At 49.3% G+C, this 461,373-nt stretch carries 378 protein-coding genes, 6 pseudogenes and 2 riboswitches (1 of these 386 only partly in view); of the genes and pseudogenes, 271 read left to right on the top strand and 113 right to left on the bottom strand.

Annotation, left to right across the window (positions count from 1 at the left end; genetic code table 11):
- The 20 genes from AB4124_RS16615 to AB4124_RS16520 form a co-directional block, all read left to right on the top strand.
- Positions 1 to 1,188, top strand: the 3' portion of a protein-coding gene (locus tag AB4124_RS16615; RefSeq protein WP_430202012.1) for an alpha-L-fucosidase. The gene continues 81 nt to the left of window position 1, outside the view; 1,188 of the gene's 1,269 nt are visible here — the last part of the coding sequence; its start codon lies beyond the left edge, outside the window; it ends in the stop codon at positions 1,186 to 1,188.
- Between the two features lie 20 nt (positions 1,189 to 1,208).
- Positions 1,209 to 2,597 carry an ABC transporter substrate-binding protein gene (locus AB4124_RS16610; protein ID WP_441973573.1) on the top strand — a complete coding sequence of 463 codons (1,389 nt, stop codon included), beginning with the start codon at positions 1,209 to 1,211 and terminating at the stop codon, positions 2,595 to 2,597.
- A gap of 28 nt (positions 2,598 to 2,625) precedes the next feature.
- A complete protein-coding gene (locus AB4124_RS16605; RefSeq protein ID WP_441973532.1) occupies positions 2,626 to 3,990 on the top strand; it encodes an ABC transporter substrate-binding protein in 1,365 nt (454 codons plus the stop codon).
- A 73-nt stretch (positions 3,991 to 4,063) separates the two neighbouring features.
- Positions 4,064 to 5,182: an ABC transporter ATP-binding protein gene (locus AB4124_RS16600; RefSeq protein WP_076325478.1), complete on the top strand. Its 1,119-nt coding sequence runs from the start codon at positions 4,064 to 4,066 to the stop codon at positions 5,180 to 5,182.
- Between the two features lie 13 nt (positions 5,183 to 5,195).
- On the top strand, positions 5,196 to 8,165 hold the full coding sequence (locus tag AB4124_RS16595; RefSeq protein ID WP_441973531.1) for an extracellular solute-binding protein: 2,970 nt from the start codon (positions 5,196 to 5,198) through the stop codon (positions 8,163 to 8,165).
- Positions 8,155 to 9,150 (top strand): carbohydrate ABC transporter permease, encoded by a 996-nt coding sequence (locus AB4124_RS16590; protein WP_441973530.1) that lies wholly within the window; start codon positions 8,155 to 8,157, stop codon positions 9,148 to 9,150. Before AB4124_RS16595 ends, AB4124_RS16590 begins: the two co-directional genes overlap by 11 nt.
- On the top strand, positions 9,150 to 10,064 hold the full coding sequence (locus tag AB4124_RS16585) for a carbohydrate ABC transporter permease (RefSeq protein WP_213645700.1): 915 nt from the start codon (positions 9,150 to 9,152) through the stop codon (positions 10,062 to 10,064). Before AB4124_RS16590 ends, AB4124_RS16585 begins: the two co-directional genes overlap by 1 nt.
- Positions 10,065 to 10,088: 24 nt before the next feature.
- Positions 10,089 to 12,200: a YIP1 family protein gene (locus AB4124_RS16580; protein WP_441973529.1), complete on the top strand. Its 2,112-nt coding sequence runs from the start codon at positions 10,089 to 10,091 to the stop codon at positions 12,198 to 12,200.
- A complete protein-coding gene (locus AB4124_RS16575) occupies positions 12,200 to 14,608 on the top strand; it encodes a DUF5696 domain-containing protein (protein ID WP_441973572.1) in 2,409 nt (802 codons plus the stop codon). Before AB4124_RS16580 ends, AB4124_RS16575 begins: the two co-directional genes overlap by 1 nt.
- Position 14,609: 1 nt before the next feature.
- Complete coding sequence (locus AB4124_RS16570) at positions 14,610 to 15,479, top strand: carbohydrate ABC transporter permease (RefSeq protein ID WP_076325472.1); 870 nt, start codon at positions 14,610 to 14,612, stop codon at positions 15,477 to 15,479.
- 19 nt (positions 15,480 to 15,498) lie between these two features.
- On the top strand, positions 15,499 to 16,467 hold the full coding sequence (locus AB4124_RS16565) for a carbohydrate ABC transporter permease (protein ID WP_441973528.1): 969 nt from the start codon (positions 15,499 to 15,501) through the stop codon (positions 16,465 to 16,467).
- Positions 16,468 to 16,507: 40 nt separating this feature from the next.
- A complete protein-coding gene (locus AB4124_RS16560; RefSeq protein ID WP_441973527.1) occupies positions 16,508 to 17,923 on the top strand; it encodes an ABC transporter substrate-binding protein in 1,416 nt (471 codons plus the stop codon).
- A 189-nt stretch (positions 17,924 to 18,112) separates the two neighbouring features.
- The gene (locus tag AB4124_RS16555) at positions 18,113 to 18,994 is read left to right on the top strand and encodes an AraC family transcriptional regulator (RefSeq protein ID WP_441973571.1); all 882 of its coding nucleotides are present in this window, start codon (positions 18,113 to 18,115) and stop codon (positions 18,992 to 18,994) included.
- 237 nt (positions 18,995 to 19,231) lie between these two features.
- The gene (locus tag AB4124_RS16550; RefSeq protein WP_441973526.1) at positions 19,232 to 20,626 is read left to right on the top strand and encodes an ABC transporter substrate-binding protein; all 1,395 of its coding nucleotides are present in this window, start codon (positions 19,232 to 19,234) and stop codon (positions 20,624 to 20,626) included.
- Between the two features lie 46 nt (positions 20,627 to 20,672).
- Entirely contained in the window at positions 20,673 to 21,908 is a 1,236-nt protein-coding gene (locus AB4124_RS16545) for a family 16 glycosylhydrolase (RefSeq protein WP_441973525.1), read from the top strand.
- 305 nt (positions 21,909 to 22,213) lie between these two features.
- Positions 22,214 to 22,966, top strand: coding sequence for a superoxide dismutase family protein (locus AB4124_RS16540; RefSeq protein WP_430202031.1), 753 nt, complete (start codon positions 22,214 to 22,216; stop codon positions 22,964 to 22,966).
- 582 nt (positions 22,967 to 23,548) lie between these two features.
- On the top strand, positions 23,549 to 23,878 hold the full coding sequence (locus AB4124_RS16535; RefSeq protein WP_076326518.1) for a nucleoside triphosphate pyrophosphohydrolase: 330 nt from the start codon (positions 23,549 to 23,551) through the stop codon (positions 23,876 to 23,878).
- A gap of 396 nt (positions 23,879 to 24,274) precedes the next feature.
- Complete coding sequence (locus tag AB4124_RS16530) at positions 24,275 to 24,526, top strand: WXG100 family type VII secretion target (RefSeq protein WP_441973524.1); 252 nt, start codon at positions 24,275 to 24,277, stop codon at positions 24,524 to 24,526.
- A gap of 38 nt (positions 24,527 to 24,564) precedes the next feature.
- Positions 24,565 to 25,080, top strand: coding sequence for a hypothetical protein (locus AB4124_RS16525; protein ID WP_441973523.1), 516 nt, complete (start codon positions 24,565 to 24,567; stop codon positions 25,078 to 25,080).
- Positions 25,081 to 25,291: 211 nt separating this feature from the next.
- Complete coding sequence (locus AB4124_RS16520; protein WP_076326516.1) at positions 25,292 to 25,708, top strand: hypothetical protein; 417 nt, start codon at positions 25,292 to 25,294, stop codon at positions 25,706 to 25,708.
- A 338-nt stretch (positions 25,709 to 26,046) separates the two neighbouring features.
- On the opposite strand, the gene AB4124_RS16515 is transcribed toward AB4124_RS16520, so the two are convergent.
- From AB4124_RS16515 to ssuC, 6 genes are all read right to left on the bottom strand, one after another.
- The gene (locus AB4124_RS16515) at positions 26,047 to 27,036 is read right to left on the bottom strand and encodes an ABC transporter substrate-binding protein (protein ID WP_430108235.1); all 990 of its coding nucleotides are present in this window, start codon (positions 27,034 to 27,036) and stop codon (positions 26,047 to 26,049) included.
- A gap of 27 nt (positions 27,037 to 27,063) precedes the next feature.
- Positions 27,064 to 28,206: an LLM class flavin-dependent oxidoreductase gene (locus AB4124_RS16510; RefSeq protein WP_441973522.1), complete on the bottom strand. Its 1,143-nt coding sequence runs from the start codon at positions 28,204 to 28,206 to the stop codon at positions 27,064 to 27,066.
- A gap of 1 nt (position 28,207) precedes the next feature.
- Complete coding sequence (locus AB4124_RS16505) at positions 28,208 to 29,107, bottom strand: aliphatic sulfonate ABC transporter substrate-binding protein (protein ID WP_441973521.1); 900 nt, start codon at positions 29,105 to 29,107, stop codon at positions 28,208 to 28,210.
- Positions 29,104 to 30,120: an ABC transporter substrate-binding protein gene (locus AB4124_RS16500; RefSeq protein ID WP_441973520.1), complete on the bottom strand. Its 1,017-nt coding sequence runs from the start codon at positions 30,118 to 30,120 to the stop codon at positions 29,104 to 29,106. The genes AB4124_RS16505 and AB4124_RS16500 overlap by 4 nt, the downstream gene beginning before the upstream one ends.
- Positions 30,121 to 30,234: 114 nt before the next feature.
- Positions 30,235 to 30,990: an ATP-binding cassette domain-containing protein gene (locus tag AB4124_RS16495; RefSeq protein WP_430108225.1), complete on the bottom strand. Its 756-nt coding sequence runs from the start codon at positions 30,988 to 30,990 to the stop codon at positions 30,235 to 30,237.
- 55 nt (positions 30,991 to 31,045) lie between these two features.
- On the bottom strand, positions 31,046 to 31,801 hold the full coding sequence (ssuC, locus tag AB4124_RS16490; RefSeq protein ID WP_076326528.1) for an aliphatic sulfonate ABC transporter permease SsuC: 756 nt from the start codon (positions 31,799 to 31,801) through the stop codon (positions 31,046 to 31,048).
- 385 nt (positions 31,802 to 32,186) lie between these two features.
- Here ssuC and AB4124_RS16485 point away from each other — a divergent pair, with 385 nt between their 5' ends.
- Positions 32,187 to 32,921: an SMI1/KNR4 family protein gene (locus AB4124_RS16485; RefSeq protein ID WP_441973519.1), complete on the top strand. Its 735-nt coding sequence runs from the start codon at positions 32,187 to 32,189 to the stop codon at positions 32,919 to 32,921.
- Positions 32,922 to 33,173: 252 nt separating this feature from the next.
- Here AB4124_RS16485 and AB4124_RS16480 read toward each other — a convergent pair whose 3' ends face one another.
- The 3 genes from AB4124_RS16480 to guaD form a co-directional block, all read right to left on the bottom strand.
- A complete protein-coding gene (locus AB4124_RS16480; RefSeq protein WP_441973518.1) occupies positions 33,174 to 33,287 on the bottom strand; it encodes a putative holin-like toxin in 114 nt (37 codons plus the stop codon).
- A gap of 269 nt (positions 33,288 to 33,556) precedes the next feature.
- Entirely contained in the window at positions 33,557 to 34,909 is a 1,353-nt protein-coding gene (locus AB4124_RS16475) for a uracil-xanthine permease family protein (protein ID WP_441973517.1), read from the bottom strand.
- Positions 34,910 to 34,966: 57 nt separating this feature from the next.
- Positions 34,967 to 36,331 carry a guanine deaminase gene (guaD, locus tag AB4124_RS16470; protein ID WP_441973516.1) on the bottom strand — a complete coding sequence of 455 codons (1,365 nt, stop codon included), beginning with the start codon at positions 36,329 to 36,331 and terminating at the stop codon, positions 34,967 to 34,969.
- Positions 36,332 to 36,598: 267 nt separating this feature from the next.
- Between guaD and AB4124_RS16465 the strand changes: the two genes are divergently transcribed.
- Both AB4124_RS16465 and AB4124_RS16460 read left to right on the top strand, forming a co-directional pair.
- Positions 36,599 to 37,450 (top strand): hypothetical protein, encoded by an 852-nt coding sequence (locus AB4124_RS16465; RefSeq protein WP_441973515.1) that lies wholly within the window; start codon positions 36,599 to 36,601, stop codon positions 37,448 to 37,450.
- A 103-nt stretch (positions 37,451 to 37,553) separates the two neighbouring features.
- A complete protein-coding gene (locus AB4124_RS16460) occupies positions 37,554 to 38,306 on the top strand; it encodes a superoxide dismutase family protein (protein ID WP_441973514.1) in 753 nt (250 codons plus the stop codon).
- A gap of 181 nt (positions 38,307 to 38,487) precedes the next feature.
- Here AB4124_RS16460 and AB4124_RS16455 read toward each other — a convergent pair whose 3' ends face one another.
- The 5 genes from AB4124_RS16455 to AB4124_RS16435 form a co-directional block, all read right to left on the bottom strand.
- Complete coding sequence (locus AB4124_RS16455; RefSeq protein ID WP_441973513.1) at positions 38,488 to 40,053, bottom strand: response regulator transcription factor; 1,566 nt, start codon at positions 40,051 to 40,053, stop codon at positions 38,488 to 38,490.
- Positions 40,031 to 41,725, bottom strand: a complete 1,695-nt coding sequence (locus AB4124_RS16450; protein WP_441973512.1) for a sensor histidine kinase — start codon at positions 41,723 to 41,725, stop codon at positions 40,031 to 40,033. Before AB4124_RS16450 ends, AB4124_RS16455 begins: the two co-directional genes overlap by 23 nt.
- A gap of 173 nt (positions 41,726 to 41,898) precedes the next feature.
- On the bottom strand, positions 41,899 to 42,786 hold the full coding sequence (locus tag AB4124_RS16445; RefSeq protein WP_076326497.1) for a carbohydrate ABC transporter permease: 888 nt from the start codon (positions 42,784 to 42,786) through the stop codon (positions 41,899 to 41,901).
- A gap of 18 nt (positions 42,787 to 42,804) precedes the next feature.
- Positions 42,805 to 43,740: an ABC transporter permease gene (locus AB4124_RS16440; protein WP_441973511.1), complete on the bottom strand. Its 936-nt coding sequence runs from the start codon at positions 43,738 to 43,740 to the stop codon at positions 42,805 to 42,807.
- A gap of 38 nt (positions 43,741 to 43,778) precedes the next feature.
- Positions 43,779 to 45,305, bottom strand: coding sequence for an ABC transporter substrate-binding protein (locus AB4124_RS16435; protein ID WP_441973510.1), 1,527 nt, complete (start codon positions 45,303 to 45,305; stop codon positions 43,779 to 43,781).
- Positions 45,306 to 45,512: 207 nt separating this feature from the next.
- On the opposite strand from AB4124_RS16435, the gene AB4124_RS16430 reads away from it, so the two are divergent.
- From AB4124_RS16430 to AB4124_RS16400, 7 genes are all read left to right on the top strand, one after another.
- Complete coding sequence (locus tag AB4124_RS16430) at positions 45,513 to 46,259, top strand: sugar phosphate isomerase/epimerase family protein (RefSeq protein ID WP_441973509.1); 747 nt, start codon at positions 45,513 to 45,515, stop codon at positions 46,257 to 46,259.
- A gap of 157 nt (positions 46,260 to 46,416) precedes the next feature.
- On the top strand, positions 46,417 to 46,932 hold the full coding sequence (locus AB4124_RS16425) for a DUF4241 domain-containing protein (protein ID WP_441973508.1): 516 nt from the start codon (positions 46,417 to 46,419) through the stop codon (positions 46,930 to 46,932).
- A gap of 161 nt (positions 46,933 to 47,093) precedes the next feature.
- Positions 47,094 to 48,041 (top strand): hypothetical protein, encoded by a 948-nt coding sequence (locus AB4124_RS16420; RefSeq protein WP_441973507.1) that lies wholly within the window; start codon positions 47,094 to 47,096, stop codon positions 48,039 to 48,041.
- 283 nt (positions 48,042 to 48,324) lie between these two features.
- Entirely contained in the window at positions 48,325 to 51,678 is a 3,354-nt protein-coding gene (locus tag AB4124_RS16415) for an S-layer homology domain-containing protein (protein WP_441973506.1), read from the top strand.
- A gap of 175 nt (positions 51,679 to 51,853) precedes the next feature.
- On the top strand, positions 51,854 to 53,935 hold the full coding sequence (locus AB4124_RS16410) for a bacterio-opsin activator (RefSeq protein WP_441973505.1): 2,082 nt from the start codon (positions 51,854 to 51,856) through the stop codon (positions 53,933 to 53,935).
- A 321-nt stretch (positions 53,936 to 54,256) separates the two neighbouring features.
- Positions 54,257 to 55,312 carry a WXG100 family type VII secretion target gene (locus AB4124_RS16405; protein WP_441973504.1) on the top strand — a complete coding sequence of 352 codons (1,056 nt, stop codon included), beginning with the start codon at positions 54,257 to 54,259 and terminating at the stop codon, positions 55,310 to 55,312.
- Between the two features lie 24 nt (positions 55,313 to 55,336).
- Positions 55,337 to 55,840: a DNA polymerase III gene (locus AB4124_RS16400; protein ID WP_441973503.1), complete on the top strand. Its 504-nt coding sequence runs from the start codon at positions 55,337 to 55,339 to the stop codon at positions 55,838 to 55,840.
- 200 nt (positions 55,841 to 56,040) lie between these two features.
- Here the strand turns inward: AB4124_RS16400 and AB4124_RS16395 are convergent, their stop codons facing one another.
- Positions 56,041 to 57,735, bottom strand: a complete 1,695-nt coding sequence (locus tag AB4124_RS16395) for a PucR family transcriptional regulator (protein ID WP_441973502.1) — start codon at positions 57,733 to 57,735, stop codon at positions 56,041 to 56,043.
- A 452-nt stretch (positions 57,736 to 58,187) separates the two neighbouring features.
- On the opposite strand from AB4124_RS16395, the gene AB4124_RS16390 reads away from it, so the two are divergent.
- From AB4124_RS16390 to AB4124_RS16335, 12 genes are all read left to right on the top strand, one after another.
- On the top strand, positions 58,188 to 59,018 hold the full coding sequence (locus AB4124_RS16390; RefSeq protein ID WP_441973501.1) for a DUF2877 domain-containing protein: 831 nt from the start codon (positions 58,188 to 58,190) through the stop codon (positions 59,016 to 59,018).
- A gap of 3 nt (positions 59,019 to 59,021) precedes the next feature.
- Positions 59,022 to 60,566, top strand: coding sequence for an acyl-CoA synthetase FdrA (gene fdrA / locus AB4124_RS16385; RefSeq protein ID WP_441973500.1), 1,545 nt, complete (start codon positions 59,022 to 59,024; stop codon positions 60,564 to 60,566).
- 1 nt (position 60,567) lies between these two features.
- Entirely contained in the window at positions 60,568 to 61,998 is a 1,431-nt protein-coding gene (locus tag AB4124_RS16380; RefSeq protein WP_379412289.1) for a DUF1116 domain-containing protein, read from the top strand.
- Between the two features lie 423 nt (positions 61,999 to 62,421).
- Positions 62,422 to 63,963: a xanthine permease gene (locus tag AB4124_RS16375; protein ID WP_076322722.1), complete on the top strand. Its 1,542-nt coding sequence runs from the start codon at positions 62,422 to 62,424 to the stop codon at positions 63,961 to 63,963.
- 74 nt (positions 63,964 to 64,037) lie between these two features.
- A complete protein-coding gene (locus AB4124_RS16370; RefSeq protein WP_441973499.1) occupies positions 64,038 to 65,399 on the top strand; it encodes a tetratricopeptide repeat protein in 1,362 nt (453 codons plus the stop codon).
- Positions 65,400 to 65,446: 47 nt separating this feature from the next.
- Positions 65,447 to 66,397 (top strand): carbamate kinase, encoded by a 951-nt coding sequence (gene arcC / locus AB4124_RS16365; RefSeq protein WP_339270814.1) that lies wholly within the window; start codon positions 65,447 to 65,449, stop codon positions 66,395 to 66,397.
- Between the two features lie 232 nt (positions 66,398 to 66,629).
- On the top strand, positions 66,630 to 66,770 hold the full coding sequence (locus AB4124_RS16360) for an N-acetylmuramoyl-L-alanine amidase (protein ID WP_256720537.1): 141 nt from the start codon (positions 66,630 to 66,632) through the stop codon (positions 66,768 to 66,770).
- A 430-nt stretch (positions 66,771 to 67,200) separates the two neighbouring features.
- Positions 67,201 to 67,959, top strand: a complete 759-nt coding sequence (locus AB4124_RS16355; protein ID WP_441973498.1) for a YpjP family protein — start codon at positions 67,201 to 67,203, stop codon at positions 67,957 to 67,959.
- 2 nt (positions 67,960 to 67,961) lie between these two features.
- Complete coding sequence (locus AB4124_RS16350; RefSeq protein ID WP_430108173.1) at positions 67,962 to 68,507, top strand: hypothetical protein; 546 nt, start codon at positions 67,962 to 67,964, stop codon at positions 68,505 to 68,507.
- 337 nt (positions 68,508 to 68,844) lie between these two features.
- Positions 68,845 to 69,966, top strand: coding sequence for a beta-ketoacyl-ACP synthase III (locus tag AB4124_RS16345; RefSeq protein ID WP_441973497.1), 1,122 nt, complete (start codon positions 68,845 to 68,847; stop codon positions 69,964 to 69,966).
- A gap of 154 nt (positions 69,967 to 70,120) precedes the next feature.
- Positions 70,121 to 70,978 (top strand): hypothetical protein, encoded by an 858-nt coding sequence (locus AB4124_RS16340; protein WP_441973496.1) that lies wholly within the window; start codon positions 70,121 to 70,123, stop codon positions 70,976 to 70,978.
- A gap of 80 nt (positions 70,979 to 71,058) precedes the next feature.
- Positions 71,059 to 71,619, top strand: coding sequence for a delta-aminolevulinic acid dehydratase (locus AB4124_RS16335; RefSeq protein WP_441973495.1), 561 nt, complete (start codon positions 71,059 to 71,061; stop codon positions 71,617 to 71,619).
- Positions 71,620 to 71,710: 91 nt separating this feature from the next.
- Here AB4124_RS16335 and AB4124_RS16330 read toward each other — a convergent pair whose 3' ends face one another.
- The 5 genes from AB4124_RS16330 to AB4124_RS16310 form a co-directional block, all read right to left on the bottom strand.
- Positions 71,711 to 72,499 carry a response regulator transcription factor gene (locus tag AB4124_RS16330; protein ID WP_076322734.1) on the bottom strand — a complete coding sequence of 263 codons (789 nt, stop codon included), beginning with the start codon at positions 72,497 to 72,499 and terminating at the stop codon, positions 71,711 to 71,713.
- Entirely contained in the window at positions 72,492 to 74,192 is a 1,701-nt protein-coding gene (locus AB4124_RS16325; protein ID WP_430108622.1) for a sensor histidine kinase, read from the bottom strand. The genes AB4124_RS16330 and AB4124_RS16325 overlap by 8 nt, the downstream gene beginning before the upstream one ends.
- Before the next feature lie 140 nt (positions 74,193 to 74,332).
- Positions 74,333 to 75,988: an ABC transporter permease gene (locus tag AB4124_RS16320; protein ID WP_076322735.1), complete on the bottom strand. Its 1,656-nt coding sequence runs from the start codon at positions 75,986 to 75,988 to the stop codon at positions 74,333 to 74,335.
- On the bottom strand, positions 75,985 to 77,094 hold the full coding sequence (locus tag AB4124_RS16315; protein WP_441973494.1) for an ABC transporter ATP-binding protein: 1,110 nt from the start codon (positions 77,092 to 77,094) through the stop codon (positions 75,985 to 75,987). Before AB4124_RS16315 ends, AB4124_RS16320 begins: the two co-directional genes overlap by 4 nt.
- Positions 77,095 to 77,116: 22 nt before the next feature.
- Positions 77,117 to 78,139 carry an ABC transporter substrate-binding protein gene (locus tag AB4124_RS16310; RefSeq protein ID WP_076322737.1) on the bottom strand — a complete coding sequence of 341 codons (1,023 nt, stop codon included), beginning with the start codon at positions 78,137 to 78,139 and terminating at the stop codon, positions 77,117 to 77,119.
- Positions 78,140 to 78,387: 248 nt separating this feature from the next.
- On the opposite strand from AB4124_RS16310, the gene AB4124_RS16305 reads away from it, so the two are divergent.
- The 3 genes from AB4124_RS16305 (at position 78,388) to AB4124_RS16295 (ending at position 80,918) form a co-directional block, all read left to right on the top strand.
- Positions 78,388 to 78,615, top strand: coding sequence for a glycine zipper domain-containing protein (locus AB4124_RS16305; RefSeq protein ID WP_076322738.1), 228 nt, complete (start codon positions 78,388 to 78,390; stop codon positions 78,613 to 78,615).
- A gap of 260 nt (positions 78,616 to 78,875) precedes the next feature.
- The gene (locus tag AB4124_RS16300; RefSeq protein WP_215164245.1) at positions 78,876 to 79,250 is read left to right on the top strand and encodes a BlaI/MecI/CopY family transcriptional regulator; all 375 of its coding nucleotides are present in this window, start codon (positions 78,876 to 78,878) and stop codon (positions 79,248 to 79,250) included.
- Positions 79,251 to 79,259: 9 nt separating this feature from the next.
- Complete coding sequence (locus tag AB4124_RS16295) at positions 79,260 to 80,918, top strand: M56 family metallopeptidase (protein WP_441973493.1); 1,659 nt, start codon at positions 79,260 to 79,262, stop codon at positions 80,916 to 80,918.
- A gap of 49 nt (positions 80,919 to 80,967) precedes the next feature.
- Here the strand turns inward: AB4124_RS16295 and AB4124_RS16290 are convergent, their stop codons facing one another.
- Positions 80,968 to 81,501, bottom strand: coding sequence for a hypothetical protein (locus AB4124_RS16290; protein ID WP_076322740.1), 534 nt, complete (start codon positions 81,499 to 81,501; stop codon positions 80,968 to 80,970).
- 393 nt (positions 81,502 to 81,894) lie between these two features.
- Between AB4124_RS16290 and AB4124_RS16285 the strand changes: the two genes are divergently transcribed.
- From AB4124_RS16285 to AB4124_RS16275, 3 genes are all read left to right on the top strand, one after another.
- On the top strand, positions 81,895 to 82,467 hold the full coding sequence (locus AB4124_RS16285) for an RNA polymerase sigma factor (RefSeq protein ID WP_237566310.1): 573 nt from the start codon (positions 81,895 to 81,897) through the stop codon (positions 82,465 to 82,467).
- Between the two features lie 216 nt (positions 82,468 to 82,683).
- Positions 82,684 to 83,559 (top strand): radical SAM/SPASM domain-containing protein, encoded by an 876-nt coding sequence (locus AB4124_RS16280; RefSeq protein WP_098742173.1) that lies wholly within the window; start codon positions 82,684 to 82,686, stop codon positions 83,557 to 83,559.
- A gap of 155 nt (positions 83,560 to 83,714) precedes the next feature.
- On the top strand, positions 83,715 to 85,187 hold the full coding sequence (locus AB4124_RS16275) for a DEAD/DEAH box helicase (RefSeq protein ID WP_441973492.1): 1,473 nt from the start codon (positions 83,715 to 83,717) through the stop codon (positions 85,185 to 85,187).
- 131 nt (positions 85,188 to 85,318) lie between these two features.
- Here AB4124_RS16275 and AB4124_RS16270 read toward each other — a convergent pair whose 3' ends face one another.
- Together AB4124_RS16270 and AB4124_RS16265 are read right to left on the bottom strand one after the other, a co-directional pair.
- Positions 85,319 to 86,050 carry a class I SAM-dependent methyltransferase gene (locus AB4124_RS16270; protein ID WP_441973491.1) on the bottom strand — a complete coding sequence of 244 codons (732 nt, stop codon included), beginning with the start codon at positions 86,048 to 86,050 and terminating at the stop codon, positions 85,319 to 85,321.
- A gap of 485 nt (positions 86,051 to 86,535) precedes the next feature.
- Positions 86,536 to 87,777: an MFS transporter gene (locus tag AB4124_RS16265; RefSeq protein ID WP_441973490.1), complete on the bottom strand. Its 1,242-nt coding sequence runs from the start codon at positions 87,775 to 87,777 to the stop codon at positions 86,536 to 86,538.
- Positions 87,778 to 87,904: 127 nt separating this feature from the next.
- On the opposite strand from AB4124_RS16265, the gene AB4124_RS16260 reads away from it, so the two are divergent.
- From AB4124_RS16260 to AB4124_RS16240, 5 genes and pseudogenes are all read left to right on the top strand, one after another.
- Positions 87,905 to 88,336 carry an NUDIX hydrolase gene (locus AB4124_RS16260; RefSeq protein WP_441973489.1) on the top strand — a complete coding sequence of 144 codons (432 nt, stop codon included), beginning with the start codon at positions 87,905 to 87,907 and terminating at the stop codon, positions 88,334 to 88,336.
- 39 nt (positions 88,337 to 88,375) lie between these two features.
- Positions 88,376 to 88,822: an NUDIX hydrolase gene (locus AB4124_RS16255; RefSeq protein WP_441973488.1), complete on the top strand. Its 447-nt coding sequence runs from the start codon at positions 88,376 to 88,378 to the stop codon at positions 88,820 to 88,822.
- An 18-nt stretch (positions 88,823 to 88,840) separates the two neighbouring features.
- Positions 88,841 to 89,370, top strand: a pseudogene (locus AB4124_RS16250) (histidine phosphatase family protein).
- A gap of 219 nt (positions 89,371 to 89,589) precedes the next feature.
- Positions 89,590 to 89,778 carry a hypothetical protein gene (locus tag AB4124_RS16245; protein WP_074961888.1) on the top strand — a complete coding sequence of 63 codons (189 nt, stop codon included), beginning with the start codon at positions 89,590 to 89,592 and terminating at the stop codon, positions 89,776 to 89,778.
- Positions 89,779 to 90,087: 309 nt separating this feature from the next.
- A complete protein-coding gene (locus tag AB4124_RS16240) occupies positions 90,088 to 90,693 on the top strand; it encodes a DUF2087 domain-containing protein (RefSeq protein WP_339270849.1) in 606 nt (201 codons plus the stop codon).
- A 179-nt stretch (positions 90,694 to 90,872) separates the two neighbouring features.
- Here AB4124_RS16240 and AB4124_RS16235 read toward each other — a convergent pair.
- Positions 90,873 to 91,076, bottom strand: a pseudogene (locus AB4124_RS16235) (recombinase family protein); the annotation flags it as partial.
- 166 nt (positions 91,077 to 91,242) lie between these two features.
- Here AB4124_RS16235 and AB4124_RS16230 point away from each other — a divergent pair.
- The 7 genes from AB4124_RS16230 (at position 91,243) to AB4124_RS16200 (ending at position 98,580) form a co-directional block, all read left to right on the top strand.
- Positions 91,243 to 91,902, top strand: a complete 660-nt coding sequence (locus tag AB4124_RS16230) for a TetR/AcrR family transcriptional regulator (RefSeq protein ID WP_339270851.1) — start codon at positions 91,243 to 91,245, stop codon at positions 91,900 to 91,902.
- Positions 91,903 to 92,011: 109 nt separating this feature from the next.
- Positions 92,012 to 93,148: an alpha/beta hydrolase gene (locus AB4124_RS16225; protein ID WP_441973487.1), complete on the top strand. Its 1,137-nt coding sequence runs from the start codon at positions 92,012 to 92,014 to the stop codon at positions 93,146 to 93,148.
- Positions 93,149 to 93,789: 641 nt separating this feature from the next.
- Positions 93,790 to 94,053 (top strand): B-box zinc finger protein, encoded by a 264-nt coding sequence (locus tag AB4124_RS16220; RefSeq protein WP_100540465.1) that lies wholly within the window; start codon positions 93,790 to 93,792, stop codon positions 94,051 to 94,053.
- A gap of 65 nt (positions 94,054 to 94,118) precedes the next feature.
- Positions 94,119 to 94,907, top strand: coding sequence for a prolipoprotein diacylglyceryl transferase family protein (locus AB4124_RS16215; protein WP_441973486.1), 789 nt, complete (start codon positions 94,119 to 94,121; stop codon positions 94,905 to 94,907).
- A 17-nt stretch (positions 94,908 to 94,924) separates the two neighbouring features.
- Entirely contained in the window at positions 94,925 to 96,340 is a 1,416-nt protein-coding gene (locus tag AB4124_RS16210; protein ID WP_076322754.1) for a radical SAM protein, read from the top strand.
- A gap of 124 nt (positions 96,341 to 96,464) precedes the next feature.
- Complete coding sequence (locus AB4124_RS16205) at positions 96,465 to 97,598, top strand: SGNH/GDSL hydrolase family protein (protein ID WP_441973485.1); 1,134 nt, start codon at positions 96,465 to 96,467, stop codon at positions 97,596 to 97,598.
- A gap of 403 nt (positions 97,599 to 98,001) precedes the next feature.
- Positions 98,002 to 98,580, top strand: a complete 579-nt coding sequence (locus AB4124_RS16200) for a YecA family protein (protein WP_076322755.1) — start codon at positions 98,002 to 98,004, stop codon at positions 98,578 to 98,580.
- A gap of 139 nt (positions 98,581 to 98,719) precedes the next feature.
- Here the strand turns inward: AB4124_RS16200 and AB4124_RS16195 are convergent, their stop codons facing one another.
- Both AB4124_RS16195 and AB4124_RS16190 read right to left on the bottom strand, forming a co-directional pair.
- The gene (locus tag AB4124_RS16195; protein WP_441973484.1) at positions 98,720 to 99,166 is read right to left on the bottom strand and encodes a hypothetical protein; all 447 of its coding nucleotides are present in this window, start codon (positions 99,164 to 99,166) and stop codon (positions 98,720 to 98,722) included.
- 191 nt (positions 99,167 to 99,357) lie between these two features.
- Entirely contained in the window at positions 99,358 to 99,900 is a 543-nt protein-coding gene (locus tag AB4124_RS16190) for a GNAT family N-acetyltransferase (protein ID WP_441973483.1), read from the bottom strand.
- Positions 99,901 to 100,166: 266 nt separating this feature from the next.
- Here AB4124_RS16190 and AB4124_RS16185 point away from each other — a divergent pair, with 266 nt between their 5' ends.
- The 12 genes from AB4124_RS16185 (at position 100,167) to AB4124_RS16130 (ending at position 109,954) form a co-directional block, all read left to right on the top strand.
- Complete coding sequence (locus tag AB4124_RS16185; RefSeq protein WP_076322758.1) at positions 100,167 to 101,045, top strand: LysR family transcriptional regulator; 879 nt, start codon at positions 100,167 to 100,169, stop codon at positions 101,043 to 101,045.
- Positions 101,046 to 101,184: 139 nt separating this feature from the next.
- A complete protein-coding gene (locus AB4124_RS16180; RefSeq protein ID WP_441973482.1) occupies positions 101,185 to 102,021 on the top strand; it encodes a transporter substrate-binding domain-containing protein in 837 nt (278 codons plus the stop codon).
- A gap of 32 nt (positions 102,022 to 102,053) precedes the next feature.
- Entirely contained in the window at positions 102,054 to 102,839 is a 786-nt protein-coding gene (locus AB4124_RS16175; protein ID WP_441973481.1) for an amino acid ABC transporter permease, read from the top strand.
- Positions 102,836 to 103,546 carry an amino acid ABC transporter permease gene (locus AB4124_RS16170; protein ID WP_076322760.1) on the top strand — a complete coding sequence of 237 codons (711 nt, stop codon included), beginning with the start codon at positions 102,836 to 102,838 and terminating at the stop codon, positions 103,544 to 103,546. The genes AB4124_RS16175 and AB4124_RS16170 overlap by 4 nt, the downstream gene beginning before the upstream one ends.
- Positions 103,543 to 104,295, top strand: a complete 753-nt coding sequence (locus tag AB4124_RS16165) for an amino acid ABC transporter ATP-binding protein (RefSeq protein WP_441973480.1) — start codon at positions 103,543 to 103,545, stop codon at positions 104,293 to 104,295. The genes AB4124_RS16170 and AB4124_RS16165 overlap by 4 nt, the downstream gene beginning before the upstream one ends.
- A gap of 13 nt (positions 104,296 to 104,308) precedes the next feature.
- Positions 104,309 to 105,325 carry an LLM class flavin-dependent oxidoreductase gene (locus tag AB4124_RS16160; RefSeq protein WP_441973479.1) on the top strand — a complete coding sequence of 339 codons (1,017 nt, stop codon included), beginning with the start codon at positions 104,309 to 104,311 and terminating at the stop codon, positions 105,323 to 105,325.
- A 43-nt stretch (positions 105,326 to 105,368) separates the two neighbouring features.
- A complete protein-coding gene (locus AB4124_RS16155) occupies positions 105,369 to 106,574 on the top strand; it encodes a M20 peptidase aminoacylase family protein (protein WP_441973478.1) in 1,206 nt (401 codons plus the stop codon).
- Positions 106,575 to 106,737: 163 nt separating this feature from the next.
- Positions 106,738 to 107,205: a DinB family protein gene (locus AB4124_RS16150; protein WP_441973477.1), complete on the top strand. Its 468-nt coding sequence runs from the start codon at positions 106,738 to 106,740 to the stop codon at positions 107,203 to 107,205.
- Positions 107,206 to 107,241: 36 nt separating this feature from the next.
- On the top strand, positions 107,242 to 108,579 hold the full coding sequence (locus AB4124_RS16145) for an LLM class flavin-dependent oxidoreductase (protein ID WP_441973476.1): 1,338 nt from the start codon (positions 107,242 to 107,244) through the stop codon (positions 108,577 to 108,579).
- 15 nt (positions 108,580 to 108,594) lie between these two features.
- Positions 108,595 to 108,918 (top strand): hypothetical protein, encoded by a 324-nt coding sequence (locus AB4124_RS16140; protein ID WP_441973475.1) that lies wholly within the window; start codon positions 108,595 to 108,597, stop codon positions 108,916 to 108,918.
- A 35-nt stretch (positions 108,919 to 108,953) separates the two neighbouring features.
- A complete protein-coding gene (ssuE, locus tag AB4124_RS16135) occupies positions 108,954 to 109,523 on the top strand; it encodes an NADPH-dependent FMN reductase (RefSeq protein WP_441973474.1) in 570 nt (189 codons plus the stop codon).
- A gap of 227 nt (positions 109,524 to 109,750) precedes the next feature.
- Positions 109,751 to 109,954: a hypothetical protein gene (locus AB4124_RS16130; RefSeq protein WP_430108097.1), complete on the top strand. Its 204-nt coding sequence runs from the start codon at positions 109,751 to 109,753 to the stop codon at positions 109,952 to 109,954.
- 529 nt (positions 109,955 to 110,483) lie between these two features.
- Here the strand turns inward: AB4124_RS16130 and AB4124_RS16125 are convergent.
- The 3 genes from AB4124_RS16125 to AB4124_RS16115 are packed head-to-tail and all read right to left on the bottom strand — an operon-like array spanning position 110,484 to position 113,400.
- The gene (locus AB4124_RS16125) at positions 110,484 to 111,353 is read right to left on the bottom strand and encodes an ABC transporter ATP-binding protein (RefSeq protein WP_339270888.1); all 870 of its coding nucleotides are present in this window, start codon (positions 111,351 to 111,353) and stop codon (positions 110,484 to 110,486) included.
- A gap of 20 nt (positions 111,354 to 111,373) precedes the next feature.
- A complete protein-coding gene (locus tag AB4124_RS16120; RefSeq protein WP_441973473.1) occupies positions 111,374 to 112,420 on the bottom strand; it encodes a FecCD family ABC transporter permease in 1,047 nt (348 codons plus the stop codon).
- Positions 112,417 to 113,400, bottom strand: coding sequence for a FecCD family ABC transporter permease (locus AB4124_RS16115; protein WP_430108090.1), 984 nt, complete (start codon positions 113,398 to 113,400; stop codon positions 112,417 to 112,419). The genes AB4124_RS16120 and AB4124_RS16115 overlap by 4 nt, the downstream gene beginning before the upstream one ends.
- Before the next feature lie 197 nt (positions 113,401 to 113,597).
- Here AB4124_RS16115 and AB4124_RS16110 point away from each other — a divergent pair, with 197 nt between their 5' ends.
- The gene (locus tag AB4124_RS16110) at positions 113,598 to 114,620 is read left to right on the top strand and encodes an ABC transporter substrate-binding protein (protein WP_339292506.1); all 1,023 of its coding nucleotides are present in this window, start codon (positions 113,598 to 113,600) and stop codon (positions 114,618 to 114,620) included.
- 1,410 nt (positions 114,621 to 116,030) lie between these two features.
- On the opposite strand, the gene AB4124_RS16105 is transcribed toward AB4124_RS16110, so the two are convergent.
- Positions 116,031 to 116,531 (bottom strand): VOC family protein, encoded by a 501-nt coding sequence (locus AB4124_RS16105; RefSeq protein ID WP_441973472.1) that lies wholly within the window; start codon positions 116,529 to 116,531, stop codon positions 116,031 to 116,033.
- Positions 116,532 to 116,787: 256 nt separating this feature from the next.
- Positions 116,788 to 116,891, top strand: a riboswitch (TPP riboswitch).
- Positions 116,892 to 117,031: 140 nt separating this feature from the next.
- Between AB4124_RS16105 and tenA the strand changes: the two genes are divergently transcribed.
- The 4 genes from tenA to thiE (AB4124_RS16085) are packed head-to-tail and all read left to right on the top strand — an operon-like array spanning position 117,032 to position 120,269.
- Positions 117,032 to 117,718 carry a thiaminase II gene (tenA, locus tag AB4124_RS16100; protein WP_441973471.1) on the top strand — a complete coding sequence of 229 codons (687 nt, stop codon included), beginning with the start codon at positions 117,032 to 117,034 and terminating at the stop codon, positions 117,716 to 117,718.
- A gap of 51 nt (positions 117,719 to 117,769) precedes the next feature.
- Positions 117,770 to 118,612 carry a hydroxyethylthiazole kinase gene (gene thiM, locus AB4124_RS16095; protein WP_441973470.1) on the top strand — a complete coding sequence of 281 codons (843 nt, stop codon included), beginning with the start codon at positions 117,770 to 117,772 and terminating at the stop codon, positions 118,610 to 118,612.
- Positions 118,609 to 119,616, top strand: coding sequence for a bifunctional hydroxymethylpyrimidine kinase/phosphomethylpyrimidine kinase (gene thiD, locus AB4124_RS16090; RefSeq protein ID WP_441973469.1), 1,008 nt, complete (start codon positions 118,609 to 118,611; stop codon positions 119,614 to 119,616). Before thiM ends, thiD begins: the two co-directional genes overlap by 4 nt.
- Positions 119,613 to 120,269 (top strand): thiamine phosphate synthase, encoded by a 657-nt coding sequence (gene thiE / locus AB4124_RS16085; protein WP_441973468.1) that lies wholly within the window; start codon positions 119,613 to 119,615, stop codon positions 120,267 to 120,269. Before thiD ends, thiE (AB4124_RS16085) begins: the two co-directional genes overlap by 4 nt.
- A gap of 106 nt (positions 120,270 to 120,375) precedes the next feature.
- On the opposite strand, the gene AB4124_RS16080 is transcribed toward thiE (AB4124_RS16085), so the two are convergent.
- Positions 120,376 to 120,903 (bottom strand): hypothetical protein, encoded by a 528-nt coding sequence (locus AB4124_RS16080; protein ID WP_339270899.1) that lies wholly within the window; start codon positions 120,901 to 120,903, stop codon positions 120,376 to 120,378.
- Positions 120,904 to 120,926: 23 nt separating this feature from the next.
- Entirely contained in the window at positions 120,927 to 121,352 is a 426-nt protein-coding gene (locus AB4124_RS16075; protein ID WP_441973467.1) for a hypothetical protein, read from the bottom strand.
- Positions 121,353 to 121,491: 139 nt separating this feature from the next.
- On the opposite strand from AB4124_RS16075, the pseudogene thiE (AB4124_RS16070) reads away from it, so the two are divergent.
- The 7 genes and pseudogenes from thiE (AB4124_RS16070) to AB4124_RS16040 all read left to right on the top strand — a co-directional run.
- Positions 121,492 to 121,647 (top strand): annotated as a pseudogene (gene thiE, locus AB4124_RS16070) (thiamine phosphate synthase); the annotation flags it as partial.
- Positions 121,648 to 121,912: 265 nt separating this feature from the next.
- A complete protein-coding gene (locus tag AB4124_RS16065) occupies positions 121,913 to 123,865 on the top strand; it encodes a BglG family transcription antiterminator (protein ID WP_441973466.1) in 1,953 nt (650 codons plus the stop codon).
- Positions 123,866 to 124,111: 246 nt separating this feature from the next.
- Positions 124,112 to 126,112, top strand: a complete 2,001-nt coding sequence (locus tag AB4124_RS16060; RefSeq protein WP_441973465.1) for a fructose-specific PTS transporter subunit EIIC — start codon at positions 124,112 to 124,114, stop codon at positions 126,110 to 126,112.
- 415 nt (positions 126,113 to 126,527) lie between these two features.
- On the top strand, positions 126,528 to 127,694 hold the full coding sequence (locus AB4124_RS16055; RefSeq protein ID WP_098742385.1) for a dicarboxylate/amino acid:cation symporter: 1,167 nt from the start codon (positions 126,528 to 126,530) through the stop codon (positions 127,692 to 127,694).
- A gap of 146 nt (positions 127,695 to 127,840) precedes the next feature.
- Entirely contained in the window at positions 127,841 to 128,470 is a 630-nt protein-coding gene (locus AB4124_RS16050) for a TetR/AcrR family transcriptional regulator (protein WP_441973464.1), read from the top strand.
- 24 nt (positions 128,471 to 128,494) lie between these two features.
- Positions 128,495 to 128,665: a hypothetical protein gene (locus AB4124_RS16045; protein WP_430186457.1), complete on the top strand. Its 171-nt coding sequence runs from the start codon at positions 128,495 to 128,497 to the stop codon at positions 128,663 to 128,665.
- Between the two features lie 323 nt (positions 128,666 to 128,988).
- Complete coding sequence (locus AB4124_RS16040; RefSeq protein WP_441973463.1) at positions 128,989 to 130,239, top strand: DUF4073 domain-containing protein; 1,251 nt, start codon at positions 128,989 to 128,991, stop codon at positions 130,237 to 130,239.
- Between the two features lie 157 nt (positions 130,240 to 130,396).
- Here the strand turns inward: AB4124_RS16040 and AB4124_RS16035 are convergent, their stop codons facing one another.
- Both AB4124_RS16035 and AB4124_RS16030 read right to left on the bottom strand, forming a co-directional pair.
- Positions 130,397 to 131,860 carry an Msr family ABC-F type ribosomal protection protein gene (locus AB4124_RS16035; RefSeq protein ID WP_430108056.1) on the bottom strand — a complete coding sequence of 488 codons (1,464 nt, stop codon included), beginning with the start codon at positions 131,858 to 131,860 and terminating at the stop codon, positions 130,397 to 130,399.
- Between the two features lie 570 nt (positions 131,861 to 132,430).
- The gene (locus AB4124_RS16030) at positions 132,431 to 132,838 is read right to left on the bottom strand and encodes a winged helix-turn-helix transcriptional regulator (RefSeq protein ID WP_441973462.1); all 408 of its coding nucleotides are present in this window, start codon (positions 132,836 to 132,838) and stop codon (positions 132,431 to 132,433) included.
- A 162-nt stretch (positions 132,839 to 133,000) separates the two neighbouring features.
- Between AB4124_RS16030 and AB4124_RS16025 the strand changes: the two genes are divergently transcribed.
- On the top strand, positions 133,001 to 133,906 hold the full coding sequence (locus AB4124_RS16025) for a DMT family transporter (protein ID WP_441973461.1): 906 nt from the start codon (positions 133,001 to 133,003) through the stop codon (positions 133,904 to 133,906).
- 193 nt (positions 133,907 to 134,099) lie between these two features.
- Here AB4124_RS16025 and AB4124_RS16020 read toward each other — a convergent pair whose 3' ends face one another.
- The gene (locus tag AB4124_RS16020; protein WP_441973460.1) at positions 134,100 to 134,420 is read right to left on the bottom strand and encodes a helix-turn-helix domain-containing protein; all 321 of its coding nucleotides are present in this window, start codon (positions 134,418 to 134,420) and stop codon (positions 134,100 to 134,102) included.
- Between the two features lie 299 nt (positions 134,421 to 134,719).
- Between AB4124_RS16020 and AB4124_RS16015 the strand changes: the two genes are divergently transcribed.
- From AB4124_RS16015 to AB4124_RS15980, 8 genes are all read left to right on the top strand, one after another.
- Positions 134,720 to 136,093 carry a helix-turn-helix domain-containing protein gene (locus tag AB4124_RS16015; protein ID WP_441973459.1) on the top strand — a complete coding sequence of 458 codons (1,374 nt, stop codon included), beginning with the start codon at positions 134,720 to 134,722 and terminating at the stop codon, positions 136,091 to 136,093.
- Positions 136,094 to 136,396: 303 nt separating this feature from the next.
- Entirely contained in the window at positions 136,397 to 138,208 is a 1,812-nt protein-coding gene (locus tag AB4124_RS16010) for an alpha-L-fucosidase (protein ID WP_441973458.1), read from the top strand.
- Positions 138,209 to 138,214: 6 nt separating this feature from the next.
- Positions 138,215 to 139,249: a glycoside hydrolase family protein gene (locus AB4124_RS16005; protein ID WP_441973457.1), complete on the top strand. Its 1,035-nt coding sequence runs from the start codon at positions 138,215 to 138,217 to the stop codon at positions 139,247 to 139,249.
- An 809-nt stretch (positions 139,250 to 140,058) separates the two neighbouring features.
- The gene (locus tag AB4124_RS16000) at positions 140,059 to 141,009 is read left to right on the top strand and encodes an ABC transporter permease (protein ID WP_098742239.1); all 951 of its coding nucleotides are present in this window, start codon (positions 140,059 to 140,061) and stop codon (positions 141,007 to 141,009) included.
- Between the two features lie 16 nt (positions 141,010 to 141,025).
- On the top strand, positions 141,026 to 141,898 hold the full coding sequence (locus AB4124_RS15995) for a carbohydrate ABC transporter permease (protein WP_339270924.1): 873 nt from the start codon (positions 141,026 to 141,028) through the stop codon (positions 141,896 to 141,898).
- A 140-nt stretch (positions 141,899 to 142,038) separates the two neighbouring features.
- Entirely contained in the window at positions 142,039 to 143,619 is a 1,581-nt protein-coding gene (locus AB4124_RS15990; RefSeq protein WP_441973456.1) for an extracellular solute-binding protein, read from the top strand.
- Between the two features lie 212 nt (positions 143,620 to 143,831).
- The gene (locus AB4124_RS15985; protein ID WP_100540505.1) at positions 143,832 to 144,857 is read left to right on the top strand and encodes a response regulator transcription factor; all 1,026 of its coding nucleotides are present in this window, start codon (positions 143,832 to 143,834) and stop codon (positions 144,855 to 144,857) included.
- Complete coding sequence (locus AB4124_RS15980; RefSeq protein WP_441973455.1) at positions 144,854 to 146,695, top strand: cache domain-containing sensor histidine kinase; 1,842 nt, start codon at positions 144,854 to 144,856, stop codon at positions 146,693 to 146,695. The genes AB4124_RS15985 and AB4124_RS15980 overlap by 4 nt, the downstream gene beginning before the upstream one ends.
- A gap of 107 nt (positions 146,696 to 146,802) precedes the next feature.
- On the opposite strand, the gene AB4124_RS15975 is transcribed toward AB4124_RS15980, so the two are convergent.
- A complete protein-coding gene (locus AB4124_RS15975) occupies positions 146,803 to 148,635 on the bottom strand; it encodes a glycoside hydrolase family 97 catalytic domain-containing protein (protein ID WP_441973454.1) in 1,833 nt (610 codons plus the stop codon).
- A 285-nt stretch (positions 148,636 to 148,920) separates the two neighbouring features.
- Between AB4124_RS15975 and AB4124_RS15970 the strand changes: the two genes are divergently transcribed.
- The 4 genes from AB4124_RS15970 to AB4124_RS15955 all read left to right on the top strand — a co-directional run bounded on the left by AB4124_RS15970 (position 148,921) and on the right by AB4124_RS15955 (position 156,242).
- The gene (locus AB4124_RS15970; protein ID WP_441973570.1) at positions 148,921 to 151,701 is read left to right on the top strand and encodes a discoidin domain-containing protein; all 2,781 of its coding nucleotides are present in this window, start codon (positions 148,921 to 148,923) and stop codon (positions 151,699 to 151,701) included.
- 72 nt (positions 151,702 to 151,773) lie between these two features.
- Positions 151,774 to 154,371, top strand: coding sequence for a glycoside hydrolase family 95 protein (locus AB4124_RS15965; RefSeq protein ID WP_441973453.1), 2,598 nt, complete (start codon positions 151,774 to 151,776; stop codon positions 154,369 to 154,371).
- Positions 154,372 to 154,946: 575 nt separating this feature from the next.
- Positions 154,947 to 155,567, top strand: a complete 621-nt coding sequence (locus tag AB4124_RS15960) for a helix-turn-helix domain-containing protein (RefSeq protein WP_441973452.1) — start codon at positions 154,947 to 154,949, stop codon at positions 155,565 to 155,567.
- A gap of 84 nt (positions 155,568 to 155,651) precedes the next feature.
- On the top strand, positions 155,652 to 156,242 hold the full coding sequence (locus tag AB4124_RS15955) for a manganese efflux pump (RefSeq protein ID WP_441973451.1): 591 nt from the start codon (positions 155,652 to 155,654) through the stop codon (positions 156,240 to 156,242).
- A 395-nt stretch (positions 156,243 to 156,637) separates the two neighbouring features.
- Here AB4124_RS15955 and AB4124_RS15950 read toward each other — a convergent pair whose 3' ends face one another.
- Together AB4124_RS15950 and pyk are read right to left on the bottom strand one after the other, a co-directional pair.
- Positions 156,638 to 157,855, bottom strand: a complete 1,218-nt coding sequence (locus tag AB4124_RS15950; protein ID WP_441973450.1) for an L-dopachrome tautomerase-related protein — start codon at positions 157,853 to 157,855, stop codon at positions 156,638 to 156,640.
- 151 nt (positions 157,856 to 158,006) lie between these two features.
- Positions 158,007 to 159,422, bottom strand: coding sequence for a pyruvate kinase (gene pyk, locus AB4124_RS15945; protein WP_441973449.1), 1,416 nt, complete (start codon positions 159,420 to 159,422; stop codon positions 158,007 to 158,009).
- A gap of 159 nt (positions 159,423 to 159,581) precedes the next feature.
- Here pyk and AB4124_RS15940 point away from each other — a divergent pair, with 159 nt between their 5' ends.
- Complete coding sequence (locus AB4124_RS15940; protein ID WP_430180782.1) at positions 159,582 to 160,361, top strand: helix-turn-helix transcriptional regulator; 780 nt, start codon at positions 159,582 to 159,584, stop codon at positions 160,359 to 160,361.
- Positions 160,362 to 160,412: 51 nt separating this feature from the next.
- Here AB4124_RS15940 and AB4124_RS15935 read toward each other — a convergent pair whose 3' ends face one another.
- On the bottom strand, positions 160,413 to 161,369 hold the full coding sequence (locus AB4124_RS15935; protein WP_430111713.1) for an LCP family protein: 957 nt from the start codon (positions 161,367 to 161,369) through the stop codon (positions 160,413 to 160,415).
- Positions 161,370 to 161,554: 185 nt separating this feature from the next.
- On the opposite strand from AB4124_RS15935, the gene AB4124_RS15930 reads away from it, so the two are divergent.
- Both AB4124_RS15930 and AB4124_RS15925 read left to right on the top strand, forming a co-directional pair.
- The gene (locus tag AB4124_RS15930) at positions 161,555 to 162,304 is read left to right on the top strand and encodes a MerR family transcriptional regulator (RefSeq protein ID WP_441973448.1); all 750 of its coding nucleotides are present in this window, start codon (positions 161,555 to 161,557) and stop codon (positions 162,302 to 162,304) included.
- 53 nt (positions 162,305 to 162,357) lie between these two features.
- Positions 162,358 to 162,423: pseudogene (locus AB4124_RS15925) on the top strand (KGG domain-containing protein); the annotation flags it as partial.
- A gap of 141 nt (positions 162,424 to 162,564) precedes the next feature.
- Here AB4124_RS15925 and AB4124_RS15920 read toward each other — a convergent pair.
- On the bottom strand, positions 162,565 to 162,903 hold the full coding sequence (locus AB4124_RS15920; protein ID WP_071221283.1) for a winged helix-turn-helix transcriptional regulator: 339 nt from the start codon (positions 162,901 to 162,903) through the stop codon (positions 162,565 to 162,567).
- A gap of 160 nt (positions 162,904 to 163,063) precedes the next feature.
- Between AB4124_RS15920 and AB4124_RS15915 the strand changes: the two genes are divergently transcribed.
- Together AB4124_RS15915 and AB4124_RS15910 are read left to right on the top strand one after the other, a co-directional pair.
- Complete coding sequence (locus AB4124_RS15915; RefSeq protein ID WP_076322809.1) at positions 163,064 to 164,002, top strand: aldo/keto reductase family protein; 939 nt, start codon at positions 163,064 to 163,066, stop codon at positions 164,000 to 164,002.
- Positions 164,003 to 164,281: 279 nt separating this feature from the next.
- Complete coding sequence (locus AB4124_RS15910) at positions 164,282 to 168,340, top strand: tail fiber protein (RefSeq protein ID WP_441973447.1); 4,059 nt, start codon at positions 164,282 to 164,284, stop codon at positions 168,338 to 168,340.
- Positions 168,341 to 168,422: 82 nt separating this feature from the next.
- Here AB4124_RS15910 and AB4124_RS15905 read toward each other — a convergent pair whose 3' ends face one another.
- Complete coding sequence (locus AB4124_RS15905) at positions 168,423 to 169,397, bottom strand: aldo/keto reductase (RefSeq protein ID WP_441973446.1); 975 nt, start codon at positions 169,395 to 169,397, stop codon at positions 168,423 to 168,425.
- A gap of 204 nt (positions 169,398 to 169,601) precedes the next feature.
- Here AB4124_RS15905 and AB4124_RS15900 point away from each other — a divergent pair, with 204 nt between their 5' ends.
- From AB4124_RS15900 to AB4124_RS15875, 6 genes are all read left to right on the top strand, one after another.
- Positions 169,602 to 170,057 carry a DinB family protein gene (locus AB4124_RS15900; protein ID WP_441973445.1) on the top strand — a complete coding sequence of 152 codons (456 nt, stop codon included), beginning with the start codon at positions 169,602 to 169,604 and terminating at the stop codon, positions 170,055 to 170,057.
- Between the two features lie 136 nt (positions 170,058 to 170,193).
- Positions 170,194 to 170,703 carry a CYTH domain-containing protein gene (locus AB4124_RS15895; RefSeq protein WP_441973444.1) on the top strand — a complete coding sequence of 170 codons (510 nt, stop codon included), beginning with the start codon at positions 170,194 to 170,196 and terminating at the stop codon, positions 170,701 to 170,703.
- Between the two features lie 362 nt (positions 170,704 to 171,065).
- Complete coding sequence (locus AB4124_RS15890; protein ID WP_441973443.1) at positions 171,066 to 171,737, top strand: helix-turn-helix transcriptional regulator; 672 nt, start codon at positions 171,066 to 171,068, stop codon at positions 171,735 to 171,737.
- 56 nt (positions 171,738 to 171,793) lie between these two features.
- Positions 171,794 to 172,966 (top strand): MalY/PatB family protein, encoded by a 1,173-nt coding sequence (locus AB4124_RS15885; RefSeq protein ID WP_441973442.1) that lies wholly within the window; start codon positions 171,794 to 171,796, stop codon positions 172,964 to 172,966.
- 143 nt (positions 172,967 to 173,109) lie between these two features.
- A complete protein-coding gene (nhaC, locus tag AB4124_RS15880) occupies positions 173,110 to 174,639 on the top strand; it encodes a Na+/H+ antiporter NhaC (RefSeq protein ID WP_441973441.1) in 1,530 nt (509 codons plus the stop codon).
- An 83-nt stretch (positions 174,640 to 174,722) separates the two neighbouring features.
- Entirely contained in the window at positions 174,723 to 175,109 is a 387-nt protein-coding gene (locus AB4124_RS15875; RefSeq protein WP_430111704.1) for a RidA family protein, read from the top strand.
- 129 nt (positions 175,110 to 175,238) lie between these two features.
- On the opposite strand, the gene AB4124_RS15870 is transcribed toward AB4124_RS15875, so the two are convergent.
- Entirely contained in the window at positions 175,239 to 175,994 is a 756-nt protein-coding gene (locus tag AB4124_RS15870; protein ID WP_441973440.1) for a YheC/YheD family protein, read from the bottom strand.
- Between the two features lie 82 nt (positions 175,995 to 176,076).
- On the bottom strand, positions 176,077 to 176,469 hold the full coding sequence (locus AB4124_RS15865) for a hypothetical protein (protein ID WP_379412575.1): 393 nt from the start codon (positions 176,467 to 176,469) through the stop codon (positions 176,077 to 176,079).
- Between the two features lie 148 nt (positions 176,470 to 176,617).
- Between AB4124_RS15865 and AB4124_RS15860 the strand changes: the two genes are divergently transcribed.
- Positions 176,618 to 176,983, top strand: coding sequence for an MmcQ/YjbR family DNA-binding protein (locus AB4124_RS15860; RefSeq protein WP_076322818.1), 366 nt, complete (start codon positions 176,618 to 176,620; stop codon positions 176,981 to 176,983).
- 124 nt (positions 176,984 to 177,107) lie between these two features.
- Here the strand turns inward: AB4124_RS15860 and AB4124_RS15855 are convergent, their stop codons facing one another.
- Positions 177,108 to 178,382, bottom strand: coding sequence for a chitinase (locus AB4124_RS15855; protein WP_441973439.1), 1,275 nt, complete (start codon positions 178,380 to 178,382; stop codon positions 177,108 to 177,110).
- 396 nt (positions 178,383 to 178,778) lie between these two features.
- Here AB4124_RS15855 and AB4124_RS15850 point away from each other — a divergent pair, with 396 nt between their 5' ends.
- Entirely contained in the window at positions 178,779 to 180,131 is a 1,353-nt protein-coding gene (locus tag AB4124_RS15850) for an MATE family efflux transporter (protein WP_441973438.1), read from the top strand.
- A gap of 91 nt (positions 180,132 to 180,222) precedes the next feature.
- On the opposite strand, the gene AB4124_RS15845 is transcribed toward AB4124_RS15850, so the two are convergent.
- Positions 180,223 to 182,844: a LuxR C-terminal-related transcriptional regulator gene (locus AB4124_RS15845; RefSeq protein WP_441973437.1), complete on the bottom strand. Its 2,622-nt coding sequence runs from the start codon at positions 182,842 to 182,844 to the stop codon at positions 180,223 to 180,225.
- 190 nt (positions 182,845 to 183,034) lie between these two features.
- Between AB4124_RS15845 and AB4124_RS15840 the strand changes: the two genes are divergently transcribed.
- The 7 genes from AB4124_RS15840 to AB4124_RS15810 all read left to right on the top strand — a co-directional run bounded on the left by AB4124_RS15840 (position 183,035) and on the right by AB4124_RS15810 (position 193,350).
- The gene (locus tag AB4124_RS15840) at positions 183,035 to 186,904 is read left to right on the top strand and encodes an RCC1 domain-containing protein (protein WP_441973436.1); all 3,870 of its coding nucleotides are present in this window, start codon (positions 183,035 to 183,037) and stop codon (positions 186,902 to 186,904) included.
- Between the two features lie 361 nt (positions 186,905 to 187,265).
- On the top strand, positions 187,266 to 188,309 hold the full coding sequence (locus AB4124_RS15835; protein ID WP_441973435.1) for a BMP family lipoprotein: 1,044 nt from the start codon (positions 187,266 to 187,268) through the stop codon (positions 188,307 to 188,309).
- Between the two features lie 69 nt (positions 188,310 to 188,378).
- Entirely contained in the window at positions 188,379 to 189,872 is a 1,494-nt protein-coding gene (locus AB4124_RS15830) for an ABC transporter ATP-binding protein (RefSeq protein ID WP_441973434.1), read from the top strand.
- Positions 189,872 to 190,939, top strand: coding sequence for an ABC transporter permease (locus AB4124_RS15825; RefSeq protein WP_098742271.1), 1,068 nt, complete (start codon positions 189,872 to 189,874; stop codon positions 190,937 to 190,939). Before AB4124_RS15830 ends, AB4124_RS15825 begins: the two co-directional genes overlap by 1 nt.
- Complete coding sequence (locus AB4124_RS15820; RefSeq protein ID WP_098742272.1) at positions 190,923 to 191,846, top strand: ABC transporter permease; 924 nt, start codon at positions 190,923 to 190,925, stop codon at positions 191,844 to 191,846. Before AB4124_RS15825 ends, AB4124_RS15820 begins: the two co-directional genes overlap by 17 nt.
- Positions 191,847 to 191,942: 96 nt before the next feature.
- The gene (locus AB4124_RS15815) at positions 191,943 to 192,617 is read left to right on the top strand and encodes a sulfite oxidase-like oxidoreductase (RefSeq protein ID WP_076322827.1); all 675 of its coding nucleotides are present in this window, start codon (positions 191,943 to 191,945) and stop codon (positions 192,615 to 192,617) included.
- 1 nt (position 192,618) lies between these two features.
- Positions 192,619 to 193,350, top strand: coding sequence for a nucleoside phosphorylase (locus AB4124_RS15810; RefSeq protein WP_339273406.1), 732 nt, complete (start codon positions 192,619 to 192,621; stop codon positions 193,348 to 193,350).
- A gap of 123 nt (positions 193,351 to 193,473) precedes the next feature.
- Here AB4124_RS15810 and AB4124_RS15805 read toward each other — a convergent pair whose 3' ends face one another.
- Positions 193,474 to 193,944: a DinB family protein gene (locus AB4124_RS15805; protein WP_441973433.1), complete on the bottom strand. Its 471-nt coding sequence runs from the start codon at positions 193,942 to 193,944 to the stop codon at positions 193,474 to 193,476.
- Positions 193,945 to 194,190: 246 nt separating this feature from the next.
- On the opposite strand from AB4124_RS15805, the gene AB4124_RS15800 reads away from it, so the two are divergent.
- The 16 genes from AB4124_RS15800 to htpG all read left to right on the top strand — a co-directional run bounded on the left by AB4124_RS15800 (position 194,191) and on the right by htpG (position 214,621).
- Complete coding sequence (locus AB4124_RS15800; RefSeq protein WP_430111691.1) at positions 194,191 to 194,709, top strand: TetR/AcrR family transcriptional regulator; 519 nt, start codon at positions 194,191 to 194,193, stop codon at positions 194,707 to 194,709.
- A 130-nt stretch (positions 194,710 to 194,839) separates the two neighbouring features.
- Positions 194,840 to 195,835, top strand: a complete 996-nt coding sequence (locus tag AB4124_RS15795) for an NAD-dependent epimerase/dehydratase family protein (RefSeq protein ID WP_441973569.1) — start codon at positions 194,840 to 194,842, stop codon at positions 195,833 to 195,835.
- A 209-nt stretch (positions 195,836 to 196,044) separates the two neighbouring features.
- Entirely contained in the window at positions 196,045 to 196,512 is a 468-nt protein-coding gene (locus AB4124_RS15790; protein ID WP_076322832.1) for an RNA polymerase sigma factor, read from the top strand.
- Entirely contained in the window at positions 196,509 to 197,717 is a 1,209-nt protein-coding gene (locus AB4124_RS15785) for a hypothetical protein (protein ID WP_339270984.1), read from the top strand. The genes AB4124_RS15790 and AB4124_RS15785 overlap by 4 nt, the downstream gene beginning before the upstream one ends.
- A gap of 21 nt (positions 197,718 to 197,738) precedes the next feature.
- Positions 197,739 to 197,936 (top strand): hypothetical protein, encoded by a 198-nt coding sequence (locus AB4124_RS15780; protein ID WP_430111687.1) that lies wholly within the window; start codon positions 197,739 to 197,741, stop codon positions 197,934 to 197,936.
- A gap of 170 nt (positions 197,937 to 198,106) precedes the next feature.
- Positions 198,107 to 198,724 carry a TetR/AcrR family transcriptional regulator gene (locus tag AB4124_RS15775; RefSeq protein ID WP_379412626.1) on the top strand — a complete coding sequence of 206 codons (618 nt, stop codon included), beginning with the start codon at positions 198,107 to 198,109 and terminating at the stop codon, positions 198,722 to 198,724.
- On the top strand, positions 198,699 to 199,313 hold the full coding sequence (locus AB4124_RS15770; protein WP_441973432.1) for a YqeB family protein: 615 nt from the start codon (positions 198,699 to 198,701) through the stop codon (positions 199,311 to 199,313). The genes AB4124_RS15775 and AB4124_RS15770 overlap by 26 nt, the downstream gene beginning before the upstream one ends.
- Before the next feature lie 268 nt (positions 199,314 to 199,581).
- Entirely contained in the window at positions 199,582 to 201,288 is a 1,707-nt protein-coding gene (locus tag AB4124_RS15765; RefSeq protein WP_441973431.1) for an amylo-alpha-1,6-glucosidase, read from the top strand.
- Positions 201,289 to 201,739: 451 nt separating this feature from the next.
- Positions 201,740 to 203,542 (top strand): cache domain-containing sensor histidine kinase, encoded by a 1,803-nt coding sequence (locus tag AB4124_RS15760; RefSeq protein ID WP_441973430.1) that lies wholly within the window; start codon positions 201,740 to 201,742, stop codon positions 203,540 to 203,542.
- Entirely contained in the window at positions 203,523 to 204,695 is a 1,173-nt protein-coding gene (locus tag AB4124_RS15755) for a response regulator (protein ID WP_430111747.1), read from the top strand. Before AB4124_RS15760 ends, AB4124_RS15755 begins: the two co-directional genes overlap by 20 nt.
- Positions 204,696 to 204,836: 141 nt before the next feature.
- Positions 204,837 to 206,114: an ABC transporter substrate-binding protein gene (locus AB4124_RS15750; RefSeq protein WP_215163789.1), complete on the top strand. Its 1,278-nt coding sequence runs from the start codon at positions 204,837 to 204,839 to the stop codon at positions 206,112 to 206,114.
- Positions 206,115 to 206,137: 23 nt separating this feature from the next.
- Entirely contained in the window at positions 206,138 to 207,145 is a 1,008-nt protein-coding gene (locus AB4124_RS15745) for a carbohydrate ABC transporter permease (RefSeq protein WP_076322840.1), read from the top strand.
- Positions 207,142 to 207,954: a carbohydrate ABC transporter permease gene (locus tag AB4124_RS15740; protein ID WP_053489640.1), complete on the top strand. Its 813-nt coding sequence runs from the start codon at positions 207,142 to 207,144 to the stop codon at positions 207,952 to 207,954. Before AB4124_RS15745 ends, AB4124_RS15740 begins: the two co-directional genes overlap by 4 nt.
- A 148-nt stretch (positions 207,955 to 208,102) precedes the next feature.
- Positions 208,103 to 211,201 carry a glycoside hydrolase family 2 TIM barrel-domain containing protein gene (locus tag AB4124_RS15735; RefSeq protein ID WP_441973429.1) on the top strand — a complete coding sequence of 1,033 codons (3,099 nt, stop codon included), beginning with the start codon at positions 208,103 to 208,105 and terminating at the stop codon, positions 211,199 to 211,201.
- Positions 211,202 to 211,254: 53 nt separating this feature from the next.
- The gene (locus AB4124_RS15730) at positions 211,255 to 212,496 is read left to right on the top strand and encodes an MFS transporter (protein ID WP_339271003.1); all 1,242 of its coding nucleotides are present in this window, start codon (positions 211,255 to 211,257) and stop codon (positions 212,494 to 212,496) included.
- Between the two features lie 247 nt (positions 212,497 to 212,743).
- Positions 212,744 to 214,621, top strand: a complete 1,878-nt coding sequence (htpG, locus tag AB4124_RS15725; protein WP_441973428.1) for a molecular chaperone HtpG — start codon at positions 212,744 to 212,746, stop codon at positions 214,619 to 214,621.
- Between the two features lie 112 nt (positions 214,622 to 214,733).
- Here the strand turns inward: htpG and AB4124_RS15720 are convergent, their stop codons facing one another.
- From AB4124_RS15720 to AB4124_RS15705, 4 genes are all read right to left on the bottom strand, one after another.
- Positions 214,734 to 215,360 carry a DUF3298 domain-containing protein gene (locus tag AB4124_RS15720; RefSeq protein WP_441973427.1) on the bottom strand — a complete coding sequence of 209 codons (627 nt, stop codon included), beginning with the start codon at positions 215,358 to 215,360 and terminating at the stop codon, positions 214,734 to 214,736.
- A 227-nt stretch (positions 215,361 to 215,587) separates the two neighbouring features.
- On the bottom strand, positions 215,588 to 216,739 hold the full coding sequence (locus AB4124_RS15715) for an MFS transporter (RefSeq protein ID WP_339271009.1): 1,152 nt from the start codon (positions 216,737 to 216,739) through the stop codon (positions 215,588 to 215,590).
- A gap of 49 nt (positions 216,740 to 216,788) precedes the next feature.
- Positions 216,789 to 217,334 (bottom strand): PadR family transcriptional regulator, encoded by a 546-nt coding sequence (locus AB4124_RS15710; RefSeq protein WP_441973426.1) that lies wholly within the window; start codon positions 217,332 to 217,334, stop codon positions 216,789 to 216,791.
- 448 nt (positions 217,335 to 217,782) lie between these two features.
- The gene (locus AB4124_RS15705) at positions 217,783 to 218,169 is read right to left on the bottom strand and encodes a winged helix-turn-helix transcriptional regulator (protein ID WP_076322847.1); all 387 of its coding nucleotides are present in this window, start codon (positions 218,167 to 218,169) and stop codon (positions 217,783 to 217,785) included.
- 249 nt (positions 218,170 to 218,418) lie between these two features.
- Between AB4124_RS15705 and AB4124_RS15700 the strand changes: the two genes are divergently transcribed.
- Positions 218,419 to 218,967 carry an NAD(P)H-dependent oxidoreductase gene (locus AB4124_RS15700; RefSeq protein ID WP_441973425.1) on the top strand — a complete coding sequence of 183 codons (549 nt, stop codon included), beginning with the start codon at positions 218,419 to 218,421 and terminating at the stop codon, positions 218,965 to 218,967.
- Between the two features lie 178 nt (positions 218,968 to 219,145).
- Positions 219,146 to 219,676 carry a GrpB family protein gene (locus tag AB4124_RS15695; protein WP_441973424.1) on the top strand — a complete coding sequence of 177 codons (531 nt, stop codon included), beginning with the start codon at positions 219,146 to 219,148 and terminating at the stop codon, positions 219,674 to 219,676.
- A gap of 13 nt (positions 219,677 to 219,689) precedes the next feature.
- Here the strand turns inward: AB4124_RS15695 and AB4124_RS15690 are convergent, their stop codons facing one another.
- The 4 genes and pseudogenes from AB4124_RS15690 to tnpA all read right to left on the bottom strand — a co-directional run bounded on the left by AB4124_RS15690 (position 219,690) and on the right by tnpA (position 224,241).
- Positions 219,690 to 220,751 (bottom strand): response regulator, encoded by a 1,062-nt coding sequence (locus AB4124_RS15690; RefSeq protein WP_441973423.1) that lies wholly within the window; start codon positions 220,749 to 220,751, stop codon positions 219,690 to 219,692.
- On the bottom strand, positions 220,729 to 222,597 hold the full coding sequence (locus AB4124_RS15685) for a sensor histidine kinase (protein WP_441973422.1): 1,869 nt from the start codon (positions 222,595 to 222,597) through the stop codon (positions 220,729 to 220,731). Before AB4124_RS15685 ends, AB4124_RS15690 begins: the two co-directional genes overlap by 23 nt.
- A gap of 184 nt (positions 222,598 to 222,781) precedes the next feature.
- Positions 222,782 to 223,838, bottom strand: a pseudogene (locus AB4124_RS15680) (RNA-guided endonuclease InsQ/TnpB family protein).
- A gap of 4 nt (positions 223,839 to 223,842) precedes the next feature.
- Complete coding sequence (gene tnpA / locus AB4124_RS15675; RefSeq protein ID WP_441973421.1) at positions 223,843 to 224,241, bottom strand: IS200/IS605 family transposase; 399 nt, start codon at positions 224,239 to 224,241, stop codon at positions 223,843 to 223,845.
- Positions 224,242 to 224,564: 323 nt separating this feature from the next.
- Between tnpA and AB4124_RS15670 the strand changes: the two genes are divergently transcribed.
- The 11 genes from AB4124_RS15670 (at position 224,565) to AB4124_RS15620 (ending at position 236,474) form a co-directional block, all read left to right on the top strand.
- On the top strand, positions 224,565 to 225,926 hold the full coding sequence (locus tag AB4124_RS15670) for an ABC transporter substrate-binding protein (RefSeq protein ID WP_076322854.1): 1,362 nt from the start codon (positions 224,565 to 224,567) through the stop codon (positions 225,924 to 225,926).
- 29 nt (positions 225,927 to 225,955) lie between these two features.
- The gene (locus AB4124_RS15665) at positions 225,956 to 226,921 is read left to right on the top strand and encodes a carbohydrate ABC transporter permease (RefSeq protein WP_215163803.1); all 966 of its coding nucleotides are present in this window, start codon (positions 225,956 to 225,958) and stop codon (positions 226,919 to 226,921) included.
- A gap of 60 nt (positions 226,922 to 226,981) precedes the next feature.
- A complete protein-coding gene (locus AB4124_RS15660) occupies positions 226,982 to 227,806 on the top strand; it encodes a carbohydrate ABC transporter permease (protein WP_076322856.1) in 825 nt (274 codons plus the stop codon).
- A 61-nt stretch (positions 227,807 to 227,867) separates the two neighbouring features.
- Complete coding sequence (locus AB4124_RS15655) at positions 227,868 to 228,734, top strand: sugar phosphate isomerase/epimerase family protein (RefSeq protein WP_441973568.1); 867 nt, start codon at positions 227,868 to 227,870, stop codon at positions 228,732 to 228,734.
- Entirely contained in the window at positions 228,731 to 229,741 is a 1,011-nt protein-coding gene (locus tag AB4124_RS15650) for a Gfo/Idh/MocA family protein (RefSeq protein WP_441973420.1), read from the top strand. Before AB4124_RS15655 ends, AB4124_RS15650 begins: the two co-directional genes overlap by 4 nt.
- A 54-nt stretch (positions 229,742 to 229,795) precedes the next feature.
- Positions 229,796 to 230,824, top strand: a complete 1,029-nt coding sequence (locus AB4124_RS15645) for a Gfo/Idh/MocA family protein (RefSeq protein ID WP_441973419.1) — start codon at positions 229,796 to 229,798, stop codon at positions 230,822 to 230,824.
- A gap of 17 nt (positions 230,825 to 230,841) precedes the next feature.
- Positions 230,842 to 231,633 carry a glucosamine-6-phosphate deaminase gene (locus AB4124_RS15640; RefSeq protein WP_441973418.1) on the top strand — a complete coding sequence of 264 codons (792 nt, stop codon included), beginning with the start codon at positions 230,842 to 230,844 and terminating at the stop codon, positions 231,631 to 231,633.
- Positions 231,626 to 232,789 (top strand): N-acetylglucosamine-6-phosphate deacetylase, encoded by a 1,164-nt coding sequence (locus AB4124_RS15635; RefSeq protein WP_441973417.1) that lies wholly within the window; start codon positions 231,626 to 231,628, stop codon positions 232,787 to 232,789. Before AB4124_RS15640 ends, AB4124_RS15635 begins: the two co-directional genes overlap by 8 nt.
- 660 nt (positions 232,790 to 233,449) lie before the next feature.
- Positions 233,450 to 234,103 (top strand): response regulator transcription factor, encoded by a 654-nt coding sequence (locus tag AB4124_RS15630; protein ID WP_441973416.1) that lies wholly within the window; start codon positions 233,450 to 233,452, stop codon positions 234,101 to 234,103.
- Complete coding sequence (locus AB4124_RS15625; RefSeq protein WP_441973415.1) at positions 234,100 to 235,497, top strand: HAMP domain-containing sensor histidine kinase; 1,398 nt, start codon at positions 234,100 to 234,102, stop codon at positions 235,495 to 235,497. The genes AB4124_RS15630 and AB4124_RS15625 overlap by 4 nt, the downstream gene beginning before the upstream one ends.
- Before the next feature lie 83 nt (positions 235,498 to 235,580).
- On the top strand, positions 235,581 to 236,474 hold the full coding sequence (locus tag AB4124_RS15620) for a hypothetical protein (protein WP_441973414.1): 894 nt from the start codon (positions 235,581 to 235,583) through the stop codon (positions 236,472 to 236,474).
- An 81-nt stretch (positions 236,475 to 236,555) separates the two neighbouring features.
- Here AB4124_RS15620 and AB4124_RS15615 read toward each other — a convergent pair whose 3' ends face one another.
- Positions 236,556 to 237,503 (bottom strand): helix-turn-helix transcriptional regulator, encoded by a 948-nt coding sequence (locus AB4124_RS15615; RefSeq protein ID WP_430111648.1) that lies wholly within the window; start codon positions 237,501 to 237,503, stop codon positions 236,556 to 236,558.
- Between the two features lie 111 nt (positions 237,504 to 237,614).
- Between AB4124_RS15615 and AB4124_RS15610 the strand changes: the two genes are divergently transcribed.
- The 3 genes from AB4124_RS15610 to AB4124_RS15600 all read left to right on the top strand — a co-directional run bounded on the left by AB4124_RS15610 (position 237,615) and on the right by AB4124_RS15600 (position 239,569).
- Entirely contained in the window at positions 237,615 to 238,103 is a 489-nt protein-coding gene (locus AB4124_RS15610) for a DinB family protein (protein ID WP_430111646.1), read from the top strand.
- A gap of 44 nt (positions 238,104 to 238,147) precedes the next feature.
- Positions 238,148 to 238,759 (top strand): peptidase E, encoded by a 612-nt coding sequence (locus AB4124_RS15605; protein WP_339271044.1) that lies wholly within the window; start codon positions 238,148 to 238,150, stop codon positions 238,757 to 238,759.
- A 141-nt stretch (positions 238,760 to 238,900) separates the two neighbouring features.
- A complete protein-coding gene (locus AB4124_RS15600) occupies positions 238,901 to 239,569 on the top strand; it encodes a DUF4097 family beta strand repeat-containing protein (RefSeq protein ID WP_430111644.1) in 669 nt (222 codons plus the stop codon).
- A gap of 160 nt (positions 239,570 to 239,729) precedes the next feature.
- On the opposite strand, the gene AB4124_RS15595 is transcribed toward AB4124_RS15600, so the two are convergent.
- The 3 genes from AB4124_RS15595 to AB4124_RS15585 form a co-directional block, all read right to left on the bottom strand.
- Complete coding sequence (locus AB4124_RS15595; RefSeq protein ID WP_441973413.1) at positions 239,730 to 241,181, bottom strand: erythromycin esterase family protein; 1,452 nt, start codon at positions 241,179 to 241,181, stop codon at positions 239,730 to 239,732.
- Positions 241,182 to 241,343: 162 nt separating this feature from the next.
- Positions 241,344 to 241,541, bottom strand: coding sequence for a helix-turn-helix transcriptional regulator (locus AB4124_RS15590; RefSeq protein ID WP_009594955.1), 198 nt, complete (start codon positions 241,539 to 241,541; stop codon positions 241,344 to 241,346).
- A gap of 25 nt (positions 241,542 to 241,566) precedes the next feature.
- Positions 241,567 to 242,082 (bottom strand): DUF6773 family protein, encoded by a 516-nt coding sequence (locus AB4124_RS15585; protein ID WP_076323159.1) that lies wholly within the window; start codon positions 242,080 to 242,082, stop codon positions 241,567 to 241,569.
- A gap of 430 nt (positions 242,083 to 242,512) precedes the next feature.
- Here AB4124_RS15585 and AB4124_RS15580 point away from each other — a divergent pair, with 430 nt between their 5' ends.
- Both AB4124_RS15580 and AB4124_RS15575 read left to right on the top strand, forming a co-directional pair.
- The gene (locus AB4124_RS15580) at positions 242,513 to 243,409 is read left to right on the top strand and encodes a putative RNA methyltransferase (RefSeq protein ID WP_441973412.1); all 897 of its coding nucleotides are present in this window, start codon (positions 242,513 to 242,515) and stop codon (positions 243,407 to 243,409) included.
- A 112-nt stretch (positions 243,410 to 243,521) separates the two neighbouring features.
- Positions 243,522 to 243,947, top strand: a complete 426-nt coding sequence (locus AB4124_RS15575) for a VOC family protein (RefSeq protein WP_076322870.1) — start codon at positions 243,522 to 243,524, stop codon at positions 243,945 to 243,947.
- Positions 243,948 to 244,032: 85 nt separating this feature from the next.
- Here the strand turns inward: AB4124_RS15575 and AB4124_RS15570 are convergent, their stop codons facing one another.
- The gene (locus AB4124_RS15570) at positions 244,033 to 244,710 is read right to left on the bottom strand and encodes a hypothetical protein (protein ID WP_441973411.1); all 678 of its coding nucleotides are present in this window, start codon (positions 244,708 to 244,710) and stop codon (positions 244,033 to 244,035) included.
- A gap of 11 nt (positions 244,711 to 244,721) precedes the next feature.
- Positions 244,722 to 244,874 (bottom strand): hypothetical protein, encoded by a 153-nt coding sequence (locus tag AB4124_RS15565; protein ID WP_441973410.1) that lies wholly within the window; start codon positions 244,872 to 244,874, stop codon positions 244,722 to 244,724.
- 315 nt (positions 244,875 to 245,189) lie between these two features.
- Between AB4124_RS15565 and AB4124_RS15560 the strand changes: the two genes are divergently transcribed.
- Entirely contained in the window at positions 245,190 to 246,104 is a 915-nt protein-coding gene (locus AB4124_RS15560; RefSeq protein WP_441973409.1) for a hypothetical protein, read from the top strand.
- 366 nt (positions 246,105 to 246,470) lie between these two features.
- Positions 246,471 to 247,013 carry an RBBP9/YdeN family alpha/beta hydrolase gene (locus AB4124_RS15555; protein ID WP_441973408.1) on the top strand — a complete coding sequence of 181 codons (543 nt, stop codon included), beginning with the start codon at positions 246,471 to 246,473 and terminating at the stop codon, positions 247,011 to 247,013.
- 424 nt (positions 247,014 to 247,437) lie between these two features.
- On the opposite strand, the gene AB4124_RS15550 is transcribed toward AB4124_RS15555, so the two are convergent.
- From AB4124_RS15550 to AB4124_RS15540, 3 genes are all read right to left on the bottom strand, one after another.
- Positions 247,438 to 249,258: an ABC transporter substrate-binding protein gene (locus tag AB4124_RS15550; RefSeq protein ID WP_441973407.1), complete on the bottom strand. Its 1,821-nt coding sequence runs from the start codon at positions 249,256 to 249,258 to the stop codon at positions 247,438 to 247,440.
- 79 nt (positions 249,259 to 249,337) lie between these two features.
- Positions 249,338 to 250,846 (bottom strand): ABC transporter permease, encoded by a 1,509-nt coding sequence (locus AB4124_RS15545; protein ID WP_339271063.1) that lies wholly within the window; start codon positions 250,844 to 250,846, stop codon positions 249,338 to 249,340.
- A 13-nt stretch (positions 250,847 to 250,859) separates the two neighbouring features.
- Positions 250,860 to 252,302 (bottom strand): ABC transporter permease, encoded by a 1,443-nt coding sequence (locus AB4124_RS15540; protein ID WP_441973406.1) that lies wholly within the window; start codon positions 252,300 to 252,302, stop codon positions 250,860 to 250,862.
- Between the two features lie 147 nt (positions 252,303 to 252,449).
- Between AB4124_RS15540 and AB4124_RS15535 the strand changes: the two genes are divergently transcribed.
- The 12 genes from AB4124_RS15535 (at position 252,450) to AB4124_RS15480 (ending at position 266,130) form a co-directional block, all read left to right on the top strand.
- Positions 252,450 to 254,192 (top strand): ABC transporter ATP-binding protein, encoded by a 1,743-nt coding sequence (locus AB4124_RS15535; RefSeq protein WP_441973405.1) that lies wholly within the window; start codon positions 252,450 to 252,452, stop codon positions 254,190 to 254,192.
- Positions 254,193 to 254,540: 348 nt separating this feature from the next.
- On the top strand, positions 254,541 to 255,176 hold the full coding sequence (locus tag AB4124_RS15530; protein WP_076322878.1) for an SGNH/GDSL hydrolase family protein: 636 nt from the start codon (positions 254,541 to 254,543) through the stop codon (positions 255,174 to 255,176).
- A gap of 220 nt (positions 255,177 to 255,396) precedes the next feature.
- A complete protein-coding gene (locus tag AB4124_RS15525; RefSeq protein WP_441973404.1) occupies positions 255,397 to 256,512 on the top strand; it encodes a sugar ABC transporter substrate-binding protein in 1,116 nt (371 codons plus the stop codon).
- Between the two features lie 144 nt (positions 256,513 to 256,656).
- On the top strand, positions 256,657 to 258,147 hold the full coding sequence (locus AB4124_RS15520) for a sugar ABC transporter ATP-binding protein (protein ID WP_441973567.1): 1,491 nt from the start codon (positions 256,657 to 256,659) through the stop codon (positions 258,145 to 258,147).
- Positions 258,144 to 259,139 carry an ABC transporter permease gene (locus AB4124_RS15515; RefSeq protein ID WP_441973403.1) on the top strand — a complete coding sequence of 332 codons (996 nt, stop codon included), beginning with the start codon at positions 258,144 to 258,146 and terminating at the stop codon, positions 259,137 to 259,139. The genes AB4124_RS15520 and AB4124_RS15515 overlap by 4 nt, the downstream gene beginning before the upstream one ends.
- Before the next feature lie 288 nt (positions 259,140 to 259,427).
- Positions 259,428 to 259,883, top strand: a complete 456-nt coding sequence (locus AB4124_RS15510; protein WP_076322881.1) for an acyl-CoA thioesterase — start codon at positions 259,428 to 259,430, stop codon at positions 259,881 to 259,883.
- A 50-nt stretch (positions 259,884 to 259,933) separates the two neighbouring features.
- The gene (locus tag AB4124_RS15505) at positions 259,934 to 260,932 is read left to right on the top strand and encodes a Gfo/Idh/MocA family protein (protein WP_441973402.1); all 999 of its coding nucleotides are present in this window, start codon (positions 259,934 to 259,936) and stop codon (positions 260,930 to 260,932) included.
- A gap of 126 nt (positions 260,933 to 261,058) precedes the next feature.
- Complete coding sequence (locus tag AB4124_RS15500; RefSeq protein WP_076322883.1) at positions 261,059 to 262,135, top strand: fatty acid desaturase; 1,077 nt, start codon at positions 261,059 to 261,061, stop codon at positions 262,133 to 262,135.
- Between the two features lie 104 nt (positions 262,136 to 262,239).
- The gene (locus tag AB4124_RS15495) at positions 262,240 to 263,373 is read left to right on the top strand and encodes a sensor histidine kinase (protein WP_441973401.1); all 1,134 of its coding nucleotides are present in this window, start codon (positions 262,240 to 262,242) and stop codon (positions 263,371 to 263,373) included.
- Positions 263,370 to 263,972 carry a response regulator transcription factor gene (locus AB4124_RS15490; RefSeq protein WP_098742323.1) on the top strand — a complete coding sequence of 201 codons (603 nt, stop codon included), beginning with the start codon at positions 263,370 to 263,372 and terminating at the stop codon, positions 263,970 to 263,972. Before AB4124_RS15495 ends, AB4124_RS15490 begins: the two co-directional genes overlap by 4 nt.
- 367 nt (positions 263,973 to 264,339) lie before the next feature.
- A complete protein-coding gene (locus AB4124_RS15485; protein WP_213645875.1) occupies positions 264,340 to 265,560 on the top strand; it encodes a cation:proton antiporter in 1,221 nt (406 codons plus the stop codon).
- 81 nt (positions 265,561 to 265,641) lie between these two features.
- Positions 265,642 to 266,130, top strand: coding sequence for a cation:proton antiporter regulatory subunit (locus tag AB4124_RS15480; RefSeq protein ID WP_076322887.1), 489 nt, complete (start codon positions 265,642 to 265,644; stop codon positions 266,128 to 266,130).
- Between the two features lie 208 nt (positions 266,131 to 266,338).
- On the opposite strand, the gene AB4124_RS15475 is transcribed toward AB4124_RS15480, so the two are convergent.
- Entirely contained in the window at positions 266,339 to 267,085 is a 747-nt protein-coding gene (locus AB4124_RS15475) for a class I SAM-dependent methyltransferase (protein ID WP_441973400.1), read from the bottom strand.
- 588 nt (positions 267,086 to 267,673) lie between these two features.
- Between AB4124_RS15475 and AB4124_RS15470 the strand changes: the two genes are divergently transcribed.
- The 3 genes from AB4124_RS15470 to AB4124_RS15460 all read left to right on the top strand — a co-directional run bounded on the left by AB4124_RS15470 (position 267,674) and on the right by AB4124_RS15460 (position 270,941).
- Entirely contained in the window at positions 267,674 to 268,858 is a 1,185-nt protein-coding gene (locus AB4124_RS15470) for an acyltransferase (protein ID WP_441973399.1), read from the top strand.
- Between the two features lie 151 nt (positions 268,859 to 269,009).
- Positions 269,010 to 269,702: a response regulator transcription factor gene (locus AB4124_RS15465; protein WP_441973398.1), complete on the top strand. Its 693-nt coding sequence runs from the start codon at positions 269,010 to 269,012 to the stop codon at positions 269,700 to 269,702.
- 21 nt (positions 269,703 to 269,723) lie between these two features.
- On the top strand, positions 269,724 to 270,941 hold the full coding sequence (locus tag AB4124_RS15460) for a sensor histidine kinase (protein ID WP_441973397.1): 1,218 nt from the start codon (positions 269,724 to 269,726) through the stop codon (positions 270,939 to 270,941).
- A gap of 157 nt (positions 270,942 to 271,098) precedes the next feature.
- On the opposite strand, the gene AB4124_RS15455 is transcribed toward AB4124_RS15460, so the two are convergent.
- The 3 genes from AB4124_RS15455 to AB4124_RS15445 form a co-directional block, all read right to left on the bottom strand.
- Entirely contained in the window at positions 271,099 to 271,287 is a 189-nt protein-coding gene (locus AB4124_RS15455; protein WP_083659672.1) for a hypothetical protein, read from the bottom strand.
- Positions 271,284 to 271,625 (bottom strand): sigma-70 family RNA polymerase sigma factor, encoded by a 342-nt coding sequence (locus tag AB4124_RS15450; protein ID WP_076322893.1) that lies wholly within the window; start codon positions 271,623 to 271,625, stop codon positions 271,284 to 271,286. Before AB4124_RS15450 ends, AB4124_RS15455 begins: the two co-directional genes overlap by 4 nt.
- A gap of 227 nt (positions 271,626 to 271,852) precedes the next feature.
- Positions 271,853 to 273,565, bottom strand: a complete 1,713-nt coding sequence (locus AB4124_RS15445; protein WP_441973396.1) for a DUF4127 family protein — start codon at positions 273,563 to 273,565, stop codon at positions 271,853 to 271,855.
- Between the two features lie 331 nt (positions 273,566 to 273,896).
- Between AB4124_RS15445 and AB4124_RS15440 the strand changes: the two genes are divergently transcribed.
- The 17 genes from AB4124_RS15440 (at position 273,897) to AB4124_RS15360 (ending at position 295,548) form a co-directional block, all read left to right on the top strand.
- Positions 273,897 to 274,214: a hypothetical protein gene (locus AB4124_RS15440; RefSeq protein WP_076322895.1), complete on the top strand. Its 318-nt coding sequence runs from the start codon at positions 273,897 to 273,899 to the stop codon at positions 274,212 to 274,214.
- Between the two features lie 192 nt (positions 274,215 to 274,406).
- Positions 274,407 to 276,665 (top strand): outer membrane protein assembly factor BamB family protein, encoded by a 2,259-nt coding sequence (locus AB4124_RS15435; RefSeq protein ID WP_441973395.1) that lies wholly within the window; start codon positions 274,407 to 274,409, stop codon positions 276,663 to 276,665.
- A 333-nt stretch (positions 276,666 to 276,998) separates the two neighbouring features.
- Complete coding sequence (locus tag AB4124_RS15430; RefSeq protein WP_441973394.1) at positions 276,999 to 277,550, top strand: helix-turn-helix transcriptional regulator; 552 nt, start codon at positions 276,999 to 277,001, stop codon at positions 277,548 to 277,550.
- Positions 277,531 to 278,280, top strand: coding sequence for a CPBP family intramembrane glutamic endopeptidase (locus AB4124_RS15425; protein ID WP_441973393.1), 750 nt, complete (start codon positions 277,531 to 277,533; stop codon positions 278,278 to 278,280). Before AB4124_RS15430 ends, AB4124_RS15425 begins: the two co-directional genes overlap by 20 nt.
- Positions 278,281 to 278,510: 230 nt before the next feature.
- The gene (locus AB4124_RS15420; protein ID WP_441973392.1) at positions 278,511 to 279,803 is read left to right on the top strand and encodes a sugar ABC transporter substrate-binding protein; all 1,293 of its coding nucleotides are present in this window, start codon (positions 278,511 to 278,513) and stop codon (positions 279,801 to 279,803) included.
- Between the two features lie 36 nt (positions 279,804 to 279,839).
- Complete coding sequence (locus AB4124_RS15415; RefSeq protein WP_441973391.1) at positions 279,840 to 281,156, top strand: ABC transporter permease subunit; 1,317 nt, start codon at positions 279,840 to 279,842, stop codon at positions 281,154 to 281,156.
- The gene (locus tag AB4124_RS15410) at positions 281,157 to 281,990 is read left to right on the top strand and encodes a sugar ABC transporter permease (RefSeq protein WP_430204563.1); all 834 of its coding nucleotides are present in this window, start codon (positions 281,157 to 281,159) and stop codon (positions 281,988 to 281,990) included.
- Positions 281,991 to 282,025: 35 nt separating this feature from the next.
- Positions 282,026 to 283,786: an alpha-glycosidase gene (locus AB4124_RS15405; RefSeq protein WP_441973390.1), complete on the top strand. Its 1,761-nt coding sequence runs from the start codon at positions 282,026 to 282,028 to the stop codon at positions 283,784 to 283,786.
- A 46-nt stretch (positions 283,787 to 283,832) separates the two neighbouring features.
- Positions 283,833 to 284,750: a LacI family DNA-binding transcriptional regulator gene (locus AB4124_RS15400; RefSeq protein ID WP_441973389.1), complete on the top strand. Its 918-nt coding sequence runs from the start codon at positions 283,833 to 283,835 to the stop codon at positions 284,748 to 284,750.
- Between the two features lie 26 nt (positions 284,751 to 284,776).
- Positions 284,777 to 286,120, top strand: coding sequence for an alpha/beta hydrolase-fold protein (locus tag AB4124_RS15395; protein WP_441973388.1), 1,344 nt, complete (start codon positions 284,777 to 284,779; stop codon positions 286,118 to 286,120).
- A 5-nt stretch (positions 286,121 to 286,125) separates the two neighbouring features.
- Positions 286,126 to 287,469: an alpha/beta hydrolase gene (locus AB4124_RS15390; protein ID WP_441973387.1), complete on the top strand. Its 1,344-nt coding sequence runs from the start codon at positions 286,126 to 286,128 to the stop codon at positions 287,467 to 287,469.
- Positions 287,470 to 287,759: 290 nt separating this feature from the next.
- Positions 287,760 to 290,075, top strand: a complete 2,316-nt coding sequence (locus AB4124_RS15385) for a helix-turn-helix domain-containing protein (RefSeq protein ID WP_441973386.1) — start codon at positions 287,760 to 287,762, stop codon at positions 290,073 to 290,075.
- A 190-nt stretch (positions 290,076 to 290,265) separates the two neighbouring features.
- Positions 290,266 to 291,186 (top strand): ABC transporter permease, encoded by a 921-nt coding sequence (locus tag AB4124_RS15380; RefSeq protein WP_076322906.1) that lies wholly within the window; start codon positions 290,266 to 290,268, stop codon positions 291,184 to 291,186.
- 12 nt (positions 291,187 to 291,198) lie between these two features.
- Positions 291,199 to 292,059 (top strand): carbohydrate ABC transporter permease, encoded by an 861-nt coding sequence (locus AB4124_RS15375; RefSeq protein ID WP_441973385.1) that lies wholly within the window; start codon positions 291,199 to 291,201, stop codon positions 292,057 to 292,059.
- Positions 292,060 to 292,118: 59 nt separating this feature from the next.
- Positions 292,119 to 293,669 carry an ABC transporter substrate-binding protein gene (locus tag AB4124_RS15370; protein ID WP_441973384.1) on the top strand — a complete coding sequence of 517 codons (1,551 nt, stop codon included), beginning with the start codon at positions 292,119 to 292,121 and terminating at the stop codon, positions 293,667 to 293,669.
- 29 nt (positions 293,670 to 293,698) lie between these two features.
- A complete protein-coding gene (locus AB4124_RS15365) occupies positions 293,699 to 294,754 on the top strand; it encodes an amidohydrolase family protein (protein WP_076322909.1) in 1,056 nt (351 codons plus the stop codon).
- Positions 294,755 to 295,188: 434 nt separating this feature from the next.
- Positions 295,189 to 295,548: a Rieske (2Fe-2S) protein gene (locus AB4124_RS15360; protein WP_441973383.1), complete on the top strand. Its 360-nt coding sequence runs from the start codon at positions 295,189 to 295,191 to the stop codon at positions 295,546 to 295,548.
- A 762-nt stretch (positions 295,549 to 296,310) separates the two neighbouring features.
- Here AB4124_RS15360 and AB4124_RS15355 read toward each other — a convergent pair.
- The 3 genes from AB4124_RS15355 to AB4124_RS15345 are packed head-to-tail and all read right to left on the bottom strand — an operon-like array spanning position 296,311 to position 297,958.
- Positions 296,311 to 296,853, bottom strand: a complete 543-nt coding sequence (locus tag AB4124_RS15355) for a chromate transporter (RefSeq protein ID WP_339271110.1) — start codon at positions 296,851 to 296,853, stop codon at positions 296,311 to 296,313.
- Complete coding sequence (locus tag AB4124_RS15350) at positions 296,853 to 297,422, bottom strand: chromate transporter (RefSeq protein WP_339273412.1); 570 nt, start codon at positions 297,420 to 297,422, stop codon at positions 296,853 to 296,855. The genes AB4124_RS15355 and AB4124_RS15350 overlap by 1 nt, the downstream gene beginning before the upstream one ends.
- Positions 297,423 to 297,475: 53 nt before the next feature.
- A complete protein-coding gene (locus AB4124_RS15345; protein ID WP_441973382.1) occupies positions 297,476 to 297,958 on the bottom strand; it encodes an Lrp/AsnC family transcriptional regulator in 483 nt (160 codons plus the stop codon).
- Between the two features lie 433 nt (positions 297,959 to 298,391).
- On the opposite strand from AB4124_RS15345, the gene AB4124_RS15340 reads away from it, so the two are divergent.
- The 7 genes from AB4124_RS15340 to AB4124_RS15310 all read left to right on the top strand — a co-directional run bounded on the left by AB4124_RS15340 (position 298,392) and on the right by AB4124_RS15310 (position 316,082).
- Complete coding sequence (locus tag AB4124_RS15340; protein ID WP_076323164.1) at positions 298,392 to 299,486, top strand: CapA family protein; 1,095 nt, start codon at positions 298,392 to 298,394, stop codon at positions 299,484 to 299,486.
- Between the two features lie 481 nt (positions 299,487 to 299,967).
- The gene (locus tag AB4124_RS15335; protein ID WP_441973381.1) at positions 299,968 to 306,087 is read left to right on the top strand and encodes a phosphodiester glycosidase family protein; all 6,120 of its coding nucleotides are present in this window, start codon (positions 299,968 to 299,970) and stop codon (positions 306,085 to 306,087) included.
- Positions 306,088 to 306,317: 230 nt separating this feature from the next.
- Positions 306,318 to 306,644 (top strand): antibiotic biosynthesis monooxygenase family protein, encoded by a 327-nt coding sequence (locus tag AB4124_RS15330; protein ID WP_006208549.1) that lies wholly within the window; start codon positions 306,318 to 306,320, stop codon positions 306,642 to 306,644.
- A 39-nt stretch (positions 306,645 to 306,683) separates the two neighbouring features.
- Entirely contained in the window at positions 306,684 to 307,679 is a 996-nt protein-coding gene (locus AB4124_RS15325) for a Gfo/Idh/MocA family protein (protein WP_430139770.1), read from the top strand.
- A 220-nt stretch (positions 307,680 to 307,899) separates the two neighbouring features.
- Positions 307,900 to 312,009 (top strand): S-layer homology domain-containing protein, encoded by a 4,110-nt coding sequence (locus AB4124_RS15320; protein WP_441973380.1) that lies wholly within the window; start codon positions 307,900 to 307,902, stop codon positions 312,007 to 312,009.
- Between the two features lie 300 nt (positions 312,010 to 312,309).
- Positions 312,310 to 315,252: a family 10 glycosylhydrolase gene (locus AB4124_RS15315; protein WP_441973379.1), complete on the top strand. Its 2,943-nt coding sequence runs from the start codon at positions 312,310 to 312,312 to the stop codon at positions 315,250 to 315,252.
- Between the two features lie 200 nt (positions 315,253 to 315,452).
- On the top strand, positions 315,453 to 316,082 hold the full coding sequence (locus AB4124_RS15310) for a TVP38/TMEM64 family protein (RefSeq protein WP_441973378.1): 630 nt from the start codon (positions 315,453 to 315,455) through the stop codon (positions 316,080 to 316,082).
- A 4-nt stretch (positions 316,083 to 316,086) separates the two neighbouring features.
- On the opposite strand, the gene AB4124_RS15305 is transcribed toward AB4124_RS15310, so the two are convergent.
- The gene (locus tag AB4124_RS15305) at positions 316,087 to 317,760 is read right to left on the bottom strand and encodes a PH domain-containing protein (protein WP_441973377.1); all 1,674 of its coding nucleotides are present in this window, start codon (positions 317,758 to 317,760) and stop codon (positions 316,087 to 316,089) included.
- On the bottom strand, positions 317,753 to 318,235 hold the full coding sequence (locus AB4124_RS15300; RefSeq protein ID WP_441973376.1) for a PH domain-containing protein: 483 nt from the start codon (positions 318,233 to 318,235) through the stop codon (positions 317,753 to 317,755). Before AB4124_RS15300 ends, AB4124_RS15305 begins: the two co-directional genes overlap by 8 nt.
- A gap of 240 nt (positions 318,236 to 318,475) precedes the next feature.
- On the opposite strand from AB4124_RS15300, the gene AB4124_RS15295 reads away from it, so the two are divergent.
- Both AB4124_RS15295 and AB4124_RS15290 read left to right on the top strand, forming a co-directional pair.
- Positions 318,476 to 319,426, top strand: a complete 951-nt coding sequence (locus tag AB4124_RS15295) for a helix-turn-helix transcriptional regulator (RefSeq protein WP_441973375.1) — start codon at positions 318,476 to 318,478, stop codon at positions 319,424 to 319,426.
- A 55-nt stretch (positions 319,427 to 319,481) separates the two neighbouring features.
- A complete protein-coding gene (locus AB4124_RS15290) occupies positions 319,482 to 319,994 on the top strand; it encodes a GyrI-like domain-containing protein (protein ID WP_441973374.1) in 513 nt (170 codons plus the stop codon).
- A gap of 137 nt (positions 319,995 to 320,131) precedes the next feature.
- Here AB4124_RS15290 and cpaA read toward each other — a convergent pair whose 3' ends face one another.
- From cpaA to AB4124_RS15265, 5 genes are all read right to left on the bottom strand, one after another.
- Positions 320,132 to 320,617: a capreomycin N-acetyltransferase CpaA gene (gene cpaA, locus AB4124_RS15285; RefSeq protein WP_441973373.1), complete on the bottom strand. Its 486-nt coding sequence runs from the start codon at positions 320,615 to 320,617 to the stop codon at positions 320,132 to 320,134.
- 150 nt (positions 320,618 to 320,767) lie between these two features.
- Positions 320,768 to 321,592 (bottom strand): carbohydrate ABC transporter permease, encoded by an 825-nt coding sequence (locus AB4124_RS15280; protein WP_076322921.1) that lies wholly within the window; start codon positions 321,590 to 321,592, stop codon positions 320,768 to 320,770.
- 1 nt (position 321,593) lies between these two features.
- Complete coding sequence (locus tag AB4124_RS15275; RefSeq protein ID WP_441973372.1) at positions 321,594 to 322,547, bottom strand: carbohydrate ABC transporter permease; 954 nt, start codon at positions 322,545 to 322,547, stop codon at positions 321,594 to 321,596.
- 85 nt (positions 322,548 to 322,632) lie between these two features.
- Positions 322,633 to 323,940 carry an ABC transporter substrate-binding protein gene (locus AB4124_RS15270; RefSeq protein WP_441973371.1) on the bottom strand — a complete coding sequence of 436 codons (1,308 nt, stop codon included), beginning with the start codon at positions 323,938 to 323,940 and terminating at the stop codon, positions 322,633 to 322,635.
- A 202-nt stretch (positions 323,941 to 324,142) separates the two neighbouring features.
- Positions 324,143 to 325,075: an AraC family transcriptional regulator gene (locus tag AB4124_RS15265; protein ID WP_441973370.1), complete on the bottom strand. Its 933-nt coding sequence runs from the start codon at positions 325,073 to 325,075 to the stop codon at positions 324,143 to 324,145.
- 182 nt (positions 325,076 to 325,257) lie between these two features.
- Here AB4124_RS15265 and AB4124_RS15260 point away from each other — a divergent pair, with 182 nt between their 5' ends.
- Entirely contained in the window at positions 325,258 to 326,451 is a 1,194-nt protein-coding gene (locus AB4124_RS15260; RefSeq protein ID WP_441973369.1) for an acyltransferase family protein, read from the top strand.
- A gap of 154 nt (positions 326,452 to 326,605) precedes the next feature.
- Here AB4124_RS15260 and AB4124_RS15255 read toward each other — a convergent pair whose 3' ends face one another.
- Positions 326,606 to 327,220: a YheC/YheD family protein gene (locus tag AB4124_RS15255; protein WP_441973566.1), complete on the bottom strand. Its 615-nt coding sequence runs from the start codon at positions 327,218 to 327,220 to the stop codon at positions 326,606 to 326,608.
- Here AB4124_RS15255 and AB4124_RS15250 point away from each other — a divergent pair.
- Positions 327,173 to 327,952 carry a 2,3-diaminopropionate biosynthesis protein SbnB gene (locus AB4124_RS15250; protein ID WP_441973368.1) on the top strand — a complete coding sequence of 260 codons (780 nt, stop codon included), beginning with the start codon at positions 327,173 to 327,175 and terminating at the stop codon, positions 327,950 to 327,952. The genes AB4124_RS15255 and AB4124_RS15250 overlap by 48 nt on opposite strands.
- Positions 327,953 to 328,028: 76 nt before the next feature.
- On the opposite strand, the gene AB4124_RS15245 is transcribed toward AB4124_RS15250, so the two are convergent.
- The gene (locus AB4124_RS15245; RefSeq protein WP_430111572.1) at positions 328,029 to 330,293 is read right to left on the bottom strand and encodes a helix-turn-helix domain-containing protein; all 2,265 of its coding nucleotides are present in this window, start codon (positions 330,291 to 330,293) and stop codon (positions 328,029 to 328,031) included.
- A gap of 363 nt (positions 330,294 to 330,656) precedes the next feature.
- On the opposite strand from AB4124_RS15245, the gene AB4124_RS15240 reads away from it, so the two are divergent.
- From AB4124_RS15240 to AB4124_RS15230, 3 genes are read left to right on the top strand one after another with little or no spacing between them, the layout of a single operon-like run.
- Positions 330,657 to 331,547 (top strand): ABC transporter permease, encoded by an 891-nt coding sequence (locus AB4124_RS15240; RefSeq protein WP_237566323.1) that lies wholly within the window; start codon positions 330,657 to 330,659, stop codon positions 331,545 to 331,547.
- Between the two features lie 16 nt (positions 331,548 to 331,563).
- On the top strand, positions 331,564 to 332,445 hold the full coding sequence (locus AB4124_RS15235) for a carbohydrate ABC transporter permease (protein WP_430111570.1): 882 nt from the start codon (positions 331,564 to 331,566) through the stop codon (positions 332,443 to 332,445).
- A gap of 33 nt (positions 332,446 to 332,478) precedes the next feature.
- Positions 332,479 to 334,098, top strand: a complete 1,620-nt coding sequence (locus AB4124_RS15230) for an extracellular solute-binding protein (protein ID WP_339292582.1) — start codon at positions 332,479 to 332,481, stop codon at positions 334,096 to 334,098.
- Between the two features lie 145 nt (positions 334,099 to 334,243).
- On the opposite strand, the gene AB4124_RS15225 is transcribed toward AB4124_RS15230, so the two are convergent.
- The 6 genes from AB4124_RS15225 to AB4124_RS15200 form a co-directional block, all read right to left on the bottom strand.
- A complete protein-coding gene (locus tag AB4124_RS15225) occupies positions 334,244 to 335,245 on the bottom strand; it encodes an aldose 1-epimerase (RefSeq protein WP_441973367.1) in 1,002 nt (333 codons plus the stop codon).
- Position 335,246: 1 nt separating this feature from the next.
- On the bottom strand, positions 335,247 to 336,251 hold the full coding sequence (locus AB4124_RS15220; protein WP_441973366.1) for a Gfo/Idh/MocA family protein: 1,005 nt from the start codon (positions 336,249 to 336,251) through the stop codon (positions 335,247 to 335,249).
- Positions 336,252 to 336,277: 26 nt separating this feature from the next.
- Complete coding sequence (locus tag AB4124_RS15215) at positions 336,278 to 337,117, bottom strand: carbohydrate ABC transporter permease (RefSeq protein WP_441973365.1); 840 nt, start codon at positions 337,115 to 337,117, stop codon at positions 336,278 to 336,280.
- Positions 337,114 to 338,091, bottom strand: a complete 978-nt coding sequence (locus tag AB4124_RS15210; RefSeq protein ID WP_441973364.1) for a carbohydrate ABC transporter permease — start codon at positions 338,089 to 338,091, stop codon at positions 337,114 to 337,116. Before AB4124_RS15210 ends, AB4124_RS15215 begins: the two co-directional genes overlap by 4 nt.
- 79 nt (positions 338,092 to 338,170) lie before the next feature.
- Complete coding sequence (locus tag AB4124_RS15205; protein ID WP_430111565.1) at positions 338,171 to 339,538, bottom strand: ABC transporter substrate-binding protein; 1,368 nt, start codon at positions 339,536 to 339,538, stop codon at positions 338,171 to 338,173.
- A gap of 356 nt (positions 339,539 to 339,894) precedes the next feature.
- Positions 339,895 to 342,126: a helix-turn-helix domain-containing protein gene (locus AB4124_RS15200; protein ID WP_441973363.1), complete on the bottom strand. Its 2,232-nt coding sequence runs from the start codon at positions 342,124 to 342,126 to the stop codon at positions 339,895 to 339,897.
- A 193-nt stretch (positions 342,127 to 342,319) separates the two neighbouring features.
- Here AB4124_RS15200 and AB4124_RS15195 point away from each other — a divergent pair, with 193 nt between their 5' ends.
- From AB4124_RS15195 to AB4124_RS15145, 11 genes are all read left to right on the top strand, one after another.
- Positions 342,320 to 342,529: a hypothetical protein gene (locus tag AB4124_RS15195; RefSeq protein WP_441973362.1), complete on the top strand. Its 210-nt coding sequence runs from the start codon at positions 342,320 to 342,322 to the stop codon at positions 342,527 to 342,529.
- 235 nt (positions 342,530 to 342,764) lie between these two features.
- Positions 342,765 to 347,879, top strand: coding sequence for a choice-of-anchor I family protein (locus AB4124_RS15190; RefSeq protein ID WP_441973361.1), 5,115 nt, complete (start codon positions 342,765 to 342,767; stop codon positions 347,877 to 347,879).
- Between the two features lie 168 nt (positions 347,880 to 348,047).
- The gene (locus AB4124_RS15185) at positions 348,048 to 348,416 is read left to right on the top strand and encodes a hypothetical protein (RefSeq protein ID WP_441973360.1); all 369 of its coding nucleotides are present in this window, start codon (positions 348,048 to 348,050) and stop codon (positions 348,414 to 348,416) included.
- A gap of 230 nt (positions 348,417 to 348,646) precedes the next feature.
- Positions 348,647 to 348,813: riboswitch (FMN riboswitch) on the top strand.
- Between the two features lie 135 nt (positions 348,814 to 348,948).
- Positions 348,949 to 349,929: a DMT family transporter gene (locus tag AB4124_RS15180; RefSeq protein WP_430111557.1), complete on the top strand. Its 981-nt coding sequence runs from the start codon at positions 348,949 to 348,951 to the stop codon at positions 349,927 to 349,929.
- 135 nt (positions 349,930 to 350,064) lie between these two features.
- Positions 350,065 to 350,568, top strand: a complete 504-nt coding sequence (locus tag AB4124_RS15175; RefSeq protein ID WP_441973359.1) for an RNA polymerase sigma factor — start codon at positions 350,065 to 350,067, stop codon at positions 350,566 to 350,568.
- A 67-nt stretch (positions 350,569 to 350,635) separates the two neighbouring features.
- Complete coding sequence (locus AB4124_RS15170) at positions 350,636 to 351,631, top strand: hypothetical protein (protein WP_256720549.1); 996 nt, start codon at positions 350,636 to 350,638, stop codon at positions 351,629 to 351,631.
- A gap of 544 nt (positions 351,632 to 352,175) precedes the next feature.
- Positions 352,176 to 353,141: an ABC transporter permease gene (locus AB4124_RS15165; RefSeq protein ID WP_076322943.1), complete on the top strand. Its 966-nt coding sequence runs from the start codon at positions 352,176 to 352,178 to the stop codon at positions 353,139 to 353,141.
- A gap of 15 nt (positions 353,142 to 353,156) precedes the next feature.
- Complete coding sequence (locus AB4124_RS15160) at positions 353,157 to 354,029, top strand: carbohydrate ABC transporter permease (protein WP_076322944.1); 873 nt, start codon at positions 353,157 to 353,159, stop codon at positions 354,027 to 354,029.
- 49 nt (positions 354,030 to 354,078) lie between these two features.
- Positions 354,079 to 355,704 (top strand): ABC transporter substrate-binding protein, encoded by a 1,626-nt coding sequence (locus AB4124_RS15155; protein WP_441973358.1) that lies wholly within the window; start codon positions 354,079 to 354,081, stop codon positions 355,702 to 355,704.
- A gap of 106 nt (positions 355,705 to 355,810) precedes the next feature.
- Complete coding sequence (locus tag AB4124_RS15150; protein ID WP_441973357.1) at positions 355,811 to 356,617, top strand: Nif3-like dinuclear metal center hexameric protein; 807 nt, start codon at positions 355,811 to 355,813, stop codon at positions 356,615 to 356,617.
- 58 nt (positions 356,618 to 356,675) lie between these two features.
- Positions 356,676 to 357,350: a GntR family transcriptional regulator gene (locus AB4124_RS15145; RefSeq protein ID WP_076322947.1), complete on the top strand. Its 675-nt coding sequence runs from the start codon at positions 356,676 to 356,678 to the stop codon at positions 357,348 to 357,350.
- A gap of 83 nt (positions 357,351 to 357,433) precedes the next feature.
- Here AB4124_RS15145 and AB4124_RS15140 read toward each other — a convergent pair whose 3' ends face one another.
- On the bottom strand, positions 357,434 to 358,207 hold the full coding sequence (locus AB4124_RS15140) for a sporulation protein (protein ID WP_441973356.1): 774 nt from the start codon (positions 358,205 to 358,207) through the stop codon (positions 357,434 to 357,436).
- Positions 358,208 to 358,438: 231 nt separating this feature from the next.
- Here AB4124_RS15140 and rlmD point away from each other — a divergent pair, with 231 nt between their 5' ends.
- From rlmD to AB4124_RS15115, 5 genes are all read left to right on the top strand, one after another.
- Positions 358,439 to 360,037 (top strand): 23S rRNA (uracil(1939)-C(5))-methyltransferase RlmD, encoded by a 1,599-nt coding sequence (gene rlmD / locus AB4124_RS15135; RefSeq protein ID WP_339271171.1) that lies wholly within the window; start codon positions 358,439 to 358,441, stop codon positions 360,035 to 360,037.
- 77 nt (positions 360,038 to 360,114) lie between these two features.
- Positions 360,115 to 360,672, top strand: coding sequence for a DUF4256 domain-containing protein (locus AB4124_RS15130; RefSeq protein ID WP_441973355.1), 558 nt, complete (start codon positions 360,115 to 360,117; stop codon positions 360,670 to 360,672).
- A 380-nt stretch (positions 360,673 to 361,052) separates the two neighbouring features.
- Entirely contained in the window at positions 361,053 to 361,628 is a 576-nt protein-coding gene (locus tag AB4124_RS15125; RefSeq protein WP_441973354.1) for a 50S ribosomal protein L25, read from the top strand.
- A gap of 208 nt (positions 361,629 to 361,836) precedes the next feature.
- The gene (locus tag AB4124_RS15120; protein ID WP_441973353.1) at positions 361,837 to 362,541 is read left to right on the top strand and encodes a DNA alkylation repair protein; all 705 of its coding nucleotides are present in this window, start codon (positions 361,837 to 361,839) and stop codon (positions 362,539 to 362,541) included.
- 142 nt (positions 362,542 to 362,683) lie between these two features.
- Complete coding sequence (locus AB4124_RS15115) at positions 362,684 to 363,085, top strand: iron chaperone (protein WP_098742399.1); 402 nt, start codon at positions 362,684 to 362,686, stop codon at positions 363,083 to 363,085.
- Between the two features lie 37 nt (positions 363,086 to 363,122).
- On the opposite strand, the gene AB4124_RS15110 is transcribed toward AB4124_RS15115, so the two are convergent.
- Positions 363,123 to 363,551 carry a GNAT family N-acetyltransferase gene (locus tag AB4124_RS15110; protein WP_076322955.1) on the bottom strand — a complete coding sequence of 143 codons (429 nt, stop codon included), beginning with the start codon at positions 363,549 to 363,551 and terminating at the stop codon, positions 363,123 to 363,125.
- A 347-nt stretch (positions 363,552 to 363,898) separates the two neighbouring features.
- Between AB4124_RS15110 and erm the strand changes: the two genes are divergently transcribed.
- The 6 genes from erm to AB4124_RS15080 all read left to right on the top strand — a co-directional run bounded on the left by erm (position 363,899) and on the right by AB4124_RS15080 (position 369,459).
- Positions 363,899 to 364,765 (top strand): 23S ribosomal RNA methyltransferase Erm, encoded by an 867-nt coding sequence (erm, locus tag AB4124_RS15105; RefSeq protein ID WP_441973352.1) that lies wholly within the window; start codon positions 363,899 to 363,901, stop codon positions 364,763 to 364,765.
- Positions 364,766 to 364,893: 128 nt separating this feature from the next.
- Entirely contained in the window at positions 364,894 to 365,271 is a 378-nt protein-coding gene (locus AB4124_RS15100; protein WP_076322957.1) for a MerR family transcriptional regulator, read from the top strand.
- The gene (locus AB4124_RS15095; RefSeq protein WP_339271185.1) at positions 365,268 to 365,588 is read left to right on the top strand and encodes a thioredoxin family protein; all 321 of its coding nucleotides are present in this window, start codon (positions 365,268 to 365,270) and stop codon (positions 365,586 to 365,588) included. Before AB4124_RS15100 ends, AB4124_RS15095 begins: the two co-directional genes overlap by 4 nt.
- Positions 365,589 to 365,810: 222 nt before the next feature.
- A complete protein-coding gene (locus tag AB4124_RS15090) occupies positions 365,811 to 366,824 on the top strand; it encodes a phosphotransferase family protein (RefSeq protein ID WP_441973351.1) in 1,014 nt (337 codons plus the stop codon).
- Positions 366,825 to 367,119: 295 nt separating this feature from the next.
- Positions 367,120 to 367,473, top strand: a complete 354-nt coding sequence (locus AB4124_RS15085) for an SDR family NAD(P)-dependent oxidoreductase (RefSeq protein WP_441973350.1) — start codon at positions 367,120 to 367,122, stop codon at positions 367,471 to 367,473.
- Positions 367,474 to 367,530: 57 nt separating this feature from the next.
- Positions 367,531 to 369,459 (top strand): PAS domain S-box protein, encoded by a 1,929-nt coding sequence (locus AB4124_RS15080; protein WP_441973349.1) that lies wholly within the window; start codon positions 367,531 to 367,533, stop codon positions 369,457 to 369,459.
- Between the two features lie 172 nt (positions 369,460 to 369,631).
- Here the strand turns inward: AB4124_RS15080 and AB4124_RS15075 are convergent, their stop codons facing one another.
- Both AB4124_RS15075 and AB4124_RS15070 read right to left on the bottom strand, forming a co-directional pair.
- A complete protein-coding gene (locus AB4124_RS15075) occupies positions 369,632 to 371,344 on the bottom strand; it encodes a cellulase family glycosylhydrolase (protein WP_441973348.1) in 1,713 nt (570 codons plus the stop codon).
- Positions 371,345 to 371,686: 342 nt separating this feature from the next.
- The gene (locus tag AB4124_RS15070; RefSeq protein WP_441973347.1) at positions 371,687 to 375,151 is read right to left on the bottom strand and encodes a stalk domain-containing protein; all 3,465 of its coding nucleotides are present in this window, start codon (positions 375,149 to 375,151) and stop codon (positions 371,687 to 371,689) included.
- Positions 375,152 to 375,620: 469 nt separating this feature from the next.
- Between AB4124_RS15070 and AB4124_RS15065 the strand changes: the two genes are divergently transcribed.
- The 7 genes from AB4124_RS15065 (at position 375,621) to AB4124_RS15035 (ending at position 385,892) form a co-directional block, all read left to right on the top strand.
- Positions 375,621 to 375,938 carry an ArsR/SmtB family transcription factor gene (locus AB4124_RS15065; RefSeq protein ID WP_430111535.1) on the top strand — a complete coding sequence of 106 codons (318 nt, stop codon included), beginning with the start codon at positions 375,621 to 375,623 and terminating at the stop codon, positions 375,936 to 375,938.
- A 65-nt stretch (positions 375,939 to 376,003) separates the two neighbouring features.
- A complete protein-coding gene (locus AB4124_RS15060; protein ID WP_441973346.1) occupies positions 376,004 to 376,486 on the top strand; it encodes an SRPBCC family protein in 483 nt (160 codons plus the stop codon).
- A gap of 129 nt (positions 376,487 to 376,615) precedes the next feature.
- Positions 376,616 to 377,623, top strand: coding sequence for a C45 family autoproteolytic acyltransferase/hydolase (locus AB4124_RS15055; protein ID WP_441973345.1), 1,008 nt, complete (start codon positions 376,616 to 376,618; stop codon positions 377,621 to 377,623).
- Positions 377,624 to 377,998: 375 nt separating this feature from the next.
- A complete protein-coding gene (locus AB4124_RS15050; protein WP_430180452.1) occupies positions 377,999 to 378,700 on the top strand; it encodes an ABC transporter ATP-binding protein in 702 nt (233 codons plus the stop codon).
- Between the two features lie 13 nt (positions 378,701 to 378,713).
- Positions 378,714 to 382,031 (top strand): FtsX-like permease family protein, encoded by a 3,318-nt coding sequence (locus AB4124_RS15045; protein ID WP_441973344.1) that lies wholly within the window; start codon positions 378,714 to 378,716, stop codon positions 382,029 to 382,031.
- A gap of 278 nt (positions 382,032 to 382,309) precedes the next feature.
- Positions 382,310 to 384,052 carry an ABC transporter ATP-binding protein gene (locus AB4124_RS15040; protein ID WP_441973343.1) on the top strand — a complete coding sequence of 581 codons (1,743 nt, stop codon included), beginning with the start codon at positions 382,310 to 382,312 and terminating at the stop codon, positions 384,050 to 384,052.
- Positions 384,033 to 385,892, top strand: coding sequence for an ABC transporter ATP-binding protein (locus tag AB4124_RS15035; protein WP_441973342.1), 1,860 nt, complete (start codon positions 384,033 to 384,035; stop codon positions 385,890 to 385,892). Before AB4124_RS15040 ends, AB4124_RS15035 begins: the two co-directional genes overlap by 20 nt.
- Before the next feature lie 232 nt (positions 385,893 to 386,124).
- On the opposite strand, the gene AB4124_RS15030 is transcribed toward AB4124_RS15035, so the two are convergent.
- Positions 386,125 to 387,516 (bottom strand): MFS transporter, encoded by a 1,392-nt coding sequence (locus tag AB4124_RS15030; protein ID WP_441973341.1) that lies wholly within the window; start codon positions 387,514 to 387,516, stop codon positions 386,125 to 386,127.
- A gap of 118 nt (positions 387,517 to 387,634) precedes the next feature.
- Between AB4124_RS15030 and AB4124_RS15025 the strand changes: the two genes are divergently transcribed.
- The 10 genes from AB4124_RS15025 (at position 387,635) to pepT (ending at position 397,895) form a co-directional block, all read left to right on the top strand.
- On the top strand, positions 387,635 to 388,546 hold the full coding sequence (locus AB4124_RS15025; protein ID WP_441973340.1) for a LysR family transcriptional regulator: 912 nt from the start codon (positions 387,635 to 387,637) through the stop codon (positions 388,544 to 388,546).
- A 303-nt stretch (positions 388,547 to 388,849) separates the two neighbouring features.
- On the top strand, positions 388,850 to 389,626 hold the full coding sequence (locus AB4124_RS15020) for an ABC transporter permease (RefSeq protein WP_339271212.1): 777 nt from the start codon (positions 388,850 to 388,852) through the stop codon (positions 389,624 to 389,626).
- Positions 389,623 to 390,423, top strand: coding sequence for an ABC transporter permease (locus AB4124_RS15015; RefSeq protein WP_076322974.1), 801 nt, complete (start codon positions 389,623 to 389,625; stop codon positions 390,421 to 390,423). The genes AB4124_RS15020 and AB4124_RS15015 overlap by 4 nt, the downstream gene beginning before the upstream one ends.
- A gap of 16 nt (positions 390,424 to 390,439) precedes the next feature.
- The gene (locus tag AB4124_RS15010) at positions 390,440 to 391,426 is read left to right on the top strand and encodes an ABC transporter ATP-binding protein (RefSeq protein ID WP_076322975.1); all 987 of its coding nucleotides are present in this window, start codon (positions 390,440 to 390,442) and stop codon (positions 391,424 to 391,426) included.
- Between the two features lie 77 nt (positions 391,427 to 391,503).
- Positions 391,504 to 391,857, top strand: coding sequence for a hypothetical protein (locus AB4124_RS15005; protein WP_441973339.1), 354 nt, complete (start codon positions 391,504 to 391,506; stop codon positions 391,855 to 391,857).
- Between the two features lie 205 nt (positions 391,858 to 392,062).
- Positions 392,063 to 394,033, top strand: a complete 1,971-nt coding sequence (locus tag AB4124_RS15000; RefSeq protein WP_441973338.1) for a tetratricopeptide repeat protein — start codon at positions 392,063 to 392,065, stop codon at positions 394,031 to 394,033.
- A 142-nt stretch (positions 394,034 to 394,175) separates the two neighbouring features.
- Entirely contained in the window at positions 394,176 to 394,925 is a 750-nt protein-coding gene (locus AB4124_RS14995) for a methionine ABC transporter ATP-binding protein (RefSeq protein ID WP_441973565.1), read from the top strand.
- A gap of 4 nt (positions 394,926 to 394,929) precedes the next feature.
- Positions 394,930 to 395,628, top strand: coding sequence for a methionine ABC transporter permease (locus AB4124_RS14990; RefSeq protein WP_076322978.1), 699 nt, complete (start codon positions 394,930 to 394,932; stop codon positions 395,626 to 395,628).
- Between the two features lie 54 nt (positions 395,629 to 395,682).
- The gene (locus tag AB4124_RS14985; RefSeq protein WP_339271223.1) at positions 395,683 to 396,519 is read left to right on the top strand and encodes a MetQ/NlpA family ABC transporter substrate-binding protein; all 837 of its coding nucleotides are present in this window, start codon (positions 395,683 to 395,685) and stop codon (positions 396,517 to 396,519) included.
- A gap of 143 nt (positions 396,520 to 396,662) precedes the next feature.
- Complete coding sequence (gene pepT / locus AB4124_RS14980; RefSeq protein ID WP_441973337.1) at positions 396,663 to 397,895, top strand: peptidase T; 1,233 nt, start codon at positions 396,663 to 396,665, stop codon at positions 397,893 to 397,895.
- A 95-nt stretch (positions 397,896 to 397,990) separates the two neighbouring features.
- Here pepT and AB4124_RS14975 read toward each other — a convergent pair whose 3' ends face one another.
- Positions 397,991 to 398,875, bottom strand: a complete 885-nt coding sequence (locus AB4124_RS14975) for an AraC family transcriptional regulator (protein ID WP_430111514.1) — start codon at positions 398,873 to 398,875, stop codon at positions 397,991 to 397,993.
- Between the two features lie 191 nt (positions 398,876 to 399,066).
- Here AB4124_RS14975 and AB4124_RS14970 point away from each other — a divergent pair, with 191 nt between their 5' ends.
- Positions 399,067 to 400,365, top strand: a complete 1,299-nt coding sequence (locus AB4124_RS14970; RefSeq protein WP_076322982.1) for an alpha-glucosidase/alpha-galactosidase — start codon at positions 399,067 to 399,069, stop codon at positions 400,363 to 400,365.
- Between the two features lie 139 nt (positions 400,366 to 400,504).
- Here the strand turns inward: AB4124_RS14970 and AB4124_RS14965 are convergent, their stop codons facing one another.
- A complete protein-coding gene (locus tag AB4124_RS14965; RefSeq protein WP_441973564.1) occupies positions 400,505 to 401,812 on the bottom strand; it encodes an ATP-binding protein in 1,308 nt (435 codons plus the stop codon).
- Between the two features lie 194 nt (positions 401,813 to 402,006).
- On the opposite strand from AB4124_RS14965, the gene AB4124_RS14960 reads away from it, so the two are divergent.
- The 12 genes from AB4124_RS14960 to ald all read left to right on the top strand — a co-directional run bounded on the left by AB4124_RS14960 (position 402,007) and on the right by ald (position 417,505).
- Entirely contained in the window at positions 402,007 to 403,830 is a 1,824-nt protein-coding gene (locus AB4124_RS14960) for an ABC transporter substrate-binding protein (protein ID WP_441973336.1), read from the top strand.
- Positions 403,831 to 403,933: 103 nt separating this feature from the next.
- A complete protein-coding gene (locus AB4124_RS14955) occupies positions 403,934 to 404,944 on the top strand; it encodes an ABC transporter permease (protein ID WP_076322984.1) in 1,011 nt (336 codons plus the stop codon).
- Position 404,945: 1 nt separating this feature from the next.
- The gene (locus tag AB4124_RS14950; protein WP_076322985.1) at positions 404,946 to 405,782 is read left to right on the top strand and encodes an ABC transporter permease; all 837 of its coding nucleotides are present in this window, start codon (positions 404,946 to 404,948) and stop codon (positions 405,780 to 405,782) included.
- Positions 405,783 to 405,790: 8 nt separating this feature from the next.
- Positions 405,791 to 406,801, top strand: a complete 1,011-nt coding sequence (locus AB4124_RS14945; RefSeq protein ID WP_441973335.1) for an ABC transporter ATP-binding protein — start codon at positions 405,791 to 405,793, stop codon at positions 406,799 to 406,801.
- Positions 406,788 to 407,588, top strand: a complete 801-nt coding sequence (locus tag AB4124_RS14940) for an ABC transporter ATP-binding protein (protein WP_441973334.1) — start codon at positions 406,788 to 406,790, stop codon at positions 407,586 to 407,588. Before AB4124_RS14945 ends, AB4124_RS14940 begins: the two co-directional genes overlap by 14 nt.
- 310 nt (positions 407,589 to 407,898) lie before the next feature.
- A complete protein-coding gene (locus tag AB4124_RS14935; protein WP_441973333.1) occupies positions 407,899 to 410,301 on the top strand; it encodes a sensor histidine kinase in 2,403 nt (800 codons plus the stop codon).
- Between the two features lie 57 nt (positions 410,302 to 410,358).
- Positions 410,359 to 411,024, top strand: a complete 666-nt coding sequence (locus AB4124_RS14930) for a response regulator (RefSeq protein ID WP_441973332.1) — start codon at positions 410,359 to 410,361, stop codon at positions 411,022 to 411,024.
- A gap of 216 nt (positions 411,025 to 411,240) precedes the next feature.
- Positions 411,241 to 411,363 (top strand): hypothetical protein, encoded by a 123-nt coding sequence (locus AB4124_RS14925; protein ID WP_272914355.1) that lies wholly within the window; start codon positions 411,241 to 411,243, stop codon positions 411,361 to 411,363.
- Positions 411,364 to 411,369: 6 nt separating this feature from the next.
- A complete protein-coding gene (locus tag AB4124_RS14920) occupies positions 411,370 to 413,367 on the top strand; it encodes a methyl-accepting chemotaxis protein (RefSeq protein WP_441973331.1) in 1,998 nt (665 codons plus the stop codon).
- Between the two features lie 200 nt (positions 413,368 to 413,567).
- Positions 413,568 to 414,488: an AraC family transcriptional regulator gene (locus tag AB4124_RS14915; RefSeq protein WP_441973330.1), complete on the top strand. Its 921-nt coding sequence runs from the start codon at positions 413,568 to 413,570 to the stop codon at positions 414,486 to 414,488.
- Between the two features lie 107 nt (positions 414,489 to 414,595).
- The gene (locus AB4124_RS14910) at positions 414,596 to 416,095 is read left to right on the top strand and encodes an alpha-glucosidase/alpha-galactosidase (protein WP_441973329.1); all 1,500 of its coding nucleotides are present in this window, start codon (positions 414,596 to 414,598) and stop codon (positions 416,093 to 416,095) included.
- Between the two features lie 291 nt (positions 416,096 to 416,386).
- Complete coding sequence (gene ald, locus AB4124_RS14905) at positions 416,387 to 417,505, top strand: alanine dehydrogenase (protein WP_441973328.1); 1,119 nt, start codon at positions 416,387 to 416,389, stop codon at positions 417,503 to 417,505.
- A gap of 162 nt (positions 417,506 to 417,667) precedes the next feature.
- Here the strand turns inward: ald and AB4124_RS14900 are convergent, their stop codons facing one another.
- Together AB4124_RS14900 and AB4124_RS14895 are read right to left on the bottom strand one after the other, a co-directional pair.
- Positions 417,668 to 418,360, bottom strand: coding sequence for a pseudouridine synthase (locus AB4124_RS14900; protein WP_076322992.1), 693 nt, complete (start codon positions 418,358 to 418,360; stop codon positions 417,668 to 417,670).
- Between the two features lie 263 nt (positions 418,361 to 418,623).
- Complete coding sequence (locus AB4124_RS14895; protein WP_441973327.1) at positions 418,624 to 419,184, bottom strand: DUF1273 domain-containing protein; 561 nt, start codon at positions 419,182 to 419,184, stop codon at positions 418,624 to 418,626.
- A 127-nt stretch (positions 419,185 to 419,311) separates the two neighbouring features.
- On the opposite strand from AB4124_RS14895, the gene AB4124_RS14890 reads away from it, so the two are divergent.
- Positions 419,312 to 420,181: a DUF6612 family protein gene (locus tag AB4124_RS14890; protein WP_076322994.1), complete on the top strand. Its 870-nt coding sequence runs from the start codon at positions 419,312 to 419,314 to the stop codon at positions 420,179 to 420,181.
- 156 nt (positions 420,182 to 420,337) lie between these two features.
- On the opposite strand, the gene AB4124_RS14885 is transcribed toward AB4124_RS14890, so the two are convergent.
- Together AB4124_RS14885 and AB4124_RS14880 are read right to left on the bottom strand one after the other, a co-directional pair.
- A complete protein-coding gene (locus tag AB4124_RS14885) occupies positions 420,338 to 421,315 on the bottom strand; it encodes a DUF4871 domain-containing protein (RefSeq protein WP_441973326.1) in 978 nt (325 codons plus the stop codon).
- Positions 421,312 to 421,830, bottom strand: coding sequence for an RNA polymerase sigma factor (locus AB4124_RS14880; RefSeq protein ID WP_076322996.1), 519 nt, complete (start codon positions 421,828 to 421,830; stop codon positions 421,312 to 421,314). Before AB4124_RS14880 ends, AB4124_RS14885 begins: the two co-directional genes overlap by 4 nt.
- A 155-nt stretch (positions 421,831 to 421,985) precedes the next feature.
- Between AB4124_RS14880 and AB4124_RS14875 the strand changes: the two genes are divergently transcribed.
- Together AB4124_RS14875 and AB4124_RS14870 are read left to right on the top strand one after the other, a co-directional pair.
- Positions 421,986 to 422,489, top strand: coding sequence for a hypothetical protein (locus AB4124_RS14875; RefSeq protein ID WP_441973325.1), 504 nt, complete (start codon positions 421,986 to 421,988; stop codon positions 422,487 to 422,489).
- A 44-nt stretch (positions 422,490 to 422,533) separates the two neighbouring features.
- The gene (locus tag AB4124_RS14870) at positions 422,534 to 423,049 is read left to right on the top strand and encodes a mismatch-specific DNA-glycosylase (RefSeq protein ID WP_076322998.1); all 516 of its coding nucleotides are present in this window, start codon (positions 422,534 to 422,536) and stop codon (positions 423,047 to 423,049) included.
- Positions 423,050 to 423,269: 220 nt separating this feature from the next.
- On the opposite strand, the gene AB4124_RS14865 is transcribed toward AB4124_RS14870, so the two are convergent.
- Positions 423,270 to 424,124: a 1,4-dihydroxy-6-naphthoate synthase gene (locus tag AB4124_RS14865; protein ID WP_430199304.1), complete on the bottom strand. Its 855-nt coding sequence runs from the start codon at positions 424,122 to 424,124 to the stop codon at positions 423,270 to 423,272.
- Entirely contained in the window at positions 424,121 to 424,831 is a 711-nt protein-coding gene (locus AB4124_RS14860) for a futalosine hydrolase (protein WP_441973324.1), read from the bottom strand. Before AB4124_RS14860 ends, AB4124_RS14865 begins: the two co-directional genes overlap by 4 nt.
- A gap of 187 nt (positions 424,832 to 425,018) precedes the next feature.
- Between AB4124_RS14860 and AB4124_RS14855 the strand changes: the two genes are divergently transcribed.
- The 4 genes from AB4124_RS14855 to AB4124_RS14840 all read left to right on the top strand — a co-directional run bounded on the left by AB4124_RS14855 (position 425,019) and on the right by AB4124_RS14840 (position 429,988).
- Positions 425,019 to 425,618, top strand: coding sequence for a TetR/AcrR family transcriptional regulator (locus AB4124_RS14855; RefSeq protein WP_076323000.1), 600 nt, complete (start codon positions 425,019 to 425,021; stop codon positions 425,616 to 425,618).
- Positions 425,619 to 425,845: 227 nt separating this feature from the next.
- On the top strand, positions 425,846 to 426,853 hold the full coding sequence (locus AB4124_RS14850; RefSeq protein WP_441973323.1) for a substrate-binding domain-containing protein: 1,008 nt from the start codon (positions 425,846 to 425,848) through the stop codon (positions 426,851 to 426,853).
- Positions 426,834 to 428,777 (top strand): cache domain-containing sensor histidine kinase, encoded by a 1,944-nt coding sequence (locus AB4124_RS14845; RefSeq protein ID WP_441973322.1) that lies wholly within the window; start codon positions 426,834 to 426,836, stop codon positions 428,775 to 428,777. The genes AB4124_RS14850 and AB4124_RS14845 overlap by 20 nt, the downstream gene beginning before the upstream one ends.
- The gene (locus AB4124_RS14840; protein WP_441973321.1) at positions 428,774 to 429,988 is read left to right on the top strand and encodes a response regulator transcription factor; all 1,215 of its coding nucleotides are present in this window, start codon (positions 428,774 to 428,776) and stop codon (positions 429,986 to 429,988) included. Before AB4124_RS14845 ends, AB4124_RS14840 begins: the two co-directional genes overlap by 4 nt.
- A gap of 79 nt (positions 429,989 to 430,067) precedes the next feature.
- Here AB4124_RS14840 and AB4124_RS14835 read toward each other — a convergent pair.
- Positions 430,068 to 430,297 (bottom strand): annotated as a pseudogene (locus tag AB4124_RS14835) (transposase); the annotation flags it as partial.
- 480 nt (positions 430,298 to 430,777) lie between these two features.
- On the opposite strand from AB4124_RS14835, the gene chvE reads away from it, so the two are divergent.
- From chvE to mmsB, 3 genes are read left to right on the top strand one after another with little or no spacing between them, the layout of a single operon-like run.
- Positions 430,778 to 431,863 (top strand): multiple monosaccharide ABC transporter substrate-binding protein, encoded by a 1,086-nt coding sequence (gene chvE, locus AB4124_RS14830; protein WP_339271262.1) that lies wholly within the window; start codon positions 430,778 to 430,780, stop codon positions 431,861 to 431,863.
- Between the two features lie 42 nt (positions 431,864 to 431,905).
- Entirely contained in the window at positions 431,906 to 433,438 is a 1,533-nt protein-coding gene (mmsA, locus tag AB4124_RS14825; RefSeq protein ID WP_441973320.1) for a multiple monosaccharide ABC transporter ATP-binding protein, read from the top strand.
- Between the two features lie 2 nt (positions 433,439 to 433,440).
- Positions 433,441 to 434,607, top strand: a complete 1,167-nt coding sequence (gene mmsB / locus AB4124_RS14820) for a multiple monosaccharide ABC transporter permease (RefSeq protein WP_441973319.1) — start codon at positions 433,441 to 433,443, stop codon at positions 434,605 to 434,607.
- An 84-nt stretch (positions 434,608 to 434,691) separates the two neighbouring features.
- Here mmsB and AB4124_RS14815 read toward each other — a convergent pair whose 3' ends face one another.
- The 4 genes from AB4124_RS14815 to AB4124_RS14800 form a co-directional block, all read right to left on the bottom strand.
- Positions 434,692 to 435,420: a Tat pathway signal protein gene (locus tag AB4124_RS14815; RefSeq protein ID WP_441973318.1), complete on the bottom strand. Its 729-nt coding sequence runs from the start codon at positions 435,418 to 435,420 to the stop codon at positions 434,692 to 434,694.
- The gene (locus AB4124_RS14810; protein WP_441973317.1) at positions 435,417 to 436,295 is read right to left on the bottom strand and encodes an ATP-binding cassette domain-containing protein; all 879 of its coding nucleotides are present in this window, start codon (positions 436,293 to 436,295) and stop codon (positions 435,417 to 435,419) included. Before AB4124_RS14810 ends, AB4124_RS14815 begins: the two co-directional genes overlap by 4 nt.
- Positions 436,285 to 436,671 (bottom strand): GntR family transcriptional regulator, encoded by a 387-nt coding sequence (locus AB4124_RS14805; protein WP_441973316.1) that lies wholly within the window; start codon positions 436,669 to 436,671, stop codon positions 436,285 to 436,287. Before AB4124_RS14805 ends, AB4124_RS14810 begins: the two co-directional genes overlap by 11 nt.
- Positions 436,672 to 437,208: 537 nt before the next feature.
- A complete protein-coding gene (locus tag AB4124_RS14800) occupies positions 437,209 to 437,796 on the bottom strand; it encodes a M15 family metallopeptidase (RefSeq protein WP_430111466.1) in 588 nt (195 codons plus the stop codon).
- Positions 437,797 to 437,972: 176 nt separating this feature from the next.
- Between AB4124_RS14800 and AB4124_RS14795 the strand changes: the two genes are divergently transcribed.
- The 3 genes from AB4124_RS14795 to AB4124_RS14785 all read left to right on the top strand — a co-directional run bounded on the left by AB4124_RS14795 (position 437,973) and on the right by AB4124_RS14785 (position 440,719).
- A complete protein-coding gene (locus AB4124_RS14795; protein ID WP_430111464.1) occupies positions 437,973 to 438,500 on the top strand; it encodes a hypothetical protein in 528 nt (175 codons plus the stop codon).
- A 291-nt stretch (positions 438,501 to 438,791) separates the two neighbouring features.
- Positions 438,792 to 439,661, top strand: coding sequence for a MurR/RpiR family transcriptional regulator (locus tag AB4124_RS14790; protein ID WP_379411482.1), 870 nt, complete (start codon positions 438,792 to 438,794; stop codon positions 439,659 to 439,661).
- A 56-nt stretch (positions 439,662 to 439,717) separates the two neighbouring features.
- A complete protein-coding gene (locus AB4124_RS14785; RefSeq protein ID WP_441973315.1) occupies positions 439,718 to 440,719 on the top strand; it encodes an ROK family protein in 1,002 nt (333 codons plus the stop codon).
- A 171-nt stretch (positions 440,720 to 440,890) separates the two neighbouring features.
- On the opposite strand, the gene AB4124_RS14780 is transcribed toward AB4124_RS14785, so the two are convergent.
- From AB4124_RS14780 to AB4124_RS14770, 3 genes are all read right to left on the bottom strand, one after another.
- Positions 440,891 to 442,072 (bottom strand): MalY/PatB family protein, encoded by a 1,182-nt coding sequence (locus AB4124_RS14780; protein ID WP_339271280.1) that lies wholly within the window; start codon positions 442,070 to 442,072, stop codon positions 440,891 to 440,893.
- A gap of 33 nt (positions 442,073 to 442,105) precedes the next feature.
- A complete protein-coding gene (locus AB4124_RS14775) occupies positions 442,106 to 443,029 on the bottom strand; it encodes an AEC family transporter (protein ID WP_076323014.1) in 924 nt (307 codons plus the stop codon).
- A gap of 246 nt (positions 443,030 to 443,275) precedes the next feature.
- Complete coding sequence (locus AB4124_RS14770) at positions 443,276 to 443,995, bottom strand: 3-ketoacyl-ACP reductase (RefSeq protein ID WP_098742445.1); 720 nt, start codon at positions 443,993 to 443,995, stop codon at positions 443,276 to 443,278.
- A 172-nt stretch (positions 443,996 to 444,167) separates the two neighbouring features.
- Between AB4124_RS14770 and AB4124_RS14765 the strand changes: the two genes are divergently transcribed.
- The gene (locus tag AB4124_RS14765) at positions 444,168 to 446,312 is read left to right on the top strand and encodes a class I SAM-dependent methyltransferase (RefSeq protein ID WP_441973314.1); all 2,145 of its coding nucleotides are present in this window, start codon (positions 444,168 to 444,170) and stop codon (positions 446,310 to 446,312) included.
- A 158-nt stretch (positions 446,313 to 446,470) separates the two neighbouring features.
- Here the strand turns inward: AB4124_RS14765 and AB4124_RS14760 are convergent, their stop codons facing one another.
- From AB4124_RS14760 to AB4124_RS14750, 3 genes are all read right to left on the bottom strand, one after another.
- Entirely contained in the window at positions 446,471 to 447,193 is a 723-nt protein-coding gene (locus AB4124_RS14760; protein WP_430111453.1) for a peptidylprolyl isomerase, read from the bottom strand.
- A gap of 275 nt (positions 447,194 to 447,468) precedes the next feature.
- Positions 447,469 to 447,861, bottom strand: coding sequence for a hypothetical protein (locus AB4124_RS14755; RefSeq protein WP_430111451.1), 393 nt, complete (start codon positions 447,859 to 447,861; stop codon positions 447,469 to 447,471).
- 391 nt (positions 447,862 to 448,252) lie between these two features.
- A complete protein-coding gene (locus tag AB4124_RS14750) occupies positions 448,253 to 448,957 on the bottom strand; it encodes a hypothetical protein (RefSeq protein WP_430111448.1) in 705 nt (234 codons plus the stop codon).
- Between the two features lie 353 nt (positions 448,958 to 449,310).
- On the opposite strand from AB4124_RS14750, the gene AB4124_RS14745 reads away from it, so the two are divergent.
- The 3 genes from AB4124_RS14745 to AB4124_RS14735 all read left to right on the top strand — a co-directional run bounded on the left by AB4124_RS14745 (position 449,311) and on the right by AB4124_RS14735 (position 454,916).
- Positions 449,311 to 450,762, top strand: a complete 1,452-nt coding sequence (locus tag AB4124_RS14745; RefSeq protein WP_430111445.1) for a SulP family inorganic anion transporter — start codon at positions 449,311 to 449,313, stop codon at positions 450,760 to 450,762.
- Between the two features lie 198 nt (positions 450,763 to 450,960).
- Positions 450,961 to 452,877, top strand: a complete 1,917-nt coding sequence (locus AB4124_RS14740) for an ATP-binding protein (RefSeq protein WP_441973313.1) — start codon at positions 450,961 to 450,963, stop codon at positions 452,875 to 452,877.
- Between the two features lie 149 nt (positions 452,878 to 453,026).
- Complete coding sequence (locus AB4124_RS14735) at positions 453,027 to 454,916, top strand: ATP-binding protein (RefSeq protein WP_441973312.1); 1,890 nt, start codon at positions 453,027 to 453,029, stop codon at positions 454,914 to 454,916.
- Between the two features lie 92 nt (positions 454,917 to 455,008).
- Here AB4124_RS14735 and AB4124_RS14730 read toward each other — a convergent pair whose 3' ends face one another.
- Together AB4124_RS14730 and AB4124_RS14725 are read right to left on the bottom strand one after the other, a co-directional pair.
- The gene (locus AB4124_RS14730; protein WP_098742453.1) at positions 455,009 to 455,248 is read right to left on the bottom strand and encodes an NHLP leader peptide family RiPP precursor; all 240 of its coding nucleotides are present in this window, start codon (positions 455,246 to 455,248) and stop codon (positions 455,009 to 455,011) included.
- A 72-nt stretch (positions 455,249 to 455,320) separates the two neighbouring features.
- Positions 455,321 to 456,274, bottom strand: a complete 954-nt coding sequence (locus AB4124_RS14725; protein ID WP_430111440.1) for a hypothetical protein — start codon at positions 456,272 to 456,274, stop codon at positions 455,321 to 455,323.
- 236 nt (positions 456,275 to 456,510) lie between these two features.
- Here AB4124_RS14725 and AB4124_RS14720 point away from each other — a divergent pair, with 236 nt between their 5' ends.
- Complete coding sequence (locus AB4124_RS14720) at positions 456,511 to 457,173, top strand: general stress protein (RefSeq protein ID WP_215159665.1); 663 nt, start codon at positions 456,511 to 456,513, stop codon at positions 457,171 to 457,173.
- 22 nt (positions 457,174 to 457,195) lie between these two features.
- Here the strand turns inward: AB4124_RS14720 and AB4124_RS14715 are convergent, their stop codons facing one another.
- Positions 457,196 to 457,432 (bottom strand): hypothetical protein, encoded by a 237-nt coding sequence (locus AB4124_RS14715; RefSeq protein WP_430111437.1) that lies wholly within the window; start codon positions 457,430 to 457,432, stop codon positions 457,196 to 457,198.
- 282 nt (positions 457,433 to 457,714) lie between these two features.
- Entirely contained in the window at positions 457,715 to 458,824 is a 1,110-nt protein-coding gene (locus AB4124_RS14710; RefSeq protein ID WP_441973311.1) for a GNAT family N-acetyltransferase, read from the bottom strand.
- Positions 458,825 to 459,015: 191 nt separating this feature from the next.
- Between AB4124_RS14710 and AB4124_RS14705 the strand changes: the two genes are divergently transcribed.
- A complete protein-coding gene (locus AB4124_RS14705; protein WP_430111431.1) occupies positions 459,016 to 460,464 on the top strand; it encodes a potassium/proton antiporter in 1,449 nt (482 codons plus the stop codon).
- A gap of 206 nt (positions 460,465 to 460,670) precedes the next feature.
- The gene (locus AB4124_RS14700) at positions 460,671 to 461,144 is read left to right on the top strand and encodes a Dps family protein (protein ID WP_430111429.1); all 474 of its coding nucleotides are present in this window, start codon (positions 460,671 to 460,673) and stop codon (positions 461,142 to 461,144) included.
- Positions 461,145 to 461,373: the final 229 nt, after the last annotated feature.

The raw sequence follows: 461,373 nt of genomic DNA, 5'->3' as shown, positions 1-461,373 counted from the left end.
GGTCTGCGTACATTCTATGAGGGGTATGTTGATTTTGATAAGCGCTCGATGTCACCTTCGGAATTCAATCCCGTTCGGTTAGATTGCGAGCAGTGGATTCGAACAGCTAAAGAATCTGGGATGAACTACGCGGTATTGACAGCCAAACATCATGACGGTTTCTCTAACTGGCCATCGAAATATAGTTCATTCACTGTGGCGGAGTCCCCATGGAAAGAGGGAACCGGGGATGTGGTGAGGGAGTTCGTCGCCGCATGCCGTAAGTATGATGTAAAACCTGGATTATATTATTCTCCATTTGACGGCTCGGCAGATTTTTATAATCAGGATGCCCGTGCATATGATGATTACTTTGTTAATCAAATTACGGAACTGCTTGGAGATTATGGAGACATTGATATTCTGTGGTTTGACGGTTGCGGCTCTGAAGGTCATGAATATGATTGGGCAAGGATTATGGGTGAGATTCGCCGACTGCAGCCGAATATTTTAATTTTTAATATGGGCGATCCTAATTTCCGGTGGGTAGGTAATGAAGACGGAATTGCGCCGATTCCTTGCTGGAATGTTACAGATGCAACGGAATTCTCGATTTTAACCCAGCAGAAAGATGCATTGGGTGAACATATATGGCTACCAGCTGAATGCGATGTACAGATGCGGGCGAATTGGTTCTACAGTGATAGTGATGAGCACACCGTCAAGAGTCTAGATCAACTTATGGGCTTGTATTATTATTCGGTAGGTCGAGGTGCTAACTTGCTATTAAATATCGGACCGGATCGAGAAGGTTTGTTACCTGCGAAAGATACAGCACAGTTACAGGCAATGGGGAGTGAGATTCGTAGAAGATTCGATAATCCTATTGCTTCAATAGAACAGTGTTCGCAGAATAAGTCAGGATGGTCTTATGAGGCAACGAAACCTCATTTAATCGATCATATCCTGATTCAAGAGGATTTGGCGCACGGAGAACATGTGCGGGGGTTTCGGATTAACGTCACGACTGAAAAAACACATCGGTCAATCACGGTGTACGAAGGAAGAAACATTGGACATAAAGCAATTATTCGCATCCCTCCGATTAAAGTTCGAGGCCTTCAGTTAGAAATAACAGATTATGAAGATGTGCCTTCAATCCGCCAAATTGCTATCTACCATGTGGGGGAGACCTATGATTCCGAATAAACAATGAGGGGGAATTGATTGTGATTAAGAACCGAAAAATATGGAATGTGCTTATGATTCTGTGCCTGATGCTTACCATTTTTGTAACCGCTTGCAATAGTTCGGATAATACAGCTAATGAACCGGAAAGCCAGTCTGAAGCGACGGATACCAATAATACGGATACAAACACGGAGGAAGGTAAGGAAGAGGAACCGAAAGAGCCTGTCAAACCATTTAGCGATGAACCCGTAACGCTTAAGATAGCGACGCCTTGGGGAATCGACTATTTCACATCGAGAATGATTGATCCGATTCAAGAGCAATTCCCCCATGTGACCGTCGAGCATGTTGACTGGAACGGGACGGCTGAGAATATGCAGGAATTAAGTGCGCAAGGTATTGTTCCTGATATTGTATTAGGCTACACCGGTCAAGCACCGTTTGAAGAACTTGAGATGGTATTCGGTCTGGATGACATGATTGCCGAGTATGGCGTTGATTTAAGTGGAGTCAATCCACAGCTGCTTCAGGAATTACGTTCAAGGGACAAAGAAGGACGTCTGATTGGTCTTCCCGATGCTGGCGATGTCCTCGCATTGTACTATAACAAGGAAATCTTTGATCTGTTAGGTGTCAGCTATCCATCTGACAATATGACGTGGGATGAACTTATTGATCTGGCGAAGCAGCTGACCGTCAAGAAGGACGGTGTTCAATATAGTGGCCTTGATCTAGGGGCCATGCCAACAGCGTTATTTAATCAATTATCGATGAACTATACAGACCCAGAGACGGGTGAAGTGTTGTTTGATAAAGATCCTAAATTTGCAAAGATGATGGAAGTTCTCAAGAAATATTTCAGTATACCCAACATCTATAATCCAGAAGAACAAAGTAAATTTGAAGGTAAAACAGCTGCAATGGTCATTAACTGGCATGGCTTTTTAACTTGGTTTGGCGGAGAAGCCGAAGAGAGGGTTGAATATGAGAAAAGTATGGATATGGTTCCCGTTCCGTCGTTTGCAGATATGCCGGGAATAGCTCCTAAACCAGGCGCTCATCCATGGATCATCAATGATTTCAGTGAACATAAAGAAGCAGCATTGCAAGTGTTAACCTACGTGATCTCCCCTGAATACCAGATACAATACCGGATGAAGATGGGTACTCCTTCCGTATCCTTAAGCCAAGAGGATGGGAAATTGTTCGGTGCAGACGATCCAACGTATATAGACAAAAATGTCACTGCGATGTTCCAAAATCCATTTGCTGAACCACCTGCACGTAAAAGCCCATGGGATCGGCATGTTGCTATCGATGAAGCAATTACTAAGTTTGCAACTACCGATTTGAACGTAGCGGAATTCACGCGTGTACTGAAGGAAGAGTCAGAAATTAAGATCAAGGAAGAGCAATCCAAGAAATAAAAATGAAATGCATTAGGGGGAGCGTTATATGAAGCTGAAACTCACATTAGTCCTGTCTGTGTTTATTTTGTCAATTTCATTGTTGTTGTCAGGGTGCACTACAGATGATGGTGGCAAACAGGAAGACACAACGGAAACGGTAGCCACGGATACGCCATCCACAGATGCGAAAACAGAGGATGAGCAGGCCGTATCGACAGATGAGGTTACCATCAAGATTTTGTATCCATGGGGACAAGAGGCGTTCGATAAACTTTTTAAGGATATTGATGAGAAGCTTCCTAATATTAACGTGGAATTAGTTGACTCCCAAGCACAATTGGAGCCCTTGCAAGAGCTGAACGCGAAACAAATTGTGCCGGATATCATATTTGCCAACTGGGGAATCGACGCGTTGCAGGAGCTGGATATGATCGAACCGCTCGATGATTTGATCGAATCCCACCAATTCGATCTTAGTGGTATAGACCCTTCCATTATAGCTTACTGGCGTTTAGTCGATTCTGAGGGCAGATTGCTAGGCATGCCTACAGCTAGCGACAATTATACGATGTTTTACAACAAAGAGGTTTTCGATCTATTTGGAGTGCCTTATCCAACAGGGGATCTGACATGGGATGACATGGTTGATCTTGCGAAGAAACTGACTGGTGAAAGGGACGGAATCCAATATCATGGACTTGAGATGGGCCCTGGATTCGCAGGTACGGAAGCCTTGGTTCCATTAAAGCAATTAAATGTGAACCTGACGGATCCCGAAACAGGAGAGGTTTTAATTACGAAAGAACCGGCAATTATTAAATACCTTGAATTGATGAAGAAGTTCTACAGCATCCCTGGTATTTATAGTGATGATCCGGAAGTCAGAAAGGATTATTCCTTTCAAAATAAAAATGTCGCTATGATCGTATCTTGGCCGGGATACATTAAATGGGGCATTGGAGATCCGGAAATCACGAAACATATTCAATCCGTACCAGTGCCGGTATGGCCGGAATTACCGAATATTGCACCAGCTTCATTCTCGCATCCATTCATTATTAATAAATACAGTGAGCATAAAGATGAGGCATTTCAATTCCTTGCCGAATATGTGTCTCCCGAGCATCAGGCCCAATTAGCGAGAATTGGGGATCGTCCAGTACTAACCGATCCGAAAGTTTACGAAGAGTTTGGCGCAGAACTTGAAGTTTATGAAGGTATGGATATCAACGCATTTTTCTCACGCCAACCAGTCATTCCAAAAACGATCAGCAAATGGGATCAATATGTGGATCTTTCAGGGAGCCTAATGAAATTCTCTGAGTCAGATATGAATATTCCAGAGTTTCTAAGAGTATTGCAGGAAGAATCTGAGGCGAAAATCAAAGATGCCATGGCTAAGGGACAATAGATATTTCATGACCAAAAGATTCAAACCAAGGTATTGACTGGGGAAAATGGGATCGTGCAAAGGAGGAATTCTTGTGTCGAGAATTATATTTAATCATGTTCACAAACGTTACGGGAAATATAAAGAATACGCAGTGAAAGACTTTAACCTCGAAGTTGAGGATGAGGAATTTCTTGTCTTTGTAGGTTCTTCAGGATGTGGTAAATCGACAACATTACGTATGCTCGCGGGATTAGAAGATATCTCAGAAGGCGAAATTTACATTGGCGATACCATTGTGAATGATATGCCGCCTAAAGACCGTGATATATCGATGGTATTCCAAAATTATGCGTTATACCCGAACATGTCTGTCTACGATAATATTGCCTTTGGTCTGCAAATGAGAAAGCTTCCGAAACATGAAATTGAGTCATCGGTTAAACGGGCTGCCCGTGTGCTAGAAATTGAAAATTATCTGGACCGTAAACCAAGAGAATTATCTGGCGGTCAGCGCCAGCGTGTTGCACTTGGTCGGGCGATTGTTCGTACACCACAGGCATTTCTGATGGATGAACCGCTCTCCAACTTGGATGCTAAACTGCGTGTGCAGATGCGTTCGGAAATTATTCGGCTTCACAAAAAAATCGGTGTCACGACGATTTATGTTACCCATGATCAGATTGAAGCGATGACGATGGGCGATCGTATTGTGGTCATGGAGAAGGGGATTGTTCAACAGGTAGATACGCCAGAGGTTATTTATAATGAACCAGCTAATCTGTTCGTAGCTAACTTTATCGGAAACCCGCCGATGAATTTTGTGACCGGCAAAATTGAAGAGCGTGAAGGGTTCCTTGAATTCCATACGAAGCGCTTCGGGCTTAAGCTCACAGAGAAGCAAGCCCATGCGATAAGACAGATGAATCTCGTAGATCGAGGAATCATTATTGGAATGCGGCCAGAAAACATTAGCTTTGAGGAAATTATGTTGGAAGCGTATCCACAGTCGATTATTAACGGAACGATGGAATTAAGTGAATTTGTTGGATCTGACCGTTACTACCATATGAATATAGGGTTGGAGAAATATCTAGTTGCCCGTGCTCACCCACGCTATCACTTTGACGATGGAATGAGAACGGCTGTCGCCGTGGATATGAACAAAGCATTATTTTTCCATAAAGATACAGGGCTTCTATTAACAAAGTGATGGAGGGATACGAATGGTAAAGAGAAGTATTAAATTTCTTAACCGATTATTGCTCGTTATCTTATCCGTAGCCCTTATAGGTAATCCGGTGTTGCCAGGTAACGCACAAGGTGATCCCAAGATTGCAGAATCAAGCAGTCCGGATACACGTACTCAAGATTTTTCGAGCCATGAGCCTTATTTTTATACCATATCGAAAGAATGGGAGCAGAAGAAGGTTAAGGTGGGAGCGAAGGAGGCTCTGATTGATGCTAAATCGTATCATGCGAAGTCGGATGATGCTGTCGTCTCCGTGGGCTCTTATGAAGGCGAGCATGATGTTCTTCTGTGGTCTCAGCCTAAAGGCTGGGTAGAGTACAAAGTAAATGTAGATCAAGAAGGCTTATATGAACTGGCTACGGATTATCACCCGTTTCTTTCAAAGGATGGGCTCGGGCGCCAGTCGGTGATCATGAGTGTCCAGATCAATGGAGAATATCCGTTTCGAGAGGCACATTCCGTTTCGTTGGAACGGCGATTCTCTGAGGTGAGACCTGAGAAATATGATGATGAGGGTAATCAAATACGCTCATTAATTGACGAAGAAGTGGGTTGGAAAACGACTTCTTTTCGTGATTCTGAGGGGTCTTATAGCAAACCGTTGCAATGGCATTTGAACAAAGGGGAAAACACGATTCGTATAGAGACGATTCGCCAGTCGGTCGCGCTGAAATCATTCCGTTTACAAGTCCCTAAAGACATTGCCAATTATGAAGACGTGAGAAAAACGTATCCAACTCATGCAGCAAGCGGCAGTAAGGAAGCCATTGTCATCGAGGGTGAACAGTTCAGTCTTAAAAACTCCTCTTCGATTCAAACGCAATACGATCGGAGTCCGTTATCTGAGCCTAAGTCACTCGATCTCGTTCGATTTAATACGCTGGGTGGTACGGGCTGGAACAAAGGCGGTCAAGCGGTGACTTGGGACTTTGAAGTTCCGGAAGATGGCGTATACCATCTGACATTCCGTGTGAAACAAAATTTGCGTAAAAATGCTACGGTATTCCGAAATATTTATATTGACGGTGAAATTCCTTTTAACGAAATGAAAAACGTTCCGTTCCCATATGACAGTGACTGGAAAAAGGTATCGCTTGCTAATACGGATGGGGAATTATTTGATTTCTATTTCACAAAAGGAAAGCATTCGCTCAAGATGGAAGCGACTGTCGAGCCTTATATCCCCGTCATAGCCGACATCGATCAGATGTCGAAGGAACTTCGCGACGTTTCCAGAGAACTTCGTATTGCCACAGGGAATAGCACAGATGCGTATCGCGTATGGAACATCGAGAAAGATATCCCGGGTATGACCAAGAGACTTGAAGTATTAAGGGATAGCTTCAACAAACTTACAGATGAAATGCTCGCAATCAACAAGGTAAGGGACAATGTGTCACAATCCTTTAAATCCAGTGTGCGAGATTTAGAAGATTTATTGAAAGATCCGAATGAAATTCCTTATAGTCAGTTAACCATCGGAACGATGCAAGAGAAAATTGAGGCCCAGCGTGTGGATTTGATGAATACTCCGCTGCAAATTGATCGAATTTATGTAGCTGCCCCCGATACAAAACTGCCTAGAATAGAGGCAAACTTCTTCGAGAAATTATGGAACTCGATCGTTACGTTGTTCTATTCCTTCTCAAGCAAGAACCAGCTTGATCGGAATGCAGAAGATGAATTGAATATTTGGATGTTCAAAGGGCGTGATTACGTCGATGAGCTGCAGCAGCTTGCCAATGAACGATTTACACCAGAGCATGGCATTAAAGTGAATATCAATTTGGTCCAGTCGGCAGATTTGGTAGTTCTTGGCAAAGCAGCCGGGATATTACCTGATATAGCGATTGGGGTACCGAGTGCATCGATCTTTGATTATGCATTGCGCAATGCCATTTATGACTTTACAAAATTCCCGGATTCGGAGGAATTGTTAGATCAATTCCATCCAGGTATTATGCAGCCTTACCGTTATGACAGTGGTGTTTATGGTATACCGGAGACCAATAACTTTAACATCATGTTTTATCGCAAGGATATTATGAATCAGCTTGGCCTATCTGTTCCGGATACTTGGGATGATGTATACAAGATTCTGCCGACGTTATTGCAGAACGAAAGCAACTTCTACATCCCGCCGGATAACTTCTCGTATCTGTTCTTCCAAAATAACGTGGAGTTGTATTCAAAAGACGGACTGACGAGTGCATTGAACGAACCTAAGGCTTTTGAAGCGTTCAAAGAATGGACGGAAATGTTCAATGTGTACGGAATGGAACGACAAGTGAACAGTTTCTATCAACAGTTTAGAGATGGAACCATGCCGATCGGTATTTCAGATTTCAATACATACATGCAGCTACTGGTCGCAGCACCGGAAATTATGAATGAATGGGCAATCGCTCCCATTCCTGGAACAAAGCAGGCAGACGGTACGATTGCAAGATGGGCTGCCGGGGGAGCACCGACAGCGAACATTCTTTTCAATGATACGCCGAAAGAGAAACGCGATCTCGCTTGGGATTTTGTGAAATGGTATATGTCCGAAGATATTCAAACCGAGTTTGGACTTAATCTGGAGCAATATCGCGGTGAAACCTTCCGCTGGAATTCAGCTAATGTTGATGCGTTTGCGAATATGCCTTGGAAACAGGATGATCTCAGCGTTATTTTGGATCAATGGCAGTGGATGCAAGAATGGCCCAATGTACCGGGAGGATATATGACGGCTCGAGAACTTGGTTTTGCTTGGAACAATGCAGCCATTGATCAAGTAAATCCAAGGATTGCATTAGAGAAGGCGGTTAAAGAAATAAACCGAGAGATGAAGCGTAAACAGCAAGAGTTCAATTATATCGATGAAAACGGGCAAGTGTTGAAGAAGCTCGATCTGATCCGAATTACGGAACCTTGGAAAGGAGCAATTCTGAATGACAGATAATGCAGCAGCTCTTTCTGAAAAGGTGAACGGAGCTAAGGCCAAGCTCGGTAAGACGAAGCCCAGCATTTCGGAACGGATCCATTATTTGTTGAAAGACATGTGGAAGTACCGCTTATCTTACTTGTTTATTTTGCCGTTTATGGCGATGTTCATCATATTTATCCTGATTCCTGTTGTTTCAGGCATTCTGTTAAGCTTCACTTATTTTAATGCCTTTGATTTTCCATCATGGCGGGGCTGGCTTAACTACCAGAATTTATTCTCGCAGGACATTATTTTCTTGCAGTATGTATTGCCTAACTCGTTTAAGTTTGCCGTATTCGTAGGGCCCGTCGGTTACATCTTAGCCTTTCTGTTAGCCTGGTTAATTGCTCAGCTGCCAACAACGATGCGCACTTGGTATGCACTTGCCATGTATGCTCCTTCGTTATCTGCAGGTGTTGCGATGGCAGTTGTTTGGACGGTTATGTTTACCGGGGACCGATCGGGTTATATTAACAGCTTTTTGCTCAAATGGGGAATCATTGATCAGCCGGTTTTATTCTTACTCGATAAAGACTTCCTGCTCAATATTATGATCATTGTCTCGATTTGGTCTTCTATGGGTATTGGTTTCTTGGCCATCTTGGCCGGTATTCTCAATGTGGATAGACAATTGTACGAGGCAGGACGAATTGATGGTATATCGAGCCGTCTTCAAGAAGTGTGGTACATCACCATTCCAATGATGAAGCCGCAGATGATGTTCGCAGCTATTATGGCAATTGTTCATACGATTAAATCCGGAGGTATTGGGGTTCAATTGTCGGGTACGAACCCGACCCCGAATTATGCGGGTCAATTATTAATTGATCATATTAATGACTATGGATTTATTCGTTTCGAACTCGGTTACGCGAGTGCGATTTCTATCGTCGTTCTTCTGATGTGTTATGTGTTAAGTAAATTTTTCGGTTATTTATTCGCACCGAAGGAGGATGAATAATGCAAGAGGCACGGATGACTGCCATGCAGCGGAAATTAAAAATAAAATGGAGCGACTTTGTATTAGCTCTGAGATTGATCGATCGAGCACAAATATGGATTGCCATCTGTATCTTGCCGCTTGCCATTTTCATGCTCCTTCCGCTCATTTATTTGTTCAACCATGCATTTAAACCATTGCATGAGCTGTTCATGTTCCCGCCCACATTTATTGTTAGGGAGCCGACAACGGGGAGTTTCTCCGAACTGTTTGCCATGACGGCAAGCACCATTGTGCCGGTATCCAGGTATGTATTTAACAGTATTGTAGTTACCTTTTTGTCTAGCGTTGCCATGGTTATCACAGGAGCGATGTGTGCCTATCCTTTATCGAAGCATCCGTTCCCAGGTTCGAAAATTGTACTTGGTTTAATTATGCTGTCGTTGCTATTCGCAACAGAAGCCATCGCGATTCCACGCTTTATCGTCATTCAAAGCCTAGGGATTATGAACACTTATTTAGGTCACGTACTGCCACTTGTTGCCATGCCGGTGGGCGTATTCCTATTGAAGCAGTTTATGGACCAAGTGCCGAACGAGTTGCTGGAAGCAGCGAAGATCGATGGCGCGAAAGAATTCACAATTTTCCTGCGCATCGTTATGCCAATCGTTACACCTGCCATCGCAACGATTTCAATCCTTGCTTTCCAATCGGCATGGGGGAATGTAGAGACTTCAACTTTATTCATGCAGGAAGATTCCATGAAGACACTGCCGTTTTACATGAGCACATTAACATCTGGGCTAAGCAACTCGGTAGCTAGACAGGGAGCTGCGGCAGCAGGAGCATTAATCATGTTTTTACCGTCATTGCTCATCTTTTTGATCTTCCAGAGAAGAGTAATCACGACCATGGCGCATTCGGGGATCAAATAAGCAGTGGTATGGGGGAGGTGTACAATGCGCAACAATCCAAGCAAACCGAAATATGTGCTTTGGCTAGTCTGCTTGATTGCACTGACTGGATTCCCGATGATCGCAAGCGCTGATGTTCCTTATCGTACCTTCACGGAAGACAGTTATGAACGTACGATAATGACTCAATCTGCATATTCTCCAGTCGGCGTATTAGCTCAGGAGATTCCAGTCGTCAATGAGAAGGGTGAAGTAGAGTATACATCGCTGCAGCGTCCTCAAGATCTATTCATTGCAGACAATGATGATATTTATATTGCGGATACCGATAATAATCGGATTGTTCATCTGAATGAAAGTGGTGAGCTCATTCGATTAATCACGTTACCAGAAAGTCCGCTCAATCAACCACAGGGTGTGTTTGTTGCCGATAATGGCGATGTTTACATTGCGGATACAGGTAATAAGCGAGTTGTTCACCTGGATAAGCATGCGAAATTATTGACTGAAATTGGTCGTCCTACATCACCACTAATTAATGAATCCTTCGTATATGAACCGACGAATATGGTTATCGATAAACGCGGTTTTATATATGTTGTATCGAAAGGAAGTTATCACGGGATCATCCAATTTACTCCCGAGGGGAAATTCGACCAGTTCTTCGGAACAAATAAAACGGAAGTAACGCTGATGGATATCATTCGGAGACAGTTTTATTCGAAAGAGCAATTGAGTCGGCAGGTTCGACTTCTGCCTGTAACGATCCGGAATATAGATATCGATGATCAAGGCTTCATCTATACGGTTTCCGGTTCCAAAACAGAGCAAGTCAAGAAATTAAACATTCGCGGTGAAAATATATGGAAAGAGATGTCGTTCAATGAACGGTTGTTTTCCTTAGCTACCGTAGAATCTGATGAATTGATTGAGAAGCAGCTTACCGATGTTTCCTTAGATCAGAATGGTAATGTAACGATTATTGATAAATCACGGAACATTGTCTCCCAGTATGATGCAAACGGTACGATGTTATTTTATTGGTCAGGCCGTTCTGCCTTAGGTAATTCGCTGGTTGGTTTAACAGCGGCACCTGTTGCAGTAGAAACCAACTCCAACAAACACCTTTATATTTTGGATGAAGCGCTGGGCCTCATTCAAGAGTATGAACCGACCGAGTTTGGAGCAACGGTTCACGAAGCTTACAAGTTGATGGAGGAAGGCAAGTATGCAGAAGGGGAGCAGTATTGGAACAAAGTACTGAAGTTGAATGCTCACTTCTCTCCAGCTTATAAAGGAATCGCTCAGGCCGCATTTTCTCGCGGTGAGTACGAGCGCGCTAGAGACTTGTTCAAGCTTGCAGGAGATGGTGAGGGATACTCAGACTCATTCTGGCAGATTCGCCTGCAATGGTTCCAGAAAAACTTCTCGACCTTGGCGAACTCTGTTATTATAGCCAGCCTCTTATTATGGGTTTTTATCAGGCTAAAGAAAAAATTCAATTTCCGAATGATGCCGAAATCGAATAAGTTAAACAGTCAAACCTGGTTCCAGCAATTAAAGCATGTATTCTATATCTTGAAACATCCGATAGATGGATTTGGTGATTTGAGATATTTGAATAAGGGTGGCTACATCAGTGCTTTCGTTATTCTCATATTAACGGTAGTCATGCTTCTGGTGAAATCGTTCTATACGAGTTTTACATATAATCCAGTGCCGGTCTATGCAAAGGGTTCAACTTACATGCTCACAGTCTTCTTGGCCGTATGGTTATCATGGGTGGTATGTAACTATCTGGTAGGTTCGATCAAGCAAGGTGAAGCAAGGTTTAAAGATGTGTTCGTGGGAAGCTGTTATTCCTTATTCCCGGTTGTGTTACTCGGGATCCCGCTTGCCCTTATTTCGAACATCTTTACACAAAGTGAAGCATCCATTTACAGCTCGATTGAGGTAGGTATGCTTTTGTGGAGTGGGTTATTATTCTTCTGGAACATTCAAGCGTTGCAAAACTACGGTGTTGGCGAAACGGTATTGAATATAACACTTACGGTCATCACAATGACCATTATGTGGGTACTTGTGTTCATCTTAATCGGACTTACATCCGAATTTGGTAACTTTGTTTACACGATCTATCAGGAGGTGTCGATGTGATGCGCTTATTACGGTCCAAAAAACGATTCATGGTAGCTGCGATTTGCGTATTATTCGCGTCGACGCTCGGCGGTTTCATCTTTGCTACATCCGCTTCAACCGATAAGAAGCAGACCGAGGTTCAAACTACGGTACAGACTGAAACAAAGACTAAAACGGAGACACGGAGAGCACCTCAGACGAGTACGACAAAGGCAGTAACCCCTGCAAAATCAAATGGGAAATTGCCGGATGAAACCCAGTTCCAAACGATATCGGAGAATGAGAAATTATTGCTCAAAGCTGATAAATCCTCCGGTCATTTTACTGTAACAAGTAAAACCACAGGAGAAGTATGGCGCTCCTTTCCTAATCCGAAGGATTGGCAGGATAAGCTCAATACAGATGCATGGAAGCTTCATCTTGCTTCACCCTTTATGTTCCGTTATGTAGAGTTTAATCTGCGTAAAGACTTGCTGAAAGAGACTAACTTCTATGCACAAAAAGGGGGAATAAGCCAGTTCGAAGTAACAGATCAGGGATTTAAAGTTATGTATGACATGCCGGATCTTGGCTTCATCATTCCTGTAGAAGTCAAGCTTGGCGAAGATTTCGTTGAAACCAAAGTATTAGCTGAAGGTCTGGTAGATGAGAAAGTCATGCCGAAGGAAGAACCAGCGGCAGCAACGGTTGATAAGGATGGCAAAGAAGTCAAGAAACCGAAGCCCCAAAAAGATCCTATGGCTCGCCTAGCGTCCATTCGCTTATTCCCTTTCTTGGGTGCACAAACTTCGGATGACGAAGATGGATTTCTATACATTCCAGACGGGCCGGGCGCTTTAATTGATTTCAGAGAACGTCGAGCGGGTACACAAAACCTCTATACGGAACGTGTTTATGGTGACGATTGGGCATACAGTAACCGCAATACCATGTCTGATCGTAATCCGATTACTATGCCGGTATTTGGCATTAAATCGAATAAACAAGGACTTCTTGGAGTCATCACGGAAGGTGAAGAGTACGCGAACGTGGTTGCGGCGCCTTCGGGATCGTTCAGTCAATTCAACTGGGTTGCACCGGAGTATCAATACCGGTTCAAGTTCTTCCAACCGACAGATACGAAGAAGTTGAACGGTTACTTGACGTATAGCAAGGAGATAACGAAGTCAGATCGTGCGACCCGTTATTATATGATCGAGGAGAAAAACGAAGAAATTAGCTATGTTACATTAGCTGAACGCTATCGGGAATTGTTGATGAAGGAGTCGGCGATGAAACCGCTAGAAGGTGAGCAAGCGAAGCTGCGGCTGCAGCTGCATTTACTTGGCGGCGATACCGAAGACGGATTTTTGTGGGATTCATATCTACCGTTAACTACGACGAAAGAGGCGGAAGGCATCGTGCAAGAGTTGTCTGCACTTGGTGTCGATCATATGGACATCACTTATCTTGGCTGGCAAAACGATGGATACAGTAAGTTTGGCGGTGACTTCCCCGTTCCAGATCAACTGGGCGGTAATCAGGGAATGAAGAAATTCACCGATTTTGCTCATTCGAAGGGCTATGCGGTTTATCTTGATGCCTCTTCCTATACGTATAACAGAGGCGGTGAAGACGGATTTCGAAAAAATCGAGACGGTCTTCGTGACCTAGCTTCTTCCGTCATAGAATCGATGAATTGGGATAGCAGACGGAAGACATTTGTCAGTCCTCAATTTATGAAAGGGGTTATAGAAGGAGATCTCCAAGAAGCGAAATCATTAGGAATCAATGGCTATTTATACGGTCAAGGAATCGGATCGTTGTTGAATACGGACTTTAATGAGAACTATAGAGCGACAAGAGAACATTCAAAGGAAATTCAGAGCCAATTGTTTCAGATGACAAAAGAAACATTCGGCAGCGTAAGAGGGGCAGGAGGTAACGCGTACACCTTCCCATATATTAGCCATATGGACAACATGGCCTCTAACTTCTCTTATGACATGTTTATCGATCGTGTTGTACCATTCGCCCAAATAGCTCTTCATGGTCTGACTACATACTCATTCGAGTATGCGAACTTGAGTGATGACTATGCGGACAATTTCTTGAAGGGAATCGAATACGGTGCAGTACCGTCGTTTGTCGTAACGAACGCTTCATCACAGGAATTGCTTAAATCACTTTCTCTCCATGAATTCTACAGTACAAACTACAAGGACTGGCTTGCAGAGATCGTGTCACAGTATCAAAAATACGAAGAGGCACTTGGTGATGTACAGAACGAGTTCATTACAGGCCATCGTGAAATCGTAAGCGGCGTGTTTGAAACAACATACAGTAACGGAAAACAAGTCATCGTGAATTATAACGATAAAGAGGTTAGCGTCGGGGATGCTGTTGTGAAAGCCAAAGACTACATTGTAAGCAAAGGAGGTGCGTAGTATGGCCCCAAAGCGAATACTCTCTGCCAAGAGATCCCGAAAGCTGGAAGGGTCGTTATTTATTGCACCGTGGTTGATCGGCTTTATCGCTTTTTTAGGATTTCCGCTAGTCTTCTCACTCTTTATGAGCTTTCACACGGTAAAAATATTGCCGAAGAAAATTGTGTACGACTTTGTTGGCGTCAAATATTACCGTGAGATCTTGTTTAACAGCTCGGATCTATACGATAAGTTAATTCCATACTTCCAGGAAGTCGTCATCATGATCCCGGTTATCGTCATATTTGCCTTGATGATCTCTATTATGCTGAACCAAAAGCTGCCCGGTCGATTCTTATTCCGCGCCATCTTCTTCTTACCGGTTATCTTCTCTACGGGTGCTGTGCTGATGTCATTTATTAATCAAGGGGAAGGCAATCTAGGTTTCCTTGAACGATTTAATATTGGCGGTTACATGGATATGTTCCTTGGGGACAGTTCATGGGCGAAACCTGTAAAGACCGTATTGAATCAGTTTGTCCTTGTCTTATGGTATTCCGGGGTGCAAATTCTGCTCTTTATTGCAGGCCTTCAGACCATTTCAACGTCTGCGTATGAATCAGCTCGAATTGATGGTGCTACACCATGGGAGGTATTTTGGAAGATCACACTTCCAGCAATGTCACCGTTCATCCTGCTGAACTTAATTTATACCGTTGTAGATATGTTTACGTTCCCATCCAATCCTGTCATTAGTTTGATCAATACGGGGAACTACGGATTTAATAGTGCACTCGCATGGATTTACTTCGCTATTATTCTTGTATTCTTGGGAATTGTCGTTCTCCTCTACAGTAGAATTAACCGGAAAAATGCAGGAGTAAATCGTTAGTGAGGAAGGGAGGCAGAACATGAAGGTTGAATTAGCGAGGCGTGTGAAACTGAAACAGAAGTTCACAACGAAACGTCGATTACGGCAAGTGAAGTATACGATTCTAGGTCGAGAGATGAATCAAGGGCTCATATTTAAATTAGTCTTGTACGGCATATTCATCGTAACCTCCTATGTGTATATGAACCCAATTTTAAAAATGCTGGTGAAGATGGTCATGAGTGCCAAGGACTTGATTGATCCAACCGTGACGTGGATTCCGTCTTCCGTTTACTTAGGACATGTGATCGAAGCATGGAAGCTGCTGGATTATCCGAAGTCTCTCTCCATCAGTGTACTGATTGCGATTTCGACTGCTGTGCTGCATTGTATCTCGTGCGGGCTAGCGGGCTATGCCTTGGCAAGGCTCGATGTCCCATTCAAGAAGACGATTCTATTCCTCGTCTTCTTGGCATTCATTATTCCGCCTCAAGTTGTTATTTTGCCGACGATTATGGTGTATACAAAGCTTGGATTGAACGGCCATTTATTAACCTTAATTTTGCCTTCTATTTTTGGGTTCGGTGTCAAGGGCGCACTCTTTGTCATCATTTTCCGTCAATTCTTCTCCACGCAGCCTAAAGCATTGGAAGAAGCGGCCCGTATCGATGGTGCTAGTGCTTTGAGATTTTATGTACGCGTTATGTTTCCATTGGCAAGACCAGCCATTCTCGTCGTCTTGTTGTTCTCGTTCGTCTGGACTTGGAATGACACGTACTACCCTAGGATGTTCCTAGGTTCAAGCGGCGATATGCCGTTAGCACTGAAAATGTCATTTATCGATAGTCAGTTGACGACATTTATTACGAATGGAGGACTGCCGGAATATTTAGCTGAACCGATTAAAATGGGTGCAAGCTTCCTGGTTATATTGCCTCCGCTTATTCTTTACCTCTTTGCCCAGCGTTACTTTGTTGAGAGTGTTGAACGTACAGGTTTGGTCGAGTAGACCTAGATCCATAATTTAGGATAATAAAGGAGGATTATGAATGAAGAGAAAATCGATTTTTCTAATCATTACTTTTGTATTCATGCTAACCACATTACTTTCGGGTTGTACCGGCAATGACTCGGTAGATGAAGCACCGGATGTTGCATCCGAAGCGAAGCCTGCTGGGACTAACGAAGAAGCTGCACAGGAAGAAGAAGTGGATTGGACGAGTAAAGCTGTGACGGATTTCAGCGAGGAGACAACGATCACCATTCAACATGAATGGGGCATAGATCAGATTGCTCCTCTCATGCAGCCCATTGAAGATAAACTCAAAGCAGAAGGTAAGAATATAACCGTTCATTGGATTCAAGGTGATTCTACTTCGGAAGCATTGCAAGAATTGAACGCTAGTGGTGTCGTCCCGGATATTATTTACAGTTCCAAAGGAATTGATGGTTTAAAAGAACTGGATATGGTTGAGCCCATTGATGACTTCATGAAGATATACGAAATGGATGAAACTAGTATCAATCCATCTGTAATATCCTTGCTCCGCTCCTACGATGATAAGGGTTCAATGGTTGGTGTACCCACGTTTGCTGATACCATTACGTTATTTTACAATAAAGAGATTTTCGATATGTTCGGCGTTCCTTACCCGACAGACCACATGACATGGGATGAAACCTTTGAATTAGCTAAGAAGTTGACCGGAGAACGAAATGGTGTAAACTACCGTGGTCTGGAGATGGGATTTACGAACAGTCTAACAAGCGAAGCGCTCGCACCTCTTAAAGAAATTATTACGAATGTAGTCGATCCTGAAACCGATGAAGTATTACTTACGAAGGAGCCGGCAGTCACAAGATATTTCGAATTGATGAAAAAGTTCTATAGCATACCAGGTATGTATGAACGTGATCCGGATAAACAAGCAAGCTTCTTTGCCGGTGGAACGGCTGCGATGTTAGTGTCTTGGCCGACATACTTGGAATGGGGAATTCCTGAAACCATTCGACCGAATGTTGATTCGGTTCTCATGCCCATCTGGGGAGGGGAAGAACAGTTAGCGTCACCTACGCAAGCTCATATGTATGTATTGAATAAGTACAGTGAGCAAAAAGATGCAGCTTTCCAGTGGATGAAAGAAGTCGTTGCAGAAGATATGCAGATGAAGTTCTCCGCTGCAGGATATCCGACGGTATTGAAGAGTCCTGAAGTTATCGCGAAATTCGGCAGCGAAAAAGATATTTACGAAGGTAAAAATGTAAAAGCGTATTTCCCGGAAAACGCGAGAATAATTGAAGGTAGAAAATCGGAATATCAGCGATTAGCTGAAGGTATGATTACGGAGAAATTGAAAGACTTCGCAAACTCAGATATGAATATCGCCGAATTTTTGCGGAAGCTGGAAGAAGAAATGACGATTAAGATCAAGGAAGAGAAACAAAAGAAAGAACAAGGGCAATAAGAGTCCGGACGCCTGCATACGAATTTTGTTAAGGACCTGAGGTCATCGTCTCAGGTTCTTGGCGCTATATAGCTTTACGCACTTGTTGGACTATTTTGCTGATTAAATCTTCACACTATCTCTATGGGTATTATTGTATTGTAAAGGAAAGGGATTAAGCAGCCAAAAAGTGGAGAAGGTGAATTCTTGATGTATGATAAGCTTCCAGTCCTGGATCCAGAGGAAACGATCCCGTTATTGCAGGATCAATTCTATTACCCACCTTATATTACGCTTGCCCATATGTACAAACCACCAACGGGTTGGTTTATGATACCTCAACAAATTAGTCAATATCAGCTTCTATATGGAGTTGATGGGAAGGCAGATAATATTATGAATGGCGTTAAGTGTCCGCTTGGAAAAGGGGATATCTACATCATTCGACCCGGTGCTGTCCGTTCATTGCAACCCTCTAAACATGATCCATATGTGGGAATAACCATTTCATTTCATTTTGGAATGTCAAAGTCACCTATAGAATTCAGGTTTGGAAATGACTACATTAGGGGGAGCGATCCAGATGGATCGTTACTAGGCAAACTCATCCTCTTAATCCAGGCCATCCAGCAGCATTCGTTGTCAAGCAATATGCTTGCGCAAGGACTGTTGCTACAAATATTATATGATGTGATGGAAAATAAGCCTGTGGATGGAACAGCAAAGCTAACCACGAAAATCAATCCGAAAATGGTGAAAATCTGTAATTACATTAAAGAAAATTATAGTACGCCAATCCGTTTGGATACATTAAGCGAGATGACGGGACTGAGCAGGAACTATATTATACGGCAATTTCGCAACTGTTACGGTATGACACCGTCTGATTACCTGGCTACGATACGTATAGAGAAGGCGAAACAGCTCGCAATTGAAACCGATCTTACAATAAGCGAGATCGCGAACCAGGTCGGATATACGGAACTGCATTCATTTAGTCGAATGTTTAAAAAACGAATGGGAATCAGCCTAAGTCAGTTTAATGCAACACTCATATCGTCACTCGATATCGTCTCCCCCCTTGAAGAATAGCAGGGGGGATTTTTGTTATAAAAGTGTTACTTTGGGCTAAATACTTCCAAGGATTTGCCGAGTAAACTATGAATAAAAGAACGAGTTGAAAACGCTTCCGAGGGCAAGTGAACAGTTCAGGTTTGATTCAGAATTAGCCTATTAAAATGTAAGAAGACCGGATCGAATGGCTTTTGGATTCATTTAATCCATTCTTTTCACATCGGTATTATGAATTTGATGTAGGAGGAGTTATATATGAAAAAAAGTAGTCGGAAAAGTCTAAGCCTGCTGTTAATGATGTGTCTCTTGTTCCTTCTCGTTCTGGGGGCATGTTCATCAGGAGGAGGCGGTGAAGCAGCAAGTGATAAGCCGGATACAACAGAGTCAACAGAGGGAACGAATGCGAATACAGAAGAGCAAGAAGAGAAGCCCAAGCCTGTAGAAGTGAAACAATTCTCGAATGAACCCGTTACGTTAAAGGTAGCAACCCAATGGGGCGAAGAAAATTTCCAGAACAATTTTGTTCAGGATATGAAGGAGCTTGTTCCCCATATTACATTTGAATATGTCGATTGGAATGGAACGGCTGAAGGGATCCAGGAGATTAACAGCGCAGGGACGGTTGTGGACCTACTAACGCCCAACCTTGGGGTGGATGTGCTGCTCGATCTTGATATGGTACAGTCGCTGGATGAGATGGTAAAAGAGTATGGGATCGATTTGAGCACAGTGGACCCGTCGTTTATTGCTCTGATTCGCTCCCAAGACCCTGAAGGACGGCTGATCGGATTGACGGGTAACGGAGGGATTTATGGTCTTTTCTATAATAAAGAAGTATTCGACCTATTCGGTGTTCCCTATCCGACAGACAACATGACTTGGGATGAAATCATTGACCTCGCTAAGAAAACGACAGGTACCCGCGATGGAAATCAATACGTAGGGTTGGAGTTCGGCTCGGATACGGTGGATGCTGCACTGTTACAGTTATCCACAACATTGACGGATCCTGATACGGGGGAGGTGTTATTGTCCAAGGATCCGAAGTTTACAAAGTATATGGAACTCATGAAAAAAATATATAGTATTCCCGGCATCTACAATCCGGAGGAAAAAGATAAGTTTATGCAAAAAACAGCTGCGATGGAAATCAACTGGCATGGTTTCCTGACTTGGTTCGGAGGGGAGACCCCGGAGGAAAGAGCAGAATTTAAGAAAGACATGGACATTCTGCCGATACCATCCTGGCCTGATATCCCAGAGACTGCTCCAGCGGTTCATACGGCCCCTACCGTAATTAACCCGTATAGCGAGAATAAAGAAGCAGCGCTGCAAGTCCTTCAAGCGATTATTTCCATAGAGAATCAAACGAAGGCTACAAGAAAAGGCACGATACCGGCCACATCGGATGTGGAAATTCGCAAGCAATTTGGTGCCGATAATCCAGATCATCAAGGCAAAAATGTAATGGCGATGTTCCAAAATCAGTTTGCGCTCCCTCCTGCTAGAGCAAGCGTGTGGGATAAATACGTTGATTTGAATGGGGCTATGCAGAAGTTTGCGACCTCGGACATGAACATCCCAGAGTTTATTCGGGTGCTTGAAGAGGAATCAGCGATCAAGATTAAAGATGCTATGAATAAAAAGTAAGAGAGTTTCAGACAAAATGGATGCACGGAATAGGAGCGAGTAAATCATGACAGATATGTTGCATAAGGAAGGCTGGACCCTCGTATTTCATGAAGAGTTTAATGGGGAAACGCTCGACCAGACGAAGTTCTCACCCTACGGGTTATCCCATTGGAAGACGTTAGAGGAAGCAAAGGCGACCTATCAATTACGTGATAGCTGTATCGTGTTACAACTGCCTGATGAGCATAAGCGTGTATCCGCTATTGTTACGGGGATGCGAGATGGACTACACCGATACGGTGATAATCTCGGACTAAACCATCATGATCGTGCCTTCATGAACCTTGTGACGAAATATGGTTATTTCGAGGTACGTGCGAAGGTGGCGAAAGGGAGCGGGCTTAATTCAGCTTGGTGGATGATCGGGTTCGAAAATGAGAAGGAGCACAATGCTGAAGTCGATATTTTTGAAATGTTAGGCAAAGACACACGTTTACTGAATACAACACTTCATTCATTACGTGATACGAAGTTGAAGTACGCCCATATTCCGTATCGTACGGATGTAGACTTATCTGAAGATTTTCACGTATACGGCTTTGAGTGGGATGAATCCGGTATGAAATTCTATCTGGATCATGAGCTATATTGGGAAGTTGATCAGTCACCGGATTATCCGATGGTTACCTTGCTCCAGATTAATGATGGCGATGGGGGATGGATTGGCGACCTGGATCGATCCATTCCGTATCCGAAGGAATTCCTCGTTGATTATTTAAGGGTGTATAAGCGTGAAGGGATGCCTATGGAGCTCATTCCGATGGAAGGCAAAGAAGGCAATCTCGCCCGGTTTGCCATTAGCGGGGTGGGTAACGATATTACATGGGGAGATTTGTACAATGCACAATCGCATATTTGTTATATCAATGATGGAGATCCGAATACCGCTTTAATCAGCAAACCGGAAGAGTCGTTACCTCACTATATTTATTTGGATTGGATGGAACCGCAAGCATTTGATACGGTATCGTTAACGACACGAGCTGGATTGAAGCAAGGTCCGACACAGTGGGATATTGAAGTATCTCCTGATGGTGTAACCGATTGGCGTAAAGTGGGTGAATCCGGGCAGGTTGCATGGAGCCATCGTGAGGATGAGTTAGAAACACACGAAATCACGCTTACACAAGAAGAACGTGCGAAGTCGATTCGAATTGTGATTCAAGCATTCAATGGGAGCCAAGAGGCAGGAACGTATCTGATTCAGGATATACCTGTCTATTTGAGCACAAAGGCGTAATGGATCAGAGCTGAATGCGTGGAAACTCTATGTGAAGGACGATGTGTTGATCGTGTTTGAACTCGACGTATCCGAAGCGGAGACGGATGAACTGTTGGCTGTACACATGGCCGGTAGGAAATGGATGGATGGCCTAAACTGAAGCGGTCGTAGTTACCTCAATGTAGTTTATTCGTTTATCACTTGTACATGTCTTTGGAATCAATGATTAACGCCGAAAGCCCCAATCCCATAAAATGGCGGTTGAAACGTATAAAATCAGGGTATTTGGGGATGAACAGATACCATCATCAGGAGGCGATGAAGTGACAAAGAAGACCTACACGTTGAAACATATGGCCGGAGCATTTCTTGCTGGTGTCATGCTGTTTTCAGGAGTTTCGCTGGCTGCTGCGAATCCCGAAGAAGCCGTAGATCTGATTAAACACACGACGTCTAAAATAACCTACTACGTCAACGGCAAGGACCAATCTACACCTGCCGGTCAATTCATGAACCAAGGGACGGCGGCTCCGGATTCCATTATTCATAACGGCACGACCTATGTGCCTGTTCGCATGGTTTCTGATCTGGTTGGCCAGCCCGTGTATTGGGAGCAGGCTTCCAGGACGATCTCTTTGGGGCTTCCTGTAGTCAAGCTGTACAATGCGGCGGGTGAGACTGTTGGTTCCGCTACCTTGGAGCAGATCAATGACGGGGTGAAGGTGAAGATTACCGCATCTGGCCTCACACCAGGCAAGCATGGATTCCATGTGCATGAGAATGCGATCCAAGATGGGGATTTTAAATCTGCTGGTGGACATTTTAATCCGACCGACAAGCATCATGGCCTTGAGCATCCGCAAGGAAGCCATGTCGGCGACATGCCGAACCTGGTCGTAGGCGCAGACGGAAACGTGGAAGCGGAGCTGATCATTCAGCATGGAACGCTTGAAAAGGACCAGCCGAACTCGGTGTTGGGGCGCTCGCTGATCATTCATGCCGGCGAAGATGATGGCGTAACCGATCCAGCGGGTAATTCCGGCGACCGTGTGGCTGGCGGGAATATTCCTGAGTAATCTAGTAAGTTGATAGCACATCGGTTTGCAGCATATGAAATCCAGTGAAAAATGCATCTCCACAGGGAGGTGCGTTTTTTTGATGGCTGTGCAACGAAGGTGATAGAAGGAACTGGTGGAGTAGTTTATGTAAGGTGTAATCTTGGTGGACACGTCGTTAACGTTGACTGCCATACTGTAGAGGGATCATCGAAGTTCCGGTTTGGATCAGAACAGGTATACGGATTTTACCGTTGGGTTGTCCATGATTTAGAGTTTTTGATGGTTTTGGCCTTTCCGTTATTCGGACCGTTGTTGCTTTTTGCGGATATGCCGTAGAGGGTTAGTTAATTCTAATATCCAAGTACTCAGGAGTTTAGTAGTTTGTAGCAGACCACTAATTATAGTTGAAAAAAGACCGTAGATGTAAAATGTAGGACCCATTAGAATGGGAAATTTCGCATTAATTAAGTATCTATCTGACAGTTGCGGTGATTGTAAAAAAGAACTCTCTTCTAGCTATTACTTCGTATAACGTCAGGAATGCTTCTTTGATATGATACAATGTAAATACATAATTAACCATGTAAAGGATGAGAATCTATGCCGGTTTACAACAAGCTAGTTCGGGATATGATTCCCCAAGTCATTGAATCTACAGGCAAAGAATTTCGCACACGGATCTTGGATGAGGAAGAGTATAAGAAAGAATTGATCATAAAGCTGAAAGAAGAGTCGGAAGAGTACTTTGCCGCTGAAAGTTCAAAGGAGTCATTGGAAGAACTTGCAGATATGCTTGAGGTTATCCGGGCATTGGCGGTGGTACATGGAGCAACATGGGGAGAGCTTGAAGCCTTGAGAGAGAAGAAGGCGGAAGCTCGAGGCGGATTCCAAGAACGGGTGTATCTAATCGATGTCGACGACAACGCTTAATGTCAAACTGATTACGGAAAACTTAGCAGACGATTTAATCACCGGGATGCAGAATGCTTCCGGAATCTATATAATGACTTCCTTCGTTATGCAATCAGGGGGGCGTTTATTGGCTCCCCATTTGAAAGGTGCGATCGAACGGGGACACCAGCAGAGACGCTGAAACGATTGAACATTCAATTAATTAACGGGATCGCGCTCAAGAATAAGTTGATGCCTAGAGAAAGAAGAAACGGATCGGATAAATCATTAATACATAAGAATGGCGATGCATGTACATGAAGCGCCCTTGCAAGTGCATTAATCGTTAGCACGTAGGCGATTTTTTAACTTTCTCAATTTCAGTTATTTGCATTTGAAAGTATAATCTGTTTAGCAAATAATGGAGTGATATAAATGCCCAAAATCCAGGTTCCGCCCGAGTTGCTGATTCAAGTCGCTGAGAAGTTCCGTATAGAGTCCATGCAAATGGAATGGAGAATAAGTTCACTGGACCATCAAATGGATACCATGCTGATGTGGGAGGGAACGACGCGGCAGCGTTTTTTTGAAGATTTTCATAGAGCCCGCAGCGAAATGACCCAGACGATTGAATATATGAGATCAATTAGTGATGAATTAAAACGCATTAATAATGGCTGCTTCTAACGAGAGATATGATAAACGGTATTCTTCGGTGGAGCTTTTTGGATTACTGGACAGCTGGCATACCCAAAGGTGCTTACCAAGGTTATGTGGAAAGAGCTGATAAGCTTTTTGATTCCCCGAATGACTTCGCCAATGGTATGACCTTTGGAGTACATGGAACTATTAGAGAAGCTATTTTTCCTACAAATGCATGGTCTACAGAACATGTTGCCAGTATCATTGGAGCAGCAGGAATTGCTACAGGTGCAACAGTACCTCTTATGAGACCGAAAGATATATTGAGTCCATCTGTTAAATATGAAGTTAGAAAAGGTAATGATGGCTTGAAGCATGATTCGAGTGGAGATGGAGGAGGAACGCCGAAGAAAGCTGAGGGGCCAGGTGAGGTTGGTAAAGTTATACCAACAAACAGTACTGTTATTAGTCCAGAAATGAAAGATAAGATATTGGAGGGACAACGCAAAAAACCAAATAAGAATGACTTAATTGGTGGGCATTCTCCTGAAATCACTAACCGTAATCCAAATTATGCAGTTGAAGAGATCTCGCCCTGATGGTACGAGAAAAGTAAGGTTTACCACACAATTCCTAGATGGAAATCTTTCTAAAATTAGATGGGGCAACTTGGCATAGAGCTATTGTTAATGGTGTTGAAATTGATGTAATTAAAGCTGGTGAAAATGTGACCAGTGGTTATCCAACAGGAACAGTAAATGCATCTCGCCCAGCAGGTTTTTAATTCAACATTAAATGGAGGCAATGTATATGTACAAAGAACTAGATAACCTATTATCTGCGGATACAACAGTAGATTCGTGGTACGATGATGGCTGTGTCATTGCAAACGAGATCCTTGCAGAATTTAGTCCAAGTGATTGGGATGAATTATCTAATCAAGTACTAAGTAAACCAGTAGAATGGCAAAGAAAATTGGCATATTGTTTAGATAATGAGTGCAATATGTATGAACTTAACATTTTAATAGCATTGCTGAGCACTAATGATGTTGAATTGTTCGAGATATGCATTGACACACTAAGAAGTTTTACAAATCAAGATAGTAAGAAAATGATATTAGATAATCCCATAATAATACAACGTGTTAATAGCATTTTATCGCAAACATCGAGCTTACCAGTGAAAAATATGCTTCAAGATTTTCTTTCAAAAATACATTCGTAATTTTGCGCTCTATACCTTGATTGGTTTTAGGTCTTTCAAGGTTTCTTTTTTTGGAGGGGGCTACCCAGTACTGTATGAACCCATCAATCATTAATGATCAATAACGTTTTAGATCAGTATAAGACAAAATATTTAACCACAAGTCTACTTAAGTGAATTTTCGAATCGGTGGGCGTATATAGATTTCTCAGTCCTCTTTCCCGGATCTCTAAGTAACTATTTACGTTAGTAGCTGAAAAAAAGGACACAAAGTCCTCAATAGACTTCGTGTCCTCGAATGGTTCCACCCTAACGATTTTTACTTGTACTTCGCTCCTCTTAGATCTTCCTCAACGGCTTCACTTCAACGTCCTCACATCCACCGTATTAGATATAACATCAACTTCATTCGGAATAATCCCTTTTTCAAACATATAATCGGCCACTTCTTGCCAACGTTGGCGGACGGTGTCATCAATAGGGTCTAGCGGGAATAAAGAGCCTTCTAATTGTTGACGAGCAACGGGTTCAGAGACACCTTGGATATCTTGAATTAATTGGACGGTGTTATCGACGTCTTCAGACAGAAGTGCGGACTCTTCATTCAAGCCTTCGAAAACTTCATACAAGAGTTTAGGATGTTCCTTCAGGAAGCCATTTCGAACAATATACACCGTATCATTGTCAGATTCAATGTCGCCTGCGGATATGACCAGCTCTGCACCGAAGTCGACGAGCGCAACGGCTGTAAATGAACCCCATGTCGCCCAAGCATCGACTTGCCCGCTCTCAAAGGCAGGCCCTGCTTCCGTTGGCGGAAGATAGACAATCTCGACTTCGCTTGCATTGAGCCCACCTTTCTCCAGCGCTTTATATAGTAGGTATTCGCCGGTACCGCCGCGGTTGACGGCGATCTTCTTACCTCGAAGGTCGGAAGGACTCTTAATGCCGGATTCCGGCTTGGCGACAATGCCTTGATTATCTTGATCGCCAGGCTGCTTCGTAAAAATGGTGAATTCGGATGATCCACCTACAAGAGCACTAATTGCAGCAGTGATCGAGCCAATCGTGATATCGATGGAATCTGCGTTTAACGCTTCGATCGCCGGAGACATGGCCGCAAAACCGCCGGTCTTTTCAACTTTCGCTCCGGCTGCTTCAAGCCTTTTATACAGGGGCCCGCCTTCATCGGATAAACTTAATGGCTGAGCACTACGCAGTATGCCTAGACGAACGGGTACGGCCTCATCATCCTCAGGGTTGGCTTGTTTCGCTTGACCGGCTTTACCACAAGCCGCTAACGTTACTAATAGAAATATGAATAGTAAATGAAAGCTTATTTTTCGCATAGGACACTTCCCTTTTTGCCTGATCATTTAGTGGATGTTGTGAGCCCAAGTGAAGACTTTCTCCTGTTCTTCTTGCTTCGGTGCGGTCACGGCCTGATGGTCGATGCGTAGATAGGGCAGGATGTATTCTCCCACACGGTAAGCTTCTTCAAGCAGCGGAACACCGGAGAAAATAAAGGTTGAAATGCCCGCATCTTGATACTCTCTTAAGCGCGCCAAAACGGTTGCCGGACTGCCTACGATCGTTGTGCCCGGACCTGGTCTTACCAGACTCATCCCGGCCCATAAATCCGGATAAATTTCAAGCTCCCGAGCGTCTTTAGGAATTTGGCCGTTGTGATTGCCAAGCATGCGCTGCTGCCCCACCGAATCGCTATTACGAAGGACCTTCTGCATATTTTCCACGGTTTGCGGATCCATCGTCTTGAGCAGCCGATCCGCTTCTTGCCAAGCTTCCTCGTCCGTATCGCGAACGATCAGATATAACCGGATGCCATACCGCATGGTACGGCCTTGCTCAGCAGCTAAAGCTTGAAGATCTTGAATCTTCTCTGCGACTTGCGGAGGCGTTTCGCCCCAGCTCAGGTACGTATCGATATGCTTGGCTGCCGTGAGATGAGCCGCTTGCGACGATCCGCCAAACCACAGGGGCGGCGTTGGTTTCTGCGTGGAAGAGAGTTGTAAGGCTTTGCCTTCGGCGGTAATATACTTGCCATGGAAATCCAGGTTTTCCCCGGCCACCGCTTGTTTCCACACCTGAATCCATTCATCCGTGTAGGCATAACGTTCATCATGCCCAAGCGTTGAACCATAGGCGCGCATTTGCGCCGTGTTTCCGTTCACGATGTTTAATAATACGCGTCCTCCGGAAAAATCATCGAAGGTTTGTGCCATTTTCGCGGCGAGCACGGGCGAGATCAACGGCGGATGCAAAGCGATGAGAAAACGCATATTGTTCGTACTGGAAATAAGGGAGGAGCCAAGCACCCACGTATCATGCGGGCCCGTTGCCAGCAATGCGCCGGTAAACCCTAATTGGTCTACTGCCGAGGCAATCTGCCTTAGGTAAGGTAAATCGATTTTGCGAGCGCCCTCCGTTGACCAAGGGCTGCGGCCATCCGGCGCTGTTAAATACCAATACACTTCAACGTTGTCTTTATGTGCAGCCACGTTATTCTCCTCCAATTTCTACGGGTACAGGCAAAACGGCATCTGAAACGACAATTTCCTTAGGCAAAATGTGTTGTCGTGCTAACAGATCGGCAACCTGCTGCTGTTCAGTTATGAATTCTTCGGTAATCGGCTGCAGCCCCCAAGGTCTGCGCCGAAGCGCTGCTTCCCATGAATCCACGGAAGGCCAATGGGGCAAATCCCGGGCAAAAAGCTCTGCCGCTTCATGCGTATTTTTTTGAATCCAACCATCGGCCTGCTGCAGAGCTTCGACAACGGCCTTGAGCAGCTGTGGTCGATTGGTCGCAAAATCCCGGTCGGCAAACCATATAGAACGGTGAGTGATATGGGATTCAAGCGGCACCAGCGTACGAACGAGTCCTTTGTTATGCAGCTCCGTAAGCTGCGGGTCGTTGCCGACCCATGCCTCCACTTCGCCCGCCAGCAATGCATTGGCCCCCTCATTGCCTATATCCGCACGAGCGACATCATCATATAGAAGGCCTTCTTTATCGAGCGCGGTTGCCAGAAAACTCGTATGCCAGGACCCTTCGGAAAGCGCAATGCGCAAACCTTTCAAATCCGCAACGGATTGCACCGGCGACTCTTTGCGAACGACTAAGGCTCCGCTAGCTGTACGAGGGTTAGATACCGCAACGTACACAATATCGATATCTGAAGCCTGCGCGGTTAAGGGCGGGGTAGACCCTGTACCTCCAAAGTCGATTTCTCCGGAAGCGATACGTAGAGGCGTCTTCGCTCCATCGGTGTAATCGACCCAAGCAACGGATGCATTATGGTCTTTAAGAATCTCTTCTAAAAAGCCTAAGCGGCGCAATACGAATAACGAATGATTATTGGGATGAACGCCGATGGTTACGTCTGCTTTCGTTTGAGTCATGTGAGGGACACTCCTTTGGTTATGTTTTGTTCAGCCGCGGCTAATGGTTCTGGAAGACTCCAGTCCCAAACGTTCACGGGATTCGGGATGAAACCATGCTCGAACAGGAACCTGCTTTGGGCATCAAGCGCCGTTAAATAGTCTTCGCGTAGTGTCGGTCGAAGCGAAATATTACGGTAGGCAGCTGCCACATATTCGGATGAAGCGCCGGTTTCTTTTGTAACGACCCGAATGAAATCATTGGGATGATCTTTGGACCAATCCGCGGCGCGAAGCAGAGAAGTGAGAATCTGTTCAACGACATGTTCCTGCTCCGTCAATGCCGTGTCGACGGTCACGGTTCGGGGCACGCCATTGTTGACTCGCACCAGCGGATCCGGATGGAACCCAAGCTCGATCACTTCCTTCACGGCGACCGTACGGGCGGCCTCAAGCCCGGTAGCTCCTTTGACAAAAACGGCATCGATCTCACGTCGCTGCAGCGCCTCGATTTCGGTATTCCATGAATCCCTTCTTCCTTCAGGAAACGCCTCAAGATGAACGATGCTTACGTCATCCAGCGTAAGATTCGCAAGCGAGAGCGCATTATGAAAACCGCGAAGCGCTTGGGCAGCTCGGAAATCAATCTCTAAATAACGATGACGAGGAATCCCGATTCGTTTTCCACGCAAATTGCCAGGCTCCTGAATATCCGAGTCAGGAAGGGTAAGGATGGCTTGATATTCATCGACCCAGCTAAGTCCGATAAGCCGTGTATCACTCCCGGTAGAGCGCGCCCATAAAGCCGGAATATTTCCTCCTTCCCGCACCAGGAAAGGCAAGGTGTGATTAAAATGCGCATGAGGCAAAGCGTGATTGGCGTCTCTTGTCAGTTCCGCCGCCGTACATCCGGACTTTTCAAGCTCCTGATGAAGCAGCCCTAGGTCAAGGGCCAAACTGGCTGCTGTCGGAACCGGGCAGCGTGTAATCCTGATTTCCTTAACGATTTCTTGCGTGTTATCGATGTTAGGCATGCTTCAGGGCTCCTTTCTTTTTTCGGTTTCACGTCCGGTCATCGCTCGCTTTTGATCCACCTCCTTCAAGAAATGGTTATCCATTAAGCCTTACAAGCGGGCTTATGCTACAACCTATGACCCTTTCTTTAAGGGATAGGGGAGGTCTTCTGCTTCATTTCGGCTTTCCACTTCGGTTATGCCCATGACCCGCTTAAGGATTTTATCGATGAATGCTGCCACCTCGGCATTTCCCCGTTGACGCGGACGTGAGAAAGGGACAATTCGATCCATAGCGATGCTGCCTTCTTCAATGAGCACCACGCGATCGGCCAAGAGGACAGCCTCTTCGACATCGTGCGTAATCAAGACGGTCGTAAATGGCTGCTGCTGCCACAGCGATTCGATTAATTGCTGCATTTCAATACGGGTCAATGCATCCAGCGCTCCTAAAGGTTCATCGAGCAACAATAATTTTGGATGGCTGGCTAACGCTCTTGCTAAGGCGACTCGTTGTTTCTGACCGCCGGACAGCACGGATGGCCATTCATTGGCCCGCGCACCCAGCCCAACCTGCTCTAAAGCGGCTTCGGCTTTATGACGGTCTTCTTTTCGAAGTCCGATCGCAACATTATCGATGACCTTATTCCAAGGCAAAAGCCTTGCATCTTGAAACATCATCCGAGTTTCGGGATGTACATGCTGAACCGGTTGGTCATTGATCCATATTTCTCCCGACGTGGATGGTTCCAACCCGGCGATCACGCGCAATAGCGTGCTTTTCCCGCAGCCGCTTCGCCCGATGATGGCAATGAACTCGCCTGGCTTCACGTCTAGCTCAATGCCTCGAAGTACAGGTTGGTCGCCAAAGCTTTTCTGTAATTTTGTCATGTGAAGATGTACACCATGGGTTGAGGAATTCAGGGTCGACACATCCTTTCAGAGCTTACTTTTGATAATTCGGGTTCCATTGTAAAAACCGCTTCTCTAAGAGCTTAGCGATGGAATCGGCCAGCTTTCCAAATAAGGCATAAAGCAAAATGGTAAGAAGAATAATGTCGGTTTGCATGTATTCTCTTGCGTTCATGGCAAGAAAGCCGATTCCCGAATTCGTAGCAATCGTTTCGGATACGATTAAAGTCAACCACATGATGCCTAAAGCGTAGCGGAGTCCGACTAAAATGGAAGGAAGTGCGCCAGGCAGAACGACTTTCCAAAAGAGCGAAGCTGAGCGCAGCCCGTATACGTTCCCCATTTCGATCAATCCGTTGTCTACGGAGCGAATGCCGTGCATGGTATTGATGTAGACCGGGAATAACACGCCGATCGCGACTAAAAATATTTTCGATTCCTCACCAATGCCAAACCATAGAACGACTAATGGAATCATCGCCAGATGAGGAACATTGCGTACCATTTGAATCGTCGTATCTAACAATTTTTCAGCGATGGAAGATAAGCCGTTGATGAAACCCAGCACAAGACCGATCCCCCCGCCGATTAAGAAACCAATGAACGCTCTTTGAAAACTAATTGAAATATGCTCGATTAATTCTCCTGATAACAGCAAATCTCTGAAAGAAAATAAAACGTCCTGAGGCAGGGGGAGGATCTTCCTAGATATAACATCTTGATTGGATAATATGGACCACAGAGCGATTAGTAAGATGGGGAGAACCCAAGGCATGCATTTTCCGATCATGGGATTGGAAATGAACTTTCGAATCACCTTCAACTCACCTAGCTTTCAATAATAGGATGGTAAAAATAAAAGGCCACAACTCCAGCAGAATATCCTGCTGAGGCTGTGACCTCCATTTGAATGGTCGGTATCTTTTAATGTTTAATAATTCCTATAAGTTTAATATGGATTTGATTATACTTCTCGATTTTGGTTTCGTCAACCTGAATTTCAAATGCTTCCACGCTATAAAAGCGGGAAAGAGCTTGAGCTAACTAAAGCGGCCTCAGTACCATTTATAATGGGCCTGCAATGATGTCCTATTCCTAGGCACATCCTCGAATCTGCAGTATATTTAGAGAAGTAAATGATATCAAGGCGCATCCGAGGAGGTCGACTCAAATTAATGGAAGCGACAATCGAAGGACTTCTCCGTATATTGGGAGAGCATCACAAGGAGGCCCACGGCATTTCTGAGGCGGACATTCAAGCAAAGGAACAGAGCTTGGGTTTCCCATTGCCGACAGTGCTGCGGGAATATTATAAGATTTTGGGACGATCCCCATACATCACTCAAGGGTCCAATAACCAATATGAACCGCTCCCTCTGCAGGATGTGTTCATTCCCGATGATACTTTTTTTACGACAGACAAAGCGTTTCTGGTCTTCTATCAAGTAGAGGAGTCCGTGATATATTGCGGGATCCGAATTCAGGATTTGGAGCAGGAAGATCCACCGGTCTACCTCTGCGCGTGGAACTCCCCCGACTGGCAGCTGGAAAATCGATCGCTTCAACGTTTTCTCGCTGGCAAGGCTCTTGTTCAGTTAGGCGTCGAGGATCGGCTTCCGTATTGGGCCATTTTCGATGAGAGTTTGTGGAGCTTGTCCGACTATTGCAGATGCATAGGTCTGGAGCGGGAGCATGAGATAGACGAGGGGTCAGAGCTGAATGCCTGGAAGATCTATGTGAAGGACGAAGTTCTAATTGTGTTTGAACTCTCCGGATCGGAAGAGGAGACGGATGACCCGCTGGCCGCATATCATGCGTCTTTTGAGCAAACTAGTTTGGAGAAGTTGCTGAGGGAGATGGGGAAAGCAAGCAACTTGCCTGCATTTCGAACGAATCTGTCAGAACAGTGATGGATTGAGGAAGCAAGTAGGAAGTGGACGGAGTATACCTTTTACATATTTCCGGATGTGAAATTATAGTGTATTTTTGGATATCTTGTACTTTTCTGCATTTACAATGCTGGGTAATTTTATGGTACAATATGTATATAATAAAGTGGAGCGAGGATGCTGCTAACATCCTCACTCCTGACAACAGCCGCTTTTAAGGGCGGTAGGCTGTACAAGGTTCAGAAATAGGTCGTCACCCTTGCCTAGGGCGGCCTATTTCTTTTTGTTTTGGTTCAATGCTAAGACAATCGTTACGACCAACCCGACCAGCGCGACAAGCAGCGAACCGAATTGGATCATTAATGTCAAAACATCCTTAACCTCCACAGGCATCACCTCCCTTCCGGGAGACTAGCCGACCGCCCATACTAGCCATTCTGTTGTTATGGTTAATTATACCATAATGGAAGAAGAGCGCCTATTATGTCGCTCTCTCAAGTTAGTTAAAATACATTCGCGTTTCTATGGGGTTTTGGAGGCGCTGGGGGACTAACACCCATACAAAAAAGCCACCCCCAAAGTCTACGATAAACGTAGTCTCTTTGAGGGCAGCCCCGTTTAGCATATATACAACTCCAATGTCCTCTCCCTACAACCTACTTCGCACTAGGCAGCAATTTATTCAACAAGATCGCTGCAAGCGAAGCAGCTAGAATTGGTGAGCCCAGCAAATACTGCACGAACGTAGGCAACGTGTACAAGAAATCTTTAGGGATGAGCACTAACGCCAACGTCAAAATCATCGGGATGGCGATGATGTACATTTCTTTTTCCCCGATTTTTTCGTTCTTCATGACCTGGATCCCGTTAATCGAGATGATGCCGCAGACGATGGCGAATACGCCGCCGATGACCGCGGTTGGGATCGAGGAGATCAGCGCGGCCAATTTGCCGGAGCAGCCGAAGAGGACAAACCATCCGCCTACCGCCAGAAAGACTCGACGACTGGCCACACCCGTGATGGAGATAATCCCTGCATTCGTGGAATAGCCGGTAACCGGCGTAGAGCCGAGTCCTGAAGCAATCAGGCAGCTAATCCCTTCACCAATCACCCCACGGTTAATGTTCTTATCCGTTAACGGTTTATCAATAACGTTGCTGATGGCAAACCATGTACCCGTCGTTTCCGCCAGCAGGACGAGATAAATAATGATCATGGTGATGATCGCCGAGAAGTCGAACGAAAAGCCAAAATCCTTAAACGGAATCTGCGGCATGCTGAACCACTTGGCGTTTGCGACAGCACTGAAATCCAGCACACCCATAAAGTTGGCCGAGATACACCCGATAATTAATGCGATCATCACGGACGTAACTCGGAATATCGCGCCTCTTGTGCGGAACAAAGAACCCAGGATCACGAACAGGATGAGTGCACCAGCTGAGATCAGGGCCAGCAGCACGTTCTGATTGATGGTAGCGTCTGTAGCGCCGTAAATATTGTCTCGGATGGCAACAGGCAATAACGACAGACCGACGATGAATATGATCGTGCCCCCGACAATAGGCGGAATGAAGGATGTAACGATTTTATTAAAAATTCCCGTATACCCCAAAATAATCACGAGGATCGCGCCAATTAAGCTCGCACCCAGCACGGAACTCCAACCCATCTCCCCGCCGCCGCTGGCGGCATAAATGGCGACAATCGCGCCGAGTGGAACATAGGAAGGACCTTGCGCCATCGGCAGCTTCATACAGAAATACGTTTGCACGATCGTGGCAAGTCCGGCGGCTATAAACGTAGATTGAATTAATGCGCTGGACTGATTAGGCGCCAAGCCGATTAACATGGCAATCAGGAAAGGGACGACATAGACGTCCATCGCGACGACATGCTGTAAACCGAGAATGGCGGATTTCCCGAAAGATATTTTGCCGTCGGGGGGAACCGTTAGATGCTGTGACTTCGTTTGCTCGTCATTTTGCTTGTCTGCTTGTGTTTTCACTCCGCTGGACACCTCGAATGTTAGGATGAATTGCTTTTTGAACAACCTCTATTATTCTTAACGCGTATGAACCTTTTCCCCTTGCACCCACACCTCACGGATATGCTCAGGCCGTGCCAGATACATGATTTTCTGAAAAATATCTTGTGCGTCTTCATTCTCATCAAAAATCGGCAGCTTGGCGGATGGAAGTCTCGTATCGATCACCTGCACATCCCATGCGTAGTTTTCTTGAATGCGACCGATCGGCAGGCTCAGACTTTCACCGCCTCCAGCCGTAGCCAGATAGAATGCCTCATGGACCGTAATCCGCGACTCGGGCACGCCGCGAGCTTCCGCAGGAAGGGAGGTGTTCACGCCATCTTCCAGCATCCTCGAGGACATTACGGCCTGTCTTATATTATCGAAGAGACTGGGTGAGAAGCCGCCGGATAGATCCGAGCCTAAACCGATCTCGACATTTTTGGCGTGGAAGCGGGCGACCGGGATGACGCTGTTGGCGAAATACGCGTTGGATATCGGGCAATGCGCGATCGCGGTACCGGTGTCAGCGAATAATTCGGCATCCTGATCATCGAGAAAATTACAATGAGCCATGACCGATTTATCGCGCAGCAGGCCAAAATCATGCAGGGCAAACGCATCGTTTTTCTGGAATCGATCTTTCACATAACCATGCGCCCAGTCGCTTTCGCTGCAGTGGGACTGCACATACGTATCGTATTTAGCTGCCAGCTCGCCTAGCCCCTTCAGCCCCTCATCGGTACAGCTTGGAATGAAGCGTGGAGTGACGACGGGATACACGCCTTGTTTTGTGGTCTTGGCGAGTTCCTGTACAGCAATAATAAATTCCTCCGTATCCGCCAGTGCCGTGGATGTGTCTACATCGCGGTAGTAATCCGGATTCTGCTCGGGATCATCCATGACGACCTTTCCGACAAGTCCGCGCTGGCCTTTGCTCGCACAGATTTGGGCTAACAACAAGCTGGCTTCTTTATGCACCGTGGCAAAATAAAGGGCTGTCGTTGTTCCGTTGGCCAGCAGGGTGCTTACCACATCGTCGTAAACCTTTTGCGCAAACTCCAGATCGGAGAATTTCGATTCCAGCGGGAAGGTATAGGTGTTCAGCCAATCATAGAGCGGAATGTCCAATGCGGTTCCGGATTGAGCCCATTGCGGCGCATGAACGTGCAAGTCGACAAAGCCAGGCAGGAAATACTGTCCTTCCTCTAGTCGGTGAAAGCTGTCGCTCCCTTGATACGTATCCAGCAAGGATTGATAGTCGGCATCTTCCGGTGCCACGATTCGTTCAATTATACCGTCCGCATTGATACAGTAAAGATAGTCTCTTAATACTTGAATTTCTTTGGGAGATTTGCTTGAAAAAGAAGTCCCTTGAAATAATAACATATATTTACTCATATTTACCGCCTTAATGTTCGTTTTTTAGAGCGCTTTTGTCATTATAGTCCGTTAAAAAAGAGATGTCCATAGTTTAAAGGCGAATAGATATGAGCTTGAGTCACTATTGAAGAATTCATCATGATGACAGGTCAGGAACATGATTGAGATCATTCGGAGTTGTCTGGGGATATCGGGGCTACTTCTATATAGAGAGAAGAGGATATGAGGTGGTTCCCACAGAATAACTGAATCTGCCATTATTTTTGAGATTGAAGGGGAATTGAAATGAAGACAAAGTTGATCATGGTCGAAGGTCTGCCGGGATTCGGCAAATCGACGACGTCCCGTATGATTTATGATATTTTAACCGAACGAAACATCGAGGCCCGGCTTGTGATGGAAGGGGATGTTGACCATCCGGCGGATTTTGAGGGAACGGCGTGCTTGACTGAAGAAGAATTCGAGCAGTTGCTGCAGGCCGCAGGCTCCTTTAAAGAAATATTGATCGAACGAGCCGCCCAAAAAGGCAGCTGGAAGCTCTTGCCCTACCAGAAGCTGAAGAACGAATACGGTACCTCTTTTCCAGATGACCTATATCAATCGTTGTCCAAGCAGGATATTTACGAGCTCCCGCTGGACCTCAACAGGAGACTTATCACCGAGCGGTGGGAGGCATTTGCGGAGCAGGCGCTAGATGAGCCCGCCGTTATGATTTTTGAGTGCTGCTTCATCCAGAATCCGGTGACCGTTGGCATGGTGAAATATGATGCGCCGGAAGGCCAAGTGATGGACTACGTGCTGGGGCTGGAAAAGGCGATCCTTGGCCTGAACCCTGTATTGTTCTACATTGAACAGGACAGTCTGGAATACGCATTCCGCAAGGCCATCCGGGAACGCCCGGAGGCCTGGTCCACAGGATTCGTCCATTATTACACTCAGCAGGGATACGGCAAACATCACGGTCTGGAGGGCGTTGAAGGGACGCTGGACGTACTGGAAGCCCGGCGCAAGCTGGAGCACCGGATCTTGGATAGTCTCGGACTGACTAAGGAACGAATCAACAACTCCCATTACGATCAAGAGACGTACAGAACCATGCTGATGGGCAAGCTGAAGCTGCATGGGGTTATCCAATAATATTTTTTCGAACGCCTCATATCCCATAAAATAACGGCTTAGACGTATAAAATCAGGGGATTGGGAGATGAATGAATATCATCATTCAGGAGGAGGCGATGAAGTGAAAAAGAAGACCAACAAGTTAAAGTATAAGGCCGGAGCATTTCTTGCAGGGGCCCTGCTGTTTACAGGAATTTTGTACGTTGCTGCGAATCCCGAAGGAACCTTCGATGCGATTAAACATATGACGTCTAAAATAAGCTACTCCGTTAACGGCAAGGACAATTTCACTGCTGACAGCCCATTTGATAAACAAGGGATGGCGGTCTCGGATCCTGAGATTCCTACCGGCAGCAACGATGTGCCCGCTCGCACGGTTTTGAATTCGGTTAACCAACCAGTGTACTGGGACCAGGCTACCAGAAAGGAATCCATGGAGCTTCCTAAAATCAAGCTGTACAATGCGGCAGGCGAGTCTGTTGGTTCCGCTACCTTGGAGCAGATCAATGACGGGGTGAAGGTGAAGATTACCGCATCCGGCCTCACACCAGGAAAGCATGGTTTCCATGTGCATGAGAACACGATCAAAGATAGGGATTTCAAATCTGCTGGTGGGCATTTTAATCCGACCGACAAGCATCATGGCCTTAAGCATCCGCAAGGAAGCCATGTTGGCGATATGCCGAATCTGGTCGTAGGCGCAGACGGCACCGTGGAAGCGGAGATGATCATCCAGCATGGAACTCTTGAAAAGAACCAGCCGAACTCAGTGCTCGGACGCTCGCTGATCATTCATGCCGGCGAAGATGACGAAGTAACCGATCCATCGGGCAATTCCGGCGATCGGGTGGCCGGGGGAAATATCCCGGAGTAACTTGACTGTTAGGAGCTATACAGGACAATCGGGCATCGGCAGAGATTTGGATCTTAATGGAATGTTGTGCATTAGTGAGAAGAAGAGAACAAGCAGAGGGGCCAAGAATCTCCTAAGATTCTTGGCCTCTCTGCTTTATTTTCAATATTCGCTTAAATCGATCCACTGGAGTATCCCCCCTTCAGCCCTGCTGCTGCCGATATTCGAGCGGGGTGAGACCGCAGTGCTTTTTAAACACCTGGGAGAAATAAGAGAAGTTGGAGTAACCCACCTTGGAAGCAATGAGATGAACCGGAATGTGCGTGCTCATTAACAATGATTTCGAGATTTCCATTTTCCGCGTGATAATAAAGTCGTTTAGGGATATGCCCTTCGCTTTCTTGAACAACCGGGATAAGTATTCCGGATTCAGATAGATGGCTTCCGCTACTTCCGCACGGCTAAAATTCTTCTCGATGTTCTGATTGATATAATCAATGGCCCGTTCAATCGGGGATTGGGTATGGTGAGCCTCCCCGGCATGCGCTTGAACATAATCAAGCGTGAAATGGACTAGGTCGATCATTTTATCCAGTGATGTATATGCTTCGATATAGTCGGCATAAGGATATTGCTCAAAAAAGATGTCGTTCACTTCCAGTTTCAGCTGGTTAACCGCTGTCAAGAATATTTGGATATAGTCCTGATGAAACCTGGCCAGAAATTCAGCGGACATAATCCCCAGCTGCTTTTGCTGATGGAGGTAGCTATGGATCTGATCCCGGACGGTCTTAATGCTGTTATGGGATATGAGCATGGACCAGTTCTGCATGTTGGGAAAGGAGTAGGAACTATCCTTGATCTTGTTCAGATGCTGCATCGTAAAGACTTTGCTGTATAAAGCGACATTTTGCTGCCGCATATGGCAGAGTGCTTTGTAGTGCAGTTTAAGCTTTTCCGGTTCCCCGATATCGGAGATATAGCAGGCTGCTGAGCAGCCGAGCTCATTTTGTGCCATGTCGATAAATTGCTTCATCAATTCCGAGATGGGGGCATCGAATACACCCTCCGTAAAAAGAAGTGTCAAATAATTCATCTGATCCAGCTGCACGAACAGCAGGTCGAGGTTATAAGGCTCTATGAGCTCCGATATGATGCTTCTCAGCTCATATTTTATGGTGTCTTTGTGCGGATTCGATTTCGTAAGCTGGATCAGGATGGAACCGAATTGAGCCTGAGTGGAGACGGAAATATGGATATTGCTCAAATCTCGCAGCAGCTGCTGCGGATGCATTCGCAAATCCAGCATGAAGCTGCGGACACAGTTCTCGAGCAGCAATTCTTCATTTTGCCGCCAATAGGCACCATACTCATAAATTTGCCGCATGTGGGTATTGGCATGAATCTTATGGATCGCACGCTCAATGGATGCTTGAATATCTTCGTACCTTGCAGGCTGGAGAATATAATCGAAGCAGCCAAGCTGAATGGCTTCCTGCGCATATTCAAATTCGGAATAAGAAGACAGGAAGATACACTCGATGGCAGGAAATTGAGCTTTTACCCATTTGAACAACTCCAGTCCATTCTCCAGCGGCATTTCGATGTCACACAGCATAATATGTACATGATGATGATTTAATAGTGTTCTGACGTCGTCCGGGCCATACGCGGGATATACCTGTTCGATATGCAGCTCCTGCCAATTGACTCCTGCTATAACTCCTTGCACAACATCATATTGATCATCCACCACTAGAACGTTCATAAGCTTCCTCCTTGTCTTGTATTCTTGCATGGATCGGGATTATGATTTCGGCAACCGCACCTTTCTCTGTGTTGAAAAAGGCAAGCATAGCCCGCTCCCCGTACAGCATGGACAAGCGATGACGCACATTGCTAATTCCGATATGGATATCCTTATGGAAGCTGCTGTCCCCATGATTCAGCTCCTGCAGAATCGAATCCGTAAAGCCGTCGCCATTATCCTGAATGGTGATATCCGCATAATCTCCATCGTCACTCTCCAGCAGAATCGCTTTAATCTCGACCCGCAGCTGTTCATTCGGCTTCGTTGCATATTTGATGCTGTTCTCCACGAAGGCCTGAATGGATAGAGGCGGTATCGTAAAATCCTTCAAGGCGCTATCGACGCTGTATTCACACAGCGGCGGAACATGATGAGCAATTTGCTGAATCCGAATATAGTTCAGAACATGATCTAGCTCCTGCTGAAGGGAGACAAGCTGCAGATTATCCTTGAAATTGTAGCGTAGGTGGTTGGATATCGCCAGGATCATATGCTGAATGCGCTCGTAGCTTTGCTGCTGGGCCATCCCGTACAGGCTTTTCAAGCAGTTTAGAAAGAAATGGGGGCGAATTTGCAGCTGCAAATGCTGCAGCTCGGCCTTCTGCCGTTCAATCTCATGTTCATAGGCGACAATCTTCAAGTGATTGACCTGGGTTGTCAAATGGTTAAATGCTGCACCTACCTGCTTGAACTCTTCGATGCGGTATTCTTCTCTTAGCTCCTGTGCTGAGCCTTTGCCAATGCTCGTCATCAGGCGATGCCAAGGAGAGAGGAGCGACCGGTTGAAGAAGAATAAGCTGATGATCACAAGTATAATGGTGAACAAGGACAGCGCGAACAATAGAGCAAGCCCTCCCTTGAATACATCCGGCTTCGGTACAGCAAAGATCAATTGAAGGTTCGTATTCTGAATGGGCTGGCTGATCATGATAAAGTTGTTGTTATATTCGTTTAATTGGAGCTCGTGGTCTGCGACGAATGGTTTATTCGTCAGCGGAGCGCCTTGATTGTTGGCGTAAATCACCTCGGTTCCTTTTTGCACAAGATCCATCGAATGGATCTGATCAAAATCCACCATGGCAGCGGCATACGTGCCGTTTTTTCCGAGCAGTCTGAAAAGATAGGCTTTACCTTCAACTTCGAAATCGAGCCAGCCCGCGTTATAATGGTTCTCTGCTCGCTGCGTCAATGCACGCATCTGCAGCCGAATGGCTTCTTTCGTTTCATAACTGTACCCGGTATCAAAAATGTCGCGATAAGTGTCATTGACAGCACTATATATAAAAAAAGCATTAGCCAAGTCATACGAGTTCAGAGCCGTATTGAACTGCGTCATAATTTCATGGGACGCAACATGAGCCCGAAGCGTACTGACAGGACTGTTCAGCGTTGCGTAATTGTAATCGCTTACGGCAACGTTGGATAAAAAATTATCGATGGCATCCAGATCGTTTTGCAAATTTTGAGCATACAATGCGTAGGATTGCTGATTCGATTCGACAAATTTCGCATTAAACGCGTAATAGGAATAGAAGTTGAACGCAAGCAGCATCCCGATTAGCGGGAACGTAATCAGCAATATTGCGCGAAATATATTCATTTTAAATGAAGCGCTGTACCTTCTTTTCATGATGTGGTCACCTAGGATTTAATATGTTTGTATATTATATCACGTAAGACACCTGGATCAGGCTGAACAAGTTATTTCCATGAAAATCATGATTTCAAAAAAAGGACAATAGGCCAGCAAGGTGATGAACATTCATGCTGTGCTTCTTGTCCTTTTTTGTGAGAAAGCAAGGTCTAACCTTTAACGGCTCCGACCGTAATCCCTTTTACGAAATACCTTTGGAAGAATGGGTACACCATCATAATCGGTAAAGCCCCGACGACGGCGATCGCCATCTTAATCCCTACGCTAGGCATATTGGATGCAATTTCGCTAGCGTTGCCGCCAGCTCCGCCGCTTGCAAGGAATCTAACATCCTGCAGCATCGTATTCAGCATATTTTGTACACTGAACAAGCTATGATCCGTTAAGTAATACAGACCGTTTCTCCAGTCGTTCCAATAGTTGAGTCCAATGAGGAGCGACAGCGTCGCGACCATCGGCAGCGACATGGGGAGAACGATGCGGAAGAGAATGCGGAATTCTCCGGCACCGTCGATTCTTCCGGCTTCAATGACTTCGTCAGGTATGGTCGTCGTAAAGTACGTACGCATCATGATGACATAGAAGGCATTGAGCAGCAGGGCGGGAATGATCAAAGCCCAAATTGTATTATCAATGTTTAAATAGCGGGTCCACATAATATAGGTAGGTACTAACCCGCCGTTGAACAGCATCGTGAAAAAGACGAAGAAAGCGAATTTTCCGCGATGGGGCAAATCTCTTCTGGAGAGAGGGTAAGCCAGCAATACGGTGATTATCAAGCTGGTAACCGTACCGACAACCGTGACGAAGACTGTGATGCCGTAGGCACGTACAATCGTATCGAGTCTTTCATACATGTACGCATAGCTTTCCAAACTGAACTTCTCGGGAAACAGCGAGTAACCGTTCCGGATCAGCGTGCCCTCATCGGTAAAGGAAGAGACGACTAGCAGTACAAACGGAAACAAGCAGAATATCATGAACAAGAACATTAGAATATTCGCTATGATCTGAAACGCTCTACTATTATCAACCATGTTCGAATCTCCTTTGCGTCAGAATAGCGCGTTCTCTTTGCTGAATTTAATAACGAGTCGATTGGCGATGTAGACAAGCGTGAATCCGACCAGCGATTGGTACACACCTGCGGCAGAGGACATGCCCACATCGTTCAATTTGATCAAGCCGCGATAAACATAGGTGTCAATCGTATTGGTAACATCGTAAAGCGGACCGGAATCCATCGGTACCTGGTAGAACAGTCCGAAGTCGGAATAGAATATCGTTCCGATTGCAAGCAGCACGAGCGTAATCATCGTTGGCTTCAGAGAAGGCAATGTGATATGAACGATCTGCTTCCACCGGTTCGCCCCATCAATTACAGCCGCTTCATAATAGCCCCGATCAATGCCGACTACGGTCGCGTAGTAGATGATGCAGCTATATCCGACGGTTTTCCATAGATGCACAATCGTCAAGATATAGGGCCAGTATTTCGGCTCCGTGTACCATGAAATGCTCTTCAGTCCGAGAGGCTCCAGAATGGAGTGATTGATAAAACCGGACTCGGAGCTAAACAGGGCGAATACAAGATAACTTACGACAACAATGGAAATCAGATAAGGCAGCAGGATCATCGTTTGGTAGCTCTTTTTCCAAAACTTTGAACGAATTTCATTTAAGACTATGGCAATGGCAACGGCTAAAACAGTCCCCAAAATAATAAAAGCAAGGTTGTATCCCAGGGTGTTTCGGGTAATGATCCATGCCTCCTTCGTCTTGAAGAGATATTCAAAGTTGCTTAGGCCTGCAAACGGGCTATCGATGATGCCTTTATTCCAGTTAATATGTTTAAACGCGATGATGATGCCAGCCATTGGTACATAGTTGTTGATCAGCAGGTAAATAAGGCCTGGAATCATCATGATGTACTTGGGAATAAAGCGTTTATAACCGGTTTTTCCAGCTCTTTTTACCTTTAATGCTGCCATGATGGCCATTCTCCTTTCAGCCAATAATCGAAAAAAGATTATTTATTGTTAGCAGCCCACTTATCAAGCTGGGATTGCTTCTCGGCAATAATGTCGTCAATGCCCGCATCCTTCAGTTCCTTCTGGAAGATCGGCAATGTCGTTTCAGGGTCAAGAACCCCGCACATCAAGGCCTCGTGGTATTTAGCAACGACATTGGACGCCGCAGTCATCTGGTTTCGTACACGGCTTGAATCAAAGGTGAAGCCGTATGCTGCAGAGCGGGTGGCCGTGTTGTTAAATTCCTTCTGAACTTCCCAATAATCGGCCGGGTTGCCTTTCCATACATGACCAATGGTTTGATTTGTCCAAATCCAGCCGCTAGTCGGGGGATATCCGCTGTTGCCGCCATTTACGCCTTCAGGGAAGTCGATCATAGATTGTCCATTCGCAGCATCGCCAACGGTTACATAGTGCTTATCCTGAATACCGTAGATCAGCAGGTTCACAATTTCAGGATCGGTGTACATCAAATTCAACAATTTCATCGCCGCTTCGGGGTGCTCACTTCCGCTGCTGATCGTCCAAGTAGCCATTTGCACGTCAGAGGTTGTTGTATAAGGAGGAATGATTTCGGATACGACGATTTCCGTGTTCCAATTTCTCGTCTCCTGTACGGCAAATCCAGGCTTCAGGTTGGCAAATCCGCCAAATGCGCTGCCTGCTTTCATCAGCGTGCCGGCACTTTCCGTATTGTTAATCGCATCTTTCATGATCAGGCCGGATTGATACCATTTGTGCGTGCGTGTAACAAAATCTTTGTAAAACTCGGTTTCATACAAGTTGACAACCTTCAGTTCCTTGCCAAAATCCATCAGTACGCCAAGGTTGGTCATATCGTCGCCAAGCGTATCCCAGCCCCAGTTACGAACCAGCTCACCGTTCGATGGAACGACAGGGATTACGTTGGGTTCATTCTCGCGGATCGTTGTCAGCGCTTCTTCCAACTGATCGAGTGTTTTGATATTGGCGTAATCGATGTTGTATTGATCCGCCAAGTCTTTTCTCATTTGGAAGCCGTAGGCCTTGGCAAGGTCGCGACCTGTCGTAATACCGTAAATGTCATCGCCTATGCGTCCGCTCTCGATGTACTCAGGACCGATTTCTTTAACGAGGTCTTGACCATACTTCTCAAGCAAATCGTTAAGCGGGATGATCTGACCGTTGTTGGCAACCGTAGCCAGTGGCGTCATGTAGATCGGAAGCAAGTCCACTCCCTTACCGGAGGCCATCATCATTGTCGTCTGTTGTACGTAATTCCCGTACGAAATGTACGTGAGGTCCATTTCAACATTCAGCTCATCTCTTGTGATTTCGTTAACGGCCTCCACGACCTCTGCGGTATCTTTCTTGTTATTGCCCATCATGACAACGTTGAGCTTCACGAGCTCCTTTTCTTTCAAATCTCCTTCAGTGACAGGTCCCGAATCGTTCTTAGCGCCGGATCCGGAATCTTTGCCTCCGCAAGCGGCAAGGATTGAAAGCGCTGTTATAATAACCAGTGCGCATGACAGTATTCGTTTCATTTTGACAACACCCTTCTCTAGTAGAATCTTGTTTAATATCTTAACAAACAAGGTGAACGCGTATCTGTAAAAATAATGTCTTAAATGATTGAAAAAATGACTTGTTATCCGGAAAGCCGCATTTGTTGATTCCCCGTAAACAGGTTTGTGCTAAGATGGTGCAGGCTCTTTGCCATAACTTAACATCGGAAATGAGGCGGATTAGGCATGACAAATCTGAAGGTTGCGTTACAGCTGTATACTTTGCGCGATTACGATCAGGAAGATTTCGCTGCGAAGCTTAGAAAGGTAAGGGAGAACGGTTATGATGGCGTTGAATTTGCGGGATTTGCTGATATTCCGGCAGAAGAGATGAAGTCGATGCTGGAGAAGGCGGGACTGGAAGCCATGGGCAGCCATACGCGAATGGAGGAGCTGCTGGATCATTTGGAAGAGGTTATTGCTTACAATCAAGTCATCGGCTCTTCCTATATCGTGATCCCTTACTATAAGATGGAATCGATGGAAGACGTACATAGCCTGATCGCGATCGTAAAAGAGATGGGCCCGAAGATCAAGGCAGCCGGTATGGATCTTCTATATCATAATCATGATCATGAGTTCACGAACGAGTTCGGTGATCAACCCATACTCGAAATGCTGCGAGAAGCAACAACGGAAGCGGAGCTGGGCTTTGAAATCGACATGTTTTGGACAACGCACGCTGACCGTGAGCCTGTGGAGGTCATGGATCGTTTCGGCTCACGCTGCAAGACGGTTCACGTGAAGGACATGGTGAATAAAGAAGGCAAAGAGATGACCGAGGTGGGAACGGGCATTCTTGATCTGAAAGGCATTATCGAGAAGGCCCAGTCCTCGGGCTACGAGTGGGTCGTTGTTGAGCAGGACCGCATGAAGATCGATGGCTATGAGAGTGTCAAGATTTCGCTCGACCATGTGAAATCAATGCTATAAGGGGCATTGGTCGATAGGTAGGCTAAAATCTTTGTCTAATGGGTGTAAGTCTGACTGTAAAAAACGTTGTATTGAGGTGGCTTGGACACCATTTAAACACTTCCGATCATACGTGCTAAAATAGAACCATCATACGTTGTTATTGGAGGTATCTTCATTGAACATTCAACTGGGCCATTTTGAAGTGAATTCCGGACAATTGGTTGTGGCCGATCCTTGTTATGAATTGGATACGAACATTATTATTATGGGTGTGTTGGAAGCCGTATTGAATGGAACGTGGGTAGGGGAAGTGGAGAAGGTGGAGATCCCGGATTGGGGCGAAGCCAACGCCAAGCTAACGGCTTACCATCACTCGGCAGCTGAACAGGGGGCATTCCTGGAGTGGATCAAGTGTCCTTTTGTAGCTGGGGTGGATAGCGGGCAGGCCGGGATTTTTGATATTCGAAAGTACCGGATTCCTGACGCGGATTCGACCTCGGACAGCTCGGATACGGATACGGAATGGTATTATGCCTGCTGCGACATCACCGGGAGTGGAGAAGAAGCGGGCGTTCTGGATGGAGGCGTCGTATCTCGTACCGGCATGGGCGATGGTGCATACGGCGTGTATAAGGCCGTGAATGAGCAGGAGCAGGTGGTCGGCGTAAAAATTGTGTTTATTAAGAGCTAGTCGAGGGTCAGTGAAACGAAATGTGAGTAAGAACAGCCATGGAAGGTAATCCTTTTATGGCTGTTTTACTGAATTAACAGAGGAGGCGGAGCAGCTCTTAGAGGAGTTACAGGAAGGTTAGCGAATAAATAGGGAATCCACTTTAAATCGAAGGTGATTCCATGAGTTTTAGGATTAACAAGAGTGAGCAGCACGCAAAGAAGGCTCCACCGGCATACCTAATCGGTCTAATCGGAATGTTATTGTCGGTAGTCATTGCCATCGGCATATTGAGTCTGACGGACTTCGAGTTATATTCGTATTCCATCTTATTTGTTCTTCCTTTGGGTGCGATTGCCTTGGGTATGATTTCAACGTCGGTTTATACTTGGCGAATCGTAAGCAGAGGCTATAAGCCGTCCAGGCAATATTATGCGGTTTCATTACTCATGGCGTTCATCACCTTTTTCTTGATTCAATATGGTGAATATCAAACAACGTATGTAACTGAAGACCATACGATCAATCATCAGTTTAAAGGGGAACCTATCCGCAACTACACCGATGCGCAGGAAAATGTCCTTACGTTTCCAAATTACCTTGCCTTTAAATTGAAGACTGGCGAAACAAGCTTCATACATCGTGGCGGCGAGGTCATTGAAATGAATTCATCCTCAGGTTCCAACTGGTTCAGTTGGAGTTTGAGCCTTGTCGGATTCCTGTTGGGTAGCACATTTCCAGGCTGGTTCTCCCAGCAGGGCACGCTGCATTGTACGGCATGCAAACGAGCGTATGTGACAGAACACAAGCTGGGAGAGCTCACCTTTGAGAGAGTCACGGAGCTCCACGATGTTCTTGTTCAAGAAATCCAATCCGATAATTTCAACGCTTTTATAGACATCGTCAATCGATATGATATTTTCAAAAACAATGAAGCCCGTGATCTTCAAGAAACCTACGTCATTAATATAGGTGTCTGCCCAAACTGCAACCATGGATATGTAATCATGAGACATTACTCTCGCATTGATGCAGAAGGAGGCTCTTTCAGCGAAGATAATAAAAAAATCGTACTTCCAACTACGGGGTCGTTTGCTGCACAGGGGTTTCGTTATGTGAAAGCGGTGTAACTTTTAAAGATTCCGCCTACAAATTTGTTTGATGGATGTTGCGGAATCATCGTAAAAGCAATGGAACCTCAAGCAACATCTTAGCCGAGCGAAAACTCAGGGGCGCTCCCTGTATTCGCTCGGTTTTTCTGTTATAACATGCCTCCTTGAACTTGAAACAAAAATGAGACAGTTCTTGTTCAACAGTTGGTTTACACTTAATTAAGATGTTGAAATTTATCAGATCACGTCGTGTTTCTATGACTCATCGATGATTGTACTGATGCAAAGGAGAAACCTGTATATGAAAAAAATGTCTTTCATGCTGGCAGTAACGCTCATTTTTTCGATGGTGCTTGCTCCCTTGGCTTCCGCTCTGTCTGTGGTTCGGGCCGGTAACGACTCGGTCCCGTCCGAAGCGGACGGTTGGGTGTGGGTTGGGACCGCAGAAGAACTGGCTTATATTAATCGGAACCAAGCGTCTTACCTGGATCGGAATATCCGATTGACCGGCGACATCGATATGACCGGGTACGAGTGGGTCCCGATCGGTAATGAAGCAGCAGCCTTCAGCGGGATATTTGACGGCAAGGGGCACCAGATCAGGGGCCTTTCGATCGAAGGTGGAACGCTGCAGGATGTCGGTTTCTTCGGCCGCGTGTCGGGTACGATCCGTAACTTGGGCGTCACGGTTCAAGTGAACGGCGGCAGCTATGCCGGCGGATTGGTGAGCCAGCTAACGGGCGGCAGCATTATCAACTCGTATTCGCAGGGAACTGTTACGAGCGGAAATACGGTTTACGGGGGCGTGAGCGTAGCAGGCGGGCTGGCGGGGGCGGCGTACGGTAATTCGAACATTATTCGTTCTTCTTCATCCGCTTCCGTTAAGAGTGGCGATTCCTCCAACCAATATGCCGGAGGGCTTGTCGGTTCCCAAGGTGCAGGCTCCATTAGCGATTCTTATGCCACAGGATCGGTTACCAATTCGGGTGGCGACCACTTTTTCTTTGGGGGAGGATTGGTGGGACACCTGGTATATGGGGCGATCACTAATAGTTATGCGTCGACAGAAGTTACGCAATCCGGAAGATTCAGCCATGGTGCGATGGGCGGCTTTGTCGGATTCATTTTCACCTCGACGAATCCTTCGATTCATGCCTCGTATTTCGATAACGTTGCTACCACACAAACCATTGGCGCAGGAGAGGGAGGTGGGCCAGGCTCGATTCAACTCACAGGCCTTACGACCAACGACATGAAGGAAGCCTCCAATTATGGCGGTTGGGATTTCGCGAACACGTGGGCCGTCGATGCTGGCGTCAATGGGGGTTATCCTTATTTGCGCCCATCCATCTTGACAACCGATCTTCAGCGGGCAGTCAAGGACGTTCCCTATTCGATTGCGATTGACGCTTTCGATGGTTCAAGGGGAGGGCTGGCATGGAGTGCCTCCGGACTTCCCGATGGCCTATCGATGACTGCTTATGGCACGATCGAAGGCAGTCCTACGATGAGCGGTACGTTCCCGGTTACGGTTTCAGCGACCGATGCAGGCCGGAACATCGCCAGCGCTGTGTTGACCCTGAACGTGGATCAACCTGCACCGGACATCGGCGGGCTTGCTATTAGTCCAGGCAGCGCGAACGGCTCGACGAGCGTGACGGCGGTTCCGGGCAACCCGGGACATACGTTTGCTTATCTGCTCGGGTCAGATGCCGGTGTGCGACCCCTAGTGGGTGATGCGTTGCCTGGCGAAGCGGTCTTGTACTCGCTAGGAGCGGACATTGTGGATCCGATTCCGGGTCAGTATCTTCAGGTGTTTGAGCTGGATGCACAGCAGCGTATTCAGGCATGGAGCAGCGTAGAGGTGGAAGCGGCCCATATTCGAGACCAGGTCCGCGTGACGGGAGTGACGCTGGATCAAACGGAATTGACCCTTACGGTTGGAGGTGCTTCGCAGAAGCTGACGGCCGTCCTTATGCCGGTGAATGCGACGAATCAGATGGTATCCTGGACTTCCAGCGATTCAGCCGTCGCCCAGGTGGATCAGAGCGGCGAGGTGACACCAATCGCTGAAGGTACGACGGTGGTCACGGTGACAACTGCCGATGGCGGGTACACGGCTGTCGCCGCTGTGACGGTACAATCGGCTCCAGCGAGCACGGGGACTGTGATTGGCGCAGTCTACGGTACGGGAAACACACCGCTGGTCGGTGCGGCGGTATCGGTGGGCGGAACGAAGGATATGACCGACGCTGAGGGGAGATTTGCGCTGAATAACGTAGCGGCAGGCCGCCATGCACTCACAGTGACGGCAGCGACGTATAACGATTACGCGACAACCGTAAATGTCTTAGCGGGGGAGACGGTCGACGTAGGACGCATCGATCTGAGAGCTGTCTATATCCCTAAACCGGAACCTCCAACCTATAGCTGGGTTCCGCCTGTTCCTGCTTCTATTCCTGCACCGGATCCAAGGATGATCGTAACGATCAATGGTCAACAAGTTCGGGTAACCGCCAAAAAAGAGCAGGAGCATGACGGGCGCACGGTTCTGAGACTGTTGCCGGGCTCCGAGCTGATTCGGTCGTGGGCCGCTGGCGGGGACGATATCGTCATCGACATCGACAATGAGGATCCGGTGGTGAAGGTAGACCTTCCGGCTGAAGCGCTGCAAGATCTCCTTGCGGCGAAGCCGAATGCAGTCATTCGGATTGGGGTAAGCAAGGCAAGCTACAGCGTTCCGCTGAAAGTGCTAAGTGACCTCCCGAACCGAGCGATCGTAACGATCGTCATTGCGAAAATGACAGATTCCGCAAGCCGTCAGCTGGATGAGGTATTGACTCGTCAAGGGTATGACATGCTGGCTACGCCGACGAGCTTTGAGCTATACAGCGACGGCGATGAAAGAATCGAAGCGGAAGGAACGTACATGGAGCGGGCATTCTCGATGAACGCAGCTGCAGAACCTGACCGTTCCACCGTCGTGTGGGTGGATGACGCAGGGAAGCTGCGCTTCGTCCCTTCCGTTTTTGAAGGGGAGACAGCGACTTTTTATGGCGCATATAACGGCGTGTTCACCGCGGTTCGATCTAACCGAACCTTCGGGGATATCCAGGGACATTGGGCGCAAAGCGACATTGAGCGGATGGCGAGCAAGCTCATCGTGAACGGATCGGATGATAGCACGTTTGATCCAAACCGTACGGTGACCCGCGCCGAGTTTGTCGCGATGCTGGTGCGTGCTCTCGGACTCGCCGAGAAGCCGCAGCTATCTGCCTATTCGGACGTGTGGCCGAAAGGAGTTTGGTATGCTGGTGCGGTTGGAGCCGCATCCGCTGCCGGCTTGATTGAAGGCTACGCCGACGGTTCGTTCCGACCGGACGCTGGGGTCACGAGAGAGCAGGTGGCGGTTATGCTGGGCAGAGCCGTCCAATATGCCGGCGAGCTTCCGCCGCAGGATGTCTCCGCATTGGAACGCTTCGCGGACCATGCCCAGGTATCCGAGTGGGCCAAGGGAGCGGCTGCCGAGCTGCTGGCCGCAGGCATGATCGAAGGCGTCGGAAATGCTGCGTTCGCACCGCAGGCGTTTGCCACGCGCGCCCAAAGCACCGTTCTCTTAAACCGAATGCTGCTCTACTTGAATTTCATGAACTGATTGCAGCTGAATAGCTGGTGCGCACATTCTAACCAAGAATGTGCGCGTTTTTTTGCGTTTATTCCGTTATGGAGCCTATTCGTAGACTCGAAACATAGTATAGTATAAAAAAATAGCAGATTTATTAGTTATAGGATTCGACGGGCGAGAAGCAGATGGAGTGAGGATGTAACGGATGGAGAGGATTTCAAGACATCGCATCATCGGTTTGGAACGAGAAATAAAGAGTTTTACGGATTGGCTGGCGGATTCCCGGGGACAGACATCCATTTTTTCAATATCAGGGATTGGGGGCATAGGCAAAACAACGCTGCTGCTTCAAATGGCCCGCACGGCAAGGCAGTCCTCGGTACGTTCCCTTTGGCTGGACGGGCAAGGAGGCTTAACGACGTCGGGCGCTTTTCTGGCGAGTCTAGAGATGAGTCTTGCAACCGAATACGGCAGAACCAGGGCTCCTCCGGAATCCGCGCTGCTGCCATACATCGTAAACGAGCTTCAGCTGCAGCGTACCGTGTTGTTCATAGACAATGGTGAGGAGATCGAAAAGCTGGAAGGGTGGCTGTTCTCCAGATTTCTTCCTGAGTTGAAGTCCGCCCGCGTGTTGATCGTATGTGCCTCGCGCAATGGACTGCCGCTCAAGTGGCAAACGAATCCGGAATGGAAGTCCCAATTACGAAGGTTCCCTTTGCGGCTGTTTACGCGAGAAGAGGTCTACGATTATTTAGACGGCAGCGGATTGTCTGCGGAATGGCAAAGAGCTATCGCCGAGAAGACGGAGGGCCATCCGTTGTCGCTTGCCTTGACCGTGGATATGCTGCTTTCCGAGTCTGGGGAGCAGTGGGATGTATGGCGAGAGGTTCCGGCTGTATTGAGCGCCGAATTTTTACGGGAAGCGGCTTCTCCTGGCGTATACCGTGCGTTGACGGTTTTATCGCTTCTGCCTGTAGCAGACGAGAACCTGCTGAACCGGTTATTGGACGCACCCTTGGAAGGGGCGGACTATTACCAGTTGAGGGGACTTTCGTTTGTACGGGATACGGTGGATGGAATATCGCTGCACCAGGTCGTCGCTCGAATGTTGCGAGATGACTTCGCGCGCAGAAATCCCGCACAATTCGAAGCGGTTCGCCATCAGGCGTTCGTTCTGCTGGCAGAACGATTCCATTCGGTCGATCAACGGATGCAGATGCGCCTGAGCGCCCACATCTTGGAGCTGTACCGCGAATTTCTGCCCTCGTCCCATGCCTATGCCAATTTCTCGTCAAGTCTGAAACCCGGCGAGCAGAAGCCGTTCCGGCAGGAGGATTTGCCGTATTTGCAGCGTTTTTTGAAGGCGTCTATTCGGGGTTCCGACTGGCAGTCTGAACTGGTCGACTCTGCCGATTACCCAGTTTTGCTAGAGGAGATTACAGCTCATTTTCCAGAAGGAATCTTTATCGTGCGGGACGAAAAAGGGACGCCGCTGGCGTTTTGCGCAGGCGGATGGCTGCATGCCTTAAGTATGCCATTGTTGGAACGATATGCGCCTGGGTGCAGGGGTATGCTGGGAGAAGAGGCTTCTTCGCTGCATCGGCTTCCTCCGGAGGCGGCCGATACGATATTCGTGCTGTTATCCGCGGTAAATTCCGAACAGTCCCTGTATCGTCCTGAAGAGCTGGGGGCTTTGCTGATGCAGCAATGGCTGGTTCACATGACTGGCGGCCTGCGTGGGATTTTGGCGGCGGGGGATCCGCAGTTGAATTCCTTATTGTCGATCCTGGGATTCAAAGCGTACGGGAAAGCGACGGGATATGAGGGCATCGAATTGACGACATGGGAGCTGGATTTTAGGCAAACGAGCTTCGATCAGTGGATTCTGCGGATCATACGGCAAACGGAGACAGCAGCAGGACAACCGGTACATCAACGGGAGGACGAGTATCCCCTAGCTATTGATAGAAGCGTAATGAAGCAGATGCTGGAACGGCTGTTCGACCCGGACAAGCTGGAAGAACTCCCTGTCATTCGGCGATTGGGTTTGGACGGGATGCAGGTGAGGGATATAATCCAAGAGATTCTGGCCGACCCACGTTCGAGGGAACCTTTGACGCTATTGGAGAAGGAAATTCTAATCGCGAGTTATCTGCGCAAGGACCGGAACAAAAACCAGCTCGCAGCATCCTTCCATATGAGCAGAGCCACCTTTTACCGCCATACGCGTTTAGCAGAAAAGCATCTGGCTTTTGTGCTGAGCGATTTGGTGAGGTCAGGGTTCTGAGCACACTAGATAAGATATAGGATCAAATAGCCCGTTTATGCGGGCTCCTGCATAGGATTCCCAGCGGAAAAACGCATCTCTGTAGGAGGTGCGTTTCTTGAGATCTGTTTGATTAGAGATACACCATAATGTCAACCAAGGCTGTCACTATACTAGAGACAATAGAGCATATTGGGGCTTCTGAACCATATTAGAACATGAAAGGCTCCAATCTTCCAGCTTGTAAACTCCAATGCCTTTGATATGAAGGACTCTGGAACCTTTTCCATATCCTAGAAGATAGGTACAATAAGGTCCAATGAAATATTGGAGAGGATGCAAATGCCTAGAATACTCGTTCCGCCCGAGGTATTGATTCGGGTATCGGAGGAAGCCGCCAGGGCAGCGGAAGAGCTGGAAACGACCAAGAATCGGCTGGACCAGCAGATTACGTATATGATGTCTTCGTGGGAAGGAACGACCCGTTCGCGGTTTTTTGAAGATTTTCAGCACGCCCACGGCGAAATGAATAAAACGATTGAACATCTGCGGATCATCGGCCAGGAGTTGAAAACCATTGCCTTTCGGTTTATTTCAGCCGATATGCATGAAGATCTCATGCTCGCGGCAGCTGCAGCGAGCGCTGCTAATGAACCCAAAACGTTCTGGGACCATGCGGGGGACTTCTGGCAGGGGCTGCAGACCGGTGCCAAGACCGTGGCCAATTCGGTAAAGGATACGGCGACCTCCTTAGTAGAAGATCCGCTTGACACCTCTAAGGATATGGCCTATAACATGACCATGGGGGCAGTCGAAGAGGTCGTAGATACGGCGGTTTGGGGAGGCAAAATGATCTTTGATGCCGACACCCAGGAGAAATTCGCCGCAGACGTCGAGGCGTCGGGCGGTGCGTTCAATTTTGCCGGACAGCAAGCAGCCATGACGATCGCCGGCTTGGTCGGACGCCGGTTTGGCGTGAAGACTCACCCACACCTGAAGCATGATTCGGGTGGGGATGGGGGGACCGGGCAGGGGGGAACGGAACAATCTCCAGTCCCAACAAAACCGGGTGGAGGAAGTAATCCAAATGATTTTGTTAACCCGCACTCTGAAAAGCACATGTTTGATCCAAGCAAGCCCTCAACCCCTAATCGTACACAATATGGTCAAGATGTTGATGTAGAGGGATTAAGGCAAGAAACCATGAATAATCCTGATAAAGCATATTCAAACTGGCCGAATCCTAATAACCCTAACTCTCAAAGAATAACCAAGTATTATAAAGAGTTTGACGGTAACATTAGTACACCTGACACGGTAACAGGAAGCCATAGAGTATTTGAAAACTTGGATGACCCTACGAGGAGTTCCCATTTCCCTTACTTTCCAAGAAAATAAATTTGGGTGGTGTAAAAATAAAATATGAATGACTTGTTGTATCATGCTTACTTATCTGAAGGTCATGAACACTATGTTTCAATGCAAGAGATTATGTCAGTCGGTATTAACTTTATGACAAAATCAAACAACAGATATAGCAACGGTGGTAGGGTAAAACTTGAGATTACAGAACGGTTCAGACCTTTGAATACACCAGATTGGGTTAACTTCAAAGAAGCAATCGGAGTAGATCTGGTTAGTCGTTTTACTAAATCTTTTTGTTTCCCGGTGTTTACGGATAGGATCCTAGTCTTTGATGGTGATATTTCTCTTTCTATATACGATCAAGCATTTTATGAGGATTTGAAGGATACCGATGAAGAAGCACTGAATTTTGATACAGGTGAAAGTATTGAACATTGGATAAACTTGTATTGGGGGAGTCTGATGACACTCGAACAATACAATGCAACGAAACCATATTCAAAGCCGGAAGTATTAGTCTTTGAATCCATTCCTAAAGAGATTATTCAAGTCTGTGAATAATAAATTTTTGAGCCTTGGACTGGCTTATGCTTTTCAATGTTTATTTTTCTAAGGGAATTTGAAGAGTGAGGGTAAAACTCAAATAATTATATTTATTCGATTGCTCATTTATAGTTGGTGAAGAAACCACCCAAAAAAAAGACGTGACATGGAAATGATCGCCCGGGGCGATCCTTCCATTCACGTCTCTTTGCCGTGGACTACCCTTTATTCAGCAGTCGATAGAGATTGAGTGCCAATTGAATCTGGAATAACTCGTCCGCATTTTTTAAGTTGGAATTCAGCAGCTCTTTGATTTTGTCGATGCGATAGATAAAGGTGTTGCGGTGGATGAACATCGCCTTGGCGGCTTCCGTTACGTTCTGATTGTGCATGAAATAGTATTCCAGCGTAGAGATAAAGCTGGTGTTGAACGTTTGATCATGGTGATGGATGACGCCAAGCGTGTTGTGGAAGAACTCTTCCATCTCGGCAGGTTTGATATTGGAATCGAGAAAATGATAGACGGCATAATCCTCAAAATGGGAGATGATCCGAATGTCTTTGAATCGCTGCATCAATCGCATCGCTTCCTGGGCCTCGAAGAAGCTTCGATGAAGCGAGGAGAACGTCTTATATTGACTGCCAATACCGATTAGAAACTGCGTTTTCTTCATTTCTCGGGTCAATAGCTCGACCAGCTCATGGGCGAAAGCTTTTGTTTCGTTGACTGTAACCGGCGGTTTATTCTCATTCTTCCCGACTAATATGATGATCTGCTGGCTTCGGTAGTAACACGTAAGCTCCCCGTTCGCTTTACTGGACAAGCCGTGGATCAGGTTGACGCATTTCTTCACCATATGCTCCAGTTCGTATTTTCGGTACACGATATCCTTATAGCTTTCCAGAAGGGGCGGTTCGATATGAACGACCATGCAGTAATAGGTATAGTTGATATTCAGCCCGTGTAGATCCGACTGCGAGTGCAGTGTCTCGGTCGAGGTGATGCTGCCGGACAGCAGGTCGTCAAAGAAATCGTGTCGGATTTTGAGCTTGACTTCCTCTAGCTCTTTCGCCTTCATGCGATCGAGGGCCAGAATGGTAGAGCCGTGCTCTAACGCTAAATTATCCATTGCCGTTAGCTTGCGAACGGTTTGGAAGACGACGATGTATCCGTACACATGGCTGGACACCGAGATCGGCATGATGCGGCATTTGTAGGTTCGATGCTTGTGATCGTAGTCGCGCTGGATCGATTTCTTGATTTCGCTTACGTATGTCGGGATCGCCTCGGTAAACTCGGACGGGAAGATGGGCCTGTTCTTCTGGAGCGACAAGAACTCATGCAGCTGCGTCTTATTATCCGGATGGTCTGTATAGCAGAGCAAATTCCAATCCCGATCCAGAATCAGGATCGGATTATGGACGATGTCGGCTAGCTCCGCCGAAATTTGTTCGATGCCGCCCCCTTCCAGCGGAATTTTGAACAGCGCATTATGCAGGTCGAGCGATCTGCGATTCAGCGCGTCATAATCGGCATTGGTCTTCTCATTAATGATCGCGATCACCTTGGAGAGCGTGTATTCAAAAGGGAGCTCCAGTAGCGGAAGCCCATACTTGTTCGCCAGATCAATCATGTTTTGCGGAATTCGGTCAAAATAGCGTTTCATTTTGATACACAGTCCCGCGCAATTGTTCGCGGCCAATTCATGAATGACCCGATTCTGCAGCTCCTCGCTATCTTTAAAAATATATCCGGTGGATAAGAGCAGCTCATTCGAAGCAAGCCAATCGAATACATCCGGATTTTCAATAATATTCACAATGGATATTTGGTGATCAATTCCTGCCGCACCTGCAACGAGTTTAATGCCTTCGATCGCTTTGATCTGAAGGATGTCCCTGATAGTTAGCATTCTTAACACACACCTTTGTTTTTGTTCTTCATTGTGCAATGTGCACAGCGAATACGCTAAGTTTTTAGTTTCGCTGTACAATGACCGGAGCGTAGTCCTGGATTACAATAAGGGTGTCAGGAGCGGTTTGTAACTTCAACTGTGATATAATTCACAAAACATCCTTTTGGCTGTGGAAAGTCATTCACCTGTTATACGTTCGACGTTTATATACCGGCTGAATTTGAATTCAGTATAGCATCTTAGGTCATTTATCCACAACTAAGGCATGGCCGATCCAAGGTGAATGAAGCCTTCAAAGGGATAGCCTGACAAAAGACAGCATTTGTCCATTTGTAAGCTAAGGAGGCGATATAACGGGAAGCTGCGGGAATAGAACCAGTACAGAAGCGGTTTGTGTTGTAAGCGCCGCCATCTCTTGCGATGCGGGGTTCCTTCAACAAATAAGAAGCTTGAAATTCCATGGGACGGTACACAGCATCTTTGATCGAACGGTGAACCTGAGGTGCCGGACGAACGGTGAACTATATACACTTGCCACTGACAACGTGGACAACGCTCCGAATACGCTGGTCACGGACATCGCGAGCTTTTCCAAACGGGGGCTGACGATTGGAGATCAGGTCTATGCGGAGGGAGATCGGTTATGCGTTGGGAAGAATGCAGCCATTATGCTTCAGCAAGTCCATGTATGGCGGAGCAAGCTCCCAATTTATCCGGAAGACGAAGAAGTCTTAAGAAACCATGTAGCTGCAGCGCAGTCATGGATTGAAGCTCACGGCAAGGCCGGCGGGATGAAGCGAGCGGCTGAGACCGGAAATCCTTTTGATCAGGAAATGGAGAGATTGCTGAGGGAACGCTCCGAAGGACTTCTTGAAGCGCTGTCCAAAGGTGAAGTGAGTCTTGCATCTCATTATGCAATTCAACTAATAGGCTTGGGTCCGGGTCTGACTCCGTCGGGCGACGATTTCTTGGTAGGATTGTTTGCCGTTATGAATCTAACGAATGGTCCGCTGTTTAAGATCCGCCACGTGTGCGAGCAGGTTGTGGCGGCATCGGCTGATAGGAGCAATCCGATTAGCTACATGGCTTTAATGAAAGCCGCAAGCGGCCAGGTAAGGGAATCCATTGGAGAGTTCATGCACCATATGATCCATGGCAGTAAGACTGAAGTTATATCTAGCTTATCCAGGGTACTTGATATCGGTTCTACATCAGGAACGGATATCGCGCTCGGGCTGGTGAATGGCTTGAAGCTTAGCATAGAAAGCAATGGGAGGTAAAGCATGTCGACTAAAGTTGTGATTAAAAAGAATACGTACTTTGATTCCGTCTCATTGATGTCACTGTCAACCAAAGCGAATCAATTAGACGGCGTAGAACAGGCATTTATCGCAATGGGAACGCAGATGAACAAGGAAGTACTGGCCAATGTCGGTCTCATGACACCGGAACTGGAGGAAGCCAAGGGAAGCGATTTGATGATCGTCATTAAAGCGGTCTCTGAGGAGTTCGTGGAAAGCGCTTACGAAGGTATCGAAGCCTTATTTAACAGCAAGGGAAGCGAGGCAGGAAACAGTGAGCTTACGTTCCCGACAATCGACTCAGCCGCAAGAAATCTTCCTTCGGCCAAGCTGGCCGTCATTTCTGTAAACGGACTGTTCGCAGCCAGAGAAGCCAGAAAGGCACTGGAGAATGATCTCCACGTCATGCTGTTCAGCGATAATGTGAGCGTGGAAGAGGAGATCGAGCTTAAGAACATGGCGCATGAGCGTGGTTTGCTCATGATGGGACCGGACTGCGGTACGGCCATCATCGGAGGCGTGGGGCTGTGCTTTGCGAATAACGTGCGTCCAGGAAGCATTGGGATCGTAGGCGCATCCGGCACGGGAAGCCAGGAGGTCAGCGTTCGGGTTCATGATTTTGGCGGCGGGATCTCCCAGCTGATCGGCACGGGCGGACGGGATTTAAGCGAACGGGTTGGCGGCATTATGATGCTGGACGGCATGAGGGCGCTTAACCAAGACGAAGCGACCAAGGTCATCGTACTGATCTCGAAGCCGCCTGCAAAGAGCGTGGAGGAGAAGGTGCTTGCCGAGATCAAGCACATGAGTAAGCCTGTTGTGGTGTGTTTTATCGGCGGAACGGAAGAAGCAGTGGTGAACGCCGGCGGTCATTTTGCCAAAACGACGAAAGAAGCGGCGCTGAAAGCCGTTATCCTGTCGGGCGTCGACGAGAGCACCATTGATAAGCACCCGCTGAATCTGCCTCTCATCGAGGAGATCAAGGCCAAGCTAAAGCCGGAGCAAAAATACATCCGTGGATTGTTCTGCGGCGGAACGCTGTGCGACGAAGCCATGTACCTGGCGATGGAGCAATACGAGGATGTACACAGCAATATTCCAAAGGATCCGAAGTATCGCCTGCAGGATATCCATGTGAGCCAGGGCCACACGTTTATCGATTTTGGGGATGACGAGTTCACCAACGGCAAGCCTCACCCGATGATCGATCCTTCTTCCCGGATTGCCAGATTCAAGCAGGAGGCTAAAGATCCGTCGGTTGGCGTTATCGTAATGGATTTCGTTCTTGGATACGGAGCGAACGAGGATCCGGTTGGGGTCATGCTCCCGGCGATCGTGGAAGCCAAGCAGGCGGCCGAACAAGAAGGAAGACATCTGGAGATTATCGGCTATGTACTGGGAACGGATCTCGATACGCCGTCTGTAGAAGAGCAGTTAAATAAACTGGTAGCTGCCGGTGTTACTTATGCCAGCAGCAGTACGAACACGGGGCTTCTCGCCAGAGGCTTCGTCGAGAAAGGAGTATGACATGAGCAGAATCAACGAGCTATTTAACAGCGAGCTTCACGTAATCAATGTGGGTCTTGAAATGTTTAAAGACGATATTTTGAAGCAAAAAGGGAAGGTTTCCCACCTGGAGTGGAAACCGCCGGGCGGCGGCAAGCCTGAAGTCATCGCACTGCTTGATAAGCTGGATCAGCCGGACATTCAGGAGAAAATCGAAGCGGCGAACCAGCTGGCCGTGGAACGGATCATCAACTCCCAGCCGGTATTGATCGGTTTCGATCAGGCGATCAATGTCGTGCCGGGCATGACCAAGAAGACGATTCTGCACGCAGGTCCGCCTATTACGTGGGAGCGAATGAGCGGTCCGATGAAGGGAGCGGTCACGGGCGCACTGGTATTCGAAGGCTTGGCCAGCAATCTGGATGAAGCGGCGGAACTTGCGGCATCGGGTGAAATCACGTTCTCGCCATGCCATGAGCATAACTGCGTAGGCTCGATGGCGGGGGTAACTTCAGCCTCCATGTTCATGCACATCGTGGAGAACCGGACATACGGCAATATCGCATACACGAACCTCAGCGAGCAGCTGTCCAAAATACTGCGGATGGGCGCCAATGACGAAACGGTCATCGCCCGTCTGAACTGGATGAGGGACGTGCTCGGCCCGATGCTTCGGGATGCCATGAAGTTCTCCGAGAATGGCATTGACCTTCGCCTCATGCTGTCGCAGGCGCTTCATATGGGAGATGAATGCCATAACCGCAACAATGCCGGCACGACGCTGTTAATCCAAGCGTTAACGCCGCTGATTCTGCGGACCGACTTCCCTACGGAGCAGCAAATCGAGGTATTTGATTTTGTGGCAAGCAGCGATTACTTCTCCGGCCCGACCTGGATGGCGCTCTGTAAATGCGCGCTGGATGCGGCGCATGGGATTGAATACAGCACCATCGTGACCACCATGGCCCGCAACGGCGTCGAATTCGGCATTCGCGTCAGCGGCATGCCAGGCAACACCTGGTTCACCGGACCGGCGCAAAAGGTGGTTGGACCCATGTTCGCAGGGTATAAGCCGGAGGATTCGGGCCTTGATATCGGCGATAGCGCGATTACGGAAACCTACGGAATCGGCGGATTTGCGATGGCAACCGCTCCGGCGATTGTGGCGCTTGTCGGCGGAACGGTGGATGAAGCCATGAATTATTCGGTCAAGATGAAGGAGATTACGACCACGGAAAATCCGAACGTTACCATTCCTTTATTGAACTTCAGCGGCATTCCAACGGGCATAGATATTCGTAAAGTGGCCCAAACCGGCATCATGCCGGTGATCAACACGGCCATCGCGCATAAAGACCCGGGAATCGGAATGATTGGAGCGGGTATCACGCATCCTCCGGTGGATTGTTTTGAACAGGCGTTACTAGCTCTTAGCCAGCGCATTCAGTCATAGAATGGTGGCCCTTCAGGCATGCCTTAATGCCTGAAGGGTACCTGATGCTAGTTCCATAAGAGGTTGTTCAAAAAGTCCGCTTTTGATAAGAAAACCAATCGAGGTCAATTCAAGGACGAGCGACCGCGATTTAAAGGTAGGTTTTCTTGCGATATAGAATTTCATCAGCGTAGCAAGATAACTTATAAATTCTATATCTAACACGAGGCAAATCGGGAAGCTGGTTCGGCATCGAATCTTGAATTCAGCCGGTCCTAAGTAGATGCTTCCGAAGCATGTTTCCTGCAGAAACATTTTAGGTGCTCACGTACCCAAACGTACGCTCCGCTCCTGACGTCCCTAGCTTTATCCAATCTTCTCGGTGCTGAAAACCGACCTTTTTGAACACGCACTATAAGTGTAATGATCTAAGGAGGCAATTATATGGATCAGGTACTCATGAAAATGTTATGGAAAAAAGGAGATTGGGCTGCGTTCTTCGGCTTGCTTGCCAATAATCTAACCAATCTGCTGACCATGATTTCACTTTTGATTTTTGTTGTAGGTTTTCCGGAAGATATGGTCTACGGAAGAGTAGTCCCTGCCTTCGGATTCGCTATCTTTATCGCAAGCATGGCTTACGGTTGGTTTGGATATAAGCTGGCAAAGAAAACGGGCCGCAGCGACATTACCGCGCTGCCGTCAGGTCCGAGTGCCCCGTCGATATTTACCGTTACTTTTCTGGTGCTGATTCCGGTATTCAGACAGACCAATGATGCAACCTTTGCGCTCCAGATCGGTCTGGTATGGTGTTTCTTCGAAGCCATGATCCTGGTTGTGGGTTCCTTCTTGGGCGATTTGCTCAGAAAAGTAATTCCAAGAACCGTTCTCTTGTCCTGTTTGTCCGGACTTGGATTGCTGCTGCTTGCCATGAACCCGATGCTGCAATCATTCGAAACACCGATCGTCGCTTTTATCGTATTGGTCATCATCTTTATCAACTGGTTTGGTAAATCTCCAATATTCAAAAAAATCCCGACCGGTTTTCTGCTCCTAATTGCCGGTACCGTCCTGGCTTGGGTATTCGGATTGCAAAATCCGGAAGCGATTACGACGGCGTTGTCTACACTGGGCTTTAATCCGCCTGAAGTTCACATTACAAGTCTGTTCCAAGGAATCCCTCATGCGCTGCCGTACCTGGCATCGGCCATTCCTCTGGGTCTTGCCAACTATATTTTTGACTTGGAAAATATCGAGAGTGCGCATGCGGCGGGAGATCCTTATAATACCCGGAACGTCATGCTGACGAACGGTGTGGCTTCCAGTATAGGTGCATTCACAGGCAACCCGTTCCCGGTTACCGTGTACATCGGGCACGCCGGCTGGAAATCCATCGGAGCCGGTCTGGGGTATACGATTGCATCTGGCTTTGCCATGTTAATCATCTCGCTCTTTGGAATTGGAGCGCTGCTCCTGTCCATCATTCCGGTTGTCGCGATTGTACCGATCCTGGTCTATGTCGGCGTGGTCACGGCCAATCAGGTTGTCCGGGAGACGCCTAAGAATGAAGTGCCCGTTATCTTCATCACGTTATTCCCTTGGATCGCCAACTGGGCTTTAACGCTCGCCAATAACATCTTTAATGCCGCGGAGACGACGGCTTCCAAGGTTGGCATCGATTTGTTGTTAAGCAAAGGCGTTTATTATAACGGTCTGAATCATCTGGGGAACGGCGCGCCGCTCAGCAGTTTGATCTGGGGCTCAATTGCCATCTTCGCCATCCTGAATAAGCCGCTGCGGGCTGCCGTGTTCGCGGTCATCGCAGCCGTCCTATCCCTATTCGGCATTATCCATGCGCCTACGGTGGGATTTGCCCAAGAGGCACTGATGCCGTTCGTATACGCATACCTGATGGTTGCCGCACTGTTTGTTTATAAGCATTTTTCCGATCTTCGCGATCCGGCAAATCAATTGCAGTCAGAGTAATGCCGGAATGCGCTGGTCTGAATATGCAGATCTGAATGACAAGGATTGAAAACATAAAACGAGGAGGTCACTCGATGAATGCTGAAGCGATGAATGAGGAACTCATTCTGGCGTGCGACCGAGGAGACTTGGCTGTGGTAGAGCAGCTATTGGAGCGTGGTGCCGATGTTCATCACAAGGACAGCCAGGGCCGGACGGCGCTAATGGCTGCAACACAGAAAAACCAAGTTCCCCTTGCCAAAAAGTTAATCGAAGCCGGCAGTGACGTGAATGCAAGAGACATCACCATGTTAACCCCATACCTGTGTGCAGGAGCTAACGGTTTTCATGAAATTCTGCGTCTGACTATTCAAGGAGGAGTGGATATCACGAGCGTGAACCGGTTTGGGGGAACAACGCTGCTGCCGTCAAGCGAAAAGGGATATTTAAGAACCGTTCAGATTTGCCTGGAAGCAGGCGTTGCCGTGAATCATGTGAATAATCTGGGATGGTCCGCGCTGCTGGAGGCTGTCATTCTTGGAAACGGGGGCCGGCTGTACTCTGATATCATTCAGCTTCTGGTTGAAGCAGGGGCCGACGTGCAACTGAAGGATCGTGACGGAAAGTCCTCACTTCAGCATGCCGTAGAAATGAAGCAGCATAAGGTAATCAAGATTCTCAATAAACAAAGCGTAAGTATCCCGGACAGCATTCTACGAGCGAAAGAGCTGGGTAAGGCAGAGAAGTTCGAGGAAGCCATCTCAATCATAGACAACGTGCTGGGGGAAGAGGGGAATCCTGCCGACCTCTACTACTACAAAGGTTATTTTTTCGGAGAACTAGGACGTTATGACGAGGCACTGGCTGCTTATAATCAAGGGCTGTCGATTGATCCCGGCGATCTCGACTTCTATTTCTATACCGCCAATGCTTATCGGATGATGAAACGTCCGGAAGAAGCCATTGCCGAATATGACAAAGCGATTGAGCGTAAGCCGGAGGAAACGTTCTACCGCTATCATAAATCCAATTATTTAAGAGAATTGGGCAGGCACGAGGAAGCCGTCATCGTGATGGATCAGCTGTTAGCCGAGCAGCCTTGGCGTTATGATTTTTCCTTTCACAAGGCGAACAGCCTGAGATCGCTCGGTAAGCACCAAGAGGCTGCCGATGCGATAGACAATGCAATCACGCATGATCGGACCAATGGGCTATATCATTATCATAAGGGCCAATCCTTGAATTTGCTTGGTAACTATGCGGCAGCGATCGAAGTGATGGATCAGGCTATCCAATGCGGCCCGGATCATGCGGATTATTACTGCGAGAAAGCCAGCAGCCTGTTAGCGCTTAATCAGCCGGAGGAGGCCATGGCGCTCATTGAACAAGCACAGGCTATTCATCCGGATCATGGCAGAGCCAAGAGCTTGAAAGAAACAATAACAGCTTGTTTATAGAGGATCACTCAGCTAGAGTCATCGGCTGATCGACCAGGAGGTTAGTCATGGATAAATTTGTAGTTGTAGCCATTGGCGGTAATTCGTTAGTCAAGGATAATGGCCGCGAGTCGATTAAGGATCAATACGAGGCGGTATGTGAAATTGCAGCCAACATTGCAGACATGGTGCAAGCAGGCGTCAACGTGGTCGTTACCCACGGTAACGGGCCTCAGGTTGGATTTGAGCTGAGAAGGAGCGAGGTTGCTTCAGAGGTCATCGGCATGAATGCTGTTCCGCTCGTGAATTGCGTGGCGGACACGCAGGGCGGCATCGGCTATCAAATTCAACAGGCGTTAACGAATGAGTTTATCCACCGCAACATCACGAAAAAAGTAGCGACCATCATCACACAGGTTGAGGTCAGCGAAGCCGACCCTAATTTCCGAGATCCTTCCAAACCGGTGGGCTCCTTCTTCTCCCTGGAGCAAGCCGAGGAATTGAAGCGCGAGCATCCCGAGTGGGTGATGGTTGAGGATTCGGGCCGCGGATATCGAAGGGTTGTTCCTTCTCCAGCCCCCATTGATATTGTTGAGAAGGATGCCATCCGATCGCTGATCGAGTCCGGATGTATCGTTATTGCCGTCGGAGGAGGAGGTATTCCTGTTATCAAGACGAAGGATCATACCTATGAAGGCATCGATGCGGTGATCGATAAGGACTTTGCCACAAGTTTATTGGCAGAGCAGGTAGATGCGGAAACGCTGATTATTACAACGGGCGTGCCTCAAGTATTCGTGAATTTCGGTACGCCGGATCAGAAGGCGCTCGAAGAGGTCACCGTTGAAGAAATTAAACAGTATGTGAAAGAGGGGCATTTCCCGAAAGGCAGCATGCTTCCTAAAATTGAGGCGAGTCTTAATTTTCTAAAGAAACCGGGACGCAGAGTCATCATTACGAACCCGGAAAGCTTAAGCGATGCCATCAAGAAACAGGCCGGAACACACATTGTGAGTTAACGGATCAAGCTGTTGGCTAAAGAACCGTCAGAACCGCTATATTTACTTTTTTGAACATGCCCGAGAGAGGGATACTTTGAAAAAAGTGCCTCTCTCGGGTTCTTTGCGATGATACTCGCATAATCGGGCTCCTCGGGTTTTCCGTTGAAGCCATCATTCAGGGAATCCTTGCAGGGGCCTTTGCTGTATTTGGTCACCAGGCAATCAAGCAAACGAAAGAAAGGATTCAGTCATGAAGAAGGTATGGATCAATGCCGGACATGGCGGTAAGGACCCGGGAGTGGTTGCAAATGGTCTGCAGGAAAAGGATATCGTTCTTACTCTTTCACACGAAATTAAAAAGCAGCTGGAACGTGATTATGGTGGCGTATAGTTGCTGTTCTCCCGATCCACGGATGTTTCTTGAGCTTGATGATTGAACAGATGGGGCCAACAAAGCGGACGCTGACCTCATAGTCTCCATCCATTGTAATGCCGGTGGATTGGAGTCATTCCGATATACTAATGTTTCCGCTGCGTCTCGTTCTCTTCAGAATGTGCTGCATACCAAAATCATGGCAGCCCTAAAGCCTTATCATGTGATTGATCGGGGACAGAAAGCGGCGAATCTGCATATGGTCTATGACCTTTATGTAAAGATGGAAAATGTAAATATTATAATATACCAAAATCACTATTAAAAATTCATAAAAACACATATTGTTAAAATAAAATAGAACTTTCATCATTTGTTAAATATTAGTAAATAATTTAGATTTTTAGGAGGTGTTATACAAAATAGATATTATAAGGAGATGGTTTTTTTGAGTTTTTGGCGTAGTATCAAGAAAATAGCTTCAGTTTTAGTTTTGGTAATGTTGTTAAATACAGTATTTGCTGCAATTACTGTATCGGCGCTCCCAGCACATAGCGAACTTCAGCAAATCCAAGATGAACTAAATCTAACTGAAAGCGAGATTCAAGAACTTCTATTATTTATCCAAGAACACTCTAGCAGCATAGAGGAAGCAATCGAGGTAGACGAAAATTTAAAGGCGAATATTGAACAATATAACGAGCATAGCAAAGAGTTTGCTATGATACTTGCATTTGCAGATATAGCAACTAGCCAGACATCTACAGTCAGTCACTTGTCGGACTCCAGTATTCCGAGTGAAATTTCACCGGCAATATGGCCTATTGTTTGGGCGGTTGTGGCTGCTATAATAAAAGCCGCAGTAAAGAAGAAGATGGGGAAGAAGATACAAAAGCAAATCGGTGATAAGTTCGATAGAGATGTGTGGCCACAAATAGAGCCAGGAATTAAAGCTCAATATGAAAGATATGGTTATACAAGGAACAAAGGACCGGAAGCTCCTAGTCAACCGAATGGGATTAATCAAGGAGAACATATAATTTCATTATTTGGACAAGATGGTATAGAATATTTGAGACTAGATGTTTTCACTTCCCAATCTAGAAATCATACTCGGTGGCATTTTCATACAAAAGATAATTGGCCTGACCATAAGGGTAATGTTGATTTATACCATAATTCACTTCCAAAATGGGGTTCAGAATAAAGTTGGATAAAAGACGATTTTTATTAACGTTTGGTCGTAATTTAGACCATAGTAATATTGACTACTTGGTAAAGAGCCGATTATCAAAGTATAAGGGCGGGATCCAAGAGGATTATTTTAACCCCATTCTTCAAAAGGGGGCAGAAGTGATTCTCAACTACCAGATTATTGATACGAATTTTGATCGAAAATCTTCTAAGTATTATTTGGATGATTATCATATTACGGAAGCTCAGAAGAACGGTTTTTTACTTTCTTTAAAAAAGCTAAAAGGGACTCACGTCTGGTGCGATCCGCGAATTCAAGGTCATGCCTTTTGTGTAGTTGATGGGATCGAGTACAATTTTTATGTTTATCGATCGCTTGAAGGACAAGATTACCGCTTTCCTCAATATTATTCTGCTGACAGTAATGCTGATCCTATTGTGCATAGTCAGTTGCATAAAATGCCTGAGGTAGAACAATATTTACAGTTTCCTTCCGATTTGAGTACAGAGGTCAAAGATGAAATAACGATCAAATGGATACAGAAATTGATTAAAATGTAGTAAGTAATTTGAAAAGTAAGACCCTGCACATTATATAGTGCAGGGTCTTTTATTTTTGAGATTATGGGAATTTATAATTTTCATATGAATTAAAGTCACTGTTTGTTTCCAAAGAAACTCAAGAAATAATCCGAGTAAAGAAAGAATTATATAAATGACAGAGGTGTTCTCTGCACGGACAAAGATTCATCGAACAAGCGGGCATGGAAATCTATCTATGGATATCGACGTCATTCAAGGTCGCTGATATATTCTCTTAACATTTGCTCATATCTTGTACTTATATCCATATAATATACCATTATTAACCAAATTTAATATTTGCGAGGTGTGTTTTATGAATTCCGTTTATATCACAAGTGTAGGAAAGTTTCTCCCCGGTTCTCCGGTTAGTAACGATGAGATGGAAGAATATCTTGGCAAGATTGGAGGAAAATCTTCCAAAACCAAAAGACTCATTTTGGAGAAGAATCAAATTCGATCCCGATATTATGCCATGGATAAAGAGCAAAAGAGCTTATACACAAACGCAGAGATGGCTTCTTTAGCCATTCGGGATGCCTTGGAGCGAAACGGCAACGTAACCGAACAAGATATCGATTTCCTAGCGACAGGTACGACAAGAGCGGATCTGCTCCTGCCAGGGTTTGCGAGTATGGTGCATGCAGAGACTGGTTTACCCCCTATGGAAATTGCATCTCATTCCGGTTTATGCGCCAGCGGAATGCATGCACTCAAGAATGCGTATGTACATATAAAAGCTGGCGAGCACCGAGCAGCCATCGCCTGTTCCAGCGAGTTTTTGAGTCGCGAATTCAAACATACGAAATTTGAAGCACAGGGGATTTATAGCAATAATCGGGTGCCTTTTGACACGGATTTCTTACGTTTTATGCTTTCGGATGGCGCAGGAGCAGCCGTACTGCAAAATGAGCCTTCATCCAAGGGGCCATCGCTGCGTATTGAATGGATCGATAACCAGTCCTATGCGAACCAGTATGAGGTCTGTATGTATTCAGGCATGAGTAAAGAGAATGGAATTCCTTCCTGGCTGGACTATCCCTCCATTCATGAAGCAGCCGATCAAGGAGCTCTGAATATGAAGCAGGATGTAAGGCTTGTCAATGAAATAACAAAGGTAGGCACCAATCGATTATTGGAGCTCGTGGAGGAAGGGAGAATTGATCCTGAGAGAATGGACTGGATGGTGTGCCACTATTCATCGCATTTTTTCAGAGATGAAATCTTCCGATTATTGGAGCATGGCGGCGTGAGGATTCCGGAAGAGAAATGGTTTACGAATTTATATACGAAAGGGAACACGGGCGCAGCATCGATCTATATTATGCTGGAGGAGCTGCTGAATGAAGGTCATCTCACTGAGGGAGAGCAGGTGTTGTGTATCGTTCCCGAAAGTGGTAGATTCCAAATCTCGATTATGCTGCTGAGCGTAGTGTAAACATAAAAGACGCCATCGTCAGACGGCGTCTTTTATGTTCCTCATACAGACAGCGATCATCATGCACAGATTCTCCTTTTTAATAATAAAAAGAGGAAAAAACACCATGAATTCGAATATACTCTAGAAACTATACGAAGAGAGGGATACTCTAATGAATATGCAGACACTAGCAGAGAAGATGAGTGCCGGTGTGTTTAACGATATTCTAAAACGTGACTTTTCACAGGACATGATTTCTGAACTAGAACAGATGAATGCAGCCCAATTGGAAAACAAATTGAAAGACACATTAGCAGTGCCGATAGGCATATCCAAGGAGAGGGTATTCGAATATCTTCAATTGTATTATTCAGCATCTTGGCAGAATCTCTTCACGGAGCTGAATATGCCCCGTGCTTTAAGTCTTTTGGAAGTTGGTGCAGGTGATATTGTTTACATTCCAAAGGCTCTAGACGCTTATTCCAAAAACATGGGGACATATGTGACTGCCAATCTCAACAGGGAGTTGACACAAAATTTTCAGGAGAAAACGAAAGGAATGGACATAAACATACAGGTTGTTGAGGACGATGCCGCAAATATAGGTTTATATTATCCAGAGTCTTCTTTTGATGTTGTCGCTTTTCATCACGCTATTAATGATATCATTCAGACCATTATCGCCAATCGTGAGGGCATCGATACAGTAAATAATGATTGGTGGACAATCGAACCTCAAATGTTACAAGCTGTTATGGATTATGACCGAAAAGGCATGTTGAAAGATGCAGCGTATCATGAGTTTATCCAAATCATTGACACAAGCTATAAGCATTTAGAAAGAGGAGGATATATGATATTCGATAATATTACTTATTCTGGATATGATGAAATGGGTTATTCCTCTGAATTTCACAGCAACTATATCCAACTGGCTAGAAGCTGGATTAGCGAAGCAAATCTAGGTCTGGAAGAGATTGAAGTCGAATCGTATGATAAACAATGGTGGATGATATTGAGAAAAGTGTAATTATAGTTTAAATTCTTGTAACAACATAGTTTCAACAAATAATCCAAATTCAAGTATAACTGTTAGGAGTTGATATGGTAGTGAGTAAGCCTGTTATGCAGGTCGCTCTGGTCGTTGGACCGGATTGCGATATGGAGAGCCAAGCCGTAAGGGCGGCTCTGGAATATTTCGGGGTGCGCGTTTTTACATATTGGATCGGGAGGCCGAATGATCTGATCTCTGTCTTGTCAGGTGATGATGTGTATGAAGGCACCGATATGATCCTGTTGAACTTTCACGGGGATGAAGGCAGCTTGATCATGCCGGAGCTCGGCGAAGAGGTATACGAGGAGGATGAGCCGAGGGGCGACTTCGGACCAGGCGAGATTCAGCGTTACGCGAAGCTGAACGGAAAGACAGTAATTGCGAACGGCTGCTCGCTGGGAGATCCAGCACTGGCCGAAGCCTTCCTGGAGCGGGGCTGCAGGATGTATATCGGGCCGGATGATTACCCGGACGGCAACGATGCGCTGATGTTCGTTCTTCGGCTGTTCTATGAAATCGTTCAGCAGGGCCGGGACGTGAAGGAAGCCTTTGTTCGAGCGGTAAAGATGAGTGATGAGCTATCCATGTACCGGCTTTATGAACGACAGGAATCATAGATAAAGATTCTACACCCCTGCTCATTCCTAGCAGGGGTGTGTGTGCCAATATAAGTCCGATTGAGTACCTCTAGTATCTAGATTACCCGTGCTATCCATTCTTCTCCTCGAAATACTCCTGATACTGACTCGGCGTGACGTGGGCGTACTTTTTGAAGATACTTATAAAATACTTGTAGTCACTGAATCCGATATCCTGCGCGATGGTATAGACCTTGTTATCGCCTGACTTTAGTAAATCGATCGATTTCTGAATGCGATAGCGATTGAGAAACTCGTTGAAGGTATAGCTGGTCTCTGCCTTGAATTTCTGGTTCAGGTAATAGGCGCTTAAGCCGATCTCTTCCACGAGGTCATGAATACTGATCTTCTTGGCATAGTTCTCCTGTACATAGGCGATCATTTTGGCCACGTATTTCGAGGTTTTGGTTTCCTTCTCCAGAAATTTGCTGTTTAGAATCTCTTCCTTTTCCTGCGGATGATTGGAGATCACTTCATATTTGCGGACTAAATCCACTTTGGCTTTGGCCGATTCGAGTGCCGCGACCAGCTGCTCATCCTCTAAGGGCTTCACCAGGAACTCGGTCACGCCTAACTGGAGTGCCTGCTTCGCAAGGTGGAATTCATTATATCCGGAAATAATAATGCTGCTGAAGGTATGCTGCTGCAATCCTTCCCGAATCATCGAAATGCCGTCCATGATCGGCATGGTGATGTCGGTTATGACGATATCCGGCTTTAGCTCGCAGATCTTCTCATAGCCATCCTGTCCATTCAGCCCTTCTTCAATGACGATGCAATCGTATTGAAGCCAATCGATGCTGAACCGTATCCCCCTACGAATCATATCCTCATCTTCGACCAGCAGAACTTTAAACATGATATCCACTCCATTCGTAAGGAATCGTAAGTGCCACGCAGGTGCCTTTTCCTTGTGCGCTGTCAATGTGAATGCCGGATCCTTCGCCATATAGAAGCACTAAACGTCGGTGAACGTTGTACAGCCCGATATGCTGCGTCGTGTTTGTCTGGCTTTGCAGGAGCTGATTCACTTCCTGAAGCGTCTCTTCACTCATGCCTTGCCCGTTGTCGCGGACTTCCAGAATCAGCTTGTCTGTGGAAGTGTAGATATGGATCTCGATAAGCACATGGCTCTGATCCTGATACCCATATTTGATAGCGTTTTCGATAATCGGTTGCAGCAGAAGCTTGGGGACATATACATCCAGTGTTTCCTCCGCTACGGTAATCCGATATTCCAGCCGATCATTGAACCGAATTTGCTGCAGCTTCAGGTAATCCCGTACATAATTCATGTCATTCTTCAGTTGGACATTGCGATCAGGTCCAATGCTGTATCGAAGCAGCCTGGATAGGATCAGCACGATGTCCTGCGCTTGATTCGCATCTATCTTAATGGCATAGCGCAGTGTCTCCAGTACATTGAATATAAAATGCGGGTGGAACTGTGATTGCAGCTGCTTCACCTCAATAATCGTGCTGAGCTCGGACAGCTCTTTATTTTTCTCGATCAACTCTTTCAACCGATCCAGCATCACATTGTACTCATCGCCCAGAATTTGAAACTCGTCATTCGTCTGAATGTCGACATAGCCATTGAAGTTTCCTTCGCGCAGCTGTGCCAAGGCATGAATTAATTTATCGATCGATTCGGAATTGCGGGTCGACATTTTGTTCGCCAGGAACTGGATCAATACCCACAGCAGCAGGCTGGCAGCAAGAACAAAGAAAGAGACCGTATAGTAGGTGTATTGCTCCGACTTATAGGAGTTCAGCGTAATGACTTGAATCGGCGTATCAGGGATCCGCTTGGCATACATGTAGTACTTGCCTTCGTTTAGCAGAACATGTCCCTTGTTATCGAGCTTGGGGCTGAATTTGTTGAGAACGCCTTTGGTTACATTGCTGGTCGTGGCAATAATGGTGTTATGTTCATCGGTGATCATGGCGATCTCATTATTTTGTTCGAAAATCATCTTCTGAATGTCGGATTCGTATAGCTGGTAGATGATATAACCTATCGTCCGCTTGTCCTTAACGATGGCTTTGCCAAACGTATAACTTGTATCGCGATCATGCGAATAACGAAAGCTGTTCATTTCGGTTAGCGTGTTGCCGGGCCGCTGATCGATCCGATGAATGAGATTGCCGAAGGCAAAATTGGAATACAGCGCATCCGCTGGAGCGGAGCTTGCCAGGAAGACCCCATCCGTATTGACGACATGAAAAATGCTCTTGACCTTCTGCTGGTTGTTGAAATCATAAAAGGCAGAATACACTTGTTCGCTGCCCAGATGCGAGCTTACATAATTGATCACGGTAGGAGAGACGGCCATCCGATTAATCTCCTCGTAGTACTGATGATACACACCGGATATGGATTGACTGATGGACTGGGCGGCTTCGGTCGTTTTTTGGGTTAGGTTCATTCTGCCATTAATAATCGTGAATGCCAAAAACAATACGATTAAGATGGAGAACGGGATCATCGTATAGATGCGAAATAAATGACGGGTCGATTCCTTAAAGTTGCGATAATGTGTAGGTTTCATGCTGCCCTCCATCTGCGATAAGGCCCTCGACTCTATTATACTGACTGGCGGTATCCGCAGATCATCCAAATACATCCAAGCCGCCCCCTCATGCTGCAGGTGCCGACTTGGATGTAGTCTACGTTATGAATTCATCACATTTACATGGAAACTTCTTTTTGTCCGGAGAGCTTCAGGAAGACAAGCAGCGACACTACCGTAATGACGGTAAGAATCGTAGATAGAGCTGCCGCCACGCCGTAGTTACCGCGGATGACCTCGGTGTATATGGCAACCGTTACGGTCTTGGTCTTGCCTGTATAAAGAATGATCGAAGTGCTTAATTCGGTAATGATGGTAATCCAGCTCAGGATCGCGCCGGAGACTACGCCTGCCACCATCATCGGAAGCGTAATCTTGAAGAACGTCTTCATCTGGGAAGCCCCCAGACTGATGGCTGCTTCCTCGATCCCATCGTTGATCTGATGCAGAATGGCCGCGCTGGATCGAATCGTATAGGGCAGGCGCCTGATAACAAACGAGATGATCATGATGACGGCTGTTCCGCTCAAGGCCAGCGGCTTATTATTGAAGGTGATTAATAGAGCGATCCCCAGAATGGAGCCGGGAACGATATACGGGAACATCGTGAAGATATCCAGCGTGTTCGTTAGCGCATTCTTTCTTCGAACGGTTACGTAAGCAATCAGTATCGCTAACAGGATAATGACGACCAGCGACACGATCGCCAGGAAGAACGTGTTCAGAATGACGCCGCCAATATTACTGAAGGCATCCCTATAGCTTTGGAGCGAGAACCCTTCGACGAAGATTCTGCCGTTGGATTTCAGGAACGAAGTATAGATGACATAGAGCTGCGGCAGCAGCGCGATTAACGTATACAGATAGATAACGGCATGAGCCGCGATATTGCCGATGCCCTTCTTCTTCTTGGCTTCAATCGGATGCAGTGCGCTCATCGTAAAGGATTTACGATTGGCTACGAATTTTTGCAGCAGGAATATCGTTGTGGCGAACAGAACGACAATGACGCTGATCGCCGCCGCAAAGCCGTCATCGCCGCCGACCTCACTGATGAACTCGTTAAAGATCAGCACTGGAACGGTCTTGTATCCCTCACCGATCAGCATCGGCGTACCAAAATCGGCCAGCGCACGCATGAAGACGAGCAGGCCGCCCGCCAGCAAGGTTGGCGTAATGAGCGGGAGGAGCACTTTGCGCATTTTGCCAAAGCCTGAATAACCCATGCTTTCGGCTGCTTCCATTAGCGATTGGTCCATATTCTTCAGTGCGCCTGATACATACATGAAGATAAGAGGGACCATCTGCAAGGTCAAGACGACTAAGATCCCCGTAAATCCGTATATATCCGGCATCGTAATGCCGAATGTGTTGCTAACGAATTTCGTAATGACACCGCTTCTGCCCAGCAGCAGGATCCAGGAGTAAGCTCCAATGAAAGGAGCCGACATCGAGGAGATCAGAATCATGACCCGAATGGCCGAACTGCCTTTAATCTTCACCGTTGCCATGATATATGCCAGCGGCGTTGCGATAATGGCGGCAAGCAAGGTTACGCTGACGGTGACTTTAACGCTGTTGAACAGAGCGTTTAAATAGTAGGGCTTACTGAAAAACTTCGTGAAATAGGCGAGGGAAAAATCGCCAGTCGTACCATTGTACACACTCTTGAACAGCATCGTAAATAAAGGCAGGGCCAGAAACAGAATGTAGAACACAAAGATCAGTAACGAAATGTTGGTCCAGACATCAAATCGTTTGCGCGTCTCTCTCATAGCCGAGCGCTCCTTGTATAGTTCAGTTCGCCTGCCGCATCATAGACATTAATCTTCTCTTTCTTGGCCTTGAGATAGATAACTTGACCAGGCTCGAGGATATATGACGTTTTCGATTCCTGCGTGATCTCTACGCGTTGACCGGACGCCAAGTCTACAAAATAATGGGTGTTCTGCCCAAGAAATACGCTGTGTACAATCGTCGCTTCCATGCCGGTTTGGTCCTCGGTCAGAATGAACTCTTCCGGCCGAACCGAGATTTGAACGTTTAGCGTATCTGCCTTGGCATCGGATTTCGGAACCTCGATGTTAGACAGCTCTTCCATATAGCCGGAGCCAAGGTGCAGGACATAGCTGTCTGCCAATTTTGTTAAAGTACCCTCGAGAATGTTGGTACGACCAATAAAGGTAGCAACGAATACGTTCGCAGGACGTTGATAAATCTCCTGTGGCGTCCCCAGATGCTGAATCACGCCGGATTTCATGACCGCAATCCGATCGGATACCGCCATGGCTTCCTCTTGATCGTGCGTGACGTAGACGGTGGTAATCCCGACTTCTCTCTGAATGTCTTTAATCGCGTTACGCATGTCGACCCGAAGCTTGGCATCCAGGTTGGATAGAGGCTCATCCATCAGCAGGACATCCGGCCGGATGACGATCGCTCTGGCTAGCGCAACGCGCTGCTGCTGGCCGCCGGATAGGTTCTTCGGCATGCGATCTTTATAGGGCTCGATCTGAACGACCTTTAAGATGTCATCCACCTTGGCGTTAATCTCCGCCTTGGATAATTTCCGATTCTCCAGTCCGAACGCGATGTTTCCTCTAACGTTTAAGTGAGGGAAGATCGCATAGCTCTGAAAGACCATCCCGATATTCCGCTTGCCCGGTTCCACCTGGTTAATGACACGCTCGTTAAAATGAATGGTTCCACCTTCAATGCTGTTGAAGCCGGCGATCATACGCAGCAGTGTCGTCTTGCCGCACCCGGAAGGCCCGAGAAGGGTGAAGAATTCACCCTTTTTAATCTCCAGGGACAGCTCGGGAATGACGGTTGTGTCGTCGTATTTTTTGATTAAGTCTTTAATGGTTATAGTTACGCTCATGGTTGTCACCTGATTCTATAGTTTATTTAACGCTAGTAAACAAATCGACATAACGCTCAACGATCTCAGATTTATGCTCACTTACATAGTCCGTGTCTTCATCAATCATGTGGATCTCTTCATAGGGCTTCATGTGGTCGCCAAGCTTCGTATCTAGGCGAAGTGGACGGTTCGTTAATTGCGTACCGAACGCATCCTGCGCTTCTTGAGACAGAATGAAGTCGATGAATTTCTTGGCGTTGTCCATATGCGGTGCATCTTTGATAATAGCGGATCCCGCATCCAGGAATACGGCGCCTTCTTTTGGATATACGATTTCTACCGGAGCGCCGTTCTTTACATAAGTGCTGGAAGGGTCTTCATAGGTAAGGCCGACTACATATTCACCGTCCGCCACACTTTTGTGAACGGCACCAGAACCGCTTGCGATTTTGCCGTCCAGGTTCTCGATCAGTTGACCAACGTAGTTCCAGCCTTGTTCATTCTCATAATCGCCGCCCATCGCTTTCAGCATGTTGGTTAACTGAGCGAAAGCGGAGCTTGAGCTTGCCGGGTCAGCGGAAGCAATCTTCCCTTTGAGCTGCGGATTCAGCAAATCCGCATAGCCTTCGATTTTGATATCACCGATCAGGTTTTTGTTTACGAGCAGCACGCTGCCATCCGAGATATAAGGAGTAGCAAAGCCCGACGTATTACGGTGACCTTCAATCAGGTTCTTGTCTTCAGGTGATACGTAAGGCTCGTATAAAGCTTCATTTTCGCGGAAACCTGCCATAGAACCACCAAACATCACGTCAGCGTAAGGGTTCTGCTTCTCGGACTGTAAGCGCTTAATAATTTCGCCGGTACCAGCCGTTACAAGCTCAACTGTAATCCCGGTCTGCTTCTCGAACATCGGAATGATCGTCTTGATGATCTCCTCGCTATTCGGACTGTAGATGACGAGTTTATTGGACGATCCCGAATCGGACTCGCTGCTTGCACAACCGCTAAGCGCCCCCATAATCAACACGCAGGTTAACAGTAAAATCGATAGCTTTTTCATGTATAATCCCCCTTGAACAAAAGTTCATTTCGTAATTGCATGTTCATTGTAGCAGTCTTGGTACCGTTTACATAATCCCATAATCCGCAAACATCGTCTAAAATACGCAACCCATTTTGGAGTGGAAAGAATCTGAGCAGGTTATACTTTTAAAGAATTCTTTCAGATCCGTTAGGGCAAGATATGGTTTGGAACAACGTCTGGCAAGATGGAGCTGTTCCTATCACAATTTCGAGGGAGTGAGATGGATGGCTAATAAAAATGATCGTAATCAAAAGGTTGATTCTGACCGCGACAACGCCAAAATGGATATTGACGCTGGAGAAGCCTTAGGGACTGCAGGTGGTGGTGTCGTAGGTGCTGCTGTAGGTTCCATATTGGGTCCAATCGGCACGATTGCAGGTGGTATCGCAGGCGCAGCATTGGGTAACAAAGCTGGCGATGCTGCAGATAATGACGACAACGATTCAAAATAAGCAGCGTTAGCACAACCATCTGTGCGAGTAAAAATAAGGGGACCCGGGGATTCCTGTGCCCTCGATTATTTGTAGCTGCATGTTTTAAAGAACCGCGCTCCCGCGCGGTTCTTTAATTTCACGTATAAATTCTATGTATTAGTAAATTTCAACTCATTTTTGCTTGACATACCACTACATGACGTAGTAGATTATAATCACTACATCGTGTAGTGATTAAGTTCGTTATGGACGCATAACGACGTAAAGAGGTGTTCACCGTGAACCAAGTACAAAAATTATCGGATACTGAAACGGAGCTAATGGAGGTGATTTGGGAGTGTACACCGCCTGTCACATCCACCGAACTGCTTGGTCTGTTTGCCCAGAGAGGAAAAGAGTGGAAAGCGCAGACCATTTCCACCTTCCTATCACGCTTAGTGGACAAAGGGGCACTTACGGTTACGAGGCATGGACGGACAAATAAATATATGCCTCGCATTTCACCTGAAGATTATAAGCTCATGGAAACGCAGCACGTGCTGGACGGATTATATCAAGGCTCGGTTAAAAATCTAATTTCAGCTTTGTATGACGGCGAAAAGCTTTCAGATGAAGATATTGCAGAGCTGAAGCAATGGTTTTCGCAAAAGTAGGGGGTGCTTATGAATATTATTCTTGAATTGCTGTTGACCCTTACCGTTGCTGGAAGTGCCGTCGTAGCCTGCATTCTTGTACTACGGATCATACCCATCAATGCCTTTCCTACAAAGTGGCGCTATGGGATTAGCAAAATGGCAGTAGGCTTTTATCTTTTACCCGTAGTCCTTGGGATGCAGTGGATTTCACCGCTTGTTACATTCAATGCAACAGAAACCGCCCCCATCATGAACGAGTTATCTTCAACTGTGCAACATGCACTGCCTAATCCGTATTCAAGGATTAATCCGGTGCAGCTCATCCCAGAACAGACCATTTCAGCAAACGTAGCCCTTCCCCTTATTATCTTATGGGCAATCGGCGCTATGGCTTTTGCTGCATGGCAGATGTATTGTTATCGCAGATTTTTAAAGAAACTAGAACATACGCGTACCAACGTTCCGATTAGCAGCGAAGCGGCTAAACAGCTCCCTTTCATCAAGGAAGCCCTTAATGTGAAAAGCAACGTCCGGCTTGCCTACAGCTCCATCATTCGGAGTCCTGTTCTTGTCGGCCTAAGGAAACCAACTATTTATCTCCCTGTAGAGAATACCGTTAACATGGACATGGTGATCCGTCATGAGTTGATCCATCTGAAACGGAAAGATTTATGGGTCAAAGCGTTCACGCTCTTGGCCAGCGCCTTACATTGGTTTAACCCCTTGGTGTACATTCTTCGCAAGGAAATTCACACATGGAGCGAGCTGTCTTGTGATGAAGAAGTCGTAAAAGAGATGTCTTATGCCGAGCGAAAACGCTATGGAGAGACGATCTTAAACGTTATGGTAGGATCAAGGAATTTACCCGTGCAATTTTGTGCCTCCTTATCCGGTGACGGGAAACAATTGAAAAGGAGATTAATGATGATGCTTAATGTAAAGAAACAAAAAAAGAAAACACTGTATCTCTCGATAACAGCGGTGTTTTTGGTTGCTGTAATTAGCACATCAGCAGCGGCATGGGCTTCTAGCAATACGCCCAAAGTCATTGGAAATGAGGGAAGTCATTCTGAAGCTCAACCAAACGAAGTAGCCAATGAAGCGGCTCCTAAAGCGCCGCCTTCTAATGACGTAGTTGAAACTGAAGGAAACGGTGTTGGAACTCAGCCAGAAGAAGCTCGTCCTGTGCCTGCAGTTGAGAATGAAGGAAATAATGTTGGAACTCAGCCAGAAGAAGCTCGCCTTGCAGTTGTAGCAGAAAATAAAACAATCACTGATTACCAAGGCAATGAAACCGTGGCTGCACCTAAAAACATAGGTGCAAATGAAAAAAGTGGTGCTGAATCTCAAGCAAATGTAGAACCAGCTCTCCCTGTAGACGATGGTTATAGGAAGTCCCACCCAAATGAAATCCCACCGGGAACTTCTATGACGGTCAGATCCATGACACCTGAAGAAAGAGCTTCAATGGAGGAGCTTGAGGAGGAATTAAGAGCTACGTTGACGCCCGAGGAGCTTGCTGAGTATGATCATGAATATTCTCATCCAAATGAGATTCCCCCGGGAACTTCTATGACGGTCAGATCCATGACACCTGAAGAAAGAGCTTCAATGAAGGAAACTGAAGAGGAATTAAGAGCAACATTGACGCCAGAAGAACTCGCTGAATATAATTTTGATAAATAAGAAACCCCCAAAAAAAGCACTGCCTTTAGGGCAGTGCTTTTTTTGGGGGTTATTCAGAATGGGTCGACCATGAAAAAGCTGCACTTCTTGAATTAGCCTCGTTCGTGCTTGTTTTAATTTGGAACGTATGGTTACTATAGCTGCCTGTGTCAATGGTAACAATTGAATTTCCAGCTATATTTGGTTGCCACCAACTGACACTGCTATTGGTTTGACTTTTTATGCTTAAATTAACGGATGGCATCGTGCCTGGCAAATTCCCTACAGCTATCGAAACATATCTGTCCGGAGAGGGAATAAATGCATGGCCGACATTTGCTCCTTGGGTTCCATCCGTATTAATAGGAACACTCACATTTCCACTCCAGCTATCAGACAAGATACCAACGTCAAAGAGACCTACGTCCTGGTTTCCATTCGCTCTTTGCTCAAACAGGACGATCTCTTCCGGAGTCATAGGTCTGACCGTAATGGATGTTCCAGAAGGAAAGATTGCTTCTTCTCCTTCTGAGGTTGCAAAAGCGGATACCGAAAGTGACAACATCAGAACCATTGTAAGGACAAGTGAAAAAAGTTTTTTCATTAGAGAATGATCCTCCTTAAATTTAATGTTTTTTTAATTACTAGATTAGCTATTCAAACAACCATATAAAAGAACTCACCTCCGCCTCCTCTATATGAGCTACCCCTCTTTTCTAAGGCAAGTATCTAGTAGGTTCAAAGCTTCTTGTTCGTTACCTTGCTTGAGATAAGTAAGGTAGCTTGAACGATGTATGTATCCAATAGAGCTAATCTACTACTAAAACGAGTTATCCTAGCAACATATGACGCTTTTTTTAAAAATATAATTTTTCTGACGATCATATATAAGGAAAATCGTGTAAATATATGCTAATATTTTACTGTAATGGTAAACTTCTTGATTTAAAACATCGTCAAGCAGCTAATGAATAAAATAAAACGGAGGAGGGTACACGTGGAGCAAGAACAATGGTTATATTTCTTACGCACTAATTTCTATGATTTAGACCACGACACCCAAAAATTAGCCTATGAAGCTTATCGGAATTTGGTCTATCGGGACATTTATTTTCTGACACGAAGTCATGAACTGGCAGAAGATGTTGTACAGGAGACGTTCTATAAAGTGGTGGTTAAAGCCCCTCAACTGCAAGACACTAAGCATTTGAAAGCCTGGATGATTAAAATAGCTAGGAATTATGCCTATGATTTGTTAAAAAAAAATAAAAAATATCATCATCTTAGAGATCCTCAAGTCGTTATTGATATGAAGGCCCCTTTTTTACGCCCTACTGTAGCCGAGCAAGTGGAAGATCAGATTCGGAAAGAGATACTACTTGAAGCTCTAAATGAGCTAAGCCCCGAGTATCGTCAAGCTTTGTTTCTATATTACATCGAAGAAAAACCATATAAGGAAATTGCACAGGAGCTAGAAACAACGGAACAAGCTTTAGCTCAAACGATGGTCAGAGCAAGAAAAAAATTGCACCTCTACTTTTCAAAAAGATGGGTTGATGCTGATGAGTGACGATTCAAACATAACGATGAACGGTTAATTAGAGCAACAACTAAAGAAGGAAGGTGCTCCCCTCTTTTTCGCTTAATACAGAATGGCATCAGATAGCATCTGTAGTTGTAGCTGTAGCTGTAAAGGGCCCGCCTATGGTACGATATGAGGGATTGGCAAGCGACTTAGCTAGCAAATCGCCATGCCATCATAGACATCTGGATTGGGGATAACATCTTGAAGACATTTAAGAAAGTTTACATAGAAATTACGAGTATTTGTAATCTGGCTTGTACGTTCTGCCCGCCGACAGAGCGTAAGGCCAACTTCATTAAGGTCGAAGACTTTGCGAGAAGATTGGACGAGATCAAGCCGCATACGAGTTACATTTATTTGCATGTGAAGGGGGAGCCGCTGCTCCATCCGAAGATCGATGAGCTGCTGGATATTAGCCATGAAAAAGGGTTCAAGGTCAACATCACGACCAACGGCACGTTGATCGCGAAGAACCGGCATAAGCTGCTGGGCAAGCCGGCCTTAAGACAGATGAACTTCTCGCTCCACAGCTTCGACGGTCACGAAGGTTCAACAAATCGCGAGGGATATTTACGGGAGATTCTATCCTTTGTTCGTGCCGCGGAGGAACATAAAGTCATCTTCTCGTTCCGATTGTGGAATCTGACGCAGGACAACCAAACAAACCTGGAGAAGAGCCGGAACCGCCAGACGCTCGAAATTTTGGAGCAGGAATTTAATCTGGATTACCGAATCGAGGAAAAGGTTGAACCCGGCGGTGGTGTGAAGGTGGCCGACCGTGTTTATCTGAACCAGGATTATGAGTTCCAGTGGCCAAGTCTGACAGCACCGGAGGATGAAGGCAAAGGCTTCTGCCATGCGCTTCGCAGCCAGGCGGCCATTCTCGTAGACGGGACGGTCGTGCCGTGCTGTCTGGATGGGGAAGGGGTCATCAATTTGGGCAATATCCATCAGAAGTCCTTCTCGGATATCGTTGACGGGGAGCGGGCGAATAACCTCGTAGAGGGATTTTCGCGCCGGGAAGCCGTTGAGGAGCTATGCAGAAAATGCGGGTATCGGCAGCGGTTTGGGGCTTAAACAAGAGGCGGAGAAAAATTCCGCTTCTTTTTTTATACCGATGTATGGTATCGTTATGTGTTATGACGTAAAGGAACGGCTTGTGGAAACTCGATTATGAGATGCCCTATGTTACGTGATGAGACAATATAGGTATTCACCTTAAAGGAGACCCCATGACATTTCAAGATTTAAATATATCCCCCGTGATTCTCAAAGCTTTAGCGAAGGAGAATTACAAGACGCCAACGCCTATTCAGGCTCAGGCGATCCCGGCTGTGTTGGCCGGCAGAGATTTGCTGGGCTGCGCGCAGACCGGAACAGGGAAGACCGCCGCTTTTTCGGTACCAATGATCCAGTTGTTGAACGAACAATCCCCTAAACCGGGCATGTCGCGCCGTATTCGTGCGTTGGTGTTGTCGCCGACCCGGGAACTTGCCCTGCAAATTTCAGATAACGTGAAAGCCTACAGTCAGTTCACGAAGCTGCGTTCGACGGCCATTGTTGGCGGCGTTTCGCAAAAAACGCAGGAGCGGGCGCTACAGCAAGGAGCGGACATCCTCATTGCTACCCCAGGCAGACTCCTGGATCTTATGAATCAGAAGCGTGTCGATCTGCAGCATGTGGAGATCCTGGTGCTGGATGAGGCTGACCGGATGCTCGATATGGGCTTTATTCATGACGTAAAACGAATTATCGCCAAAATGCCGAGCAAAAGACAAACGCTGTTCTTCTCAGCTACCATGCCTGCGGAGATCACCCAACTTGTCAAAACATTATTGCAAAACCCTGTAAAAGTGGAAATCACGCCGGTTTCCTCTACAGCCGAACGAATCAAGCAATCGGTGTACCTGCTGGAAACAGGAAATAAACAGAAGCAATTGAATGAGCTGATGAAGGACCCGTCCATCGTGTCGGCCTTGGTCTTTACCCGTACAAAGCGCGGCGCTGACCGGGTTGTGCGCGACCTGACGAAGGTGAACATCTCGGCTCAAGCCATTCACGGGAATAAATCGCAGGTCAGCCGCCAGACGGCACTCAAAAATTTCAAAAGCGGGGAGACCCGTGTTCTGGTGGCTACAGATATTGCCGCCCGAGGCATCGATATCGACGAGCTGTCGCATGTCATTAACTTTAACCTTCCGAACATTCCGGAAACGTATGTTCACCGGATTGGCCGGACGGGGCGTGCGGGACTGAGCGGAACGGCGATATCGTTCTGCGAAGTTGACGAGGTGCCTTTTCTCCGCGATATTGAGAAGTTAATCGGAAAGTCCATACCCGAAGTGAAGGACCATGCTTTCCCGATGTCGGGATCATTAAGAGCAGCCAAGGTAGACCGATCGCCGAAATCGGGCTCGGGCAAGTCCGGCAAAGCCAAATCAGCAGCAGTTAGACCTGCTAAACCGAAGGCCGATACCACTCGCAAGCCAAAGACCGACACGGCTCGTAAACCGAAATCAGACGGAGCTCGCTCTTCGAGCACGAATTCGGCACGTAAGCCGAAAGCAGAAGCCGTCAGTAATCCGTATTCAGAGATGGCACGTAAGCTGAAAGTGGAAGCTAATCAGAAACCTAAGGACGGCCAAGCCCGTAAGCGTAAATCCGAGGGATTCAATAAGGGAAGCAAGTCCGGCAGACCCTCGTAAGCCGAAATAACGATGGTGGGATGACTTCATATGCAGGCATTCTCGGCATTTCTGACCATTATCCTAAACGTAGAAAGCACCCTGTCCCACTCGTGAAGTGGAAGGGTGCTTTTTTTGGAATGGAATGGGAGTTACGCGCTCTTTCTCCCCGCCAGAAACAGAAACAGTGGAATTCTGCGCCTGCGCTCATAGGTTTCTTCGTTTAAGAAATGTTCTCTCACAGGTCTGGATTCCCTAAGCTGCTCCACGATAAAGCCTGCTTCCTGCATCGCCCTGAAGTAATCCTCGACGGTTCGATGGTACTTCTGAACGGTGCCTCCGAGCCATTGCTGTTCCCGGTAGCCTTCGTTGAAGTAATGGTCCACGACCCAGTTCGTTCTTATGCCGGACGGCTCAAGCGTAGAGGTAATGACGGGATGCTCGACGGAGAAGACAAACCTGCCGTTCGGCTTTAAGCTCTGATGAATGCATTGAAAGACGTGTTCGATATCCTGCAGATAATGAATGGCGAGCCTGGAGAGCACCAGATCATAGTAATCGCGGGGATATGCAAAGTCCTCGATCCTCATGTGCGCAACGGTTCCATTGTTGTAATCGGCCAGGTTACTTGAGGCGGCTTCCACCATATTACGAGAGCCTTCAATCCCTATATACGCAGCACAACCTTTGTTGAGCAATTCCACGCCAAAGCCTGCATCGCCGCACCCTAGGTCCAATACATGCCGATCCGAGATATCCTCAAGCAGCTGCCAGATGACCGGCTTCTCTAGTGTATCGTTGGCGTTTTCCTGCCCTTGCCGCCGCTCCATGTACTTCTCGAAGTTCGTGTCGTTGTCATAAAAATCAGATCCGTGATAGCTCATAGGCACCTCCTGCTTGGAATCATCCTTACACTCGATATTTCAGAAGATCAGTTAGTCGTGCTAATCCACCTAAAACAGCCGTCTGCAAAATCCGGGGCGGTCCCTCGAGGTACCCATGATGAACAAGGGTCTTTCCCATCACACAGCTCACCTCGATCCGTTATTTTGGAAAAGATTGGGGATGTTTGCTCTTATGATTCATTATAACGGATCGTTCCTCTCGGAATAATACCCAGGCCACGATTAATATATAAATAACGGTGTCGATATGGATCTGGAGCATGGTGTGTTGGCCTATGAACTATTGATTCTGACGTCCGACAATAGATTGTTTGAAGTCGAAATTCTTGCAAAATCGGGAAGAATTTTAAAGGTTGAGGAAGAAGACGACACGGACTAAGGCTCCATTAGGCTGGAAAAAGCAAATAACCGAATGAGACGTGGATAAACCATCGTTTCGCTCGGTTTTTTATCTGTGGGGGATGTTACGTTTCGGTTGCTTCACCACCTCCAGACATCGTGTGATTTCCATGACGAAGAAGTGGAAGAATCATCAAGAATCCAGCGAGAAAACATGCGCCAGCTAAAACGTATACGTAGGTTAGTGACATGGTCTGCTTTAATAGCCCTGAGCATCCCATTGTGATCAGCATGGCTCCGGTCATGAGCGGCGTACGTACTCCGGTGACCCGACCGATGTAGGCTTGTTCCGTTTGCTGCATGACCAAGGAGTGGTTCCCGATAAAAATAGCCGGTTGCAGCAGCGCAATCAGGAATTGCGAGAGCATGGTCAGCCAGAGGACCGTCGACTGGCCCAGCAGGAGAATGCCCGCTCCGTTCACGATCAGTCCCATCATCAGTAACCGTCCGGGATCGATTCGGGATGCGAGCATAAACGTTACGATTCCACCCAGGATTTCGCCTACACCGTAAGGGATGGTAATCCACCGCAAGTCCTGAGCGGACAAGCCTAAGCGCTCGGTCACCAGAAATACGCTGAGCGGGGAGATCAATCCCACCCCAAGTCCCACAACCATGAAGCAGAGGCTTAGCCGCAGCAGGTCTCTTTTGAATAGAACATAACGAATGCCATCCGCCATATCATGAAGAACGGAGGGAACTGCTGTTGTCGTGTTTATAGACGCCTCTTGGTTTTTAGGCACAAACAGCATGGCTAGCGCAGATAACATGAACAATCCGCTCGTTAACACGAGAGCAGCCGACATGCCCCATTGCTGAAATACCCATGTGCCTAGAATCGGACCGATGATCATGAAGAGAGAGAACAGCGTTTGCAGCAGCGACATGCCAATTGAAGCATCCTCGTCCCGTACATGGATTTTGAACAGCTTCATGCCGGAGGGCTGGGCGAACTGCGACAGGATGGAAGAGCATAAGGTCGCGAAGAATACAGCGCCCCACGAGCCGGATTCCAGCATCAGAAACACGATGAGGACGGAGCAGGCACTGAGTATTTCGCACCAGACGATGGTTGCTTTGGGACGCCAACGGTCGGCGAACACACCCCCAATGAACGAAAACAGAAAGATCGGTCCATATTCCGCGACGGAAATCATGGAGATGGCAAAAGCATTCCCACCTGTCATGTCCATGACATACAGCAGAACCGCAAAATTTCGGATCCATATTCCGAGCTGGGAGCATACATTGGAAATCAGGATCGCTCGGACGAAGCCGTTGTGGAGCAAACGGATGGAGCTTGGCATAGTGATATTCCTCCTTACTGAATCAATGCTGGAACCTATTTTGCGCTCTCCTGTAAGGTGAGAGTCAATGGTCAACCGCCACCAGGATCGTGTAAAGTAGTATAAAAGGTGGTTGAGGAGGGGTGACATGTTTATCGTCAACGTAGAAGGGGCCGTCTGCAAGGACGGGCAGTGGCTGATGATTACGCGCAGCATGAAGGAAGAGCATGCGGGCGGAACACTTTCGTTAGCGGGAGGTAAAGTCGACAGGGAGGGGCACACACTGGATATTCTGGAGCGCACGGTGAAGCGGGAACTTTGGGAAGAAGTAGGCGTCGAGGTGAAGGAGAACGTCACGTACGTGTACAGTTCTTCTTTTGTAACGGACGATGACCGTCCTGTCATTAACATGGTGTTCTTGTGCGAGTATGATAAGGGGACGCCATACAGCAAGAGCTCGGACGAGGTAGAGTCGGTACAGTGGATGACGCTGTCCGAAATCATGAATCACCCGATGGCACCGCCGTGGACGAAGGAGAGTGTGCAAAGAGCGGAGGAGGCACGACGTAAGCTAACCTAAGTCAGGGAATAAAGAATCCAACGAATTGGCGGTGTGATAATGAGCAACCTATTGCAGGTCAGAGTGACCGGAATCCTGATTGAAGACGAACGTATTTTGCTGGTCAAACAGAGCGTTTCGTCAGAACGCGGCTGGTCGCTTCCCGGAGGAAGAGTAGAGCAGGGGGAAACCTTGGAGGAAGCCATGGTTCGGGAAATGGAAGAGGAAACCGGGCTAACTACAAAAGTGAAGAAGCTCCTATATCTATGCGATAAACCGGATTCATCGCCCTCACTGTTACATATAACGTTTTTGCTGGAACGCTTGGAGGGGGAGATCCGCCTCCCGTCGAATGAGTTCGATCTCAATCCCATCGGTGATGTGGCCCTGGTCCCGATCGCAGATTTAACGAGCCACGGGTTCTCCGAGAAGTTTATGACGATCGTTCAGCGCGGATTTCCGGAGTCAGGAAGCTATCAAGGGCTCAAAAGTAATATTGGATTATAAAGGAGAGGCACTGGTTTCATGAAAAACGTATTTATTGTGCGACATTGCAAGGCCGAGGGACAAGCACCCGACGCTCCGTTAACCGGGCAGGGTATTCAGCAAGCGCTTGAACTTGCGGAGTTTCTCTCTGATAAAGGGATTGATCATATTGTTTCGAGTCCTTACCGCAGAGCCTGCGATACGATAAAACCCTTGGCGAATCTCATTGGTGTGGAAGTTGTGATGGATGAGAGATTAACGGAGAGGGTTCTATCGGGTTGCAATGAGCCTGCTTGGCGGGAGATGCTTCGCCAAACTTATTGTGTTATGAAGGCGGGGAATCAAGTCGTACAGCCATGCATCGCGCCGTTCGTGTGGTGGAGGAGGTCCTGCAGAACTCTAGCCAGAATGCTGTCATCGTGTCGCATGGCAACCTGATCTCGCTTCTGCTGAAGTATTACGATAACCGGATCGGCTTCGACGAGTGGGAGGCGTTAACCAATCCCGACGTGTATCAGCTCAACTTCCATTCGGATGTACTCGTGATACAGCGGATATGGACCTCGTGAAGCACCAGGCACAATGTGACGTACCGTATGTAAAAAAGAGTTCATAAGCGTTTATTCCCTATATTTTCCGGTAGGCCGTCCCCTATAATGGAGTTGCACAGATATTCAGGCTGTATTTTCTACGATTCGTATAACAAAGAGAAATCGAATCTTGTACAAGCTGTGTGCAGGGGTTCGCAACAACATTAAAGAGATTATGAAATAAAGGGGATATGAAACATGGCCAAAACAAAACGGGGCCGCGCACTATGGAGTATGCCATCACGTGGCCGCGGCACATGCCCGGTATGCAGCACGTCTCGCATCAAGCTTCTCTACGTCGCCAACAAGTCGGACGGCACGGCGCTAAAGGTATGCAAGAGATGCCAGAATGCCGATCAGTCCAGAGTTGACGCAGCTGTCGTGTAAGATGAGGTTTGTAGGTTAACTGGATGTGAATAGGAAACTTGAGAAACGATTGTCATGCAGCAGCCCGCTCCTTACGAAAATGGAGCGGGCTATTTCATGTCCTGTGAATGAAGTTCAGGCGGTTACTTGCCGCCCTTCATGAAAACATGAATATGACGGACCTTTTCCCCGGTCATATCGCTCTTGTCATCGTCTGGCCATTTTTTAAAAAAAGAATGAGGTTTACTTTGAATTTCAGATGGGATAATATCTAATTTAATAAATAGCAAATTAGATGTTCGTCAAATTGTGTAGGGAGTGAACATATCCATGCAATTGGATAAGGTGGTTAGTTATCATAAGGCGCTTGCAGATCCGACGCGAATCAAAATGCTGATCCTGCTAGCCGAAGGCGAATTGAACGGACAGGTTCTGGCCGAGAAGATCGGTGTCACGCCGGCAACGATCACGCACCATGCAGCGAAGCTGCGGGAAGCGAGCCTGATCAAAGAGCGCAGGGATAAGAACACGATCTATTTCTCGTTAAACCATTATTTCATCAAAAATAGTGCAACGGCTACGGAAAATCTAATCTACCAAAGAGTGAGGCCCGAGGGCGTCCCCGAGCGCTTGGAGGAAGAAGATCAGCGGACGAGGGACGCTGTTGTGAACCATTTTTTCACATCCGACGGGAAGCTGAAGAGCATCCCTGCCCAACTGAAGAAGAAACTTATCGTGCTTACACATTTGGTATCCCGGCTGGAGAAGGGACGTAAGTACACCGAGAAGGAAATCAACGAGTTTATTCAGGGTTACCATGAGGACTTTGCGACTCTTCGCCGGGAGTTTATCATGCATCATTTCATGTTCAGAGACAACGGGGTATATGAGCTCAATCCGCAAGAGATGTGGGCACGGTGGGAGGATCTATCCTAAATGAAAGAGGATTCTCCGCTATCCCTACAACGGATAGGATTTCGAGCAGCAGGTCTCGGAGCAAGTCCTTAAGAGAGCCGGTCATTTCTATATTCCAGTCACGGAAGAGGCAGGCGACCGTATGGTTTATCCTGCTTTTTCATCTGGAAACCAGCAGACATGGAAATCCGGTCTCATGGCAGACTATAAAAACTAATCCCTTTTTCATTCAGATCATTAACAACACTTATAAGTTCCGGCATGTTTCTTCCAAGTCGATCTAATCGCCAAACAACGATTGTGTCTCCGCTTCGAACAAAATCTAATGCCTCAGTTAATCCGTCCCTTTTCTTTTTAACTCCACTCACTTTATCTACAAAAATTCTCTCACGACCAAAGGTCATATAAAAAAACAAAACAACTCCATTAACTTATCTCTTAGGAAGGATAATGTTCTATGCAATGGTTTTAATCTTTTAAATGGATATTAATATTTCAATACTACTTGACATGTGAATGAATTATCGGTATGGTGTGAATGAGTTCACACTTCATATTAAGGAGTAATCTATGCCAAAAAATACTTTCTATCGTTTAGATGAAGCAAGGCGCGAGGAAATATCTAATAACGCTATGCATCTTTTTGTTGATAATCTTTACGAGGATATAACTATGAAGATGGTTTTGGATAGTTTGTCCATGCACCCCGGAACATTTTATCGGTATTTTGAAGACAAAGATGACCTTTATTGTCTCTTAGTACGTAATGTCACCCAGAAAAGAGCTGCGTATTTTAATAACAGTAATGAAGATTCCCTTTACCGGTTTTTCCTTACTGGCTTATTTGGTAACGTTAATGGCACTGTGACCGAGCCGCTGAATGAGTTGGAAATCAAACTCACTAAAACATTTTTAAACATTCCTGAGAACGTTTTACTTAAAGTATATCTGAATGTGCTAAAGGGCGAGTCATTCCCTTTAATCAAGGACATTTTACGCCGAATGAGGGTTGATGGATATCTCCGACCTGATATTGACGACGACCTGATTTCTTTTATGTTTGAGTCAATGCAGTTTAATTTAGTCATGTTTTTTAGGGAATTCGATATTAAGGACTCTACGCTGCAACATAAGCTTAGCAAGTACTTTGCTGACTTTATGAGTCATGGGCTGCTTGAAGATCATAAATATTCTGAAATGGTTAGCGATATCAAGAAAGCCAGGGAGTAGATATGATTCACTGAAGATAGGATGTAATCGTTTCACCGTTTTGAAAAGTGCTCATAGCGCAGTGTATGTATTTCATATTCGCCACTATTAATTAAGGGGGAACAAGAAAATGAAAACGTATGACGCATTTCCAGAACCAATTGGCGGCTATACTGTCGGTCGAACCCAGATGGATTTTGAGTACACGGCATCAGATCACTCCAAAAGAGAACTGACGGCGTTTGTGTACTATCCGTCCGACAGCAGCGAAGGTAAGACTACATCAACGTACATGTTTCCTGAAGTCTACGAGATGTTTAATGAGCAGCCACTTATCACTGCGTTGAAGGATGTTTTCTCTATAGATATCAAGACCCAGTGTTACGACGACCTTGCTCTCTCCGGGAAAGAAAAGCGCTATCCGGTGTTATTCTATGTTTGCGGCGGGGGCGGTTCTCCAGAATGGGGTACAGTGATCTGTACAGACTTGGCAAGCATGGGATATGTTGTGGTAAGCATCGGCCATCAGAATAGCACGATGTATAAGCGTAAAGATGGGCGCCTGTTTAATGTATCAAAGGATTTTTCGGATGTCATTATGGCGTTTTCTGAAGATCCGGAGATGCTGGCGTTGGCTGGTAAGATGGAGATGCGGCCTGACGATGAAACTGCCATTGAGATGTGCCGTAACGTGCTTACACTGCCGATACTTGCCAAGGTAACAGAGTATAGTGAATTACAGGCAGAAGATGTAAGGTATGCAGCCGATTATCTTTACAAACTGGACTCTGGAGAACTGAATTCCATCTTTAAGGGCAGATTGTTGCTTGACATCGGCATGGGCATAGTCGGACATTCTTATGGAGGGCTTACGACGGCGATGGTTTGCCGGGACGACGACCGGTTCGCCTGTGGGATTGGCTTGGATAGCGGTGCGTTCGGCCTTCAGGGCAGCGACCTTAAGAAACCCTTCTTGCTACTGTTTTGTGAACCTAACTATAACATGAATGCGATAATTGGCGCTAACAATAGCATGGAAACCTATTATTTCTCTGTTGATCGTGTTGCGCATTTAGATTACTGCGACATCGTGTTTACCAGTGTTAATGAGGAACTCAGAGGCGAACGGGATGCTATGGAGATGCGAAATCTTGTTACAGACTATACGAAGAACTTTTTTGATCATTACTTACTGCAGAAGGCTGCAAGTGTGGAAAGTCTGGCATACGATGGCGTGGACTTGATCAAGAAGACCAGCAACAAGTGACATAACCGAGAGGTTGCTGATAAACGCATATCAAAGAGCTAGCCGTACAGATACAAAGCCGATAACCCTATTACGCGGTTATCGGCTCTCTCATATTTCAGGCATTGTTTTCTATTTGAAGTATCTATTTCTGTCTTAGCTTGACATCATTCCACCTAAAAAATTGCAAATGCTATTTTTAAAAATATTCATATTGAAACCTGCCATGACTATGTCCTTTCATACTTCGCTACCTGATTGCCGTCAGCCGAAATATTATGAAAATTTCTGTTCGATAAAAGTTTTAACATACCACTGCTCACGGTACAGATGTCCTTGCAGTGCTGTTCAATATAGTCCACTACTCGGCGCAGGGATAGGTTGTAATCGTTGACAGAATAAATGTCGCTTATGACTGTTTCCCCTTTGTTTTGCTGAATGAGGCACTCCAACAAAAAAACACCGCTTATCATCTCTTTGCAGTTTGCAATAAGTTCTTCCTGCGATTCGCCCAAGGTAGGTGCGTCTATTTTAAATGGCGCAATGCCCTCTGAAACTCCTCATGATCACTGGACAACGGTCATAACGAATCTGGTAGTTTAATTCCCCGGTAACGTTTACAATAGGGAATATAAGGGTTAAATGCCAAGTGAGGTGATTGGATGGAAGTCTACCGCTGCATGAACCATCCCGAGAGGGAGGCCGTCGCTCAGTGCACGCGCTGCGGAAAGCCGGTATGCGAGGAATGCCATAATCCGGAGACAGGCCGCTGCCGCTATCGCTGCGGTGAGATGAACCCCGCTCCCGGCATGCCGGGACGGCCTAGGAACGTATGGGTGACCGTAATCGTCTCCATACTGGCTATCTTGGGCGGTCTTGCGCTGCTGCTGCTGACGATCTGCGGAGCCATACTGTTTTCTTATTAACGCACGTGTTCCTAGTTCCGACAAGCGCAATTTTCAAATCAGTTATTATTTCAAGGAGTGGACAGATGGAGTTTCCTGTTTATTTGTACCTGGGTTCCTGGCGGATTCATCCACATGTGTTGTTTGAATCGCTGGCTTACTTTATCGGCTTCCGCGTGTATTTATGGACCCGCAGGCCGAGCGGCATGACCAAGCTGATGAGCCTGCAGATTCTGGCTGGAATCATCGCCGGCGCGGCCATTGGCTCCAAGCTGCTATTTTGGCTGGAGGATCCGGCTGCCACTTGGGAACAGCTGCGCCAGTTCCACCTGCTATGGGGAGGCAAGACGATTGTCGGCGGTCTTCTGGGCGGATTGATCGGCGTCGAGCTGACAAAGCGCTTGGTGGGATGGAAGCATTCCACGGGCGACGATTTTGTTTACCCGCTGATGCTGGGCCTGGGACTCGGACGGATCGGCTGTTTTCTGACCGGCCTGGATGACCATACCTATGGCACACCGACGACCTGGTTCACAGGCGTGGATTTTGGCGACGGGGTTTATCGCCATCCGACTCAGCTGTATGAGATCCTGTTCCTGATCGTGCTGGCCTTGCTGCTGCTTCCGCTGTACCGCCAAAGCCGCGGCAAATCCACTCGCGAGGGCTACGTGTCCGGGCGGATGTTTCAATGGTTTATGGCCGGGTACCTGCTGTTCCGCCTGGTGATCGACTGGATCAAACCGACGCCGCATCCTTACCTGGGACTGAACAATATCCAATTAGCCTGCATAGCGGGCCTCATCTATTATGCATGGCTGATCGGTGGCAGAAACCGGCTTCGCCGCTTCACGCCGGGTTCCCATCTTCCAAGCTGACCAAAGGAGTTTTGATTATGCCAAAAAACCGGCCTTATCTGTATCATGAACTGACGAATAGCATATGCACGACTTGTTACCGCAAAGTGGAAGCCAAGATCATCGAGGAGAACGGCATGATCTATATGCTCAAAAGATGCCTCGTTCACGGTCCGGAAAAAGTGCTGATCGCCACAGAGGCCGATTATTACCATCAGACGCGAAAGTTTATCAAGCCGTCCGAAATGCCGCTTGTCTGGAATACGCCGATCCGTTACGGCTGTCCTTATGACTGCGGGCTCTGTCCGGACCATGAGCAGCACAGCTGCCTCACGCTGCTTGAGATCACGGACCACTGCAATCTGCAGTGCCCGATCTGCTTCGCGGAGTCGTCGCCGCATCGTACCTCGTACCGGTCGCTAACGCAGATCGAATTCATGCTCGACCGAATCGTGGAGAACGAGGGGGAGCCTGACATCGTTCAAATCAGCGGTGGCGAGCCGACGACGCATCCGGATTTCTTTGACATCCTGGACATGTGCAAGAGCCGTCCGATCAAGCATATTATGGTGAACACAAACGGCATCCGCATTGCCCAGGACCGTGATTTTGCGCGGAGGCTGGCCGAGTACATGCCAGGATTCGAAATTTACCTGCAATTCGACAGCTTTGAGGCGCATGTGCTGAAGGAGCTGAGAGGGGCCGATCTGCGGCGCATCCGCCAGCAAGCCATCGACCATCTGAATGAATTCAATATCTCCACGACACTGGTCGTCACGCTGAAGAAAGGCCTCAATGACGGCGAAATCGGAGATATCATTCAGTATGGGCTTCAGCAAAAAGCGGTGCGCGGCGTCACCATTCAGCCGATTCAGGCTGCGGGCCGGCTGGAGGGGTATGATCCGGCAACCGACCGGCTGACCGTGAGCGAAGTGCGGCGGATGATCATCGACCAGTCCGAGGTATTTACGGATGCGGACATTCTGCCGGTTCCTTGCCACCCGGATTGCCTGGCCATGGGTTACGCCTTGAAGCTGGGCGGGGAAGTGCTGCCGTTGACGCGAATGATCGACCCGGAAATTCTACTGGAGGGCGACAGCAACACGATTGTGTTTGAGCAGGATCCGGTGATCCGAGGCAAAATGTTTGAGCTGCTGTCGACCGGCCATTCGCCGCAATCCTCGGCGCTTTCCCTGAAGAGCCTGCTCTGCTGTCTGCCGCTAGCCGCCGTGCCGGAGCAGATTACCTATGACAACGTCTTCCGGGTCATTATCATGCAGTTCCTGGACGCCCATAACTTCGACGTCCGTTCCGTCAAGAAATCCTGCGTCCACATCATGCATCCCGACGGACGAATGATCCCGTTTGACACCTACAACATGTTCTACCGAGACGACAAGGAAGAGCTGCTGAAGGAGCTGAAGGAAGAGGTTGCCACCGCATGGGACCGGTAAGAAGGCTCTGAAATTATGGCTCAATGGCTCTGAAACTGGAGCGGATGAGGCGATATAACACATGAGAAGAAGATAAGCGCTTTGGATTCCTAATCATTCCTAACTACATAGGGAGGCGAGAATTGTGCAGAACAATGTTCCTGAACCTGAGAAGGTATCCCCTTATCAGTTGGATCAGAACATGAAGATCGAGAACCATGGAGCGGACGAACGGATATGGTATTCCCCCCAGAGGGGGCCGTTTCAGGTATCCGGATTTGGCTGGTTCCACACAGAACGCAAATATCGCAGACTGCCTGCGGTACCGGAGGTTTACATCCGACCTGAGGTGGATGCGTTAGCGAACTGCACATCGGGCGGTCAGATCCGCTTTCGCACGAATTCGCGGAGCGTGTCGGTCCGCGTATGTTTGACCGCTGGCTCCAGTATGTACCACATGCCCCCAACGGGGGAGTGCGGCGTGGATGCGTATATCGGCGGCCCCGGCCATTGGCTGCATGCGGGAACGGCTCGTTTTCAGGCCGGTCAGGTGGAGTATGAGAGCAGCATCTTTGATTCCGAGACAAGCGCGGCACGATCATTCCTCCTGAATATGCCCTTGTACCAGGGCGTCGAAGAGATATGGATTGGACTTGAACCAGGGGCCGAGGTTTGGGCACCGGAATCCTATGATTCTTCCAAAAAAGTGATTGTATACGGAACATCCATTACGCAAGGCGGATGCGCGTCACGGCCCGGCATGTCGTATACAAACATCTTAAGCCGCAGGTTTCATCTGGAGTTTATCAATTTGGGTTTCTCGGGCAACGGAAAAGGGGAGTCGGAGCTTGCGGTACTGGCGGCTCAAATTCCGGAACCCGCATGTCTCGTCATTGATTACGAGGGTAACGCCGGGGGCACTGAGTCTTATCGACAGACCTTGCCTCTATATATCGAGACTTACCGCAAGGTTCATCCGGAGGTTCCCATCATCTTGATATCCCGCATCCGCCATGGAGCCGAGTCGTTTAAACCGGAGATTCTCGAAGGGCGGCTCGCGCGGAAGAAGTTCCAGATGGATCTTATCCGGCAGCTGACCGAGGCGGGAGATCATAACCTAACGTTTGTCGATGGATCGGATTGGTTAGGTGATGATCCCGGGGAAACGACGGTTGACGGGGTTCATCCGACGGACCTCGGCTTCAAGCTGATGGCGGACCGGCTTGAGCCTGTGCTCAGGCAAGTGATTGGCGATAGTGCATCTGCAGCAGGGCGATAAGGCAGTCAACAGGTTCAAATGTTGGCGTATGGGTGGAGTATCGTAAACGCAATGAAATCGAAATCTGTGACCATTGGGCCAGGCCAATGAGCCTTATGGCGCGGATCTATGGAATCTTTACCAAAAATGGTACAAGTCTATTATAGGTTCTAACAAATTTGTTACATCCTACTTGCGTTATGACGATAATATAGAATAATATGAAGGGGCGCGGCTTTCATAGAGGGGACCCGCGCTTTTTTGCTATCTAACTTGCCTGGACACCTTCTTATCGGAAGCCCCCCCTGTAAGAGAGTGTTATGACGCGGAAGGCCGGCATGCCTTAAGGGTTTACAGGCTTGAGATGCGCATTTTCATATTTTCAATGTATAATAGAAGAAATCATTCAAATAGGAGCTAGGAAATGAAAAAGCTAGGAAGAAACGATCTATGTCACTGCGGAAGCGGGAAAAAGTACAAAAGATGTTGTCTTGAAAAAGATGAACGCACGGTATACGGTAAAGTCATCCAGTTCCCTGGTGCGAGAGCAGAAGAGCCTAAGCTGCAGGTCGATCAATTGCGTCAGATGATTAACGACAAGCTGGGATGGATGGACTGGAACGCTGATGAGCATCGCGAGCTTGCCGAGTCTGTGTTTCCTCAGATCTGCCGGGATTATGAGCTGCAGGATGATCAGCAGCTGTTTCAAGTGTTCAGCCTCCTGATGGTCTGGAACAGCTTCTCCAGAGAAGCCAATCCGAAGTACCGTAAACAGGGCGGATATGCAAGTGCGTTGGAATATATAGTAACTTCATCGCTGAACATTTCAACAACGAAGTCCGATATCGCGAAGAAGCATGAGGTTTCCGTTGCTACGTTGACCCGCAACAGCGGTCAGATTCAAGACTTCATGGATGGCGTAGCGGCGTCCGGTGACGACGCAAACGTCGAGGATGAGGAATCCGAGAGCGAAGCGGACAAGGACTTGTCCCTGGGACACTAGCATTGCTAAAGTGAAGGATCCAATAGCATGAGTGCGGCATTTGCGCATTCGGTTTCATAGCGTGACCGCTCCTACTCATGTGGGGCGGTCATTTTGCGTTTATCCATAGTCGACGTTTTCGCAAGGCTGCTTTCCCGATCTAGGCGGAGGCTCCGCGTGAACCCGTCAGCAGCCAGCCTAATGCAATACCATACAGTAGATGACCGGCCAGCCAGAACAGAAGAGCAGCGAGGTCGGATAACTCCGGTGTGTGAACCGACAAGACCGTAGTCGGATACAGGAGAAGCCCTACGGTCAAACAGACCAGGGAGACCCAGGACAAGCTTCGTCCGCGGGACCAATTCTTCTGCTTCAAAAAGATGGTCAGAGCGATGCTCAGCAGGACGGAGATGATGAGGTGCAGCGCAAACTCGCTAATTTCGGAGAGCTTCAGCTCATTCAGGACAGGTACGTAGTCAATGTTTAGGAGCAGCGTGTAAACCTTCAATGAGGTGAAATGCTCTACGATTTTCAGGAACAGCCCGAGGAGAATGCCGGCGGTGATGCCAGCCCATACTGGCCTGTTCAACCTGAATTTACTCCACATGAGCGACGCCCCCTTTTTTGTTCATTGTATAATACCTGTCGATCCGATGCGAAACGAATATTCGCTGTACAACATTTGAACGAATCGAGCGAAAACGATGGCAGGCGCATAAATGTACATATAAAAAATAACCGGACTCATCCCCTCAATGCAGGAGAAGATGTCCGGTTATTCGTATTTAGCCTGTTATTTCACACGGCGCTTTGCAGCAGCAGGGAGCCGGGCAGTTCGATCTGGTATCCTTTGACAAGATGTTCGCCGTTAAACGTATCCGTATCATATGCCCGTTCAAAGCCAAGCCGCTCATAGAGTTTCACCGCAGAGGCCATCATGTCGGAGGTATGAAGATTCAGCGTGGTTGCACCGAGCTGGATCGATCTGCGGGCAGCCTCTTGAATCAGAAGCGTGGCGATGCCGCGTCCCCGGGAACCCGGAGATACGGCTAGAAGGCGAATAATGGGCGAGTGAATCCCCATTTCCGGTTTTCCGTAAGCGGCCTCCGAGGAGAGGAAGAGCTGGACGCTGCCCACGATTTCCCCGTCAAGCTCGGCGACGATCCGGGCATGCGGCGCATGGCTGTACGCGGAATTCCTGATGGAATCCCGATATTCCTCCCATCGCTCCGTAGACAGATCGAAGGCATACTGCTGATAGGATTCCAGCATTATAGCAGCAACAGCCTCTCGTTCCCACTCATGAGCATCCCGTATGATCACTTCCTGCATTGAATTCATCGTTCCCACTCCTTTTTTAGGTCATTACAGTTTCAGAGGATACGGTCATATCCTGATAAGGTGAGATTAGTATAGCAGCTTATTCCTATTAAACACATTGGAAAACAAAATTATTAATGCTGTCATTAAAAAAATCTATATGCATATTTGGATTGACAATAATTTGCCAACTGCCTAAGATAAGGATAATTTATAAGGAAATTGCGGTCCTAAAACCATCTATATTCATTGGAATAATGAGTATAATGATGTCCGGAGGTGTTAGTTTGAACATCGAAAATATCGAGGCCTTTGTCTACATCAATCATTACGGCAGCTTCAATAAGGCGGCAGACGTCCTGTTTCTGTCCCAGCCGACGGTGACCGCACGCATCCAGTCACTGGAGAGAGAGCTCGACTGCAGGCTGTTCGACCGTTTGGGTAAACAGATTCATCTGACCGACAAAGGCAAACAATTCCTCCCCTATGCCCAGCAGATCGTCCAAACCTTTCAAAAAGGAAAGCACCACCTTCAATCGAAAGCTTCCATGCCCAATGAGCTCAGAATTGGAAGCACCGTTTCGGTATCCAATTACTTAATGCCTTATCTGCTTATGGTGCTCAACCGCCGGTTTCCCGAGATGAACTTCAAGTTGACAACAGGTCCGACGGAAGAGCTGGCCGGCAAGCTCTCGTCCAAGGATATCGATCTGGCTTTCGTCCGCAAGCTGATGAATCCGGCGTTTCAATCCTATCCCTTTTTCGAGGACCCCATCCGCTTGTATGTATATAAGGATCATCCGCTCGCTGCTGCCGGGAGAGCCTCCATTCGGGATATCCGGCGCGAGACGCTGGTCTTCTTCGAGTGCGGTTCATTGGACTGGTTGCGGATTCAACGGGTATTCGAGAGTCTGGAACAGCCACCGAACATCGTGTTTCAGGTGGATAATTCCGAGACGGCGAAGAAGCTCGTGCTGGGGCGGGCGGGGATCTGCTTTCTACCGGGTCTTTGCGCTCAGCAGGAGGTAGCCGAGGGAAGCCTGATTCCCGTGGATATAGCCGAAACGGCAGGCATTTTCCTGCAAACCCATCTCATCTCCTTGAACGGACAGAATAATGAGTTTCTGGATTCTTTGCTGGAGCTCGGTCGGGAATTGTCCTATTGATGATTTGCATGGATGAATAGAAAAACTCTATTAGACGCGTTCCCCAAATCGCGGTAAAGTTAGTGACAACATAATTCTTACTAAATCCATAGGAATTATTTATTTGTGGATGGGGACAAGATCGAAAGGGGATGAGGTCGTGAAGAAATCAATCGTAGCAGCTGTTGTCATCGCATTGGCAGGGGTGATCGTCGGATGCGGAGCAGACACGAAGAGCGGAGAAGCGAAGAAGGACAGCAAGGTGAACGAAGCGGAAGGAAAAGTAACGAAGATTGTTGTCGGCACCGGCACGGCCTTCCCGAGAATTTGCTTTATTGACGAGAATGGTAAGCTGACCGGCTTTGACGTTGAGCTGGTGCGGGAGATCGATAAACGTTTGCCGGAATATGAGTTCGAGCTGCAGACCCAGGAGTTCTCCAATCTGCTGCTGAGCCTGGAAACGAGGAAAATTGATTTTGTAGCTCACCAGATGGAGAAGAATCCGGAGCGAACGGAAAAGTACCTGTTCAATAAAGAGCCGTACGCCCATTGGCGAAATAAAATCATCGTCTCTAAGGAGAACGACTCCATTCAATCGCTGGATGATTTGAAGGGGAAAAAGGTGCTGACCGGTGCAACCAGTGCGGCTGCACAGATTCTGGAAAACTACAACCAGAACAATAACGATGCGATCCATATTGTCTATCAGAACGGTGCGGCGAATGATACCGTAAGCCAGATTACGACAGGCCGGGTGGTTGCAACCGTTGGGGCGGACTTTACGCTGCCGCTGATCGATCCGCAAGGAAAGCTGAAAACAACGGGTGATCACCTGTCGGAGGCCGATATTCTGTTCGTATTCCGCAAAGACGATCCGGACAGCCAGAAGCTGTCGGATGCGGTTGACGATGCGATCAGGGAGCTTAAATCGGATGGAACGCTGACTAAGCTGAGCAAGGAATGGCTGGGAGACGACTTTACGTCGTCGAATCCATGATGAGATAACCATGCAAGAAGGGAGAAGGATTCATGGGTGCACCGTTCGATTTCTCGTATGTGCTTAGCTTTTTGCCTAAACTCTTGTCGACCTTAGGCGTCACGCTGCTGATCGTGGCAGGCTCTCTGCTGGTGGGGATCGTTGTCGGATTTCTGGTTGCCCTTCCCCGCCTGTACCGGATTCCGGTGCTGAACGCGTTTGCCAAGGTGTACATTTCGTTCTTCAGGGGAACGCCGATCCTGATCCAGCTCTTCTTGTTCTATTATGGTCTGCCGGAGATCCTGAAGCTTGTTCATATCGACATGTCCCGGGCGCCTGTCATGGTATTCGTGATCTTGACCTACGGGCTTCATACCGGAGCCTTCATGTCGGAGATGATCCGGGCCTCGGTAACGGCGGTGGACAGAGGTCAGGTAGAGGCGGCGTATGCCATGGGGATGAAACGACATCAAGCCTTCCTTCGGATCGTCCTCCCCCAGGCGCTCGCGATCGCCGTTCCGGTATTTTCGAATATGGTGATTGCCCTGCTGAAGGATACTTCACTGGCGTTCACCCTCGGGCTAATGGAGATGACGGGAAAAGCGCAAACTCTAGGCAATATCACCCAGCATTTTATCGAGGCCTATCTGGCGCTGGCTTTCATCTATCTTGTCATCAGCTTTACGCTGGAGAAACTGCTGCTGCGTGCGGAATGGCGTCTGATGCGCCATGAGGTACCGGAGTCGGCAGCCCGTGAAAGATTCCGTATGCAAAAGAAAGGGGCCTACCGCCGCATCATCGCCGGAATGAGACCTGATAAAGGAGGAGCGGAGCTGTGAAAATCGATCCATTCTTCATATGGACGGCATTCGTAAACTTGCTGTCCGCGATCCCGACAACGCTGTTGATCACCGCCGTATCGGTTACGGCCGGATTTATGATCGGGCTGATCGCGGCGTTTGTCAGGATCTATAAAGTGCCGGTGCTCAGCCAGATCGCTGCAGCCTACGTGACCTTTATCCGGGGTACTCCCATGCTGACGCATCTGCTGCTGATCTATTTCGGGCTGCCGGTGCTGGTGGATGCGCTGTCCGCACAGATGGGCTGGGGCTTTAAGTCATCCTCCATTCCGATGATCTGGTTCGCGTTCCTATCGTTCTCGATTACGGCAGGCGCGTATATGTCGGAAGTGATCCGCTCGGGCCTGCTCGCGGTAAACCGGGGGCAGCTGGAGGCAGCTTATTCAATCGGCATGACGACGTGGCAGGCGCTGCGCAGGATCGTATTCCCCCAAGCCTTGGCCGTCAGCCTACCAAACCTGTCCAATTCGGTCATCGGCATGCTTCACGGCTCGACCTTGGCATTTACCGTGTCGGTTGTGGACATTAACGCGCAGGCACAGATCGTGGCATCGACCAATTGGAAGTTCTTCGAATCCTACCTGGCCGCGGCAGCTATTTTCTGGGGGCTTACACTCCTCATCGAAAGACTGACCGCAGTCATCGAGAAACGAATCAATCTCTACAATCGGGGGGGCGTCGCATGATTCAACTGACCGATATATCAAAGTCCTACGGCAAGAACGCGGTGCTGAAATCGATTGATCTGACGGTAAACAAAGGGGAAGTGGTGGTGATCCTGGGGCCGAGCGGTTCGGGCAAAACCACGCTGCTGCGCTGCGTGAATTATCTCGAGAAGCCGAATGGCGGCGAGATTGCCATCGGTGATTACCGCCTCGATTGCAAGCGGGCCACGAAGAAGGAAATTCATGACCTCCGCCAGCGATCGGCCATGGTGTTTCAGCAGTACAATCTGTTCAAACACAAGACCGCGATCGAGAACGTGATGGAAGGCCTGGTCGTCGTCAAAAAAATGCCGAAGGCCGAGGCGAGGGAGAGAAGTGTCGCCCTGCTCGAAAAGGTCGGTCTGGCCGATAAGCTGGATGCCTATCCGAGTCAGCTCTCGGGCGGGCAGCAGCAGCGGGTGGGCATTGCCAGGGCATTGGCCCTAGAGCCGGAGGTGATCCTGTTCGATGAGCCGACGTCGGCGCTCGACCCGGAGCTGGTGGGCGAGGTGCTTGCGGTGATTCGCAAAATCGCGAAGGAAGGGATTACCATGATCGTGGTGACGCATGAGATGGGCTTCGCGAGGGATGTGGCGAATCACGTCGTGTTCATGGACGAAGGCGTGATTGTGGAGCAGGGGACTCCGTCCGAGCTGTTCCATCATCCGCGGGAAGAACGAACCAAGCAGTTCCTGAAGCGGATCACGCCTGAGCTTAACTACAGCATTTAGGAGGTCAACCAATATGGGGATTACGATAAGCGTGCTTGACCAAAGTCCAATATATCCGGGCGAAACGGCAGCGGAGGCGTTCACGCATACCGTGCAGCTTGCTCAAAAGTCAGAGGAGCTCGGCTTCCGGCGCTTCTGGGTATCCGAGCACCACGATTCGGACCAAGTAGCAGGGTCTTCGCCGGAAGTGCTCATTTCTTACCTGTTAGCTAAAACCCAAACCATTCGCGTGGGTTCCGGCGGCGTCATGCTGCAGCATTACAGTCCTTATAAGGTAGCGGAGAATTTCAACGTGCTGGCCGCGCTCGCGCCGGGACGCGTGGATCTGGGCATCGGGCGCGCGCCTGGCGGGTTGCCGCGCAGCACGCAGGCGCTGCAGCGGGGCGTGCAGGAGCAGGAGTCGTTAACCGATAAGATCGTCGAGCTTAGCCAATTTGTGCATAACACGCTGGAAGAGGACCATCCGCTCGTCGGGCTGCGTGCCGCTCCGCTGCCGGAGACCGCCCCCGAGCTGTACGTGCTGGGGGCCAGCGCAGGCAGCGCGGAAATTGCGGCCGGACTCGGCCTGCCCTATGTGTTCTCCCTCTTCATCAACGGGGAGGAATCCGCGGCGTTGGAAGCCATTCGTGTTTACCGAAGCACATTTGACTACTCCCATGGCAGGGAACCGGAAATTCTTGTTGCACTGTCCGTAATCGTGGCTGATACGGAGGTGGAAGCGGCGGAGCTGGCAGGGGCAATGAAGCTGGTAAAGATTCATTTGGCCAGCGGCCGGACGCTGACGCTGGGTACGAGGGAACAGGCGGAAGAATTCGGACGCCAGGCAGGCGAACCGTATACGATCGAGGAACAGGAACCGTTCATCACCAAAGGGACGAAGGAGACCGTGCGTGAACAGCTGCTCCGGCTTCAGCAGGCTTCGGGTGTTGACGAAATCATCGTCACCAGCAACATACAGCCCTTTGCCAAGCGAATCCGCTCATTCGAGCTGCTGAGCGAGGCGTTGGCTGAGGTTCCTGCCGAAGCGTAATGGAATCGGTCATAGGTACGTGACTATTTAGGAGGTTTTACGAATGCCAAGCCATGTTTTATCCACGGATATAGACATCCATCGATTTATTGAGATCCGGCGCCATCTGCACCGGTACCCGGAGCTGTCGAACGAGGAGTTCGAAACGACGCGGCTGATTAGGGGCTGGCTCGAGGAAGCCGGGATACGGGTCACGGAGTTTCCGCTCGCCACAGGCATAATCGCCGAAGTCGGCGGACTTCAAGAGGGGCCGATCATTGCGCTGCGAGCGGACATCGACGCCCTGCCGATCCAGGAAGAGACGGGGCTTCCGTACGCCTCGACGATTCCCGGCAAAATGCATGCCTGCGGGCACGATTTCCATACGGCTGCCCTGATCGGGACGGCTTATGCTCTGAAGCAGCGGGAGCAGGAGCTGAGAGGAACCGTGCGGTTGATCTTTCAACCGGCCGAGGAGAAAGCCATGGGCGCAAGGCAAGTCATCGACAGCGGGGCGCTCGAAGGCGTGCAGGCGATCTTCGGCATGCATAACAAGCCGGACCTGCCTGTCGGGACCATCGGCATTAAGGAGGGCCCGCTGATGGCCGCCGCCGACGGCTTCGTGGTTGAAGTGGCGGGCAAGGGGTCCCATGCGGCCGTGCCGGAAGCGGGCCTTGACCCGATCGTGACCGCATCGCATATCATTACGGCGCTCCAGTCGATCATAAGCCGGAATGTGAGCCCTCTGAAGAGCGCCGTCATCAGTGTCACGAAGCTGCACAGCGGGACCGCCTGGAATGTGATCCCGGATAAAGCGCTGCTGGAAGGGACCATACGCACCTTCGATGACGACGTCAGACTGCAGGTGCTTGAACGATTCGGCCAGGTGGTTCAAGGCGTGGCCGCAGCTTTCGGAACGACGGCTGCCGTACGCTGGATCGAGGGACCGCCGCCGGTCCATAATGACCGCAAGCTGGCGGAGCTCGGTTATGTCGCTGCTGCCGAAGCGGGATATGAGGCGGTGATACCGGTTCCTTCGCCGGCCGGGGAGGATTTTGCGGTGTACCAGCGTGAGGTTCCCGGGTTGTTTGTTTTCATGGGGACGGCAGGCACGCAGGAGTGGCACCATCCGGCGTTTGATCTGGATGAGCGGGCGATTCAGGTCAGCATCGATTTCTTCACGAGGCTGGCGGAGCGGGCACTCAGGCATTACAACTCCGGCGGGGAGACTTCGCTATTGTCATCACCATCACCATCGCCATCGCCTTAAGGAGTTCCTTCTGTCGCTGTCATTCGAAAGGAAGCACCGATGCATGTTTCAAGCATTATCGTTATGAGGCCCCGAACATGAACCGCAGCGCGATGTGAAGGGCAGCTTCTTGTTGTTGTTTATATCGAAGAGTCATTATCGAGTTTGTATTGGAGGAGATCGAATGAGTGAGTTCCCTATCGAAGCCTTTGTTAATACGCATGATCAGCTGCTGGCCGCCGTTGCTGGCCTTAGCGAGGATCAACTCCAATGGAAGCAGGCACCGCATATATGGAGCGTACAGGAGGTGCTCTCCCATCTGGTGGATCACAGCATCGTGATCTCGTTCCGGATTCGGGACATTCTGGCCGGGACAACGGTCCAACTGCCTGCGTTTAATCAGGATGCCTGGGTCAACGGCCAATATTCGAACGAAGGCAGAGCCGCGGATATTTTGGAAGCATTCCGGGCGCTGCTGCACTACAACAGCTTGCTGCTTCGCCGCTTGAGCGCAGCCGATACGATCAAAACCGGCATCAATATCAAAGGGGAGACCGTCAGCGTTTCGGATATCGTCAGCGGGTTTACCCGCCACGTACAGAATCATCTCGGACAGATCGAACGCATTAAACTGGCTGCAGCTCCCGTGTGAGCAGATGATCCTAAGATCGATAAGGAGGAATGGAATATGGCAAAGCAACGACTATTGAAATTAGGGGCGCTCCTGCACGGCGTGGGCGGAGGAACCTCCATGTGGCGGCATCCGGATGCGCAGCCTGACGCAAGCGTTAATTTTGAGCTGTATAAGCAGTGGGTTCTAAAAGCCGAGGAAGGCAAATTCGATCTGATCTTCATTGCGGACGGCTTGTATATCAACGAAAAATCGATCCCGCATTTTCTGAACCGCTTTGAGCCGATCACCATACTGAGCGCCCTGGCTGCCGTCAGCCAAAACATCGGTCTTGTCGGTACGTTATCCACCTCATACAGCGAGCCGTTCACCGTGGCCCGTCAGTTCGCGTCGCTCGACAAGATCAGCAACGGACGCGCAGGCTGGAACATCGTCACCTCTCCGCTGGAGGGCTCAGCCCTGAATTACGGCAAGAAGGAGCATCCGGAGCACGATAAGCGATACCGGATTGCAACGGAGTATTTGGAGGTTGCCCGGGGATTATGGGATTCCTGGGAGGATGATGCCTTCGTGCGGAATAAGGAGACGGGGGTCTTCTTCGATACCGAGAAAATGCACACGCTGAATCACGAAGGCGAGTTCTTCTCCGTGAAGGGGCCGCTGAACATCGCCCGTTCCAAGCAGGGACAGCCGGTCATCTTTCAAGCGGGATCGTCCGAGGTCGGCAAGAACTATGCCTCCAAGGAAGCTGATGCGGTATTTACCGGTCATGAGTCTGTGGAGGATGCGGCAGCCTTTTATCAGGACGTGAAGTCGCGGGCGGCTGGTTTCGGCCGGAATCCGGATGAAGTGCTGATCTTTCCCGGCATCAGCCCGATTATCGGCAGCACGGCCGAAGAGGCCGAGCGCAAATATGAGGAGATAGCCAGTCTGGTGACCATCGAGAATGCCCTGGATTATCTCGGCCGCTTCTTCGAGCATCACGATTTCTCGCAGTATCCGCTGGATGAGCCGTTCCCTGAGCTGGGCGACCTGGGCAAGAACAGCTTCCAGAGCGGTACCGATAAAATCAAAAGGGACGCTAAAGAGAAGGGGCTGACGCTCCGGCAAGTGGCACTGCAGTCGGCCACGCCTCGCGGCGGGTTTATCGGCACGCCGGAGCAGGTGGCAGACAAGATCCAGGCTTGGTTCGAAGCAGGCGCAGCCGACGGCTTCATGATTACTGCAGCGGTGCCGAACGGGCTGGAGGATTTTGTGGACCATGTCGTTCCGCTTCTGCAGGAGAGAGGCATCTACAGAACCGAGTACGAGAGCGACACGCTGCGCGGCAATTTAGGATTGCCGGTGCCCGAGAACCGGTACAGCAAGGATCAGGCAGTTGCTGTCCGTTCCTAATAGGGTGCGGTGGGCATGACGGCGGTTGTGGAACTGGATCAGATGATGGAGTTTGCTGGGGAGCTTCGTGAAGGGATGGCCGTGGTCAACGACAGAGCCGCGCTGCGTCGTATGAAGCAAGCCGCAGGGCAAGTGCTGGGCAAGGAGAAGGTACATGTGCTCCATCCACCCAGCCTGACTGGCGAGGATTCCGGTTGGTACCTGGACAGGTCCCGGGCGCTTTTGGATTCATCGGCTGCGGGAATCCGGATCGGGGGATCGTGCATGCGATTCACCAGCCCCGATTCGATCTGGATGAAGATGTCCTGGTGCATGGGACTCGAATATGGGTGCGCCTAGCCCTACATGACGTTTACGAATAAGGAGGAAAACCAATGACGAAAATCGCTTTTATAGCAGGAAGCCCGACGCAAGGGTCCCGTTTGTTCGGATTAACGCAATATGTAGAGGATCGCCTGATCATTGCTGGCTACGAGATCGACTTCATCTCGGCAGCGGATCTACCGGCTGAGGATTTGCTGCGGGCCGATTTCAATAGTCCGGCCATCAAGCAGGCCATAGCGGCGGTTGAAGGAGCCGCTGCCGTGATCATTGCCAGCCCGGTGTATAAAGCTTCTTATTCAGGGGCTTTGAAAACGATTTTGGATCTTCTTCCCCAAAAAGGTTTGCAAGGCAAAGTCGTGCTCCCGCTATTCATTGGCGGCACCATCGCGCATTTGCTCGCGGTGGATTATGCGTTGAAGCCAGTAATATCCGCACTCGGAGGAACCAATATTCTCAACGGGGTGTTTGCCGTAGATCAGTGGATCACCCGCCTCGAACTGGGCGGTTACGACATCACGGAGCAGCTGAGAGAACGCCTGGATGACGCGCTAAACGAGCTGCAATCAGAGCTGGCCCGATATTTGGCTGTGCCGTCGGAGCGGCAGGGGCAAGCGGTCTGACGCCTAATTTTCCAAGACAAACGGCGATCTTGAGATGCAGCAGCCACGATCCGAATCCGTGGATCGTGGTTTTTGCGCTGCCATGATTACCGAGGGGTAAGGGCTCTAATAGAGAATCAAGAAGCGAGGAAAAAACTTCTCTATATGGTCTTGTAGAAGAGAATGCTGGGTGATAGAGTAATCAACAACTTAATTCCGTCTATACTCATTGGAAAGATGGAGTCAGAGTGTGGCTGTGGATTTTCAGTAGCGGCACTTCCGGAGAAATCGCTGAGTGGCTGCATCGGATGGTTTACACACGGAGCATCGATGATGTGTTCCTGAGGGCAAGCGGGCTGGTGGCATTGGCCATCCCTTTGGCTCTTCTCCTTCGCCGAAGACGGCGGATGGAGGCTGCCGGCAGCTCATCCATGTCAGAGTCGACGGCTTAGCATGTAACCGAGTCTTGTTTAGAAATTGTATAGTTCGGTCCTATACTCTAGTTCTATAGACTTATACAGCTGGAGTGATAGGATGATAGACGAGTATTTTGATGAAATGCGAAAATACGGCCACGAGGATGAGATGCGGTACCGAATGTTGATGCGAGGGGTAAAGAACCTGCTGGAACAACGGAAGCGTGAAAAGTCCAAACTGTTCAAAGGACTTCCGCTTCGACAAAGGAATAAAGTCCCGCGTGTAGGTAAATGGTCATAGGTTGTCGTTAACCGAACCGTCAGTGGAACAGCATGTGAGCAATGGAAGACAAAACTTATGTTTATAGCGTTTATTACAAATACAAAGGCTACCCTCATGGTTTTGGGGTGGTCTTCTTTGTGTGTCCTCTTCATGTCTCTCTCCATGTCTTTCTTCATGTCTCACTGCATGGGGGTCTTTTGTCTCTTCGCGTCAAGCCCACATAAAAAAGGCCGGCTCCCACCGCTTGAATGCGAAAGGGAGTCGGCTTGATTGCAATTTATGCTACACCGGTGCCAGCTCAGGAGCTGGAGTCGGCGTTGTTGGTTGTTTGGGTTCCGCTGGTTCCGGCTTGACGGCTAAAGGCCGGCGTATGCCCTTCCCGCGCGGGACGCACATCGGGGTTCCGTACAGCGGGTCCGGAATAATCTCGCACGGCAGCTGGAACACGGTCTGCATCAGCTCGGAATCGATGATATCTCCCGGTTTGCCCTTTGCCTTGATACTTCCGTCGCGAATGGCAACGATATGATCGGCATAACGGCAGGCCAGATTGATATCATGCAGCACCATGACGATGGTCCGTTGTTCTTGAACATTTAATTCATACAGCAGATCCAGCACTTCGATCTGGTGCGTCAAATCCAGATAGGTGGTCGGTTCATCGAGCAGAATGATTGGCGTTTCTTGTGCCAGCGTCATCGCGATCCAGGCCCGCTGGCGCTGACCGCCGGATAGCGAGTCAACCGTACGGTCAGCCAGTTCGGTCAAACCTGTGGAGGTCAGCGCCGCTGTGACTGCTTCCTCATCCTCGCGTGACCATTGACGAAGCCAGCTCTGGTACGGATAGCGTCCTTGCTTTACCAGCTGCATCACCGTTAATCCTTCCGGGGCGGTAGGCCCTTGAGGCAAAATGGCGAGCTTACGCGCCACGTCCTTGGTAGACAAGCCTGCGATGTCGGCCCCGTTCAGTACAACCGAGCCGCGCTGCGGTTTCAGCAGCCTGGCCATGGAGCGCAGCAAAGTGGACTTGCCGCAGCCGTTGCTGCCGATAAACACGGTGATTTTACCTATAGGCACAGTTAAATCCAGATTTTCGAATATAAAGTCTCCCCCATAGGACAGACCCAATCCCTTTGCTTCCAGCGTATTCATGACGCCAGCTCCTTTCGGTTCTAGAATCGATTGCGGTTACGATACAGCAAGTAGAGGAAGAACGGCGCGCCGATTGCGGCGGTGAATACGCCTGCCGGAACGTCGCGCGGCAGAAATGCCGTCCGAGCTACCAAGTCCGCGACAAGGAGCAGAATCGCACCGATCAGTGCGCTGACCGGCAGGACGCTCCCGAAGGAGGGACCCACCAGCCTGCGGGCCATATGCGGTGCCATCAGACCGATGAAGGCGATGGCGCCGCCGATCGAGATGGCTGCTCCGGCCAGAGCGACGCTGAGTCCGATTAGGATCAGGCGCTGTTTCTGAACCTGGGCGCCCGTGCTGCTGGCAACGTCGTCGCCCAAGGCTTGGATGTTCACATTGCGGGCCTGCAGCCAGGTAAGCGGTAGAAGTACAGCTATCCAAGGCAGCAGGGTCAAAACGTCCTTATCCCAGGACATGCCGTAAATGCTGCCTGCCATGAAAGTAAGGGAGCGGTCGGCCAACTGCAGCGGTCCGGATATGATCAGCATATAGGAGATCGATTTGATTGCAGCCGATACCCCGATTCCGATCAAGACGAGCCGCAGCGGCGATACGCCATTTTTCCAAGCAAGCACGTACAGCAGCCCGGTTATGAAAAAAGCACCAAGGATGGCGAATAGCGGCATCCAATGGATCGATACGGTGCCTGTGAATATGAAGATGAAGAGAACCGCTCCAAGTGATGCTCCCTCCGTTATACCGATGACGTCGGGGGAGGCCAGGGGGTTGCGGATGACGCCCTGCAGAATAGCCCCCGCCACGGCGAGAGCGGCGCCGATCAGCACGGCGATAATAATTCGGGGCAGCCTTAGCTGCATAACGATAACCTGCTCCATGGGCGGAGCGTTACCGAACAATGCCTTCATGACATGAAGCGGCGAAACAAACTGGCTTCCTGTGCCTGTGCTAATAATCATGGCGGCGATGCAAAGCACGAATAGGATCAGACATACCCATAGCGTTCTTCTCTCCAGCATAAACGATACTTTAGCGTTCTTGGAGCGGAATATGCGGTGTTTATTCATTGTGCTCGTCTTCCTTTCCTGGCTATGTACACGAAGAACGGCACGCCAATGATTGCGGTCATCACGCCGACCGGGACTTCCTTCGGCATGGCAATATATCGGGAGCCGAGATCGGCCGTCACCAGCAGAAGTGCACCGAGCACCGCGCTGTAAGGCAGAATCCAGCGATAATCATTTCCTATTAAATGCCGAACGATATGCGGGATGATAATCCCGACGAATGCGATGGGGCCCGCAGCGGCAACGGAACCTCCGGCCAGCAAAATAACAGCCGCTGCCGCTAACAACTTAATGAGGGCTGTTTTTTGCCCGAGGCTCTGGGCGATGTCATCACCCATGGAGAGGGCGTTCAGATGGCGGCCCAGCAGGAGTGCAACCAGCATGCCAACGGTCATGTACGGCCACACGGCTGCAAGTTGGTTCAAATCGCGTCCGGCTACCGAGCCGACAAGCCATACCAGCACCTGATCGAACATTTTGCCGTCAGAGAGCATGAATCCCTGCGTTAAGGAATGGAAGAAGGCGGCTATGGAGGCACCCGCGAGGGTGATTTTTACCGGCGTCATGCCGTCCCTGCCGATGCTGCCCAGGAAAAACACGATACCGCCGCTTACCGCGGCTCCCATCAGCGCGACCCAGGTAAGAGATTGGAGTCCGCTTATACCCAGCCAACCCGCTGACATAATAATGAAGAAGGCTGCACCGGAGTTCACGCCCAGCGTGCTGGGTGATGCAATCGGATTGCGCGTGATGACCTGCATGAGGGCACCCGCAACAGCTAGGCTTGCTCCTACAGCAAGTGCAATGAGCGCCCGGGGCAGTCTTGCTGTGAGAATGATCAGATGTTCGTTGCTCCCGTTGAAGTGAGTGAACGATTCCAATACCTGATGAAGAGGTACGTTTGTTACTCCGAATGCGATGCTGCCCATGACGGCAGCAGCCAGCGCCAATAGCGATATGAATAGTCCGAATACGCGCATATATGCTCACTTTCTTAAGTCCATGAATAATTAAGTTCATATGAATTTTAGGTGAAGGGACCCCATCTGTCAATGAGCTTGATAATCATTCTCATAAATATCTTGATATTTTTCAGGAAACCCTTTATAGTTTTGAATCAGTGATTGATAATGATTTTCAAGTAGAAGGATATGACACAAGGGGGATTTAGATAGGAATGGGAAAAGGAATGGCAAATAAACCAACGAGAGGCCTCAAGTTTAGCTTGCTGGCTCTCATTATGATCGTGATTCTTGCCGGTTGTGGAGCAAGCCCAGCGAAAGAAAATACAAACAATACCGGCGGCGACACGACGAATAATGCAAGTGGTAACAATGGTAGCGCAGCAAGCGAATCCTATGAAGTTACACATGCGATGGGTACGGAAACAATCAAGGGAACCCCTCAAAAAGTGGTGGTTCTCACGAACGAAGGAACCGAGGCGCTTCTCGCATTGGGCGTGAAGCCAGTAGGCGCTGTTAGATCCTGGACAGGTGACCCATGGTATCCACATATTAAAGACCAGATGGAAGGCGTTACCGTTGTCGGGGAAGAGAGCCAGCCGAACATCGAACTGATCGCGGGCCTGCAGCCGGACCTGATTATCGGCAACAAGATGCGTCAGGAGAAAGTATACGAGCAATTGAAGGCGATCGCGCCGACCGTTTTTGCCGAGGATCTTCGCGGCGAGTGGCAGAACAATTTTGAACTGTATGCCAAGGCGCTGAACAAGGTATCCGAAGGCGAGGAGCTATTGGCTGCATACGACAAGCGGATTCAGGATTTCAAAGAGAAGGCCGGAAGCAAGCTGGACGAGACCGTTTCCGTGGTCCGTTTCATGGCTGGCAAGACGCGCGTGTACCATACCAATACGTTCTCGGGCGTCATTTTCGATAAAATCGGCATCGCCCGCAACGACATGACCAAGAACGCCAAGGACGATTTCGTTGACGAGATCACGAAGGAACGTTTGCCTGAGGCAGATGCCGACAGACTCTTCTACTTCACTTATGAAACCGGGGATGGCGGCGCCAACCAAACCGAGCAGGAATGGATCAACGATCCATTATGGAAAAACCTGAACGTCGTCAAGAACGGCCAAGCCCACAAAGTGGATGATGCAATCTGGAATACAGCAGGCGGCATCCTGGCGGCCAATCTGATGATTGACCAGCTGCAGGAGTTTTACGGCATTCAGTAATGAATGCTGCAGCCTAGTATTATCGTATAACGGATGATGCTAAGTGAAAGCTAAAAAAGGAGGCATCCCAAAAGATCTCAGATCTTGAGGGATGCCTCCTTTTTTAGCATCACAGCATCGCCAGTACTGCCGCTATAAGGTATGCCACACCGCACGCCAGCACAGCTTAACCAAGTCCCCTACTTCGTGCCGCTGCCCCTGACTGTTATCGGACTCCGGATCCCTTATTTCTCAAATTGCCCCCGATTTTTAAATCTAACGGACACAGAATCCCTTATTACCATAATTACCAGCCTATTTGCTATCATATTCAATGAATAACGTACCTGGTGTCCGTTAACTCTCATAAATAGCACCTACTCAGCCAAATAACGTATCCTCAGTCCATTACGCTCAAGGAGTAGCACGAAGTCCAGTAGATCATCAGTAGCCAAGACCAGCAAGTAGCACCAAGATCAGCAGCAGCACCAATACCAGTAGTAGCACCAAGATCAGTAGTAGCCAAAACCAGCAAGTAGCACCAAGCCAGCAGGTAGCAACAAGATCAATAGTAGCACTCAGACCAGCAGTAGCGATAAGACCACCTGTCAACGGACTCCAGATCCCTTATTTCTCAAATTGCCCCCGATTTTTAAATCTAACGGACACAGGATCCCTTTTTACCACAATTACCGGCCCATTTGCCATCATATTCTATGAATAACGTACCTGGTGTCCGATAACTATCCAAAATCACACCTTCTCAGCCAAATAACGTATCCTCAGTCCGTTACGCTCGAGGAGTAGTACCAAGTCCAGTAGATCATCAGTAGCCAAGACCAGCAAGTAGCGCCAAGACCAGCAGTAGTAACAAGACCAGCAAGTAGCACCAAGCCATCAGCAGCACCAATACCAGTAGTAGCACCAAGATCAGTAGTAGCCAAGATCAGCAGTAGCACTCAGACCAGCAGTAGCGATAAGACCACCTATCAACGGACTCCAGATCCCTTATTTCTCAAATTGCCCCCGATTTTTAAATCTAACGGACACAGGATCCCTTATTACCACAATTACCGGCCCATTTGCCATCATATTTTATAAATAGCGTACCTGGTGTCCGATAACTATCCAAAATCACACCTACTCAGCCAAATAACGTATCCTCAGTCCGTTACGCTCGAGGAGTAGTACCAAGTCCAGTAGATCATCAGTAGCCAAGACCAGCAGTAGCACCAAGAACCAGTAGCACCAATACCAGCAGCAGCCTCAGCTATACACGCTGTGTTACCCCGGTTTCTACCTCTAAACCATAGCTACTCTGAGTTCCCGCCGGCCCCAACATCGATTATAATCCGAGCCATCCATGCATACCCCTAGACACCGAGTCCATCCGTGCCCTCCTGTTATACTGCTATTGCTTCACTTCATATTTTACGAAATCTTCACCACAATCTCCGCACCGGCAACATAGGTCATCGCTTTGATGTATTCCGGGTCTTGGGCACGCTGTTCCACTTCTTCCGGAGTGAGGTCCTCCATTCGTGTCTGTACCCACCATAAGTTGCCGAACGGGTCCCGTACCCGTCCCACCTTGTCGCCGAAGAACAAGCTCGTTGGCTCCGTCACCGAGACGGCTCCTGCGGCCAGCGCTTGCTGATACACATCTTCGCAATCCTCAACATATAAACGGAGGTATGCCGGGCTATCCGGCCATTCCGGTTTCGCGTCAAACATCATGACGACGGCATCCCCGATTCGGACCTCGGCATGGCCGATGATACCATCACCAACATAGACGCGCGCTAACTCTTCAGCTCGAAAAGCCCGCTGCAGTAAATCGATCAGCGCTGCGGAGTTTCTTGAGATGATCCATGGTGTCACGGAGGTGTAGCCGTCCGGAATGGGCTTAACCGCTTTCGATGGGTTCGTCATAAATACGCTCGCTCCTTTAAACTTCATTTATTTGCATAACTCTTATGTACTCACTATGTTGGGGAATACATGACAACCAAACGTCAGTGTTCCCGTGACAAGTTTCGGCCGCCGGCGTTTTTTGCGAATAACCTCAGCCACCGAAAAACATCATGATCACCCGGGTATGGGAGGGTTCGAGCGTGGGCTCCGCCCACGAACAGTTAACATTTGACAGCATCCATAAACCTATGTACAGTATTAGACAAAAGAATAGGAAGTCCACTAGGGGAGCCGTTGGCGGCTGAGACAAGAGTATATCTTGGACCCTTTGAACCTGATCTAGTTCGTACTAGCGTAGGAAAGTGGAGCCTTCGTATATGAGGTCTCGGTGCGTTTTTTGGCGCACTCGGGCTTGTTGACGAAGCCGCTCCAGTTTTCGGGGGCGGCTTTTTAGCGTTGCCTGGAAAGTCGTGTCTTATGGACTTCCTGCTCTTCAATATGTTGGAGGTGGGACAACAATGAGTTTCACGCAAGAGCTCCGTCAGCAGGCGGAAGGAATTTTTCAAGCAATCTTCGATCATCCCTTCGTAAAAGGCATTGCCGGGGGGAACCTGGCGCGGGAACAGCTGATTCACTATGTGAAGCAGGATTTTGAGTATTTGAACGCCTACATGCGGATCTACGGAATCGCCATATCCAAATCGACCAGCAGGGAAGAGATCGCCACCTTTAACGAACAGATATCATTCATCCTGCACAGCGAGGTGCACCCGCATCAGAATTTGTGCGCAGCCGCGGGGGTGACCTACGAAGAGCTTCAAGGGTATCCACTGGCTCCGTCCGCGCATCATTATATCCGTCATATGCTGACAGTGGCGCACGAGGGCAGTCTAGGCGAGATTATGGCCGTACTACTTCCTTGCCCGTGGACGTACCTGGAGATTGGCTGCAAGCTGCTGGATGAAGTGAAGCCGGATGAATCCCATCCGTTCTATGACTGGATTAATTTCTATGGCAACCGTGGGGAAGACGCGACAGCCAAGTTCTGCAAACGTGTCGATGAATGGGCAGAGCGCGCGACGGCAGCCGAGCGGGAACGGATGAAGGAGCATTTCATGCTGAGCTGCCAGCTGGAGTATATGTTCTGGGATATGGCATATAAGCAGGAGGAATGGCCGGTGCCGCTGCAGGCTGCGGTGCTGTAAGGAGTCATAATAAGCACATAAATTCCAATATAGATAAGAGAGGCGATTCATATGCATGCATGGGAAAAAGAGGTTTCGGCGCTTTTAACGAAGGTACAGCAGACGAGCCCCCTCGTTCACAATATGACAAACGTGGTGGTTACGAATTTTACGGCTAACGGCTTGTACGCGCTGGGCGCGTCGCCGGTCATGGCTTACGCGCCGGAGGAAGTGGCGGATATGGCCGCCATAGCGGGCGCGCTCGTGCTGAACATCGGCACGCTGAACCGCGAGCTGGTGGATGCGATGATCATCACCGGACAATCGGCGAATGCACATGGCGTCCCGGTCTTGCTGGACCCGGTCGGTGCGGGAGCGACCCGTTTTCGGACGGAGTCGGCATTGCGGATCCTAAGCGAGGTGAAGGTTTCGCTCGTGCGCGGGAATGCGGCTGAAGTCGCTCACCTTGTCGGGGAGGCGCGCGAGATCAAAGGCGTAGACGCTGGCAATAGCGCAGGCAGCAATCATCTAGAGCTGGCTGTGCGGGCTGCCCGCGAATTAGGCACAATCATGGCCATTACCGGTGAAGAGGACGTGATTACCGATGGAACCGAAGTGCGTATCATAACCGGCGGGAATGCTCTGCTCACGAAGGTCACCGGCGCAGGGTGCCTGCTGACCTCGGTGCTGGGTGCCTTTGCGGCAGTGGAAGCAGACCTGCTGCTTGCGGGTACGGCGGGTCTGGCCTTCTACGGGGCCGCGGCGGCGAGAGCTGCGGAATGCACGGCGGACCAAGGACCGGGAAGCTTCCAGATTGCTTTCCTGGATGAGCTGGCAAAACTTCATCCAGGCTCGTTGGCGGGATATGCCGCTGTCCGGGAAGCGGGAACGGCTGCCGCCGGTGGCGCACGATGAGCAAGACTCGCGTGCCCCGGGCACTGACGATTGCCGGGTCCGACAGCGGCGGCGGCGCCGGCATTCAGGCCGATCTGAAAACCTTCCAGGAGCTCGGCGTATACGGCATGTCGGCGATTACCGCGATCACGGTGCAGAATACCTTGGGGGTTCACGGCGTATATCCGCTTCCCCCAGAGGCAGCAGCCGAGCAGATGGAAGCGGTTGGCTCAGACCTCGGAGTAGATGCATTGAAGACGGGCATGCTGTTCAACGCCGAGGTCATTCGGCTGGTTGCTGACCGGATTCGGGCATTCGGCTGGGGGAAGGTCGTTGTCGATCCCGTGATGATTGCCAAGGGCGGAGCGGAGCTGCTGCAAAGCGAAGCGGTGCAGGCTTTAAGAGAAGACTTGCTGCCGCTGGCCTTGATCGTCACCCCCAATATACCGGAGGCCGAAGTATTGGCGGGGATGCGTATCCGCACGATGGAAGATCGGAAGGAAGCGGCCAGACGTATTCATGATCTGGGGCCCAAGATCGTTGTGATCAAAGGCGGCCATGATGAGGGAATGCTTGGAGCCGGTGAAGGTGCGGATCGCGAAAGAGACAGGGGACCCGCTATAGCGGCGGATACGCAGCAGGAAGAGCAGCCTTGGTCCGAATTAACGAATGACCAAACGAGAACTGCCATTCCCGCCGGGGAGTTGCGTAGGCCCCGTCCTTCCATTTTCAAGGGCGACGGTCCTCCGGGCAGTCCTCCGGTCATGGACCTCGTATACGATGGCACTGCCTTCTCCGAACTATACGGTAAAAGAATTCATACCGTTCATACGCATGGTACCGGCTGTACTTTCTCTGCCGCCATCACTGCAGGCCTGGCCAAAGGCTTGAGTGCATTCGATGCGATTCAGAGCGGGCGCTTATTCATTCAAGCGGCCATTGAGGACAGCTTGAATCTGGGACAGGGACAGGGTCCGACAAATCATTGGGCGTACAATCGGCGCCGTCAGGAGGTGCTGCGATGACGGGCAGAGTGACACCCGAAATGATGAAACAACATTTACGGATGTACCTCGTGCTTGGCAGCGTGAACTGTATCGAAGAGCCAAGCCGGATTGTGCAGGAGGCATTGGCTGGTGGCGCGACCTTGGTCCAGTTTCGTGAGAAGGGACATGGCTCGCTTGTTGGCGAGCCGATGATCCAGTTGGCTCGCCGGATCCAGGATCAGTGCCGCCAAGCGGGCGTACCCTTCATCGTCAATGACGATGTGGAGCTGGCACTGAAGCTGAACGCCGATGGCGTGCATATCGGCCAGGACGACGAATGCGCGGCTTCCGTACGGGAGCGGATCGGCAACCGGATTCTGGGTGTCTCCGCCCATACCGTGGAGGAAGCGAGGCGCGCCATTGTCCACGGTGCCGATTATCTTGGCATCGGACCGATTTATCCAACCGTCTCGAAGGATGATGCCAAGGCAGCACAAGGCCCAGCGATTCTTCGTGAACTGCGCGAAGCTGGAATCTATCTGCCGATCGTTGGGATCGGCGGGATCACCGTGGAGCGCGTGGAGAAAGTCATGGGAGCGGGTGCAGATGGCGTCGCGGTGATCTCCGCCGTGACGGGAGCGGAGTCGGCGAGGAAGGTAGTGGAGGCTATTGTAGATAAGAGCTTCAGGTAGATTGGATATTTTTAATGAGAAAGGATATTAACAATTAATTGAACTTACTATAAAAAAAGAGTGTCGAAATTTTTCGACACTCTTAACAACTATAGGGTAAATTTTATTAGTTTAAGTGTTCTGCTTTTCCTTCTACATACCATTGTTTTGATCCATTTGAGTTCTTCGTTTTCATGTTAATAACAATATAAGAACCATCATACTTCTGCCAAAACTGCTTGGCTTCCGTTAACTCGGAGTTTATTAGAATAGCAGGCATGTAATCCCCTACTTCTAGGTTTGCTCTTCTTTCTTCGCCATAAAATGCATCAATAAAAGACGATTTCTCTTCTGATTTGAATTTTGAGTATAATTTATCTTCAATCTCGATGGAGCTTATCATATTCCATTCGCTTAAGTCTTGTTGTGTTGTCAATGTCACGGATTTAATTGAATGATGTAGGATCGTTTCTTTCCCTAAATTCCATGAAGAAACAAGTTTGTTTTCTACGTTTTTAATATATTGTTGTTCTTCTTGATTTTCTGTATTAAAAGAGAAGATGTTTGTTAATGAGTCACTCGCATAAACACTAGAACCTGATATAGCAAATGCTAGACCGAGAGTTATTATAGCAGTTCTTTTTTTTACCTTCATTAAGATGCTTCCTCCTTTAGTCATCATTTGTTTTTTAGTATATTTACTGAACCCGAATTAGTTACATCACTGCCAGTAAGAGGCGAAAGGCGAGAATTCCAATTCATAACATAAAATCCGAATGTTTTATGTGTACAGCTTGAGATATTAGCTGCCGCGCTTCTTAGACCGGAAGGACGATAAAGGTCATCGATATCATAGCTCGATCCTAAGTATGTTCCGTCACGGTATAATTCCATGTAAGCAGAAACCGAGCTTACTTTCTCATAGGTACTTTCATATATTCCGCCATCAACATACCAATCAGAAAAATTGTTATGGCACGTTCTCAAATATATATCTGGCGATGCATTTGATTTTAATGAAAAAGCATGCGGTGAGAAAAGAGACAGCGTGAGCATGAAAGCAAGAACAGATAAAAAGGCCGGTTTAAATAGTTTTTTGAGCATAATTTAATTTGATTCTCCTTAATATTAGTCTAAGCATAAACCTAATATAAAGAAATAATTAATCCATTCCCTTTTAACATTTACAATATATGAAATTAAATAAGGCTCATTGTCTAAAATTAACAATAAATACCTATTGATCGGCGGGATTACCGTGGAGCGCGTGGAGGAAGTGATGGGAGCGGGTGCAGATGGTGTCGCCGTGATATCCGCCGTGACGGAGGCGGAGTCGACGCGGGAGGCTGTGGAGGCTTTTATAGGAAAGATATGCCGTGTAACCGAACGAATTTCTTGAGATGTAAGAGGATTATAATACGGATCATGAACAAGAGTGCCGAAGTTTCTGCGGCACTCTTGTTTTGTTAACGTCAGATTTTAAAAAAACGGTATATGCTCAGCTTTTCCGTCAACATGCCATTCTTTTGCTCCATCCGCATCTATCCATTTTCGTGCAGCATCCCAGATCAGATTGCTATACAGACCTGGATATGATATACGTAGGACTATGTACCTGCCCCGCATTTAGAGAGCTCTCCAAATAAGTTGAATAGGAGATCGGAATGAATAATAGGCAAAAAGAGATTTTTCGCAATTTGTTAATGGAACCGAACCGGCTGTGGCTCGTTCAGGATCTAGCGGATCAGACCGAGTGCTCGGAGAAGACGATCCGGAATGATCTGAAGGTAATTGATGAATATATAGTTAAGCACTCCAGTGGTAATCTTGTGAAAAGGCCGGGACTCGGCGTTTATCTGGAGATCGGGGAAGCAGATCAGACTGATTTATTCCAACGTTTGTATTCCAACGAGAGTTCCACCGAGCATGTATCCGATGAGGAAAGGGTGCTGCATCTGGCTTACCGGCTCTTGATGAACGCGAAGCCCGTAACCATTCAGAATCTGGCTTCTTTGTTTTATGTGAACAAGACGATTATTCGTCGAGATATGGAGAAGATTGAGGGCTGGCTGCACAGCTTTGATCTGAACTTAGTGACTAAGCAGCGTGTGGGCTTAATGATTGAAGGCTCCGAGAAGAACAAACGGATGGCGCTGGCGCGGTTGAACCAGTTGATCAATCGTCCGGAGTTGACGGGACAGATGATGCGTAAGCAGTATGAACCGCATGAAATTGCAACCGTATTCAATGAATTGAAGGCGTTGCAAAAGCAACATCAGCTCCGCTTCACCGATGAAACCTTTGAAAGTCTGATGCTGCATATTCTGCTTATGGTCAAACGGACCAAGCTGGGACAGCCAATTTCGCTCTCTGGGCAGGACATAGCCTTTTTGGAGAACAAAGCGGAATTTGCATGGGCGATAGACTTTTTGAAGAAGCTGCAAAAACTGTTCGCCGTACCTTTTTCTAAGGAAGAAACTGCTTATCTAACCCTGCACCTGCTTGGCGGGAAGTTCCGATACACAAAGGAGGATGAAGGCGGTGGGCGGAGTGATCTGGCAGACAGCCACCCCCTGCTACCCCAATTGGTTGAGCAATTGATTCGGCGGATGTCGGAGTTGAATATGATCCCTTTCTCCAAGGACCAGGTATTATTGAACGGGTTGAAAGTGCATTTATACACGACCATGAACCGTCTTCATTATGGTCTGGCTGTGTCCAATCCGATGTTGGCTGAGATCAAAAAGATGTACCCCTACATGTTCGATCGGGTCATCATGGCATTGGAAGAGGTAGGGGGAGCGCTCCAGCTGTATTTTCCCGAAGAGGAAGCCGCCTATTTGACGCTGCACTTTCAGGCGTCTGTGGAACGGCTTCACCAGAATGAAAGCCATCCTCAGAAGGCCATTATCGTGTGTCATATGGGCGTCGGGATGTCCCAATTGCTTCTCGCGAAGGTGGAACGGAGATTCCCGTCCGTGCATGTAGAGACAACGATGTCCAAAGCGGAAGTTGAGGATTATCTGGCAGCTCATGAGGTGGATCTTATTATTACAACGGTGGATCTGCCCAAGCTAAAATCACCTCACATCCTCGTTTCCCCACTGCTCGAGGCCAGTGACGAGCGTAAGCTGGAGCAAGCGATCCGGCGGCTCGATGAGCCGGATTGCAGGGCGGCTGAGGAATCAGTCTTTTTGAAATATACGACACCTTTTCTCGTCTTTCCTCAGCAGGAGATAGAGCGCCCAGAACAGTTAATCGCCAAATTTGCGCATATGCTGGAGGACAAAGGGTATGTCGAGGCAGGATATGCGGAAAGTGTGCTGGATCGTGAGAATATGTCTGCTACGACGATTGGCGGTGGCATTGCTATCCCTCATGGCAGCCCGAAGTGGGTTAAACAGTCCTGCATCGTGATTGTTACTCTGAAACAGCCGATCACCTGGGGAACCGAGAAAGTAGAGCTTGTGTTCTTGCTTGCGGTTAAGCACGATGAGCGGGAAGAGATGAGGCAGCTGTTCAGAGAATTGTCGCATATCAGTGAGCAGCCGGCTTTGGTCAGTGCGTTATCTAAGGAGACGGATGCGATGCGATTGCTGAGTACGTTAAAAGGGTAATATTAATCTAAGAAACATTGATGATCAAGCAGGGCGTATACGTCCTGCTTTTTACATTCTTTTTGGGGTCCCCGTAAAGTATTTGGATAAGCAACGCAGCATAGGCTCCACTTGGTGGGGATATTTTATTGCGATATAAACCTGTTTTTCCGGAAGTTCCGGTAAAAAGTTCATCCGATAACAGCGTTTTCAGCGTGTACACTATAAATGTAAGCGGGAACATGAGAGCAAAGGAGAATGACGATCATGAAAATATTAGCGATTACTTCATGTCCTAACGGAATTGCACATACGTATATGGCCGCTGAGAATCTGCAGAAGGCAGGTGCGAAGCTCGGCGTTGAGTTGAAGGTCGAGACCCAAGGCTCCATTGGCGTGGAGAATCAATTCACGGAGCAGGATATCCGTGAAGCCGATGGCATTATTATCGCAGCGGATAAGACGGTGGTGAAGGACCGGTTTGTCGGTAAAAAACTGCTTGTCGTTGGTGTGCAGGATGGTATCCGTCGTCCAGAAGAGCTAATCCAACAGATGATAAAAGGGGATGTGCCCGTCTATCAGGCACAGTCCAAGTCAGCTGAAGATATGACAGGAGAGAACAAACCTAAACAAAATCCGATCTACCGTCACTTGATGAACGGTGTATCCTATATGGTGCCGTTTATCGTGATCGGCGGGCTGCTCATCGCAGTCGCGCTGACGATGGGAGGCGTGAAAACGCCGGGTGGACTGGTTATACCGGAAGATTCGATCTGGAAAACGATTGAGAGTATCGGCGGGGCTGCGTTTACCTTTATGGTTCCGATCCTTGCCGGATTTATCGCCATGAGTATTGCGGACAGACCGGGTCTTGCACCAGGTATGGTTGGCGGGTTCATTGCTGCGAACGGCAGCTTTTATGGAAGTGAAGCGGGAGCGGGATTCATCGGCGGGATTATTGCCGGTTTCCTGGCCGGTTATGTTGCACTTGCTATTAAAAAGATCAAGGTTCCTCGGTCGTTGCAGCCGATTATGCCCATTATCGTTATTCCGGTACTGGCTTCTCTAGTTGTAGGGTTAATCTTCGTCTTTGTAGTTGGTGCTCCAGTTGCGAATTTGTTTGAAGCGTTAACCGTCTGGCTCGCGGGCATGCAGGGCACAAGTTCGATTTTGCTCGCGCTTATTCTGGGCGCGATGATATCTTTTGACATGGGTGGTCCCGTGAATAAGGTTGCGTTCCTGTTCGGCTCGGCCATGATCGGTGAGGGAAATTATGTGATCATGGGACAAATTGCCGTTGCCATCTGTGTTCCTCCGATTGCGATGGGACTGGCAGCCATGATGAACAAAAAGAAGTTTACATCTGCGGAACGCGAAGCTGGAAAAGCAACATTTACGATGGGACTGTTCGGGATTACTGAAGGAGCGATTCCATTCGCGGCGCAAGATCCTCTACGCGTCATTCCAAGTATCATGGTCGGCTCGATGACGGGTTCGATGATTGCAATGTTTGGTAATGTCGGTGACAGAGTAGCCCATGGCGGACCGATTGTAGCCGTACTCGGTGCTGTTGATAATGTGTTGATGTTCTTCCTCGCTGTCATAGGCGGCGCAGCCGTATCCATTATCATGGTGAGTCTGCTCAAGAAAGATGTTGAAGGTGTGACTCCGGCAGTTGTTGGAGAAGGAGCGAAAGAAACACCGGCCGGTGCACGTAAAGAGTTGGCAGCAGACACAGCTGCGGACTCAGCAGAAGTGACTTCAACCGTGACCCATAACGGTACAGCAACCGAAGCACCTGCTATCCGCGTCGAGAAATTGACAGACATTGTAACAATGGATCTTATTAATCTGAATCTGACCGGAACGACACAGGATGCTGTTATTGACGAAATGATCGGTGTACTGGAGCAGAATGGGGCGGTAAGAGCTGATGGAGATTTTAAACAGGCCATATTAGCCAGGGAACAAGAAAGCTCCACAGGCATCGGCATGAATATTGCGATTCCTCACGGTAAATCGGATGCTGTCCTGAAACCAAGCGTGATCTTTGGTATCCAGCAGGATGGTGTCGACTGGAAGAGCCTGGACGGAAGCGAAGCAAAACTGATCTTTATGATTGCCGTGCCGCGGAATAGTAAACAGAATGCGCATTTGAAAGTGCTGCAAATGTTGTCCCGCAAGCTGATGGACGATGATTTCAGAGAAGCGCTCTTGGCGGTGACAACGAAGGAAGAGGCCTATCAATTGCTCGATCAGGTGCAGTAATTCAAGCCGCCGAGTGACTTCACCTAGCCATTGGTTGGGTGGGCAACAGTAGCCAGAGAGCTTGGCTTATAGCAGAAGGATAATGGCTGATCTGTTGGAATTGATCCTGCCGTTATCTCATCATATTAGGGTTCTATGGAACCATTCCAATGAGGCCAGCCCCGCACAGTAATGAGCGGGGCTGGCTTCAATTGTGTGCATGCTTGAACCGGAGCGGGCATTTCGCCTTTCCATTATTTCTATGGTCCATATCTGTCATCCGATCTGTTACGGGTATGTTTCGATGTCATATTTTGCATAATGACAATGATATCCAGAATATGATAAAGTTTGTTCATTCCATGTCCAATGGATTATGTCCGTTTGGAGTGGACAAAAAACGAAAATAAGATCTGTGGGTGATAACAGCATGAACATGAAAAAACTCGGTTTGCTGCCGAAAATCCTTATAGCCATTTTGCTCGGCATTGCGATCGGATCGTTCTCACCGGAATGGCTGGTTGCCGGATTAGCTACCTTTAGCGGGTTGTTTGGAAACTTTCTTGGTTTTGCCATACCTTTAATTATCATCGGATTCATTGCTCCCGGGATCGGGGAGCTGGGAAGAGGGGCCGGTCGCCTGCTGGGCGTGACCACGGGCCTTGCTTATCTCTCCACTGTTATCGCAGGGCTGTTGGCGTTCTTGGCAGCGACGCTATTGTATCCGTATATGTTGGAGGTTGGTGGTCTGGTTAATTCCTACGCCAATCCGGAAGAGGCGCTGCTGGAGCCTTTTTTTAAAGTTGACATGCCGCCTGTATTCGGGGTAATGACTGCTCTACTGCTAGCCTTTACACTTGGGCTGGGAGCGGCTGTAATCAAGGGACAAACCTTGCAGAAGGTCATGGTTGATTTCCGGGAGATTGTGGAGAAGCTGATCGCCTCGATCATCATTCCGCTGCTGCCGTATCATATCCTCTGCGTGTTTGCCAACTTAACCTATGGCGGGCAAGTGACCACGATCCTGTCGGTCTTTGCCAAAGTATTCATTATGATCATTGTCCTGCATGTGCTGTTCCTGATCATACAATACTTGGTTGCGGGGCAAGTCGCGCACAAGAATCCGTTTGCCATGCTGAAGAACATGCTGCCGGCTTATTTTACGGCGATAGGTACGCAGTCTTCTGCCGCTGCCATTCCGGTTACGCTGCGTCAAACCAAGCTGAACGGGGTCAGCGGGAAGGTCGCTGATTTTGTCATCCCTCTGTGCGCAACCATACATCTATCCGGTAGCACGATTACGCTGGTAAGCTGCTCGATGGCCGTGATGCTGCTGACGGGGATGCCAACTTCCCTCGGCATGATGTTCCCATTTATTCTGATGCTGGGCATCACGATGGTTGCCGCTCCAGGAGTCCCTGGGGGTGCCGTCATGGCAGCACTCGGATTGCTGGAGTCCATGCTGGGCTTCGATACAACGCTGACGTCGCTCATGATCGCCCTCTATATTGCGCAAGACAGCTTCGGAACGGCTTGTAATGTAACCGGAGATGGAGCAATCGCAGTGATCACGGACCGCGTGAGCAAATCTGAGCCTGCGTAAATAATATAGCGCGGATTACTACTTTGCATCGCGGACGGTCAGGATCCAGCAAATCTATATGAGTTCAGGCGGAAGCCTGCCCATTTCCGAAAAGATGGGCAGGCTTTTTATTGATTTTTTCTGTACGATCGTACTAAAATATAACCATGAATACTAAAAATAAAATGAATGACCAAAAGGAAATGTCTTTTATTGAGAAGGCCCGCCGTGCGCAAATCGTGGCATGTGCGATCGAAACCATTGCCGAGGTCGGTTATGCCCAAGCTTCGATAGGTCAAATCGCCAAGCGTGCCAACGTTAGCAAAGGGGTGATTTCCTATCATTTTGCAGGCAAGGATGAGCTCCTGGAGCAGGTGGTGACGGAGTATTATATCGCCTTTGAGTCCTTTATGCAGCCAATCCTGCGTGACGAAGCTTCTCCGAAAAACAGGCTCAAGAAGTATATTGAAGCGAATTTGGAGTTTATCGCGGATCATCGGAAGATGGTATTTGCCGTTGTGGAAATCGTGACGGGCATGAGGACGAAGGAGGGGAAGCCTCGGTTTTCGGCGGATACGGATGAGGACGTGTTTCAACCGATTGAGGCGATTCTGCATGCAGGGGCGAAGGAAGGAATCTTTCGTGAATTCACCCCGTTATCCTCCCGAGTCATGGCGCTCGCTATCCGGCATGCCATCGATGGATTCAGCCTGGAATTGATGAGAAACCCCGATCTTCACGTAAAGGCTTATGTACAGGAACTGATTACGATCTTTGATCACGCCACGCGCAAATAAGAACGCTCCCAAGGAGGAGAGAGCATGTTGATTTATTATGAGGTGGAGTGCTTTTGCTGCAAGAAGACATTTCGGCTGTACGAAGGAAGCACGGGATATAAAAATTTCAAGGAAAACCGGAAAGGGAACTATTCCTGCGAGTCATGCAATCACAGCATACGGCTTGAGGCGATCTTTAATCTGCTTAAGAAATAAGAAGGAAGAAAAAGAAAAGGATAATAATGAAATGACAAGAACAATTATCTGAGCCCCATCGCTTTCGCCGCGAGCATCAGCTGCATTGCGGCATGAAATGGCGGGTATCGGACTTTCAGGAGTAGCTATAAAAAACACATTCAAATTCGAATGTGTTTTTATTTTCTATAAATATGGTTGCAGCTTTGGTTTATTTACATTTTTTTGTTCATTATTTACTCCAGTAGAATATTACCTTAATATTTCCGGTTTACTATAAAATAGAAACTTATATCGTTTTGCGGATCATATTCTGAAAATGATGATAACTAGGAGGAATAATTGTGAAGAAGCTACTAACAAGTATTATGGCAACATCTATTATTTTCAATATGGGTGCTTTTTCAGGATCAGCTCAAGCAAAACTGGATGAACATCTATTCTCCGAAGATCCAGGTCTTACTTTTGATGTCATTAGTGACATTCAAGGGGATTACAATGATTTTAAGCATGTGCTTAACGATATGAAACAGGTAAACCCTGCTTCAAAAGCATTAATCGTGAATGGTGATATTACAGACCGAGGGTGGGATTTTGAATATCAAGCCGTACAACAGGTGTTAGATAGTAATCCTCATCAAGAACATGTTTGGTACAGCATAGGAAATCATGAGTTTTATAAACCGAAATGGGCAGCACCGAACAAATTAGCGCAAAACACGTGGCCAAATGATACGCCGGAATCCGAAATGTTCCAAAATTTTTATAACTTTACTGGGGAAGAGAAAGTCTACCATAAAAAAGAGTTAGACGGATATCCGCTGCTTTTCATAGGAACCGAAAAATATATGCACTACCATGATAAATCCTTGTGGGATGAGGTTTATCTCAGTGATGAGCAGCTTGATTGGTTAAAGCAGAATCTTGAAGAATATTCAAAGAATGATCCCAATAAACCCATCTTTCTCTTTAGTCATCATGTCCTGAAGGATAGTATTTCAGGCTCCAATCAATCCCCCTATACAGGTGATTACTTAGACCAGGATAAATTAGAAGGAATCTTAAAGGATTACCCACAAGTCATTCTCTTTACAAGCCACAGTCACTGGGATCTGAATCTTCCGGATTGGGCAGGTAAAAAGGTAGTTGAAGGTGGAGATAAGCGTGGTTTTACTGTTGTGAACACAGCTGGTATTCAAATGGGCTGGGCATCGGCAGGTCCTAATGGTGGCGAAGTGCAAACCGGCATTGATTTTAAACAGGGACTTCAGGTTGAAGTGAACGGAAATGATGTAATAATAAAAGCGTATGATTATAAAACAGATAAAGTTATTAAAGAGCTGGGTGTGCATCATGGTACGGTTGCTCAATTACCACCTCATGTTGAAGCTGATGATGAGAAAAATGAGCTTATTGGTGCTACCCAATACATGGAGTACTCTGTGAATGGAAATGGAAATGGGAATAGTCGCTGGGTTGACTATGATCCGAAGAACCCTCCAAAATTTGAAGGAAACCAAAATGTATTCGTTCGCCACAAAGGTGAAATGAACCTGGAAGATGGATTATCTAAAAAGGTGACTTTCAAAAAATAATGTCTGAATAGAACGATGTCTAATATTGGTGTCCTGTTAAACGCCAAAACTTAGGGCACCCATATGGGTGCCCTAATTGATCATATTACGAAGTGCTGTCTTCAAATTTTTCTTTGTGTTTGAACCCCGCTTACCCACTCGAAGACCCGAACAGTCGTTAAGCCCTCTGAATGATTTTTTTGTCCCTGATTTCATATACGGTATCAGCTACATTCTCTATCAAACGGATATCGTGCGAAATGAAAATGATCGTTCCCGCATAGTTCTTCATCAATTGTTCCAGTGCTTCCACCGCAGGAAGATCCAGAAAATTGCTGGGTTCATCCATCAGCAGGATGTTGTACCGTCCTAACAGCATTTTGGCAAGCTGCAATTTCATGATTTCTCCGCCGCTCAACACGGATAATGCCTTGCGTACGTCCTGCTGAGAAAATCCCATCGATGCCAGAACGGCTCGAATTTCCGATACCTCATAATCACTGTCTTCCAACATGAACTCCATAACCCCCTGATCACGGTCAAACTTGTAACCCGTTTGGGAAAAATAACCGATTTCCGCTTTAGGGGATACGGAAATACCATGTTCACGATGGAGTATCATCTTGAGAAGCGTCGTTTTGCCAGATCCATTCGCACCGGTGACTGCGATCTTGGCACCCAATGGAAACTGGAAGGAGGCCTCCTCGAATATCTCCTTGCCCTCAAACTGTTTGTAGATGTCTTTCCCGGTAATCGGAAACGGATGATGAAGCTCCAAGGCTTTGCTTTGCCGAAAACGGATGGATCGCATGGCTTCAGGGGGTTTCACCTCACCAAGAGCTTCGATTCGATGCTCCATATTTTTAGCGGCATTATGGAGCTTTTTCTGTTTGCTGCCCGTCGATTTTTGATGAGCCAGGCGGCCTCCGCTTTCGGAGCTGTTTTTTCGTGAAGCGCCCTTGGCCTTTTGATCCACTTTTCGAGCCTGGTTAAGCTTTTCGGTAATGGCTTTCTCCAGCCGCTCCCGTTCCGCAGTAAACTGCTTATATTTTGCAGCCTGGCTATGCCGTTCCTCTTCCTTCTGACGCAAGTAATCGGAATATCCGCCCCAGTACTCCGTGATTTTCCCCTCATTCAACTCCCAGATCTTGTCGACGACTTGGTCAAGGAAATAACGGTCGTGACTGATGATGAGCAAGGCGCCGGAAAAATATTTAAGCTGGTGGATCAGAAAGTCTATGCCATCCCGATCCAGGTGACACGTCGGTTCATCGGCAAAAATTCCGTGCACTTCTCCGGAGAGGGCCTGGGCTATTTTTAGCCGTGTTTCTTCACCGCCGCTCATATTCTCCGCTTCACAGCTCTCAATTCCCAGCTTGCCGATTAAAGCGTAATCTTGAATCTCTTGAACAATGACATCGTCCAACTGGGGAATATAACTGAAGTTACCTTCCCGAATGACTGTACCATGGGACAAAGGAATTTCCCCCAGCAGGGCTTTTAGCAGTGTGCTTTTTCCTGCTCCGTTCGCACCAACCAGACCGATTCGGTCGTAGTCGTAAAGCTCCAGTTCATCAATGTCCAGAACATCGCGCCCCGAATATTCCACAACCATATCTTTTGCTTTTATCAATAATTCCATATTGTTTCCTCCTTCAAAAATCGCAGTTTCTGTTCGCAGGATCTCCTGCGATTGAAGAAGAGAGGTCTAAATAAAGAAGTACCAATGCATGGATCTCATAAGATCTGCCCCTTTTCATATTTATTTTTCTGTATTTTTTATCGTCCGGCTGTTTTTTGGCAATAAAAAATACAGATCCGAGTCCACAATGGGGCTTAAATCTGCATGGATAACGAGAGAAGATGGCGATACAAAGGCATAGCAAACAAGCTAACCGTGTCGCAATCTATGTCTACATACGCAGGAAATAAGCAGCTCAAAAAAAGCCCACACTTGTGGTTTGGAAAATCCGCTTTTTTTATTGCCAACTTATCTTATACGCATGGAATGTAACATAGATCACGAGCCTCCTCATAAATGATACGTTGAATCATAACATTGGCTGCTATACCTGTCAATACAATAGAGTGCAGCCACAATAACGAGTAGATGTGAGCAGACCCTTAGATCGCTAGAAGAACTTGACCTGTTGTTGAAAAGGGTGCTTGGTTTTGAATTGTATTTTCTGATTCTGGATTTTTAATAGATCGCTTAGCCATCGCTCTGGCTATTTTGACCATCCTCTTCAGGATCCTGCGATTGTAAACGAATATCAACAATTCTATTTTTATAAGTTGCTCCCCAACTCTTCATGGATAAAATGATCGGTTCCAATGTCTTTCCGAATTCAGTAAGCGAATATTCCACTTTAGGTGGTACCTGTTTATATACTTCGCGATGAATAATGCCATCCCGCTCAAGCTCCCGAAGCTGCAGCGTGAGCATGAACTGCGTAATGGCCGGGTACAGGCGGCGGAATTCACTAAATCTTTTCGGACCTTCAATGAGGTGATAGAGAATAATACCTTTCCATTTTCCCCCGATAACTTCCAGAGTTGTTTCAACAGGACACCCTTCTGTACTTGGAATCACATGGTTCTTATGTTTACGATCGCCCAAACCCCTTATCCCTCCCAATAGTTCAATAATTAATACTATATAATAAAATTATGCGTACTTCTCAAATCTTTATATATATTCTATTATAAACCCGTGTTAAGTTCAATTCATTTGGGCAAGGTTCGAACGGCACAAAATGAACAGAGAGAAGGATGTTGAGTCATGAATTTGAAAGGGTTGTTCATTGGGTTACTTTTTACGGTTTTATATGCTTCGGGGGCCATTATCATGAAAATTGGTCTGCTCTCAGCGTCTCCATTAACATTAGCGACATTACGTTTTCTGATCGCCGGGGTGCTGCTACTGATCTTTATTTATGGATTTAGAAAGGGGAAATACCCTTTACCTAACAAAAGAGAGTGGGGCGTTTTACTGCTTCTCGGTTTGCTGAATACCTCGTTGTTTGTTGGTCTAGGCAACTTAGCGCTTCGAACCATTTCCGCCGGGATATTCAATCTCTTTCTACCCATAAATCCTTTTGTCTTTGCGCTTTTTTCTCTAATCTTCATGGGGAAAAACATTCGTGCAAAAGAATGGATGGGTATGGCTGTTTCCGCCATAGGTCTATTCATCGCAACCTACCCATCATTGGCAAACAGTCATGCCTCCTTAAGCGGCATTTTATTACTTGTTTTGGCAATGGTTTCGATGGCTGTTGGAAGTCTCGTCTTTAAAAAGGCCAATCTTCAATTGCCTAATCTTGTGATCAACGCTTGGCAGGTATTCATTGGCGGAATGATTATTATGATTCCGGCTCTCTTCCTAGAGTCTGGAAATCCGGTCAATGTGGACGCGCATCTAGTCGAATACTTGATCTGGTCCGTCTTCGGTCTCTCCATTTTTAGCATGGGTCTCTGGTTTTATTTATTGAAACAAGATGCCGTTAAAGCAAACAACTGGCTACTTTTAAATCCTGTCGCGGGCTATATCCTGGCAGCCATCATCCTGGGTGAACCGCTTACGTGGTACTCGGTCGTAGCCACCATCGTTGTGCTTTTCGGATTGTACTTGTCAGGAAATTTTCGCATCAAACAAACGAAGGGAAAAATGATAGAACAAACGGAATAGTTTTAGAAAATCTGATTCAATGAATATTAGAGCTTGTTTTGATCAATCCTTTTCAAAACAAGCTCTTTCTGTTCATTAATCAATTCGGTAAAGCAAAAAAACTCCCGTATAATCGGGAGTTAGTTATCGTATTGAAATGCTGCCTTAAAAGAATCGAATAAGGAAGAGAGATATCTTTTACGATGTTCATTCTTTATTTCCGATACAACTCTTTAAGGATGTTTAATCCTCTTAATTGGCTATCTTCATCCTGCTGCAATAGCAGCGAATTAATTTCAAGTATGATCTCATTATCTTGTTTACCTAATGACATAAAGTCAAAGAAGTCGATGTTTAGCGCTATTGTAATTTTCTCGAGGGTTTGTATAGTGAAATTGCCTTCTCCTCTTTCCAGCCTGCCTATATAGCTAAACGAGGACCCGATTTTTTCGGCAAGCTCCTCTTGAGTTAAGTTCTGGTTTTTTCTTATTTCTCGTATAGCAATTCCCAATCTCTCTGCAACCGATTTTTCCATATATGTATCGACTCCTCTTATATAAGAAGTGTAGACAAAAGATAGTTAATATTGGAGTCACTAAAAGTTTCATTATATATTAATTATTGTCCTTAAAAGTTTCATGTGTTAAATTGTAAATGTATTCAAGTATGGCATGTGATTGCAAAAGGTATTCTTTTAGCAAAGTGAGTTATTGTGTGCAATACTAACTTTAAGCATTAATTGACAGGTGTTAGACTCATTTATACTATTACTATAGAGTCATACTAAATTATGGATGTTCGGTATGCGGATATTCTTATTGGAGGTTGTTTGAATTGATACATACAACCACGATACAATCAGAATTGGATGTTCACCTGAAAAAGACGGGATTAACTATAAATCAATTTGCGGAACGATCAAAAATTAACTCAGGGACGTTAAGCACTATTATTAAGGGTGTGCGCCCCATTGCTATGCAGCAATTAGATCGAATGGTATCGGCGATGGGACTTCCCGAAGGCAGCTTTTATGAGCTGTATGCGGATGAATGTTTTGCTTATCCGCTGAATTGGCGAAGACTAAAGCCATTTTTGTACCGCTGTGCCGAACTGGATAAGCTGGAGTTAATTCAGAAGGTTGTTCGATACATGACGGATAACCTAGCTTATGTGCCGATGCTTTATGACACAGCAGAGGATTTGTTTAATCAGGGTAAAAATTCAGCTGCCTCAATTATTTACGAATCAGTAGCCGAGAGTGAGAAATATCAACATTCTGAACGGTTAGCTCTGTGCCATTATCGACTGTTTACAATCTCATTAGGTCATGACCAGGAAAAAAATCTTCGGGCAGCCACCAAATTTGAGGAATTCGTCGAACGTTTAGATGAAGTGGATCAGCTTGATGCACTAAAAGATTTGGCCAATGTATACTGCTCTCTGCGCCATTGGAGTAAGGTTGATATGTTGGCTAAAGAGATGGGACGAAAGGCAAAGATTCAATATGCTTTTAAATATGAGAAGGATGGCATTCGCTATCATCATGATAGAGAGCCCCAAAAGCCATTGTTTTTATATATCATTTATTCATATTTGATGTGTTCAGCTGTCTGTGATGAGCGTGGTGATTATGAGCAGGCACTACGATATGTGGCATTATATTCCGACTTGAGCTGGGTTAAAGAGGACTCGGAAGAAGCACTTGCGATTAAAGATAATTTTAAAATGTGGGCTATAGCGAATACATATTTATATAAGGTAATGATGGGTGATTTTGAAATTATTGCTGAATATGTGGGATTTATTGAAACAAAAGAAGATGAAATCCTGCCTGCGTTAACCAAGATTTTTCAAGCTGCTAATCGTTTTCAGTTCGATATAGATCATGTTTTACTAAAGTTTGAAGATCATATTTTATCATTAAATCAAAAGGACGACGGTACATATAATTATTTAGTAAGGGCAGAGCGATATGTGCGGTTTCAGGCCGAACTGTCACGTTATTATTTTACAAAAGGAAGATATGATGAGGGAGCTAAAAGTGCTTTAGATGGGCTTGCGTCTGCTATTAAAATTCGCAATGAAAATGCGACACTGCAATGTGTAAAATTATTTGAACAATTCAGACACGGAGTATCTGATGAAGATCAGCAACGTTATGACAATTTATGGGAACGGTTGGAGTATCGTGGTCTTAACGGTTGGTAATTCCCATAAGGTAATTTGTTGGATATAGGAGAGTACTTGGACAAAAGCACATGAATGACAATAAAACCCAAGCATTCACAGGGATTGCCCCTCAATGCTTGGGTTTTTCTCAGCTCCTTATATCAGCGGCTTCTCCAACTGTTCTTGCACCCAGCTAGGATCATATTCATGGGTCCAGGTTGTTCCCCCCACCTCAACAAAACACAACCCCAACTCAAAAAAACAAAGAGGCCCCCAAGACGTTACTTCTATAATGAAAGCAAAGAACTTGCAGCCAATGGCAAGTAAGTGAGGAGGGTACGCATGAAGCGGGATGAATATATAGACGGGGCAGGACTGGAGCAGGAAAGGTCGAATGCTCTTATAAGCGATAAGCTGGTAAGTGATCATGATAGTAACCGTCAGATAGCCTGGTGGAGGGAAGCACGCTTTGGGCTTTTTGTGCATTGGGGGCCTTATTCGATACTGGGCGGGATGTGGAACGGTGAACGGGTGGATGCCAATTATGCGGAGCATATCCAGTTAAGGGGAAAGATTCCGGTGACCGAGTATGCGGAGGCCGCAGCCGGGATGAACCCGGAAGCGTTTGATGCGCACGAGTGGGTATCGCTGGCCAAGCGGTCCGGGGCAAAATATGTTATCGTGACAGCCAAGCATCATGATGGGTTTGCGATGTACGATTCCAAGGTCAGCGAGTATTCGATTACTCGTCATGCTCATTTTCCGAGAGATCCGATCAAGGAACTGGCAGAGGCCTGCGAAGCAGAGGGGATTCGCCTGGGAATCTATTATTCCCATGCCATGGACTGGCATCACCCGGATTCGCAGGGGAACACGCTGGATTACCCGGGGAATATCGGCGCATGGGAACAACTGGAGGAATGGATCGGAGATGACGATAAGCGGGAACGCTTCGAGCGTTACCTTCACGAGAAGGCTCTTCCTCAAGTTGAGGAGTTGCTGACCGACTATGGCCCGATTGGGTTGATGTGGTTTGATTGCGGTCATAAGATCAGCGACGAGCATGCCGTGTGGTTCTATGATCTGGTACGCCGGCTGCAGCCGGATTGCTTGATTAACAAGCGGCTGCGGGATGACCGGTTTGCGGATTACGGCAATCCGCATGATAACCAGCTCCGGTTCCATCCGGTGCAGCCGGACTGGGAATCGATCCATACGCTGAATGATTCCTGGGGGTTCCGATATGACGATGACCATTGGAAGAGTCCGGACGAATTGATCGAACAGCTGCTGCGCGTGGCAGCCACAAACGGTAATCTGGTACTGAATGTCGGGCCGCTCGGAGACGGAGCGATTGACGATACATCGAGAAGTCTGCTGGAGACGGTGGGCAGCTTCTTGGAACGGAACGGCGAGGCGATATACGGCACGAGCGGCAGTCCGATCGGTACGCCACAGTGGGGTTATTGCACATGGAAGCCGGATGAGAATCTCTTGTACCTGCTGGTGAGAGAATGGCCTCAGGACGGTTTCTTGATCCTGCCTGGTCTCGCTAGCGGAGTTCAATATGCGAGGCCTATCGGAGCAAAGGCGAAGGAGGACAACCTGCCGATCCGACGGCTTGGGCCATGGGATTGGCAGATTGATGTGCGTTCGGTACCTCAGGACGCCTATGCGACTGTGGTTGAGCTGAAGCTGGGTGGAGCGCTGGAGACGAATCTCACTCCTAGGTTCATATCCCGGATGCCGAATACGTTCTGGGCATATGATGGCATTATCGAGGGCGATGGCCTGCGATACGATAATGGAAAACGTGGTCATGATGGCGTTACCGGTTGGACCGCTCCAAATGCGGCTGTTCAATGGACGTTCCGTTCAGAGGAAGAAGTGCCCGTCCAGTGCCGAGTGATGGTCACCTTGGCCGCCGGAGCGGATCAGGCGGAGGGACATTTCGAGTTGTCCCTGGATGAACAGAAGCTGACTTGTACCGTTAAAGATACGGGTGGGGACGGATGCTGGGGAGAATTCGAAATGGGTCAACTGACCATTCTCTCGGCAGGCGTACATCGTCTTGAAGTACGGGGACTATTGCTGGTTTCTGATTCATTAATGAACTTGCGCAAGGTTACGCTACTGCCAATAGAGAGGGTGTGATGATTCATGAAAATCGTATTTGATCCTGCACCGGTTGCAGGAGGCTTTCGAATGCCGGGTTACTGGATATGGTGCGGCAGCGTCATCAAGGGTGAGGATGGCCGGTACCATATGTTTGCTTCGCGCTGGCCGAAATCTTTGCCCATGCATCCCGGCTGGCTTGCGGCCTCGGAAATTGTCCGTGCGGTCTCCGACCATCCGGCCGGACCGTATGTATACGAGGAGACGGTACTCGGGGCCAGATCCCCGGCCTATTGGGACGGATGCAGCGTGCACAACTCGCATATCGTGAAGGTTGAGGGCTCATACGTCCTCTATTACATGGGCACGACGTTTCCGTTTCCCCTCCCTGAAGAAGGGGAGCCGCTGCTTCCGAATGATCCGCTCGTCGTGGCTGCCAGGGCGAACAAACGGATCGGGGTTGCGACCGCTCCTTTCATAACCGGCCCTTGGACACGGAGGGACTATCCGGTTCTGTTGCCGCGTCCGAATTATTTTGACAGCTTCTTGGTGTCTAATCCTGCCCCCTGTGTTCATGAGGACGGTTCGGTGAAGCTCATCTATAAATCTCGTCCCTATGAAGGGCATTCCTATGGCAACATGCAGTTGGGCTTGGCCTGCGCCGAATCGGTTAACGGTCCTTACACCCGTCAGCCTGAACCGCTGTTTCCCCCAGCGATTCATATTGAAGACCCCTTCATTTGGCGTACGGCACGCGGGTACGAAATGATTGCCAAGGACATGGACGGCTCCATCTGCGGGGAGCGCTATAGCGGAGTCCATGCGTGGTCAGCGAACGGGAAACAGTGGAAGATGACAACCAAACCAGGTGAACCCGTGTACTCTCGCAGAGTACGGTGGGACGATGGCACGGAACGGTTGATGGGTAACCTCGAACGTCCGTTTTTGCTCATGGAGGACGGTCGTCCGGCCTGGATGTTTGCTGCGACTTCAGACGGGAGCCGCGGGTTTTACGATTGTACGGAGACCTGGAACATGGCGGTTCCGATTCGGGAGATTACGGAGAACGACGACGAATAAGAGTGATCCATATCCGACTCGAAGCATGATAAACAGCACCAAAAATGGAAGGTCGACCACCTTCATGCGATGCATGCACCATGTATGGGGAGTGCGCGCGGTGAGAAATGCCTATTACTCTCAGCGGCCCATGCTCTCATGTACGGCTGCGTTTTACTTCTCCGTTCATTTCCCCCATAAGCCCTTTTGCTTACCATGGCCGGATAGACCATGATAGCAGAAGGGCTTTTTTCTCTATTCCGCCTCAAATCCCCATCTTAAAGTGCGTGTTCAAAAAGGTCGTTTTCAGCACCGAAGCTTATGCTTCCGATGTGCGTTTTTTCAAAACGCTTCAGTTGGATGAAGCTAGGGACGTCAGGAGCGGAGCTAAACGTTTTCGTAGAAAACGACTTCGGAAGCATCTGCTTGGTTTGGGTACGTGAGCACCTAAAATGTTTCCGCAGGAAACATACTTCGGAAGCATCTGAAATGTTTCCGCAGGAAACATGCTTCGGAAGCTTCTACTTAGGCCCCGCTGAATTCAAGATTCGATGCCGAACTGCTTCCTGATTCGCTTCGTGTTAGATATAGGATTTATAAGTTATCAACGGAGTTGATGAAATTCTATATCGCAAGAAAACCTACTTCTGAATCGCGGTCGCTCAGCCTTGAATTTGCCTCGATTGGTTTTCTTATCAAAAGCGGACTTTTTGAACAACCTCTTAAACACAATCGTAAAAAAACACATCGACAAACAAATGCCACCATTGTTGGCAAGGCCCTCCGCTTATACGATGAATACGAAGGAAAACTTACAACGGGAGGTCCTTATGGCGAACATCAACCCAAGCACGCGGCTAACACCGTCAGCGCGGAGCCGGGAATGGTTATCCAGCTTTCGCAAGTACAAGGCGATATACCTCATCTCGATTCCGGGCATCCTCTATTTTTTGGTATTTAAATATGTCCCTTTATTTGGCAGCGCCATGGCTTTTCAGGAGTACAACTTATTCAAAGGCATATGGGAAAGCCCATGGGTGGGGCTGGATCAGTTCTATCGGATGTTTCAGTACGAAGAGTTTCTGCGGATCTTCTGGAACACCCTTCTGATCGGGATGTACAGCATCGTATTTGCTTTTCCAATCCCGATCATTCTGGCCTTGCTGTTGAACGAGATTCGTCTTGTCCTGTACAAGCGGGTGCTGCAAACCGTTATCTACATGCCGCACTTTCTGTCCTGGGTCATTATCGGGGGGATTGCGGTAGGCATTCTGTCTCCGACCACGGGCATCATGAATCAGATTCTGATGTGGGTGGGACTCGAACCGATTTACTTCCTTGGTGAGGAAAGCTATATTCGCAGCATTCTGATCGGCTCCGGCATTTGGAAGGAAGCGGGATGGGGGACGATCATTTACCTGGCGGCGCTGGCCGGGATCAATCCGGACCTGTATGAAGCTGCACGCGTAGACGGCGCAAACCGGTGGCGTCAGACTCTGGCGATAACGATTCCGTCGATTCTGCCAACGATTATGATTCTGTTCCTGCTGAACATCGGCAATTTCCTTGATTTCGGGTTTGAGCGGGTGTTTGTGTTCCTGAATGCCTTGAATGAGAATAAGGGCGACATTCTGGATACATACATTTACCGCGTCGGTCTGCTCGGACAGCAGTACAGCTACACCACGGCCATCGGGCTGTTCAAATCTCTCATCGGGCTGCTGCTCATTGTGGGCGGAAACGCCATAAGCCGCAAAACGACCGGAAATTCCTTATACTAGGCAGGTGACCAAAAACATGATAAAAAGATCAAAAGGTGAATCGGTATTCGAAATTTTCAACTTTATCTTCCTGGCCGTTGTGTCGGCTGCCATGATATTCCCGATTCTGCACGTTGCGGCACAATCGCTCAGCAGTGATGTGGCCATTTCACGGGGAGACGTTGGCCTGTGGCCGGTTGAGTTTACGCTCTCCAACTATGCAATCGTCTTGAACGATACTTCCGTATGGCGTTCCTTTCTGATCAGTGTATTCGTGACTGTCGTGGGGACCGGGATCAACCTGATCGCAACGGCCTCGCTGGCCTATCCGCTGTCGCGCAATGAATATCGGGGACGAAAAGCCATTCTCATGCTCGTGCTGGTCACTTTTATCTTCAGCGCGCCCCTGATCCCGAATTATCTGCTCATTAAATCGCTGAACATGCTGGATACAGTATGGGCCCTGATCATTCCGGGCGCGATCAGCGCGTACAATCTGTTCATTATGCGCTCGTTCTTCATGAATCTGCCGAACGAAATTATTGATTCGGCCCGGATCGACGGGTGCGGGGAGCTGCGGATCATATCGAGCATCGTGCTGCCTTTGTCCAAGCCGGTCATGGCGACGATGGGATTGTTTTACGCCGTTGCGCATTGGAATTCATACTCGTCCGCTCTATACTATATCAATAGCCGTCAACTGTTTCCGCTCCAGGTTCGTTTGAGAGAGATCGTCATTACCGATCAGATGGGAGAGATGGACACCACGTTTGAGAATCTGGCGAACATGTCCCCGGAGGGCATCAAGATGGCCACGATTGTGATCGCTACGCTGCCGATCATCCTGGTCTACCCATTCCTGCAGAAATATTTTATTAAGGGCATGCTCATCGGTTCGATCAAATCTTGATCGTAAAAGAACACAATCCCATAATAAGAACGCCAATACTGCATTTGAGGGTTATGAGCTACGATGAAATGGATTTAACGAAAGCGCTTACCTCATGAATGAGCCACTTGTCTATTTTTCGTGAAAAAGGGGAGAGGTTGATGAAAAAAAATTGGACGGTCTTACTGATCAGCGTCATGATGATGTCACTGCTCGCTGGATGCGGGGGGAAACCGGAAGAAGGAACTGTCAGTCCCAAGCCGGAAGAAACGAAGCAAGGTACAGACTCGAGCAAGCTGGCCTTCTCGATTTCTTTCTCCACGGGCGGCAACACCTACATTGAATCGTCACCCGATATCAATAAGGACAAATGGGTGCTGAAGCTGGAGGAGATGACAAACACGGATCTCGACATCCGCTTGATGTCCCACAAGGAATTTGATCAGAAGATGAGTCTGATGTTTGCAGGCAATGAAATCCCGGATGTTGTGGGAAATATGCGGGGAGGTCCAACAACAGGGTCCATGTCAGGCTCGGTGGAAGCCGGGGTGTTCATGCCGCTGGATGATCTCCTCAAGGAACATGCTCCGAATTTGATGAAGATGGTCACCCCGGCCGCGTGGGAAGAAGTATCCTATAACGGCAAAATCTACGGCATCCCGGCCTGGCTGGAAAATCCGTCGCGCCGCGCCACATTCATTCGCACGGATCTCATGGAGAAGGCCGGCATCAAGGAAGCGCCTAAGACCGTCGAAGAGTACCTGGATATGCTGCGTGCCTTTAAGAAGCTGGGTGTAGAGCACCCATACCAGTACCGTGAGGGCTTTAAATATGCGGATACTTTCCTTGGGGCATACGATGTGCTGCCGTTCCAGTTCATGGAGCTGAATGGGGAGGTCGTTCCGAAATTTTTCGATGTCGAGAACATGAGCAAGGCGCTCCAGACGTATAAGACGATGTACGATGAGGGTCTGATCCCGAAGGATTTCGCTTCGCTCTCTCAGGAGGATTACGGACGCAATATCAATGCCGGCAAATCCGGGATGTGGGCCTCCAACGGCGAGGGGTTAATCGGGTTCCGCACCAAACTGAAGGAAGTGGATCCTTCGATGAAGGTGGATATTTACCCATCCCCGACCGGACTGGACGGCAAGGGCGGACTCGGCTTATACAGTTCGGTATCGACCACGTACTATATCAATAACAAGGTGGGAAAAGAGAAAGCCATCGAAATCATTAAATTCCTGGATTGGATGCTGACGGAGGAAGCCGATATGTTCTTCTCCTTCGGGATTGAAGGCGAGAATTACACAATGGAGAACGGGAATATCAACTATAAATGGCCAGTGACCAAACAAGAGGTGGATGAAGCGGGCTTCCGAGCCAACCAGCTGTGGTTCGTTCATGAGCTGACCTATAATAAGAAGCAGACGGCCCTTACCGAGGATGGCCAGGACGTGATCAAGGCTTTCAGCGACGTGCTGAGCAATGAAGGCCGCGGCGGTATTACGTTCATGGCGAATCTGAACAGCTTCTCCAAGTTCCCGGATCTGGCTTCGACCGGAGATACGGGACCTAAATTCATCCTGGACAGCATGGTGAAGATGATCTATGGCAAGCAGCCGATCTCCGATTGGCCAAAGGTGCTGGAGGAATACCGTGCCAAGGGCGGGGATGAGATCATCAAGGAAGCGACAGAGCGCTGGAAGAACAAGGAGAATGTTGTAGACCGCACGAGATAACATCCAAGATAGGAAGTAGGGCATCTCCTGTTTGTTCCATCTATCGTGTACAATAGATCCGATATGTAAGCGTTTAACCCAAATGAGCGAAGGATGAAAAATCAAGGTATCCGCCGGTCTTACCATCACAGGTATCCGCTGCGGATACCTTCTTGTTCCATTCGATGTTTGCCTCATACCTTAATCTTCTACATACAGGAGGCTAAAATGATATGCGGTTGCTTATTGCTGACGACGAACCTGTAATCCGAAGAGGCTTGGTCAAGATGGCGGAGACCTACCGTCTGCAGTTTGATGCCATTGACACGGCCGTGAATGGTGAGCATGCGCTCTCACTGATCAAGGAATTCGAGCCGGATGTACTGCTGACCGATATCCGGATGCCCCGAATGGGCGGACTGGAACTGTGTCAGGAGCTTCATGAGTTGTACGGGCATATTCAAATTATCGTCATATCGGGTTATGGCGAATTCCAATATGCACAGCAATGTCTGGCTTACGGGGTGAAGCATTATCTGCTAAAGCCGGTTACCGGCGTGGTGCTGCACCAAACCTTTGACGCGATTGTGAAACACCGCAATAAAGGCATTGTCTCGCTGGCTTCCTATGTCGATTGGATTGAAAATATCGGGCAGGAGATCTGGATGCTGCAGACCGAACAGCTCGATCGGCTGTTGGTCGATTGGAGGGCGCATCTGCAAGCGGCGGGACTCAGCGTCCCGCAGCTCCAGCAGCTGCTGGATGACGCGGTGGGCATGATTTTCCGTCGTCTCGTCTCGAAGGGGTATATGGAGGTTTCGGTGATTGAACCGATCGGTCACCACACGGTGCAGGAGCAGCTGTTGAACGAATTTGAGTTAAGGGTCAAGCAGATGACCGCGGATCTGGTGACGCAGCGGTGGGGGAATTTCAAGAATCCGCTGGATGAAGTGAAATCGTATATCGACACGCATCTATCCGAGGAGATCACCCTTGAGGAAGTAGCGGAGATGGCCGGTTATACGCCGACGTATTTTAGCGCGATGTTTAAGAAGATGACGGGCGATACCTTTGTAAGGTACCGGATTCACCGGCGAATGGAGCGGGCGAAGGAACTGCTGGCCCTGCCGCATATGCGGATCATCGACGTGGCGGCGAACGTCGGTTACGAGGATTATCCCCATTTTACGAAAATGTTCAAGAAGGTAACGGGACATACGCCGACGGAATATCGGACGATGCTGGGCTTTAACGGATGAAAAATAAACTGTACCGCAAGCTGTTTCTGTACTTTGTATCCATCATTGTGCTGACTTCCTTGTTGATCGGCATCGTTACCTACACCCGCTCATCAGCTGAGCTGGACCGCCAGCTAGACCGGCATATGTCGCAAATCGTGCAGAATGCCTTGAACCATACCGATCTGTACATTAAATCCTACGACCGTACGATGATCTCCTTATTGACCAACCGGGAATTGAAGAAATTCGTGGATTTACCTAACCCGGCGGACCATTATGATTACTATCACATCAGCTCCACAATCAAGGATACGGTATTCCGTCCTCTCATGGAACGGGGGCCCGAGCTGCTGACCATGTATCTCCTGTCTTATAACGGACATGCCACGTACAGCTTCGGTTCTGACTTTACGGCTCCGGTATTCAGTGCAGAGGAGAAAGCAAAGCAGCTGACGGATCTCCGCAATACCACGAAGGATGAAAGCGGTCTCATGATACATACGGAGAGTATTATACCTGGGCGCAGCGGCAGTGTGGTACGCATGACGAGACTGATCAAGGGATTATCCTCCACAGCGGAAAAAGGCGTACTGGCCATGGAAGTGCGTTCCCAGGAGTTATCTTCCCTCTGGAAAGGAATTGATCTGGGCGAACGGGGATACTTCTATATCGCGGATGCCAGCGGCCATGTAGTCTATCAACCTGAGGGATTGGAGCATGAAGCATCGTCTCCGGCCGAGGATCCGAAGCTGACCGCCGCCATCATGGGCGCAGACGAGGAATCCTTCAAATATACGACGGCCAATGGAGAGCAGAGGGTGTTCATGACGCGGATGTCCCCCTATTCCGGATGGCGTCTGGTTGCTTCGATGCCGCTGGAGGAGTGGCGCAAACCGATTGCCAGCATTCGTTCTACGGTTTGGACGATCGGCTTGATCAGCCTCATTGCTGCTTGTCTGCTTGCTTACCGTTTCACCCGTTCCATTACCCAGCCCATCCAGACGATTATCCGCGGGATGCGCCAGACGGAGCAGGGGCGGTGGATTCCCTTGGAGCTTCCTAAGCGCGAGGACGAGCTGACGGAAATGATGCAGCGGTACAATCTGATGGTGACCCGGCTGTCGGAGCTAATCGAGCGGGTATACGAGACCGAGCTGCAGCAGCAGAAGACGATTATCGAACGGCAAAAGGCCGAGTTCCAGGCGCTTCAGCTCCAGATCAATCCGCATTTCATGTACAACACGCTGGAGACCATCGTGTGTTATGCCGAGGTTGAAGGCTCATCGGAGATTACCGAAATGGTGTCCTCTCTTGGCTTTATGATGCGGTACTCCTTGCTGACGTCGCTGGAGGAGATCACGATCGCGAATGAGCTCAAGCACGTTTTGAACTACATGACGATCATGAAGCATCGGCACGATCTGGAGTTTGATCTGCGGGTTGAGGTTCCCCATGAGCTGCTCCTATATAAAATGGTGCGGTTAACGCTCCAGCCTTTAATTGAAAATGCATTCCAGCATGCCTTTCCGGACGGCATCGAAGCATTGCAGTACATCATTATCGCTGCCGGGTGCGATGATGATTCCTTCTGGGTCAGCGTGACGGATAACGGCATCGGCATGACCGATGAACAGCTACGCGAGGTTACGGCACGGTTATCCTACGAGTACGACCATGTGAATCGTGTGCCTGAGTCTTCCCTGAACCTTAGCGGTACCGGAGGCATCGGGCTGCTGAATGTGCATCGGCGGATTCAGCTGGTATTCGGCGAGAGTTACGGACTTCGTGTAACCTCGGCGGGCGAGGGGACAGGAACTACCATCCGCATGGTCATGCCATGTCCGCCGCATGTATAGCATAAGGCCTGCTTCCGGATTGGAGGTCAGGCCTTATGCTTTTTGAGGTGATAAGAAAGTATAACCTTCAGAGGCTTCCCCTTCTTATCTCGCAAGAATGATAGACTTTACTTGTTCTCCACTTGCGGCATGAGATGGATGGAAACGCCGCCGTACACCTTGAGACGTATCTTGATGGTATCCTTGGCGCAGCACGTTTCCGTGTGAACCTCAATGGGAGGAAGAACGGAACAATATCGATATTCGTCTGATTCCGCCTGTTCCTGATAGATCACGGCTTGGTAGGCTTGGTGGTCCTCAAGGAAATCCAGCGGAATATGGACGTCTCGTCCTCCTGCGGCACAGATGGAGGCGACAAACCATTCCGTACCCGATCGTCTTGCTATCGTAACGAATCGGCCCGGATAACCTTCCAGCAGCCGTGTTTCATCCCAGACGGCTGGAACGGCGGCCAGCAGCGGCTTGCCTGGATGATCCGCGAAGACGGAGACCACATCGGCATAATGCTGGATGCCGGATTCGAAGAGGATGGCCAGGGCCAGCTGAAGCCCTTGGGTCGTCGTGGTCCGCCTGCTGAACGTGACTGGCGTAAAATCCATGGACCCGATCACGTTCCGCGTAAACGGCAAGGTACAGAGATGAACCGCATTAGGCCCTTCACTCTGTGCCCGGTAGTATTCCGCACCGTAAACGCCTTCTCTTGTCATCACGTGAGGCCATGTCCGGTGCTCGCCGCTTGGTTTGGTGGATCCATGAAAATTGACCATCAGCCGATGCCTGGCAGCGGATTCCGCAATGGCATCATAGACCTGGAGCGTCTCTTGATTGTCGCTGTCGAAGAAGTCGACCTTGATGCCAACGGCACCCCAAGATGCCCACAGGCGTAATTTCTCTTCACGGAGTTCCTCCGTGTTCAGCCCTTTATAATGCGTCCACAACCAGATGCCGACGCCGCGCGCCTTCGCGTAATGGATGAGCTGAGGCGCATCCAGCACACTCTCCCAGCCGCCGTCCACAACGCTGTATTCCCATCCCATCTCGGCAGCAAAATCCACATGCTGCCGTTGAATGTCCATATCGCCACAGGAATCGCCTTCCGCGTACCAGGACCAGGCCGCTCTGCCGGGAGAGATCCAAGAGGTGTCTTCCAGCACGGGCGGAGGACATAAGTGAGTCGTTACCGATGAAGACACCAGATCCCTGAGCGATCCGATGATCATGACACGCCAGGGCGTCGAGAGCGGAAGCTTGGCGGCAATCGGCGTTTCCTGATCCGGGGCGTAAGCGATGCGGAGCTTCCGGCCGTCTTGCTCATCCGCTGCGAGATGACTGGCGCCATACCCCCCGTCCACAGCTGCTTCAGTCAGCAGCAGCCAATGATCCCCTGCCGATTGGACCAGCAGCGGGAAACCGAAATGCCCTCCCCGAAGATGATCCGGCATGGCATGGTCATAGGTTCGTTCATAACACCGCATGAACGGCTGGGCCCAGACATTGAGCATTCGCTCCTCCGGCAGATGGAAGCCGGAGAGCTCGTTCTCGAAACGAATATCCCCTTCTCCTTGCAGCTCATACCGGTATGCGACGCCGTCCTGAAAAGCGCGGAAACGGATTCTCACCTGATGATTCTCTACCGAAGTCAGAAGCACCAACTCGTTTGCTTCGTAAGACTGCGATTTTTGCTTGCCGGTCACAAGCTCGTAACGCTCCGTGATCGTGTTGTGCTCAACCCCTTGGATGCAGATGCCTTGCTGAAATTTGTATTGGTCGGTGATCAGCCCGAGCGGCGACCTTTCAAGAACGCGATATCGATTGTTCATGACCGTGTAAAAAAGGGGGCCGTTATGCTCCTGTTCCAGCGTGATATGCAGATTCCCGTCAGGTGAATGAAGCTGTGCATGAAACGGCGCTGACAGAGACTGGGATAGCTCATGATCCATAAACGAAACTCCTTCCTTGTCGCTCCAAGAATGACGTATCCATTGCAGCCTCATTGTAACGGACAATGCAGAGGCTTAGCATACGGCTCTGTTCGCTCCGGGTTGTGTTTTCTTACGTTGTGTTACTCCATAAAAAAACACGGCCATTCCGCAAGTTACGGCATGGTCCGGCGAGCAGCGGCTGTTTTATCATAGAAGCATATCAAGAGGCGTTTGAAAGGAGGGCATCATGTAATTGCGGGTGGATCGTAATCACTACTTATGACAAAGGATGGGTGATGATTGATGAGACAGGTACGCAAGCGTAACAGGCAGGTAAGAAGAGGAGGAATTATACTGCTATTGGGTATTCTGCTGTTTACGTTTGGCAATCCGCCAATACAGGGGGAAACGGCTGCACCGGATGTGATGGAACGGGTCAACCTGGCATGGAATAAGCGGGCGACGGCCAGTTCCGAGATCAGCGGGCGTGAAGCCGGGAAGGCCGTTGACGGCAGCCGTGATACCTACTGGCAGCCGGCGAGCACAGACCGTGAGGACATGAGTGTATTCATACAGGTGGATCTGGGGAGTGAGCAGTCCTTCAATCAGGTTGTCCTGGATTTAAATCGGGGAGATCATTTGGGAAGTATCGAGATCGATTACTCCCGTGACGGTGAGTCTTGGAGCAGAGCCTATGCGAAAAATGGGGGCATTCGAGCGGACGGTCAGGAAGTGATGACGTTTGATTCCGTAAGCGCTTCCCACATTCGGGTAACGCTGCTTCTAAGCCGAAATCTCAATGTTCAGCTAAAGGAGTTGGAGCTTTATATGCAGGATGGAGATCAAGGGATTCCGTCCGATGTAACGGAGCTGGCCTTCGTGAAGCCTGATGGAACCCCTTATATCAACAATGAGGAACTGACCTTGGACATTGGAGGCACATCTGCCGTGGAGGCGCGCGGCAAACGGGGGAACGGGGAATGGATTTCGCTGCCTCAAGGCCAGATTCAATATCAAGCCGTGGGAACCAGCGCTGCGGTTACTGCCGAAGGTTCGGTAACGGGGGTCAAGGTAGGAGCGACCCGGTTATATGCGGAAACCAGCATCAACGGTCAAGGGATACGTACACCGGATTTCTGGATTGTGGTGAAGGATGATCAGGAGTTCCAGGATGCGAAATACATTGCCTTCAGCTCGTTCACGCATAAGGCGTTGGTCCAGAAGATTGGCGAGGCGGCGATCTTGGAGGAAGGCGAGGAGCTGCCAGTCGTAACAATCGCTCCGAATAGGGATGGAACTGTATCCGCCAGATGGTTCAAGGACGGTCAATCCAGAGGTTCGCTGGGCACAAAGGCGCTGCAGGCAGGGGTAGTGCAATCGTTAACGCTTCCGGGTGGGATGAAGGTACCGGGCACGTACGAGGTGCGGATGACTTTCCAAACCACAGACGGGGGAACCTACTTCGACAGCTTGTTTTATACCGTCATGCCCAAGAAGGGAACTCCTGAAGGTCAGAGCCAAATCGCCTATACCGGAAAAGACGGTAGGATGGTATATGTTCCCGATTATAAGGGGAACCGGATCATCGATTTCTCGAACGTCGGTTATATGGGTGGCGGTGTGAAACTGCCCGATGTTCAGGCGAGGATTGCCGTACAGCCGACCGGAGGGGATGATACGGCGATGCTGCAAGCAGCGATTGATGAGGTGTCCCGGCTGCCGCGTGACGCAGATGGTTTCCGGGGGGCGGTGCTGCTGAAGAAAGGCACGTATCTGGTCGACGGTTCCCTGAACATTCAGGCCAGCGGGGTCGTGCTGCGGGGTGAAGGCAAGAGTGAGGACGGCACCATCATCCGTGGCACGGGAACAACGGCCAGAAATTTGATTGTTGTCGGTGGAACGAACGGTGCCGCTATTGTGGACGGGACGGAGACGGACATTCAGGATTTGTACGTTCCGGCAGGATCCCGATCGTTTCATGTGCAGAATGCCTCCGGTTATCAGGTGGGCGATTCCGTCATTGTTCGAAGAATCGGTAATGACCGCTGGATTCATGAGATCGGCATGGATCATATCTATATGCGGCCAGGGACCGGGGGAACGGAGCAATGGTCCTCGTTCAATCTGGATTTTGACCGCGTCATTACGGCCATCGACGGCAACCGGATTACGGTGGATGCTCCATTAGCAAATGCCATTGAACGTCAATGGGGTGGAGGCAAGCTGTTCAAGGCGACGGATGAATCTCGAATCGAACAGGTTGGGATTGAGAATATGCGCGCCATTTCCGATTTTGATCCGAGCAAGACCGATACCAAGATGGATAACGATGTTCTGGATACCCCGTATTATTCCGATGAGGCACACGCGGAGCGCTTCATTATGATGAACAGCGTGAAGAATGCCTGGGTGCGCGAGGTGGACGGCTACCATTTCTCCTACGCCTTGGTGCAGGTCGGGCGGCAGGCCAAATGGGTCACCGTACAGGACAGCGAAACGTACGACATGGTCAGCGTGATTACGGGCGGTCGTCGTTACAGCTTTTTCATCCAAGGGCAATTAAATCTGGTACAGCGCAATTATACGGAAACTTCACGTCATGCTTATGTCATTGAGAGCCGCGTACAAGGACCGAATGTCATGTACGACAATAAGGCCACTCGCGAATACAATACAAGCGAGCCGCACCACCGCTGGTCCACCGGCGGCCTGTACGACAACGTCAGTGCGCGCATCAGCGTCCGCGACCGCGGATGGCTGGGCAGCGGACATGGCTGGGCGGGAGCGAATTACGTTATGTGGAATACCGAGGGAGGGCTTGTTGCGCAGAAGCCTCCAACGGCACAAAACTATGTCATCGGACACATCCCGACGGAAGACGGTTTGAACGTGAAACCGCTCGTTCCAAACGATTATGATTCAAGACCGCGTGAGGACGGCTATTGGGAATACGCCGACCGGCATGTAGCGCTCCAGAGTTTATTCGTTCAGCAGTTGAAGGATCGTCTGGGCCAGCAAGCGGTGGATAATCTGGCCCGTACGCCTGTGGGCGGCGGTGCGATCGATATACCAGAGCAGCCTTAATTATATATAGCGAACAGGGGATTATCAGGGGAGACGCTGATCGTCCCCTTCTTCGCGAAGAAGGAGACGTGTATGAAGGTGGAGAGGGAGACAACAGGAAGAGATACGGAACGTTCTCTTGGCGGACATCATGCGGAGCCGCATGCATTACGGCACGGCAAGAATGAAGCGGCAGGTTATGAAACCGCATGGCGGCAGCCTGACACGTCTGTAAGTCGGCGCTTGCGGTTATGGTTCGCTTCCCCGGCTGCGGAGTGGAATGAGGCATTGCCCATCGGGAATGGGCGCTTGGGCGGCATGGTCTTTGGCAAGACCTCGCTTGAGCGGGTGCAGCTCAACGAAGACTCCCTCTGGTATGGTGGTCCGGGAAGGGGAGCCAACCCTGACGCCACCGAATATCTGAGCGAGATCAGACAGATGCTGCGGGATGGACGTCAGGCCGAGGCCGAGCATCTAGCCCGGATGGCGATGACTTCATCCCCGAAATACGAGCAGCCTTATCAGCCGCTGGGCGATCTGCTTCTAAAATTCCTGGATGCCGAGGAAGCGGTGGAGCATTACGAGCGAGAGCTTGATTTGGAGCGGTCCATGGTGACCGTATCCTATTCTTCGAGCGGCATAGGCTATCGCAGGCAGTATTTTGTCAGTGCGCCGGATGGCGTGATGGTGATTCGCCTAACTGCCGATCGGCCCGGGGCGCTGACGTTTGCGGCAAACCTGATGCGCCGTCCTTTTGACAGCGGAACAGAGTCGTTAGGGCACGATACCTTGCTGATGAAGGGCGAATGCGGCGCAGACGGCATTTCCTTCTGCACGGCGCTGCGTGCTGTCGCTGTGGGAGGAAGCGTACGAACCATCGGTGATTTTCTCTCGGTTGAAGGCGCGGACTCGGTTACGCTGCTGCTGTCAGCCCAGACGAGCTTTCGGTGCCAGCAGCCGGGCCAGGTATGTCTGGAGCAGTTGGATTGTGCGGCAGGCATGTCGTTCGAACAGCTGGAAAGCCGTCATCTGGAGGAGTATCGGGAGAAGTTTGAGCGGTTCTTGCTAACTCTCGGTTCCAGCAAGAAGGATGCGAATAGAGCGGGCTTAACCGAAAGAGAAGTTGACATTCCGAATGTGATGGGTCGCGTTGTCGGTCCAGATCAAGTTGAAATTTTAAATCGAGCAGAAGACGATTTGCTATCCCTGCCTACCGATCAGCGGCTGAATCTGTTGAAGGATAGAGTGAAGACGGAAGGTTCCTCTGCGGAAAACAGTGATCCCGAATTGATTGCTCTATACGTACAGTACGGGCGCTATTTGCTCATCTCCTGCTCCAGACCCGGATCTCTCGCAGCGAACCTGCAGGGCATATGGAATGACAGCTTCACCCCGCCCTGGGAGTCGAAGTATACAATCAATGTGAATATTCAGATGAACTATTGGCCGGCAGAGCTGCTGGGCCTGGCGGAATGCCACGAGCCGCTGTTTGACCTGATTCACCGCATGCTCCCGAATGGCCGGGACACGGCTCGCGAGATGTATGGCTGCCGTGGCTTCGCAGCTCATCACAATACCAATCTCTGGGGAGAGACCCGGCCTGAAGGAATATTGATGACCTGTACCATATGGCCGATGGGAGCCGCCTGGCTGTGCCTTCATCTATGGGAGCATTACCGGTTTGGCGGGGATGCGGATTTCCTGCGGGAACGAGCGTATCCGGTCATGAAGGAAGCGGCGATATTCCTGCTGGATTATATGACTGTGGATGAGGAAGGGAGACGAGTAACCGGACCTTCCGTTTCGCCGGAGAACCGATTCATGCTTCCGAACGGAGCCGTCGGCAGCCTCTGCATGGGACCCGCTATGGATGCGCAGATTGCGACGGCCTTGTTTCGGGCCTGTCTTGCGGCAGGCCAGCTTGTCGGAGATGAGGACACCTTCCTTGAAGAGCTTCAAACGGCGCTGCAAGAAATTCCGGCACCGCGGATTGGAAGGCATGGAGGGATCATGGAGTGGCTGGATGATTACGAGGAGGCCGATCCCGGACACCGGCACATCTCGCAGCTGTTCGCCCTGTATCCGGGGGAGCAAATTGATCCCGTTCAGTCCCCGGAGCTTGCCGAGGCGGCTTGCAAGACCTTGGAGCGCCGGCTTGCGCATGGCGGCGGTCACACCGGCTGGAGCCGCGCCTGGATCATCAATTATTACGCCAGGCTGCAGCGCAGCGCGGAAGCGCACGAGCATCTGGTGAATCTGCTGGCTTCCTCAACTTACCCGAATCTGCTGGATTGCCATCCGCCTTTTCAAATCGACGGTAATTTCGGCGGGATTGCCGGCGTTGCAGAAATGCTATTGCAGTCGCACACGGGAGAGTTAAGGCTGCTCCCGGCCCTGCCCCCGCAGTGGAATAGCGGCAAGGTGAAGGGGCTTCGTGCCCGGGGCGGCTTTGTTGTCGACATGCGCTGGGAGGAAGGTGAACTGACCCAGGTGAAGATTCGCGCCGACAGGGCGGGCGAATGCAGGCTATGGTCCCGTTCATCGCTTGTCCTCATAGAGGAAGAGTCCAATAAGGTCACGTTGATAAGCGCAAGTATATCCGAAGCAGGTTATAGCTATTCTTTTTCCATGGTGAAGGGGAGCGATTGTATTTTGAGGAAGGCTGGGAGCGGGAGAAATAAAGAGGGTTAAAAAAGCTAATAAATCAATTAGAATAAAGAAATCTCTCTCTGAGAGATAAAAATATAATGTTACAAACGATAAACAACGAAAGTAACCCACTCCTAAGGTTGGCGCCTAAGTGGGTTACTTTCTCATTCCTGACTTGATCTTGGAGGAGAAATCCTGCTCAAGATGTTTGTACAAAGGAGTGGCCATAGGCCGGCTTCTCCTTATAGCTATTCTTATCTTATCACACCCATTTCTAGAACTACCGTGGTGATGAACCATGAGACCAGGTGTGTTCTAATAATGCTAAATCATTTTTGAAGAAAACCACGCGGTATGATGGAGCCCTAGGGATTTCGTAATCGATCATGCTTTCCGATCCATTTTAATAACGTATAACTGCTTGCATTTTTTCGTCTGAACTAAGCTTAGCCTTAGAAAAAACTGCACCTCCAATGTTAGATGGTGTCTGACAATTGGGATGCTGTTCAAAATCGGATGTGGTTTTCTTGTTCTTTTCCAGGCTTATTTCATCGCTTTGAACGTGGGACAAGGGAGGGCTTGCATACATATATATAAAAACAAAGGAGAGCGTTCAGATGGAAGAAAACACACTAGGTTTAATCCTTACGCGTCGTTTGCAAGAATGCGGGATATCCATGCGGAAGCTGGCTTCCTTGACGAATGTGGACCCTGCGACCATATCTCGAATCATTAATGGGAAAACGAGACCGAAAGAGCAGCTCCTGGATCAAATCGCCTTCCATTTGGAGCTCGATCCCCTCACCTTATTTGTCGCAGCAGGGTACGGTCAAGATGAGCTTAAGCAATTTTATAAGTCGATTGAGAAGATGGTCCGAGTACTGCTATCGTCCACAACCATCAATTGGGTGGCCACGACAGAGAAAATCGAAAGCACGCTGGCAGAATACAGAGAATTCTCCAAGACACCGGAGGGTGAGCGGATTATTCAAACTGAGCTGAAAGCCAAACTGCAGAGGATCAATGGCCAAGGGCCCTTTATTGAGAAAATCGAGCAGATGCATGAGCAATACCTTAACAACTCTCTGTCGCCAGAGGCTTCCCCCATAATCGGCAGTGCGCTGCTCTATTTTATTTTGGAGAAAGACATTATCCCCGACAACCTGTTTCCGCTGGGATTTATCGACGACGCCCTGGCCATTCAGCTGGCCCTGGATCAGATCATCGCGATGGAATAGCGGGATCGCGGCTTTCGCGTGCAACAAAAAACATCATTTTATTTATATTGTTGCACATCCTTGCAACACCTCTCATATAGATACATGGAATCAGAACAAAAATGGGAGAGTGGTCGAAACATGACGGCATGGATCATCGTTGCCCTTCTAACGTTGTCCTCGAGCATCGATAACTTGGGGGCAGGGCTGGCTTATGGCATCCGGAACATCCGGATGCCGTTTATCACGAACATGGGAATTGCGTTGATTGGATTTATCTTCAGCATGGCTGGAATCTATTTTGGACTGTGGTTGTCCTCTATACTTCCTGGAGTGCTGCCGGCCGTGTTAGGCGCTATTTTCTTGTTCTTGATCGGTCTGCGTATCGTGCTTCTGGCCAAAAGCACGAACGATCCGAACGTCACTTCAAGTATAGGCATCGGGGAAGCCATCATGCTCGGTATTGCGCTTTCAGCCAATGCGTTAACCAATGGTGTCGGAGCAGGGCTTCTCGGATTTCCACCGCTAGGCATTTCCCTGCTTGCTGCTGCGGGAAGCCTTATCTGCGTATGGGGAGGGACCGCCTTAGGATTGCGTCTCAAAAATATTCGCATCGGTTCCTATTCCCTCGGCCAGTTCGGGACCGTCATTAGCGGGGTTCTGCTGGTTGCTGTCGGGATTTCAATATTCTTCTAACTGATCACTTGGAAAGCCTGGGATGGATCAGGCTTTCTTTTGATTGTTCTACTTGTCCATACCCCAGGAGGGGGATTTCAGAAAAGATAACCCGCTATAATTGAGACCGCAGTCTGTTGCACAGCCGCGATTGAGAGGATCCTGTAGGCTTCGCATGTACTTGCAGCAGCATACGACTCAGGCATGCTGGCTGTTCTGTGGGTCAGAGCTTTGCTGTCCGTTCGGTCAACGGTACCTGGGCGGCCATGACCGCAGCTGGGCTGTTGTACGTCCTGAGGAGATCTTCCAAGGTTTCCGCCTGATGATGGTTGCGGCAGGCGTTGCAGCTATAATACAAAAGGGTTAGGCAGAGGGCATGAGTGCCCGATCTGCCTAACCCTTTTTTTTCACACCCCTCAACCATATAAGTACGACTTCACGTCCTGCCCGATGTAGGCTCTCCATATGATCAGATTGTAAGGATCGTCCCAGTCGATCTGCTGCGGCTCTTCAAACATGCGGTGCAGGCGGTTGTTGTTGAAGATGATGGAGCCGCATTGATCAAAAGCCACCCCGTCTACCCACAGCATCCTGTCGTCGGACAGCAGCTTGTTGAACGAGCGAGTGTACGGTGAATAGTAACCGATCCCCTTGCCTTCGAGCATGGTGTAGAATATATGGCCTTGATTGTCGGCATGCATGCCGTCGGTTGTCGTTCCTTTGCTGCCTAGGGTCTGAACGGAATTCCGGATGATTGAATCGGGAATATTGAAATTCCGCAGCAGTCCTGTATCGATAGCGTACAGATTGCGCCCCGTTACCTGGCAGTAGAATAGAGTTCCGCGATCCGCGGATAATGCTATGCCGTCGGCGCCGATCCGGATCGGCTTGTCGCGGTATACCGGCTCGGTATCAATCTCAAACCGGAATCGGGGCACGTCCTGCGTACTGTAATGACTGTCGAGGACGCGCCGAAATGTCTTCGTTCTCATATTGTAGACGATAATTCCGCCATACAGCGGATGGTCCGGCCAGCCGGAGCCCGAATCGGTGATATAGGCATAGCCGTTTCGGTTATCCACCACGATGTCGTTCAGGAACGACGTTCGGGGAGGGGCAATATCATCCGGAATGACAATGGAATCGAGCAGGCGGTTAGCGTTCAGATCCCAGATGACCAGTTTTTGCGAGCCTTCGGGCGAAGTATCGTATGCGATTTTTCCTTGATCCAGAATCCACATCCGATGATGCTCATCAATTTCGTAGCCAAGGACGGATTGCAGCTTTCGCACATCCCCTGGTGTATTCCACTCCCAGCTTGGAAAAGCCTCCAGTACGGGCTTGCCGTTCACCATTACAATGGTGTTCAGCGTAGCGGGAATCCCTTCCGCCCAGCGCGGAACCGATACATAGAAGCGTCCCTTTAGGTCCACTTTGACACCTGCGGGCATGCAATGCTTCCAATACTGATGCTCCTCGAATCGCTGCTTCATCGCAGCATTCGGGAAGTTCCAGTCCAGGCGGTTCCAATGGAAGAGGATCTGGTACGGACTTGTATAGCTATGGGCTTGCTTATCATGAAGGGCGGCAGGCTGCTGCCACTGGTCCTCCATGGAATGATACGGTATACGCATATTTGTAAGACCTCCCGATAACATGCTCGGTTCATCCATTACGGCAGCGATAATTCATTCTTCGCGCTGATTCCTCTGAATTAGTTATATGCCCAGAGGGATGGATTGGCACCGAAAATATTTACGAAGAGATCTTTTTTCAGAGTACCCGTTACACTTGCATAACCTTAATCAGATTCGTGTTACCGGATTGACCGATCGGCACGCCTGCAGACAATACGATAATGTCGCCTTTTTCGATGTAACCTGTCTTGATGGCATTGCGAGTAGCGGATTCGAACATTTCGTCCGTCGTTGTGACCTTGTCGCCTTTTACCGGAATGACGCCGGAGAGCAAGCAGATTTTGGCCAGCACTTCTTCATGCTGTGTAACCGCGATAATTGGTGCTTGTGGCCGATATTTCGAAATCATCCGCGCCGTAAATCCGCTCTCCGTTGACGTAATGATAGCTTTGGCATTCAGCACGAGGGAGGAGCTAACCGCACCCTGACTAATAACCTCGGTAATATCGGCTACTTGCTGTCTGGATTTGAAAGCGAATTGGTCTTTATAATCGATCATCGTTTCGGCGCGGCGGGCAACTGCCGCCATCGTACGCACGGATTCTACCGGATATTTGCCCGCGGCGGATTCTCCGGACAGCATGACCACGTCAGCACCCTGGATCACCGCGTTAGCCACGTCGCTCACCTCGGAGCGGGTCGGGCGGGGATTGACCTGCATCGATTCCAGCATATGCGTTGCCACGATTACCGGTTTGCCGGCCAGGTTGCATTTATCGATCATTTCTTTTTGCATCATAGGCACTTCTTCGATCGGCACTTCGACGCCAAGGTCGCCGCGGGCAACCATGATGCCGTCGGAGGCTTCAATGATGTCGTCCAGGTTCTGCATGCCCTCCTCATTCTCGATCTTGGAGATGATCTGCACATGCTCTGCGCCGCGTTCCTTCAGAATGCTGCGGATTTCGCGGATATTATCGCCATGGCGCACGAAAGAAGCGGCAATGATCTCGATGTTGTTCTCCAGACCGAAGCCGATATGCATGACGTCACGCTCGGTGACCCCAGGAAGTGTCGTTTTGATTCCAGGGAGGTTGACGCCTTTACGCGGTTTAAGCACGCCGCCGCTAATGATTTTGCAAAGAATGTCCGGTCCGTCGACACGGAGAACGTTCAGGTCTACGAGGCCGTCATCGATCAAGATGCGGTCGCCCGGTTTCACGACTAGATTCAGCTCGGCATAATTGACCGAGATGCGCTGGGCGTCTCCCAGAATTTCTTCGGTAGTCAGGATCAGTTCCTCACCTGGTTTGAGCGTGCAGGAAGCCTCTTTCAGCTTGCCGATCCGTACTTCGGGTCCTTTAATGTCCATCATGATGGGTACATACGTGTTTAATTCGGATGCGGCCTGGCGAACATTCCGGATACGGGCCACGTGATCTTCCGGCTCTCCGTGTGCCATATTCAAGCGGGCAACGGTCATTCCCTCCTGAATCATGTTTTTCAACAGCTCAATGGAATCGCATGCGGGTCCCATCGTACAAATGATTTTGGTTTTTAGCATGGCTGTTTGTTCCTCCTTTGTATTTGCACTCTTCAGCTTTTTTGCAGCATTCGAGCTCATTCAAACTACCCTAATGATCACATTGTAGCCTGTCTTGTCGAATCATGATATGAACTATAGTACAATGAATGGATTATAGTATCGTATTTGAGGTGGGTTATGATCACTCCGGTAGAAGTAAAACAAATTAGCGGTGTCGATTGGTATGAAGAAGCTGACCATGAGAAGCGAGCATGGCGCTTAAGCCTTGTGACATATGGAAAATGTGTATATTGGGTGAATGGCGATAAGCAGATTATGGAGAAAGGTGAGTTGCTGCTTATTCCAGCCGATGTTCCGTATTATGGCAAAAGCATCCCTACCGTGACGCACACGCAAATTGCCGTTGAGTGGACAGACCAGTTATCGACGGGATTATCGGTGCTTGAACGAGAAGAAGCTTTAAAACATAAACCCGGCTGTTATGAGTTGATCCGCGAACGGTTGAAGGTGATCCATCAGCAGTGGCAGGAACGCCCATCTTATTATGTCTTGATGATAGAAGCATTATTGACAGAAGTGTTGATTTATATCAGTCGTGAGCTGGACAAGGGCGTGATCACGCCGGAGAAGCACTTGCATGTGGAACGGATGAAGTCTTATATTGAGCGGCATTACCGTGAGAAAATAACGAAAGAAGAGCTGGGCGATGCCATCGGCAAAACCCCCAATTACGCAGCGGTACTCTTTAAGAGTGTTACGGGGCAGACCATCAGCCAGTACGTGCACGCCCAGCGGATCAAACGGGCAGTGTATTTGTTAACGGAATCGCAGCTGACGGTACAGGAGATTGCCGTATTTCTCGGATATCAGGACCTCTCCTACTTTTATAGAATTTATAAACGAGTCACGGGGAGCGCCCCATCGGATTTATTGCATGAGCGTCCACGAACGATCTAGGAAGTTTAACGCAAAAAAGAGGGCTGCGCCCTCTTTCTGGTGATTGCTGTTTTATTGAGCAGCGTCATTTTCGAATAACTGCTTCACATACTGCCGCAGTTTCGTTTTATCTACGCCGAGCACTTGTGCCCGTCCGGCCTTCTCGTTTGTCAGCAGTGAGAACGGCGGAAGCTGCTGCTGGTCGATTTTATCCATATTTACATCAAAACCGAGAGCCATCAGCTTCAGCATTTCTTTGGGGCTTAGGTCGGTTTCGATGTATGGCGCAATTGAATCCAGGATGCTGGGCAGCTTGAACAAAGAGCCTGTGGTCTGCATCTTCTTGGCGACTTCCGTCATGAGAATCCGTTGTCGTTCCGTACGGGCAAAATCGGATCTTGCATCGTGCCGGAACCGGACGTATTGCAACGCCATCTTGCCGTCGAGGTGCTGAAGCCCTTGCTTTAAATCGATGTCGTACATATGCTTGTCCGCTTTGCTTGTGTAATACATATCTTTCTCCACCTCAATGTCGACTCCGCCAATGGCGTCGACCAGGGCTATGAATCCGACAAAATCGGTGTAAACATATTTATGTATGGGCATGTCCAACAAATCGCTGATGGTTTGTCTGGTCAGCTCGATTCCGCCGTAAGCAAATGCCGAATTCAGCCGTCCTTTGCCATGGCCGGGGATGTCCACATAGGTATCTCGCAAAATCGAGAATAAATGAGCTCTTTTCGTGACAGGATCGATGGAGGCAACCAGCATGGTGTCGGATCTGCCGGCATCGTCTCCCCGGGAGTCTCCTCCAATCAGGAGAATATTAATGCGTTCTTTACCCTCCCACTTGGGTATCTCGATGATTTCCTCCGACGCGGCGCCCGAAGTATCCGCCTGCTCCGCCGAATTCGAAGCGGTCGAAATTTGGTTTGAGAATTGTATAATAGCGTAGGTATAGTACGAGATAATCCCCAAGATTCCAACGGATAATAAGAGCATGGTGTATTTTAACCATTTCCTTTTCATAGTTCCTATAACATCCTTTCTGTTTTACTAACTGCATAATTGACCATTCTAGCAAAATAATGAACAAAAATCATATTTTCCCGGAAAAACGATTCGGGAAAGTCGATATATTCCGGTCGGATGAGCCGGTTGACTCTCCTCCAAGGGGAGACCTTAGACTGGAAGTCGAAGGAGGGAACCAGCGTATGTTATACACGGTAAAAGAGGTTTCGGAGCTGTCCGGGGTGACCATCAAAGCGCTGCATCATTATCATAAAATCGGCCTGCTCTTGCCTGCCGAGATCAGTGAAGCGGGTTATCGCTTGTACGGTACTGCCGAGCTGGAGCGATTGCAGCACATTCTGTTTTACAGGGAAATGGATTTTTCGTTGGACCAAATCAAGGCACTGATGGAGAAGGCCCCTGAACGGCGGAAGATGCTGTTACAACAGGAGAAGCAGCTGATGGATCGCGCAGATCGATTGGATACGATTCTGAAAACCTTAAGAACATCCTTAACCAGTACGGAGGAGGGCAAGCGCATGGAGCCTCGGGAATTATTCAAAGGTTTTGAGAGCGAAGAAGAATGGAAGGAAGCCTTAGCAGAGCAAAATGAGCATCTGAAAGAGCAGTATGATGTGGATTTGCTCGAGGGTGAACCCGTTGATGTGCCAAGCATGAACGAGCAGGCAAGGGAAGCGGCTGCCTTTATGGCAGACATGGCAAATGCGTTGAAAACGGGGATCAAACACGATGATGTGCGAGTACGGGATTCGATTCGGGATCATCTGCAGTTTATGAATGAGCAGGGCCACGCCTTTACGGCTGCGGAATTTGCGGGTCAAACGAAGTTTTTCCTGAATGATGACTTTCATCTCCGGATGCTGGAGGAGCAGCAAACGGGGCTGGCTTATTATCTGCATGCGGCTGCGGAGGCGTATGCGCATCTGACGTAAATAGGGTGATTAAGCCGCGCGGGTCGCGGCTTTTATCATTTTTAAGGGTGTAGGAATTCTATGAGGAAATCGGCCGCAAGGGCGGAGAATCCCGCGGCAATCAAAACAATAACGATTAAATGAAATCTACAATCATAAAAAAATAGCAAGCTTTAAAAAGCAGCGGCGGATTCCGTTCAAAGGGAACCGCCGCTGCTTTATTTTTGAGCTAACCGTAACCGCCGAGCCCGGCGTTTGCCAGACGCTGTCAGGCATTGAATTCAAGTCCACCGAGCCGCCCACAGCTTCATTTCCTTGCAGATGACATGAAGGTCCATGCCTTTGGGTGTCAGCGTGTATTCCACCGTAACCGGAACGGTAGGGAATACTTCGCGTTCAAGCACGCCCTGTTCCTCCAGATGGCGAAGCGTCGTGGTCAGAGCCCGCGGACTGACATTCGGGATTTGCCGCTGCAGCTCGCCAAATCGTTTCGTGCCGCCAAAGAGCTCGCGGATGACGAGAAATGCCCATTTTCCGCCTAAGACCAGCAATGTTTTTTCGATATTGCATTCGATATGTTCGGGAGTTTTCGGTATGTAACTGCTCGATTTATTTCCCATAACGGTAGGCTCCTTCCGGTTTTCTATTAACTATACTCAAGTATATCAGCTATCCTTCTTATAATATAGTGAAGAACATTTCACTTCTTCCCTGAGAATAGGAACTACTTTAAAATAGCAAATGTAGCATTCAAGTAATTCTATTGAAGGAGGAGTTACCATGAAATACAGAAGATTAGGACGGACAGGTCTCAAGGTCAGTGAGATCAGCTTGGGAAGCTGGCTTACATACGGTGGTTATGTTGAACGCGAGAATGCGGTTAACGCAATTAAAACGGCTTATGATCTGGGCATTAACTTTTTTGATACGGCGAATGTATATGAGAAAGGTGCAGCCGAAGAGTTGGTTGGCGAAACCCTGAAAGCGTATCCGCGCGAGTCTTACGTGCTGGCGACAAAGGCATTTTGGCCTATGGGCGATGGCCCGAACGATCGCGGCTTGTCCCGCAAGCACATTATGGAGCAGGCACATGCCAGCTTGAAGCGGCTTGGTCATGATTACGTGGATATTTTCTACTGCCACCGCCATGATCCGGAAACGCCACTTGACGAGACGCTTCGCGCGATCGACGACCTTGTCCGCCAGGGCAAGGTACTCTATGTCGGCGTCAGCGAGTGGCAGGCATCGCAAATAGCAGAAGCGTTGACGGTAGCGGATCGTTACCTGCTCGACCGCATCGTGGTCAATCAACCCATCTACAATATGTTTGAACGTTACATTGAGAAGGAAATCATTCCGCTGAGCGAGCGTTCCGGCATTGGGCAGGTCGTATTCTCTCCGCTGGCGCAAGGTCTGTTGACGGGCAAGTATACCTCAGCTTCCGATATTCCAGAAGGCAGCCGTGCCGCGAAGCTGGAATGGATGCGTAAAGGCATTACCGAGGAGAAAATCGCGAAGGTTCGCGAGCTGGAGAAGATTGCGGCAGAGCTTGAAGTATCCGTAGGCAATCTGGCGCTTGCCTGGATTCTGCGCCAGCCGAACGTAGCCAGTGCGCTTGTCGGCGCAAGCCGTCCGGAGCAGGTTAGCGAGAACGCGAAGGCATCCGGCATTGAGCTCAGCGAAGAGGTTCAAACTCGCATTGAAGAGATTTTGAAATAGGGAAGTAAATCGACTAAGAACTAAGACGTTTATCGCATGGATCCTTGGGAATAAGAGAATCCGAGGACAGGTAGAAAGATGTATATAAGATGGCTTCTGACTCGGTTCAGGGGCCATCTTTTTTGCGTGTCTCTCTGGCTAATGAATCCCTCTTTTAGAAGACATTTTCTTGTTGAATTATATCGTCTACCATTTATAATACTTTCTAGTAATGTTATACTACTCATTAGTATTATATTACTGAAATAGGACAAATGTATTAGGGGGAGAAGCAGCAATATGCAAACACGAAGGCGAATAGCATCCGCGAAATGGTTGAAGGTGATGTTGTCCATTCTAATAGGTTTAGAGGTTGTACTGGGTGTGCTCGCGTCTCCGAAGACGGTTAGGGCTAATCTTCTAGACGCTCAATATCTGGGGGAGATCCGTCTATTTCCTTACAAGAACGGTCCCGAAGGGTGGATATACTGTGCAGGGCAAGTGTTAACGATAAGTCTGGAAAATTCGGCTTTGTATACTCTATTGGGCAACAACTTTGGCGGAGATGGCAGCAAGACGTTTGCATTGCCTGATTTACGGGAGGAAGAACCGGTGCCGGGCATGGGATACTATATCGCGGCTGAGGGATTATATCCGAGAGGCAGCAGTGGCTTGACCTACAATACGATGCTGGGGGAGCTTCGACTTTTTCCCTACAACATGGAGATGAATGATAATTGGGTGACGACTAATGGCACCGCTTTAAGTGATTCTAATCCTCTATACAGTGTGTACGGTACTACATTCGGCCAAGACTGGCAGGGTAGCTTTAAATTACCGCAGATTAACCCTGTGCAGCCCAACATCCGGTATTTCGCCGCCAAGGCCGGGATACATCCAGGCAGCGCTGGTGAGGTGTATGCTGGCGAGATACGCATTTTTCCTTTGGAAATCCCTGGGCTAGCATCCTATAAGGCGGATGGCAAGCTTGTAAATGTTGCAGCGAATAGGGCATTTTATGAGTTAATCGGCAACAAGTTTGGGGGAACTCCGAATCAAACCTTTGGAATTCCTGATCTGAGAGGCAAACCTTTGACGCAGTATTACGTATCCCATTACGGATACGTTCCAACCCTGCAGCAAGTTCAGCCTGTAAGTGTTTCCGATCAATATACAACAGCTGTCTCCACACCATTAACGGTACCGTCCCCTGGGGTGATGAGTAATGATTCCAATGTTCTGACAGCCAAAATATTGAATCTGCCTGCTCATGGAAAGATAACATTTCATAAGAATGGCTCGTTTACTTATACACCGGATGTCGATTTTGTTGGCACAGATTCTTTTACATATATAGCGAGCAATCATAATAAGAGCAGTGGCACAGCCATCGTTAACATTAACGTTACGGAGATTGAGCCGACGATAAGTGGAGTAACCGATGGAGGACTTTATAATCACGAAGTGACGCCCGTTTATACCAATGGCACGGGAACGCTGGACGGGCAGCCTTTTGTCAGCGGCACGACCATCCGCAAAGATGGCCAGTATAAGCTGGTCGTCGAGTCGCCTCGCGGCAAAACGGTCAAGGCCGATTTTGAGATCGACCAAACCGCACCTTTGGTTACAGGCGTGGCAGATGGAGGCCAGTATGATCGGGAGCGGCAAATCTTCTTTAATGAAGGGAACGCGACGCTCAATCAACAAGCGTTCCAGAGCGGAGACAAGGTAAACACGGAAGGGGTATTTAACCTCGTCGTAACCGACCGTGCTGGGAATAAGACTCAGGTTCATTTCTCGATCTATTTCCCAAAAACCGTGACGTTTGACAGCAACGGGGGTTCGCCCGTGGTGGAGGCGGTCGTCCCTTATGCTACGACCGTAACCCAGCCCGTCGATCCAGTGAAACCCGGTTATGCCTTCGGGGGATGGTATATGGATCAATCCTTCCAGCTTCCATTTGATTTCTCGGCACCGATTCTGGCTAACCTGACGCTGTATGCCAAATGGATCGATGCGGATTCGCCTGTCGTAGTGGATCGGACGCCTGCGAATCTGGCTGATGAGGTGTCGATCGAAACGAAGCTTGAATTCAAGTTCAATGAACCCGTAACCGGAGTTAGTGGCAAGTACATATCGATTATGAGGGCGGAGGACCATCACAAGATCGAGTCGATCGAAGTGACAGACGGTTCTCATGTCAGGGTGGTCGATGAGAAGGTAGCGGTAAGTCTGTCTCAACGTCTGTCGTACTTTACGCGTTATTATGTAGAGATAGAGGAGGATGCATTTCAAGACGCTGCAGGCAACCTCTATGAAGGCATGAAGGGTCCTCAAGATTGGAGCTTTATAACGGAAAAAGAATCTGTTTCAGCGCCGCCTCCTGCAAGCTTGAGTGCTAGAGCTGGAGATGGTGAAGTGACCTTGCAATGGTCTACCGTAACGGGGGCTACCTATTACGATATTTATTCCGGGACGGAATCCGGCGTATATGGAACAGCACCGATCGCAACGGTCACGGATACTACGTATTCAGCAGGTGATTTACTGAATGGAACGACGTATTATTTTGCGGTTAAAGCAGGAAATGATGGGGGCTCCAGCGCATTTTCAGAAGAAGTGAGCGCAAGGCCGGCCGGTGCTGAGATTCCCGTTCCGAGCGATGCGGATTTAAGCGGATTAGCATTATCTCATGGAACGCTCGCTCCGGCATTCAACCCTGCTGTCACAAGCTACATTAGCCAGGTTGGAAACCGTATAACGGAGATCAGCATAACGCCGAGCGTTTCCGATCCTCAGGCAAAGGTGACGATGAACGGCAAGGCCGTATCCGCCGGGCAGCCGTCAGATCCGGTCAGCCTAGCAGTAGGAAGTAACAGCATTCATCTCGTGGTTACGGCTCAGAATGGGACGACAAAGACATACACGGTGGACGTGAACAGAGAGGCAGCCGCTTCCCCTGAGCCTGAACCTGGGAATCCACCCCATCCTGGTACGCCAGGCGGTGGATCTGACTCTCCTGGAGGTCAAGGACCAAGCGGTGGTGAGGGTTCCCAAGCAAGTCAAGGGTCAGGTTCGGGGCAGAGCTCCACAGAGAGCAGCCGCGTAACGTCGTATATAAATGATGTATTACAGAACGGCATGATATCATCAACGTTAACGAAAGAAAAGAATGGGCAGGCCGTGTTGACTGTCAAGGTGAACGGAGATAGACTGCAATCACTGCTGATCAAAGAGAAGAACCGTCGACCGATTGTGCGTCTTCACGCCACGGACGATCTCGATCAAGCCGTGCTGGTCCTGGACAACCAGTCCGCAAAAGCGCTTGAAGGAAGCAGCGCGATGATCGAATTCGAGACCTCGGCAGGCAGCGCCCGTATTCCAGCTCAGGCTATTTCAGGACAGCTCGGCAAAGCTGCGGCAACAAAAGAAGGAACACTTCATCTTGTACTTACCAAAAGCGAAATAGCGCTCAGCGCAAAGCTGAAGCAAACCGGGAATGCGAATGATCTTGGTACAACTTATGGCTTCATTGATGTTAGGATTATAGCCTATGATCAAGGGAAGCCGTTGGGCGGAGATTCCTATTCTGCTTACGTGGTGCTCGAGATTCCCCTTCAAGAAGAATCCGCCGCGAAAGTCGTGACAACCGCCGTGTTTTTGGACGAAAAAGGAAACGTCCATCACGCGCCAACCCGGTTGGCAACACGTGAAGGCAAAACGTACGCTATCATCCAAGGTTTGAATAATGGTACGTATGCCTTGGTCAGCCATACCGAAGGATTACCGGATATGACAGGCCATTGGGCCGAGGCAGCGGTGAACGAGATGGCCTCACGCCTTATTGTAAGCGGCAGAGATGCTGCCGGGTTCCATCCGGATGCACCAGTCACCCGTGCGGAATTCGTCTCCATGATGGTTCGCACACTCGGTTTAACAGAGCAGGGAAGCACCAGCACAATTCAAGACGTAACTTCCCGGGACTGGTACTTGGGGGCCGTATCGGCGGCAAGCAAGAGTGGACTTATTCACGGCTATGCCGACGGCACCTTCTTGCCGGATAACCTGATATCGAGGCAGGAGGCTGCGGTCATTGTCGCAAGAGCCCTAAAAATCGCAGGGGTTGCCCCGATATCCGGTAGCTTGGATTCGGATGCTGCGCTAGATTCCTTCCAAGACGGTGCCGAATGGGCAAGTTGGGCGAAGGCGGCTGCAGCGGATGTGGTCGGAAGTGGAATCATGAGCGGTTATGATGGCAAGCTGAGGCCGCACAGTAATATGACCCGGGCGGAAACGGCAATCATGCTTCTGCGGATGCTCTCAGCATCAGGGATGATTGGTGATGTGCCGTCTAAATAAAGGCTTGTCGAATATAGAAAAAAAGAGCTGCGCCAAAAGGAATTCATTCCTGGCGCAGCTCTTCTATTTGAAATAACGCTATTTACCCCAGCCGATAAGTCGCGAACGGCTTGGCATAAACAAAGTCGTCGCTGATTTCATCCAGGCTGGAACCCAGTGCTTCATCGATCTCAATATCCAGGCTCTTCAGGTTATCATCCAACTGCTCGGTTTTCGTAGCTCCGACAATGACAGTGGAGACGGCAGGACGATTCATCAGCCAGGCTAAGGACAGGGCACTCGGGGAATGACCATGCTCTGCAGCCAACTGGCTGACCTGCTGTGCGAGCTTCAGATTGCGATCTTCCAGGAAGCGGTTGAAGTTAGGGTCCGTTTCCGCACGGGAGCCGGAGGGCGTGCTTGCGCCTTGACCGTATTTGCCAGTGAGAATGCCGCCGGCCAGCGGGAAATACGGGATGATGCCAACGCCCTGATCGAGGCAGAGGGGAACAAGCTCCAGCTCCGGCGTACGGTCGGCCAGGGAATAACTCGTTTGGGTGGATACATACCGGGCGTATCCGCGCTGCTCGCTGATCCCAAGCGCCTTCATGATTTCCCAGGCGGCATAGTTGGAAGCGCCGATATATCGGACCTTTCCCGCCGATACCATGTCATCCAGCGTGCGCAAGGTTTCCTCAAGGGGCGTATTCGGGTCAAACGTATGAATCTGATACAGGTCCACATAGTCGGTTTTCAGCCGCTTTAAGCTGTTCTCCAGCTCTTGCTGCAGATGATAGCGGGAGGAACCGCGTTCGTTCGGCCCTTGGCCGTTCACGAGTCCGGCTTTCGTGGCTAATACGACGTTATGGCGTTTGCCGGCAAGCGCCTCCCCGATGATGCGCTCGGATTCCGAGCCTGCGTAAATATTGGCGGTATCGATGAAATTGATGCCATGGTCCAGTGCATGGTCTATGATGCGGGTGGATGTCTCTTGATCGGCTCTTTTGCCAAAAGCGTTCGTGCCAAGACCGAGCTCCGAAACTTTCAGTCCGCTGTTGCCAAGACGGCGGTAGTTCATCTTGATCCACTCCTTTATGTATAGATTTCCTATAGTATAAACATGATCCCGCAATCGCCTTTACTATATTATATCCTCTAGTCTAATCGATGAAGCGGTTTGTGGACAAATGCTAAAGGTTGTGCAAAATGCCTTAGGACTCCTTGCGATAGGCTGAATATTACGATAGGATAGTTACGAACCATTTGGAAGGGGGATTGTCTTATGAATGAAGCGATTTTTAATCAATTGGATTTTGCCAGAGGAGCGACCTTAAAGTCGGTAGAAAATGTAACGGAGCAAGAGGCTGATATCATCCCGGAAGGATTTGCGAATAGCATTCGCTGGAACCTGGGCCATATCTACACCGTGCATGAGCAGTTTGCTTTTGCAACGGCGGGCGAGCAGCCCCGTATTCCGGAAGGATTCGAGGCATGGTTTGCAACCGGAACTAAACCTGCCGATTGGACGTCGAAGGTGCCTGCGATTTCCGAACTGGTAGAGCTTTTGCAGGAGCAAACGACCCGGATCCGTGAAACCTTCTCGAATCGCCTCGACCAGGCTTCGGCTCATCCGCTGACCATCGGTCCCGTGACGTTCCAAACCGTTGGCGAGTTTCTTACGTTCAGCATGTATCACGAAGGTATGCACACGCAGGTGATCAAGTCTTATAGAAATTGATAAAGTAAGATGAAAACGAAGCGATAGAAGGGTGCCCCCACGCATCCCTTCTATCGTTTTTGTTTGTCGCTGCGGTGATCGATCCTTATAATGGAATCAGCACAGATGGGATCATCGATTGGAGGATATGACAATTATGGCGATTGAAATCGAACGCAAATACCTTTTGGAGGTTTATCCGGAAGAGTTGATATCGGAAGGAACCATCGTGGTCGAGAAGGAGCAGTTCATCGAGCAGACGTATTTGGCGCTGGATGGGAATCAGGAGCTTCGGGTCCGCAAAATAACGGATCTGAAATCGGGTCAGGTTGAATTCACTCATACGTTCAAAAAAGGATGGGGAATTGCCAGGGAGGAAATAGAGTTCGCCATTTCCGAAGGACTCTATGAGCAAGTGGTGAAGGCGCATGGCGCGATTCCGCTGACCAAGAGACGGGTGACCGCCCGCTTAGGGAACACGATCATCGAAATCGACGATTATGCGCAGATTCACTTGCTGGTGCTGGAGGTAGAGTTTCCTTCCATGGAAGCCGCAGACGGCTTTGTGCCGCCGGCATGGTTTGGACAAGATATCAGCACGGAGAAACAATACAGCAACAAGAAAGTATGGCGGGACCTGCAGCAGCAAGCTGGCAGGGAATCGTAACGGCGTTAGTCACGAAATGGTTAGCTAAAACATAGGAAACATATGCAGCTAGAACGTGGATACTACGCGTTCTCATATGGTTGCAAAAAGGCTCTTGCGAGCGGTCATACCGGACCGCCCGCGAAGAGCCTTTTTTATAGCATTTAACCCAAAATTCTGTCATAAGGCGAACTGTAATGGTCCATTGAAGAGTGTTTTGAGAAGCATTCGACTTTTTTAGACAAAAGCATTGAAAACGTTTTATTATTATAATATAATATTATCATGATAATTAATTATTATATCTTAAGGGATGATATCCATAACAAATGATGGCGTATCAGAAATAATTAATGGCGTAACAGAGAAGGGAGAAGCTCTTCATGAATGAAAACCAGCAGCTGCTTGAAAGCTATTTTCCGATTGCCTCTTTTATCGCGGCGATCATCGGACCTCAATGCGAGGTGGTTGTGCACGATATCAGCGATCCGGAACGCTCCATCATTTTTATCGAGAATGGCCATATTAGCGGACGCCGGGTCGGCGATGCATCCACAGACCTCGTATTGAAAATTTTGAAGGCTGAGGCCTACAGAGAAGAGCAGTTCATCGCGAACTACAAAGCTTCCAGCGCCCGTGGTCAGACTTTTCGATCTTCGACGTATTTTATTAAAAACGGCAGCGACGAGCTGGTCGGTCTGATGTGCCTAAACATCGACATTACGCATATGGAGGTTGCGGCCGACTGGATCAATAGCATTTTGCAGGGAGGATCGCTGACGCCGCCAGCAGCTCTTGATGCATCCAAGGAGGAGAAACCGTCCACCGAATATCTGCAGGGGAACGTGGACGATTTGCTGCAGCATATCGTCCAGACCGTCCTTAGCAAAATCAGCATTCCGGCGGACCGTTTATCTTCTAACGAGAAGATCGAGATTGTGAAGGAATTGAATGAGCAGGGGGTATTTCTGCTGAAGGGCGGAGTATCCAAGGTTGCCGCGGCTTTATCCATATCGGAGCCTACCGTGTATCGCTATTTGCAGAAGCTGAAATAAGCGGCTGTCAACCGAATAATAATGCATTGCATCCTGAGACAATGGAAGGTGACATCATGACATTTAATTTCGACAAGGTGGTCAGCCGGTTTGGCACGAACAGTGCAAAATGGGACGGGATGGCGCAGAGCATGGGGAGCGACATGATCGCTCTCTCCGTGGCGGATATGGATCTGCCAGCACCGCCAATGGTGGTGGATAAGGTCGCGGAGGCCGCACGTCACGGTATTTACGGATATACCGATCCGTTCCCGCCTTACTTCGAAGCTGTCCGCACTTGGCTTGATAAAGCCTATGACTGGCAGGTCGAGCCCGAATGGATCGTATTTTGTCCGCGCATTGTTCAAGCCGTTTCGGTCATTATACAGAAGTTTACGGAGACCGGAGATAGGATTCTTGTCCATACACCTGTTTATCAGCCTATTGCGAAAGCGGTTACGTTAAACGATCGGGTATTGGTTGAAAGTCCGCTTAGGCTAGCGGACGGGCGATACGAGATAGATTTTGAAGATATGGAGCGGCGGATGCGGGAAGGGGTTAAACTGGTCCTGCTCATATCACCGCACAATCCGGTTGGCCGCGTATGGACGAAGGATGAGCTTGAACGCATGGCGGAGCTTTGTATCCAGTATGACGCACTGATTGTGTCCGATGATATCCATGCTGATTTCATTCATGAGGGACACGAGCATACCGTCATTGCGAAGCTGTCCGAAGAGGTTGCGAATCGTTCCATTATCTGTACGTCACCGGGCAAAACCTTTAACCTGGCAAGTCTCGAAATCGCTAATATCATCATTCCCAATGATGAGCTGCGAGGGCAGTTTAAGCACGGTCTGCTGCAGGCCGGAATTCATAATCCTACATTCTTCTCCGTGCCTGCGCTGGAAGTCGCATACACAGCATGTGATGAATGGTTAACGGAACTTCGTGCTTATATCAAAGATAACATGGCTTATGCCCAAACATTCATAGCTGATCATATGCCAGAGCTGGCCGTGATCGAACCTGAAGGGACATATTTGCTGTGGATTGACTGTACGGCCGTGAGCTGCCATGAAAAGGATTTGGTGGAGTGGATTCAGGAGAAGGCGCGTGTCAGCGTTAGCTTCGGTTCTTCTTTCGGTCCTGGCGGTGAAGGCTTCATCAGGGTCAACATCGCCACGCCGCGTCATATATTACAGGAAGGCCTGGAGCGGCTTGCCGCGGCTTATCCGCTACAGCGTTAACAACCAAAGTTTAAGAGATCAGAAGGAATAAACTTCAAAGGCTTACCATCCTTATCTCGCAAGAAAAACTTCCGCTATATGCGGTCTGTCTTCTGAGAAGGTACTTCGATAGACATTTTCTTATTTACATCCAGGGGGAATCCATGATGGCTAAACCAAAAGAGGAACGAATGATAAAGCAGCCGACCATGTTTCTGGCGTTGCTTCCGATTTTTACGATGGTGATTTTGCTGTGCCTTGGTTACGTATTATTTGAGCTGCCGCCCGAACCGCTGATTATTGCATCCGCCATTGTCGCAGGCCTGATCGCGATTAAGCTGGGATACAGCTACAACGATATTTTGGAATCCATTTCGCAAAAAATTGCGAAAACCATGCCCGCCATCCTCATCTTGATTGTGGTCGGATTTATGATCGGCGCGTGGATGGTCGGTGGAACTATTCCTATGATGATCTACTACGGCCTGAAAATTATTGATCCGCAATTTTTGTTGATCACCGCTTTTCTGGTTACGTCCGTGGTATCCGTATGTACGGGAACCTCCTGGGGATCTGCAGGGACCATCGGGGTTGCCTTCATGGGGGTTGGCGCCGGAATGGACGCCAATCTTGCCGCTGTGGCGGGTGCAGTTGTAGCGGGTGCTTACTTCGGGGACAAGCTTTCGCCGCTCTCGGATACCACCAATATTGCTGCCTTGTCCACTGGCGTTAATCTGTACGAGCATATCGGCCATTTGCTGTATACGACGCTGCCGTCCTTTTTCGTGGCGGGGATCGTTTACGTGGTCACAGGACTGAACACCCATGTATCCAGCGTTGGGGTTCCTGAGAAGGTCACCGAGATCATGAACACGATGACAACGATATACGATTGGAATTTGCTCTTGATCCTGCCGGTATTAATCGTCCTGTACGGCTCGATCACCAAGAAACCGACGATTCCTGTCATGCTGCTGTCGTCCTTTGTGGCCATGGCGAACGGCATGATATTCCATGGCTTCACTTTGCATGATGTTGTGACTTCGGTTGTAAGCGGATTCGATATCGCGATGGTTCATGTTAGCGGCTTTGATCCCAATACCGTCATTGCCGATATTCCGCGTCTCATTAACCGGGGAGGCATGAGCTCCATGATGGGGACACTGCTCATCTGTTTCAGTGCGATCACGTTTGCAGGCACGATATCGCTGACCAAATCGCTGGAGTTGATTGTGGACAAGCTCTTGAAGCATGTGCGTTCCACCGGCTCGTTGATCCTGGCTACGATTGCAACAGGGTTGACCATGATCGGCGTAACCAGCAACGGACAGGTCTCCATCCTGATGCCAGGCGAGATGCTCCGTGAGGCTTACATCCGGCGCGGTCTCCATCCGAAGAACCTGGGGCGGACGGTGGAGGATTCCGCTGCCATTACCGAACCGATTCTGCCATGGACGGCAGCAGGTGCCTATATGGCCGGTACACTTGGCGTAGCGACATTATCTTATTTACCTTGGGCAGTATTGTGCTGGACAGGCATTATCTTCGCAACGATCTGGGGTTTTACCGGGTTCGGCATCGCGAAGCTTACGCCCGAGCAGCAGGAGGAAATGTTGAAGGAATACGACAATCCGCATAAAGGAAGTCAGAACAAGCCTCATGCGGATGATGCAGGTGCAGCATCTGTCCATTAATGCAGGATGAATATTTCTTGGATTAAGACAAGAAATCATCAATATAAATGCGTGATCGTATGCGCTAAAGAGGAGAGAACACCATGACACAACAAGAGAGAAAAACCATCGCCACTCAGCAAGCACCCGGAGCCATAGGCCCTTATTCGCAAGCGGTGCAATACGGAAATCTTCTGTTTACATCCGGTCAGCTTGGGATGGATGCGTCGGGGCAGTTTGCCCCGACGGTAGAAGAGCAGGCGAATCGTTCACTGCTTAACGTGAAGGCGATTCTGGAAGCGGCCGGCTTTGGTATGGAGGATATCGTCAAAACTACAGTCTTTTTAAAGGACATGAATGATTTCCAAGCCGTCAACGAGGTATATGCTTCTTTCTTTTCAGAGCCATATCCGGCACGGAGCGCCGTGGAGGTTGCCCGTTTGCCGAAGGATGGACTGGTTGAGATTGAAGTGGTAGCTCGCAAGTCGTAACTAGCAGATCGTGACTAGGAAGTCAAATCGATGTGCTGAAATTAGGGATATGAATATCATTAAGTTTTAAACAAAACTGCCGGGCATGAAGCCCGGCAGTTTGTTTGGTTTGAAAAGGGGTTACCGTGTTTATTTCGTACGCCCATATTGCTTCCCGTAAGACAGAACCTTATAGTACAGGCTTTTGTCTTTCAAGTTTTTGAGCGGATAAACTTGGGGTCTGGTGTTAACCTCAAGAATCCATGGTCTGCCATTGGAATCTACGGCTACATCCAGTCCCAGTTCATGGAAGCCGCGATAATGGCGGTCAAAGTTTTTACCTACCGCTACGCCAAGTCCTTTGAGCTCGGATTCCAGCTGTTGGGTGAAGGCCGAGGCGAAATTGGCGCCGCTCATCGTCTTGCGGAACGTGCTAATGGTGCCGCCTTGATTATAATTGGTGGCGACTTTGTTAGGGTTGCCGACTTTGGTGAACAGGGCGGTGCTGACCCAGGCTCCCTGCCTAGTCTTCTGGACCATTACCCGGATATCAAATGGCTTTCCATTGCTTTTGGCTAGACGAATTCCTTTTTGCAGCAGGTAGGGTCTGCTCCCGGCAAAGCGGTTCAGATCACGGTACAATTGAGATGAGCTGGAGTATGACGTTTTCTTGGTATTCAGCTGGCTTTGGTAGCCCCCGTCCGTTTTGCGGATTCGGATGATGTTATTGCCGCCTGAACCATCCGTAGGTTTGAAGAAAACCGTAGTGTAGTCCGCCAGCATAGCGTTCAGGTTTTTTTTACTAAACGGCAATGTGTGCGGTACGTATTGTCTGAAATAAGAATCTTCGTTTAACCATTTCGTTTTCTTCCATTTGCTTTTGATGGTACTGCTTTTATATTTCATTGTTAAGAGGCTCACCTCTCTCTTTTTTGTTCAGCATATGCCAAAAAAGTAGAGCAAGCCTCCACGATGGCCTTAAACCAAGCTATGTGCTTGAAAACAATTTTTTATCGAAAAACAATAAGATGATAAATAAAGCTGCCGCGACAAGCAGTATCGACGCCGGTATGATAAAGGCCAGCAGGGTTGCCGTATTCTGCATCTGATAATACATCAGCATGCCCAGCGGCATGATCCCTCCCCCGAGGATGCTCGTCCAGAAGTGCAGCGCGGCCGTCTTCTTCAAACTGAGTTTTTCCCGAAACACGTAGTAGAACAGGCCATAGGCAAATAAGGTCAGCCAGCCTACCACCAGAATATGGGCGTGGCCTGCAACCATGCTGTAGTTACTTCTCCCTGCCATGTCCGCTCCGATCAAAGCACCGAAGAGTGTATAGATTGCCGCGATACGCATCAGCCACTTACTATATTTTACCAATGGATATTCCCCCCCTTGCATCTTGAATCGGTCCCAATATACAAGAGTTATATGAACGGAGCGTGAACAAAATATAAACCGGAATTGAACAGGGAAACATCATCTACTATAATCAAATAGATCTGATCTAGAAGGAGAGAATTCCCAGGTGCGAAGCCCACTCATTGCTTACTGTCTTTCGAAGAAAGCTGCAACCGAGGATTATCCGTTCGGCCCGCTTCCGATCGTCATGAAAGTCGGGGGCAAAATGTTTGCCCTGATTACCATAACGGCAGGAGAGAAGGTTAGTCATATTTCCCTGAAATGCGATCCGGTGATTGCAGAGAATTTGCGCCAGCAGCATGACGCGGTGCAGCCCGGTTATCATCTCAACAAAAAACATTGGAATACCATTACCGTGGATGGCTCCTTAACGGAAGCGGACCTCCAGGATATGATTGATCATTCCTATGATTTGGTGCTGAAGAGTTTACCGAAGGCTCAGCGCGATGCGATCTCTCAGCGGCTGGTATGAAGCCTGCTGAAATAAATAATCGCCCTGTGGCACAGTGGAGGCAGATAAACATCCACTTGCCAGAGGGCGATTATTAGATGGTACCATCAAACCTAGTTCAACCCATCCGCTGGGCGGTTTCGTATCAGAATGGTCTCATGCCCAAAGTATCCACTTTCTCCCCGGTAATATCAACGCCCATACGGCTTGTAATATCGCGGTAGTGACCGGCGCGGCGCTGCACCGGGCTGCCCTCGGTTTCACCGAGGTTAGCTTCCAGGCCGTTCAAGACCATCACGGTCGTACCGAAGCCGGGATCACCCAGCCCTCTGAACTTCTCAAGCGGGGAAGGCTTCCATCTGCCAACCATTACGTCATGGGCGGAAGGCTTCGGGTCCTGCGGCGTCATCCAGAACAGGATGGCGGTCATGTAGCCGATTTTGCCGTCAGCGGCAACGATCTCCGGATGGTCCAGCAGCACGCTTTTGTCTCCATAGATGATGGAACTGAACAGGCCGTAATTAAAGTTCCAGCTGAGCATGATCGGTCCCCGTCCATAATAGCGTTTGTCTGGTGTTCCGGGATACAGCACCGCGCTGGCAGGATCGACGAAAGCATCCTTGTTGACACCAGTCCGGCCGGCGATGTTCTCGTTCCAGAACAATCCCCAACGGAGCGGTCCTCCCGGAGCGGTAGCCCAGCCTCCGCCCGTTTCGTGGGACAGATTGGCGAGGAAGGCGGCCAGTTCACGCTTGCGGTCCTTCTTGAACCCTTCCTTCAGGAAAGTGCCGCCATCAATGATAACGGTTTCAATATCTTTGTTAAGGTTCTCAACCGAATGGAAGTCAGCTGAACGCACAACGAGTGTTTCAACGCGGGCGTCCTTGTCTAATCGGTAAATCTCCTGCGCGGAAGGGGTTCCTTGCCGCGTGTTGATCTTGATCTTCAGATTGGAGACCTCCGCGACCGCGTTGATGAGATTGTCGTATGAGAAATAGTCGGTCTGATCGGCTTTATAGTATTCTTTGCCATTGGCGATTTTAAACCATTCCGCCGAGCCTAGCCGGTAAGGGAACAACGCCTCGAAGTCTTCCTCCGAGAGCAGTGCTCTAACAGCGGCGATCGCCTTCTCCGGTGTGTAATCCGGATCGAGGCCATCCCAATTCTGGTCGATCTCCTTACGACTTATTAGCCGGTGCTCCCCGATCGCTAGGGAACCGCCTAGATTCTCGGTGATTTGTGCTGGAGCTGAGGTGCTGGATTTGGTGCTGGCTGCCGGATGAGCGGAAGATGCTTCGGGCTGGGGCGCTTCATCGGCTGCAAAGGCATGAAGCGGGGTCATGAGGAGCGCAGCGCAGAGGGCTGCAATCATACTTCGCTGGATCATTTTGCGGGATAACGGATATTTCCACACGGTCATACACATTCTCCTCTGTATCATTGGGATTGGAATACACTGCCATCATATATACGGTATGTTGTTTTGTACATAGTCAGGAAATCCCACGATTTAACGCGCAGTTGACACTGATGGGGAACCTCTGGCGCGACCAAGCGGGGGAGATGTGACGATAGACAGGGGATTTGCTGTGGAATCACTAAAGATGCCGTCGAAGTTCGAATACTGGCATTCGCAGTGTCCTCCAACTTGATAACTAGTTTTTTAACGCAAAAACATTATAATGTTATTATGTCTTGATTCTAGCAATCTATTAATCTATGGAAAGCATGCTTCACTTCATAATGTTCTGTTCATTTGTGTAATTTCATACATATTAGAGATTCATCATCTTATAGACGAAGAAGGTTAACTGACATGAGTTTATTTGTTCGCGAAAAAGGGTTCTACAAAAGCTTTTTCTGGCTGACGCTTGTGATCGGGATGCAGAACCTGATATCGGTCGGCGTGAATTTGTCGGACAACGTCATGCTGGGAGGATACAGTGAATCGGCCCTATCGGGTGTTGCCCTCGCGACCCAGATCCAATTCCTGCTGCACATGCTAGTTATGGGCGTATGCGAAGGATTGGTCATCATGTCGTCCAGATTCTGGGGAGCGAAGGATTTAGGCTCCATCAAAAAAGCAGCAAGCATCGGCATGCGCATGGCCATTTTCCTCAGTATTGTGTTATGGATAGTCGTGTTCTTTTTCCCGCATGAGGTACTGTCCTTGTTTACGAAGGAAGAGAATGTTATAGCCGCAGGTGTGGAATATTTACGAATCATCTGTTTCTCTTATATCTTCTTTGCCGTCACCAGTTCCTTGCTGGCTTCACTACGAAGCGTGGAAACGGTGAAAATCGGCTTTGTGGTATCGTTATCGACCCTGATTATCAACATCTGCCTGAACTATATCCTCATCTACGGGTATTTAGGTTTTCCTGAACTGGGTGTGACCGGATCGGCTATCGCTACCCTGACGGCTAGAATCATTGAATGTGTGATCGTCCTGGTGTACATTAAACGATTTGATCGCAAAATTTTGCTGAAGCTGCAGGATTTCCTGCAGTTCGATATGGAGCTCTTCAAACAGTACATTCGCGTAGGCTCCCCGATTCTGCTGTCGAACACGATATGGGGGCTTGCCATGGCGGCACAAACTGCCATTCTGGGGCATATGGGAGAATCGGCAATCGCGGCCAACAGTATTGCGACTACGATTTTCCAGATGGTGACAGTCATCGTTTACGCTTCGGCCAGCGCAACGGCTGTGCTGATTGGGAAGACCATCGGTGAAGGGTTGATGGACAAAATCATATCCTATGCCAAAACGCTGCAGATTCTGTATATCCTGCTCGGCTTGCTGACGGGCGCTGTGCTGTTTGTAATTAAGGATTTCGTCCTGGGCTTCTACTCCATATCCGATGAGGCGAAGACACTCGCGCTCCATTTCATGACAGTGTTGTCGATCACCGTAGTCGGAACGGCTTATCAGATGCCGGCATTAACGGGCATTGTGCGAAGCGGCGGAGACACCCGCTTTGTCCTTTACAACGATTTGATTTTTATGTGGCTGATCGTGCTGCCCTCCTCGGCATTATGCGCGTTCGTGTTCGATTTATCACCACTCGCCATATTCATTTGCTTGAAGTCCGATCAGATACTGAAGTGTTTTGTGGCGATCGTAAAGGTTAATCGATTCAAATGGATACGATCCTTCAGCTCATGATGGATGGACGGTTGTCTTATGGTAAGAAATCCATAGAGTAAAAAAAGAGCCTCGGGAACGCGTGTCCCGGGGTTCTTTTGTATGGTTACGTTCAATCCTCTAGCAGGTTTAATGACTGGGCTTTAACCAGCGCCTGCGTGCGGGTAGTCACGCCGAGCTTGCCATACAGTCTGGATAAATATACCCGGACTGTTCCTTCGGACAGGCCAAGTGCAGCGGCCATCTGTTTATTGGCGGCACCTTGCCGGATCAGATGCAGGAGATTCATTTCATTCCGATTCAGCTGTTCCGGGAGAACAGACGGGGATAGCTTGGCGGATGAAGGGTCCGCTTGGGGATAATCCGGAAAATGCTCCAACAGGATGCGTACATATTCAAGCAACTGATGCTGTTCCGGCTGTAAGCCGCTTTCTTCTCCTTGGTGGTTTGCATACAGCTTCAGCAGCTGGTACATCTCCTCTCCTTCGTCCAGGAAGGAACGGACATAACCGTTCTGTGCTCCAATACGCAATGCGTCGCCAAGGAGATGAAGGGACTGCTTTCGCTGACCACGCTGATATTCCAGCAGCGCTTGCAGGCCTGTGATCTCGATGATGCTGGATCGTTGCTGTTCGCGCTCGGCTTGGGGTTTTAACAGCTCCAGGAGGTGAAGCGCCTCGGCTTCCCTGCGCTGTTTGCCTAACAGGCGAACGAACGCCAGATATTCGGTTTCCCGGCTATAGGTTGGTCGGTCCTTGACGGAAATCGGGAGGGCGGCCGCTTCCTTTCGGGCTTCGGTTATACGCGCTTCCCGAATATAGAGCATGCATCGTATAGCCTTTAATGGAGCAAGCCATGGGCTCGCTTTCCTGCCGAGGACAGCGGTCCATGCTTCATCCAGAGCATAATGGGCCAGATGAAACTTGCCCTCCGCAGCGTACAGCTTGGCTTCGGTTATATGAAGCGGCACGAACAAACCCATGGTTTCTTTGGCGGGGGGCGCATTTCGAATCTGTACCAGCAGTTGACGGCATTCGGCAAGCCGATTCCATTCATAATACCCCTCGCACAAGGATTGCTTTACATATAAATTCATGAGCGAATGCGCCCATCCATGGGATTCCAGCACGCCGGTAAACAGATGTGCGATCTTCTCCGTATCAGCGGAGAGAGCTCCCTTCATGCCAAGCGGTGTACGTCTTACGTAAGGCTCCTGACGGTTGTAATCGAATTGATAGTAGATCGGATTGTCGGGCATAGCGTTGTCGAGGATGCCTTCGCTGAAAGCAAACCATTTGCCGAAGTCCCCGTTCAGAAAAACAAGATTGGAACGCACGAACAGGAGGCTGCTTCGGAGCTGCTCCCGTCGATTTGATGACGCGAGTGCGGCGCACGTTTCTTCAATCTGGGAGAGCATGCGCTCAGACCGCTCCAGATCCCCTGCCAGAACCATGATAAAGGCATGCGCTAATGACATTTCAAGTCTCATCGAGAATGGGGATGGGATGCGGTCAAACCATTCTAGCAAGGTAGCAATTTCCCCCCGTTCAAGCACGGTTTGCATATGCTGCTCCAGCAAGTTCACGGCCCCCTCAATGTCCTGCGCTGCAAACATATGGTCAATGGCCTCATCCATAGAACCGGCAGAAGCGTAATATTGCCCGGCAAGCCGATGACGCTTCGTACACTCCCTGTTATCTTCACGTAGCAGGAGGTCCAGGAGAAACTGCGAGAACAGATGATGATAGCGATAGCAGGTATGATGTTCATCCAGTGGAACCAGAAACAGATTCAGCTTCTGCAGCTCCTCCAGCATCGGGCGGCTGTCGTTGAGATCGGTTACAGCATCGCACACCTGTGGATGAAGCTCCGACAGGACTGCGGTCTGCAGCAGAAAAGTGAGTACTTCGGGAGATAACCTGCTTATCACCTCCTGGAACAGATATTTTGAGATCAGAAGTTGATTTCCCTTCATATCTTCGACGAATGGCTCCAGATCGCTGCCGGTTCGCAGGGAAAGCGAAGCAAGCTGGAGCCCGGTTATCCAGCCTTCCGTTCGATTAAGCAATGCATCCAGCTGCATCGGAGTTAGACGGGGCTGACTGCTATCTGATTCATGCCGGAAAAAGCGCTCGGTTTCATCAGAGGTGAATTCCAGCTGCTTCATTCCGATATGGTTGACCTCATGGTTAACCATCCCTTTCATTGTGGGGAATGGAAGCTCGGTTCGGGAGGAGATGAATAGATGAATAGGCTCAGGGAGGTAATCAATCAAGTAGGAAATCCCCGCGTGGATTGCATGATAGTGAATGCTATGCAGGTCCTCGAGAATGAGATTGAGGGGTTCATGCTCCTCGTATAATTCACTGATCAGCGTATCCAGAAAGCTTTCAATCGAGGCGCTTGGCAGCAGATGCGTATGGTTCATAAGCCGATCTCCTTGCTGTTCTGGAAGAACCGAAGCCAAGGCGGCTGTTACGTATCGCCAAAAGCGGACGGGATCGTTATCCCGTTCACCCAGCGACACCCAGGCGCATCGCTCGTTGGCTCCATGGGCCCACTGGGCCAGCAGTGTCGATTTGCCGTATCCGGCAGGGGCAATAATGGTAGTTAGTTGTCCATTGTGGCCTGCTGTCATCGCTTGAATAAGCCGATCCCGGTGAATGAGATGCTTTTTTAACCCGGGAAGGCTTATTTTCATTTTCAGAATAGGTGAATCAGTCAGTAACTTCATAGATACCCTCGCTATATACGAACGTTATTTTTTCGAAATTGAGTCAAGATAACTAGATTATATGAAAAAAATGATGAAAAGTTAACGTTTGTCAATCGTTTCCCTTCCATTTATTTGATAGCATCCTTGGTACCACGGTCCCGACCGGGATTGTGGTTTATAAGCGCTGATGAAATGAGGGAGGAGATTTATGTTAAGGCATTCAGGGAAAATCCTGCTATGTATAGCTTTGCTGTTGATGCAGATGGATTGGGTATTCGGATACCGGCAAGCCTTCGCAGCCACCGCGGTTGCACCGAAGCTTGTTGCCGGTTACTATCATACCGCTTCGCTTGTAAGCAGCGGCGAGGTTTATTCATGGGGGTATGGAGACAGGGGACAGCTGGGCGACGGCAGCTGGAGCACCCGGATCACTCCGGTCATGGCGAAGGGTTTGAACCATGTCATTGACATTCATTCCGGCGTCCGCAGCTCCATGGCGCTCCGTCAGGACGGAACGGTGTGGACCTGGGGGGCGAACGAGAACGGACAGTTGGGAATTGGAACGACAACAAATGTGAACGCCCCCACACAAGTTGCAGGTTTAAGCGGGATTAGGGCCATATCAGGCGGATTGGGCTATCACGGCATGGCGCTTTCCGAGAACGGCACCGTATGGACTTGGGGGAAAAACGACAACGGCGAGCTGGGCAATGGAACGACGATACAACAAAACACCCCGGTTCTCGTGACCGGTCTAAGCGATGTGAAGGCGATTGCGGCTGGAGGATATTACAGTCTTGCCTTGAAATCCGACGGTACCATATGGGCCTGGGGCGTGAACGGAGACGGGGAGCTTGGCGATGGAACGAGGATGGATCGATACACGCCGGTACAGGTGGCGGGGCTGACAGACGTCGTTGCCATTGCCGCCGGAGGGTCTCATAGTTTGGCGGTTAAACAAGACGGCACCGTCTGGGCATGGGGAAAAAACACATACGGCATGCTTGGGGACGGCACGAGAACAAACCGAACGACACCGGTGCAGGTTCGAAGCTTGGAGCATATTGTTGCGGTTGCAGGCGGTGGGTACCACAGTCTTGCAGTGGACCAAGCAGGAAACGTATGGAGCTGGGGGGATAACAGTCAGAAGCAGCTCGGCCTAGGCTCGAATGGTTCAAGCCTAATTCCGGCCCCTGTGTCAGGGATCGAGCATGTTCGTGAAATTTCCGCCGGCGGCTATCATAGCGTGGCGATGAAGAAGGATGGGACCGTCTGGGCATGGGGCTTTAACTCCGGAGGGCAAATCGGGGATGGGACCTACAACAATACCAGGGATATTCCTACCCTGACGAAGGCCGTGCTGGATACCACGGCGCCGGATACAGGAAGTGGGGTCTTGAATCCGTACAGCATTACCGCGGACTCCGTTGGATTGGAGTGGCCCAAGGCCCGGGACAATATGACGGAGCAGCACGACCTGCAGTATCTTTTATATTCGTCTGGCAGCCCAAATATCGGGGACGTAAGTCAAATGGAGAGGTACGGAAAGCCGATCGGAAGCTACACGGCGGATCAAACCGCACTTGCGGTAAACGGACTTGCTGAAGGCACGGATTATTATTTTAATGTCATCGCCAAAGATGCCGTCGGCAGAAAAAGCGCATACCGCATGCTGAAAGTGACAACGAAATGGCCGCAAATCTACTCGTTAATCTATGATGGCAACGGAAATACGACGGGGAATGTTCCGGCAAGCAGTGGTTTGTTTGCCAGAGGCGAAGAAACGGTTGTAGCGGGCAATACAGGCCAACTGGGCAAGGATGGATATACCTTCGTCGGCTGGAATACGGAGGCCGATGGAAGCGGGATCGATTATCCGGCTGGAGGCAAGCTTATATTTGGTATGCAGGATGTCACGCTGTATGCCAAATGGAGTGCGAACCCGGCACCAACCGAACTTACGGCGGTATCGTATACGCCGGCTCATCAGTCTGTCGGGGTTGAAAGAGATGCGACCTTGCAGGTTGTCTTTAATGAAGAAGTGACGGCTGTGTCCGGTAAATCGATTACGATTAGGCAAGCTTCGGATCAACGCGTCGTGGAGACCATCGATGCTGCTGATGCAGGTAAAGTCTCGGTTCTCGGGAACACGTTGACCCTGGAACCGTTGACTGCTTTCGACTATGGAACGACTTATTATGTCGAGATCGAGTCTGGGGCTTTTACCGGTAACCATTCGGGTACCTATTTTGCCGGAATTCAAGGCGGGGATACCTGGAGCTTTACGGTCAGGGAGCCTGCGACCACGCCGTATGACGCCACCTTGCAAGCATTGGCGCTGAATTCACCTGGAGCGGAAGTGGGTCTGAGCCCTGAATTCGATAGATACCATCATGACTACAAGGCACATGTAGCCAATGAAACGGAACGCCTTACGGTGACTGCCCAGGTGTATGACGCTCGTGTACAGGTATCGGTCAGCGTGTACGGGGAAGCCGGGGATTTGGAAGTGGGGCCGATCCATATTTTCTCCGGTCAGGAGAGCCCGGAACTCCCGGTTTCCGTCGGTAACCATATAATCGAGGTCGTTGTGACGGCGCCGGATGGCCAGCATCTGAAATATAGAGTGATGGTGACAAGAGCGTCGTCAACCGGAGGCGGAGGTGTAACGCCTGAAGAACCGGGAGGAGGTTTATCTCCTGGAGGTACTGGCTCAGGCTCAGGATACGCAAATTCAGGTTCATCAGGCAGTGCCACGCCAGCAGAGAATAGAGTGAATGTCAGAGTTACGCTAAACGATGAATCTCAGGAAGGGATGGTTACAGGCTTGTTCCATGAGACAGATGGACATACCGTCGTTTCGATGAAGCTGGATACGGCAAAGCTGGAAGCCCGTTTAAAGACCGTGGACTACAATCCGGTCATCGTCATTGCGCTTGCACAGTCTGCGGATCATGTCTACCTGGAAATAAGCGGTGCTGCAATTGACCTTCTTGATGCAAAGCAGGGCGCCATTGAAATCCGATCCGTTCTCGGTACCTTCCATGTTCCTGCTGCCGTGATGGCATCATCGCGCTGGCAGAAGTCGGGAAGTTTGGATAAGCCGATAGCGGCGGATCAAATATTGGTGACTCTAACGATGGCTGCCAGCGATGCAGCTAAGATAAAGGCTGTACAGAAGGCGGCGCTGCAATCCGGCATAACCCTTATCGGTTTGCCTGTCGATTTTGAAATTACAGCTAAAGTTCAGGACATATCCCTGCAATTAGATCCGTTTCCACAGTATGTGGAGCACCGGATTTCATGGCGACAGGGAGTGTCAGGCCCGATTACTACAGCTGCCCGGGTGGATGAGAATGGAGATTTCCATCATATCCCGACGCGAATAGAGATGAAGAAGGATGGAAGCAGCGAGGCCGTTCTGCATCGCCTCACCGCCGGAACCGTTGCTCTTATATCTCATCAAGCGAGCGTTGCCGATGTTTCGTTTCATTGGTCCAAGGATGCTGTGAACGATCTGGCTTCGCGATTGATCCTCGATGGAAGCGGCCGAGTGAAGGAGCCCACAAACCCAGGTGCGAATCAGCCCGAGAGGACCCGTTTCGCTCCGGACGCTCATGTGAATCGTGCGGAGTTTGCTGCCATGACCGTCAGGGCACTCGGTTTGCACGAGGTGAAGGGAGAAGTTCCTGCTTTTCAGGATGTCGGCGCAGGCGACTGGTATAGCGGCGTCATTGCACAAGCCGTACAGTATGAGCTTCTTCAGGGGTATGAGGACGGCCGTTTTCGGCCAACTCAAGGGATTACGCGCCAAGAGGCCATAGTGGTTATGGCTAGAGTGATGAAACTGGCAGGTATAACAACTACAGTGAATGAGATGGAATCAACTGGTATCCTTTCCTCTTTTAAAGATCTCCAAGGCCTTTCCGCTTGGGCCAAACCGGCTGCTGCCGCGCTTGTGCAGCAAGGAATAGTCCATGGAGCCGACGCAGGGCTTAAGCCGCTGCAGAAGCTGTCCCGCGGCGAGGCGGCCGTCATGCTGCAGCGGTTATTGAAGGCAGCAGAGCTGATCGATTGATTCAGCGGGATTAACTAGGTCGGATCTTAGAACATTTCATATATTTGCAGGGGATGCCTTTAGGCATCCCTTTCTGCGTGAATGAAAAGGAAAAGCAGCATATAAGCTGCCAACAATTTGAAATTAATGCGTTTTCATGCTGATCTCGGCAGAAAACGCTTGCTCAAATGTTGGCAATTTCCGAACATTCTCGACATTTTGATAAGGTAATGTTCTGTGATATCGGCAGTTTTCCGCCAAATTTTTGCTAAAAAACACATTAAACTACATAAAACGCTAAAATTTTTGTTTTGACATCTGCTTATCTATACCATAGGATAATAGTATAAAAAGTGCTCACTTAGGAGGATAAGGTCAGGAAATGAAAAAGACATGGTCAATTCTATTAACACTCGTATTATCCGTTGGATTGCTTGCTGGTTGCGGCAATAATGATAAGTCTACTGACAATGGTGCAGCTAATGGCGGTTCAGAAGGATCTCAAGATAAGAAACGCATTGCACTTGTTCTCCCTGAGAAGATCGGCGTGAATCCTTTCTTTGCATTGATGGACGAAGGATTGCAGAAAGCTGCTGCCGATTTCAATGTCGAAGTGAAAACGATTGAATCGACAGACCCGGCTTCGATTGAGCAAAACCTGCGTACGGCGGTTGCTGAAAAATATGATTTGATTATCACATCCACCTTCCAAATGGAAGATGCACTGAAGAAGGTTGCACCGGAGAATCCGGACGTGCCTTTTGCCATTATCGATACGGTAGTGGATTTGCCGAATGTCCGCAGCGTCGTATTCCGTGAACATGAAGCAGCTTACCTGCTTGGTGCAGCAGCTGGATTGGCTACGAAGACCAACAAGGTTGGCAACGTGGTTGCAGACGACATTCCGATTATGCATAAATATATGACCGGCTTTGCAGAAGGTGCAAAATCGGTAAACCCTAACGTTGAAATTTTCGTTAACTACGTCGGCGGTTTCACAGATCCGGCTAAAGCGAAGGAACTCGCACTCCTGCAGAACTCCAAAGGTGCCGATTTCGTTGCAGGCCTTTCCGCTGTTGGTGATTTGGGCGTATTCGAAGCCGCGAAAGAGAAAGGCTTCTATTCTTCAGGACAAGATACGGATAACACGGGCACGGATCCCGAGCACGTTGTGCTTGCTCAATTGAAAGGTACAGACGCTGTTGTCTACGAAACGGTTAAAGACTTTGCAGAAGACAAATACTCATTCGATATTCGTGATTACGGTCTGAAAGAAGGCGGCGTGGGTCTTACTTACGTAACCCATGAGAGCAAAACACCGCTTAACCCATTTATTGGACAAGACATCGTAGATCAGCTTAAGGTGATTTCCGACGATATTATCGCCGGAAAGATTAAAGTAACCAACGCATTGGAACAAAATTAGTTCTCACCTGGACCGGCTGCACATGAGCAGTCGGTCTTTCATTCAGAAGCGAAAGGAAGGCATGACTCGATGCTACTCCGGATGGACAATATTACGAAAAAGTATGGCGAGTTTAGCGCAAACCGCGGCATTGATTTTTCGCTGCGTGCGGGTGAAGTTCATGCGATCGTCGGGGAGAATGGTGCAGGCAAAACAACGCTGATGCGGATATTGTACGGGATGGAGCAGCCAACCTCGGGTACGATTCGGCTGAATGGCAAGGAAGTTTCGTTTGCAAGCCCGGAGGGCGCGATTCAGGGCGGCATCGGTATGGTGCACCAGCACTTCATGCTGTTTCCTACGTTTACAATCGCTGAGAATATCGTGATCGGCAATGAACCGGGATCAGGTGCCAGGTTTGACCGCAAGCAAGCCGTGAAGATTGTTGAGGGTCTTTGTGATCAATACGGAATGAAGGTGGATCCCCGCGCAATCGTAAGCAGCAGCGCGCCTGGCGTGCAGCAGCGGGTTGAAATCTTGAAGGTGCTGTATCAGGGCGCCAAAATCATTATATTGGATGAGCCAACGGGCGTGCTGACGCCGCTCGAGGTACAGGAGCTCCTGGATGCCATTAAACAGCTCTCCAAACAGGGAAAGAGCTTTATTCTGATAAGTCATAAATTGAACGAGGTCCTTGATGTGGCCGATCGCATCACGGTGCTCCGTGACGGTGCCGTCACGGGTGTTGTGGAGAAGGGAAACACCGATGCCCATCAGCTTTCCCGTCTCATGGTCGGCCGCGAACTGATAGAACTAGATCGCAAGCCGATCACGCCAGGTGAAAAGGTGCTGGAAGTATCGGACGTTTCGATCCGCGGAACGAAAGGAAAGCCGGTTCTGGACGAAGTGAATATTGAAGTCCGTGCGGGCGAAGTTGTCGGGATTGCCGGTATTTCCGGCAACGGGCAGTCCGAGCTGCTTCAGGTAATTTCCGGTCTGGCTCAGCCGGACAGCGGCCGGATTGCCGTTTCGGGCAAGGACGTAACCGGCATGTCGACAAGGGAGATACGGGAGCACGGATTAGCCCATATTCCGGAGGATCGCTATGTATGGGGTGCTAATCGAACGGCAACCGTGATGGATACCGGGCTTATGGGGCACCACCGCCGCTTGCAGAAGGGCGGCTTCCTTAATCTGAAGGACATTCGTTCGTTAGTTTCCGGATGGGTTCAGAAGTTCTCGATCAAGACGGGCTCCCTGGAGACCAGCACGCAATATTTATCCGGCGGCAATCTGCAGAAGCTGATCGTCGCACGGGAACTGGAACAGGGAACCCCGTTCCTGATCGCTGCCGAACCGACGCGCGGCGTCGACATCGGAGCCATGGAGACAATCCATGGCGAGCTGCTCAAGCGGCGTGAAGAGGGGACGGGAATTCTGCTGGTATCGTCGGAATTAACAGAAATTTTGAAGCTGTCCGACCGGGTTCTGGTTATGTTTGAAGGCCGGATCGCGGGCGAGCTGTCGGCGAAGGAAGCGACAGAAGAGAAGTTGGGACTGCTGATGGCGGGAGGAGCCTTGTAATGAATAAATGGACAAAATTTACGCTTCCGCTGCTCCAGCCGATTGCCGCCATCATTGTTGGGCTGCTTGCCGGAGCCATCGCGATCATGATTGCCGGCGGCGATATCCTGCAGACTTACGCGGAGATGTGGAAGGGTGCCTTCGGCGGCATGTATTTCTTTACGAATACGCTGTCCCGGGCGACCCCGATTATTCTGATTGGTCTGGGCGCGGCGTTTGCATTCCGTGCAGGGTTCTTTAACCTTGGCGCGGAAGGTCAGATGGTGTTTGGCGCGCTTTCTGCCGCATTGGTCGGATTGTACATGCCGGGCCCGGGCTGGCTGGTGTGTATCGTTGCAATTCTTGCCGGTATTGTTGCAGGTGGATTGTGGTCCGTGATGGCCGGATATTTTGATTCCAGGTTCCGGGTGAACTTGCTGATCTCTACGCTTCTGCTGAATTATGTGGCCGTATTGTTTGCAGGCTATCTGGTCGCCTATCCGCTGAAGGACCGTTCGGGTTCGGCTGCGATGGCGCAATCCGAAATGCTGGATAACAGCGTCTGGCTGCCGAAGCTAATCTCCGGTATGCCGCTGCATGTAGGCTTTGTGCTCGCGGTGCTGGCCGCATTGATTATATTCGTACTGTTGAAGCGCTCCGTGATCGGTTACGAGGTACGGATGCTTGGCGGCAATCCGCTGTTTGCCCTGTTTGGCGGCGTTAAGCGCGGACCGATGATGCTTGGCGCCATGTTCTTCAGCGGCGGCTTGGCCGGTCTTGGTGGCGCCGTTGAAATTCTGGGCTCCCAGTATCGCTATATTGATGGTGCATTATCTACGGCCGACTATGCCTGGACGGGCATTATGGCTGCATTGTTGGCAGGATCGCATCCGATCGGCACGCTGATTGCCTCGATCTTTTTGGCCGCGCTGCAGACAGGCGGTATGGGCGTGGAACGGAATACGGAAGTGCCGCTTGAGGTAGGAGCGATTATCCAAGCCGTGCTGATTCTGTTTATCTCCGCCCGATTCACTTACAGCTTCCTGAAGCGCAGAAAGGGGAACAAATCCGATGGAACAGCTGTTTGATCTTGCCTTAATCAACTCGGCCCTCCGGGTGCTCACTCCGATCTTGCTTGCGGCCCTCGGCGGTGCCCTGTGTTCGCGCGTCGGACTGTTCAACGTCGGTTTGGAAGGCTTTATGCTGCTTGGCGCTTTTTCCGCCGTGGTGGGGAACCACTTCTTCGGCAACGTCTTTTATGCGATTTTGTTCGCGATTGTGATCGTTTCGATATTCTCTTTTATATTTGCTTATCTCAGCATCAATCTGCAGGCGAACGTCATTGTGGTCGGTATCGCGATGAATGCGTTGGCGGCTGGATTGACCACATTTAGTTTACGGGCTATTTTTGATGTAAAAGGTGCATTTTATGACAATACGATGGTCGGGCTGCCGAAATGGAACATTCCGATTATCGAGGATATTCCGGTGATCGGTCCGATACTGGCGGGTTTGACGCCGCTTGTCTATCTGTCGTTTTTGATTGCGGGCCTCATGTGGTATTATTTCTATCGCACGAAGAGCGGCTTCCGGTTCCTGGCTGCCGGCGAGAATCCACTCGCTGCCAAAAGTGTGGGCATCCGTGTAAGACGGTATCAGTATGGAGCCGTGCTGGCGAGCGGTGTGTTGTGTGCGCTTGCCGGTGCGCAGCTGTCGCTTGGCCAGGTGACGATGTTTACGGAAGGCATGACGGCTGGACGCGGCTTTATTGCGCTCGTAGCCACGATGCTGGGCCAATCGGGTCCGCTTGGAGTAACGGCCGCAAGCCTGCTGTTTGGCTTTATGGATGCGCTCAGCATAAGGTTCCAGGGACTAGCGCTGCCTACGCATTTCACGCAGATGCTGCCTTATGTCGTCACGATTCTGGCGATGTTCTTCTTTAAGGACAAAAGCTTCCAGCAGGATGCACTGAAGCAGGGCTCAAGCTCCAGATAGGTGCGCATGCTGCGCCGTGACAACCTGTGATGTGATTGAATTCATCCCGTCGATAAGCGGATGCGAAAGCGATCAAGCGTAAAGGAGATGAACTTGGTGCACAAAAAAGCAGAACGTTTGAAAAAAATGAAGCCGGTGGCGGTGGGCAACCTGACCGAGGAGCAGCGTGCCAAGCTGCCGCCGGGGCAGACGCTGACCGAGAAATTCCCCATTTTGCACGAAGGGGAGGTTCCTCATTACGACATGTCGGAGTGGACGCTCAAGGTATTCGGCGAAGTCGAAGAGGAACGGACGTTTTCTTATGAAGATATCATGGGGCTGCCAACGGTGACCGTGAATACCGATATTCACTGTGTCACCCGCTGGTCCAAATTCGATACGGTTTGGGAGGGAGTCCTGTTCCGGGATTTCCTGGCGGGGCTGAAGATCAAGCCGGATGCCAAATACGTCATGTTTCATGCCGATCCGGATTATGATACGAATGTACCTATTGAGGATCTGCTCAAGGACGATGTGCTGCTGGCCTATCGCTTTAACGGCGAGCCGCTGACGGACAAGCATGGCTGGCCGCTGCGCACGGTTGTGCCGCATCGCTACTTCTGGAAGAGCGCCAAATGGCTGCGCGGCATTGAGTTTATGAAGGAAGACCGCCCAGGCTTCTGGGAACGCAACGGTTTCCACAATGAAGCGGACCCGTTCAAGGAAGAACGGTTTAGCGGCGAGGCACTGGATATACCTGAAGACGAATGGACACATAAGGAGTTTGACTAATATGTTGATGCCTATTTTGCAAGTGAACTCAGAGGATATACCTGAATTTGTGATTGTCTGCGGCGATCCGAAGCGTGCGGAGACCATTTCCCGCAAGCTTACAAACGCGCGCGAACTCGCGTTCAGCCGGGAATACCGCACCTTCGTGGGGACGTATGAAGGCGTCGAGCTTGCGGTAACCAGCCACGGCGTTGGTTGTCCGGGAGCTGCGGTTTGCTTCGAGGAGCTGATCCGCGCGGGGGCAAAGACCCTGATTCGCGTGGGCACGGCCGGATCGTATCGGGCGGATACCCCTGCGGGAAGCCTTGTTGTCAGCACCGCGGCGATCCGTACGGATGGCCTGACGAAACAGCTGGTGCCAGACGGCTTTCCGGCAGTTGCGGACAGCCAGGTAGCGGAAGCGCTGTACGAATCCGCCCTTGCGATCGGTGAGGGCGTGGTGCGTAAGGGGATTACTGTAACCCTGGACGTGTTCTTTAACGGCGTTGAAGAAGTACCGCACCAAAAGTATAAAGCAGCGGGAGCGCTTGGCGTAGAGATGGAAATTGCGGCGTTGTACGTCGTTGCGTCGATCCGCGGCGTTCGCGCCGGTGCGATTGTAGCAATGGACGGCTTTGCCGACGCTGATCTCGCGGCCGAGTACGACCCGAACACGAATGTGGTCGCCGACGCGGTGGAACGCGAGATTAACACGGCCTTGCAGGCTGTGGTGAAGCTGGCGAAGCAGGGTTAGTAAGGGCAAGAAAGCCGGATTACCTGAGAGCAAGCTGCAGGAAATCCGGCTTTTTGTTTTGAGTATGATGAATCTGGGGGGAGCATTAGAGATTTGCAGCAGCAACTCCAGCAGTACCTATCGTTACTGCTTTGGCGGCTGGACCGTGAAGAAGGGAACCTTTTCGATTCCGACAGCCCGCACGTAAGTGAATAATTGCCCTTTATGGTGGATTTCGTGATCGACCATGTTGCCCAGCCACACTTTTCCTGGGACAACGAACCCGTTAAAGTCGAGCGGCTGCTCGAGCTGGCTGTCAGACAATTCAGCAAAAACCGCTGTAGACGATTCGGTTGAAGCTTGCACGATATTTCTAATGTCATCGATGGTTTCGTACTCGGTGGAAATCGAAGGCGGAGAGAACGAGCCTTTTGCAATGGAGCGCAGGAACATATCTGAGGACGCTGCAATATGAACAGCTAATGCACCCAAGGTATAGGCGTTCTCCCACGGTTTATAATCCAAATGCTCGCTCTTTACGTCCTGCAGCAGTTGCAACAAGACCGTACGGTGTCTATGCCATCGTTCGAATTGCTGTTGACCTTCATGACTCATGATTCATCCTCCTTGATCGATTGCAGAATAAAGTGTTTAAATATGCGCCCGCCTTATTCACGGTTTATAAAACAGTTCGATAAGTAATAGCGGATTCCTTCCCGATGCGCAAGTTATAGCCAGATGTTGTATTTGATCATTTTGGAAAAAAGCAGTTGCAAAAAGAAAGGAGGCCGTATATACTGAGTTCAATTAGTGATTGGTCAATCAATAATAAAACAAGATGAGTGAAGGAGGGTGGTAGAAATGGCTAGAGCGTCAACCTCTGCGAATCGGCGGAATGATATCGTGGCGGCAGCCATCGAAGTGTTTGCAGAGATCGGATATTATCGCGCGACCACGGCTCAGGTTGCCGAACGGGCAGCGATATCCCAGCCTTATGTCTATCGGTTCTTTACCAAGGAGTCACTGCTCGTGGAATCGCTGGCTGTTTCCTGGGAGCGCATCGTGAAGGCATTTCAAGCGGTGATCGAATCCGCTTCTCCAGACAATCTGGAGTTGGGTTTGATTCAGGCATACGAAGAGATTGTGCAATCGCATCGCAGTGAGATCCTGCTCCAGATGCAGGCACAGACGATTCAGGAAGCGCCGATCCGCGAAGCGATGCAGCAGGGAATGAATGAGGTGAAGGATCTCGTGGAGAATGCCTTTGTGCGGGCGGGGTTTGAGGATGCTGATAAGAAAACCTCCGATTTTCTGGCCCGGGGCATGCTGTGCAATGTAGCCATGGCGATGGATATGCCGAATATGATGCCTATAAGATAGATCATGTCCAGGCGCGTTTTGTGCCACACCGCGTACCGCATGGGTAGTGCGCGGTGGAAGAAGGGCATTTTTTTAAAAGAAATTGTAATTGATCAATCAATAACGATATGAGATAAGGGAGAGATTGATGATGAAAAAAGCGATTGTTTTGGGTGCAACAGGTGGGGTAGGAGCTCCATTAACCGTGGAGCTGGTAAAGCGTGGGGTCCAAACGGTGGCCTTCGGCCGCTCCTCGAAGAAGCTGAATGAGCTGGCGGAGCAGCTGGATCATTCACCTCTGCTTACGCTGAAAATTGGAGATGCTTTTAAACCGGAGGATATCCTAAGAGCCGGGGACGGAGCGGACGTTATATTTCACAGTGCAAACATACCCTATCATGAGATGGAGTCCAGGCTGCTGCCGCTGGGTGAATCGGTTATGACAGCAGCAGAGAAGCTGGGTGCAAAGGTTGTTGTCGTTGATGGAATCTATCCTTATGGTAGACGATTAATGGAAAAGGCGACGGAGGATCATCCCAAAAAACCGCATACCCGCAAGGGCAAAGTGAGATTGGCCTACGAGCAATTGTTATTCTCGTCGCGCTGGCATAAGGCAATGCCTCTTATCGTACGGCTTCCCGATTATTACGGTCCCTCTGCGCAGGCATCTTACCTATCGGTAACGATGGAAGCTATTGCAGCAGGCAAACCGACCGCTTTCATCGGCAATATGAGCGTTCCCCGTGAGTACGTCTATTTGCCGGATGCCGCGCGGATGATTGTGGAGATTGCAACAAGAGAGGAGTCCTATGGGCAGAACTGGCATATCCCCGGACCGGGCGTAATTTCAGGCCATGAGCTGGTACGGATTGCACAGCAGGCTGCCGGAAAGCGCAAGACTGTGATGCCGCTGGGACGAATTGGGCTATCTTTGATCGGGTTATTCAATCCGGTGATGAAAGAGGTGGTTGAGATGCTGTATTTGACCGAGGAACCTCTGGTGCTGAGCGGTGAAAAATATGAACGCTTGATAGGCCCGATTCAATGGACGCCCCATGAGCAGGCAATTACGGCAACGATGAGGAGTTTAATGGACAAACAAGCTCGAGAAGCAGAAGACGCAAAGCGTAGTGCAGCCACGATATAACGATATGATGCAGATGTTTTTATGAAAAATAGTAATTGATCAATCAATAATATTGATTGAGATTAGATAGAGGCAGACACGCTGACTGCGTAGACGGTTGGCGTGTTTTTTTTATGGGCTCGAAAAAAATTTCGAGAATATCCATCAGTTTCATTTGCCCAAACGTTATATTAACAGAAAAGACAAAACGAAAAGTGAGAGGTTGGCTAATGGAAGTATGTGATCTCTATGAAAATCTGAAGGACGATGTCCGGCGTTATGCCAGATCCATTGCCAAGCATGCTTATGAAGCGGATGATCTGGTCCAGGATGCCTTTATGAAGGCCATCAAGGAGCCCAATCTGGCAGCTCTGCCCCTTCACAAGCAAAAGGCCTGGTTCTTCAGAGTCGTCAAAAATCGCATGATCGATATTAGCCGCCGGGAGAAGCGGCTCGTATCGTGGGAGGATGATCTGGACGTCGCCGAGCTCCCCGTTTCAAGCCGCAATATTGAAATGACGGAATGGCTCGCCCGTTTGCCGCAATCGCAAAGCGATATCGTGTTTAAGCGCTTTTGGCTCGGGATGTCCAGCCAGGAAATTGGTGAGCAACTGGGTATGCCGGCAGCCACGGTTCGGTACAAATTGCAAACTGCCATTAAAAAATTGAGAAAACTATGGGAGGAAGATATGAAATGAGCAGAATAATCGAGAATGTAGGGATGCTGGATCTTACGCAGGCAACGGAGGAAACCGTAACAAGCATCGAACGGATCGGAAACGTGGGACTTGTAATCTACCGGGCAGAGACGGCACACCTGCTCACGCTGTTGAAAAATGCAGGCAATATCGGCAAGACGCTTGAAATTCCGGAGGGGCACCGTTATTACAGCGGCACGCTGCGATTGGACGAGGAATATTTTCAGCTTCTGGAGCAGCCGGACCGCGTGTTCGTTAACGGCACGGTCATTATCGATAAAGAAGTATCTCTTGAAGTATTCCAGAACGGTACGCTGCACCTGGTGGTCAACGGCCAGGTCTATGCTCCCCGGCATCTGGCCGGAGCTGTTACCGCTGCGTTGATCAAAGCGGGAGGAGCCAGCGCGGAAATACACGCGTATCAATACGAGCCCAGGTTCGAGTCCGGGAAGGTTCAATTGAATAATGCGTATCTGGCCTCCAGCAACGAGCCCATGGAGCTGGTGTTGAACGGCATAGTTCAGCTGGATAAGGAACTGGATATGGAGCAGTTCACGGCCCGAATTGAAAGTATCCGCGTTAACGGCAAGGCGGTTATTCATGAACATCAATCTCCTTATTTCTACGAAAAATTGAAAACGATAAACGGCTTGGTCGAGGTGATCCCGGCAGGCTTCGAATATGTAACCAAACCCGTAAGGCTAAACGCGAGAACCGCTCGGCGCTTTAAAGACCATAAGCTCTACACGAATAAGCCGCTCATTCTCGAGGCGGACGTGACCCGAGATGCCTTCAGCCAGGCCTTGTCAGAGATACAGTCGACTTCGTTCATCATTTGCAGCGAGGAGATCGAGGATTTGGTCTGGGAGCGCTGTCCCAACCTGAACACGGAAATCGTAAGTTATGAGCGGCTCTTTGTTTTCATCAACGGCGAGGAGACCTGGTCGAGGGATCAACTGCTGGCTTTGGGGCAGCCGGCTAGCTTTATCGTTGACGGGACCCTGACCTTTGACGATGACGTGACTGAGGAAGACATTAAGGCTTCGCTGTCCTCCCTGGATCTTTTCGGCGAAGTCGTTGTAGGGGAAAAAAGAATTAAAGGCATTTTGTACCCTTACCTTCGGGTAAACAATGGAAGTATCATAGTGAAGGGGACGGAAGAGGCGCTTGCAGGTATTGGTAATGTCGGAATGTTGTCGCTATAAAATGAAATGAGGAATGAAACCATGAATATCAATAATGAAGATATTGCCAAACAGCATGTTCGCGATCTCCGTCAGGAATTGGAACGATGCACGATGGCAACGAAATTGCGATCTAAACGCAATCAAGCGGCCAACACCGCAACGACTGCACGTACAGTCGATGGAAAGTGGAAGTCGCTGCTTAATACCATCATTATGATGGGAAGAAGAATGCTGTAATCGGTTGAGCCGGTTATGGCACCAAACGAATCTATACGAATCGTCGATGCGATAAGCGTCGGCGATTTTTTTGTTTTTAACTACCGATAGTTAAAAAAATATTGACACTTCCCATTCTTAAATTTAAAATTCTACCTATCGGTAGTTAAAAAAAGGAGTGGAATCATACGTTGAAAAAGAAAGACTTAACCTCGCAGCAGATCGTTGAGGCCGCCATCGGATTGTTTGCGGTTCATGGCATCGAGAAGACCAGCCTTGCGATGATTGCCGGCGAGGTGGGTATTACGAAACCGTCGATCTACTACCATTTTGCATCCAAGGATGAACTGGTGGAGCGCGTCTTTGATTATATGTTCAGCGATTATCATTTCGATCATTATTTCTCCCTGACCGAAATGAACGAGCACAACTTCGCGGAGAAGCTGTACCAAGGGGGATTGCGCATGTTTCCGGAGGAGGAAGAGGCTTTTGTGCCGGTCATGCGCCTATTGAATGAGTTCATGCTGACCGCAAATCGGAGTGCCAATTACGGCCAGCGGGTGATAGCTATGCAGCAATCGTTCCTGGACGGCTTTCGGGAACTGATGCGGTTAGGAGCAGACTTCGGGATCATTGAGCGGCAGAATGCAGATTCCAAAGCGTATGTTCTGGCACTGGTCATTGATAATATCACGAGTTATATCATGATGGAGATTCGATTGGATTACCAAGCGATATGGAGGGAAGCGGTGAACAGTACCCTTAGGAAAGGAGCGGATATACTTGAATCACGGGATGGAATACAGTGACCTTGGATTATCGGCTTCTGACCGGATCCTGATTTGGGCGGTACCGCCGTTATTAGGCGCGGTTGTCGGCTGGTTTATACCTGCCATCGCGGATTGGGCAACGGGCCTGGCCTGGGTGCCTTTTCAAGGACCGCTGGAGTTAATCGCATCTATACAAGGACCTTGGGTCGTCATCGTAACCGCTATTCTGGGCTTACTTGCGGGCATGGTGCTCTCCCACATTGCCATTAAAGAAAGTCTTGCCGTTCGCCTGTCGGATCAAGAGATCAGACTCCGCATGCATGATGCCGAACAAACGTTTACGAGAGACGAGGTTTCTGCGGTCTTTCTGGATGGCAAGCAGTTGGTCCTACTGTGGAGAGACCATGATCCGTTCGCCGATCATTATGTCCGATGGGTTGCCGATTCGCCGGAACTGACGCCCAGCCTGAACGCGCTCTTCCTGGCACGGGAGAAGGCGATGGAGAACGAGGATAAAGAAGATGCAGCCGATTTGCGCCGGGAACTATCGAAGCTGGGAATTACGGTGCGGGATGACGGAAAAAGACAATACTGGCGGCAGCACGGCCAGCGGCCATATCGGCCTTAGGGAGCAGTCGTAATTGTCCCGATCATACGCTACACACTTATCACGCCTTCCGCCGATGTCGCAATCATCGGCGGTTTTTTAATGGATCTTCGCGTCACTGTTGTTTGCCATGACATTTATTCCCCCTCTCATCGAACAAAATGACACCTCACCCGCTCAGACGAGCCTGCGGCAAACAATATCCCTCTATCGGCAAGACATCCGGCAGTCCTCTCTTCCCATGAGAAGTCTTACAATGAAAGCGATACCTCAGCGAAGGAGATGTCTTATGAATTTTGATCTGAATATCGTACCTTTCAGCCGAAGAGAGTCCTTCTTGGCAATTTCCCTCCTGCCCGCGGCTAAGGACCGCAGACCAGGACTTTATCTGCGAACCGTCCGCGGAGGAGATGACAAGTTTGGCGAGGCGTTTCTGATAGAGCTGCTAAACCAGCAGAGCGAGCCGGTTCCGTTTGAACCTATGGCATCACCCGACAAAATCAGGCTAAAGGCCTCCGATTCGGAGGGTCATGCGGACATTTGCATCTCGGACTCCCGGACCGTCCGATTCCGCTCGGAAGGCTGCGGCATCCGGCTTACCTTTTTTCCCGCAGCGTATGATTACGCCTATGAGACCCATCCGGACAGCTGGGAGGTGAACAGCTTCACGCATGGCTGCCGCTTCATGCTAACCCGGCTTGCAGGTCAGATGGGCATGGAGGTCGAATGGAACGAGATTAAGAGCTCGCGGGTGACCGCCGACTTCTCCGTGGACGCGTTAACCAATATGGCGGAATTTGCAGTAGAGGAGTTCATGACCGTCATGACCCCACGCAAGGAATGGGAGTCCTTCGACGAGGCGGTTCATAGCGTCCGGGAAGATTATGCCGCATGGCTGAACAACACCCTTACCGTCTCTGAGCGGTGGCAGGAAGCAAGGGAGCTCGCGGCCTATATTACCTGGTCCTGCGTGGTTCCGGCCGAAGGCTGCCTGACCCGCCCAGCCATGTATATGTCCAAGAATTGGATGACCAACATCTGGAGCTGGGACAACTGCTTTAACGCGATGGCCCTCGTGCGGCATCAGCCGGAGCTGGCCTGGGATCAGTTCATGATCTTTTTTGACCGGCAGGATGAGAGCGGCCTGATCCCTGACTTCGTGAACGATAAATACGAGCTTTGGAATTGCAACAAACCACCGATTCACGGCTGGACACTGGCCTGGATGATGCGTCGGACCGATTTCATTAAGGAGACCCAACTGCGCGAGGTCTATGGCCCGTTATCCAAATGGACGGAGTGGTGGTTCACGCACCGGGACCATGACGGCGACGGCATTCCCCAGTATAACCACGGCAACGATTCAGGCTGGGACAACAGCACGGCGTTTAATAACGGCATTCCCGTCGAGAGCCCTGATCTTGCCGCCTATCTCATTATTCAGATGGAGACGCTGGCCGAAATCGCAGGTTTGCTGGGCCTGACCGAGGAGTCGAGCCAATGGAGACAGAGAGCGGACGATACGCTGGAGCGTTTGATTCGACACTTCTGGAAGGATGGCCGGTTCACGGCCTGTCGCTCGGGAACGCATGAGGTATCCGAGGGAGACAGCTTGCTGCTGTTCGTTCCCATCCTGCTGGGAAGACGCCTTCCCGAGTTTATTCGCAAGGCTCTACTGGAAGGACTTCGGGATGAAAGCCGATTCCTGACAAGCAACGGCTGGGCTACCGAGAGCGTAAGCAGCCGCTATTATAAGGCGGACGGATATTGGCGCGGGCCGATCTGGGCTCCTTCCACGATGCTGCTGGTCGAAGGGGTAGCGGCAGCTGGCGATATAGAGCTGGCGACGGAGATTGCGATTCGGTACTGCCGGATGGTCAGTCTCAGCGGCATGGCTGAGAATTTTGATGCCCTGACCGGTGCGGGGCTTCGTGATCGGGCGTTCACCTGGACCTCCAGTGTATTTTTGATTCTTGGACATGAATACACCCTATAAGTGCGTGTTCAAAAAGGTCGATTTTCAGCACCGAGAAGGTTGGATGAAGCTAGGGACGTCAGGAGCGGAGCGTACGTTTTGGGTACGTGAGCACCGGAAGTCCCGGCTGAATTCAAGATTCGATGCCGAGCTGCTTCCTGATTCGCTTCGTGTTAGATATAGAATTTATTCGTTATCAGCAGAGCTGATGAAATTCTATATCGCAAGAAAACCTACTTTTGAATCGCGGTCGCTCATCCTTGATTGGCCTCGATTGGTTTTCTTATCAAAAGTGGACTTTTTGAACAACCTCTATAACGATGACGGACAAATACTTCTTCCCGGGCATTTTGCCTTGTGGGGGAGGTGCTTTTTCCGTTTCCTCTCCGTTTCCAGTTGCCGCCTAATTACAAGCCCTTTGTTCGGGTTTATAATGAAAGCGGTATCACGGACGGGTTAGCAGTCCTGCCGCATGGCGAACGAGTGGACGAAAGTTTCACGATACGATACGACAACGGGGAGAGTAACCATGAATCTTCAGGGGATCAAAGATCGAGTGGGCCGGCTGTTCACCGGCACCTATCACAGTATACGAACGAAGCTGCTTGCTTGTTTTTTAATCGTCACCCTGATTCCGCTGTTCTCGCTTGGCGGACTTTCCTATTATCAATCCGCTAAAGTGATTAACTCCCAGTTCGGCAAATACGGCGATAATGCCGTAGCGCAGCTGGAGCAGCAGACCAGTTCGGCATTAGGGCGGATGAAGCAGACGGCGGAAACAATTTATTCCTATTTACTGGACCCGAGCCATTCGGGGATCGGAGCCGGGACGCCATCCACATACGGCGACATTATGGAGAAGAACGACTTCGAATCGTTATTGAAGTCTCTTCGGACGCAGCTGACAGCGGGAATTTATATCATTACGACCTCGGGCTATTACTATGGGGAGAACAATCTGGATGTGAATAAACTCGGCAATATCCCGATGTGGAGCACAAGGCCGAAGGCCTATGCCGGGACGTATTGGCTCGGTTTTTACAAACAGGATCATTCCATTAAGAGCAGTGATAGCGATAACGTGCCGGTCATCGGGCTCGCCGTACCGATCCACCACCCGGACAAGGCTCAGGACGGCAGCATCATCCTCATTGAGGAGAGTGCCGAGGAACTGCTGCGCAGTTATGCCAAGTTCGAGGCCGACACGCACGCCCACCTGCTCATTACATCACCGGACGGCACGACCGTGTATGAGACGGATGCTCCGTATACGCCCCATGACAACGATGTGACCTGGTCCCGGACGCTTGGCGTCAACCAATGGACCATGGAAGCCAGAGTTCCCGCTAAGGCTTTCTATCAATCCTCGGGCGTTATCCGGGCGAACACGATGGTTGTTGCCATCGTCTCCTGCTTGCTCGCTTTTGGCATTGCTTATCTGTTCTCCTCCCGGTTCACCTCACGAATTCGGACCTTGAAGGACTCGATGCAGAAGGTGAGCTTTGGCAAGCTGGATACCCGTACGCCAATCGAGGGCAGGGATGAACTGGGCAGTCTCGATATGAGTTTTAACCGGATGGTTACGGGCGTGCAGACACTGATTGGCGAAGTGGAACAGAGCGAGCGGCTGAAAAAAGAGGCGGAGCTGCGTGCATTCCATTATCAGATCAACCCCCATCTGCTGTTCAATACACTCAACTCCATCCAGTGGAAAGCCAGGCTGCAAGGCGCGGAGGACATCCGTCAGATGCTGTATCATCTGACGATGGTGCTGGAGGGGAATTTGGATATCTCGCAGGAGCTGGTCACATTGAACAGGGAGCTGCGCATGATCGGTCACTTTTTGAAAATCCAGGAGATCAGGTATGGCGAGGTGTTCCGTTATGAGCTGGATTGCGATGAGGCGTTTCTGCCTTATTTGATTCCACGGATGACGCTTCAGCCGCTGTTTGAAAACATTTTTTTCCATGCCTTCACCGATGGTCAGGGAGAGATACATGTCAAGGTCGAGGAGGATCATGACGAGCTGGTGCTTACGCTTCGCGATAACGGGGCCGGCATCAAGGAGGAGAAGCTCGCTCAGTTATTCTCGCCGGAGATGAAGCGGAAGGGACGCGGCGGGCTTGGCGTGCGGAACGCCGATCAGAAATTCAAGCTGCATTTTGGTCCGCTATACGGACTGAAGGTACATTCGATTAAGGGAGAAGGAACAACGATCACCATACGCTGGCCGAAAAAGGAGGAGTCTTTCGATGATGAAAGCAGGGTACTTTAAGGTGTTGATTGCCGATGATGAGAGCATTGTGCGTAAGGGACTCCGCTCCACGGTGCCGTGGGACCGATTCGGGATGGAGGTTGTGGCGGACAGCCCCAACGGTCAGGCGGCTTGGGAGGCGTTTCTGGAGTTTCGCCCGCAGGTCGTCATTACGGATATCGTCATGCCGGAGATGGATGGAATCGAGCTGTCGCGCAAGGTGAAGGAGGTCGCGCCGGAAACCCGAATCATTCTGCTCAGCTGCCACCGGGATTTCGAGTATGCCCAAGAGGGGATGCGGCTTGGCGCCTCGGGATATCTGCTGAAAACCGCCTTCGAGGACGAAGAACTCGAAGCGATGCTGGAAAAATTCCAGCGTGAGCTGTCCGATACGCCGTCCTACGCGCACGAGTTGGCAGAGCAGATTTCTGCTCACCTGTTTGCTTGGCTGAACGGTCATAGCGATCGATTCCCGGGAGAACTCCGGCAGCTCTGCAGCCGTGTGGGGCAGGGGGAGTGCAAGCCCATCTCCCTCTATCTGATCAAGACGGCGGGCTGCAGCAGCAATTGGGAGGGGCTGCTTCAGGAACAGGGCTCCGACGAGCCGGGTTTGCGCTGCAGCAAGCTGATTCACTACGGCGCGGACAGCTGCTATTGGGCCGTACCGGAGGAGTTTAAGGGAGCGGCGGACAGCTTGCTGGTGGAGATCAAGAGCCGGTGCGGGAAGCTCACATGGAATTCGCGGGAATGTCTTCACGATTCGGAGGATGTGCAGGCAGCTTTTCAATCCTTGCATAAGGAAGCCGAGCTGGAACGGGTGTACGGTCTTAGCGGGGAGCAGTGGCCTGAGCCGATTCTGCACGCGGTCCATCTCCTGCATGAACATCCCGCGGACGAGTGGTCGGCAGCGGAGCTGGCCCAGAAGGTGGGGCTGAGCCGCAGCCATTTTTCGATCCTGTTTAAGAAAACGGTTGGCGACAGCTTCATCACATTCCAATATAAACGCAAGCTCCGCCTCGCCTATGGCCTGCTGCGCGAAACCTCCTTAACGATGCAAGAGATCGCCGAGAAGACCGGGCTTGGCGACAGCAAATATTTTAGCAAATGGTTCAAGCGCTGCACAGGCCAGACGCCAAGCCAATACCGTGCCGAACAAAAAGGGGAATCATTGTAAACAAATGAACACCCGAGGGCGAAAGTTCGAACAAAAATACGATCATCTGCGAATCAGCGCACGTTTTGAACCGCTTTCATCCGAGTTATGATGAAAGCGGTTCAATTCATATCAACTCAATACTTTAGGGGAGCTGACAATATGAAAAAGAAAATGTCATGGATCGCGTTGGTTTCGGTTATGACGTTAATGGCATCCTTGCTGGCCGCATGCGGCGGCAGCGGCGGGACCGGAGCATCGAAGGAGCCGGACGGCAATGCATCGGGCGCGGCGACAACGCTTCGCTTCGCTACCTGGGATACGGGAGATGCGCTGAAGATCGAACAGGAGATCGCCAAGAAGTTCGAGGAATCGCATCCCGGCACGAAGGTTCAGGTGGAGGCTTATGCCGACGGATTCGATCAGAAGCTGGCCGCCGGTTTTGGTGCAGCCAATCCGCCGGACGTGATGTATATGTGGGATTTTCCGACGTATCACCAATCCCTGGAGCCGCTGGACGGCTACGCGTCTAAGGATGAGGATTTGAATATCGATGATTTTTACCAAGGATTGTTTAACTACGGCAAGATCGATAATCAGCTATACGGAATCCCGGCGGGCTTTACGACCCGGGTGGTGTACTACAACAAGAAGATGTTCGACGATGCGGGCATCGCCTATCCGAGCGATGGATGGACATGGAAGGAATTCCAGGAGAATGCCCAGAAGCTGACGGATAAATCCAAGAAGCAGTATGGCTTCGGCGTACGAGCCGAGAACGATACGTATGACCTGCAAGGGTTCGTATGGAGCAACGGAGGTTCCTTCATTTCCGAGGACGGCACAACGATTGAAGGCTACATGAACAGCAAGGAAACGGCGGAAGCCATTCAGATGCTGGGCGATATGCTCAAGAACGGCTCAGCCGTCCTGACTGGAGGCAAAGGGCAGCAGAGCGGGGAGGATATTTTCAAAGCCGGCAAAATTGCCATGTGGGAGAGCGGTATCTGGCCGCTGGAATCCTTCAGGGAAGCCGGAATCGACGTGGGTACGGTGGAAATGCCGGCCTTCGAGGGCAAGCCTGTAAAGGGCGTATTGGCCGAATCCGCGCTGTCGATAGCGAAGGATTCCAAGAACAAGGATCTGGCTTGGGAGTTCATTAAGTTCTATGTATCGGACGAAGCGATCAAAATGCGCGTGGCCGACCTTCCGGTCCGGGTCAGCGTGGTGAACGAGCTGAAGAAGGATCAGGATCCGCTCTACAAGCCGTATTACACGATGCTGGAGCGTTCGGACAATACGCCGGCCTTCCTGCTGAATCCGAAATGGAACGAAGTGAACCGCCAGCTGTCGGCAGCTGTGGAATCCGTCATGTTTGGCAGCGATGCCCAGGAGGTTCTGAACCAAGCGGTGAAGGATAGCGAACGCTATTTGAAATAAACGAAGAAAGAAGGTTCGCGAATATGGCCCATACTGAAGTGCCTTACTCACAACAGCAGACAGCGGCCCCGAAGCGACTTGGACCAAAACGTTGGGGTGGGGCCGTGCCCTACCTCTTCATTTTTCCATGGATATTCGGTTTCCTGGTTTTCACGCTTGGTCCGCTGTTGTTTTCCCTCGTCATTTCGTTTTTTGATTGGCCGATCGTAGGCCAAGTGACTTTTGTCGGCATCGACAACTATGTGGAGATGTTCTCGAATGATCCGTTGTTCTGGAAATCGCTGATGGTTACGTTAAAGTTCGCGGCTTTGTTCGTTCCGTTGAACATCATCGTGGCTTTGGGACTCGCCATGCTGCTGAATCAAAAGGTGAGAGGGAGTGCATTCTTCCGCACCGCCTTCTACCTGCCGTCGGTCATTTCCGGCGTTGCCCTCGCCATGATCTGGTCTTGGGTGTACAGCGGGGATTACGGGATCCTGAATTTTTTCTTATCGCTTGTCGGCATCGAAGGCCCGGACTGGCTGAACGATACGAAGTGGTCCCTGGTCGCCATGGTTATTGCAAGTCTGTGGGGACAGGGCTCGATGATGCTTATTTTTCTGGCGGGTCTCAAAGGCATTCCGAAGGACCTGTATGAGTCGGCCTCGATAGATGGAGCGGGCAAGATCAGGCAGTTCTTCAATGTGACCATCCCGATGATCACGCCGACCCTGCTGTTTAACCTGATTACGTCCATCATTGCGGCCTTCCAGCAATTGACGCTGGCGCTTCTGCTTACGGGCGGTGGCCCGCTGAAGTCGACGTTTTTCTATGCGATGTACATGTACGAGAATGCGTTCAAGTATTTCAAGATGGGTTATTCCGCAGCCAATGCCTGGTTCATGTTCCTGATCGTGCTAACGCTGACGTTCCTCGTGTTCAAGTCTTCGGAGGCCTGGGTGTTCTATGAGGGCGAGATGAAGAAGGAGAAGGCGAAGCCAAAGCGTAACAAAGCAGGCGTACCTGCCGGCAGAGAGGGGCGTTCCGCATGAAAAAAGTAATCACGTACACACTGCTCATCCTGTGCTCCCTGCTGTTCATTGCGCCGCTCTTCTGGGCGATCACGACAGCACTGAAGTCGCAGCAGGAGCTGTATCTGTTTCCTCCAAAATGGTTGCCTTCCGTGTGGAGATTCAGCAATTTCGCGGAAGCCTGGAGCATTCAGCCGTTTAACCTGTTTTTGAAAAATACGCTGATCGTGACGCTGCTGTCGACGCTCGGGCAGCTCATATCGTGCACGCTGGTGGCATACGGGTTCGCCCGGTTTCAGTTCAAGGGACGGGATGCGCTATTTCTGATCGTGCTTGCCACCATGATGATTCCGTGGGAAGTGACCATGATTCCACAGTATATGGAGTTCAACTACCTGGGCTGGATCAATACGCTCAAACCGCTCATCGTACCGTCCTGGTTTGGTTCCGCCTACTTCATTTTTCTGCTGCGCCAGTTCATCATGACCTTGCCGAAGGAGCTGGATGAAGCGGCAACGATTGACGGGGCGGGTAAAATGACGGTTTTGCTGCGGATCATCGTGCCGCTGATGGGACCCTCGCTCATTCTGGTGGCCGTGTTCCATATGATGAGCTGCTGGAACGATTACCTGGGTCCGCTCATCTTCCTGAATGATCAGACGAAATATACGCTGACGCTGGGGTTATCCCAATTCAAGGGTATGCACGGCGTCGATATGCAATCCATTATGGCAATCACCTGCCTGATCTCGATCCCGCCGCTGGCCGTATTTTTCTTTGCGCAGCGTTATATCGTTGGCGGCATTGCCACGACGGGGATCAAGGGTTAAAGGTGCCGGTGATAAGAGGCATCCACGATTGATATGAAGCATGAAACAGCATCAGAACATAGAAGTGCTTGTTCAAAAAGTCATGGAAAGATGACTTTTTGAACTACCTCTAGAAGACTAGACTGCTTGGGAAAGGATGGAGAGATATATGAAAGACCATCGTATCGGCCGCGACTGGGATGACCTAAGCGTGCTGGAACGGAACCGGGCGAAAAGCCGGGCCTATTTCATTCCGTTCGCGGATGCGGACGGAGCGTTAAGCTATGACAGAGGCAGTTCGGCTTGGTACCAATCACTGAACGGGGTGTGGAAATTCCACTATGCCGAGGAGCCGGAGACAGCTCCTGAAGTTTTTTATGAAGAAGATTACGATGTATCGGCCTGGGATGACCTCCCGGTTCCGGGGCACTGGCAGCTGCAGGGCTACGGCCATCCTCATTACACGGATTTGTACTATCCATTCCCCGTGGATCCGCCGCATGTGCCAAATGCGAATCCGACCGGAAGTTACGTACGCGAGTTCGAGCTTCCGGAGCATTGGGACGGCAGAAAGATTTGCGTCAAATTCGACGGGGTGGACAGTGCGTTTCATGTGTGGCTAAACGGGTCGTTTATCGGCTATAGCCAGGGAAGCCGGCTGACCTCCGAGTTCGATCTGACGCCTTATGTGAAGACCGGCGTAAACAAGATATCGGTTCGGGTATACCAGTGGTCTGATGGAAGCTATCTGGAAGACCAGGACATGTGGTGGATGAGCGGCATTTTCCGGGATGTGTATCTGGTAGCCGAGCCGTCGGCGCTTCGCATCAACGACTTCCGCGTAACGACCGATCTGGATGCGGAGTATCTGAATGCCAAGCTGAACGTGCGTTTGGAACTGGAAGGAAGAGAGCACGGCTCCGTCCAATTGCGGTTGTTGAACGGAGCCGGAGTGGAAGTAGGGTCAGCCGGGAAGGATGTCTCGCACTCCGCCGTGGAGGACTTTGAGATCGAGGTAGCCGGTCCGGATTTATGGAGTGCCGAGTCCCCGGCACTGTACCACTTGGTGATCATCTTGCAGGATGCTCAAGGGGGAACGCTGGAGACGGTGGCGCAGCGCGTCGGCTTCCGCTCCATTGAAGTGAAGGACGGACAGCTCCTGGTAAATGGCAAGACAATCCTGCTTAAAGGCGTCAACCGCCATGACCATCATCCGGATACGGGCCGAACCGTCACCCTGTCCACGATGCTCGAGGACATCCGTATGATGAAGCAGCACAACATCAATGCCGTACGGACCGCTCATTACCCGAATGATCCCCGGTTCTACGAGCTGTGCGACGTGTATGGGCTGTACGTGATGGAAGAGACGGATCTGGAGACCCACGGCTTCGAGCCGCTCGGCAACATTTCCCGCTTGAGCGATGATCCGGAGTGGAAGGAAGCCTATGTGGACCGTGTCCGCCGAATGGTGGAACGGGATAAGAACCATCCGTCCGTGCTATTCTGGTCCCTCGGCAACGAATCCGGCTTCGGCTGCAATTTCCGTGCGATGGCGGAATGGTGCCGGGAGAATGATCCAACGAGGCTGATCCATTACGAGGAGGACCGCGAAGCCGAGGTGTGCGACGTGGTGAGCACCATGTATTCCTCCGTCGAGAAGATGGAGGGATTCGGCAAAATGACCGATCATCCCAAGCCGCATATTCTGTGTGAGTTCGCGCATGCGATGGGCAACGGGCCCGGCGGTCTGCGTCCCTACTTCGATACCTTTGAAGCGCATCCCCGCCTTGCGGGCGGTTTCGTGTGGGAGTGGATCGATCACGGGCTGAGCAGAAGGACGCCGGACGGCAGGATGGATTATGCATACGGCGGTGATTATGGCGATGTTCCAAACAACAGTAATTTTGTTATTGACGGTTTGGTCCGTCCGGACCGGACGCCTTCACCTGGACTTCTGGAATACAAAAAGGTCATTGAACCGGTCCGCATGTCGATGCGAAGACACGGTGTGCTTCATATCATGAACCGCTATGATTTCATTTCGCTGGATCATCTGGTGGCCCATTACCGGGTGTTGGCCGATGGACAGCTTGTCCATAGCGGAGCGCTGGAGCTTCCCCGCATCGATGCAGGCACAAGCACGGAGTTAAGCCTCCAGAAGGTTTTGGAGCAAGCGACAATAGGCGTGAGTCCTTATGCCGAGCTGTGGTTTGAGGTATCCCTCTCCCTGGCTGCGGACTGCCGCTGGGCGGAACGGGGACATGAGGTGGCATGGTCCCAGTTTCTGCTGCGGGAATCGTCCAAGCCTGAATTCGAGCAAACGGCCGCATTGCGGCGGGGACCACTACAGGTCACCGAGGAGAAGCACAAGCTTAAGGTGGGAAATGGCAGCTTTCAGCTGTCACTCGGTTCGCTTCATTCCGGATTTGAGAGCTTATTCCTGCATGGCAAAAGAATCACGCTTGGCGGACCGATGCTGAATTTCTGGCGTCCGCCGATTGATAATGATATGTACGTGCTGCCGGATTGGCGTAAGGCCCATCTGGACCGACTCTCCGAGCGGATCGATCATTTCGAATGGAAGCGACTGGACCAAGACAGCGTGGAGGTGCGGCGGATTTCCCGGATTGCGCCGCCGGTATATGATTGGGGCTTCCGCTGCGAAACGACCTATACGATCACTTCCAGCGGCCTGATTATCATGGATGTGAAGGGTGAGCCGATCGGCACGCCGCCCGCCATGCTGCCGAAAATCGGATTGCAAATGCAAGTCGCGGGAGACATGGAACATGTCCGGTGGTACGGCAGAGGACCTGGGGAAAGCTATCCGGACAGCCTGGAAGCGGGACGGTTCGGGGAATACCGCAGCACTGTGGACGGCTTGTTCACGCCGTATATTTATCCGCAGGAGAATGGGAACCGATCGGATGTCCGCTGGATCTCGCTCGCGGATGGTGCTGGATTGGGGCTCCTCGCCGTTGGCGAGCCTGTCCTGAATTTCAGTGCAAGCCGGTACACCGACCAGGATGTGGAGTCCGCGGCGCATGCCAGCGACCTTGTTCCACGCAGCTTCATTACGCTGAATCTGGATTACCGGCAGAACGGACTTGGCAGCAACAGCTGCGGTCCGGCACAGTCTCCGGAGCATTCGATCAAGCCGGAGCCGTTTTCGTTCCGCATTCTCCTGAAGGCTTACGCTGCCGAGGATACCGATCCGGTAAGACTGAGCCGGCGGATGCGCTCGGAAGCGGAATTATACAAGTAACCGACTGATTTCATTTCAGATCGTGATCGGATTTTCTGGAGAAGGGGAATAACATGTCCTTTTACATCAAAGACCTGCTGCAGCTGTCTACGGGGGTGCGCCGCTTCCTTATAAGCGAGGCCTTCTACGGCATTGGAATCGGCCTCTATACACTCGTCCTGAATCTGCATCTGCTTTTTCGGGGGCTAAGGGAGGACGAAATCGGCGCGTTGGTGTCGATGGGCATTCTGATTATGGGCGTGCTCGCCATTCCGGTATCTCTACTCGCCAACCGGACCGGAAGGAAAAAACTGCTGGTTACCGGCGTATTCTTTATCGCCGCAGGCAATGTGCTGTTTGCCGTCAGCGATGATTTGCTGTGGTTCTATGCCGCTCAAATATTGGTGTCTACCGGCTTGACGCTGGTGGAAACGACGGAGATTCAACTTCTCTTCCATTATTGCCGTTCCCGTAAGGAGGAGGCCCGTGCATTTTCCTTGATGTTTGCCGTCTTTACGGCTTTCACGGGTCTTGGAACGCTGGCAGCCGGATATATCTCGAAGGGATTTGAGGGAAGCAGGGGCTATGAAGTGTCACTTCTGCTGACCGGGCTGGTGCTTGTGCTTCATGGCGTCATCCGGGCGTTCTGGCTGCCTTCTGAGCGCAGGGACTTGGATGAGGAAGCGCCGACGGTTTCATCTTCTAAGGGAATATCCAGGTTAACGGGGCCTCTGTCGTCCGGGACCTTATGGCTGTTCGCCGTGTTTACGGCGCTGCTCGGCGGCTGTATCGCCATGACTGGCTCATTCTTGAACGTCATCGTTAAGTTCCGCCTGGATTGGATGGATGACCAGGTATCTTTAATTCTTGCCATCGGCGCGATCCTTCTGTTTATATGCTCATTGATGACACCGTACGTCATGGAGCGGTTCGGTTATAACACGGCCATTATCTCGGTATTTATCGTTAATATGTTGCTGTTTGCCGCTCTATACATGATTCTCCCCGTATGGCTGTTTGTCGGGCTGTTTCTGCTGCGGGGCGGTGGCGTGACCATGCTGTCCAATCTCCTGGACAGTCTGCTGATGTCGGCTTTCAATGAGAAGGAACGTAATCTGTATGCCGGCATGCGGTCGGTATTTCGGAGTTTAGGCTCGTCCGGGGCAACCTTTGTTGCCGGACTCATCCTGGCCAGGCAGGATTATCGGCTTCCCTTTCTGGCCACGGCCGGCGTGCTGCTCCTATGCGGCCTGTATTACGTATGGTGGATTCGTCCGGTCTTATCCAAGAGATTAAACAGCGGTATCGAGCCATGAATGAAGGGCCGTCTAAAAGGGGAATTCCCTTTTAGGCGGCCTTTTTGCTGATTGCAGCATGCTGTGTTCATATTCATCTTACGGCGTCCGCTTCACAGTTACAGGTTGAACCCGTATTTGTTCGAGGGAAAGTCTTTAAACATATTGACATCAAAAATTGGTACATGTTTAAATAGAAGAAGTGTTAGCACTCTGCTGTAAAGAGTGCTAAAAGAAACCTCGTTCAGATTGGAAGGGAGATTTTTTCATGGCGAAAAAACAGTTTAAAGCTGAGTCCAAACGGCTGCTCGAGATGATGATCAACTCCATCTATACGCAGCGTGAAATTTTTCTGCGTGAGCTGATTTCAAATGCCAGCGACGCGATCGACAAGATTTACTATAAAGCGCTGACCGACGACAACTTGACCTTTAACAAAGAAGATTACTACGTTAAGATTACCGCAGATAAAGCAAACCGTACGCTGACCATTACCGACACGGGGATCGGGATGAAAAAGGAAGACCTCGAGAACAACCTCGGCATCATTGCGAAGAGCGGTTCCCTTGCATTCAAGAGTGAGAACGAAGCGAAGGACGGCCACAACATTATCGGCCAGTTCGGCGTTGGCTTCTATTCGGCTTTCATGGTTGCCGATGTCGTTACCGTGACCAGCAGAGCCCTCGGCAGCGACGAAGCATTCAAGTGGGAATCGGAAGGCGCGGATGGATATACCATTACGCCGGCCGAGAAGGATTCTGTCGGAACCGAGATCGTGCTGAAGATCAAAGAGAACACGGAAGACGATCAGTATGACGAGTATTTGGAAGAATATCGTCTAAGAGCGATCATCAAAAAGTACTCGGACTTCATCCGTTATCCGATCAAGATGGATGTGAAAACGCAGCGTCCGAAAGAAGATTCCGAGAATGAGTTCGAAGAAGTTCAGGAAGAGCAGACCATCAACAGCATGGTGCCGATCTGGCGCAAGAATAAAAGCGAGCTGACCGACGCGGATTACGAGAATTTCTACAATGAGAAGCGCTACGGCTTCGATAAACCGCTCAAGCACATTCATGTCAAAGCGGACGGCGCTGTTGTATACAACGCGATTTTGTTCATTCCCGAGAATACGCCATTCGATTATTACACCAAGGAATACGAGAAAGGGCTTGAGCTGTATTCCAACGGCGTCCTGATCATGGACAAATGCGGCGACCTTCTGCCGGATTACTTCAGCTTCGTGAAAGGGATGGTCGATTCCGAGGATCTGTCGCTGAACATCTCCCGCGAGATGCTCCAGCATGATCGTCAGTTGACGCTGATCGCGAAGAACATCAAGAGCAAAGTGAAAAGCGCGCTGCAGGGCATGATGAAGGACGAACGAGACAACTATGAGAAGTTCTTCGCCTCCTTCGGCAGAGGTCTGAAATTCGGCGTCTACAACGATTATGGCATGAACAAGGAAGATCTTCAGGATCTGCTGCTGTTCACTTCCTCCAAGGAGAAGAAGCTGGTTTCGCTGGATGAGTACGTATCGAGAATGCCGGAGGATCAGAAGTATATTTATTATGCTTCCGGTGATTCCATCGACCGGATCGAGAAGCTCCCGCAGACGGAAATGGTGCTCGATAAAGGTTATGAAATCCTGTACTTCACCGATGATGTTGATGAGTTTGCGATCAAGATGCTCATGAAATACAAGGAGAAGGAATTCAAGTCGGTATCCAGCGGCGATCTTGGCCTCGATTCCGAGGCGGACAAACAGGAGAATGAAGCCGAAGAGAACGACAATAAGGAACTGTTTGAAGCCATGGGCAGCCTCTTGGCCGGCAAGGTGAAATCCGTTAAAGCTTCCAAACGATTGAAATCCCATCCGGTATGCCTGTCCACGGAAGGTGATGTCTCGATTGAGATGGAGAAAATCCTGAAGTCGATGCCGAACGGACAGGATATCCAAGCCGACAAGGTGCTGGAGATTAACACGAATCATGAGGTGTTTAAATCTCTGAAAGCTCAGCAAGCGGATGAGGATAAGCTGAAGCTTTACACGAATCTGCTGTACAATCAGGCGCTGCTGATCGAAGGCTTGCCGATTGCCGATCCGGTGGAATTTACGAACGATATTTGCAAAATCATGGTGTAACCGGCGCAGCTGGATTATAAGATAATAACAAACAAACCTGAAACTCTGGTGTAAGGTACCAGGGAATCGGGTTTGTTTTTTTGTACATCTAATCTCAGTGCAGTGTAGATCGTTACACCACGTCCGCGGCAAGATCCGATAACAATCCGTTCTCGGCTGCCAGGCCTAAAAGGTCGTACACCGATACTGGGAACATCGGAAAGCCGACATAGTATGGGGTGATGGCATATAGCGGATAGAAGATGACCAGTGACTTATCCGCAAGATAGAAGTCCTGGTTCGGCGAAACGGTAACCGGACGGTTCTCCAGCACGGGAATGCCGCGTTCCTTGATCTGACGGATCACCTCGACGGCCAAGATGGCTTGATAGCCCGAGCCTGGGCGGAACAGATCGGATAAGGCATAGGATTTTCCGGTGGCCGTGGCAAAGGTCAGGCCTTTCGTCACCGTATACCCGTGCGCCATATGTTCGGAGTAGGTATAGTTCGTCAGCACGAGGCTAAGAATGCCGCGCTCGTTCGTTTTGATCTCAAAGGTGCCCGTCGTTTGCGGGTTGGTGCCGGTCTGAACCTTCTGCTGTTCTCGCTGCATGTCCTGGATTTGAAGAATAATGACCCGGTTGATGGCTTCTTCCGCCCCCGGATTCATGAGGCCGTATACCTGCGGATAATGAATCACGAGACCAGGTGCCGTATGCGTAAGGGTATGGATACTTACCGGGGGTACATATTGCGCCATACGTACAATCGCTCCAATCTAACATCAGATACGTTAGCCTATTCGGAAGCGGACGCAGAGGTTACGAAGCTGGCAGGAGCGGAGACTTGAGACTTGGAGGCTTCTAAGGCTCCGTCAACCCGGCAGAAGGGCTTCGGATAGGCAGAACGCTCTAATGCGAAAGAACGCTCCAATGCGACAGCGGTAGTCCAAGGCCGCGGGCGTGTTTGTTGTAAATCAGCTAGCCTTCACTCCTTGTCTGTAACGCCAGACGTAAGCAATCTTCTTACAAAGATCGTGAATATGACTAAGGAAACGACTACCGATGCTGCTGTAACCGTGAACAAATACGTATAGCCGATACGCTCGGAAACCAAGCCGAGTATAATGGCGCCAAGTCCGATGCCGAGATCGAATGCCGTCATGAACGAGGCGTTGGCTGCCCCTCTCCGGTTCTCCGGAGCAATGCGCAGGGTCGCTGCTTGAAGCGCGGGCTGGGCCGAGCCGAAGCCGATACCGTACAGAATGGCGGCCGTAATCAGCCCGGTCAATCCGTTTGACATACTTAAGACGATCAGAGCCGCCGCCGTCACGACAAGGGACGGAATGATGACAGCCGCTTCGCCGAAACGGTCCGACAGCTTCCCGGCAAAGGGTCTGATCAAGGTAAGAGCGACGGCGTACACTAGGAAAAAGGTTCCCGGATTGACCCGGATGGACTCTGCAAACAGCGGGAGGAAGGTCGTGATCCCTCCGTATGCGACAGCCAGGAAAAAGATTGCGACCGTGACAGGGAGAACGGATTTCTCGACTAACTGAATTCGCCCTGCCGACGGTTTGGCTTGATAAGGGGCTCTGGTCATGTAGGCCAGTATGAAGGCAATCAGAGAGAGTCCGGTAGCGACAAGAAACAACGTCCGAAACGAATACCCGCTGACGATAAAAGTACCCAGCATGGGGCCGATGGCCATCGCAACCGTCATCGCCATACCGTACCAGCCCATGCCTTCCCCGCGGCGGGAGGTCGGGATTAAATCCGTAATGACCGTTCCGATGGAGGTTGTCGAGAAAGCCCAGCTCGCGCCATGCAAGATCCGCAGCGCAAGCAGAAGCAGAATGCTGCCAACCCAATCGTAGAGATACATCGAAAGAACAAAGAAGATAAGACCCCAAACGTAAAAAGCTCTTCTGCCGTATCGGTCCACCAATCCCCCGACCATCGGGCGAAAGACGACCGCCGTCAGCGTGAACGCACCGGCCGCCAAGCCCACCTGGGATTCGGAGCCGCCTAAATGCTTGATATACAGCGGAAGCGTTGGCAGCAGCAGATAGAAGCCCGTAAACAGAAATAACATCCCGACCGTCATCTGAATAAACGGTTTCGTCCATAAACGTTCCATCCTGTATCCCTCCTTATTTCGAATTTCTCAATGTGAAAACATCTGGACGCTAGTCTTCTTCGGATTTAACAGTCGATATTTCTTTCCGGATCCACTCGATATTCGTCATTCCTATCTGCTTCCGGTGATCGAGTACCCGTAGCAATTGAAGCCGCTGTTTCTCAGGATCAGGTTTATAAAAAGTGATCTCCGCTTCAAAGTCCGTCACGTGTTTCAGGTTGGTCTCCAGATAAATCAAATACTGCTCTAGACAATCGAGCCGAACCTTTTTCGGAACATACCGGAAATAGACCATTTTAAAATGGAATATCTGCTCCGTATCCATGTTGTATTCCAGGGGGTTCTTCATGAGCTCGAGAAACTTCTTCCGTCCGGAATCGGTGATCCCGTAGATTTTGCGGGGGCGTTTGCCTCCGCCGGATTCGTCCAGACGAAGATGGATCCACTCGTGATCCACCATCCGTGAGAGCAGGGGATATAACGTTCCGGAACTAATCTGACGGTAAGGACCACCTGCATTTTTTAATATCTCTTGAAGCATATACCCGTGTTTATCCCCGGTCATCAATTCACCCAACACAAAAATTTCATACATATGAGCTCCTCCAACAATATGTCGTTACGATATAAATATATATCGTAACGACATAAATATGCAATACCTGGAAAAGATTTTTTGCAATCGTTCTCCAAACGACGGTAACTATGACATGGCGCTCTAAGATAGTGATAGATGAAGTGAAGCAAGAGGAGCGATACATTTAATCTGCGTCAGACACAAAAAATAGGAAGAGAGGGATTAGCGGTTTAAAACGGAGTCTTATAAAAACTGATCCCTGTTAGAACTACCAGCTTAGAGGGGACCTAACAAATGAAGCCGATCTGAGTAGGATCGGCCGAAGAGTGCGCGAGGGGGATGGAGGTCAATTGCAAATTGAGGAATATAGCAGACTAGGATTCGTGGTGCACAGCAGGGAGTAAATGCATGCGTTCGTATAGGTGGGCAGTGCCCAGCATAAGCCTTAAGGGTTTTACTTCTTACTTTACAGTCCGCCTGCGTTTTTCCCATGACTTTCACCTTGTTGTCCGTTGTTCTTCTCGACATAATCCAAATGTTGAAACCCCCAGGTGCACATGTCGGTCAGAACGCTGCCCAAGCTCTTTCCGTGCTCCGAGATGGAATACTCTACTTTGGGCGGAATCTCCTGATATACCTTGCGTACGACCAGCCCATCCTGTTCCAGTTCGCGGAGCTGATTTGTGAGCATGCCTTGGGTCACGCCCGGAAGCAGACGCCGGAGCTCACCGAACCGTTTGGTTCCGTCCTGCAGCAGTATAAACAAAATCAGCGGTTTCCACTTGCCTCCAATTAATTGCAGCGTTGTCAGGATGCCTTCGGTGTTAGGCCGTTCATGATCGCTTGTTCTCATATTCTCATCTCCCATAGGAAGGGTGTCAATCGGTCTTTGTTCATGTGATGTTAGTAATGTAGCACAGTATTCCGTTTAAACCCAGTACTATTCTTATTCGTACTTAGTATGTTTTATCGTACTATGCATGGGATGAATAGGTACGCTAAAACCGACTAAGTACATAAAAAGAGCGTACTTTTCAACGAAGCCGATCCGAAACATAATGGGGGTGTCAAACAAACCAAATGAGACAGGAGAGACCTGAATATGAAAATCATGGTGATTGTGGCTCACCCGAATTTAGACAACTCGCGTGCGAATCGAGTGCTGATGCAGAACAGCAGGCTGTATGCGAATGGAAATGTAGATATCCGGGATCTTTACAAGGAGTATCCGGACTGGAATATCGATATCGAGCGCGAGCAGCAGCTTCTTCTTCAGTATGATCGGGTGGTGTTCCAATTCCCTTTTTACTGGTACAGCTGCCCGCCCCTGCTGAAGAAATGGTTCGATGACGTGCTGACCTTCGGCTGGGCGTTCGGGCCGGAGGGCAACAGCCTGAAGGGCAAAGAATTCATGCTGGCCACGACGGCAGCAGGCGCAGAACAAGGGTATCGTGCAGGCGGGGACAATTGGTATACCGCCAGTGAGCTGCTGCGGCCAATTCAAGCCACGTTGAAACGGTGCAAAGTCCAATATCTTCCGGCCTTCGTGACCTATAACGTGGAGCGGGTGAGCGATGAAGCACTTCGGGCGGAGGCCGACAGGTATGCGGAGCAGGTTCTTGCACCTGCAGTTGTGGAAAGTCGATACTGAGGCATGCTTGGCCGTTACCGAAGACATTGGCTCTTGCCGGTTGAAACCATAAAGGGCATGATGGAGTCATGCGTTAGCATGACCTGAAGTCGTACCTATGCCCTTTTGGGGGCCCACTACTATTAGCTCGAGGCAGCTTCATAAGCACATGCGCACCAAATTGGAGGGAGGAAGTTTTATGACGATTGATGAAGATATTCATTTGGAGCCCTATGACAAGCAGTGGGCGGATCGGTTTTGCGACGAACACCAGACGTTAATCAGGGAGATCGGCCCTTATACGTCCGCCATCGAACATTTCGGAAGTACATCCGTACCGGGGATGACGGCTAAACCCATCATCGATATTCTGGTAGGCGTGGAGAACGTGTTGCATACGAATGAAATCATCCCCAAACTGACCGCTATGGGTTACGACGACTTGGGAGAAGCCGGGATTCCCGGCCGTTTATACCTGCGCAAAAGAGGTAAGCATGCCTATAATGTTCACATTGTGTTATACCGTGGCGACATTTGGAATCATAACATCATCATCCGGGAGTACTTGCGAGCACATGCCGTGGAAGCCGAGCGTTACAGTGAGATCAAACGGCGTATCGTTTCGCAAGGAACCCGGACCCTGCTCCGATACTCCGATGAGAAGAATGCGTTCGTTGAGCAGCTTCTTGCTAGAGCGAAAGTATGGATGAATGGTGTGCAATCCGAATAAGCGTCTGGTAACTCTATCCTCCATTCATGGCCTTGCACTGCTTTCGGTAAGCGGAAGGGGTGAGGCCATGAAATTTTTTGAACGTCTTGCTGAAATGGACATAGTCCGAGAAGCCGACGCGGTAGGCCGTTTCCTCGGCGGAAAGCTCAGACTCCGCCAGCAATTCCCTCGCTTTTTCCATGCGAACCTGCACCAAGTATTTCACGAAGTTCATATTTGTTTCGCTCTTGAAGGTACGGCTTAGATACGTGACCGACATCCCCACTGAATCAGCCACCTCCTGTAAGGACAAATCCTCCATCGCGTAATTCTCTTCAATGTATCGCTTGGCTTTCTGAATATTGTGGCGAGACCCTAGATTTCGGGAACCCTTAATCAGCGTCAGCATTTCCTTGATCTTATCCTCGATTTGATGCCGGCAGGCCATGGGATTGTCCTGCGGCCATTGATCCTCGCCGATATCCATTGCAAGAAGCAAACCGCGTTCTTCAAGCGCAGCCAGCAGATCCTGCATCAGCATATGAGAATATCTTGATAAGCTCACCTCTTCGGGTCCCCTCGTCTCAAAAAGAGCCATGATCTGGCGGATTTGTTCCAATGCTCCCTGCTCATCGGCAGAATACAGCAGCTGGGCGAGCCTGGCTTTATGGCGCTGCTGCGCAAGCGTCCATTCCGTCTGCCGGGAGAATCGCGCTTTCCGGTTATCCAGCTCCCTGCAGGCACGTTCCAGTGTTGTATGGAACTGCGCCGGGTCGATGGGCTTCAGCAGGAAATCCGATGCGCCATAGCGCAGGGCCTGACGTGCAAATTCGAAGTTGTCGTGGCCCGAGAGGATAATAAAATGCATCTGTGGATGGGATTCCCGGACACAGCGGATAAATTCCAGTCCATCCATTTCAGGCATGCAAATGTCGGTCACGATAATATCGGGCCGGCTGTTCTCTAGCATCTGCAGGGCTTCAACCCCGTCTTCGGCTTCGCCGGTGACCACAATTTGAAGACCGGACCTCTCAACAAGCTTTCGCAAACTCAAATGAATGGCGTATTCGTCATCAATCATCATTAACCGGTACATGGTGTCCCTCCTCGTTAGTCCTATACGGCAGTCTAATCTCAAATATCGTGCCTTCCAAGAGCACGGACTCCACAAGATGCAGGCCATACTCGTCACCGAAGGTAAGCTGAAGTCTTTGATGCACGTTCAAGAGCCCGATGCCGCTCGTGGGTTCCTCCCCGCCGTTTCGCAGCATGCCTTCACCTGGCTTCTCCCGGGTTTGCAGGATGCTGCTGATCTGCCACAGCGTTTCCGCTGCCATGCCAATTCCCTTGTCACGGATCATGATGGCAAAATAGCCCGCCTCTGCACGGGTGCTTATCCCGAGGTAGCTTGGCTTCTTGCCTCGGTATCCGTGTATGAACACATTCTCTACGATCGGCTGCAGCGTCAGTCTGACGGCATTTACGCGATCCAGGTCCCGTTCGTTCACATCCATATCAATCTGGAGTCTGCGGAAACGGGCGCTTTGAAGATCGAGATAATACTGGACATGCGTCATCTCCTCCCGCAGCGGTACGACAGACCCGGCATGGCCGATATTGTAACGGAACATATGGGCCAGCGCCCGCGTCATGCGACTGATCTCCATATGATCGTCCGCAATGGCATATGAATTAATAATCTCCAGTGAATTGTACAAAAAATGCGGGTTGATGTGGGACTGCATGGAGCGGAGCTCGGATTCCTTCTGCTTGATCATGAGCTCCCGTTCCTTCAGTTGGGAATCCTGGACCTCCCGAATCAGCCGCTTCAGCTCTCCCGTCATGCTGTAAAAGCTCTGGAATACGGCGGTCATTTCATTGTTGCGGAACCGGTTCATTTTGGTAGGAAGCACAAAATCACCCCGCTCGACGCGGGCCATCAACTTCTGGAGCATGGATAGCGCTCTCGTCAAGGAGAAGGAGAATCCGCCTACAAGCGCCAATGCAATGATCAAGAGAATGGCTGCGGCCGCAAGCGAGTAATTACGCTGGGTGATCAAACCGCCGATGAGATTGTTCAGCGGCAGGTCGGCGACGACCGTCCAGCCAGTGATCTGTGAGCGTTCATGCAGGACCATCTTTTCGGTGCTGGAAGCTGCGTCTTGATGCCGGAAGAAGGAGGAGTCCCGGTTTTGAATATGCGTTAACAGCCCCGGTTCGACTTGGGTTCCGACCCGACTCGGATCCGGGTGGTAGATCATCTGCCCATCCGTGCCCATGATCCAGACGTCAAAGCCGCCCAGCGAATCATTAGAGCAGATGGCTCCGATTTGCTTCAGATTGAGATCGACAATCAATAAGCCTTTATAGAGAAAGGAAGAATTGTCATAGAGCTTCCGGGCCACGGTAAGGGCTGGCGTGTTTCCTACCCGGCTGAGGCCGATGATTTGAAAATCGTTGAATTGATCCAGCTGCGCTTGAAAGGAACGGTTGCGTTTGCGGATTTCACTCATATCGAGCAGCCCCGGCGCGCTTTCGTAATCGGTGATTTGTCTCTTGTTCTCGGCGACGAGCGAAATTCCGATAATATCGGACCGGCCGTAGATCATCTGGGCAAACAAGTCGTCCTCGACTTTTTTGGCAAGCTGAAAGTACGCATAGGGGGTAAGCTGGGTGGTCGAGAGAAATTGCTGGATTTGCGGGTTGTGGATAAAGGGATAGGTGGAGTTCTCCAGATTGGAAATATACGAATCCAGTGAGACGTTGGTTTGCTCGATGATACGCTTGTTAGCGCCTGCGGCAAACTGTTCAATCGCTTCGGTAGACGACTGGTACCAGAAGCTGCCAAGCAGAAAGAAGGGGAGGCCAATGAATAGGATGATCAGAACGAACAAACGTTGGTTAATGGTCAGATTACCGGTGGAAACGCCTTGGATGTTCATCGCTCTTCCGCCTTCCTCGCATTGAAGTAGGGAACTTGAGACTCCCACGGCAAAGCCGCAAGCTGACACCTTCGGTATCATTGGGATTCTTGGGTGGTAGTCGGTCGTGCATTTCTGCTAACCGTAGTTCCCCCAAGTTCAGGGCTGTCTCATCAGCCCGTCCTAAGACAGTGCATATAGCATCTTAGGCTGACAGACTGTTCCCATCTGCCACAGGTTGATTCATGATATTGATCGCTCCAACCCGATCACGATGAGCGTGGAATCCGCATGAGCATTCGTACCTTCTGTCTTTTGCTTTGTTCTTCTCCCCACAGGCAGGACAAGATTGCGAAGTGTAGGGCAGGATCTACCTCCACAACCTTAATGCCGACAAGCTTTGCTTTGTAGAAGATGAATTGCCCAAGCTGATAGAATGTCCAACTATGCAGATTCTTTGCGTTTTTGCGGCTTGTTCTTGCCGTCTTGCGAATATTCTCTAGTCGTTCAAGCTTGATGATTGACACACCTTCCTGGGCGGCTGTATCGACAATTTGCCGACTAATCTTATGGTTTTGATCTTTCATCCAACGTTGCTCTTTATGACCTAGCTTACGAATGGCAGACAATTTTTTGAGTTTTCCTAATTTACGCCTACGTTGCTCATGCTTTCTTCGTATGTACTTGTTTTGTCTGCCGTTTCCAAAGAATCGGGTTTTACCTGTAGAAGTTACAGAAACAGCAGGAACTTTTAAACCAAGATCAATTCCCATGATGTTTTCGTTGCTTGTTACACTTGTTGGCACTTCTACCGAAATTTGAGCGTACCATTTCCCTGACTTTTCAATGATACGCATCAATCCAAGTTTAGCTGTTCTTAACAGCTCCATATCTCTTCTAGTCGCTGTAGCACGAAACGTTGTTTTCTTCGTCTTTTCATCTACAACGATAGGGAAAGCAACTGTATTTTCGGATACCGTGTAGTTTTGATTGTTAACGAAATATACAGGTTTTTTAAGAATGGGACGAACACCAAGTTTCTTGATTTTACTGAAAACACTTTTGGCATCACGAATCGCTTGATTACAAACCGCAGGCGGAAGAATGGTTTCTACATCTTTTGTAGTCATTTTCGGAAATGCCCCCAGTTGTTCAGCCCGTTCGGTTAGTTGATTGACTACCCGAATGTACTCATTTCCCAATTGACCTAGAATGGCTGGTTGATCAGGAAATATGCGTATCTTAACGGTTAAAACTTGCATGTGTTCACCCCCTTTTCTTTTGTTCTTCAACATAACGCTTTACGGTTTCGCTTGATACGTTTCCAGCTGTACTAACGAAAAAAGAACGTGTCCACAGACTAGGCAAATGAGCAAGATGCTCAAACTTCTGCCTTAATATTCGAGAGGTCACTTCTTTCACTTTTGCCATAACGTCTGATGAAGAATCGGTGGGAAGACAGTTCAGGAACAGATGGACATGATCGGGCATCACTCCCATTTCCACAATAATCCAGTTATTCTGATGGCATATTTCAGCTAATAGCTCCTTGAATCGAATTTCCACTTGTTTTACTAACACTTTTCTTCGATAACGAGGGCAGAAAACAAAATGATAGTTAATGAGAGATACCGTCGTAGCTGTACGTCTATATTCTTGTCCCATAAAACAATTCTATCAGTTCAACCGCACAACTGAAACGATTAAACAAAAAGAAAAGCACACACGCACACGTGCTATGTGTTTGCCCTTCCCATCCATGAAGGGATGTTCTGGCAAAGCCGACTGAAAGCCCACGATTAAAACCGTGGGCTTTCAGTCGGCAATCAATGTAAGGAACATTGTAGCAAAAAAACACAAGTTGTAAATAAAAAACCATGATGCCGCAGCAAGAAATCACAAGTGGGCTAAGAAAGCACATGGGCGCATTCGGTCTTTATCAACTACAATCGCATTAATCCATTTCAAACAATAGGGGGCGAGGATTTGTGAAAAAGAGAAAAGGGCTTTACAGCTGGTTAACGGCCTTATTGCTGATAACCGTTATAGTAAGCGGTTGCAGCAATGCGGATGAAGGAAAGGGCGGTACTGCCACACCCGGTACCGGAGGCGATGAAGGGAAAAAGGTAGAAATCCTGCTCGGGTATTATTCCAGCGACAGCTCCGATACGAAGATGAAGGAGCTGATCGAGCAGTTCGAAAAACAGCATCCGAACATTAAGGTGAAGACGCAAAGCGCGCCATACGGGCAGTTCTATCAGAAGCTGGATACGCAAATCGCGGCCGGCCAAGCGCCGGACGTATGGCTGTCCGACGGCGTCTACGTCATGAAATACGCCCAACGGGGCGCCGCTAAGGATCTGACGGATTGGATCGCAAGAGACCTGAAAGCCGACGAGTACTACGGCCTCGATTTTAATAAGGACGCGGACGGGCGCTATTGGGGCGTGCCGCAGGGCATTCAGGTCGGCGTGCTGTTTTACAACAAGGAGCTGTTTGATAAAGCAGGCGTAACGTATCCTTCGGATGAATGGACCTGGGACGACCTGAAATCGTCGGCAGCCAAGCTGACGGTGGATGCCGGTGGAAAAACCGCCGAGGACAGCGGGTTTGACGCTGCAAGCGTGAATCAGTTCGGGCTGACGTTCTTCAGCATTACCGAAGGCTGGTTCTCCGTGATGAAATCCTACGGCGGCGGTGTCCTTGACGAGAAAGCGGAGAACTCCATCATCAATTCGCCGGAGAATAAGCAGGCGTTCGAATGGATGGTCGACGGCATGCAGCGCGGCATCATTACGGATCCGGTCGACCTGAAGAGCTTCCAGAGCAATACCGCCGTGTTCCCAAGCGGATCTGCAGCCATGCGGATCGGCATCTATGCCCGGGTGCAGGCAGCGAATGAAGCCGGCCTGAATTACGATGTGACGCTGCTGCCGAAGGGACCTGATGGCAAGCGAGTATCCCCGGTCATCGCCAACTCATGGGTGATTAATCAGAAGTCGAGCGACGAGAAAGCCGAGGCTGCCTGGGAGTGGATTAAATACTGGGCTACGGAAGACGATGTGCAGAAGCAGTGGACTGAACTGGGTGAAGCCGTGCCCGTCAAAAAATCCGTAGCGGAATCCGAAGTGTTCCTCAAGGCGGGAGAGCAGCCGGCTAACCGCCAGGCCTTCCTGGATAGCCTGGAGTTCGCACAGACACTCGACAATAACGCGGTCTGGGAAGAATGGGTAGGCAAATTCAACGAACATGCGGAGCGTGCCTTCCTTGGGGATGCAACTATCGATCAAGCGCTCAGCGAAGCGGATGCTGCCGTTCAATCGATTCTCGATGATTTTTATAAAAAATAAAACAAGGGTGGAAGAAAGGCGGGAGTGAAATGGGCAATACATTAAACGACAATGCAGCACTCAAAGCCGATCCGATGCCGCACGGAAAGCCCGCCCGAAAACGGAAATGGGATCATGAGGGGAGATGGGGGCTGCTCATGGCCTCCCCCTATTTTCTCCACTTTATCATCTTTGTGGCAGGTCCTCTCGCCGCATCCCTGTACTTCAGCTTTTCCGATTACGATATGCTGAATCCGCCCGAGTGGAGCGGACTGGATAATTTCCGGCGCATGGCCGAGGATTCGATGTTCTGGCGTTCTCTGTGGAACACCTTGTATTTTGCGGTTCTGTTCGTACCGCTCCAGACTTTTCTCGCTTTAGTACTGGCTGTCGCGCTAAACCAGCGTTTGAAAGGGCTTAAATGGTTTCGAATGGCCCATTTTATTCCGGTGATCTCCTCATGGACCGTCATCCTGTACGTCGCCGACGCCATATTCAACCCTCGCTTCGGTCTGGCGAACACGCTGCTTGCCAAGCTGGGGCTGGAAGGGCAAGGCTGGCTGCAGGATCCGAAGCTGGCCATTCCGCTGCTTGTCTTCATCGCGGTCTGGAAAGGGATCGGCTATATTATGGTCATTTATCTGGCGGGTCTGCAGAGCGTTCCCGGGGATCTGTATGAAGCCGCGGAGATCGACGGCGCAGGAGCTCTGCGCAAATTCCGCTACATTACGGTTCCGTTGATCTCGCCGACCACGTTCCTGGTTGTCATTATGAGCACGATTTCCACCTTCCAGGCATTTGAACAGATTTATGTACTAACCGGCAGAGGCGACATCAGCTCGGCGGGAGGCCCGAATAACTCCAGTCTGGTCATGATGCTGTATTTATATCGTGAAGGGTTCACGTTTATGAGGATGGGTTATGCTTCCGCCATTGCCTGGGTGCTGTTCATGATCCTCTTCCTATTGACGCTGATACAGCTCAGGGGTCAGAAGAAGTGGGTGCACTATGACTGATCAAGCAGTCAAGATGGAACTGCAGATGTGGAACCGCATCGGAGGAAGGAGGAACCTCACATGAGAAGAAAGCTGCTGGGAAAAAGCATCGGTTACGTGCTGATCGGGATCAGCTCGCTCATCATGATCGTGCCGTTTCTGTCGGCGCTCATGAATTCATTGAAAACCTATAAGGAATATACAACCGTTCCGCCCCGCTGGATTCCCGAGGTATTCCAATGGTCTAACTACGCGCAGGTGTTTCAGCTTGGGAATATTGGCGGCTACACGTTAAACAGCATCTTCGTAGCCGTATTGTCCGTCGTCGGGGCCCTGATCTCCTGCTCGATGGTCGGTTATGCGTTCGCAAGGCTGCGCTTTCCGCTAAAAAGCGCGCTGTTCGTGATGGTGCTGGGAACGATGATGATTCCGGCGGTGGTCATCATCATCCCGCATTTTATCATTTTTAATAAGTTGAACATGCTGGATACGCTCACGCCGCTGTGGATTATCGAATGGTTGGCTCAGCCGTTTGGCATTTTCCTCATGCGACAGGCTTTTATGAATATACCCAAAGAGTATGAGGAAGCGGCCAAGATGGAGGGCTGCAATCCGTTCCAGATTTATCTGCGGATCTTTATTCCGATGGCCAGGCCTACGCTGGCGACGCTGGCGATCTTTACATTCATGGGCAAGTGGAACGAGATTTTGACGCCTGTCATTTATTTGACCTCGAACGAAAAGTATACGCTGCCCATCGGCATTCTCTCCTTATCAGGCCAATGGACCGGCAATGAACAGCTTATGATCGCGGCCGCACTGGTCAGTCTCGTTCCGATTCTGCTGGTATTCCTGTTTGCCGAGAAATATTTTGTGCAGAACCACAATATGGCCGGGATTAAATAATGGAGTGTTATCATCGGCCCGGGAAGGGGCCATGTCTGTGAAGGAAAGGATGAAAGACAAGATGAAAATAGCGGCATTCAGCGGATCGTTAATCGATTACAGCATCCATGAAGCGATGTCGATCACGGCCGGGCTTGGTTTCGACGGAATCGAAATTGCCTGCCGCGAACCGCACTTAAGTCCGGAAGCTTCGCTGCCGCGGGTTCGCGAAATGAAGGCTGTTGCGGAAGTTCATGGCTTGGAGATTCCGGCATTGGCAGGTTATATGGGATATTTCTCGACAAGCGGAGATGCGGAATGCGCTGAGGCTTATGATCAGTTTATGGGCCTGCTTGAACGCGCGGTGATGTTGGAGGCGGGCATGATCCGGATCTTTCAGGGAGGGCCGAATGCCTTTCTGGCGGAGGATTATCATTATGCCAAGGCGGCTTTCTGGATTCGGAAATGCGCGGAAGAAGCCCGTGCTGCGGGAAAACGGATCGTGTTGGAGATTCACAACCAGAGTCTGGTGGAGACGACGGACAGCGCACTGCGGTTGCTGGATTTGATCGGTGACGATCAGGTTGGCCTGATTCATGATGCAGGGAATATGTACATCACAGACACGGAATTTGGGGAAGAGTCGGTCCGGCAGCTCGGAAGCCGGTTGTTTCATGTGCACATTAAGGATGAACGGCGGATCAGCCAAGTGGGCGCGCCGGGAACGTTCAAGAATTTGACCCGTCACGGAGAAGAGTTCTTCCTGCAGTGCCGCCTTGGCGAAGGAGAAGTGGATCATGTAGGGCTGCTCAAGGGACTACGGGAACAGCGGTACGCAGGTTGGCTTACGCTGGAATGTGCAGCACCCTATCCGCCGAAGGAACGGCTCGCTTATGATCTGTCGGTCATCAAGGAATGGCTGCAGGCTGTGGAGGTGTCGACAAGATGACGGGGAAAGCGCGGAAATTTGGAATCATTGGCTGTCAGCATGCCCACATCGGCATGTTTATCGAGGAGATGCTGGCCCTGGGCTACGAATGTGCAGGAGTATACGAACCGGATAATAAGCCGTTAGCCCGTACTCTTGCCGACCGGTACGGCCTGGAACTTACGTGGGATCGGGAATCGCTGCTGAGCGATAAAGGAGTGAGTGTTATCGGCTGCGCGGCCATTAACCATGAGAAGATGGATGTCATTGAGCTGTGCGAGCTCCATGGCAAACCAATCATGATCGACAAGCCCGCCGTGACGGATCGGGCGGGGCTGACCCGGCTGCGCAGCGTTCTGGAGCGGGGAAGGATCGAGGTAGGCATGATGCTCACCGAGCGCTTTCGTCCTTCCCTGCATACCGTTCAGCGGATGATCCGGGCGGGTGAATTGGGGGACATTGTCCATATCTCGATGCGTAAACCGCATCGGCTGAATGCGGAAGCTCGACCGGCCTGGCATTTTGACAAGTCACAATCCGGGGGCATCATTAACGATCTCTTCGTGCACGATTTTGACCTGTTACGGTGGCTGACGGGCCGGGAAGTGGAGACGACATCCGGTTATCTGGCGAAGAATATACTGCCTGAACATCCGACCTTCTATGATACGGCCGGCGTGCAGGTATTCATGGCTGGCGGCATAACGGCTCAGCTTTACGCGGATTGGCATACACCGGCAGGCTGCTGGACATGGGGAGACGGACGGATATTCATTACGGGGACGCACGGCATTGCGGAAATTCGGCTGGAAGGTGATCCTTTATTATCGAGCAATGAGGTTGCGCTTGTGATCACCGATCAGGAGCTGCGCTCTTTGCCTTTGGCACCGCCTCCCCTCTCCCTTGCACAGGATTTCCTGAGCCGGGTGGAGGGGGAAGAGGGCATCATCACGCATGACGATATTTATAAAGCCTCGGAGGCTACGGTAACGGCCGATGAGGAGGCACGGATCCTGATTCGGGAATAGGGAAAAGCATGCGGTTTCGCTGCAAACTGAACGTAACGAGGAGGCGTAGGATACATGACGGAGGAAACATTGCCGGTTCGATTCGGAATTATTGGCTGCGGAATTATTGCCGACATTCATGCACAGGGCATTTTGAACACGGAGGAAGCCGTGCTTGCCGCCGTATTTGATACGAAACGGGAATCTGCGGTCAAGCTGACTGCAAAGTACGGAGGAGATATCTGCGATACATTGGAAGAACTGCTGGCACGCGAGGATGTGGAGGTTGTCTGCATCTGCACGCCAAGCGGCATGCACGCAGAGCAGACGGCGATGGTCGCCCGGGCGGGCAAACATGTGCTGGCGGAGAAGCCGATGGCGATCAAGCTTGACGATGTCGAGCGCATGATTAAGGTATGCGCGGAGAATGGGGTGCTGCTCGCAACCGTCTTTCCGAGGCGAATGTCCCCACAGGCAGGGTATGCCCGCCAGGTCATTCAAGAAGGGCGCCTCGGAAAGCTCAGTTTATGCTCGGCGTATGTCATGCTCTACCGCGATCAAGCCTATTATGACAGCGCAGGCTGGCGCGGGACTTGGACGATGGACGGCGGCGGGGCGATGATGAATCAGGGAATACACACGGTGGATATGCTGCAATGGCTCGTTGGACCCGTTGCATCCTTGTCCGCCAAAGCCAAAGCCGTGCTGCGAAATATCGAAGTCGAAGATACCGTTATTGCTGCGCTTGAATTTGAAAGCGGCGCGCTCGGCGTCATGGAGATCACGACGACAGCCTGCGACGGGAAAGGGCAGCGGCTGGTCATCCATGGAGAGAAGGGTGTGATCGTCATTGAAGAAGATACGATCGTATCTCTTGAGATCGATGGCCAGCAAGTTCAGCTGCCTGAATTCGAACCGTTTAAAGTTATACCTGACGGACACCGGCTGCAAATTCGAGATATGGCGCTTGCCGTTCGCGAAGGCCGCAAGCCTGTAGTCACCGGGAAGGACGGCCGACATTCATTGGAGATTATTCTTGGCACATACGAAGCTTCCCGGCAGCACAAGGAAATCAAACTGCAGACCGAAACACCGGTATTGTAGGGGATGGAGGTGACTTTATGATGTCTCAGCGCAGCATAAAGCCTGTTCTTGAAGACGTTCAAGATCAACTGAAGGTCCACGTTTATGACCAGCGCGAAGCGATGGGGAAAGCGGCGGCCGCCGATATCCGCGCGGCCATGCAGCGCCTTCTGGCAGAGAAAGAGCGCATTCGCATCGTCTTTGCGGCTGCCCCATCCCAGAATGAATGCCTTGCGGCGCTGGTTCAATCGGAAGGGTTGGACTGGAGTCGGGTCACGGCTTTTCATATGGATGAATACATCGGCCTTCCTCCGTCGGCACCGCAGCGGTTCGGGAACTTTTTGTCTCGGCAGCTGTTTGATCTGGTATCTCCAGGAGAGGTGCATTTGATCGACGGTTTGAATGATCCTGAGGCGGAGTGCGACAGATACAGCGGATTGATTACCGCTGCGCCGATCGATATGGTGGTCCTGGGTATTGGCGAGAACGGGCATATCGCCTTCAACGATCCGCCCGTTGCCGATTTTGCGGATCCGTTATGGGTAAAGCGGGTAAAGCTGGACGAGGATTGCCGCCGACAGCAGGTGAATGACGGCTGTTTCGCAAGCTTGGAGGAGGTTCCGGAATACGCCCTTACGCTCACCATTCCGGCGTTAATGTCAGGTGCCCATCTGTTCTGCGTCGTTCCGGGTGCAAGCAAGCGGGCAGCGGTACAAAGGACGCTGCACGGCGATATACACGAGGCCTGTCCTGCCAGCATTCTTCGAAGGCATGCGGATTGCAAGCTGTACGTGGACCGGGAGTCGTATGGGGAAATCCGGAATGGATAGCCATACCCTTGTTCGTGTCGGCCGTCATTACGCAACAGGTGAGCGGATAAAGCTAACATGGACTCCTGACGGCCGGATCGAGCAGATACTTCCGCACGATGGTGACGAGGACACCTGGATCGCTCCCGGACTTGTTGATCTTCAGATTAACGGCGGGTACGGCCATGATTTCAATTCCTTGCCGCTCACAACGGAGACGGTTATCCAGGCAACCCGGCGTTTATGGGAAAAGGGTATAACGCTTTACTACCCAACCGTCATTACCAATGGCGATGAAGAGATCGAACATTTGCTGCGGGTTATCGACGCCGCTTGCCTGGAGGATGAAGCGGTCGGTTCAACCATTGGCGGAATTCATTTGGAGGGCCCCTTTCTTTCTCCGGAAGAAGGGCCCAGGGGAGCGCATGATTCCCGGTACATCAAAGCGCCCGATTGGGCGTTGTTTACAAGATGGCAGGCGGCATCGGGAAATCGGATCCGGATCGTGACGCTATCGCCAGAGTGGCCGGAAGCTGCCAGGTTTATCCGGTCGTGCGTAGAGTCAGGGATCACGGTATCGATCGGGCATACCGCCGCGACGCCTGCGCAAATTCGAGTAGCCGTGGAAGCAGGAGCGACGATGTCCACTCATCTTGGCAATGGCGCGCATTTGACGCTGCCGCGCCATCCGAACTATATATGGGAGCAGCTTGCGCAAGATCAGCTGTGGGCAGGGATAATTGCGGACGGGTACCATCTGCCGGACTCGGTCATCAAAGTGATGCTCCGCGCCAAGTCGTCCAAGGCGCTGCTCGTCAGCGATGCCGTCTATTTAAGCGGTATGCCGCCAGGCGAATACGAGACCCATATCGGCGGCAATGTCGTATTAACACCCGAAGGCCGATTGCATCTCGCCCGCAAGCCCGAGCTGTTGGCCGGTTCGGCCATGATGCTTGCCGATGCGGTATGGCGGCTGGCTCAGTCGGGGCTGTGCACGTTTCCTGAAGCTTGGGACATGGCTTCAACGCTGCCAGCGCAGGCGATGGGGAAAGCAGACCATTATGGATTAAAGAGAGGGGCGCAGGCCGACTTCGTGGTGTTGGAGAAGGAAGAGGGAAGTCTTCGCATTGTGGAGACGGTCAAGGGAGGCCATTCGGTTTACCAAAGGGAATGTTAGATGTTAAAATATAGAAAACGAAACCGAAAAACCCAGATTGCGATCTGGTTTTTTTTCCTTATCACGGAACAAGGCGGAGAGATGACATGACATTGAAATGGAGAGTTCCCATTATGCGTAAAATCTCAGCATGGACGTTTATTCTGCCTATTCTCTTATTCACAATTGAGATTTTATTTGTCCGCGACGGGCACTGGTTTCACTATTACGGACTTCTGTCCACTGTCTTTCTTCCACCATTCGGGATCGCGCTATCCATACGTTCCTATGGAATAACAGACTCGAACAAGGACCTGCTATTAATAGCCTGCAATGTGCTTGCGTTATTCTCTTATTTTATCTACACTTTTTTAGGATATCTAATGCTGGGTCCATAGGAGGGCATGTTGGTGTACCAACATAGAGGCAGCTATGGGTAAGTTATTGATCATCGAATATCTATTGGTTGGCGGGGTCTATAGCCTTTATCAGTGGAGGGAATGGGAATTATCTCGGGAACAATATGAATCCGATCGGTTCGCATAAGATGAGGCTCTAACCATCAATATTTAGTTTGGCACCTCCGAGTGGGCGGATGGTGCTTTTTTTGATTCGCTTTTACAACTCTATTACAAAACAATAATAATATGATTGTAGAAGTAGGGGGAGGGGGGAATAATTGTGGCAGCGATTTTAATAGTTGAGGATGAAATATCAATCAATGAATTGATTAAACGAAATTTGCAGCTTGTGGGGCATCAGTGCACTTCGGTTTTGGATGGTGAAGCTGCGATTTCTGAAATACAATGCCATAACTATGATCTGATCATTTTGGATGTGATGCTGCCTGAATTTGACGGGTTTGAAGTGTTTAAAGAAGTACATGGCACTCCCACCATTTTCTTAACGGCACGTAACAGCTTATCGGATCGAATAACAGGCTTTTCCATGGGGGCTGACGATTATTTGACCAAGCCCTTTGAAATGTTGGAGCTATTGGCTCGTGTCGAAGCGGTGCTGCGGCGAACCCAAAAAAATAAAAAATGCTTTGAAGCGGGAGAGGTGAGGATTGATTTTGATGGCCGTCAGGTATTTTATAAGGGAGAGCTTGTGGAATGCACACCGAAAGAATATGAATTGCTGGAAGTGCTTGTAAACAACCGCAATATTGCATTGTCCAGGGAGCGGCTTCTGGAGCTCGTGTGGGGCCATGATTATGAAGGCGAAACCCGGACGATTGATGTTCATATCCAAAGGCTGAGGAAAAAATTAGGTTGGGAGCACATGATCAAAACCGTCTATAAGCTGGGTTACCGCTTGGAGGTAAGCCGATGAAATATAGAACCTTTTTAACGACGCTTGTGCTTTTTCTGTTCTCCTTCAATCTCGGGATATTTATCATTTCGGTCGCTTCATTCAAAGATACGGTTCATCGAGCAGAAGAAAGAAGTTTGGACGAACATTATTTTATTACGTCTGCGCTTATAAAGGATTTTCGTGCAGTGGAGAGCCGCGGAGTTCATATTGAGGGCTCATTGGCTTCTCTGCTCCAACCCTACAGTTATCTGTCCGGGGATCAGAAGGTTAAGCTGGCGCTTTACAAGGGCGAACAGCTAGCCTACTCCAATCGGCTGGAAATGGTATTGCCGAGCCGTTTTTTGGAGCCGCCGAAGGACGGAAATCGTTTGGTTGCGATGCAAAAAACAGGTGGCCATTCCTATGTCATTGTTTCGGGGAAGCTTCCTGCGCCATATGATTCCTATACCATGGTCTATCTTTATGATGCGACAGATGCCATCTCCGCATGGAAACATATGAAAAATGTGCTGTTTTTCGCAGGATTTATTCTTTCCTGTCTGCTTGCGCTTGGTCTTATGTTATTACTTAATCGAATATTCAAGCCACTGTCGCAGATTTCCCAAACCTCCCGTAATATCGCAGCGGGTGCATATGAAACCAGGCTTCCGGTATCCGGGCGTGATGAGCTGTCCGAAATGGCACAAAGCTTCAATCATATGGCGTATGAAATCCAGCGTCAAATGACGGAGCTTATCGACGCCGCGGACAAAAAGCAGCAGTTTATTGATAATTTTGCCCATGAACTCCGTACACCCTTGACTGCAATCTATGGATACGCCGAATATATGCAAAAGGCTGCCCTGACTGAGGACGAGAGGCTGTCCGCGATCAACTATATCATGTCGGAAAGCCGGCGTATGCAGACGATGTCCTATCAATTACTCGAATTGGCGAATCTTAAAAACGATGAGATTGGCTGGGAAGCACAGAAAGTAACTGGTCTCTTTCGATCTGTCCAACAGACACTGCATAGTAAAATTACGGAAAAAGATATACAAATCGAGTTTATTTGTGAAATAGATGCTGTGTGGGGAGACGCCTGCTTGCTGCAAAGCCTGTTTGTCAATCTGATTGACAATGCGATAAAGGCATGCAGCACGGGCGGACATATCGTAGTGCGTGCCGCCATAGAGGCCGGAAAGAAGACGGTTTATATCCAGGATAACGGAAAAGGGATGAGCGCTGAAATACTCCGGCATATTACAGAACCTTTTTATCGCGGAGAGAAATCACGAAACCGCAGGGACGGCGGCGCCGGATTAGGCTTGGCCATCTGTCAACAGATCGTCTTGCGTCACCGCGCGGAGCTTGCGTTTACGAGCCATCCCGGGGAAGGAACGACAGTCAAAGTAATTTTTACAACTTCATAATGACTTGGTGATGGTTCTATAATTTGGCTATTCTATACTGCTTATTGTGATCACAAACCAAAACGATGGAGGAGTGAATTCAGATGAAAACAAACAGATCGGAAAGAAAAAATTTAAAAAAAACCATATTAGCGGCTACAGCGGTTATTGGGGCCAGCACATTATTGTTCCAAGGATTCACACAGGCAGCGACGGCGACGGAATTCAAAAAAACAAATACGATCCCTACAAGTTATTCGAATTATGCAGCCGGATCATCCCAAGCGGTGCCAAACAGCTTGCCGAAAGGCTACCAAAAAGCGAATTACAAGATAGGAGCCATTGATCTTGAATATTACCGTAACCAGAAGCCGACCAGCAAGGACATGCCAAAAGAAGAGGCGGCGGAAATTGGCGCACGGGCCCTGTGGGAAGTATTCGGCCTGAACCTGGAGGGTCAGGTGATTGAAATGGGCTACGAGCAGCCAGCCGAAAGTCTCCCCCGTTCGAGATGGTACGCTGATGTGCTCGTGAACGGTAAGCGTAGTTATTCTTTCTCTGTGGATTCGGTAACAGGAGAATTATTTGACATTGTCCACGGTAGAACGCTAGATAAAAAGGTTTCAGTAGCTTTTGATCCGGCACTTGATAAAAACCCGCAGGAATATGTTGCGCTGGCGAAGAGACTGGCGGAGAAATATAACGTTGTTCACGGTCCAATCAAGTCGGTTGCATATAACGGCCAAGGCTACAGCGACAATGATCCGACGATTTCACTTGATATCAAAGGCGAAGATGGGGAAATAGCTTTGATGACTTTCTCACGATATGACAAGGCGCTGCTCGGTATCGGTTATAACGGGTCATATAAGCCATCACTGGAATTCAGTGAAAGGCTCATGAAGCGGGTGGAGGAAAAGGCCAAAGAACTTGAAAAGTCAGCTCCCCCAATCAATGAGAACGAAGGATCCTTTCTGAGGGTTTTGGATTTGGATTGAGATATGTTCTTAAAATGGTAAAGTGAAGTTTCAGCCTGTAAGCCGCCACGATGTTGGCGGTTTTTTTTTAGAGATAATTCTCTAACCATACTTCGCCATCATCTCTTTCAGAATCCCCTTAATGCGATTCACCAGCTCCTGCGGCTCCTTCACGGTGGCTTCATTTCCTAATCCGATAAAAAATTTAGCAAAATACAAAAGCTCGCTCGCAGGGACATTCTGATCGAGCCGTCCGCTTCCATCCGGCCGCATGTCAATGAGGGGAACAGGACACAATTCGGATTCACAGCGCTGAACGCCTTCCCGGCTCAGATCAACCACCATCCGGACATAAACCGATTTCTCTGCCCCGTATTCCCTCCAATTGCCCAGATGGATATGGCGGTGATCCCGCGGCTCGATTCCGGTTGTATCATAGGCCACGGACTTCATGCGGTCACAGCGGAACAGGCGAAAATCATCGCGCAGAAAACAATAAGCGGGACAATACCAGAAGCCGTTGCTTGCATAAATGCCCACGGGCTGGATACTTCGCTCGGCATAGCCTTCCCTGCTCTCGTATAACACCGTAACGACCCGCTGGTCGACGGCGGCATCCAGAAGAACGCCGAGAGATTCAACCTTCTGCTGCCTTGTATGCGTCAGAAAATCCACCCGGTTCTTCATCTGGTCAATCCGGTCGCGCACATCCCCGGGCATGTAATAATAAAATTTTTGAAGTGCGGTAGAGGACTCGGCTTCAAAGGGAAGAAATAGATAGTGACGCAGGGCGTGGCTGGCAAAAAACATCGCGACGGCTTCTTCCTCGCTAAAAGCGATTGGCGGAAGAATTCGTTCCTTCAGAACCTGATATCCGCCGTGCGGTCCTACCTCGGAATAGAGTGGAACGCCCAGCTCACTTAGCTCCTGCAGGTCCCGCAAGATCGTGCGAGAGGACACGCCGAATTGATCGGCCAATTCCCTTACCGTGAATTTCCGCATCCGGTTCACGGTCATCATCAGCTCCATGAGACGTTTGGATTTGGACATAAGATCAGCTCCGTATCGTTTGATGACTATGACAATAGTTGTCACCATTATACGCTATACTGGCTGTAGAACCCAGAGACCCCTTATATCTAAAAAATGGAGTGATGAAACGTGAGTCAATTGAATGAAATGAAGCAGTTGTTATTTGAGGAACTGGAGCTTATCGTTAGGACCAGTTCGAATCTGATCGGCAAAATTTCACCAGAACACTGGGATTACAGACCTGCCCACAATATGAGGTCGCTTCAGGAGCTGGTTTACCATCTCGTTTCGGTACCTGCTACCGATTTATTGATTCTGCATGAGAAGAGTGAAGCGGAGATCCGGGAGCTGGAGGCAAGCATTGCTGCAGACGGCGTAGACAAGGACAAGCTGATTTCCTGGATGACGAAGGGACTTGCGGATGTAAAGTCATACATGAATGGGTTGACGGATGAAGAATTTATGCAAAAGAAAACTAAACCCTTCTATTTGGAGCACGGTTCAACGCAAGCCAAGTGGCTGATTGAAATCGTCACGCATGCCCAGCATCATCGGGCGCAAATGTTCAATTACCTGAAAGCCCAGGGCTATGAAGTGAGCATGTTCGATTTATATTAAAGTTAAAGCACGGATATCCAGCGATAATTAAAGGAGAAGTAAAGATGCTGAATATGTTTTTAACATCTTCGTTTAAAGATGTTGCTGATCTTTTTAGAGAATTCGTTGCTGATGATCTGAAAGGCAGGAGTTTAACGTTTATTCCTACTGCGAGTATTCCAGAAGAAATCACCCACTATATTTATACAGCAAAAGAAGCATTCGAAAAGTTGGGAGTTGTCGTTGAAGAGCTTGATATTTCTGCAGCACCATTGCAGGAAATCAAAGAAAAGCTGGAACGAAATGATTTTATTTACGTATCTGGTGGAAATACGTTCTACTTGTTACAAGAGCTGCGGAAATCAGGGGCAGACAAGATCATAACAGAGCAAGTTCATTCGGGAAAATTGTATATTGGAGAATCAGCGGGATCTATAATAACATCTCCCGATATAGAGTATGTAAAATTCATGGATGATATAGGTAAAGCCACTACATTGAAATCGTTTGAGGGTTTAAACTTCATAAATGTTTATCCTGTTCCGCATTATAACAACGAACCTTTTAAAGACGCAGCTTCTGATTTAATGGCTCACTACAATTCTAAATTAAATCTCGTGCCTATTTCCAATACGCAAGTAATCCAAGTTGAAAAAGATAAAATAGTTGTTCGTTAAAATGATATTCGATTCGATGATTGATGGGATGGCAACTGCCATCCCTTTTTCTATCTTATACATAAATATAATTTCACTTGAAAGTGACGCAACGTCATCTTGTACAATGGTTTCAAAGTTGAAAAGGGGTGTTAGAAAGATATGAAACGATACGCAGCTGCAATTCTATGTGTCCTATGCGTGTTATTGCTCAGTGCATGCAATTCCACGGACGAAGAGGAGGCTCTTCAACGCGTAACGCTTGAGGAGGTTGAAGTGCTGGAGATTGACCATGGCAGCACGACCTTGTTCGTCGAGACAGCGAATGTGGAAGCATTGGAAGTTTCGCTGCTCAGAAACACCAAGTCCGCTGGGGCTGTTGTTGATCAGGATGGCAATCGGGTAAAGATTCGTTTAGATAACGACATCACGCGGATGTTGAATATCGGCAGGATGCCGCAGCTTAGCGTGAGAATTCCTGCGGACTATGAAGGGAAGGTCGTAATTGATGGTTCTTCCGGCAAAGTAACGGGAACTGGGTTGCAAAATCATAGCCTCGAGGTGAAGGGGAAAAGCGGGAATATCTCACTTGCGTTCACCCGTTTGAATAACGATGTGGAGGTATCGGCGACAAGTGGAAACGTGAACATCCAGCTGGATGAAGAAACGCCTGATGTGACATGGATGCTGCAATCTGGAAGCGGACATCGGTCCATTGCCGTTCTGCTCCAGGACAGGAAGGAGAGCAATCGGAAGACGGAAGGGCGATCCGGTCATGGCAAGCATGAGGTGAAGCTCAAAACCTCCTCGGGGAACATCTCGATAAAATAATCATGCAAGAACAGAGCTTAAGAAAAAAACAAGCATCCCCGTACTCGTCCTTTGCAAGAGTTCACAGCTTTTACGACTCTTGAAGCAGACCATAAGAGGATGCTTGGCATGTTAACCTATTCAAGTTTTTTATATAACAAAGAAGAATGATAGCACTTATTTATTCTTCAGCAGGTACAGAAGCCTTGGATGAAGCGGAGGATCTCATATATTGCGGCGGGTTTACGTCATCAATTAGCAAAATACCATCGTATTGATCACGGGCAATCAGACTTTCGGGGATCATGCCCCAGCTGTAGGCAAAACGCGGCTCGAACATCCAGGAGTTACCCGCCTCACGCTTCTGGTATCGCAAATCAACGAAGGTATACGGCGCACCTGCGGCCGACAGGATCGATTCAATGGAGCCTGGTTCTGCCGGCAGAACGTCATGCACATTGCCCATATTATCTGCGGTTTGTCCGCTGGCCGGATACAAGCCGAGTACGTAACTGTATTTTTTCATTTCGTCCGAGAGTTTTTCTCCCATTAGAGTAACCGGATATGGCGTACCCATGACCTCGGTTTGAGCCTTGCGGATGTGGTCGTTATGTCCCCAGACGATAAATTTCTCCGTTGGATAGACCTCGGTAGCCAGCCACATGAGATTATCGTGCATCGCCTGATCCCGCCATTCCATCGATTCCAGGAACGGTGCATAATCCCCGCTTTCCATGCCGAGGGTTGATTTAATGGAGAGCTCCACATACTCCCGGGCTACCCGAATCCGGTCGTTCAAACTTCTTTCAAGCAGCAAGGACAGCTTGGGGTTATCCGGATATAGCTGCTTCAAATGAGCCTCGTTTGCCTCCATCTTTAAGGATTTTATAGCATCCTTGTATACTTGGATCAGCTGACTTTTCTCTTTGCGATAAGCGGCAAGATCCGTACCAAGAGAGTAGTCTGACAATTTCTTCTCAGCTTCCGCAAGGCGCTTAGACATGGTCTGATCCTGCAGCCATTGCCCATCCAACAGTGGGTGCTGCAGCTGCATGTCAAAACCGGTCAGCACGAGCGGCTGCTTGCTCTTTTGTGCTGTTTTCATGTAGTCGAACAACGGCAAAACTTCCTTGGACCACCAGACACCGAAGATGGAATCCTTCATGGTCGACTCGGGACTCTGTTGTCCTGCTTTACCATATGCCAAAGAAGTATTGCTGAGTCCGCTTTCGAAGGCAAGCACGTTATAGCCCATTTCCTGATGCAGGAACTGGATTAAACGGGTCTTGGCCAGATTGAACTCGGCAACGCCGTGGGAGCTCTCGCCGAGGAACACAAAACGTTTATCTTGCAGCAAAGGTTTTAGCATTGCCAGATCCTTATATTGGTTTGGACCGCCCGCCGTGTCGGCGGGCTGAATCGTGTCCAATCGGTATACGTGGTCTTTAGCCCAGTCCTCCCACTCGGCAATCTTTTCGTCAGAGGTTCGGGCCGTTTTCACTTCTGTAACCTGACCTTGGATGGTATCCGGGGTGGAAGCGTAAATTTTTCCGGCAGGGATTAGGGATGTCCCCACAAGGGAAGCGGTGAGCAGAAACACGGTGAATGCTTTTCTAGCGTTATGTAGCGGCATGCAGGATCACTCCTTAGATGATTTGTTGTATGATTTTCTAATTGAATGGACGTATAGCAAAAAAAGATATTGTCATGATTACCTTGGGGAACACAGCATCACCTCCTTAACATAGACATAGTTACCGTGATTTTGCTGGAGAACTGCACTGCTGTATTAGCCTTAGTCCTCTTCCCAGAACAGATCATTAAGAGTACGAGATAGCGCTTTGCATATGGCAACGCACAGACTGAGGGACGGATTATATTTACCTAACTCGATCAGACCAATGGTTTGTCTGGAGACACCCACGATCTGGGCTAATTCTTCTTGCGATAGATCCTTCTCAACCCGGGCCATCTTCAGTTTGATGTTTTTCATACGGCAGTCACCCTGATATCCCTTTCTACGAGTCGAACGGATCGTTCTGCGACATTTTCTGGCTTACCTTGTTGGCACCATAGTGGATCACCAAATTCACTCCAACAAAGAGGGGGATATAGATGATCAGTGAGACGAAGAAAACGATAAAGAAGTATTTGATCTCGGTCGCACTGCTGTTATTGCCAAACAGAATCGCGCTGCGGATACCGAAAAAAAGAGCAAGTGCGATACCGATAACGAGTCCCCATATCGCTGTACGCTTACTGAATGAAACTTTGCTTCGCTGGTCATGGACCTCCACTTCATCCGAATAAATTCCCATCGCCACACTGCGGATGCCGAAATATATGCTTCCTCCCAGCATGATCAGCATTTCCAGCCATACAGATTCCGTTCGGGGCAGCGCAAAAGATTTAATAATGACGGAAATGCTGCAAATGATCATGATCAAGGTATACACCTCTTTATATAACTTGTTCTTCAGATTGACGATACGCTCATCCTCAACCGTGCTCTTCTTGAACCAATTCACACTCATCATTCCTTCCATTTTGGTTAACAATCGTTCCTGAGATTTCTTGATACATGGATTGTAATAGTATTTACGTCTTTTTGCAATATATATATGTCATTTTGATTTTAATATTAGTCAATTTGGGAAATAAAAGTATATTCATCCTCGGGTAAACATCATACCGCACAGGGCTGCCTTTTTCTTGATATATTTTGCTAAGCTGCACATTAGGTTTACAATACTTCTCAGCGTGTTACAATTGAAATTGGGCAGTTCTCTTGCACGAATTGATTGATACTAGGAGTGTGTTCGTTCTCATGATCCATTTCATTCGCTTACGATAATGTGAGGTACAGATTCAAGTAGGCTCGGCCCTTTTTTTGTGATTGTGGCTTGAGTTTATTTTTCTGTGCCTTTTTCATTGCGTATGATCGAATGAAAGGGTGATTTTGCTGTGTCCAGAAATGAAAGGTTATTAAAAAAAGCACAATGGCTATCGATGCATGAGAAGATGTTTAAATGCCCGATTTGCGGCAGTTCTATGAAGGTTCAACAGCTGGCAAACTTGGTGTGCGAGAAGCTCCATAGCTATGATATATCCAGACAGGGGTACGTCAATCTGCTATCCCATAGAGCCAAAACTAAATATGATAAGGCTTTGTTTGAGGCACGAAAAATGATTAACAGCAGCGGGTTATTTGGCCCGATGATTGAAGGAATTTCGAATCGTCTGATCCGGATGCAGAAACAGAAGCTGTCGGAATCTGGCAGGCCTCTGAGACTGCTCGATGCAGGATGCGGGGAAGGCTCCCATCTCTCGGCAATTGGACATAACCTACAGGAGCAGGGGCATGAGCCTAACGTTATTGGTGTGGGCATGGATATTGCCAAAGAGGGAGTCGTAATGGCTGCCAAGACATATTCGGACCCTATGTGGTGCGTGGCCGACCTGTCTCATTGCCCGTTTGTAGACGAACAATTTAATTACATTTTGAATATTCTGTCTCCTTCCAATTATTCAGAGTTCAGGAGACTGCTTACGAGTGACGGAATGTTGGTGAAGGTAATTCCGGGGAGCCTGTATTTGCAGGAGCTTCGAGCTCTGTTCTATACAGGTACAGGTAAAGAGACGTATTCCAATGACGGCACCATGGAACTGTTCAGCCGTCACTTTGAACGGATCGAGTTCGAAGAGCTTCGGTATCGCGTCGTTCTGGATTCCGAGCAGATGAAGCAATTGATTTATATGACGCCGTTATCCTGGAGCGTTTCGTCTGAGGTTATTGAACGGATGTCAGGTGGAGAGATGGAGATAACCGCCGACTTCACACTTCTGTATGGATGGAAATAATGGTAAGTATTTTTCCAATTTAGATTTCCGTCATATTTTACTAAAGTGTCCACAGTGGGAGATAATAGGAGTTATCTTTGACAATATGAAAAAAAGGTGGTTAACGATCACAATGACACTTCGAATGAATCCGTATCTCTTTATGGATGGGAACGCTAAGGAAGCTATTCAATTCTATGAGAAGGCTTTGGACGCCAAAGTCGTCATGGTTCAGACTTTCGGCGAGATGCCGGCTAACCCGGACTTTCCGCTGCCGGAGAGCGCGCGGGATCGGGTATCCCACGCAAACCTTATCGTCGGAGAGACGGTCTTGATGTTATCCGATACGTTTCCCGGGCAACCGGTCCAATCCAGCAATCAGGTCCAGATCTGCATCATGACCGATGCAGCCGAGCGTGCAAAGCAGGTATATGAAGCACTGCGGGAGGGTGGCAAGGTGGTTATGCCGCTGCAGGAAACCTTCTGGAGCCCGGCCTACGGGATCGTTGAGGACAAATATGGCGTAAATTGGAATATCTCAACCGAAGTTGAAGCGTAGAAGTAGATTTTATACCTAATAAAAAGGGCACTGACGATTTGCCGTCAGGGCCCTTTTTCAATTATAGCAAATCCAGTTTCCTAAATTACGCCCGCGTTCCATCCCACCACTTATAGTAGATATGGACATGCCCGGCAGGGCTTGCCACGAGCGGATCGATAACGAGTGTCTTGCCGCTTACCTTCAGCTCGATCACCTTCTTGTTCTTCTCGGCGGAATCCACCTTTGCGAGGAAGGAGGAATCGACTTGGAAGCCATACAGCTGGAGGAGCTCGATCAACATGCTGCGCTGCGTTTTATCGGTGGCATTGGAAAGCGCGATTCCGCTGAACTGCATAATCTGCGGCTCGAATTGAACGGACACGGCATAATCCGTTTCGCCAGTTTGCTTCGTGCTGGTCATCACAATTTTGTTCGACCCGTCGTCATAGATGCGGTATCCGCTGTAGTTCGAGAATACCTTCTGACGAATCACGAGATACATCTCGTCCCGATACACATCCCAAGGCGTTGGTAGCTTAGGAAGCATCGCCTCCGCACTTGGTACGGTAGGACGATCGTACAGGTTCGACATTCCGCGATCGGTCAGGTTTTTGATCAGCTGAAGCACTTCGGCGCGCGTGATGGTGCCGCTTCCTACATACCCTTCAATCGTATTTTCGCCCTTAATCCGGCCCTGCGCGTACTTTTTGCCCAGAACATATTGAACCGCATGATTTCCATCGTAGTTCACGCCATCGGCGCTGGATATCAGCTCGGCCACATGGGCCCGCGTTATGTATATACAGGATAGTTCTTGAAGTGCAGAAAATGATAATATTTATCCGACCATAGCTCGGTCAAATAGTTCTCCTGCAGGTCTTTGCCTGTGATGCCGACAACCAGCATGCGGATGAATTCGGCCTCGGTCACATTCTGATTGGGCATGAACATTCCGTTGGCATAGCTGTTGACAATCCCTTTGTCGACGCCCCATTCGATGGTCGTTTTTGCCCAGTGGTTATCGATACTTAGCGACTACAGGACTAAGGAAGTGCATAAATCCTCCACTTTGAAATATGGAATAATGAAAGAAAGACATGTTTTTCTAGGAAATGGAGTATGCTGTACTGTGAAATATTCGAGCACGGAATAAGAAGGCTGTAGTCTAAAAGTTAGGGGTTCGTTATTCCTATTGGAAGATACCAAGTCATTAGGTAAAATATCCCTTGTTTACTATCTATAGAAGAGGGGCGAAATTCAATGAGATTGGTGCGGAAATCCTTATTGACCCTATGCAGCCTTTTGCTTGCAGTCTCGGTCCTGATTCCGCAAACAACGGTTCATGCAGCGGATCAGAAATGGATGAATCAAGTATGGAGCGAGTATCAATCGTATAACAAGAAGACCGTAAATGCATATAACACTTATCAGAAGCAAGCAGATAAGAAATATCAGCAATTTTATGATGAAAGTCATGCTTCCCTGGATCAGCTGGAGAGAACAGTGCTGGAGGATCAAAAGCAGTGGGATGAGAAGCTTCAAGCAGATCTAGATCAGCTGAAGCTGAAGTATGAAGGAAACCGCGACTTAAAGGATAAGCTGGCACAATATGAACGGTTTATCAATCCAAGTTATTTGAACAGTCCGATGTGGAAGTATGCGAATGCTGCAAACCGGCATTATTTGAATAGCATGCTCTGGAAGCTAAGCAAAGAAATGAACGAGGATTATTTGAACAGCTTGATGTGGACCTATAAGAAGACGATCGATCCGGATTATTTGAACAGCTCCGCGTGGAAATTTAACAAAACGGTCAGTGAGACTTATTTGAATAGTCCGATGTGGAAGCTACGGAACGGGTCAAGCACGTCGTATCTGAACAGTCCGATGTGGAAGTACAAGCACGGAAAAATCAGCAAGGCAACAGCCAAGAGCCAATACAGCAAGCTGTTTAAAGAGCAAACAACCGCGATATCCAAGAGCAACGCCGCAAGAAAATCCGAAATAGAGAAAATGGCAAGCGGCACGCAGAAGAAGATAGGCGAGCTTTACAAGGAAACCGTGATCACCCTTGAGACACGACGCGAGGAGGCACTGAAGAGCATCTCCGACCTGCGGATTGAAATCACCGGAGAAGGCTTGCAATGGGAAACGCTGCTTGTGGAGAGACCGTAATATTATTTTATTGTTAACAAGGGAAGAGCTGCCCTACTGGTCTGAACATGACCAGAGGGCAGCTTTTGTTTTTGTAAAAATGAAAACAAGAAAATGCAGGATATTCTTTGACTTTGATGTATATGGAAACCATCGAGGATTGCGGCTGATAGAGAAACCAATCCTCGATGGTTTGATCATAAGCAACAGTAACCTAGGGCTATCTTCATCTCCATGTGATGAGGGCATGTAAAGGGTGTCCGATTCCGGCCAGATGTCAGCAAACGAAAAGAAGTCCAGCACTCTACTATCGGTTACCCTAGATTGGTAGACATTCTGTTGGGATATGTCCATACCCTTAAGCAAAGATCGGGAAGGAGACTAAACATGAAAAAACAAGTTTTGTTCATCCTTAGTGCCGGCCCTCAAGGTATACACCAAGGCAGCTGTGCCTTAATCGCAGATCTAAAAGAACAGCTCGGGGAAGTTTGTCATGTCTCATCCCCGGCCATGCCGGATCCGGATTACGCGCTGTGGAAAGCGCAAATCGCCAATGAAATCAATGCATTGAATGGGGAGGTGCTGCTCGTAGGTCATTCCTTAGGCGGCTCCGTGCTACTGAAATATCTTTCGGAAGAAGACTGCCAGCTAACCATCTCGGGACTGTTCTTGATCGCAGCCCCCTACTGGGGCAATGACGATGAGTGGCAGAGTGAAGATTTTAGATTGCCTGATTCTTTCGCCAACATGCTGCCTCGCATATCAAGACTGTACCTGTACCACAGCCGCCAAGATCCCGTGGTGCCTTTCGCCCACGCTCAGCACTACGCGAAGCAACTCCTCCAAGCTGTCACCCGAGAATACGAGGGCGACGATCACTATTTCTGCGAGGGCTTGCCCGAGCTTGTAGATGATATCAAGCGCCTGTAATCCAAGGCATCAATCTTGGGAAGCCCCCCTGTATATGTTAATTACAGGGGGGCTTCCTCTCACTCCCCCCTCCCCCAAAAAAGGCGAGAGTAGCTGCGCCGCGGCTATCATTCGTCCCTTTTTATGGCTAATGTGAGATGTATCGAAACATGAGCTAACAACGGACTACTTAAGGTAGTGCTCCAGCGGAGAAGGCGGAATGATTCTGGAGAAGCGAAGCGGTCTCCTTTGCCCCCGGATTTCTACTTTGGCCCATTCATTCATAGAAATCTGGGGGCAACAGAGATCGGAAGAATCATCCGCATGCGGAGCGATGCAAAGAACTACCCGTTCCATTGCGATGCTATTGGAGCAAGAAGTGGCGCATATAAACCTCGCATCAAAAAAAGACGACATCAGCTTTTCACTAATGTCGTCCTCTTTTTTACTTGCTCGCTTTATATGCGCTCAAGTATTCCTTCACCTTCGCCGGATCGGCGACCAGCTCGTTGCCGGTTTTAACGATTGGGCTGACGGTGGAGTAAGCTTTAATTTTGTTGTTGTTGTAGTAAGTCAGGATTTCATCCTGGTTGATGGAGTAGAGCACCGCTCTTCTCAAATCATCGCTTGTTGCCACATCACGGTTTTTCGTGTTGAACAGCAAGTAGGATACGGCGTTACTTTCGATGGTTTGCAGCTTCAGCTTACTGTCGCCTTTAACCACATCGTATTTCGTTTCAGGCACGCCGTAGTACAGGTGAATTTCGCCGCTGCGCAGTGCGGAGAGCGTGCTGTCCGCATCTTTGATAAAGCGAACTTTCACTTGTTCGATTTTCGGTTCGTGCTCGGTACCCTTCATATAGCCAGGGTTTTTGTAGAAGGTCGCTTCATAGTCAGTTTTGGAAGACAGAATGTAAGGACCGCTGGCATACAGCGTGTTGTTGTATTTGTCGCCTTCGGTTACCGTGTTTTGGTCGCCGTAAGGGATGTCTTTGTTCACATCGAATTTCTCAACATCATATGTGTTGATGGATTCCACTTGTTTCTTCGATACGATACCGGCCGATTGGTGAGCCAGGTAGTTCAACACTTGCGGGAACGGCTCGGTGGTCGTCAATTTAATGACTTGGTATTTACCATCTTTCGTGCTTGCTTGATTCTTGTCGTCGACGAGGGAAGTGATCTTGGTATCCAAACCAGCTTCCAGTGCATCCTTGATGCTTTCGCTGCCACCGGACACTTTAGTGTTCTCCAGTGCGTTCAGATCGGTTACAGCTTCAACCGTGTTGATATGCTCGTGAAGCGTGTAGGTGCGATGATCAGGTACCGAATTTTTGTCTTTGGCTCTGTTCATGGAGAAGATGACATCGTCAGCGCCTACGCGCTCGCCGGAATCTTCAGCCTTTTTATTTGTGATTTTCGCAAAGTCAATATCGTCTCTAAGAATGAAGTAGTACTCCGAGTTGCCTTCGCCAATGGCATGGTTATAAGACAGCGATCCTTCGGATGTGATCTTGTCATCATCGGTCAGGTTGATCAGACGTACGTTCATGTTGGTGTTGATGATATTGATGGAACCATCGTTACCCTTGATTGGATCAAGAGAAGTCAGTTCAGAGATCGATTGGGACAGAATCAGCGGCTGCGTAGCACGCTTGGATTGGTCTTTGAAATCAACAGCTTCCCAAGGAAGGGAACGGGATTTCGAGAGACGGACGGAGTTTTCGTCCAGCACATCCTTGTTGAACGCTTGGCTCTTCAGGGAAATGTACAATGGCGCGATGTAAGCTTTGTCCGTAACGAGACGCTGTTCAAGCTGCTTGTAGGTTTCGGCAGCGTCCTCAGGCGTTTGTGTTGCCGCTTGGTCGATCAGCTTGTCCACTTCTTCGTCGGACATGATGCTGTAGTCGCCGCCCGTTTTGAACAAGGAACGTACAGCGTAGTCAGGGTTACCCGTAACGGTTGTCCAGCTGGACAGCGCGATGTCGTAATTTCCGGCATCTTGCTGTGCCTTGTAGCTGCCGTAATCCGGCTGCAGATTCAGCTTCACGTTGAAGCCGTTCTTTGTGAGCTGGTCGCGAATGATGTTGACATCGGATTCGTTAGAGCTCATGCCAAGCAGTTCAATATTTACAGCGGATGTATCTGTAGCTGTATCCGATGGTTCTTGCTGATTTTGCTGTGCATCATCTTTGGTTGTTACGTTGCATCCAGCCAGTACAATCACTAGCGAGAGGAACAGTAACAGCAAGGAACTCTTTTTCATTTGTGATACCCTCCTGAGTTGTATATATATAAAATATTTTTGAAACCATTAGTTAGTGTGCCATGGGCACTGAAGCACATTAATCCAGCTTAGGATCTAGGGCATCCCGCAGTCCGTCGCCAAGGAAGTTGAAGGACAGGACAAGCGCGATGATCGCGAGACCCGGATAAATGGCCAAGTAGGAATGTGTCTCAAGATACGTGCTTCCGATCTTAAGGATATTACCCCATTCCGGGATGTGCGGCTCAACGCCGAGACCCAGATAACTCAAGCTGCTCGTCGAGATGACGGCTGCACCAATGGTTAGCGTAGATTTGACAATCATGGGTGCAAGCGAGTTTGGAACAATATGCTTGAATATAATCGAAAAATTGCTCGAGCCGAAAGCTCTGGCCGCATCAACGTATTCAAAGGTAGAGGCCAGGAGCACATTCGCCCTCATGGTTCTCGCATATGTCGGGATAGCGCCTACGCTGAGTGCCAGGATGAGGTTGATGGTGTTGGCTCCGAATGCAGCAATGATCGCAATGGCGAGTAAGATACCCGGAATGGCGTACAGCACATCCAGCAAACGCATGATGATGTTATCGGTATGGCGGCCATAGTAGCCGGAGATGGCACCGAGAACACCGCCGATGACAACCGGGATCGCCGTAGAGGCAAATCCGACGATCAGCGAGATTCGGGCCCCGAACACAATTCGGGAGAACAAATCCCGGCCGAAGTTGTCCGTACCGAAGGGGTACACAAGGCTTGGCGGCTGCAGGATGGCACTGTAGTTGTTATCAATTGCGATGCTGTAATCGAAAGTAAACAGACTGCTTACCGACAGACAGAACAGGAAGATCACAAAGAACAGTCCGGACATGGCCGTGGAGTTAGCGGTAAGCTTCACCCACACGTCGCCCCAGCGAGTCATCGCCGGATTGCCGTTCTTGCGTATCTTCGCTAGCAGGTTGATGCCGAGCACCAGGGCAAAAATATTACCCGTCACTGCAGTCAGAATGACCGGAAAGGCAAGCCAGGCCATTTTGGGATGTGCATAATTCGTTGTTACATATCGGGCAACGAGTATAAGCGCGACCAGTTGAATGACTGCAATAATCAGAAGCGCGGCCATCGCCGGCAGGAATGTATTCGAGACGTAAGGCTTGAACAGATTCAGTGCCGATACCGCGATAACAAACAGCTGGGTTAACAGCATGTAGACGGCAATCGTATATTCAGGAGGCTTCTGTTTTTTAATCAGATTGAAACCGAACGTGACGGTAAACAGATTTCCTGTGACGATGCTCAGCAGCTGAATGTATCCCAGGATCCTCGTCGAGCGCCGGATTTCTCCCTGGCTTTGAAGGTCTCTTCGGATCAACAGCGTGATGATGATCTGAATGATGGTAAACAATGCATATACCGCAAAGGCGGTGAACACCCACGGTTTGATGGTTCCCCCAGTGAAATCAAAGCTGTTCAGAAGCAGGATCACCGTTAAGGTCAAAGAAATAACCCATGTGAAGCTGGCTTGACTGTACTCGTGTGAGGATTTCAGCTGGTGTTTGGTTTCTTGTTTAGAAAGAAGCTTCTTGATCATGAGTACACCTGCTTTAGTATTGTTTCATCTTGGACCTGATCCGTGGATCGAAGAACGCGTACAAGATATCAATGATGACGTTCACCAGCGATATGGTAATGGCGGTGTATACCACGCCGCCCATAATGGCCGGGATGTCAGGGATGAATTGTTTATCGACGATGTAGCTGCCGATACCGCTGATGTTGAACACCTTCTCTGTAACGGCAGAGCCGCCAAGCATCCCGCCGAACTGAAGTCCAATGACGGTAATGATCGGAATGATGGCGTTGCGGACAGCATGCTTCATCAGGATGGTGCCCTTGCTGAGCCCCTTCGCTCTGGCTGTGATCATGTAATCTTCATTAATAACCTCCAGGGTAGAGGAGCGCGTCATTCTCGCTACCGAAGCAGTAAGTCCTGTGCCGAGCACAATCACTGGCATGATCATGGACAACCAATTCTCCGGATTAAAGGTGGCGGGCAGCCAATGCAGCTTGATCGAGAAATTCAGGATGAAGATCAGTCCCTGCCAGAAGTTCGGAATGGACAGCCCGAGCAGAGCCACGAACATAAAGGTATAGTCAAAGAATGAATTCGGTCTCGTAGCCGAGATAATCCCGATTGGCAATGCGATCGCAATCGCAATGACCAGGGAAATGACCGTGAGCGTCAGTGTGATCGGGAACTTTCTGGCGATGCTTGAGGTGATCTCTTCGTTGCCAGAGAAGGATTTGCCAAGATCAAAATAGGCGATTCCTTTAATATTGTTCCACAGCTGCGCCAGGTACCCTTGGTCTAGACCGTGCATTTTGTTAAAAGCCGCGATCTGTTCCGGCGTTGCCGTCTCGCCCAGGATGTTGGCTGCAGGGTTGAACGGCGACAAGTGGAGAATCGTAAAGACGAGCACGGCTACCCCAAAGATAACGAAGACCGTCATCACGAGTCTCTCCATAATATATTTCAGGTAAGGATTGCTGTACAAAAAAATAAGGATGTACATCAGCAAGCCTGGAATAAGTGATATAATGAAGAACAACGGATTCTCGATGAGAGAACCAAACGTATCCGCCATGGTCAACCGTTTCCGGTTGTTCAGCTTCAGTTCCTTGGCAGTCCGTTCCTTAAGGACTTCCTGGAACCTTGCTTCTACGATCTTGTCGACTTCCTGCCGGAGCTGACCCTCATTGACTTTTTGCTTGAAAAAGTCGTGTTTGCGTTTCTGCTGCTCCATAATCTCGGAGCGAAGGGCCTCCAGATATCCGGCAGCCAGCATCTCGCTGCGTATGCGGTTCTCCGCCGCTGTGTAGTCATCCTTCTTTCTCTGAACCAAATAAAATAGGAAGACCACGAGATTCACGGGCGCTCCCAATAATAATAGTAAGTATCTATAAGAAGGATTCAGAAGGATCTTACTGTATGTGCTGCTTATCAAACCTATGAGTCTGTTTGGTCTTGCTGCTTCTGTCCCCCCCATAAGCTGCCTTTCCTCCTTGTTTCAAATTGCATTATTCCGAGTGATATAGTATATTTTATTTTAGCCTATTTTAAAAGTCAATAGATTATAAGAGTTGTAGATGATATTCCTTTAATGACATAAACGCATAATGGCAGGTGAGCAGAGTTGGAACCGATATTGCAGGTTAAAAATTTGAGTGTAGCCTTTCAATCCCGTGATTCAGAATTTCACGCGGTGCGTGGGGTCAGCTTTGAAGTGAAGAAAGGGGAAACGCTCGGGATCGTTGGGGAATCCGGGAGCGGCAAAAGCGTCACCGCACGCTCGATCATGCGGCTGCTGCCGTCCCCGCCCTCTTATATGAAGGATGGGGAGATCCTGTTCCTTGGCCAGAACCTGGCGGAGAAAACCGAGAAAGAGATGGAGAGCATCCGCGGACGCGATATCGGGATGATCTTTCAGGACCCGATGACCTCGCTTAATCCGACTATCCGAATCGGGGAACAAATATCGGAGAGCCTGGTTAAACACCAGAAGCTGTCCAAGCAGGAAGCGAAGAAGCAGGCGCTTGAGATGCTGAAGCTGGTCGGCATACCGAACAGCGAAGCGCGCTATAATCAATACCCGCACGAGTTCTCGGGCGGCATGCGGCAGCGGGTCATGATCGCCATCGCGCTGGCGTGCAGACCTGCGCTGCTGATCGCGGATGAACCTACAACGGCGCTTGACGTAACGATTCAGGCTCAGATCCTTAATCTGATGAAAAATATGCAGGAGCGCTTCGGTTCTTCCATTATATTGATCACGCATGATCTCGGCGTTGTTGCGGGCATGTGCGACCGCGTGGCGGTGATGAAGGACGGCATGATCGTGGAGACGGGCACGACGAAGGAAATCTTCGAGAATCCTCAGCATCCTTATACCTTAAAGCTGTTAAACGCGCTTCCGCGTCTGGATGAGAAGAAGAAAGTTAAGCCGGCTCCGATCATCGTGCCAAGCACGGATTACAAGGGACCTCTGTTAGAGGTTAAATCCTTGAAGCAGTATTTTGATATGGGTAAAGGAAATGTGCTTAAAGCGGTGAATGATATCAGCTTTCATATTCAGGCTGGGGAAACACTTGGAGTCGTCGGGGAATCCGGCAGCGGAAAATCGACGACGGGACGAGCCATCCTTCGCCTTCACCAGCCAACAGGCGGAGAAGTGCTGTATCAGGGAATGTCTGTGAATCGTCTTTCTCCTTCGGAAATGAAGGCCATGCGGCGCCATATGCAGATGATTTTCCAGGATCCGTATGCTTCGCTCAACCCGAGATTGAAGGTGGTGGACATTATCGGCGAAGCGCTGGATGTTCACAAATTGACTGGCAGTAAACAGGAGCGGAAGAAACGGGTCGAGGAGCTGCTGGATATGGTCGGATTGGATCCGGCCTATGCCACGCGTTATCCGCATGAGTTCTCCGGCGGTCAACGCCAGCGGATCGGGATTGCCCGGGCGCTTGCAGTGGAGCCGAAATTCATCGTGTGCGATGAGCCGCTCTCCGCGCTCGACGTGTCGATTCAATCGCAGATCGTGAAGCTGCTGGAGGAACTGCAGCATCGTCTGGGCTTGACCTATCTGTTTATTGCGCATGACCTGTCGATGGTGAAGCATATCAGCGACCGCGTTGCTGTTATGTATATGGGCAAAATCGTAGAGCTGGCTGAAAGTGAAGAGCTGTACTCCAATCCGCAGCATGATTATACGAAGTCCTTACTCGCGGCGATTCCGGTACCCGATCCGAAGATCGAATCCAAGAAGAAACGGGTACTGCTGGAAGAACGCACCGGAGAGGACAAGTATAATCTCGAGCATTCGGAGCTTGTGGAAGTATCGGAAGGCCACTGGGTGGCCATGCCAACCGGAGCCTAACGAACAATAATAGAACCTGTCCCGACCAGAGTCGGGGCAGGTTTTTTGTTGAATAAGGAGTATGAAGTTCAGAAGTTTACCGCCTTGATCTCGCAAAAAAACTTTCGCTAATAACTTCCGCTAGAAACGGTCTGTCTTCTGTGAAAGTACGCCCGATCAACTTTGTTCCCATTCAACGGGACATGCCAAAAAATTCGCTCATAAATCGACGATTTGCGTGGTACATAAAAAAGGAATTGAGCCCTGAACGGCAAATATTTAAATGTTAGGAAGCGTTCTCACGAGAAATGAGCCTACGAATTTCCAATTGTACGTACATTAGCAACATACCGATAAGGAGGAAGTGGAATGAATCGTTTGCAGCAAGGGGATGTCGTATTATTTCAAGGGGACAGTATTACGGATTGCGGTCGTGACCGGAACTTTTCCGGCAGCTTGGGTAACGGCTACCCGCTATTGATCGACTCGTTGTTCGGCATGAAATTTCCTGAGTTAAACGTAACCTTTTTGAATAGAGGGATCAGTGGAAACCGGGTCGTTGACTTGAATGACAGATGGCAGGAGGATTGCCTGGACCTGAAACCGGACTGGGTATCCATTTATATCGGAATCAATGACACTTGGCGCCGATATGATAGCGGTGACCCGACAAGCACCGAGGATTACAAAGCTGGCTACCGTCGATTGATCGAACGCACCAAAGGGGCGCTGGACGCCAAGTTGATTCTGGTTGAACCGTTCGTGCTGCCGCATCCGGAGGATCGCAGAGTTTGGCGCGAGGATCTGGATCCGAAAATCACGGCGGTTCGCGAATTGGCGGTAGAATACGGGGCGCTTCTAGTGCCGCTGGACGGATTGTTCGCTGCGGCGTCGGTGCGCCGCGAAGCTGCTTTCTGGGCGCCGGACGGCGTGCATCCGTCGCCGGCCGGACACGGCCTGATCGCGAAGGCTTGGCTTGAAACGATGGGCGTTCGTTTGGATTAATTCATTTATCAGCGAAAAGCGGAATGCAAGATGAACGATAAGCTTGATGCGCTGATCGATCAAGATGAGAAAAGAGCTCGGGCGTGAATCACAGCCTTTCGAGCTCTTTTTTAATCATGCATTAAAGCGAGAAAATAAAGGTTGACGCCTTCTGTTAAATCCTATAGGATTACTTGTATTAATATTCATCCTTTTAACGGAAAACAGGGGGAGAGAGAACATGAAAGGCAGTAAACATGTAAGGAAATTAACGACGCTGGTGCTCGCGTTTATGATTGTCTTAACCGGTTGTGCCGAATCGGGCAGCGGTGGCGGTAACGGAGCCGGGAATCTGGCGGACAAGGTCGAGAACCTGCCGGCAGGCATCGCGGAGAAGGATCCTGTGAAATTGATGGTCGTCCGGAAAATCGGGGGCGATGATCATACGGCGCAATTTTTGGCAGGCGCGAAGCAGGAAGGCGAGGCACTCGGGTTTAAGGTAGATACCTTCTCGGCGAACGGGGATTCCGCCAAATTCCATGATGCGATCGCCCAGGCCATTGACAGCGATTACGATGGATTTATCATCTCGCACGGAGACGATCCTGCATCGGTTCAAGACGTGAAGAAGATTACGGATAAAGGGATTCCTGTCGTCACCTTTGACTCGGAGATCGGCGACATTGCAGGGGTAACCCAGACATCGCAGGATGACGAGCAGCTGGCGAAGCTGGCACTGGACAAGCTGGTCGAAGAGCAAGGGCCGGAAGCCAACATTGTCTATCTCTGGGTAGACGGATTCCCGCCGATGGTGCGTCGTAATGCCGTATACCAGGAAACGCTGAAGAACAACCCGGGCATCAAGGAATTGGAGCGTTTCGGTGTAGCGAGTAACCAGACTTCACTGGAAACGCAAAATGCAGTATCCGCCATCCTGACGAAATATCCGAAGGGTGAGCTCGATGCGATCTTCGCTACCTGGGATGCCTTCGCCATCGGTGCAGCCAGAGCGCTAGAGGAAGCGGGACGCACCGAGGTTAAGATTTACGGCATCGACGTATCCAATGCAGATTTGGAGCTGATTCAGAAGCAAGACAGCCCATGGGTGGCAACGGCTGCCGTGGATCCGAAAACGATCGGCGCGATCAACGTCCGTTTGCTTGCTAAAAAGATTGCCGGCGAGGAAACGCCTGCTACGGTCAATCTGGAGCCTGTATTGATCGAGCGCTCAGGCCTTGCCGGTGCAACCGAAGCGGTCAACATGGTCAACCTGGCGGATATTATCCCTAGCTGGGGAACAAGCACCGAATTCGAAGAGGACTGGATGAAGGCGTTGAAAGAAGCAGGCGGCAAATAAACAGCACGATTCATACAGGCGCTCTTGTCGGTCATCGATAAGGGCGCCCTATCCTATTTGAAGGGAAGAATGCACTTGCGAAGCGTTATGGAGCCAACAACTGCCACATCGACCGACGTGTCGGGTGCGGCACCCTTACTTCAAATGAAGCATATCTCGATCTCCTTTCCGGGTGTTAAGGCGTTGACCGATGTTGATTTTCAGACGACGGCGGGAACGGCCCATGCGTTGATCGGCGCGAATGGCGCAGGGAAATCTACATTAATGAAGATTCTATCGGGAGCTTACAACCATTACGAGGGCGAGATTTGGATCAATGGGAGCAAGGTGCACATTCGTTCCCCGAAGGAAGCGAAGGACCTGGGCATTCAGATCGTCTATCAAGAGGTGGATACGGCGCTCATCCCGAACCTGACGGTCGGGGAGAACATTATGCTCGACCGGACGGTTCACGATATGGGCAAACGGCACTTGATCCACTGGAAAGAACTCCATCAGGAAGCCGAATCGATTCTTGCACGGATGAATATTCGGGTCCCCGGCAAGAAGCTGATTTCGGAACTGACGCTGGCGGAGAAGCAGATGGTGCTGATCGCAAGAGCCGTCTCCAAGCAGTGCCGGATTCTGGTGCTGGACGAGCCGACCGCGCCGCTCAGCCACAGCGAGACGGATCAGCTGTTCAAGCTGGTGCGCAAGCTGAAGCAGGATGAGGTCGGCATTATTTTCATATCGCACCGGCTGCCGGAGCTGTATGAAATTTGCGATGATATTACGATCATGCGGGATGGTCAACTGGTGAAGAGTGACCGCATTGCGAATATCGATCAGCCGAAAGTGGTGGAGTACATGCTGGGCTCCAAGATGGAGCAGCAGTTTCCCCACGTCGAGCGGGACATCGGCTCCACCTGGTTCGAGGTGAAGAAGATGTTTGACCCGGGCAAAATCAACGGCGTTGACCTGCACATCCGCAAAGGGGAGATCGTCGGTCTGGCCGGTCTGGTCGGGGCCGGGAAAACCGAGCTGTGCCGGGCAATATTCGGAGCATCCGACACATCGACCGGCGAGATCACGCTGAACGGGAAAAAGCTGCGCATCCGCTCGCCTCATGATGCTGTTTCGCAGGGCATTGCGCTGGTCCCCGAGGAGCGCCGCCGCGAAGGTGTCTTCGTGGAAGAAGCGGTGTCCGTCAATTTAACGGCTGCGGTGCTGTCCCGTTATTCCAGATGGGGCTCCTGGCTTAGCTTCGGCAAGGAAAAGCAGGCGGCGAGGGAGATTATTCAGTCGCTCGGCATTAAGACCCCAAATGAGCGGGCCAGAGTGAGAAACCTGTCCGGGGGCAACCAGCAGAAGGTGGCGATCGGCAAATGGCTGCTGGTCGACGCGGACGTGTATATTTTTGATGAGCCGACCAAAGGGGTTGACGTTGGCGCGAAGCGGGACATTTTTCATCTGGTGGCCGAGCTGGCCAAGCGGGGGAAATGCGTGCTGTACGCCTCAAGCGAGCTGTCCGAAATCGTTGGCATCACGGATCGGATATATGTGATGTATGACGGCGGCATCACGAAGGAGCTAACGACGCAGTCATCCAACGAAGAGGAACTATTGCTTTATTGCACAGGAGGCGGGTTGACATGAATACAGCAAGACCTGTTAAGGAGAAGCCGGCGGCTAGTTTCGCTTTTGATTTTCTTTATAAATACGGTACGTTGATTACGGTATTTGTACTTATTCTCGTATTCGGGACCGTCGCCGACAACTTTTTGAATACAAGCAACATTATTAACATACTCCGTTCGATCTCGATCGTGACGATCATTGCCGTGGGACTGACCGTATCGCTGGCCGTTGGCGGCTTTGACCTGTCTGTCGGCTCGACGGCTTCTCTTGCGAACGCGCTGGTCATTTCCATGTTCGTCTGGCACGGGCAAAATATCGGCATTGGCATTGGGCTTACGCTGCTGTTCTGTCTGGTCGTGGGATTGATCAACGCCTTCCTGGTCATCAATTTCAAAATTGATGATATGCTGATGACGTTGGCCACGATGTTTATCTTTCAAGGCGTTGCGCTCACGTATACCCGCGGCGCTACCATTTCCCAGAATATGATCCTGCCGAGCGGAGATTTTGCCACCGGTAAAATTCCGGCGGTGTTTGAGAAGATTGGGCAAGTGCCATGGATCATTATCATTATGGTTCTCGTCGTCCTCGTCGTCCATCTGTTCCTGACCTATACCAAACACGGACGGTATATGTATATGATCGGAGGCAACCGTGAAGCAGCGGCTTTATCGGGGATTCCGGTGAGCAAATACCGTTTGCTTGCTTATCTGGTTTCTGCATTGTTTGCCGCCATCGGCGGCATTATCCTCGGGGCTCGCGTCATGACGGCCGAAGTCAACTCCGGCGGACCTTATCTGATGGATGCCGTCGCCGCGACTTTCATCGGATACTCCGTATTCGGAGCCGGCAAGCCAAATGCGCTCGGGACCTTTGTCGGCGCCGTGTTGATCGGTATATTGCAAAATGGCCTGATCATGCTGTCCGTGCCGTATTATGCGATGGATATCGTGAAGGGCGCCGTGCTGGCGTTGGCGCTTGCTTTAACCTACTATAAGAAGCGGCATTGATCGCTTAAGCTGCGCTTTCTGTAACCGAACTTTGTTCCATTCATACTTATCGAGACCATCCCTCCAGTGTCCCAACTTCGGAGTGGGTGGTCTTTTTTCATGACTAGCAGCATTTAGACAACCTATGGGATAAGCAAAATTTCAAGCCTTATTCTACGGGCGAATTCGGCGGATTATCCATGATTTGGTTATTTAGTTGACGGACCCAACTTGTATTCATTATCCTTGATAGAAGACTGAATAAATTGTACATACATTTGCCTCGTATAAAGAGAAAGGGGACTCATCATGAAAAAAACAACCTTCATACAACCGGATCCCATGACTTGGCTGGACACATTTCACTTTGAAATTCCGATAAAGATAAGGTATTGCGAAACGGATATGCTGGGTCATGTCAATAATGTCAGTTATTTCATGTATTTTGAGCAGGGACGCATTGAGTACTTCGAGAACCTGGGATTGACCGAGGATCTGTTCAGCGACAAAAAGGTGTCGGTGGTTGCGGATCTGGAATGCCAGTATCTTGCTCAAATGTATCTGAAGGACCCGCTTAAGCTTCATGTCCGGGTGGCTGAGATCGGGCGTTCCTCCATGGACGTCCAATATGCGATCGTGGTGGATGGCACCTTAAAAGCGGCCGGTCGCGGAACCATTGTCCTCATCGATACCGCGTCAGGCAAGAGCACGCCGATTCCGGATTCGGCACGCGAGCGAATTTCTACGTTTGAAGGATGGATGTAACGAAAAGCGAAAGATCAATCATAATCAGATAAGAAGGGAAGGGATTAGGGATGAACATCCGTTTTGCCGTTATCGGCACAAACTGGATTACCGAGCGGTTTCTCCAAGCCGCTCTGGAGACGGAAGAATTTATTCTTACTGCCGTATACTCTCGTACAGAAGAGAAGGGAAAGGCTTTCGCGGCCAAGTACGCGGATCCCAAAGTGTACACGGATCTTGCGACGATGCTGCAGGATGACGAGATTGATGCGGTGTACATTGCGAGCCCGAATTCCTATCACGTCGATCAGGCGATATTATGCATGAACCACGGAAAGCATGTTCTCTGCGAGAAGCCGATGGCTTCTAACGCAGTCGAAGTGTCCGCCATGATTGAAGCTGCGAAGAATAACAACGTTCTGCTAATGGAAGCCCTGAAGTCGACGTTGATGCCGAATTTCAAGACCGTCAGGGACAACCTGTACAAGCTGGGTCCGATTCGGCGTTATTTTGCAAGCTATTGCCAATACTCCTCCCGTTATGATGCGTACAAGCAGGGGACGGTACTCAATGCTTTTAATCCCGAATATTCCAACGGTTCACTCATGGATCTGGGGATTTATTGCCTGTACCCGATGGTCACCCTGTTCGGTAAACCGGGCTCCGTCAAAGCTTCGGGTTATATGCTATCCTCCGGGGTTGATGGCGAGGGCAGCCTGTTGTTGTCCTATCCCGACATGGATGCCGTTATCATGCACTCCAAGATCAGCGATTCCTATGCCCCTGCCGAAATTCAGGGCGAGAACGGCACGATGATTATCGACAAGATCAATCAACCTTACGATGTGAAGATCCATTACAGAGACGGCACCATTGAGAACGTTACCCAACTGCAGACCCATGAATCGATGTATTATGAAGCTCGGGAATTTATCGATTTAATCCAATGCGGCGAAAGGGAAAGTGCAATCAATACCCATGCCAACTCACTCATTACGGCTGAAATTATGGAGGAAGCCAGATGTCAGGTCGGACTGCGGTATCCGGCCGATTCCCGCACCGATATATGATATTTGTCATACTCCCGAAATGACGTTTATGACTACGACACGCGTGACATTCTATCTATAATTAAGTTAGACAAGTGCGTGATACATGTATAACGTCCTTGCGCCATTTCGAGGAGGAAGACAACTATGGCTAAACCCGATAACAAACTATCCAGCTTAAAGAAGAACGTTGCCCCTTATGAGGAAATTGACACAAAGGCGAGTATTGGTCAGCTTTTCAATACACTGGTTCCCTTGATATTGCTATGGTATGCAGCTTATTTAAGCCTATCCGTATCGTACTGGCTTACCATTCCCATAGCGGTTATTGCATCGGGGTTTGTTGTCCGGACGTTTATCATATTCCATGACTGCTGTCACGGATCTTTCTTCAAAAGCCGCAAGGCGAACAAAATTCTCGGCACGATTACAGGCGTAATTACATTGTGCCCTTACGAGCAATGGAAGAACACGCACGCGATTCATCACGCGACGAGCAGCAATCTCGATAAGCGTGGAATCGGCGATATGTGGGTATTAACCGTTGAAGAGTATGGAGCGGCTTCTTTTTGGCAGCGTTTATACTACCGGGTATACCGCAATCCGATCGTGATGTTTGGACTGGGTCCTATCGCCATTTTTCTGGTATCTTATCGTTTCAACCGCAAAGGCGCGAGACGCAAGGAGAAGATCAGTAACTATATAACGAATATTTCGATTGTTGCGCTGTATGCATTACTGTGCTGGGCGATTGGATGGCAGGCATTTCTGCTCGTTCAAGCTCCTATCTTTATGGTATCGGGGATGCTTGGCATTTGGTTGTTCTATGTACAGCATCAATTCGAAGAAACGTATTACGAGCATGATGAAGAGTGGAGTTATATCAATGCAGCCGTAGAAGGCAGCTCTTATTACAAACTTCCGAAGGTTCTGCAATGGATTACGGGTAACATCGGCTTCCATCACGTTCACCATCTTAGCCCGAAGGTTCCTAATTATAACCTGGAGAAGGCTCATGAAGCCGCTCCTCCGCTGCAAAAGGCAACAACGATTACGCTCAAGACCAGTCTGAAGTCGATTCGTTTCCGTCTGTGGGATGAAGACAAAAAGGTGTTCGTCACGTTTAAGGATGCAAAGAAGTCGCTCCGTAAACCGCAGGAATCGGTATTGGCGAAAGCCGAGAAGAGCCTGGCGAGCAGTAGACCTAGAGTGCAGGGCGAGTAATTCCTTGCGGCTGCGAGGTTATAATAGGAATAGGAATGAATAAGAATCCGGGTACGTTTTGCAGAAATGAGGACTAAGCTCGAACCGACAGAAGGTGGGACTCCATGCAGAAATGGTATCAGATATTTCATAAAAGTACGGGGCTGAGCCCTTATGTATGGGTCGTCTTCTACATCCTTCCGTTCTATTTCATCTTCCGGTCGACCTCTACCTATCAGGTCGTCAGCGGCACGCTGATGATTGTGATGTTCTTCGCCTTCTATGTGCTCTCATTTCTGGCCAAAGGCTGGCTCGTCTACTTCTGGACGAGTCTGCAAATTCTGATATCAATTACGATGTCATTGGTATTCGGGTATATCTATTTCTCGTTGTTCCTCGCATTTTTCATCGGGAACATCAAGAATAAGGCCGGGTTTATCACGCTGTATTCGATCCATCTGGTCACGACCATCATTACAGTCAATTATGGATTGTTAACGCGGAATCCGTTCTTTATCACACAGCTTCCATTTATGCTTGTCAGTGTTGTCGGGGTGATTCTGCTGCCCGTGACGAACTATAACCGGAATAAGAATGATCAGCTGCAGGGTCAGCTGGAGGATGCCAACAAACGGATTTCGGAACTGGTGAAGCTGGAGGAACGTCAGCGCATTGCCCGTGATTTGCATGATACGCTGGGACAGAAGCTGTCTCTTATTGGCCTCAAAAGTGATTTGGCTGGTAAATTGATGACGCAAGATACGGAAAGAGCCCGGGCCGAGATCAACGATGTGCGCCAGACGGCCAGAACGGCACTCAAGGAAGTGCGCGAGATGGTGACAAGGATGCGGGGGACCCGGCTCACGGATGAAATTTTCCGCATCCAGCAAATTCTAAAGGCGGCACAAATTGAATTAACCTTTGAGGGAACGTTGGAGCCGGAAAATCTGTCGTTAATGAATGAAAATGTGATCAGCATGTGCCTGAAAGAGGCCGTGAATAATATCGTAAAACATAGCAATGCCACGGCCTGCTCCATTGTGATCGAATCCACGGAAACGGATCTAGTTGCGAAGGTGAAGGACAATGGAACAGGGTTCGTGACTGATGCGAGAAACCGCGGAAATGGACTCCGTGGAATGAGAGAGCGGCTTGAATTCGTAAACGGAAGCATGGAGTTCACTTCCGGCGAGGGAACTACGCTGATCCTTCGTGTACCTAATGTGCTTAGAATGCCGGATAAGGAGGCGGGAATATGATCCGAATTGTCATTGCCGAAGATCAGCGGTTGCTGCTTGGAGCCCTGGCCTCACTGCTTGATCTGGAAGAGGATATGCAGGTGGTCGGGACGGCAGGTAATGGGAAGGATGCCGTACAGCTTGTCAAACTTCATAAACCGGATATCTGTATTATGGATATTGAGATGCCGATGATGAACGGACTTGAGGCTGCCGAAGAGCTAAAAGGCTATGGTTGTAAGGTGATGATCTTGACGACCTTTGCTCGGCCGGGGTATTTCGAGCGTGCCGTGAAGGCTGGCGCCAACGCCTACCTCCTCAAGGACAGCCCGAGCGAGGAACTGGCTGCATCCATTCGAAGCATTATGGCAGGCAGACGAATATACGCCTCGGAGCTTGTGGATGAAGCGTATTCCGGTGAAGAGAATCCGCTGACGGAGCGGGAAAAGGAAGTGCTGGGCCTGATTGCGGACGGTAAGAATACGAAGGAAATTGCCAATCAGCTGTTCATTACAACGGGTACTGTACGGAATTATATTTCCGTTATTCTTGATAAGCTCGGCGTCAGCAACCGGATCGAAGCGATCACGCGTTTTAAAGAAAAAGGTTGGTTTAAATAATTAAATAAATATAGCCGGAAGCCCCGTGGTTGCAGCCACCGGGCTTCTTTTTCGTGTGGATAAAGAGCAAGGGATAGCCCGGAAAATCCATTTTGATTCGCGATATATGTATTTTTTTACCTGATGTATTATTCGTTTTTATACATAAATATTCATTATCTTTTGTGTGGTAAAGTATTTGGATATAATTTATATTTTTTGGAAACCATAAAATCACTAATAAAATTAAGCCTGTGCTTTATGTAAATAATGTAGTATCTATTGGGCTATCAAGCAAGAATATTGCTGTTGCTTTGTAAATGTATACATTTTTATGTATAATAGGAATGATTGCCCGAAGTCAAATTTGAGGAGGAGGAGGTCTTCTATGGACCATATGATGTTTGAGGTTGGAACTGCTCTGATTCTGGTTGCTATAGCCTCCATAATTGCAGGAAAGCTCAAGTTCTCGATTATACCGTTCTTGATTGTACTCGGGATGCTTGTAGGTCCGCATGCACCAACGATAGGAATTCTTGACTTTAAATTTATCGAGAGCCAGGGAATCATCGATTTTCTGGGGCAAATCGGTATTCTATTCCTGCTCTTTTACCTTGGCCTTGAATTCTCTGTTCAAAAATTAATCAAATCCGGACGAAACATAGTGGTAGGCGGAACCATATATGTCATCCTAAACTTTGCACTGGGCCTGGCTTACGGATTTGTGATCAACATGCCGCTATATGAGACGTTAATCATTGCAGGAATGTTGTCCGTTTCTTCAACTGCAATTGTGGCGAAAGTGCTGGTGGATCTGCGGCGCACCGGTAATGCGGAGACGGAGCTTATTCTCGGCATGATTTTGTTCGATGATATATTCCTTGCCGTGTTCTTATCGATTATGTCGGGACTGCTGTTAGGCGGGGCTACATCGGTAGGGGCAACGATTATCTCCGTAGGTATATCCATAGGTTACATGCTGTTGTTCTTTGTTATTGCGAGAAAAGGTCCACCTATACTTAACAAATTGCTGAATATTACATCCAGCGAAATTTTCATTATCGTTGTTTTCTCGTCAATGTTCTTTATTGCTGGATTTTCAGAGACGCTGCACGTAGCTGAAGCGATTGGCGCGCTGTTGTTCGGACTAGCCTTATCCGAGACAGATCATAGCGAACGGATCGAGCAGTTGGTTATTCCTTTCCGTGATTTCTTTGGAGCGATCTTCTTCTTCAGCTTCGGTCTCGGTATCGACCCGACCACGCTGGGGAATGCGTTATGGCTGGCACTCGGTGCCGTGGGACTGACTATTATTGGCAACCTTGTAGCAGGCATGATCGCGGGACGCAAGGCAGGATTATCGCATAAGTCGTCGCTTAACATCGGATTGACTATTATGGCGCGCGGGGAGTTCACGATCATCGTTGCGAATTTGGGACTCGCTGGCGGACTGTCCGCCGTGCTGAAACCGTTCTCGGCGCTATATGTTCTGATTCTAGCGATCCTTGGGCCTCTTCTAGCCAAGGAGTCAAAACGTGTCTACCGTGGCGTGAATAAAATATTCAAATGGAGCGAACCTGTGGAGAAAGTAAAAAAAAGGAAAGTATGAGGATGCTGGGATGATTTACTTTCTTCCAACTAATCTATATAATCTAGAGATTGAATTAACCCCAGAACGGAGGATTTTCACATGAGTATTATTCGAGAATCTGATCTGCCGGGTATCGGGAAGAAATTCCTTATTCAGGCGAGATCAGGGGATAAGCTGGTTATTGTGATTCATGACGATGGCCGTAGAGAACTGTACCATTTTGAAGATGACGATCCTGAGGAGACCATCTCCCAGATTACATTAGAGGATGATGAGGCTAGACAAATTGCCGGCATCATCGGCGGCATGACGTATAAGCCGAAAGCGCTGGAGACAATCGAGGTGACACTTGAAGACCTGATCATCGAATGGGCACGCATCGAGCCGCATTATAAATGCGTGGATAAGACCATTGCTGAGCTTGGAGTTCGCCAAAGAACAGGTGCAAATGTACTGGCGATCGTAAAGCGGAACGAACAGAAAATCAATCCGGGACCGGACGACATCCTGACAGCGGGATCGACGCTGGTTCTTGCGGGCGAGCGTAAGCAGATCAAGCAGCTGAAAGAACTGCTGGTCAACGGCTAATAGCGCTCCTTGGTTGATACGATGATAAACCATACCGAAAGCAAGCTCCTCTTTTGTGGGGGGCTTGCTTTTTTATGCGATGGGCAACCTATTCATCCAAGGGATAATATACGAATCTGTTTTGCATAAAAAAAGCGCCAAGGGTCCTTGTGCGCTTTTTCTGTTTAACAGCGGGATGCTGCGGGTTATGGATTTTCAGAGGGGCCGGTTATTTCCGGGCCACTATCATAAACCGTGCGGAATTCGTCCGAATCCCACGATCTGTGCGATGGTCTCTGATGAACTGCTGCAGGATGCGAAAATCCGACTCGATCTGTCCAAACCGGGGGATGATGGGCGTGTGCTTGAGCAGAAAGATAAGATCCTCTTCACGCTCATAGTACTCAACCGCATCGTATTCGGCATATTGGATATTGCCGAACCCGGCAAGCCGAAGTTCCTTCATATATTGATCCTTTAAGGCACCGTCTTCACGGGAGGATTGTCCTCTGCCAAAGGCTTGAGTCAAATTTGCTTTATCACATTCGCGAACCTGCTGCGTCAAAAACACGCCATCCTCTTCTAGTACTCTTGCCACCTCTGATGCACGGAAAGGGGAGTGTTTGCATGAGATCAAATTGAAAAACGCCAACGGGAATTGAAGCGCCTCTGCATCCATCTGCATCAAGCGTACATTGGAAGCCGATACGTTCCGTTTATTCCGCCGGGCTGTCTCTATCATCGCATGTGAAAGATCGATTCCAACCAGCAAGGCTGCTTTGTCGACGATGGAGAACAAGCTTTCTCCGCCGCCCGTGCCGATATCGAGCACAACGTCGGATGGTTTGCAACATTTGCCGACCTGATCGTAAAAATCCCACTTCACACCTTCCGAGATACATCTGACCTGGCTGAAGTCCCAGCCGTTTAAGGCTCCTACAATATCATAAAACTGCTTGTATTCCTGTGAATTCATTTATATTGTCCACCTTCCATATGAGATAAAATGGGATGCTGTAAACCGATTGACCCTCATTCGATCGAAGCCAAAAGCCGGCAGACTTCTTGGTTATAGAGCAGGAGAACTTGTCCATAGGAACGGACGACTCCCTTTCTGTCCGGCAGCTGATTTATGTTATATAGCAAAATGCAGCTCATATGGCTACGAGTTATAATTTTGGCATGGCCCGGTCCTCTGTGAACCCGAGCCTAGCTACTTCGAATGATACGGATCAAGTGCAACATCCCATTCACCCCCATTCTGAAAAGTTTATTTTTTGAGATAAGAAAGATATACATCTGAGGCTTAGCATCCTTATCTCGCAAGAAAAACTTCCGCTATATGCGGTCTGTCTACTGAGAAAGTACGTCAATAGACGTTTTTCTTATTGTATGTCCAAGGATTCTTCGTAATCAAGGAGAATTTTATTAGGAGGAAGGACCATAATCTTAAGCAAATGATAAGAATTTGGAAGTATGGCGTTAAGAAATGTCTACTATACTTGATGAATCCGTTTCCGAAGGAACGGGAATAATCGGATTTTAAAGATGAGAGGGTACTGCCATGAACAAAATAAACGTTTTACCAAGGGAACGTCTTCCCGAGCTGCAATTGGTACGCGCACTTGCGATCCTCGGCGTGCTGTCCGTGCACTCCACTTCGTATGCTGTATCTGCGATGACAGACTCCAAATACTTTTTTATGTACAATTTCATGAACATCTTCATGAAATACGGAACACCAACATTTATATTTTTGAGCAGTCTGGTACTCTTTTATAATTACTATGACCGTCCTACGACGAAAAAGCTGATCGGTGGATTTTACAAGAAAAGACTGTTGTATATTATCATTCCATATACGCTGTTCTCTGTGTTCTATTTCGCGCTGCTGCACTATTTATATTATCAGGGCAGACCGTTTGGCGAGACGATGGAGAGCTTTGTTGAAAAGTTGTTGACGGGCAAAGCGTATACGCATCTATATTTCGTATTTATTAGCATTCAGTTTTATGTGCTGTTTCCGCTTGTGTTGTGGCTGTTCAAGAAGGTGCCCCAGCTTGCGAAATGGGCGATACCGATTGGACTGGTGATCCAGTGGACGTTTATACTAATGAATAAGTACTATTGGCAGGTACCGAATAAAGGGAGCTGGGCATTGTCCTACATTGCCTATTTCATGCTGGGAGCATTTATCGGCATCTATTACCCGAAACTGAAGGCCTGGCTTGTCATTAGCCGCGCGAACGCACGACCACACCGCATCGCCGCCTGGGTGGTGCTATGGATCGCATGGGCAGCTGCTGGTCTCGGCCATGTGTACATTTATTACAACAACCGTCTTCACGGAACCGGATATAATTCAACGCTGTATGAGCTATTGTGGAATATGCATACTTATTTTGGGGCGCTTGTTCTGCTCCAGTTTGCCATTCTGTTCTATCGGGCAGGGGTGCGCGGATGGACACCAGCGCTGGAGAGACTGGGGGCCGTATCCTTCGGGATATATCTCATTCATCCATTCTTTCTGCTCGTCTACCGGGAGTTTCCGCTAACCACGGGGAGCTCGATGCTGACCCATCTGTGGTATGCAGGAGGTTTTGCGGCAGCGCTAGGCTGTTCATGGATCGTTGTGGAATTGACGGTTCGATATATACCGGGCTCATGGGTGATATTCGGTAATATTCCGAAGGCGAAGAAATCGGTTAAGCCAGTCGATTCGCCGTCTGTGCCGCTTTCCGGTTCGTAGTCGGTTTCATCGCAAACCAGGACGCATCCGAAGACGAGGGCATGGCTATGGAGAAGAAACATCAATTACCGCACCACGCGGTCTGACATCCATGAAGAAAGACGACGTACAGATGTTGTGCTGACGGCCGCATTCGGAACAAGGAGGAGCCATGTCTGGAGTTACGATATTAATGGTTGATGATGAAACCGAAATTTTGAAATTGATGGAGATTTACGTCAGAAATGAGGGCTACACGCTGCTCACCGCATCTCACGGCCTGGAAGCGCTGGAGATTCTAAGAACCCATAAAGTGGATTTAATCATCCTTGATGTCATGATGCCGCAGATGGATGGCATTGAGGCATGTATGAAAATTCGGGAGGAGAACAACACGCCGATCATCATGCTGTCCGCCAAGAGTCAGGAGATTGACAAGATCGCCGGGCTCAGCATCGGCGCGGATGATTATGTGACCAAGCCGTTCAGCCCGCTGGAATTGATCGCAAGAATCAAATCACAGCTCCGCCGATACAAACAGCTGAACAGTAAATCGGTGAGGGATGAGAACGAAATCCAGATCGATGAGCTGATTATGAATGTCGCTTCCCACCGAGTAACGGTGGCAGGCGTTGAGATTAAGCTGACGCCGCGCGAATTTGCCCTGCTGCATATGCTGGCCATCAATCGCGGACTCGTGCTTAGCATGGACAAGATTTATACCGAGGTGTGGAACGAACCGTTCATGGAATCGAAAAATACGGTCATGGTACATATTCGCAAGCTGCGCGAGAAGATCGAGAAGGATCCGCAGCAGCCGGAATATATTAAGACGGTGTGGGGGATTGGTTACAAAATAGAGTAAACTTAAGCAGAGGTGACTAACTTGAAAGTAATGAAGCTTCATAGCATCCGTCTGAAGATGCTGCTTATGCTGTTTAGCAGCATCGGCATCACGGCAGCCCTGCTTATCATACTCTATGCGTTAAGTACGCTAATACTCTCGATTCCGGCAATCAAGCCGCCGCTCGTCTGGATCATTAACCATATTGGCTCGGATCCGGTTATGCTGGTTACGGGCATCATTCTCTTTTTTGCCAGCTATTATATGAGCACGAAGTGGTTTGTCCTTGATCTGCAGAAAATACAGACCGGTCTTCAGGACATCACGGCGGGACGATTCGATTCCAGAATCGAGCTTAAATCCCAAGATGAATTAGGCGTCGTCGCTTCCAGCATAAACCGCATGACCGAACAGCTGAACGTTTATCTGGAGGAAATCAGGAATGGGCTTCGCGAGATTGCCAAGGGGAATTTCGACACCGACATTCCGGTGCAGTCAGGCAGCCAGCTGGGTGAGGTGGCGGAGAGCATCAACCAAATGAGCAGGCAGCTTCACCAATCCATTCTGGAGGAGCGTAACGCGGAGAAAACAAAGAATGATCTGATTACGGGCGTTTCCCATGACTTGCGGACGCCGCTTACATCGATACTGGGATTTCTGGAAGTTATTGAGGAAGACCGGTACCAGGATGAAGTGGAGCTGCGATATTACGTGAATATCGCTTATGAGAAAGCGCAAAATCTAAAGAAGCTTATTGATGATTTGTTCGAATACACACGGATTAATAACGGGCTTCCGCTGGATATCCAGAAGATCGATATGGCTCAGTTCATTAGACAGCTGATCGAGGAATTCGTTCCTGCCCTGGAGAAATCCGGGATGGAATGCAAGCTTGCGGCAGAGGAAGACCTCATTATTCAGGCAGATGGCGCCCAGCTTGTCCGAGCTTACGAGAATTTGATAACCAATGCGATCCGTTACGGAGATTTGGGCAAAAAGATCGACATCGCCGTCCGCAGCGATGGCAATCAGGTGAGCATTAGCTTCACCAACTACGGAGATCCGATTCCTGAGCGTGATTTGCCGTTCATCTTTGATCGCTTCTACCGTGTGGAGACCTCACGTTCGAAGCAGACAGGGGGTACCGGCTTGGGATTGGCCATTACGAAGAGCATTGTGGAGATCCAAGGCGGTGAAATCCGGGTACGGAGCGACCAGCAGAGGACAACCTTTGAAACGCGGTTTCCTAAAGTCGTATAACGGGGCTTTAACTTGACTGTATGTACTACATCTTTTTTTACACATTAAAACACAACCAAGTACCGCGCCGGTACTGGGTTTGTTGTATACTGGAAAGAAAGAAATTTTTCTGGGGATTAAACCCACTAATATCGAGGCCATAATTGAAACTGCAAAGTTACTCTGTCTCATAGGTATCATTGTTCTCCCGAATCACTTCCATAAACTCCAGGACAATCGTTGATATGGCATCCTCTTGAGGCATATAGATATATTGACTGATTCTCAAAATATCGTCTTTGTATAAATCAATGAGTTGCAGAATGGCTTGATCATCATTCTGCTTTGCAGCTTGCAGCAAAGTCATGAATTCGCGATCTGAGATAACTTTTGGATCATTTTTCTTTTCCATCGGTTCACCGCCTGTTGAGAGATATGGAGCTGCTTGGCTACTTCCGCTTCAGTGAGGTCTTCTATGAAGAGTTTATATATAATGGTTCTCCCTTGCGGGGGCAATGAATCCAGTAATTGACCAATCCAAATGCGGTCATCGGATCTTGCATGAAATGAGCCAGTCTGCACGGTACTAAAATCAGGGTACGGCGTTTCTCGTTTTCTAAGTTTTTTAGCCTGATATTGTATTCTCCAACCAATTCGATAAATTTCTGTTTTATAGCGTTCGTATGCTGTTATATGCTTCTTCATAACGCATCCCTCCTATGCCTGTCTATAATCGTATTCATCATTTAGGGAAAAAAGAGAAGTTAAAGAACTACAAAACAAGAACGTTTGTTCTTATTTTATTATACTATTTTTTACATCTATTGTGAAATGGTACTCTATAAGTTGAACTATTGAATCCACTCATAAAAACGGACAAAAGAAAAAGGACAGCTCCGATAAAGACCGAGCTGTCCTTTTTCATTCTCATGTTATTGGAGTGTGACCTTAGGATTGAGTGTGATCTCAAAGGCTCGCCACCAGATGAAATCAGGATTGTCATAAGCCAGCGAAGCACTGCTGTATTCTGCCAATGTCCACGAACACCCCTTTATTTGTTTGACATTGCATGTCGGAGCGGAGGTGCCAATCAGGAAAGCGTCACTTCCGGCCAGCGTTGTTTGGTGGATCTGCATTTGATCTCGAAGGATCGTGAACACTTGCTGGTAAGCTGATTCTGTGTTAAAGAGACGCATGTTCTGATCAGCGAACGAGGTTTGAAAATTATCGTAACGAATATGGATTGGAGTTCTGGAATAGCTTCGGACATCGACGACAGCAAGCCTCTTATAATAGTAATCCTTCAAAAATCGTTTAAAGAGTAGTGACCCATGAGCGTTAACGGCCATATTTGACTCGGAGGCAGAGGTCTCTGATACCAAAAAAGCATATCGCGCTTGCCCCATGCCAAGCGCGATGCCCATAAGGTTCCCGGCAGTGTTCCATGCACTATAACCTAATAGGCGTCCCGTATACTGGCTGTCTAGCAGCGCTTCCGTTACTGTTGGATTGGCAGAGCCTTTCCCGGTGAAATCCATAACCACGGTTGCTACGAAGTTTGCTCCATTGGCATGGATACGGCTTACGGCATGGGACACCTGTGTTTCGTCTGTGATTGCCAGAATTTCTATGTTTGGTTCGCAAGTTACATATTGGCCGCCAACCACATCAATATGACGAAGAATATTCTGATGTAAAGTCATGTATTCATAGTCGTTGATGATCGTGGATCCATGAGGGCCGTAATATTGCAGCGAAATTTGCGTTTTGCTGCCTTCTCGATGCAATTGATTAGCCATCCGTGCTACCAGAGAATGACTCAAGCCATCTGCATCAGGCAATATAATGGCACGATTCGGATTTTGCCCCTCGCAACCGTCTAGATAACGATCGATGTAGTTCTCCACAAATTTAATTTCATTGATTTGCACACCTTCTACTTTCGCATCGTCCACTCCAACGGCCAGGAAATCAATATAGCCCTGACGTACAAGCCTGTCCAATACATAATGATTGGTTTTAAACTTATGTTGCCTTGTGTTGTAGTAATGGGTTTTATTGAAGTCGACGGTATCGCCCAGCTCGGCGCCATCACTGGATACATTATAGCCGTTCAAAATATCGCTGAAGTCTGTATATTTTTTGCGAGCTATACCCATGAAACTGCGAGACTCGGTGTACGCGTTATAAGAGAGTCCCTCCACATAAGTGGTCGTAGCGAGTCGCAAAATGGTATCAAACACATAGATTGGCTTGCTGGGATAATGTTGTTTAATCTCGCGGATTAGGTCAAGCAAGTCTGTTGTCCCTGAATCATAATGGGGATACGTCCCTCCTCCGCTTGTTCGCAAGCGTCTACTACCGATTAACCCCCCATAAACGAGCATATCGATAGAAATAATAAACCCCTGGACGGAAGAGGCATGATTCAATATGAACTGACGAATATCCTCCGGTTTACCAAAAGTAGGTGCGGAGGTGCCAATAAGTTGGCTGCCTGAGGCTTCTGCGACCGAATCGATTCGGTTACGAATAACTGCAGCAGTAGGAGTTATCAGGTTCAAGCCCGAAGCTTGTCCCAATTTGATTACATCATCAAGGTTTACTGGGCGATCATCCAAGGGTACATACAATACATTTTTCATTGGTCAACTCTCCTTATTTATGGTTTGATTGGCCTTCATATATATAGGTAAATTTTCCATTCTGTTTACAACCGCAAATCATTTATTTTTTTCAATCCAATCTTCCAAGCATTTTAAAGTCAATCCGGATTGCGCTCTGGCTGTTTCCCCCTTCAGACGGAGGGAAGTACATGGATTTAAGCATATTTTTCGAATGTATGACGATCTGATTCAGCATAAGCGAAGGTAATTGTTCAGCTTTGTTTAAGCATTCGTTAAGAACTTGCCCCACTGATTGATAAGATATGTTCCTTATACTTTCCTTCAGAGAGTACATAAGGAGGCAGTCGGGATGGGATCCATACATCATGCGAAACGGAACATTAGGCTTACTATGGTATGGCCAGCAATCATAGTATTGGTTGGTGTCTTGCTACTATCGGGGTGCGCAGAGTTCAAGATTTCTGGTGAAGATACCCGGATTGAGAATCGAACCATTGGAGGGGCGGCAGCAGCCAATAGAAACTCATCGATGGCACCAGCATCCTTTCTCGAGCAATTATGGGGGGAAATATCAGACGGGGTGACGAATCGCACCAGAAAAATGACAGGCAGGCAAACGCCGGGCCATACCCTATCCGAAGCGAGTTGGCGTATGGAGGTACGATAATGCAGGGAAGACGGCTAATTGTGAATATGCTGCAGAAATCATTTTAACGAGATCCTCTCGTGAATGTAGACGACAATAAAGAAAATGAGGACGGCTCCTTTCCTGGAAGGGAGCTTTTGTTTTGATTTTGGAACATATTGTCTTATAATAGCGTTTACATGATATATGCTTGTATGGGAGAGGATGGTTTCTGTGAGTTTACGCGTATCGATCCGAAAGCGACTATTCGTTGGAATAACGGCAGCTGTCTGTATTTCACTTGTTGGGCAACCGGCTCAGGGTATACAGATGAGCACTCGTATCGTAGTCGCTGGTGCTGCTGAAACTGGGGGCTTTACATCCGGCCAACGCGTGACGATTCAGCAGAAGGTTGCTTTATTTCCTAATACGCTTAGTAAGAATAGCAATCTGACAAAACTCAAGGTGAGCTATTACGGCACCAAGGGGGAAACGCTCCGGCTTACCTCCGTGAAAGGGGAATTGGCTTTAATCAAATCCGATTCCCGGGGAGACTTATGGCTCCCGACATGGTATGTGTCCAAGGAGGCTGCCCTAGTGAAAGAAATTTCTCCGCTCTCGCTTCAACTGCCCAGCAGCGGCAGTATATATCTTACTCCCGGCAGCACGATGGAATGGCCAATATCCCAAACGGGAACGTCTCTTATCGCCGTAGCGAAGTGGAAGGACTGGTATGGCGTCATGATCAGTCCTGCCAAGTGGAAGGAAGATTACCGGATCTACCGTCCGGCGATGATGTGGGTGCGAGGCAGTGACGTGACGGCCAAGAAGGCGATGCCTGACGGGCTTCTCGATGGAAATTCGGAAATAACGACGGATGTGGTACGCAACTTGACGGAGTTTCTTTTCAAGAAAGGCACCCCTTCTTCTTATGTGAAAAAGCTGCTTGGCGAGCCGCAGGCGAGGGAGACATCGCGGAATCAGGAGATGAGCTCCAATAAACAGATGATACTCGGCGAGACCTGGAGATATGAGCAGCGGGATGCCCATTATACCGTGACGTTCTCACCGTCCGGAAAGCTGACGGCCAGCGAGTGGACGATTCCGGGGACCGGATCCTTTGAACGGAGTTTCAGTCCAGGCGATGATTACGAGTTTACCTATCGTTTTGCCGCCGTGCCGCCGCCGAAGACCCTAAAAGCTGAGCCCGACTGGCGAAATCAGGGCAATCTGAATTTCACCTTCCTGCTTGAGGCAAACGAGGACGTCCTGCTCCTCAAGGGGGATGATGGTGGATACAGCGGGATGCATGATAATTCATCCTTGTATGCGATAGACCGCGGCACCGGCAAGAAGCTGTGGCAGGAGGATGCGGGATTTGGCTGGTATACAGCCGTCACGGATAAGGAGCGGGAGTATGTCACGATGTTCTCGGCTTATAACCCGGTGGTAAAGGATTATGTAGCCCGCGTGCGGCATATCCGGTTATCCGATGGAAAAGTGTTATGGGAGGTTAAGCCGAAGAACGAATTTGGCCTTACGATGACGGCTGCGCAAGACACGGTAGTTCTGGATGAACCGCTCGATCTGAACGAAACCAAAAGCTTGCTGAGCGTGCTGGATCAGAAAACCGGAGAGCTGCGTTGGAAAAAGACGTTGTCCGGCGAACACCGCTTATTGAACCAGGGCACGGACGATCCGTACGTGCTCATCGAGCAGAACGGACAGCTTACCGCTTACGATCCCGAAACTGGCAAAGCCGTATGGGATTACAAAGTCGGGAAAAAGTTCATGGACGATCCGACCCAAGATCCGTATTTTATCGGAGGGTATCGCTACAATCCGGTATCTCCTGCGGATATGACAACAAGATGGATGCTGCTTGGCAAGGAGTGGGTTCTGCTCAATACGGAAACTGGCGAACGCGAAGGTGTGTATCCAGCCGATGAGATGGAACGGTTCGAGGTGCTAAATGAGCGGTATTTGTTGGTGCAGCGCGCGTTGAACGGGAAGTATTTCAGCGGGGCTACCGCTTACGAAAGCGTATTGTATGACAGCTTGGAAGATAAGGAATTATGGACCGTGAAAGGCAAAGCTGCCCGCGGCGCCATCGAGGGAGAGCGAGTCTATCTTACATTGAACGGCATCCCGGCAGCGGTAGATAAAGAGACCGGCAGCGTAATTTGGAAGATGGAGACCATTTCCAAAGCGAGTGACGATCTATCCCATCTAGTTGGCAGCAGTTATGGAATCCTGGACCGCTACCTGCTTCTGAGCTTGGGAAGCGATCTTGTGGTGTTGAACAAGGACGACGGCAGAAGCTTGGGAAGATTGCATAACGTGATTACCGGCAACGTCGATTTGCGAGAGCAATATGCCAGAAACGGTGCGCTGAACGTAACGGATCATGAGGTATTGGTCGGAACAGTGAATGGAGCGTTCATTCGCTATGATGCGGAAGAATTAAAGGCTCGTCTGGATGAACTGTTATAGCCTGTTTTTATTGATAGAAGACGAGGTCGTATTTATCTTCCAATGAACTCCAGGAAGGTACGGAAATCTATATAGTGAATGATGATATGTTGGTGGCTTTGCAGGAAGATCGAAGGTTTAAGGTGTTTGAACGCATGGAATAAAGATGAATTAGCGATAAGCGTCCCTGGTGTCTGGTAACAGATGCTAGGGGCGTTTTTTTTGTGGATGGCGATGGATGAACGGAAGAAAAGAATCACTTGTTAAAATTCCCCTTGACTTCTTTCGAAAAAAAGCTAATTATAAATATATCGAATAGATATATCAAATAGATACATTATATGAAACGTGGTGATGACATTGCTGGAGTACATTCTCCTCGGCATGCTGATGGAAGGAACAATGAGCGGCTATGATCTTAAGAAAACAATCGACAGCACTGTAGGCACTTTCTACAAAGCGAGTTACGGAAGTCTTTATCCTGCGCTCAAGAGACTCGCAGAGAAGGACATGGTCACACTGACCGAAACGGACAACAGCAAGAACAAGAAGCTATATACACTGCTGCCTAGCGGTCAAAAGGCTTTTCTCGACTGGTTGTCCGGACCGATGCAGACGGGGCGCAATGAGCAGCTGATCCGCATTTTCTTTTTTGATTGTTTGGATGAAGACCTTCGTCAAAAACGATTGGCTGAGTACATATTTAAGCTGGATCAGGAAATTCACATGCTTGAGGCGGTGCAGAACGTCGTGACTGGAGAATTGGCTGAGATCGAACATCCTGAGAATTATTACTATCGGGTATCGGTTCTGGCGTATGGATTGAACCATTTTCAGATGGAACGGCAATGGCTGAAGGATATTATGGAGAGGAAGGATCTGAACCATGTCAAACCTGAAAACTAAGGTTTCTTTTTCACAAAACCGCCCGGTTTTAACTGTTATCATTATCGAGGTTCTGCTGTTATTAGCCGTAATTGCCGCCGGAGCTTACGCCACGATTAAAGAGTTGAGTTATACTTCGCCTGTGCTGATCTCATTTATCCCAATCGCGCTGGTGTTGATGGTGTACTTTACATGGAAAAAGAAGTGGAATGCGCTCGGTTTCCATAAGCTCAGCAGTATTCCAGCCAACGATTGGGTCTATTATTCTCCCTTGCTCCTTATTCTGATTGTCATCTCGCTCAAAGGAATGCGCGGTATTAGCGCTTCGGAGGTCCTGTTCTTTATCTTCTTTACCCTGCTAGTTGGTTTTGTGGAGGAGAGCATCTATCGGGGATTGATTCTAAAGACGCTGCTGCCCAAAGGCATTAAAACCGCGGTCATCACCTCTAGCATTCTGTTCGCGGTCACGCACGTACTGAACGTCTTGTCAGGGCAGGACGCATTCCAAACGATTTTACAGATTGTATATGCTCTGCTTATAGGCGCTGTACTGGCTCTGCTGATGGTGAAGAACAAAAATATTATACCTCTCATACTATTCCACTTCCTTCACAACTTCGTTCAGTTTGTCGGTAACGACAACAGTGATGCCTTTATCGGTTATGATTTATTGATCCTGCTGGTGTTGGCCGTTCATTGTGTCTGGCTGTCTTTATCTTTGAGAAAACCTCCGGTATTAGTTGTAATGTGATTGCAGGGTATTTAGACGGATACGGTTCTATAAAAAGTCACAATAAAAACGGATGGACGTTAATTAACGTTCATCCGTTTTTTTGACTTGTACTGCTCCTGGAAGAAGATTTCCCCTGCAGCGCAGAATTTTTTTCAAGAATTTAACATTGACTTTGGTAGGGATTAGAAGTTACTATAGCAGTGAAATATACTTAAACGTTTAAGTGAATTAGAAAAGGGGGAGTATTCATGTCAAAACGTTTGTTGATTTCCGCAATCATTTTAACATTGTTCAGCTTTTCATTCCTCACTGCATGTGGAACGGATAATCAATCATCAAGCCAGCAATCGCAAGGGAATGAAGCAGCAGGTAACGAACAACAAGATGGGATGAAGCCTGAGGCCGGGGCTGAATTGCTTGTATGGGAATCGAAAGGTCCTGAACTCGACTTTATGAAAGCGGTCGCAGATGATTTTGAAAAGGAATATGGAATAAAAGTAAAGGTAGAGCCGGTTCCTGCGATAGATGCCGTCAAGAAACTTACCACAGATGGGCCCGCTGGAATTGGTGCCGATGTCTTCTCATCGCCACATGATCAATTGGGAAACGCTGTTATGGCAGGACTCGTATTGCAAAATGATGTGTTTACCGAGTCTGAAAAAGATGATTTTATGACTTCTGCAATCGATGGCGTTAGCTATGATGGTGTCCTGTATGGGTTTCCAACAGCCGTTGACACCTATGCGCTTTTTTACAATAAGAAGTTGATGGAAAAAGCCCCGAAGACTTATGAGGAGATCATTAAGTTCGCCGAAACTTATAACGATCCGAAAAATAAAAAATATGGTTTTATGTGGGATGTAGGTCAGTTGTATTTATCTTATTCATTCCTTGGCGGTTACGGAGGATATGTATTTGGCAATCATGGGACGGATATAAATGATATCGGTCTTAACAATGACAAGTCGATTGAAGGAGCAAGATTCTTACAATCCTTTAAAAAAGTACTGCCCCTAAATATAAACGACCTCAATGATAATATTATCACTGGATTTTTCCAAGAAGGCAAAACAGCTGCCATTATTAATGGACCGTGGTTCATTTCAACTTTGGCAAGCACGAAAATGGATTATGGCGTAGCTCCTTTACCTCTATTACCTAATGGTCAACATCCAGTAAGTTTTTCAGGTATTAGAGGTTTATATGTGAACTCATACACGAAATATCCCGTTGCTGCAAAATTATTTGCTAGTTATGCGACAACGAAACAAAGTTTAACGAAACGTTTTGAAATGACAACTCAATTGCCTCCCAGGAAAGATCTGATGGACGATCCGCTTCTTACGAACGACCCTAATACAATGGCTTTCTTAGAGCAAGCGAAATATTCAATTCCAATGCCGTCTATTCCCGAAATGGGTAATGTATGGGTTCCTGCAAGTGCTGCTCTCTCATCCATTTGGAATGACAATCAAGACCCGGGCACAGTTTTAAATAAAGCCGTAAGTCAAATCAAAACAGCAATCAATACGAAAAAGTAGGATGATACTCCAAATCTCAGTAAGGCGGTCTCAGATATGCATTTGAACCAAAGTTCTCGTCAGCATCAGACGAAAGGCATGATTTTGTCTGCGGTTTTTATTGGATTGGGCCAACTGTACAACAAGCAGTATCTAAAGGGCTTGATTTATATGATCCTAGCCCAATTGTTCTTCTGGAACTATTATCCTGTTGCCTATAAAGGCATAGTGGGATTTATTACATTAGGCGATGTGCCTACAAAGGTTATTCAGGGGAAAGTCGTACAGGGTGACCATTCTATTTTTCTATTAATCAATGGTCTGATCACATTCATAATCATTCTGTTGTATTTGAGTTTTTATTTCATGAATATTTATGATGCTAGGAAAAACGGAGCGCTTAGAGACGAAGGGGGATGTGCTCCGCGATTTACAGATTCCATTAAAACCATGAAATTTCGTAAATTGCCCTACCTTTTGTTATTGCCCGCAGCTTTTTTTGTCTTGTTTGTGACCTTAATACCTCTGCTATTTAATGTGTTGATCGCATTTACCAATTATTCTGCTCCTGGACATATTCCAGATCGCGCATTAGTGGATTGGATCGGATTTAGCGTGTTCTATGATTTATTTGCACAAGAATCATGGAGAACTACCTTCTTCGGTATATCCGTCTGGAATTTGATATGGGCTACAGTTTCGACGAGCACCGTTTTTCTGAGCGGTCTTTTATTAGCAATGATGGTGAATCACCCAAGGATTCGATTCAAAAAGTTTTGGAGAACCATCTTTATCCTGCCTTGGGCGGTTCCACAATTCATATCGATTTTGGTTTTTAGGGTATTATTGAACGGCTCATTCGGTCCGATTAATGATTTGGTGGTGAAGCTTGGTTTCTCACCAGTACCGTGGCTCTCCGATCCGACGATGGCGAAAGTGTCTATCCTTATGGTGAATTTGTGGTTCTCAACCCCTTTTCTCATGGCATTGATGTCGGGGATCTTAACGACAATGCCGCGCGACATTTACGAAGCTGCAGAGGTAGACGGCGCCTCAAAATTACAAAACTTTTTTAAGATCACTCTTCCTCTTGTCTTATTGGCTACCGCGCCTATTTTTATTATGCAATTCGCTTTTAATTTTAATAATTTCAATCTAATTTATTTACTAACGGATGGGAAACCGGAAAATCCGGACTTTTACTACGCAGGAAGCACAGATATTCTGATCTCATGGATTTTTAAAATGACACTGAACCAAAGTCAATTTAATATGGCTTCTGCTGTGTCTATTATTATGTTCGTTTTCATTGCGTTTTTCTCCTTATGGAATTACAGGCGGATGAAGTCAAATAAAGAAGAGGATTTGGTTTAAATGTCGAAAATAAAAGACAACTTGCTGGTCATTGGCATCTACATGATTTTCATTGTGCTATTCATTACCACGATATATCCAATTATTTGGGTTATTGGAACTTCACTTAATCCCGGTAATACCTTATTGGTGAGTCAGATGTTTCCTGATCATCCCACGATTACTCATTATGTTGATCTTATGAGGAACACGGATTTTGGACTGTGGTACAAGAATACAATAAAGATCGCCATTTCGAATGCGGTGATATCCACCTCACTTGTAGCTGCGACGGCTTATGCCTTTTCTAGATTTCGATTTAAAGGGAGACAAACAGGATTAATGACGTTATTAATCTTGCAAATGTTTCCCGGCTTCTTATCCGTCATGGCACTATTTGTTCTGCTATTACAAACGAGGTTGCTAGATACACATCTAGGGTTAATTCTGATTTATGCTGGCGGGTCCATTTCAATGGGAACATGGGTGATGAAAGGTCATTTTGACACGATTCCCAAAAGTCTAGAAGAAGCTGCTTTTATAGATGGGGCCAGTAATAAGGATTCATTTTTGAAAATTATTTTACCTTTGTCTTTGCCGGCCATTACATTCGTTGCACTGAATAGTTTTATTACGCCCTTCATGGATTTTATTTTGCCGCAAATTGTTCTAAGATCATCAGAAAAAATGACGCTAGCGCAAGGGTTATATAATATGGTGGCGAACGAGACGAATTCCAGCTTTACCTTATTTGCCGCAGGTGCTGTGCTTGTTGCGTTGCCAATTACGATCCTGTATATGTACTTCCAGAAATATTTGATTAACGGGATCGCAGCGGGTGCGGATAAAGGTTAAGGGATTACAAATCACATATGTCTAAGGAGTGTACCATGTTATTAGAAGCAATCTATCACCGACCAAGGAATTCCTATTGCTATGCATACGATGATCATCTCATTCATATCAGAATTCGGACCAAAAAAGATGACCTCGAAGAGGTTCATGCCTTTTACGGTGATAAGTATGATTGGGATAATACCGCATGCGAAAAGGCTCTTCATAAAATAGCAAGTGACGAATTATTCGATTACTGGCAAGTAGAAATCGAACCTACACATTTACGACTCAGATACGCTTTTCACTTGATATCAGGGGATCAAACATATTGGTACACGGAGAAAGGTTTCTGTAAAGAAAAACCGGGGAACCCTCTAACATTTTTCGATTTTCCGTTTATTTGGTCGCATGAGGTGTTAAAACCGCCAGCGTGGGTAAAGGAGTCTGTATTTTATCAAATTTTCCCTGAAAGGTTTGCTAACGGTGATTCGAGCAGTGATCCTGCATCTGTGCGTCCTTGGAAAGACAGCAATCCGGGTCCGCAAGATTATTATGGAGGAGATCTGCAAGGTGTGTTAGATCAGTTAGATTACATCAGTTCCCTAGGTGTTAATGCCATTTACTTCACCCCTATATTCGAAGCCAAAACAAATCATAAATACGATACGACAGATTACTTAAAAGTTGATCCCCATTTTGGCGATGTTAAGTTATTAAAAAAACTGGTGAATTCATGTCATGAGCGAGGTATTCGTGTCATCCTTGATGCGGTGTTTAATCACAGCGGTTATGACTTTGCACCCTTCCAGGATGTAATCGAGAACGGAGAGAAATCTAAATATCGCGATTGGTTCCATATCAAGCAATTTCCGATTACATGTGAGCCAAGACCATCTTATCATTGTTTTGCCTTTGAATCCCATATGCCTAAGCTTAATACGTCTAACCCTGAAGTGCGAAAATACTTGCTAGAGGTTGCTCAATATTGGGTTACCGAATGTGATATTGATGGTTGGAGACTGGATGTGGCGAATGAGGTTGACCACGATTTTTGGAGAGAGTTCCGAAAAACATTAAAAGCGCTGAAGCCCGATTTATATATTCTGGGAGAGATTTGGCACGATGCCATGCCGTGGCTGGAAGGAGACCAATTTGACGCGGTCATGAACTATCCTGCAACGGATGCCATTATCGAGTTTTTTGCGAAGGATAACCTGGATGCGGTACAGTTCTCCTATCAAATCAATTGGCTCTTGGCTAATTACCCGCAGCAAGTAAACGAAGCAACCTTTAACGTTTTGGGAAGCCACGATACGCCGAGACTGCTCACAGTCGCACAGGATGAGAATAAATTAAAGCTGGCTGTACTGTTTCAATTCATATTCCTTGGAACGCCCTGCATTTACTATGGAGATGAAGTAGGGATGACAGGGGGGGCAGACCCAGATTGCAGGAAACCAATGATTTGGGAAAAGGAGAAACAAAACCACGTGCTTTTTAATTTTTATCAAGATATGATTTCATTTCGAAAGAAACATCGCGTATTACAAGAAGGCTCATTCCATTTTATGTATGCCAAAAATAATCAACTTGTCGTACAAAGAAAGAATGACAATGAACGAATCTACATTTGTTTTAATAACAGCAGTCAATCGGAACAAGTTGATTTCAAAATTCATCAGGAATTTTCACCCGAACTAATGATAGGCAACGGAACATATGAAGTGGAGGGTGATGCAATTAACGTAAGTTTACCTGCATTCGGATGGATCGTATTAAATACCGCCAAGGACACCCGTTTGACAAAAGAATAGGGATATGGTTAAATCTCTTAAACGTTTAAGTAAAGGCGGTTTATCCATGAAAAAAACAACTATTAAAGATATAGCAAAAGAAGCAAATGTATCGATCGCGACAGTTTCTTATATTTTAAACAATGTGAAGACGCAATCCATTTCGGATGAAACGCGTGTTAAAGTTCTTAAAATTGCCCAACAGCTTAAGTACGTGACAAACCGAACAGCCCAGTCTTTAAAAATCAAGAAAACCGGATTAATTGGCATCATTTTGTTCAAAGAGGAAAAACAGCATGTATGGTCAGATTTAAAATATGCGAAAGCCATTTTTAAGCTTGAGCAGTTATGCAGCGAGTTAGGTTACCATGTTCTCTTTATGCAAATCGACAGCATGACGCCATCCAACAAAATTATTATGGAAAGAAATCTAGATGGTGCGTTCTTAATAAATGTGGATCAAGACAGATTCTCGACGATATCCAATTATTTTGGATTTGGGGTTCCCGTATTTGTAATGGACAGTTATATTGATAACTCATTGTTTCATAAAGTCCTCCCAGATTTTGAGCAAAGCTTTCATTTATCTCAGCGTTTACTTGGTGAATCCCCCCAATTTCTGATTATGGATTCCTATAACAATGTTGAACTCATGGAGTTTATTAAACAAAAGTCAAATTTAGATGAAAACCAGATTTATGTCTCAGATAACACAGCTAGTAACATGAATACGTTCTTATCCCAATTTCCAGACAGCCCTGGAATGGTCGTGAACGAATTTTTAGCTAACGAGGTATTCAAAACGCATAAAAAAATAGTTGCCATATGCACCTGCGATTGTTCAGAGATCTTGAGAGACGATATGTATCAAATCAAGTTCAATTTGAATGATTATAAAGGAGTTGTGCGCATGATGGATCGTTACATTCAGGATGTGGATTACGTAAACAAGGATAAATTCTTTTTCTTGTCGCCCCAATCCTAATAATTTTATTTGAGGGAGTATGCCTTGTGAATTTATCGCGGTTAATCGCCATCAAGAACTTTTATTCCAGTATTCTTAATAATGAGAGAGATATGTTTATTTACTTACCCGTTAGTTATGAAAACGATGTAGAAAAAAGATATCCCGTCCTTTATATGCATGACGGTCAGCATATGTTCTTTGAAGATCACAAAGGCGAATCTTGGGATATTCATACCACAGTGGATGCATTGGTGTCTGAGGGGAAAATGAAAGAAATTATCATTGTTGCCATCTCTCATGTAGAAGACACTAGAATATCAGAATATATGCATGCCAATCCCGATGGCCATAATATTTTTAATACGACCAATCAAGGCGAACTTTATGAGGAATTCCTTATTAAAGAAGTTAAACCTTACATCGATAAAGAATATCGAACGCTACCTGATAAACGTAACACGGCGTTAATGGGGTCCTCCGCGGGTGGACTCGTGTCTTACAATATAGGATTCCGTCAATCAGATACTTTTGGTATGGTAGGTTCGCTATGCCCATTCTTTGTCAGTGTCGACCCGAGCACGATGGAAGATCGATGGTTAAGCCGTGTATACACAGAAAAAAAGGATCTTAAAATATGGCTAGATGTAGGAGATGCTGAGGGCTTTACCGTGATGGAGAAACATGTGAGATATGTGGCAGATATACTTATTAAAAGCGGCTACCAGCCCGGAAATGACCTGATGTATTATCTTGCTGTCAATTCTGGCCACTCTCAAAAGGATTGGGCGGCTCGGGTTCATGCGCCGTTAATTTATTTTTTTGGCGAAATAGGTACGCCGGTCCGTGTTGATTTGCATGGTCCTGAAGCTGTTGGCATAGATGGACTTAAGCGAACATTAAATTCGGTGGTGCACTTTGATAGCGGATTTATGATGACGGATTTAAATGCAACATACGAAGTTGGTGATCCCGATATTTTGGAGGTAACAAAGGAAGGAAGATTAATCCCCAAAAAAGTAGGGAAGACCACCATCACATATATGAATAACAATCTAACAGATCAATTCGAAATCGCAGTTGTGCCCTATATTTCCGATACAGTTACCGTTAATCTTTCCGTTAAAGTGCCGGCATTTACGCCAGAAACAGATAAGTTATACGCCGGTATAGAGTTACCAATGATTCAAGAAGGACTATATGGCGGAACGTTTGAGGTGCCAAGAGGCATTTCGTTTGAATTCCGTATTTCTCGTGGATTAGGCATGCATGAAACAGACATTCAAGGCAGGGAAGTTCCATATCGAAAATTTACAACGGATGATGGATTAATCCTGAATTACGAAGTCGATCAATGGGTAGATCTCATACCCGAGAATTGTAAAAGGTGATGAAAATGACATACAAGTCAAGCATTTTGCGAATTGAGAGCTTTTACTCGGCGCATTTGGATAATAAGAGAGATATTTTTGTCTATCTTCCTCCTAATTATGCGTACGACAAGACGAAGCGATACCCTGTATTATACATGCATGACGGGCAAAATATCTTTCACCCCGCCTTCAATGGGTATTCTTGGCATGTAGATAAAACCATTGATCGATTGATCCGTGATCACAAGATGGAAGAGATCATCGTTGTAGGTATTGCTAATATGGGGCTAGAGAGGTCCGACGAATATACCCATGACTTGGAAGGGGTGCAGTATCCACTCGATAAAGTTCCGATTCACCCCAAAGGTCTTCTATATGAAAAGTTCATCATTGAAGAAGTGAAGTCTTACGTGGATTCGGTTTTCCGAACGAAACCAGATCCTGAACACACGGCGTTAATGGGTTCATCCAGAGGCGGGCAAGTTACCTATCATATCGGATTTCGTAATCCAGATATATTCGGTAAACTAGCTATCGTTTCCCCTTATTTTTATTGTGTAGATCCCATTTCACTCGAAGAAATCAGGCTGTATCATACTTTTACAAAGAAGCAACCAATATCCCAAATATGGATTGATTTAGGGAGCTCTGAAGGAACTTTAGTCATGGATAAGCATACCCGTGCAGTGACAGAGGAACTCGTAGATTTAGGTTATGAAGCCGACACTCAATTGATCTATTTCAATGATCCAGGTGCTGCTCATGTGGAGAAAGATTGGGCAGCAAGATTATCATCTCCACTCATTCATTTTTTTGGAAGGAAAGGCGAAGCACGCTCATTATCGTTAATCGGTTGTGAAGAGGTGGGTATTGTAGGTCCCACAAGCCGACTGAACGCGATTCTAGAATTTGGGGATGACTTTAAAATGTCCTTATTACGAGCGGATTATCATGTGTATGATCAAGAGATCGCGGAAGTAATAGCGAACGGAACCATCGTGCCTAAGAAAACAGGGGTCACCTCGGTAACCGTTAAATACAAGGACTTGGAAGCTACTACAGAGATTCGTGTTGTTGATGAGAAAAAAGTGTGTGTAACCTTGGACATGGTTGTTCATGTTCCGCTAAATACACCCGTCGATATGAACCTGTATGCTTGGTTTCCTCTGATTCAAGATCCGAGCAAGGGTATGTACTACAATCAACTGCAGGTACCTTTACATGCTGAGTTTATCTACCAAATCAGTAGACAGGATGGAATCGTGGAGGTGGACTCAAGCGGCGAACCCGTTCAACATAAATATACAGCTTTAGAGGACACCATGATTGAAATTAACGTCGAACATTGGATGAGGAATGAAACATGAAAAAAATAGAAAACATTAGACGAAGTTAGTGAGTTAATTAAGACATTTGATTTGGAAGAATAAAAATAGGGATAAGAGAGTCTCAGTGCAAGTTGAATAGTCAAAAATCAATTTATACCTTGAAAGGCTTTGTGCCATTCAAGGTTTCTTTTTGGTTATCAATTTTGCTCTAAGCTTGAAGCTCCATGCACAGAAGTTGCAGCGAATATTATAACTTACATCAAAATATAGTAAACGTAACTGCAAGCCTTGTTACTTGCAATTTTAAATACCAAGAGGGGGGGACATTCATGGAGCGAAGGACGCCGCCTAACCGATCACCTGAGCCGGGGGATACCGATTCTCCGCCTCCCAGAAGGACCACTCTGTTTTGGAGGCTGTTCGCCAACTATTTTCTCCTCATTCTCATCCCAGTTATTGTTGCGTCGGTTCTTGCCCAGGTGCTGGTCGTTCGCATCATTGAAAAGGATGCCGAGCGTTTTAACCAAGTGATGATGAATCGATTCTCCGAGCAAACGGATACCGAGCTTCAGTCCTTGAAAACGAGCATGATTAATATCCTCAGCACCTCCAGATTACGGAGCGTGCTTCTCGCTCCCACGGCTACATCGCCGGAAAGCCAGCTGCTTCCGGAACTGCTTCATTCCCTGCGGGAGCAGCTGCAGCAGCTGGAATCGGATGATCTCGTCGAGAGGGCGTATTATTATTTTGTTCACCAGGATTTGATGATGGATGCCGAAACCTACACGAATAAAGCGTATTATTTCCATTCCCATTATCCCTTGGATCTGAACCGCCGGCATCAGCTGGAAGCTGAATTATCCGGCAAAAAAATGATGGACTTTATGGATACCCCCGACACGTTGACGGCTTCCATGAGCTACCCGTTTAATACCGCGGCTCCTGAAGTCTATCTCCTGGTCGAAGTGAAACGAGACAAGCTTCAGGAGCAGATTCATATTCCGGAGAGCTGGGTTACGGGCACGGCGATTGTGGATGATAGGGCCAAAGTGATCGCCCAGAACGGACTGACCGAGCAGGACCAGCTTGCCCTGCAGCAGCGAATACGTACAGAGGGCATTGCTTCGCAATTCACGATATCGGACAAGACGGGGCTGTCCTTCATGGCATCTGGCTTTGACGAGTCCTGGCATTATATCAGCATGATCGATTTGGGTACATTGATGAAGCCGGTCTATATGACCCGATGGATCTGTTGGTTGTTCCTCCTATTTTTTCTCATTGTTGGCGCACTCGCCTCGTATTATTTAAGCCGACGCTTATATCGGCCGATTCGGGAGATTAAGGATGGACTGAAGCTGCATCACGCTCCGAACGGGGAGGTCGGCCACGAAGGAAATGAGTTTGATGTCATCAAACGCTATTCCCAGTTCATTATGACGGAGAATAAAGAGCTGTTCCAGATGGTGAACGGGATGCTTCCGATTGTGCAGGAGCAGTTTTTTACGAAAATCCTGCTGGGGCAATACCGCGATGCCTTATCGATTGAGTACTACGCCAAGGAGATTGAGTTTGCCTACAGCCATAAGGCGGCAAGAACCGTCCTGTGCATCTCGTTCCATTATGATCCAACCGTTTACGAGTCGGCATCGGAATCCACCAAGACTTTTTTGCTGACGGAGCTGAAGGACAAGATTCATCGGCTGGCACACGGCATGGTCTGGATCTGCCAGACAAGGCCGGATCTGATAGCTTGCATCGTGGAGCATGGTCCCATTACGGAGGGCGAGGACCATCCGGAACAAATAGCGGAGCAGATAAGGCACGTTTTTCTGGAATACGGTGCTTATTATAAAGCGACCATCGGTATCGGAAAGACCGTTCATGCCATTGAGGAGCTGCACCAGTCTTATGAGCATGCGCTGGCCATGCTGAAGTACCGGGGGCTGCATTCCGCGGTGGAGATTTGCGGCAGTCAGCCTTCCCGGGAGCTGCAGCAGTGGGATTCTTTTCTATCTGTACAGGAGGTTCAGCGGATTCTCAATCAGTACAAAACGAGGGAGTATGACAAGCTGCTTCATTCCGTGCTTGCTCTGCTGGAGGAGGGAAAGGGCAAGGATGCATCTGCCATGCAGATGAAATATCTGCTAGCCGATGTGCTCAACACCTGGATTCGGGCCGTGGAATCGGAGCGCAATGAACTCAACGTTCCGTATTACTCGGGTCTGTTCGAACGAATGAATCGCTGCATGACATGGGACGAGCTGACGTGCTGTTTCGAAGAGATTCATGGTTTTCTGTTCCGGAAGCCGGCTTCCAGCAGCCGGAGTCAACAGTTTAGCGAGATCGTGGAATACATTCATGAGCATTATGATCAAGAGATGTCGATCGAGTATTTTGCCGGTATGTTGAATATGTCCATCGGGCATTTCAGCCGGACCTTCAAGGAGGAGGTTGGCGAGAAATACGTGGAATATATCGCGAAGTACCGGCTGATGAAGGCGAAGCAATTTTTGCTTGAAACCGATTTGAAAATTGACGAAATTGCCGAGAAGGTTGGGTATTGGGGCCGAAATTCTTTGATTCGGGCTTTCCGCCGATATGAAGGCATTACGCCCGCCAAATACCGGAGTTTTCACCAATAGGAAAGAAGAGACTGCATTATTTTCTGAAGTCTCTTTTTTTGCATGGAACAGGCTGAAAGCCTTGCGGCACAGGCAGTGCAAAACCTGTGTCTTAAGGAAAAGATGTTTGCTTTACGCGAAGGAAGCACAGCTCGTATAGTGGGGACAACAACAAATGAATGTAAATGCTTTCAATCGGAGGTGGGGATTATTGGCGCAGCTATCACGGATCGGCTATGTTCTGAGAAAACATAAAGCGTTGTACTTGCTGATGCTGCCCGGCATTTTGTACTACTTGATATTTAAGTACGCGCCGATGTACGGCATCATCATTGCCTTCCAGGACTATTCGATCGGCCGGGGTATTTTGGGAAGCAAGTTTGTCGGATTCAAGCATTTGATTGAATTTTTCTACGTCACCCCCGATGCATGGAAGCTGATTCGCAACACGATCATGCTGAATGTGTATGATCTCCTGTTTCATTTTCCGGCGCCGATCATTCTGGCGATCCTGTTCCATGAGTTGAAGAGCAAATGGTTCAAACGGTTTGTGCAAAACATCAGCTATATGCCGCATTTCCTATCCACCGTCGTGATCGCGGGCATTCTCGTGACCTTCCTGTCTCCCACCACGGGCGTGGTGAACCATCTGCTCGTCAAGCTGCTTGGCATCGAGCCGATCATGTTTCTGGGCATGCCGGAGTGGTTCCGGACGGTGTATGTGGGCTCCGAAATATGGCAGAAGGTGGGGTGGGGCACCATTCTCTATCTGGCTGCGATTGCCGGAATCGATCCGACGCTGTATGAAGCGGCCAAGATGGATGGGGCGAACCGGTGGCAGCAGGTCAGACATATTACGTTCATCGGCATGGTGCCTGTCATGATTATTCTGTTCGTGCTGTCGCTTGGTAATTTCATGGAGGCCAGCTTCGAGAAAATACTATTGATCTACAACACGATGAATTATGAAACCTCGGATGTCATTAACACCTTTGTGTACCGGCGGGGCATCCTCGATGCCGATTTCAGCTTCGCCACCGCGGTGGGCCTGTTCCAATCGGCGATTGGCTTCATTCTGGTCGTTGCGGCCAATCGGATCGTACGCAAATATTCGGAGACCAGCCTGTGGTAAGGGAGGTGCGCGATGAAAAAGCAGGAAAGCTTCGCCTCGAAGCTGTTTGACGTATTCAATGTATTGTTCATGATTGTGCTGATCATTGTAATGGCTTATCCGATGGTTTACGTATTCTCGGCTTCCATCAGCAACAATGCCATGGTCGCGAGTGGCGCCGTGCTGCTATGGCCGAAGAAGATCACGCTGATCGCTTACGAGCAGCTTATCTATAACCCGGATCTCTGGGTGAGTTATTGGAATACGATCCGTTATACCTTCCTTCAGACGGTACTGACGCTGATTGCGACCTCCGCCATGGCATATCCGCTTGCGAAACGATGGCTGCCCGGCCGAAGAGTGATTCTGCTGATGGCGGCGTTCACACTACTGTTCAGCGGCGGCATGATTCCAACCTTCCTGATCGTTCAAAGGCTGGGGATGCTCGATACGATATGGGCGATCGTGCTCCCGTCACTGATCAGCACATGGTATCTGTTTATCATGCGGACATTCTTCGAGGCGCTGCCGGAGGAGCTTGAGGACGCGGCTGCCATCGACGGATGCGGGCCCATGCAGATTCTGGTGTGGATCGTGCTGCCTTTATCCGTACCGGTGATGGTCACGATCGGCCTGTTCACGGCCGTGAATCAATGGAACTCTTTTTTCAGCGCTTTGATCTATCTGAATGACCGGGAGATGTACCCGCTGCAGATTATGATGCGCAACATCCTGATCGCCGGTACGAATGTGCAGGGCGAGGGAGACCTGACGCATCTGGAGACGTTGAAATACGCCATGATCATGATCGGTACGCTGCCGATCCTATGCGTCTATCCGTTTATCCAGAAATACTTTGTACAAGGCACGATGATTGGCGGCATTAAGGGGTAGTTATGGATTTCAAGCAAATCCGTCTCTATACGCTGTGAAGATAAAAAGGAGGTTAGGGAATGAGGCGAAAGGGGTTCAGAACTGCGCTTGCCATGATCCTGCTCAGCGCGATGCTGGTTGCGGGATGCTCCGGCGGGGGCAAGGATGATTCGGGAACGTTAAGTCCTGACAAACCGGTAACTTTTTCTTGGCTGGTATACGACCGGGTCGAGGGCAAGGTTCGGGATGACTGGGAGATTTTCAAAGAGATCGAGGCAAAGACGGGCGTCAAAGTGAAGTTCCAGATCGTGAGCCAGGAGGGGCTTGAGGAGAAGAGGCAGATCATGATTGCCACAAATACCGCCACGGATTTTATCCAGGTGCCGACGCAGGACGGCAGGGAGCATGGACCGGAGAAGGTGTTCCTGAATCTCAATGATTACTTGGATCGGGCGCCGAATCTGAAAGCCTTTTACGACAAATATCCTGAGGCCAAGGCGCTGGCAACGGGCACGGACGGAGGCTTGTACACCGTACCCGTATTGGAAGGGGATGCGGAGGGCAAGGGCTTCAACTTTATCTGGTATGCCCGCAAGGATATCATGGATCAGCATGGGATAAAGGCACCGACCACCGTGGACGAATTTTATCAGTATCTGAAAACATTGAAAGAGAAGGTTCCGGATTCCTATCCGCTCATATCCAACGCCATCGTTGGCGATACAGGGCTGTATACGACCTTCGGGCGTATCTTCACGGGGATCAGCGGTTTCTACAATCTGGATCCGACCACGGATCAATACGCGTTCGCTCCTTACCATGAGAATTATCAGGATATGCTGGTCTATCTGAATAAGCTGTATGCGGAAAAATTGCTGGATCCGGAATTCTCGCTGCTGACACAAGCGCAGTGGGAGGAGCGGATTTTAACAGGCAAATCCTTGGTGACGTTCTTCTGGAAGGCCGATCTGGAGTCGCTCGTAGCGAAGGCGAGGGGGGCCGGTTCGGCCGAGTATGAGCTGGATGCGATTCCTTCCTTTGCCGCCGAAGGGATCAAGAACTATCAGTTTTCCCGTCCGGTCGTTGGCACTGTCGGTCGAGCGATATCGGCCAAAGTGAAGGATAAAGAGCGTGCCGTTCAATTCCTTGATTATTTGGTCAGCGAAGAGGGAACGAATTATCTGTCCCTGGGAATCGAAGGCAAAACGTATACGATGGAGGACGGTAAAGCGGTATATAACAAGGAATTTGGCGAGTCTCCGTTTAATGCGCTGCGCAAGGACTGGGGCGTATGGTATGACCTGATCACGCTGAATAACGCTAAATCCCGTGAAGTGTGGGAGCGTGGTTTAAGCGAGAAGAGCAAGGATATCAATGCCCGGTATGAGCAGTACATTGTCCCGGCACCGAAACAGATCGTCAAGACGGAAGAGGAGCTGGAGCTCGAGAAATCGAAGCTGAACAATCTGAACAAATTCCTTGAGCAAAAGGTGACGGAGTTCGTGACCGGCAAAACCCCGATTAACGACACCACCTATCAGCAATTTATTGACCAGGCCAAGAAACTCGGCTCCGATGAACTCCTTACTATGTACAACACCGCCTACACGCGCACGTACGGCGGTAAGTAATTACTTATGGAGATTGGAGGAATCAGGCAATGGACGATATGAAAATTATCGACGTCGACGTTCATAACGAGCAGGACGACAGGGCGCTGCTTCCATATTTGCAGGAGCCCTGGCGCTCCCGGGTAGCGGCATCTGGCATCGGTTATGCAGGCTCAGGGTATTACTCGCCAATCGGCGTGATGAAAAAGGACTCGATCCCTCCGGGTGGAGGCAAAGCCGGTTCCGACCCCGATTATATGATCAAGCAGCTGATCGAGGGTTATAATCTGGACTACGCCGTGTTGACGGGCGTTGTCTACAACATCTCTTCCACCCATGATCCGGATTACGCAGCCGCGATATGCTCGGCCTATAACGATTATCTGATCGCCGAGTGGCTCGGCAAACATAAAGCATTCAAAGGCGCAATGGCGGTAGCGACTCAGGACCCTTTGCTGGCGGCACGCGAGATCGACCGGATCGGCGGCCATCCGGATATCGTGGAGGTGATGATCTCCAGCGCGGCGCGTTCGCCGCTGGGTCAGCGTCATTATCACCCGATCTACGAAGCAGCGGAGCGCAAGGGTCTCCCAATCGGGATCCATCCGGGAGCGGAAGGCGGCGGGAGCTCGACGGCTCCCACCGCGGCCGGATACCCGACCCGCTACATTGAGTGGCACACCTGCCTCTCCCAGATGTTCATGGCGCATCTGGTGAGCATGGTATGCGAGGGCGTATTCGTGAAGTACCCGAACCTGAAGGTCGTTCTGGTTGAAGGCGGAGTGGCTTGGCTGCCGGGCCTGATGTGGCGGCTGGACAAAAATTACAAGGCGCTGCGCGCAACCGTGCCCTGGCTGACGAGAATGCCGAGCGAATACATCCGGGATCATTGCTACTTATCCACGCAGCCGATTGAGGAGCCCGACAATCCGCAGCATCTCATCGATCTCTTCAACATGATCGATGCCGAGAACATGCTGCTCTACTCCAGCGACTACCCGCATTGGGACTTCGACTCGCCAAGCCATATTTTGCGGGGGCTGAAGCCGGAGGCCCGGCGGAAGATTTTTTACGAGAATGCGAAGCAGCTGTACAGATTGGATTGAGCGGATGGATGATGAACGTAGAGCCAATTTGATGAAACTAACTTGCATGATCGAAGTTAGATGGCATGGTCGAAACTAGCTGGCATGGTCGAAACTAGCTCGCATGATCGAAGCAAGCTTGCATGATCGAAGCTAGCTTGCATGAACGAAACCAGCCTTGAAACTGGTCAACGACGAACGTCAATAACTGGCAACTTTTTTACTGAGCAGGAGTAGGTTATGAACTCGATGATTTGGACTGCTGATAGAATACCTTAGCTAAATTGAGTCATTGGATTAATTAATATGATAGGGAGTGGCTGGGCAGATAGGGTAACTCGACAACCGGGATTAATGAATTTGACTGGAGTCAACTAAGGTACTCTGGATGAATAGCACGCGGTGAAAGACAAACTTGATTAACGAACTGGGCGCACAGGCAAGGAGGTGCATGAATGGGAGTACATTACGTGCTGGCGGAGGAGGACATACCGGAAGGCGGACACCAGGTCGTAAACATTGAGGGGCGCGAAATTGGAATTTATCGGATCAACGGCGAGTTTCATGCGATCCTCAACTACTGTCCGCATCAGGGGGCGCCGATCTGCGCAGGACTGGTCTCCGGTACGACGCTTCCTTCGGAGGTATACGACTACGAATACGGCCGGACAGGCGAGATCGTCCGCTGTCCCTGGCATGGCTGGGAGTTTGACCTGCAGACCGGCAAGTCGCTGTTCAGCGACCGCATCCGGGTGAAGAAGTATAAGGTAGAGGTACATGAGGGCAAGATCGGGGTGGTGTTGGGGAGGAAGTAGGTGGGGAGTTGAAAGAGTATCATTAAGGACAGAGAGGCTCCATCCAATGTGAACAGACGTGGGGCCGTCGAGCATTGGATACTTGTTGGATGCAGGTGACGATTGGATACTTGATGGATGTAGGTGACGATCAAGGCACATTCGTTGGGAGTTGGGTATAACGAGATGTCGCTAATTACATTGGTGTGGCATTGAGATATAATCGGATGTGGCAAATTACCTGGCCTGCTCCTGGTTATTGTGACCTTGCGCACTTCTTGGGATTACTTAATGGGAAACTGCAACCATGGGCGCTCAAGGTACTTGTGTCAGCATTTAACGGACCATAGATCCGTTATTTAAGATCACAACCTGATTATTTACAAAGTATCGGACTCCAGATCCTCTATTGTGCGAATTACGGGTGCCAATACCAATAAAGACAGCAAATAAGGTCCTCTGGGTCCGCTAAAGTCACCAAAAGGGCTATTTTGGACAAAATAAGGTATTCTGTGTCCGTTAGGAAGTCTTCAAGACGAATAAGAGGACTTTCGGACATATTAAATGATATGGCGATCGTATACCGTCCGGTTCACAGGTGAATTTCTACTCATTGCCCTATCAGTCTAAGCGGGGGACAGGTAAGGTTCGTGATCCGGGGCATGCTTGGATGGCTGACGACTGAAAAAAGAGCGAGTATGGTGGGAATGAGTCCCTCACACTCGCTCTTTTAGTCATGGCGATTATCCCGAACGGGTTATAGTTGTTCTATACAATCCCCCCTCACACCACCTGCGACAACACCAATCCCCCGTAAGCAAACGCGGCCAGGATTACCAGCGCCGGGTGGATCTTGCGGATGTTCATGGCCCAGAAGGCGATGGCGGCGATGCCGAGGGATTGCAGAAGGCCGATGGAGATGACAGAGCTTTTGCCCATCTGCCAGGTCAGGGTCAGCATCATGATGGCGATGACCGGCTGAACTAACAGGGTCATCCCTTTGACGACTGGCGACGTACGGTATTTCTGCAGCAGATTCAAGAGCCAGATGAGAGCTACCGCCGAAGGTATAACCGTAGCCGCGAGGGCAAGGGTCATGCCCATCCAGCCGGATACGTCGTACCCGACAAAAGCGGCGATTTTGGTGGCGATCGGCCCGGGAAGCGCGTTGCCAAGGGCCAGCATGTTGGAGAACTCCGGATCGGTCAGCCATCCGTGATTCGTGACGATCTCCTTGTACATGAGCGGGATGGAAGCGGGACCGCCGCCATAACCGAGCACGTTGGAGACGAAAAAGCTGATCAGCAGCTGAAGCCATTCTTCCATTAGGCGGACCCCTCCTTATCCTGTCTTTGTTTTTTTAATTTGGCTACGGTTTTGAAATGTACGGTGCCGTAGGCAAGGAACAGTATAATGACAATGGCCGGATGAATCTGGAAACTCTCCAGCAGAAGAAACGATACTGCGAAAAATCCGATCCCGGCGTAGATGCCGAGCCCCTTTACAGCCTTCTCGCCGAATTCGTAAGCCATCGTTCCCAGCATCACGGCAATGACCGGCGTAACGCCGGCAATCATGCCTGCCACCACTTTGGAGCTGCTAAGGAACGTCACCGCCGACAACAGCGCGATCATCGCAATACAGGTCGGAAGGATATGCGCGAGAATGGCAACTATGGCGCCAAGCACCCCTTTTTCCCGGTAACCGAGATAGGCGGCCATCTTCGTGGCGATGGGACCCGGAAGCGCGTTGGCTAACGCGAGCACCTCCCCGAATTCATCGTCGCTGAGCCAGTTGTAACGAACGACGGCCTCGTGACGGATCAACGGAATAACTGAAGGACCGCCGCCGTAGCCGAGTATTCCGGTTCGGAACATGCCGAACGTTAATTCCATGTATGGGTTGCTAGTTTTATCAGGCAAGGTATGAGTCCTTTCTGTTGTAAGAGTTAAAGTCGGATGCCCATTCGGCTTTTATAACGCTTGATTAAGATCTGCGTATCCACACTTGTAATGCCCGGGAGCGGGTAAAGCTTCTCATTTAAAAACATTTCCATTTCCTTATGATCGGTAAATAGTCCGTGCATATGCAGCTTACTGGGACCGGTCATATGATACAGACTTGTTACATACGGCTCGTTCTCCAATGTATCAGCTACCTGCTGTAGATGTTTGGGTTCGACCTCCACATTGAAAAAAGCAGACACCGAGATCCCCACTTTCTCCGGATTAATGACCGCCGCGAACCGTTCAATAACGCCGTCATCGATTAGGGAGTTGACCCTGGCCTGTACGGCAACGCGGGACAACCCAATCTCCTTGGCCAAATCGGTGTACGAGATTCGCCCGTTCTTGCCGAGGATCGCAATGATTTTGCGGTCCGTATCATCAATCAGGGGAGGCGCGTTTTCACCGGAAGAATGAATATCCATGGGCTGCAGCTCCTTTGGTTTTACTTATATGTAAGAGTTAGCCGACATAATTATTACAAAACGTAATTAAAATGAAGGTTATACTTGCGATACGTTTAAATATATAAGCAATTTATGATGTTTTCAATCTGATTTGCAAAATTTGAAACTTTTTGTCCGCTTTTCAAGTCTAAGACTATGGATAGAAAAAGATAGTTTTGATTTATCTGGATGTTCAACCACTGTTAATCCGTTAAAAAAATCTGGGGGCAACAGGGATCGGAAGAATAATCAGCATGCGTAGTGCTGAAAGGGATAACTGGTTAGAATCCATTATGTAATTCTATTAAATGGTTCATTTTATAGAATTACCCTTTTATATCAAATTATGATAGGATAAACGTGGTAAATGACTAGCTTCTTAGAAGTTCTTATTTCGAAAGGCGGCATCGATATGAAAAGATTATTTTGTCTCATTCTGGTTATCGTTATGATTCTCCCGGTCAGCATCGTTTCGGCAGCGGGCACGAATGAGAAAGAGACTCAGAGCAAGGTCAAGGAGACCAGGGATACAGCGGGCACAACCACTCAAGCCAAGTCGAAGAGCAAACCGATAGATCTTGTTTTTGCAGGTGACATTCTGTTGGACGGCTACGTGGGGAGTCAGATTGATAGATTCGGGAACCTATACCCATTTAAGAAGGTTGCCCCCATCTTGAAAAAAGCGGACATGGCGTTTGCCAATCTGGAGACACCGGTCTCCACTCGGGGTAAGGCTGCGGACAAAACCTTTGCTTTCCGTTCGAAGCCGGATACGCTCGAAGGCTTGGTCTATGCAGGAATCGACGGCGTAACGCTGGCTAACAACCACATTCTGGACTATGGGCAGCATGCGATGCTGGATACGATTACACATTTGAAGCGCCAGAAGATCGGGTACACGGGAGCCGGGCGCAATATTGACGAGGCCTTCCAGCCTTACGTGCAGAACATTGATGGGAAGAAAATTGCGGTGCTGGGCGTCAGCCGGGTCCTCTCGGGTAATTCTTGGATCGCGGGCAAGAACCATCCGGGCGCTGCTTCCGCGTACACAATGGAGCCGATGTTGACCCATATTAAGAAATCGGCAAAAACAAACGATTATACGATCGTGTATATCCACTGGAATGAGGAATTTGCCGACTATCCGGAAGAATATGCACGCACGATGGCGAAGAAGATGATCGATGCGGGTGCCGACATTATTATTGGTTCCCACAGCCATACGTTGATGGGCATTGAGTATTACAAGAACAAACCGATTTATTATTCGCTGGGCAACTTCGTGTTTAATCGCTCGACCCGGGGCGGTGACAATACCTTGCTGTCGATGATGGTCCATTTTGAGATCCAGGGTTCCAAGATCACGAGCCGGATTACGCCGGTGAAAATTATTCAAGGTCAACCGAATCTGATGGACAAGAAGTACAACAAAGACATCATCGCGAAACTGAACAAACTCTCCTATAATGCAAAAATTGATGCCAACGGCAATGTCACCAAAAAATAAAAGGAAGTTTATAAACAACTGCGGCCATAACCATAGGACGCGGTTGTTTTTTTGTGCACTGAGGAAGACCTTCGCAAAAAATGTCAGAAACGGGTGTATGGATTTTTTCTCATTCTCAGCATTCAACAAAATCCGCACTTACTCCATCCAGCCAGAAATTCCTGCTCTAAAAAATAAAATAAAATTTTACAAAACATATTGTAATTCGAAATAAAATTTCAATATGATAAGGGAAAGAAGACGGGTTAACTTCGGTCGTTAGTGGTAGCGGTGAATATGAAGCGGAAGCATACATTTTTGCAGCCCTTCCAGCTAATGACGGAATGTAACAGCCGATAGCGGCAGAGTTAACTTCGTCTTAACACAGATCGGAGGTGGAATTAACAAGCTAACGTTATACTCCCGAGTAGGTCTTTCATTCACGGACAAACATCCGGGAGAAAACAAGAGTCCAAGCACAGAGAAGGAGGAATTAATGTACATGATAAAAAGCAAAAAGAGAATATCGTCGCTGCTCAGCGGAGTGATGTTTCTTTCGCTACTGCTTCCCGCAGGACAAGCTGCTGCCGACCCGGTCGCCGCTGCGTCATCGGTCATTGATATGCGGCAGATGGAGATTGGGCCAGGGGCTACATATACATGGGCGAATATGCAAAAGGGCAGTGGCGAGCAGAAGGTCCACATGGTGGAGTTTGATCCATCGCAAGGGAATCTGGAGCTTCAGCCCGGCCTCACCGATGGCAAGGTCTACGGCATGCAGGGAGTCAGCAAAATGGCATCCGATGCCGACAAGGCAGGCAACCGCGTCATCGCGGCAGTGAATGGGGATTTTTACGATATGTCCACCGGAATTCCGCTCGGATTGTTTATGGGGGGCGGGGAGTTATTAACGGATCCGCCCAGTGGCCGGAACGCCTTTGGCATTAAGCCGGACGGGACCAGCCTGTACGGCAGTCCGAAATTGACGAAAAACGTGACGATAGGCGGAGTGTTAAGCAGTCTATCATCCATCAATCGTCTCAGAGGGACGGACGCACTTGTTCTTTATACCGAAAAATTTAATGCCACCACGATGACCAATAACCTTGGAGACGAGGTGATTCTGGATATCGTGAGCGGCAGGGTCGCAAGCGGGGAGACCTTGACGATGGAGGTGGCCTCTGTTCTTAAAGATCAGGGAAATTCGCCGATTGGCCCAGGCCAGGTGGTACTATCCGCATCGGGATCACAGCGGAGCAAGCTTGCCGGACTCCAGGCAGGGGATGAAGTGAAGGCAAGTTTTGAGCTGGACAACGAGTGGAAGGATGTCACGATGGCGATTGGCGGTACGGTGATGCTGGTGCAGGATGGCGTAGTCCAGCAGCATACCGATCCGGCCGTGCATCCAAGAACGGTGGTGGGAACCAAAGCGGACGGAACCGTTGTGCTGTTCGAGGTCGATGGTCGTCAGCCGGGGTTCAGTGAAGGGCTTAACTACATTGAGCTTGGCGAAATGCTGCAAGAGCTTGGTGTGGTAAACGCACTGAATCTGGATGGAGGCGGATCAGCTACCTTTGTTGCCCGCCTGCCGGGAGAAGCCACGCGCAAGGTGCTCAACTCGCCATCCGATGGCGGTGAACGCAAGACGGCCAACGGTATTTTGCTGGTGAACAAGGCGCCTGAAGGAGCACCGAATAAACTGGTCGTTGCACCTACACTGGAGAGAGTGCTGACGGGCTCCTCTACAACTTTCAAGGCCGCAGCCGTGGACCAGAACCTGTATCCGGCGAAAATGACGGAGGCTGCGGCATGGAGCGTTGACCCTGCTTATGGGAAGATCGACGCAAGCGGTACGTTTACGGCAGGGAATCAACCGGGTGTAACCGAAGTATCCGTACAATCCGGCAATCTGACCGGAACAGCCGCGTTGGAAGTCGTTAATGAGCTGACCGAGCTCAAGTTCTCGGACGCTGTGAAGACCTTCTCTTCCGGCTCGACCGAGACGCTTAGGGTGACCGCGCTTCGAAATGGACAGGTGATTCAGGCGGATAACAGTCGTTTTGAATGGCGAACCGAAGGAGACATCGGGACGATTAACGCAAATGGAACGTTTACCGCCACGGACAAGCAGGATGTCAGCGGCAAAATCCATGTGAAATACGGAAATGTTGAAACTTCCATTGATGTGAATGTCGGTCTTCCTCCGGTGATGCTCGAGGATTTTGAGAACGGCCTTAGCCGTTATAAACCAAGTGCCGGAGCGCAGTATAAGTCGACCAAGGTATCCATTGAAACCGATGAGACCTACATTCGCTCGGGGAATGGCGCATTGAAGCTGGAGTATGATTTTACCGGAATGACAGGCACCTCCGGCGCTTATCTGCAGACGAATGGCACAGCGGACAATATCGAAATTCCTGGTTATCCGGAGAAGATCAGCATGTGGGTCTACGGGGACGGCAATGCGCACTGGCTCCGTGCCCAGATTCGTGACAGCAAGGGCGCGATCCCGCTCGATTTTACCGATCAGACGATTGGCGTTGATTTCAAGGGATGGAAGTATCTCGAAGCGTCCGTTCCCAAAGGAAGAACCCTTCCGCTGGTGATGGACATGCCTGTTCGTTATATGGAAACCCAGGCCGCGAAAAAAGACGCCGGTGCCATCTACGTGGACGAAATTCGGGCATTGTACGGCCCGGCTAATGACGATATCGAACCGCCGATTCTGAAGAAATTCTCGCCGGCTGACGGTGCGGAAATCAAGGTGAATACGCCGACCATAACCGTGTATGCCGAGGATGCAGGTTATGATCCTGTCGCACACCCGGGAACCACCTTAATTGATCCGGACAAAATCCGATTCTATCTGGACGGCAGTCCGGTGCAGCACACCCTGTATCCGCCGGAAGGAAGAATCCATTACACGCCGAGCGTTCCGCTTGCCGATGGCGTTCATCAGGCGAAAGTAACCGTCCGCGATATGGCGGGCAACCAAACGACCAAGGAATGGAACTTCACCGTAAATACGGGCGCAGCCAAGGTGGTGTACGATACGCCGGATACGATCTATGTAGGCGGCAGTTATACGCTCGATATCGGCGGAGTGAAGACCTCCCAAATTCGCGGCGGGCATGTCGATTTCCAATTCGATCCCACCAAAGTGGAGAATCTGGAGCTCATACCGGGAGACAAGCTGAGTCCAACCCAGGTTAGCGGGAACATCGACGGTACAACTGGAAAGGTGAGAGTGACCTGGAAGGACATCCATACCGCATCCCTGCAGGATACGGATTGGATCGGCCAAATCCGGTATGACGTGAAAAAGAACGCCACCGGCAGCAGCATTCTATCGCTCACGTCCGGGGCGGTATCCTTTGCCGATACGGGCAATACCGAATTTTCGTTCTACGGTCTTCCGATAGAATCGCAGATCGCAACGCATTATGCGCTGAGCTGGAATGAGGAAGGAACCGTACAGGGATACGAAACCGTGTTTGAAGTGACCGATGCCCAAGGTCAGCCTGTGGAAGGCGTTCAGATCATGGCTGACGCAGCGGCGGTGGGCAAAACAGATGCTGCGGGCATCCTGAAGACGGCGGCGCTAACATCCCAGGTGAAGACGTATACCGTGCAAGCCGTAAAGAATAATCAATATAGCCCGGCCTTGGAGTTTAAGGTTTCGCCGCTGGCTGGAAGTACTACTCCATTCAACATCAGCGTGGGCATGGGCGAAGATCCGACCACGTCGCGGATGCTGAACTGGCACACGGACCCGGCGACGGATGGGACCGTTGTGGAACTGGCCAAGCGGTCCGAATTTACGGATTTCGATGCGCCGAATGTCCAGAAATTCAATGGTGCCAGCGAGCTGTACCATACTTTGGATCTCGGCACGGTCCGCGTCCATAAAGCGACAGTGTCCAACCTTGAGCCAGGCACAGAGTATGTGTACCGAGTCGGTGACGGCCAAGGCCATTACAGTGCCCAAGGCTCTTTTAGTACAACGGAGGTTAGGGGAGATACAACGAAATTTCTGTATTTTGCCGATTCCCAGGCATCTACCGCGAAGGAGTTCGAGCTGTGGGGGAATACGATCGACAAGGCGGCAGCCGAGCATCCGGACGCCGAATTTATGGTCCATGCCGGCGATATGGTCGACAAGGGATTCCTGGAGGAGCAGTGGAACTACTGGTTCGCTGAAGCCCAGAAGCATTTCCTGAATACGACGTTAGTGTCTGCCATCGGCAACCATGAAGTGATGGGGAATAACGAGAACGGAGACTTCCTGGCTCACTTTAACCAGCCGGGCAATGGTTTGGACACCCTGAAGGGAACCAATTTCTCTTTTGACTACAAGAACATTCATTTTATTATGCTGAACAGCGAGTATCAGTTGGAGGATCAGAAAAAGTGGCTACAGCAGGATCTGGCTGGCAATGACAAAGATTGGACTATCGCGATGTTCCACCGCGGGCCTTACGGAAGCATCTATGACTCCGCCGAGGTACGCAGTCTGTGGGCGCCGGTGCTTGAGGAATCCGGTGTGGATCTCGTGTTAAACGGACATGATCATATTTATATTCGTTCCTATCCGATGATGAACAACCAGATTGCTGCGGACGGGAAGGGCACAACCTACGTCGTAGCGGGATCGTCAGGACCTAAATTCTACTCTCACACGGAGCGAGGCTGGCATGAGGTGGTCGACGATGAACCAACTCAGATGTATGCTTCCGTGGAAGTGGAGGGAGACGAGCTTTATTATGTAACCAAAACGGTTGACGGACGCGTCGTGGATGAGTTTACGCTGGCGAAATCGGATACGAAGCCGGAGCCGCAGCAGATTGAAGTAACGCCAAGCCAGCTGACACTAGCTGTAGGCGAGAGCCAGAAATTGCTGGCTCAAGTGAAGCCGCGCAGGGCTGAACGAACCGTTGTGTGGTCCGTATACAGTTCCGAACCGGCAAATGATGTCGTCACCGTATCACTAGATGGCATCGTGACGGCTCAAGGTTTGGGCAGCGCGGTCGTAAGAGCGACCAGCACGGTAGCACCGGACGTCTATGCAGATGTGAAGATTACGGTGGACCGAATTCCGAACGGCAGCATGGAGTCGATCGCCCTAGGTGGTAAAACCGAGCTGAAGGTCGGGGATACCGATCAGGCCGTCACGGAGGCGGTTTATACCGACGGCAGCCGTATCCGCTTAATCGAAGGTGTAACCTACGAGAGCAGTAAGCCAGAGATCGCCTCGATCGATGAGTTAGGCTCAGTCCGGGCATTGGCCGAAGGGGCGACCGTGATTTCGGCAACCTACGAAGGGTTCAAGTCGGAATATGATTTGAAGGTGACCACCCGGGGCGGGGGAAATCCTGATCCGGGACCGGAGCCACCGGTAGACCCTCCGGTACAGCCGCCGGTAACACCACCGGTAACGCCGCCCGTGCAGCCGCCGGTAACACCGCCAGTAACACCACCGGTCACCCCGCCTGTGACACCGCCGTCAGGCAGCGTCACCTTATCAGCGAGCGAGCTGGCAGCTCAGCTGTCGAACGGGCAGATTGTAATCACGATGGATGGAAGCTTTACGGATATCACGCTGCCAGGGAATGCAGCAGACATACTTAAGGATGGTTCGATCCATATTGAAGCGAAGAATGTGGCCATAACGATCCCGGCCGAAGTGCTTCGCCTGTTGGGTGGTCTTGCAGATCCTGGCCAGCTTGAGAAGAGCACGATGAAACTGAGTGCCGCCACGTTATCGGATGCTGAGATGAAGGAGCGAATCGCGCAAGCTGCCCGCGTCTCCGGGGCCAAGCTGACAGCAGTCGGAGCCATGCTGGAGTTCCAGCTTCGATTAACGACAGCGGATGGCAAATCTTACAACTTAACTGTATTCGATCATCCGATTACGCTGGAACTGCCGTTATCTAATGACACTAACGGCAAAAGAATAGCGATGTACTATTTGTCCGATAATGGTGAGTTGGAGTATATAGGCGGAGTGGAAAAAGATGGCCGCATGACTTCGGGGATCCGACATTTCAGCGCCTATGGTTTACTTGATTATGAGAAAACCTTTGCCGATGTGCCATCTTCATTCTGGGCTGCAGAAGTGATTACCGACTTGGCAGCGAAGCAGCTCATCGAAGGCGTCAGCACGGAACGCTTCGCACCGGCTCAGCAAGTGACCCGGGCTGAATTTGCGGCGATGCTGGTTCGTCTGCTCGATCTTCAGGCAGAGAGCTCTGCGCCGTTTGCCGATGTAGCTTCAGGCAAATGGTACGCAGAGGCTGTGGCCGCAGCGGCGGGGTCGGGCATCGTGAATGGAATAAGCAAAGACCGTTTTGATCCGGATGCCCCGATCAAGCGTCAGGAAATGGCGGCGATGCTGGTGCGCGCTTATGCCCACGCGATAAAACTACAGCAGGAGAACATCAGCGCGGGCAGCGATTTTGCCGATCTTGCTTCATCCCCGGACTGGGTTAGGGAAGCGGTAGAAACCGCGCATACCCTCGGATTTGTTCAGGGCCGTACACCGAGCCGCTTTGAACCGGAAGGCCTGACCACGCGTGCGGAAAGCGCGCAGGTCATCTATAATCTGCTGCACAAACTGAAGTAAAGGCTAGAAGGCAGAATACCGCTTCTCTTCTCCTGTAGATGATCACAGAGGAGAGAGGCGGTTTCTTTTCTTAAGACTAACCGAGGTCTGTCTTTACGGCATAAACGTCAAAAGACATTTTTCTTACAGGTTAAAGAACGGTGGAAGTTCCGATATAATGATTACATGGTCAATGGACGAATGTGAATCGAATTAATGGCTAATCTGGAAACCAGAAAGGAGGAGAGAGAATGACGGAATACGCGAATACGCCGAAGCCACCTTACTATGCCTGCATTTTTGTGTCCAAACGAACAGAGGGTGACCGGGGTTATGGGGCGATGTCCGATAAAATGGCAGAGCTCGCCGCTCAGCAGCCCGGCTATTTGGGGGTGGAGTCTGCACGGGATGAGGGCCTTGGGATCACGGTATCGTACTGGGATTCCCTGGAGGCCATTCGTTTATGGAAGGAGAATGCTGCTCATCAGGTAGCCCAGGAACGGGGCAAGAACGAGTGGTATGAAAGCTTTGGCTTACGAATTTGCAAAGTGGAGAGGGACAGCTTCTACAAGCTTTAGGCAAGGCTAATCCAGGAAGAGGATGAGGAGGAGTAAATGATGATACAGAATCCGGGCAAGATCAGATGGGGAATCATAGGGACAGGCTGGATTGCGGAGCAGTTTGCAGCCGATCTGGCGTATGTGGAGAACGCTCAGTTTGTGGCCGTGGGCTCTCGTACGGCAAGCAATGCAGGAGAGTTTGCGTCTAAATACGATATACCGCGGGCTTATGGCAGTTACGAGGAACTCGTGAAGGATCCCGATATTGACGTTGTTTACATAGCGACTCCGCATCCGCTGCACCGGGATCATGCCTTAATGTGTCTTCAGGCCGGCAAAGCCGTCCTGTGCGAGAAACCCTTTACGATTAACGGGGATGAATTGGAGGAATTAGTGGTAGCTGCACGGGAGCAAAAGCTGTTCCTGATGGAGGCCATGTGGACGCGTTTCCTTCCCCCGATTCGGAAGGTGCGCGAATGGTTGAACGACGGGCTTATCGGCGACGTTCGGCTGCTGAAGGCCGATTTTGGTTTTCGCAGCGGCTGGAATCCGCAGGGACGTTTGCTGAATTTGGAACTTGGCGGCGGCGCGCTGCTGGATGCGGGTATTTATCCGGTGTCGTTTGCATCCATGATTTTTGGAACCGAGCCGGAGAAGATTTGGAGTACCGCGCATATCGGTGAGACGGGCGTAGATGAGCAGTTCTCGGTGATTCTATCTTATGAATCGGGCAAGACCGCTTCGTTAAACGGGGCGATCCGGCTTGGATTGACAAATGAAGCTTATATTTATGGCACCAACGGGTATATTCACATTCCGTCCTTCTTGAATGCAACATCCGCTGCGCTTTATGTAGATGGCGAGGAACCGGTGGTTGTTACAGATGACCGGCAGGAGAAAGGGTATAGCTTCGAGGCATACGAAGTGGGGCGGTGTCTGCTGGAAGGGCGGCTGGAGAGCGACGTGATGCCGCTTGATGAGTCGCTTGCGATTATGAGGCTGCTGGATCAAATCCGGGGGCAGTGGGGACTGAAGTATCCTTCGGAAGGTTAAGCCATCTTGGCAAATAAGGGAGCAGTGCGAGAGAACCTCTCGCCCTGCTTTTTTTGTTTTTGTCATAGTTCAGATGACGTGAGCAATATCATATGTTTTCAATGTCATTATTTACATAAGTTTTACGTTGGGATGACAAGCTATTAATCTTCTCTTGTTATGCTGGAGCTGTTTGACAGTCTTGCTTCACACACATCCAACATCATAAAGGAGAGAATACATGATTACTCATCTGAACAAAAGGCTATTATCCATGCTGTTATCGATAGCGTTAGTGTTTGGATTATTTACAGGAATCGGATCCTTATCCACTGTTGAAGCAGCAACGCAGGATCAGCCTGATATCTTACTTCAGCGCAATGCGGAGTGGAAGTATTTTGATCAGGGCCAAGATTTAACAACCGTATGGCGTTCCACCTATGATGATTCCTCATGGGAATCCGGATTCGCTCCTTTCGGTTATAAAGATAACGGAAGCAGCATAGCAACCACGGAGTTTGGTCCGCTGGGCACCATAGTAGACTATGGTACGGATAAAAGACTCAAGCACCGCACGACGTATTTCCGAACGAATCTTCAAGTCAACAAGGCCCAAATTGACAGTTACGGCCAGATTCTCGGCACGTTCGGCATTGATGACGGCGCCGTGCTCTACGTCAATGGCCATGAAGTAAGACGCATGGGCATGCCGGAAGGCGAAATCACGTACGACATGAAGGCGACCTCGAGCAAGGACCTGCCCGTTATATATGGGGACGTGGACCTGACCGAGCCGCTGAAAACATATTTGCAGGACGGCAATAACGAAATTGCGGTCGAGATCCATCAGCAGAGCGACAGCAGCTCGGATCTATATTTCGATATGGAGCTTACCGCGTTAGCGCAGGCACCGGCACTGGATATTTCCAAGGTAACGGTAACCTTCCATGGCGACGCGACCAGCGCGAAAGGTTTTACCTGGTATACGCCGCTGGGCTCTTCCCAAAGCGATGTCCAGGTTGTGGAGAATCGCGGGGCCGGGCCGGACTTCAGTCAGGCGCTAGCATTTAGCGGTCGTACTTCCGTCTCCTCGAATTCTCCGGGAGAGCATGTACATAAAGCGGAAGCGACAGGTTTAATGGCGGATACCTCCTATTATTTCAGAGTTGGGGACCAGAGCCTGAATGTGTGGAGCGAGGTGGGTACCTTTCAGACGGCACCTGTCAGCGGTGCCTTCACGTTTATCGATCTGACGGATACACAAGCGAAGGAAGAGGACGAGGCAATGCTGTCGGCAGCTACCTTGTCCAAAGCACTTGCCACTATTCCAGATGCTAAATTCGTTGTCCATAACGGAGATGTGGTGGAGAACGGCACATCGGAGCAGGAATGGAACTGGTTGCTGGGTCATTCGCAATCCAGCCTTTTGAATACAACGATTGCCCCTTCTGCAGGGAATCACGAGAATAAGAATTATGCCTTCTACGAGCATTTTAATGTGAAGCAGCCAGACAACGCTGCAACGATTACTGGCGCGTACTACTCTTATGATTACAGCAATGCGCATTTCATCGTGCTTAACTCCAATGAGAATTCGCCCGAGTACGCGAACTTCTCTGCAGAGCAAGTCGCGTGGATGAAGCAGGATGTGGAGCAAGCGAAGGCTGCCGGCGCAGACTGGATTATCGTCAATATCCATAAAGGGCCGTATACAACTTCGAACCACGCAACCGACAGTGGCATCATGGGTGCGAACGGAGTAAGAAACAAAATTGCTCCTTTGATGAACGAGTTGGGAATTGATATGGTGCTGCAGGGCCATGATCACATCTATGCGCGGACAAAGCCGATCAAGAGCGACGGAACCGCCGAGGATGCCACGAAAATTACCGAGATGCTTAATGGGCAGAACATCGAATATGCAGTTAAGCCAGATGGAACCATCTACATGATTCCTGCCACCGCAGGAGCCAAGGTTTATTTCAAGAACCAGAAGCCGGAGCTGGGTGATTCATATTTCAATTTGTTTGAGCGCGCCGAAGAGAACCACGCCCGCCAGTACGGAAATACAACCAGCCTTGCCAGAGGCCAGGTTCAGAACTTTGTCGGGTTTACGATCGACGGTGGCAGGCTGACAGCTGTGACGTATGAAATCGATCAGAATCAGATGAACGGTCAGCCGTTTATCGTGGATCAGTTTGGAATCATGAAGGAGACGAAGCCGGATCCTGTTCAGGAAAAAGTGAGCAAAGTGACGGTTACGTTCTACGGCGATGCCAAAACATCCAGGGGTTTCACCTGGTATACATCCCAGCAGGTGACAGGCAGTGACCTTCAGATCGTGGAGAAGTCTGCTGTCGCTCCTGACTTTACGAATGGGATCACGTTCCAAGGACGTTCGGCTGCTTCTACTAATTCAGCAGCAGAACTTGTGCATAAAGCGGAAGCAACGAAACTCAAGCCAAACACGTCCTACGATTTCCGCGTAGGAGATGCAGCGCTTGGGGTTTGGAGTGAGACGGGAACCTTCCGGACTGCGCCGGAGAAAGGAGCGTTCACGTTCATTGATTTGGCCGATACGCAGGCGAAGGCAGAAGATGAAGCGGTGCTTTCATCCGAGACACTTGCCAAGGCGCTGGCTACCGTGCCGGAAGCGCAATTCGTTGTCCATAACGGCGATATTGTAGACAAGGGCGTCAAGGAAGAACAGTGGAATTGGCTGTTAGGTCATTCGCAGGAAAGCTTGCTCCATACGACGCTGGTGCCATCCGCGGGTAACCACGAGGATGAAAACTACGCCTTCATCGAACATTTCAATGTACAGCAGCCGGATAACTCGGCAACCGAGACTGGAGCGTACTACTCATACGATTACAGCAACGCGCATTTCGTTGTGTTGAATTCCAATGAGGACTCGGATGTGTACGATAATTTCTCTGTCGAGCAAGTGGAATGGCTCAAACAAGATGTACAGAAGGCTAAAAAAGCCGGAGCGGAGTGGGTGATCGTCAATATTCACAAAGGTCCGTACACTACTTCGAATCATGCGACGGACTCCGATATTATGGGAGCTAACGGCGTGCGGTCCAAGATTGCTCCGTTAATGGCAGAGCTCGGCATTGATTTTGTATTGCAGGGTCATGATCATATTTATGCCCGCACCAAACCGATCAAGGCTGACGGCAAAGCGGCAGAGCCGGAGAAGATTACGGAGATGCTAAACGGCGAGAAGCTGGAATACTCGGTGAATCCGGACGGTACGATCTATTTGATTCCGGCAACCGCAGGACCGAAAGTTTATTATAAGAATCCGAGTGAAAAGCTTGGGGATGCATACTACGGACTGTTTGAACGCGCGGAAGAAAACCATGCGGCCAAATACGGACCGGATCCGAGCGATAACCGGCGTCCGAAACGCAGCCAGGTACAAAATTTCGTCGGTATTACGATCGATGGCGGCAAGCTGACCGCGGTCAGCTATGAAATTGACCAGAACCTCAATGGTGCACAGCCATTTATCATTGATCAATTCGGTATCGTGAAGAAGGATGTTCAAACGCCGAATCCCGATCCAGGAACTCCAGGTCCGGGACCAGGTCCAGGAACACCGAATCCGGGGCCTGGCACATCCAATCCAGGATCAGGAAGCAACTCTGGTTCAGGCAATAATCCAGGTTCCGGTTCAGGAAGTGGCTCAGGATCAGGCTCGGAGAACGGTTCAGGTGCCGGGAATGGAACGAACCCGGGTAACGGATCGGAAACAGGTTCTCAGCCTGGAAGCAACCCCGGTACGGATTCGGGTAATGGGAATCCACCGGCGCTGAAGGATACTGCGGGTCACTGGGCCAAATCAGCCATCGATAAGGCCGTGGCAGCAGGCTTTGTCAACGGGTATGGAGACGGAACCTTCAGGCCAAATCAACAGGTGACGCGGGCTGAATTCATGGCTATGCTGGGCCGCGCGCTGCATCTGACCGAAGGCGGGACTAAGCTTACGTTCACGGACGCAGGCAAGATTCCTTCGTGGGCCAAGGATGCTGTAGCGCAAGGCGTGGCAGCAGGCATCATCAGCGGTTACAAGGATGGCTCCTTCGGTCCGCACAAGCCGCTGAACCGGGCCGAGCTGGTAGCGATGATCGTTCGTGCCAGCGGAATAAATCCCGACTCGGTAGCGAAATTGACCTTTAAAGATACGAAGGAAATTCCGAAGTGGGCTGAGCCGTATATTGCGACTGCGGTTGATGCAGGACTTGTGGGCGGTGTGGGTAACAATCGCTTCGCTCCACAGCAATTCGCAACACGGGCGGAAGCCGTGACGCTAATGATCGGACTTCTTGAACACGTGAACTGAATGAATCAGGAAGCCAATACGGGGGATTGTCCCGTGTTGGCTTCTTTTTTGCGATTGCATACGCCATGGCAGCTTAAATTCCTGCTCGAAATATAAAATTATATTTTATAAAAACTATTGAAATTTGAAATAAAATTTCAATATGATAGAGGTAGAGATGAACGCGTGTGTTCGAATCCATGCCGATCATCTACTTTTAGCGACAGAGATAGGAGGTGGGGGGCGCCGATTCGAATCGTAATCGTATTCGGGTTCAACGAATAGTAAGCGCATTCATAAAAGTAGGGAGTGAATTAGTGAATGAAAACCAGAAGACATGTCTATCGAAGCAGCAAGTCGATCCTGTGCATGACGCTGGCGTTAGCGATGATGTTCAGTACAGCTGTTTCTGCATGGGGCAGCAGTTCCGTTGATGCAGACGCAAACGCCGGAGATCCACGCGCTGTTGTGATTGAAAATTTCGAATCGGTAACAAATATGTCCGCAACCTCCGTAAGGGGAAAGGCTCAGCTGGATGTAGTGGGGAGGCCGGAACTAATCTATTATGGACATCACGCTGCAGCTCTAACGTATGATTTTGTGGGCAGCGAATCCGGTACCTCGGCGGCTTATCTCAACTTCAAAGATCCGGACGGTTCTATCGGCAGAAGCGTCCCCGGTTCACCCACTGCACTCGGTTTATGGGTTTACGGCGACGGCGGGAATCATTGGCTCCGTGCCCAGCTTCAGGACGCTTCCGGCGGCAAGCATGCCGTGGATTTAACCTCTACCTCCGGTTTTAGCTGGATGGGCTGGAAATACGTCAAATTTAACGTCCCCTCTACCATCAAGGCTCCTCTCAAAGTGAATCAAATCTATATCACCGAATTAAAGGACACGAATAAAAACAAAGGTACCGTATACTTCGACAGGTTGTCCGCATTCTATACGGCTTCCCAGGTGTACGGGCTCGACATTGGCGGGCTGACGCCCATGGGCGTAGGAGAAACGGCGAAGCCCCAAGTATATGCAACCTATGAAGGACATACGGAACCTGCATTATTAACAACCGGCGTGAAACTCACCAGCAGTGACGATAACATCGCTACTGTCACGGGCGCTACATACGACACTATTGAAGCATTGGCGCCGGGAACGGTAACCATAACCGCAGAATACGGAGATGGACCAAAATCTCAGTATGAGCTTCATATTACGCAGGATGTGCCAGCCCCTGGAGAATTGCTGTTATCCGGGCCGCTTCATATGGAGACCAGTCTTACCGGCAACATGAGAACCAGTGTGGTTTACTCCGTATACGGAAACCAGACGGACCCCGCATGGCTGACTGAAGGAATTAGTTATGCAAGCAATCAATCGGGCGTTGTATCGGTAGATCAAACCGGTCAATTGACCGCAGTTTCCGCAGGAACGGCAGACATTACGGCTTCGTACCGCGGAATAACCGCACAGCATGCCATTACGGTGACGGATCCAGTTCCTGTTCTGCAGAGCATCGAACTTCAAGGACTTACGGCGGTTACGGTAGGAGATTCCTTCGAGACGGCGGTGTCCGCAACCTACTCCTGGATGGAGGAGCCGGTGATCATAACGGAAGGCGTTACGTTTACCAGCAGTCATCCGGACGTAGCCGCTGTCGATGATAAAGGAGTGGTATCCGGCTTGAAGATAGGTTCAACTAGAGTAACAGCGACATTCCAAGGAAAGGCCAGCTCCCTCTACATCACGGTGAACAAAGCTTCTGAGCATCCGAAAGCCGAGATGAGAGCGGCCTGGATTGCAACCGTCGACAATATTGACTGGCCAGCCAAAGGAGTCACCGATCCGGATCAGCAGAAGCAGCAGTTTATCAGTCTGCTTAATCAGTTGGAGGATGCGGGAATGAATGCGGTCATTATGCAGATCAAGCCGACGGCGGACGCATTCTACCCGTCCAATTACGGGCCATGGTCAGAATGGCTGACGGGAGTTCAGGGCAAAGATCCGGGGTACGATCCGCTGGCATTCCTGCTGGAGGAAGTCCATAAGCGGAACATGGAGTTTCATGCCTGGTTTAATCCATACCGCATCAGTCTTCAAGGAGACGTTAACAAACTTGTAGCAGGCCACCCGGCCAGGCAGCATCCGGAGTGGGTTGAAGAATATGGCGGCAAGCTGTATTTCAACCCAGGAATACCGGAAGCGCAACAGTTTATTATCGACGGCATCATGGAGGTCGTTTGCAATTACGACATCGACGCCGTGCATTTTGACGATTACTTCTACCCGTATCCCGTAACCGGCGTGGATTTCCCGGATACGGACACCTTTAACCAATACAAAGGCTCCTTTACGAATAAGGGAGACTGGAGAAGAAATAACGTCAATCAATTCATTCAGAATGTGAACGAAGCCATCAAGGCAGAGAAGAGTTACGTGAAATTCGGCATCAGTCCGTTTGGTATCTGGAAAAATAAATCCAGCGATCCGACCGGCTCTGAAACCAATGGTCTTGAGAGTTACAATGCCATCTATGCCGACTCGAAGAAATGGGTTGAAGAAGAGTGGATCGATTATATCACGCCTCAGATTTATTGGAATATCGGTTATTCCGCTGCCGCTTACGATAAGCTGATCGATTGGTGGAGCGGGATCGTGTCCGGCAAGAACGTTCATCTATACAGCGGACAAGCCGTATATAAAATCGGGTCGAATGCCGATTGGTCCAACCCCGAAGAGATGCCGAACCAGATCCATTACAACCGCAACTTTGAGGAAGTCCGGGGCAGCATATACTTCAGCTCCAAATGGTTTAAGGATAATGCGCTCGGATTTACGGATAGACTGAAGAACGATCTGTATCGATATCCGGCATTGATCCCGGCGATGCCTTGGATCGATTCGGAGGCGCCGACTTCGCCCAAGAAGCCAAAGGCTGATCACGAGCAGGATGGTGTGCAGCTAAGCTGGAGGTCGACAGGTGACGAGACGTATTATGCGGTCTATCGTTATGATGGCAGAGGAACCGGCAGTGTTCAAGATCCGTCGCATTTGTTAGGGACTCTCCGAAAAACAGCCGATAAGATGCAATTCTTTGTCGATCATACCGTAGCGGAGGGACAAACCTATACGTATGTCGTGACGGCAGTTGATCGTCTGCATAATGAGAGTGCCCCAAGCAAACCGGTCACGGTGAAAGTGAAGCATAGTGGTAAGCCTGGAAAGCCCCCGGTGAATCCACCAGGGAAACCGAGCAGACCGTGAGTTGACATGAGCGCGATAGGATCTAATCCATACCGGTTAACGGCTGTTCCACTTCCCTAGCAACATGTAGCTTCAGGGAACGACCAGCCCATTTCAAGCAAAAGGGACATCCCGGCTTATAGCCTTGTGATGTCCCTTTTGCGCTTGTTCCAATGGATATGCGTGATACAATAGGTGCATTACGACCTGGAGTGTGGTGCATGTTCAAGAAATTAGGAATGGCATTGGTTTACGCCGCCGTAGGTGGTCTTGTTTACTTTTATGGCGATGCCATATTGGTATGGATTCGATCGACAGACAGTATCATGCTGATGATGTTCATGGCCGTCATCATGGCCTTGTTTCCGGTGATCCCTTATCCGGTGGTAGGAGGCGTTATCGGTGCCGCCATGGGGCCGGTCATCGGCGGAATCGTCACTTGGGTCGGCTCAATCGCCGCTTCCATCCTTATGTTTATGTTCATCCGATACGGCTATCAGGAATGGGGCGACCGGGTGCTTTACCGTTATAACAGGCTGGGAAAAGTGACAACAATGTTCGAACGGAACGCCTTTTTGACCATCCTGTTTACCCGGTTGATCCCGTTTATTCCTTCCATTGTCATCAATGTGTACGCGGCTCTCAGCAAGGTAACGTTCGCATCATACAGCATCGCGTCCGCCTTAGGCAAAATCCCAGCCATGCTGCTGTTCTCGATGGTGGGGGATCATCTCATGACAGACCCTTCCCACATCATCATCACCATCGGCGTATACGGCGTATTTCTCGTGATCACCCTGCTGGTTTACCGGTTGTCAGGCTTTGATCGTTTTAGGAAGAACGGAGGCTAAACGGTTATAGCTGCTCAATAGATGAGGCGGGACCGCTCTGTTCTGCAGATGCGGAGTTCTCGCCCTTTTTCTTTTGGAACCAAGCCCGAACAGCCTCGATCTCTCGCTGATCCATTCCGCTTAAACTTTCGTTGATCTCGCTGAATATCATCTTCACTTGAAGGGATAGAAGCCCTCTTCTTCGCTGTCTGCGGGTACCGCTAACCTCCATGGCGATAATCTGCGGCCTGCGTATATATCTGGTGGACATAGCAATGAAACGGCTGCGGATCGTTAGCTGTTTGTCTGTTACATTAAGTCCGGAATCCCGGTGCGAGAGGAGTCCCCAAGCTAACGAGAGCGGAAGGAGTAGAAGCGATAACAAACCGAGCTTGTCAAAATACCAAATGCACGCGGCACTAACTACCGCGGCAAAAGCCAGCTTCCACCGCAAGTACATCCATTTTGCGCGGGGCGGCGGCGAAGCGGTAATGGTCTGAGCGCTGAATTGAGGCGTAACCCGATTCAGCAGTGCCGGAATATCTCCAGTCTTCAGTAGAGGATGGAGCATGAAATGCTTGTCGGACTCGGACGTTAGCACATGAACCTTCACTTCAGCGTAACCGAACCAGCGCCGGAATACGCCTTCTTTAACGGTAATGGCCAGCACGCGTTCGGGAGAGAAGAGCAGTCTTTTTCTCTCCAGCAGACCGCAACTGACTGAGATTTGTTTCCCGATGCGTTCGACGGTAAATCCCGCATATTTGATCGTGTAGAGCACGGCGGAGAGCAGCCAGGATACGATGAGCGCCACAGCAACAATGCTGATCCAACTGCCGGGCAGCAGCTTCCCTGCCGATTGAAACAGCGATTGGTACATCCGATCCGGGAGCAGGTCATCGGCAAAAGATAAAATACCGCCCACAAAGGCTAAAGCCAGCGACAGGTTGGGTGAGGAAAGCGCGGCAATGAGCAGGCGTCCGGAGGATAGTTGCAGCAGCGTGCTGCGTTCTTCCTCTACGGTGATTGGATCGTTTGCATTCTTTCTGCCAACGGAGCCTGAATCGGAATCCTCCAAAAGACCGCTTCCGTATTCCATGTTCTGATTCGAAGGTTGAATGGATTCGTAATTCTCTCGGGTTTCCGGCGGTTGAACAGATGGCCCCTCCGTCTGAACGGGAAGGCTCTGATCGGATGGGTCGGGGCTTTCATGGGCTTGGTGAACCTCACGCTGCGTCTGCCTTGTTCGGGTTTGCTCGCGCAGCCAGCGCTGCAGCCGTTCGCCTTCGCTATTGGTAATGGCAGGGAGTATGCCCCCGCCTTCCGTTTTGCCCGGCGTTTCGATTCGGACTTGGGTAAGTCCCAGTAAGCGCTGCAGCAAGGGCTGCTCCATATTCATGGAATGAATGCGACCCGTATAGATGGACAATTCCTCACGGAACAGAACGCCGCGGCGAATGAGGATTTTGTCTTCTTCTAACGTATAGACGAAGCGTTTCCACTTTAGATACCCGTACAGAAGCAGAAGCGAGACCAGGATGACGATGACGGCGGACAGCCAGTACCAGGGGATGTCGCGCAGCGATTTTCCGTTAAGGAATTTGATGGATACCAGAGCGGCGATCGGAATGAGTGATTTAACGCTGCTTACGAGCGGGAACAGGATGAACAGCCGGTGAAGTCTTGTCGGTTCATTCATCGTGATCCACCACTTTGGCCAGCTCGCCGATCTGTTTTTTCAATCCCTCTGCTTCTTCCAGCTTGAGCGCCTGAATGACATGAGTCGTTGCGGCGGTAACGACCTTTACCTTGGCTAAGCCATATTTACGAAGGAGCGGTCCCCGTTCCAGCTCGACATGCTGTACCCGCGTCATCGGGACAAGGGTGTCACTGAGCCAGATCCAGCCGGAGCGAAGCTCCAATTCTTCCTCGCTTACCTTGAAGCCGAATTGTTTGTAGGTGAAAGAGGGCACGGCCCAAGTAAACCAGGCTCCGAGAACCAGAAGTCCGATGGTGATCCAGCCCGGTATCAGGGTCCACCCGAATATAGCAGCCATAATCAGATAGGCTGCTGCAGCGAGTAGAATAACCCCATCCGTAATGAAACCCGTTATGCGGGAGATCGTTACGGAGTCCGGGTGACACCTGCGCATGGCGTCAAGTCGATTGTCCATATGTATGTTCCTCCTTGATGTTACAGATTCGTACATTTTGTATCTTTTATGTATGTCTACGTTCTTGAGGATGGATCGTTTCATCCCGTCCTTTGACTTGATTGCCGTGCCTATCATTGTAGCATAACAGGCTAACGAGCATCTGAACCTGACCTAACGGTTGCATGAACACATGCCAAATCTGTTAAGCTTGGGTTAAGGAAGAACATGAATGATCGAGAGGCGAAAGGATCACATGCAATGAAAATAGACCGGCTATTAGCCATAACCGTCCTGCTTCTGAACCGGGGGAGACTGAGCGCCAAGGAGTTGGCCGATCGGTTTGAAGTATCGAGTAAAACCATATATCGCGATATGGATACGCTATGCCAAGCCGGGATCCCGATTGTTGCTCACCAGGGGATATCCGGCGGGTTTGAAATTATGGAGCATTATATGATCGACAAGTACTGGCTGTCCGCTGAGGAAATGAGTGCGCTGGTTACAGCCGTCAAAGGGATGAGCAGTGCACTGGATGATCAGCAGATGGGCATCCTGCTTGAGAAGGTAAAAGCGCTGCTGCATAGGGTAGAGCAGGGGCTTGGCGATGAATATCGGAGGGAACCTGTGGTCATGGACTTTCAGCCTTGGGGACAGCGTCAAGGACTGAAACCCACCGTGGGCTTGCTCAAAAAGGCTATTCAAGAAAAGCGCAGGGTCGAGATGGAGTATATTGATACGCAGGGCAACGCGGAGCGAAGAACCATTGAACCGGCATCCTTGATACTGAAGGGCAATATTTGGTATGTACAAGCCTTTTGTCTGGAGCGGGAAGACCATCGAATCTTTCGATTATCGCGCATGCAGCATATCGAGATGCTGGATGAGACTTCGGAGACAAGAATGATACCGAGCATGGAACGATTGGAATGGGATTCCTCTTGGTCGAGCGCGCTGGAGAAGGAGACGGTGCTGTTATTCGAAGCAGCCGCGCGTCAGCGGGTGGCGGATATTTTTCCGCCGGAACAAGTAACCGTCAACCCGGACGGCTCTTTACGCGTTCACGTGATATACAAATTGGATGAGTGGTTTTACGGCATGATTCTAAGCTTTGGTGATCAGGTGCTGGTTGAGCAGCCGGGCGAAGCAGCCGAGGAAGTGAAGCGAAGAGCACAATTGATTATGCAGCGCTACGATAACCAGGACAGATAGATGTCCACGTTACCTCTTTAGAATAGAAATATATTCATCACAAGGAGGAAACAACGTGAGTCATAGTCAACAGCAGAATCAAAGTGAACGATGGATCGAGACTAGACCCGCCATGTCCATTCAGGGTGTCGGCGTTCGAACGACGAATGAAGCGGAGGCAGGACCGCAAGGCAAGATACCGCAGTTATGGGACCGGTATTTCCAAAGCGGTTTGCAGGCACAGTTATCTGATAAGGATCAAGCCATATATGCTTTGTACACCGATTACGAAAGCGACGCATCCGGGGAATACACCTTGATTATCGGCAACAGGATAGAGGAAGACGTGGCTGCTGCAGCTTCTTCGGAGGAATTGAAGCAAGCGTCCGTCCCAGCAGCCAAGTACATGGTATTCCGGACAAGACGTGGCCCTTTGATGGAAATTGTCCCTGAGGTGTGGTATGCAATTTGGAGTTACTTCCAGCAATCAGCCGAAAAAAGGACGTATACCGGCGATTACGAACGCTATGATATGCAGCAGTTTGATCTTGCCCATACCATGGTGGACGTTTACATCGCTATTGAATAGCGGTTAAGAATCGGCTACTGCTCCATTGCTTGGAGTGGAAACGACTAATCCGGGTGATATGACCCAATCCGGAAGTTAGCAATATTTGCCAATAACGAACTAGAGGGTGATCCCGCAGCGGGATCACCCTCTTTATTTCACAATCCAGAGACCGGCATCTTAATCATCGTTATGAACGTAGTGCCGCCATAATCAAACGATGTTACTTCCGAGAAACCCAGCTGGGTATACAAGCGAATGGCTCGTTCGTTGAATTTGGCAACGGTCAGTCGAAACGATTGGCGATTGTGAATTTCAGCGATGGACGACAGCACGAACGAGAGGAACTCTTTTCCCCGACCTTGTCCGGTCGATTCCGGTTTCATGCCAAGTCCAAAATCCAGCAGATCCTCGTCATATGCACCTAACGGGATCGCAAACGGAATTTGGGCAGATGAGCCTGTACAGCAAAAGCCTAAGAGCTGCCCTTCCTCGTCCAATATGGCGTAATACGAACACTCAAGGAGTTCTTTCCGAAACTCCTCATCCGGCTCGCTGTTGTAGAAGTCATAGGGAGGTTCATAGTTCCATTGCATAATTTGCTCGGCGAACGTTTCGGTTATGGCCGTGATACGAAGAGGCATGATTCTCATCCTTTGGGTTTGTTGATATAGGTTTCTTCCATATCCTTTATTTCGATTTGGAAACGTAAAAAACCTTCTCTTCCCGTACATGGCCGGGCATACGCCCGGTCCATGCTGAGAAAGAGAAGGCATCCATTCCGAAGGTCCAGCTTATTTGAACCCGGTTAGTGCCGATCCCGATTTCATGAAATACTTCTGTCCGAAGAAATAGATCAGGATCATGGGAATCGCCATGATGGTGGAAGCCGCCATCAGTTTCTCCCACTGCGCCCCGTGATCCTGCTGAAAGCTTTGCAGGCCGACGGTGATGGTCCATTTGACCGAATCGTTCAGATAAATGAGCGGTCCCATGAAATCCACGTAAGACCACACAAAAGAAAATAAAGCGACGGTGGCCAGAGCCGGTTTCAGGATCGGCATGATGATCTGGACATAAACCCGCAGCTCTGAAGCACCGTCGATCTTCGCTGCCTCGGACAATTCTGTCGGTACGCCAAGCAGGAACTGCCGAAGCAAAAAGATGAAGAACGGTGCTCCGAAGAATGCGCCGATGGTCAGCGGCATGATCGTATTCACCCAGCCGAGCTTGGTGAAGATGATGTACTGCGGGATCATCTGCACTTGAGCCGGCAGAATCATGGTCGCCACCACGATGGTAAAGATAATGTTTCTGCCCCTCCAAGGAATGCGGGAAATCGAGTAGGCTACCAGCGGTGCAGAGAATAGCTGACCGATGATATTCACCATACAAATCAGAAACGTGTTCATCATATAGCGTGTAAAAGGAATGGCTTGAAGGGCTTCTTTATAATTCGACCATTGGAACGTTTCAGGCAGGATACTCGGCGGAAACATGAGTATTTCTTCCGGCGTCTTCAACGAGGTCATCACCAGCCATACAAATGGGAACAGGAAGATAACAGCGAATAGAATAAGGACCAAATGCGGTAGGATAACGCGCAACTTGACAGCCATGTTACTCACCTCCGTAATAGACCCAGCGGCCTGACGTTTTTAATAGGATGAACGTAATCAGCAATACGATAATAAACAGAATCCAGGCGAGCGCCGAGGCATAACCCATCTTCAGAAAGACAAAAGCTTCCTGATACAGATTGACCGCATAGAACAACAGAGACTGTTCCGGACCGCCCAAGGAGCCGCTTCCATCTACCTTGCCGCCAGCCAGAATGTAGGATTCCGTAAAGATTTGAAAGGCTCCGATTAATCCCATGATGAGCTGAAAAAGAATGATCGGGGACAGGGCAGGGACCGTGATCTTCCAGAACCGGTACCACCAGTTCGCTCCGTCTACCTGAGCCGCTTCATAATATTGTCTCGGCACGCCCTGGAGAGCGGCGAGAAATATTAAAGCGCCTGCACCCGAGCCCCACAGGCTCATCAGGATAAGAGACGGTTTTGTGTACCGTGGATCAAGCAGCCACGCCGGGTCCGTTAAACCGAGAGTGCGAAGTGCCATGTTAACCAAACCGAAGTCGGGGTTCAGCATCCATGTCCACAATAGAGCGCTTGCAACGATGGGTATGACGGATGGAAGGTAGAAGATGGTGCGGTAATAATTGATCCCCTTTACTTTGAAATTGAGCATCACGGCAATCAGCAGAGAGACGATCAGCGTGATCGGCACGGATATGAACGCCATAAAAAAGGTGTTACCGAGCGACTTATAGAAGCGGTCATCCGCAAAAATTTGCTCGTAATTCTGAAGCCCTACCCACTTGGGAGGGCTGAATAAATCGTATTCGGTCAGACTCAGATAGAGCGAACCGAAGAACGGATAGACCGTAAAAGCCAGAAAGCCGATAATCCAAGGAGAGGCGAACGCCAGGCCAAGGTATACATAATGACGTTCCTTCCTGGACCAGCCTGATATGGGTTTTCGTTGATTCGCTGCTGTGGAGACTCTCATCTTCGCGATTCTCCTTCCGCTTCAAGTATTTAGTATGCAGCCCCGCCCAATGCATCGCTGCATTGGACAGAGCCTGCTTAGCTCATCATTTCACCAGTGGCTGAATCTTTGCCTTTACCTTGTCCAAGCCTTCCTCCATGCTGACGGTACCTCGGAGGATAGCATCATATTGCGCGCTGAACTCCGTCATGTATTCGTTCGCGTAGGAGGAAGCCGGGAAGGACCTCAGGTTTTCGCTTCCCGAATAGTCGAGGAATTCCTTGAATCCGGGCACATCTTCATAGAGTGGATTGGAGAAAGCAGAGTTTCTCGTTGGGAGATTCCCAAGGGCGGCCGTAAATTCGGCCATTTGCTCCGGTTCGGTCATCCATTTAATGAATTTCCAGGAAGCGTCCGGGTTTTTGACGCCTTTTGGGATATAGAATACGCTGGTAGTCACATTTCCGGAGTTTTGAAGTTCCGGGTTGTTCTCATCATAAGGAATCGGGGCAATGCCGTAATTCAGATCAGGCGAGTATTGTTTGATGAAGGTGGGCAGCCACTCTCCATCGATCGTCATCGCATACTTGCCCGAGAAGAACGGATTCTGTGCTGACATGTATTGGCCAAGCCCGGAAGAGAATCGATCCAGATTATCGGAACCGTATTGATCCCAGATCTCCTTCGAGAGCTTAATCGCTGATTGGATCCCGGGATGGTCCGGCGTCACCTGCTGCGTCGATTCATCATAAAACGATCCGTTAAAGGCATAGCTGAACGTATACGCATCCATTCCGGGCCACAATCCGAGTCGCTGGAGGCGCCCGCCATCCTCGACGATGCTCAGCTTTTTGATATATTCTTTAAGCTCGCTTATCGTTTCCGGTGGACCGTCATAACCGGCTTCCTGCAAAATATCCTTGTTGTAGAACAGCATGGATACATGCATGGCCGTCGGGATCGCATACGTCCTGCCCTCATGCTGGGAAGTGCTTAGGGCAGCCGGCACGAAGTCTTTAAGATCCAAGCCGTCCTTCGTTATATAATCATCCAGCGGCATCATGGCGCCGCGCAGCCCCCATGGCACGACATTTTGTCCGAATTGGGATGCGATGTCCGGAGGATTGCCCCCGGTAATCGCGGTAAGCTGTTTCTGATAGTCGCTTTGGGATAGGCCTTTTACTTGAATGTCGGGATTGGCCGAGTTCCACTTGGCAATCAATTGTTCCAGCGCTTCCGCTTCCGGTCCGGTCCAGCCGTACCAGAAGTCGAGCGTTACGGCATCTTGGGCAGGCGGATTATCGGATGGCTTGTCACCAGCATCACTGCCCGATTGCGGCGGATTACCGCCAGAGCACCCTGTTGCGATAGAGAACAATAGAATAAGACTCCATATCAAATGTTTCTTCTTCATTCCTCTTCCTCCCCTTGAGCAATCGTGTACAATCGTGTAATCGTAATACGAAGTTCTATCAATTCCCTCCCCAAAACAGTTGACTAAACAACCGGCCCTGATCCAGTTATTTGTAAGAATTATGGATATCGTAGCATGTAAAAAAATCATTTCATTTCACTATCGTGTTCAAAAATAGGATTATCGTATGGCATTGAACGTTCTATTTGATCGCTTGTTTACGAAAGTCGGTGGGGGAGATACCCGTGTATTTTTTAAAGATTCTGCAAAAATAGGAGAGTTCATTAAAACCGCTAGAGTAGCAAACATCCGTAACGGTTAACTCCGGCTGCTTCAGCATCATCATGGCCTGCAGAATCCTCAGGTCGGTGAGATACCGGTTGAATGTTTTGCCTGTCCATTCTTTGAAGAGGATGCAGAACGTGGACCTTGATAAATTTGATAGGGTGCATAGATTATTCAGATTCATATCTTCCTGGTAGTGGTTATGGATATGATCAACGACTCTTGTCATGATTCCCCGGTATTTCTCTGATTTCTCGAACCCTTCTCTGAGCAGTTCACCGTTGACCTGCCGTACCAGAATCGAGAGGAGGACAAGCAGTTTCGCTTTGAGCGAGATTTGAAAAAAAGGGGTTCGTCTCTCGTATTCAATCAGCATGTCCTTCAAGACATTTTGAACCGTTACGTCGGTAACGCTGTCCAGCGTTATTTTGGATTGGGCGTTCATTTCCTTGCGCAGAAAGTATTCCAGAAACCCCACATCGAAAAAAGTATGATCTGTTGGCATTTCCTGAAATCTCTCGTTCACGAAGGCTGGCATAAATTCGCATCCGTAAATCTCGATGTCCTCATCGGGTGAAATGCTGACGCTGTGCAGGGTAAACGGAGGTATAACAAAAATATCGCCCTTGGAGATCTCGTACGCCTGTTGATTAACGGTGTGTTGGAATGCTCCTTTCGCCACATACCAAATCTGAAAATAATCATGACAATGCGTCCATAAGCTCTGTTGATAGGTCAATTTATACATTTTGCACGGAAGACCTTCCAACATTTCCATCTTTGAGTTAAAATAAACGACACCTGATCCCGTTAGTTCTTCAATATCAACCTGACTCCAATAAATACTCAATGTTTTACCCTCCCCTATTGATTTCCTTTGATTTAAGAAAACGCTTTCAGTTTATGAGTCAGCCATTTTCTTAAAGATGATTATCCCTGAAAAACGAATCGTGTACAGCATTCCTCTTCCTGCCCTTTGAAATATGTTTCGCATTCGCAAACATCCTATTTCTAGGGGAACGTGGGGTTGTTATGAAAATTGTATATTTGGATGGTTTGAGAGGTTTAGCTGCCTTGATTGTGGTTGTATCTCATTTTTTTCAGGTATTTGCACCGTCTGTTTTTGAGGGGAGGAAGGAGATCGAGCATTTCGCTTTCGAGGGGATTGCCGCGCGAACACCGTTCAATCTGCTGTTTAACGGCAACTTTTCCGTCTGTCTGTTTTTTGTGTTGAGCGGATATGTGCTCAGCTATCGTTTTTTTCAAACCGGGGACAGGCTCATCATTTATTCGTCTGCCATTCGCCGCTATTTTCGTTTGGCCGCACCCGCCTTGGTATCCGTCTTCCTGGCTTATCTGATCATCGTGTTGGATCTCGGAGCATACGACAAAGTACGCGGAATGACATTATCCTCGATGCCGGATCCGTTCGCCGCTGACGCAAATCTGTTGGTCATGCTGAAGGAAGGCTTGTTTCATACCTTTTTTACGTATGGCTCGGAGTACAATCCGGTGCTCTGGACGATGACATATGAGCTGTTCGGATCGTTTCTGATTTTTGGGTTTCTTGTCCTGTGTGGGAGACGGGTGATCCGTTATGCTGCATATGTTCTCCTGATCTACGTCTTCAACGATTCTTACTACCTGGGATTTGTGCTGGGGATGCTGCTCGCAGACTTGAAGCATAGCGATCGGGATTGGCTGTCTTATTTCAATGCACCATGGATGAGCTTCACATGGATCACGGTTGGCATTTATCTTGGCTCTTATCCATACTTGGATCCGGAGGGAACAATCTATTCTATACTCGTGTGGGAATCGGATGGATTCGAATTTTTTGCATTTTATCATGTGATCGGGTCGTTTCTGATTCTGATAGCCCTGCTGAATTCGAGATGGCTGCAAGCGTTGTTTCATCATAAGTTATTTGCCTATCTGGGAAAGATATCGTTCTCGCTCTATCTATTGCACTTCACGATCATCTGTACACTTGGATGCCATCTATTTCTTCTGTTCAGCACATTTCTCTCCTATGGGTGGAATGTAATCGTGACGAGTCTAATCACGGTTCCGGTGATCTTTGGCGCTGCCCATGTATTCTACCGGCTAGTGGACGTTAACGTCTTATCTTTGCTGTCGCGCTGGAGCAAGAAATGGCTTGCCAGCCGGAAGAGGAGAGCGCTCAATGCCCATGTCCCTCATGAGCAATCCGTAAAGGCAGACTAAGACTAAGGATATCAAATAAGCCCATTTATACATGAGAAAAAACCTTCTGGTCCGCGGCCGATAGAGTTTGGGTATTTTACCTGATCCCAGGCTCGACAGGCTGCGATAACCGAAGGTTTTTTTGCTATTCCTCCTTACATGAAATGAATATGTCTTACATACCCTGCTTCGATTTTTTACAGTTCAAGGGATAGTAGCGCCCGTACGCTTTTCCATAGGACACGATTTTTTCAATGGTGTCTTTCTGTTTAAGTTTGGTGAATGGGCATGGATCAGGGAGCGTGTTCACTTCCAGTATCCAGAGCGTAAGGTCGCGATCTACTGCGAGGTCGAGTCCCAATTCGTTCAATGCAGGATAAGTATGGCTCATGGCAGCAGCCACTGCCAAGGCAATACGGTCAATCTCTTGAAGGAGTTCGTCTGTCTTCGCATCATCCGCACTTGCGCGAATAAGTCGGTCTGCGGCATAAATCGTACCGCCTTGGCTGCCGTTGGTAACCGCTTTTCTCGGATGGGCGACACGTCCAACCGTTCCGGTAGCCTCCCATTCCCCCTCCGGGTTTCTTTGAATCATGACACGAAGGTCGAAAGGGCGATGATCATATGTCAGCAAATGTATTCCTCTCTGGATCAGATAGCGCTTGCTGTCTATTTGTTTACTAAATGATCGGCACAGTTCTCGATAAGAACCATGCCAGCTTTTGTTGGAGGAAATGTAAATATGTCCGGCATCAAGTGGATCGCAAGCTTCCCGGGCAATAGCCTGCATGGTCTGCCGAGAGCGCATAACACGATAATCCTTAATCATCCGTTGACCGGTGAGCCCGTGGCTGTCATATATAGCGGATTGCTGAATGGTTTGAGGACAGCTGCGGTAAGCGGGTTAATGCTGAAAGCCTTCATTGAAGCCAGGCGGCTCGAGAGCGTACGGATTGGTATCATTGGCTGGGGGCCAGTGGGGCAGATGCACCTCGCGATGTGGAGGGCGCTGCTGGGGGATCGCTTGGAACGTGTGCATTTATACGATCTCAAAGGCATCGATCCGGCAACCGTTCCTGAGGAGGTTCGGAACATCACAGATATTGCGGATACTTGGCAGCCTGTCTACCGAAACGCCGATGTTCTTGCCACATGCACCGTCTCGGAAGAGCGATATATCAATGAGAAGCCATCGAAGGGGAGGCTGCTTCTCAATGTGTCGCTGCGGGATTATACAACAGACAGCGTAGCCGGGGTCAAGGCCATTGTTGTCGATGAATGGATGGAGGTTTGCCGTGAGAACACGGATGTGGAACAACTGCATCTGATGACGGGATTGCAGGAATCCGACGTCCTGACGCTTTCAGATATTCTATGTCGTGACGGCCTGGCGGCTTACGACGATCATGAAACGGTTTTCTTCAACCCTATGGGGTTAGCGGTATTCGATATTGGCATAGCCAGTTACTATTATCACGAAGCTAAGCGATTTGGGAAAGGCATCGGGTTGGATAAAGGATAGCGATCCATATTAGAATAACAGGGCCCTTCGTTCCGCTGTATAGCGGAACGAAGGGCCCTGTTGTTAAGATAGACCTTTAACCGCTCGCATGGGTCTGCACCACATGCTGCCGGCGGTAAGCGCCCGGCGTTATGCCGGTGGCCTTCTTGAAGGTCCGGTTGAAGGAAGTAATGTTGAGATAGCCGACACGCTGGCTGATCTCATTAACGGTCAAGTCTGTGCACGCCAGCAGTTCCTTCGCTTTGTTCATGCGGATGCCAAGCAGATGATCACTGAAGTTAAGACCGGTCTTCTCCTTGATATAGACGGAGAGGTAGGCGCTCGACAAGTTCAGCTTGGCTGACAAATAGTCGAGAGACAGATCATCGGCATACTGGTTATGGATGATGTTCATGAACATGGCGATGAGCGGCTCGTCGCCGGTATCCTTTTTCTTGCGAATGAGGGCGCAGGAGGCTTCGACGAGCTGACGGAATACCCCCTGGTAATCAGATAAACAATGACATTCTGCCAGCCTTGCGCTCCACCGCTTCAAGGATTGGACAGAAGTTTTATCTATCTGGGCCATCTCCATATAGCTTAGAATCTTGGAAGCGACCGAATCGGCGAAGAAACGACATTGCGCGATGCCCGCCTCCTTACGCTGCATTGCTTCGAGCGCCTGGTCGATGATCTGCAAGGAGCGGCTGTCGCTGCCGGATTGCAGGGCGTCCAGCAGTCCTTTTTCCTGTGACGGGCTCAGATTGACGGTGGTTGGAAGAACCCGCTGCTTGGTTACCATCTGGGATTCTTCCAGGAGCTGTGCCTGCGCGGCCAGTCCTTTGACCTGATGGTAGGCTTGATTGAATTCGGACGAATGGCTCACCTGGGAACTGACGGCGATGGTGACCAGGAACAATTCATTTTCCTCGTTTAACATGTCCTTGATTTCCAGCAGAAGATCCTCCAGGCGGGCGGCTTCCTCCCGTTTAAAGATAGATACAATCTCGTTCTTTTCGATCTGGAACGTATGAGACCCCGGATAGCGCTCAGCCGTGATCAGATGAATATGCTCCAGGATATGGCGGACAGCCTGATCGGTCTGGAGGGGGAGCTCATAAACCGGATTCATCCGGAAACGGATGTGATACAGAACCACGATAAAGCTTCCGTCATCCGACAGGAAGTCCTCCCACTCGCTGATATCGGTATTGATGCTCTTCAACTGACTGATATAAGAGTAACTGGTTAGAACCGATTTATGCTTGTTCATGCGCTCCCGTATTTCTTCCTTCTCCCGGAACAGCTCTTGAATACGATTCTGGATCAGATCGTATTCCGTGATGCTGCCGGATTCCGGCATGGATGTACTGTTGGCTCTGTTCAGCACGGTGGTTAGAATCTGCTTCACGGGCTTGTGCAATCTGCGGCTGAGGAAATAGGAAGCGGCAAGCGCCACGCCAAGCGACAGGCAGAAGATGAGCAGCAAACCGCCGGTTAACCGGCTTAACTGAGAAGAGACATGGCTGTAAGGTACGGCCGAGACATAGGTCAGTCCGTCGGATCCGGCTTCGGCAAAATAGTAGGTTCCATCCTTCAGCACGGCTTTCTGTCCGGTTTCAAACGACGGAAGCTGATCTTGGTTCATGGAGCCTAGCGTATACAGCACTTGGCCCTCGGCATTCAGAATGGCGAGTGCACGATCAACCGACTCGCCGAAGAAGGACTGGGCAGCCTTGTCGATATCGATGAGGGCAATGACCTCATAAGGACTATCCGGCTGTTTATAGACAAAGGGCATCAGTTTTTTCTCGGACAAATCGTTGTTGATTCGATAGGTTGATGCAGGGAGGAGTTTGAAGGACTCCTGATGGCCTTCGTAGCTGCTCCAGAATGAATAAGGATACATCGAACTTGCATAGGAACGATTGAACATATAGGAAGCATCGCCGCTTCCGGATTTGCTCAGTACAAAATCAAACTCCCGGAGATAAATCAGAGTATCCTCCAGAAAGAATAACGGGTTATAGATATCGCTCCGCATCTGCATCATCACATCTCGGGCTTTCAAGTAATTCACTTCGTTTCCCGCCTGGTTGCGAAGCTGATTATTGAAGCCGATTAATTCGGATTGGTTGTATATATCAAACATCAGCACCTGAAGCCTGCTGAATTGATTGGTGAACCGTTCCGCCGAATCGTGAACGGCCTGCTGGCTGGTGTCGATGATTTCTTTTTGCAGGCTGGTCTTAAAAAGCTGGAAGATGACCATATAGAACAATCCGAATAACACGATGATGGCCAGAAAGCTCAGAAAAATCTTAAAGAATACACTGCGACTTTTATGTCTGATCCAATTCACAGCCTTCCCCCCTTTGTGTTTTTCTGACGTCCAAGGTTTCACAACATTATATAGGACAAGTGTTAAGGATTGTGCCCGGTTCGTGTTAATCGTTCGTAAAAAATGGATAGTCAATATTTTAGATTTTAAGCAATGCTTTAGGAAAACGGCGCTTCTGCCCAGTCATCCAATGAAAGGCGAGACATCATTAAAATGGTCAATACCCTTTATGCGTTCGGGTCGTTTATGATGCAGACGTGGACCTTTGGGACACACGAAGACGCATAGACGAAAGAGGGGGGATTGCCGATTTTACAACGTCATCTTAACACCGTGGAAGCGCATTCAAACATTCGCAAGAAAAGTGCTTGGCGAAGCTGGATGATGCAGGTTCGCAGAAACTGGCAGCTTTACGCTTTATTTGCACCAGTTCTGTTATACTTCATTGTATTTCATTATGTACCCATGTATGGCGTCCAGATTGCATTTAAGGATTTTATTGCGAACAAAGGGATCATGGATAGTCCATGGGTGGGCTTCAAGCATTTTGAACGCTTTTTTGACAGCTTTTATTTTTGGCGGATTATTAAAAATACGATGGGTATCGGGTTATATGAGTTGGCGGTCGGATTTCCGATTCCAATTATCCTGGCCTTGATGATTAATGAAGCCAGATCGGGCCGGTTCCGCCGATTTGTACAAACCGTAACTTATGCACCCCATTTCTTATCTACGGTGGTCGTCGTTGGCATGATCATGATGTTCCTGTCGCCGGTCAGCGGCCTAGTCAATTCGATTATCACCTCCTTCGGCGGAGAGCCGATCGCATTCATGACGGAGCCCTCCTGGTTCAAGAGCATCTACGTGTGGTCTGGCGTGTGGCAGGGCATGGGCTGGAGCTCAATTATCTACTTGGCAGCACTTGCCGGGATTGATCCGCAGCTGCATGAGGCGGCCAAGGTGGATGGTGCGGGTTGGCTCCGGCGAATCTGGCATATTAATCTGCCGGGGATCGCGCCAACGATGACCATTCTGCTCATTTTGAACATCGGTTCCGTTCTTGGCGTCGGATTTGAGAAGATCTTCCTGATGCAAAATTCGCTCAATATGGAAGCCTCCGACGTCATCGCCACGAACGTATACCGGAGCGGTATACTGGGTGCCCAGTACAGCTTCTCGGCTGCGGTCGGCCTGTTTAACTCCATCGTCAACTTTATCATGCTGATTACCGTAAACCGGATTGCCCGAAAAGTCAGCGAGAACAGCCTATGGTAAGGAGGAATGATGGCATATGCCGCAAAGCCGCAGTGAACGAATAGCCGGTGTATTTATTTACATTATACTATCTTTTATTACACTCCTTGTACTGTATCCTTTATTTTTTGTTCTGATTGCTTCCATCAGCGCTCCGGAAACGGTGATGCGGGGGGAAGTATGGTTATGGCCGAAGGAACTGTCGTTTGTCGGCTACGAACGGTTATTTGCCAATTCGGAGCTCATGCGGGGATTTCTAAACACGCTGCTCTATACCACGACGGGCACAGCGTTGAATGTACTGATGACGATCGCAGCGGCTTATCCATTATCGAGAGCCGACTTTAACGGCCGCGGCATTTTTACGGCGATCATCGTATTCACCATGTTCTTCAGCGGGGGGATGATCCCCAATTACTTGCTGGTGAAGGAACTGGGGATGCTGGATACGGTTTGGAGCATTATTATCCCTTCGGCCGTATCGGTGTGGAACATTATCATCATGCGGACCTTCTTCCAAAGCTCCATTCCGAAGGAAATGCAGGAGGCGGCGTTTATCGATGGGGCTTCTAACATGCGGGTGCTGCTGCGGATTGTGCTTCCATTATCCGGACCGATATTAGCTGTCATGGTTTTGTTCTACGCAGTGGGCCACTGGAATTCGTATTTTAGTGCGCTGATCTATTTGTCGGACCGTGCGAATTATCCGATGCAGCTGTTCCTGCGTGAAATTCTGGTTCAGGGACAAATGCAGGAGATGGTTGATATCAGTGATGATTCACTGGCACGAAGTCTAATGGATGCGGAAGCGATCAAATATGCGGCGGTCATTGTGACAAATCTGCCGATGCTGCTGCTGTATCCGTTCCTGCAAAAGTATTTTGTGAAGGGTGTTATGATTGGCGCAATTAAAGGTTGATTACGGATATTTCATGAGGAGGAATTGAATTTTATGGTGATGAGAAAATGGACTTCACTTACATTGGCAGCTGTACTGGCAGCCGGATTGCTGGCAGGCTGCGGTAGTAAAAGCGGCGAAGGTGCAGCGGATAAGGGGGAGACGCCGCAAGCCAATGTTAACGAGACCGGCATGCCGATTGTGAACGAGCCCCTTAACTTGACGTTCTTCACGGGCAAGTCGCCATCAAACGGGAGCAAATTCGAAGAAACGCTTGTATGGAAAACCTATCAAGAGATGTCGAATGTGAATGTGACCTGGAACCTCATTCCATTCGACACCCTTACAGAGAAGCGGAACCTAGCGCTGGCAGGTGGAGATTATCCGGATGTATTCTACTCCGCAAGGGTCAGCTCCGCAGAATTAACCCGTTATGGGGAGCAGGGAGTATTTATACCGCTGAATGATCTGATCGATCAATATGCACCGAATTTCAAAAAGCTGATGGAACAGTACCCTGATATTCGAAAAGGGCTGACGATGCCGGACGGCAATATTTATTCCCTGCCTTCTTTCTACGATCCTGCGCTGCTCTCCATGTTGATTGGTACACCGATATGGATTAATCAGGAGTGGCTGGATCAGCTCGGGATGAAGGAGCCGCAGACGACCGAAGAATTCTATGCGTATTTGAAGGCGGTCCAGAAAACCGATCTGAACGGTAACGGTAAGCATGATGAGATTCCATTCGCTTCAACAGGCATTACCGGAATCATCGATCACTTGAAAGGCTCTTGGGGACTTGGTACAAGTGGACTTGGCCATAAATTGGTAGACATAGATCCGGATACAGGGAAACTGCGCTTCACCAAAGCCTTGCCGGAGTATAAGGAAATGCTGCAGTTCGTAAACAAGCTGCACCAAGAGGGACTGCTCGATAAAGAGATCTTCACGATTGAGGGCGGCGCATTGAATGCGAAAGGGCAGGAGGGCCTGCTCGGTGCCACGATTGTGCCGAATCCGGAGATGGTGATGGGACGAAAAGAATACATCGGGCTCGGGGCGCTTAAGGGACCGCATGGAGATCAACTCTATTCTCATGTCAAAGTTCCGATGGTTCACGTAGGTGCATTTGCGATTACTGATAAGAACCCGAATCCGGAAGCAACGATCCGCTGGATGGATTATTTCTACGGGGATGAGGGAGCCCAGTTCTATTTTATGGGTAAAGAAGGCGAGACTTACACGAAGAACGCTGAGGGTCAACTGGAGTATGTGAAGGAGATTACGGAAAATCCAAATGGATTAACGCAGGATCAGGCGTTGGCCAAGTATTTCACTTGGCTCGGGGGCAGCTATCCGGGATTTGTGCGGGAGAGATGGTTCAAAGCCTCGGAGACACGACCTAACGCAATGGCCGCTGCTGAAAAAGCAGAGCCGTATGCCGTGAAGGAGATCCTGTACAATTTTAACTTTACATTGGAGGAAATGGACGTCATGACCTCGATCGGTAAAGATATCGAGGATTACGTGAAGGAAATGGAAGCGAAATTCGTGAATGGTTCGGCCTCGTTCAGCCAATGGGAAGAGTATGTGAATACACTCAACAAGATGGGGATGGACCGATATATGGAGGTTTACCAGGCTGCATTTGACCGCTACCAGGCGGAGTAATCGGAAGATATGACAATCGAAAGACGCGGGGCGGGGGGTTCCGTATCGCGTCTTTTGCTAATCCAAATAATTGGTGAAACAGGTTACATGATGAAGCGGCCCGTTCAAGGAAACATCCTTGCTTACGGACCGCTTCTGTTATGGTTTAATCGGATGAGGAACAGAGTTCTTCTACATGGATGGTACAGAACAGCAGGGCGGTTCTGCCGGGCTCCAGAACCTGCATGCCGGTGATTTCCGGATCCAGTTCCAGGTTGAAGGCATTGGTAGCACATGTGTAAGGCTCGGGGCATAGATAACCGCTCGCTCCATCGCCATTGTGCAGCACCCATTGCTTGAATGCGTCATCCGCACGGTATGTAACCCGGAGGCCTGCCGCCGAATCGGTTAATACGGTTTCATTCCGGTCTTCCGGCATGGCAAGGAACAGATCATCGAGCGGAAACTGACTGACGGAGATGCCATCCCGTAAGCCTCTGCTGCGGAAATCATGGGCGAGCTCGCCGGTCGGCAGCACGCGGTCATTAAGGACCCATCGTTTCCCGACAGGGGCCTGCAGCGTGCAGCGTTCCTGACCGTATTCATTTCCGAAGGGAAAGCGGAAGGTGGTATGATATCCCAGTCCCCATGGAAAAGAGCTTGTGCTTTTATTGCGAATTTCCGCGGTCTGCCTGAACGAGGCCCCATCAATGCTCATACGCAGAAGGATGGTGAACTCGTGGGGAAATTGCGACAGGATCGTTGGACGGCTTCTTGAAGAGAACACGGTTTCGATCACGGCCCGATTCCCTTTTGTCCAGCAGCGTCCGACTTCCCATGCCTGGTCATGAACAAGCCCGTGCGCATGATTATGATGCTGCGGCTCGTTGATCCGGAATTGATAGGGCCGGCCTTCAAAAGTAAAACTCCCGTTTTCGATCCGGTTGGGCGGAAATAAAACAGGAATGCCATATAACAAGGGTGTCCGCTCATATTCCGTCATGGAAGGCGGCATACGCAGCAATTCCGTGTCGGATGGTTTCCACCGCAGCGAGATGACGCTGCTCCCCCAGCCCGGAACCACCGTCATGGATAAGCGATCATTCTCGGCCCTAACTGCAGGCATGTCAAGAAATGTACATCGTTCAACTGCTGGGCATGTCTCCATGTCACACCTGCTCTACTTGTCCGCTTAAGACGGAGCGATGGATGGCATGCACCAGCTTGGTATTCAACAAACCGGCAGCTGCGCCGGATTCCGGCATCGTATCCAGGCGGATATGATCGACGAAGGAATGGAGCATATAATTGGGTGCTGCAGTATATTGGCCGTTGATCGGTGTACCGAGCGTATGGACATGACTGTACACGCTGCCTCCTTTACGGACCATTTGATCGGATAAATCGACATACAATGCCCCGTCTTCGCCGATGATCTCGACCTTGAAGTCGTAGATAAGCGGCATCGATTCGGGCAGCACCCAGCTGGTCGTAAATGTAGCGTGCGTGCCATCATCGAAGGACACGATCGTTTGCATGGAATCGTAGGTGTCGATCCCCATCGCGACTAATTTCTTCTTCGTGCCTACCGCGTAAACGCTCACCGGCAGAACCCCGCTTTTCAGCCATAAGGCAATATCCGTGGCATGAGGGAAAAGGAACCAGCCGGGTGTTGATTCCCCGGCCCATTTCAGCATTTTGGTGGGCACGTAGATGGTGTCATTTAAGCGGGTATTGATGGTCAGAATGTTGCCTATGTCACCATTTTGGACCGCTTCCTTAACTGCAACGAATGGAGAATTCCAGCGATTCTCGAATGCGACGAGGCACTTAATGCCCGCCTTCTCGACCTCGGCGTACATGTCCTCGGCTTCCTCGACGGAGGTGGAGAAGGGTTTTTCAACCATGACATGAATGCCTTGCCGTGCTGCAAGCATAACGGGCTCTTTATGCAGGAAATCCGGCGTGGCAATCACGATGGCATCCAAAGCCTCGCTTTCGAGCATATCCTCAACCTGCAAATACCCTGGAACCCCGTATTTCTCCATGCTGGCGTTCAGGGTTGTTTCATAAGCGTCGCTGACCGCAGCCAGCTCTGCATAAGGATTTTGGCTAAGGGTATCGGCGAACATGCTGCCGCGAATCCCCATGCCTACGATTCCGAATTTGATCATTGTGACCCCTCCTTGAATGGTTATCTTTATTTAACGGCTCCGGCGGTCATTCCGCTGACCAGATGCTTTTGCAGCAGCCAGAACGCAATCACGATCGGAAGCGTTGTTATGACGGAGCCCGCCATGAGGTAATCCCAGTTGACGACATACTGTCCCTGAAAGCTGGCGATGCCGACCGACAGCGTCCATTTGTCGTAATCGCTGATGAACGTCTGTGCAAACATAAACTCGTTCCAGCTGGTTAAGAAGGAGAAGACGCCGGTTACCACGAGCCCGGGAAGCGTGAGCGGAAGCAGGATCCGGATAAAGGTTGTCCACCGGTTGGCCCCGTCTACGCTCGCAGCTTCGTCGATGGACTGGGATACGCTGTCAAAGTAGCCTTTTAGCATCCATGTACAGAACGGTACTGCAAACGTGGTATATGCGATTACGAGACCCAGATGGGAATTCAGCAGATTGTAATCCTTCATGATAAGGTACAGCGGAATAATGAGCAGTGAGCCGGGGAGCATCTGCGTCAACAAGATGATATATCCGAGCGACATCCGTCCCCGGAAGCCGAACCGGGACATCGCATAGCCGCCAAAAGCGGAGATGACAAGGGAGAACACCGTTGTTAGCAGCGAGACTAGCGCCGTATTACCGAACCATTTCATAAAGTTGGCGCTGTCATCCGCATTGGGATTCAGCATTCCCTTGTAACCATTCCAATTAAGTTCATGTGGCAGGTACGTCAGCGGCGTGCTGTAGATTTCGGCCTGAGGCTTCAACGAAGTCAAGATCATCCATAGAAAAGGAGACACGGCAAACAACGAAATAAAAACAGCGCATACATATACTAGAAACTTGTTTGGGCCTTTGCTCATGACATTTCACCTGCCTTCGTCGCTTTCATGTAAATGACGGTGAACACAATGGAGATCGCCAGCAGGATCATCCCTGCAGCGGAGGCCAGACCGAAGTCAAACGATTTGAAGCCTGCCCTGTAGATGAAGATGGTCAGTATTTCGGTTACCCGGCTCGGTCCGCCCCCGGTGAGGACGTATACGATGCCGAAATCCTTAATGGTCCAGATGATAAGCAGTAGGAACACGATGACGGATACGGGCTTCAACATCGGGAAGGTGATGCTGAGAAACTGGCGCCATTTCGAGGCACCGTCGATTTCCGCTGCTTCGTACAAGCTTTTGGATATGCTTTGCAAACCGGCCAGCAGCATGATGGCCGCGAACGGGAAGCCCTTCCATACATTGACGAACATGGCTGCCCAGAGCGCGGTGTCGGCTTCGCCGAGGAAAGCGACCGGATTGGCCAACAGGTTGAGCTTCAGCAGCAGATCATTGATCACGCCGAATTGGTAATCATACATCAGAATAAATACGAGACATGCAACGACTTCAGGTACGGCCCATGGAATGATCACCAGTGCTCTTACAAGCCCTCGGCCCTTGAAGGGAATATTCAGCAGGACGGCCGTACCGATTCCGAGCAGGAAGCGCAGAGCCACCGTCACGATAATATATAGAAAGGTAATGCCTAACGATTTCAGGAAGTTCCCCGACTGGATCGCGGCTGTATAGTTGTCCAATCCTACAAAGGGATTGCCTTCGGCAATCGGTTTGGCAACCTTCCAGTACTGCACGCTCATCAGCGCCGATTTCAGAATCGGATAGAGGAGCACGAGAGCAACGGTAATGACCAGCGGTGCAATAAATAAATATGCGGCTATATTTTTTTTGAAATGTCGTTTTTCCTCTAGCCATAAACGCTTTGCCCTCGATGGTCTTTTCAATGGCAAGGGAGTTTGCCTGCTTGTCACATCCGTTCGCGTTGGATTCATTCCCCTACCTCCTTATGATGTAAGTGCCGCCCGGCCACGAAGCCAGGCGGCTTCAAACGTTTGATCATCCGAATGTTTTTTAATGCATCGTGTCCTTCATTTGCTCAGCTGCACTGTCCAGCGCTGTCTTGGCGTCTTTCATGCCAACAAACATTTCCTGCGCGGCATTGATCAGGATTTGGGAGAGGGAGCCGAGTTCGGGAATTGGCGGGTCCATAACGGCCGGCGCATATACATTCTCCTGGAAATCGAAGAATTGGGCAGCCAGCGGATTCTCCGATTTGTATTCTTCGGATTCGGCATATTCCTTGCTGCTCGGAATCATGCCAGAGCCGGCGATAATCTGCTGCGCCTCTTGGGATGTCATCCATTCAAGGAACTCCCAAGCTTCATCAGGATGCTTGCTGTCATTGGAAATCATCGATACGATCGGGTAATTGTGCGGGTTCGGTTTATAGGTTTGGCCTTCGTATACGACGGAAGGCTGCGGAATGAGCCCAAGGTCGTCCATTAAAGCTTCATCGCGTTCTTTGGTCATGCCGATAAACCAGGGGCCATCCATCATCATGCCGGCTTGCCCATTCCAGAACATCTCGCGGCTGACCTTCTTGTCGCGGGTTCCTGGAGGCGTTGCCTGCGGGTTCTTGATTAGATCCTGCCACCACTCCGCTGCCCAAACGTTCGGTGCCGAGTTGACATTAATCCGGTCGGCTTCGTAAGGGCCTGCCTCGCCGTCCGGGAAGTAAATTCCTCCTGATACCGGACGAGCGAGCAGCCTGTACCATTCCGAGGCGATAAAGGGATGTGTGCCGATGACGCTGGAGAACCCGTATTGCCCGTCTTTAACACCGCCAAGTTGAATGGCGGCTTCTTTGAAGTCGTCCATCGTTTGAATGGAGGCAGGATCAATTCCGGCCGCTTCGAACATCGATTTGCTGTAGAAAATGCCGGTTGATCCCCATGCGTAATTGGACAGCGCATAATAGGAGCCGTCGACCTTGCTCAGTTCCTGTCCGACAAGTTTGTCCTCAAGTCCGCTCGCTTGAATCTTTTCGTCGAGATTCACGAAAGTGCCGCCGCTCTGCAGCGCATTATAGGTGGCAATATTCTCAGGGTATACCTGAACGATGTCCCCCTGTGTACCTGCCAGAATCTCCGTGGTCAGTTTATCCCAGTAATTCTCGTAGTCTGTGCCGTGAACTTTGATGGTGACGTTAGGGTGGGATTCATTATATTTGGCAATGAGCGCATCGATTGCCTTTTTATGAGGTTCTTCCGCATACACCGACGTCTCGAACGAGATCGTAATTTGATCACCTTCGGACGGGCCATTGCTTGCCGATGCCGGGTCTTTACCACCCGAGCATGCGCTTAATACGGTTGATAACGTAAGGGCTGCAGCGATAAGAGCCGTCCATCCCTTTTTCTTTCTGTTCTTGTCTACCATGCTAGTTCATCCCCTTCTGGCTTTTTAGTATTGTGGAAAGCGCGGTGAGGCGCCGTTCCTATGCCCTTAATAAAAACACCTGCTGCCAAGTCAGGACAACAAACACTTTTCGTAAAACAAACCGAAAGGTGAATACAGTGTCAGTGTAAACGTTACCGCGATGGCAATTTAAATAACACTGGAAATTGTATGTAATATTAATCACAAAAAACTTTTCTCTACGAGAAACTATTTTCTACTTTGCGGTGAAGGGCATCACTGCGCGGGTAGGAGCAACCAAGGCATGAACGGGAGAAGGCCGAGGGAGACTTTTATGTCCTCCTCGGCCTTCGTTTGATATCGGGGTCTGCGCCGTTTTATTTGCCTTTACGATAATCCATTGGGGGTACGCCGGTAATTTTTTTGAAAGTCCTGGCGAATGAAATCGGGCTGCTGTAACCGACCCGTTCCGTAATTTCTTGTACAGACAATGCGCTTTCCGTAAGGAGTCGTTTCGCTTCCTGAATTCGCAAATCGATCAAAAAGTCCACAAATTTCAAGCCATACTCTTCCTTGAATAATCTGCTCAGATATTTGCCGCTGATCCCGAATTTGTCTTGCAAGTAGTCAAGGGATAGTTCCGCTTTCGTATAATGCTTTTCAATATAAGCCTTAACCTCTTGTACGAGGTTTCCCTGGCTTCGCAGATTCCGCTGCTTATCCAGCCGCTCGGCAAATTGCTCCAGAAGCTGGAGCACCATCTGCGTCCAATCTTCCGGCAGGTCGATTTCTTTCTGAACCCGGTCGAGTGCCGGCAGCGTTTCCGTTTTCCAGAGCAGGTAGTATTCGTCATTCATACTGGAAGCCGTCTTGTTCAAATGGTACGTCAGGTAATGCAGTACGCTGCTTGCGCCCCGTCGGGATATGCCTTCTTCCAGCATATTCTGAAAGAGCGTCTGCATCTGTGTCTTCCACTTGACTTCTTGCAGTTGGAAGGCGTCAACGATCCGGTCGACCTGTTGAAAATAATGAAAGCTGTGATCCTTCGACAAGGCATCGGACGAATAAGGAATGATCATGGCACTTCGGTTTACGGGCTTCGTTTGCAGCGCATCCAATGCCTCGTGATAGGAATCATGCAGATTATCCGGATGCTCAACCGGCTCCCCGATGCCGACGGATACGGTGAACGATAAGGCATCGGCAAATCGGCGCTGGCATTCTTCGGTGAAGGAGAGTGCCTCGAATCCATGTTTCTCCGCTTGTGGCGATATGACCAAAATGCAAGCAAGCTGGTGCAAGGACACCCACAGAAGTTTTACCTCGCAGGCGTGATCCGACGCCGCTTCCAGGATGACCGTTTCAATGGCTTTTTGCTGGGAGCCATGCTGCTTCTGACCGTAGTTGGCGCTCCACTCTGAACGATGATCAATTTCCAGGACAAAAACCAATGGCTTGCCAAACAGCACAGGCAGGCCGTGCTTGGCTGCTTCCTTCTCCCATTCCTTCAGATCGAAAGAGCGCGTCCCTTCCAGCAGCTCGTACATGAAAAAATTTTGCTGAGCCTTCAAGTCCTCCTCAAACTGAAACTGGAACCTTTTATTCTGATCAATCATATTTTGCAATTTGGAATTGATGAATGTAAATTCGTTTTTATGGATTTCCTCCGGGACGTCATCCTTGGAGGATAGCTGCTGCAGCTGGTTGACCAGGCGCTGAATGGGTCTGTAATTTTGCAGCGTCACGTAGACGATCCAGGCAACCGAAACGGCACATAGAAGCAAACCGGCAATAAACCATATATTTGATAAGCTAATAATGAAATTGAAGGTATCCGCCCCTTGAACGCTGCTAACGATGCGCCAGCCCGTATACTCGGAATTCGCGTCTGACTGAAGGGCGCCGTTGTTGGTTACAGGCTTGCTTACAGAAGTCTTCGATTTTGCCATATCAAATAAGCTGTTCCCTTGGGTATCATACAGGCTGAGTATGCGGGAAGACGGATCGTGCATTTGAAGAAGCATTCCCTGCAAGGCGTCAGCGCTTACATTAACGACGATTAGCCCATGATGCTTCGAGAAGATGGAAACGCTGCGCGTCAATGAAACGACCGGCACCCCTTTGTCGGAGGGCAGCTCCTTGTATGATCTGATATCCGACCAATGGCTGTTGGGTGTTTCCAGCTTGGAGCGAATGAAGGCGTTATCGGCATATTGATCCAAGGGATAGCTCGTGCTTTCATTGAGGACTTGATTATGATCCGCTTGAACCATATAGATGGAATGAATCAGGGGGTTGGTCATTTTTAAATCGCGCAAAAGATTCATCACGTCCACCTGAAGGGGCAGATCCTTTTCCGTGCTTCTGGAGAAAAAGGATATGACCTTTCGATTACGCAGCATCTCGAGCGAAATTTTCTGATCCAGCGAAGACAACGACGTATCAATCATCAGCATCGCTTGTTGGGTTACGAAAGCATTGGAGCGCTCGGCATCCTGTCGGTTGCTCTCGCTCAATGATTGGGAAAAGACAAAAAATAAAAAGGCGGGGACGATCAGAAAGACAGGGATATACAGCATGAGCATCCGCGTAAACCAGTTACGATTCATGTTGGTTCCTCTTTCCTAGGCAAACATAAATGATATTCACACGTTATGGCCTCGAATAGTCATGAATTGATCTTCGGCTGTTATTCTTGTGAAGTGTTTGTTACAAATAGCAATTCTTATGTTAGTTTATCAGACATCATGTCGATTTGACTACAATATTGTCGGAAATGTGACAAAGAGGAAGACGCAGCAGATGGAGCCGAAGACGACATTCAGAGATATTCCCAAGGTCTTCGCGGTATGGCTTTTTAAGCAGAGGCGGAGATATACTTCGAACAAGAAGATGGAATGGATGGTTGAGCGGTTGATTCAGGGCTTTCTGCTCATGTGGGCCATCTTGTTCATACGTTGGTGTATATTGATAACCATAGCCACGATGAGGCATTTTGGAATCATTGATTAAAGGCGATGAGTAAGCGGGTAATTCTTCTGATAAGTGGAGTATCACAAAGCATATATGAAGGTAATTTCAAGGCGGCAGGTAGCTCGGACACAGCTGCCGCTTACAGAAGCCCGGCATGGCTGTCGCGGCTTTTTTTGCTGTGTAGCGTCCATTTTACACAAACCGTGACCTTTATTGAGGATGCGTTAACACTTCTTCCTTACACTTGAAATTAAATAAGGATAGAAGAGGGGATATGGAGTTGAAGCATAAAAGCATGAAAGTAGTCTCGCTGTTAATGGCGGCGGAAATCGCGATGGCCTCTCTATTTTCGGCGGGCACCGTGATGGCTGAAGAGGGACAGGAGATACTCCGGACGGCAAGCATGGAGACAGCATCACAAGATGCAACTGTCGCTGCCGTTCATTTCGGCATTACCGATAAAATTTTTCCGGATGCTCATGCAGAAGAAGCATATACGGTAACCGTTGATGTGTATGGCGGACAAGCACCGTATACGTTCTCGGCGACGGGTTTACCGGCAGGCTTGGACATTATGTCTGATACAGGATCTATTACGGGTACGCCTGCTGCTGGACAAGAGGGCGAATATACGGTTGAGGTAACGGTACAAGATAGTGCAGCCATACCTGCTACGGCTCAATCGACTGTGAAATTGCAAGTATTGGGGAAACGGCCTGATCCGGTGGCTGACAAGTTAGCCATGAAGATGATCGGGCATTATTCTGTAGGGACCTCCAATAAGGATGGCGGCGTTGCGGAAATTGTAAAATACAACAAGGATAACGGGAAGCTCTATCTGGTCAATGGTTCAACTCAGCCGGCTAGTCTCGAAATCGTGTCACTTGGCGCTGACGGCAGCTTGCTGAAGGACAAGCAGATCAATGTGGAAGACTTGGCAAGCACGGGCGGTTTTCTGTATGGGGACCTGACCAGCGTGGATATCAACACCAAGACGAAGCAGGTGGTGGTCGCTGTTCAGGAGCAGGATCATGCAAAAGCCGGCAAGGTTCTGGTACTCGACTATGACGGCGGTTTGATCGGATCTTATGAAACCGGCATCCAGCCGGACATGGTCAAGTATACTTCCGATGGCCGTTATATCCTGACAGCGGATGAAGGCGAGCCTCGTACAGAGACTGCTTCTGATCCGGAAGGAAGCATTACGATTATCGACACCCTATCGGGCGAAGTAAGTTATCTGAAGTTTGATGACCCGTCGATCATGGACGATCAGGTACATATTCGCGGACCTGTGGAAGCGGACGGGCAAATTCGCAGCACCGGAAACAAGGACGATGCTGTTCATGATCTTGAGCCCGAGTACATCTCGTTGTCCGAAGATGAGCAGACGGCATACGTCGCCTTGCAGGAGAATAATGCGATCGCCGTGGTCGATATCGCCGCGAAGCGTATTCAAGCGGTTAAGGGACTCGGGTATAAGGACTTCAATCAACCAGAGAATCAGCTTGACCTTCTGAAGGATGGACAAATCAAGTTTGAGAACGTTCCTTTTTACGGAATGTATATGCCTGACGGAATCGCGACCTATAGCGTGAATGGACAGCAGTACATTCTGTCCGCGAATGAAGGGGACGCAACAGGCTGGGATGAGCGAAGCAATGAAAGTAACATTGGCAAAATGAAACCTAATTTGAATCCGTTGTCTCCGGCAGCACAATTTCTGGCAGACAAAGGAACCACCTACGATAAGGTTGAAGTTGCCAGCGATATGGGCAATGAGGGACTGTACCTGTACGGAGGTCGTTCATTCTCCATATGGAATGCAGCCGATATGTCCCAGGTGTATGACAGCGGCAGTGATTTTGAGAAGATTACAGCCGAGCGTTTACCGAATCATTTCAATGCCAGCAATGACAAAACCGATCTGGACAGCCGCAGCTCCAAGAAAGGACCAGAGCCCGAATATGTAACGGTGGGTAAGGTAGGACAGAAGATGCTGGCTTTTGTCGGCTTGGAGCGCATTGGCGGGGTAATGACGTATGATGTGACGAACCCATCCGATCCGGCGTTTCTGAACTACATCAATACACGGGATTTTAACGGAGGGATTGCATCGGATTCCGGCCCGGAGGGACTGGACTTTATTCCGGCCGCAGACAGCAAGACAGGACGCCCGCTGCTGCTGGTTGCGAATGAGGTCAGCGGAACGGTGGCACTGCTGGAGCTTCAGGTGACCAAAATTACGTTGGATCACTCTTCGCTCACGCTGAATCCGGGCGGTTCCCCGGTACAATTGCAAGCGAGCGTTGATCCCGCTCAGGGCGGATCCAGCGAGCTGGCCTGGAGTTCCTCTGATGAAACGGTAGTTACCGTAGATCCGAACGGTCTGGTTGCACCGGTATCCGTAGGTGAAGCCGTGATCACCGTTCTGAGCAAGGATGGCTATGGATCAGCGGAAGTACCGGTTAAGGTAACGGATGGTTCGCCGGAAGGAGATCCATGGAAATTAACGGTTATGCATACGAACGATACGCATGCGCATCTGTCCGAAGTCGCCAGAAGGGCTGCGCTGGTTAAGCAGGTCCGCAGCGAGGGCGGAAACAGCCTGCTGCTGGATGCAGGGGATGTATTTTCCGGCGATCTGTATTTTACCAAATGGTTTGGATTGGCCGATCTGGCCTTCATGAACTATATGGGTTATGACGCGATGACGTTCGGTAACCATGAATTCGATCAAGGCACCAAGACGCTAGCAGATTTCGTAAGCAAGGCACAATTCCCGCTCGTCAGCGCGAATGTGGATCTTAGTCAGGATGCTAACATTTCGCACCTGATCCGTAAGCCGGCGGTGATCGATACCGATCAGCCTAAGACGACGGCAAATAGCGGGGTATATCCATATGTGACATTACTAGTTGACGGCCAGAAGGTCGGGGTATTCGGCTTAACCACTGAAGATACAGCCGAGACGTCCAGCCCGGGCAAAGATGTGGTATTCAACGAGGCGGTAACCTCAGCTCGTGCAACAGTGGAGGCGATGGAGCAGGAAGGACTTAACATCATCATCGGTCTGTCGCATCTGGGCTACGCCAAAGATCAGGCGCTTGCCGAAGCGGTTGAAGGCATCGACCTCATTGTTGGAGGCCATACCCATACGACGCTCAATGCACCGGAAGTGGTGACGGACAATGAACACGGAACACCAACCGTCATCGTGCAAGCGAATGAATGGGGGAAATACCTCGGCCGGGTCGACTTGCAATTTGACAAGGAAGGCAAGGTCCTCGTCGGAGAAGGCGAGCTCGGCGGCAAGCTGATTCCGGTGGATAGCAGTGTGGCAGAAGACAAGCAGGCCAAGGATATGCTGGCCCCTTATAATGCCGAATTAGAAGAGCTCATGAAGCAGGTAGTCGGTATAGCAGATGTTCTGCTGGACGGTAAGCGCGAGAATGTCCGCTCCAAGGAAACGAATCTCGGCAATCTAATTGCGGATGGCATGCTGGCAAAAGCCAAGGAGCTTAAGAACGCCGATATTGCCCTCACCAATGGAGGGGGTATTCGCGCCGCTATTGATGAAGGTGAAATCACGATGGGCGAGCTGCGCACGGTGATGCCTTTCGGAAACACGCTGTTTGTCATGGACGTCACAGGACAGCAGCTGAAGGACGGATTGGAAAACGGAATTAGCGGTGCGAAATTGGCCGATCTGCCGGGGAAATTCCCGCAAATCGCCGGGATGAAATTCAAATGGGATCCTAGCGCTCCGGCAGGAAATAAAGTGTACGATGTACAGATTATGAAGGGCGGAAGCTATAAACCCCTGGTATTGACCGAAACGTACCGGATGGCAACGAACAGTTTTGTGGCCAAGGGCGGGGACGGATATAAATCCTTTGCCGAAGCGATTGCCGAAGGGAAATATAACGAGGATCTGGGTTATCCGGATTATGAAATCTTCATGGAATACGTGACCAAGCTTGGCGGAAAGGTCTCGCCGAAGGTCGAGGGACGAATTACCGAGCAGAAGAAACCGGTGAATCCAGGTGACGGCTCCTCTCCGGGATCAGGTTCAGGATCAGGCGGTTCGGGAGGCGGTTCTGTAACACCGCCGACAACGCAGCCTAACCCTCCTTCCACGGGTGGAAATACATCATTGCCCAACGTAATGACAGGTAAGGATCTGAAAATAATCGCTGCAGGTGGAGCTGTGGACCACATTACGGTGAAGGAAGAGGCGTGGAAGAAGGCAGTTGCCGGATTGTCTGCGAACGGGCAGCAGGAACTCATTATTCGGGCCCCTGAGTTGAACCGTGCCGCTGAGCTATCCCTTTCGGCAGCAGGTCTGAAGCAGGCGATGGAACGGAATTCGAATACGACCCTGGTGCTGGAGACTGCACTTGGAGCGTTCCGTCTTCCGGTAACGGCTCTGCATTTGGATGAGGCTTTGAAGTCTGTACAAGGCTCCGGAAGCATCCAAGTGAAAATATCCATGACCCCGGCTGGTAGCAGCGTGGTGGATGCTATGACAAGCAAGGCAGCTTCCATGGGCGCCGTGATGGCTGCGAATGGAGCACTTCAGTTTGGCGTAGCGGTTGGCGTGCCGGGCGCAGAGCAAGAAGTAAAGGATTTCGGGAAGCGTGTGGTCAGTCGCATCCTGCCGCTGCCGGCAGGAACAGCTCCGAATTCGGTCACTGCTATAATCTATGACGCCGATGCAGGAACCTTCCGATTTGTACCGGCTGCAGCGACGACATGGAACGGTAAATCGGCCATCGAAGTGAAGCATGCCGGAAACGGCATTTATGCACTGCTGCAGTACAAGAAAACCTTTGCGGATCTAAACGGACACTGGGCGAAAGCGGAAATCGAATCTATGGCTTCCAAGCTTCTCGTGAACGGAGTTAACGCTAACTCGTACGCACCGGGCAAGGTAATCACGCGAGCAGAGTTTACGGCTATGCTGGTCCGTGCGATGGGACTTAGTCCAGTTATCGAGAGCGGAGCATTCAAGGATGTCCAGGATGCCTCCGCGTATGCCGGCGAGATCGGCGCAGCGTTGCGTTACGGCTTGATCGAAGGCGGCACAGATGGTGTTTTCTCACCAAATGCCGGCATGACCCGGGCAGAAATGGCTGTGATGATTACCCGGGCTATGGAAGCGGTAAGTCCGACAAGCCTGCCATACCAGGGCGCGAATGCTGGTAATGAATTCAAAGATCAGGCATCCATCCCTGTCTGGGCGGCTGCCCATGTAGCCAGTCTTACTGAGCAAGGCATCGTGCAGGGTGATAATCAGGGTAATTTCGGAGCACTCGATTTGGTTACCCGTGCACAAGCAGCACTTGTTCTGAAGCGGACTTTGGCAGCATTGAAGTTCATGAACTAAGCGAAGCGGGAATACATTAGAAATTATAAGACCGTCCTTAAGGTTGATCGGAAACCTTTCGGGCGGTTTTTTATATCTAAGTCATTTGTGAGCGATTAAAGAGAAGTGTTCAGGCATCCGATAATTGAAGTAAGGGTTAAAATAACAATTGGATAAGGATGTGAGTTCATGCGCGTTGAGTCAGCATATACATACTGGAGTCCTGTGAAATCGAAGAAAGCCGAACCAGCCCAAGAAGGGTTTGAACAGCTGTTCCAGAAGAACAAGAAGGAAGAAGAGGGCAAGGGAAAGATGGTAACCGTTAGAGAAGGCGGTTATTTGCGTCAGTATATGGTTCGGCCGGATGGGAGCAAAATGCTATTAAGCGAGACGAAGCAGTTCGAGAGTGAAACCGCCGCCAGTTCAACAGATCTATCGATGGCGTTGCCTCGAGCAGGCGGAATGAGCCTCAATACCAAGGAAGCTCTCGATCTGTTATGCCTCCAGGCTGGGGCAGTCGGTACCCGGTCCATCTTCAAGGTATTCGATATAACATAAAAGGAAAATGGCAAAAAATCATACTGGTAACAAATCGATACTTGCTGTATAATTCTCAGTAAGTCTTGGTTGAACGTGAGATTTTTCATTGTATTTAAGTCTAATTTCATTTATTTTGAAAATAGATGTATTTACATGAAAGGATTCATGTTATAATTCAATTCATCAACTAAGCTTATAGGGATTATCGGTTAATTAGTATGGATGCATGACAAAAATAAAACATGAATATGGATCTTCGGGGTAAGGTGAAATTCCTAACCGGCGGTGATGGTTCGTTCCGGCGTGAACGAAACTCAGCCCGCGACTCGCTGCGTTCTGGCACGAACATGAATGCAGCGACTGACTTGGTGCAATTCCAAGGCCGACGGTAAAGTCCGGATGGGAGAAGATCAAAGATGAGTTTGCCGTAGATGGGAAATTTTCCATTCGACGCAGGCTTATTTGATCAGCCCCCGTATACGTCGACACATGTCGATGGCGGGGGCTTTCTGCTAGTAAGACCTCCGTATTCAAGACAGGAGAGGGCAAGATGAGTAATATGAATACAGGGGTCAAAATGAAACCCTATGATTCCGACGCACAGGCAAGTCGACGTTTTAAGGGAGGGTTCTGGCTTGTCGTTTTGGGAGCCGCTCTGTGGGGCGTAGACCCGTTATTCCGGGTCATTCTGCTCAAGAATCTGACTTCGGCTCAGATCGTTTTGCTTGAACACATCATTATATCCTTGATTGCAATCCCTGTATTGTGGAAGAACCGCGAGGAACTAAAAGGCCTTGGCTGGAATCATGTCGGCGCGCTGCTGTTTATATCCTGGGGCGGCTCGGCATTGGCTACCGTATTGTTTACGATGGGGCTGTCGAGCGGCAATCTGAATGCCGTCCTGCTGCTTCAGAAGCTTCAGCCGCTGTTTGCCATCATTTTGGCCAGCTTACTTCTGAAAGAGAAGCTTCCGCGCCATTTCGGGATACTGCTCATTATCGCTTTGGCGGGCACGTATTTACTGACCTTTGGCCTAACCCTTCCGATTGGCCATTGGAACGAGTTTATTCAAGTTGGCAGCCTCTTGTCCTTAGGTGCGGCAGCCCTGTGGGGCGGTTCAACGGTCATGGGGCGCCTGATGGTAGGCAAACTGAAATACGAGACGGTAACCTCGCTGCGTTTCGTGCTGGCACTGCCGCTCCTGACCGTCATTACATGGAGTGAGGGGGCAGCATGGAATATGCCGGCCTGGAATACCGGGGCATTTGCCTTGGTATCACTGAACCTGATCGGTCAGGCATTGCTGCCGGGTCTCCTGAGTTTGCTGGTTTATTATAAAGGGTTAACCACGACCAAAGCCTCCGTGGCAACACTTGCGGAATTGAGTTTTCCTATGGTGGGCGTGCTCATCAACTGGATCGTATTCCAGCAGATCGTGACAGGTCCTCAGCTTCTGGGATTCCTGCTGATCTGGATCGTACTGTTTATCATTTCCAGACAGCAATCCGAAGCTTCTCCACAATTACAATAATTTCATAAAAGTTTGCAAAAAATGCCGGTCCGAAATGGATCGGCTTTTTTGTCGTTACAAAGCTGCCCAATGGACCTGTCGCCCTTGCAAAGGGATCATTTTTTCGAAAGATGTGTAGGGTTTTTGGAATTATAGGTGTCTTATATAGTAGCACCGGATCTATGGCTTGGTTCAACAAAACAGATGGTTATAAAAGGGGGGAGGGTCCATGGAGGATCGGACATTGCTGGATGGGAGGAAATCACCGGTGACGTGCTGGTCAAGCTGTGGACAGACGGGTCCACAATCATGCTGCGCGGAGATAGTCTCAAGCCTTATCTGGCCATCGCCGCGCGTAATCATACTTTGAATGTTTTACGAAAAAGACAGCGGGTCATTGAATCCGAGTTGGAAGATGATGCCGTTTCTTGCCCCTCAGCGGAGGCATTGGCTATTCTCCGGCAGGAGAAGGAAACGATAAGCGGCATGGTGCAGGGTATGGGCGAACCGGATCGCGAAATATTCATCCGCAGGTACTTCTACTTGGAGAAAGTCCGCGATATTGCAAGCAGGCTGAATATGCAGGAGAAAGCCGTCACCGCTCGGATCCGCCGGGCAAGGGACAAACTGCGCATTCATTATGAAACCGAGAATCCGTAGGATTTCTATAAGGATCGTGTCTATAGGAGTGAAGCTTCAAATCGATAGCGAAAGGGGATGGAGGCAAGTGAAGCGGCGAATTGTAGATATTATGGCCAATATCGACAATCAGGAGCTGGACAATCTCCTCCTTACGGAGGAAGAGGAACGCGAGTTGACGCAGCAGATCAGTATGGAACGAATCAAGAACCGAGCGATGAACCGTATTCAAGAGGAGGAAACGATGGTGTTTAAAAACAGGAAAGTAAAAAAATATAAAGCGAGTATCGTTATCGCTGCGGCGATGATTATGATACTTAGCACGACCGCTTTTGCGAGCCAATACATGGATAGTTTGAAGCAGTTCTTCGGTCAATCCGCGTCCATTGCGGAAGATGAGCGATCACCCATACAAGGAAGTGATACCGTGTCCGGGGTGACCATGAATGTTGAAGAAGGCATATATGTCGGTAACAGCGGCTATTTGGTTGTCAGCTTTACGAAAGAGGATGGTACGCCATTCCCAGCGGGTGTTTCGATACCCGGACTTGAACTGAAAACGGAACATAATGTGAATTATATGGTGGGGCAGCAGCTTCTTGACGATAACAAAAAGCTTGTCGGCGTATTTGAGATGGATGCGATGAGTGACCTCGACGGGTTAAAGGCACGGATTACAGCCGATCGAATCACGGCAGCGGACGACACCCATACCTTCGAAGGGCCATGGGATGTTAAATTCACCATTTCTCCCGGCAAGCAAAGAGAGCAGAGCCTGAATCTGACGATTGATGAGGGTGAGGAAGCACTGTCTCTCAGCACTATTAGCGTATCTTCCATCGGTGTGGCCATCGAAGGCAAGCGTACGGACGGTGAGCTGGATAAACTGCCGGAATACACGCCGGAGGTTAAGGTCACCGCCGCGGACGGATCAGAACTGATCCTTCATGCTAGCTCGACAAGTACGACAATGAGAGGGTTTCAATGGCTGTATAATCTGGACAGCAAGAATAACCTTGTTTTTCTGGGGGATATGGATATCAAGAGTATCAGCATTGACGGCAACGTGACGGAGCTGAAGTAAATCTTGAGCTGGCAAGGGGGAAACCTCGAGGGGCAGAAGCGAAGACTTCTGCCCTTTATGCATGATGAATACCTAGGCAGGAATGGAATCCGAAAGCCGTGACGCAACAGGCCATAGCCTGAATGCGCTCACGGCTTTTTTTTAGGCATGGGATCGAATTTTATACATGAGAAAAAAATGTATTGAAATTGTAGAAAACGTCCATTAAAATGAAACTAACTACCATACTAGTTATACTAGTATGGTGAAAATAACTCTCTACATAGGTGGGAGAAGCCGCTGGTTCACTTTGTCAGTCAAACGTTCAAGATACGGGAGTCTATTTTTTGAACATAATTGTAAGCGTTTAACATTGGAGGGGGGATTAATAGAGGCCGGATATTACCCATTATTCTGCCGTAACAGTAGCAGCCTGTTTATAGCCGCAATAAATGAAAGCGATTTCATAACGAGAGTTGAATGGAGATGGATAATGAAATACGGCCGTATTCCATGAATGAAGAGGTATGAGAAGAGGCCATACGGAATGGAGTGAATAACGTCGATGGAGCCAAAAGTTGTAAATCATTCTTTGCCAGCAGTGAAAACAGCAAAGAAAACACCCAAACTTAAAACCGTCGCTGCCCTGGTCCGGAAGGATTGGCAGCTGTATTCCCTGTTGATTTTGCCGGTTATGTACCTGCTCATTTTTAAATACGGACCGATGATTGGCAACGTGATCGCTTTCAGGCGATTTATGCCCGGAGGCAGCATCTACGGGGAGAAATGGGTAGGACTCCACTATTTCAACATGTTTGTCCATGACCCTGCGTTCTGGAACGTGTTCAAGAACACCCTGCTTCTTGGTGCGTTGTCCTTGCTCTTTACGTTCCCGGTTCCCATCATCTTTGCACTGCTGCTGAATGAGGTGAAGAGCAAGCGATTCAAGAAATTCGTCCAGACGGCTTCTTATCTCCCGCACTTTTTGTCCATCGTGATCGTTGCCGGGATGATCCTGCAATTGACGTCGGTTAATGGCTCTGTTAACTCGCTTGTTGAGTTCTTTAATGGAGAACGAATCAATTTCATGCAGCGCGCCGAGTGGTTCCGGACGATCTATATCTCTTCGGAAATATGGCAGGGCATGGGCTGGGGCGCGATTCTGTATCTGGCCGCATTAACGACGATTGATGAATCCCTGTACGAGGCGGCGAGGATCGACGGGGCTAACCGCTGGAAGCAAACGCTGTTTGTCACGATTCCGGGTATCCTCCCGACAATTGTGACGCTGCTGATCCTGAATATGGGAGCGTTCCTCGCGGTAGGGTTCGAGAAAATATTGCTGCTGTACAATCCGGTCATCTATGAGACGGCCGACGTCATCTCGACTTACTTGTACCGGGTCGGTCTCGTATCAAACAACTTCAGTTATGCTACAGCCATCGGATTGTTCGAGTCCGTGATCGGACTTATATTGGTCTTCTCCGTGAATGCGATCTCGCGAAGACTGACGGATCGAAGCTTATGGTAAGGAGGGAGCGCCTATATGAAGGAATCAAGATCCTATAAGGCATTCAAAGTGTGCAATGCCATTATTCTGCTGTTCGTTGTCTTCATCACGCTGTACCCCTTCCTGAACGTGGTTGCTCAATCCTTCAGCAGCGAGTCGTACATCAACTCAGGGAAGGTGAACTTAATTCCCAGAGGCTTCAATATCGATACCTACAAAACCGTGACCAAAGACGCCATGTTCTGGACGAATTACAAAAACACCGTCGTTTATAGCGTGGTTGGCACTGCGATATCCATGTTCTTAACAACGATCTTTGCTTACGCCTTATCCAAGAAAAGGTTAGTAGGCCGCAAGTTTCTGACGATGTTTGCCGTGTTCACGATGTTCTTCAATGGAGGGCTGATCCCGAACTATGTGCTCATTAACAGCCTCGGCTTCAGCAACTCGATCTGGGCCATTGTAATCCCGGGAGCTATCAGCATCTACAATATGCTCATCATGAAATCCTTTTTTGAAAATATGCCGGAAGAGCTGGAGGAAGCCGCGGCCATTGACGGCCTGAACACCTATGGCATGCTGTTCCGGATCGTGCTGCCCTTAAGCAAAGCGGTGATCGCGACCATGGTCCTCTTCTATGCAGTCGGGCACTGGAACTCCTGGTTTCCGGCCTTTCTGTACCTGGATCAGAAGGAACTCTTCCCGGTCACGATTTATTTGCGGAACATGATAGCGGGCGCGACAGGCGTGACTTCCGCAGGCGCCACTTCTGCCGATAACTTGACGCAGATATCCGCCAATATCAAATCGGTGACCATGGTACTGACCATTTTGCCGATATTGACGATTTACCCGTTCGTGCAGCGATATTTCGTAACCGGCATCATGCTTGGGTCCGTAAAGCAATAGGATTATCCATCCGATTGGCCATTATTGATATTTTGGGGGGAATAGGAAAATGAAAAAAAGTCCTCGTTCGTTTGCTGGCAAAGCTTTATTAATATCGTTGATTGTTGCGGTATTGGCGGCGTGTACCGATAAAACAGGCGGCAAAGAGGCCGAGAATCAAGATAAGGGCGCCATGGAAACTTACGCGGTAGGCGATACGTTCAAGGCGACGGAGCCCTTCGATTTGTCCATCCTTTACAGCGACCAGCCAGCTTATCCTTACAAGCAGGACTGGATGCTTTTTGCTAAACTAAAAGAAATGACAAACGTGACCTTGAAGCCGACGATCGTGCCGATGAGTGATTACAGTCAAAAGCGCAGTCTGCTGATCAGCTCCGGTGACGCTCCGCTGGTCATTCCGAAGACTTACCCCGGGGAGGAATCCGCGTTTGTGGCTTCCGGTGCAATTCTGCCGATTAGCGATTACATTGATCTGATGCCGAATTTCAAGGCCAAGATCGAGAAATGGGATATGGAGAGCGAACTGGAGGGACTTCGCCAAGAGGACAAGAAATATTATGTGCTTCCTGGCTTGCATGAGGCGGTGTGGCCGGACTATACGCTGATCGTGCGTACGGATATTTTCGAAAAGCATAACATCGCGATTCCGACCACCTGGGATGAGCTGTATACGGCCATGAAGCAGCTGAAGCAGGATTACCCGGACGTTACGCCGTTCTCCGACCGCTTCAAATTCAACAGTACGCTGAACATCGCGGCTACGGGCTTTGGCACCAAAGGCGGATGGGGTTACGGCAGCGGACTTACGTATGAGGAAGACACGGATGAATTTGTGTATACGGCAGTAACGGATGAATATAAGGATATGCTGGCCTACTTCCACAAGCTGGTGGATGAAGGATTGCTGGACAAAGAGAGCTTTACCCAGGATGACGATCAGGCTGTGCAAAAGTTCGTGACCGGCAAATCCTTCATCATTAACGGCAACTCCCAGACCGTGGTCCAGCACCGTAATGATATGGACAAAACGCTGGGCGAAGGCAAGTATGCAATCAGCAAAATCACGGTTCCCCGCGGCCCGGCAGGCCAGCTGATGTCCGGCAGCCGACTCGAGAACGGAGTGATGATCTCTTCCAAGGTGAAAGAGAGTGAGCACTTTAAAGCCATCCTGCAGTTTATCGACTGGCTCTATTACAGCGATGAGGGACAGGAATTTACGAAGTGGGGCGTAGAAGGCGTGACGTATACCAAGGAAGGCGGCGTACGCAAGCTGATGGACGACATTAACTACAACGGACTGAATCCGAAGGGAACGAAGGATCTGCGGATCGAGCATGGCTTCTCGGGCGGGGTGTTTGCATACGGCGGTACAACCGAGCTGCTTCAATCCATGTTCAGCGAGGAAGAGCAGCAGTTCCAGAAGAGCATGAGCGAAACGAAAACCGTCGTGAAGCCGGAGCCGCCGATTCCGTACTCGGTCGAAGAACGCGAGCGAGTGACGCTTTTGAGCACGCCGCTGAAGGACTACACGGATCAGAACACACTGAAGTTCATTCTGGGCGACCGCGATCTCGCCGAGTACGACAAGTTCGTGAAGGAGCTGGATAGCCAGGGCGTGGGACAATACCTGGAGATTGCGAATAAGACTTATAAAAATTATAAAGAGCAACAATAACTAACGGATCAACAGGCTGTCGTTTCTTTTTGGAAAGGCAGCCTGTTTTCAACTTCGGACGGTTACGATGCTCCTGCAATGTTGACGACAAGGAGGTTGTTCTAATTTGAGTGTGACCGTTCAAGACGTAATCGACCGGTTAACAGAACCGGCGGGACAGGGATACTTTGAATCCACGGTGGACAGGGTTGTAGCTGGAAGCGCGGATGCCATCGTTCATGGCATTGCCGTCACGTTCGCCGCCTCGCATTCGGTTTTACAGAGAGCCATACAAGCGGGAGCAAACCTTGTGATTACCCATGAGGGGGTCTTTTACAGCCACCATGAGGATGGAGTGGAAGGGATGCAGGCAAGTGCTGTCCACCAGGATAAAATAGACCTGATCCAATCCGCCAATCTAACGATTTACCGGTTTCATGATGCGCCTCACAGGTACGTTCCCGACATGATTACGCAGGGATTGGTTCAGGCGCTGGACTGGGAACCATATATCGATAAGTACCTTCCGACAGCGGCCGTAGTCACACTGCCCGGAGAAATGACAGTTCAGGATGTTGTGGAAGATATAAAAAGAAAGCTGAATCTTCCGTATCTTCGTTATATCGGGAACCAAAGAGGAACATGCTCCAGAATCGGCATAACCGTTGGCTACCGGGGCGGCGGAACGCACGCCATTCCCCTTTGTGTGAATGAGCGGCTGGATCTTCTTATCGCCGGCGAAGGCCCGGAATGGGAGACGCCCGAATACATCGGCGATGCGGCGGCCCAAGGCCGAAACCCGTCCATGCTCCTGCTTGGCCATGCCGCCAGCGAGGAGCCCGGTATGGTCTGCGTGGCGGAGCGGCTGCGAGAGTTTTTTCCGAAGATTCCCGTACATGATATACCGTCCGTGCCCTTGATTCAGGTAATATAGAGGGAGGATAACGTAAGCAAAGAGAACATAGAGCATAGGAGAAAGAGGTAACGTATATATGTCAACAGAGCAAAAGATTAAAGGCTCTACCAGGGAATATTCATATCAGCTACTGAAGGACCGGATTTTCCATCTGGAGCTGGAGCCGGGTACGAAAATCTCGGAAAAAGAAATTGCGGATGAATTGAACGTCAGCCGAACGCCGGTCCGGGAAGCGTTCATGAAACTTGCCGAGGAGGAACTGCTCGACATCATTCCGCAAAGCGGGACAATCGTATCCCGTATTAATCTCAGGCATGTTGAGGAAGGCCGGTTTATCCGGGAGAAGATCGAGAAGGAAATCGTGGCGCTCGCCTGTGAGTTTTTCCCCGAAGAGTTCCGTTTCCGTCTGGAAACCAATATTGCGCTTCAGGACGTATGCGCGGGCAACCATAATTTCTATAAGCTGTTTGAGCTGGACGAGGAGTTCCATCAAATTCTGTTTGAGGGTACGGGCAAAGAACGGACCTGGAAGATGCTGCAGCAATTGAATATTCATTTCAACCGTCTGCGGCTGCTTCGCCTGTCCAAGGATTCAAACTGGGAGCATATCATCTCGCAGCATAAGGAAATATATCAGCTGATCGTCCATAAACAAGCGGAGCAGGCCATGAACGTGATGGAGCGTCATCTGCGTCTTGTCGTTGTGGAGCAGGATATTTTACGCGAGAAGTACCCGCATTATTTTATTTAACAAGCGATATCATTCATTAAAAAACAATGACCCGCAGGAGTGTCACTTGGGAGCAAGTGAGCTGCCTTGCGGGCCATTTTTCATTAAATCGATCTGTGGATGACACGGTCAAGCATTTGGGCCACGTGGGATGGACCTTGATCCAGATCCTGTTGATCCAGGGTTACCCAGGAATGCTGTTCATCCATATCGAGTGATCGCTGGAGCCAGCCTGAAACGCCTCTGCCTCTGCGGTCGACTTCGACCAGAACGGAAATGCCGTCCTGCTCCGGATAGAGGATCAATTCAAGCTCTGTGATATGGCCGGCATAGGAGGAGCCAGGATAAAATTCAATTTCTTGCACAAATGGAACACCCCGGCCTAATCTAGGATGATATTCGCATGTTGCTATTTTGAAGCTGAAGCCAAGGGCTTCCACGGCGTCAAACACAACGGATGCGTCCGCTTTCGGTTCAACGTCGATGAAATCACGATCCTTCGGATCGATGGCATTATCGATATCGAGTCCGGTATGGATCCATACCGGCTGCCGTGAAATGGTGAGCGGTGTTTCTAACGGCAGGGGAAAAGAGAATGGTATTTCCTGTTGATCGCCAGGCTTCAACGTGAGGCGGCTGGAGATATTGATTTTGGCAAGGGTATAGGATTCTATGTATTTCTTGTCGTCGCTTTCCTTGGTATATTCCGTCATCACTTTCAAGTAAATGTGGTCGACTGTCTGCTCTACGTTCCCTCCCTTAATGTGAATAATGCCGCGTACCTCTTCACCCGGATAATAGGAGGATTTCTCGAGATGCGTATCGATCTGGGCTGCTCCAATTCCTACACTGGCTAGCATTTTGTTGAAAAACGACATAAAAGATACCTCCATATGAGAATGTATGATAATGGAATTATACGCCGGGGGATCACCTCTGGTTTCCGAATTGCAAAAATATTTTTTTGCGGTTTTACGCGGTGAAGATGTTGACGCCAAGGAAGCAGAAGAACACCGATGAAATCGGGAAAAAGAACACGGCCCGTTAGCATTCGCAGGTTCGGCATGGTATATTGGACACGATACCATTAAGGATGGAGAAATCAAGGCATGAGTGAACAACGACGTTCTGGACAAGGAACCAAAAACAACAAATCAACGGCATACGGGAATAAGCCGGGTGAGCGGACTGCAGCGAACCAAGCTGGGGCCAAGCCGGCTTTTAAGCGTGAACATAGGAAGAACAAGGATTCGTTATTGTCTTCATCGTATTCGAAGGCGAAACCATCCGATAAACATAAGCAAGAAGTACGCGGGCCAAGGCCTTCATCTGGACGTGAGCACGCAGATGAGCTGCAAGCCGGTGACATTATAGTCGTTACGATCAAACGGCTTGGGATCAACGGCGAAGGAGTCGGCTATTACCGCCGCAAGGCAGTGTTTATTGACGGAGCGATCACGAACGAAGTCGTCAAAGCCGAGGTAAAAGAGGTCCAGCCTAAATTTATTAAGGCACAGCTGGTAGAAGTGGAGAAGCGTTCGCCTCACCGTATTGAGCCTCCTTGCCCGGTGTTTGGTATTTGCGGCGGATGCCAAATTCAGCATATCTCTTATGAGGGACAGTTGCATGCCAAGACGGATATCGTGCGTGAAGCATTCAGCCGATACGCAGGACGTGACGACGTGAAGTTTAAGCCGATTCTCGGCATGGAGCACCCATGGGATTACCGGAATAAAGCACAGCTGCAGCTGAAACGGAAGGGCCATGAAGTGATCGCAGGGCTCTATGAAGCGGACAGCCATACGATTGTGGACATTAGCGGCTGCCCGATTCAGCACCCGAAGGTGAATGAAGCGGTGGAGAAGGTCAAATCCGTCCTCGAAGAATTGCGGATTCCGCTGCACAAAGAGAATGGAAACAAGGACGGCGTACGGACGATTGTGGTTCGCCACGGCTTCCAATCCGGGGAGATTCAGGTGACACTGGTCACGGCCGGAAGCAAGCTGCCAAGGCAGGACGATCTCGTTCGTCTGCTGCGCCTTACCATTCCGGAGGTGAGCGGGATTTCACTCAATATCAATCCGAAGAAAACCTCGCTCATCTTCGGAGACCGGACGATCTCGCTGTGGGGAGCCGAGAGCATGCAGGAATCGCTGAGCGACCTGCAATTCTCGCTGTCGCCCAGAGCGTTCTTCCAACTGAATCCGCAGCAGACGGTCAAGCTGTATGAGTCGGTCCGGGGGGCAGCCGGATTGACGGGGAAGGAAACCGTCATCGACGCCTACTGCGGAACCGGCACGATCGGGCTGTGGCTTGCGCCTTATGCCCAGGAGGTGCGCGGGATCGAGGCGATCCCTGAAGCCGTCGAGGATGCCAAGGCCAATGCGCAGCGAAATGGACGTGCTAACGCGAGCTTTCACGTCGGCCAGGCAGAGGAACTGCTGCCGCGCTGGGTCAAGGAGGGCATGAAGCCGGACGTCATCATTGCCGACCCACCGCGCACCGGCCTGGACCCGCGCTTCTTGGAGACAGTGCTCCGCACCAAGCCGAAGCGGTTTGTGTACGTTTCTTGCAATCCTTCAACCCTGGCGAAAGATTGCAAGGTTCTGCTGGAGGGCGGCTATGAAATCGAATGGGCGCAGCCTGTCGACATGTTCCCGCAGACAAGCCATGTGGAAGCGGTAACGTTGTTGGTGAGGAAAGAATAGATGAGATGTGATAGTGTTGCTCAAAGTTATACGGCGTGGTGGGTATCGCACATAATTGTATCAGGGGGGAATCTAACTTGGCAAAGGAATTGTCAACAGAGCAACGTGAAGGGCTACTCCATACATTGAAAGCCCGCTATGAGAAAAACATGTACCGCCATATAGGCCTGGAATGGGATGACATACAAGCAAAGCTCGTAGCAAATCCTGAAAAACTGTGGTCACTCCATGAAATGGAGATAACTGGCGGAGAGCCGGATGTTGTAGGTCATGACAACAAGACGGGCGAATACATTTTTTATGATTGTTCAGCCGAGAGTCCAAAAGGCCGCCGAAGTATTTGTTACGACCGTGAAGCGCTGGAATCAAGAAAAGAACACAAACCGAAGAATAGTGCTGTTGAAATGGCAACCGCCATGGGCATAGAGTTGCTATCGGAAGAACAATACCGGGAATTGCAAAAACTTGGAAATTTTGATTTGAAAACATCGAGCTGGGTGGTAACACCTGCCAGTATTAGAAAACTCGGCGGAGCCATTTTTTGTGATCGCCGCTACGATACTGTCTTCGTGTATCACAATGGAGCGGAATCATACTATGCTGCCAGGGGATTCCGTGGCTCGCTAAGGGTCTGAATTTTGAAGGGATTTTCGATAAATGTACGGTAGGACAAAAAGATGAGATGTTTTGATGGAACTACACAGAGGGGCGGAAAGCTCCTCTTTTTCGTATAATCATAACCACTCGGAATTCCTTCCTGTAATGGACCCCCCATACCACCGCGGTCGACAACCCCCCTTTTCTATGATATGGTAGCAAGTAATTAGGCATTTCGTTCCCATAGGACGAGGTGCCTTCTCGCATATATAAAAGCGTTTTACATTAAATGTCTATCTGGAGGTGATGCAATGGTGCTCCTACTTTCCCCGCTACGGGGGGAGAAATCCGTAGTTCATTATGGATGATTGATGGTGAGTACACCCAAAATAACGATAATCTGAGGAGTGTTGTTGAGATGAGAGTAAATTTACGAGCAGAAACGCGCGCCGCGATGAACAAAACCGGACTTAAGCAGCTTCGTCTTTCGGGGCGAATTCCGGCAATTGTATTTGGCACAGGGGGAGAGAATATGATGATTCAACTGTCCGCCAAAGAATTCGGCAAATGGGCAAGGAACGGCAAAGGAGGAATCCTTGAGCTTCGTTTTGACGATCAGGAGCCGCTTCCGGTTTTGCTGGAGTCGGTTCAGCGTGATCCAATCACTCGTGAATACATCCATGTCGACTTTTTACGTATTAATATAAATGAAGTTGTGCGCACGAGAGTGAATCTCGATTACATCGGTGCCGCCAAGGGAGCCAAACTTGGAGGAGTCGTCCAAATACAAAGCACGTTCATCGAGATTGAGTCCTTCCCGGACCGTATTCCTGCCACCATTCCTGTTGAAATCAGCGAACTGGAGATTGGGCATTCTTTACATGTCGGGGACCTTAAACTGCCTGACGGCGTCGTGCTGATCTCTTCGGCAAACGAACTGCTTGTGTCAGTGGTGACACCGAAAGTCCAGTCGGAAGAACCGGAGGCTATGTAACTTCTGCTGCCGGCGATTGCTTCCCGATATTCCATCGGGAAGTAATCGCCGTTTTTTTTTGCTTAAAACCTTGAACAGAATCCGGAACTTTCCATCAAGAGAGACTAGGCTTGGCCGTCATTATTATTGTACACTCAAGTCATGTGGAGTGCGGCCTGCCGCCTTACCCGGCAGCTGCATACTAAGCCAATGAAGGAAGTGTCGAACCATGAATGTGGAATCCGTAATGTCGGAGCTTGAAGCACTCGGCAAGGAACGGCTCAAGAAAATGTACCTGTCCAATGGGGCGCGTGAACCGCTCTTTGGCGTAGCAACAGGCGCCATGAAGCCGATTGCCAAGAAAATCAAAATCAATCAGCCTTTGGCTGAGCAGCTTTACGCCACCGGAAACTATGACGCCATGTACTTTGCCGGCATCATTGCAGACCCTAAAGGGATGACGGCAGCGGATTATGATCGTTGGATGGATGCGGCCTATTTTTATATGCTGTCCGATTATGTGGTTGCCGTAACGTTGGCAGAGGCGGATATCGCGCAGGAAGTTGCCGATCAATGGATAGCAAGCGGCGAAGAGCTTAGAATGTCGGCGGGGTGGAGCTGTTACTGCTGGCTGCTCGGAAGCAGACCCGATCGTGAGTTCCCGGAAAGTAAAATCTCGGCCATGCTCGAACTGGTGGAAAAGACCATCCATGAGTCTCCGGACCGAACGAAATCCGCGATGAATAATTTCATGTACACTGTAGCCGTATCTTATTTGCCGCTCCATGATAAGGCGGTTGAGACCGCAAAGGCCGTAGGACCGGTAGAGATGAAGCGGGGCGATAAGAGCAAGATCCTGAACGCTTCCGAAAATATTAGAAAAGAAGTCGAGAGAGGGAAGCTTGGTTTCAAACGCAAGTATGTGAGATGTTAAACCATTCGTTCGTTTTATTTGGCGAGGCAAGCGGGATTCTGACGGACGTTTCGATTGGTGTGCGATACAGGCGATAAACGGCTGGAAATGAACGCTGATCTCGTTTATGAAACCTATTAACCTGTGAAAGGGACGTTATTCCATGAAAGAGGATAAAATCGTTTACGGGTCGATCGACGAATATATTTCAAGCTGCACTCCCGAAGTTCAAAGCATTCTCCAGACATTAAGACAAGTGATCAAGGAGATGGCCCCGGAAGCGAAGGAAAAAATCAGCTATCAGATGCCGACCTTCGATTTTCACGGAAATTTGGTGCATTTTGCGGCATTTAAGAAGCATATCGGTTTTTACCCGGCCCCTAGCGGTATTGAGGCGTTCCAAGATGAGTTAAAGGAATATCATAAGTCCAAAGGTACCTTGCAATTTCCCATCGATAAGCCTTTGCCCTATGACCTGATACGCCGAATCGTTCAATATCGGGTCGAGCAAAACCTGCAAAAGGCAAACAGCAAATCAAAAGGGAAGAAGTCGGTGGAGAGCTGAGATGGAAGACCAGAGAAGGCGGTTTTACTGCCTTCTTTTAAAGTTCCTTTTTCAAATAGTAATGCGTATGCCGTCCGGCATTCTCGATCTTGCCATATACCTCATAACCCTGCTTGATGTAAAAATCCAAGGCTTGAAAGCTCAGTGTATCCAACTTTGCGAACTCGCATTGCTTCCCTATGGCTATTTTTTCCGCCTCGTTCAACAGCTTGGCTCCGTACCCCGATTTACGGTATGGTTCATCCACGAATAAGTAGTGGATCTCCAGCCAGTTCCAGCATATTTCCCCCACAATTCCACCCAAAATCTGACCGTCCGCATTCCTCAACAATAAATTGATTTCCTGGTACCGGCCTTTTAAGTCGTCTGGGAAGTGCTTGAGATTATACGCAATCATTTGGTTTCTTACGTAATTGTTATCGGCACTGTTTGATTCTACAGTTTCATTCGTAAAATAGATTTGCATATCGGTTTGCTCCTTCTAGTATGCCGGTTCACTGATATTCATTAGGATTCGGAACCATTGAACCCTATCTTCCTCAACATACCATACCCAGCCCATGGACCGACGGTAAAAAATCTTTTTAAATGAATATGCCCGTGAGGCAGGGGAATGCCTATGCTATACTGTGGTTGTTATTTTATCCGTTTCATCTAAGGGAGGATTGTCCTAACATGTGTTGCATCGCATTCATACGTATTCGTTAATGAAGGTACAGAACATCTAAATCCATCCATTTTCATGTAAAAATGCGAAGGATTATTTGTGCTGTGCCTTTTTCATTACTATACGAATGAATGAGGTGCTTTTTTGTGTCCAAAAATAATAAAAATCATCGGGAAAAGTTGAAGAAACCGTCTAACTTTTCCGCGCAGCATTTATTAATCAGTAAACGGCTGATTCATGATATGATCGATTTGGCCCAGATCCGATCCACCGATACCGTTCTCGATATCGGAGCAGGGACAGGGGCATTAACCTTTCCGCTGGCAGAGAAGGCGGCACATGTGCTTGCGATCGAGACAGATCCGGCGTTTGTGGATAAACTGTTCAGCAAGATAAAAGATGGAAGCAACATTCGCGTCAAGCAGTCTGATTTCCTGGAGGTTCCTCTTCCGAAAAGTCCGTTTGCCGTCGTGGCGAATATTCCGTATTCGATCACCACGCCGATCATGGCGAAGCTGTTGGGTCATCCCGGCGTGCCGCTGCAGCGAGCCGTGCTGCTTGTGGAAAAGGGTGCAGCCAAACGTTTTACGGCAGTTCCTGTTCAAGATCCGCGTATCTTAAGCTGGAGGATGCATTACGACATTCGGCTCGTGCGAACCATATCGCCTCAACATTTTGCGCCGCCTCCCAAAGTGGATTCCGCTATTCTAGCTATCAACCGGAGGAAGAAGCCGCTCATTGCCACGCAGCATCAGCCGAAGTTTACAGCGCTGGCAGCCTACGGATTGCGGGACTCGCGGCTGCCGTTATTCGTGGCCATAGCGGGCGTATTCACACCTCCCCAGATTACGAAGCTGGTCCGATTGCTGGGGGTGAATCGAGAGCTCCCCATCAGTAGGCTGAACGAAGAGCAGTGGGGAACTGTATTCCATACGATGCTCCAGCATGTGCCGTCAAGTCGTTGGCCGAAACTTTCTACAAGCTCCAAAGGCAAATCCAAGAAAAGAAAATAACATTCGATGGAGATCTCCGTCGTTTCTAATACGATCACTTTTAAAATATTCGCAGAATTTGCTTGACCCTGACACTAGTGTCAGGGTTTACAATGAAATCGAATCGTTCATCTAGGAGGCGTAGAAGCATGAAAATCGGAGAACTTGCAGCCCGTACCGGAGTCAGCATCCGTTCGCTTCGATACTACGAACAGCAAGGACTGCTTATGCCGGTTCGCAACGAGAACGGATACCGGGAGTATTCGAGCCTCGCAGAAGAACAGGTGCGTACGATCCAGTTGTATTTGAATCTGGGGTTGTCCACCGAGCAGATCGCTGGTTTCCTGCATTGCGTCTTGAAAAATAAAGAGGCGTTTTGCGCGGAAGTGTTCCCGATTTTCCGTCAAAAAATTGCCGAGATCGAGGCGCAAATTCACCAGCTGAATCATATCAAGATGAATCTGGAGGAACGCATGCAATCGATTCTGGATGAACGAGAATCGGAAGAAGCGGAGGAATGCAAATGAGTTTATCACAAATAGATGCAGCCAGCTTTCAAAGCGCGATTAAACAGAATGGAGTCACTCTTGTTGAATTTGGAGCCAAGTGGTGCCCGCCGTGCAAAGTGCTGCTTCCCATCCTGGATGAGCTGAGTCAGGAAGAAGCGGGTCGCCTGGATGTCTATCAGGTGGATTGTGACGAATCCCCGGAGCTTGCCGCTCAATTCGGCATTATGTCCATGCCGACGGTGATTGTGTTTCATAACGGAGAACCGGCAGACAAACTTATTGGACTTCGGCCTAAGAGTGTGTATCAAGCGGCGATAGGCCGTTATGTATCATAGAATTGAATAATCGATGAATGAGCGAAAACGCCTCTGATGTTTGATGACACAGAGGCGTTTTCTATTGATGAAGAGGGCATTATTCGCCGTGTATCGAATTCTTATATAGCAACCGTAACAAGCTGCTGAAGCTGTTTGGGATCATCTGATGATAGGATTTTTTGTGAATAAATATATGTCTGGCAAGGCGCAGAAGCGAAGATTTTTAAGGAGGTGCTTTAATTGACAACAGAGATCTTTTTCTCAACGAACTCCATCGGTCATGTAACGGATGAGCAGCTTCAAGCTATGCTGAACAGACACCATCTAGGGAACCTCATTTCAGCTGAGAAAACGTCTGAGGGAGTAGGAAATCAGACGCTGTTCATTAACTCGAGCCAAGGAAGCTATGTATTAAAGGGAAATCCTCTTTATGCAGGGCAGTTGGTTGAAGAGAAATTTTATACGGACTATTTGCAAGAGTATACATCACTGCCTTTATCGGCCCCATATCTGTTAGATGAATCCATCGATATATTCGGCTGGAGCTACGCGATCATGCCTCGTCTTCATGGCGTACATATGAATGATCCACAACTTAGAGCAAGGCTTGATGCAGCCGATCGAATAGATATTGCCTCTTCAGCAGCTAACATTTTAAATGAAATGCACGGCTGGAAAGTGGATCAGTATGGCGAGCTCGATCCGAAAACGCGAAGAATTCGCCCGTTTGAGGGATCTTATAAAGAGTGGCTCTACCAGCGAATTCGGTTTTGGTTGGAGGATGCCAAACAATATTCCCAGATCACTCCAACCGATACGGAATGGGTAGAAGAGGTACTGCGTGACTCGGCGGATGAGTTCGATAAGCATGGCTCACCCACTTTTGTTATGGGGGATTTCAAAGCAGAGAATATGCTGGTAGCGTATGATACGGATTGCCAGGAGTGGCGAATCAGCGGCATTTTTGATTTTACAACCGGATATTTTGGGGATGGAGCAGCGGATTTGCCTAAGATGGTGCTTATGTACTGGGATTTCGAGGAACAGGAGGTAGCGCGGCATTTTATACAGATGTACTTACAGGGCTCTGCAAATAAGGAAGGCTTTGTTGATCGATTTAGGGTGCATATGCTCCATCAGCGTATATTGGATTGGGGATGTGCCAAAGCGATTGGTGCAGTCACTTGGGATCCGCAACTAACCTTTTCCGAATGGGCAAAAGATTATGTTTATGCCATGGACTACTTGAGATAGTGGGATTGCATCATGTACTGAGTAGAATAACTTGAACGATTTTGTCAGGTCTCGGATAAAGGACAGAGCAGTCTTTACAGACTTAAGCTCTGTTCTTTTTTTTAGATATCAGAAAGTATAAACTTCGAAGCATGGCCTACCTGATATCGCAAGAAAAACAACATCTAAACGCGGTCTGTCTTCTTTGAGAGGACGTCGATAGACGTTTGTCTTATATGCTTGTGGAATTCCGGATTGACCTTCACATGATGTGATGGTTTACAATGCGGTTAACCGAATGAGAAGGAGTTGCTGCGTGTGCATATTAGTGAATTGTTACGTAAAAGGCAACCGCGGAATTGGAAAAGAGATTGCAAGACAGCTTGCTGCCAATGGACTTCATGTGGTCATTACATCCCGGGACGAAGAGAAGGGGAGGCTGGCTGTTCAAGAATTGCTTGCAGATGGGCTCCTTGTGAAGCTGTACGTGGCGGATGTCCATGAAATCAACGATGTGGCACGGATGATGGAGCGAGCGGGGAGTATTTCCGTGAGCGGCAGCGAATTGCTTGGTAATGTGGCGGGATATTCGGTATACAGGGGAAGACGTCTCTTGTTTGATTTACCGATGATGCTGCTGCTAATGATTAGCATTATAAAAATACTCTGAAAAAGCCCCATTTCGAAGATGCTGATGTATAATAATCGGTATCAGGAGGTGCAGGGTATGAGTGATATCAACATTTTTGGCCATCAGGCTTTGTTTGAACATGTCTACAAAAGTGCTCCAATTGGCATTGCCCTGGTTACGATAGAAGGAAATTGGATCAGCGTAAATCCTGCGGCTTGCAAAATGTTTGGCTTCACGGAAGAAGAATTGATGTCACAGCCGGCAACCGATTATATTTATTCTGATTGCATTAACAATAAAGATAAATTGTATCAGTCTTTGGACGAGTCGTCCTCAACTATTGCGGTGGAAAAACAATTCGTACACAGGGACGGCCATGGCATCTGGGCATCGATGCATGTTTCTCTGGTTCGTGACGAAAAGGATCAAACCCCTTTATTTTTCATTTCGCAAATTGTTGATATTACCCAGAGCAAGATAGCCGAGCGAAAGCTCCAAGAGAGTATTGAACGCTACACTTCGCTGAAGAAGTATAACCATGATGCGATCATCTCCTTCAATCTGGAGGGGAGGATTATTAACGGGAACCAGATGGCAGAGCAGTTGACTGGTTATAAGATTCCGGAATTAATTGGAACCAAGATCTCGAATTTGATCGGTGAACGTAACCTTACCCGCGTACTTTCTGTTTCAGCTGATTATGTTGCTGTCGAGAAGGGCATTAACGTCATCCATCACAAAGACGGACATACGGTTGAAGTGCTCGCTACACTGGCACCCATTGTCATTCATAACAAGAATGTGGGTTTTTACATCATTGCCAAGGACATGACGGAGCAGAAGAGGCTCATCATCGAGAAGGAAGCAGCCGAGAAGACAAATAAAGCCAAGAGTGAGTTTCTGGCGATGATGAGCCATGAGATCCGTACGCCGATGAATGGTGTTATCGGGATGACGGACCTGATACTTGAGACGGAGCTTGATGAGGAGCAGCGGGACTATGTACAGATCATTAAGAAAAGCGGGACAACCCTTCTGAACATCATCAATGATATTTTAGACTTTTCAAAAATCGAATCGGGCAGAACAGAGCTGGTGGAGGAAACATTTAACCTAAGAACGGCTTTGTCCGAGACATTGAACCTGATTCTTCCGAAGGCGCTGGAGAAAAATATTGAGGTGACCACTTCTGTAGCTTCTGACGTGCCGAATCAAGTGTATGGGGATGTGACGAAGCTGAGGCAAGTCTTAATGAACCTGCTTAGTAATGCCATTAAATTTACACCTAATGGCGCCGTCTCCATCTCTGTGCAGTGTGTCGAGAACCAAGGGAACTCGGCCCTTATCCAATTCTCCGTTATGGATACGGGCATAGGTGTGTCGAGTGAGAAGGTTGCGCAGCTATTTGAACCCTTTTATCAAGTGGACCATTATATGACCCGCAAGGTGGAAGGGACGGGACTGGGGCTGGCGATCTGTAAAAAACTCGTTCAGTTGATGGGCGGAGATATCTGGTATGAGAAGAATCAGAACCAGCCGGGGTCTGTCTTTACGTTTACGGTTGATTTTTCGTTTGAGTCGAATGCTGGCAACAAACAGGAGAATGAGGCCGTTCACGAGAATCACTCCTTAGGAAACGATCTGAAAATTTTAATTGCCGAGGATAATGAGGTGAATCAGTTAGTCCTCAAGAAAATGATTGAGAAGCTGGGATACAATTCGACCACCGTCCAGAATGGACTTGAGGCGGTTGAAGCCCTCGAGCGTTACTCGTATGACATCGTGTTCATGGACATTCAGATGCCCTTCATGGATGGAACGGAAGCGGTCCGCGTCATAAAAGAATCGGCATCATCCGAAAAAGAGCCTTATATCGTGGCCGTCACGGCCCATGCGATCAAAGGCGATCGCGAGAAATATTTAGGGATGGGCATGGACGAGTATGTAAGCAAGCCTGTCAGCATGAGTGTTATTTCGGCCATTATTGATAAGTTTCTGGCTGAACGAAATATGTCTCAAGCCTAAACAGATGAAAGCTCAAGTGATGTCGCTTGAGCTTTTGTTCATTCCACTGCTGAGTAATTAGGAATCAAATAGTATTATGCAGCTGCCCATCTGCCGTCGCAGGACGTAGAGGTGGTGAGTGCAATACGGCCTGCGGGAAGGTTCCCGACAGGCCGTTAATGATATATGTGTCCTAAGAGGCGTTACCGGTTACGCTGCTTCCGCTCTTTGTAAGATTGTAGGTGATGACCTCACCGCTCCAAAAATGGAACTTGAGAATCACATCTCCGTCTCTGACCTCATTAAAAAAGGTAGGCTTGAGCTTGATTTCACCGGTCGAGTAGGAAGGGGAGAACGTATACTCAAACTCTTTGAAGGAGGTCCAGTCCTGTGGTCCTGCATTGCCTCCTGTTGCATATACCGCCTCCATCGTGGCTAGCTGATCTCCGTTGGATGTCGTTGGAATGCTGAACGAATCAGTAGTTCCCTGCGTGTTACGCAGAACAGGCTTATTATGGAGGATGACCCTGAAATTCCAGTCCGCACCGCGGTTGAATTTGGCCGCCAATACAGCATTCACGCCGAATTGGCCGGATGAAGTTAGCCTGGTCAGCAGGCTGGATGTAAACGTGATCGTATTTCCGTTAAGCGTATAATCCTGCCCGGCGACGAGCAGCTGTCCGTTTGTGCGGACTTCGTTTAACGTGTTGCCGTTTAAGTTCAAAGGTATGCTTTTATCCTGGGCAGCAGCTCCCTTTTTTAAGAAGATCAGGTCAGTGTCAGCGGTCGATGAGCGCCGGCTCCAACCCGCCTTCATGATGTTGTACAGTTCCGGATCGGACCAGGTAAAAGCGGTTCGCTTAAAGTGCTGGCCGTTGTCCCACAACATATGGGTAATGTTCTTCTGTTTGAGATAATAGGTTAGATATTCAAAGAACTTCAGTTTCTCCCCCTGCTCAATCACTCCCGTGCTCTGATCGAAGCCGAGCAGTCCGTATTCACCCAGGATGACGGGAATTCCTCTGGCGATAAAGGTGTTATACACATTGTTGAATGTTTGCTCGATATCGTTCCGGGTATCCGTCTCAAAACGGGTATAACCCGCGATGTTCACGCTGAACGGCCAAAATCCATAATAATGGACTGTGGCAATGAGATTGGCATCATTCAGCTTCGTCATGGTGTTGTATAGCTCGTTCATTCTATCCTGAGTTGGAGAGGCCTCCAGGGTTGATAGCACAAGCAGCCGGGTTGCGTTACGTGCTCCAGAGCCGCGGACGATCCGATGGAATGACATATGAAGTTCATCCAGCATCTGAAATGCTTTCGTCTCGTCGGTGGTCCCGCCATCCGAGAAGCGGGGTTCATTGACGCTCTCAAACATCAGATTGTTGGAATGGTTCCGGAAGCGATGGGCCACTTGGGTCCAAATCGCGTTGTACTTGGCAACGACCTCGTTGCGGTTGTGCTCCATATGGCTGATCCATAGCCAAGAATCGTGATGCACGTTGATCATTACGTACAAATCGGCGTCAAGCGCCCAATCGACAACCTCTTGTACCCGGTCCATGTAAGCGGCGTCGATGATATAGTTCGGTCCGCTGCCGATATGGTTGTTCCAAGTAACCGGAATGCGGATACTCTTATACCCCTGTGCTGCGATTTGGTCGATCAGGGCTTTGGTAATGCGCGGATTTCCCCATGCTGTTTCGTCAGCCCCCACGGCATCCAGTGAATTGCCAAGGTTCCAGCCGGGCTGCATATCATTGACGTAAGCTTGGGGATTTTTCTTTTGAGATCTTGGATGTTCGTTTTTTGTTGCGGATGCGAAAGACGGGAATAGTGAAATGACCAGAACAGCGATAAGAGCCAAGGAACATAGGGATTTCTTATTCAGGTTTATCATTAGCATCTCCTTAGTCATGAAGTTGTAAATCGATGTTTAACTAGAATGACTTCGTGTGAGATATCTGCTGGGTGTAGAATTCTTACTGTCACGAGGGAATCTTAAAGGTAGACATTCACCTCCAAACCTTTATTGAAAGCGATTTCTAAGTTAAATTATCATATTTTCCCATTTGGAAGTACCCGGATAATTCGTCATAAAATCATGTAGAAATTAGTTATGAGATACAGGTGGTTACAGAAGAGGGCTTGATGGGTGGAAGGGGATAAAAAGAGCTGTTCCTCCTGTCATATTTGACAGGAGGAACAGCTCTTATGTTATAGAATGTTATTCTACCTTCGACTAAGGCTTTTTAATTAAAACAAGCGTTTTGGATGCTTCGGATAAAGGTGTTACGGATTGAGCACTCGAAGCGATTTTCTTATCTTTGGACAGTACCGACAAGACATAAACGGCGTATTCCGTATTGTCTTGTATGTCTTTTCCGAAGGCATCTTTAGCAGGGATATCAATCAGAGTCGAGATATCTTTGCCATCGGGTTTTATTGTTGCGTTCTTATCCTCTTTCGCAGCGGCTGCCGTTGCAGCTTTAAGATCGAAGTTCTTGATGTTGTCTTTCTCTACAAACAACAGGCGGTATGCCGTAATGCTGCGCTCATCGATCGCTTTCTTGAAATCAACTTGAAGCTTCCCGCTTGCATCCAGCTTGGCTGTAACGCCCGTTGTCCGGATCGGGTTCGGGATTTCGAATTCCGAAGAAGAATTGGAGATGCTGTTGTTGGTAGAAACAGTGCCATCAGCTACAGCAAGGATGTAAACCCTATATTTAGTACCAGTTACGATAGCTGCACCGTTGACGTCCGCTAAACCTGCGGACAATTTGTGCTCGATTCTGTTAGGAGATGGCGATACCTTCGTATACAATTGTTCCTTGGTGACTTTGTTGGCGTCGTCCAGTCCGAAACTTTGGTTGCTCGGTACGACCATGATTCGATATTCTTTAACACTTCCTGAGGAAGGATTAAATTTGACAACAATGTCGCTGCTGTTGCCGTTGGTGCTTTCAATCCCGGCATACACGTCCGAAGGAACCGTGACGGCGCTACCCGTAAGCTTAATCGGTGCAGATGGTGCCGACAGGGCATTACTTATTGAACCATTGTTGCTTACGGACAATACGAAAACTTGATAATCCACCAAATTGCGTATTGGCTCATTGTTAACATCTCTTGTTCCAGCTCTCAGAACATCCTCAAAATTGGAGCCGATCGGTACTCTGTCGAAGTAAGATACATTGTTAGCTTGAGCTACATTAAAGTTACCAGCGTTAGCTTGCTTCACGACCATGATCCGGTATTCCTTAATGTTGGTTTCATTTGCAGCCTTGGTAAACGATACTTTCAAGTCGCTTGCGTTATTATTATCGTTCACATCAGCTGCCGTAACGTTCGTAGCCTTACCAACTTCAGTCACGCCTTGTATTGTTACGTCACGAGAGACGGATGAAAGTGCTCTGCCGTAATTCGAGTAGCCTACCGACAAGACATACACCCGGTAGCTTGAACCTCTTTGAATGAGATCCCCATCAGAATCCTTGGTCGTGTTGGTCAAATCTCGAGTGATAGTGCCGCCGGTTTTGTAAACCGTGGTGTAATTCTTGTTGTCATAAGCTTGGGACACAGTCAGGCTCTTGGAAGACTTCACAACGAGAATCCGGTAATGGTCGATGAAGTTTTCACCATTAGCAGGATTGAAGGCGACTCTAAGGTCGCTTCCGTCACCATTATTGCCGATAATGGACAATGTTGGCGTGGAAACTGGGTTTACATTGCCCTGATTGTTGTTTCCAAGCGTAATCGATGAGTAATTGGATAATGCATTGTTATTGCCCGAATATCCTACGGACAGGACGTATACGCGATAGCTGATACCATTGCGAATCAGCTCTCCATCGATATCACGGCTGTTGGAATTCAGGCTTTGAGTAATGTAGTTGCTGCTGTTATTCTTATTGATTTGAGTGTAATAATAGCTGTTGTTTAAGTTATTGGCTCTATTCAGATCAAAATAACTATCAGATGATTTTACAACGAATACCTGGTAATAGCTGATGTTAGAACGATCAGACGGCTGGGTGAATGACACCTGCAGATCGCGTCCGTCATTGTAGTTGTTCACGTCAGTGACGGACAGATTGGTAACTGCGCCCAGATTGGTACTGGAACTCAAGATGATGGAGCTCGATGGAGCGGACAGCACGTTGTTATTGGAGTTATTGTAGTCCACGGCCATGACGAATACGCGATAGTACACACCGTTGCGAATCGTTGCTCCGTCTACGTCTCTAGCACCCGACGCCAGCGTCAAGTTGTTGATGTTATTCCCGGTTTTGTTGACTTGGGTGTAGTTGTAGCTGGACACAGCATTGGCTTTGCTCAAGTTGAAGCTGCTGTAATTGCTGTCCTTTACGACAAACACGCGATAAGAGTGAATGTTGGATTCGTTGGATACCTTGTTAAAGCTTACCCGAAGGTCGCGGCCATCACCATAATCGCTGATATCCGTCACTTGCGTAATGGATGGAACCGTTGCGGTTCCTGTGTTGAGCGTGATGGAAGACGAACCTGAAGACAGGTTGCTTGCAAGCACACTCTCGTTGCTGCTGACAGATAGGACAAACACAGTGTAAGCGACACCGCTTCGGATGAGCTCATTTGAAGTATCGCGAGCAGAAGAACTCAGCGTCGTGGACAGCGTTGTATTCGTCGTACTGGTTTTGCTCACCGTCGTATAATTCTGGCTTGGGACGGATTTGGCTGCCGCCAGATTAAAGTTGGCAACATCCTTCGTTTTTACCGCAAATACGCGATAGTTGGTTACATTGCTCTCGTTCTGGGCACGCGTGAAGCTGACCTGCAGATCACGGCCATCGCCGTAGTCGCTCACATCGCTTGCCTTCACGTTGGTTGCCCCGTTCACCGAATTGGTGTTGGTCAGCGTCAACGACGGCGAAGCCGAGGAAAGGGCATATGTGCCGCCTGTGTCGCTAACTGCCAATACGTAAGCTTTATAAGACTGGTTATCGCGGATAAGATCATTATCCACATCCCTTGAACCCGACGTGAGGGTCAGAGTCTGATCCGAGCCGGACGGGTACACCGTTGTGTAAGCTGCGGAGGACACGCGCTGTGCCTCTGATTGGTTTAACGTCTTGGACTGCTTCACAATCATCACGCGGTAATGCGATATTAATGATTCGGTCGACGATTTGGAGAAGCTGACCTGCAGATCGCGGCCGTCGCCGGCGTTGCCGATGTCCCGAAGGGTCACATAATTCACCGGTACGATACCGGTATTATTTCCACCGCCGCCTGAATTGTTCGTTGTTTTGACGGTGACCGTTTTCGTTTTGGAATTCCAGCCGATTTTTTGACCGAGGGCTTCACTTACGAAGCGCACTGGAACCATGGTATTTCCTTTTAAGTTTTTCGCCGGAACATCCAGCGCTACCGTCTTGTTATTGATGGTGGCCGTCTTGGAGTTGATTTTTAGAATGACGGTTGTGCCATTCTTGGTCGCTGTGACGGTTTTCGTTTTTTGATTCCACTTGACCGATGCATCCAAGGCTTCGAAGATGGATCTCATCGGAAGCATGACGCGTCCTTGGATCATGATAGGTGCTTGAGGCGTATACAGCTTGACACCGTCAATCAAGACGCTGATGTTCACTGCCGCCTGTGCCTGCGATTGGAATGTCATGGGGATTAACAGTATAGCTGCTAGCAAGGCAGTCCATATTCTTTTCACACACTCAACCTCCTGAAATTTAGCTTTGTTATTATTTTCCTCTACAATATGACGCATTGGCCTTGAATAAAGTTTCAACTATAACATCGGCAATACAAAAATATTTTTTAGTACCTGACCATAAAGAAGGGAAGAGACAGCAGAGGTTTGCTGTTTTTCTTCCCTTTATTGAAAGCAGTGTCCTGCAGGAATGGATAAGATGCCGGGATCGTTTGTTTTGATATTTCGGATGCAGGATGGGCATATGGGGTTGATGGGAATTGGAATCAAAGTCCGAAGGGGGGCACCCAGCCACCGGGGATGGATAAAAATCATCGAGTACTTCCAGTCGGCGGGATTCTCGGGATGGCAGGCGTGAGGGAGCAGCGGCGGATAGGTTCAATATAAGGAAGGTGTTATGTTTGTTCAAAGATCGTGTTGTTTTTTATATAACTTTACAGAAATATAACTGTGTAGTAATATAATGAACATGTTGAACGATAACCTTTTTGAAGTATTGGCAGAACCGAACCGCAGGACGATATTGGACCACCTGCGCGTAAAAGAGTACACGGTGGGCGAGATGGTAGATCTCGTGCAGCTCAGTCAACCCGGCGTATCAAAGCATTTGCGCATCTTGAGGGAGGCTGGTCTAGTCTCTCTGCGGAAAGAGGCTCAAAGGCATGTGTACAGCCTGAATGCCAAGCCTCTGGAGGAAATCCATGACTGGCTGGAGCCTTATCGTCAATTCTGGACGAACAAGCTGGATGATCTGGAGAGACTGCTGGATGAGGATGAAGCTCCTTGAACATCGGAATGTAATTTGATTGAAAGAACCCATGTTGAATAATACATTCTTGAGGAGGATGAAAAATGCTGGCAGTTGTACAGCAAGACGAGTTCGGAACGACCGTCCGATTTGAACGCCGTCTGAAGCATTCGGTTGAGAAGGTGTGGTCTTATCTGACGGATAATGGCAAGCTGACGCAGTGGTTTTCGGAGCTGAAGGTGGAAGATTTGCGCCAAGGCGGCAGAATTACATTTGACATGCAGGACGGAACGTTCGAAGAATTTGAAATTACGGACTATCGGGAGTTATCGGTATTGGAGTATACGTGGGGAGAGGACCGGGTGCGTTTTGAGCTGCATCCCGAGGCCGAAGGCTGTCGTCTGGTATTGATCGAGATGATAACGAAAATTACGGATCATACACCGAAGGATATTGCCGGTTGGGACGTATGTCTGGACGTCATTGGGGCTCTCCTGGATGGCAGGACGCTGGAATCGCGCAAAGAGGCCTGGTCCGAAAAATATGAGCAATACGTTCAAGTATTTGAACAATTGCCCCGCGTATAATAAATCTGCTCCTTCTGAGCATGTAAACATGCCGGGTCGGAGCTTTTTATTGGAAGATGGATGAATTGCATTTATAATCGGGTAAGGGATATATTCCCATATGGAAATCGCCGGGGTGGAGGGGTTAAAATGCCGGATTACACGGTACACATCATGCAGCTTAGAGAAGATAACTATCATAACGGGCTTAAGCTGGGTCGCAGTCTGCGAAATCAACCGATATTGAAAGCATTCGAAGCAGTCACCAAACCGAATATCGACACGGAACAGTTGAAGAGCATCTATAACGAGTTTGCCCCACAGCTGCTATCGGAGCTTGAAGGACTGGCGGAAGGCTTGGAAATGCCGTTTCCCAAGGCCGCCGCTCTCCTAGGGGGATACGATGTTCCAAAGATCGCGGCCATGGGCTGTTCGGCGATGATTACCCCTTCGTATTACGTAAGAAATTACGATTTTACGCCTGCGTTTTACGATGGTTATTTTACCGCGGCTCAACCCGAACAAGGCTTGGCGACCGTAGGTTATAATTTGCAGGCCATAGGTCGGCATGACGGGGTTAATGAAAAGGGACTTGCCGCCGGGCTGCACTTTGTGAGCTTTGACGGATACCGGACGGGCCTGTCGCCATGGGTCGGCGTTCGGATGATATTGGAATCATGCGCTACCGTAGAAGAAGTGTCTTATATGCTGCGCCATATTCCCCATGCGGCTTGCTATAACTTTTCAATAGGAGATGCACGAGGGAACATGGCCGTTGTCGAAGCAAGTCCGGATCAAGTCATTACCCGTGCGGGCGGGGAGGCGGCAATCGCCTGCGGTAACCATTACGAAGCGTTGACGGGTAAGAACAGGCCTTCCATCGAGCATTCCCTTGGGCGTAAACGTTACATCGATGGCCTGGATGCCACACAGTTGACCCAAACTGAAGCATTCGGTTTGTTTAAGGAGCGAGAGTCCCCGTTGTTTTTTACGGATTACGACGATTTGTTTGGAACGCTGCATACCTTTTCGTACGCCTTCGAAGAAGGAAGAGTCATGACTTCGCTTGCTCAGGGCAGTGCGCTTGATTTTTCGTTCAGGGATTGGGTCGAGGGCAAGGATATCCCGGCAGCGGAGTTGACCGGACATATCGATTGACTTTAAATCCATCAGAGAAGCGCTTCTTCGCAGGTGAAGAAGCGCTTTTTTTTGTGCTGCTCGGGTTATTTCGAATTTGGAACATTCTGTGACATTGCCATCGCGGGGGCTGCTGCGTTTTCTTTGGCCGATTTGTTTATGCTACACTGGATTAAAGAACCATTTCATTGAATGAACGCTATAACAAGGAATCTAACAACGGAAAATGCACAGATACGAGGCATAGCACAATGATTGCGGCAGATGCCGAAGGACGTATCAATACGCGGTGAACAGCCCTACGGCTAGAGCTCAGGTTAAGCCTCCATTTGGGTTACATAAGTTTACATAACGATTCAAGCCGAAATTGCAACCATGAGTTGGGAGTGGAGTAACATGGCTTTTGTGAGCATGAAGGATGAATATAAGCGCTACCGGATGGGAGAGACCACCATTGTAGCCAATGATGGAATCAACCTGGAGATCGAAAAAGGCGAGTTTGCGATCATAGTCGGTCCCAGCGGCGCAGGTAAATCCACGGTGCTGAATATATTGGGCGGCATGGATACCGCGGATGAGGGACAAGTGCTGGTGGATGGAACGGATATTGCCAGGTTTAACAGCAAGGAGTTGACCGGCTATCGGCGCAATGACGTCGGATTTGTGTTTCAATTTTATAATCTGGTTCCCAATCTGACGACCAAAGAAAATGTGGAACTGGCTTCGCAGATTTCTCCCCGGGCTTTGGACGCCGAACAAGTACTACGGGATGTCGGCCTTGGTAATCGTCTGAACAATTTTCCGGCACAGCTGTCCGGCGGGGAACAGCAGCGGGTAGCGATTGCCAGAGCACTCGCCAAGCAGCCGAAGCTGCTTCTCTGCGATGAACCCACGGGTGCGCTTGATTACCATACCGGAAAGCAGGTGCTGAAGCTGCTCCAAGACACCTGCCGCCATACCGGAACGACGGTTATCGTCATTACGCATAATTCTGCCCTGACGCCGATGGCGGATCGGGTCATCGAGATCAACAATGCCAAGGTCCGGAACATGGTTTTGAATCCGACCCCCGTTTCTGTAGACAACATCGAGTGGTAGGGAGATACATATCATGAAGAAAAGAGCGCTGTGGACTGATATTTTCCGGGAAATATCGCGGACAAAAGCTCGGTTTCTGTCCATTTTTGCCATTATTATGCTCGGCGTCGGTTTTTTTGCGGGGATTAAAGCCACGGGTCCAGATATGCTGGACACCGCGGATCACTACTATAGCGATTTAAAGCTGATGGATCTTAAGGTTCAGTCCACCTTGGGTCTCGAACAAAGCGATATCGAGAAGCTGAAGTTGGTTGCCGGAGTGGATGAGGTTCAACCTGGCTACAGCACAGACGTATTCCTCGGTGACAGCGGGCGGATCGCGAAGGTCCTCTCCTATGACCCAGGAAATAATCTGAATCAATATGTGCTTACAGAAGGCCGAATGCCGGAGGCCACAGGGGAAATCGTCATCGACGCAGGAGACCGCGGAAATGAGTTTAAACTGGGGGATCAGATTACCTTTACCAATCCGAATCAGGAAGTCAACCTCAAGAAAAAGTTTGACCACCTAACTTACACGGTTGTGGGAAGGGCGAAGAGTCCGCTGTTCATCAGCAGCATGAGCCGGGGAACGAGCGGCATCGGTAAGGGGACAGCGGATGTGTTCGCCGTTATACCGGAGAAGGACTTTAAACTATCTGTATATACGGAAGCCTACCTGACCTTTCAAGACACCGCTGAATCAGCTCCCTATACGCCTGAGTATGACGAGAAGATCAAACGGCACAAAGAAGCGGTAGAACTGGCACTGGAGACCATGCCGCAGGAGCGGCTGACAGAGATTCGTGTCAACGGTCAGAAGAAGCTGGATGAGGCCATGGACAAAATCGAGGATGCCAAGAAACAGCTGGCCGATGCGGAGCAGAAGTTAAATGATGCGAAGGTCAAGCTGAATGAAGGCGAGCAATCCTACCGCGATGGCGTCAACAAGCTTCAAACCGAGCTGGACCAGGGGCAAGCCAAGCTGGATTCCGCGGCCAAAAAGCTTGCCCAAGGCAGAGCGGAGCTGAAGCGGAATCGGCAGCAGTTGGAGCAAGGACAATCTCAGCTTAAGATGGGTCAAAGTCAACTGGATCAACAGAAGTCGGAGCTGGCACCAAAGCTGGCACAAGGGCAGCAATTAGCGAAGGCGCTGCAGCAAATCTCCGGTTTAGATCCGGAGGGCATACCGGAAGAGCAGAGGCAAGAACTGCTCTCGGCGGCTCAGGCGGCCGATCCGAAACTAGGAGCAGCTACTACGGGTTTCATGGGAGGCACTTTGGATGGCGCTGCTTTGCAAAAGGCTGCTTCTGCGTTCCAGAGCGGTTTAAACGAAGCTTCCCTGCAGCTGGATAACGCTCAGCAGAAGCTGCATGCAAGCCGAGCAGAGCTGAAAGAAGGACAAGCCAAGCTTCGGGAAGCCGAGCGTCAGCTTGTGCAGGGTGAAGCTTCGTTGAAGCAAGGAACGGAGGAGCTTGCTGCGGCTAAACAGGCAGGGGAAGCCAAGCTCGCGGATGCGAAAGCGGAGCTTATCGAAGGGCAGGAGGAGTACCAGGAGGGCCTAAAGAAATTTAATGAAGAAAAAGTAAAAGCTGAACGGGAAATCGCGGATGGCGAGAAGGAAGTGGCTGAGGGACAGAAGGAGCTGGATCAGCTCGAGCTGCCCAAAGTCTACGTTATGGACCGCAGCGTCAATCCGGGGTATACCGAGTACAGCGATAATGCAGACCGCTTATCTTCCATTGCAACGGCATTCCCGGTGTTCTTTTTCCTGATCGCCGCCCTCGTCAGCCTGACAACGATGACTCGGATGGTTGAGGAGCAGCGGTTGCAGATTGGAACCTTGAAAGCACTTGGATACAGCAACCGGGATGTGATGAAAAAATTTCTGGTCTATTCGACGCTGGCCAGTGTTGCGGCCTCAGCAGCCGGACTGGCTATCGGCTTCACCTTGTTTCCTGCGATTATCTATGATGCTTACGGCGCTTTATATAATCTGCCGGATGTGCGAACCCGTTTTTATCTCAGCTACAGCATTATCTCGATTGTCGTGGCTGTGCTCTGTACGACCATGACAGCTTATGTGGCAACGCGAGTGGAACTTCGAAGCAACGCTTCGGTCCTGATGCGTCCAAGAGCGCCTAAGAACGGATCCCGCATATGGCTGGAGCGAGTGCCTTGGGTGTGGAACCGACTCGGTTTTATTGGAAAAGTAACCGCCCGCAATCTGTTCCGCTACAAGCAGCGGATGTTTATGACTGTCTGCGGCGTTGCCGGTTGCACGGCTCTGATTCTGACCGGTTTCGGTCTCAAGGATTCCATCGGGGATATCGCGCCGCTGCAATACGGAAAGATCATGCAGCATCAAGCGACGGTTGTATTTCAAGACGATAACGGCGATAGCAGCATGCTGGAGGATTATAACAAGCGCATTGCGGATACGCCGGAGATTACGGGTATTTTGAATGTGACCCAAGAGGCGATGACCGCGACCGCCCCCGGGGTGAACGCCCAGGATGTGAGTTTGTTCGTGCCGCAATCGCCGGAGGAGATCGATTCCTTTATCGTCCTGAAATCCCGTGGGCAAGAGAAGACACTGTCCCTGACGGATGACGGTGCGATCATTACCGAGAAGCTCGCCAAGCTGTTTGATCTCAAGATCGGCAGTACTTTCACCGTCCAGAACAGCGACAACCATCCTTATGAGATACGTGTAGCCGGGATAACGGAGAACTATGCTATGCACTACGTCTATATGACGCCGCTGTATTACGAAGAGATTTTTGATGGGACGCCGGAAGTGAACAGTCAATTGCTGACGTATGACAACAACAATCACGATCCGGAGTGGGAGGACCAGCTTGGAGAAACGTTAACCGCAAGCCAGCGGGTGGCGATGGTCAGCTTCACGAGTGGAGTAAGCAATGCCTTTAGTGATACGATGGACAGCATGAACGTCGTGGTGGTTGTCCTGATTGTATCTGCAGCAGCGCTCGCGTTTGTCGTCCTGTACAATCTGACGAATATTAACGTATCTGAGCGGATACGGGAGCTGTCAACGATCAAGGTGCTTGGCTTCTATGATAAGGAAGTAACCATGTACATTTATCGCGAAAATATGATTCTGACCGTGCTGGGGATCATAGCGGGCAGTCTGGGAGGCGTGTTCCTGCACCGGTTCGTTCTCCTGACCGCGGAAGTGGACGCGATGATGTTCAGTCCCGCCATCCATGGAATCAGTTACGGCTATGCGGCACTGCTGACACTGTTGTTCTCGGCCATTGTCATGGCCTCCATGCATTACAAACTGAAGCGGATTGATATGATTGAAGCGCTGAAATCAGTGGAATAGATATATGTTTCAACAAGAGAGCCCTATTCGAGAGGAGACAATCCTGAAGAATAGGCTCTCTTTTTCATCTCCGGTGTACAGCTCCCTACACATGTCAACCATTGCGTTTTGAAATGTGCATTCCCGTGATATTTTTAATCAGCCGGTAAGTTATAGGAGAAAATATATTATAATAGACATATCCAGCTCTTGTACGAACTAATATTGCTACTACATGAAGACCAGTGGGTAATTGATGATAGAACATGATAAAGGTCTTCAGCCTCGGAGGAATGCATATGGGAATGGTCTTCTCGATCTTGAAAAAGTACCGCGTAGCAGCGATTGCGGCACTGGTCATGATGCTGATTGAGCTCACCGTTGAGCTGATTCAGCCGCTGCTCATCTCTAAAATCATTGACGACGGCATTCAGAAACAGGATTTGTCCGTCGTATGGATGTGGGGAGCCGTTTTAACTGGAAGCGCTATTATTGCCTTTATAGCGGGGATATCCAGCTCTTTTTTTGCGGCGCATACGAGTCAGGGACTCGGCTATGATCTGCGTGATCAGCTGTATGAAAAGGTGCAGTCCTTCTCCTATTCGATTTTTAACCGGTTTGCTACCTCATCATTGATTACCAGACTTACGGGTGACGTCACCCAGATTCAGGATACGGTGTTCATGGGTTTACGGTTTATGACGCGTGTTCCGCTAGTTGTGTTAGGAAGCATTATCATGGCATTGGTCGTGAATGTGAAGCTGGGCATGCTGCTTGTCCTTACCGTGCCGTTGTTGTTTATTTTTATCGCTTGGATTATGAAGCGGGCAGCGGATGCGTTCCGCAATGTACAGCAGCGACTGGATGCGGTAAACGGTGTCATCCAGGAGAATTTGACCGGGATCCGGTTGATTCGCGTATTCGTGCGCATGGGTCACGAGATTGAACGCTTTGGCCGTACCTCGGGCAAGCTGATGAGCACTACGATCTCGACCTTGCGATTAACGGAAACGACGATGCCGTTTATTCTTCTCATTATGAATGCAGGGATTATGGCGGTCCTGTGGTTTGGCCGCAAAGACATCGCGTCCGGCAGTGCCAGCGTCGGCGAAGTGGTTGCCGTTGTCAATTATTCTCTACGTTGTATTGGTGCCATGTCCGCCCTGTCTTGGGTTGTCGTTGCCTTCTCCCGGGGGCGCGCTTCCGCCCAGCGGACGCAGGAAGTTTTAAAGACCGAAGAGGATGCAGCAAGCGCGGGTAAGGATAAAAATAAAAAGGTTGAAATTCAAGGGGGCGTGAAGTTCGAGCAAGTGAGCTTCAGCTACCCGGGCAGCGATATCGACGTGCTGACGGATATTTCCTTTGAAGCGAGGCCCGGAGAGCGGATCGCGATTATGGGAGCAACAGGTTCCGGCAAATCTTCGTTAGTGCAGCTGATTCCACGGCTTTACGAGGAAGAGAAGGGGACCGTGCTCGTAGACGGAATGGATGCCGGATCGATCGATGAGGTGAATCTGCGCAGCAGCATCGGTTATGTGCCGCAGGAAGTGCTGCTCTTCTCCGGTACGGTCCGGGAGAACATTGCCTGGGGACGCGAGGATGCTTCCATGGAGGAAATTAAAGAAGCGGCGCGCAGAGCCCAAATCCATGATACCATCGAGCATTTGCCTAAGGGCTATGACACGATGCTGGGCCAGCGGGGAGTCAACTTGTCCGGCGGGCAGAAGCAGCGCTTGTCCATTGCACGAGCACTCGTACGAAAGCCCGCCATCCTTATTCTGGACGACAGCACCAGCGCCCTTGACGTCCGTACGGAAGGTGCCTTGCTGGATGCCCTGAAGGATTTGTCCTGCACGACGTTTTTGATCACGCAGAAGATCAGCTCGACCACTTCGGCTGATTTGATTCTGCTGCTGGATGATGGGCGTTTGATTGGAAAAGGGAACCACGACGCTTTGATGGAAAGTTCCGCTCTGTATCGACGCATCTATGAATCCCAATACGGAGAGGAGGCGCAGCAGCATGCTCAAGGCATTCACTGAACCGTTTCGTCATCCAAGACCGAAGATCGATCTTGGCAACAATAAGGATGCCGGCAAGGGCGGTAAGCCAAAAGCCAAGGCCAAAAACTGGTCGGCTACCCTCTCCAGAATATGGGCTTATCTTGCCCGCCGCAAAGGGAAGCTCGCACTTGTACTGCTGATGGTGATGTTCAGTTCGGGCCTGGCGCTGCTCGGTCCCTATCTGCTCGGCGTCGGGGTGGACAAATTTCTGGATGATGTACGTAATCCGGACAGCTCCATCGACTCGGCCTGGTTGTATTTTCTCGTTGGCCTAGCCGCCGTCTATGTCCTTCAGGCTTTAACCACCTGGCTGCACAACGTCTGGATGATCGGCATCGCTCAAGAAACGGTGTACCGGATGCGGATGGATCTGTTCACGCATCTGCACCGGCTCCCGATACCGTTCTATGGCAAGCGCCAACAGGGTGAGATCATGAGCCGTCTGACGAACGATATCGAGAACGTGAGCTCAACGCTGAACAGCTCAGCCATTCAAATCTTCTCGAGCGCGCTGACCTTAATCGGTACATTATCCGTCATGTTATGGCTTAGCCCGCTGCTTACGCTACTGACCTTCCTGGTTGTGCCGCTGATGATGATGGGGATGCGCTGGATCACCCGACGGACAGGCCCCTTGTTCAAAGAGCGTCAACGCAACCTGGGGGATCTGAACGGGTATATTGAAGAAACGCTGTCAGGACAGCGGATTATTAAGGCTTTTTCCCAGGAAGAACGGGTTGTCCGCGAATTTGATGAGCGCAATCAACGGATTCGCCTTTCGGGCTTCTGGGCGCAGAGCATCTCAGGCTTTATTCCGAAACTGATGAACGGACTCAACAACTTGAGCTTTGCGATCGTAGCGGGAATTGGCGGTATCATGGCGATCCAGGGACATATTACGATCGGCGTCATCATTATATTTGAGAGTTACGCGCGACAGTTTACGAGACCGCTGAACGATCTGGCGAACCAATGGAATACGCTGCTATCAGCCATCGCGGGTGCGGAACGCGTATTCGAAGTGCTGGATGAAGAGGTTGAAGCGAAGGATGAAGGGGCTGCTGTCACGCTGAAAAGCGTGGAGGGTGCGGTGAAGTTCGACAACGTATCGTTTTCTTATGAAAAAGACGGAGACACGCTGGAAGGAATCAGCTTTGAAGCGAAACCCGGCGAGATGATTGCGCTGGTCGGTCCGACCGGCGCAGGGAAAACGACCTTAATTCAGCTTCTCTCCCGGTTCTACGATCCGAACAGCGGAAGCATAACCCTCGACGGGCGGGATATTTCTTCGATTCGCAGGGAGAGCCTGCGCTCGCAGATGGCTTTTGTGCTGCAGGATTCCTTCCTCTTCCAGGGCACGATCCGGGAGAATATCCGCTTCGGACGGCTGGATGCCACCGATGAGGAAGTGGAAGAAGCCGCGAAGCTGGCCAATGCCCACTCGTTTATCGTGCGGATGAAGGACGGTTATGACAAGAAACTCAAGCCTGACGGCAGTGGCATCAGCCAAGGCCAGAAGCAGCTGCTAGCGATCGCGAGGGCGATTCTGGCCAACCCTTCCATGCTGGTGCTGGATGAAGCGACAAGCAGCATCGATACGGTAACGGAGATCAAGATCCAGGAAGGATTGCAGCGGTTAATGAAGGGAAGGACGAGCTTCGTGATTGCCCATCGTCTAAATACGATCCGCTCGGCGGACCGCATCCTGGTGCTGAAGGATGGGCGCCTGCTGGAGCAAGGCTCTCATGATGAACTGCTGAAGCAGGGAGGGTTCTACAGCGACCTGTATTACGGCCAGCTGAAACGAGCAGCCATGTAATATTGCACCAGTGCCAAGGTGGAGGAGTGTACCATCAACGTCCAGCATCACTTTGCTGCCGCGGTTTCCGCAATGAGGTTTTACCCGGCATAGACTATGGTTGTCTGTTGAGGGCATCATGCCATATTGGAACACGCATTAAAATAGAATCAAAACCACCGGAGAGGCTTGAAGAAGCCTATTGTTACTCCGGTGGTTTTTCTATTGACCTGGTTAATCTGTTGTTCTCTCCTTACTTAGAAACTGGGGTTTGAACCTGCAGCTTACGCTGTCCCGCTCTGCCAAATTGCAGCATAAACAGCAGGAGAACTCCAGCTTGTAAGGCAAACAGGACGATATAGATGTTGCTGTAGGTGGAGGCTCCCTGGAACAGATTCAGCGGATTCCAGGAACTTCCTGCGCCAAGATCGACGGCTTTGCCGTATACCCCTGTGGCGATCGCACCTGACAGGAAGTTGAGCAGAGAGAACAATCCCATACCGACGCCGGTTTGTTCTTTGGGCAGCGACAAGGAAATCGTCTTGGAGAGCGAGATTTGCATAAACATTTGCCCCACATTGCCGAAGATCAGAAACAGCGCAATGAGGAATGGCGATATGCCCGCGAAGGTGGACAACAGAGCGAAACAGACCAGAAGCAGGGTGGACGCTATATAGAATAGATAACGTGTTCCCTTGGTATCCGCGAGCTTACCGCCTCTTCCGCCAAGCATGGCCGTGACGATGGCTCCCGGCACCATGACAAATCCGATCCACCCCGGAGCCAAACCGTTAATATTCGCCAACAGCTGTGGAGTTAGAAAGGGCAGGGCGTAACCGACACTCACGATGAATATGGCGAGCATTAGTCCGACTGAGTAGCTTTTGTTGCTGAATAAACGTGGCTGAACAAAAGGCTCTTTAGCCGATCGAATGCGCAGGAGGAATAACAGGAACAGCATGAAGCTGCCTAAACCATATATCCAGCTTCCCTGTGTCACCGCAAGGAGCAGCAGCGCAACCGTCCCTGCCAGAAGACCGCCACCGAGCCAATCGATCCGTCCCCCCTGGCCTTGTTCATTGCCCAAATATTTGCGGTACAAGGGCAAGGTGACGAGGATCAACACCGGGATGAAGAAGAGCCATCTCCAGTGAAACACACTGACGATCAAAGCCGAGACCACCGGCCCAATTGCGCTTCCGATCGCGAGTCCGGTAGCGGTTATGCCAAGCGCGCGGCCACGGCTTTCTGCCGGGAAGTAACGGACGGGTATGATCATGGCTGTTGCCGGAATGACGGCTGCCCCCGCAGCCTGAAGTATCCGGCCCAGCAGGACCATCCAGTAGGCTTGTGCCGATAAGCCTGTAATGGAACCGACAAAGAAGAGGAGCAAACCGAAGGTGAGCAGATTTTTGAGTTTATAGGTGTCAGCCAATTTTCCGTATATGACAGAGCCTATGGCATATATCAGCATGTAAATCGAAGATACCCAACTGACTTGGGCAAAGGAAAGCTGGAATTGCTTGCTGATTTCCGGAAGTACGATATTAAACATGGTTGCGCTCATCGATGAGAGAATCATTGTAAAAGCCAGAATGCGTATTAATTTTTCAGCCGATGGTGGTTGTTGCTGATGTTCGTTCATGTTATTTCCCCCTTTCCTTTGGTTACGATTTATTCTACAATCGATAGTTAATAAATAAAAATATATATTATGACATGCATTCATATACTTTAGGTTATCAATAAAGGAGGAAGATACCGTGGAACTGCTTCAGCTGCATTATTTTCAGACGGTGGCTAGAATGGAGCATATGACCAAAGCTGCGAAGGAACTTCGAATTGCCCAGCCTGCGCTCAGCAAGACGATTGCCCGGTTGGAGGAAGATTTGGGAGTACAACTGTTTGATCGGCAGAATCGCCAAATCAAGCTCAATTCATTCGGAAAGGCTTTTTTGAAAAGCGTAGATACGGCACTTTCGGCCATTGAGGAAGGCAAGAGAGAGGTGTCGGATTTGGCAGGTATGGAGAGGGGAAGCATACGTATTGCAACGACGGCGCTAAGCCGGCTGTCCAGAGCACTGGGTGCTTTCCGCACACGGTATCCTGAAGTGAATTTCCGCATTGTCCAGATTGCGCCCGACTCGATGATGGAGATGGTTCAGTTGTTGGAGAACGGAGAGGTCGATCTATGCTTTACCGCAGCAGCATTGGATGAAGACAATATTCGGGAGATCCCGGTCCTCCATGCCGAGGTGTTCTTGGCGGTGCCTCACGGTCATCGATTGGCTGGACGGACCAACATAACCCTTCAGGAGGTAGCGGGGGAAGCATTCATCGAATACAAAGCAGGCCACCCGTTTCGAAAAATGAACGAGGAGTTCTGCCGTTTGGCCGGGATCAGCCGGAATGTCGTCTGTGAAGTGGATGAACCTGCAGCTTTGGCCAGCCTCGTATCCGCCGGACTTGGGGCGGCATTTGTACCCGGTTGCAAAGGGGATGAACAGCCGTCCTTCGCGATGGTGCGCATCGAGAAGCCTTCCTGCTACCGCACCTTCACCGTAGCTTGGCTGGAGCGGCGATATCTGTCTAAGGCAGCCAGGGAGTTCCAGTCCTTCCTGATAGAGTATTTCGGCGAGTTTCAGGGGCCGATGAAGCATAGGGACGTGATCTGACAACGTGTACCAGCGTATATGATGATGACGTCGGAGCAATTTCATGCTCCAACAACGAAGTCTTCAAACTCCCTTGGTGGTTTCTTTCGAAACTGGCCTGGGAGAAGAAGGCTTCTTTCGTACTATCAGGTTAGCCAGAATCTTCTGGTTGACCTTTTTGTACGCCGAATCCCTTCACGATTTACCTTCCGAAAAAAGTCTTGCCTGAAATGGAACGTTCTGGTATGCTATTGTCCTTCTCTCATTTTCGCCTTGTCTGAAGTGGATGGGTCTGCCATCTAAAATGCTTATCGGAGGTGCTTCATGCTTTATTTTACATTGGCTTCCAAAGCCTATGCCCGCAATTTGCAGTACCGCGGCGCACACATGGTGCACAATATCGCCAGCGCGATGTTCGGCTTCATGTATGCCTGTATCTGGATCGGTCTCGGTGCAGACTACGCGCTCGGAGATTACGGAACGCAGGGAATGGTCGGTTATATCGCCTTTACGCAAGCTGCGCTCTGGGTTTCCAGTTTCGTCACGAATGGCCTCGGTATTCCCCAAGCCGTGCGAACCGGCCATATTTCTCTGGATTTGATGCGTCCCGTTCACTTGTTCAGTCATTTGATGGCCAAGGAATGGGGGCAAATCGCCTACCAATTCGTTTACAAATCAATCCCGATCTACCTGGTGTATTACTTTGCCTTCTCGCTGCATTTACCCGGAAAAGCATCTACCTTCCTCTATGTTGCTATTGCGCTTGCAGGTGCCGCCTACTTATCGATCTGCATCAACTATCTCATCGGCGCATCCGCATTATGGACAACGGAATCGTCTTGGTTGTATTGGGGCAACCATGCGATGATCAATTTGCTTGCAGGCTTCTTCATTCCGATTGAATGGCTGCCAGGCTGGCTTCAGACGCTGGCCTGGTGGTCGCCGTATCCTTATCTGCTCTATGTGCCGACTCGAATTTATCTGGGTTTTGATGACGTTTCCTATCTATGGGGTACGCTTCTATGGTGCGTGCTGCTCACGCTGGCTAGCCTTCTGGCAACAGACTTCCTAAGACGGAAAGTGGAGGTGCAAGGAGGATGACCACAAGATCCTGGCTATCTCTGTACGCGCTTCTGATCCGTACCAGCATCAAAAGCCGCATGCAGTACAAATTTAATTTTATCCTGGCTTCGTTTCTCGCCGCCTTGATTCAAATTTCCGAATTCCTTATGGTCGCTATCGTGCTCTACAAGTTTGGGGCCATCCAGGGATGGTCCATGCATGAAATCGGGTATTTGTTTGCAGTTATGACCTTATCGAAGACGCTCTACCGGACGTTTGCGGATGAAGTGCACCATCTTGAACACTACCTGGTTAACGGTGAGCTTGATCAGCTGCTGACCCGTCCCATGCCGGTACTGCTGGCGCTCATGCCGCAGAAATTCCGGATTATGCTGGGGGAAGTGCTGCAGGGCGGTTTTCTGCTCTGGTGGTCGCTGCATGGCATGATGGCGGCAGGGCAAGTTGGATGGAGCGCGGTGCCGCAATCGCTTTATATTATCGTCACGGGGGCCGTCATCCTGTTCTCAATCGGACTCGCTACCGCAACGTTCGGTTTTTGGACGACCCGAATCACCGAACTTCAAAATATTACGGAGGACGCTGCCCGGACAGCAGCCCAGTATCCGCTCACGCTGTATCCCAAATGGATGTCGTCGATCCTGCTGATCGTGGTTCCGGTCGGTTTAGTTAATTACATCCCGTCATTATACATACTGCGGGGCGAGCTCGGAGCCTGGGTGCTGCCTGCGTTGGCTGGAGCGGCTCTGGTATGCCTCTACTTAAGTCTGAAATTCTGGCAGTTTGGTTTGACCAAATATCAAAGTACAGGGAGCTAAAAGGAGGAACGCGTCAATGATTGAAGTCCACAACATACGCAAGGAATTCAAAACGCCGGTTGTGAAGGAGGGGCGCTTTTCCGGTGTGCGAACCCTGTTTACGAGAGAATACCGGACGAAGGAAGCCGTGAAGGGAATCAGCTTTCAAGTGGAGCAGGGGGAATTCGTCGGTTACATCGGACCAAATGGGGCCGGGAAATCCACAACCATCAAAATGCTGACCGGCATTCTCCACCCGACCTCGGGTCATGTATCCATCGGAGGCATGAATCCGCACAAGGAACGGCGCAGCGTCGTGAACAATCTGGGCGTCGTATTCGGTCAACGGAGCCAGCTGTGGTGGGATTTGCCGGTGAAGGATTCCTACGATATTTTGGCTAAAATGTACAGCGTGGATCAGACGGACAAGGAGCGCAGGCTCGGTCAGTTTGCCGAACTGCTGGATTTACAGGCGTTCTGGGAAACGCCTGTGCGTAAGCTGTCGCTCGGGCAGCGCATGCGCGCCGACCTCGCCGCCGCGATGCTGCATGATCCGGACGTGCTGTTCCTGGATGAGCCGACGATCGGCCTGGACGTGAACGCCAAGCGGAACATCCGCCATTTTCTTAAGCTGATCAACGAGCAATTCGGCAAGACCATACTGCTCACGACGCATGACATGGATGATATCGAACAGCTGTGCAATCGGGTGATGGTCATTAACAACGGCGAGCTGTCTTATGATGGAACGGTACAGTCTTTACGCGACACCATCGGGCTGCCTACCGTGATCACCGTCACTTTCCGCGGTCCTTTTGTTATTCCCGATCAATCTTTACGCGAAGGCGATCTTTCCGTCCCAATTCGGGTGACAAGCACGCTGGATAACACCGTCACCATTGAGGTGAACCGCCGCGAGATGAACACGCTTGATATTTTTAAAGAGCTGGGCCGCTGGGGCGAGCTGGATGATATCGATATGGAAGATCCCGATTTCGAAGATGTGATTCATAAGGTGTACTGAACAAAGTCGCGCAGGCTCCACCGCATATTTAAACGACTTAAACTTCAAGTGAAGCGCCTGATGAATTTTGGACGCACGTGATCGGTTACTGGGGAATGGGTACCCTGGCCTTATTGGCAGCCGTATTCGCGCTTGCTTTCGCCAGACCGTGGGGGTTACGCTTACCGAAATGGTTGCTAATTATACCTGCTGCCATCGGTTCTGTTTTGTTGTCATTATGGGGATTTACTTACTTCGTCATGCAGTATTTGTTAGCGGTTGGCCGAGTTCAGTCGGCCCCCATGTATGCCACTCAAGATGCAAGCCCCATGGCGGTGTGGGGATACTTCTGGTACGCACTCTTTCTGATCTGGGGAATTTCATTGGGTGCAGCAGCATACTATGCTGGAAAAGTCCGTAAGCAGAATAAAGCAAATCATTTCACTAAATAACGCATGTATTCCTTTTGATTGGACATTTTTGGTAACCTCGTACAATATAATAGGATACACACCTAAAGAGGAGCCTGCAGGGTTCCTCTTTAATTTGGGTGCAAATGGACATAGAGGAAGTATAATATAGAGATGAGAGGAAGGAGTCCTCTGCTCTAATTATACGAGCCCAAGAATAACATCTACATACAAAGGATGAGCCACCATGAAGTTGATGAAGCGGATCTGGTTCCGTATCGGTAACCATTACAGGAAGAAGCGGGATTTTGAACAAGCCCTTAAATATATGAGAAAAGGCGAAAGTGCCATTACCAGTTTCAATGATAAGCTGCACTATGCGGAACTGCTGCACAACAGCGGCCATTCGGAAGAGGCCGTAGCTTATTTGGGGCGCGTGATCGATACGAGCGGAAGCCATCGCGCTTATGAGCGGCGCGCTCATATTTTGCGTGAGCTGAACCGGGAGCGCGAGGCCATTGAGGATCTAAATGAAGCGATTCGATTGAATGCCGACAATTATATGAATTGGTATACCCGGGGGATTGCCCACAAGGATTTGAACCAGTATGATGAGGCGATCCGGGATCTGAAGGAAAGCATCAAGAGAGAGGACGACAGCACGGTTATTTCGACTTACTATGAGCTGGGCATGACCTTTTATGAGAGCGGCAACCCGGCGGAGGCGGCGCACTATTTTCGCTTAAGCATCGAGAAGCCGGAACGCGCCATCCCGATGTATTATTACATGCTGTCCGTATCCCTGGATCTGATGGATCATGTGCAGGAAGCCGTGGGTGTGCTGCAGGAGGGGATCCAGCTGGCTGATCGGTATGAGGCGGAAGCGGATGGCGGATATGCGTTGTTCGCAGACAGCACCAATTACAGCTATGGCGCATTTCAGACGTTTCAGCGGCAAGTGCGGGAGGCGTATTCCTTTCGGAAGCCCATGGCGGACCTGTACGTGCAGCTTGGGGACATGGGACAGGCCGAACACTATTTATCGGAGGCCATCGAGATGTATCCGGATTCATACGAGCTTTACTTAAAGAGAGCGGAGGTCTTCAACCGGTCTGATAACAAAAATGCAGCCAAAGCGGATTTGGAGTGGGCCATTGAAGCGGAGCCGGACGATTACCGTGCGTATTTCGACTTGGCTCGGATCTATCGCGAGGATGGCCTGGAAGAGCAAGCCTACGAGCTGATTTCGAAACTGTATGCAAGACAGCCGGACTCCCCGCTGGCCTGTTATTGGATGGCCGATTGTTACTACCGGCTGGGTCGTCAGGAGGAGGCGCTCGCGATTAATGACAAGCTGCTTAAGCTTGAGAATGATGATGCCCCCAACTATGTACAGCGCGCCGATATTTATATGGAGATGAATGATCTGCCATCCGCGGAGCAAGCTTTGAAGGAAGCAGCCGCTCTTCAGGATGGGACTGAAATCCGCAACAAGCTGAGTTATGTGCTCTATCTTCAAGGACGCAACGAGGAAGCGCTGCTTGAGCTGCAGGAAGCGGTTAAGCAGGAGGAGTCCTTCTCCGAGCATCCGACTTATCTGGCGGCCAGTGGTCATATATATAAGGAGATGGGTATGTGGGACCTCGCTATCGACGCTTATTCCCAGGCGATTCAGGCGCACCCGTCGAATCCGAGATTTTACGAGTTTCGTGCCGTTTGCTTTGTGGAGACCGGACAGCTGGAACGGGGATTAGCGGACTGCGCTCAAGGGCTCAGCTTGAACCCGGGGCAAGGCAGCCTGTACAGCCTGCGAAGTGGAATCTATTATACGATGGCGGATTACGCACAGGCGAAGGAAGATACGCTGCAAGTGCTGGAGCTTTCGCCGGGTCATCCGGGCGCTTATTTCAGACTGGGACAGATCTATTACAAGGATCAGGATGAGGATGCGGCATTGGCTGCTTTTGACGAGGTATTGAAGCTGGTTCCCGAGCATGCCGACAGTTATCTGTACAAAGCACATATCTATTACGGCCAGTTCGAGCATGAGGATGCCGTACAGGCCATCGTGAACTGGAGCTTGCATCTTCAGAAGGAGATGTCACCAGCGGATAAAATCCAAGCCATCGAAGGCTTGGAGGGCTTTGAGGAGAGTTTGCTGAATAAGGCGGTAGAACGGTTAACGGGAATGTATGGGCATCAGCTTTATTTGTCCTGAGAACTTGCACTTTCTGGCAGCGAATAAGTGGTGTCACATTTTGTCCAAAATTGTGGTATGATTCAATAGTTGTTGCAGCATAACATGCTCGCAGGCTGTATAGCCAAGCGGGCTTTCTTCATGTGCAAGGAGGGGGATTATGATGATCTCACTGCAAGAGGTCAGTAAAAGCTTTGGCAGCGGCGGTGACCGTTATCAGGCGATAGACACTGTCTCTCTTCATATTGAGAAGGGAAGCATACACGGAATCATCGGCACGAGCGGAGCCGGGAAATCGACGCTGCTGCGCCTCATGAATGTACTGGAGCGACCGGATTCCGGCCGAGTTGTGGTAAATGGTCACGAGCTGACTTCGCTTGGCGGCAGGAAGCTTCGGGAGGCAAGAAGATCGATTGGCATGATCTTTCAGCTATTCCAGCTGGTCAGCAACCGGACGGTATGGGGCAATGTGTCGATGCCGCTTGAGCTGGCGAAGGTACCGAAGACCCAGCGGGCGAAGCGTGTCCAGGAGGTCCTGCGTTTTGTTGGGCTTGAGGATAAAGCGAAGTCGTATCCCGCTCAGCTAAGCGGCGGGCAGAAGCAGCGGGTAGCGATTGCCAGAGCGTTAGCCAATTCGCCGACCGTCCTATTGTGCGATGAGCCGACCTCATCCCTGGATCCGCAGACAACTGCGGACATTCTGGAGGTGCTCCGGCATATCAACCGAACGCTGGGGGTAACCATCGTGATCGTTTCCCACGAGATGGACGTGGTGAACGGCATTTGCGACCATGTATCCGTAATGGAGAACGGGCGTCTGAGCAGGACGTACCGTAATCAGCTAAGCGATGGAGAGGCTTCTCGGGGTTCAGAATCTTCAACGGACGGTGCAGGGAAAGTGGGGGATTGTTAGTTCCATGAATGACATCATTTCATATTTGAGTGATTATTTTGCCTATGTTCTGCAATATCAGAATGAAATATGGCGGGCGATTGGCGAGACGTTCATCATGGTGGGCATATCGATTGCTGCCGCCATAATACTGGGTCTTCCGGTCGGAACACTTCTATTTTTGTGCCGAAAAGGCCAGCAGTATGAGAATCGCCTGCTATTCTCCATTCTGAATGCCCTGGTTAACGTCATACGCTCCTTCCCGTTCCTGCTTCTGGTTGTCATTATGATTCCGGTCACGAGGTGGATTGTCGGCACATCCCTCGGGACGCTGGCTGCTGCCGTGCCTTTATCCGTCGTTGCGGTGGCTTACTATTCAAGACTGGTTGAGCAATCCTTGCTGGAGGTGCCGAAGGAAGTGATGGAGGCTGCCGCTTCCATGGGGGCATCCACACTTCAGATGATATACAAATTCCTGTATGTGGAGGCCCGATCGGGCCTTGTGCTCGGGCTGACAACATCCACGATCAGCTTTATCTCGTACTCCACGGTGATGGGAATCGTGGGCGGGGGCGGCGTCGGGGATTTCGCGATCCGCTACGGGTACCAGCGATTTGAGGGAGAGCTTATGTCCTTTACGATCATCATTATGATCATTCTGGTACAGTCGATTCAGTTCGGCGGGAACCTGGCATCCAGATTGCTGGATAAGAGAAAAGTTTAATTATGTTTTTGAACGCATGTACACAGACTATATTTTACCTGGAGGTAACCTACGATGAATAAGAAATTAATGCTGCTGATGCTGACCCTCTTGCTGGTGCTGGCAGGCTGCGGACAGCAATCTGCCAAGGACGAAACCCCGGAGAACGCGGCGCCCGAAGCGAAAGAAGAAGTGACGCTAAAAGTCGCAACGCTCATTCCGCCAATGACCGAGGTGCTTGACCTGGTGAAACCAATGCTGAAGGAGGAAGGCATCAATCTGGATATCCGGATCCTGTCCGATAACGTGCAGCCGAACAATGCGCTGGCTCATAAAGAGGTAGATGCAAACTTTTTCCAGCATGTGCCGTACATGGAAGAGTACAATGCGAACAACGGCTCGGAATTGGTTCCTGTCACGCCGATCTATAATGCCGTTTTTGGGGCTTACTCCAAAAAATATAAGACCATCGAAGAGCTTCCGGACGGTGCGACGATCGCGATTGCTAACGACCCTTCCAACATCGGCCGATCGCTGGTGATGTTCGAGAAGAACGGCCTGATTAAGCTGAAGGAAGGCGTTGGCATTAAAGCGACGCAGGCGGATATTGTGGAGAATCCGCACCAATACAAGTTCACCGAGGTTGATCTGCTCATGCTGGCCCGTACGCTCGACGACGTCGATATGGTTGCCATGACGCCAGCATACGCGAAACCGCTGGGGCTTACCCCTAAGAAAGATGCTCTCGTAACCGAAGGCAACGACTCCGATTTCACCATTACCCTGGTGGCTCGTAAAGATAATGTGGATTCCGAGCCTATCCAGAAGCTTGCGAAGGCGATGACCAGCCCGGAAGTGAAGAAGTTCTTCGAGGATAACTATTCCGAGAGTGTGCTGCCGGCTTTTGAATAAAGCGCGAATTTTAGGGTTCGCAATAACCGTTCTTCGAGGTTTTGGGGAACGGTTATTTTTTTGCTCGCGGCCAAATATGGTATACTCTTGATGGATTTGAGAGGTGCATCTTACATACCCATACGTATTGGAGTTGAGAATTTATGAAAAAAGAAGTAATCGACAGACTCATTACCTATGCACAAGTGGATACGCAGTCAGACGAGAACAGTAATACCTGCCCTTCGACACCGGGACAGCTGACGCTGGGTCAGCTGCTGGTGGACGAGCTGAAGGAAATTGGTATGCAGGACGTAACGATGGATGAGAATGGTTATGTGATGGCTACACTTCCGGCAAACTCGGATAAACCAATCCCGACCATCGGCTTTTTGGCACATATCGATACGGCTACCGATTTTACGGGTGCCGGTGTCAAGCCGCAGATCGTCGAACAATATGACGGACAAGACATCATTCTGAACAGGGCGCAGAATGTGGTGCTCTCCCCGCGGGATTTTCCGGAGCTGAATGGCTACAAGGGGCATACACTCATAACAACGGATGGCACCACCTTGCTTGGAGCTGACGATAAAGCGGGAATTGCCGAGATTATGACGGCGATGGCGTATTTGATTCAACACCCGGAACTGAAGCATGGTAAAATCCGGGTTGCTTTTACGCCGGACGAGGAGATCGGGAGAGGACCGCACAAATTCGACGTGGAGGCCTTTGGGGCCAAGTATGCGTATACGATGGATGGCGGACCGCTCGGGGAGCTTCAATACGAAAGCTTTAATGCGGCAGCGGCGCTTGTCACCTGCAAAGGGAAGAATGTCCATCCCGGAACGGCCAAAGGTAAAATGGTCAACGCGGCGAAAATCGCCATGGAGCTGAACAGCTTGCTCCCTGCGGAAGAAGCGCCTGAGCATACGGAAGGGTATGAAGGCTTCTATCATCTCTCCTCCATTGAGGGCGATGTGGAGCTGACCGAGCTCCGTTATATTATCCGCGATCATGACTGGGAGCTGTTCGAAGGAAGAAAGGCCAAGCTGGCCTCCATCGTTGAAGAGCTTCAAAACAAGTATGGAGCCGAGCGGATCATCCTTCAGATGAAAGATCAATATTACAATATGCGCGAAAAAATCGAGCCGGTCAAAGAAGTGGTTGACATCGCCCAGACAGCCATGGAGAAGCTGGGAATCACGCCGATTATCGAGCCGATTCGTGGGGGCACCGACGGTTCTCAACTGTCGTACATGGGCCTGCCGACACCCAATATTTTCACGGGCGGGGAGAACTACCACGGGCGGTATGAGTATGTATCCGCCGACAATATGGTATTGGCCGTTCAAACAATTATTGAGATCGTGCAGCTGTATGAGGCGCGGGCTTAAGTTAAATCGTTTCAAAAAGAGCTGCCGGCAGGAGTGCCGGCGGCTTTTTCGTCTGCTCTTGTTCGACCCACACTACGTCCTTGCCCGTATATAAATCATGCTTTATTAGAGCTTTTCTCCAGACTGTATTTAAACTCGCTTGGGGTCATGCCTGTCCATTTGCGGAACTGCTTGGAGAAATAGAGTGCATCATTGAAACCGACAGAGGAGGCAATCTCATGAATGGAGAAGGAGGATTTCATGAGCGACTTGGCTTTTTCGATACGTACCTTCATGAGATACTGCATGGGTGACAGGCCAGTATGCTGTTTGAACATTTTGGACAGATGTGCCCGGTGATAACCAAGTGTCTTGGCCATCTGATCAATGGACAGCTGTTGGTGATACTGGGTCGAGATCCAGCGCTCGGTCTGCCTTACGCCTCGCTCGATATCAGGCACGTCATTGGAGTTCGACGGAAGATGCTCACGGTTTAACATCGCCAGCTTATGGAGCAGCAATCGGAGCCATCCGGAAGCCTGGAGATCCTCAAGCCAAGGGTGATCCGATCGGTTAAAGCCCAGACGGAGATGACGGTACATCTCGACCAGGGAGCTTAACTCAGCTTCATCCGTACAGTGGATAATTGGTTTAGCCGGCGTAACACCCATGTCGGCCAGCAGCATCTTGGTGCCTTTTTCTTGTAAAGCTACCCAGTTATAGTGCCAGGGATTCCGATCATCAGCTTCATAGCTGAAAAGAACACCGGGAAGGATCACGAAGGTATCGCCTGCCTGGCAATGATGTACGATGCCGGCACATTCAAATATGCCTTGGCCTGTCAAGACGGTATGAATGAGGCAGTAATCATGAATGATCGGACCGATTTTGTGGCGCGGTACGGGAGTCCCCTCACCGCTGAACAGGATGTTCAGATCATGACCGCCAGGCGAAGGATTCATACCAATCGTGTACAGTGTATGGTCCGGCAAAATGGACATGCGTTAGCCCTCCTTAAACATGTGCGATATCAATCGATGAAATGGATGCTGTGTTAGGGTTAGCTTACCTAATGATACAACAAATGTCCATATCGCCCTTGTTTTGCTCCATATTCAAAAAAGACCAATTATCATATAGTTAGTCTTGTGAAAGCGTATTAATTCATGGAGTTTAGGGAGGGAATTTATTGATGTCTAAGATTACATTTATCGGAGCAGGAAGTACCGTATTTGCTAAGAACGTTCTGGGGGATTGCATGCAGACACCGGCTTTGCAGGGATTTGAACTTGCTTTGTATGATATTGACCCGATCCGATTGAAAGACTCGGAGAACATGCTGAATAATATTAAGAAAACCAGCGGCAGCACCTGTGTCGTCAAATCATACAGTGATCGCAAGGAAGCCCTTCGCGGAGCAAAATATGTCATCAATGCTATCCAGGTCGGAGGATACGATCCGTGTACGATTACGGATTTTGAAATTCCGAAGAAGTATGGACTCAGACAGACGATTGCGGATACCGTGGGGATTGGTGGGATTTTCCGTAATCTCCGTACCATCCCGGCCATGCTGGATTTTGCGGCCGATATGAGGGAAGTTTGTCCACAGGCGCTGTTCTTGAATTATACGAACCCGATGGCGGTGCTGACCAATGCCATGAACACGCTGGGCGGTGTGCAAACAGTAGGTCTGTGCCACAGCGTACAGGCTTGCATTCCGCATCTGTTCGATAATCTGGGGATGGATAAGGAAGGCGTGCAGGCTAAAATCGCTGGCATCAACCATATGGCATGGCTGCTTGAGGTAACGAAGGATGGCGTGGACCTGTATCCGGAAATTAAGAAGCGCGCGGCCGAGAAGCAGAAGGAGAAACATCATGATATGGTTCGTCTCGAGATGATGCTGAACTTCGGTTACTACATCACGGAGTCATCCGAGCATAACGCCGAATACCATCCGTATTTCATTAAGCGCAACTATCCGGAGCTGATCGAGCGCTTTAACATCCCGCTGGATGAATATCCACGTCGCTGTGTGAACCAAATCGAGGGATGGAAAGCGATGCGCGAGGATCTGGTCAACAACCAGGATCTGATGCACAACCGTTCCCATGAATATGCCTCCTACATTTTAGAAGCGATTGAGACCAATGTGCCGTTCAAAATCGGGGGCAACGTAATGAATACGGGGCTGATTACGAATCTTCCGAAGGAAGCCTGCGTTGAGGTTCCGTGTCTGGTCGATGCCAGCGGCGTAACCCCGACCTATGTCGGCGATCTGCCTCCGCAATGTGCCGCACTGAACCGCACCAATATCAATACCCAACTGCTAACGCTGGAAGCGGCGGCAACCGGCAAGAAGGAGCATATCTATCATGCAGCGATGCTCGACCCGCATACGGCTGCTGAGTTGTCCATCGATGACATCAAGAGCCTGTGCGACGACCTGATTGAGGCGCATGGAGACTGGCTCCCTAAATACCAATAAGGCTGATACAGCTTAAGCAAAAATAACAGAAGTTTTGCAGCAAAAGAAATTGTATAACTGCAAGCACAATAAAAGAGAGACGCTCTGGTAACAACAGGGGCGTCTCTCTTTTTCGTTAACGGACTTCGTGCGTCATCGCCTACGGAGTCAGATTCGCACGCGGGAGCGTTATGAGAAACACCGTCCCTGATCGTGGCGAGCTACGTACCGAGACACTCCCATTCATGGCGCGAATGGCTTGATAGGAGAAGGTGAGCCCAAGTCCGGTGCCGCTCATTTTGGTGGAATAGTAGATCGAACCGAGACGGCTCAATTGCTCGGGAGTCATGCCGATCCCGTTATCCTTGATTTCGATGGACACTTGCTCTGCTTCTTCATAGATGGTGATGTGGACCGTGCCTCTATCGACGTCTTTACTGGCCTCAATCGCATTCTTAATAAAGTTGACCAACAGCTGTTTGAGCTCCGCCGGACTGCCTAAAATGTAGATGGGGAGCGAAGGGTAGTCAGCGCTGAGGGTCACGTTGCTCATATTAGCATATGACGTCATGAGCTCGACGACAGACTTGATCTGTGCGGAGAGCTCAATTCTTTGCTGAAACGGCAAGTAAGGCTTGCTGATGGAGAGGTATTCGGACAAGATTTGCTCGGTCCGGCGGATTTCCTCCATGCTGATTTCCAGAAAACGATCGGTTTTTTCCCGAGGAAACGTACCACTCTTAATCAATTGCAGGAATCCAAGCACGGTGGTCAGCGGATTGCGGACCTCATGGGCAAGGGATGCGGCGACATGATTCACGGCTTCGGCTTTTTCATTTTGGATATATCGCAGGTAAAGCTCCTTGTCGGATACGGATTTGTTAAACAGGGTAACAAGCAGCCATATGCCAAGCGAGTTAGTAACAGGAATAGCTAATATATTAAAAAGAAAGTAATTCATGATGTAGTCTGGTTTTGTTATATAGAGCACCGTGAGCGGGATGAACGAGAAGCTGATGCCGGCTACGAAAATGATCCAAAGCTTGTGTTTGCTCCGATGGTACAGAAATGACAGCAAAACGGACAACGGGTACGTGAAGATCAAAATAATGATAGCGTCGATCATGCCGGCTCCGCCAATGTACAGCCGATAAATTAGAAATTCCACAAGCAGGATTACCCCTGTCGTGAACCCTCCAAATAGCATGCCGAAGAACATAATGACATACCGCACGTCAAAGATCAGCCCGTTTTGGACGGACGAAGCAAAGGTCATAGACAACAGCATGCACAGCGAACAAATGACAATGATGAAATTGCGGGAATAGTTGACTGTCAGTTTTCTGTAATAGATGTTGTATGCGACAAAAGGCATCAACGCAAACAATAGCTGCAGCAAAACATCTTTAATCACAGGCAGTAGGCCCACCCCTTTGAAGGATATCGAATCGTCCGCTAGATTAACCATGTCCATTCAAGTTCGACGTCCATTTGGAAAAATCCTTGAACGTTGAATAAAAATAACAAAAATTATTCGTACTCAGATTGAAACGAGAAACATATAAATCCATCAGGAAAGCGCTTGCAGGAAATCGAAGCACACATGACCCAGACACTCAGCATTTAAGAAACGAACACATTCCATGAATGGAGGGTTCACAAGTGAAGCTGAAAACAGTTTTGAGACCCATGTTCATTCTATTGTTGGCCGCGTCTTTTTTTGTCGCCGGATGCCAAAGCGTAACGCCGCCACCGACAGCATCAGATCCGCCGCCGCCTAAAGATGAGGTAAAGACACCCGGAGGCAGTGATGAGCCGGCACCGCAGGGCGACGCGAAAACGACGCCGAGAAACGAAACGCTTTACGTGAACGGTTTACAATGGGGAGCGCCCACGAATTTTAACCTGCTTAGCGGAAACCCGGCGTTTCCGATTAACTACGGAAACTCCAGAGAACTCGTCTACGAAACCTTGTTTATGGTCAATCAGTTGACGGGCGAGTTAGAGCCGCTGCTGGGTACCAAGTATGAATGGGCCGACGATCTGACCCTGAAGATTGAACTGAACAAGGATGCCAAATGGAGTGACGGCAAGCCGTTTACTTCCGATGATGTCGTCTATACCTATCAGCTCGGCAAAAAGTATGACATTAATTGGAGCAGCTTCTGGACCTATATTGAGGACGTAACGGCAGACGGCCCGCAAACGGTGAACATTAAGCTAAATAAAGACAATCCGAACAAATTGACGGTGCTCGACAGCATCGAGGTTATGCCGATGCTGCCTAAACATGTATGGGAAGAGGTCGAGAAGAAAGCCAATAACGATCTTGCCACCATTCGTAAAGAAGTCAATGAGGACCCGATCGGAACAGGGCCTTACAAAATGTATTTTTACAATGATCAGAAGATCACGATTGTACGGGACGATAACTACTGGGGTCAAGCACTCTTTGGCAAGCTGCCGGCTCCAAAGTACATCACCCATGTCATCTATAAAGACAATGCAGCGGGCGATTTGGCATTCAAGAGCGGTCAGGTAGACGTATCGCAGCAGTTTATTCCGCAGGTATGGAAAATGTGGGAGGGCGGGGCTCCGGTTAAAACCTACATCAAAGACCCTCCGTATTATGTGCCAGGCTCCATGCCATCGATCTTCTTCAACTTGTCGAAGGAAGGACTCAACAATGCGGATGTCCGAAGAGCGATCGCCATGGCGATTGATTACGGCAAAATTTCGGAGCTGGCCATCAGCGGCTACTCGGCTCCAATGGAGCCGTCGCTGACGCTGAATACGGAGGCCGAAGCGAAATATGTAGACCAGGCGGCTATCAAACCGCACCAATGGACAACAGATGTGGATGCGGCCAATGCACTCCTCGATTCCATCGGCGCCGCGAAGGGGAAAGACGGCATCCGCGTGCTGAACGGAACACGCCTTGGCCCGTTTGAAATCGAATGTCCATACGGCTGGTCGGATTGGAATGCGGCGCTTGAGATTGTTGCCCAGAACGCGAAGGCAATCGGTATCGAGATTCGAACCAAATTTCCGGAAGCGCCGGTATGGACCAATGATCTACAGACCGGCAAGTTCGATATCATCATGAACACGCCTGCCGGCGGGGTCAGCCCGAGCCAGCCGTGGAACCGTGCCATGACCATCATGTACTCCAAGGGTGTTGCGCCAATGGGCGAAATGGCATTCTACAATTGGGGCCGGTATAAGAACGATCAAGCAGATGCCATCATCGAGAAGATTCCAACCATCACGGACGAGGCTGAATTGAAAGCACTCTACACCGAATTGACCCAAATCTGGTTGAAGGAGATCCCGTCGATTCCGCTCATGTATCGTCCATGGGTATTCGACACCGTCAATGAATCTGTATGGAAGGGGTTCCCGACCGAAGGGGACGGCAGCAACATTCCGCCTCAAATTTCGATGGATGGAGCCGGCATCAGGTCGCTGTATCAGATTCATAACTGATGGATATAACTCAATGAATCAAGACCTATATTGGCGGATTTGCACCCCTGATATAGGTCTCTTTTCCACCAAATTCAGGGTGTGATCCTTGGGGGTGAGCTGCTTGAGCGTTTACGGAAAATATATCGTCAAGAAGTTCTTCTGGTACTTTCTGACGCTGGTGATTGCGGTCACGCTGAATTTCCTGTTGCCCCGGATGATTGAGGGAAATCCGGTGAGCATGATTGTGTCGGAGATGACGCAGGGGATGACCGACAGCGATACGATCAAACGGGTCTATGAGACGTTTCTTGTTGAGTTCGGAATCGACAAGCCTTTATGGGAACAGTTCATCATCTATCTGAAGAATTTGGCGACCGGTAACCTGGGCACTTCATTCGGGCTCTATCCGAAACCGGTAACGGAGATTCTGGCCTCAGCAGTTCCCTGGACGATCGGGCTCCAGCTTCCGGCCATCCTGGTTGGCTGGATCATCGGCAATGTGCTAGGCGCCGTGGCGGCCTACCGCAAAGGCGTGTTCGATAAAGTGATATTCCCGGTGGCCTTGTTCGTGAATTCCATTCCGTTCTTTACCCTAGCCATTATTATGCTGTATGTGTTCGCCCTGTCCCTGAACTGGTTTCCGCTGCATGGGGGCTACGATTATCAGATGGTGCCGTCACTCAGCTTTGAATTCTTCGCTTCCGTACTTCGGCATCACACGCTTCCGTTTCTATCGATCGTGCTGGTTACGATTGGCGGCCAAGCCATTGGCATGCGGGAGATGTCCATCTATGAGCTGAATTCGGATTATGTGTTGTACAGCAAGCTTCTCGGGATTCGGGATTCCAAAATCGCAAGGTATGTATTCCGGAATGCGATGCTGCCCCAGATCACGGGATTGGCGTTATCCATCGGTACGATGGTGGGCGGTTCGCTGATCTGTGAGATCGTATTCAGTTATCCGGGAATCGGAACCTGGATGTTCACGGCGATTCGTCAGCTGGATTATCCGTTAATTTCGGGCTGTACCCTCTTGATCGCCCTGGCTGTGCTGCTGGCCAACTTTACGATTGACCTAATCTACGGCTGGATTGATCCAAGAATCAAGGCCGCTCAGATGGAGGATCAATAATATGAACAGTTCCTTTCGCATATTGATCAAATCGCCAAAGTTTATGTTCGGAGCCTGCATGCTGTTGGCTATGATCGGCGTGGTGCTGATCTACCCGCTCTTTAACCGCAATGACCCGCTGGAGATGATCGCCCTGGCGTACCAGCCGCCGGATTCGAAGCTGCTGCTGGGGTCGGATAACTTCGGCAGGGATTTATTTCTGGAACTGATCTACGGCATTCGGACCTCTTTGCAGGTGGGCCTCATTGCCGGCGTATTTGCTACTGTGATCGGTCTTGTGATCGGTTTAGCCTCAGGCTACATCGGAGGCATGATCGATAATCTGTTGACCGCGATCACCAATATCTTCATCGTGATTCCTTCCTTTGTCATCCTCATTCTGATCTCGGTAAGCATCGATTCGCGCAGCTCGTTTGTGACGGCGGTCATTATCGGCATTACCAGCTGGCCCTGGACGGCCAGGGCCGTACGTGCCCAGACATCCTCGCTCCGCAACCGGGATCACGTGAATATCGCGAAAATATCCGGGTACAGCACGCCGCGCATTATCATCTCGGAGATTTTGCCGTACATCGCTTCCTATGTTGTCATGGCCTTCGTGCTGCAGACGGCATCGGGCATTCTGTCCGAGGCTTCCATCTCGATGCTGGGGCTGGGACCGTACAACACGATCTCCCTTGGCATCATCATGAACTGGGCGCTCGTATTTGAAGCACCGGTTGCTGGCGCTTGGTGGGCCTTCATTCCGGCGGCGATCTCCATCGCCATCATCACCTTCTCCTTGTACATGATGAACACCGGTATGGATGAAATATTCAATCCGAAGATTAGGAGCTGATGGGTGTTGTGAGCACAAATATACTGGAAGTTAACGAATTGAAGACCTATTACCGTACCCGGTTGAAGGAGCATGTTTATGCCGTAGACGGCGTGAGCTTCTCGCTTGAGAAGGGGAAGACGCTTGGCATTGCCGGTGAATCCGGCTGCGGCAAATCGACCCTTGCGCTCAGTTTGATGGGATTTTATTTTCCACCACTGCATTTTGGCAGCGGCTCGATTGTCGTAAGCGGTACGGACATCATGAAGCTTGGCAAGGAACAACTCCGTTCCCAGGTGTCCGGAAGAGAGATTTCGTATATCCCGCAAGCAGCTATGAATGCCCTGAATCCTACGCTCAAAATCATTCATTTTGTCGAGGATATTATGAAGGAGCATCGCCCTGAGCTGAACAAGAAGCAGGTGTGGGATATGGCGGCGGAACGGTTCGAAACCTTGAATTTGTCGACCAAGGTACTGAACTCCTATCCGAACGAGCTGTCAGGCGGCATGAAGCAGCGGACGGTTATCGCAATCTCCACCATTCTGAATCCCAAAGTGCTGATTGCGGACGAACCGACCTCAGCGCTGGACGTAACCTCGCAGAAAGCGGTGATCAAACTGCTGAAGAGTCTGCTGGATCGGGGCTATATTCAGTCTCTGGTATTCATCACGCACGAGCTGCCGCTGCTTTATCACGTAACGGATGACATCATCGTCATGTATGCAGGGGAGATCGTGGAGCGCGGTACCGCAGAGCAAATGATTTTTGACCCGATACACCCGTATACAAAAAAGCTGATGGGTTCCATCATTGTGCCCGAGGAAGGTATGAAAGGCCTTAAGCTGGCCGCCATCCCGGGGACCCCGCCTAATTTGAAGAACGTGCCGGAGGGCTGCCGGTTCGCGGATCGCTGTTCCTATGTGCAAGACGCCTGCCGAAAGGGAAAGATTGTGAGCCAGACCGTGGAGGATCGAATGTATCGCTGCATCGTAGAACCGGGTGTGCTTAAGGAGTGGTATGCGAATGAAGAAGAATGATGTCCTGATTCGGGGGGAGCATCTTACCAAGGTATTCGGTTACGGAAAGCAGAAGACAACCGCCGTGGAGGATGTCAGCTTTACCTTCCATGAAGGCGAAATCATATCGATTGTCGGCGAGAGCGGAAGCGGCAAAACGACACTGGCCAAAATGATCATGGGCCTGCTGAAGGAGAGCAGCGGTACGATTGAGTATATGGGCAAGCCAAGACAACTGAAGCGGCACAGAGACCGCAAGCGTTATTGGAAAAACATCCAGGCGATCTTCCAGGACCCGTTCTCTTCGTTCAATCTGTTCTACAAAGTCGAGAAACTGCTGCTCGACTGCATCAAGCTGCAGGGTGATAAACAGTCGAAGGAGGAGCAATTCCGCAAAATGAAGGAAGCGTGCTCCTTCGTCAATCTGAAATTTGAAGAGCTGCATAATAAATACCCGTTCGAACTGTCCGGCGGGCAAATGCAGCGCCTGATGATTGCCCGGATCTTCATGCTTCATCCGAAGCTGCTGATTGCGGATGAACCGACCTCCATGGTTGACGCATGCTCACGATCCACGATACTGGATATGCTCTTGAAGCTGCGGGATGAGAACAACATGACAATTATTTTTATTACCCATGACGTAGGGCTTGCTTATTATGTAAGCGATACGCTGTATATTATGGAACAGGGGAAAGTTGTGGAGCGGGGACCAGCGGAAGAGGTGATCTTGAATCCGCAGCATCCTTATACCCAGCAGTTAATTTCAGATGTACCCAAGATCCACTCCGAGTGGGATTTGGCATGAGCGATGTGTACGATGGAAATGTCATAATGGAAATGCCCGAAGCGAAACGCCGCTTTGGGCTTTATTTTGTTTAGAGCCCAATTATGCTTCGTTTATTTTCGTGGATATGACACTCCGAATCGTTACGCACAATTTCTTTGTACTTGATCTTCGCATTTGTGAAGGATCTGCCGATAAATGATATGGCTGCCATTTGCTTCATCCCGCAGTTCGCATTCGGTATACCGCAAAGCATCTGACGTGACTGCGTGTATGCTTCATAAGGAGACCATCAAACATCATGTGTATTTACTTCTTAGGGGCAACCATCTTGGTATTAGTCGCCCTCACCATCACATTCTGGATTTTCTTGTTCAAAAGCGCATATCAGCGAAAGTTAAACCATCAGGCCTTGGATATGGCCAAAGGTAGATTCCGACTGCTTGATGATATGCTGCTTACGCTTGATGTTGGCATTTGGTCATACGATTTCGGCACAAGGAGTATCCAAAATACTTCTTTGGCTTTTCATAAAATTACAGGTTATTCACATCGTGATTTCACGGACGGTCTTTCCTGGGAAGAGCTGATCCATCCAGAGGATATGACGTTGTTTCGATCATTGGTCGACAGAACTCGACAAGGTGAGACCGTTCATACTGAATTCCGGATTATTCATGCAGAGGGCGATGTTCGCTGGGTCCAAGTGAAGATGATTCCGATGATGAATGAATCCGGGCAAATGATCCGTACAGATGGTATTGCCGTTGATATTAGCACACGTTTCCGCATGGAGGAGGCGCTGTATGATATTACGGAATGCAAGAAGATGGAGCAAGCGCTCAATGAAAGCATGAACCGGTATCGCAGGCTGGTAGAGCTATCTCCTATTGCCATTGCCGTTTGTAAGGACCGCAAGCTGATGTATGTAAATCCCGCTGGACTTCGGATCATTGGAGCGGCTGGGCCTGAGAACATCCTGGGTACCGATCCTTGGGACTGGGTGCTGAATCCCTACGAGGAGTGGGAACGCAAACGGCTCATGCAGCTTATTCGATCAGGGCAGGTCGTTCCCGAGGAATTATCCATAAAGCGGGTTGACGGAGAGCGGGTCGATGTCGTGACAACGGCCTTGTATGATGCGGAATCTGACGCGATTGAGATTTTCTTCGAGGATATCACCGCCCGCAAATCCGCGGAACGGGCCCTTATGGAAAGCGACCGAATCAACCGCCATATCCTGGATATCGCTCCTGTTGCGATGTTCCTGCACTCCGATTTTTCTTATGTTTATGCGAATCCCGCGGGCCTTTCCTTATTGGGTATAGCGGATATCGTACAGTTAGCGGGAACTTCACTCCAGGACGTAATCCCCTCGGATCAGGTCGAGTTCGTGATTGCTGAGGTTGAGCATGTGTACGAAAGCGGGAATACCTCGGAGCTCACCGGGAACAAACTGGTCCAGCTGGATGGAACGATCATCGATATAGAGGCAATTACGACACCAATTCCTTATATAGGTCATAACACGGCGCTCACCATTATTCGCGATGTTACGCAGCAAAAGCAGGCTGAACGGGAGCGCATTGCGGCAGAAAGGCTAGTTCGGGAGAGCGAGGACCGTTATTTTAGGCTGCAAATGAGCCTGGATCAATTCTCTTCCGACCTTTTTGGGATGGTGAAGATCAGTGAATTGAACGCCCGTATCGTGCGGGAAATCAAGAAGGTGCTGGTGACGGATCGGGTGAGCCTCATCCAGATCAACCACCACAGCCTGCATATCAAAATCCAAGGGGGCCATAAAGTTCTGCCGCAAGGTGTGCTTCATGCGATCCATACATGCGGTCCCGAGCATATTCCATTCTGTAAACTGTTTGAGATGTCCGACGGATATTTTGTCAAGATTGGAGAAATGAACGGGGATAGCAGCATTGTCTGCATTGGCGGAGAGGTTCCCTTGCTGATGATTCAGGCCAAAAAAATATGGCTGGAGACCATTACGCGCTATGCAAGTGTCCTGTACGATAACTTCCGCGTCATTGAGGATTTGACGAGGGAGCTGGAGAAGCTGGATTCATCCCAGCAGATCATGCCCTTGTGGCTGCTGCGACTGATGCTGCATTTATCTGAAAATGAGCGGAAGCGATTGTCCCAAGATCTTCACGATGCTGCGCTCCAGGAACAGATTATATGGTACAGGAAATTAAATCAGATTACATCGGATCATGAGCTGCCGGAGCAACTTCGCCCACAGCTGGAGGAAATCGAGCAGGGGCTTCTGGATGTCATATATCAGATTCGAATTACGTGCAACGAGCTTCGCCCCCCGCTGCTCAAGGAGGAGGGTTTGGAACGTTCACTGGAGGCATTGTTTGAATTTACCCAGCTCCGCACCAATTATTCTATACAGTTCGACTGCTCGAACTTCGATGATGATATCAGTGACGATCACTTGATCGGACTGTACAGAATTGTCCAGGAGCTGCTAGCCAATGCCACGAAGCATTCCAACGCGACCGAGGTAAAGCTCCGATTGTCCACTCAGTGTGATGAGGTCAATCTTAGCTATGAAGATAACGGGATTGGGATTGATTTGAACCAGAAACCGGATCAATTCAATCATATGGGGATCGGCGGCATGAAGGAAAGGGTGAGAAGCATGAACGGTAAAATCCAGTTCGACTCATCGAAGAGCGGTGGGACGGCTGTCTATATATCCATAACAGCAAAGTAAACATTCCACCGGCAGTGAAGTAATCAAGATACCAGATTGAAGGAGCCATGAGTGATCATGATCGAAATTTTATTAGTGGATGACCATCCCTCGGTGATGGAGGGAACCAAGGTGCTGCTTGAGCAGGAAAAGGATATGTTCGTGAAGCTTGCGAATACGCCGGAGCAGGCAATGGAGTTGGTGAGAACGTTGCATTTTGACGTAATGCTGATTGATATGCATATGCCGGGCATGAGCGGAATTGATTTGGCCAAGCAGATCCTCCAAATCGTTCCGAACGCGGTGATGCTGGTTTATACGGGTTTTGAAGTCAGCAATCATTTTAATTTGATTATGGAGGCCGGACTGGCTGGTTTTGTCTTGAAAACGTCGGGCAAAGAGCAGTTGGTAACGGCTGTTCGATGTGCGCTGCGAGGGGAAGTCGTTCTGCCGTTAACACTTGTGAAGCAGCTCCGGCGTGTTACCGCAAATGGTCCAGAACGGACAGCAGGGGCGCCGGCAGCCCAGTCTATAACCGATAAAGAATATAGTATTCTCAAGGAAATCGCTCGCGGAAAGAGTAACAAGGAGATTGCGGGAATGGTGATCATGAGCCAGCGTTCACTGGAGTACTGCTTAACCAATCTGTTTCAAAAGTTGAATGTGAAGTCACGCATAGAAGCTGCACTGAAGGCAAAGCAGATGGGAATCCTCTCGGATTCGGATTTTGTTCAGCTGGGCTGACCGGCTAGCTCTCTTTAACGTTTCAGATCATAAAGTATGTTTACCTCGACATGACACGAGCTAGATTCACTATTATTCGACAATATCCGCAAGGTAATCCGCAAAATTCTTGCGTGAGCACGCAAGAGAATTTCGGTTACGAACGGTAAGTAAGTGTATATGCTTATGTTACTGGATGGATGTAGTCTGTAAGTAGGAAGGGTGGTAACCTGCGGCATGACAAAGGACCTATATGAATATGGTGTCGATGACCTCTTGTCACCGGAAGAGATTGAGGAAGTTTTGGCGCAGCTTGAAGAAGAGTGGAATGAATTTAACAGCCGGAAGAAGCGAGGGTGACTCATAATGAAACGATTGAAGTCTTTGAAATCTCTGTTTGCAATGAAACTCCAGAGTCGTATGCTGTTTATTATTTTGGGGTCGATTACGATTTTTCTAGCTGGCATGATGACTTATATCAGTATGACTACAACGGAGGAAGCTCTGGATTCGGCCAAGACGCTTGCGGTGACAACGAGTGAGAAGATTGGCACGCTGGTACAAGCAGAGCTTGACGATGTCATGAGCTCCGCACGTACATTAGCTGTAAGCTTTGTTGGAATGAAAGGGACCGATACCACGAATCGCGCAGCCGTTAATGAAATACTGAGAAGAAATCTGGAAGACAATCCGTCCTGGAAAGGGATCTGGACCTTATGGGAGCCGGATGCCTTTGATGGCCGGGACAACGAATACAGAAACAAACAGGGCAGTGACCAAACGGGGCGATTGATGTCCTACTGGGCAAGAACGGAATCCGGCCTGGAACGCTCCGTAATCGAGGATTACGAGCACGAAGGGGAAGGTGACTTCTATCTCCTGGCGAAGAACAGCGGGAAAGAAATCATTATGGATCCGTACGTCTTCAAAGTAGGCAACGAAGATGTCATGATGACATCGCTCATTGTTCCGATTATCGATAACGGAAAGACTGTCGGCGTGGTTGGCGTCGATATTTCCCTGGCACATTTGCAAAGCGTAATGGAGCAATTCCGATTGTTCGACACGGGGTATGCGCATATTTTTTCGAATACCGGCGTGATCGTAACGTCGCCGGAGGACGGGGTGATGGGGCAGACGTTGGAGGAGGCCTATCCTGGCAAGACGGTTCCCCTTATTCTGGATGCGATTCGGGAAGGGGATGTCTATACCGAGGAAGATTCCGAGCTGTACAAGCTGTATACCCCGATTAAGACCGGATTGACCGAAACGCCATGGTCTGCTGCTATCATTATCCCGATGGATGAGATTACGGCAAATTCGGATGCGTTGATGATCTCCATTATCGTTGCCGGACTAATCACTCTGGCGGCCATGGCGGCTGTCGTGGTCCTGTTAACGAGATCCATCGTGAAACCATTGGGCATTTCCGTTTCCATCGGAGAGTTCATGTCGAAGGGAGACTTCACGCAGGAGGTGCCTGCAGCTTATCTTCGCAGAGCCGACGAGATCGGCACGTTGTCCAGAGTATTCGCGCAGCTGCTGGAGAGCATGCGAGAGATGATCGGTAAAGTGAACCTGAACGCATCATCGGTAGCCGCCGCTTCACAGCAGCTATCGGCTGGTGCCGAGGAACTTGCGGTTGGAAGCAGCAGTCAGGCTGAATCCGTGCAAACGGTCAGTGAATTGTTCCATGAATGGTCAAATGCCATCAATTCTGTTGCGAGCGATGCATCAGCAGCATCCGAGCTTGTAAACCAGACCTCCGGCATTGCAACGGAAGGCAGCGGTATCGTCCAGCAGTCAGTGGAAGGCATGAATCGGGTACGAGAGCAGGTTGCCAAACTCGAAGCTGATTCCCAGCGGATTGGCGAGATTATCGAGGTGATTGACGATATCGCCAAGCAGACCAATTTGCTTGCTCTTAATGCCACGATCGAGGCTGCCCGCGCCGGCGATCAAGGAAGAGGCTTCGCTGTGGTGGCGGATGAAGTGCGCAAGCTAGCCGAACGTAGCGGAGGAGCCACGAAGCAGATCGCCGATATCATCAAGGGCATGCAGAAGAATACGGCTGATAGCGTGGAGGCGGTGAATCTAGGCGTCATCCACACGGAAAAAGCCGGTGAAGCCTTTGCCTATATTACAAGCATGGTGAATGAGTCTGCCGGTAAAGTAATGGATATTGCAGCTGCCAGCGAGGAGCAGGCAGCCCAGGCTGCCGAGGTGGCGACCGCAATTGAAACCATATCTTCGTCGACGGAAGAAACGGCGGCTACAAGCGAGGAATCGGCTGCAACGGCACAATCGCTTGCCGAGCTTGCTGAAGAGTTAAACCATACCGTATCGGCCTTCAAAATCTCGTAGCACCACTGGCATATTGATGATAAGCTTGGCCTAAGGGCCAGGCTTTTTTTATATATAAAGTTACGATTTATGTACGCTGTGAGATTTTAATACACCTATAACTACTCTTAAACGCGGTCTGTCTTCTGTGAAGTACGTCGATAGAAGTTTTTGTCCATAAATCATGCTGCACGGCTCGGACGAAGGGAGGAACATGTGTTGTGAATGGCAGCTTGTTTCAGCAGATGTTAGAAGAGGGAGATTATGTCCCGCGCTTTTACGCCTATTACTATAAGCAGTGGATAGATTATGAAATGCCATACCATCAGCATGACTCAACCGAGATTATGTATATGATCCAAGGGGTATGCCGGATTGACGTGAAGGTAGGCGATACGGAAAAGAGCGTCCCGCTCAAAAAAGGGGAGTTTATGGTGCTGGATGCCGATGTCCCGCATCGGTTAATCGTTGAGCAGGCGGTCTCCTGCCGAATGCTGAATGTGGAATTCGGGTTTATGGAAAATGAAGGGAGGACGCTTTCTCTCCGGCAGATTGTAGGTGAGGAGCAAGAGGTGTCTTTTCTCCTGAATCGGCCGTTTCCCTACTTGGTGCTAGCGGATCAGGAGGAGGTATATCCGGTGCTGCGGAGCCTCGTGCTTGAACTCGATCAGAGAGGGACGGAGGGTAGAATGATGACGCATATGCTGTTTATTCAGCTGCTTGTCTGTATCGCCCGTCTGTATGAAGAAAGGGAACGCAGCGAAGTGCAGCAGAGCGAGTTCTATATTAAACGAAGCGTCGATTTCTTGCATCAGAACTATGATCGCCATATTCAGGTGAAAGACGTTGCCGCCGAGGTGAATCTGCATCCCGGCTACTTGCATCGGGTATTCCGCAGAGGGACGGGCAGGACAATAACGGAGTATCTGACCATGATTCGAATGGAAAAGGCCAAAATGCTGCTGGAGCAGACGGATATCCCCATAGATGAAATATCGGACTATGTGGGTGTTGGCAGCAGGCAATATTTTCATATGTTGTTCAAGAAGAATACGGGAACCACGCCGGTGGAATATCGGCTGCGGAAGGATCGGAATGCCTGGAAATACGGTGATCAGGATGCCGGATCAGATAAGAAGTGAGGATTTTTGACTCGGAAGAGTCCAAAAGGTCATGATTTTGATAACGCTTTCTACCACTCGATTGCTACAATAACTACAATCTAATTTGCAGCTGGGGAGTGGATAGAATGTCATTTAAGGTCGCTTTTATCGGCGCGGGCAGCATCGGCTTTACCCGGGGAATTCTGCGTGACTTGTTGACTGTACCGGAATTTAGGGATATCGAGGTCTCTTTCACCGATATCAGTCAGCATTACCTGGATATGGTCACGGAATTGTGTCAGCGGGACATTACCGAGAACGGACTGTCGATTGCGATCCAGTCCACCACGGATCGAAGACAAGCCCTGCAGGGTGCAAAATATGTCATCTGCACCATTCGCGTGGGCGGACTGGAGGCATTCCGTACGGATGTGGACATTCCGCTGAAATATGGCATCGATCAATGCGTGGGCGACACGCTCTGTGCAGGCGGCATTATGTATGGCCAGCGGGGAATCCCTGAGATGCTGAACATTTGCCAGGATATTCGCGAGGTGTGCGCACCAGATGTACTGCTGCTGAACTACTCGAATCCCATGGCTATGCTGACATGGGCATGCAATCAGTATGGCGGCGTGCGGACGATTGGATTATGCCATGGCGTACAGCATGGGCATCACCAAATCGCCGAGGTTTATGGCTTGAAGAAACAGGAAGTCGATATTGTCTGTGTCGGCATTAATCATCAAACCTGGTATATTCAAGCCTCACATCAAGGCAAGGACTTGACGGCTGGACTGCTGGAATCGTTCGAACGGCATCCGGAGTATAGCAGGACAGAGAAGGTTCGCATCGATATGCTGCGGCGTTTCGGATACTACAGCACCGAATCCAACGGCCATCTAAGCGAATATGTTCCTTGGTACCGTAAACGGGCGGAGGAAATTACGGAGTGGATTGACCTCAGCAGTTGGATAAACGGAGAGACAGGCGGATATTTGCGAGTCTGTACCGAGGGACGCAACTGGTTCGAGACTGATTTCCCGAACTGGATGCAAGATCCGGCTATGGAGTACACGCCGGAGCACCGGGGAGAGGAGCATGGCTCCTACATTATTGAAGGCTTGGAAACCGGCCGGGTATACCGGGGGCATTTTAATGTGGTGAATGAGGGCATTATCGCTAATCTGCCGAATGATGCAATCATTGAGGCGCCGGGTTACGTAGACCGCAACGGCATTTCCATGCCGCATGTAGGGAATTTGCCGTTAGGGCCGGCTGCGGTGTGTGGCGTAAGCATATCCGTTCAACGGCTGGCGGTCGAAGCGGCGGTTCATGGAGATGACAAGCTGCTTCGTCAGGCATTTATGATGGATCCGCTGGTTGGAGCGGTATGTAATCCGAAGGAAATCTGGCAGCTGGTCGATGAAATGCTGGTAGCCGGTGAAGCGTGGCTTCCTCAGTATGCGGTTTCGATCACTGAAGCGAAAGCACGTCTAATATCCGACAATCTGATCCCCACCCGTCCGTATGAAGGAGCAGCCAGACTCAAGGTGAAGACGGTGGAGGAGATGCAGCTCGATCGGGAGAAGGCGAACAAAAACGCAGGTGAATCCGACAAAGGGAAGGATCGCGAAAAAGTTTAAGCTGGTTGCACAATAACGAAGGGATATAACAACAGAAGTACTTAGAGTTTTCATGAATGCGCATGATTGAAACACTTTGGCGAGGACGGTATAACGGACAAAAATCCGTTATAATCCCTCTGCCAGAAGTGTTTTTTTCTGCATGCAGTTCATCTTTTATCTGCATATACTACGGATACATAGAGATAAATTCGGATGGACAATCCCTGACCTTAGACAGGTACACAGTTTGGGTAAAAATGGTTACAATTCAATTAGATAGGCAAAATTCACTATTAAGGAGGCATGGGGATGATAATTGGGGTTCCCAAAGAAATCAAAAATAACGAAAGTCGTGTAGGCATGACGCCGGGTACGGTCGTCAGTTTTAGAAATGCCGGACACGAAGTGCTTGTACAATCCGGGGCTGGTCTTGGGATCGGCTTTAAGGATGAAGCTTACAGAGCGGCTGGAGCCAAAGTGGTTGCATCGGCTGCAGAAGCGTGGAAAGCCGAGATGGTTGTGAAGGTAAAGGAACCCCTGCAGGAGGAATATGAATACTTTCAAGAGGATATGATCCTATACACTTATCTGCACCTGGCCCCCGAGCCGGAACTGACCAAGGCGCTGGTTGACCGTAAGGTGAGTGCCGTTGCTTATGAAACGATACAATTGACGGATGGCAGCCTGCCGCTGTTGACACCGATGAGTGAAGTGGCAGGAAGAATGTCCATTCAAATCGGAGCGCATTTCCTGGAAAAAGCGCATGGCGGCAAGGGAGTTCTTCTAAGTGGCGTACCCGGGGTCGCACCAGGTAAGGTTGCCGTTATCGGCGGCGGCATCGTTGGCACTAATGCGGCAAGAATCGCGCTGGGTCTCGGTGCGGACGTCAGCATCCTCGACATAAATCCTGGCCGACTTCGTCAACTGGATGATCTGTTCCAAGGGCGGGTCAAAACGATTATGTCCGATCCGTATCACATTGCGGAAACGGTGAAGGCCGCTGACCTTGTCGTGGGCGCAGTATTGATCCCCGGTGCGCGGGCCCCGCGCCTCGTAACGGAAGAGATGGTAAAAGAGATGAGTCCGGGATCCGTCATCGTGGATGTGGCGATTGATCAAGGGGGCTCCATCGAGACGATTGACCGGATCACCACGCATGACAACCCGACCTACGAAAAGCATGGTGTTATTCATTATGCTGTAGCCAACATGCCGGGCGCCGTAGCCAGAACCTCCACCATGGCATTGACCAATGTAACGGCACCCTATGGGCTGAGAATAGCAAGTAAAGGACTTCGGTCTGCCGCACGTCATGATCAAGCACTTGCCAAGGGCATTAATGTCATCGACGGCAAGGTAACCTACGAAGCGGTTGCGGCGGCCCATGGGTATGCTTATACCAGCATTGACGATTATTTGCTGGCATAGAAATAATATGTTTTAAGCATGTAGAGCCATTTTTCAAATTTGACACGATACCGGGGTTTATGAAGTAAACCTTAGGAGTGGCTTTCCTTGGCCGGCGTGGACAAAGTTGAAAAATGGCTTTTGTATGTTGCCTTACTGTTCCTACCACGAGTTCGCCTTCGCCTAGTTCAACATGAACAGGAGGTTATGTAGTTCGGCTTCCTGCAAATGCCTCCATTTCCCCCGTTCCAGTTGATCCAGTGTAATATTCATAATCCGAATACGCTCCAGCTTCAGCACTCTGTACCCCAAGGCTTTACACATTCTGCGGATTTGCAGATTAAGGCCCTGTGTCAAAATAATACGAAATACATCTTCGCTTTGCCTATAGACCTTGCATGGTTTGGTTATGACGTCCAGGATTTCAACACCTTGAGACATCGCTTGCATAAATTCGTCCGTAACGGGTTTGTCCACAGTCACCACATATTCTTTCTCATGATGATGTTCTGAACGCATCATTTTGTTCACAATATCTCCGTCGTTCGTAAGTAAAATCAAACCTTCAGAGGCTTTATCCAGCCTTCCAATGGCAAAAATGCGCGATGGATAGTTAACAAACTGAATAATGTTTCCCGCGACATGTTCTGCTGCCGTACAGACAATACCGATAGGTTTATTGAGAGCCAGGTAAACCGCTTCCCTATCCTGATGAGGAATTTCCTTCCCATCTATTAACACAATATCGTGCAGTTCAACGTCCGCCCCTTTTTCACACACCTTGCCATTGATCGTGATGCGTCCGGCTGCAATCAATCGGTTGGTTTCTCTGCGCGAGAAAACTCCCGTTTCGCTTATATATTTGTTAATTCGCATGCTCCACCGCTTCTCATGTGTAATATTGCCACAGGTTCATTTGTTAGCTGATATTCTCTTTTCCTTGATTTTTGCGGAATGTTGCATAAAATGATTAATTTCGATAATCCATCAGAGAGGCAGACTTATGTCGAAAATATTTCCTTTAAGCTGACGTCTCTTTCAGGTTCTTCACATTGCTCCTCTGGCGGTTCTAGCTGGGGAGATTCGCCAGGGAGGGAACTCTTCTGGCGGATCGAAGTGGTAACCGGGGAGCAGCAAGCCTAGTAAAAATCCTCCGACATGTTCTCTTCGTCTGCTACAGCCTGTATCTCCTCCGAACCGATGCTGATGAAGCGGTAACCGTCCGCTGCCTGCTTTTTCAGCGCACGTTCTTTGATGAACTTGGGGCTGGCTTCGCCGCCATCTTCGTCATACACGAGCAGAATGCCATCGGTCTTGCGGAGTAACAGATCGTCTCTGGCCGTAAATTGCCACGGCCCCTGATAGGGGCTCTTGCTGACAGGCGCATAGAAGTCTACCCCCTTCATCAATTCCTGAAAATAAGCTTTTTTATCGTCGTTCCATTGCGCCTCGGGATTCTGATAGGCGGTCAGAATAGAGCATCTCAGGTGAGGGTATTGGGACTTTAGTTCTATAGCTGCTTCAACGGCCCACAGGTCCACGCCATACTGACCGGGCGTGATAACCCACTGAAGACCTTCCTCGAGCAGCGGAATCAAGCGGTTGGCAATCGCTTGACGTATATAAGGAATGCCTTGGTGTTTGTTGTTGTAAATACCGAGTTCATGAGCTCGATATCCGGTAACAAGAATGTTTTCCAATTGTGCACACTCCCTGACAAAGAATAGGTCTAGTGTACCGTTTTCTGAAAAATTGATCAATATTTGTCGCAGATCGTATAGAATGGGATGAGTAATCTTGGAATACATATTTTAGGAGGAAATTCGATTGAAGAAGTGGACAGCAGTATTACTAGGGGCAATTTTGGTAATGAGCATGACAGCATGCGGAAAGGACAACAAAGCAGCAGACGACGCCGCAACACCGCCAGCAGCGGAACAAGGGACGAGCGAGACGCCGCCTGCTAAAGAAGAACCGAAGAAGGATGCTCTTCCAACTGCTGACGAGCTTCTACAGAAGTCGGCTGAAGCTTCTAAGAATTTGAAGAGTTTTGCGATGAAAGCCGATGTTAAACAGCATATCGTAGTTGAAGGCGAAGAGAAGCAGGAGCAAGATGTTAATATGGCGCTTGATTCGGAACTTACGCTCGAGCCGGTGGAGATGATGCAGAACATCGTGATGGATTCTCCGGAAGGCAAGATCGAGATGAAGCAGTATATAACGGAAGACGGTATCTACATGCTTATGGATGGTCAATGGATGCAGGTTCCGAAGGAATCGGAGCAGGAGATCCGCGACAGCCTGGATCCGAGCAGTGCAAGTCCGGAGCAGCAGTTAGAGCAGTTCAAGACTCTCGCTAAGGACTTCAAAGTAACGGAGGACGGAGACTCATACGTTCTGACGGCGGATGTCTCCGGCGACAATCTGAAGGAGCTTGCCAAGTCCATGATGAGCCAAGCGGGCAACGATCCGCAGATGGAAGCCATGATGGATCAAATGGATATCAAGAGCATCCATATTGTTTATGGCGTACAGAAGGAATCTTACCTGCCTGTAACAACCGATTTGGACATGGTAATGGCAATGGAAGCCGAAGGTCAGAAGGTATCCTTGGATATGAAAATGAAGAGTACTTACTCCAAGCATAACGAAATCAGCAAGATCGAAGTGCCGAAGGAAGCATTGAACGCGGAATAATGCTATTTGACTGATGAAATAAGCGGAATATGAAATTTATGATATTCCACAATGAACAGGCTGCCCCGGTTCTGTAGATGCCTACAGACCGGGGCAGCCTTATTTGATGAACTTCAGTCTCGGATAGAAGTTCTGATAGGTTAGGGTAGTGAAAGCTTAGTCCTGATGTTTATCGACTTCCACAATGACGCTGCCAAACAGCTGACCGTTAATGGAGACCATAATACGCCATAGTCCCGGCGAAGGCAGCGACATCGATGTCGGCACTGATGCATCGGCTCCATTATGCTTGCCGGGTCTTAATGTGGACTCAAAGACATCGATGATCTCGGAGGTGTTTCTTTTTACTGCCGTAATGTGCAAGTCACCCGTTAATTCCTCGGCACGCCCCCAGAAATGCCACATGTATTTATTGGGTTTATCTGCAATTAAAGGAGGATGGATAAAACCCAAACGACCTTCCACGCCGGTCATAGCATAATTACCGGATCTAAAACTCGGACTCGGCTCCCAGCTGCTGTCCGGCACATCGACCACGATATCACCGTATTTCTCCTGATCCACCATCACGTCGAATCGCCATAACCCGGAGAGCGGCAGGGCAAAGCGGGAAGAGACCCGGGTGAAGTTATCGTAAGCCATATCGGAGGTAATCTCCGTCTCGACAAGCTCTTCAAGGGTAGTTCCCGTATCCCGGTGTACGGCGGTTATGTGGATCGTTTTCCCTTCAAGCTCTTGGACCGGGGTTAGCAGATTCCACCAGGCACCGGCCGGAGAGCCCGCGGCATAATCCCCACCCGGAAATGCCTGAAGTTTATCCACCCCATCCTCCGTGTATACGCTGCGGGGAGTCCACTTGGCAGTATATCCCAAGCCCTGGATCGGGATCATCCGTTGAAGCGCAGGGGACTCGCGCCATCCCCATACCGCCGCTATTAGAAGAATCATGAATGCACTTGCGGTTATACGCAGACGAGTTGGAGATTTCCGCTTTTTTCGACCCTTCTTTACAGAGCCGTTAGCAGCGCTGTCCATTACACTGGATTTCATCTTCTCGGTGAACATCGGCTCGTTGAATGGAGAAGAAGCGAGTTCCTGTATCCAATCGGGCGGCAGCTCTTGTTCGGTCTTCACTGGACATCCTCTCCTTTCAACAGCTTCTCCATTCGGGCGCGAGCCCGGTGCAGTCTGGATTTGATCGTTCCTTCGGATATGCCGAGCAGCTCCGCCATTTCTTTTCGCGGCAGCTGGTAATGGGATTCAAGGATGAGCACCTCGCGGTATTTGGGCGGCAGCTCCATCACGTATTTCCAAATCTGCGATACGGCAGCAGCATCCATAAACTCTTTTTCCGCAGAGGGTTCAGTCTGCTTGGAGGTTACCCAGCCGGTTAAAGACACCCTCGTCATAAAGGAAGATTTGAGATAGTTCAGGGAAAGGTTGCGGGTGATGGTTAACAGCCATGTTTTTACAGAACTTCGGCCCTGAAACTCATTCCAGTGCTTAAATGCACTCAAGAATACGTCCTGACTGATATCATCAGCCGCATCTTTGCGTTTTGTTAGGAAGAACGCATAGTTCCACACGTCCTGGCCGAAGGACTCCATTAAATCGCTCAGCACCGTGCTTGCTTCATTTACGGCCACCATTTGTTTCAGGTACTCCAATCACATCACCTCAAATATTAGACAATTGAACATAGGATTGGTTCCCAGATTCCCCCCAAAAAATTGAAACAATTTAACGTGCAAATCGTTGTAATGAGTAACAGGTATGCAAGGAATCGAGGAAGGGGAGAAGGCGTATGCATTTATATTTCAAGGATAACTTTTTTAGCTCGGGTATAACAGATATTATGGATAGGGAAGGCAGTGTAATAGGAAGTCTGGATTTGAAGAGTGCTTTCGGTTCCTCGCTGGACGTGTATAACGCTACGGGAGATCCGGTATGCAGCGGCTCGTTTCGTTTCTTCTCCAACAAGTGGCATATCGTGAGCGGCAGCGGGGAAGAGCTGGGCGTGCTGCGTATGCGTATGAGCTTTTTCACGAAAAAATTTGAATACAACGCGGGATCGCGGGGCGTATACCAGATCACTTCGCCTGCTTTTTCCAATGAATATGAAATAATGGATGGTACCGGAAGGGGAATCGCCCATTTTTCCCGTATTAGCGGCTGGCTTCAGGCCGGAGCCTATCTGCTGGAGAATGAGAGCGACGTCCTTGGAGATTGGGAACTCGTGACCGTGGTGATGGGCATTCACCAAATACGCAAACGCAACAACAGCGCTGCCGCATCGAGCTCTCATTAAGTTTTAGGTTAACCCAGAATAAGACGATGATAGGAGGAGTCAGAATGAACGAAGTCAGCGATCATCTCGATTATGGATTGACTGTTGTTTTTATCGGATTTAATCCTAGTTTGCGATCGGGGGAGGTCGGACATCATTATGCCAACCCCCGCAACAATTTTTGGAGGATTCTGCATAAATCCGGGTTGACCCCTCGCTTATATGATGCCTCGGAGGATGGGGAATTGCTTAAACTGGGGTATGGGTTTACCAATATTGTGGCCAGGCCTACACGGGGGGCCGAAGACATTACCCGCGAAGAGTACAAACTCGGAAGAGAAACGCTGCGGGAGAAGCTGGCGGAGTACAGACCGGAGGTTGCTTGCTTTGTCGGCAAGGGCGTGTACACCGAATTTAGCGGTAAAGCAAAAGCGGATTGGGGAATTCAGCAGGACTCCGTCGTGGACGGCGTTCATGAGTTTGTTGCTCCTTCTTCCAGTGGACTGGTACGAATGCCCATGGATGAGATTATCGAAATTTATCGACGATTGCATGATTTTATATCGAGGCATGAGTTCTGAATAGAGGAGTTGGACAAGAACGATTCATGAGGATCATGAAAAAGAGGAGCGTCCAGGAGACCCGATTTGTCTGACTCCTGGTGCTCCTCTTTGAACATAGAATACATAAGCTTTCAGCGGAAGCTAAATCTTCTGATTACCGCAAGAAAATTCTATTTGTAGTTTTTCTTCTATTGAAAGTACATCTATTGAGAATATACTTTAGGGTTAGGTCGCCATATTATGGACGCTTCAACAGTGCAGGATCGATCCGCGGCACAAGCCCTTCATCGGCTGCGCGGTTCAGCAGGGCGGAAATAGCGGCATAGCCGTCTTCGCCCAGCTCTGCGGTAAATGGATTGACATACAAGTCGATGTGGGCATCGGCGACGTCCGGGTCCATTTCCTGAGCGTGTTGGAGGACATACGCCCGAGAGTCCTCAGGATGTTCCCAGGCATATTCGACAGAAGAGCGGATCCAGTTCGAAATACTTGCCAGATCCAGCGACCTCCGGGCCACAATCGCCCCCAGAGGAATAGGCAGATTTGTATCGGATTCCCACCAACTGCCCAGATCCGTCAGCTGCTTCAATCCATAGGACGAATAGGTAAATCGTGCTTCGTGAATGACAAGCCCGGCATCGATCGCTCCATCCCGGACAGCCGGCATAATCCGATCGAACGGCATCACCACGATTTCGCCGAGTCCTCCGGGTACGTTTTGGGCGGCCCACAGGCGAAACAACAGATAAGCCGTGGAGCGCTCGCTCGGAACGGCTACCCGCCGGCCGGACAAATCTGCAGGGCTGGCTGGTGTTTTTCCGTCCGTGAGCTTGTCCGCCGTCAGAACGAGCGGTCCGCATCCGCGGCCAAGTGCTCCCCCGCAGGGCAGGAGGGCATATTCATCCAGCACCCAGGGCAGCGCGGCATAGGATATTTTTAAGATATCATGTTCTCGATCTTCGGCTGCCCAGTGATTGGTGATATCGATATCCGCGTAGGATACATCAAGCTTGGGAGCGCCTGGAATCCGTCCGTGAACCCAGGCATGAAATACAAATGTGTCGTTGGGGCAAGGGGAAAAAGCGATTTTCATCGTAACACCTCCGGTAGTAATGAACTTGCGGTCTCAAGCGCCTGCAGGGCCTCCTTGATCTTCCATGCACTGCGGTCCCGCGGGCCGACCTGATTGGATATGGTTCGGATCTCAAGCACGGGTACCCCAGCTGCAGCAGCAGCGGTCGCCACGCCGAATCCCTCCATCGCCTCGGCTGCGGCGTTCGGCACCCGATGGAGGAGGCGTGCGGCCGTGGCTGCTGTTCCTGTCGTGGTGGAGACCGTCAGGACGGGCCCGAGGGTTACGGCTGCGCCAGCAATCTTTAAGGCCTCCGCAAGTTTGCGGGCAGAAGCTGGATCTGCCTGCACCCGATCCATTCCGAAGCCAAGCTCCTGGACGCTGCTGAAGCCGTCTTCGGTTTCAGAACCGAGATCAGCGGCAATGATGGTGTCCGCAATGACGATGGAGCTAACCTCAGCCTGGCCGGCAAATCCTCCGGCGATACCTGCGCTGACAACGAAATCATAGGTGCCTTGAATCAGCTGGCGGGCAGTAGCAGCAGCGGTAGCCGCGGGACCGACTCCACCCGCGATGACATCAAATCCATGTGCGCGCTTAAGCCCGCGTTGCACGGCTTCTTTTTCGGCATCGACTGCCGTAACAATAAGCACGCGCTTGGAAGACGGGGCTGGCAAGTTATGTGACTCGGTCATATCCACCGAGTTGGATTGGGTATGTTTCTGCATGTTATTAATCTCCTTATTGGCTGTAACGATAAACATCGTTATCCTTTTACGTTATAACGTTCTTGATGCGATGTAAAGTCTCGTGCATGTTAAGACTGGACTTTATGTGTAGCAGTAACTTTCCGATATAGAGTATAATGAACGGTAACTTACATACATCATGATTAGATTCGGAGGTTGGATAGCTTTGCGTAAGAAGGGTGCGAACGGACAAGAAAGCCGGGCTAGACTACTGATTGTCGCTGCCAATGAATTTGCAAAGTCAGGATACCATCAGACCAAGATCAGCACCATCGTTTCCCGGGCTGGATTGACGCAGCCGTCATTCTATTTGTATTTTGAAAGCAAAGAAGCCGTTTTCAAGGAGTTGGTGGAGAAATTTCGCTCTGAGCTCAAGATCCTGCTCGAGGGAAGCAGATTGGAAAGCGGAATTGATGAGGAGCATGTAACCGGTCGTTTGCAGAGCGTGCTGACGGGGTTGTTCGCGTTTCTTGGCAAAGATTCGGACCTGACACAAATTGGTTTTTTCATTGGGGATGACGCTGTCATCGTAAAGTCTGAAATGGTAGCCATGATTGAGCAAAATCTGAAAGCTGAGCAGCGGGACGGGTACTTTGACGGAGATTCCGATATGCACATCGTTGCGGAGTGCTTGGTTGGCGTCATTGAAAGACTAACCTCACAGCAGCTTCTGACAGGCAAGCGGACTCCTGAGGATCTTGCGCGTCACGTGGTAAGTTTATTTATGCACGGCATCAGCATTTATCCGGCTAAGCGGGCTACATAAGGCAATGAAATTTAATGTATAAAAATAAAGATAATTAAAATATCAGAAGCAGGCAGTGATATGGTTAGGGTTAACCGTGGACGGCCTGTTTTTTGCTGTTGACCAGAGCCGAATTCCAGCAAGGGTTTGATCTTTTTCAAAGACTTGCAGTATATTCATTATACGTTATGTAACCGATTGCAACTGGGAATGGCGAACGAAGGATCAAGGAATCGGGGGTTTTAATCATGAAGAAGATGATGCTGGTGTACGGTGCGCTTCTATTGGCTTTTCTTACCTATGTGTTCATGTACAGACTGGAGGACAAGCGTTCTTCTGCTTGGGAGGAAGGCGGCCTGCACGGCAGCATTGGGGAGAATTATGTCATGGTGACTTTTCAATCCGGCATGGAATATTGGAAAAATATTTTAAAGGGCTTCGAGGATGGAGGGGATGCTCTGGGCGTAACTGTCGATTACCGAGGCTCTACACAATATGACGTGGAGGAACAGATCACCGTTCTGGAACAAGTGATTGCCAAAAAACCTGCCGGTATCGCCTTGTCGGCCATTGATTCCAAAGCGCTGACGTCGACAATTAATAAAGCCGTGGAAGCTGGAATACCCGTCGTGCTGTTCGATGCGGATGCACCTGACAGTAAGGCCTATTCTTTCCTGGCGACCAATAATTACAACGCTGGCGTTGCGGCCGCGGACAAAATGGCGCAGCTTCTCGGCCGGGAAGGGGAGATCGGGATTGTTACCCAGCCCGGGCAGCAGAATCATGATGACCGTTCCGAAGGCTTCAGGGACACTTTAGCACAGCGATATCCGGGCATGTCCGTGGTGGAGATCAGGGAAGGTAAAGGGGATACCCTCGTTGCCAAAGAGGCTGCTGCAGACATGCTGAACAAGCACCCGGATCTCAAAGGGATCTTCGTAACGGAGGCCAGCGGCGGAATGGGCGTGGCGGATGCTGTTATCGGCGCGAATAAAGCGGATCGGATTACCATCATCGGATTCGATACAAATAAAGGGACGCTGGACCGGATTTCCGATGGAACCATCGCGGCAACGATCGCTCAGGGGACGTGGAACATGGGCTATTGGTCGCTGCAGTATTTATTTCATCTGCATCATGGTCTTACCGTACCGGCCCCGACGCTCGGCAATGACGTGTCTCCACTTCCGACAAGGGTGGACACCGGGATCTCGATTGTGACCCGAGAGAATGTGAATGATTATTATGCAAAATAGAATCAGAGCGGAATCCTGGCGCGAAGGCATCTCGCGGTGGCTGCGGTTCGGGGATTTACCGCTGAGATACAAGCTGGTCATCTTGTTCCTTATGGTTGGCATCCTGCCCTCAATCGCGCTGGGCGTCCTCGTCAATTGGACGGTTAACCGCATTGTGGATCAGCAGGTAACCTCGAACACCATTCAATTGATCGGAAAGGTCAATCAGACCTTGGACAATGATATGGAGAATCTCCAGAACATTACGTATTTGATCGGATTTGACCCGCGCACGGAGCGATTTCTGCAAGGGGAAATCCAAGGGGATAAGCCGGCCGCAGGAACCGAAGATACGGGTAATTCCGGCCTGCAGTCGTTCTCGGTGAAGCAGGACAATGAGGAAAATTATGAGATTAAGCGGTATCTTCAAGGCTTCACGACGCTGTACCCGGAAATCGCCTCCATTCTTCTGGTCAATCGCGACGGGGAATACATCAGTAACGAAATGTATGCGCGCGGTCCCGCCAGCTTGACGGAGGAAGCTTGGTACCTTGAGGCTGCTTCAAATGAAGGAATCTTTACAGTGCTCGGGCATCCGGCAGATCGTAACGTCACCACCCATGTTCATTATGGCAACGAGGAGTTGGTGTCGGTCGTTCGCTCGTTTGTGAATCCGGATACGAGGGAAGTAACCGGAGCGGTATTGATCGATTTGAAGCTGCGGGCGGTTGCGAGAGCGGCCCGGGATGTTACGCTTGGAAAAAGCGGATATTTGATGGTGGCCGAACCTGGCGGCTCCAGCATCTATAAGCCGGAGGATTCCATCATTCCGTCCATACCGCCTTCGTGGTTTCCGGAAGAGGACAGCGGTGCTTTCATCCGTGAGTCAAACGGAGAGCGGCTGCAATTGATATACGGCACCTCCTCCTTTACCGGCTGGCGGACGATCGGCGTATTTCCAACCAGCGAATCGGTGTATGAGGTCCGAGAGATTCGATTTTATATGATTTGTTTCTTGTTTGTGGTGTGCTTGTTTGGCATAGCTGCATCCTACACGCTTTCACAGTCGATATCCAGACCGATCTGGCAACTCATGTCCTTCATGCAAAAAGCAGAATCCGGGGATTTGACGACCCGTTACTGGGGAAACCGTCAGGATGAGGTGGGCATGCTTGGACGCAGCTTTAATCGCATGCTTCTGCAGATCCGCAAGTTGATGAAGCTGAGCGAGCTCCGGGAGAAGCAGAAGCGCGAAGCGGAGCTGCGCAGCCTACAGGCCCACATTAAGCCGCATTTTCTGTACAACACACTGGATACGATCCATTGGATGGCCCGCAAGAAAGGGGCGGACGATGTATCGGATCTGGTGGAATCCTTGTCGAGGCTGTTTCGGATCGGACTCAGCAAAGGGGATGATATCATCTCCATGTCCGACGAATGGATGCATATCAGCAGCTACTTGCAGATACAGAAGACGCGCTACCGCGACAGGCTGCAGGTTGAGATGGAGCTTTCGCCTGAGGCTGAGAAATTATACGTGCTGAAGCTCCTTCTGCAGCCGGTGGTGGAAAACGCGATATACCATGGCATTAAGGCCCGGAGAGGACCGGGGCGAATCTGGATCAAAGCTGATGTCGAGGGGAATGTGTTGGTGCTTGCCGTACAAGACGACGGGGCAGGTATGTCCAAGGAGCAGCTGGAGACGCTTCGCAATCAGCTTGCCGATCCGGTAACGGCCATGGAGACGACTCCGGGAGAAAGGGTAGGCGAAAGTCGCAGCTATGGCATGCTGAATGTGCAGGCACGCATCAAGCTAACGTTCGGCGATGAGTACGGAATTGCAATTGACAGTATAGAGAACGAGGGAACCACGGTAATGATTACGCATCCGCTGCTGCATACCGCCCCTTCGTCCTCCAATCATGATGGGAGAGACAGGCTATGAACAAAGCGTATCAAGTCCTGATTGCTGACGATGAGCCGATTATCCGTGAAGGAATTCGGGATGCGGTGGATTGGGACGCTCTTGGCATGGAGGTGGCTGCTGAAGCGGAGGATGGCGAGGAAGCGCTGGAGCTTGCGCTCAGCCGGCCGATCGACATTATGCTGGTCGATATGAATATGCCGTTCCTGGATGGCATCGGGCTCATGAAGCGGATGAAGGAAGAACGTCCCGAATGCCGGTTCGTCATTATTACTGGCCATGACGAATTTGCGTATGCGCAGGAAGCGATCCGGCTCGGGGTTAAGGATTATATATTAAAGCCGGTGAATGCGGATCACCTGATTCGAGTGCTTGGAAGCGTAAGGGATGAACTGAATGACCGGCATATCCAGGAGAGTTATCTAAAGAAGGCCTCCGAGCAAATCGAGAAGAATATTCCGCTGCTGCGGGAACGATTCTGCTTGGAATGGATGCATGGCCTGCTGGATGAGGAGGAGGCGCTGGAGCAGCTGGAGTTTCTCGGGCTTCCTCCTAGTAAGCCTACTCAGGTCGGCATCGCCAGATGGCCGGAGATGACGGCTCCGCAGCCTTTGATGAAGGAAAGCGACCGGCAGCTGTATCTGTTCGCGATGGAGAATATCATTTCCGAGCTGATCCATCCCGCTCCTTGTGTTTTGTTCCGTGATCATACAGGATGGATTGGCATCTGTTTATGGGGTGAGACGGATGTGGAAATCGCAGCCGATGCCGAGCAATCCATTCAGAAGTACTTGAAGCTGACTGTCAACGTTCATATGGAGTTTGTATCGGAAGGAGCGGGGGCGGTTGCTGCAGCCTATGAGGCCTGCCGGGATGGGGTGTTTAAGGATGCGCAGTTGTCTCCGTTAGTACGGCGGGCTCGTCAGCTCATCCAGGAGCAGTATGCCGTTCGGGAGCTGACGCTGGAATCATTTGCCCAAGTTTTGCAGGTTTCGCCGGTCTATCTGAGCCGGACGCTAAAGAAAGAACTGGGCACGTCCTTTATTACGCTTATGACCCAGACGCGGATTCAAAAGGCGATCCATCTGCTTAATTCCACCGATCTAAGCATCTTGGACATTGCGGAGCGGGTGGGGTATGACAGCCAGCATTATTTCAGCACGGCTTTTAAAAAAGTAATGGGGGTATCACCGAACCGGTACCGCAAAGGGGCGACGGTTCAGGAAGAGTAGGCGGTGTGCGAGGATCATGAAGGGTCGGATTGCAGTTTCGCCTCCAATTGCTGTACAGGTCTGGACCTTCTCCTGGGCGAAACTGAAGCACGCTCGTGAAGATCTTCTCCGTTACGTCTTTCATACGCTCGGAACGAAAACGATTAGTGGTGCGAAAAATCCGGATGCTGTCTCCCGGCAATCCACATGAACATGACATTCTCGCGGACGGCATTGGCGATCTGACGAGAAGAGTAGATCCGTTGTGTAAGCTTAGACGTTGACTTTGGTGAGCATCTTGGGATGGTAGCTGTCTAGACTGCCGCCAGGGTTGCCCCATGGTATATTGAATGTACAAAAGAAACCGTTCCTTTCGTAAATGGTTTGGGTAGCACCTCCATTTTACCGAAGAACGGTTTCTTTGCGTCTAAAAAAGTAGGCAGTCCGCACGGCGTAGCGGAGAGGACGAATCGATTCCAGACAAGCGACAGCGATGGTAGAAACGATTCGTACATGGAGCGTCTTCTAACAGGAAGAAGGGAGCCTCCCGCAAGATCTAAGATCTTTTGGGACTCCCCCTTTTGGATGCCGGCAACCGCTTGGGGCATTGTGTGACTAAGCCGGAAAGTTACGCAGCCAATGTACACTCGCGTAAAACTCAAACAACAAAAGTATGAAAATTATAAAAAAGGTTGTTTTCGTGGAAAGACCCCTACACCCGATGGGATGTATCCTTTTAGTACAGAGAGGCTTTTCGAACCTTCGGTTGTAAGCGCTCTCGATTCCATTTTTCGGAAAGGGGAACTACCGATGAAGAGAGGATTGCCAGGATTGCTGATCGCGGTGCTGCTCTTGGCCCTGACGGCCTGCAACCTCGCCGAAAGCAAAACCGGCGATGCTGATAAGGGGTATGTCGGCCTTGCGATGCCAACCAAATCATCCGAGCGCTGGGTGGCTGACGGGAAGAACATGGAGCGGCTGTTTCAGGAAAAAGGATATAAAACCGACCTTCAATTTGCTGAGGACGTGATTGAAAACCAGATTTCGCAAATCGAGAACATGATTACGAAAGGGGTCGACGTCATCGTCATCGCTTCAATTGATGGAAATACGCTAACCGACGTGATCAAGAAGGCTCATGATCAGGGAATTAAGGTTATTGCCTACGATCGGTTGATCCGCAATACCGAGCATTTGAGTTATTATGCTACGTTCGACAACTTTCAGGTCGGCGTTCAACAAGCCTCTTATATTGAAGAGAAGCTCGGCTTGAAGGAAGGGAAGGGGCCGTTCAATATCGAGCTGTTCGGTGGATCGCCGGACGATAACAATGCTTACTTTTTCTATGATGGCGCGATGTCCGTTCTGAAGCCTTACATGGATTCGGGTAAGCTTGTGGTTCGGAGCAAGCAGACCACGATGGCCCAGATTGCAACCCTGCGCTGGGACGGGGCCTTGGCCCAGTCGCGGATGGATAACCTGATCAGCGCCAACTATTCCAGCGAAAATCTGGATGCGGTACTGTCTCCCTACGACGGGATCAGTATCGGCATTATCTCCTCGCTCAAGGGTGTGGGTTATGGGACGGCAGGTAAGCCCCTGCCGATCATTACTGGTCAGGATGCGGAGCTTGCCTCCATTAAATCGATCGTAGCCGGTGAGCAAACCCAGACGGTGTTCAAGGATACACGCCAGCTCGCCGAACAGGCAGTCAAGATGGCGGAGAGCGTGCTGAAGGGAGAAGAAGCCGAGGTCAACGATACCGAATCGTACGATAACGGCATCAAGGTCGTGCCTGCCTATCTGCTCCCTCCTGTATCCGTAGATGCTTCCAACGTGGAGAAAGAGGTTGTGAAGACGGGCTATTACTCCAAGGAAGAAATCGGATTGAAATAGTCTTAAGGCAGCGAACATGAAACGATAGGAAGGTGAAGCCAGATGTCAGAGTACATTCTCGAAATGCGGAACATTACGAAAGCGTTTCCCGGGGTGAAGGCGCTGGATAACGTGAATTTGAAAGTTCGCGAAGGTGAAATCCATTCCCTGTGCGGGGAGAACGGAGCGGGCAAATCCACGTTGATGAAAGTGCTGAGCGGCGTGTATCCACACGGCTCCTATGAGGGAGATATTTTGTTCAAAGGCAGCGTCTGCGAATTTAAAAATATCAAGCAAAGCGAAGATCTGGGCATCGTCATCATCCATCAGGAGCTTGCGTTGATCCCTTATCTGTCGATTGCCGAGAACATTTACTTGGGGAACGAGCGTGCCGAGAAGGGCATTATGAACTGGAATGAGACGATGATGGGTGCCAAAGCGCTGCTGGATAAGGTGGGACTCAGCGAGAATCCGAACAGACAGGTCGGCAGCATCGGCGTCGGCAAGCAGCAGCTGGTCGAAATTGCAAAGGCCTTATCCAAGAAGGTGAAGCTGCTTATTTTGGACGAACCGACGGCGGCGCTCAATGAGGACGATAGCGAAAATTTGCTGGAGCTGATGCTGGAATTCAAGAAACAGGGAATCTCCTGCATCCTAATCTCCCATAAATTGAACGAGGTCTCGAAGGTATCGGATTCCATTACGATTCTTCGTGACGGTCAAACCATCGAAACGCTGGATATGAGAGGCGGCGAGGTGAACGAGGACCGGATCATCCGCGGCATGGTCGGCCGGGATTTGACGAACCGCTATCCGGAGCGGACACCGAAGATCGGGGAAGTCATTCTGGAGATTAAGGATTGGACCGTATATCACGAGCTGCAAGCAGGCCGCAAAGTGATTGACAACGTGAGCATGGATATACGCCGGGGGGAAGTCGTGGGCATTGCCGGGCTGATGGGTTCCGGCCGGACTGAGCTTGCGATGAGTATTTTCGGTAAGGCTTACGGCCGGAATATTACCGGAACGCTGCGCAAAGACGGGAAGGAAATCCGGAATCAATCCATTACCGAAGCCATTGATAACGGCTTAGCTTACGTGACCGAGGACCGTAAGGAATACGGGTTGATCCTCATGGACGATATCAAGCGCAACATCTCGCTTACCGGACTGTCCAAGCTTGCGAGGAACATGGTCATTGATGATAAGGAAGAAATACTCGTGGCGGAGGACATGCGGAAGAAGCTCAAGATCAAAACGCCGAACATTCTCCAGAAGGCGGGAAACCTCAGCGGGGGGAATCAGCAGAAGGTCGTCCTAAGTAAATGGATTTATGCCGAGCCGGACATTCTGATCCTGGATGAGCCGACGCGGGGGATTGACGTTGGGGCCAAATACGAGATATACGCGATCATTAACCAGCTGGCGGATGAGGGGAAGGGCGTACTTGTCATTTCCTCGGAGCTGCCGGAGATTATAGGGATCTGCGACCGGATTTATGTCATGAGCGCGGGACGGATAACCGGTGAGGTTAGCAGAGAGCAGGCTTCGCAGGAAACCCTGATGAGATACATGACCAAGAACGGAGGGGCTTAAGCATGGAAACACTCAAAAAAATGTTCAAAAACAACATCCGCCAATACGGGATGATCATCGCCCTTGTTGTCATTATGATATTTTTCCAGCTCATTACGGGCGGGCTGCTGCTGGAGCCGATCAACATCACAAACCTGATTCTCCAGAACAGCTATATCCTCGTACTTGCTATCGGCATGGTGCTTGTCATTATTACGGGCCATATTGATTTGTCGGTCGGTTCGGTAGCTGCTTTCGTCGGTGCAGTGGCCGCGATTATGATGGTGGATATGCAGCTGCATCCGGTCGTTGCGGTGATCGTGTCTCTGATCGTCGGGGGCCTGATCGGTGCTTGGCAGGGGTTCTGGGTGGCTTATGTAAGGATACCGGCCTTTATCGTAACGCTTGCGGGAATGCTGTTGTTCCGTGGTCTAACCATGATTGTGCTGGAAGGTCAATCGATTGCGCCTTTTCCTTCAGGCTTCCAGAAACTGAGCTCCGGCTTTATTCCGGATTTCGGTAACACCGGCACCAATCTAATCACGATTCTGGCTGGGATCGTCTTTACGGTTATTTTCCTGATCAATGAGCTTCGCGAGCGAAAATCGCATAAAAAATACAACTTCGAAGTATTGCCAAACGGCTTGTTCCTTTTGCAGCTTATACTTATCGCGGCGGTGATCAATGCCTTTACGTTCATGCTGGCCAGTTATGCCGGCCTGCCGAACATTCTGATTCTGCTATTGGTGTTGATCATCATCTATTCCTTCGTGATGAACAAAACCGTGATGGGCCGTCATATTTATGCGCTTGGCGGCAACGAGAAAGCGGCGGCTCTGTCCGGCGTGAAAACCAAGAAGGTCACGTTCTGGGTATTCGTCAACATGGGTGTGATGGCAGCGATCTCCGGGTTGATCTTTGCCGCCCGCTTGAACGCGGCGACGCCAAGAGCTGGCACGAACTTTGAGCTGGATGCCATCGCGGCGAGCTTCATTGGCGGCGCTTCGGCTACCGGCGGGATCGGTACGGTCTTTGGTGCCATCATCGGCGGTCTCGTCATGGGCGTGCTCAATAACGGGATGTCGCTTGTAGGTCTTGGCATCGACTGGCAGCAAGGAATCAAAGGTCTGGTTCTGCTCGCAGCGGTAGCCTTCGATATTTACAATAAAAAGAAGAGCAGTGCTGCTTAATTTAAAACGATGTAAATGATAAATGGCTGACTCCGGGGTAGATCTGTTGCTCCCCTTGGATCAGCCATTTATTTTGCGTATATATTACATTTTAATCGTAACTCTTCGGGTTATCAGTCGAATCAGAATAAGTGTAATCAGGATGACGGCCACGGAGCCTGCAAGAGAAACCGGCAGTGTGACGGAAAAGGCTGTCGTGACTGGCAGCCACTGTTCCCATATGGAAGCCAGCTCAAATTGCCACAATGCATCCATGAAGCCGATTAACACGAGGGCTACGGCGATCCACCCCAAGCCGCGAATCCAGCCAAACCGGTAAAATCCGGATCCGATCATCCACCCCATCAGATAATAGATAAAGATTTGGACGCCGTAGGAGGCAAGCATCAGCAGCCAGCTGTTATCAAACTCCTGCATCAGCGGGGTGCTGCCTGCATCATGGGATGTAACCATCCCGATGATCCAATTGCCTAGACCCACCACGACTGGGAAGGCCAATGACAGATAGACGGCAGCCACAGCGGCTCCATTGAAGAAATCCTTACGGGTTACTCCATGTCTTACATAGTAGCTAAGGAAGCCATAAGCGGAAATAATACCGATTACCAGCATGAAGCCCTTGGTTGAGCGGTAAGTGATAGAGAAGAAGTCCTCCTCTGCGATTCCTTCGCGAACATTGACACCAATGCTGGTACCGATGCCGACTCCAAAATAGATCAGCAGCACAATAAATAGAAATCCCAAGGCCCAGCTGCCTTGCTGAAGAAACATGTCTGTCGATACTCTCGTTACGGCCGATGACGTCTTTTTCATGCGGAATATTCCTCCCCCGTCAGATGGATAAACAAGTCCTGGAGCGAGATCGGCCCGATCTCAAGTCCTGCCCGATGCGCGGCTAACTGAGTTTCCTCGCTTAATTCTCCATAGACCATGACGGCTTTGGTAGAACCAAGCTGCTGTACGTTGAGCACCTTCATGCCCTTGATGAATTCATCTACCTTAGCCGCCGGGCCTGTAATGGATACACCTCGGGATGTAAGGCTTTCATAATCGTCTTGAAGCACGAACTGGCCTTTGTGAATGATAATGACTTCTTCAAACAGATAATCCATCTCCGAAACCAGGTGGGTGGAGAGAATGAATGTACGGGGATGGTGCTCCTGGTCTTTCAGCAGTTCCCGGTAAAAAATTTCGCGTGACGGTGCATCCATGCCGAGATAAACTTCATCCAGTATGGTAACTGGCGAGCGGCTCGCAAGTCCGATGCATACGTTAAAAGCGGATTGCATCCCTTTGGAAAGCTGCTTCAGCTGTTTATCCAAGGGCAAATTGAATTTGCGTGCGAGCTCAAGGGCGTACATGGTATCAAAATGGGGCCGGTGTCTGGCTATGGAATCAATCGCTACCTTGACCTTGTCCGTCTCGTCTTTGTAGTCTACATCATAGATGAAGGAGACTTCCCTCATGATCTTCGCATTTTCGAACGGCTGCTCGCCGCCAATCGTAACCGATCCCGATGAGGGTTCACGAAATGAAGCAAGAACAGACAGTAGTGAGGTTTTGCCTGCTCCGTTGCGCCCCAGGAGACCATAAATTTTGCCTGCTGGGAGATGAAGCGAAACATTTCGGACGGCTTCGAGGTCACCGTATACCACCGATACGCGGTCAAACTGAACATCAAGATTCATGGAGGTCACTTCCTTTTAACTGGGTTATGATTTGAAAAAGCTCATCCGTGGACAAGCCGAGTTTGTCTGCTTCCTGTACCATAGGCACCACATAATGTTCCGCAAATGCACTCTTTCGGGTCTGGAGCAGCATTTCCTTGGCCCCTTCTGCAACAAACATGCCGACACCTCGCTTTTTATAGATGAGTCCGGAATCAACCAGCAGGTTGATGCCCTTTAACACCGTGATGTGATTGATTTTGTAAAATTGGGAGAGCTGCGTCGTGGAAGGAACCTGTTCACCTTCAAGCAGTAGATGATTCACGATCTGGTCCTCGATCTTCTCCTTGATCTGGATGAACAGGGGCTTATTATCTGGATGCACGGTACCGCTCAATAAGAATCACCGCCTTACCTTCATGTCTTGTTAAGGTTATATACTCATATATATAACTATATAACCAAAAGGTGAATCGATTGTCAAGCATTTGGTTGGATGTCGCAAATCCATTAACACGCATTTCCAAAAAACAACGTCAAAAAGGCGACCAGAAGGATCTGGTCGACCTTGATCTAAACGCTGATGCGTAAGTCATTATCTTGCGTATAACTAAAGTATGCGAACCTCGATGCTCAATAAAAGATGATGCGTAATACCGAAATTGCAGTAATTCTTACGGACTCAGAATACGTTATTTCGTTAAAAACGACTCTCTTCTCACCGTAACGGACAGGGGAGCTCTTATTTACGGTTAAAAGCGGAGGTAAACCATATTTTTAGTAGAATAGCGACTTTGGTGTCCGTTATATTCTGAGAATACGGCATAAAATTGTAAATAACGTCGATGGTGTCCGTTAATATTCTATACATGGGATCCGGCTGCCTTATCTGGACATACCATACCTATCGAGTTCTACAAATTGCTATAGCCGTTCACTTTGCTTCCAAAGTCTCGGAAGCGTCCATGGGAGGGAGTTTTCCACGTTTCAAATCACGGATCGTCAGTCCGAAATCGATCTGTAGATGCGGATAATCCGGGAAGTTGGCCCAATCACCGCCCCACTGGAAGCCTAAATCTTTGGCAATTTCCACAACTTCCATCCAGTCGGCCTTGCCGTTTCCGTTCCCGTCATATTCCATATCCCAGATGATGCTTCCATCCTTTAGTCTTAGCGCAAAATCAATCGCAAGTCCATAGTTGTGAAGGGATTCTCCTGCCTTGGCATTCGTCACGATGTCGCCCTCGGTGCTGCGGCCCTGATTGTAGATGCGGGTCTGCTCTTCATGACTGCGGTAACCGTCCGTTATGATGATCGCGATTCCTTTTTTCTTGGTGAGACGGACAAGCTCGTTCTTTTGCTGCAATACATACGGGTGGAGCTGGGAGACTTTAGGGGCTTCTTTACTATTAAAATCAAGATCGTTGATGAATCCCGGTATGGAGGTTTGCAGCTGCATATAAAATATGGCGAGTAATAAGACAACAATTAAGAAAAGTGTCGTTTTTTTGCGTTTGATCATGCGAACTCTTTAATCTACCTACTTTCATATAATGGCTTACTCTATTATATCGGCATCCCGCCTCGGATTCCAACAGAGGGGACTTCCTAACCAGAGATCGACATGAATAGCAATCCATGGTTTATCGCATCCTATTCATTAAAATGGTCGCTAGCCGAAAAAAAGGGGGGATTGCAATGAGCAATATTCAAAATATGTCGATGAGGCTCAACCAGCTATCAAGCGAATTAACTACGGCAGCGCAAAACGGGGGAATGAACGAAGTCGGGATGATCGTGAGCCAGCTCAGCCAGATCCAAGCTGAACTTCAAAGCGCCCAGGCTGCAGTTTCGCCTGAAACTTCTGCTGCTGTCCGTCAGGAACTGGTGAATTGCCGGATGGTTTTGCATGGGATGATGAATACGGTGCAGGATATCCGAACGGCTACGGCGGAGCAGTACCGCCAAGTGCTGGGCGAGAACAAAACGGCATTCGAACAAATGGACGAGACTGCCCAGCAGAGCGAGTACGCCGAAGCCTATCAACATCGTCAGCTGTTCCAGCAGATGGACCAAGTCAGCCAGCAGCTTCATCAGCTGGATGGTTCGATGCTGGATGCAGGTTATCAGATGGAGCGGGGACAGGAGACCGGCGACAGTCTGAATGGAGCGGTAACGATTGAGGGGCTGACTTCTGGTACAGACGAAACCGGAAGCATGATGTAAGATTGCTCGATCGGAGGATCGAAACAGGATAACAGTTAACTACAATAATCGAAGCTGCAGATCCGATTCACAGGATGCTGATAGCTTCTTTTTTTAAGAGATATGAACGTGTAAATACTAGTGCATACCTTCCTTATCTAGCACGAAAACCTTCTGCTAGTATGAAGTCTGTCCTTAGAGAAACTGCGTCAATATCCGTTTTTTTAGTGATTGAAAGAAAACTCCTTTTTAATATATAATTAAGGAGAAAATATTCTTTTTGCGCCTGTTAGAGGAAACGAGGGATGTGGAATGGCAAGAGTTGGCCCAAGACTGAATCAATCTAACACGCTGCTGATGATATCGAGCATTTATTCTTCCCTGACCAAGACGGAGAAAAAAGTGGCTGATTACGTGAAAAGCTACCCTGAGGAAACCGTGCTCGCTACCGTAACGGATTTGTCTGAGAGGGCAGGGGTCGGCGAGACATCCGTCATTCGATTCTGCCGCAAGCTGGGGTTTCGGGGATTTCATGAATTCAAGCTGTCCGTTGCACAGGATTTGGTGGATCGTCCTCCATCCGTAGTGGATACCGCTATCGATGAGCAGGATGACATGATGACGGTGGCCCGCAAGCTGACGATGCAGCATGAAATTTTACTTAAGAATACGCTGGATCTGGTTAACGCCGACAATCTAAAGATGGCGGTGGATAAGCTGCTGGCCGCAAACAAAGTGTATGTCTATGGCGTGGGTTCTTCAGGCATAACCGCACTGGATTTGCATTATCAGCTGATGAGACTGGGGCTTAATGTGGAAGCGCACCGGGACTCGCATATTATTGCCATGTCCGCTTCCTTGGTCAAGAAGGGCGATCTCGTATTCGCCATTTCCACTTCCGGCAGTACGCGTGACCTGGTGGATCCGGTGAAGGAAGCGAAGCAGAATGGAGCGGACGTCATCTGTTTGACCGGACATCTCCGTTCCCCGATTGTTACATACGCGGATACGGTTCTTCCTGTATCATCCAGGGAAATGCCGACAGAGGGAGGAGCCCTGGCAACAAAGTTCATGCAGACGTATATGTTGAACATTCTTACAACGCTCTTAACGATGAAAAAAGAGGATGCCTCGAAGTCGTTGGAGAAAACCGCGAGGTCCGTTGTGGATAAGCTGTATTAGTGAATCGATCCTTGGGAATCGATACACTTTTGTTCATCTTCGGGCGGGGGCACGGGATGAATCGATCTTCCATTTTATTGATTACGAAGGGAGTGTTTACATACATGAGTTACGCGATCGGTGTTGATATTGGGGGGACGAAAGTCCAGTTTGCAGTCATTGATCGAGAAGGAAAGATCATAAACCGGCATCTGATGCCTACCGAGGCGAACAAAGGGCCGGAGCAGCTTATGAACAAAGTCCTGCTTGGCATCGACATGATGATGGAATCCGCCGGTTCAGAGGAAGAGGTGCAAGGTATCGGTATCGGCAGCGCAGGCCAAATTGATTTTCGGGAAGGGACCGTTCTATACGCAGGAGATACGTTGCCAGGTTGGACGGGGATGGAGATTAAACGAAAGGTATCCGAACGTTACGATACCCGGGTGCATGTTGACAATGATGTTAATGTTATAGCCATTGCCGAGAAAATGTACGGCGTTGGCAAGGATTGTGATAACTTTGTGTGCCTTGCTCTTGGTACGGGGATTGGCGGTGCCGTTATCGAATCGGGGCGTCTTCTTCGAGGGGTCTTTGGCGGGGCAGCGGAGCTTGGCCATGTCAGTATTGACATCAACGGTCCTCGCTGCAGCTGCGGAAATAACGGCTGTATTGAGCTGTATGCTTCAGGCAGCGGCATTGCCAGATTAGGGCTTGAGATGCAGAAGAGTGAAAGCGCTTCATATGATTGGGAACCTAATGCCCGGGATATTGTTAAGGCCTGGCACCGGGATGATCCGTCGGCCACGGAGGTGATGCGGGTTGTTATCCGAGCACTGGGAGCGGCTGTTGCCGGTTATATTCATGCATTTAATCCGGAGGTAGTGGTGATTGGCGGGGGAGTGGCGGAATCGGGTCCTCGTTTTTTGCAGGCGCTCGATCAGGAGGTCGATGTCCGGACTTCTTCGTATATGAGAAGCTGCTGCAGGATTATGCCTGCTAACTTTGGCAGTGATGCAGGTGTCATAGGCGCAGCTGCTCAAGTGTGGCATTACGGTGAGATGGATTCTATGTTGTAAGTAATATAGGAGAATTATTCCTTCAAAAATCAGGTAGAGGATTAGTGGTGTCTTGTCAGGCTTATGAGGGTGAACGAGGGTGTCAACTAAGGCAGTTTTGCATCGTCTTAAAAAAGCAATAAAAGGAGCCGCGCGTTTAGCCCGGCTCCTTTTATTAATTGAGTTTGTTACTTATGCTTTCCGCCATTCCTCGATCGCTTTATGTAGGCGAGACAACGCCTCCTGAACGGTGGCGCGTGTGCAGGCCAAGTTCATGCGCATGAAACCTTCGCCTTCCTTGCCGAAGGCTGCTCCGCTGTTTAAACCAAGCTTCGCCTCATGAACCAGGAAGCGGTTTAACTCCTCGTGGGACATGCCCATCCCGCGGAAATCAATCCACAGCAGGTAAGTGGCTTCCGGGATAACCACCTTAAGCTCGGGCAGATGCTCCTGGGCGAAATTCGAAACCAGCTCCATGTTCTCGCGGATATAAACCAGAAGTTCATCCAGCCATGGTCCGCCTTCACGGTAAGCGGCCTCGGTGGCGGCGGCACCCATCGGTGTAATGGAGCCAATGGCGTAACGGTTCAGTATTTTGCGGAACTTGCTGCGCAGCTGCGCATTCGAGATGATGATGTTCGCCGTATTCAGACCGGCGATATTAAACGTCTTGCTTGGTGCGGTGCAGATGATGGAACGCTCGGCAGCATCCTCGGACAGAGCGGCGAATGGCGTATGCGCACCAGATTCAAACACCAGATCTGCATGGATTTCATCGGATACAACAAGCACATCGTATTGCTGACAGAGGGAGGCCAGACGATCCAATTCCGTTCTAGTCCACACCCGGCCTACTGGGTTGTGCGGACTGCACAGAATGATCATTTTGACGTTGCCGGTAGAAAAACTCTTCTCCAAATCCTCGAAATCCATCGAGTAATCTCCGTCCTCACTTCGAAGCAGCGGATTATGAACGAGCTCACGACCATGATCCTGAACGACGCTATAGAATGGCGGATAGACCGGCGTCTGGATGACAACTTGATCGCCCGGCTCGGTGAACGCATCCACAATAAGGCTGAGTGCCGGAACGACACCCGGACAGAATTGAATCCACTCCTGCTGGATACTCCAGTTGTGGCGTTTCTTCATCCAGTCGCAAATCGCTTCACGGTAAGAGTCGGACGGGAACGTATATCCGAATACACCATGCTCCACCCGTTGATGGAGCGCCTTTACAACGGCGGGTGGAGCGGCAAAATCCATGTCAGCCACCCACATCGGAAGCGCGTCGGGCACGCCGAAGATGGTGGGAACATTGTCCCATTTCTGACAGTCGGTACAGGTTCGGTCTATTGCAAGATCAAAATTCATATGTAAATTCCTCCTAGTAGAGATGAGTTAGCGCTAAGCTACAAATTTAGCTAATGTGATTAAGCCGGTAATCGTAATTACGTTTAGTATGGTCGATATAAGGACAGTTTGTGCAGCAAAATCCGGCTCATTCTGATATTCTTCCGCCAAGATGGATGAATTTACGCCAACCGGCATGCCTGAAGCAATGATGAGTGCTTGAGCCGGGATGCCCTTTAAGCCGAGCAGCAGCACGATTAGAATGCCGATGGCCGGCGCGACCAGGAGACGCAGCAGCACGCTGAGGTAGACATCGAGCCGACGCAGGCGGAGCGGATATTTGATGATCTGTGCGCCGAGCGTCAGCAGGGCGATCGCCACCATGGACTGATCCGCATACATCAGCGGCTGTGAGATAAAGACCGGAAGCGGCAACGCCAGGGCATGCAGCACTATGCCGATGACGAGGGCATAGGGAACGGGCATTTTCAGGAATCCGATGATGGCCTGTTTGTATAATCCTTCTGTCTTGGCCCCTTGAATGGAAATAACTCCGTACGTGAACGTAAGGAGGCTCTGAAAAGACATGATGAGCGCTTGCACCGAGCCGGCCATCGGATCACCCTTGAAGGCGAGATCATTGATCGGAAGGCCGTAGTTTCCCGAATTATCGAGCAGAAGGCTGTTGGTAAAAGCTGCTCTCATCCCCCGATTGAACTTGCGCTGCTTGGCAACCAGCATGCTGATCAGGTAGAGGACGCCGATATAGAGCGCATAGAATAAGGCCACCATGCCCAGCAGCTGCGGTGACATTTTGGACTCGTACATACTCATAAATACGGCTGCAGGCGTAATGTAGTAAAAGTTAATTTTAGCGAGTGTGTACAAATCGAGTTTAAAGGCATATTGCATAATAATGCCAAAGCCTATCAGGACAAAGATGGGAAGTACCACTTCAAGTAAAATGTCGGCGATCATGCTGTTGTCATCTTCTTTCCATGAGTGTAGCTTAAGGTAAATATCTGGCTGTCGTATGACGCCATGTCATTATATCATGACAAAGGATAGTTGACACTTGATTCCGTATGGAAAAAAGAACAATTGTCGCTGGCCACAACCAATCGCTTTATACCTGGGCTGCACGCAAAAAGGGTGTTCCCTTGGCCGACGCCCAGGGAACACCCTTGGATGGTTATAGCAATAGTAGCGTCTGTTGACGCATCATTATTGCGGGTTGGTTGTCCAAATTCCGGCGGTTTTGACAAATACACGCTGCGGCAGCTTCAGTGCAGCGAGCACAAGCTCAGCTACGTCTTCCGGCTGCAGCATCCGGTCCTCGTCCCCGATCTTCAGGCCGGCATTGACGGCAAGATCCGTGTTAACGGTGCTTGGGGTCAGAGCGGTTACGCGAATGTTGTGTTTGCGAACCTCCTGCAGCACGGCTTCGGTCAGTCCCATAACGGCAAATTTTGAAGCGTTATAGGCAGAGCCTGTGGCGAATCCACGCTCTCCGGCCGTAGAAGAGATGTTGATGATATCACCCTTGTTATGCTCGATCATGCCCGGCAGTGCCGCGCGCGTCATGTAGTACGTTCCCATCAGGTTCACGTCGACGATACGTTTCCAGGCTTCAGGTTCCATCTCCAGCAGATTGCCGAATTGGGCAATGCCCGCATTGTTGATTAGAATGTCCACCGAGCCCAGCTCCATGTTTACCGCTGCAAAAGCAGCCTCTGCCTCGCTCTGTACGGAAACGTCGGCAACTGCGGCCACGGCTCTGACGCCATATTGTTCAGCAACCAGGGCGCTCAGCGGTTCCAGATCAGCTGCCGTACGGGCGACAAGCCCGACGTGCACACCTTCCTTGGCAAGCGCGATCGCCAGGGCGCGTCCAATCCCTTTACCTGCACCCGTGATGAGGGCTGTTTTATTTTTCAGGCTCATGTACACTCACTCCTTCACATCAATAAAAAAATATGGTTTCGTTGACCAGTATACCCTGTAGCATCGGCTATTACCAAATGCTTGCGATCCATCGACAGGAATTTGTTATAATCGTAGCAGCGAAAAAACATAAGCGTGTTCATTATTATTTCAGGAAGTGGAGGAACAACCTATGCTGCACGCGCTGGACATCATAACCGCTTTTCGGCAGGGGGATGAAGCGGCTGCCAAGAGGCATCCATGGTTAATGAAACTGGTATCGGCCGAAGAACGAATCGTGAATCTGGAACGAATTACGTCCATCGGCCAATTAGCCCATGCCAACCCCGTGCTGGATTATGTAGAACGCACCTTGAAGATACTGGATTCGCTCCCTGCCTCCTATTGGATCAAAGAATTGCTGGAAGAAGTACTGGTATGGGCGGAAACGGCCAAGGGCGGAACCATGCGAGAACGCCTGCGCTGGCAGCAGTCGGGCATCAACTTGTTCCTTCATAATATCGGGTCCGCCCAGCTATACGAGAGACATATTCGGGACGGTAATGGAACCCTGCCTCCGCATGAAGAGATGGTACACACACTCATACTTACCCATGGACTGCTTGGGCAACACATTCGGGGGGAAGTCGCTTTCGAGGAAAATTTGCCGCTGCATAAGCTTACGGAGGAAGGACGGCTGACCGCAGATGAGTTGATCCGGCTGTTAATCCCTTTGAATCACTGCATCATCGGTGGTGTATCGGAAAAGCTTTGGCATTCCGTTCAGGAAGAAATAACGCAGCTTATTCGCATTCTTGCCGAAGGGACCGTACCGGATCGATGGACTTATGAGGAGAGGCTGCGCCGTCTCCGGTCTGTTTCGATTGCCCGGGGAGAAGACTTCGATAAGCAGCTTCAAGGGATTCGTGAGCAGTGTGATCTGTCAGCTGCCCTGCGTGGATTTCAGGATATGACGCTCTGGTATGTGGAGGCTGCCCTGCAGGATTTCTCGTTGGAGGAGTTCATGAAGGTTCTTTTGCTAGCTCTCCATTCGGAGAAGCAGAGCCCGGTTCAGCAAGTTGCGGAGGGACAGCGAGATCAGCTGCTACCGGATTCGGTGAGTCACTTAAGCTTTGAGCCGCTGATGAATGATATGTATTACGATTATAAAGGCGTCAAGAAGCTGAACATATATAAGAAGAGAATGATTGAGCAATATTTGCGCCAAACGGATTGGACGGCTTGCCTTCACGGGCCGGTGATGGCCAACCCGCATCTGAGCCATCGGATCGAACGGAAGCCGGAGCTTCCGGATACGGTATTCTTTACCTTCGAATTCTCGCAAGCGGCCGAGAAATTAATTGAATTTTGCATCGAAGCGGAGAAGTCGCCGCTCTATGAGAAAGCGGTCCTGCTCCTGTTTGACCTGTTCGGCCTGCGCCGGGACGCCTACGACAGGTTTCATAACGAAGAGAGTTATTTGAGCGATATGAACAGCACGGGAGATTACAAAAAAGTGATTCTGGATTATATTACGGGAACGGCGGTGCTGGATATCGGTCCCGGGGGCGGCGTGCTGCTTGACCTGATCGAGGAACGGCTGCCGCATGTGCGTCCGGTTGGGATCGATATCTCCTCAAACGTGATTGAAGCGCTGGAGAAACGCAAACGCCTGGAGCACAAGGCATGGGAAGTGATGAAGGGGGACGCGCTGAATCTCAGGGACTACGTGGAACCCGGAAGTGTCGATACGGTCATCTTCTCCTCGATCTTGCATGAGTTGTATTCGTATATCGAGATAGACGGATCCCGTTTCAATACCGCCACTGTGGAGGCCGCGCTGACCAGTGCCTACGAAGTGCTTGCACCCGGCGGCCGTATCATTATCCGTGACGGGATTATGACTGAGCCCGGGGACACCTGGAGAAGGATTCGCTTCCGGGAGGCGGATGGGCTGGAATGGCTGACCCGGTATGCCTCGGATTTCAAGGGCCGGGTCATAACATACGAGCAGCTGTCCGAGACGGAAGTGCGCATGCCTATAAACGATGCAATGGAGTTCCTGTATACCTATACTTGGGGCGCCGAGGCCTATGTGCATGAGGTGCAGGAGCAGTTTGGCTACTTTACGCCTACGCAGTATGCGGAATGCATACGCGGGACGCTAGGTCCCGAGGTGATCATCCGCGTGCAGCAGCATTATTTGCAGGAAGGATATGCCGAGGCATTGGCTGATCGCATCGAATTCATGGATGAAGATGGGAAGCCGGTGACGCTGCCTGACAGCACTTGCTTGTACGTCATCGAGAAGCCGGTCCATACCCAGAAGAGACAATAACAGGCTGTACTGAAAAAAGAGGACCCGCACGCTAGTTATAGCGTACGGGTCCTTGTTCATTGGTTGTCGTTTAATCTGCCATGGTCACTGTGTACACAAGTGGTCCGGCATGTGTAGCATTGCTAGAATTTGCGAAGTAGTCCTAACCCGAAGAGATGCTATTCCTGCTTCTTGGGGTCCGGATAATCCTTGCCGAGCGTATCAACCGTCACTTTCTTCATGATGGGCACCTCAAGCGGCTTGTCCATCTGATCACGCTCCAAGCCCACGATCTCCTCAGCCGTTTCCATCCCCTCAATCACCTTACCGAAGGATGCGTACTGTGCATCCAGGGAAGGAGCATCCGCAACCATGATAAAGAATTGCGATCCGGCGGAGTTTGGATCCTGTGCGCGGGCCATCGATAATACGCCTGTCGTATGCTTTAGGTCATTCTGAAAGCCGTTGGACGTAAATTCGCCGGGAATAGCGTAGCCAGGTCCCCCCGTTCCGTTACCGTCAGGGTCGCCTCCCTGAATCATGAAGCCGGGGATGACGCGGTGAAAGCCTGTCCCGTCATAGAATCCTTGTTCCACCAGGGAGATGAAATTGTTCACGGTATTCGGCGCAACCTCTGGATAAAGCTCCAGCTTTATCGTTTTGCCGTTCTCCATCTCAATTGTGACAATAGGATGGCTGGCGTTCGGGTCCGGCACATTCTGCTTAACCTCGGGCTCCTTCGGGGGTTCCGTTTCGGGTGCTGTTGCCCCGTTTGTCGAACCTGTTCCGCCGCCTGAGCCGCTTTCGGATCCCTTGTCATTCTGACCGCATGCCGTCATTACAAGCAGCAGCCCAATGATGACAAATAGGGCGGGCATCCAGCGTGTTCTGCGTTTCAACATCATTGATTCCTCCTGTGTTATTCCTTATCAAGCCTTAAGTATTTAATCTGTATCATATTTTATCACAGGTTGGACAAGTACTGAAAATCGAAAAAGATGAGTATACATATCTAAAGCTTCCATCGAAGTAATCTCACAGAAGATAGACGGCGTATAGAGGATGTTTTCCTTGCGATGATCGAGTCGGTTCAGCTTCTCGTTCTATTTTCAAAAAATAAGCCTCCGGACTTGTAGCAAGTCTGGAAGCTTAAGGGAAGGAAAACTTTGAACTGTCTCTACTTCGCCGGAAATATGCCCTCCACTTTGTTTAGAGGGAGCAGAATCCGGGAACGGTTCTTATCCTTGGCAAGCAATTCAATAAAATCGGCTCCGATTCTGACCAGACGGATCCGGTTAAAGGCACCATGGGTAGGGAAGGTGGTCCGCACACCTACCAGCATCGTTTTGCCCGGCGGCTTGACATCAAATACCCGAACCGAGTTGAGACTGGACGGTATAAAGAGCTCGCCATGTACCTTGATGAAATTTTTCGGAAATACCCGCTGTAAACGTCCGGGTTCTAAACCGGTGTTCGGTGCGTTGACTTCAACCAGATGACCGGTTAAAGAGGCCAGTCGCTGCTGGAGCGTGATTTTATGTCCGCAGGGATGGAGCGGCAATCCTTTCATATTCAGCATCATCCTTCCAGGGTCGTATAGTGTAGTGTATGTTGGAAGGTATGACATGGGTGAACGTAGAGGTTCACATTTCCGGCGTGAAGGATCAGGAAGATGAAGAGTTTCCGCGGTTCCTCCTAGTGAATCTAGTCTTTGAAATGGTTGGCTAGTATAAGAACTGATAGCTCGACCCATACTGTTTTACTATAAAGATGTTGTATGGGAGGCATAGGCATGGAAAGAAAGGGAAACATATTAACAGCACTCATATGGGGTACCTTGATCGGCATCTTGCTGTGGATGTCATTTCTCGGCTGGCTGGATATCATATTCGGAAAATAGACGATCGTACCTATACTAGTATAAGACCCGCCTTCCTATTGGAGAGGCGGGTTTTGCAGGTTTAGTCGTCTCCGCCATGGCTGCCGTTTAGTAGATCGATACCGTGCATCTGCTCCGTCGGCGGGGCAGCGGGGTCCACCGGGCTATTGGCCGCAATAGCGTCCGCATCCGGTACATCCTCCAGCGGCTGGTACTCATCTTCTCCGGACGGGTAATCTTTAAAAATGTCCTGGTTTAAAAACGCAGTCCCGCTGCCGGTTAATGATGCGTCTGCTGCAAGCCGCCGCTCCGTATCGCCGGAGTATTGGCCGATAATTTCGTCTCCGGGACGAGAAGGGGGTTCGCCTTCGACGGCCCGCCATTCCCGATCCGTTACATCATCTGCGACATCGCGAATGTAGGTTTCATCGACTGGTCGATCCCCCTCTATCCGGTCTGCTTCTGCCTGCTCTGAGGGTGAAGAGGAAAAGGTTCTCTCGTCGGCAATTGTCCACTGCTCGGGATCGGCACCGGTAGCTTCCCATGCATCGATGGCGCTGTAATCCGGGTCCATACGCTCCTCCGGTTTTGCATCCGCAGGTGCCGCTTCATTCAGATCATACGCGATATGGTCCGCATCTTCGCTGCTTAGGCTTTGCTCCGTGTAGGTGTTGACGTCTCTCAGATCATCTTGCGGAATCATCTCCGTATCCTCAACTCTCCGCTTAGCCTCGAATTCCAAATATGTCAAGTCTGCCAGCGTATTCCGATTGTTTTCGTCGCGCATATTGACCATCTCCTTCTATGATTTCAAATACATTTCAAAATACAACAGGTTTCTATACTTCGACTTTACCCGCTGAAGCAAGAATGAATCCCGGGTACGTTCAGGCGATGATGAACCATACAAGTTCTATCTTTCCCTGTCATTTGCAGCATTATGAAAATTTTAAAACAGGAAAAATGGACGAAATTCAAAACAAACGGGAGAAAATGTATGAATTCGTGGAATAGGACCGCTAAATAGATAATGAAATTTTGAAATGATCCCGTTATAATCGAAAAAGTGACTATCGGACCGGGACAATCCTGAGAGTGGATTGTCAATCAACTACAATAGGACAGGAAGTGATTAGGACTTTGTTTCAATGGATTAAACAAGGCTTCTTTGGCAATTCACGCAGAGATATTTTGTCAGGATTGACGGTAGCGTTCGCTCTCATACCGGAAGCGATCGCATTCTCTATCATGGCGGGTGTCGATCCCATGGTCGGACTCTATGCTTCTTTTGTGATTGCTGTCAGTATTTCATTCTTCGGCGGACGTCCCGGTATGATCTCCGCAGCGACAGGGGCCATGGCATCATTAATGGGACCGCTCGTGGCGATGCACGGGATTGAGTATTTGTATGCGGCAACGATTCTTACAGGAATCTTGCAATTGTTGATGGGGGCGCTCAAATTCGGACGGTTTATTACGTTTGTCCCCCAGCCGGTCATCACCGGATTCGTGAACTCGCTAGCCATCATTATTTTTCTGGCCCAGCTTCCGAATTTCAAGGGTGAATCGTGGCCGATGTACTTGATGGTCATCGGAACGCTGCTCATCATCTATTTGCTGCCGCTGGTTACCAAAGCGATTCCCTCGGCGCTTGTTGCCATCATCGTAATGACGATCATAGCGGTGTGGTTCAAGGCTCCTGTGCAAACGGTGGGGGACATGGGCAACATTAGGCAGGCTCTTCCGTTCTTCCACATTCCGAATGTAACCATCAGTTTGGATATGATCATGACGATATTGCCTATTTCTCTAGCTCTTGCTGTCGTCGGGATGACGGAATCGCTGCTGACGGCGTCGCTAGTCGATGAGCTGACGGATACCGGCAGCGACAAGAACCGCGAAATCCGCGGTCAGGGTGTTTCCAACGTGATCACAGGATTCTTCGGCGGCATGGCCGGTTGCGCTATGATCGGACAGACGGTGATTAATGTGAAATCAGGCGGTCGCACCCGGTTATCAACCCTGGTGTCTGGTGTGTTCCTGCTGTTTCTCATCATCGTGCTCGGCGACGTCGTGAAACAAATTCCGATGGCAGCGCTTGTCGGGGTCATGTTTATGGTTTCGATCGGTACGTTTGAATGGGGATCGCTTCGCACACTTCACCGTGTTCCGCTGGGTGATGCCATTGTCATGCTGGCAACGGTGATCATCGTGGTGGCAACGCATAATCTGGCCATCGGGGTCATGACCGGTACTATGTTAAGCGCGTTGAATTTCGGCTGGAAAATGGCAAAAATCCAGGCCATACCGCATGTGCAGCCAAACGGTATGAAGGTATATGAAATCCGGGGGCCGTTATTTTTCGGTACAATGATGTATTTTATAAACCTGTTTGCCGTGAATGAGGACCCTGAGCATGTCGTGATTGATTTTTCCAAATCCCATGTATGGGATCAGTCAGCCACGAATGCCATTTCCAAGGTATTGAATAAGTACAAGGAAGCGGGTAAAGCCATTACGCTCGTGGGGTTGAACGATGAAAGTCAGCGGATGGTTGATAAAGTCGGCCTTGCTTCAAGCTCCACTCACTAGAAACGAAAAGGGATTGCTTTTTAGCCTTAGGGTTAAGAGCGATCCCTTTTTATTTTGCCTTTATGTAATAAAAATTTTACAAACGGAACAGACGTTTCATGTTATATTGATTGTAAATGAACACGAAGTTTGTCGAATCAGCCGGACGGTGAAGATGCGGACTTTTATTGACTATAGACGGTTAGAGGTGCTGACTAGATGAAGGATATGCCCAAATACATATTCCTGCTTCTGCTGGTAGTGCCGCTGCTGCTGCTTATATCGATCATATCACCGGGAAAATCGGAAGCAAAGAATGCTCAAACCGTGATACCCGATTGGCAGTTTATGTGGGATGACGAACAACAGGATGTTGTTTCGCCGGTCAACCTGCAGGGAAGAAGTTGGTTGGCGGGAATACCAGACAAGACGGGACCCCCAAAGTCAGATGGGGTGTATTCAGCATGGAATCGTTTTACTTTGCCCGCTCTCCCTTGGAAGCATTCGGCCATCATGATTGCCCGCATTAAGGGACAGGATGTTTTGGCTTTTTTGGATAATGAACAGGTGTATGAAGCCAAGCGAGACTATATGTATACGAGTCATTCTCTTCTGCTTCCGATCCATCCGGATGATGCTGGCAAGACCGTTTATATATGGACAAACGGCGTCAGGGATATGACGTTAGGCATCGATGGCGATATTATACTTGGCGAATATGAGCATCTGCGCGGAAGCTTTATTAAGAATGACCTGGAAGATTTCATATTGGGCTGCTCGTTTCTGTTTATTGCGGTGGTCATGTTTTTCTGTTGCTTGTTCCTTCCGAAGCATACGGTATCCAGTTGGCTGTCGCTTAGTGTGATTATTCTGGCAAGCGGGGCTATGCTTATTACGTATTCGCCGTTCCTATACACCTTCTATGGAGACCTGGGGAACGTGTGGGTCGCGGTGTTTGATATTTCACTCTTTGCCGTGCTGCCGGCGCTGTATTACTATTTTGAGAAAATATATGGTTCCGGGCCCTATCGAGTCATTCGCTACTGCCGAAGATTTCAAATAGCCTACTCCATAATGTGCCTGATATTTCTAGTTGCCCAGGTGGTCAGCGATCATTCATTTCACGAGATTTACTATCTTGTTTCGGTGAAGATCTTGGGCATTCTGATTATCCTGCAGATGCTGCTGCTTGTCGGTACCACGATTCTGTATGCTTCCAAGCGGAATAAGGACGCTTATATCTTTTCTGTTGGTTTCGGGATGATGGCGTTAGCAGCGCTCGGAGATCTGCTGGCCTTTTATTACCATGACGGACAATACCATTTCTTTCTATGGAAATGGGGCATCATCGGACTGATTGTCTCTCTGATCGTCATGCTGGGGCGTAAATTCGTCCGCAGCCATGAGCAAGTGCTGCAGTATTCCAGGAAGCTGGAGATGTTTAATAATGAACTTCAGCGATCGGAGAAAATGGAGATTATCAGCGAGCTGGCCGCCTCGGTTGCACACGAGGTTCGCAATCCGCTGCAAGTGACGCGCGGCTTCATGCAGCTTCTGGCACAGAACTCCAAGCAGGCGGAGAAGGAGTATTTTGGACTGGCGCTGAAGGAGCTGGACCGGGCTTCGGGGATCATCACGGATTTCCTCACGTTTGCTAAGCCTGAATTGGAGAATGAGGTCAAGCTGAATGTGTATGAGGAGCTGAAGCATGTGAAAGGCATCCTGCTGCCGCTGGCCAATCTTAGCGGGGGCACGATCGAGCTGGATGTCGCGAAGGAATTATACATGACCGGTAATTCTTCCAAACTTAAACAAGCAATGATTAATATCGTCAAGAACAGTATAGAGGCACTGGATGGAGAAGGGGTTATTCGCATATGGGCCTATGCCAAGGGTGAAGAAGTGGTCATTCACATCAAAGATGACGGCATCGGAATGGATGCTGCGGATCTTGAGAGACTGGGTGAGGCGTACTTCTCCAATAAGTCCAAAGGGACGGGGCTCGGCTTGATGGTCACCTTTCGAATCATCGAAGCGATGCATGGCACCATTCATTTTGTTAGTGAAAAAGGAAGCGGGACAGAGGCTATTATCCGCTTTCCGGCCGTACCTGCTTTGCAGGAGGGGGAAGTATAAATTTAAGAGGGATGCCGTAACGGTATCTCTCTTTGTTATATCTTTAATAGAAAATTTTATCATTTTTCCGAATATTAGAAGGTGGAAGGTTTTGTTGCATCGAATAACACAGTAAGAGTTTCACTCATTATAATGTTTGAGGTGCGTCAATGAGGTCTGGATGGAGAATCGCTGTGTTCCTGATCATCGTTTTTACTTTAAGCCAGGGGTTTCCCAGGCTTGTCTTTGCCACCGAAGAAACGGCAGCTCGTGCAGCGATTAAGGAGTGGAGAGTCCTCTGGTCGGAATCCCGAGGGATTCCGGAGAGCGTGCCCGTCCACATCAATGACTGGATGGAAACTTCGGCCGGTGATTCGAAGCCTTTTAAGCCGCATACCAAGGCATCCGCGTGGATTTATATGAGGATTCCCGAGATCGCCTCTACATCCCCTGGCATTTTGATTGATAAGCTCCACGGGCAGAAGGTTGCGGTTTATGCGGACCATGAGAAGATTTACGAATCTACCCGAACGTACAATTATGAGCTTAATTACATTTTGCTTCCTCTGCATCAGGATATGCTCGGCAAGGATCTTCACATCTGGCTGGAGACCGCTAGGGATCATGTGACAATTGAAGGGAAAATCCTCGTCGGCGATTATCAAGACATGTTTAATCGGTTTGTTAAGTCGAATTTGATGGACATCATTCTCGGGAGCGCCTTCGTATTTATCGCATTGGTGATGTTGATCTGCGCTATTTTTCTGAACCGAAAATATTTGATCGCTGTATTATCCTTATCTTTAATTATTTTATCTGTAGGCATCCTGGTGTTTACATACTCCCCGTTTCTTTATACGATTTTTAATCAATATGGCAATATGTATACTCACTTATATGACATCTCATTATTTATCTTACTTCCTTCGTTCAGTCTCTTTTTTGAAAAAATCTTCGGGCCCGGCTGGAAGGGTTCGCTGCGTAAACTCCGCAAGTTCCAGATCGTCTACTCGCTGTTTTGTGGGCTGTTTCTGATTGCTAATCAATGGGGTTCGAATCAATGGTTCGACCTGTATTATTTCTTCTCCGTTCATGTCATGGGTGTTGTGATGATCGTTCAATTTGTATTGCTGGTCGGAAGCTCCATGTATTATGCCGTTAAGGGAAATAAGGACGCTGTTATTTTTAATGCAGGCTTTGCGGTATTCGCTGTTGTGGGCTTAAGTGAGCTGCTGCAATTTTTCCTCACTCGGGGCAGCTATAATCTCTTCCTTTGGAAATGGGGGATCGTCAGCTTTATTATCGCCCTGATTGTCATTCTCGGACGGCATTTTGCCAAAAATCACGAACGGATTCTTCAATACTCCAAGGAGCTTGAGATGTTCAACAATGAACTGCAGCGTTCGGAGAAAATGGAGATTATCAGTGAGCTAGCAGCATCGGTTGCGCACGAGGTTCGTAACCCGCTGCAAGTAACGCGGGGTTTCCTGCAGCTTCTCACCGGAAAAGCCCAAGCTGCTGAACGCGAATATTTAGATTTGGCTCTGGTGGAGCTGGACCGTGCTTCCGGCATTATTACGGATTTCTTAACCTTTGCCAAACCGGAATTCGGCAAAGACACCGTGCTTCGAGTTTCGGAGGAGTTTAAGCATATTGAAGGCATACTAGGCCCGCTTGCACACCTCCAAGGAGGCAAGATCACCGTAGATATTCCGGAGGATATTACGATTCGGGGGAATTCCTCGAAATTCAAGCAGGCTTTTATCAACATTGTTAAGAATAGCATCGAGGCGCTGGGCGAAGAGGGATTGGTCCATATTCGCTGCTATCGCCAGCAAGACCAGGTATATATTCATGTTGTGGATAATGGCGAAGGGATGGGGCCCGATGTGTTGGCACGGCTGGGAGAGCCTTATTTCTCCAACAAAACGAAGGGGACGGGGCTTGGCCTGATGGTGACCTTCCGCATTATCGAGGCGATGGATGGAGACATTTATTTTACGAGTAAAAAAGGAGTGGGGACGGATGCCGTCATTACGCTTCCCGCAGCTGGCGAATAATTCGCTAAGCTGCGGCAGCGATGACGGTTATCGTCCCCACTCTTTGTACCGATTACTTCTATTTATGAAATGTCCACGCTGTTATGTAGTCTTTACCAGATGGCTCTTTCTTTGGCTTCTGACTTGATCACGCCTGATGGATTCGGAGGAATGACCAGATACAGCTCGTTAGGGTTCTCTTCAAGCGTTCGAATCTCGATGTGGTCGGGAATCCGTACCCCAAGAACTTCCTTGATGGCGGATTTCGGATCGCTGAGCAATTTTGCCTTAAAGCTAGGATCCTCCCAAGCTTTCTGAATCAATTGTGTTTGAAAGATGGCTTCTGTCGTCATAAGAATCACCCTTTCAAATAAATTGGTTATTTTTTACTCTTAAAGAATACCATGGAACAAATATAAAATCTATTATTTTTTGCTTAGAATAGACAAATAATAGTTTAACCCACCATAAGAAAGCGTTTCTTTGCTGTTTTCGATATGATTCGCTTCGGTTTGAAGCTCATCCACCAACGTTTGATGAAAGGAGATGAGATGAGGGGCATCTATATCTATCGATAAGAGATGAGTATGGGTCGCTGCGGCAATGTCTGCATAGGGCTTCATCATGTTGTTGATATAGATGGCTTCTTGAACTTCGGGCAGCGTCAGATTCGCGCCATGTGGTCGTCCCAATTCCGATTTAATGAGAGACAGCAGGCAGTTGTAGCTGCCATCCGCAAGATCCTGCTTCCAATCGGTCCAATCGTCCATCATCTGCAAGGTCAGCAGAACCTGGTTCATCACATCATTCGTTCGTGGAATGAGGCTTGCTTGATCAGATAACAGCAGTGCGGCAGTGCTTCCCAGCTTTACGGGAGCTGCCTTTTTTGCAATCATGGCCCTGTTGTGCTTAAAGTAATCGTCCCGGGTTTCGTGGAGGACGCCTTCAGACCATTCATGCGTGTAGTTTTTGAAATAAGACCAGAAGTCGGAATTCGCTGGAAAGTAGGGCTGATAGGATGTGAGAAACTCGTAATACAGCAGGTTGGCAAGTGCGAGATGGTGTTTAGGATCTATGGGAGACTGACTGTCATAGGGCGAGTCCATGATGTCGTCTTGAATGAAGTAGTACAACATGCCGATAATGTTGGCCGCTGAGAGGTGACGGTATACATCGGCGGGGAGTGAGGTCAGTTCTTTCATCCAGAAGGGAAGCAGATAACAAATGTAATTTTTGGAACTGTCCTGCTCGAACACGTCAAACTTTCTCAAGTATGAAAGACCGATTTTATTCAAGGGAGCAGGGAGCTCGGAAAGCCTTGCTTCGCAGGCTGAGAATGCGGCAGCAAGATCGTCCTCGAATGGCTTGAACCAGTTCATGGAATCACCAACCTATTCTATTTTTAAGGAACCAAGTGCTTACTTGCTATATTAACATGGATCATCATAAAGTTAAATATTACCAGCTGCATTGAATGGGGTATTATGGGATTTTTGATGCTGTGGCGGGTACTTTTGCAGGCGGTACATTGGTCTTCTTGTTTGATTATGGCGACTGACGTTTAAGTTAGGGGTGTACAGCGATAAACCGAAAATGACCACGAGGAGGAATTCATATGACTCAGAAAATTGTAGGAGCTTTTCGGACGGAGCAGGAAGCAACCCGGGCCATTGAGGAACTAAAGCAGCAAGGTTTCAGAGCCGATGAAATCTCGGTTATTGCCAAGGATCGCGGTGAATCTTCTCATATTCAGGACGAGACCGGCACTAAGGCACCTGAGGGCTTGGCATCCGGAGCGGCCACAGGCGGTGTGTTAGGCGGTGTAACCGGATTGCTGGCCGGTTTAGGTGCATTGGCCATTCCGGGCATTGGTCCGATCATCGCGGCAGGTCCGATTGCGGCAACACTTACGGGAGCAGCCGTAGGCGCTGGGGCGGGCGGATTGGTTGGTGGTTTGATCGGCCTCGGAATTCCGGAAGAGCAAGCAGAGGAATATGGGGGCTATGTGGATGAAGGCCATATTCTGGTCATGGTGGATGCAGATGAAACGAATGGTGGCCGGGTATATGATATATTCCGCAGCAATAGCGCCATTAATGAACATCATTACCGTGAAGAAGGCACTTATAGCGGTACCGGCGCGCCGATAGACTCACGCTCTGAAGCAGCGGCTGCTACCGAGGATGCAGTTCCAGACCCTAACCTATATCAAGGTTATGGTGATGGTAATGGCGGTGCCATAAGTCCGGATCGGAATGAAATTTCGAAGAGACGATAAAGGTTATTTATAAAAATATGGATTAACAATAACAAACCGTCCGGGATGAACCGGGCGGTTTGTTCATGCGCGTTAATGTGTGTTTACCGCTTATTGCGCTGTCTCTGCGCTCCCCTCGGCCCGTAACCGGGACCGCCAGGTCCGTGCCCGTGTCCAGGACCACCAGGACCCCCGGGATACCACGAACCCGGACCGTGTCCCGGTCTGCCAGGGTGCCATGGGCCATGTCCATGCCCGTGTCCAGGAAATCCGTGGCCACCGGGGTATCCCGGATAAAACGGAGGATACGGATAGACCGGATAGTAAGGTGGATAGTATGGATAAGGATAGAAAGGGTATCCAGGAAAAGCCCTGGAATACATGGGCTTGTTAGGGATTGAAGGCCTCTTTTAGGATGATGACTCAAGCCATGCACCGCTTTCTATCAGATAGGTTATTTCATCCTATGTGAAAGCGGAGCTGAAATCTAGCAAATAAAAAGGTGCAAATGACCTATCCGCTAAGGGGAAGGATCAAATGCACCTTCAGTGTCCACCTAAAGTCAAATATACTGAAGACCTGCTGTGTACGGGAGAGGAATAGGATCAAAGGTTACGCTTCCGTTTGCCCGATAAGATGATTCCGGATCAAACAGGAGCGAGAGCAACCCCTCATCATCCAGTTCCAATACTTCATTGTTCAGGGTTATACGGTAAGGACCATGTTCGCCATCTGCTTGAATCAGCCCCTCAGGCAGCACAGGAGCCAACTGGCGAAGCAGTTCCGGGCCGCTAACCAAATAAACGGTCCCCTCATTCTGAATATATTCAGGCATGACGCCGGTAGATTGGATTAATGCTGCCAGCTCTTTATCCTGCCAAGGCAGCGGAACCGTTAGCTCTGAAAGGTTGAAGGACGAGATCGCCTCGGCTATGACCAGTGCCGCCGCTTCAGGGCTTCCCCCCCATTCTACAAGGGTAGACTCTCTAGAAGGAGTCATCACAACTCCGGGTACCGCGATGATGGCAAATGCGGTCAGCACGCCGTCTTCTTCGGCGACAAGCACCTGCTGCTCAAGGCGGATCACGTTGGAGTAGGCGCTTGCATCTAGCAGCTTGTTAAGCTCCGAAGCCGTGGTGACATAACCGGCTTCCCGCTGCTCCATTAGCCTTTGAAGGTGGAATAGATCCTGCGGCTGCATCGCCCGAATGCGCACTTGTTTTCCCGTCACCGTCCGCAAGGGCTCAATGGCGCCCTGGTCAAGTTGGAACCGGAATGCACGGCCGAACAAACGGCTGCCTGCCCGGGTGTACAGGGATCTGCCGCCGGAAATGAGGATTAAGGATGCCCCAGAAGCTTCCCCATGACGGATACACTGTTCCAGGAGACTGCCTGCGAGTCGCTGACCCCGGTAATCCGGATCCGTACATACGGAGCCGATGGAATAGACATCTAACCTTGCACCGCGAGTTTGAATGGTAAATGGTACGAACCCCATGAATGAGACGAGTTTGTCTTGATCCCAGGCGCCGTAGGAATGGCTGATTCCCGGTGAGAATATCGGAGGAAAGGATACCCCCATAGAAGGCTGTTCCGGCTGCTTCAGAAAAATACGGTTGGACAGCTCAACAGCTTGATGCAGTTGATCGCTTTTCATAATAGAAATGTTCACTCGATTGACGCCTCCCTTATGTATGTCGCTTGTTACCAGTATAAAGTCATTGGGTGTGGAATTTCCAGTAAACGTTTGCAACTTCTTTGTTTGTCCGGCTTCGTCGTAATCCGTTCTTGAAGAAGCACTTGTTGTGTGCGAGGAAGGGTTAGTTTTCGGGTAATATAACTTACGAATCTGACACCGGAGGGATGAGCTTGCCAAGTTTTGTTGATTCCATGATTTTATTATGCGGCGCTTTGCTTCTGACAGGCGTACTCACCACCAAGTTTTCTTCTCGCTTCGGCATGCCCGCCCTGGTACTGTTTATTGCCATCGGGATGATTCTCAGCCGCTTCATTTATTACGATAATGCGGAGCTCACCCAGCTGGTCGGGATATTTGCGCTGATTGTTATATTGTTTCAAGGCGGGATGCAGACCGATTTCAAAGAAATCAAGCCGGTTTTGGGGACGGCGATTTCGCTTGCCACGATTGGTGTCTTGTTGACAACGGTTGTCGTCGGAATATGCGCCGCATTCATTCTGGATATTTCGTTACAAGAGGGGCTGTTAATTGGTGCGATTGTTGGTTCGACGGACGCGGCGGCCGTTTTCTCGGTTCTCGGCGGAACGAATCTGAAGAAACGGATTCGAATGACGCTGGAGGCTGAATCCGGAAGCAATGATCCGATGGCGGTGTTTCTAACCGTGTCCTTAATCGAATGGATCGAACACCCGAAATTACATTTGATCGGTCTTATTTTTTCCTTCGTGAAGGAGATGGGATTGGGCCTGGTTGTCGGTGTTCTTATTGGAATGCTGGCTGTATATGTGATCAATCGCATCAATTTCGATTCCTCGGGTTTATATCCCGTGACGGCATTGGGATTCGCCGTACTGACTTATGCCGCTGCCGCGTGGCTTGGTGCCAGCGGTTTGCTGGCCGTATACGTTATGGCTTTGCTGCTCGGCAACACCGAGCTGACGTACCGCAAAACAATTCAAGCATTTAACCAAGGTTTTGCATGGATGATGCAGATCGTCATGTTTGTGCTGCTCGGGCTCCTTGTTTTCCCGAACGAGCTGTCGGAGGTCGTATGGCAAGGACTGTTATTGTCTTTGATTCTCATATTAATTGCCAGGCCGATCGGCGTGTTCAGCAGCCTGTTGTTCACCAAATTTGCCATGCGGGAGAAAATATTAATTTCATGGGCGGGCCTTCGCGGGGCCGTTCCGATCGTCCTAGCTACATATCCCGTTCTGGCGGGCATCAGGCACGGAGAATTATTTTTTAATGTCGTGTTCTTTGTTGTGTTGACCTCAGCGGTGATCCAAGGCACTACGATCTCTCCACTTACGCAAAAGCTTTCGCTGGTGGAGAAGGATAAAGCCAAAGCACCGACTTTATTAGAGTTAATGGCTCTTGGACAAGCGGATTCCGAGATCAACCACGTTCTGGTGGATGGAGATTTGCCCATTGTCGGCAAAGAGATTCAGCAACTGAATCTGCCAGATGATATCCTCTTTACGGCTATTATTCGGGAGAAGCGTATCATTACGCCTAAGGGGAGTACGATCATTGAGGCAGGGGACACTATATATGTGATGAATCCAAAGCAAAAGCGGAAGGAAATGAAAACGATCCTGGGCTTGTCCTAGGGTTCTTCATGGCCGGAGAGATATGATGCCTGTCATTGCAGTTGATCTTAAAAATAAATTAGGATAGGTATAAATAGGAGTTAATTTCTTCATCCTATCTTCATCTGATGAGTTTCGATTTCCTTTGCAAAAGAGGCAAGAATCTGTTATGATTAATACAAGGATTTAGAATAAGTCTAAATACAATATTAAAGGAGACGATATAAATGAGTAACTTAACCCAACAAGCACAAGGAACAACAACCAATGAACTTCTACAAATTTTGAACACGCAGGTAGCCAACTGGAGTTTGCTTGGTGTGAAGCTTCACCACTATCACTGGTATGTACAAGGTCATCAGTTCTACGTGCTGCACGAGAAATTCGAGGAACTGTACAATACAGCAGCGAGTTATGTGGATGAACTGGCAGAGCGGATGCTGGCCATTGGCGGTAAACCGGCAGCCAGCATGGCGCAATATTTGAAGCTGTCCACGCTGCAGGAGGTTTCCGATGAGAATACGGCTGAACAGATGGTCGGACAGCTGGTTTCGGATTTCGAGCAGCTTGCCAACGAACTGAAGGCGGGCATCGAAGCCGCGGATCAAGAAGGGGACGACGCTACATCCGATCTGTTGACAGGCATGGTCAGCAATGTACAGAAGCATTCCTGGATGCTGAATGCCTTCTTGGGAAAATAAATCTCACATCTGTATGCTTGCCGTCTCATGACGGATTGTGGAAATAAAAGAGAGAGATCGACCTCATGGGGGTTGATCTCTTTTTTTATTTATGGCTTTAGCCAGTTGAGTGCGTGAAACGCGCGAAACAAAAAACCACCCGCTATGCGGGTGGAGGGATTGAGGGTTTGACCACTAAGACCATTCCGATAAACTTGAGATGTTCAGGCTCAAAGAAAGGAATGGTCTT

Origin of the sequence: Paenibacillus sp. 2KB_20, from assembly GCF_052115765.1 — a bacterium.
Lineage (GTDB): Bacteria > Bacillota > Bacilli > Paenibacillales > Paenibacillaceae > Paenibacillus_AQ.
The sequence above is the reverse complement of the archived record's forward strand: the minus strand, read 5'-3'. Positions and strand labels throughout refer to the sequence as shown.

Bases quoted from the DNA above. Each gene is read 5' to 3' on its own strand.
- AB4124_RS16605 (WP_441973532.1), top strand. From the start codon at position 2,626: ATGAAGCTGAAACTCACATTAGTCCTGTCTGTGTTTATTTTGTCAATT.
- AB4124_RS16595 (WP_441973531.1), top strand. From the start codon at position 5,196: ATGGTAAAGAGAAGTATTAAATTTCTTAACCGATTATTGCTCGTTATC.
- AB4124_RS16590 (WP_441973530.1), top strand. From the start codon at position 8,155: ATGACAGATAATGCAGCAGCTCTTTCTGAAAAGGTGAACGGAGCTAAG.
- AB4124_RS16585 (WP_213645700.1), top strand. From the start codon at position 9,150: ATGCAAGAGGCACGGATGACTGCCATGCAGCGGAAATTAAAAATAAAA.
- AB4124_RS16580 (WP_441973529.1), top strand. From the start codon at position 10,089: ATGCGCAACAATCCAAGCAAACCGAAATATGTGCTTTGGCTAGTCTGC.
- AB4124_RS16575 (WP_441973572.1), top strand. From the start codon at position 12,200: ATGCGCTTATTACGGTCCAAAAAACGATTCATGGTAGCTGCGATTTGC.
- AB4124_RS16570 (WP_076325472.1), top strand. From the start codon at position 14,610: ATGGCCCCAAAGCGAATACTCTCTGCCAAGAGATCCCGAAAGCTGGAA.
- AB4124_RS16565 (WP_441973528.1), top strand. From the start codon at position 15,499: ATGAAGGTTGAATTAGCGAGGCGTGTGAAACTGAAACAGAAGTTCACA.
- AB4124_RS16560 (WP_441973527.1), top strand. From the start codon at position 16,508: ATGAAGAGAAAATCGATTTTTCTAATCATTACTTTTGTATTCATGCTA.
- AB4124_RS16555 (WP_441973571.1), top strand. From the start codon at position 18,113: ATGTATGATAAGCTTCCAGTCCTGGATCCAGAGGAAACGATCCCGTTA.
- AB4124_RS16550 (WP_441973526.1), top strand. From the start codon at position 19,232: ATGAAAAAAAGTAGTCGGAAAAGTCTAAGCCTGCTGTTAATGATGTGT.
- AB4124_RS16545 (WP_441973525.1), top strand. From the start codon at position 20,673: ATGACAGATATGTTGCATAAGGAAGGCTGGACCCTCGTATTTCATGAA.
- AB4124_RS16535 (WP_076326518.1), top strand. From the start codon at position 23,549: ATGCCGGTTTACAACAAGCTAGTTCGGGATATGATTCCCCAAGTCATT.
- AB4124_RS16530 (WP_441973524.1), top strand. From the start codon at position 24,275: ATGCCCAAAATCCAGGTTCCGCCCGAGTTGCTGATTCAAGTCGCTGAG.
- AB4124_RS16520 (WP_076326516.1), top strand. From the start codon at position 25,292: ATGTACAAAGAACTAGATAACCTATTATCTGCGGATACAACAGTAGAT.
- AB4124_RS16515 (WP_430108235.1), bottom strand. From the start codon at position 27,036: ATGCGAAAAATAAGCTTTCATTTACTATTCATATTTCTATTAGTAACG.
- AB4124_RS16505 (WP_441973521.1), bottom strand. From the start codon at position 29,107: ATGACTCAAACGAAAGCAGACGTAACCATCGGCGTTCATCCCAATAAT.
- AB4124_RS16500 (WP_441973520.1), bottom strand. From the start codon at position 30,120: ATGCCTAACATCGATAACACGCAAGAAATCGTTAAGGAAATCAGGATT.
- AB4124_RS16495 (WP_430108225.1), bottom strand. From the start codon at position 30,990: ATGACAAAATTACAGAAAAGCTTTGGCGACCAACCTGTACTTCGAGGC.
- ssuC (WP_076326528.1), bottom strand. From the start codon at position 31,801: ATGATCGGAAAATGCATGCCTTGGGTTCTCCCCATCTTACTAATCGCT.
- AB4124_RS16485 (WP_441973519.1), top strand. From the start codon at position 32,187: ATGGAAGCGACAATCGAAGGACTTCTCCGTATATTGGGAGAGCATCAC.
- guaD (WP_441973516.1), bottom strand. From the start codon at position 36,331: ATGAGTAAATATATGTTATTATTTCAAGGGACTTCTTTTTCAAGCAAA.
- AB4124_RS16465 (WP_441973515.1), top strand. From the start codon at position 36,599: ATGAAGACAAAGTTGATCATGGTCGAAGGTCTGCCGGGATTCGGCAAA.
- AB4124_RS16455 (WP_441973513.1), bottom strand. From the start codon at position 40,053: ATGAACGTTCTAGTGGTGGATGATCAATATGATGTTGTGCAAGGAGTT.
- AB4124_RS16450 (WP_441973512.1), bottom strand. From the start codon at position 41,725: ATGAAAAGAAGGTACAGCGCTTCATTTAAAATGAATATATTTCGCGCA.
- AB4124_RS16445 (WP_076326497.1), bottom strand. From the start codon at position 42,786: ATGGTTGATAATAGTAGAGCGTTTCAGATCATAGCGAATATTCTAATG.
- AB4124_RS16440 (WP_441973511.1), bottom strand. From the start codon at position 43,740: ATGGCAGCATTAAAGGTAAAAAGAGCTGGAAAAACCGGTTATAAACGC.
- AB4124_RS16435 (WP_441973510.1), bottom strand. From the start codon at position 45,305: ATGAAACGAATACTGTCATGCGCACTGGTTATTATAACAGCGCTTTCA.
- AB4124_RS16430 (WP_441973509.1), top strand. From the start codon at position 45,513: ATGACAAATCTGAAGGTTGCGTTACAGCTGTATACTTTGCGCGATTAC.
- AB4124_RS16420 (WP_441973507.1), top strand. From the start codon at position 47,094: ATGAGTTTTAGGATTAACAAGAGTGAGCAGCACGCAAAGAAGGCTCCA.
- AB4124_RS16415 (WP_441973506.1), top strand. From the start codon at position 48,325: ATGAAAAAAATGTCTTTCATGCTGGCAGTAACGCTCATTTTTTCGATG.
- AB4124_RS16410 (WP_441973505.1), top strand. From the start codon at position 51,854: ATGGAGAGGATTTCAAGACATCGCATCATCGGTTTGGAACGAGAAATA.
- AB4124_RS16405 (WP_441973504.1), top strand. From the start codon at position 54,257: ATGCCTAGAATACTCGTTCCGCCCGAGGTATTGATTCGGGTATCGGAG.
- AB4124_RS16400 (WP_441973503.1), top strand. From the start codon at position 55,337: ATGAATGACTTGTTGTATCATGCTTACTTATCTGAAGGTCATGAACAC.
- AB4124_RS16395 (WP_441973502.1), bottom strand. From the start codon at position 57,735: ATGCTAACTATCAGGGACATCCTTCAGATCAAAGCGATCGAAGGCATT.
- fdrA (WP_441973500.1), top strand. From the start codon at position 59,022: ATGTCGACTAAAGTTGTGATTAAAAAGAATACGTACTTTGATTCCGTC.
- AB4124_RS16380 (WP_379412289.1), top strand. From the start codon at position 60,568: ATGAGCAGAATCAACGAGCTATTTAACAGCGAGCTTCACGTAATCAAT.
- AB4124_RS16375 (WP_076322722.1), top strand. From the start codon at position 62,422: ATGGATCAGGTACTCATGAAAATGTTATGGAAAAAAGGAGATTGGGCT.
- AB4124_RS16370 (WP_441973499.1), top strand. From the start codon at position 64,038: ATGAATGCTGAAGCGATGAATGAGGAACTCATTCTGGCGTGCGACCGA.
- arcC (WP_339270814.1), top strand. From the start codon at position 65,447: ATGGATAAATTTGTAGTTGTAGCCATTGGCGGTAATTCGTTAGTCAAG.
- AB4124_RS16360 (WP_256720537.1), top strand. From the start codon at position 66,630: ATGAAGAAGGTATGGATCAATGCCGGACATGGCGGTAAGGACCCGGGA.
- AB4124_RS16345 (WP_441973497.1), top strand. From the start codon at position 68,845: ATGAATTCCGTTTATATCACAAGTGTAGGAAAGTTTCTCCCCGGTTCT.
- AB4124_RS16340 (WP_441973496.1), top strand. From the start codon at position 70,121: ATGAATATGCAGACACTAGCAGAGAAGATGAGTGCCGGTGTGTTTAAC.
- AB4124_RS16330 (WP_076322734.1), bottom strand. From the start codon at position 72,499: ATGTTTAAAGTTCTGCTGGTCGAAGATGAGGATATGATTCGTAGGGGG.
- AB4124_RS16325 (WP_430108622.1), bottom strand. From the start codon at position 74,192: ATGAAACCTACACATTATCGCAACTTTAAGGAATCGACCCGTCATTTA.
- AB4124_RS16320 (WP_076322735.1), bottom strand. From the start codon at position 75,988: ATGAGAGAGACGCGCAAACGATTTGATGTCTGGACCAACATTTCGTTA.
- AB4124_RS16315 (WP_441973494.1), bottom strand. From the start codon at position 77,094: ATGAGCGTAACTATAACCATTAAAGACTTAATCAAAAAATACGACGAC.
- AB4124_RS16310 (WP_076322737.1), bottom strand. From the start codon at position 78,139: ATGAAAAAGCTATCGATTTTACTGTTAACCTGCGTGTTGATTATGGGG.
- AB4124_RS16305 (WP_076322738.1), top strand. From the start codon at position 78,388: ATGGCTAATAAAAATGATCGTAATCAAAAGGTTGATTCTGACCGCGAC.
- AB4124_RS16295 (WP_441973493.1), top strand. From the start codon at position 79,260: ATGAATATTATTCTTGAATTGCTGTTGACCCTTACCGTTGCTGGAAGT.
- AB4124_RS16290 (WP_076322740.1), bottom strand. From the start codon at position 81,501: ATGAAAAAACTTTTTTCACTTGTCCTTACAATGGTTCTGATGTTGTCA.
- AB4124_RS16275 (WP_441973492.1), top strand. From the start codon at position 83,715: ATGACATTTCAAGATTTAAATATATCCCCCGTGATTCTCAAAGCTTTA.
- AB4124_RS16270 (WP_441973491.1), bottom strand. From the start codon at position 86,050: ATGAGCTATCACGGATCTGATTTTTATGACAACGACACGAACTTCGAG.
- AB4124_RS16265 (WP_441973490.1), bottom strand. From the start codon at position 87,777: ATGCCAAGCTCCATCCGTTTGCTCCACAACGGCTTCGTCCGAGCGATC.
- AB4124_RS16260 (WP_441973489.1), top strand. From the start codon at position 87,905: ATGTTTATCGTCAACGTAGAAGGGGCCGTCTGCAAGGACGGGCAGTGG.
- AB4124_RS16255 (WP_441973488.1), top strand. From the start codon at position 88,376: ATGAGCAACCTATTGCAGGTCAGAGTGACCGGAATCCTGATTGAAGAC.
- AB4124_RS16245 (WP_074961888.1), top strand. From the start codon at position 89,590: ATGGCCAAAACAAAACGGGGCCGCGCACTATGGAGTATGCCATCACGT.
- AB4124_RS16240 (WP_339270849.1), top strand. From the start codon at position 90,088: ATGCAATTGGATAAGGTGGTTAGTTATCATAAGGCGCTTGCAGATCCG.
- AB4124_RS16230 (WP_339270851.1), top strand. From the start codon at position 91,243: ATGCCAAAAAATACTTTCTATCGTTTAGATGAAGCAAGGCGCGAGGAA.
- AB4124_RS16225 (WP_441973487.1), top strand. From the start codon at position 92,012: ATGAAAACGTATGACGCATTTCCAGAACCAATTGGCGGCTATACTGTC.
- AB4124_RS16220 (WP_100540465.1), top strand. From the start codon at position 93,790: ATGGAAGTCTACCGCTGCATGAACCATCCCGAGAGGGAGGCCGTCGCT.
- AB4124_RS16215 (WP_441973486.1), top strand. From the start codon at position 94,119: ATGGAGTTTCCTGTTTATTTGTACCTGGGTTCCTGGCGGATTCATCCA.
- AB4124_RS16210 (WP_076322754.1), top strand. From the start codon at position 94,925: ATGCCAAAAAACCGGCCTTATCTGTATCATGAACTGACGAATAGCATA.
- AB4124_RS16200 (WP_076322755.1), top strand. From the start codon at position 98,002: ATGAAAAAGCTAGGAAGAAACGATCTATGTCACTGCGGAAGCGGGAAA.
- AB4124_RS16195 (WP_441973484.1), bottom strand. From the start codon at position 99,166: ATGTGGAGTAAATTCAGGTTGAACAGGCCAGTATGGGCTGGCATCACC.
- AB4124_RS16190 (WP_441973483.1), bottom strand. From the start codon at position 99,900: ATGAATTCAATGCAGGAAGTGATCATACGGGATGCTCATGAGTGGGAA.
- AB4124_RS16175 (WP_441973481.1), top strand. From the start codon at position 102,054: ATGGGTGCACCGTTCGATTTCTCGTATGTGCTTAGCTTTTTGCCTAAA.
- AB4124_RS16165 (WP_441973480.1), top strand. From the start codon at position 103,543: ATGATTCAACTGACCGATATATCAAAGTCCTACGGCAAGAACGCGGTG.
- AB4124_RS16160 (WP_441973479.1), top strand. From the start codon at position 104,309: ATGGGGATTACGATAAGCGTGCTTGACCAAAGTCCAATATATCCGGGC.
- AB4124_RS16155 (WP_441973478.1), top strand. From the start codon at position 105,369: ATGCCAAGCCATGTTTTATCCACGGATATAGACATCCATCGATTTATT.
- AB4124_RS16150 (WP_441973477.1), top strand. From the start codon at position 106,738: ATGAGTGAGTTCCCTATCGAAGCCTTTGTTAATACGCATGATCAGCTG.
- AB4124_RS16145 (WP_441973476.1), top strand. From the start codon at position 107,242: ATGGCAAAGCAACGACTATTGAAATTAGGGGCGCTCCTGCACGGCGTG.
- AB4124_RS16140 (WP_441973475.1), top strand. From the start codon at position 108,595: ATGACGGCGGTTGTGGAACTGGATCAGATGATGGAGTTTGCTGGGGAG.
- ssuE (WP_441973474.1), top strand. From the start codon at position 108,954: ATGACGAAAATCGCTTTTATAGCAGGAAGCCCGACGCAAGGGTCCCGT.
- AB4124_RS16125 (WP_339270888.1), bottom strand. From the start codon at position 111,353: ATGAATACGCTGGAAGCAAAGGGATTGGGTCTGTCCTATGGGGGAGAC.
- AB4124_RS16120 (WP_441973473.1), bottom strand. From the start codon at position 112,420: ATGAATAAACACCGCATATTCCGCTCCAAGAACGCTAAAGTATCGTTT.
- AB4124_RS16115 (WP_430108090.1), bottom strand. From the start codon at position 113,400: ATGCGCGTATTCGGACTATTCATATCGCTATTGGCGCTGGCTGCTGCC.
- AB4124_RS16110 (WP_339292506.1), top strand. From the start codon at position 113,598: ATGGGAAAAGGAATGGCAAATAAACCAACGAGAGGCCTCAAGTTTAGC.
- AB4124_RS16105 (WP_441973472.1), bottom strand. From the start codon at position 116,531: ATGACGAACCCATCGAAAGCGGTTAAGCCCATTCCGGACGGCTACACC.
- tenA (WP_441973471.1), top strand. From the start codon at position 117,032: ATGAGTTTCACGCAAGAGCTCCGTCAGCAGGCGGAAGGAATTTTTCAA.
- thiM (WP_441973470.1), top strand. From the start codon at position 117,770: ATGCATGCATGGGAAAAAGAGGTTTCGGCGCTTTTAACGAAGGTACAG.
- thiD (WP_441973469.1), top strand. From the start codon at position 118,609: ATGAGCAAGACTCGCGTGCCCCGGGCACTGACGATTGCCGGGTCCGAC.
- thiE (WP_441973468.1), top strand. From the start codon at position 119,613: ATGACGGGCAGAGTGACACCCGAAATGATGAAACAACATTTACGGATG.
- AB4124_RS16080 (WP_339270899.1), bottom strand. From the start codon at position 120,903: ATGAAGGTAAAAAAAAGAACTGCTATAATAACTCTCGGTCTAGCATTT.
- AB4124_RS16075 (WP_441973467.1), bottom strand. From the start codon at position 121,352: ATGCTCAAAAAACTATTTAAACCGGCCTTTTTATCTGTTCTTGCTTTC.
- AB4124_RS16065 (WP_441973466.1), top strand. From the start codon at position 121,913: ATGAATAATAGGCAAAAAGAGATTTTTCGCAATTTGTTAATGGAACCG.
- AB4124_RS16060 (WP_441973465.1), top strand. From the start codon at position 124,112: ATGAAAATATTAGCGATTACTTCATGTCCTAACGGAATTGCACATACG.
- AB4124_RS16055 (WP_098742385.1), top strand. From the start codon at position 126,528: ATGAAAAAACTCGGTTTGCTGCCGAAAATCCTTATAGCCATTTTGCTC.
- AB4124_RS16050 (WP_441973464.1), top strand. From the start codon at position 127,841: ATGAATACTAAAAATAAAATGAATGACCAAAAGGAAATGTCTTTTATT.
- AB4124_RS16045 (WP_430186457.1), top strand. From the start codon at position 128,495: ATGTTGATTTATTATGAGGTGGAGTGCTTTTGCTGCAAGAAGACATTT.
- AB4124_RS16035 (WP_430108056.1), bottom strand. From the start codon at position 131,860: ATGGAATTATTGATAAAAGCAAAAGATATGGTTGTGGAATATTCGGGG.
- AB4124_RS16025 (WP_441973461.1), top strand. From the start codon at position 133,001: ATGAATTTGAAAGGGTTGTTCATTGGGTTACTTTTTACGGTTTTATAT.
- AB4124_RS16020 (WP_441973460.1), bottom strand. From the start codon at position 134,420: ATGGAAAAATCGGTTGCAGAGAGATTGGGAATTGCTATACGAGAAATA.
- AB4124_RS16010 (WP_441973458.1), top strand. From the start codon at position 136,397: ATGAAGCGGGATGAATATATAGACGGGGCAGGACTGGAGCAGGAAAGG.
- AB4124_RS16005 (WP_441973457.1), top strand. From the start codon at position 138,215: ATGAAAATCGTATTTGATCCTGCACCGGTTGCAGGAGGCTTTCGAATG.
- AB4124_RS16000 (WP_098742239.1), top strand. From the start codon at position 140,059: ATGGCGAACATCAACCCAAGCACGCGGCTAACACCGTCAGCGCGGAGC.
- AB4124_RS15995 (WP_339270924.1), top strand. From the start codon at position 141,026: ATGATAAAAAGATCAAAAGGTGAATCGGTATTCGAAATTTTCAACTTT.
- AB4124_RS15990 (WP_441973456.1), top strand. From the start codon at position 142,039: ATGAAAAAAAATTGGACGGTCTTACTGATCAGCGTCATGATGATGTCA.
- AB4124_RS15985 (WP_100540505.1), top strand. From the start codon at position 143,832: ATGCGGTTGCTTATTGCTGACGACGAACCTGTAATCCGAAGAGGCTTG.
- AB4124_RS15980 (WP_441973455.1), top strand. From the start codon at position 144,854: ATGAAAAATAAACTGTACCGCAAGCTGTTTCTGTACTTTGTATCCATC.
- AB4124_RS15975 (WP_441973454.1), bottom strand. From the start codon at position 148,635: ATGGATCATGAGCTATCCCAGTCTCTGTCAGCGCCGTTTCATGCACAG.
- AB4124_RS15970 (WP_441973570.1), top strand. From the start codon at position 148,921: ATGAGACAGGTACGCAAGCGTAACAGGCAGGTAAGAAGAGGAGGAATT.
- AB4124_RS15965 (WP_441973453.1), top strand. From the start codon at position 151,774: ATGAAGGTGGAGAGGGAGACAACAGGAAGAGATACGGAACGTTCTCTT.
- AB4124_RS15960 (WP_441973452.1), top strand. From the start codon at position 154,947: ATGGAAGAAAACACACTAGGTTTAATCCTTACGCGTCGTTTGCAAGAA.
- AB4124_RS15955 (WP_441973451.1), top strand. From the start codon at position 155,652: ATGGAATCAGAACAAAAATGGGAGAGTGGTCGAAACATGACGGCATGG.
- AB4124_RS15950 (WP_441973450.1), bottom strand. From the start codon at position 157,855: ATGCGTATACCGTATCATTCCATGGAGGACCAGTGGCAGCAGCCTGCC.
- pyk (WP_441973449.1), bottom strand. From the start codon at position 159,422: ATGCTAAAAACCAAAATCATTTGTACGATGGGACCCGCATGCGATTCC.
- AB4124_RS15940 (WP_430180782.1), top strand. From the start codon at position 159,582: ATGATCACTCCGGTAGAAGTAAAACAAATTAGCGGTGTCGATTGGTAT.
- AB4124_RS15935 (WP_430111713.1), bottom strand. From the start codon at position 161,369: ATGAAAAGGAAATGGTTAAAATACACCATGCTCTTATTATCCGTTGGA.
- AB4124_RS15930 (WP_441973448.1), top strand. From the start codon at position 161,555: ATGTTATACACGGTAAAAGAGGTTTCGGAGCTGTCCGGGGTGACCATC.
- AB4124_RS15920 (WP_071221283.1), bottom strand. From the start codon at position 162,903: ATGGGAAATAAATCGAGCAGTTACATACCGAAAACTCCCGAACATATC.
- AB4124_RS15915 (WP_076322809.1), top strand. From the start codon at position 163,064: ATGAAATACAGAAGATTAGGACGGACAGGTCTCAAGGTCAGTGAGATC.
- AB4124_RS15910 (WP_441973447.1), top strand. From the start codon at position 164,282: ATGCAAACACGAAGGCGAATAGCATCCGCGAAATGGTTGAAGGTGATG.
- AB4124_RS15905 (WP_441973446.1), bottom strand. From the start codon at position 169,397: ATGAACTACCGCCGTCTTGGCAACAGCGGACTGAAAGTTTCGGAGCTC.
- AB4124_RS15900 (WP_441973445.1), top strand. From the start codon at position 169,602: ATGAATGAAGCGATTTTTAATCAATTGGATTTTGCCAGAGGAGCGACC.
- AB4124_RS15895 (WP_441973444.1), top strand. From the start codon at position 170,194: ATGGCGATTGAAATCGAACGCAAATACCTTTTGGAGGTTTATCCGGAA.
- AB4124_RS15890 (WP_441973443.1), top strand. From the start codon at position 171,066: ATGAATGAAAACCAGCAGCTGCTTGAAAGCTATTTTCCGATTGCCTCT.
- AB4124_RS15885 (WP_441973442.1), top strand. From the start codon at position 171,794: ATGACATTTAATTTCGACAAGGTGGTCAGCCGGTTTGGCACGAACAGT.
- nhaC (WP_441973441.1), top strand. From the start codon at position 173,110: ATGATGGCTAAACCAAAAGAGGAACGAATGATAAAGCAGCCGACCATG.
- AB4124_RS15875 (WP_430111704.1), top strand. From the start codon at position 174,723: ATGACACAACAAGAGAGAAAAACCATCGCCACTCAGCAAGCACCCGGA.
- AB4124_RS15870 (WP_441973440.1), bottom strand. From the start codon at position 175,994: ATGAAATATAAAAGCAGTACCATCAAAAGCAAATGGAAGAAAACGAAA.
- AB4124_RS15855 (WP_441973439.1), bottom strand. From the start codon at position 178,382: ATGACCGTGTGGAAATATCCGTTATCCCGCAAAATGATCCAGCGAAGT.
- AB4124_RS15850 (WP_441973438.1), top strand. From the start codon at position 178,779: ATGAGTTTATTTGTTCGCGAAAAAGGGTTCTACAAAAGCTTTTTCTGG.
- AB4124_RS15845 (WP_441973437.1), bottom strand. From the start codon at position 182,844: ATGAAGTTACTGACTGATTCACCTATTCTGAAAATGAAAATAAGCCTT.
- AB4124_RS15840 (WP_441973436.1), top strand. From the start codon at position 183,035: ATGTTAAGGCATTCAGGGAAAATCCTGCTATGTATAGCTTTGCTGTTG.
- AB4124_RS15835 (WP_441973435.1), top strand. From the start codon at position 187,266: ATGAAAAAGACATGGTCAATTCTATTAACACTCGTATTATCCGTTGGA.
- AB4124_RS15830 (WP_441973434.1), top strand. From the start codon at position 188,379: ATGCTACTCCGGATGGACAATATTACGAAAAAGTATGGCGAGTTTAGC.
- AB4124_RS15825 (WP_098742271.1), top strand. From the start codon at position 189,872: ATGAATAAATGGACAAAATTTACGCTTCCGCTGCTCCAGCCGATTGCC.
- AB4124_RS15820 (WP_098742272.1), top strand. From the start codon at position 190,923: ATGGAACAGCTGTTTGATCTTGCCTTAATCAACTCGGCCCTCCGGGTG.
- AB4124_RS15810 (WP_339273406.1), top strand. From the start codon at position 192,619: ATGTTGATGCCTATTTTGCAAGTGAACTCAGAGGATATACCTGAATTT.
- AB4124_RS15805 (WP_441973433.1), bottom strand. From the start codon at position 193,944: ATGAGTCATGAAGGTCAACAGCAATTCGAACGATGGCATAGACACCGT.
- AB4124_RS15800 (WP_430111691.1), top strand. From the start codon at position 194,191: ATGGCTAGAGCGTCAACCTCTGCGAATCGGCGGAATGATATCGTGGCG.
- AB4124_RS15795 (WP_441973569.1), top strand. From the start codon at position 194,840: ATGAAAAAAGCGATTGTTTTGGGTGCAACAGGTGGGGTAGGAGCTCCA.
- AB4124_RS15790 (WP_076322832.1), top strand. From the start codon at position 196,045: ATGGAAGTATGTGATCTCTATGAAAATCTGAAGGACGATGTCCGGCGT.
- AB4124_RS15785 (WP_339270984.1), top strand. From the start codon at position 196,509: ATGAGCAGAATAATCGAGAATGTAGGGATGCTGGATCTTACGCAGGCA.
- AB4124_RS15780 (WP_430111687.1), top strand. From the start codon at position 197,739: ATGAATATCAATAATGAAGATATTGCCAAACAGCATGTTCGCGATCTC.
- AB4124_RS15765 (WP_441973431.1), top strand. From the start codon at position 199,582: ATGAATTTTGATCTGAATATCGTACCTTTCAGCCGAAGAGAGTCCTTC.
- AB4124_RS15760 (WP_441973430.1), top strand. From the start codon at position 201,740: ATGGCGAACGAGTGGACGAAAGTTTCACGATACGATACGACAACGGGG.
- AB4124_RS15755 (WP_430111747.1), top strand. From the start codon at position 203,523: ATGAAAGCAGGGTACTTTAAGGTGTTGATTGCCGATGATGAGAGCATT.
- AB4124_RS15750 (WP_215163789.1), top strand. From the start codon at position 204,837: ATGAAAAAGAAAATGTCATGGATCGCGTTGGTTTCGGTTATGACGTTA.
- AB4124_RS15745 (WP_076322840.1), top strand. From the start codon at position 206,138: ATGGCCCATACTGAAGTGCCTTACTCACAACAGCAGACAGCGGCCCCG.
- AB4124_RS15740 (WP_053489640.1), top strand. From the start codon at position 207,142: ATGAAAAAAGTAATCACGTACACACTGCTCATCCTGTGCTCCCTGCTG.
- AB4124_RS15735 (WP_441973429.1), top strand. From the start codon at position 208,103: ATGAAAGACCATCGTATCGGCCGCGACTGGGATGACCTAAGCGTGCTG.
- AB4124_RS15730 (WP_339271003.1), top strand. From the start codon at position 211,255: ATGTCCTTTTACATCAAAGACCTGCTGCAGCTGTCTACGGGGGTGCGC.
- htpG (WP_441973428.1), top strand. From the start codon at position 212,744: ATGGCGAAAAAACAGTTTAAAGCTGAGTCCAAACGGCTGCTCGAGATG.
- AB4124_RS15720 (WP_441973427.1), bottom strand. From the start codon at position 215,360: ATGGCGCAATATGTACCCCCGGTAAGTATCCATACCCTTACGCATACG.
- AB4124_RS15715 (WP_339271009.1), bottom strand. From the start codon at position 216,739: ATGGAACGTTTATGGACGAAACCGTTTATTCAGATGACGGTCGGGATG.
- AB4124_RS15710 (WP_441973426.1), bottom strand. From the start codon at position 217,334: ATGTATGAAATTTTTGTGTTGGGTGAATTGATGACCGGGGATAAACAC.
- AB4124_RS15705 (WP_076322847.1), bottom strand. From the start codon at position 218,169: ATGAGAACAAGCGATCATGAACGGCCTAACACCGAAGGCATCCTGACA.
- AB4124_RS15700 (WP_441973425.1), top strand. From the start codon at position 218,419: ATGAAAATCATGGTGATTGTGGCTCACCCGAATTTAGACAACTCGCGT.
- AB4124_RS15695 (WP_441973424.1), top strand. From the start codon at position 219,146: ATGACGATTGATGAAGATATTCATTTGGAGCCCTATGACAAGCAGTGG.
- AB4124_RS15690 (WP_441973423.1), bottom strand. From the start codon at position 220,751: ATGTACCGGTTAATGATGATTGATGACGAATACGCCATTCATTTGAGT.
- AB4124_RS15685 (WP_441973422.1), bottom strand. From the start codon at position 222,597: ATGAACATCCAAGGCGTTTCCACCGGTAATCTGACCATTAACCAACGT.
- tnpA (WP_441973421.1), bottom strand. From the start codon at position 224,241: ATGGGACAAGAATATAGACGTACAGCTACGACGGTATCTCTCATTAAC.
- AB4124_RS15665 (WP_215163803.1), top strand. From the start codon at position 225,956: ATGGGCAATACATTAAACGACAATGCAGCACTCAAAGCCGATCCGATG.
- AB4124_RS15660 (WP_076322856.1), top strand. From the start codon at position 226,982: ATGAGAAGAAAGCTGCTGGGAAAAAGCATCGGTTACGTGCTGATCGGG.
- AB4124_RS15655 (WP_441973568.1), top strand. From the start codon at position 227,868: ATGAAAATAGCGGCATTCAGCGGATCGTTAATCGATTACAGCATCCAT.
- AB4124_RS15650 (WP_441973420.1), top strand. From the start codon at position 228,731: ATGACGGGGAAAGCGCGGAAATTTGGAATCATTGGCTGTCAGCATGCC.
- AB4124_RS15645 (WP_441973419.1), top strand. From the start codon at position 229,796: ATGACGGAGGAAACATTGCCGGTTCGATTCGGAATTATTGGCTGCGGA.
- AB4124_RS15640 (WP_441973418.1), top strand. From the start codon at position 230,842: ATGATGTCTCAGCGCAGCATAAAGCCTGTTCTTGAAGACGTTCAAGAT.
- AB4124_RS15635 (WP_441973417.1), top strand. From the start codon at position 231,626: ATGGATAGCCATACCCTTGTTCGTGTCGGCCGTCATTACGCAACAGGT.
- AB4124_RS15625 (WP_441973415.1), top strand. From the start codon at position 234,100: ATGAAATATAGAACCTTTTTAACGACGCTTGTGCTTTTTCTGTTCTCC.
- AB4124_RS15620 (WP_441973414.1), top strand. From the start codon at position 235,581: ATGAAAACAAACAGATCGGAAAGAAAAAATTTAAAAAAAACCATATTA.
- AB4124_RS15615 (WP_430111648.1), bottom strand. From the start codon at position 237,503: ATGTCCAAATCCAAACGTCTCATGGAGCTGATGATGACCGTGAACCGG.
- AB4124_RS15605 (WP_339271044.1), top strand. From the start codon at position 238,148: ATGCTGAATATGTTTTTAACATCTTCGTTTAAAGATGTTGCTGATCTT.
- AB4124_RS15600 (WP_430111644.1), top strand. From the start codon at position 238,901: ATGAAACGATACGCAGCTGCAATTCTATGTGTCCTATGCGTGTTATTG.
- AB4124_RS15595 (WP_441973413.1), bottom strand. From the start codon at position 241,181: ATGCCGCTACATAACGCTAGAAAAGCATTCACCGTGTTTCTGCTCACC.
- AB4124_RS15590 (WP_009594955.1), bottom strand. From the start codon at position 241,541: ATGAAAAACATCAAACTGAAGATGGCCCGGGTTGAGAAGGATCTATCG.
- AB4124_RS15585 (WP_076323159.1), bottom strand. From the start codon at position 242,082: ATGAGTGTGAATTGGTTCAAGAAGAGCACGGTTGAGGATGAGCGTATC.
- AB4124_RS15575 (WP_076322870.1), top strand. From the start codon at position 243,522: ATGACACTTCGAATGAATCCGTATCTCTTTATGGATGGGAACGCTAAG.
- AB4124_RS15565 (WP_441973410.1), bottom strand. From the start codon at position 244,874: ATGCCCAATCAGAATGTGACCGAGGCCGAATTCATCCGCATGCTGGTT.
- AB4124_RS15560 (WP_441973409.1), top strand. From the start codon at position 245,190: ATGAGATTGGTGCGGAAATCCTTATTGACCCTATGCAGCCTTTTGCTT.
- AB4124_RS15555 (WP_441973408.1), top strand. From the start codon at position 246,471: ATGAAAAAACAAGTTTTGTTCATCCTTAGTGCCGGCCCTCAAGGTATA.
- AB4124_RS15550 (WP_441973407.1), bottom strand. From the start codon at position 249,258: ATGAAAAAGAGTTCCTTGCTGTTACTGTTCCTCTCGCTAGTGATTGTA.
- AB4124_RS15545 (WP_339271063.1), bottom strand. From the start codon at position 250,846: ATGATCAAGAAGCTTCTTTCTAAACAAGAAACCAAACACCAGCTGAAA.
- AB4124_RS15540 (WP_441973406.1), bottom strand. From the start codon at position 252,302: ATGGGGGGGACAGAAGCAGCAAGACCAAACAGACTCATAGGTTTGATA.
- AB4124_RS15530 (WP_076322878.1), top strand. From the start codon at position 254,541: ATGAATCGTTTGCAGCAAGGGGATGTCGTATTATTTCAAGGGGACAGT.
- AB4124_RS15525 (WP_441973404.1), top strand. From the start codon at position 255,397: ATGAAAGGCAGTAAACATGTAAGGAAATTAACGACGCTGGTGCTCGCG.
- AB4124_RS15520 (WP_441973567.1), top strand. From the start codon at position 256,657: ATGAAGCATATCTCGATCTCCTTTCCGGGTGTTAAGGCGTTGACCGAT.
- AB4124_RS15515 (WP_441973403.1), top strand. From the start codon at position 258,144: ATGAATACAGCAAGACCTGTTAAGGAGAAGCCGGCGGCTAGTTTCGCT.
- AB4124_RS15510 (WP_076322881.1), top strand. From the start codon at position 259,428: ATGAAAAAAACAACCTTCATACAACCGGATCCCATGACTTGGCTGGAC.
- AB4124_RS15505 (WP_441973402.1), top strand. From the start codon at position 259,934: ATGAACATCCGTTTTGCCGTTATCGGCACAAACTGGATTACCGAGCGG.
- AB4124_RS15500 (WP_076322883.1), top strand. From the start codon at position 261,059: ATGGCTAAACCCGATAACAAACTATCCAGCTTAAAGAAGAACGTTGCC.
- AB4124_RS15495 (WP_441973401.1), top strand. From the start codon at position 262,240: ATGCAGAAATGGTATCAGATATTTCATAAAAGTACGGGGCTGAGCCCT.
- AB4124_RS15490 (WP_098742323.1), top strand. From the start codon at position 263,370: ATGATCCGAATTGTCATTGCCGAAGATCAGCGGTTGCTGCTTGGAGCC.
- AB4124_RS15485 (WP_213645875.1), top strand. From the start codon at position 264,340: ATGGACCATATGATGTTTGAGGTTGGAACTGCTCTGATTCTGGTTGCT.
- AB4124_RS15480 (WP_076322887.1), top strand. From the start codon at position 265,642: ATGAGTATTATTCGAGAATCTGATCTGCCGGGTATCGGGAAGAAATTC.
- AB4124_RS15475 (WP_441973400.1), bottom strand. From the start codon at position 267,085: ATGAATTCACAGGAATACAAGCAGTTTTATGATATTGTAGGAGCCTTA.
- AB4124_RS15470 (WP_441973399.1), top strand. From the start codon at position 267,674: ATGAACAAAATAAACGTTTTACCAAGGGAACGTCTTCCCGAGCTGCAA.
- AB4124_RS15465 (WP_441973398.1), top strand. From the start codon at position 269,010: ATGTCTGGAGTTACGATATTAATGGTTGATGATGAAACCGAAATTTTG.
- AB4124_RS15455 (WP_083659672.1), bottom strand. From the start codon at position 271,287: ATGACTTTGCTGCAAGCTGCAAAGCAGAATGATGATCAAGCCATTCTG.
- AB4124_RS15450 (WP_076322893.1), bottom strand. From the start codon at position 271,625: ATGAAGAAGCATATAACAGCATACGAACGCTATAAAACAGAAATTTAT.
- AB4124_RS15445 (WP_441973396.1), bottom strand. From the start codon at position 273,565: ATGAAAAATGTATTGTATGTACCCTTGGATGATCGCCCAGTAAACCTT.
- AB4124_RS15440 (WP_076322895.1), top strand. From the start codon at position 273,897: ATGGGATCCATACATCATGCGAAACGGAACATTAGGCTTACTATGGTA.
- AB4124_RS15430 (WP_441973394.1), top strand. From the start codon at position 276,999: ATGACATTGCTGGAGTACATTCTCCTCGGCATGCTGATGGAAGGAACA.
- AB4124_RS15425 (WP_441973393.1), top strand. From the start codon at position 277,531: ATGTCAAACCTGAAAACTAAGGTTTCTTTTTCACAAAACCGCCCGGTT.
- AB4124_RS15420 (WP_441973392.1), top strand. From the start codon at position 278,511: ATGTCAAAACGTTTGTTGATTTCCGCAATCATTTTAACATTGTTCAGC.
- AB4124_RS15415 (WP_441973391.1), top strand. From the start codon at position 279,840: ATGCATTTGAACCAAAGTTCTCGTCAGCATCAGACGAAAGGCATGATT.
- AB4124_RS15410 (WP_430204563.1), top strand. From the start codon at position 281,157: ATGTCGAAAATAAAAGACAACTTGCTGGTCATTGGCATCTACATGATT.
- AB4124_RS15405 (WP_441973390.1), top strand. From the start codon at position 282,026: ATGTTATTAGAAGCAATCTATCACCGACCAAGGAATTCCTATTGCTAT.
- AB4124_RS15400 (WP_441973389.1), top strand. From the start codon at position 283,833: ATGAAAAAAACAACTATTAAAGATATAGCAAAAGAAGCAAATGTATCG.
- AB4124_RS15390 (WP_441973387.1), top strand. From the start codon at position 286,126: ATGACATACAAGTCAAGCATTTTGCGAATTGAGAGCTTTTACTCGGCG.
- AB4124_RS15385 (WP_441973386.1), top strand. From the start codon at position 287,760: ATGGAGCGAAGGACGCCGCCTAACCGATCACCTGAGCCGGGGGATACC.
- AB4124_RS15375 (WP_441973385.1), top strand. From the start codon at position 291,199: ATGAAAAAGCAGGAAAGCTTCGCCTCGAAGCTGTTTGACGTATTCAAT.
- AB4124_RS15370 (WP_441973384.1), top strand. From the start codon at position 292,119: ATGAGGCGAAAGGGGTTCAGAACTGCGCTTGCCATGATCCTGCTCAGC.
- AB4124_RS15365 (WP_076322909.1), top strand. From the start codon at position 293,699: ATGGACGATATGAAAATTATCGACGTCGACGTTCATAACGAGCAGGAC.
- AB4124_RS15360 (WP_441973383.1), top strand. From the start codon at position 295,189: ATGGGAGTACATTACGTGCTGGCGGAGGAGGACATACCGGAAGGCGGA.
- AB4124_RS15355 (WP_339271110.1), bottom strand. From the start codon at position 296,853: ATGGAAGAATGGCTTCAGCTGCTGATCAGCTTTTTCGTCTCCAACGTG.
- AB4124_RS15350 (WP_339273412.1), bottom strand. From the start codon at position 297,422: ATGGAATTAACGTTCGGCATGTTCCGAACCGGAATACTCGGCTACGGC.
- AB4124_RS15345 (WP_441973382.1), bottom strand. From the start codon at position 297,958: ATGGATATTCATTCTTCCGGTGAAAACGCGCCTCCCCTGATTGATGAT.
- AB4124_RS15340 (WP_076323164.1), top strand. From the start codon at position 298,392: ATGAAAAGATTATTTTGTCTCATTCTGGTTATCGTTATGATTCTCCCG.
- AB4124_RS15335 (WP_441973381.1), top strand. From the start codon at position 299,968: ATGATAAAAAGCAAAAAGAGAATATCGTCGCTGCTCAGCGGAGTGATG.
- AB4124_RS15330 (WP_006208549.1), top strand. From the start codon at position 306,318: ATGACGGAATACGCGAATACGCCGAAGCCACCTTACTATGCCTGCATT.
- AB4124_RS15325 (WP_430139770.1), top strand. From the start codon at position 306,684: ATGATACAGAATCCGGGCAAGATCAGATGGGGAATCATAGGGACAGGC.
- AB4124_RS15320 (WP_441973380.1), top strand. From the start codon at position 307,900: ATGATTACTCATCTGAACAAAAGGCTATTATCCATGCTGTTATCGATA.
- AB4124_RS15315 (WP_441973379.1), top strand. From the start codon at position 312,310: ATGAAAACCAGAAGACATGTCTATCGAAGCAGCAAGTCGATCCTGTGC.
- AB4124_RS15310 (WP_441973378.1), top strand. From the start codon at position 315,453: ATGTTCAAGAAATTAGGAATGGCATTGGTTTACGCCGCCGTAGGTGGT.
- AB4124_RS15305 (WP_441973377.1), bottom strand. From the start codon at position 317,760: ATGAATGAACCGACAAGACTTCACCGGCTGTTCATCCTGTTCCCGCTC.
- AB4124_RS15300 (WP_441973376.1), bottom strand. From the start codon at position 318,235: ATGGACAATCGACTTGACGCCATGCGCAGGTGTCACCCGGACTCCGTA.
- AB4124_RS15295 (WP_441973375.1), top strand. From the start codon at position 318,476: ATGAAAATAGACCGGCTATTAGCCATAACCGTCCTGCTTCTGAACCGG.
- cpaA (WP_441973373.1), bottom strand. From the start codon at position 320,617: ATGCCTCTTCGTATCACGGCCATAACCGAAACGTTCGCCGAGCAAATT.
- AB4124_RS15280 (WP_076322921.1), bottom strand. From the start codon at position 321,592: ATGGCTGTCAAGTTGCGCGTTATCCTACCGCATTTGGTCCTTATTCTA.
- AB4124_RS15275 (WP_441973372.1), bottom strand. From the start codon at position 322,547: ATGAGAGTCTCCACAGCAGCGAATCAACGAAAACCCATATCAGGCTGG.
- AB4124_RS15270 (WP_441973371.1), bottom strand. From the start codon at position 323,940: ATGAAGAAGAAACATTTGATATGGAGTCTTATTCTATTGTTCTCTATC.
- AB4124_RS15260 (WP_441973369.1), top strand. From the start codon at position 325,258: ATGAAAATTGTATATTTGGATGGTTTGAGAGGTTTAGCTGCCTTGATT.
- AB4124_RS15250 (WP_441973368.1), top strand. From the start codon at position 327,173: ATGTCCGGCATCAAGTGGATCGCAAGCTTCCCGGGCAATAGCCTGCAT.
- AB4124_RS15255 (WP_441973566.1), bottom strand. From the start codon at position 327,220: ATGCAGGCTATTGCCCGGGAAGCTTGCGATCCACTTGATGCCGGACAT.
- AB4124_RS15240 (WP_237566323.1), top strand. From the start codon at position 330,657: ATGCAGGTTCGCAGAAACTGGCAGCTTTACGCTTTATTTGCACCAGTT.
- AB4124_RS15235 (WP_430111570.1), top strand. From the start codon at position 331,564: ATGCCGCAAAGCCGCAGTGAACGAATAGCCGGTGTATTTATTTACATT.
- AB4124_RS15230 (WP_339292582.1), top strand. From the start codon at position 332,479: ATGGTGATGAGAAAATGGACTTCACTTACATTGGCAGCTGTACTGGCA.
- AB4124_RS15225 (WP_441973367.1), bottom strand. From the start codon at position 335,245: ATGGAGACATGCCCAGCAGTTGAACGATGTACATTTCTTGACATGCCT.
- AB4124_RS15220 (WP_441973366.1), bottom strand. From the start codon at position 336,251: ATGATCAAATTCGGAATCGTAGGCATGGGGATTCGCGGCAGCATGTTC.
- AB4124_RS15215 (WP_441973365.1), bottom strand. From the start codon at position 337,117: ATGAGCAAAGGCCCAAACAAGTTTCTAGTATATGTATGCGCTGTTTTT.
- AB4124_RS15210 (WP_441973364.1), bottom strand. From the start codon at position 338,091: ATGAATCCAACGCGAACGGATGTGACAAGCAGGCAAACTCCCTTGCCA.
- AB4124_RS15205 (WP_430111565.1), bottom strand. From the start codon at position 339,538: ATGGTAGACAAGAACAGAAAGAAAAAGGGATGGACGGCTCTTATCGCT.
- AB4124_RS15200 (WP_441973363.1), bottom strand. From the start codon at position 342,126: ATGAATCGTAACTGGTTTACGCGGATGCTCATGCTGTATATCCCTGTC.
- AB4124_RS15195 (WP_441973362.1), top strand. From the start codon at position 342,320: ATGGAGCCGAAGACGACATTCAGAGATATTCCCAAGGTCTTCGCGGTA.
- AB4124_RS15190 (WP_441973361.1), top strand. From the start codon at position 342,765: ATGGAGTTGAAGCATAAAAGCATGAAAGTAGTCTCGCTGTTAATGGCG.
- AB4124_RS15185 (WP_441973360.1), top strand. From the start codon at position 348,048: ATGCGCGTTGAGTCAGCATATACATACTGGAGTCCTGTGAAATCGAAG.
- AB4124_RS15180 (WP_430111557.1), top strand. From the start codon at position 348,949: ATGAGTAATATGAATACAGGGGTCAAAATGAAACCCTATGATTCCGAC.
- AB4124_RS15165 (WP_076322943.1), top strand. From the start codon at position 352,176: ATGGAGCCAAAAGTTGTAAATCATTCTTTGCCAGCAGTGAAAACAGCA.
- AB4124_RS15160 (WP_076322944.1), top strand. From the start codon at position 353,157: ATGAAGGAATCAAGATCCTATAAGGCATTCAAAGTGTGCAATGCCATT.
- AB4124_RS15155 (WP_441973358.1), top strand. From the start codon at position 354,079: ATGAAAAAAAGTCCTCGTTCGTTTGCTGGCAAAGCTTTATTAATATCG.
- AB4124_RS15145 (WP_076322947.1), top strand. From the start codon at position 356,676: ATGTCAACAGAGCAAAAGATTAAAGGCTCTACCAGGGAATATTCATAT.
- AB4124_RS15140 (WP_441973356.1), bottom strand. From the start codon at position 358,207: ATGTCGTTTTTCAACAAAATGCTAGCCAGTGTAGGAATTGGAGCAGCC.
- rlmD (WP_339271171.1), top strand. From the start codon at position 358,439: ATGAGTGAACAACGACGTTCTGGACAAGGAACCAAAAACAACAAATCA.
- AB4124_RS15125 (WP_441973354.1), top strand. From the start codon at position 361,053: ATGAGAGTAAATTTACGAGCAGAAACGCGCGCCGCGATGAACAAAACC.
- AB4124_RS15120 (WP_441973353.1), top strand. From the start codon at position 361,837: ATGAATGTGGAATCCGTAATGTCGGAGCTTGAAGCACTCGGCAAGGAA.
- AB4124_RS15115 (WP_098742399.1), top strand. From the start codon at position 362,684: ATGAAAGAGGATAAAATCGTTTACGGGTCGATCGACGAATATATTTCA.
- AB4124_RS15110 (WP_076322955.1), bottom strand. From the start codon at position 363,551: ATGCAAATCTATTTTACGAATGAAACTGTAGAATCAAACAGTGCCGAT.
- AB4124_RS15100 (WP_076322957.1), top strand. From the start codon at position 364,894: ATGAAAATCGGAGAACTTGCAGCCCGTACCGGAGTCAGCATCCGTTCG.
- AB4124_RS15095 (WP_339271185.1), top strand. From the start codon at position 365,268: ATGAGTTTATCACAAATAGATGCAGCCAGCTTTCAAAGCGCGATTAAA.
- AB4124_RS15080 (WP_441973349.1), top strand. From the start codon at position 367,531: ATGAGTGATATCAACATTTTTGGCCATCAGGCTTTGTTTGAACATGTC.
- AB4124_RS15075 (WP_441973348.1), bottom strand. From the start codon at position 371,344: ATGATAAACCTGAATAAGAAATCCCTATGTTCCTTGGCTCTTATCGCT.
- AB4124_RS15065 (WP_430111535.1), top strand. From the start codon at position 375,621: ATGTTGAACGATAACCTTTTTGAAGTATTGGCAGAACCGAACCGCAGG.
- AB4124_RS15060 (WP_441973346.1), top strand. From the start codon at position 376,004: ATGCTGGCAGTTGTACAGCAAGACGAGTTCGGAACGACCGTCCGATTT.
- AB4124_RS15055 (WP_441973345.1), top strand. From the start codon at position 376,616: ATGCCGGATTACACGGTACACATCATGCAGCTTAGAGAAGATAACTAT.
- AB4124_RS15050 (WP_430180452.1), top strand. From the start codon at position 377,999: ATGGCTTTTGTGAGCATGAAGGATGAATATAAGCGCTACCGGATGGGA.
- AB4124_RS15045 (WP_441973344.1), top strand. From the start codon at position 378,714: ATGAAGAAAAGAGCGCTGTGGACTGATATTTTCCGGGAAATATCGCGG.
- AB4124_RS15040 (WP_441973343.1), top strand. From the start codon at position 382,310: ATGGGAATGGTCTTCTCGATCTTGAAAAAGTACCGCGTAGCAGCGATT.
- AB4124_RS15035 (WP_441973342.1), top strand. From the start codon at position 384,033: ATGCTCAAGGCATTCACTGAACCGTTTCGTCATCCAAGACCGAAGATC.
- AB4124_RS15030 (WP_441973341.1), bottom strand. From the start codon at position 387,516: ATGAACGAACATCAGCAACAACCACCATCGGCTGAAAAATTAATACGC.
- AB4124_RS15020 (WP_339271212.1), top strand. From the start codon at position 388,850: ATGCTTTATTTTACATTGGCTTCCAAAGCCTATGCCCGCAATTTGCAG.
- AB4124_RS15015 (WP_076322974.1), top strand. From the start codon at position 389,623: ATGACCACAAGATCCTGGCTATCTCTGTACGCGCTTCTGATCCGTACC.
- AB4124_RS15010 (WP_076322975.1), top strand. From the start codon at position 390,440: ATGATTGAAGTCCACAACATACGCAAGGAATTCAAAACGCCGGTTGTG.
- AB4124_RS15000 (WP_441973338.1), top strand. From the start codon at position 392,063: ATGAAGTTGATGAAGCGGATCTGGTTCCGTATCGGTAACCATTACAGG.
- AB4124_RS14995 (WP_441973565.1), top strand. From the start codon at position 394,176: ATGATCTCACTGCAAGAGGTCAGTAAAAGCTTTGGCAGCGGCGGTGAC.
- AB4124_RS14990 (WP_076322978.1), top strand. From the start codon at position 394,930: ATGAATGACATCATTTCATATTTGAGTGATTATTTTGCCTATGTTCTG.
- AB4124_RS14985 (WP_339271223.1), top strand. From the start codon at position 395,683: ATGAATAAGAAATTAATGCTGCTGATGCTGACCCTCTTGCTGGTGCTG.
- pepT (WP_441973337.1), top strand. From the start codon at position 396,663: ATGAAAAAAGAAGTAATCGACAGACTCATTACCTATGCACAAGTGGAT.
- AB4124_RS14975 (WP_430111514.1), bottom strand. From the start codon at position 398,875: ATGTCCATTTTGCCGGACCATACACTGTACACGATTGGTATGAATCCT.
- AB4124_RS14970 (WP_076322982.1), top strand. From the start codon at position 399,067: ATGTCTAAGATTACATTTATCGGAGCAGGAAGTACCGTATTTGCTAAG.
- AB4124_RS14965 (WP_441973564.1), bottom strand. From the start codon at position 401,812: ATGGTTAATCTAGCGGACGATTCGATATCCTTCAAAGGGGTGGGCCTA.
- AB4124_RS14950 (WP_076322985.1), top strand. From the start codon at position 404,946: ATGAACAGTTCCTTTCGCATATTGATCAAATCGCCAAAGTTTATGTTC.
- AB4124_RS14940 (WP_441973334.1), top strand. From the start codon at position 406,788: ATGAAGAAGAATGATGTCCTGATTCGGGGGGAGCATCTTACCAAGGTA.
- AB4124_RS14930 (WP_441973332.1), top strand. From the start codon at position 410,359: ATGATCGAAATTTTATTAGTGGATGACCATCCCTCGGTGATGGAGGGA.
- AB4124_RS14925 (WP_272914355.1), top strand. From the start codon at position 411,241: ATGACAAAGGACCTATATGAATATGGTGTCGATGACCTCTTGTCACCG.
- AB4124_RS14920 (WP_441973331.1), top strand. From the start codon at position 411,370: ATGAAACGATTGAAGTCTTTGAAATCTCTGTTTGCAATGAAACTCCAG.
- AB4124_RS14910 (WP_441973329.1), top strand. From the start codon at position 414,596: ATGTCATTTAAGGTCGCTTTTATCGGCGCGGGCAGCATCGGCTTTACC.
- ald (WP_441973328.1), top strand. From the start codon at position 416,387: ATGATAATTGGGGTTCCCAAAGAAATCAAAAATAACGAAAGTCGTGTA.
- AB4124_RS14900 (WP_076322992.1), bottom strand. From the start codon at position 418,360: ATGCGAATTAACAAATATATAAGCGAAACGGGAGTTTTCTCGCGCAGA.
- AB4124_RS14880 (WP_076322996.1), bottom strand. From the start codon at position 421,830: ATGGTGGCCGTAAATGAAGCAAGCACGGTGCTGAGCGATTTAATGGAG.
- AB4124_RS14875 (WP_441973325.1), top strand. From the start codon at position 421,986: ATGCATTTATATTTCAAGGATAACTTTTTTAGCTCGGGTATAACAGAT.
- AB4124_RS14870 (WP_076322998.1), top strand. From the start codon at position 422,534: ATGAACGAAGTCAGCGATCATCTCGATTATGGATTGACTGTTGTTTTT.
- AB4124_RS14865 (WP_430199304.1), bottom strand. From the start codon at position 424,124: ATGAAAATCGCTTTTTCCCCTTGCCCCAACGACACATTTGTATTTCAT.
- AB4124_RS14860 (WP_441973324.1), bottom strand. From the start codon at position 424,831: ATGCAGAAACATACCCAATCCAACTCGGTGGATATGACCGAGTCACAT.
- AB4124_RS14850 (WP_441973323.1), top strand. From the start codon at position 425,846: ATGAAGAAGATGATGCTGGTGTACGGTGCGCTTCTATTGGCTTTTCTT.
- AB4124_RS14845 (WP_441973322.1), top strand. From the start codon at position 426,834: ATGATTATTATGCAAAATAGAATCAGAGCGGAATCCTGGCGCGAAGGC.
- AB4124_RS14840 (WP_441973321.1), top strand. From the start codon at position 428,774: ATGAACAAAGCGTATCAAGTCCTGATTGCTGACGATGAGCCGATTATC.
- chvE (WP_339271262.1), top strand. From the start codon at position 430,778: ATGAAGAGAGGATTGCCAGGATTGCTGATCGCGGTGCTGCTCTTGGCC.
- mmsA (WP_441973320.1), top strand. From the start codon at position 431,906: ATGTCAGAGTACATTCTCGAAATGCGGAACATTACGAAAGCGTTTCCC.
- mmsB (WP_441973319.1), top strand. From the start codon at position 433,441: ATGGAAACACTCAAAAAAATGTTCAAAAACAACATCCGCCAATACGGG.
- AB4124_RS14815 (WP_441973318.1), bottom strand. From the start codon at position 435,420: ATGAAAAAGACGTCATCGGCCGTAACGAGAGTATCGACAGACATGTTT.
- AB4124_RS14810 (WP_441973317.1), bottom strand. From the start codon at position 436,295: ATGAATCTTGATGTTCAGTTTGACCGCGTATCGGTGGTATACGGTGAC.
- AB4124_RS14800 (WP_430111466.1), bottom strand. From the start codon at position 437,796: ATGATCAAACGCAAAAAAACGACACTTTTCTTAATTGTTGTCTTATTA.
- AB4124_RS14795 (WP_430111464.1), top strand. From the start codon at position 437,973: ATGAGCAATATTCAAAATATGTCGATGAGGCTCAACCAGCTATCAAGC.
- AB4124_RS14790 (WP_379411482.1), top strand. From the start codon at position 438,792: ATGGCAAGAGTTGGCCCAAGACTGAATCAATCTAACACGCTGCTGATG.
- AB4124_RS14785 (WP_441973315.1), top strand. From the start codon at position 439,718: ATGAATCGATCTTCCATTTTATTGATTACGAAGGGAGTGTTTACATAC.
- AB4124_RS14780 (WP_339271280.1), bottom strand. From the start codon at position 442,072: ATGAATTTTGATCTTGCAATAGACCGAACCTGTACCGACTGTCAGAAA.
- AB4124_RS14775 (WP_076323014.1), bottom strand. From the start codon at position 443,029: ATGATCGCCGACATTTTACTTGAAGTGGTACTTCCCATCTTTGTCCTG.
- AB4124_RS14770 (WP_098742445.1), bottom strand. From the start codon at position 443,995: ATGAGCCTGAAAAATAAAACAGCCCTCATCACGGGTGCAGGTAAAGGG.
- AB4124_RS14765 (WP_441973314.1), top strand. From the start codon at position 444,168: ATGCTGCACGCGCTGGACATCATAACCGCTTTTCGGCAGGGGGATGAA.
- AB4124_RS14760 (WP_430111453.1), bottom strand. From the start codon at position 447,193: ATGTTGAAACGCAGAACACGCTGGATGCCCGCCCTATTTGTCATCATT.
- AB4124_RS14755 (WP_430111451.1), bottom strand. From the start codon at position 447,861: ATGAAAGGATTGCCGCTCCATCCCTGCGGACATAAAATCACGCTCCAG.
- AB4124_RS14750 (WP_430111448.1), bottom strand. From the start codon at position 448,957: ATGCGCGACGAAAACAATCGGAATACGCTGGCAGACTTGACATATTTG.
- AB4124_RS14740 (WP_441973313.1), top strand. From the start codon at position 450,961: ATGAAGGATATGCCCAAATACATATTCCTGCTTCTGCTGGTAGTGCCG.
- AB4124_RS14735 (WP_441973312.1), top strand. From the start codon at position 453,027: ATGAGGTCTGGATGGAGAATCGCTGTGTTCCTGATCATCGTTTTTACT.
- AB4124_RS14730 (WP_098742453.1), bottom strand. From the start codon at position 455,248: ATGACGACAGAAGCCATCTTTCAAACACAATTGATTCAGAAAGCTTGG.
- AB4124_RS14725 (WP_430111440.1), bottom strand. From the start codon at position 456,274: ATGAACTGGTTCAAGCCATTCGAGGACGATCTTGCTGCCGCATTCTCA.
- AB4124_RS14720 (WP_215159665.1), top strand. From the start codon at position 456,511: ATGACTCAGAAAATTGTAGGAGCTTTTCGGACGGAGCAGGAAGCAACC.
- AB4124_RS14705 (WP_430111431.1), top strand. From the start codon at position 459,016: ATGAGCTTGCCAAGTTTTGTTGATTCCATGATTTTATTATGCGGCGCT.
- AB4124_RS14700 (WP_430111429.1), top strand. From the start codon at position 460,671: ATGAGTAACTTAACCCAACAAGCACAAGGAACAACAACCAATGAACTT.